This is a genomic window from Streptomyces sp. NPDC050534, from assembly GCF_044457745.1.
Classification (GTDB): domain Bacteria; phylum Actinomycetota; class Actinomycetes; order Streptomycetales; family Streptomycetaceae; genus Streptomyces.
Window position 1 is genome coordinate 678,246 of record NZ_JBITHF010000001.1, and the last position, 439,420, is coordinate 1,117,665.

Consider the following 439,420-nt stretch of genomic DNA (forward strand, 5'->3'; position numbering starts at 1 on the left):
CGCGCTGTTGGGCCGGTACCCCAGCTCCCGCATGGCCGCGAGGACCTGCTCCCGGGTCGAACCGATCACGCCGGGATGGCCGTTGGAGACCCGCGAGACCGTCTGCGAGGACACGCCCGCGAGCTTGGCGACGTCGGCCATGGACACGCGCTGTTTGCGGCGCCCGCCGGGCACGCCGGAGCCGCCCCGCTGCGCGCCGCCCGGGGAGGCGGGCACCCGTTGCTCCCGGTCGCTCTGATCCATCGCTGCACCACTTCCGCCCGGCTCCCCGACGCACCGGATGGTACGCGTGAGGCATCTTGACGGCCGCTGGGCCGGATGCCACGATTCCGGCGCCGCCGAGTTTACGTAAACATCGCTTGTCGAGCCAGGTCATGTTTACGTAAACATGCGGGCGCCGAGCCGCCGTCTCCCGAAAGGCACGTCGATGCGCAAGCCCACTGCCACGAACCGCCTCACCCCCCGGCTGCGTGCCGCCTGCGCGGCGGTCGCGATCGCCGCGCTGAGCGGCACCGCCCTCGCCGGCGGCCCCGCCTCCGCCGCGCCAGGCACCGGCACCACCCAGTTCAAGGGCGTCAACTGGGCGGACCCGCGCGACAATTACGCCGACGACCCGGTCGTACTGTCCGGCCTGTCGCTCTCCGACAGCTACGCGCAGACGTACGCCAAGGCGAGCCGGGTGATCTCGGCGTTCCGCGCCAACCTCGGCGCCAACACCGTGCGGCTGCCGATCAACCCGTACACCGTCAACGGCTCGTACTGGAAGTCGTACCGGGGCGTCATCGACGCGGCCTCCGACAAGGGCTTCAAGGTGATCGTCTCCTACTGGGAGGGCACCGGCGCCCAGAAGGACGGCTTCATCGACGACGAGACCACCTACTGGCCCATGTGGAACACGGTCGTGGGCACCTACCGGCACGACCCGCACGTCTACTTCGAGCCGATGAACGAACCCCACGGCTACACCGACGCCCAGTGGGCCGACCTCGCCGCGAAGTGGCTCGCGACCTACCCGTCCGTCCCGCGCAGCCGGGTCTTCGTCAGTGGCGCGGGCTACAACGACCACGTCACCTCGGTCTGCGCCGACCCGCGGCTGAAGGGCACCTACCTCTCGCTGCACCACTACGGCTTCTGGAAGAGCTACGCCACCTACGACCAGTGGGTGTCCGACCTCAAGGAGCGCATCGGCGACTGCGCGGGCCGTACGGTCGCCGACGAGTTCGGCGCGCCGATGACCACCGGCCTCGACTACGACAAGCCGGACGCCGCCGACAACTCGGTCAACTTCATCCAGGCCGACACCGACACCTTCCGCAAGCTCGGCATGGGGTCGGTCTACTGGCCCGGCCTGCGCACCGACGACACCTACTCGATCCAGAAGCTGACCGGCGACGCCGCCCGCCCCTGGCTGGCCACCACCAACCCGTCCGGCGCCGACCGCCTCGCCTGGGCGTGGGGCCGGGGCAGGCCCGTGCAGAACTGAGGCACCTGCCTCGGACCGGCAGGCGTACGGCCCCGGCCCCGCGTGGGACCGGGGCCGTACGACACCCCCAACTGCCGCACCCCTACGGCTTGATGCCCACTCCGGTCCACAGGCTGACCTCGGCGTCCGTGGCCGTGGCCTCGCCGTCCGGGCGCCAGCGGTGACCTACCGAGATCCCGGGCTCGAGCAGTTCGAGCCCGCTGAAGAACCGGGCCACGTCCTGCTGCGAGCGGAACTGCACCGGCGTACCGGCGTTGTTGTAGATGTCGGTGACCTTCTGCCAGGTCGCCGGGTCGAAGTCTGGCGTGCAGTGGCTCAGCGCCAGCGCGCTGCCCGAAGGCAGGACGGCCAGCAGACGCTCCACGATGCCGTACGGGTCCTGCGCGTCCGTCACGAAGTGCATCAGGGCGTTCAGCGACAGGGCCACGGGCCGGCCCATGTCCAGGACCTCGGCGAGTTCCGGGGAGGTCAGCAGCGCGGCCGGGTCGTTGACGTCCGCCTCGATGTACGTGGTGCGGCCCTGGGCGGTGCTGCGCATCAGGCGCTCGGCGTACTTGAGGACGAGCGGGTCGTTGTCGGCGTAGACCACCCGCGCCTCGGGCACCACGGACTGCGCCACCTGGTGCAGGTTCGGCTCGGTGGGGATGCCGGTGCCGATGTCCAGCCACTGGCGGATGCCGTGCTCCCGGGCCAGGACCCGGGTGGCGCGGTGCATGAACGCCCGGTTCTCGCGAGCGCACACGAAGATGGCCGGGTAGGCCTCGGCGACGGTCTCCGCGGCCAGCTTGTCGACCTCGAAGTGGTCCTTGCCGCCGAGGTAGTAGTCGTACATCCGGGCGGAGTGCGGCCTGCTGGTGTCGATGTCCCGCGCGGCGTGCGAGTTGGTCATCCTGTCCCTTTCGGTGGTGTGCGTGTGGGGGTGTCGGGCGGATGGTGGCCGGGGTGGGCCCGGGTCCTTCCCGCCGGTCCGGTGGGGTCAGCCGGCCGTCAGATGATCGGCGAGGCCTCGTTTGACTCCCGCGACGAACGCGGTGATCTCCTCGGGGGTGTAGATCAGCGCGGGTCCGGCGGGATCGGTCGACTGCCTCAGTGCCACACGGCCGTCGGCGAGCTGCTTGGTCTGCACGCACTGGCCCCCGTTGGGACCGCTCCACGGAGACTCCCAGCCATGATCACCGAGGTCCGACGCCGGCATCCCGTTGTAGACATGGCAGACACGGCCGCCGGTAACAGTCATGAGTACTCCTTTCGCATGCGATTCAGGAGCGCCTTGCTGTCCGCGTCCGAGGTCAGCAGGGACATGCGGTTGTGCGCTTCCAGATGGGCCGCCACGTCCGAACGCTGGTCCAGGTACATGGAGCCGGTGAGGACCTCGCTGTAGACGATGTCGGGCAGCTCCGGCTCCTCGAACCGGAAGTAGGTGAAGGGCGCGCACGCGCCGACGTGGGCGCCCGCCGCGAACGGCACGACGTCGACGCTGACATGCTCCAGTTCGGACACCTCCAGCAGCCGGTCGATCTGCTCCCGCATCACCTCGGGGCCGCCCACCACCCGGTGCAGCACGGCTTCTTCCAGCACCGCCCACAGCGTGGGCGCGTCCTTCTTCTCCAGCAGGCTCTGGCGGCGCAGCCGCACGTCCACCCGGCGTTCCAGCTCCTCCTCGCTGCCGTTGGGCAGGCCGCCGCGGAGCACGGCGCGCGCATAGCGAGGGGTCTGTAAAAGACCGGTCACGTAGTGCGGCTCGTAGGTCCGCAGCGTCGTCGCGCCGGTCTCGAGGCTGACGTAGCCGCTGAACCAACTGGGCAGCACATCGCGGTACATGTGCCACCAACCGGGCTCGTTGGCCCGCTCGGCGAGGGGGACGAACTCGTCGATCTCCTGCCGGTCGGCCCCGTAGGTCTCGAGCAGCTTCTCCACGTAGAGGGGCTTGAGCGCGACCTCCGCCTTCTCCAGCCGGCGGATGGTCAGGGACGTCACCCGCAGCGCCTTGGCCGCGTCGTCCAGGGAGACGCCCGCGTCCTGGCGCCGCTCCTGAAGCCGTCGGCCGAGGATCATGCGGAGAACGGTGGGAGCACTGGGGCTGTTGCTGCCAGCGCCCGACCGGCCTTCGTTCACGCCCTACCTCCTGAGGAACCGTCACGAACGCGTCAGCGCAAGCGACTTGATGAAGCCACCAGAACGATACCGGCTAGATGAAAATAACAGGCAGCTGGTTGCAGGTTGAACTGGCCTGTGAGCATAGTTACTTGCGCGAATCTTTGCGACGATCACGCGCACCAGCTCTCCCCCCGGAAGGCAACTGCCGTGTCCCCCCACATGACTTCCTCACCGCAGCTGTTAGACGCCGCTAGCCAGGAACGAACGCACTGGCTCGAACTGCCGCCACACCGCTCCAGCATCAAGGTCGCCCGCCGCTCCGTGAACGCGCGGCTGAGCGCCTGGCGGGTGCCCGCCGACCTGTGTGCCGACGCCGTCCTGCTCGTCTCCGAGCTGGCCACCAACGCCCTGCGCCACACCCTCAGCGCGCGGATCCTGTGCGGCATCGGGCTCGTCACCGACGACTGCCTGCGCCTCGAGGTGCACGACCACGACCACACGGGCCGCGGACTGCCCCGGTGCGAACCCGGCCCCGACGACGAGGGCGGCCGCGGGCTGGTGCTGGTGGAGGCGATCGCGGACATCTGGGGGGTCGACCGGTCCAGACTCACCGGCGGCAACGCCGTCTGGGCCAACCTGACGGTCTGAGCCCGCCCGGCAGGGGAGTTCAGTCCTTCCCGGGCGTCAGTTCGGCCAGCAGCAGCGTGCGGTCGTCCGCGCCCGCGGCGGCGCTGGGGGAGCGCAGCAGCCGCCGGCACAGGGACTGGAGCCGCTGGTGGTCGTCGGCCGGGGCGGGCTCCAGCACGGCCGTGTCCAGGGTGTGTGCGAGGCGGGTGATCTCCTGGTCGATGTCGGCGTCGCGGGACTCGACCAGGCCGTCGCTGTAGAGCACCAGCAGAGACGGTTCGTCCACGGTGAGCACGGTGGCCTCGTAGCTGCCCGTGCCCAGCCCGAGGGGCAGGCCCGGGCTGGCCAGCGCCACCGGCGCGGTCCGGCCGTCCGGGCCGCGCAGCAGTGGGGGAGGGTGGCCCGCGCCGACGAGGGTGCAGGTGTGCGCGCGTGCGTCCCACTCGGCGTAGATGCAGGTCGCGAAGGAGGCGCCCGGGGTGTCGTAGGCGAGGGCGTCGAGACGCCGTACGAGATCCGCGGCGGGGATGTCGAACCCCGCCAACGTGCGGACCGCAGTGCGCAGTTGGATCATCGCCACGGCGGACTCCGGGCCGTGTCCCATGGCGTCGCCGACGACCAGGCTGACCCGGTCGCCCGGCCGTCTCAGCACGTCGAACCAGTCGCCGCCGATGATGTTGCCCTGCCCGGCCGGCAGACAGCCGTGCGCGATGCGGCAGCCCTCGGTCTCGTGGGCGGAGCCGGGCAGCAGGCTGTTGCGGATGGCCAGGGCGGTGCGGCGCTCGCGTTCGTAGCGGCGCGCGTTGTCCAGGGCCGTCGCGGCCCGCGCGGCCAGTGCGGCGACGGCCGTGACCTCCGCCGTCCGGAACGGGGCCCGGTCCGGGCCGCGGGTGCACGCGACGAAGCCGACCGGGGTGCCGCGCAGCCGCAGCGGGACGACGAGGAAGGACGACGCGCGCAGCAGGGCGTCCACTCGCGCGTCGCCGTTGCCGGAGGCGATCAGCCGTTCGGAGGTGTGGGAGTCGACCGCGTCGAGCAACTGCGCCTGTCCGTCGGCGAGAGCGCGCGCGTACGGCGTCGCGCGCGGGAAGACGATCACCTCGCCGTCCGGCAGCAGGCCCGCCCAGTCCTCCGCCGCGTCCGTGCCCACGCGCAGCGCCAGCCGCCGCGCCTCTATCTGGGGCGGATCCGCGGCCGGGTAGGCGTTCTCCTCGCGCAGCCAGCGCTCCAGCAGATAGACCGAGGCCGCGTCGCAGAATCCGGGCGTGAGCGCGTGCACGACATGACTGCCGGTCAGCCGCAGATCCAGCTCCGAGCCGATGACGTCGGCGGCGGGTGAGAAGGCCGAACGCCTGGGTGGGGGCTGGGCGGTGGGGAAGTCGTCGGTGCGGCTGCGCGGTTCGTTCCGCAGGGGTCGTGCCTTTCCGGGTGGGGTCCGGGCGCACGGCGATGAGGGTGGCTCGTCGGGCGCCGTCGGCAACTATATGATGACGCGTCAAGGCCCCTGGTCATAGAGGGAGTTGCAGTGCCGGACAACGCTGGAATGCCACCGGGGACCGATCCCGTCAAGGCGAGTGTCGCCCGCATGTACGACGCCATGCTGGGCGGTGACCACAACTTCGCCATCGACCGGGAGGCCCTCGCCGCCTTCACCGCCATCGACCCCCAGGTGCGCACCCTGGCCCGGGCCAACCGCGCCTTCCTCGGCCGCGCGGTGCGGTTCCTGGTCGAGTCGGGGGTACGGCAGTTCATCGACCTCGGCTCGGGCATCCCCACCCAGGGCAACGTCCACGAGGTGGCGCAGGCCGCCAGCCCCGGCGCCCGCATCGTCTACGTCGACAACGACCCCGTGGCCGTGGCCCACAGCGCCTCCCTGCTCGCCGACAACCCGGACGCGGACATCGTCGACGGCGACATCCGGCGGCCGGCCGACGTCCTGGCCTCCCCGCAGGTGCGCAAGCTGATCGACTTCGACCAGCCCGTCGCCGTACTGATGATCACGATCCTGCACTTCGTCTCGCCCGAGGAGAACCCGGCCGCCATCGTGGCCGCCTTCCGCGACGCCCTGCCCGACGGCGGCTGGCTGGCCCTGACCCACGCCACCAACGAGGACCGCCCGGACACGGCCGACGCCGTCGGCAAGCTGTACCGCTCCCGCGCCACCTCACCCGTCACCGCCCGCTCCCACGACGAGATCCTCGATCTCTTCAGCGGCTTCGACCTGGTGCAGCCTGGCCTGGTCCACGTCCCCGTGTGGCGCCCGGACCCGGGCGACCCGATCCCCGACAACCCCTCGGAGTACTGGGTGTACGCGGGAGTCGGCCGCAAGGCTCCGTGACCGTACGCCGTGCTTCAGCAGTGCTGGATCTGCGACTTCCAGGTGTTCGGGCCGCCCGTGTCCAGATACCAGTCGTTGACGTAGCCGTCCCCGATGCCGTTGTCGACGCGCATCCAGTAGCGGTATCCGTGGCCGTCCGCGTCGGGGTCGCCGGTGGTCCAGCACAGCAGGCCGAGCTGGTCCCCGTTGTGGTACTGGCCGAACACGGGCGACTTCGCCGCGCCGTAGCCCGGCCCGGTGCGCACCGCCAGGTACGAACCGGCGTCGATGCCGGTGACGTTCGCGCACACGGCCGGGTCGCCGGAGATGCTGCACGAGTGGATGGCGGCGCCGGCCGGCCCGGCGCCGGCGAGGACGGCCGCGGCCGCGGCGGTGAGAGCGACTCCCGTCGCGGTGAGGGCACGCAGGTGCTTCATGAGGGTTCCATCCCTTTCTCTTCTTCGACGGGGATCAGGCGCACCGGGGGATCTGCGACTTCCAGGTGCCCGAGCCGCCGCTGTCCAGGTACCAGTCGTTGACGAAGCCGCTGCGGCTGCCGGTGGAGACCTGCATCCAGTAGCGGTATCCGTGGCCGTCCGCGTCCGGATCGCCGGTGGTCCAGCAGTCCAGCTCCAGCCACTGGCCGTTGCCGAACCGGGCCACCTGCGCCGCGCCGTAGCGCGGTTCGGCCCGCATCGCCAGGGACGAGCCCGCCTTGATGCCGATCACCTGCGCGCAGCGCACCGGGTCGCCGGCCCCGGCACCCGGGCAGGGGCGCGGGTCGGCCTGTGCGGGTGTGGCCGTGAGCAGACCGGCTGCGGCGAGCAGGGCCGCGGCCGCCCCCGCGGCGGCCGCCGGCACCGGCCGGGGCCGGGTCGGTCGTGACTTCATCATCGGTTCCTCCGTTCGACTGCCGACGATCAAGACCATGGCATCGAACGGCGAAGCGGACATCCTGTGATGTCTCAGGGTCCGGCGGGCCGCGGCCGTTTCCCGGTCACCGCGTGCGGATGTCGATTCGCCCGGCCCCTGTTCGTATGAAGGGTGGGAGACCGGCACGGTGCCGGTCGAGCGAAAGGGTGTGAGGGCGATGACCCAGGTGTCCGTACTGCTCACCGGCCGGGGCCTGGTGGAGTCACCCCGCTGGCACGGCGACCGGCTGTACTTCTCCGACTGGTCCGCAGGCGAGGTCGTCGCCGTGGACCTGACCGGCCGCAGCGAGGTCGTCGCCCGGGTGCCGTCACTGCCGCTGTGCACCGCCTGGCTCCCCGACGGCCGGCTGCTGGTCGTCTCGTCCAAGGACGGCCGGCTGCTGCGCCGCGAGCCCGACGGCGGCCTGGTCCTGTACGCGGATCTCGGCGTCCCGGGCTGGAACGACATCGTGGCGGACGGCCGCGGCAACACCTATGTCAACCGCGCCCACTTCGACCCGATGGCGGGGGAGGACCCCGAACCCGGTTCCGTGCACCTGGCCGCCGCGGACGGCTCGGTGCGCGAGGTGGCCGACGACATCGCCTTCCCCAACGGCATGGCGGTCACCGCCGACGGCTCCACGCTGATCGTCGCCGACTCCTACCGTCACCAACTGGTCGCCTTCGACATCGGAGCCGACGGCGCACTGTCCCGGCGGCGCATCTGGGCCGACCTCGGGGAGGGCACCCCGGACGGGATCTGCCTCGACGTGGAGAACGCCGTCTGGTACGCCGACGTCCCACACCGGCGCTGCGTACGCGTCGCCGAGGGCGGCACCGTGCTGCGGACGGTGCCGCTGGACCGCGGGGCGTTCGCCTGCGTGCTCGGCGGCCCCGACGGCAGGACGCTGTTCGTCACCGCGGCCCGCTGGCAGGGCATGACGGAGAGCGAGATGGTGGCCCCCGGAAGCGGCCAGGTCCTCACCGTCCCGGTCGAGGTGCCGGGAGCGGGGCGGCCGTAACACCTCCCCGGCCTCACCGCGGCTGCGGGGCCGCCCCGGCTCACAGGAAGGGCGTGCCCCGCGTCGAGCCGTTCAACCTCAACGGCAGCACCCGCACCACCACGGACCACCAGCCCCGCCTTTGGTCATCTTGCCCTTCCGCAGGGGGGATTGGGGGAACAATGGTGGGATTGGGGCTCCCGTTCCATGCGATCCCGCCCACCTGGCAGTTTCCCTTCGGCTTCCCTTCAACCGCAGGGCAGGACATCGATCCGGCCTGATCCCGGCCACTCGTCACAGTGCGGTCTTTGTTGCGGCAGGCACTCTTGACAACATGCGTACTGTTTGGCGAGGTTTGATCCACGGCGGAGACTGCGCCGTGGGGGGACGTCACGGGGGGAGCGGTCGCCGATGCGATCGATGAACAGGGGTCCACATGCTCTGCCGGCCTGTGCCGCGGTCGGGACGTTCCTCGCGGAGCCTGCGGAAGGGCGGATGATCTGACGTGGACGTCACGATCCACAGAGCCGACGAGCTGACCGCCGCACTGCGGGCGGCATGGCACACGGCGATGGACGAGTCTCCGGAATACGCCAATCCTTTCCTGGCGCCGGAGTTCGCGACCGGGATCGGCAGGTACCGCGCCGGGACACGGATCGCCGTCCTCCGTGAGAACGGCGAACCCGTCGGCTTCTTTCCCTACGAGCGCAACGCCTTCGGTGTAGGCCGCGCCATCGGCCTCGGCCTCTCCGACTGCCAGGCGCTCGTGCACCGCCCGGGATTCACCTGGAACTCCCAGGAACTGCTGAAGGCATGCCGGCTGTCCGTCTTCGAGTTCGACCATCTCGTCGAGGAGCAGAAGCCGTTCGGCCGGCACGTCACGGGCCTGTTCGCCTCCCCGGTGGTCGACCTCAAACCCGACGAGAGCGGGTACGCGCCGTGGCTGCGCGGCGCCTACCCCGGCCTCGCCAAGACCACGCTGAAGAAGGAGCGCCGTCTCGGGCGCGACGTGGGCGAGGTGCGCTTCGAGTTCGACGAGCGCGATCCGCGCATGCTGCGCCGGCTCATGCAGTGGAAGTCCGCCCAGTACCGCAGGACGGGCCGCATGGACCGGTTCGCCCGGCCGTGGATCGTGGACCTCGTGCACCATCTCCACCAGGTCCGCGAGGAGCATTTCACCGGCGTCCTGTCGGTGCTCTACGCCGGTGACCGCCCCGTGGCGGCGCACTTCGGGCCCCGCTCGCGCACGGTGCTGGCCGCCTGGTTCACCGCCTACGACCCCGAGTTCCACCGCTACTCGCCCGGGCTGATGATGCATCTGCGCACCGCCGAGGCGGCGGCCCGGCACGGCGTGACACTGCTTGACCTGGGACGCGGCGACAAGGAGTACAAGGACTGGCTGAAGACCCGGGAGCTGCGCGTGGCGGAAGGATTCGCCACCCGGCCCCACCCGGTCGCGGCGGCCCACCAGCTGTGGCGCAGACCGGTGCGGGGCCTGCGGAACACGGTGAACGCCCATCCCGAGCTGCGCACACCCGCCGACCGTCTGCTGAGGACGGTCGGCACACTGCGTACGTCGAGACGGCCGGACCCCGGCACCGAGGGACCTGCCGCCCGCTGAGCGTGCGCGGGTGTCAGCCCGCAGCGAAGTCCTCTCCGCCTGTCCTAGCAAGGGTGTAAGCATGTAATGCACGCCCTTGGGCAAGCGGAAAGGTCGACTTGTGGCCACCACATTTTCCGGGCCCGACCGCTCCGGCAGGGAGCAGGCCGCCCTCGACGCCTACTCGCAGATCGTCACGTCGGTCGCCGCCGAACTCACGCCGAAGGTGGCTGCGCTGAACGTCGCGCACCGCCGCTCCAGAGGGCGATTCGTCAGGGGAACCGGCTCTGCGGTGGTCTTCACCGACGACGGCTTCCTGCTCACGAACGCCCATGTCGTCGGGCACTCCGACGCCGGTACGGTGTCCTTCGCCGACGGCACCACCACCCCCTTCCACGTCATCGGCGCCGACCCGCTCTCCGATCTCGCGGTGGTCCGCGCCGACGGGCCGACGCCGCCCCCGGCCAGGCTCGGTGAGGCCGACTCGCTGCGGGTGGGGCAGCTGGTCGTGGCGGTCGGCAACCCGCTCGGGCTGGCCGGCAGCGTCACCGCCGGTGTCGTCAGCGCGCTGGGCCGGTCGCTGCCGGCCGGCGAGGGCCGGGCGACGCGCGTCATCGACGACGTCGTCCAGACCGACGCCACCCTCCACCCGGGCAGCTCGGGCGGGGCGCTCGCCACGGCCGACGGCAGGGTCGTCGGCATCAACACGGCCATCGCCGACGTCGGCCTGGGCCTGGCCGTCCCGGTGAACGGCACCAGCCGGCACATCATCGCGACCCTGCTCTCCGAGGGCCGGGTCCGCCGCGCCTATCTCGGTCTCGCCGGTATCCCCGCACCGCTGCCACCACCGCTCCGGGCCCGCACCGGCCGAACCACGGGGCTCAGGATCGTCGAGGTCGTGCCCGCCTCGCCCGCCGCCCGCGCGGGCCTGCGGGACGGCGACCTGCTGCTCACCGCCGACGGCGACCCGGTGACCGGCGCGCAGGCACTGCAGCGGCTGATGCTCGAGGACGCCATAGGGCGGCCGCTGTCCCTGACGGCCCTGCGCTCCGGCGCGCTCGTGGACGTCGTCGCGGTGCCGGTGGAGCTGGTCGCGGACGAGTGAGACCGCAGAGGGCGCGCGAGTGGGCGGGACGGCCGTCGACCGTCCCGCCCACTCCGTGATCCGCATCCGGGCTACGCGCCGGCCGGCACGCGGCGGCGGCTCGCGCTGCGGTACGTCGAGATGCCCACGGCCAGCAGCCAGTAGCTGAGGATCGCGCCCATCAGGGCCGTGGTCCCCCAGCCGTTCGCCGCGTAGAAGTGCGCGGGGGTGTTGCCGAAGAACAGGGACGGCACGAACACGAGGTTGACGGCCGCGAGCGCGTAGGCGGACCGTCCGACCCAGCGCGGCAGCAGGTTCGTGCGGGTGACGGCGACGCCCACCGCCGTGAGGAAGATCGCCAGCATCAGGCGGGAGATCGACCCGTAGAGGATGTAGGTGCCGTTGACGGTGATGGTCGGGTCGATCCGGTGGTCGGTGGCGATGACCGCGCCCGCCTCCAGACCGGAGGAGACGAGGGTGACCGTGGCGTAGACGAGTCCGGTGGCGAAGGCGATCGAACCGGCCCACTCGTAGGCGGGATGCGTGTGCTTGACCAGTTCACGGAAGGCCGTCACGAACACCACCAGGAAGGCGAGGGCGACGATGCCGATCAGCAGCCGGGCGAGCACGTTCGCGTCCGTCGGCGGGCCCGAGTAGACGAAGTACAACGGCACTTCGACGATGAACGCGGCCGCGGTGGCGATGCCCGCGGCGCCCGTCAGCCGCCGGGCGAAGATCTCGTTCATGGGTGGTCCCCCGAGTCCGGTGAGGTGGATTTCCGTGCCGGCCGTTCGCCGACATCTGGAATCCTTCCTGTTCAGGGGGCCGCCGTCGCTGGGCCTGGACACCGGATGCCGGGTGTACCCGGCAACACCCCCTCAGCCCAGGGCCTTGTCCAGATTGAAGGCCGCGCTGATGAGCGCGAGATGGGTGAACGCCTGCGGGAAGTTGCCCTGTTGCTCGCCGGTGTGGCTGATCTCCTCGGCGTACAGGCCGAGATGGTTGGCGTAAGTGAGCATCTTCTCGAAGGCGAGCCGTGCCTCGTCGACGCGTCCGGCGTGCACCATGGCCTCGACGTACCAGAACGAGCAGATGGAGAAGGTGCCTTCGTCGCCGCGCAGCCCGTCGGGGCTGGTGAGTGGGTCGTAGCGGTAGACCAGGGAGTCGGACACCAGGTCGTGGGTGAGGGCGTCGAGGGTGGACAGCCACTTGGGGTCGGTGGGCGCGATGAACTTCGTCAGCGGCATCATCAGCACGGCCGCGTCCAGTACGTCGCCGTCCTCGTGCTGGACGAACGCCTGCCGGGTCTCGGACCACCCGTTCTTCATGATCCGCCGGTAGATCGTGTCGCGGCACTCGCGCCAGTGGCGCAGATCGGCGGGCAGGCCGCGCCGGTTGGCCATGCGGATGGCGCGCTCGATCGCCACCCAGCACATCAGCCGCGAGTACAGGAAGTTCTTGCGCCCGCCGCGGGTCTCCCAGATCCCTTCGTCGGGCTGGTCCCAGTGGGCGCACACCCAGTCCACCAGAGCGCACACGTCGTCCCACTGGGCGCTGGAGACGGGCTTGGCCCACTTGTCGTAGAGGTAGATCGAGTCGATGAGCGCGCCGTAGATGTCGAGCTGGAGCTGGTCGGCGGCGGCGTTGCCGACCCGGACCGGCGCGGAGCCCTGATGCCCTTCCAGATGGCCGAGTTCGGTCTCCGTGAGGTCGGTGCGGCCGTCGATGCCGTACATGATCTGCAGGGGCCCGGAGGGCAGGCCGTCGCCCGGGCTGATGTGCCGGGTCACGAACTTCATGAACGCCTCGGCCTCGTCGGAGAACCCGAGCCGCAGCAGCGCGTACACGCAGAAGGCCGCGTCGCGCACCCACACGTACCGGTAGTCCCAGTTGCGTTCGCCGCCCAGCTGCTCGGGCAGGCTGGTGGTCGGCGCGGCCACGATCGCGCCGGTGGGAGCGTAGGTGAGCAGTTTCAGGGTGAGGGCGGAGCGGTGCACCATCTCCCGCCAGCGGCCACGGTACTTGGAGGCGGACAGCCAGCGCCGCCAGTACGCCACCGTGGTGCCGAACTGCTCCTCGGCCTCGGCCTTCGCGCACCGGCGCGGCTGCACGTCGCCGCCGACCTGATCCAGCGCGAACACCGCCGTCTCGCCCTCGGAGAGCTTGAAGTCGGCCCGTACGTCCGGCCCTTGGGCCTCCAGGGGCACGGTCGAGGTCAGCGCGACGGCCAGCCCTTCGGCCTCGAAGAAGGCCGCCTCTCCGGCCATGCGCACGGTGTGCGTCCGGGTGCCGTAGTCGAACCGCGGGGCGACCCGGGTGCGGAACGGGATGGAGCCGCGCACGCACACCACCCGCCGGATCAGCCGGTGCCGCTCCACTTCCACGTCCCCGTCGGCGACCGGCATGAAGTCCTGCACCTCCCCGACGCCGTCCTCGGTGAAGAACCGGGTGATCAGCACGTTCGTGTCGGGGAAGTAGAACTGCTTGGTCCGCGCCGGGACGGCCGCCGCCAGTTCGAAGCAGCCGCCGCGCTCCGCGTCCAGGATCGCCGCGAAGATGCTCGGCGCGTCGAAGGCCGGGCAGCAGTACCAGTCGATCGTGCCGTCGGTGCCCACGAGGGCCACGCTGCGCAGATCACCGATCAGCCCGTGCTCCGCGATCGGCAGATAGCGCGGACCGGTCCCGGGGACGTCGTGGTCGATCGCTCGTGCATCCATCGCAGCCTCCCTGACCCGCCAGGCACCCGTCCTCAGCCTAGGCGGATTCGGGCCGGGGAGCGCGGGGATCGCGGCAGGGAGGGCGGCCCGTGCCCGGATCGCTGAGACAGGGGCGTCAGACCGTGAGTACGGTCAGGCCCGTCTCCTCGAAGCGGCGTACCTCGTCCGCGCTCGCCGCCGTGTCGGTCACGAGCGTGTCCACTTCGTCGGCCCCGCAGATCCGCGCGAACGCCCGCTGTCCCAGCTTGCTGGAGTCCGCGGCGACGATCACGCGCTCGGCGCGCTCGCACAGCAGCCGGTTGATCGCGGCCTCCGCCTCGTCGTGCGCGGCGGCGCCGTGCGTGGCGTCGAAGGCGACCACGCCGAGCACGGCCACGTCGATGGTGATCTGGCCGAGCACGCCGTCCGCGAGCGGCCCGATGAGCTCGTACGACTGAGGGCGGGCCACCCCGCCGGTCACCACGATCTTGAACTGGGGCCGCACGGCGAGCTCGTTGGCGATGTTGAGCGCGTTCGTGACGACGGTGAGGGCCGGCGAGCCGGCGGCGAGATCGCTGCGCACGGCCAGGGCGCGGGCCACCTCGGTGGTGGTCGTGCCGCCGGTCAGGCCCACCGCCTCGCCCGGCGTGACGAGGTCGGCCACCGCCTTGGCGATCCGCTGCTTCTCGGACGGGTGCCGCGCGGTCTTGTAGCGCAGCGGCAGCTCGTACGACACCCCGTGCACGACCGCGCCGCCCCGGGTGCGGACCAGCATCTGCTGCTCCGCGAGCTGGTCGAAGTCGCGCCGGATGGTCGCGGACGAGACCTCCAGCTCGGCGGCGGCCTCCTCGACGTCCAGCCGGCCGCGCTCGACGAGCAGTTCCAGCAGCGCCTTCCAGCGGGCGTCCCGCGACATGACCACGCTCCCGTTCCTCGATCTCCCGGCGACCCTAGCGCACACGGTCCTCGCTCGAATGCTTGATTATGCTCGAAATAGCGCTGTATCTTGCAGAAACAAGCAAACAGCAAAGACTGCGTCGAGCGGAAACCACATCAGGGGAGGGCCCGGCATGACCCATGTCGAGGACGAGCTGACCAGCCAGCCCGAGTGCTGGATACGCGCCGCGGGCGAGGCGGAACGGCACTGCGAGGCGCTCCCGGCGCCGGGCGAGCGGGTCGCGATCGTCGGATGCGGCACCTCGTACTTCATGGCGCAGGCGGCCGCCGTCCTGCGTGAGGGCGCGGGGCAGGGCGAAACGGACGCCTTCGCCGCCTCCGAGTTCCCGTACGGCCGCCCGTACGACCGCGTGGTGGCCCTCACCCGCTCCGGCACCACCACCGAAGTCCTCGACCTGCTCGGGCAGTTGAAGGGCCGCACCCGCACGGTCGCGATCACCGCCGACCCGGACACGCCCGTCATGCGGACGGCCGACGACATCGTCGTGCTCGACTTCGCGGACGAACGCTCCGTCGTGCAGACGCGGTTCGCCACCACCGCCCTCACCCTGCTCCGCGCCCACCTCGGCCTGCACACCGACGCCGTCGTCGACGACGGCCGCACCGCCCTCGCGACCCCGCTGCCCGAAGGGCTCGTCGCCTGCACGCAGTTCACCTTCCTGGGCCGGGGCTGGACGGTGGGCCTGGCCAACGAGGCCGGCCTGAAGATGCGCGAGGCCTCACTCGCCTGGACGGAGTCCTACCCGGCGATGGAGTACCGGCACGGCCCGATCAGCATCACCACCGAGGGCACCGCGACCTGGATGCTCGGCGACGCCCCCGAGGGCCTGTCCGAGCAGGTGCGCGCCACCGGCGGGCTGTGGATCGCGGGCGGGCTCGACCCGCTCGCCGAACTGGTCCGCGTCCACCGCCTCGCGGTCGCCGTCGCCGCGGCCCGCGGTCTCGACCCCGACCAGCCCCGCCACCTCACCCGCTCGGTGATCCTCACGCCCTGACGCGCCCCGACGCGCCTCTTCGAAGGAGTAGCCGTGCCCCTCGTCACCACCGGTGAACTCGTCACCCGCGCCGCCGCCGCGCGCTCCGCCGTCGCCGCCTTCAACGTCATCACCCTGGAGCACGTCGAGGCGGTCGTCGCCGGCGCCGAGTCCGCGCAGGCCGCCGTCGTCCTCCAAGTCAGCGAGAACGCGGTCAAGTTCCGCCAGGGACGAGTGCTGCCGCTCGCCCGAGCGGCCGTCGCCGCCGCCGAACGCGCCGCCGTCCCCATCGCGTTGCACCTCGACCACGTCCAGAGCGACGACCTGCTGCGGCAGACCGCGGACGCCGGATTCAGTTCCTTGATGTACGACGCGGCCCGGCTGCCCTACGAGCAGAACCTCGCCGCCACCCGTGCCGCCGCCGACTGGGCCCACTCCCACAACCTCTGGATCGAGGCCGAGTTGGGGCAGGTCGGCGGCAAGACCGGCGAGCCCCCGCTCGACGCCCACGCGCCCGGCGCCCGCACCGCCCCCGCCGAGGCCCGCGCCTTCGTCACCGACTCCGGCGTGGACGCCCTGGCGGTCGCCATCGGCAGCACGCACGCCATGACCACCCGCACCGCCACCCTCGACCACGACCTCCTCAAACGGCTGGCCTCCACCCTGGACGTGCCGCTCGTCCTGCACGGCTCCTCCGGAGTGCCCGACGGCGAACTCGCCGCGGCGGTGGCGGGCGGCATCGCCAAGGTGAACGTCGGTACCGCCCTCAACATGGCCATGACCGGCGCGATCCGGGACTTCCTGGCCGAGCATCCCGAGGCCGTCGACTCGCGGAAGTACCTGAGCGTGGCGAGGGAGGCGATGGCACAGGCGGTGACCGGGATCATCAGGACACTCGCCACGCCGCCCGCCGCCGTCTAACGCCTGACGGCCTTCAGCACCACGAACTTCGGGTCACCGGCGACCAGTTGACTGTTGCCAAACACCTTGCGCAGCTTCACGTGGTACCCCAGGTGCCGGTTGCCGATGACCCACAGCTCACCGCCGGGGCGCAGCACGCGCCGCGCCCCGGTGAACATCCGCCACGCCGTCGCGTCGGTCGTCGCCTGGTGCGAGTGGAACGGCGGATTGTTGAGCACCAGGTCGACGCTCCCGGCCGGCACCCCCGCCAGTCCGTCGCCGACCCGGAACTCGGCGTGCCCCGGCACCCCGTTCGCCTTGTACGTCGCCTCCGCCGAGGCCACCGCCTGGAACGACTCGTCCACGAACAGCACCTCGGCGGCCGGGTCGGCCAGCGCCACCGCCGTACCGACCACGCCGTTGCCGCAGCCGAGGTCCACCACCCGCAGGCCGGTACGCCCGGCCGGCAGGTGCTGGAGGAGGAAGCGGGTGCCGATGTCGAGCCGGTCGGCACAGAAGACGCCCGCGTGGTTGACGACCGTGCGCCCCGAGACCGTGCCGATGCCGTCGGGCAGCGTGTAGGAGTACGGCCACGGATTGGCGGGCCGGTCGGGCGAGGGCCGCGGCGTGCAGAAGATCAGCCGCGCCTTCTTCTCGGCGAGCGAGGTGCGGGTCGGCCCCAGCATCCGCTCGAAGAGCCGGAGTGTGGAGGTGTGGATCTCCTTCACCATCCCGGCGCCCACGACGATCGTGCCCTCGTGCACCGCGGGCGCCAGCCGCAGCAGCTGGTCCTCCAGCAGCGCCAGGCTCTTCGGCACCCGGACCAGGAGGACGTCGACCCGCTCGGGCGGCGGGTCCTGCGTGGTCAGCAGGTGTACGGCACCGGTCTCGACCCCGGCCCGGTCCAGGTTCGCCCGGGTCGCCTCCTGCGCGAGGAACGAGTCGGTGATCTGCACCGGCCGGTGCGGCGCGAGCGCGGTGGCCAGGGCGCCCCAGCGGTCGCCGAGGACCACGACCGTGCCGGACAGCGGGACCTTCTCCTCCGCGAGGTGCCGCAGCAGGTACTCGTCGGAGGCGTCCCAGGCACGCAGCCGGTCGCGCGGGTCCTCGGGGAAACGGGTGAGCGCGAGCTCGCCCCACGGCGTCGTCATACGGTCGTTCATCGTGTGCCAAGGCTAGCCGAGCCGCAGCTCACGGCTGGTGGGGGAGGATGGCAGACATGGACGCCGAGCTGTTTCCCCGCGAGCGTACGGAGGTCGCGCCGGGCGCGGTGCACGTTCCCGGCTGGCTGGACGCGGCTGGGCAGCGTGACCTGCTCCGGGCCTGCCGGTCGTGGGCCCGCCCACCGGCCGGCCTGCGCACGGTCCGCACCCCCGGCGGCGGCACGATGACCGCCCGGCAGGTCTGCCTGGGCTGGCACTGGTACCCGTACGCCTACGCCCGCACGGTCGCCGACGGCGACGGCGCCCCCGTGAAGCCGTTTCCCGGATGGCTGGGCGAGCTGGGCCGCCACGCGGTGCGGGACGCGCTGGGCGAGCCCGGGGAGACACCGGCGTACGACATCGCGCTGATCAACTTCTACGACGCCGGCGCCCGCATGGGCATGCACCGTGACAGCGACGAGAAGTCGGACGCCCCGGTGGTGTCCCTCAGCCTCGGCGACACCTGCGTCTTCCGCTTCGGCAACCCCGAGACGCGTACCCGGCCGTACACCGACGTGGAGCTGCGCAGCGGCGACCTGTTCGTGTTCGGCGGACCGTCGCGGCTCGCGCACCATGGCGTGCCCAAGGTGCAGCCGGGCACCGCCCCGCCCGAGTTGGGGCTGACAGGACGTCTGAACATCACGCTCAGAGTCAGCGGCCTGTAGCCGGTGCGCCTGCGGATCATGGGAGACTCGCCCTCATGAGCGGCAAGGCGGACCCCCGGGCGGCGGGGGAAGGGACCACCTCGAGGGCGCGGCTGGACCGGGGGCGCGGTGCGCTCGGGCCCGCTTTGGAGCTGGTGCACACCGGACGCGCGCCCACCCGTGCCGTGCTCACCGCGGAACTCGGGGTGACCCGGGCGACCGCCGGTGCGGTCGCCGCCGAACTGGAGGCGCTCGGGCTGATCCAGGTGGACGCCCGGCCCGGCGCGGCGGCCGGTTCGCAGGGCCGGCCCTCGCACCGGCTCGCGGTCGCCGAGGACGGGCCGGTCGTGCTGGCGGCCCAGGTGCACGCCGACGGCTTCCGTGCCGCGCTGGTCGGCCTCGGCGGCCGGATCGTCGCCACCGCGCCGGGCTGCGAGACCGTCGACGCCGACCCGGCGAAGGTTCTCGTCTCGGTCGTGGAGGCGGGCGCGGAGCTGCTGCACTCGACCGGACGGCGCTGTGTGGGCGCCGGACTCGCCGTGCCGTCCGCGGTCGCCGAGCCCGAGGGCCTGGCCCTCAACCCCCTGCACCTGGCGTGGCCGGTGGGCGCGCCGGTCCGCCGGCTCTTCGCGGAGTGCGTGCGCACGGCCGGGATCGACGGACCCGCCTTCGCGGGCAACGACGTCAACCTCGCCGCCCTCGCCGAACACCGGCACGGGGCCGGCCGCGGCGCCCGGGACCTGTTGTGCGTGGCCACCGGACACCGGGGCGTGGGTGGCGCGCTCGTGCTGGACGGCCGCCTGCACACGGGCAGTTCGGGCCTGGCCCTTGAGGTCGGCCACCTCACCGTCAACCCCGAGGGCCGGCCCTGCCACTGCGGCAGCCGCGGCTGCCTCGACGTCGAGGCCGACCCGCTGGCCTTCCTCACGGCGGCCGGCCGCGACCCCGGCCCCGAGGTCTCGCTCCTGCAGCAGGCCATCGACCTGATCCGCAACCACTACGGCGATCCGGCCATCCGTACCGCGACCGAGGCCCTCATCGACCGCCTCGGCCTCGGTCTCGCGGGCCTGGTCAACATCCTCAATCCCGACCGCATCATCCTCGGCGGCCTCCACCGCACGCTCCTGGACGCCGACCCCGAGCGCCTGCGCGCCGTCGTCGCCGACCGCAGCCTGTGGGGGCAGAGCGGCGGCGTCCCCATCCTGCCCTGCACCCTCGACCACAACAGCCTGGTGGGCGCGGCCGAGTTGGCGTGGCAGCCGGTGCTGGACGATCCGCTGAGGGCGCTGACGTAACGGCCTGCCGCGCACTGGGAGCGGGCGTCGCACGGGGTTAGTCTCCGAGACATGCGGATCTCCGTCTCCTCGGACATGGACGAACCCGTGGCGCATCTGCTCGTCGCGGAGCTGCGAAGGCGCGGCCACCAGGTCGTGCCCCACGGCGCGCTGAGCCCCGGCGACGACCCCCAGTGGGCCGCGTGCTCGGAGGCGGCGGCCCGCGAGGTCGCCGAGGGCGCCGCGGACCAGGCGGTCGTGTGCTGCTGGACCGGTACGGGTGCGTCCATCGCGGCGAACAAGGTGCCTGGCGTACGCGCCGCCCTCTGCACGGACGCCTACACGGCGGACGGCGCCCGCCGCTGGAACGACGCCAACGCGCTGGCGCTGAGCCTGCGCCTGACGTCCGAGCCACTGCTGAAGGAGATCCTCGACGCGTGGTTCGCCGCTTCGGCGAGCGAGGACGCCGAGGACCGGGAGAACGTGGAGCGGGTGGGGCGGCTGGACGCCGGCAGGGGTGTGGGCTGACGGCGGGCGTCACGGCCCTGAACCCTCCGAGCCCACCTCTTGCTTACTCCGATAAAGGTCCTTTAGTTTGGTCAGCATGATGCTGACCCAGCGGGAGCGCGAGATCATCGCCTTGCTGCGCCGCGACCCGCTGGCGGGCCCGCAGGCGATCGCGGACGCCCTCGGCAGCACCCGGGCCGCGGTGAACGTGCACCTGTCCAACCTGGGCAAGAAGGGCGCCATCCTCGGCCGCGGCTACATCCTCCGCGAGGAGAACGCCGTCGTGGTCGTCGGCGGTGCCAACACCGACGTCAAGGTGCGCAGCCTCGCGCCCGTACGGCAGCGGACGAGCAACCCGGGCCGGGCCGGCACCACGGCGGGCGGCGTCGGGCGCAACATCGCGGAGAACCTGGCGCGGCTCGGCACCCCGACGCACCTCGTCGCCGCCGTCGGCCGGGACGCCGCGGGCGAGCGGCTGCTCGCGGAGACCGCGGCGGCGGGCGTGCGCCTCGACCACGTGCACCGCAGCGCGCATCCGACGGGGACGTACACGGCCGTCCTGGACGCCGACGGAGACCTGGTCGTGGCGGTCGCCGACATGGCCGCCACCGAAGCGCTGGCCCCGGAGGACCTGCACCCGGCCCGCGAACTCATCGCCCACGCCGACATGTTGGTCCTGGACGGCAACCTGCCGGCCGCCGTGCTGGCCCATGCGATGGACGTCGCGCACCCCGCCGAGGTACCGGTGGTGATCGACCCGGTGAGCGCCCCCAAGGCGGCCTTCCTCGCGCCGCTGCTCACCACCCGGCGCCCGGTCTTCGCGCTGACGCCCAATCTCGACGAACTCCGCTCCCTGCTCGGCGATTTCGTCGGCGACAGCGAGGCCGAAGTCGCGGCGGCGGCCGACGCCCTGCACGCCCGCGGGGTGCGGCACGTGTGGGTCCGGCTCGGTGCTCGCGGCAGCGTGCTGAGTTCCGTGGGCGAGGACGCCCGCTTCCTGGCCGCTCCGCCCGCCGAAGTCGCCGACGTCACCGGAGCCGGCGACGCGATGCTCGCCGCGTTCGTCCACGCCCTGCTGGCCGGCGGCGATCCGGTGGACGCCGCCCGCTTCGGGCACGCCGCCGCGGCTCTGACGGTCGCTAGCGCGGCGACCGTCAGACCGGACCTGACGCCGCGCCTGATCGAGGACCTACTCGACGGCAGCACGGCCCCGACGCATGCCTGAACGACCGATCGCCTGCCCAATTGGCCCGAACAACCCGATCCGGAGCCCGAGATGATCACGCCCGCCCCCGCCCCGACCCCCGCGACCCCTGTCCCGCACCCGCGCCTGGCGCTGACCGACGAGGTCCGCGAGGCGCTGCGCGACGGGCGGCCCGTCGTGGCGCTGGAGTCGACGATCATCAGCCACGGCATGCCGTATCCGCAGAACGTGGAGATGGCCGTGGAGGTCGAGCAGATCATCCGCGACGGCGGCGCCGTCCCCGCGACGATCGCCGTCCTGCACGGCCGCCCCCGCATCGGGCTGACCCCCGAGGACCTGGAGCTTCTCGCGACCGCGCCGGACGTCACCAAGGCCAGCGTCCGCGATCTCGCGTACGTGATCGCGCGCGGCGCCCACGGCGCGACGACCGTCGCGGCGACCATGCGGCTGGCCGCCCTCGCCGGCGTCCGCACGTTCGTCACCGGTGGCATCGGCGGCGTGCACCGGGGCGCGCCGACGACGTTCGACATCAGCGCCGACCTGACCGAACTGGCCACCACCGGCGTCGCGGTGATCAGTGCGGGCGTCAAGAGCATCCTCGACATCGGCCTCACCCTGGAGACCCTGGAGACCCTCGGCGTCCCGGTCCTCACCTACGGCACGGAGGAGTTCCCGGCCTTCTACTCGCGCCGCAGCGGCTTCACCTCGCCCATGCGCGTGGACTCGCCCGCCGAGATCGCCGCCGTGATGCACGCCCGCTGGGACCTCGGCATCCCCGGAGGGGTCAGCATCGCCAACCCCGTACCCGAGGACGAGGAGGTCCCTGCCGAGCGCATGGACGGCGTCATCGCGCAGGCCTTGGCCGAGATGGACAAGGCCGGCATCACCGGCAAGGACACCACGCCGTACCTCCTCGGCCGGATCGTGGAACTCACCGGGGGCGAGAGCCTGCAGACCAACATCGCCCTGGTCAAGAACAACGCCCGCCTCGGCGCGCAGATCGCGGTCGAGTACGCCAAGCTCGGCTGACCACCCCTTCACGGCGACGGCGCCTCACCGGCTCCACAGCGCCGCCACCAACGGCCGCCGCAGATCGGCCCGTCGCACGCACAGCCCGATCGGGAACGGCTCCGGCGACGGATCGGCGGGGACCACCGCGAGCCGGTCACGTACCGCGCTGTGATCGAGCACGAGGCGGGGGACCACTCCGGTGCCACAGCCCAGTGCGACAAGCGTCAACAGCCCTTCGTGACCGTCCGGTTCGCATGCCACGTCCGGCCGTGTGCCGCGGGCTCGGAACCAGCGATCGGCGGCCTCCCGGACCAGCCCGCGGTGGGGGAGGACGAACGGCCCGGCCAGATCGGGGTCCGGGCGGTCCCGCGCGGTGACGAGGACCAGCTCCGTGACCGCCACCGTGCGGCTCACCAGTCCCTCCGGCAGCCGCGCAGGAATCCCGGCCACGGCCACGTCGACCTCGCCCTCGTCCAACCGGGCCAGCGCGGCGGCCGCGTCACCGGTGCGCAGGTCGAGCTGTACCTGGGGGTGGGCGGCACGGAAGGGGGCCAGCAGGTCGGGCAGCAGTGCCTGGCAGGCGGTCACCGTGGCGAACAGGCCGAGACGGCCCGTGAGTTGCGCGGGGTCCGGGTGCTCGTCACGGTACGAGCGCCACAACTCCATTGCCTGGGTGGCGTATTCGCGGAAGCGGTGTCCTTCCGCCGTCAGCGACACCCCGCGCGGCCCGCGCTCGAACAGCCGGTGCCCGAGGTCCGTCTCCAGCCGCTGCACCGTTCGCGTCAGCGTCGCCGGGCTGACATGGCAGTCGAGACTGGTCCGCCCGAAGTTCAGCGTATGCGCCAGATGGAGAAAGAGACGCAGCTCCCGATGGTCGTCGCGCATGGCCTGACCTCTATCTTTCGTTCCATGCAACGCTCCGCTGCACAGGTTGCGCTTGCTGCAAGACTCTCCGCGAGCATACAACTCGAACATGACCTCGACGACGTACAGCTCGCGCGTCTTCTCCCTCGAGACGATGGACGTGCCCGGCGGCACCGAGACGATCCTGCGTGGCGGCCGGAACCTCTTCCCGCTGCTGCCGCAGGCTTTCGAGGGTGTCCGCCGCATCGGTGTCCTCGGCTGGGGCCCGCAGGGCCGCGCCCAGGCCCTCAACCTGCGGGACTCGCTGGCCGGCACGGACATCCGGGTTGCCGTCGGACTGCGCCCGGGGTCCGCGTCGGCCGCCGGCGCCCGGGCCCACGGCTTCACCGAAGAGGACGGCACGCTCGGCGACTGGATTGCCGTCGCCTCCGAGAGCGACCTCCTGATCCTGCTGATCGCCGACGCCGCACTCGCCGCCCACCACCAGGAGGTCTTCGCCGCGCTCAAGCCCGGCGCCGTGATCGGCCTCTCGCACGGCTTCCTGCTCGGCCATCTCCGGGAGAGGGGAGGGGACTTCCCGCCCGGACACGGCGTGATCGCCGTCTGCCCGAAGGGCATGGGCGACTCCGTGCGGCGCCTGTACCAGCAGGGCGAGCAGATCAACGGCGCCGGGATCAACAGCAGTTACGCCGTTCACGCCGACCCCGACGGCCGCGCCACCGACCTCGCGCTCGGCTGGTCGGTCGCGCTCGGATCGCCGTACACCTTCCGGACCACCCTCGACAGCGAGTACCTCTCCGACATCGTCGGCGAACGCGCCATCCTGCTCGGCGCGGTGCATGGAATCGTCGAGAGCCTGTTCACCCGTGCCCGCCTCGCCGGCGACGATCCCGTGACCGCTTACGAGAGGGCCTGCGAGAACATCACCGGGCCCATCGCCAGGACCATCTCGCGCACCGGACTCCGGTCCGTACGCGAGGAGTTGGACCTCGTCGGCCGGGACGTCTTCGACCGCGCCTACACGGCGACGTACGGTCCCGCCCGGGAAATCGTCGCCGAGATCTACGACGAGGTCGCCGACGGCACGGAACTGCGCAGCGTGATCCTCGCCGAACAGCGGCTCGGCAACCGTCCGATGAGCGAGATCGGCGGCTCACCCATGTGGTCGGTGAGCGACGAGGTGCACGCCCGGCGCGGCGAACGAGACCTGCCCGTCGACCCGTTCACCGCCGGTGTCTTCGTCGCCACCATGACCGCCCAGGTGGACGAGTTCGCCGAGCGCGGCCATCCCTGGTCGGAGATCGTCAACGAGTCCGTCATCGAGGCGGTCGACTCGCTGCTGCCCTACATGCACGCGCGCAACGTCGCCTACATGGTCGACAACTGCTCACGCACGGCCCGCCTCGGCACCCGCCGCTGGGGCCCCCGCTTCCAGGCGGCGTACGAGCAGATCGCCTACCCGGCCGCGGAACACCCGGCGGACCGGATCCTGCTGACGGCCTTCGACACCCACCCCGTGCACGAGGCCCTGGCCGCGGCGGCGAAACTGCGCCCGTCCGTGGACATCTCGGTCTCCTAGGCGGCGTTGTCAGTGGCGGCGGCCAGCCTGCGGGCATGATCGAGACGACCGGCGAGGACCGCCGTTTTCCGCCCGCCCTGGCCGACGTGGCCAAGGTCGAGTTCGACTACGACGACGGCGAGGGCGTCGACTTCGAGCCGTACGGCGCCCTCGACCCCGCCGAGGAGACCACCGACTGGCCGCGCCACTGGACGGTGTTCCAGGGCTCGGAGGGCGAGCGCGGAGTGGTGGCGGGGAATCTGTCCGGCTTCCTGTGGGTACTGGCCGACGGCGTGGGGCCGCTGGAGGTCGTGGAGTTCCAGCAGTACGAGGGGCACCCGGGTCCGGCTCTGACCGAACTCGCCGCCCGGCACGCGACCACTCCGCGCCGGGCCGCCCGCGAGATCGTCACCGAAGCCCAGGCCGAGTTCCCGGCCTTCTCGGACGGCATCGACGCCCTGTGCCGCTGACCCGGCTCGGGCCACTCCAGTCTCAACGCCAGTCCACGGCGAAGGCCCGGCCGGGATTCGCGGTGAGGATGCGGGCCACCGCCTCCTTGCCCACTGCGGCCTCAAGCCGCGGCCGCAACCGCCGCAGCAGGTACGGCATCCCGGGCCCGCCGTCGACCGACCGCGCGCCGGCGACGACGGTGTCGCCCCCGAGCAGCAGCCGGTGGCCGAATCCGGCCTCCGCCAGGGCGCGTACGGCGTCGGGCATGCGCCAGTCGGTGGCGTGATGTGCGCGTGAGGGGCCGTCGAAGGCCAGCCAGCAGCCGGCCTCCGCGGCCTGGCGCTGCACCGTGAAGTCGGGGGAGCGGTTGAGGTGTCCGAGGATCACGCGGTGCGGTGGGACGCCCAACTCGCCGCACAGCAGGTCCAGTACGTCGAGTGCGCCCGTACCCATCTCCAGGTGGACGGCGATCGGCGCGCCGGTCGCGTGGTGGGCCTCGGCAGCGGCGGTCATGGTCCAGCGGGCGTGCGCGTCCAGGGCGTGGAAGCCGCCCGCGACCTTGACGAGCCCCGCGCGGACAGCCGACGTGCCGATCCCCTCGGTGAGTTCGGAGACGAACACCTCGGCGAGCGTGCCGCGCACCTCCTTGAGCAACTCCGGTGCGTAGTGCGCAGCTTGGTGCAGTCCGGTCGCGCACACAACGTGGACACCCGTCGACCGCGACAGCGCGGGCAGGTCCGCGGCCCGCCGCCCCATCCCGTAGGGGGTCCACTGCACGACCGCCGTCCCGCCCGCCGCGCCGAAAACCTCCAGCTCGGCCCGCGCGGCGCGGGCGTCGTTCAGCTCCTGGCCGGGCAACTGCGGGCTGCTGATGAAGAGATGGTCGTGCGCGTCGCACACGCCCAGCTCCTCGGGCCGGATGTCGCCCAGCACCGTACGGACGCCGCTCACCACTGCCTCCCGCGCGGCAGCCGGTCGCGCCCCGGCGCCGACATGTGCAGCACCTCGAAGACGTCGCCGTCGGCCTTGGGCGTGTCCTGCTCCCAGAGCGAGAAGTGGACGAGCTCCCAGCGGCTCGTGTCCACGGCGGCGGCCGACAGCACGGCCCCGTCCTCACCGGCCAGCCGCGCGACCTCGGCCACCGCCTCCGCCATCACCCCGGCCAACTGCACGCCGTCCGGGACCCGTTGTCGGCGCCGTACCGCGAACCGCGCCGGTGCGCCCGCGGCGCCGCCCTCCTCGTAGGCAAGACCGCTCCACTGCCGGACCGCGGGCCGTCCGAAGTCGTCGCTGAGGCTCTGGAAGGCGCCGCCCCACAGGAAGGCGTTCATGCCCTCCATGGTGTTCCAGAGGTAGAAGGGCGCGTACTGGTTGACCGGCGAGCCGTTCACCCCGCGCTCGCGCAGCAGGTAGGTCTTGAAGCCGAGACCCTCCCAGTCGTCGAGCAGATGCCCGATGCGGGCGACGCGGCCGCGGACGATGCCCGTGTCGTAGTCGGCGGGCAGAGTCAGCTCGTACTGCATTGCGTGCATCGATGCCTCCTCAGGCGGGGGTGTCGGGCGAGCAGCCAGCGAGGTACTCCTCGGGGCCGACCTGTGCGTCCCACTCCGTGGTGGTGCCGTCCTCGGCGGCCTCGACGACCGCGAGATGCGTCATGAAGGTGCGCGGCCCGGCGCCGTGCCAGTGCCACTCGTCCGGCTCGATCCACACCGTGTCGCCCGCGCGGATCGCCTCGACGTCACCGCCCTTGCGCTGTACCAGCCCTTCGCCCTCCAGGACGTGCAGCACCTGGCCGTGCGGATGGCGGTGCCAGGCGGTGTGCGCGCCGGGCGCGAAGTGGACGTTGAACATGCGCAGTCGGGACGGTGCCGGGGGCGCGGCGATCTCGTCGAGCCACACCGAACCGGTGAAGTTCCTGGCCGGACCCTGCTGGGTGTCGGGACGGTGCCTCGTGATGTGCACGTGCGTGTGCTCCTGTCGGGTGTGAGACCTATCGGGGGGCGAGAAGGGACAACAGGCCCCGGACGGCGGCGTCGAAGGCGGTGGGGGAGCCGGAGGCGCGGGCGAGGACGTAGCCGCCCTGGACGGTCGCGAGGACGGTCGCGGCGATCTCCTCGCCGTCCAGCGAGGGCGCGAACTGCCCCTGCTCCTTGCCCTCTTCGACGATCCCGGCGATCAGCTCGCGGATGGCGTCGAGCGTCTCGTCGACCGGCGCCCGGAGTTCGTCGCTGGCGATCACGTCCGGATCCATCGTCAGCCGCCCGACCGGGCAGCCGCGCAGCACGTCGCGCTCGCGCCGCAGATACGCCTCGATGCGCTCGTACGGCGTCCCCGGCCCGCGCAGTACTCCCTCGGCGGTGGCCCGCAGTTCCGCCGCGGTCCGCCGGATCGCCGCCAGCGCGAGATCCGGCTTTCCCTTGAAGTGGTGGTACATGCTGCCCTGCCCCGCGCCCGAGCGCTCCAGGATCGCCTTGGGGCTGGTGCCCACGTAACCGCGCTCCCACAGCAGCTCACGGGTGGACTCGATCAACCGCTCCGATGTGGTCTCCGAGGTGCTCATACGGCCACTGTACATACTAGTAGTTACAGAAGTCGAGACATCGGGAAGCAGCGGAAACAGCCCCGCGTACTCCCGGGGAGGTACGCGCAGTGCCGCTGGCCGTACGACGACCAGGGGCCCTCTCCGGCGAGAGTCTCGAGACACACCCCAACGGCCATCCGGGAGATGACTCGAGATGCAGACACTTGCGAACTGGAACGGCGGCCCCGGCCCCTGGATCCTCTTCTTCCCGCTGATCTGGGCAGCCGTCGTGGTCGGCGCCGTGACGCTGCTGCGCCGCACCGTGTGGCGCGGCCGAGGAGGCCCGTGGCGCGCCATGGCGGACGGCCGCCCCACCGGCGACTCGCCGATCGCCGTGCTCGGACGCCGCTTCGCCTCCGGCGAGATCGACGAGGACGAGTACTGGCGCCGGCTGTCCGTCCTGGACGAGCAGTTCGGCCGCACGAAGGGCGGTGCGGCGTGACCACCACGACCGCGATCCGCACGGCCGCCCGGGTCGTCGACGCCGTGAAGGTCTACGGCCGTGGCGACACCGAGGTGAGGGCCCTGGACGGGGTGAGCGTCGACTTCCCGGTCGGCCGCTTCACCGCGATCATGGGGCCCTCGGGCTCCGGCAAATCCACCCTGATGCACTGCGCGGCCGGCCTCGACACGCTCACCTCGGGCGCCTGCTACGTCGGCGACACCGATCTGGGCGGCCTCGACGACCGCCGCCTCACCCTCCTGCGCCGCGACCGCGTCGGTTTCGTCTTCCAGTCCTTCAACCTGGTGCCCACCCTCACGGTCGCGGAGAACATCACGCTGCCGCTGGACCTGGCGGGCGGGAAGGGCGACCGGGAGTGGATCGACGCGCTGATCGACGTCGTCGGCCTGCGTGACCGCCTGCACCACCGGCCCACCGAACTCTCCGGCGGCCAGCAGCAACGCGTCGCCGTGGCACGGGCGTTCGCGGGACAGCCCGACGTCGTCTTCGCAGACGAGCCGACCGGCAACCTCGACTCCCGCTCCGGCGGGGAAGTCCTGGGACTGCTCGGCCGGGCCGTGCGCCAGACCTCCCGCACGGTGGTCATGGTCACGCACGATCCCGGGGCCGCCGCCCACGCCGACGAGGTCGTCTTCCTCGCCGACGGACGTCTGGTCGACCGTATGGAATCCCCGACCGCCGACAAGGTCCTGGACCGCATGAAAGCCTTCGAGGTGCCCTCATGAACGCCGCCGTACGTCTGAGCGCGTCCTCCCTGCGCGCCCACAAGCGGCGCTTCGCAGGGACCTTCCTCGCCGTGTTCCTGGGCGTCGCCTTCCTCGCCGGCACGCTGGTCATGGGCGACACGCTGCGCGCCAGCTTCGACTCGATGTTCGGCAGCGCGACCAGCGGCACGGACGCCGTGGTGCGCGGCGCCGACGCCATCACGACACCCGGCGACAGCCAGGGCGTACGCCGCCCCGTGAACACCGGCCTGGTGAACACCCTCGACAAGGTGCCGGGCGCGGCGGCCGCCGCGCCCGACATCGAGGGCGCCGGCCAGCTCGTCGGCAAGAACGGCAAACCCGTCGGCGGACAGGGCCCGCCCACCCTCGCCGGCAACTGGATCACCGACCCCGAGCTCAACCCGTACCAGCTCGCCGTGGGCCGCGCCCCGCAGAAGACCGGCGAGGTCGTCGTCAACCGCGGCGCCGCGAAGAAGGGAGACCTGAAGATCGGCGACACGACGACGCTGCGCACGCCCGATCCGGTCGAGGTGACCGTCGTCGGCCTCGCGACCTTCGGCGGCGAGGACGGCATGGCGCAGGTGACCTTCACCGGCATGACCCGCGCCGACGCCGAGAAGTACCTCACGGCCAGGTCCGGTGAGGCGGCGAGCATCAAGGTGCGCGCCGGACCCGGTGTGAGCGAGAAGGACCTCGTCGGCCGGTTGACTCCCGTACTGCCCAAGGGGGTTGAGGCCATCACCGGTCAGGCGGCGGCCCAGGAGAACACCGACATGATCTCCAGCCAGTTCCTGACCGTCTTCACCACCTTCCTGCTGGTGTTCTCGGGCATCGCCCTGCTGGTCGCGACGTTCTCCATCCACAACACCTTCGCGATCGTCGTCGCCCAGCGCACCCGCGAGAACGCCCTGCTGCGGGCCCTGGGCGCCTCCCGCCGCCAGGTCACCGTCACCACCCTGGCCGAGGCCGCGGTCGTCGCCGTGACCGCCTCCGCGGCCGGTCTGGCGGGTGGCGTCGGCATCGCCGCCGGCCTTCAGGCTCTCTTCCCGGCCATCGGATTCCCCTTCCCCGACGGCAACTTGGTGATCAGCGCCCTGTCCATGGTGCTGCCGCTCGCGGTCGGCATCCTGGTCTGCCTCGGCTCCGCGATGCTGCCCGCCGCACGGGCCGGCCGCACCGCCCCGCTGGCCGCACTGCGCGAGACGGCCGTCGACGCCTCCGGCGCCTCCCGTACGCGTGCCGTCACCGGCTCGGGCCTCGCCGCCCTGGCCGTCGCCGCCACGCTCAGCGGTGTTCTGGTGTCACCGTCCCTGTGGATGGCGGGACTTGGCGCCGTGCTGGCCCTGGTGTCCTTCGTGGTCCTCGGCCCGGTCGCCTCCAGCACGGTCGTCCGCATCCTCGGCGGCCCCCTCGACAGGCTCCGCGGCGTCACCGGCGGCCTCGCCCGGCGCAACGCCCTGCGCAGCCCCAGGCGGACCGCCGCCACCGCGAGCGCCCTGATGATCGGAGTCGCGGTCGTCTCGCTGTTCACCGTCTTCGGTGCCTCGCTGAAGGCGACCATGGACCAGACCGTGTCCCGGTCCTTCGCCGGCGACGTCGCCGTCAGCACCCCGTCGTTCGGCGCGGGCGGCAGCGGCCTGAGCCCGCGCCTCGCCGGAGCGATCCAGCGGCTTCCGGAGGTCGACACGGCCGTAGGACTGGGCCGGGGAGTCGCCCAAGTGGACGGCAAGGGAAGGGCATTGACCGTTACCGATCCCGTGGCCCTGGAGCGCACCTTCGACCTCGGCAAGGTCAACGGGACACTTCGCGACCTCGGCACCGACGGCATCGCCGTCACCAGGGCGGAGGCCGGCAAACAGCACCTGGCCACCGGCGGGAAGGCCCAACTCACCTTCACCGACGGCAAGAAGCAGACCTTCATCGTCCGCGCGGTCTACGGTCAGTCCGAACTCGCCGGCGACTACGTCATCACCCGCGCCGCCTGGGCCCCGCACCGCACCCAGGACTCCGACACCCTCGTCGCCGTCTCCTTCAAGGACGGCGTGAGCACGGACGCGGGCAAGGCCGCCGTACAGAAGGTCGCCGTGCACTACGGCAGCCCCGAGGTGCAGACACGCGCCGACTACGCGCAGTCCTCGGCCGGCGGCATCGACATGATGCTCACCCTCGTCTACGCCCTGCTCGCCCTCGCGGTCCTCATCGCCCTGCTGGGCATCGCCAACACCCTGACCCTGGCGATCCACGAGCGCACCCGCGAGCTGGGCCTGCTCAGGGCGGTCGGCCAGACCCGTTCGCAGCTACGGGCCATGGTGCGCTGGGAGTCGGTGCTCGTCGCCGCCTTCGGCACGGCCGGCGGCCTCGGCCTCGGTGCCTTCCTGGGCTGGGTACTGGTCAGGGCGTCCGACGGCGCGAGCGACAGTTCCTTCGCCTTCGCCATCCCGCCCGTGCAGCTCGTGATCGTGGCGCTGGTGGGTCTCCTGGCAGGTGCCCTCGCGGGCTGGCGCCCGGCCCGGCGGGCGGCTCGGCTGGACGTGTTGCGCGCCATCGCCACCGAGTGACTCCCGGCCGCGGAGCGGAGGTCGAGGTCCGCGGCCGCTCACGCCCACGGCAAGGGCCGTCCGGCCTGACGTGCAGCCGACGCGCCGGCCTGAGGCGCCCCCGAGGGCGAACGGCCGTCCAATACAGTCACCGCCCGGTCAACCGGCAACGGCGGACCGGGCGGGAGCGTGTGCGGACCTGTGGGCGTCGACGGCGTGCTCGACCTCCGCGAACCGGCGGGCAGGCTTCTCGGCCGTACGGCGCGGAGGGCGGGCCGGCGGTGCGACCGGTGCCGGGGCGGTGGGCAGCGTGAACCAGACGACCTTGCCCGAATCGCCGTCCGGGCGGACGCCCCAGCTCTCGCTCACCGCGGCCACCATGGCGAGCCCGCGCCCGGTGGTGGCGGACGTCTCCACGTCCCGGACCTCGGGCAGCCGTGGGTCGTGGTCGCGCACCGAGACCATGAGCCGGTCCAGCAGCAGCTCTATCTCCACGGTGCACAGCTTGTCGGGCTGGGCGTGCAGGTGGACGTTGGTCAGCAGCTCCGTCACACCGAGCGCGGCGCGGTCGATGAGCGAATCCATATGCCAGTAGCGCAACTGCGCAGAGACGATTCTGCGGACCTGGCCGATCCGCGACGGCAGGGCTTGCAGCTCTACCGTGCAGTGCCTGCTTGGGTGACTGATCACGGCTGCGACTCCCCGACTGAAGAGGTCCGGAAGAACACGGAAGACGGATCCAGCAGGGCCTGAGTGGAACGGCTGCCTGCTGTCGTGCCCGGCGGCTGGTTCGCAGCGTTATCGCCGGTAAACCCAGAGTGACGTGGGACCAGCGTGACGCAGGGGGCGCGGTAGCGCAACTCGCCGTCGGCTGGGCCGATCGGAGGGCGCGCTCCGCCACCGCGACTGCGGGCCGTGGTCCCCAGGGGCCCTTTCAGGCGCTGCGCCCCGCCGCCTTGCGCACGGCCTCGATGAACCGGCGTGCCGCGGGCGGCCCCACCTCGCCGGGTGCCGGGTCATGGTCGCCCAGGGTCAGCAGATAACGCTTGCCGTTGAGGTCCGCCAGTGCCCGGTCCTCCGCGGCGAACCAGGGTTTGGAGGCGCGCACCGCCTGCACCGGAGCACTGTCGATCTCGGTGCCGTAGCTGGTGAGCAACGCGAGCCTGCCGTCGCTGATCCGGACCTGCCCGGCCCGGGTGAGCGAACGCAGCCGTTTGCCGATCCGCACGCCCGTGGCCGTGAACTCCGGCTCCGCCATGCCGCCGCCCCCTTGTGCGCGTCCGGTGCGCTGGACCGTGCTCCTGCGTGGGTCATGATCCAGCTCGTGTCGAGTTCCAGTGTGCGCCCCCGTTCGGTGCGGTTTGCCCGCACCTGCGGTGCAGTCTGCACGCACCCGGCGTCGAGCACCAGTACGCAGGGCGCCCTCGGACGGAGCGCGCGGAGCATTCGCGCGAATGCGCCCCCACGCCCGCCCGCCCCGCACCCCAGGTGGTCCTTTGAGCCGCCCAAAGTTGCGTTTATGCAGGTGAGAAGCGTGCGGAAGGTGCTTATGATCGGTGCGCCGGCCGCGCGACGCGCCGTCGGCGCCCAGCGTAAGGAGCACCCCGTCGTGAGCACCCCCCAGCAGACACGGTCCGCCGAAACCCTCGACGTCGACCACAGCGACGCGGCCTACCGCGCCTGGCTGAAAGAGGCCGTCCGCAAGGTCCAGGCCGATGCCAACCGCTCGGCCGACACCCACCTCCTGCGCTTCCCGCTGCCCGAGAAATGGGGGATCGACCTGTACCTCAAGGACGAGTCGACGCACCCGACCGGCAGCCTCAAACACCGGCTCGCCCGCTCGCTCTTCCTCTACGGCCTGTGCAACGGCTGGATCCGGCCGGGCCGTCCGGTGATCGAGGCCTCCAGCGGCTCGACGGCCGTCTCCGAGGCGTACTTCGCGGGGCTGATCGGCGTCCCCTTCATCGCCGTCATGCCGCGCACGACGAGCGCCGAGAAGATCCGTCTGATCGAGTTCCACGGCGGGCAGTGCCACTTCGTGGACGACTCGCGCAGGATGTACGAGGAGTCGGCCCGACTCGCGGTGGAGAGCGGCGGCCACTACATGGACCAGTTCACCTACGCGGAACGGGCCACGGACTGGCGCGGCAACAACAACATCGCCGAGTCCATCTTCCGCCAGCTGGAGCTCGAACGATTCCCCGAGCCCGCGTGGATCGTGGCGACGGCCGGCACCGGCGGCACCTCGGCGACCATCGCGCGCTACGTCCACTACACCCAGCGCGACACCCGGATCTGTGTGGCCGATCCCGAGAACTCCTGTTTCTTCGAGGGCTGGACCACCGGAGATCCGGACGTCACCTGCGACTGCGGCTCCCGTATCGAGGGCATCGGCCGTCCCCGTATGGAACCGAGCTTCGTGCCGGGCGCCGTCGACCGGATGATGAAGGTGCCTGACGGGGCGAGCGTGGCCGCCGTACGGGCGCTGGAGCGGGCCATCGGGCGCAAGGCGGGCGGCTCGACGGGCACCGGACTGTGGAGCGCGCTGAAGATCGTCGCCGAGATGGTGGCGCAGGGGCGGCAGGGGAGCGTGGTGACGCTGCTGTGCGACCCGGGCGACCGGTATCTGGACAAGTACTACTCGGACGCATGGCTCGCCGAGCAGGGCCTGGACATCGAGCCGTACACGGCGGCGATCCGGTCCCTGCTGGAGACGGGCGTCTGGCCCGGCTGAGGGCCTGCGGCTTGGTGCCGGCGTCGAGTCGCTAGGAGGCGAGGCGCCGGTCCAGCGAGGTCGTCGCGTCCCGGAACGCCCGGCCCAGGCCCGCGCGGGCCGCCTTCAGGACGAGACGGAACGGTGCCGTCCCGTCGGCGGCGAAGGTCCAGCGCACGCGCGTGCCGGTGCCGGCCGGGGTGAGGTGCCACTCCTCGGCCAGGGCCCGCATGCCGGGTGCGTTGGTCACGTCGACGCGGTAGGCGTACAGCTCCGCCTCCTTCGCCGCGAGCACCGTCTCCTCGAAGCGCGTGCCGCCCTTGAGCCGCACCTCGCGCCGGGCGCCGTCGTCGAGGGGCCGGGCCAGCGTCACCGCCGCGAACCACTCCGTCCAGCCGGGCACATCCTCGGCCAGCGCGCGGAACACCGCCTCCGGCGCGGCCTCGATCTCCCGTGTGAAGACGAGACGTACGGGCGCGGTCTCGACGAAATCGAGCCCGACGGGGCGCAGACGGTGAGCCATGGACACGAACTCCTCGGCGCAAGAAGGCGGTTGACCGGGCCCCATCACGATATTTGACGGGCCGTCAGTTGTCTGCCCCGCGGCGGGGATCAGTTCTCCGGCTCTCCCGCCACCACCAGCTGGGGCAGGTGCTCGGAGATCTCCTCGCGGGCGTCCCCCGGCAGCCCCGCGTCCGTCACCAGCGTGTCGACCTGCTCCAGCGCCGCGAACGAACTCAGGCCCACCACACCCCACTTGGTGTGGTCGGCGACGACCACGACCCGCCGCGCCGACTGCACCAGGCGCCGGTTGGTCTCGGCCTCCGCGAGGTTCGGCGTCGACAGACCGGCCTCGACCGATATGCCGTGCACACCGAGGAACAGCACGTCGAAGTGGAGCGCGGCGATCGCCTGGTCGGCCACCGGCCCCACCAGCGAGTCGGAGGGCGTGCGCACCCCGCCCGTCAGCACGACGGTGGCCGCGCCCTGCCGGGGTCCCGAGGTGCGCTGCGCCGCGTGGAAGACATCGGCCACCCGCACCGAGTTGGTCACAACCGTCAGATCCGGCACGTCCAGCAGCTGATGCGCCAGCGCGTACGTCGTCGTACCGCCCGACAGTGCGATCGCCGTGCCCGGCGCGACCAGCTGGGCCGCCGAGCGCGCGATGTCCTCCTTGGCCGTCAGTTCCAGGCCCGACTTGGCCTCGAAGCCCGGCTCGTGCGTGCTCGCCTCCACGACCGGGACCGCGCCGCCGTGCACCTTCTCCAGGACGCCCTGGCGGGCCAGCGCGTCGAGGTCGCGGCGCACGGTCATGTCCGACACGCCGAGCTTGCGGGTCAGCTCGTTGACCCGGACCCCGCCCCGGCGCCGGACCTCCTCCAGGATCAGGGAGCGCCGCTGCTCCGCGAGGAGGTTCTGATTCTCACTCACGTACGCTCCGGTCCTTTCGCCTCAAGCCGTCCGACACGCCGCGCACACCTGCTCCGACAAGGACATTCTCCCAAGCCCCGGTGTGCGGGTGTCCCATCCTCGCACGGGTGGGCACCCACCACGCCACTGACCCGACGCGCGCATGTCACCGTGGCCACATCTGTTCCCCGCATGTCACCCGGATCGGGGAGATTCCGTGGTCGCCGGTGTAATCCCTGCTCAAAGCGGAGATCCTTGTGCCCGCACGGACACAAGCCGACGGCGCGTCACGGGGGAAGTGCGAACAGTGGAACGTGCGCAGGAACGGGTCTCGACCGACGGCCCCGACCAGGGAGCCGAAGCATCCACGACCGCCCTGGAACTCCTGGTCCACGGCGTGGGCGGCACCACGCCCCAGGAGATGCTCAACGATCCGAGCACGGTGCGGATCACCGGTGACGACACGGCGGCCGTCTTCCGGCGTGCCGAGGACGTCGACGCCGAGAGCCGGCCCGAGGACTACCGGGGCAGGCCGGTGCCGGAGGCGTACGTCTGGTGCAACCTCACCTCCGGCAACAGCGCACGCGCCCTGTGGCTGTTGCTGCTGCCGTTCATGGTCGTCAACCTCGCCCACTGGATGCGCCCCAACACCCGCGGCCGCAGACGGACGGTGCGGTTGTACGGGCTGCTGGTGCGGCTCGCCGGGCTGACCCTGACGGTGCTGTTCGTCGCGGCCGCCTGCGAGGTGGCCCTGGACCTGGCGGCCTGGCAGTGCGCGGGCACGCACGCGTGCGCCGATCGGCACACCTGGCTGGGCTTCCTGTCGCCCGATGTGTCGCACGACGGCTGGTGGAGCATGCCGGGCCGCCGCCTCGCCCTCGCGGCCGTGGTGCCCGCCGCGCTCACCGGCCTGCTGTGGTACCTGTCCCGCCGTACCTGGAGCGCCTACGAGTCGGTGCGGCCGATGCCCCACCGGGCCGAGCCGGACGAGGACACCGGCCGCAGCGGCCTGGGCAGTCCCGGCTTCTGGTACGGCCGCCGGCTGGTCGCCCGGCTGCGCGCCGCCCACACCGCGGCGGGCCTGCTCACGGTCGCCGCGGCGGTCGGCTCGTCCGCGGCGCGTCACGACCGCGCGCCCGGCGGACCCGCCCTCCTCGACACCCTCGGCTGGCTCCTCCTCGCGGCGATCCTCGCCGCCGCCGCCGTCGTGCTGGGGGTGATCTGCCGCCGCGGCCGCAGCGAGAACCGCCTCGACCAGGAGCTCGACAAGCACCTCGTACGACGACTGCCGCTCGCCGCGCTCGTCCTGCTGCTGCTCGCCGCGCTCTACGCCGGATGGGAGCGGCCGGGGTGGCACTCGACGGGCCGGCTGCTCGGCGGCGGCATCACCTTCGGCGGTATCGCCCTGGTCCAGGGCGCCCTCGTCATCGCCCTCGCCGTGGTCGCCCGCGTGCTGTACCGCACCCGCCCCGACCGGCGCGCCGCCCTGAACGGCCTGGCCGGTCCGGCCGTCGCCACGCTCGCCTGCGCGCTGGGCGGCGTGATGTCGGGCGGTGTCGCCCAGCGGGTGTCGGACTGGCTGGACGGCACGGGCACCTTCCTCGCCGGCCCGCCGGTGCTGCTGACCTGGCAGGCCTCCGTGATCCCCGTGCTGCTCCTCGTGCTGTTCGTGTTCTGCGGCTGGCTGGGCCGGCGGGCCTGGCTGCTGCGCCGCGTCGAGCTGGGCGAGGTGCAGCTGGACTACCCCTCGGAGCCCAGGGACGCCGCCCGCACCAGCAGTATCGCCTCCACGCGCGCGCTGGCCACGCTCACCGACCGGGCCCCGCTGCTGATCGCCGTCGTGGCCGGCACGACCCTGCTGCTCGGTGCCGGAGCCATCGTCGGCGCGAAGATGACCGACGAGGCCCCCGCACCGGCCGCCCGGAGCGCGTACGCCTTCGTGCACGGAACAGCGCAGACCGCGCAGGCCCTGGGGTCCTGGCTGATCGGCCTGGGCTTCATACTCTTCGTCACCTGGGGCAGGCGCGCCTACAAGGACGCCTCCGCCCGGCGCACCATCGGCATCCTGTGGGACGTCGGCACCTTCTGGCCGCGCGCCGCCCACCCCTTCGCCCCGCCCTGCTACGCCGAACGTGCGGTCCCCGACCTCACCTGGCGGATGGCGACCTGGACGCGGGCCACCGGCGGCCGCCTCGTCATCTCCGGCCACTCACAGGGCAGCGTGCTCGCGGCGGCCGCGGCGTGGCAGCTCGAGCCCTCCGACCGCAAGCGAGTCGCCCTGCTCACCTACGGCTCCCCGCTCGAACGCCTCTACGGCCGCTGGTTCCCGGCTCATTTCGGCCCCGCCGCGCTCACCTCGCTGCATCATGAGGTCGACTGCTGGCGCAACCTGCACCGGCTCACCGACCCGATCGGCGGCCCGGTCCGCCTGCCCGGCGACTGCGGGCCCGAGGTGGACCGACCGCCGCTGAAGGACCCCCTCGCCTACGGCCGCACCGCGGCGCACCCGCTGCCCGCGCCGATCCTGGGCCACTCCGACTACCAGGCCGACCCGGCCTTCGCCGAGGAGCGGGAGCGGCTGCTGGCCCGGCTGCGGCCGGAGGTACCGACCCCGCGCCCCGCGGCGGGTGCTCAGGAGGATTCGGGCAGATCCTCGGCGTAGAGAAGGGTCAGGTCGTCGGTGGTGGGCTCCTCGAACTGGGCGACCCGGCTCGCGTGCCGCTCCACCATCGCCTCGAAGGTCTGGCGGGCGGTGCGGCCGTTGCCGAACGCCGGGCCCTTCGGGATCGCCGTGAAGTACTTCAGCAACGCCTCGGCGGTGCCCGCCGCCAGCCGGTACTCGTGCTCGTCGGCCTGCTGCTGGACGATCCGCAGCAATTCCTCCGGGTCGTAGTCGCTGAAGGTGATGGTCCGTGAGAAACGGGACGCCACACCGGGGTTGACCGAAAGGAAGCGCTCCATCTCGGCCGTGTAGCCCGCGACGATCACCACGACCGCGTCGCGGTGGTCCTCCATCAGCTTCACCAGGGTGTCGATGGCCTCCCGGCCGAAGTCGCGGCCCGAGTCCTCGGGCGAGAGCGCGTACGCCTCGTCGACGAACAGCACACCACCGCGCGCCCGGTCGAAGGCCTCCTGGGTGCGGATCGCCGTCGAGCCGATGTGCTCGCCGACCAGGTCGACGCGGGAGACCTCGACGAGATGGCCCTTCTCCAGCACGCCGAGCGAGGCGAGGATCTCGCCGTAGAGCCGGGCCACGGTGGTCTTGCCGGTGCCGGGGGAGCCCGTGAAGACCAGATGCCGCTTGACCGAGGCCGCCTTCAGGCCTGCCTGCTGGCGGCGCCGGCCCACCTCGATCATGTCGGTCAGCGCCCGCACCTCGCGTTTGACGCTCTCCAGGCCCACCAGCGCGTCGAGTTCACCGAGCACGGCCTTCGACGTCCGCGCCGGCGGCTCGGGCTGGGCGGCGGAGAGCAGCGGTTCCTGCTCGGTGGTGCGCTGGCCGGGGATGGCTCCCAGCAGGCCGGGAGTCTGGACGGCCGTCTGCACCGCGGTCTCGTGGGCCGCGGGCGGCGTGAGGCCCGCACTCTCGTCGCTGGTGCACTCCTCGACGACGGGGCCGGTGCCGGGCGCCGCGTCGCCGGCCTCCGCGAACTCGTAACCGCCGCGCGCGCACCGCTCCGTACGGCACTTCCTCAGCGTCGTACGGCTGCCGTCGATCACATGGAAGCCGTAACCGCCGCTGCCCGTCACGCGGCAGCCGAGGAAGCTGCCGCGGCCGCCCGCCGACACGTAGAACCCGGCCTCCGCGGGGGAGTCGACCGTGCAGCGCTCGATGGTGGGGTCGGCGCCCTTGGTGACGATCACGCCGGTCTGGGTGCCGTCGATGGTGCAGCTGTTGAGGGTGCCGCCGCTGCCGTGGTCGCGGAACCAGGCGCCCGTCGCGGCGTCCCGGATACGGCAGTCGTCGAGCTGCGCGGTGGCGCCGTCGCTCACCGACACGGCGGTGTTGCGCACCTGGGACAGGTCGGTGTCGACGACGTCCGCGCGCGAGCCGCGGTCGAGCACGAACAGGGCGTCGGGCACGTCGTGCACCCGACAGGATTCGAGCACGGCCGTGGCGCCGTCGCTGACCCACACCGCCGGGTAGTCACCGGTGCTGTCGAAGATCTCGCACTGGTTGGCGTCCACGCGCGTGCCCGGATCCCACACCGACAGGCCGTTGCGCCCGAACTGACGCACCGTCGTGCGGGTCAGGGTGAGCACCGAGCGCGAGCGCAGGTCGACGGCGTTCTCCGGGATGTCGTGGATACGGCAGTCGGCCAGGGTGAGCACCGCGTCCGTGTCGAGCGTGACACCGTCCGCCGTCGTGCGGTGCACGTCGCAGTCCGTCAGGTGCGCGGTGGCCCGGCCGGTGATCTGGAGGCCGCTGCCCCGGACCTCGTAGATCTCACAACCCAGCGCTTCCACAGCGGTGTTCTCGCCGGTCGCGGACAGGCCCGCGCCCGAGGCGTGGTGGATCCGGCAGCGTTCCAGGCGCGGATGGGCACCGCCGCGGACCGCGAAGCCCGCCTGACCGGCGGCCACGATCTCGCACTCCTCGAACACCCCGCCCCCGCCGTCGAGTACGGCCACACCGATGCCCGCCGGGTTGTCGACGGTGCACCGCCGCACGGTGGGCCGCGCGCCCGCGCGCACCTCGATCCCCGCCGCGGACCGGGTGACGACGCGGATGTCCAGCAGCTCCGGCGTGCCCTCCTCGACCAGCAGGGCGGGCGCCGCCCCGTCCTGGCCCTCCACGTGCAGGTCCTGGACCACGGCCGAGGCACACACGGTCAGCGGCACCCCGTCCACGGGCGCGATCCGCACCGAACCGGGGGACCCCTCGGGCCCGCGCAGTGTCACCGACCGCTGCACCACGAGGTTCTCCCGGTAGGTGCCGGGGGCGACGGTGAGGACGTCACCGTCCGCGGCGGCCTCCAGGGCGGCGGCGAGCGACGTGTACTCACCCGTACGGCGCCGCCACCTCGATGTGCCGGTGTGCGTCACCTGGACCGTGCCCTGTGCCATGGCGCTGCTGTGCCCCCCACCTCGTGATACGCGGGTTGATGCCGAAGGGATCGGCCCGCTCCACCGTAGCGTGCGCGCGGGTGGTGGGTTGACCAGAGCCGGAAGGCCGTCAGCTGCCGGCGCCGGTCCTGCCCCAGTCCGGGCCCGCCTTGTCCCAGGCCTGGTCCCAACGGGCGTACCGGCGACGGGTCATGCGCCAGACGATCAGCCGGCGGCCCCCCTCGATGGCGCCCGCGGTGAGCATGGCGGCACCGAACCCGGCGAGCACCGCATGCGTCGTCGCCGTCGCGGGGTCCAGCGGCCGGGCCACTATCCGGCCGTGCGGGTCCGTCCATATGCCGAAGTGGTCGCCGCGGTGCGGGGACTTGAGCTCCGCCATGGCGGCGCCGTGGTGACCGGAGCCGTCCGGCGCGGTCCAGTCGGCGATCACACGGCTGCGCAGGTCGCGCGCCGACGACGTCTCGGGGTCGGTGTCCAGCGGGGATCGGTCCAGCTTGCGCACCACCGTGGCCGTCACCAAATGGCGGGCCGCGCGCTGGTCCCGGACGGACTGCTGGAGGGCGTCCTGGGCGATGCCGCCGACGAAGGAGCCGATCACGGGTGCGGCGACGAGGATCAGCAGCAGCGCCACCAAGGCCAGCCAGGCCTCTGCCAGATCGCTCGTGCGGCGCAGCGGATTGTGCCGCCAGCGCCAGAGTCCGCTGATTGTGCGCACCGTCCCGCACCCCCTTCCCCGCTCCGTCTTAACCCCCGGGTGAGCAGTTCAGGTGCCGGCCTGGTCGAAGAGAGAGCGAAATCACCCGCTCCTGGCCTCTCATGAACTTCTCACGAAACCCAACGCGCGGGCCCCCGGCCCTGGTTCCCGCCCGCGGGGCCGGGTTCCGATCTTTTCGCGCGGGCCGCCGCGGAGTGGACCGGGGGCCGTACGGCAAGGCCGGTGGGGCGTGGCCGCTAGTCGAGGACCGTCACCGCGTCGCCGACCCGGATCGTCCCGGTGGTCACGGGCACCAGGTTCTGGCCGAAGGCCAGCTTGCCGTCGACGCGGCGGTGGCGGCCCAGCGTGGCGAGCGGCTCCTTGCCGCGTACGGCCGTGTCCTGGTCGGTGGTGGTCACCACGCACCGTCCGCACATCTTGGTGACACGGAAGACGACCTCGCCGATGGCCACGCGGGACCAGTCGTCCTCCGCCCAGGCGGCGGTGCCCTCCACCACCACGTTCGGCCGGAACCGGTTCATGGGCAGCGGGCCCTCGGTCGCGCGCGAGCCCTGCGCGATCAGGGAGTTGAGGGCGTCGAGGGAGGCTGCGGTGGTGAGCAGCAACGGGTACCCGTCGGCGAAGCTGACGGTCTCGCCCGGCCGTGCGTACTCGGGGTCGACGGGCCGGCGCGTGGCCGGATCGTCCATGTGCACCAGGCGCACGTCGGCGCCGAGGTAGTCGCCGCACCAGGTGTGGGCGGCCGCGTCCTCGGCGAGCACGCCTTCGACCTTTTCGCCGAAGATCTCCACCGGGACGGTTCCGGCCGGCCGGGGAACCGGCACGGTCAGCGGATCCATGCCCGGTGCGGACAGGCGTACGCCGCCGCCGGGCACCAACTCGGCGGCGGCAAGCGCGAGGCGCGGCTGCTGACGTTGTGTGACGACCTTTCCCCCGTCGTCGATCAGCGTCCAGCGCCGGTCCCCGGCGAGCCCCCAGGGCTCCACGACGGCTTCCCGGGGCGCGAGGCCCCGGAACGCCTTCACCGGGTGGATGTGTATCGACTGCAGCAGTGGGTTCCCCATGAGGCCATCGTGCCAGGTGACAACGATGGCCAAGAGGGGACCGCGGACGGCTCAGTAGCCGCCGCGGTACTGCTGCTGGCCGTTGTACGGGTCCTGGTACTGGGCCGGGGCGGGCCGGGGAGCCGCGGGACGCATGGCTTCGTAGCCCATGCCGGACGCCATCGGCCGTTGCGGCTGTGGCTGCTGCTGGCCGGGGTATCCGCGCGGTGCGGTGGCCTGTTGCGGGATGTAGGCCGCGGGCGCCTGCTGCAGCGGTGCCGGCTGCTGCGCGTGCGGATAGCCGTAGGTGGGCTGGGAGGAGGGACCCGCCGGAAGGGCGGGAAGGGCCGACGGCAGGGCCGGCAGATAGCTGCCCGGTGCGTCGTACGCGGCGGGGACCCGGATCGGAGCGATCTGAGGGGTGCCCCGCTCGGCGACCAGCCGGTCGTAGATCGGGGTGTCCGGGAAGGCGGAGTAGTAACCGCCGCCGAAGGTGGAGCGGGGGGAGGTCATGGCTCATAAGTTAAGCCCTCGATGTGCTAGTTGGGGAGACCGATAAGAGGGTTGTTTTCAGTGTCCGCAGTGACGCGGGATCCCCAATGCGAGCGAACTTGGCAAAAAGGGGCACCGATCGGCGCCCGAATCCTGTAAAGGCCAGCTCGCGGAGGGTTACCGGCGGGTCGGGCACAGGTGTTCCTGCGCCGCTCGTGGGAGTTCGCCGTCCCACCGAATAGGTTGTGCGGGTAGACAACCCGGAGGGCTGCCGGGACACCGACTGGCGCGCTGAGACGCGATGGGGGCGGACATGTCAATGTCGAAAGGTTCGAATACGCCGGTGCCGACGGCGGCGCTGCGGGTGGAATTGGGCTGGCGTTCCGGACCCGGCGTGCCGGACGCGGACGCCTCGGCGCTTCTGCTGGTGAGCGGCAAGGTCCGTTCCGACGGCGACTTCGTCTTCTACAACCAGGCGGTGCACTCCTCCGGCGCGGTCCGGCACGAGGGCAAGCGCGACGACGGCGGCCGTATCGTCGACACCCTCCTGGTCGACCTCGCGCGCGTGGAGCCCGCGATCGAGACCGTCGTGCTCGCGGCCTCCTCGGACGGCGGCAATTTCGGCCAGGTCCCCGACCTCTACATCGAGGTGCGCGACGCCGCCCAGAACGGCGTGGTGGCCCGCTTCGACAGCACGGGCGCGACCGTCGAGACCGCTTTCGTGCTCGGCGAGTTCTACCGCCGCCAGGGCGCCTGGAAGTTCCGTGCGGTCGGCCAGGGCTACAGCAGCGGACTCGCGGGCCTGGCCACGGACTTCGGCATCGCGGTGGACGAACCGCAGCACGCCGCGCCCTCGGCTCCGCCCCCGGCCGCACCGCCGGTGACCATGCCGCCACCCGTCGCACCTCCGGTGACGATGCCGCCGCCGGTCGCGCCGCCCGTGAACATGCCCCCGCCGGTCGCGCCCCCGGCCGCCGTGCAGCCGCCTCCGCCGCAGGCGCCTGCCGCGCAGCCGGTGCGGTTGACCAAGGTGACGCTCACCAAGGCGGCCCCCGCGGTGTCGCTGGCCAAACAGGGCGGCACCTCGGGCGCCATGCGCGTGAACCTCAACTGGCAGGTGCGCAAGCAGTTCTCCGGCTGGGGCAGCAAGCGCGGCCGCGCGGTCGCCAATCACCGGGACCTCGACCTGGACCTGTGCGCCCTGTACGAGCTCAGCGACGGCAGGAAGGGCGTGATCCAGGCCCTCGGCAACGCCTTCGGGGCGCTGCACCAGCCGCCGTACATCCACCTCGACGGCGACGACCGCACCGGTGCCGTCGAGAGCGGTGAGAACCTCACCGTCAACCTCGACCACAAGCAGGACTTCCGCCGGATCCTCGTCTTCGTGACCATCTACGAGGGTGCGCGCTCCTTCGCGGACCTGCACGCGACGGTCACTCTCATGCCGCAGTTCGGCGCCCCGATCGACTTCTCGCTCGACGAGTGCACCGTCCCCTCGACGGTGTGCGCCCTCGCCCTGATCACCAACACCGGCGGTGACCTGATGGTCCAGCGCGAGGCCCGCTACCTGGTGCCCGAGCGCGGGGTGAGCCCCCAGCGGACCATCGACTACGCCTACGGGTGGGGCATGAACTGGACCCCCGGCAGGAAGTGAACACCCCGGGGTGGGTGCTCGTCCCTAGAGCGGGTGCTCGTCAGTGACGGTGTCCGGGCGCGCGTAGGTGCGACCCTTCCAGGCCGCACCGCGCCCCCGGTAGTGCTGCACCGCGGAGTCGACCGTCATCAGGAGATAGAGGAATGCGGTGAACGGCAACAGGGGAGCGAGCCACAACGGCTGGCGGTAGTAGCGCAGCATCGGCACGTACGTCCCCGTCATCACCAGCCACGCCAGACCGCCGGCGACCCAGGCCGCCGTCTCCCCGGTGACCAGACCCACGACCAGGGCAGCGGGCGGCACCAGATACACCATGGCCAGGCCGATCACCGTCCCGAGCAGCACCAGCGGGTTGTGCCGCAGCTGCGCGTACGCGCTGCGGGACACCATCCGCCACAGGTCGTGCAGCCGCGGATAGGGGCGCACGCTGTCCACCCGCTCGGCCAGCCCCAGCCAGATGCGCCCGCCACCGGCCTTGACCGCGCGCGCCAGCGCCACGTCGTCGATGACGGCGTGACGGATGGCGTCCGGAATCCGCGCCCGCTCGGCGGCCTCGGTGCGCAGCAGCACGCAGCCGCCCGCCGCGGCCGCCGTCCGCGTGCCCTTCCCGCCGATCCGGCGGAACGGGTACAACTGCGCGAAGAAATAGACGAAGGCCGGCACCACGAGCCGTTCCCACAGGCTCTCCACCCGCAGCCGGGCCATCTGCGAGACGACGTCGAAGCCGCCGCCGTGCGCGGCGGCGACCAACTCCCACAGGCTGTCCGGCGCGTGCGCGATGTCCGCGTCCGTCAGCAGCAGATATCCGGGCTCACGCGCGCGTGCCAGAGCGATGCCGTGCCGTACGGCCCACAGCTTGCCCGTCCAGCCGGCGGGCGGCTCGCCGGGGGAGCCGACGGTCAGGGGCAGCCCGCCGTGCGTGTCCGCCAGTTCGCGGGCGAGCGTCCCGGTGCCGTCCGAGCTGCCGTCGTCGACGAGGAAGATCTCCGCCCGGCCCGGATACTCCTGGGCGAGCAGGGACGGCAGGCTCGCCGGCAGCACCTCGGCCTCGTCACGCGCGGGCACGACCACGCAGACCGTTGGCCATACGGCCGGCTCCGCCCGGGGCGGCAGCCGGATGTCCGTACGCCAGAAGAAGCCCTGACAGAGCAGCAGCCACAGCCAGGCGGCGAGTGATACGGCGGCGATCCACACGATGGCGCTCACCCGCGCAGTGTGCCCCACTCCACCGGCCCATCAGGGGCCATCGTCTATCGTGGCCGGGTGAAGATCGCGCTCATGGACTCCGGAATCGGTCTGCTCGCGGCCACCGCCGCGGTGCGGCGGCTGCGGCCCGACGCAGATCTGGTGCTCTCCCTGGACCCCGACGGCATGCCCTGGGGGCCCAGGACCCCCGAGGACCTGACCGCGCGCGCCCTCTTGGTGGCCGAGGCTGCTGCCGTGCTGCGGCCCGACGCTCTGATCGTCGGCTGCAACACGGCGAGCGTGCACGCCCTGCCCGCCCTGCGCGCCCGCCTCGAACCCGCTGTGCCGGTCATCGGCACGGTCCCGGCGATCAAGCCGGCCGCGGCGGGCGGCGGTCCGCTCGCGATCTGGGCGACGCCCGCCACCACCGGCAGCCCCTACCAGCGCAATCTGATCGCGGAGTTCGCGGACGGCGTGACGGTCGCCGAGGTGCCGTGCCACGGTCTCGCCGAGGCGGTGGAGCACGCGGACGAGGCGGCCATCGACGCCGCCGTCGCCGCGGCCGCGGCACTGACCCCGGCCGATGTAACGACCGTCGTCCTGGGCTGCACCCATTACGAGCTCGTCGCCGAGCGCATCCGCGCCGCCGTGCAGCAGCCAGGCTCTCCGCCGCTCGTGCTGCACGGTTCCGCGGGCGCCGTCGCCGCCCAGGCGCTGCGCCGCATCGGTGCGCAGCCGGCGCCCGAGGCGCCGGCCACAGGAACGCTCACGGTGCTGCTGAGCGGGCGCGAGGGCGCTCTCGTGGCGCCTGCCCTGGCCTACGCGGAAGGCCGTCTCCTCCAGGCGGTCAGCCCCGCGCGCTGACCGAAAGCCGCGTAACGGACGGATCGGGTCCAGGGTCGTTCGGTCGGCGGAGTCACGCTGCGCGACTCGGTGCCCGCGCAGCGGAACATGAGTAATCTCGTATTCATGAGGGACCACCCCCACGGCGAGAACGCCAAGCATCCCGAGGTCTGGACCGGACGCGCCACCAACAAGGTCCAGTGGCTGCTGGCGCTGGGCGGGGCGGCCTTCATGGCGCTCGGCGTCGAGCTGGCGGTCGACTCCGCCTGGACGTCCGGCGTCGCGCCGCTCGTCATGTCCGTGGTCGGCTGCATCGCCGCCGGACTGCTGGTCCTGTTCGGCACGCTCGCCTTCGTGCACGTCGACATGAAGCTCGACAAGGAGTGCGTCGAGGTGCGCTGCGGCCACATCGGTGTGCCGCGCCGCCGCATTCCCCTCTCGCATGTCGCGGGCGCGGAGTTCGCCGAGCACGTCACTCCGCGTCAGTGGGGCGGCTGGGGCTACCGCTGGCGTCCCGAGAAGGGCACCGCGGTCGTCGTGCGGCGCGGTGAGGGCGTGGTCCTGCGTCTGTGGGACGGCCATACGTTCACGATCACCGTGGACGACGCCGAGGCCGCCGTACGCGTCATCAGGGCCCGGCTGCGGTCGGGCTCGTCCCCCTGATCCGCAGCTTCACGGCCTGACCGGCGGCTCACGGCGTCAGCCGGTCACCACGCGCGCGTGCGCCGGCCTCCGGCTGCGGTGACCCGCCGGGAAGCGGCCGGGCTGTGGCCACGCCCGCCAGCAGTCCCGCCCCCACCGATACGGCGGTGAAGCTCAGCGCGTTGCCGACCGAGGAGATCGCCGCGAGCGCCGTCAGGGCCGCTCCCGCGGTGAGCACGACCGGTGTGGGGCGCGGTGAGCGCCACAGCGCGTGCAGCATCCAGCAGAACGACGCCCCGAGCAGGGCCACACCGATGACACCCTGTTCGGCCGCCTGCTGAAGCACCGCCGAGTGCGGTTTGCCGTCCGACAGCAGGGTCCGGCTCGCCGTCGAGCTCAGTTCACCGAAGCGCTCCGGTCCGGCCCCGAGGGCGGTGTTGCGGTGCGCCAGGTGCAGGGCGTCCCGCCACAGCTCGATCCGGTGCGGGGTGAGCTGGCCCTCCAGCGACGCCGTCAGCCCGTCGGGCAGGGCGTTCCCGGCGACGGCCCAGGTCATGCCGGTCACCAGGAGCGCGGCCAGGGCGAGCCCGGCGATGCCCAGGCCGCGACTGGTCATCCGGCCGGCGGCCAGGGCGCTCAGCAGGACTGCGGTGCAGGTCACGAACCCGCTGGTCGAGCCCAGTAGGGCCGCGGACACCGTGATGGCGACCGCCAGCGCGGCCAGGACGTGGCGCACGGTCGGCGACTCGGCGGACCAGGCCGCACAGCATGCCGCGCCGACGCACAGGGTCAGCAGCGCGGCCGTGGCACCCGAGTGCCCGAGCGGCGCGACGATCTGGGGTCCCGGCGCGAGGTGCGGAACGGCCACGGCCAGGCCGAGCCCGGCCAGCGCCCCGGCACAAGGGGTCGCCACCGGCAGCAGCGCCCCGCAGATCCGGCCGGCCGCATAGCCGGCGGCCACGGCGAGCACCGCGAGCAGCACGCCCTCAGGACGGCCGTCCTGCACGGTCGCCGTGATCAGCGACCAGGTGGCACAAGCCCCGAGCACCACCACGCCCGCCGCGTCCGAAACGTTTCGTCTTTCGCTGATCTCCCCAGGACCCGCGTCAGACGTCATCCCCGTGGAACCCACCCCGCCCCCAGACCCCGACCGAAAGGCCCCCCGACCTCGTACGACCCAGGCCGCCGAGGCCGTGACCGGCCGGGCGACTTGCTGGGCACACCGTAACGGCTGATGGCCGGTTTGTGGATGAGTTGGGCCGAGTTACGCAGGAACGATGCGGCACCTGGGCCGCCCGTGACGTGGGTGCCTGCCATCCGGACCGAGCTGTCCGTGCCAAGGTCACCCGCCGTACACTCCCGGGGTGACCGTCACCGCAACCTCCGTGGACGAGTCGGACCAGCTGCAGCCGCAGTCCGCGCCCGCATCGCGCGCGGCGCGTCTCGTACGCCTCGTTCCGGCCCTCGCCGCCGCGCTCTCCGGAGTGCTGCTCTACGTCAGTTTCCCGCCACGCACCCTGTGGTGGCTGGCCCTGCCGGCCTTCGCCGGCTTCGGCTGGGTGCTGCGCGGCCGCAGCTGGAAGGCGGGCCTGGGTCTCGGCTATCTCTTCGGCCTCGGCTTCCTGCTGCCGCTGCTGGTGTGGACCGGTGTCGAGGTCGGCTCCGGACCCTGGCTGGCGCTTGTCGCGATCGAGGCGATCTTCATCGCGCTGGTCGGCGCGGGCGTCGCGGTGGTCTCGAAGCTTCCGGGGTGGCCCCTGTGGGCCGCCGCGGTGTGGATCGCGGGCGAGGCGGCACGCGCGCGCGTGCCGTTCAGCGGCTTCCCCTGGGGCAAGGTCGCCTTCGGCCAGGCCGACGGGGTCTTCCTGCCGCTGGCGGCGGTGGGCGGCACCCCGGTGCTCGGCTTCGCGGTCGCGCTGTGCGGCTTCGGCCTCTACGAGGTCGTACGCCTCGTCCTCGAAGGGCGCCGCACCCGGGCCGTGCGGCGCTCGGCGGCGGCCGCCGCGCTGCTCGGCGTGGTCGTGCCGGTGGTGGGCGCGGTGGCCGCCCGGCCGCTGGTGAGCGACAAGGCTGAGAACGGCTACGCCACCGTCGCGGTCATCCAGGGCAACGTGCCCCGCTCCGGGCTGGAGTTCAACGCCCAGCGGAGGGCCGTTCTCGACTACCACGCGCGCGAGACGCTGCGGCTGGCCGCCGAGGTCAAGGCGGGTAAGACGCCCCGGCCCGACTTCGTGCTGTGGCCGGAGAACTCCTCTGACGTCGACCCCTTCGCCAACGCCGACGCGTACGCCGTCATCGACGGCGCGGCCAAGGCGATCGGCGTGCCGATCTCGGTCGGCGGAGTCGTCGAGCGGCACGGCAAGCTCTACAACGAGCAGATCCTGTGGGACCCGAAGAAGGGCCCCACCGACACCTACGACAAGCGGCAGATCCAGCCCTTCGGCGAGTACCTGCCGCTGCGCTCGCTCATCGGCGCCATCAACAGCAACTGGACCTCGATGGTCCGCCAGGACTTCAGCCGGGGCACCGAGCCGGGCGTGTTCAGCATGGACCGCGCCAAGGTCGGCCTGGTCACCTGCTACGAGGCCGCCTTCGACTGGGCGGTGCGCTCCGAGGTCACCGACGGCGCGCAGATGATCTCCGTGCCGAGCAACAACGCGACCTTCGACCGCAGCGAGATGACCTACCAGCAGCTCGCCATGTCCCGGGTGCGCGCCGTCGAGCACAGCCGGACCGTCACGGTGCCGGTGACCAGCGGCGTCAGCGCGATCATCATGCCGGACGGGAAGATCACCCGGAGGACCGGCATGTTCGTGGCCGACCACCTGGTGCAGAAGGTGCCGCTGCGGTCGTCCGAGACGCCCGCCACCCGGCTGGGCACCCTGCCGGAGATGGCCCTGGTGCTCATCGCGGCGGGCGGCCTCGGCTGGGCGATCGGCGCCGGTGTGCGCGGGCGGCGCGCCCAGGGTGTGTAGCCGTACGCCGTGCGTACGCCCGGCGGCTAGCGTCGGGACCTGAGCCCCGGCCGTTTAGGGTCGGTGTCATGCCGACTCCTGATTTCATCCATGACATCCGGGCCGCCGCCGGCCACCAGTTGCTCTGGCTCCCCGGTGTCAGCGCCGTCGTCTTCGACGACGAGGGCAGAGTCCTGCTGGGGCAGCGGGCGGACAATCTCAAGTGGGCGTTGATCTCCGGCATCCCGGACCCGGGCGAGCAGCCCGCCGCCGCGGTCGTGCGGGAGGTGCAGGAGGAGACGGGCGTCGAGTGCGTCGTCGAGCGCCTGGTCGCGGTGCGGTCCGGGAGGCAGGTCACCTACCCCAACGGTGACGTCTGCCAGTTCATGGACATCTGCTTCCGCGCCCGGGCCGTGGGCGGCGAGGCATGCGTGAACGACGACGAGTCCCTGGAGGTCGGCTGGTTCGCGCTGGACGCGCTGCCCGTCATGACCGAGTACCACCACTTTCGGATCAAGCAGGCGCTGTCCGACGACCCCACATGGTTCGAGCCCATGACTTCTGACTGAGCATGGGCCGCATGCACCTGCTGGTGGGCGGGAGCGCTGCTCAGGGTCGACGCATGACTCCGCCCAGCGACTTCCCGGCCCCCGCGCCCCCTGGCTCGGTCGACCGGGACGCCAAGGGATCCCCCGCCGAGCGCGTCCTGACGGACGTGCTGCTGCAGGACAGCGCCGTGAAGCGGCTCATCGAACCGGAGGAGGTCGCCGAGGCCGTGGCCTCTCTGTGCAGCCCGGCGGCCTTCGTCACCGGTACGTCGCTCGTGCTCGACGGCGGCTGGACCGCGCACTGACGCGTCCGGGGCCGGTGTGCACGCGTGTTGTCCACAGGGCTGACGGGGCGGCCGTGCGATGAGGAATCCTGTGAGCATGTCTCGTGATCACGCGCAGTCCGCCGAGCATGCCGGCGCCGAAGTGGCCGGTGCGGCGCTCACCGGCGGCCCGGCGGCGGATTCGGCGCCCACCGGCGCCGAGACGCCGTTCCTGGAGCTGCTGGCCAGAGGCGCGTCCGCCGACGCCTACGAACAGCCGGTGCTCGTGGCCCGCGCCGAGGGGCGTCCGGCCGAGGCGATCGCCGCGCTCGAGCACGCCAAGCTGCTCGCGCTGCGCGTGCGCGCGGAGCTCGAGGGACGGCGCCGCCGGGAGGCCGAGCTGTCCGCGCTCTTCGAGACGGCCCACGACCTCGCGGGCCTGCGCGACCTCGACTCCGTGCTGCAGGCGATCGTGCAGCGCGCCCGGTCCCTGCTGGGCACGGACGTCGCCTACCTCAGCCTGAACGATCCGGACCGGGGCGACACCTACATGCGGGTGACCGAGGGCTCGGTCGCCGCCCGCTTCCAGCAACTGCGGCTCGGCATGGGGGAGGGGCTGGGCGGCCTCGTCGCCCAGACCGCCCGCCCGTACGTCACCGACGACTACTTCAAGGACGGCCGCTTCCAGCACACGAACACCATCGACACCGGTGTGCGGGACGAGGGCCTGGTCGCCATCCTCGGCGTGCCGCTGATGCTGGGCCACCACGTCATCGGCGTCCTCTTCGCGGCCGACCGGCGCGCCCGCGTCTTCGAGCGGGAGCAGATCGCGCTGCTCGGCTCGTTCGCCGCGCTCGCCGCGGCCGCCATCGACTCGGCGAACATGCTCGGCGAGACCCGCTCGGCCCTTGCCGAGCTGGAGCGGGCCAACGAGATCATCCGTGACCGCAGCGCCGTCATCGAGCGGGCCTCCGACGTCCACGACCGGCTGGCGGAGCTCGTGCTGCGCGGCGGCGGGGTCCACGACGTGGCAGCCGCCGTCTCCCAGGTCCTCGACGGCACGGTCGAGTTCACCGAAACCGTCGACACGCCCCCGGCCCCGCTGGAGACGTCCCGCGCCGAAGGTCACGCGGTGCGCCATGAGGACGACTGGATCGCCGCCGTGACGGCCGGCGGCGAGCTGCTCGGCGCGCTCGTGCTGCGCGGCCACCCCGGGCTCGACCCCGTCGACCAGCTCACCCTGGAGCGCGCCGCGATGGTCACCTCGCTGCTGCTGCTCGCCAGACGCTCCGCCGCGGAGGCCGAACAGCGCGTCCGCGGCGAGCTGCTGGACGACCTCCTCGACGCCCGTGACCGCGACCCGCGCCTATTGCGCGAGCGCGCCTCGCGGCTGCACGCGGACCTCGACGCCACGCATGTCGTGCTCGCCGCCCGGCTCGACGCCGTCGCCCCCGACGCCGACCAGGAGGCGGAGGCCCGCCGCCGTCTGTGGTCCGCCGCCTCGCACCTCGCCGCCACCCGGCACGGCCTGGCCGCCGCCCGTGACGGCGGCACCGTCCTGGTGCTGCCACTGATCGCGGGCGACACGGCCACCGAGCTGGCCCGCCGTACCGCCCGCCAGCTGGGCACGGCGGTCCACGAAGCGGTCACCGTCGGCGCCTCCGGACCCGTCGAGGATCTCGCCGCCCATCCCGACACCGTGGCCGCCGCCTACGCGGAGGGCCGGCGCTGCCTCGACGCCCTGCGCCTGCTGGGCCGCTCCGGGGACGGGGCGGCGGCCGAGGACTTCGGCTTCCTCGGCCTGCTGCTGGCGGGGGACCGGGACATCGCCGGCTTCGTGGACCGCACGATCGGCGAGGTCGTCGCCTACGACGAACGACGCGGCACCGACCTCGTCCGCACCATCGACGCCTACTTCACCTGCGGCATGAGCCCGGCCCGGACCAAGGACGCGCTGCACGTCCACGTCAACACCGTGGCGCAGCGCCTGGAGCGCGTCGGCCGTCTCCTGGGCGACGACTGGCAGAGCCCGACCCGCACGCTGGAGATCCAACTCGCCCTGCGGCTGCACCGGTTGTCGACGCGGCACTGACCCCCGTACGCGGGACGTACGAGGGCCGGCTGCGGCAGGTCAGACGGTGCGCACATCCGCCGTGGCCGTCGCACGCTGCTCGTCCACGGCCGGCTCGACGTCGGCCAGGTCCCGCCGACGGGTCTCCTCGGTCCCTGGTGAAGTGTGCGGGCGGCGCCTATGGCCGCACGGCGCCCCGTGATCCATGGGATGCGGGTCAGCCGCGGGTGAGAAGGCCGGCGTCGACGACGGCGCGGCCGAAGGGACTCGCGAGTTCGGCGAGACGCTCACAGCCGGCGTCTCCCAGGGCGGCGTAGGCGGGAAGGGCCAGGCGGTCGGTGCGGTCCTCGATGCGCCGGCGCAGGAGTACGCCCTCCGGGCTGAGGGAGTCGCCGTCGAGGAGACCTCGCTCGCGCAGGCGTTCCTGGGTGGCGGCCCAGTCCTCCTCGGGCCATGCACGGCTCGCCTTGAGGAAGTCGACGGGAACCTCACCGGTGGCGGCGTGCAGCACCAGGGCATCCAGGCCCCCGACGCCCTCCGTCAGCAGGCAGGCGACATGGCCGTCTCCACGGAACTCCCGGAGCAGCGTCTGGGCGTGCCACAGCCGCAGTACCGGCTCCTCCGGCCAGGGAAGTGCGGCATGCGCGGCGAACAGCGGGCGCCCTTGGGCGTGTTCGCAGGCCGCCTCGGCAGCCCGGCGGGTCAGCTCCAGGACCTCGTCCAGGTCGGGCAGTTCGTGGATTCCCGCCCGCCGCAGGGCTTCCCCCGCCGCGGCGTACCGTGCCTCCAGAACCTGCTGCGGCGTGGTGGTGTCCCAGGCCCCGTCGACCGCCCGCCGTACGACATCGGGGTTGAAGTTGTAGAAGGTCGAGATGATCAGCTCGGCGGATGTCCGGCCGAACGCGGCGCTTCGCGAGGTGAAGTACCCGGCGCGTCCGCCCAGGCCGAGGTCCGCATACCGCCGCCTCGCCTCGGGGACGAAGTAGATCATGCCGTGTACGGGCTCCAGGTGGCGCCAGGCCGCGCGCGCTGTCTTCAAGGGGACCTCTCCTTCGGTGAGTTGACGATCGGGGTACTGGCTTCCCGTTCAGTGATCGCCGTGCGCCCGCAGGTGCTCGAGCAGGAGGCGGTTCAGCGTTTCCGGCGCCTCCTCGGGGACCCAGTGGCTGACGCCCTGGAGCGTCTCGAACCGGTACGGCCCGTCGACCCACCGCCTGGTCTCCTGTGCGGCCGCCGGGCCGAACGCGCTGTCCTGCGTGCTCCAGACGTACAGCGTGGGCACGTCGACGACGCCGATCGCACCGTCGGGGCGGCCGGCCCGGTACCAGTTCAGTGCCGCGGTGAGAGCGCCCGGCCCGGACAGGTGCCGTACGTAGGCGTCGGCACTGTCCTCCGGGACCTTCCCGGCGTAGAGGCCGCGAAGCTCCTGGGCGTCGTGGGCGAGCAAGCGCTCCTCCGTCGCGGGCGTTTCGCGCCAGTCGATCATGTACTGGGAGCGCGTGCGCTGGTCCTGGTCGGTGCGCAGGGTGGTGGCCAGAGCGCCGGGGTGCGGCGTCGAGACGACCGTCAGGGTGCGGACGCGGCCGGGGTGGGTGTGAGCGGTCCACCAGGCGACGGCGCCGCCCCAGTCATGGCCGGCCAGGTCGAACGCCGCCCATCCCAGTTCTTCGCTGATCGCGACCACGTCGTCGACGAGAAGACCGATGCGGTAGTCCTCGGGCCGCTCCGGGCGGGCGCCGGGGGAGTACCCGCGCTGGTCGGGCGCGACCACCCGGTAGCCGTGTGCGGCCAACGCCTCGATCTGCCGCCGCCACACCAGCCCCGTCTGCGGGAAGCCGTGCAGCAACAGCACTGGACGGCCTCCGGGCGGACCCGCCGCGATCGCGTCGAACACGCCCGTGTCCGTGCGGATGCTCAGCAGGGTCACGATTCACCTCTTCGTACCGACTGGTCGGTACCCTCCAGGCAGGGGAGCCGCCTGTCAAGGGGCCGTTTCGGCCTCGGGGCGGCGCCCTCGCATTCCCTGAGCACCGGAACCTCAGTTGAACCTGACGCCGGATTCAACTATAACCAGAGCTCGATCACCACGAGGCAGTGAGGCGACATGAGGGAAGCAGTCATCGTTTCGACGGCGCGTACGCCGATCGGCAAGGCCTACCGCGGCGCGTTCAACGACGTCCAGGCGCAGGAACTCGCCGCCCACGCCCTCTCGCACGCGGTACGGCGCGCCGGGGTCGACGCGGGCGAGGTCGAGGACGTGATCTTCGGCTGTGCGGTGCAGCAGGGATCCTCCGGCGGCAATGTCGCGCGTCAGGCCGTGCTCCGTGCCGGACTTCCGGACGCCGTGTCAGGGATGACGATCGACCGGCAGTGCTCGTCGGGCCTGATGGCCATCGCGACGGCCGCCAAGCAGATCGTCACGGACGGCATGCAGATCGCCGTCGGAGGCGGTGTCGAGTCGATCTCCCTGGTGCAGAACGACCACATGAACACCCACCGCATGGCGGATCCGTGGCTGGTCGAGCACAAGCCGAGCATCTATCTGCCGATGCTGCACACGGCGGAGATCATCGCCGAACGCTACGGCGTGAGCCGTGAGCGCCAGGACGAGTTCGCGCTGCTGTCCCAGCAGCGCACCGCGGCGGCGCAGGAGGCCGGCCGGTTCGACCAGGAGATCGTCGCACTTCCCAGCGTCAAGAAGGTTCTCGACAAGCAGTCGGGTCAAGTGCGGGACGAGCAGGTCACCTTGACCCGGGACGAGGGCAACCGCGCGTCGACGACACTCCAGGGACTGGCGGGTCTGGCGCCGGTGCTGGCCGACGGCCGGGTGAGCGCGCGTTCCAGCGTCACGGCGGGCAACTCCTCGCAGCTGTCCGACGGGGCTTCGGCGTCGGTGCTGATGGAGTCGGGGGAGGCCGAGCGCCGCGGCCTGCAACCGCTGGGCGTCTACCGGGGTATGACCGTCGCCGGCTGCGGACCGGACGAAATGGGCATCGGCCCGGTGTTCGCCATCCCGAAACTGCTGAAGCAGCACAACCTCACCGTCGACGACATCGGCCTGTGGGAACTCAACGAGGCGTTCGCCTCCCAGGCGCTGTACTGCCGCGACGAACTGCACATCGACCCCGAGCGGTTCAACGTCGACGGAGGCGCGATCTCGGTCGGTCATCCGTACGGCATGACAGGTGCCCGGCTGGTGGGGCACGCCCTGATCGAGGGCAGGCGCCGGGGAGTCCGGTATGTGGTGATCTCCATGTGCGTCGGCGGCGGTATGGGCGCAGCCGGACTGTTCGAGGTCGCCTGAACCGTGAACTCCCGCTGATACGGCAGCAAGCCGACCACGAGAAAGAGGTGTGCGCACCGTGTCGTACGCAAAGGAAAAGACCCGGACCGCGGTCCTGGTGGACTTCGGCGGAGTCATCACCTCCAGTGTCCTGCGGGCCTTCACCGACTTCGGCGGCTCGCTCGGCGGCGACCCGCGCCTGCCGCTGGACCTCCTTGCCCGGGACGAGCACGCACGCACCCTCCTGGCCGGCCACGAGTGCGGCCGTATCGACACCGAAGCCTTCGAGCGCGGATTCGCCGAACGCCTCCGCGCGCACGGTGCGGACGTATCGGCCGTGGGGCTCACGGCCCGGATGCAGGCGGGCCTGTCGATCGACCAGGACATGCTCGCCCTGCTCGGTGACCTTCGAGCCGCCGGCCATCGCGTCGCGCTCGTGTCCAACTCGTTCGGCACCGGGACCTACGACGGGGTCGACCTCGCCGCGGTCGCCGATGAGGTCGTCATCTCCGCCGAGGTCGGGATCCGCAAGCCCTCCCGGCGGATCTACGCGATGGCATGCGAACGCCTCGGCGTCGACCTCGAGGAGGCGGTCATGATCGACGACCTGCAGCAGAACCTCGACGGAGCGGCCCGCATCGGAATCGGGGGCGTCCTGCACACCAGTGCCGCCGACACCCGCCGCCAACTCGCCGAACGCTTCGGGATCGGTCCCGCGGCCTTGTGACCATGGCGTCGGATTCAACTACAGTTCCGGGGATGGACACCACCGCGCCCGAGGAGATCGACGGCGAGCAGGTGCCGCCCGTGGCGCCTCTCTCGCACCTTCGCGAGCCGCCCACGACGAAGCGCGGAGCACGGACGCGGGCCGCACTGGTGAAAGCCGCGCGGACGGTGTTCGAACGGGACGGCTACCTCGAGTGCCGCCTGACCGACATCACCAAAGAGGCGCACTGCGCGGCGGGATCGTTCTACACCTACTTCGCCAACAAGGAAGAGGTGCTGGCCGCCGTCCTCCTGGAGGCTCAGGAGGACATGATGCACCCCGGCATGGGCCGGGTGCAGGGCACCGACGACCCCTACGCGGTGCTCGAGGCGAGCAATCGCGCCTATCTCGAGGCCTACAGACGGAACGCGAAACTGATGGCCCTGCTCGAGCAGGTGGCTCAGGTGGAGCCGGAGTTCCGTGAGTTCCGGAGCCGGCGCGCCGACGCCTTCATCCGCCGAAACGGCCGCGGTATCGCCGATCTGCAGACGCGGGGTGTCGCGGACCGCGAGGTCGATCCGATGATGGCCTCCCGAGCGCTGTCGGGCATGGTCAGCGTCATGGCCTACAACGCCTTCGTGCTGGGCGAACCGCAAGAGGGAGGTGCCCCGGTGGACTTCGAGGCACTGGTGTCCACGGTCACCCGGCTCTGGGCGAACGCCCTGCGGCTCCCCATCCACCGCTGAGGACCGGGCACTTCAGCCGGGCGGTGTCGACAGGTGGATCAGGATGCCGCACACCTCGTCCACGATCTCCAGGGCCTCCGTCTCGTCCCCGCAGTCGCCCAGCTCGCGCGCCGCTCCTCCGATGACGGTGGTCAGCACGCTCACCCGGACCCGGCCGGCGCGTTGCCGCTCGTCCACCTCCAGAAGCCGGGCGTTGCGCCGTACCCATGCGCGGTCCCACTGGCGGCGCAGGGCGTCGAAACCGGCCGGGGCGTCGTCCTGCGCGAGCAGTCTGCCGAGCCGCCGGTTGTCCCAGGCGCCGTGAAGGTACGCCCGGGCACCGGCCACGAAGAGGGCGATCGGGTCGTCCACGCCGTGGCTGCGCTCGACGGCCAGCGTGGCCGCGGTCCGGCGCTCCTGCTCCTCCCGGAACTCCTCCCACAGGGCGAGGTAGAGCCCGCGCTTACCGCCGTAGTGCTGGAAGAGGCTGCCACCCGGGATGCCGGAGCGCGCCGCGATCTCGGTGAGACCGGCATCGGTGTAACCGCGCTCGAGGAACACCTCCAGCGTGGCGTCCAGCAGCGCGGGCCGGACCGCCCGGTGGTACCCGGCGTGCCCCTCCGCCGGGCGCATGCCTTCCTGCCCGCCGGGCAGCTGACGTGCAGCGTCGGTCCCGGAGGACTCCACGATCCCGCTCACCGGCGATCCCCGCCTTCCCCGGCGCCGTCGCGGATGGCGAGGGCGACCAGTAGTTCCAGGAGGTCGGCGAGCCGACGCGGATTGCGGCCGGTGCGCTCCTCGATCCTGCGCAACCGGTAGTGCGCCGTGTTGTGGTGCACCCGCAGCCGGTCGGCGGCCAGCCGCAGATTGAGGTCCGCGTCCGCGAACGCCCTTATGGTGACGGCCAGCGTGTCGCCACGTCTTCGGTCCTCCTCCAGCAGCAACCGCACCCGGGGATCGACCAGTTGGCGTGCGAGGTCGTCGGCACGCAGCGCCAGATAGTCGAACGGGGACAGCCGCGGCAGCGCCGCCACTCCGCCCCCGCCCGGCACCAGGTCGAGGGCGGCCCGCGCCTCCCGGTAGGCGCGCGGCAGCTCCTCCGCGCCCTGTGCGACCGTACTGATCCCCATGGCGAGCATCGTCCCCTCCCGCGCGAGCCGCCGCTGCACCGCCTCGAAGTGGGCGCATATGTCCTCTGCGTCCATGCCGGCCCGGACCACGGGCACGGCCACCACCTCGCCGTGGCGCACCACGACCAGGGTCCTGCCCGCCCAGGGTCCGGCGACGCTGATCGACGCGCTGGCGGCGTACCCGTTCTCGGCCGAGGTGAGGTCGCCGGTGCGGGTGTCGCCGACGCACACCGCCACGACCGCCATCATCGGCGAGCGCGGTCCGATGCCGTACGCCTGCGCCGGGGCGAACAGCGGGCCGTGGGACGGTGCCACGCCGGCCAGCAACTGGTCCAGGAGGTCGCGGCGTTCCCGGTCCGCGTCCGCCACCACGTGCTGCTGGTACTCGACGTACGCCTGCGCGGCGTGCGTGCTCGCGTAGTCGACGTACCGCATCAGCGGGGTGACCAGCGACAGGGCGGCCTGCTGGGCCTCGGCCGACGTGCCCGCGCACTCCAGCATCGCGTCCCACATCACCTGCCGGCCGACCCGGAAGGCACTGATCCAGTCCTCGAGGGCGAAGCCCGCACGGGCTCGGCGCATCGCTGCCGCCCGGCTGAAGAGCAGGTCCTCGGCGGCGATGTCGCGGTCGCCCGCCAGGGCGGCGAGCTGCATCCGGTAGTGCTCGAGCACCTGTTCCCTCACATCCGCGAAGAACTGTCCGTCCTGCAGCGCGTACGACGGGATCTCCGCGCGCATCACCTCGACGGCGGTCCGCGCCACGTCCTCGATCCGGTCCTGGACGGCGTGCAGGATCCGCCACCGCTCCCGGCGGAGCGGTTCGGAGAGTTGGGGAGTGCCCAGAGCGGGACCGCGAGGCATGGCGCCGATAGTCGCTGTCCGACTCGTGCTCCGTCAACAGGTGCCGGGTGAGACATCTTCCGTCACCTGTGCGCGGCGCACAGTTGGACGACCGGGAAGTTGGGTGCTCACGCACAATGTGCGCCTGGAACGGCCCCACCTACTGTGACGCTCGCTCATCCCCCAGCACGTCGGAAGGGGCGTCACTCATGCTCGCGGTCGACGGTATCACCGTGCGCTTCGGCGGGATCACGGCTCTGGACGGTGTCTCCTTCACCGTCGAGCCGGGCACCGCCGTCGGGCTCATCGGACCGAACGGAGCCGGCAAGACCACTTTGTTCAACTGCCTCACCCGGCGCTGCACCCCCGACCAAGGAGGCATGCGGTTCGCGGAGGAGGACCTGCTGGCCGTGCCTCCGCACGCCGTGGCCGGACGCGGTATCGCCCGCACCTTCCAGAACCTGGGCCTGTTCCCGCGGCTCACGGTCCGGGAGAACGTCATGGTCGGTGCCCACAGCCGGGGGCGCACCGGACACCTCGCCGCGGCGCTCCGGCTGCCCCGCGTCCGGCGGGAGGAGAGGGAACTGCATGATCGGGCGGACGACTTGCTGCGGCGGCTCGGCCTGGCGGGCGTCGCGGACCACCCCGCCTCCGGGCTGCCGTTCGGCACGCTCAAACGCGTCGAACTCGCCCGGGCGCTCGCGGTACGGCCCCGGATGCTGCTGCTCGACGAACCCGTCAACGGGCTCAGCCACGGCGAGGTCGACCAATTCGCGGATCTGGTCCGGTCGGTGCGCCAGGAATTCGATCTCACCCTCGTGGTGGTCGAACACCACATGGGTTTCGTGATGGGCCTATGCGACAAGGTGATCTGCCTCGACTTCGGCCGCAAGATCGCCGAGGGCTCCCCGGAGGAGATCCAGCGCGACCCGGCCGTCGTCGAGGCGTATCTGGGGGTGGCCGCGTGAGCGAGCCCACCACCGACCGCACCGAGGGCGCGGCGAGTACGGAACCGGACTTCCTGAAGGTCCGCGACCTGCACGCCGGATACGGCCAGGCCCGGGTGCTGCAGGGCCTCGACTTCTCCGTCGCCCGCGGTGAGGTGTGCGCGGTCCTCGGACCCAACGGCGCGGGCAAGACCACGACACTGCGGGCGCTGTGCGGCATGGTCCGCGGCCGCGGCTCGGTCACCCTGAACGGGGCGCAACTGCTGGGCCGTTCACCCGAGCAGGCCGCCAGGCTCGGCGTGGCGCATGTGCCCGAGGGCCGGGGCACCTTCAACGAGCTCACCGTGGAGGAGAACCTGCACATCGGCGCCCACCTGCGCACCGGACTCCGGCGGCGGGGCCACGCCGGGCGTGCGGCCGTGGTGGCCGACCTGGAACGGATCTACGGCTACTTCCCCACACTGCGGCGGCGGTCCCGCCAGGCCGCCGGCAGCCTCAGCGGTGGGGAGCAGCAGATGCTCGCCATCGGCAGGGCGCTGATGCTGCGGCCCTCGCTGCTGCTCCTGGACGAGCCGTCCCTGGGACTCGCACCGCTGGTCACCCGCGAACTGTTCGAGATCGTCCGTGCCGTCAACGAGGAGGAACGCACCACTGTGGTCGTAGTCGAGCAGAACGCGCAGCTCGCGCTGGGCATCGCGCACCGGGCCCACGTCCTGGAGGCGGGTCGGCTGGTGCTGTCCGGGCCGGCCGCGCAGATCCGCGAGGACGGGCAGGTCGCCGAGGTGTATCTCGGTGTCTCCGTCCGCTCCCGCAAGGCCGGGGGAGCGCCGTGACCGATCTTCTCCAGCAGGTGGTGGAAGGGCTGGGCTCCGGCGCGGTGTACGCCAGTCTGGCGCTGGCCCTGGTGCTGATCCACCGGTTCACGGGGATCGTCAACTTCGCGCAGGGCGAGCTGGCGATGCTCTCGACGTATGTCGCCTGGCAGCTGGTGGCGTCCGGGATGCCGTTCTGGCTGGCGCTGCCGGTCACCCTCGCGGTGTCCTTCGCAGGCGGCATGCTGGTCGAGCGGATCGTCATCCGCCCCGTGCAGGGCGCGCCCGAACTGACGGTCGTCATCGTCACGGTCGGCCTGTTCATCTTCGTCAACGCGCTGGCCGGTCTCATCTGGTCGTTCACCGTGAAGGACTTTCCCCAGCCCTTCCCCGACGGCGCGCTGGACCTGGCCGGCGTGCGCGTGGACTGGTCGACGCTCGGGATCATCGGTGTGGTCGCGGTCGTGATGGGCCTGCTGTATCTGCTGTTCCAGCACACCTCCGTCGGCCTCGTGATGCGGGCGGTCGCCTGCAATCCGGCCTCCGCCCGGCTGTCGGGCATCCGGGTGGGGCGTGTGCTGATGCTCGGCTGGGGGCTGGCCGCGACGGTGGGCGCCGTGTCGGGCGTGCTCGTCGCGCCGGTGCTGTTCCTGGAGCCGAACATGATGGGCGGGGTGCTGATCTACGCGTTCGCGGCGGCCACCCTCGGCGGCTTCGACAGCCCGGTCGGCGCGGTCGTCGGCGGTCTGTTCGTGGGCGTCGCCGAAACGCTGACCGGGGCGTACGTCGACGTCATCGGCGCCGACCTCAAGGTGGGCGTCCCTCTGGTGATCATCCTGGCGGTGCTGCTGGTGCGGCCCCAGGGCCTGTTCGGACGGGCGGCGGTGGAGCGCGCATGAACACTCTCACCACGGCGCTCGGCACCGGCCGGCTCCGGTGGCTGCGGGCCACACTCACCGTGCTGGTCGCGGCGGCGGTCGCCGTCGGCGCACCGTTCTACTTCGCCCCCTTCCAGGTCTTTCAGCTGACCATGGTGCTCCTGTACGCCGTCGCACTGGCCGGCCTGAACCTGCTGGTCGGCTTCGGTGGCCAGATCTCGCTCGGGCACGGCGCGTTCTTCGCGGCGGGGGCCTACACGGCGGCGGTCATGCTCGACCGGTACGGCACCGGCCACCTGGCCACGCTGCCGGCCGCGGCCGCCGGATGCTTCCTGCTGGGCCTGGGCTTCGGAGTCCCCGCCCTGCGGCTGCGCGGCCTGTATCTGGCCCTGGTCACCCTCTCGTTCGCGGTGTTCCTGCCCCCTCTGCTCAAGCGGCTCGAACCGGTGACGGGCGGCTCCATGGGGCTGACCGTGGACAAGCTGGAACCGCCCGCGTGGAGCGGGCTGGCCGAGGACCAGTGGACGTACTTCGTCGTCCTCGCCGTCACCGCGGTGGCACTGCTGCTCGCCCGCAACCTGCTCCGGTCCCGGGTCGGCCGGGCACTGCTCGCCGTGCGGGACAACGAGAGCGCCGCCGAGGTCATGGGCGTTCGGCTGGCGCTGCACAAGACCCTGGCCTTCGCGTGGAGCGCGATGTTCGCGGGCGTCGCCGGCTGTCTGTACACCTGGGTGATCGGCTTCGTCTCGCCGGACTCCTTCAGCTTCGTGTTGTCCATCACGCTGCTGGCCGGCCTGGTGGTCGGGGGGCTCGCCTCGCTGTACGGACCGCTGCTGGGCGCGGCGTTCGTGATGTACGTGCCGAGCGTTTCCCAGGACCTCAGCGAGGCGGCACCGGGAGTGGTGTTCGGCCTGCTCATCATCACCGTGATGTTCGTGGCCCCGACCGGACTGGCCGGTCTGCCGGGCCGCGTCCTGGGCGCGGTGACCCGTCGCCTCCAGCGCACCGCCCCCCTCGACCGGACGCCCGGGGCCGAATCCACCTTCGGGACCGGACCCGTACCCGATGCGCATCCGAAGTCCCCCGCCGAATCCGGACCTTCCGCGACCGTCACCCCCGCGGACCCCGAAGTTGCCGACGCCGAACCCGTGGGCGCACCGCCCCGCACGGAAAAGGAATGAATCACATGCGCAAGACGACCGCTCTGCGGGCGGCCGCGGCCGCGACCGCCGCCCTGCTCACCGCCACCGCCTGCAGCAGCCAGCGTGGAAAGGACGGCCAGGACGCCGCCGCCGGCGGCGCCTGCAAGGGCCAGCAGACCACGGGCATCACCGACAAGACCATCAAGCTGGGCGGGATCTACCCGCTCTCGGGACCCGCCTCCGCGTACGGCACGATCAGCAAGGGCGTGGCCGCCTACTTCAAGTACGTCAACGACAAGGGCGGCATAGACGGCCGCAAGGTGCAGTTCGTGGTCCGCGACGACGGCTACCAGCCGCCCAAGGCGGTCGAGGAGGCGCGCAGACTCGTCGAGCAGGAGAAGGTCTTCGCCGTCTTCCAGACCCTGGGCACCCCGTCCACGGCAGCCGTGTGGGACTACCTGAACCAGCAGAAGGTGCCGCAGCCCTTCGTCGCCACGGGCGCCTCCGCCTGGGGCACCGACGACAAGCACCCCTGGACCATCGGCTGGCAGCCCAACTACGTGGCCGAGGCCCGGGTGTACGCCAAGTACCTCAAGGACGAGAAACCGAAGGCCAGGGTCGCGGTCCTCTACCAGAACGACGACTTCGGCAAGGACCTGCTCGGCGGGTTCAAGAAGGCCGTCGCCGGCAGCGGCGTCAAGGTGGTCGCCGAGGAGAGCTACGAGGTCACCGACCCCTCCGTGTCGGCGCAGATGACGACTCTCGCCCGGTCCAAGGCGGATGTACTGCTCGACGTCACCACGCCGAAGTTCGGCAGCCAGGCCCTCGCCGCCGACGCCAAGAACACCGTGTGGAACCCGCTGCACATCGTGAACAACGTGGCCTCGTCGGTCGCCGTGCTGCAGCCCGTCGGACTCAAGAACGTGCAGGGCGTGGTCTCGGCGACCTACTTCAAGGACCCCGCCGACCCGCAGTGGGACGACGACGCCGACATGAAGACGTACAAGGAAGCGCTGCACAAGTACGCGCCCGACGCCGACCCGGGCAACCAGTTCAACGCTTACGGCTGGGCCGTCGCCGCCAGCCTGCACAAGGCCCTGGACGCGATGAAGTGCCCCACGAGGGAGGGGCTGCGGGACGCGGTGCGCAACCTGAAGAACGTGAAGGTGGGCCTGCTGCTGCCCGGGGTCACCATGTCCACCGGCCACGGCGACGCCTTCCCGCTCGAGACGATGCAGCTGATGCGGTTCAAGGGTGAGCGGTGGCAGCTGTTCGGCCGGCCGGTGGACACCCGCAAGGAGTTCGGCCCGCTGGCGAAGTGAGCCGGCGGGGGCGGTCCCGGTCGATGCCCTGACCCCTGGGACCGCCCCCGCCACCGCCCGCTCAGACGGCGCTCGCCCCGCCGTCCACCACCAGGCCGTGACCGGTGATGTAGGAGGCGCGGTCACAGAGCAGGAAGGTGACGGCCTCGGCCACCTCCCAGGCTGTGCCCTGGCGGCCGAGCGGTATGCGCCCGAGCGAGGCGGAACGCGACGTCCGCTTGGCCGACGCCGCACGGCCCATCGGGGTGTCGATCAGGCCCGGGACGACCAGGTTGGCGCGGATCCCGCGCGGCGCACCCTCCTTGGCGACATGGCGGGTGAGACCGAACAGGCCTGCCTTGGAACTGTCGTAGGCGGGCGAGTCGGTGGCCGCGCGCAGCCCGGCCAGGGAACCGACGAAGACGATCGATCCTCCCTCGGCCATCACGGGCAACCCGTACTTGGCGGCGAGGAACGGGGCGCCCAGATTGAGCGAGAGCACCTGGTCCCACTGCTGCGGCGAGGTGTCCGCCAGACTCGCGCCGAGGCCGATGCCGACGTTGACCACCAGTGCGTCGAGCTCACCGAGTTCGCGCTGTGCCTCGGCGACCATGGCCGAGGACTGGCCGGGGTCCGTGGCGTCACCGACCACGGCGAAGCCACGGCCGCCCTCCTCACCGACCAGAGCGGCCGTGGCCGCCGCGGCGGAGGGGGAGACGTCGGCGCAGGCCACGGAGGCTCCCTCGCGGGCGGCGAGCACGGCCACCGCGCGCCCGTTGCCCACCGGGGCCTCCGGATCCTCGCTGGGGCGGGTGCCCGCGCCGATGACCAGTACGTTCCGGCCGGTCAGGAGGCCGACCGGGTGGGTCGTGGTGCGCTGGGGTTCAGGCATCGCGGTGCATCCCTTCCGGGCCGTCCTCGAGGGCCGTGGGTGCGAGCAGGGTCTGTGTGTCGTAGCCGGGCTCGAGCCGGGTGCCGGCCGAGTTCAGGAAGAAGGCGACCATGTGGTACTGACCGACGAGCATGGTGATCTCGATCAGCTGTGCCTCGTCGTGGTCGGTGGCGAGGGCGGACCACGTGGCCGAGGACAGCCGCGAATCACGGTGCAGTTCGTCGGCGGCACGCAGCAGCCGGGCGTCGGCCGGTGTCCACCCCCGGGCGTCGGGGCCCGCGCCGACCCGGTGAATCTCCTCGTCGCTGACCCCCGCCGCCCTGGCCAGTGGTACGTGTCGGCCCCATTCGTAACCGGCCCGGGTGTTGCGCGCGGTGCGCAGGATCAGCAGTTCCCGGGTCCGGCCCGGCAGCCGGCCGTCGCGCAGCAGATGGCGGCCGAACGGCAGGAAATACCGGAAGAGTTCGGGGTGCCGTACCAAGGTGGTGAAGACGTTGGCGACGTGGCCGTCGGCGTCCCGGGGAATCGGGGCGAGTAACTCCCTGGTGCAGAGGTCCCAGCCGTCCTCGGGCAGGGGCGCGAGGCGCGGCCCGGAGTCGGTGGCACGGTCGGGTCGGTGATGGTGCTCGTCGGTCATGGAGGTCTCCGCACTGTCGGTGAGGGTGGGCCGGTGGCACAGGGGCGGGTCCGAGCACGGTCGGGCGACGGCTTGCCTGGCGCGCGGCGATGCGTCTCTTCCGCCGCCGTGCCACTGTGCTTTCGAGGACGGGGAGCTGTCGACGGCTGCCCGGCCAAGACCGGCGGGCGGCATATTGTTCAATTGCACAACGGCCGGAGCCGACAGGGGCGGAGGTGAGGTCCATGCCCGGACCGCCGGGCCCGACGGAGCCTCTCGAACGGGTCATCGCCGCGATGGCCGCGCAGCGGTCGAACGTGGGCGGTCGGTTGCACGCGGACCTGACGGAGCACATCCCGTCCTACCGCACGGTCCCGCGGGAACTCCTGGACCAGATCTGGCAGCGGCACTTCCAGCGGGCGCTCGCGGTGGTGCGGGAGGGGAGGGTGCCCGCGCCGGAGGACTTCGACGAGGCTGACGTGGCCCGGGACCGGGTCACCCGAGGCGTGCCGCTCAGCGACGGGCTCCGCGCCTTCCGCCGTGCGCTGAGCGCGATACGGGACCTCTTCATCGCCGAGGCGACCGAGCGCGGACTGGACCCCGGCGTCATCGTCGACCGCACCACATGCCTGTGGGAACTCGCGGACGTCGCGAGTGTGCGGATCGCCACCGTCCACCGGCAGGCGGAGGTCGCGTCCGCCCTCTTCGACGCCCGCCGCCGCGCCGGCTTCCTGCGCGGACTGCTCCACGGGACGCTGAGCGCGACGGAGATCCACAGCGGTGCGGCGATCTACGGACTGGACCTGTCGCGGCCGTACCGGGCCATCAGAGCGGTTCCGTACGGCAAGGCCGGCCTGGACGCGCTGGAACGCTCGCTGCAGGTACACGGCCGCGGTCAAGGACGCGGCGCGCTGCTGACCGTCGTGGACGAGGCTGTCGCCGGAGTCGTGGAGGCGAAGCCGGAGATCGGTGACCTGGAGGTGACGGCGGGGCTCGGTCCACCGGCCGACCTGGCCGTGGTGCACAACTCCTTCCGGGCCGCCGGCAGGCTGCTGGAAGCCGCCCGTGCGTATGGCCTGCGCGGGGTGTACGACCTGAGCGACCTGTCCTGGCGGGTCGCGGTCGTCGCCGAACCGGAACTCGCGGAGTTGCTGATCGAGCGCCATCTGCGTCCACTGGAGGCGGAGGGGGCGTTCGGTGCGCTCATCGAGGAGTCGGTGCGGGGCTACCTGGAGAGCGGACGAAACGTCCGCGAGGCCGCCCGTGGCGCACACGTCCATGTCAACACCGTCCGCTACCGGCTGCGCCGTTACGAGGAGCTGACCGGCACCGGTCTCGACGCACCGGACACCGCGGTGGAGCTCAGCTGGGCGTTGGCGGCACGCGAGCTGGAGAGGTCTCGTGGCACATCGGTGACCGAGTACAGGGTGGTGTCCATCGGTGGAGAAGCGGATGACTGAGCTCAAGGAAAGCCGCGACGATCCGTTCGCCGTGAATCTCGCCGCCTTGGCGGTGCTCGACGACCGCGGGGTCGTGGCCGGATGGAGCCGGCGGGCGCAGGACCTGCTCGGCCATCCGGACACGGCCGTGATCGGCCGTCGGGCGTTCGAGGTCCTCGTCGACCCTCGCGATCGGCCGGCTGCCAGGGAGGCGGCCGCGGAGTGCAGACGAGCCGGCGGCTGGTTCGGGATGCTCACGGTGCGGCACCGCGACGGGCGGCTCGTGCCGATGGGACTCAGGGCGCATGAGCTGTCCCGCGAGGGCGGGGTCCGTGAGTGGTTTCTCGCGGGCGCGCCCGCGGCCGACGTCCTGGAGTGGCAACGGGACCGCGCGGTTCTCGACGGGTTGTACCGCCAGTGCCCGATCGGCCTTGTCGTGCACGGCCCCGATCTGAGGCTTCTGCGGGTCAACCGGGCCATCGAGCGCTTCAGCGGAGTCCCGGCGGCCGACTTCCGGGGGTTGCCCACCGGGCGGATGCTCGTCCCCGACGACGAGCGCAAGGCCGTCGACCGTGTGCGCGAAGTGATGGAGACCGGAAGGCCTTTGGTCTACTCCGAGCAGTTCGCCCGCCTGGAGCAGGATCCGGCACGCGAGCGGGTCGTCCTGGTCTCGTCCTTCCGTATGGAGGACCCCTCCGGCCGCGTCCTGGGTGTGGCCGAAATGATCGAGGACATCACCGAACGGCATCGGGCCCAGCGCCGGCTCGCGCTCCTCGACCAGGCTGGCAGCCGTCTCGGAACCACCCTCGACGTGGCCGAGACCGCCCGCGAACTCGCCGAGGTGATGGTGCCTCACCTCGCCGACCATGCGTCCGTGGACCTGCTGCAGTCCGTGACGCGGGGCGAGGAGCTGGCACGGGCCCTGCCAGGGCCCGTGGTGCGGCTGGGAGCCTGCGGCGTCGGTGCTCAGCAACCCGGCCCGCCCCATCCTCAGGGCGACCCGGTGGACTTCGCGCCGGACTCGCCCGAGGCCGTATGCCTGGCCGAAGGACGGCCCGTCCTCGAACCGGTTCTCCCGCCCGACCGGCTCTCCATGGCAGGCCGCAAGGGTGCCCATGGTCCGGACCCGGGCGTTCACTCGCTGATCGTGGTACCTCTTGCCGCGCGCGGCATGACGCTGGGCGTGATGACCCTGTGGCGTTCGCGCCGCCCCGATCCGTTCGAGGCGGACGATCTCACCCTCGCCCAGGAACTCGCCTCGCGCGCCGCCGTCGCCATCGACAACGCCCGGCGCTTCACCCAGCAGCAACAGACCGCTTTCACCTTGCAGAGCAGCCTTCTGCCCCGGGCGGTTCCGGACCAGTCGGCCGTGGAGGTGGCCTTGCGCTACCTGCCGGCCAGCGCGGCACCGGGCCTGGGCGGCGACTGGTTCGACGTCATTCCTCTGTCCGGGGCCCGGGTCGCCCTCGTCGTCGGCGACGTGGTGGGACGCGGCATCCATGCCGCCGCCACCATGGGCCGCCTGCGCACCGCCGTGCACACGCTCGCCAGCCTGGACCTGGAACCGGACGAGGTTCTCTCCCGCCTGGACGACCTGGTCCTCATGCTGGCGGCCGAGCAGGAAGCGGCCGGCGAACGACCCGTCGTCGAGCAGGTCGTCGGCGCCACCTGCCTGTACGCCGTGTACGACCCGGTCTCCCGACGCTGCTCCGTGGCGCGCGCGGGACACCTGCCGCCGGTGGTGACCGCTCCGGACGGACACGCGGCTCCGCTCGACCTGCCCGCCGGGCCGCCGCTCGGTCTCGGCGGCCTGCCGTTCGAGGCCCGGGAGATCGAACTGGCCGAAGGGAGCCTGCTCTGTCTGTACACCAACGGAGTCATCGGCGAACGCCACGCCGACGCCGACGCCGGCCTGAGCAGGTTGTGCGCAGCGCTCACCCGCCCGGCCGACGCGCTGGAACAAACATGCCGAACGGTGCTCCAGTGGCTGGTGCCGTCACGTCCCACCGACGACGTCGCTCTGCTGATCGCCCGCACCCGCACGCTGCCACCGGAGGACGTCGCCTCCTGGCGCCTGCCGCCGGAGCCCGCAAGCGCCGCCCGCGCCCGGGCCCTCACCTCGGCGAAGCTGGCCGAGTGGGGTCTGGAGCACCTGGCGTTCACCACCGAACTGATCGCCAGCGAACTGGTCACCAACGTCTACCGCTACGCCGGCGGCCCGGCGACCCTGCGGCTGATCCGTGACCGGTCCCTGGTGTGCGAGGTCAGCGACACCAGCCACACCTCACCGCATCTGCGCCGCGCCCGTACGACCGACGAGGGCGGGCGCGGTCTGTTCCTGGTGGCCCAGATGACCGACCGCTGGGGTACCCGCTACACCCGCGAGGGCAAGACCGTGTGGACCGAACAGCTGTTGGCCGGCGCGCCCACGTGATGGGGAGCATGCAGAAGCGACGACGGATCAACGGGTGGGGTCGAGAAGGATCTTGCGGACGCCTGCGGCGCGGCTGCTGAACAGTTCGTACGCCGCCGGGCCCTCGGACAGGGGGACGCGGTGGGAGATCACGACCTCCGGCTTGATCCGGCCGGCCTGAGTGAGGGGGATCAGGGCCGGGAGTTCGTAGGGGACCGAGCACAGCCCGATGGCGAACTCCAGCTCCTTGACCTGGGCCAGTCCCATGTGGAAGGGAAAGGCCTTGTTCTGGCTGACGCCGATGACGCTGACCCGTCCCGCCTGCCGGACGGCTTTGAGGGCCAGCTCGATGGTGGCGTCCGAGCCGACGGCCTCCACCACGGCGTCCGGTCCGCGTCCCGCCGTCATCTCCCGTACGGCCGCTCGCGCGTCGTCGCCCTCGACCGGCTCGACGCCCAGGGTGGCGGCGAAGGCGCGACGCTCCGCGACCAGGTCCACGCCCAGCACCCGGGCGGCACCCATGGCGAAGGCGGATTGCGCGGCCATGAGGCCGACCGGGCCCAGGCCGATGACCAGAACCGTTTCGCCGGGCCGGATGCGGGCTCGGCGGCAGCCGTACCAGGCCGTGGGGGCGTTGTCCGTCAGCACGACAGCGGCCTCGTCGGAGACGCCTTCGGGCAGGTGGACCAGGTTGACCTCGGCGTGGGGCACGGCAAGAGCCTGGGCCTGGCTGCCCGGTATGCGCGGGCTCACTCCGTAGCAGAGGTCCGTCGGGGTACGGGCTCGCTCGCACCTGGCGGTGAGGCCCTTCGCGCAGGTTCCGCACAGGGTGCAGCCCACCGAGGCGGGAACCAGGACCCGGTCGCCGGGACGGAAGCGGGTGACCTGGCCGCCGGTGTCGACGACCACGCCGACGCACTCGTGGCCCGGCGTGTAACCGGTCTCCGGACTGAACCCGTGGCCGCCGTAGATGTGCAGGTCACTGCCGCAGATGCCGGCCGTGGTGACCTGGACGACCGCGTCGGTGGGGCTGGTGACGGCCGGGTGGGGGACATCCTCGTACCGGATGTCGTGGGGGCCGTGGTAGGTGAGTGCCTTCACTGGATCGACTCCCGCACCGCGCCAAATGCGCTCGTATCAATGATTAATGCACACGTCTTACTGGGGCGTGGCGACGCTAGCATGGGCGTCCGTGACAGCACATGAGACGCAGGCCACGTCGCCTCGGAGCCGGAAGGCCGGCGACACCCGCGCCACGCTCATCCGGGCCGCCGAGCAGTTGTTCGCGGCGAAGGGCGTCGACGGTGCGTCGCTCAACGAGATCAAGCGGGCCGCGGGCCAGCGCAACGCGATGGCCCTGCAGTACCACTTCGGCGACCGGGCGGGGCTGCTGCGGGCCGTACTCGACAAGCACCTTCCGGCGGTGGACGCCCAGCGGGAAGCACTGCTGCAGCAGTACGAGGACGAAGGCGCGGCCGATCTTCGAGCGCTCGCCGCCGCGCTGGTGCTGCCGGCCGCCGCGAAGCTCGCCGATCCCGACGGCGGGCGCGCGTTCCTGCAGGTCGTGGCCGAACTGCTGAACCGTCCCGAGCCCCTGGTCGAGGTGGTCGTGACGAAGGGGTCGAGCATCCATCCCTGGCGGCGCCTGGTGGAACCGCTGCTGGCGCCGGAGTCGAGCGCGGTGTTCCACACCCGCTTCACCGCCATGCGCTTCTGCCACGCCGAACTCGCCGCGCGGGCCGCCGCCCGCCCCCGCAGGGACGACCGGTTGTTCACCAGCCGGCTGGTCGACCTGGTCACCGCGCTGCTGGCCGCTCCGGTGTCCGAGCGGACCGCGCGACTGCTGCACGAGCGGGACCGCAAGGGCAGGACCGGCCGACAGGCCCCGACCCACTGACCCCTGCACCCCCGGTCGCGCCGCGCGTCGCCGACCGGGGTGTGGGCAACCTCACGACCCCCTCATACCGACTGGTCGGTACCCTGCAGCGAGGCTTCGAACGACAGGAGGCGCGATGTCTGCGACCAACCGCCAGATCCGTCTGGCAGCCCGCCCCGTGGGAGAGGCGAAAGCGGATGACTGGCAGCACTGTTCCGGGCCCGTGGAGGAACCGGGCCCGGGAAAGTTCGCAGGCCGGACACGCGTCGTCTCCCTGGACCCGGCCATGCGGGGCTGGCTGGACGACCGCCCCTCCTACCTGCCGCCGGTGGGCATCGGTGAGGTGATGCGGGCCGGATCCGTCGTCGAAGTCACCGCGTCGAACCATCCCGGCTTCCAGCCCGGTGACCACGTGGTCGGCATGTTCGGCGTCCAGGAGCATGTGATCTCCGACGGCCGGGGCGCGCTGAAGATCGACACCTCGCTCGCCCCACCCTCGACCTTTCTGGGCGCCCTGGGCATGCCCGGCATGACCGCCTACTTCGGGCTGCTGGACGTCGGCGCGCTCAAGGACGGTGAGACCGTCGTGGTGTCGGGCGCGGCCGGTGCCGTCGGCACCATCGTGGGGCAGATCGCGAAGGCCAAGGGCTGCCGGGTGGTGGGCATCGCCGGAGGCCGGGAGAAGTGCGCGCTGCTCACCGACGAGCTGGGATTCGACGCCGCGATCGACTACCGCGCCGACGACATCAGGACGGCGCTGCGCCGGCACGCCCCCGACGGCGTCGACGTCTACTTCGACAACGTGGGAGGCGACGTTCTCGACGCCGTCCTGACCCGGCTGTCGATGCATGCGCGCGTCGTGATCTGCGGTGCGATCAGCCAGTACAACAACGCCGCCCCGGTCAAGGGGCCTTCGAACTACCTGACCCTGCTGGTGCGCCGCGCACGGATGGAGGGCTTCGTCGTCTTCGACTACGCCGAGTGCTATCCCGAGGCGGCCAGGGACCTCTCCGCCTGGATCGCCGACGGCCGCGTCAAGGTCAAGGAGCACGTGGTGAGGGGGACCGTGGACGACTTCCCCGAGACGCTGAACATGCTCTTCCGCGGTGAGAACGTAGGCAAGCTGGTCCTCGAGCTGACCTGACGGCGGTCCGCAGTCCTCGACCGCCGTACGGCCGACCCCGCAGCTTCCCCGAAAGGCATGTCGCGATGAGCACCCACCAGAACTCCGGCCACGCACCCGTGGCCCCAACGGTCGATCACCGTACGGCGGTCGCGGCGGAGAGCGCCCGGTTCGTCGCGGCGGTCCAGGACGCCGACCCGGCCGCCGCGGTACCCAGCTGCCCCGGCTGGACGCTCGCCGACCTGATCAGGCACACCGGCAGCGTCCAGCGCTGGTTCTCGGTCCTGTTGAGGGCGCGTATCCAGGAACCGCCGCGCACACGCGAGGTCGACCTGATGCTCCCGGAGCAGGAGGACGGATACGCCGGCTGGCTGGCAGAGAGCGCGACGGTGGCCGAGGGCGTGTTCGCGGCCACCGACCCGAACCTGCCGATGTGGGCCTGGGGCGCCGACCAGCACGCCCGCTTCTGGGTACGCCGCATGCTCTTCGAGACACTGCTGCACCGGATGGACGCCGAACTGGCACTCGGCCGCCGGCCCGTCGTCGAGCGCGCACTCGCCGTCGACGGGATCGACGAGTTCCTCGTCAACCTGCCCTTTGCCGGCTTCTTCGCCCCCAAGGTGGCCAACCTGCGCGGTCCCGACAGGACCATCCTCTTCCGTACGACCGACGGAGACGATGCCTGGCGCGTCCGCCTGCGGCCCGACGGCTTCGGGCTGGACACGGCTCTGACGGCCGCGAGCACCGCCGACGTGACCGTCAGAGGATCGGCGGCCGATCTGCTCCTCCTCGTCTACGGCCGTCTGACCTGCGAAGGGGACGCTTTCGCCCGCGAGGGGGACGAGCAGTTGCTGGCCGACTGGTTCGCCAACTCCGCTTTCTGAGGGCGCCAACTCCCTTGCACCAAGCCTTTCTTCATGCCTTGACTTAACATCACAGATATTGCTTGGATCTCTCCGCAGCCCATGGCCCCGCCCCCCCCGAGAGTCCAGGAGCAGCTGTGAGACGTAGCTTCACCGCAATCGCGGCCGTCGCGGCCACGACACTGTCCTTGCTCGTCGCCACGGGACCGGCCGCGCACGCGGACCGGGACGCGGAGGAGCGGGGCGGGCACGGCCAGGTCGTGACCGGCACGTACTCCACCGGCGGCACGCAGGCATGGCAGCCGCTGCCAGTCGTGCGCACGGGCGGTGACTCCAGCGGCCCGGTCGATGCCACCGTGGTCGCCGACCCCAGCGCAACTCGGCAGAAATACACGGGGGTTGGCTTCTCCCTGGACGAGACGAGCGTGTCCAACCTCTGGAAGCTCACCCCCGCCGAGCGGGCGGAGGCCGTCCGGTTGCTCGTGGACCCCAAGCACGGAGCGGGACTTGACCGGTTCCGGCTGACCATCGGCAGCCCCGACCTCATCGAGCACCTGCCGTTCTGGTCTGAGGACGACCTGCCGGCGGGCGTCACCGAAGACTTCGGCCTGAAGCACTTCTCGATCCGGCGGGACGTCGACCTGCACATCATCGACACGATCAAGCTCATCCAGCGCTACAACCCGCACGCCACGTTCTTCGCCTCGGCGTGGAGCGCACCGGCCTGGATGAAGACCAACAACCGGTTCACCGGCGAGGTCGCGCTCAAGCCCGGGAGCAGCACCGACTACTACCAGGTCGGCAAGTTGCGGGACGACTGCGTCGACGTGTTCGCGCGCTACTACGTCAAGTTCGTCCAGGCGTACGCCCGGCACGGCGTCCACGTCGACGCGCTGACCCTGCTGAACGAGCCCGGCATGGACGTCGTCTACCCGGCCATGGACATCAGCGTCGCCCAGCAGCAGAAGCTGGCGCTCGCGATGAAACGGGAGTTCCGCTCCGCCCGCCTCGACACCCAGCTCTACGTACACGACTTCAACTTCTGGGACTGGCGCGACCCCAACAGCACGGCCACCAAGAACTACCACCGCATCTTCGACGACGCCCCGGACGGCTCGGTGACGGGCAAGCAGGTCCGCGACGCGGCCGACGCCGTCGCCTTCCACCCCTACTGGGGCGACCCGACCGTCATGCGCGACGCCTACGAGCAGACGGGCAAGCCGGTCCAGATGACGGAGACGAGCGACCTGTCGCCGTCGACCGTCCTCGACTACTTCCGGCTCGACGCCGGTTCCTACATCCTGTGGGCCCAGACCACCGACCAGGACGGCGGCACGCTGCACTGGACCCCCGCCCGGGACAACAACATCGACTGGAACCAGGTCGCCGCCACCACCAAGTGGCCGAACCGCCTGGTGACGGTGCACACGGACACGAAGGACTTCACGGTCCGCGACGAGCTGTACGGGATCGGGCAGTTCGCGAAGTATCTGTCGCCCGGCGATGTGCGCCTGGAGTCCAGCGCCGCGCAGAACGGCGTCAGCAACGTCATCTACCGCTCCGGCAAGGGCCGTTACGTCGCCGTCCTCGGCAACAGCACCGCCACGGACCGCACGGTCCGCATCGTCGTCGGCGGCCAGAAGTTCGTGGCGACCGTGCCGGCCGGTTCCTTCGCCACCTACCGCTGGGGCCGCTGACCCGGCGACCGGCAAAGGCTACTGCCGTCGGCACCGTGGAGCGGACCGGTGCCGACGGCAGTGTTCCAACGGCGGCGCCCGGAGCGTCCGCTGAGTAGCGGCCCTGCGATCTTCCGTACATGAACGTGCCACGCCGTACAAGGAGGTACGTCCATGACCGTCCAGCACACAGCGCCCGCGGACCTGCGCCTGACCGCCCAGGTCTTCGCGGCCGTCCAGGCCCGGGATCCCGCGCAGGCCGAGTTCCATCAGGCCGCCCGCGAGGTGCTGGAGTCCCTGGAACCGGTCCTGGTCCGCCACTCCGAGTACGCCCAGCACCGCGTGCTCGAGCGGCTGTGTGAGCCGGAGCGGCAGATCGTCTTCCGCGTTCCGTGGGTCGACGACGGCGGCCGGGTGCAGGTCAACCGGGGCTTCCGCGTGGAGTTCAGCTCCGCACTGGGGCCGTACAAAGGCGGCCTGCGCTTCCACCCCTCCGTCAACCTCGGCATCGTGAAGTTCCTCGGCTTCGAGCAGATCTTCAAGAACGCACTGACCGGCCTTCCCATCGGCGGCGGCAAGGGCGGCGCGGACTTCGATCCCAAGGGCCGCTCGGACGGCGAGATCATGCGGTTCTGCCAGTCGTTCATGACCGAACTGCACCGGCACCTCGGCGAGCACACCGACGTGCCGGCCGGCGACATCGGCGTCGGCACCCGCGAGATCGGCTATCTCTTCGGCCAGTACAAGCGCATCACCAACCGCTACGAGTCCGGCGTGCTCACCGGCAAGGGCCTGAACTGGGGCGGCTCCCACGTCCGCACCGAGGCCACCGGATACGGCACCGTCTACTTCGTCCGCGAGATGCTCGCCGCCCGTGGCCAGGACCTCGACGGCCGGCGCGTCGTCGTCTCCGGCTCCGGGAACGTCGCGATCTACGCCGCGCGGAAGGCGCAGGAACTCGGCGCGAGGGTCGTCGCGATGTCCGACTCCGGTGGCTACGTGGTCGACGAGGCGGGCATCGACGTCCAACTGGTCAAGGAGATCAAGGAGGTTCGCCGCGGCCGGATCAAGGAGTACGCGCAGACCATGACCCGGGCCCGGTACGTCGAGGGCGGTTCCGTCTGGGACGTGCCGTGCTCCGTCGCGCTGCCCTGCGCCACGCAGAACGAACTCGACGACGGCGCCGCGCGCACCCTGCTCGCCCACGGCGTGATCGCGGTCGCCGAGGGTGCCAACATGCCCGCAACCCCCGAGGCCGTACGGCAGTTGCGGGACGCGGGCGTCGCCTTCGGGCCCGGCAAGGCCGTCAACGCCGGAGGTGTGGCCACCTCGGCCCTGGAGATGCGGCAGAACGCCGCCCGCGACGCGTGGACCTTCGAGGACACCGACCGCAGGCTGGCCGCCATCATGGCCGGCATCCACACCACCTGCCGGGCGACTGCCGAGGAGTACGGGGTCCCGGGCAACTACGTCGCCGGCGCGAACATCGCGGGCTTCGTCAAGGTCGCCGACACGATGCTCGACCTCGGGGTGGTGTAACTACCCTGCATCGGACGGGTGTTGAGTCGCCGAGGTCCGGGCGTCTCTAGTCCCGCGAGTTCTGCGAGTCCTGCGGGCGCGTCGTCGCGAAGCGTCTGCGGTATTCGGTCGGGGTGGTGCCCAGGTGGCGGGCGAAGGTGCGGCGCAGCGTCTCGTCGCTGCCGAGCCCGCTGCGCCGGGCCGCCGCCGTCACGCTGTGCCCGTCGAGCAGGAGTTGCCGCGCGCGGTCGAGTCGGACGCGCTCGACCCAGCGCGCGGGCGTGGTGTTCAACTCGGTCTGGAACAGCCGCGCCAGATGCCGGGTGCTGACGGCGGCGGACGAGGCCATGGCGGGCAGGCTGTGGTCGGCGGCCGGATCGGCGAGTACGGATGCGATCAGCCGGCCCAGCACATCGCTGCGGGCGGGCGGGGTTTCCAGGGCCGTGGAGAACTGGGACTGCCCGCCCGGGCGTTGCATGAAGACGACCAGCTCGCGGGCGGCCTCCCGGGCCGCGTCCGCTCCGTGGTCGTCCTCGACCAGTGCGAGGGCCAGGTCGATGCCGGCGCTGATGCCCGCGGAGGTGAGGTACCGGCCGTCCTGGATGTGCAGGGCGTCGGGCTCGACCTCGACCCGCGGGTAGCGCCGGGCGAGCGTCTCGGCGTGCCGCCAGTGCGTGGTCGCCCGCCGACCGTCGAGCAGGCCCAGCTCGGCCAGGACGAACGCGCCGCTGCACACCGACGCCACCCGCTGCGCCCGCCCGGCGAGCAGCGCTGCCGCCGCCAGCAGGTCCCCGTCCGGCGGCTGCTCGGCGAGCACGTCGGCCCCGGCGACCACGAGCGTGTCGATAGGCCCGGCGTCGGCCGCCGCGACGGTCCGCGCCAGCGCCGGGCCCGAGGAGGCCGTGACGTCGCCGCCCCGGGGAGAGACCAGGACGGGCGTGTAGGAGTGTCCCAGGCGCCCCGCCTGGTGCAGCACCTCCAGGGGGCCGCTGACGTCGAGCAGCGTCACCCCGTCGAATGCCAGAAAGGCGACCCGGTGCGTCATGTCTGAATCTGTGGGTCGCACGGCAGGAAGGACATGGCGTCAGCATAGGACACCCGGCGAATCTGAAGGAGGTAACCGATCCGGCAGGCAGTGGAAGGCGGACATCATGAGCGAATCGATCGCGGGCATACCGATCCCGGACAGCGCACTGGCCCGGGAGGCGACCGAGCTCGTAAGGGAAGTCGCCGAACCACTGCTGTTCGACCACTCCCGGCGGGTCTTCCTGTTCGGCTCGCTGCGCGGCAGGGAGCAGGGGCTGCGCTTCGACCCCGAACTCCTCTACGTCGGCGCGATGTTCCACGACCTGGGGCTGACCGGGCGTTTCCGGCGTACCGACCAGCGTTTCGAGATCGACGGCGCCGACGAGGCCCGCCGCTTCCTGGAGAGCCATGGCGTCACCGGCGAGCAGGCCGAGCGCGTCTGGACGGCGATCGCCCTGCACACCACGCCGGAGATCCCTCTGCACATGGCGCCCGAGGTGGCCCTGGTGACGCGCGGGGTGGAGCTGGACGTGCTGGGTATCGGCTACCGCGCCGTCTCCGACGAGCAGCGCGCGGCCGTCGTCGCGGCCCACCCCCGCCCCGACTTCAAGAACCGGATCCTCGCCGCCTTCACCGAGGGCATCAAGGACCGGCCCGGCACGACGTTCGGCAACGTCAAGGCGGACGTCCTGGCCCACTTCGCGCCCGGCTTCGTACGCGGCGACTTCGTGGAGGTCATCAAGGACTCGGACTGGCCCGAGTAGCCGGCCGCGCTCACGGCGAGGCGGGTGCTGACGCCTGTCCGTGCCTGTCCATTCGATTGCCGTCGAATGGTGTGGACGGGACATATCGCGTGTTGGCACTTTGGTGGGCACGGGAGGCCTGACCTGGGCTTCCACGTCGAAGGGAAGCCGACATGCCTGCAAACGAAGACTCCGTCGTGGCCCGGCAGCGCCGTTCCCGCCGTGGCCGGCTGGCCGGTGTGCTCGTCGCTGTCGCGGCGGCCGGTGCGCTGGCCGGAGCGATGGCGGAGCCCGCGAGCGCGGGCTCCGCGCCTGCCGCCTCGCAGTCCGCGAAGCTGCAGAACTGCGGCTGGAACGAGGCCGGCGGCAACGACGGGCGCGCGTCCTACGAGCACTGCGCGACGGACACCAACGTCTGGATCCAGGTGACGCGGTGGGCCCGGGGCGACTACCACCGCTGCGTCGGCCCGGGCCGCACCATCCTGGACTACGACGCCACGGGCGCCTGGTACGACAGCAACTTCCGCGGCGGCCTGTGCTCCCACCCCGGGGACACCGCCTGACCGCGGTCGGTCCGCCACCCGGGTGACGTAGGCGCGCGGCTGTGACGCTCGCCACACCTCCATGCCGTCGTTTCACACTCTGAACTGGGACAACACACGTCCCACCCATGTCTCTTGGCGCACCTGTCCGAAGAACTGTTATCCGGGACCCACCGAACGGTCTCCCAGGTATCGGGCAGGATCGTTCGACGTCGAGGACGGGAAGCTTTCATGAGTACACAGCGCACGGTGGAGCCGGCCGCCCTGGTGGCCGCCGCCCGAGGGGGCGATCCGGAGGCTCAGGACGCCCTGGTCAGTGCGTATCTCCCGCTCGTCTACAACATCGTGGGCCGGGCGCTGAACGGCTCGGCCGACGTTGACGACGTGGTCCAGGAGACCATGCTGCGGGCACTGGAGGCTCTCGGCGGGCTGCGCACCCCCGAGAGCTTCCGCTCCTGGCTCGTGGCGATCGCCATGAACGAGGTCCGCAAGCACTGGCAGGACCGCCGGCTCGCGACGGGCGGGGTGGAGGAGGCCGCGGAGCTCGCCGATCCGGGCGCCGACTTCGTGGACCTGACCATGGTGCGGCTCCAGCTCTCGGGCCAGCGCCAGGAGACCGCGCGCGCCACGCGCTGGCTGGAGCCGGACGACCGGGGACTGCTCTCGCTGTGGTGGCTGGAGTGCGCCGGCGAGCTGACCCGCCCCGAGGTCGCCGCGGCCCTGGAACTGTCGCCGCAGCACACCGCCGTACGGGTGCAGCGGATGAAGGCGCAGCTCGAGGCGGCCCGTGTGGTCGTGCGTGCACTCGACGCGCAGCCGCCGTGCGAGGAACTGCGCGGCATGCTCGCCACCTGGGACGGCCGGGCCTCGGCGCTGTGGCGCAAGCGAATAGCCCGGCACGCCCGCGGCTGCGTGCGCTGCTCCGGGCTGTGGAGCGGACTGATGCCCGCGGAAGGACTGCTGGCCGGGCTGGCGCTCGTCGCCGTGACACCGTCTCTGCGGGAGAGCGTGCGCGCCGCGTGCGTCGGGATGGCCGAGGCCGGAATGGCCGTCGGCGGTCCGGCGACCCGCGCCGCCGCCTCGCCGGGTCACGGCGGACACGTTGCCGGGCGCGGCGGGACCGTTTCGCGGAGCGAGGCGCGCCGCCGCCGTCGCAACCGGCGCCGGGCCGTCGGCGGGGCGGTCGTCGTGGCCTGTGTGGCGGGCGGCGGCCTCTGGTACTCCGGCACGGACAACGGAACCGGAGCCACCGGGGGGACGACCGCCGAACGGGCCGCGGACGCTCCCGTCGCGGACCTGTCGGAATCGAGCACCGCCGGGACCTCGCCGACAGACTCCATATCCCCGTCGCCCTCCGCGTCCAGGACGACCAAGAAGGTCACCAGGACCACGCACCCGGCGAAGAAGACCGTGCCGGCGCCTCGGCCGTCCGCCACCCCCACCAGGAGTCCGCTCGCCGCGCCGCAGGTGACGTCCACGCCGTCGGGCACCGTCGCCCAGGTCGTCGCGCTGGTGAACCAGGAACGGGCGAAGGCCGGTTGCGGTGCGCTCACCGAGGACCCGCAACTGGAGAAGGCCGCGCAGGGCCACTCCGACGACATGGCCGCCCGAGGCTTCTTCGACCACACCAACCCGGACGGCGCCGACCCCGGGCAGCGCATCACCGCCGCGGGGTACAAGTGGTCCACGTACGGCGAGAACATCGCCCAGGGCCAGCAGACCGCGGCCGCGGTGATGGAGTCCTGGATGAACAGCCCCGGTCACCGGGCCAACATCCTCAACTGCTCGTTCAAGGACATCGGCGTGGGGGTCCACAAGGGCTCGGGCGGCCCCTGGTGGACACAGGACTTCGGCGCGAAGCTCTGACCCCCGTGGCGGCCGCTACAGCATGACGTGCTTGACCTGGGTGTAGTCGAGCAGGCCGGTCAGGGACAGGTCGCTGCCGTGGCCGGAGTGGCGCACGCCGCCGTGCGGCATCTCCGACACCGTCGTGCCATGGGTGTTGACCCAGACGATGCCGGTGTCCAGCGCACGGCTCGCCCGCATCGCACGGTCGTGGTCACGCGTCCACACGCTCGCGGCGAGCCCCTGCGGGACGCCGTTGGCCAGACGGAACGCCTCGGACTCGTCGGCGAAGGGCTGGACGGTGACGACCGGCCCGAACACCTCACCCTGCACGATCTCGTCCTGCTGCCGCACCCCCGCGACCACCGTGGCCTGGTGGAAGTAACCGGGCCGGGGGAGCGCCGCACCACCCGCGACGACCTCCGCATGCACCGGCAGCCGCTCCAGCATCCCGCGTACGGTGGCCAGTTGGGACGCGCTGGCCAGTGGACCGAAGTCTGCGTAGCCGTCGTCCGGCACTCCGGGCCGGCGCCCGGCGGCGCGCTCGGCGAAGGCGGACAGGAACGTGTCGTGGATCCGGTGGTGGACCAGGATCCGGGTGGCGGCCGTGCAGTCCTGGCCCGCGTTGTAGAAGGCGAGGGACGACAACTGCTCCACGGCGTCGTCGAGATCGGCGTCCTCGTGGATCAGCACCGGTGCGTTGCCGCCCAGTTCGAGGTGGAGCCGCTTCAGGTCCGCCGCCGCGGCGGCGGCGATCTCCTGCCCCGCGCGGACGCTTCCCGTGACGGCCACCAGCCGGACCAGAGGGTGGGCGACGAGCGAGCGGCCCGTATCGCGGTCGCCGCACACGACGTTCAGCACACCGGGCGGCAGGTGCTCGGCGGCCAGCCGGGCGAGGAGCACGGCCGACGACGGTGTGGAGTCGGACGGTTTGAGGACGACCGTGTTGCCCGCGGCCAGCGCGGGCGCGACCTTCCACACGGCCATCATCAGCGGGTAGTTCCACGGCGTGATCTGCGCGCAGACGCCGACCGGCTCACGGCGCAGGATCGACGTACGGCCCGGTGTGTACTCGGCCGCCGCCGCGCCCGGCAGGTTGCGGGCAGCTCCCGCGAAATACCGCAACACGTCCACGATCGCGGGGAGTTCGTCCGTGAGGAACAGCGCGCGTGGCTTCCCCGTGTCCGTCACCTCGGCATCCGCCAGGGCCTCCGCCGCACGCTCCACGGCGTCCGCCGTGCGCAGCAACGCCGACTGCCGGTGTCCGGGAGGCGTGGCCGCCCAGCCGGGAAAGGCCGCCTGGGCGGCGCGGCAGGCCGCGTCCACGTCCTCGGGGCCGGAGAGCGGGGCCGTCCCGTGCGGGCGGCCGGCGGCGGGGTCGATGAGCGACCGGGTGAGGCGGGAGGCGGCCGGCACCTCTTCGCCGTTGATGTGGTTGAGGCTGTCAGCCACGGCGCAGTGCCTCCTCGGCGGCGGCGCGGCCGGTGCGGACGGCGCCCTCCATGTATCCGGCGACCCACTGGTCGGAACCGCAGACGTAGAACGGCGGTTCATGGGTGCCGTGCAGGGGGCCGACCGCCATCACCTCGCCCGGCGGCCACTGGGTGACGTAGCCCTGGGTCCACGGGTCGCTGCCCCACAGCCGCAGATGGCAGGCGGTCGGGCGGAGCGCCTCGTCGCCGAACATGGCCGTCACCTCGGCCAGGAGTTCGGGGATGCGCAGCTGGGACGGGGTGCCCAGCAGGACGCCGTAGCGCTCGGGAGGGACGAGCGCCGACAGGATGCCCTCGCCCTGCGGCCAGGTGCTGCCCAGGACGCCCTCGGACTCCGAGAGGCCGTTCAGATCGTCGGCGCGCCAGAACGGATCGCGGTAGACGGCCGCGAACTTCGCCGCGACGGCCTGGCGTTGACGGTGCAGTGAGGCGATGCGGGCGTCGCTCACACCGGTGACGGCGACCGACCGCAGCGGTCCCACCGGCAGGGCGCTCACCACGGCCCCCGCGGTGCGGATCTCCCCGGTGGCCAGGCGCACGGTGCACCGGCCGGGGCGGATGCCGATCGCGGCGACGGGCGCGCCGAGCCGGACGCGCGGGCCCAGTTCGCGCCCCATGACCTCGGCGAGTGTCGCCGACCCCTCGGCCAGGCGCAGTCCCTCCCAGTCGTCGTAGTCGTAGTCGCCCGTGCCCGAACCGGGCACCGCGGCGCTCTTGCGCAGGGCCGCCAGCAGGGAGATCCGCTCGTAGGAGCCGCCGGCCAGGGCGAGTTGGCCGATGTCCCACAGGCGCACCACCGCGGGGGAGGCCCGCCGGGAGCGGAGCCAGCCGGCGACGGAGAGGCGGTCCAGGGCGGCCGCGTCCGGATGCGACCAGGGGTCGTCGGGGTCGACCGTGGCGGTTAGCGCGCCGAACTCCGCACTGAGCACTGCGTGTTGGGCCGTGTCGCCGGGACCGAACCAGTGCGGCGGATCGCCCGCCGAGAGCCCCTCCGGCGTGGCCCGGGTCATGCGGCCGGGCTCGGCGACATAGCTGGGCACCAGGTCCAGGCCGAGTTCCTTGGCGAGTTGGAGGTAGGCGGTGTGCCCCTGGCCGACCACTTCGCCGCCGAGTTGGACGGTACGGCCGTCCGGGGTACGGGTCTGCTCGACCCGGCCGCCGACGCGGTCCCGGGCCTCCAGGACGAGCACGTCGGCGCCGGCGGCCGCCAGGTCGCGGGCGGCGGAGAGCCCGGCGAGACCGGCGCCGAGCACGATCACGTCGTGATGCATGGGTATCGCTTTCGATCAGGGGGTGGCTCAGGCCAGGACCAGGCAGTGCTCGGGACGCCAGCCGAACTCCACCGTCTCGCCGCCGCTCCAGCGGTCCTCCATACGGGCGCGGTCGGTGTTCTGCTCCAGCACCGACAGCGTGACGCCGGGGGCGAGTTCGATCAGATAGGTCGTGGTCGGGCCGCTGTAGACGGTTTCGCGGAGTTGTCCGCTCAGCTTCGACATGCCCGGTTCGAAGTCGGACAGCCAGATCTTCTCCGGGCGTACGGACACGCTGACCGCGGCGCCGTCGCTGATCTCGGACCGGGGGCCGACGGGCAGGGCGGGGCCCTGCTCCAGGGCGACCTGGCCGTCCCGGTACGTGCCGGTCATCAGGTTGGAGGTACCCATGAAGGAGGCGACAAAGCGGCTGGCGGGGTGCTCGTAGATGTCCTCGGGGGTGCCGCACTGCTCGATGCGGCCGTCGTTCATCACGGCGATCCGGTCGGACATGGTCAGCGCCTCGTCCTGGTCGTGGGTGACGAAGACGAAGGTGATGCCGACCTCGCGCTGGATCTGCTTGAGCTCCACCTGCATCTGGCGGCGCAGCTTCAGGTCGAGGGCCGCCAGCGGCTCGTCGAGGAGCAGTACGGCGGGCCGGTTGACGAGCGCGCGGGCGAGGGCGACGCGCTGGCGCTGGCCGCCGGAGAGGGTGCGGGGCCTGCGCTCGGCGAGGCCCTCGAGCTGCACCAACTCCAGCATCTCGCCGACGCGTTGGCGTATCTCCGGCTTGGCGACGCCCTTGCGCTTCAGTCCGAAGCCGACGTTGTCGGTGACGCTGAGGTGGTCGAAGAGGGCGTAGCTCTGGAAGACGGTGTTGACGTTGCGCCGGTTCGGCGGAAGGTGCGTCACGTCCTCGCCGGCCAGCAGCACCGAGCCCTCGGTGGGGTCGCTGAACCCGCCGATCATGCGCAGCGAGGTGGTCTTGCCGCAGCCGGAGGGGCCCAGCAGGGAGAAGAAGTGGCCGGCCTCGATGTCGAGGTCGAGGTGGTGGACGGCGTAGGAGTCACCGAACTGCTTGGAGACGCCGTCGAGCCGGACGGCGGGGGTCGTCGCGTCCATGAGGGTCACTCCCCGGAGAGGATGTCGAGGCCGCCGCGGCGGCCGAAGAGGCGCGGGATGAACAGGGCCAGGGCGATCAGCGCGATGGAGCCGGCGAGCATCAGCGTGCCGACCGCGTTGATGGTGGGCTGCACCCCGAAGCGGATCGCCGAGTAGATCCGCACCGACAGCGGCTGCGGGTCGACGCCGGTGGTGAAGTAGGCGAGCACGAAGTCGTCGAAGACCAGCGCGAAGATCAGTACGGCGGAGGCGAGCACCGCGGGCAGCAGGGCCGGCAGGGTCACCAGCCGGACCGCCTGCCAGCGGGTGGCGCCGAGGTCCATCGCGGCCTCCTCCACCTCGGGGTTCAGGGCGGCGACCCGGGAGCGGAGGATGACGGTGACGTAGGAGATCGAGAAGGTGATCTCGGCGAGCATCACCGTGCCGGTGGACAGGGCGATGCCCAGGCCCTTGAACAGCAGCATCGAGGCGACGCCGGTGACGATCTCCGGCGTGATCAGCGGCACCAGCATGACCAGGCCGGCCAGTGAGCCGAGCCGGGTGCGGCAGCGGACCAGGCCGAGCGCGAGTGCCACTCCCAGGACGACCGAACCGGCCATCGCCACCAGGGAGATGCGCAGGCTGGTGGTCAACGACGCGATGAGGACGTCGTCGTGGACGAAGGCGCGGTACCAGCGCAGGCTGAATCCGCCGAAGACGGTCAGGGACTTCTTGGAGTTGAAGGAGAACAGCGCCACGACGCCGATGGGCAGGTAGAGCAGGGCGAAGAAGAGCGCCGTGACGGCGATGAGGATGCGCGGTCTGCGGTCGGCGCGTCCGCGTCGGGCGCGGGACTTGGCGGCCGGGCGGGCCGGTGCGGTGGCGGCGGGCAGCTTGACCATGGTCATCGGCGGGCCTCCGCCTCGTCCTTGCGGGTGCGCCGCAGATAGCCGAACATCCCGATCAGCAGCACCAGCATCAGCAGCATGGTGAGCGCGGAACCCAGCGGCCAGTTCTGGCCCTGGAAGAACTTGTCCTGGATGAGGTTGCCGATCATGATCTGGTCCGGGCCGCCCATCAGTTGTGCGCTGACGAAGTCGCCCATGGCGGGCAGGAAGACGAGGACGAGCCCGGCCGCCGCGCCCTGCCGGGTGGCGGGCAGGGTGACGAAGAAGAAGGTGCGGACCGGGCCGCCGTACAGGTCGCGGCCGGCCTCGATGAGGGAGACGTCGAGACGTTCCAGGGCCGCGTACAGCGGGATGATCATGAAGACGACGAATCCGTAGACGAGACCCGCGACCACGCCGACACCGGTGTTGAGGATCTTCGTGCCGGAGCCGGCCAGTCCGATGGCGCGCAGGCTGCGCAGCACCGGTCCGTCGTCCGAGAGGACCACCGACCAGCCGTACATCCGCACCAGGTAGTTGGCGAAGAACGGCACGACGATCGCGGCGATCAGCGCGTGCTTGTAGCGGCCGCCGTACAGGGCGATCGTGTACGCCACCGGGTAGGCGATCAGCAGGCAGATCGCGCAGGTCAGCAGGGCGTAGCCGAGGGAGCGGGCGAGGACCTCGGTGTAGGCGGGGTCGGCGAGGGCGCGCACGCCGGACAGGTCGAAACCGAAGCGGGGGTTGCCCAGTTCGTCGGTGGTGCCGACCGCGAGGACGGCGACGAGCGCCAGCGAGGCGATCAGGAAGCCGGTCATCCACAGGGTGCCCGGCAGCATGAACCAGATCCACATCCGGTTGCCGGTGTCGCGGCGGCGGGTGCGTGAGGTGTGTCGCAGCAGTGCCATGGCTCAGCCCGCCTTCACATGGGTCCAGGCCGTGTCGCGGGCGTCCTCCGCGGCGCGCGAGCCGTTGCGGAAGAACAGGTCCGCCTTCAGGTCGTCCTCGGTGACGAGGCACTCGGGGAACGGTTTGACCAGCTCGGCGTAGACCTTCTCGGAGCCGGCCACCGGCATCGGGTAGCCGATGTACTCGATGTTCTTCTTCACGTTCTCCGGCCGCAGCATGTAGTCGATGAAGAGCATCGCGGTGCCGGGGTGGGGGGCGTTCCACGGGATGGCGTAGCAGTCGGAGTTGATCGGCGTGCCCTCCTTGGGGGCCTCGAAGCCGAACACCGAGGGGTCCTTGGCCTGGTTGAGCATGGCGGCCATGTCGCCGCTCCACGCCTGCGTCATCAGGGCGTTGCCGTTGAGGAGGTTGTTGTAGCTGTCGCTGGAGAAGCCGCGCAGCCGCGGGCGCAGGCTGCCCAGCAGGGAGGTGATGCGGTCCAGGTCGCCCCGGTCGCCGGTGCTGACGCCCAGGCCGAGTGCGAGGGCGCCCATGCCGAGAACCTCGTCGCGGTCGTCGAGCAGGAAGACCTTCCCCTTGACCTTGTCGCTCCACAAGTCCCTCCAGGAGCCGGTCAGTTCACCGATCCGGTCGCGGCGCCAGCCGATGCCGGTCTTGTACGCGGTGAAGGGGACGGTGTGCGCGGAGCCGGGGTCGTACCAGGGGTCGGCGAAGTACGAGTACCTGCCGAACACGGCGGGGGAGTTGGACAGTTCGGAGTGGTCGATACGGCGCAGCCGGCCCCCGCGGACCAGGCGCTGGGCCCATTTGGCGGTGGGGAAGACGATGTCGTAGCGGTTGCCCGCGTTGAGCTTGGCGACCATGCCCTCCATCGAGTCGAAGTTCGACTGGACGACCCTGACGCCGTACTCCTTCTCGAAGCCCTTGAACACGGACGGGTCGACGAAGTCGGCCCAGTTGAAGTAGACGAGATCGCCGTCGACGCGCGCCTTCACGGGGGCGAGTTCCTGTGCGTCGGGCCTTTTCGCGGGCATGAACCCGCAGCCTCCGACCGCGGCGCCCAGCAGACCGCAGGCGCCTGCCCGCAGTACTGCGCGTCGGGTCGGTGGGGGTACCTCGGGGGACATCGAACGTCCTCTCCGTCGAGGAACGGCACTGCTCCAGGGCTGGACCGGCTGGTCGGCTCGACGGAGGCCCTGACTCCGTGGGAAAGACCGGTCTGGAAAGGGTGCGAGGCGTGCGTCAGCGGGGGAGGGGTAAGCCGGCCCGGAGGCGTACGGCGTGCGGTGCGCGGGAGGTCGTCACGGTGTGGCCCCCTCCAGGTCGTCGCGGACCCGGCGGGCGAACCAGCCGACGGCCACCTCGCGCTGCGAGAGCGGGCCCGGCTCGTAACCGGGCGTGGTCAGGCCGTCCTGCACGCGCTTGACGAGCTCGACGTCCTCGTCGTTGGTGACCCAGCCGAGGTGGATGTTCAGCCGGCGGGCCAGCCGGGTGCGCACGCTCTCCCCGTGCCGGGTGTAGAAGGCGCCCGGAGTCGCCGCCCGGTCCTGGGCGGTGGGCAGGGCGGTCCACGCGAGCACGTGGTCAGGGTAGAAGTCGATGAGAGTGTTCGGATAGATCACGGCGTAGCGCCATACCCGCCGGTCCGCCTCGGCCAGACCCGGCATCGGCGTCGCGAGGCGCTGATAGAGCCGCTCGGTCCAGTTGGAGGAGGGCTTGTCGCGCAGCGGTGACTCGAAGAGGACGTAGTTCTCCCGCACGTCCACCGTGTACGCCTGGTAGTCGAGCAGCCGCATGAGCGAGGGGTGCGCCACGGGGACGTGGTAGCCCTCGAGATAGTTGTCGACGATCACCTTCCAGTTGGCGTTCTGCTCCTCGCCGCCGGCCAGGTCGTGGATGCGGTGCTTTCCCACGGGCACCAGGCCGGGCCCGGCATAGCGGCCGATGGCCTCGGCGAGCCCGGCGCAGCTCTCGGCGAGCGGGGTCGCCTCGAGGTCGAGGTTGACGAAGACGAAGCCGAGGAAGGACTCGACGTTGACCGGGTGCAGTCCGAGCCGGGGCTTGTCCAGGCAGGGGATGCGGCGTGCCTCCGGGGCGCCGACGAGCCGTCCGTCCAGCTTGTAGGTCCAGCCGTGGTACGGGCAGCGGATCGCCTTGCCGGACGGCTCGGGGCCGTTGACCAGGCGGGTGCCGCGGTGCCGGCAGACGTTGAGGTGGGCGGCGAGACCGCCGTCCTCGGTGCGTACGACCAGGACCTCCCGGCCGGCGGCGGTGGCGGTGAGGCGCGCGCCCGGACCGGGCAGGTCGGATTCGTGGCAGACCAGCTGCCAGGACCTGGCGAAGATGTGCTCGGTCTCGGCCGTGGCGATGGCCGGATCGGTGTAGTAGCGGGCGGCGAGCGCTTCCCCGGGGTGGCCGGGCGGCGCCTGCCCGGCCTGCTCGGGGGGCGTCACCGGCGGGGCCGGTGACGGGGCGTCTGCCCGGGTGGTCGACGGGTGCATGGGGTGGTCCTCCTCCGCGCCGCGGCGGCGGCGATGGGCGGTGAGGCTGTGGCCGGAGACCGATGGCAGGTACGGCATGAGGCACGGCCACGGGCATGGCTTGCGTGGCGCCCCGGCCTGCCGGAGTCCAGCTGACTGATTGATTAGTCAGAGTGGAGCGGGTGCGGGATCAAGTCAAGACTTGTGAGCTGACTAATTAGTTAGTTAGTCTCGTGCTCAGTCGGATGGCCGGGGCTCATGGACGCCCGGCCCGGGCGCCGTCCCGCAGCAGGCGGACGCGCGGTCCGCGCCACCGGCGTCCGGATCCGGACGCCGCAACAAGCTCCCCGCCTCTCCCCGCCTCTCTCCGCCCCGGAGGCACGCATGAGCGCTCGCCGAAGTCTCGTATGGCTCGGTCTCACGCCCGAGCCCGAACAGGAACTGCCCGCCGTGGTGGCCGCCCTGCGGGCCCGGCCGGACCGCCACCCGCCGACGGCCCTCGTCGCCGCCGAGCGGCGACGCGTCCAGCGGCTGGTGCTGCGCGGCACCCAGCGCGGCTGGCTGCGCTACCTCGGCGAAGTCACCGACCTGGTCGTCGAGGCCGCGACGGCCTGCGCGCCCACCGACCCGCGACCGGCGCTCGTGGCCGGCGAGGTCGTCCTCGACCACCACCGCATGCTCATCGGCCTCCCCGGCCGGGGCTACGACCGCACCGCCGCCCAACGGCGAGACCTGGAAGGGGCGTTGGCGCGCCTGAGGTCCCGCTCGCGAGGCGCACTCCGTTCCGAGGACTGGAGCACCGTATGACCGGCGTCTTCTCCCTCTTCCCCGAAGGGCGGCCCGGCCTCCTCGCCGCGCCCGGGGACCCCGCGTCGTATCCCGCGGCCGGCGGCCACGCCCCGCCGGCCGCGCCCGGCCGGCTGCTCGAACTGATCGCCGAGGCCGGACTGCGCGGACGCGGTGGCGCCGGATTCCCCGCCGCCGTCAAGCTGCGCGCCGTCCGGGACGCGCCGGGGCGGCCCGTCGTCGTCGCCAACGGTGAGGAGGGCGAGCCGGGGTCGGTCAAGGACCGCTGGCTGCTGCGGCACCGGCCGCACATGGTCCTGGACGGACTGCGGCTGGCCGCGGCCGTCACCGGTGCCGCGCGCGGCTACGTCCATCTCTCCGACGCGGCGGCCGAGCGGGCCGTCCGCCAGGCGCTCGCCGAGCACCCCTCCGACCTGGACGTGGAAGTCGTACGAACCGAGCACACGTACGTCGCGGGGGAGGAGACCGCGGTCGTACGGCGCATCGACGGGGGACCGGCGCTGCCCACGGCGAAGCCGCCGCGCCCGTTCGAGAGCGGGGTCGGCGGTGCGCCCACCCTCGTCGCCAACGTGGAGACCCTGGCCCGGATCGCGCTGATCCACGCGCGGCCGGACGAGGCCGCCGACATAGCCGGAACGCATCTCGTGACGCTCTCCGGAGCGGCGGGTGCCACGCTCGTGGAGGCGCCCGCCGGCACCCACCTCAAGGTCCTCGCCGACCTGTGCGGACACGGCCGGGCCCAAGCGGTCCTGCTGGGGGGGCTGTTCGGCGGTCTGCACGGCGCGGGCTGGCGGGACCTGCCGCTCGACCACGACGGCCTGAGCGCCGCGGGCGGCGCCCTCGGCTGCGGCGCGCTGCACTTCCTGCACCCCGAGGACTGCCCGGTCGCCGTGGCCACCGAGGCCGTGACCTATCTCGCGGCGCAGAGCGCCCGGCAGTGCGGGGTGTGCGTGTCCGGCACCGGGGCGCTCGCCCGGACCCTCGTCGCCGTCGCCCGCGGTGAGGCGGGCGATGACGCTACGGAGCAACTGCGGCGCTGGTCACGGCAGTTGCCCGGCCGGGGTGCCTGCGGACTGCTCGACGCCGCCGCCCGGATCGTCGCCACCCTGCTCACCCACTTCCCGGACCGCGTCGACGTCCACCGCGCCGCCGCATGCCGTGCCTGCGCGGTCCCCGTGCCGCACGACGGACGCCGCTTCACGGTCCGTGTGCCCTGAACCGTGAGCCCACTCCTCGAACCGTGAGCCCATTCGCCCGAAAGGACCGCCCCATGAAACTCCTGCTGGACTCCACCCGTTGCCAGGGCTACGGCCTCTGCCAGGAACCCGCGCCCGAACTGATCGACCTCGACGAGTGGGGCTACGCGCATGTGCGGGTCGCCGAAGTACCCGCCGAGGGCCAGGAGATCGCCGCTGCCGCCGTCGCCGCGTGCCCCAACTCCGCGCTGCGGCTGGTGAAGTGAGATGGGACGCGACCTGTCGGCCCTGTTCGACCCCGTCTCCGTCGCCGTCGTCGGAGCCAGCGACGACCCCGCCAAGTACGGCCACGCCATCGCCGCCCAGGCCGTTCGCGCCGACGGCCGCCGCCCCGTCCACCTGGTCAACCGCCGCGGTGGCACCGTGCTCGGGCGCACCGCCGCGCCCAGCCTGAGCGCGATCGGCGAACCCGTCGGCCTCGCGGTGATCTCCGTGCCCGCCCACGCTTTCGAGGACGCCGTCGACGAGGCCCTGCACTGCGGCGCCCGGGCGATCGTCGCGATCACCGCGGGCTTCGCAGAGACCGGCGAGGCGGGCCGGACGCGCCAGGCCGCCGTCGCCGAGCGGGTGCGCGCCGCCGGTGCCGTGATGGTCGGACCCAACTGCCTCGGCCTGGCCGACAACACCACCGACCTCTTCCTGGCGTCCGGCACCTTCACGCCCGGCGCGGTCGCCCTGCTCAGTCAGAGCGGCAACCTGGCCCTCGAACTCCAACTCCGCTTCGCACCCCACGGATTGGGGTTCTCCCGCTTCGTCTCGCTCGGCAACCAGGCGGACGTCACCCTCGTCGACCTGCTCGCCGACTGCGCCCGGCACGAGGGCACCCGCGCCATCGCGGTCTACGCGGAGGACTTCGCCGACGGGCGGGCCTTCGCCGAGGCGGCCGCCGCGGCCGGGAAGCCGGTGGTGCTGCTCACCGCGGGCCGCGGCGACGCCTCCGCGCGCAGTGCCATGTCACATACCGGTGCCCTGACCACCTCGGCCGACGTGGTGACCGCCGCCTGCCGCGACGCCGGCGTGGAACTGGTCGCCACCCCGCGCGAACTCGCCGTGGTCCTGGCCGCGTCGCACGGCGCACGGCACGCGCCCGGCCGCCGGGTCGCCGTGCTCACGGACGGCGGCGGGCACGGAGCGATAGCCGCCGACGCCGTGGAGACGGCCGGTCTGACCGTGCCCGAACTCCACGAACCCACCCGGCGGCAGCTGCGAGCGGCCCTGTGGGAGCAGTCGGCCGTCGCCAACCCGGTGGACCTCGCCGGCATGGGTGAACAGGACCCCGGCTCGTACGCGCAGACCGTGGACGCGCTGCTGGCGGCCGAAGAGGTCGACGCCGTCCTGATGACCGGCTACTTCGGCGGCTACACGGCCACCGAGGGCGGCCTCGGCGGAGGCGGCACGCCGCTCGCGGAGGGGGAGCAGCAGGCGGCGCGCCTCATCGCCGCCCGGTACCGTGCCACCGCGAAGCCGCTCGTGGTGCAGTCGATGTATCCCGAGTCCCCGAGCTGCCGCACCCTCGCCGCCGCCGGCATCCCGGTCTTCGACGCCACCGAGGACGCCGCCCGCGCCCTCGCCTCGACGGCACCCCGCGCACCGCGCCCCGGGATCACGCCCCTGCCCCCGGCGGCCGTACCCCTTCGCGAGGTCGGCTACCTGGAGACCCGCAGCGCCCTCGAAGCCGTCGGACTCGCCTTCCCCGCCGCCCGGAAGATCCACGACGAGACCGAACTGCTCGCCGCCGCCGAGGAGTTCACCGGACCGTACGTCCTCAAAGCCCTCCACCTGCTGCACAAGTCCGACGCGGGCGGGGTCGCACTCGGCCTGGCCGGGCCCGGCGAACTCCTCGCCGCCTTCCGGGAGATGCACGCCCGGCTCGGCGCCCCCGCCTACTCCGTCGAAGCCATGGCGGACCTCACCGACGGCATCGAGCTGATCGTCGGCGTCAACCGCGACCCGCGCTTCGGCCCCGTCGCCATGGTGGGCCTCGGCGGAGTCCTGGCCGAGGCACTGCACGACGTCGCCTTCACTCTCGCCCCCGTCCCGGCCGCCCACGGCCGGCGCCTGCTGCGCGGACTGCGCACCGTCGCCCTCCTGGACGGCGTGCGCGGACGCCCGCCCGTCGACGTCGCGGCGGCAGCGGCAGCCGTCGAGACGATCACCGCGTTCGCCGCCGCCCACCCCGAGATCGCCGAACTCGAGGTCAACCCCCTTCTCGTACGCCCCGACGGGGTCCTCGCCCTGGACTCCCGCGCCGTACTCGCCTGACCGCCCCTGTCCGACCCCGGAGGCTTCCATGGACATGCGCTACACCCCCGAACAGGCCGATCTGAAGCGCCGTGCCGCCGAGTACGCCCGGCTGCTCATGCGCTACGAGGACCAGTCCGAGCAGGCCGGCGGACCCCTGCCGCAGCACCTCGTGACCGAGCTGACCCGCGCCGCCATGGACGCCGGTGTCTACGCCATCAACATGCCCGCCGAGTGGGGCGGCGCCGGGCTCAGCCTCCTCGACCAGGTCATCGTGGAGGAGGAGTTCGGCAAGGTGACCAACTGCCTCTGGGACATACCCTGGAGGCCCGCCAACGTCCTCGCCCAGGGCGACGAGCGGCAGCGCGAGAAGTACCTGCTGCCCGTGATCCGCGGGGAACGGTTCGACGCGTTCGCCGTCACCGAGCCGGGCGCCGGCTCCGACCCGTCCTCCGGCAGCTCCACCGCCGCCCGCGCCGACGGCGGCTGGCTGCTCAACGGCGAGAAGTGGTTCGTCACCTGCGGCGACATCGCCGACTTCCTGCTGGTGCAGGCGGACGCCGGTCCCGAGCGGCTGCCCACGCTGTTCTTCGTCGACAAGGCCGCGCCCGGCGTGAAGCTGACCCGGCTGCCGCACTTCATGCACTCCGCGGTCAACGGCCACCCCGAATTCACCTTCACCGACGTCTTCGTGGCCGACGAGGACGTGCTCGGCGGCGTCGGCAACGGCTACGAACTCACCAAGGAATGGTTCACCGACGAACGCCTCATGATCGCGGCCCGCACGGTCGGCGCCGCCGAGCGCGCGCTCCGACTGGCCCGCGACTGGGCCGTGGAGCGGGAGCAGTTCGGGGCGCCGATCGCCTCGTACCAGCTGATCCAGGGGATGCTCGCGGACTGCGCCGTGGACATCGCCGTCAACCGCGCCTACACGCACCAGGTCGCCTGGGAGGCCGACCAGCCGGGCACCGACCGCAAGACGCTGCACGCCAAGGCCTCCACGGCCAAGCTCGCCGCCAGCGAGGCGGCCGGCCGGGTCGCCGACCGGTGCCTGCAGATCTTCGGCGGCCGCGGCTACGACCGCACCTACCCCGTCGAGCGCATGTACCGCGAGCTGCGCGTGGACCGGATCTGGGAGGGCACCTCCGAGATCCAGCGCCTGATCATCGCCAACGAGCTGATCAAGCGCGGCACCCGCGCCCTGGCCCTGCCCACCCACTGACCGCGCCCCTCTCCCGAACTCGCCCACCCAGCAGCCACATCGAGGACTTCCATGGACTTCCGTCTCACCCCGCGCCAGGCACAGCTCAAGGCCGGTGCCCGCGCCCTCACCGACTTCATCGCCGGCTACGAGCTCCAGTGCGAGGAGGACAACGGCCTGCCCGCCGACGTCCACGCCAAGGTCCGCGACGCGGTCCTGGACGCGGGACTGCAGGCCGTCAACATGCCCGCCGAATGGGGCGGCGCCGGCCTCACCATCGCCGAACAGGCCACCGTCCAGGAGGAGTTGGGACGTCTCACCGGCGCCCTGTGGGACATGGTGTGGCGGCCCGCCAACGCACTCCGGTTCTGCACCCCCGCGCAGCGCGAGCGCTTCCTGATCCCGGTGATCAAGGGCCAGCGGCGCGACTGCTACGCCGTCACCGAGCCCGGTGCCGGCTCGGACCCGCAGAACCTCGCCACCACCGCGACGAAGAACGACCGCGGCTGGGTGCTCGACGGCGAGAAGTGGTTCGTCACCGTCGGCGACCACGCCGACTTCATGATCGTGCTCGCAGCGGCCGGCCCGGAGCGCGCGCCGACGCTGTTCCTCGTCGACAAGGACACCCCCGGCATCGAGATGACACGCGTGCCGCGCTTCATGCACACCTTCGTCTACGAGCACCCCGAGTTCACCTTCACCGACGTCCAGGTCGACGAGGACGCCGTGCTCGGCGGCATCGGCGAGGGCTACGACATCACCCGCTCCTGGTTCACCGAGGAGCGGCTGATGATCGCGGCACGGACCACCGGCGCGGCGGAACGGGCGCTGGAGCTGGCCCGCGACTGGGCCGTGGAGCGGGAGCAGTTCGGGGCGCCGATCGCCTCGTACCAGCTGATCCAGGGGATGCTCGCGGACTGCGCCGTGGACATCGCCGTCAACCGCGCCTACACCCACCAGGTCGCCTGGGAGATCGACCGGGCCACGCCCGAGGACCGCAAGACGCTGCACGCCAAGGCGGCCATCGCCAAGCTCTCCGCGAGCGAGGCGTCGGGCCGCGTGATCGACCGGTGCCTGCAGATCCACGGCGGCCGCGGCTACGACCGTACGTACGCCGTCGAACGGCTCTACCGCGAGCTGCGCGTGGACCGTATCTGGGAGGGCACCTCCGAGATTCAGCGCCTCATCATCGCCAACGAACTGGTCAAGCGCGGGACCGAGGTCCTGGCCCTGCCCACGGCCTGACCCGCCGTCCGACCCATCACATCGGGAGGGACACTCATGACCGACATCGAGCGCGTCGGAGTCGTCGGCTGCGGCCTCATGGGCGCGGGTATCGCCGAGGTCTGCGCGCGAGCCGGCGTGCCGGTGACGGTGGTGGAACGCGATGCGCGGGCGGCCGAAGCGGGCCGGCTGCGCATCGCCCGCTCGCTCGACCGGGCCACCGCCCACGGCAGGCTCACCGCTGAGCAGCACGAGGCCGCTGCGGCCCTGACCACGGTGGTGGACCGGATCGAGGCACTGCACGACCACGACCTGGTGATCGAGGCCGTCGCGGAGGACGAGGTGCTGAAACTCGACGTCTTCGCCCGCCTCGACCGCGTGCTCACCGGCGAGCACACCATCCTGGCGACCAACACCTCCTCCATCCCGGTCATCCGGCTCGCCGCCGCGACCGGCCGCCCCGACCGCGTCGTCGGCGTGCACTTCTTCAACCCCGTACCGGTCCTGCGGCTCGTCGAACTCGTACCGTCGCTGCTCACCTCGCCCACCACGGCGGCACGCGCCGAGACCTTCGTGGCGGACACCCTCGGCAAGGAGGTCGTGCGGACCCGGGACAAGGCGGGATTCGTGGTCAACGCGCTGCTCGTCCCCTACTTGCTGGCCGCGATCCGCATGGTGGAGTCGGGCGGCGCCACCGTCGAGGACGTCGACCGCGGCATGGTCCTCGGCTGCGCCCACCCCCTCGGCCCACTGGCCCTGACGGACCTGATCGGCCTGGACACCACCCGGGCCATCGCCGAGTCGCTGTACGCCGAGTTCCGCGAGCCCCAGTACGCGCCGCCGCCCCTGCTGTCGCGGATGGTGGAGGCCGGACTGCTGGGGCGCAAGTCCGGGCGGGGCTTCCACGCCTACGACGCCGGGCCGCATCGCGGGGAGGCGGCCACGGCGGTGCGGCGGTGAGGGAAGATGGTCATGGCGTACGACCGGCGAACGAAGGGAGCCGCAGGGTGAGCACCAAGGTGCGCACGGCAGACACGCGTGAGCGCATCCTGACGGCGGCGTGCGAGGTCATCGCCGAGATCGGCTTCGAGAAGATCCGGATGCGGATGGTCGCGGAGCGGGCCGGGGTGTCGACGGCGCTGCTGCACTACCACTTCGACACGCGCGAGAAGCTGTTCACCGAGGCGATGACGCACTCCTTCGCCAACACCGCCGTGGACGTCGAACGCGACGCGGGGACGGCGCCCGCGGCCGTCATCCTGGCCCGCATCCTGCGCAACCTGCTGCCGACCGACCCCGAACTGCACCAGGACTGGCGGCTGTGGCAGGAGCTGTGGGTGCGGGCCCTGCGCGACGAGACCACCCGCGTCTTCGCCGTGGACCTGTACGCGCAGCTGCACGCCTGGGTGACCGGAGCGGTCCGGCGGGGCATCGAGTCGGGCGAGTTCACGCCGACCGACGTGGACGCCCTCGCCACCCTCGTGCTCTCCCTCAGCGACGGCTACGGCATCCGGATCATGCTGCGCGATCCGACGGTCACCCTGGACATGGCGCTCGCGTCCGTCTGGCGCCATGTGTCGGCGGCGCTCGGCCTGCCGGACGCGATGCCGGAGGACTGAGCCACTGCTGCCGGGGACCCGGTCAGCGCACCGGGAAGCCGAACGAGTACCCCTGCTGCTTCAGCCACGGCAGGCACTCGCGCAGGGCGGCCACGGTCTGCGAACGGTCCCCGCCGGCATCGTGGAAGAGGATCGTCGGGCCGTTGGGCACCTCGCTCCTGACGGTGGCGACGATGGTCTCGGTGCCGGGGCGCTCGAAGTCCTTGGAGTCCACGTTCCAGCCCAGCGGCCGCATCCCCTGCTTGGCGGCGAGTTGCCTGCTGTACGGGGTGAACGCGCCGCCCGGTGCCCGGTAGTACATCGGGCGGACACCCCCGGACGCCTTGGTGATCATGCTCGCGGCGTCCAGGATCTCCTTCGACTGATACGAGTCGGCCTTCTTGTCCATGGTGGTGTCGTGCGACACCGTGTGGTCGCACAGCCGGTGGCCCGCCGCCACCACTGCCCTGACCAGGTCCGGGTGGGCCTCGGCCTGCGTGCCGACCATGCAGAAGGTGGCCTTCACGCCGTTCTCCTTCAGCACCTGGAGCACCTGCGGCGTCCACGTCGGGTCCGGGCCGTCGTCGATGGTGATGTTGACGCCCCGGGGACCCTTGTCCGAGGCGTGGACGATGCTGATCGCCACCGCTTTGTGGGCGGCCGAGGCGGGGTGTGCCGCCGGGCGCTGCCCGTCGATGGGCCCGGCCTGCGCGGTCCACACCGAGGTCGCCGCCGCCACCGCCGTCACTCCGACCGCCGCCGCGAGTACCCGGCCGTGCCATCCCCGCCCGCCATGCCGCGCCATGTCCGCCCCGCCCTTGTCGTTCCCGTGCTGCTCGTGCACCTGTGAGGACGGAATAAGTGCGGGGCGGGATCCGCCTGTTACTGATCACGGACAATTCCGCGGGGGTACCGAGACGGACCGCGGCGCGCGCCGGGGGGCCGCGCCCCCGCGTGTGTCAGGCGGCCGGCCGGATCAGTCCGGACTCGTAGGCGAAGGCCACCGCCTGGACGCGGGCGCGGGCGCCGATCTTGCCGAGGATGTGGCTGACGTGGGACTTGACGGTGGTCGGGGCGATCGAGAGCCGCAGCGCGATCTCGCTGTTGGACCATCCCGAGGCGACGGCCGTGAGGACGTCGCGCTCACGCTGGGTGAGGGCGGCCAGTTCGACGTCCGGCCGCAGGGGGCGGGCGGCCGGTTCCGCGCGGACGGTGTCGATGAGGGTGCGGGTCAGGGTGGGGGTGATGACCGCGTCACCGGCGGCCACGATCCGTACGGCCGCGGTCAGTTCCTCCGGGGAGGCGTCCGTGAGGAGGAACCCGTCGGCGCCGGCGCGCAGGGCGGCGTAGGCGTGGTCCTCGTCGACGGCCGACGTGAGGACGAGTACGCGGGGCGGGGTCCCGCCGGTCGCGACGGACTCGGCGGGCGGGCGGAAGCGTGCGGGCCGGGCGATACGCCGGACGGCCTCGATGTCGGCCGCGTCGGCGAGCGGGACGTCCATCAGGACGACGTCGGGACGAAGGGCCGTGCTCATGGCGACCGCTTCCGCACTGGTCGCCGCTTCGCCGACGACGGTCAGGTCGGGTTCGGCGGTCAGCAGCATGCGCAGGCCGAGTCGCTGCAGAGACTGGTCGTTGACGAGGAGTACGGAGACCATGTCTGTCCTTCCCCCACACCCTAAACGAAACTGTTTCGTTCACTTGGTGGGTACAGTACCCCTCCCGGCTATCGAAACGACATCGTTCTACTTATGGCTTCGCTCACACACCCTGATAGGCCGAGGCGTGCCGCTCCGACTTGCTGACCGTCACGGCTCGCGGTGCTCGTGCGCGGCCAGTTCCAGTTGCTCCGCCTCCGCCTCGGCCAGCCGCTGCTCGGCCTCCACGTCGATGGAGCGGGTCAGCAGCCAGTAGAGCGCCGCGGAGACGGGCAGCCCGATGAAGAGGGAGATGTCGGCGCCGTCGAGCGCGTCGGCGATCGGGCCGGTGTAGAGCGTGCCGACGGAGAAGAAGGGGACCATCACGCCGAAGCCCACCAGATAGGCGATGATGCCGTGCCAGCCCCAACGCCCGTAGATCCCGCGCGGGTTGAAGATCTCGGCGATGGCGTAGTGCCCTCGGCGCACGACGTAGTAGTCCATGAGGTTGACCGCGGTCCACGGGATGAACAGATAGAGCACCAGCAGCAGGAAGTTGTTGAAGTTCTCCAGGAAGTGGGAGGTCGCGGCGAGCGCGCCGACCAGGGAGAGCACCGCCGTCAGGCCGACGGTCACCAGCCGCACGGAGAGCGTCGGCCGCACCCTCTTGATCGAGTCGACCGCACTGATCAAGGTGAGCGAACCGCCGTACATGTTGAGCGCGGTGACGGACACCAGGCCCAGGACGGCGAAGAGCAGCACGATCGCGCCGAAGCCGCTGAACACCTTGTCGCCGGCCGCATTGATCGACTTGATCGTGTCGAAGTCCTTGCCCGCCCACGCGGCGAGCAGGGCGCCGAGCGTCATGAGCCAGATGCCGCCGAGGGCCGAGCCGAAGTAGGTCCAGTAGAAGGTCTTGCGGACGGTCACGTCCGGCGGGAGATAGCGCGAGTAGTCCGAGACGTAGATGGCCCAGCTGATCTGGTAGCCGGCGACCACGCCGAACTGCGCCAGGAACGGCGTCGCCTTGAAGGCGCCGAGGTCGAAGGAGCCGGCCGGGTAGTGCAGGGTGACCAGGGCGCCCACGGTGAAGATCCCGAAGACGACCAGGAAGGTGTACGTCAGGAACTGCTCGGCCTTGTGGATGACGTCGTAGCCCACCAGCGCGATGACGAGGGCGACGACGGTGACCACGGCCACCCAGAGCTTGACGCCTCCGTGCACCGTCGTGTGCATCGCCTCACCGGCGAGGATGGTGTTGAAGACGTTGAAGCCCGCGTACTGCACATACGCGAACAGCCACACCAGCAGGGCGCCGACGTAGCCGAACTGCGGCCGCGACTGGATCATCTGGGGCAGCCCGAGTTGCGGCCCCTGGGCCGAGTGGAACGCCATGAAGAACGTGCCGATGACGGTGCCCGCCACGATCGCGATGAGCGACCAGATCAGGTTGCCGCCCTCGGTGATGCTGATCAGTCCCACCGCCAGGGTGGCGATCTGGGCGTTCGACATGAACCACAGCGGGCCGAGATGCCAGAGCTTGCCGTGTCGTTCGTCCAGGGGCACGTAGTCGATGGAGCGGATTTCCAGCCCCGACACGCGCGGTTCCGATGATGTGCTCACGGCGCCTCCAGAGTGCTGATCCACCCCTGTGGCCACATTCATGCCCGCGGGCCGCCCGGTCAAGCGGTCATTGCCGACCCTTGACCGGGCGGCCCGAGGCGGGCCACCGCCGCTCGACCCGGGGGCGCACACAGCCCGCCCCCGCGCAGCCCGCGGTCATCGCCGGTGCTTCCTGATGAGCCTGTACAGGCCCCTTCCGACGGTGCAGGCGTCGGCGGACGCCTTGTCCGCGCAGAGCTCGCACGTCGAACCGTGCGCGAACAGGCCGCGGTGCGCACGGCCGGCGACACAGCCGTGGCACGCGCCGGGCAAGTGACGCACTCCCGCGGTCGAGCCGGAGCCCCCGGCGGGAGCCATGCGCTCACCCAGCGGTACGGTCGTCCCGACGGTCAGCGCAACACCGCACCACACGCAGGCCCGCCCCCGCGTCTGATCGCCGTTCAGCTCGTCGGGTGCCGGTGGCGCCAGTACGTCCAGCACTGCGGCGGGGATTTCGTCGGTGGTACTGCTCATGCCGCTACTTACCGGCGTGGGACGCGTTTTGGATGCAGGGGTCTTCTCCCCATGCATCGGTTGTGAAAGGGACGGGCCGCCACCCGAATCCGGATGGCGGCCCTCAGTGCCGTGCCCTCACAGCGGAATGCCGTCAGACCGCCGGGCTCGGGAACGTCGGGTACTCCACGCCGGACACGTACTGCACGACGCGGATGACCTGGCAGGAGTAGCCGAACTCGTTGTCGTACCAGAGGTAGAGGATGGCGTTGTCGCCCTCCACCTTCGTGGCGCCGGCGTCGACGATCGAGGCGTGGCGGGAGCCGATGAAGTCGCTCGAGACGGCGTCGGGGGCCGTGGTGAAGTCGATCTGGCGCCGGAGCGGGGACGTCAGCGAGACGTCGCGCAGGTGGTCGAGGACCTCCTCGCGGGAAGTCTCGCGCGAGAGCTGGAGGTTGAGGATCGCGATCGAGACGTCCGGTACGGGGACGCGGATCGAGCTGCCGGTGATCCTCGCCTTCAGGTCGGGCAGCGCCTTGGCGACGGCGGAGGCGGCACCGGTCTCGGTGATGACCATGTTGAGCGGGGCGGAACGGCCGCGGCGCTCGGCCTTGTGGTAATTGTCCAGCAGGTTCTGGTCGTTGGTGAAGGAGTGCACGGTTTCCACGTGGCCGCGCTCCACACCGAACTCGTCGTCCATCGCCTTCAGCGGCGGCACGATTGCGTTGGTGGTGCAGGACGCGCAGGACAGGATCTGCTCGTCCGGCTTGACGGTGTCGTGGTTGACGCCGTGGACGATGTTCGGGACGTCGCCCTTGCCCGGCGCGGTCAGCACGACCTTGTCGATGCCGGGGCGCAGGTGCTGCGAAAGCCCTTCGCGGTCACGCCACTTGCCGGTGTTGTCGATCAGGATGGCGTTGTTGATGCCGTACGCCGTGTAGTCGACCTCGGACGGGTCGTTCGCGTAGATCACCTTGATCGCGTTGCCGTTGGCGAAGATGGTGCTGCTCGCCTCGTCGACGGTGATCGTGCCCTGGAACTGGCCGTGGATGGAGTCACGGCGAAGCAGCGAGGCCCGCTTGACGATGTCCTGCTGGCCGCCGCCCCGCACGACGATCGCGCGCAGCCGCAGTCCGTTGCCGGAACCGGCCTTCTCGACCAGCAGCCGGGCCACCAGGCGGCCGATGCGGCCGAAGCCGTAGAGGACGACGTCGCGGCCCTCGCCGCGCTCGATCTTGTTGGCGCCGGTGGCGCCCGCGACGGCCTCGGCGGTGAACGCCTCCACCGTCAGGCCGCGGTCGTCGCTCTTGTACGTCGCCGCGAGCATGCCGATGTCGATCTGCGAGGCGCCGAGGTCGAGCGCGGTGAGCGCCTGCAGGAACGGCATGGTCTCGGTCACCGAGAGCTCCTCGCCGGCGATCTGCCGGGCGAAGCGGTGCGTCTTGAGGATGCTGACCACCGACTTGTTCACCAGGGAGCGGCTGTGCAGCAGGACGGTCACGTCCCGCTCGCGGTGCAGCTTCCCGATGATCGGGATCATCGACTCCGCGATCTCCTCGCGGGTCTTCCAGTTGGTGAACGAGTCGTCGTTGACAGCAGTCACTGATCCATCTTTCGAGCTAGGCGGCGCTCATATGTTAAACCCTCTTTGATCGATCGTTTGAGCGGGGTACGTCACACCGTCCTCCGCCGTCATCGAGACGATCCGGCCGCCCGTCCGTACCTGACGGACATGGGGCCCCGCAGCGGGACCGCCGCCGGACGGATCGAGGACGTACACCATGAACGCAACCGCAGCCATCGGCGTGACCGGCCTGGGCGTGATGGGCCGCAACCTGGCGCGCAACTTCGCCCGCAACGGCTACACCGTCGCGGTCCACAACCGCACGGCCGGCCGCACGCGCGCGCTCATGGAGGTGTACGGCGACGAGGGTGCGTTCGTCGCCGCCGAGACGGCCGAGGAGTTCGTGGCGGCGCTCGAGCGCCCCCGCCGCCTGATGATCATGGTGCAGGCGGGACCCGCCACCGACGCTGTCATCGAGGAGTTCGCCGCGCTCCTCGAACCCGGCGACATGATCATCGACGGCGGCAACGCCCACTTCGCCGACACCCGCCGCCGCGAGGCCGCCCTGCGCGAGCTCGGCATCCACTTCGTCGGCACCGGCGTCTCCGGCGGCGAGGAGGGCGCCCTCGAAGGGCCGTCGATCATGGTCGGCGGCTCGGCGGAGTCGTACGACGTCCTCGGCCCGATGTTCGAGCGCATCAGCGCCAAGGTCGGCGGCGAGCCGTGCGCCGCCCACATCGGCAGCGACGGCGCCGGGCACTTCGTGAAGATGGTCCACAACGGCATCGAGTACGCCGACATGCAGCTCATCGCCGAGGCCTACGACCTGCTGCGCCAGGTCGCCGGCTACAGCCCGGCCGAGATCGCGGGCGTCTTCCGGCACTGGAACCGGGGCCGGCTCGGCTCCTACCTGGTGGAGATCACCGCCGAGGTGCTGGCGCACACCGACCCGGACACCGGCGCCCCCTTCGTCGACATCGTCCAGGACGCCGCAGGCCAGAAGGGCACCGGCCGCTGGACCGTGCAGACCGCGCTGGACCTGGCCTCCCCGGTCACCGCCATCGCCCAGGCCACCTTCGCCCGCGCCGCCTCCGGCCAGCGCGACCTGCGCGCCGCCTACGCGGGCCTGCCGGGCGGCACCCGCCCCCTGCTCAGCCGCACCGAGGCCGAACGCTTCGCCTCGCAGGTCGAGCACGCCCTGTACGCGTCGAAGGTCATCGCCTACGACCAGGGCTGGAAGATGATCCAGGACGCGGCCGCCGAGTACGGCTGGAAGATCGACCTCGGCACCGTCGCCCGGATCTGGCGCGGCGGCTGCATCATCCGCGCCTCCTTCCTCGACCGCATCCGCGCCGCCTACGCCGCCGACCACGACCTGGTGAGCCTGCTCGGTGAGATGGAGTTCGCCATGGAGATCACCGACGCGCAGGTGCCCTGGCGGGAGACGGTCGCCTCCGCCGCCCGCCGCGGCATCCCCGTCCCCGCTTTCTCCGCCGCCCTCGCGCACTACGACACGCTGCGCGCCGGCCGGCTGCCCGCCGCCCTGCTGCAGGGCCAGCGGGACTACTTCGGCGCCCACACCTACCGCCGTACCGACCGCCCCGGCGTCTTCCACACCCAGTGGGCCGCACCGGAGCGCCACGAGACCAGCGCCTGACCGGCGCCGTCCGGACGGACGCGGCGCCGTGACCATCTGCGGGAACCCCTCGTTGCCGAGAGCATGATCCACATCAAGCGCGGACTGGTCGCGGCCGCCGCCGCACTCACCGGACTCGCGGGCCTCATCGCGCCCGCCGCCCACGCCACCGACAACGTCCCCTGCCACAACCCCACCAAGCGTGACCTGACCGATCCCGGCTCCGGTCACGCGTGGCCGGGGACGGAGGTGAGGTTCTGCAATCTCACCCGCGGCCATGTACCCGTCTACGCCACCCGTTCGCCCGGCGCCGCGGTCGTCGGTTATCTCGAACAGGGTGGCGCCGCCAACTGGTTCGTCACCGAGATGAAGGGCCAGACCTTCCGCGACGGCTCCGCCGAGAACTACTGGTGGGGCAGTACCAAGGCCGACAACGGGCGCTGGGGCTGGGTCCCCGAGGTCTACTTCGCGGGCGGCGACAACAATGAGGACGACGCCGGCCTGCTGATGCCCGGCAACTACACCTGTGCCAACGTCTGCCCGCCGCTGCCGTTCTGGGCGCGCTGAGCCGAAGGGGGCGAGGGGCGCGCCGTCCGGCGGCGGCGCGCCCGTCCCGGTGGCCCTTGTGGCCTTGACGCTCCGACCAGCGCGGACCAGGCTTCAGACCTCGGGCTTCGGCGGAGCACACCCGGACAGGCAGGTCGACGATGGCACAGTCCCCGGACACCCCCGGCAACAGAGCCACGGGGCGGCAGCTCCAGGTGGAGACGCACGGTCTCGACGTCATCGCCGACGCCGAGCGCAAGGGCAGCCCGCGGACGCTGTTCTGGCCCTGGTTCGGCGCCAACGTCTCGGTACTCGGGCTCAGTTACGGCTCCTTCGCGCTCGGCTTCGGCACCTCCTTCTGGCAGTCGCTGGCCGCGGGCGTCATCGGCATCGTCTTCTCGTTCCTGCTCTGCGGTTTCGTCGCGGTGGCGGGCAAGCGGGGATCGGCGCCGACGATGGTCCTCAGCCGGGCCGCGTACGGCGTGCGCGGCAACCGTCTGCCCTCGGTCATCTCCTGGGTCCTGACCGTCGGTTGGGAGACCGTGCTGTGCGCGCTCGCCACCCTGGCCACCGCGACCGTCTTCGGACGGCTCGGCTGGGGCGGCGGCACCGAGACCAAGGTGGTGGCCCTGGTCCTGGTCGGCGCGCTGACCGTCGTCGGCGGGGTGATGGGCTTCGACCTGATCATGCGGTTGCAGACCGTGATCACGGTCGTCACCGGAGTGCTCACCGTCGTCTACATCGGGCTCGTCGCCGACCACATCCACTGGGGCACCGTCAGCGCCCTCCCGTCGGGCTCCGCCCAGGAGTTCATCGGCACCCTGGTGTTCATGATGACCGGATTCGGCCTCGGCTGGGTCAACGCCGCCGCCGACTACTCCCGTTATCTGCCGCGCAGTTCGTCCGGCCGGGGCGTGATCGGCTGGACCACCTTCGGCGCGTCCCTTGCCCCGCTGCTCCTGCTGGTCTTCGGCCTGCTGCTGGCCGGCTCTTCGACCAAGCTCAGCGCTGCCATCGCCGCCGACCCCATCGGCGCCCTCACCATCATCCTGCCGACCTGGTTCCTGGTCCCCTTCGCCGTGGTCGCCGTCCTCGGGCTGGTCGGCGGCGCGGTCCTCGACATCTACTCCTCCGGCCTCGCCCTGCTGTCGGCGGGGATCAGGATTCCGCGCTACGTCGCCGCGTTCGTCGACGGCGTGCTGATGATCGCCGGCTCGATCTACATCGTCTTCTTCGCCGACGACTTCCTCGGCCAGTTCATGGGCTTCTTGACCACGCTCGGCGTCCCCATCGCGGCCTGGTGCGGCATCATGCTCGCCGACCTGGCCCTGCGCCGCCGCGACTACGACGACGTCGACCTCTACCGGCCGGCCGGCCGCTACGGCGATGTACCGCGCACCCCGCTGCTCCTCACCGTCGCCGCCACCGCCCTCGGCTGGGGCCTGGTCACCAACTCGGCCGCGGGCTGGCTGGATTGGCAAGGCTACCTCCTCGGCCCGTTCGGCCTCGGCGGCAAGTCCGGCGCCTGGGCCTACGCCAACCTCGGCGTCCTCGCCGCTCTCGCCCTGGGCTTCCTCGGCACGCTGGCCCTGACCCGCACCAGGGTCCGCGCGCAGGAGTCGCGGGCACCGAGCCCCAGCGACGCGGGAGCGGCCGTATGACCAAGGGCCTGCTGGCCGTCATCGACATGCAGCACGTCTTCGCCGACCCCTCGAGTCCCTGGGCCGCCCCCCGCTTCACCGAAGCGGCGGCAGGGGTACGGCGCCTGCTGCCGGCCTTCGGCGACCGGGTCGCCTTCACCCGCTTCCTGGCTCCGGCGAAACCCGAGGGTGCCTGGCGTGCGTACTACGACGCGTGGCCGTTCGCCCTCCAGCCGCCGGATTCCCGACTCTGGTCCCTGACAGGTGAGTTCGCGCCGCAGGCCCTTCATGTCATCGACGCCCCGACCTTCGGCAAATGGACCCCGGAACTCGCCCGGCTCCTCGGCCCCGACCACCGCCTGATCCTGGCCGGGGTCAGCACCGACTGCTGCGTCCTGTCCACGGCACTGGCCGCCGCCGACGCGGGAGTCGAGGTACTGGTCGCGGCGGACGCGTGTGCGGGGGCGGACGACGACTCGCACACGAAGGCGCTGCAGATCATGGATTTGTACCGGCCGCTGATCCGGGTGACCGGTGTGGCTGAGCTGTTGCCCTGACAGCTTGGCGGTTTCCGGTCGGTACCGCGGGCTGCTTGACGTGTTCAATCACCTGTATCGCGTCACGCATCGGACGGCCCCACCTTTCAGGAGGCACCGTGCTCGCCGCTCCCGAACCCGCCCTCACCGAACGCGAGATCATCGAGCGTGCCGTGGCGCTCAGGCCCGCGCTGCTCGAACGTCAGCCGGAGACCGAGCGGCTGACGCACTACCCCAAGGACACCCACGACGACTTCCTCAGGGCCGGCTTCTACCGGATCCTCCAGCCGCGCCGCTACGGCGGCTACGAGTTCGGCCTGCCGGTCTTCTACCGCGTGGTCACCGAGATCGCCCGCGGCTGCCCCTCCACCGGCTGGGCGCTCTCGCTCACCGCCGCCCACGTGCTCCAGGTCGCCACGCTCTTCGACGAGAAGGCCCAGTCCGAACTCTTCGGCGCCGACGGCGACTTCAGGGCCGCGTCCACCGTCGTACCCGTCGGAGTCGCCCGGTCCGACGGCGCGGGCGGCGTCGTCCTGGACGGCACCTGGCCGTACTCGTCAGGCGCCCCCTACTCCACCCACTACGTCGGCCAGACCCTGCGCGCCCCCACCGCACCGGCCGGCCCGCCGGGACCACCCGTCCTGTTCGTCGCGCCCCGCGCTGTGTGGACGGTCCTCGACGACTGGCACGGCGTGCTCGGCCTGCGCGGCAGCGGCTCCAACAGCATCCACATGGAACAGGCCCGAATCCCGGAGACCTTCACCCGCGAGGCCTTCCTGCTCGACCTGCCCGTCGAGGGCGGCAGCGCGGGCTCCGCACTGCACGGCAACCCCATGTACGCCGGCCGGGCGCCTAGCTTCTTCCACGGCGAGCTCGCCGCCATCATGATCGGCACCGCCTACGCCGCCGCCGACGAGTACGCCCGGATCGTCGCGGCCCGCCCCCTCACCCTCGAACCCGACCGCACCCGCGCCGACCTGCACGACTACCAGCGGCACCTCGGCCAGGCGCTCGGCCTGATCGACATGGCCGACGCCGCGCTGCGGCAGACGGCCGAGGACTGGATGGAGACCTGCCGGCGCAACGTCACCGGCGAGGCCCCGTTCACCGTCGTCGAGGACAACCGGCTCGCGCTGATGTTCCTGAACGCCGGACGGATCGCCTGGGACGTACTCCAAGGCACCCTCTTCCGCACGGCCGGCTCGCGGCACGCCCGCGACGGCGAGCGGATGCAGCGCTACTTCCGGGACGCGGCGACGTACTGGACGCATGTCGGCGCGAGCATGGCCGAACCGCTGGCCCGCCGGGTCGGCCGCGACCGCCTGGGCCTGCCCTCGCAGGACGTTCCGCTGATTCCCTGAGGGGATTCCCGTCAGGTTCTGTCAGGCAGTCCGGCGCCGAGATGTGCCCGCTGTGAATGTCTGAGAATCGGGGGAATGGGTTCGTCCGGATCGGGTACGCGAGCAGAACCGTGCCCGGGGGCGATCTTGTCCCGGGCGGCCTGTACCACCGCCGCTACCAGGGGATCTGTCATGGAGACACCTGCCAACGACCACAACGCCACACCGGCCCGGCAGGCGCTGGACGCGCTGGCCGTGAACACCGAGGACATGACGGCGCTGGACACGCTCGCCGGCAGCGAGGTGCTCGTCCCCGTCCCGGACGACGCGAGCCAGGAGGACGCCGTGGACCCGGCCGCGGTGGCGCTGCCGGTCCTGGAGCAGCCGGGCGGCGACCCCGTGGTGCCCGTGTTCACCTCGGAGGGCGAAATGGCCGGGCTGCTGCCGTTCGTCTCCCGCTACCGCCTGGTGCCGCTGGGCGCGCTCGCCTCGCAGTGGCCGGCCGACGACCTGTCGCTGACCATTGACGCCGGGTCCGAGCACCCGCTGACGCTGACCTCCGAGGGCGTGCGGACGCTGCTGGCCCGGCCCTGACGCCATCCGTACCGGGCCCGGGAAGGGGGCGGGTCTCTCTCCCGCTCCCGCCCGCCCCCGGCTCTCGCGCGGCAGGATGATGAACGGCGCCGACCCCGCTCATTACCGGCGCCCACGGTCGCCGCGCCCGACCATACGACCGCCGCGGTCCCCGCGTCGCTCCCCGGCGCATGGCGGATCGTGGCATTCGCTCGGGGCGCCGCCGTTTGCACCGGACCGTCCGCGGCCCCGGCCCTCGCCCTGCGGGGCGGCGTACCGTGATCGCATGGAACAGCGCATCACATTGATCACGCTGGGAGTCTCCGACCTCGCGCGCTCCAGGAGCTTCTACGAGGCGCTGGGCTGGCGGGGGCAGGAGATCGAGGAGACCGTCTTCTTCCAGGCGGGCGGTCTGGGACTGGCCCTGTGGAGCCGGGACAAACTCGCCCGGGACTGCGGCCTGGAACCCGGGCCGGCGAGCGGCTTCGGCGGGATCGCCCTCGCGCACAACGTCCGCTCCGACGCAGAGGTCGACGCGCTGCTCGCGGCCGCGGAGCGGGCCGGCGGCACCATCACCAAGCCCGCGGCCGTCAACACCGTCGGCTTCTACTCCAGCGCCTTCACCGACCCGGACGGCCACGCCTGGGAGGTCGCCTGCAACCCCGGGTTCCCGCTCGCCGAGGACGGCTCGGTCACGATCCCCGACTTCGGTACCTGAGGGTTTCGATACCTGAGGGTGGTGAACCGCGTCGGCCAAGCTGACGGTGCGCGGCCGCTCCGGCGGGAGCCGCGGCCGTACCGAGGACTCACCGCGGAGGAGATGAGCGCCCGCCCATCACGGCGGCCTACCGCGAGAAGTACGGCAGCATGGCCCACGGTCTCCTCCGTGCTGACCGCGCCGCCCGACCCCACCGACCATCCGGTCTTCCGGCTGCGCGGCCACCCTGATCACCGCACCCGATCGCCGCACTTGATCGCCGCGACTGACCGCCGCACCTGATCGCCGTGCCCCGAAGCGGTCCACAATGGGCCGCATGGCATGGATCTCCGGCGTGGCCGGCGGGCTGCTCCTGGCGGTCCTGTTCGTCAACGTCCTGCGCACCCTGGTGGTGCCCCGAGGGCTCTACTCGGAGCTGGTGTTCCGGCTGTGGTGGCTGCTGCGCCGTATGCTGCGGCTCGCCGCGCCCCGCGGTGGCTACGAGGCCATCGACCGGGCGCAGACCTGGCTCGCCCCGCTGATCCTGATCGGCATGCTCGCGACCTGGCTGGGCGGCGCCATGGTGGGCTACGGCCTGCTGCTGCACGCGCTGTCCGGACTGAATTGGAGCAACTCCTTCCGCGAGGCGGGCTCCAGCCTGCTCACCCTCGGTTTCGCCAGCGGCGACCGGCTGCGCCTGTCCGCACTCGACTTCGTGGCGGCCGCCACCGGTCCGGTCCTGATCGCCCTGCAGATCGCTTACCTGCCCACCCTGTACGCCGCCTACAACCGGCGCGAACTCGAGGTGACCCTGCTCCAGTCACGGGCCGGCGAGCCAGCCTGGGGCCCGGAGATCCTGGCCCGGCAGTGGCTGGTCGACACCGAGACCGCGCTGCCCGAGCTGTACCGGGCCTGGGAACGGCTGGCCTCCGACATCGGTGAGAGCCACTCCACCTACCCCGTCCTGATCGCGTTCCGCTCGCCCCGCCCGTACCGCCACTGGCTGGTCGGGCTGGTCGCCGTCATGGACGCGGCGGCGATGCAGCTCGCCCTCGCCCCGCACAGCGCACCGCCGGAGGCGCGCCTCGTGCTGCGCGCCGGGTTCACCTCCCTGCGCGACATCGCGCGGGGCCTGCGTCTGCCCTACGACCCCGACCCGCCACCGGACTCCCGGATCCAGCTCGGCTACGTCGAGTTCGAGGCGGCGGCCGACATGCTGGAGGCGGCGGGCTTCGCCGCCGAGCGCACCACGTCCGAGGCATGGCCCCACTTCCACGGCTGGCGGGTCAACTACGAGGCGGTCGCCTACGAGTTGTGCCGTCGCTGCGACGCGGTGCCCGCGCTGTGGACCGGCCCGAGGGACTTCGCTTCGACGCCGGTTCCGCCGCGCAGGCCGGCCGACCGGAGGCCGGGCGAAGTGGGGCCGCCGACGGCGGGATAGGACGAGAGGACGGAGGGGTTCTCACACCGCCGTGAGTGGAGCCGGATGCGGGAAAGTCACGCCGGTCAGCTCCTCGGAGGCCGTCCACAGACGGCGGGCGGCGACGGGGTCGCTGGCCGCCTGCGAGCGGCCGACCAGGGTCGGGCCGCCGCGCATCTCGCCGGTGCCGTCCGGGCCGACGTAGCTCGCGCCGGGCAGGTCCTGGACGGCGGCGTACAGCGTCGGCAATGCGCCGGCCTTGTTGTCCTGCGCGACGAAGCGGTTGCCGACCTTCATGAGGGCGCGCCGCACCCAACTGCCGTCGTGGCTCTGGAGGTTGGTGGCCGCATAGCCCGGGTGCGCCGCCAGGGCGCGTACGGTCGAGCCCGACTCGGCGAGCCTGCGCTGGAGTTCGAGGGTGAAGAGCAGGTTGGCGAGCTTCGACTGGCTGTAGGCCTTCATGGGCGCGTACTCGCCGGAGAGGTCGAGGTTGTCGAAGTGGATGCGCGGGCTGCCCGGCATCTTGTGCGCGCCGGACGACACGGTCACCACCCGGTCGGTGATGTGGGGCAGCAGCAGGTTGGTCAGGGCGAAGTGCCCCAGGTGGTTGGTGCCGAACTGCATCTCGAAGCCGTCCTTGGTGGCGGACTCCGGGATGTTCATGACGCCGGCGTTGTTGACGAGCAGATCGAGGCCGCCGTGCCAGCCGGCGGCGAACTCGCGCACCGAGGCGAGGTCGGCGAGGTCGAGCCGGCGCACCTCCACGCTGCCGTGCACGCCCGCGGCGGCGGCCTCACCGCGCCGGGGGTCCCGCACGGCGAGCACCACGTGCGCCCCGGCACCGGCCAGCGCCTCGACGGTGGCGATGCCGAGTCCGCTGTTGGCGCCGGTCACGACGGCGGTGCGGCCGGTCTGGTCGGGGATGTCGCTGATGTTCCACTTGCTGTTCCGTGTAGTCATGCCAGCAAATGTAGGCGCCGCCTACAATGCTGTCAATGACAACAATGGTGACGGTGCCAACAATGTAGTCGTCACAAACATGACCGATACACTGATGCGCATGCACACCCGCACCCGCAGCTACCACCACGGAGACCTGCGCGCCGCCCTGCTGACCCGAGCCGAGGAGACGCTCCGCGAGAAGGGGCCGGCCGCCCTGTCACTGCGCGAACTCGCCCGCGACCTCGGCGTCAGCCATGCGGCGCCGAGTCGCCACTTCAAGGACAAGCAGGCGCTGCTGGACGCGCTGGCACTGAGTGGATTCGAGCGGCTGACGGCCGTTCTCGGGGCGTCGCAGGACGGCGTCCCGGAGAAGATCGCGGAGCAGGTCGACGCGGTGGTCCGCGCGTACGTGGGCTTCGCCCGGGACAACGCCGCGCTGCTCGACCTCATGTACTCCATCAAGCACGACCCGGCGGCGTCCGACGCGCTGCTGGAGGCCACGCAGCACTGGTCGGACCTGGTCCTGAAACTGGTCGCCGAGGGCCAGGCCAGGGGAGAGGTGCGGGAAGGGTCCCTGGAGCAGGTCGCCCTCCCCGTCTTCGCGACCCTGCACGGCTACGCCGACCTCGCGGTCTCCGGCATGCTGCCGCAGGAGATGGACGAACACGGGCTGGACGACGTGGTCGCGTTCATCCTGCGGGGCGTGCGGCCGTGACCGTGGCGCGTGAAGTCGGCCGGTGGGAAAAAGAGTTGGGCGGGACGGCGGCCGCCGGGTAGCGTGCGGTACGCCGTGACACCGACCGGGGAGGTGAGACCCATGAACGCTGCAGCTGTGTGGGTGCTCCCCCTGGGGATCACGGTCGGCGAATGACGTAGGAGTCGCCGGGAGCGCCACGACAGAAGGTCCTCCCGAAAGGCGACTACCCATGAATACTTTGCACTTCACCGCCGAGACATCCAAGAACGGCGTCCTCGAACGCGACTTCACCCTGGGTGAGGTCGCCGGCGTCCTCTGGTCGCCCGCAGCGGGCTCCGACCGCGCACCCCTGGTGCTGATGGGCCACGGCGGCGGCACCCACAAGAAGTGGCCCGCCATGGTGGGCCGCGCCGAACGCCTGGTCCATGACGGCGGGTTCCATGTCGCCGTCATCGACGCCCCCGGCCACGGAGGCCGGCCGCGCACGCCGTACGACGAGCAGGAGATCGCCGCGCTCTTCGAGGCGCGGGCGGCGGGCGAGCCGGAAGGCCCGATCGTCGTCCGCTACAACGCCCAGCTGGCCGAGCGCGCCGTACCCGAGTGGCTGGCGACCCTGGACGCCCTCCAGGAACTGCCGGAGATCGGCGCCGACGGGCCGGTCGGCTACTACGGCCTGAACATGGGCACCGCGATCGGGGTGCCGCTGGTGGCGGCCGAACCGAGGATCACCGCCGCGGTGCTCGGGCTCCACTGGCCCGACGCGCTGGCCGAGACGGCGAAGCGGATCACCATCCCGGTCGAGTTCGACCTGCAGTGGGACGACGAGCACATCCCGCGCGAATCCGGTCTCGCGCTGTTCGACGCCTTCGCCTCGACGGAGAAGTCGTTGCACGTCAACGCGGGCAGCCACAAGGAACTGCCCAGGTTCGAGGCCGACAGCGCGGTCAGGTTCTTCGCCCGGCACCTCCGCCGTACCGTGACGGCACCGGCGTGATGTGACAGGTGCCGGCGCCCGGTCCACAACCGGGCGCCGGCACCGCACAGTTCGTCAGGCCTCGGAGGAACCCTCGGCCCGTTCGCCCAGCAGCCGGGCCAGCACCTCGCGCTGCAACGGCTGCACCTCCGCGTGCAGGGCGCGCCCCTTGTCGGTCAGTGCGACCCACACCCCGCGCCGGTCCTCCACGCAGACCGAGCGCTCCACCAGGCCGTCCTTCTCCAGCCGGCCGATGAGCCGGGACAGCGCGCTCTGGCTGAGATGAACCCGCCCGACGAGGTTCTGCACCCGGCACTGCTCACCCTCACCGAGGGACTCGGACGCGAGGAGGTCGAGCACCTCGAAGTCGCTCGCGCCCAGGCCGCGCGGGTGCAGGACGCGATCGATCTCGCACATCGTGCGCGCGTGCACGGAGAGGATGTCCCGCCACTTCTCCTCGAGCCGCGCGTCGGCCGTCTTCACTGCCATAACCGCACGGTAACACCGAATCAGCCATTTGTTGATGGCGCAACCAATGCGGGTGCATACAGATTGGCCGGTGGTGTCAGGCGGCCGGGTCCTGGAGCAGTCCGACAAGGTTGCCGTCCGCGTCCTTGACGAAGGCGATCAGCCGGCCGCCGCCGACGTCCTGCACGTCCTGCATCAGCTCGGCGCCCGCGTCCACCAGCGCGGCCAGCCGCCCGCGGATGTCGGAGACGTGCCAGTACGGCACCGGGCCGGTCATGCCCTTCGCGTGCCCGTTGGGGTCGAGCCCGACGTCCTGCCCGGCGTCCTTGAAGCCGACGTAGTACGGCTCGTCGGCATACGGCTCCACCTCGAGCAGCGCGCCGAACAGCGCCTTCGCCTTGGCGAGGTCCTTGACGGGGTAGATGACGGTCTTGAGGCCGGCGGTCATGGCGTGCTCCTTCGGAGACGGGGAACCGACGGATTTCGTCGGTGCACTCACGCTAGGCCGGGGAAGCGGGGGACGGCTTCTCGGATCCTGACCGGTTGTGCGCGCTCACACCTCCGCGATCAGCAGGCGGTAGCCGACGTCGACGCTGTCGAGCCCGAGCAGGTCGGCGTGATCGGCGTGCCACCGGCCGCTCGCGAGGTCCGCCGCCAGCCGCGCCAGACCCGGGGCGACCGCCTCCTCGCCGGTCTGGGCGAACAGGGAGATGCCGGCCCGAACCCGCGGGTCGAGATAGGCGTGGGGGCGGCGCCAGAAGGCGGCGCCGAACCCGTCCGTGCAGTCGTGCGGGACGCACACGGGCTGCTGCCGCACCCCGCCGAGCAGTTCGGCCAGCCGGGCGATGGCGACGGCGCGTGCGTCGTCGAAGGCGGCCGCCTGCGGAAGGTACTCGCGCACCAGCCAGAACCGCTCCCGGAACACCGCCTGGTCCCAGGTCAGGACGACGACCCGGCGGCGGGCGACCCGGCGCAGCTCGGCGATCCCGGCCGCGAGGCCGGTCCAGTGGTGGACGGTCAGCAGCGCCAGGACCGCGTCGGCGGCGTCGTCGCGCAGCGGCAGCCTCTCGGCCACCGCGCACACCGCCGGCGCGGACCCCGGCGGCCGCTGGGCCAGCATGACCCGGCTCGGCTCGACGGCGAGCACCGTGTGCGGCGGCTCGTAGGAGCCCGTGCCCGCCCCTATGTTGATCACGTCCGCGGCGTCCCCGAGCGCGGCGTGGATCCGCGCGGCGATCCGCGGATCGGCCCGCCGGGTCAGACCGTACGTCGTGCCGAGCGAGTCGTAGAGGGCCATGCCGCTCAGTATCGAACCGAACGCCGGACACCCCCTAGGTCGAATCCCGCTTCACCCGGACCATCTCGGCGCTGATGCGGTCGTAGGGCTGGCGGATCGTGGTGAGGGCCGGGGTGGCTGGAGACCAGCAGGCCCTGTTCGGCTACGACGAAGGTCGCTCCCGGCGATGGCGTGGTTCAGCCACCGCTGAGCCACAAGGTGCGGGCGGTGGCAGCGGGCGGCCCCGCGTCGCAAGTGACGTACGTTCCCGGTCAAGGCGGTCGAACGCCCTGCGCGACGGCCCGGTGTGCGGGACAGTGTGTGGACGCGGAGTGCGGCGGTCCGGCCGGAAGAGGGGGACGAGACGGTGAGGTCTTCCCTCGGCAAGAGGTGTGCAGGCAGCGATATGCGTCCGGGCAGCGGGCGCAGACCCCTGTGACCGGTGACAGCGCTCCGCTAGGTACGCATGGCCGTCGGTCCCGGACCGCGGTCCGTCGGGCGCGGTCCCGTGTCACGGTCCGTCGGCGTGCGGCCGTCACCGCGGTCCGTCGGCTCGCGTGTCTCCCGCGCCGGCGGATCCCCGGGAGCGTCGACGTGCCCGAGCCACTCGCACACCAGCCGGCCCAGCAGCGCACCCCCGTAGACGACGAACCCGACGCCGACGAGCCAGGACTCCACCACCAGGACGGTGCCGACCGGTCCGTAGCTGATCGCGTTGGTGACCAGGAGCGGGGTGAACACCAGGTAGGAGAAGCCGCGCAGGCCGACCAGGCCGGCCATCGTCGCGAGCGCGCCGGGCAGCAGATACCGCCAGGGCACCTGGCGGCTGAGCAGGAAGTGCGGCCCCCACCAGAAGAACAGCACGCCGACGCCCATGCTGAGCAGGATGCGGGGCGCGCCTTCCAGTACGTGGCGGGTCTGCACCTGGGCGTACAGGTACACCATGAGCATGACCAGCCAGACCACCTGCCGCCAGATCCGGTGCCAGGGGACGGAGGCCGGCTTCCAGATCCGCTCGTAGCCGTTCTGCACGCTGGAGGCGAAGGAGATGCCGAACAGCGCGAGCAGGGCCATGCTCAGCGCGCTGGTGGTGCTGATGACCTTGCGGGTCGGGCCGAAGACGTGGGCGAGCGCGTCAGCGGACTTGCCGGACAGCGCCATGCCGTCCACCAGCCACAGTGCGAACCCGCCGTGCCCGAACGGATCCGCCGCCGCGACCACGATCAGCAGGGGTGCCAGCGTGACCAGGGAGAGCGTCGCGAACCCCATCGCCCGGTGCAGCAACTCCAGCTCGGCGCCGCGACGGTGCAGCTCGGCGAGCCCCAGCCGGTGCCACGCGGCCCACCGCGACATGAGGATCACCCCTTCCTCCGGCCCGGAGCCACCCGTGGTGGTGTGCTGAGTGGCCAGGAATGCCTTCAGGTAAACCTGAACGAGTGACGCGGCACCCGGCCGCAGTGCCCACACATGCCAGCATGAACCGTCCCGACCTCGACAAGGAGGTTTTCATGGACCGTCCCAGTGAACTCGTCCCACTTCGGTACGTGGCCATCGGCGGCCGCGGCCCCGAGGACGTCGTCGCGGACTCCCGCGGCCGTGTACTGACCGGCGTGGAGGACGGCCGCATCCTGCGCATCGACGGCCTGGCGGAGCCCGCAGCCGCCCGCGTCGAGGTGCTCGCCGAGACCGGCGGCCGCCCGCTCGGCCTCGAACTCCTCGCGGACGACGCCCTGTTGGTGTGCGACGCCGAACTCGGACTGATGCGCGTCGACCTGCGCGCGGGCATCGTCCGCATCCTCGCCGACTCGGTGGCGGGGGAGAGGCTGCGGTTCTGCAGCAACGTGGTCGCCCTGTCCGACGGGAGCTTCTGCTTCACCGTGTCCAGCCAGGTCTACTCCCTCGACCAGTGGATCGGCGACATCGTCGAACACACCGGAACCGGCCGCCTGCTGCGCCTGGCCCCCGGCAGCGAGACCCCGGAAGTCCTGCTGGAGGGGCTCCAGTTCGCCAACGGCCTCGCGCTGAGCGCCGACGAGTCCTTCCTGGTCGTCGCCGAGACGGGCGCCTGCCGGCTCACCCGCTACTGGCTCACCGGTCCGAAGACCGGGCAGAGCGAGCCCTTCGCCGAGGATCTCCCCGGCATGCCGGACAACATCTGGCGCGGTGCCCCGGACGGCCCGATCTGGGTGTCCCTGGCAGGCCCCCGCGTCCCCCCGCTCGCCCTGCTGCACCGCGCCGCCCCCGCCGTCCGCCGTGCCGCGGCCCGTGTCGCCGTCCGCGCCCCCTATCGCCCCACCGGCATGGCCGGCGTCCTCGCGGTCGACGACCGGGGGGAAACCGTTCACCACCTTGCCCGCAGGCGCTCCGGCTACCGCATGGTGACCAGCGTCTGCGAGGCGGCCGGCCACCTGATCCTGGGCAGCGTGTGGGAGCGGGGCATCGCGGTGTGCGAGCCACCGGTCCCGAAGTGACCCGGCCGCGACCCGGGCGTTACCCTGATCCCCGGCCGTGAGCACCCCTCGCGGCGCGGCGGTGGGGCCCGCCGTACCCGAACCGCGGCAGTGGTGCCGCCAACGGTCCCTACTTGCTGAGCAACGGCGCCCGCATGTCCAGGGGCCCCGGCGAGTAGGAGAGGTACGACCATGACAGCCCCGGAGGCCGAGAGCATCCGCACCCGGACCCGCGCCCCGCGGCCGCCCGTCTGGCGGGGCCAGGGTGCCGTGGTCGCGGTGGTGGCGCTCGGCGGAGCCCTCGGCGCGACCGCCCGCTACGCCCTCACCCTGTGGTGGCCCACCGCGTCCGGCGGATTCCCCTGGGCGACCTTCTGGACCAACGTCGTCGGCTGCGCCGTGATCGGCGTGTTCATGGTGGTCATCACCGACGTATGGGCCGCGCACCGCCTGGTGCGGCCGTTCTTCGGCACCGGCGTGCTGGGCGGTTTCACCACCTTCTCCACCTACGCCGTCGACATCCAGCGGCTCGTCGACGGCGGCCACCCCGGCACCGGGCTGGCCTACCTCGCCGCGACCCTGCTCGCGGCCCTCACGGCGGTGTGGCTCGCGATGACCGCGGCCCGCCGCGTCCTGAAGTGGAGGCAGCCATGACGAGGCTGACCGGCAGCGCCCTGCGCGTGACCGTCTTCATCGGCGAGAACGACACCTGGCACCACAAGCCGCTCTACTCCGAGATCGTGCACCGCGCGCACGCAACCGGACTGGCCGGCGCCAGCGTCTTCCGCGGCATCGAGGGCTTCGGCGCCTCCTCGCTGATCCACACCTCGCGGCTGCTGTCCATGAGCGAGGACCTGCCGGTCGCGATCGTCATCGTCGACACCGAGGAGCGCGTCCGTGCCTTCCTCCCGCAGCTCGACGAGCTCGTCGGCTCGGGTCTCGTCATCCTCGACGACTGCGAGGTCATCAGGTACGTCGGCCGCGAAGCCGGCCCCGGCCGTGCGCACACGAAGGGTAAGAAGTCGTTGTGAACTGGCTGTTGGTCGTCGGGGGCGCCGTCGTCGGCGCGCCGCTGCGCTACCTCACCGACCGCGCGGTGCAGTCCCGGCACGACTCGGTCTTCCCCTGGGGCACCTTCGTGGTGAACGTCTGCGGCTGCCTGATCCTCGGCCTGCTCACCGGTGCGGTGTCGGCCGGGGCGGCCGGCCCGCATGTCCAGCTGCTGATCGGCACCGGCCTGTGCGGGGCCCTGTCGACGTACTCGACCTTCTCCTACGAGACCCTGCGGCTGACCGAGACAGGTGCGGGGCTCTACGCTGCCGCCAACGTCGCAGGGAGCGTGGTGGCGGGCCTCGGCGCGGCATTCGCCGGGGTATCGCTGGCCCAGGCCCTGTGGGGGTAGGTGGCCGGCCGTCCTCCCGCCCGTAGTAAGACTGTCCACAACACTGTCGAACACTGTCGACCCAACTCCTCAGAACTGGATCACATGAGCGTCATTAGCGTCGGTCAGGCCGTCGTCCTCGGAGCCGTCGAGGGGGTGACCGAGTTCCTGCCGGTCTCCTCGACCGGGCATCTGAAGATCACCGAGGGACTGATGAGCATCCCCGTGGACGACGACGCCGTCGTCGGGTTCTCCGCGGTCATCCAGGTCGGTGCGATCGCCGCCGTGCTCGTGTACTTCTTCAAGGACATCGTGCGGATCTGCGCCGCCTGGGGGCGTGGCATCGCCAACAAGGAGGAGCGCTACCACCACGACTACAAGTTCGCCTGGTGGGTCATCTACGCCACGATCCCGATCGTGATCGTGGGCCTGGCGGCCAAGCCGCTCATCGAGGGCCCGCTGGCCTCGCTGTGGGTGGTCGCGGCCTCGCTGATCGTCGGGTCGGGTGTGATGTGGGCGGCGGACCAGATGGGCCGGCACAAGCGCGGTGAGGACGACACCACCTTCAAGGACGCCATGCTGGTGGGCTCCTCGCAGATCCTCGCCCTGCTCTTCCCGGGCTTCTCGCGCTCCGGCGCGACGATGTCCACCGCGCTGATCCTGGACCTGGACCGGGTCGCCGCCACCCGCCTGTCGTTCTTCCTGGGCATCCCGGCCCTGACCGGCGCCGGCCTGTACGAGCTCAAGGACGCGCTGGGGACGGGGGTGGGCGCCGCGCCGCTCGTCGTCGGCACCGGCGTGTCCTTCGTGGTCGCCTACGCCTCCATCGCCTGGCTGCTGAAGTTCGTCGCCAAGCACTCCTTCAACGCCTTCGTGATCTACCGGCTCATCGTCGGCGTTCTGCTGCTGGGCCTGCTGAGCACGGGCGCGATCAGCAGCTGACGGCCGCCGCTCGCTCGCCTCGGGGCGTGAAGTCCGTTTCCGGACCTCACGCCCCTTTGAATTTCCCCATTCGGTTCGCTTGACAGGTGCCGCCCGTCACCCGCAGGATCACTTCCGTGAACCTGTCAGACAGCCAGACAGCCAGTCAGGGCCCGCGGCGCATCAGTGCGATGGAAGCGGTGCTCGCGTACCTGCGTGCCGCCATCGAGCGCGGCGAGTACGAGGTGGGCGACAAGCTGCCGTCCGAGGCGGAGCTCTGCCGCACCCTCGAGGTCAGCCGGCCCGTGCTGCGCGAGGCCCTCAGGGCCCTGCAGACGATGGGCCTGACCGTCTCCAAGACGGGCAAGGGCACCTTCGTCGTCGCCAACGCGGTGGAGGACCCCACCTTCGGCGACTACGCGGCCAGCGATCTGATGGAGGTGCGCCGGCACGTCGAGATCCCGGTGGCGGGCTACGCGGCCGTGCGCCGCACCCCCGAGGACCTCGACCACCTGGTGCACCTGCTGGAGCGCATGGAGCGGGAGACCGACACCACCTCGTGGGTCGCCCTCGACACGCTGTTCCACCTGGCGGTCGCCCAGGCCTCCCAGAACCCGGTCTTCCGCCGGGTCATCGAGGAGATCCGGGACGCACTGGCGCGTCAGTCGGCCTTCCTCAACGAGCTGGGCGGACGCCGCGAGCAGTCCAACCGCGAGCACCGGGCGATCATCGAGGCGCTGACGGACGGTTCCGAACTCGACGCCGTGGAGGCCATGGCCCACCACCTCGACCGCGTCGAGACCACCCTCACCGACATCGTGCGCCGCGGGCGCGCGGACAGCCCCACGGAAGGCGGACCCGAGGCGTGAGCGAGCAGCACCTCAAAGACGAGACGCGCACCCCCGCCACACACGTCGACGCAGGCGACGCCGGCTACAGCAAGTCCCTCAAGTCCCGGCACGTCAACATGATCGCCATCGGCGGCGCCATCGGCACCGGCCTGTTCCTCGGCGCCGGCGGACGCCTCGCCGACGCCGGGCCCTCCCTGTTCATCGCCTACGCGGTCTGCGGCCTCTTCGCGTTCCTGGTGGTGCGCGCCCTGGGCGAGCTGGTCCTCTACCGGCCCTCGTCCGGCGCCTTCGTCTCCTACGCCCGTGAGTTCCTGGGCGAGAAGGGCGCCTACACCGCGGGCTGGATGTACTTCCTCAACTGGGCCACCACCGGCATCGCCGACATCACCGCGGTCGCCACCTACACCCACTACTGGGGCATGTTCTCCGACATCCCTCAATGGTTGATCGCATTGATCGCCCTTGCCGTGGTCCTCACCGTCAACCTGATCTCGGTGAAGATCTTCGGCGAGATGGAGTTCTGGTTCGCCATCGTCAAGGTCAGCGCGCTGGTGATCTTCATGTGCATCGGCATCTTCCTGCTGGTCACGCAGCACCCCGTCGACGGCACCGACCCGGGCCCGGCCCTGATCACCGGCCACGGCGGCGTCTTCCCCAACGGCCTGCTGCCGATGCTCCTGATCATCCAGGGCGTCGTCTTCGCCTACGCCTCCGTCGAACTGGTCGGCGTCGCAGCCGGCGAGACCCAGAACCCCGAGAAGATCATGCCGAAGGCGATCAACTCGATCATGTGGCGCGTCGGCCTCTTCTACGTCGGCTCCGTCGTCCTGCTGTCGATGCTGCTGCCGTGGAACAAGTACAGCGCCGCCGAGAGCCCCTTCGTGACGGTGCTGTCCCATGTCGGCATCCCCGCGGCCGGCGGCGTGATGAACCTCGTCGTCCTCACGGCGGCCATGTCCTCGCTCAACTCCGGGTTGTACTCCACCGGCCGCATCCTGCGCTCCATGGCGATGTCGGGATCCGCCCCCAAGTTCACCTCGGTGATGAGCCGCAGCCAGGTCCCTTACGGCGGAATCCTGCTGACCAGCGGTATCTGTGTGCTGGGCGTCGGCCTCAACTTCGTCGTCCCCGCCGACGCGTTCGAGATCGTCCTCAACTTCGCTGCGATCGGCATCCTCTCCACCTGGGGCATGATCATGATCTGTCACCTCCTCTTCTGGCAGAAGACCCAGAAGGGCGAGCTGACCCGCCCGGGCTACCGGCTCCCGGGCTCCCCCTGGACCGAACTCGTGACGCTGGCCTTCCTCGCCTCCGTCCTGGTCCTCATGTACGCCGACGGAGGCGCAGGCCGCACCACCGTGCTGTGCCTGCCGCTGATCGTCGGAGCGCTGGTCGGCGGATGGTTCGCCATCCGCCGCCGCGCCGCACGCCCGTCCACCGAGAACCGACCCACGACCGGAGCGGGCGCGTAACCCTCGCGCCGCTCATCGACAAGAGGCAGTGATGTTCAGCAGCACCGTCGCGGACGCACCCCTGATCCGCGAGCCCCTCCACGCCCCCGTCGCCCACCTGATACGCGGCGGGGTCGTCGAGGGCCTCCACTACGGCTCCGTCGTCGTCCTCGACGCCGACGGCACGGTCCAGCTCCAGATCGGAGACATAGAGGCCGCGTTCTACCCCCGCTCGGCCCTCAAGCCCGTCCAGGCTGTCGCCATGGTGCGGGCGGGGCTCCCGCTCGACGGGGAGCTCCTCTCCCTCGCCGCGGCGAGCCACTCCGGCGAGGAACGCCACCTCGCCGGCGCCCGTCGCATCCTCGAGCTCGCCGGGCTCACCGAGGACCACCTGCGCAACGTGCCGGACATGCCGTTCGACCCGGCCGTCCGCGACACATGGGTGCGAGAGGGGCGTACGCCCTCCCGGCTCGCCCAGAACTGCTCCGGCAAGCACGCGGCGATGCTCTACACCTGCAAGCTCAACGGCTGGTCGCTCGACCGCTACCTCGATCCCCAGCACCCCCTCCAGCAGGCGATCGCCGAGATCGTCGAGGACCTCACCGGGCAGCGCATCGCGCGGGTGACCGTCGACGGGTGCGGGGCGCCGCTGTTCTCCGTGTCGCTGCACGGGCTCGCGCGTGCGGTTGCCCGCATCACGACGGCGGTGGCCGGAACGCCGGAGGCGCGCGTCGCCGACGCCATGCGCGACCACGCCGAGATGGCCTCCGGTGCCGGGCGGGACGTGGCCGAACTGATGCACGCCGTGCCGGGGTTGCTCGCGAAGGACGGCTTCGAGGGCGTCCAGGTCGCCGCGCTGCCCGACGGGCGGGCTCTTGCCGTGAAGATCGCCGACGGGGCGAGCCGGGCGCGGATTCCCGTCGCTGCGGCGGCGCTCGCGCGCGTGGGCGTAGACCCTTCGGCGCTCGTGCCGTTCGCGGGGGAGCCCTTGCTCGGTGGTGGTGAGCCGGTCGGGTGCGTGCGTGCGGTGCGTGCCCTGGACCCGGTTCCCCTGTCCGCCTGCGCGTAGTTCCTCCGAGTTCCGACGGGAACTGCAGGCCGGCCTCGGTCTGCGGGCCGTTCGCGGCTGGTCGCGCAGTTCCCCGCGCCCCCAGGAAGGGGGCGCTCACCCTCAGCCCTTTTGAAAGAGGAACCGTTCCCTCATGACTACCGCCGCCCTTCGCAGCGAGCACGATCTCCTCGGTGACCGGGACGTTCCCGCCGGCGCGTACTGGGGCGTGCACACGCTGCGCGCCACGGAGAACTTTCCCATCACCGGCACGCCGATCTCCGCCTATCCGCATCTGATCGACGCCCTCGCCGCCGTCAAGGAGGCCGCCGCGCTCGCCAACGAGGAACTCGGGTTGCTGGAGCCGAGGAAGGCGGCCGCGATCGTCGAGGCGTGCCGGGAGGTCCGGGACGGCAAGCTGCACGACCAGTTCGTGGTCGACGTCGTCCAGGGCGGCGCCGGCACGTCGACCAACATGAACGCCAACGAGGTCGTCGCCAACCGGGCGCTGGAGCTGCTGGGGTTCGAGAAGGGGCAGTACCAGCACCTGCACCCCAATGAGGATGTCAACCTGTGCCAGTCCACCAACGACGTCTACCCGACCGCCGTCAAGGTGGCGACGGTGTTCGCGGTACGTGGACTGCTCAAGGCGATGTCCGTACTGCAGGACGCCTTCGCGGCCAAGGCCGTCGAGTTCCGCGATGTGCTCAAGATGGGCCGTACACAGTTGCAGGACGCGGTGCCCATGACGCTCGGTCAAGAGTTCTCCGCGTACGCCGTCATGATTGACGAGGACCGCAACCGTCTTGACGAGGCGGTCCAGTTGATCCATGAGATCAACCTCGGCGCCACGGCCATCGGCACCGGACTCAACGCACCCGCCGGCTACGCCGAGGCGGCCCGCCGCCACCTCGCCGACATCACCGGGCTGCCGCTGGTCACCGCGGCCAACCTGGTCGAGGCCACCCAGGACTGCGGCGCGTTCGTCCAGATGTCGGGCGTGCTGAAGCGGATCGCCGTCAAGCTCTCCAAGAGCTGCAACGACCTGCGCCTGCTGTCGTCCGGGCCGCGTGCGGGGCTCGGCGAGATCAACCTGCCCCCGGTGCAGGCCGGTTCGAGCATCATGCCCGGCAAGGTGAACCCGGTGATCCCCGAGGTCGTCAACCAGGTCGCCTTCGAGGTGATCGGCAACGACGTCACCATCACGATGGCGGCGGAGGCCGGGCAGCTCCAGCTGAACGCCTTCGAGCCGATCATCCTGCACTCGCTGTCGGAGTCCATCACCCACCTGCGCGCCGCCTGCCTCACCCTCGCCGAGCGCTGCGTGTCCGGCATCACCGCCAACACCGAGGCGCTGCGCGCGAGCGTGGAGAACTCCATCGGTCTGGTCACGGCCCTCAACCCGTACATCGGGTACACGGCCGCGACCGACATCGCCAAGGAGGCCCTCGTCACCGGCCGGGGCGTGGCCGAACTCGTCCTGGAGAAGGGCCTGTTGCCCGCCGAGAAGCTCGCCGGCCTGCTGCGGCCCGAGATCGTCGCGGGCAGCGGATCGCCCCTCGCCTGACCCCGCGGCCCGTCTGGCCCGGCCCCCCGCCGAACCGCGAGGACGCGCCGGGACCGGAGCGGCGGCACAATGGTGATCATGACAGCGACGTCGCCCCACACCTTCGAGCCGGTCCTGGCGCGTATCGCCGAGGAGATCGGGCGGACGCCCGGCCGCGGGCGGCCCGCCGACTACATCCCGGCACTCGCGGCCCGCGACCCGCGCAGCTTCGGCATGGCCGTCGCGGAGCCGGACGGCACGGTGTACGGCGTCGGGGACTGGCACGAGCCGTTCTCGACGCAGTCCATCACCAAGGTCTTCACTCTCGCCCTCGACCTGGCCCGCGAGGGCGACCAGCTCTGGGAGCACGTGGGCCGCGAGCCCTCGGGCAACCCGTTCAACTCCCTGATCCAGCTGGAGTACGAGAACGGCATCCCGCGCAACCCGTTCATCAACGCGGGCGCCCTCGTCGTCACCGACCGCCTGCAGACCCGTACCGGAGACGCGGCGGGTGAACTGCTGGGCTTCCTGCGTGCCGAGAGCGGCAACCCGGACCTGGACTTCGACAAGGACGTCGCCGCCTCCGAGACCGCGCACGGCGACCGCAACGCCGCCCTGGCCCACTTCATGGCGTCCTACGGCAACATCGACAACCCCGTGCCGGTGCTGCTGGACCAGTACTTCCGCCAGTGCTCCCTCACGGCGTCCTGCGCCGACCTCGCCCTGGCCACCGGCTTCCTGGCCCGCCACGGCATACGCGCCGACGGCACCCGGCTGCTCACCCAGAGCCAGGCCAAGCAGGTCAACGCGGTGATGCTGACCTGCGGGACGTACGACGCGGCCGGCGACTTCGCCTACCGTGTCGGGTTGCCCGGCAAGAGCGGTGTCGGCGGCGGCATCATCGCGGTCGTACCCGGACGCTGCACGCTGTGCGTATGGGGCCCGGGCCTGGACGAGCGCGGCAACTCGGTCGCAGGGGTCGCGGCCCTGGACCGCTTCACGACCCTGACCGGTCTGTCCGTGTTCTGACCCGGCTGGCACGGGAGTTCAGCCCAGGAACTCCGTCAGCAGCGGCAGCAGCACCGAGGTGCGCCGCATCAGCGCCACATGCGTGGTGGCCGGCACGACCGCCAGCCGCGCGTCGGGGATCAGCTCCTGCATCTGTGCCGCGTGCTCGACCCGCACGAAGTCGGTGTCGCCGACGATGAGGAGCGTGGGCGCGGTCAGCCCCCGCAGGTCGTCGGCGGTCCACGCCAGCGGGGCATGGGCGGCGCCGCTGACCTTGCCGAGGAAGTCCTGGAAGTGCTCGGGATGCGGCGCGACGGCCGCGTAGGCGTCGGCCATCTCCTGGAAGTCCGCCTCGCTGGGCAGCCGCGCGGAGCTGTAGTCCGGGGTGCGGACCTCGTCGTGGTAGCCGTCCTGCCGGTAGTGCGTGGCGGCGAGCACCAGCCGGCCGACGCGCTCGGGATGCCGTACCGCGATCTCCAGCGCGGTCAGTCCGCCGAGGCTGAAACCGACGAAGTCGGCCTGCTGGATGCCGAGTTCGTCGAGGAGCGCGACGATGTCGGAGGCGAAGGCCGCCACCGACATCTCGCGCTCGGTATCGGCGGTGTGGCCGTGTCCCTGCAGTTCGGGCGCCACGACGCGGCGGCCCTCGGCGAGCGTGGGCAGCACCGCCGCGAAGGAGAGACCGACGGTGTGGGCCCCACCGTGCAGCAGTACCAGGGGCCGCTGTCCGGTGTCGTCGATGCCGTGCGTCTCGTAGTACATCTCCAGGCCGTTGACCTTGGCGTAGGCGGAGCTGTTCGGCATGGTCGTCACGTCCGTTCCGTGGTGGTCGGGCTGCGGGAGGGGAAGCGGGGGCGGTGCACAGGGGAGACCGGTCGGTCACCGGGAAATCATCGCTGCGGGGCGGGATCACACGCCGGTCACACGCAGGCCCCCGCCCGGCAGGCGGCGCGTCGATTCCCGGCCATCCGGCGTTGACACGCTTTCCCAGTGTTGGCCATGGATTTAGCCGTCGATCTCCGCCGCTGCCAGGTGCTCGGCCTGGCCGGCACCGCCTTCCTCGCACTGGGCGGTGAGACGGCCGGCGCCCTGCCCGTACGGGATCTCTCCGCTCCGGCCGACGTCCACGCCGCGCTGGGCCTGGTCGGCGCGTACTTCGGCGTGGTGCTGCTGATAGCGGCCTGGGTGCTGCTCGGGCGGCTGGTGCGCGGCACCGAGCCGCCCACCCCGCGCGACCTGCTGCTCGTGCTCGCCGTCTGGGCGGCCCCGCTGCTGCTCGCCCCGCCGCTGTTCAGCCGCGACGTCTACAGCTACCTCGCCCAGGGCGCCATGGTCGACGCCCACATGGACGTCTACGCCCATGGGCCCGCCCTGCTCGGCGGCCCGCTCGCCGACGAGGTGGCCCCGCTGTGGCAGCACACCGGCGCCCCGTACGGCCCGGTGTTCCTCGCCGTCGCCTCGGGACTGTCCGGCCTGACCCGCGGCGAGATCCCGGCCGGCCTCTTCGGGATGCGGGTGGTCGCCCTGCTCGGCGTGGCGCTGATGGCCGCCGCGCTGCCGCGCCTGGCCCGGCACAGCGGCGCCGATCCGGCCGCCGCGCTCTGGCTCGGCGCCCTCAACCCGCTGGTCCTCCTCCACCTGGTCGCGGGCGCCCACAACGACGCCATCATGCTCGGCCTGCTCGGCGTCGGCCTGGTCGCCGCCCTCGGCCGGTGGCCCGTCCTGGGCGCCGTACTCGTCACGCTCGCCGCGTTGGTGAAGGCGCCCGCCGTGCTGGGGCTCGCCGCGGTCGTCGTCCTCCAGGTGCGGGCCGGGCGCCGCCCGGTGAAGGCGGTCTCCACGACCGTCCTCGCGGCCGCGGCCACCACGGTCGCCGCGACCGCCGTCGCCGGCACGGGATACGGCTGGATCGGCGCGCTCGACACCCCCGTCTCCCCGCACAACTGGGCACTCTCCAGCCTCCTCGGCCGCGCCACCGGCGCCGTGCTGGCGCGCTTCGGCAGCGACCTGGCACCCCTGGCCCTCCCGGCCTGGCACCTGTTCGGCCTCGCGATCACCGCGATCGTCGTGGCGGCCATATGGTGGCGGCTGCGCCCCAGGCCGGTCTACGCGCTCGGGCTCAGCCTCGCCGCGGTGGCCGCGTTCGGCCCGGCGATCCGCCCCTGGTACGCCCTGTGGGGCCTGTTCCTCATCGCCGCCGCGGCACCCACCACGTCGGTACGGCAGCGGGTGGCGGCCGTGACGGGTGTGCTCGCGCTCGCCACCCTGCCCAGCGGAGGCCAGGTCGACAGCGGGCAGTTGATGCTGGCGGTCTCAGGCGGCGCGCTCGCCGTCGTCGTCCTGTGGCAGGCCCATCAGGCGGCGCAGGCACCCGCTCTGGAAAGGACGGCATGAACCCGCCCCGCACCGACCGCGGCCGACTGCTCCTGATCCTCGCCCTCGCCGCAGCCGTCACCGCCTTCACCGCGACGGTCCCGCTGCTGCGCGACTGGTTCGACCTGCGCGTCTACTACGGTGCGGTCAACACCTGGATCCACCACGGCGGACGGCTCTACGACTACCGGGTGCCGGGGACGGCGTACGGCTTCACCTACCCGCCGTTCGCGGCGGTCGGCATGCTGCCGATGGCCCTCGTCGGCCTGCGTACGGCGATCGTGGGATCCGTGCTGCTCAACCTCGCGGCCCTGGCGCTGATCCTGCACATCCTGACCGACGGGGCATGGCGCCGCTACGGCTGGTTCGGCTGCGCCCTGGGCGCCTGCCTGCTCGCCCTGTTCGAGCCGCTCCGTGACACCTTCAGCTTCGGGCAGGTCAACCTCCTGCTGCTGGCGCTGGTGCTCACCGACGCGTGGCTGCTGTCCACCGGACGCGAACGCCGGGCGGGCGTGGGCATCGGCCTGGCGGCCGCGATCAAGCTCACGCCCGCGGTCTTCATCGGCCTGCTGCTGCTCGCCCGCCGCTGGCGGGCCGCCGCCGTCGCGAGCGCGGTCACCGCCGCGGCGACCGCCTTCGCCGCCCTGGTGGCCCCGGACGCCTCCCGCTTCTACTGGACCGAGGCCCTGTGGGACACGAGCCGGGTGGGCCGCCTCGACTACGTCTCCAACCAGTCGCTCCAGGGCATTCTGGCCCGACTCGGGGACACCCACCGCACGGCCTGGGCCGCGGCGGTCCTGGTCGTCCTCGGCGTCTGGGTGTGGCGCACCCGCCGCGCCCTCGCCGCGGGCGACTGGCCGGCCGCGTTCGCCCTGACCGGCGTGACGGCCTGTCTCGTCAGCCCCATCACCTGGGTGCACCACCTGGTGTGGCTGCTGCCGGCCTTCGCCGTACTGGTGCGTACAGGGCACGCGCGCGTGGCGGGCGCCCTGTACGCCGTGCTGTGCACCAGCGTGGTGTGGCTGTGGTTCCACGACGCGTCCGGCGTCGACGGCTTCCTCGGCAGCAACACCTACACCTGGATCACGCTCGGCCTGCTGCTGTGGCTGCCGGCCGGTCAACTCCGCGCCGACAACCTGCCCTTGCGGCGCAGCAGCAGCGCGACGGCCCCCGCGCCGAGCAGGGCGGCACCCGAGATGATGCCCGCCGCCGGCCACCCGGGTCCGCCGTCCGGGGCGACGGCCACGGGCGTGGGGCGCGGTGCCGCCACGGGTGCGGCGTGCGGTCCCGGGCGCGGCCTGAACCGCAGCGCGTCCAGCGAGCCCACCGGTTCGACCCGTCCGGCGGCCTCGAACCCCCAGTCGAGCAGCCGGCGGGCCTCCTCGTAGACGGTGAACCCGCCGCCCTCCTGCGGGTTCATGACGGTGACCACGAGCGTGCGCCCGTCCCGGTGGGCCGCGGCGACGAGTGTGTTGCCGGCGTTGCTGGTGTAGCCGTTCTTGACGCCGATCAGCCCCGGGTACGGCTGCACGCCGTCCGCGCCGGTCAGCAGCCGGTTGGTGTTCCGGATGCCGTACGACCATCCGCCTCCGCCCGGGAACATCGCCTCGGCCGTGCCGCAGTACCGTGCGAAGTCCGCGTTGCGCAGCCCCTCCCGGCCGAACACAGCCAGGTCGTACGCCGAGGAGACCTGGCCCGGCATGTCGTACCCGTCGGGTGAGCGCACGTGCGTGTCGAGGGCGCCCAGGGTCTGGGCCTTGGCCTGCATCTGGTCGGCCGTCCGGTGCCAGCCGCCGTTCATCGAGGCCAGCACGTCCACGGCGTCGTTGCCGGAGTGGAGGAAGACCCCGCGCCACAGGTCGGAGACCCGGTAGGTGTGCCCCTCGGCGACCCCCACCATGCTGCTGCCCGGTCCGATGTCCGACATCTCCTCCTGACTGACGGTGTGCTGGAGGTCTCCCGGCAGCGTCGGCAGCACGGTCAGTGCGAAGAGGGTCTTCAGCGTGCTGGCGGGCGGGAGCCGGCGGTGCGCGTCGTGGGCGGCCAGCACCTCCCCGGTGCGGGCGTCGGCCACCAGCCAGGACAGCGCGGAGACGTCCGGCAGCCCCGGCGCCGCGCGATGCGGCCGGACCTGGGTGCCCTCGCGATACAGGTACGACGACTGCGGCACGGCCGCGCGCGGCGGTGCGGGCGGCACGGGCTCCGTCCCGGCCGCGGCCGCGACGGGCGTGAACGACATGACCGCCGCGGCGCAGAACGCGCAGGTGGTGACGGCCGCGCGGGATGGGAGATCGCTGATCATATGATCAACGTAGGAATTGACCGGGCCTACGGGACGGTGACCGGGCCGGGGGCGGTGCGGTAGTACCCGGATGCCGCAGTGCGGAGTGCGTGGCGTCCGGTGCCGGGGCCGGGCAGGGGCGTGTGCGACCGCCTCGGCGCCGGGGAGGCGCGCCGCACCGCGCGGTCGTAGCGTGGCGCCTACAAGCCGGCCGCACGGAGGGAGCGAGCCATGCCGTCCCTGGTTTCGGTGAACGTCGGAATGCCCAAGGATGTGCCGTGGCAGGGCCGGACGGTCCACACCGGCGTCTGGAAGCACCCGGTGTCCGGGCCGGCGATGGTGCGCCGGCTCAACATCGACGGCGACGGGCAGGGCGACACCCAGGGCCACGGCGGCGAGCAGCGGGCCGTGCTCGTCTACCAGCTCGGCTCCTACCGGTACTGGGAGCGGCACTTCGGCCGGGACGACTTCGAGTTCGGCCAGTTCGGGGAGAACCTCACCGTCGACGGACTGCCCGACGACGAGGTCTGCATCGGCGACCGGTACCGCATCGGCGAGGCCGAGTTCGAGGTCACCCAGCCGAGGGTCACCTGCTACCGCGTGGGCCTGCGCCTCGGCGAGCCGGAGCTGCCCGCCCTGCTGGTCGGCCACCACCGGCCCGGCTTCTACATGCGGGTGCTGCGCGAGGGGCACATCGAGGCGGGCGACGAGATCGTCAAGACCGGTACCGGTCCCGGCGCGCTCACCGTCGCCGACACGGACGCGCTGCTCTACCTGCCCGGCCGGGACCCGGCCAAGCTGCGCCTCGCCCTGAACATCCCCGCGCTGAGCCCCGGTTGGCAGGGCTCGTTCCGCGATCTGGCCGCCGCCGACGAGGGTTCCGGCCACGCCGAACGCCCGGCCTGGGACGGTTTCCGGGCACTGCGTGTGGCCGACGTGATCGCCGAGAACACCAGGGTCACCTCGATCCGCCTGGCCGCGCCCGACGGAAGCCGGCTCCCGGCCGCCCGGGCGGGCCAGTACCTGACGCTGCGACTCCCCGTATCCGACGGCTCCGCCCCGGTGCGCAGCTACTCGCTGTCCTCCGCGCCCGACAGCGGCAGCTACCGCATCAGCGTCAAGCACGAACCGCACGGCGTCGCGAGCGGCTACATCAACGCGAGGCTGCGAGCGGGCACGGTGCTCGAAGTGGCGGCGCCCCGCGGTGACTTCGTCCTCACCGACGGCGCGGGTCCCGTCCTCCTCGTCTCGGCCGGCATCGGTCTCACGCCCGTGCTGTCGATGCTGTACGAACTCACGGCGGACCGAAGCCACCGCGAGGTGTGGTGGGTCCACGGGGCACGCGGGCCGAGGGAGCACCCGCTGGCCGCCGAGGCGCACACCCTCCTCGACGCGCTGCCGCACTCCCGCGAGCACGTCTTCTACAGCTCGGCCACCCCGGAGGAACTGCGTCGCGCGCACGCCACCGCCGGGCACGTGACCAAGGAGGCGTTGATCGCGCTGGACGTACCGGCCGACGCGACCGCCTACATCTGCGGCCCGGAGCCGTTCATGGCGGACATGACGGCCGCCCTCACCGCGGTCGGCATCGACCCCGCCCGTATCCACACCGAACTCTTCGGAGCCCTGCCCGCCATCAACCCCGGCCTCACCGGGCGAGCCGCCGGGCCGCCGCACCAGCCGCCCGGGCCGCCCGGAACCGGCCCCACGGTGACCTTCGCCCGCAGCGGCATCTCCACACCCTTTCCCGACCGCACCGCCAGCGTGCTCGAACTCGCCGACGCCTGCGACGTACCAGCCCGCTGGAGCTGCCGTACCGGCGTCTGCCACACCTGCGTGACTCCGCTGCTGACAGGCCGCGTCAGCTACGAACCGGCTCCGCTGGAACCGCCGCCCGACGGCGAGGTGCTCATCTGCTGCGCCCGGCCCGAGGGCGACGTCGTCCTCGACATGTGAGGTCGACGGGTGTGTGCTTCGGCGGCGTCCAGGCCGCGGTCCACGCCGTGCGGGACGACCTTCTGGCCCGGCTCGAGGCGGAGGCGCCTGCCGTCGAGGAGGACCTCGACCCGGTCCGGCTCGAAGGAGACCAGGCCGGTGACGCGGTCGACCTCCCGGTAGGCGTCGCGGTACGTCCAGGCGGCCCGGTGCGCGTCTCCGACGTCGTAGTAGTCGCACAGGCCCTTGTAGGGGCAGAAGGTCTGCCCCTCGACCGGTGTCAGCGCGGTTTCGTCGATGTCGGCACGCGGGATGTACCAGCGCGGCGCGAAGCCGGACTCGTAGAGCACGACCGGGTGTTCGGAGCGGGCGATCACCGTGCCGCCGAGGCGGACTTCGAGGGTGCGGGACGTGGTGCGGATGTCGATGCGGTGGTACTGGTCGGCGGCGTGGCCCAGGATCCGCTCGTCCTCCTCGTAGAAGGCGTCCATCGCGCGCCACGCGAAGGCGATGCGGCCCTGGAGTCCGGTGGCGTGGCCGGGCAGGCCGGTGAACTCCCAGGCGGCGCGTTCGGTGGTGCGGTCGCCGGCGCGCACCGCGAACCAGGTGGTGTCGCCGAGGTCCTTGTGCCGGGTGACCCTGCCGCTCGGGACGAGGGCCTGCGCGTCGACGTCTTCGCGGGGGAAGTAGGCGACGGGATAGCGGCCCGGTTCGTGCAGCAGGACGACGTCCTCGCTGTCGGCGATCCAGATGCCGTCGAACCTCACCCGCATACGGCGGCGCAGGCGCTCGGCGAACAGGAGGCGCTCGGGGAGGGGTTCGGGGGTGAGGAAGTGGCCGATCGCGCCGGACGCGAGAGGCCCTTGCTGCCAGGACAGACCCATGGCGGGTTCCTTTCGGGGGCGGGACGCGCGTCAGGCGAGGACGCGGGCCAGGAAGTCGCGGATGTGGCCGGTGATGGGCCCGAGGTGGCTCTCCAGGGCGAAGTGGCCCGAGTCGAGCAGGTGGATCTCGGCGTCGGGCAGGTCCTGGCGGAACGCCTCCGCGCCCGCGGGGCCGAAGATCTCGTCGCCGGCTCCCCAGACCGCCAGCAGCGGGACCTGGGAGTCGCGGAAGTAGCGGTGGACCTGCGGGTAGAGGTCCACGTTGGTGGGATAGTCCCGGAACAGCTTGAGCTGGATCTCGTCGTTGCCGGGGCGGTCCAGCAGCGCCTGGTCGTGGATCCAGTTGTCGGGGCTGACCAGGCTGGGGTCCGCGACGCCGTTCAGGTACTGCCAGCGGGTGCTCTCCAGGGTCAGGGCGCCGCGCATGGGGGCTTCGGTGTCCGGCCCGGGGTGGGTGGTGTAGGCGAAGACCGCGTCCCAGAAGGGCTTGACGAAGCCCTCCTCGTAGCCGTTTCCGTTCTGCGTGATGATCGCGGTGATGCGGTCCGGGGCCTGGAGGGCGAGACGCCAGCCGATGGGCGCGCCGTAGTCCTGCACGTACATCGCGAAGCGCTCGACGCCGAGTTGCTTGAGCAGACCCGCGGTGACCTCGGTGAGCGCGTCGAAGGTGTACGGGAACTCCTGAAGTGTGGGCATCGCGGACTGGCCGAACCCGATGTGGTCGGGGGCGATCACGTGGTAGCGGTCGGCGAGCGCCGGGACCAGGTGGCGGAACATGTGCGAGCTGGTCGGGAAGCCGTGCAGCAGCACGACTGCGGGGGCCTGGGGGTCGCCGGCCTCCCGGTAGAAGACCTCGAGACCGTTGACGGTGGCGGTGCGGTGGTGGACTGCGGTGACCATATCCTCTAACCCTTCAATACTGCGTGAGTGGTTACAGGACCAGTCGAGCATGCCGGACCTAACCTGTCAATACACTTTCAACGGTTAGAGAAGATTGCGCGTCGGCGCGGTTGTCGTCGTCAACTGCCTTGTTCCAGGCGGCCGTCGGTGTCTGCCCCGGTCAGTCGCCCCGGTAGAGGGCGGTGAGCAGTTCGACCGCGGTCTGGGTGGCGGGGTGCGGGTCGTCCCGCCACCAGGCCAGTCGTACGGCGATGGGCTCGGCATCGCGGACCGGCCGGTAGACGATGCCCGGCCTGCGGTACTGGTGGGCGGTGGACTCCGCGGTCATACCGACGCAGCGTCCGCTGGAGATCACGTTCAGCCAGTCCTCGATGTCATGGCTCTCCTCGGTCACCGGGCGGGAGTCGGCCGGCCAGAGATCGGGCGTGGTCGTTCCGGTGCGCCGGTCGATCAGCAGGGTGCGTTCGCCCAGGTCGGCGAGCCGGAGTGAGCGGCGCGAGGCGAGGGCGTCGTCGGCGGACAGGGCGGCCAGGCGCCGCTCCAGGCCCACGATGGCCGAGCCGAACCGGCGGTCGTCGGGCGGCCGGCGCACCACCGCGAGGTCGCAGGCTCCTTCCACGAGCCCGGCGGTGGCGGAGTTGACGCGGACCAGATGGAGGTCGGTCCCGGGGTGGGCCCGGGCCCAGCGGCGCTGGAACGCCGGCGTGTGGCGGCCCACCGCCGACCAGGCGTAGCCGATCCGCAGGCTGGTGTGACCCGAGGTCGCCTCCCGGACCAGGTCGTCCACCTCGCCGAGCACCCGCCTGGCCTGGGCCACCACCCGCAGCCCGGTCGCGGTCGGCGCCACCGCACGCGAGGTGCGCCGGAGCAGCCTCACCCCGAGGGCGCGTTCGAGCGACGCCAGCGTCCGGGACACCGCCGCCTGCGAGACGCCGAGCGCGATGGCGGCATCGGTGAACGTCCCCTCGTCGACGATGGCGACGAGACAGCGCAACTGCCGTAGCTCCACATCCATGACTCAAGCGTATGCACGAGGGCGAGGGTGCATTTTGTGCAAGCATCCGGGCAGCGCACGATCGGGACATGCTGAATCCCACCGCCACGGTTTCGGACTCTTCCGCGGCGCCGGTGCGCGCGCCAGCCCCGGCACCGTCGGCCGGCCGGTGGGCCGGAGTGGCGACGATGGCCGCCAGCGGCCTGTCGAACCAGGTCGGCGCCGCGATCGGTTCGCTCGCCTTCCCCGTGATCGGGCCGGCGGGCGTGGTCGCGGTCCGGCAGTACGTCGCCGCGCTCGTCCTGCTCGCTGTCGGCCGCCCCCGCCTGCGGGACTTCACCTGGGCGCAGTGGCGGCCGGTGCTCGGCCTTGCCGTGGTGTTCGGGACCATGAACCTGTCCCTCTACACCGCCATCGACCGCATCGGCCTCGGCCTCGCGGTCACCCTTGAGTTCCTCGGCCCGCTCACGATCGCCCTCGCCGCCGCCCGCCGCCGCGTCGACGCGTGCTGTGCGGTGATCGCCACGGCCGGCGTCATCACACTGATGCGCCCGCAGCCCTCGACCGACTACCTGGGCATGGGACTTGGCCTGCTGGCCGCGGGCTGCTGGGCGTCGTACATCCTGCTCAACCGCAGCGTCGGCCGGCGTATCCCGGGAGCGCAGGGCTCGGCCACGGCGGCCGCGATCTCCGCGCTGACGTTCCTTCCGGTCGGCGTCGTCGTGGTCCTGCGCCAGCCGCCCACCGCCGCGGCCGTCGGCTGCGCGGTCGCGGCCGGTGTGCTCTCCTCTGCGGTGCCCTACCTCGCCGACCTGTTCACACTGCGCCGGGTGCCTGCCCAGGCGTTCGGGCTCTTCATGAGCGTCAACCCGCTGCTGGCCGCCCTGGTCGGGTGGATCGGCCTCGGCCAGAACCTCGGCTGGACGGAGTGGGCGAGCATCGCGGCCATCGTGGCCGCCAACACGCTCAGCATCCTGGTACGGCGCTGCTGACAGGGGGACCGGGCGCGCTCAGCTCCCGGCGCCGCCGTTCGCGCCGAGCACGATCTGGGTCTGGGTGGTCTGTCCCACGAGCCGGTCGTTGTCGTCCCGCAGGTCGGTCTGCACGACGACCAGGGTGAAGCCGACGTGCAGCGTGCGGGCCGTGGCGTGGACCCGTCCGGAGGTCACGCCCCGCAGGAAGTTGGTCTTGGACTCGACCGTGGAAGTCCCGGCGCCGGCCGGGATGTTGAGGTAGGCGCAGACGGCGCCGACGGAGTCGGCCAGCGCCATCAGGGCTCCGCCGTGCAGCACACCACCCGCGGTGCAGGCCTCCGGGGTCCAGGCCAGACTGCCCACGACCCGGTCGGGCGCGGCCTCGTGGAGCTCGATGCCGAGACCTGCAGCGAAGGGCATCGCCGCCAGGAGGGCGGCCGGGCCGGGGAATGTCGTGTCGGGATGGGGCATGGTGGGGCCTTTCGGGGAGCGGGAGCGCGGGCGATGAGTTCTGCCGGCCCGAAGGGTCTCATCACCGGTGCGAGATCACAGGAGGAACACGTGCCTCAACTAGTACGAGTCCAGAACTTCAACGTCTCGAGCGACGGCATCGGCGCCGGCGAGAACCAGAGCCTGGAGCGGCCGTTCGGCGACGTCGACGTCGATCCCTCGAAGCTGTTCTCGTGGGCCGGGGCCACGGCGAGCTGGCCCATGCGCACCGATCCCGGAGGCAGCCGGGGCCTCGACGACTATCTGACACGGGACTACGACCGCAACATCGGCGCCGAGATCATGGGCCGCAACAAGTTCGGGCCGCAGCGCGGGCCTTGGGAGAACCACGAGTGGCGCGGCTGGTGGGGCGGCGAACCGCCGTTCCGTACACCGGTGTTCGTGATGACGCACCACAAGCGCCCGTCGTTCACGCTCTCCGACACGACGTTCCACTTCGTCGACGGCGACCCGGCGACGGTCCTGGCGCAGGCCCGGGAGGCGGCGCGGGGCAAGGACGTCCGGCTGGGCGGCGGGGCGACCACCATCCGGGAGTTCCTCGACGCCGACCTCGTCGACACCCTGCACGTTGCGGTCTCACCGGTGAAACTCGGGACGGGCGTACGGCTGTGGGAGTCATCCGAAGAACTGCTGGACCGGTTCCACCGCGACGTCGTGCCCAGCCCGAGCGGGGTGACGCACCACCTGTTCTGGCGGAAGTGACGGGCCCTGCACGGTCATTCGGCGGGCAGCGTGGGCTGGATGCGGCGGACGAACGTCGCGTTGTCGGGGGTGGCCCGCAGCCGCTCCAGCAGGGTCTCCAGGCCGGCCTGGCCGTCCCGGTTCTGCAGGGCGCGGCGCAGACCCCGTACGGCGGTCAACTCGGCGGGGGAGAGCAGGAGTTCCTCACGGCGGGTGCCCGAGGGGTTGATGTCGACGGCCGGGAAGACACGCCGGGCGGCCGTCTCGCGGCTGAGGCGCAGCTCCATGTTGCCGGTGCTCTTCAGCTCCTCGAAGAAGTAGTCGTCGGCACGGGAGCCGGTCTCCACCAGCGCGGTCGCGAGGATGGTGAGCGAGCCGCCCTCCTCGGCCAGGCGGGCGGCGCCGAAGAACCGCTTGGGCCCGAGCAGCGCGGTCGCGTCGACGCCGCCGCTCAGGGTGCGGCCACCAGCGGCGGCCGCGTTGTTGTGGGCACGGCACAGCCGGGTCAGCGAGTCGAGCAGGATGACGACGTCCTCGCCGGCCTCGACGAGCCGCTTGGCCCGCTCGATGACGAGTTCGGCGAGCGCGATGTGCTGCTTGGCCGGACGGTCGAAGGTGGAGGCGTACACCTCGCCGCGCACGGAGCGCCGAATGTCGGTGACCTCCTCGGGCCGTTCGTCGAGCAGCACCACCATCAGGCGGCACTCGGGATGGTTGCCGGCCACGGCGGCGGCGATCTGCTGCAGCAGCACCGTCTTGCCGGTCTTGGGCGGGGCCACGAGCAGACCGCGCTGGCCCTTGCCGACGGGCGCGATCAGATCGACGACGCGTCCGGTCAGGCCGGCCGCCGGGTGTTCGACGCGAAGCCGGTCGCGCGGGTGCAGCGGTGTGAGATCGCGGAAGTCGCGGCGGCCGCGCAGCTCTTGGGGCGTGCGCCCGTCGATCCGTACGACCTCGGTCAGGGCGCGCCGGCCGTCGCGTACGCCCTCGACGAGGTCGCCCTTGCGCAGGCCGAGACGGCGGATGAGCGCGGGGGAGACGGAGGGGTCGGAGGACGAGGGCAGCAGGCTCTCGGCGCGCAGGTGCCCCTTCCCGCTCGCGTCGATGTCGAGGACACCGGTGACGACCTGGGTCTGTGGTTCTTGCCGGACAGGGGGGTGTTCGAGAGTGGTGGTCATGGTGGTCGGTCCTTTCGAGGACGGATGGCATGGGACATGCGGAGGGGAGGGGGACGCCGCGGAGGGAAGGCGGTCGGAACACGCCTTCTGCGGCAGGAACAGCACCTCGGGTACGGCAGCTCCGGTCACGAGGCGGTGCTGGAAAGCCGGTGTACCGGCCGTGACAACGGCGGTGATTCGGCGAATTGGTGAGGAACTGGCACCGGCGCCCTCAAGGGGGGCGTACACAAGTGCTAGTGGCACGGTACCACAGAGACTGCGGTGTCAAACCGCTCAGCGGGTGGCGAGCAGGCCGTACAGGAGCGGGATCCGCGGCTGGGGCAGCCGCCACCAGCCGGACGGTGTCCGGACCATCTGCGGCCAGCGTGGCCAGGGCAGCTCGTCGCTCTCCCGCAGGCTCCGGATGGTGAGTCCTGCTCCGATCAACGCGTTGACCACCTCGCTTATTCCGTGCATCCACTCGTAACTGTCGGTGGCGCCCTGAACGGCTGGGCCGTCGGTGTAGGTGTGCGTGGCGTCCCGGTGCACGGCGCCGTCGCCGGCCAGGTAGTCGTGGCGCAGCAGCAGCTCTGGCCCCTCACCCGGGCCGGGCTTCGGGCCGAGGGAGTTGAGCAGGGGGTGAAATTCGACGAGGTACAACTGCCCGCCAGGACGCAGGAGTTGGGCGACGACGGCTGCCCAGCGGTCCAGGTCGGGCAGGTAGCACAGTGCGCCCTTGCCGGTGTAGACGACGTCGAACTGCCGTCCGCCCAGGGCCTGTTCCGCGTCGTACACATTCGCCTGCACATAGTCGACGTCCAGGCCCGCCCGCGCCGCGATGTCCCGCGCTGCGGCCACCGACGCCTCCGAGAAGTCGAGCCCGGTGGCCCGGGCCCCGCGCCGCGCGAAGGCGAGCGTCTCGGTCCCGAGGTGGCACTGCAGATGCAGCACGTCACGTCCCGCCGGATCCCCGAGGTCCTCCCACTCGAACGACGCGAACCAGCGGGCCGGATCCAGGCCTTGGTCGAGCCCGTAGAACGCGCTGGCGAGATGGACGGGGGTGCGCGCGTCCCAGTTCGCCTGGTTGGCCCGCATGAGCCGCGCGTGCTCGTCGGTGGTCATGGGGCCATCCAATCGTGATCGGGCGCCCGTCGGCGGGAAGAGGGGCCGATCGTTCACGCTCGGCGTGGCAGGAGTCCCCGTCGGCCGGCGCTGGATCGCGGCGCCGCCGGCATCGGCCTAGCAGGTACAGAGACGGGCCGGGCTCCTGGACCCCGGCCTCTTCGTGATGCATCCAAGGGCGGGGCCCGATGCGAACGCCGTGTACAGGGGCGCCCGAAGGCGGCCTCTGCGCATACGGAGGAGGCCTCATGCTCGGCAGGGCAGTGTACGAGCCGACCTTGGCCGAGGGCCCTGCCACCGGGGACGGCCGGCTGTCCTGGCGCAGCCTGGGGCTGGAGGCGATGGCGTCGATGCTGGTGGTATGGCTGCGACGCCTGGGGAACCGCTCTTTCGAGGCGCAGTGCCAGTGGCCACGGATGCACCCGCTGAACGAACGCGCCCCGACCGTGGCGCATCATCCGCTGATCATCGTCGAGTCCACCCGCCAGATCGCCGCCGCCGTGCAGCACCGCTCCCTCCTCGCCGCCGGGCGGACGGCGTTCGAGGCGGTGTCGGTGAGCCTCGGGCTGCGCCCCGGCTCGCAGCCGACGGAGAGCGGAAGCGCCACCCATGTGATGGTCCGGGTGACCCTGAGCGACCTCGTGCCCGAGTCCGGCGGGCTCGCCGCCTTTCGCGTCACGGCCGAGTATCTGTACGCGGGGGAACCATTCGCTACGTGCACGATGAGGTTCGCGCCGCCGGTCCGGCAGGCAGCGGGAGCGGCCGTTGTGGCGCCGGGTTCGTCGTTGCTGCACCCTGCCGCCGCGGCGGTGGGTGCGGTCGCCGACCAGGACGTGCTGCTCGCCCGTGCCCCGCAGGGCCGGCTGGTGATCGTCCCGCGTGATCCGGCGCACCCCGTCCTGCTTCCGGGCCGTCCGAGGCTGCTGCCCGCGCTGGCCGTACTGGAAGCCGGCCGCCAGGCCGTTCTGCTGTCCTCCGGTCTGACCGCCGGTGCGGTGGTGGGCCTGCACACGGAACTACGGTCGGCCGTGCCGGACAAGGGAGCGGCCGTCGACGTGGCGGCGGATCACACGGGAGCCCGCTACGTCGTGACCGCGGACGGCCGCGTCGCCGCGACGGGCACCGTGAGCCTGCTGGGGAGCTGAGACGAGGGAACCTTCCAGATCGAGTGCAACCGTATGCCCGGTTTGTGATGAACGGAGCCGTAAGTGGGTGCCACACAGCGCCGCTCCGCGGGACGCGGCCACGCGTTCCCGACCGGGAAAGGAACCGCCATGAAACTGAGCGACGAGCTCCCCGTCGATCACAGGCTGGCCACGGTCTACCGGTACGGTGCCGCCTTCTGCGGGCTGACCCTGCTCGTCTTCGGCGTCCTCGGGTTCGCCGACGAGCTGAGCCCCTTCGACACGAGCGGGCAGCACATCGCGGGCATGTCCACCAACGGCGTGCTGAGCCTGATCTCGGTCGTCGTGGGCCTGGCCCTCATCGGTGGTGCCGTGGTCGGCGGGAACTTCGCCTCGACGCTCAACATGGTCGTCGGCGTGCTGTTCCTGCTGAGCGGCTTCGCGCACCTCTTCATCCTCGACCGCGGTGCGAACGTCCTCGATTTCGGCATGACCAACGTGATGTTCAGCTTCGTCATGGGGTTGATCATTCTGACCTTCGGCATGTACGGGCGCGTGTCCAGCAAGCTGTCGCACGACAACCCCTACTGGCGCCGGCGGCACGCGCGCGAGGCGGCCCGTGAATCCCTCGCGGCCCGGCGCCGGGCGCGGAGCGGGGGGCTTCCGCCGTCCGGGAGCGGCTCCGCCCCTCGGCCGGCGCTCACCGCGACCGACGTACAGCGCAAGGGGTGACGCGGCCGACGGCCGAGTCGTCCCCGCCCGATCGCCGCGTCGGGCGGGGACGACGTTCCTGTGTGCCGTGAGCGGGACGGCCCGGACTCAGGCGTTGACGGGCGTTCTGGATTCCAGCGGGTCCAGCATCAGCAGGGCCTCGTGCAGGCCGTGCGGACGCAGCAGCCCGGGGTGCTGCGTCCGCCTCCAGCCGGGGCCGCCGAGGAGCACGCGGCTCCGGGTGCGCGCGCCGCGGATGCCCCAGCGGGTCTCGGCGACGTGGAGGGCCAGAGGCGTGCTCGCCGTGGCGGGCGACTGCGACCAGAGGACCACGGCACTCGGGCCGACGCGCTGCACCGCCGCCAGCAGAGCCTCCGCCGGGACGCCGCTGCCCAGCATCAGGGTGGGCACGCCTCGCTCCGCCAGAGCCGCACTGAGCGCTTCGAGTGCGAGGGTGTGCTGCTCCTCCGGGAGGCACGCAAGGATGACGGGGGAGGAGTCCGACGCCTTCCGAGTCAGCGCGGCGGACACGTAGACGTGACGGATCGTCGCCGAGATGTGCCACGACAGGAGGTGCTCGACCTCCACGTAGCGGTCACCGGCCGCCTGCCACTTGCGCCCGACGGCCTGCAGCGCCGGGCCCAGGATCTCCTCCCACGTGACGACCAGCCCGTGGACGCGGATGGACGCGGTGAGCTGTTCCTGGACGGCGACGGAGTCCAGCCGGACGGCGGCGCGCGCGAGCCCCTTGCATTCCTGCCGAACGTTGCCCAGCGGCAGGCCACTGCCGGACCGTGAGGCGTTCGAGCGCGGCGAGGTGGCCCTGCCGGCGAGTGCGGCACCGCCCGGGGGCAGGGATAGCGGCGCCGGTGCGGCCTGCGGGCTGCGCCCGTCGTGGCGTTCCTTCGCCGCCCTCGCCGCTCTGGCCGCTTCCGCCGGGGGGATGCCCCCAGCCGTCAGCCGGCACATCTCGACAACCATGGCGACATCGTCCGGCGTCCATCTGCGGTGGTGGCCCTTCGGCCTGGTGGCCGGGCCCAGTCCGTATCTGCGGTCCCAGGAACGCAGCGTCGTGGGCGACACGCCCACACGCCTGGCGAGGAATCCGGTGGTCACCCCGGCGTCGGCGGTGTCGTCCGCGGCCGGTCCGTCCACGTCCGGCTCGCTCACGTCCACCGGGAGATCCCCCCTGCTCATCGGGGCCGCCCGTCTGCTGTCGGCGGAACGCCCAGAGCGTGATCTACGGCCTTGGGCAGTCGTTCGCACACCTCGTCGCCGAGCCGCTCGAACTCCCGCTTCAGCAGGGGAGCGGCCAGCCGGGCCAGGCCGTGGAAGTCGATGCGAGCCCGGTAGATCAGCCTCGTCCGCCCTCCGTCCTCCTCGAAGCGCATGTCGTCGGTGGAGGTGGCCGTCTTGTTGCGCCCCACGAAGGTCAGGTGGTCGGGGTCGAAGCGGACCAGCCGGTAGCGCAGTTCGGTACGGCGCCCCCGGAACTGCGACACGTTGTGCCACTCCGCCCCCACCGACAGCTCCCCGCCGCCGATCCGGTCACAGGTGACGGTTCCCGGATCCCATGACGTCGTGTTCGAGAAATCCGCGAGGAAGCCCACGACGTCGGGCAGCGGATGAGCCAGTGTCATGACGCGTTCGACCTCGACCACAAGTGCCTCCGTTTTCGCCATTTCGACCACAGCTCCCGGCACCTTCTGTTCCGAGGCTGTGCGGCAGACGGATGCACGTGGGTGGACGCAAGTACGTGGGCGGACGGATACGTGTGGGCGGACGGTGCATCCGGCCGGCGATCGACCGCCGAACGGGACGAGAGATGACCGTTCACGGTAGTGCCGGGGAGGCTGCGGCCATGGACCTGCAAGGCGCGCGGATCCTGGTGCCCGGAGCCACCGGCGGGATCGGCGGGGCGCTCGCCGTCCGCCTGCACGCGCTCGGGGCCCGCCTGGCACTGGCCGGCCGCGACCTCGACACGCTCGGCCGTGTCTCGGCGGCTTGCGCGGCTGCTCCGGTCCGGACGTTCGACGCCTGGGATCTCGGCTCGTGCGGGCGGACGGTCGACTGGGCTGCGGCAGAACTGGGCGGTCTGGACGGTGTCGTCGTGTGCGTCGGCGTCGCCGCCTTCGGACCGGCCGGCGAGGTGGACGAGGCGGTGTCGGAACACCTGGCGACGGTCAACGCGCTGGCTCCGATGGCGTTTTTGCGCGCCGCCACGGTCCATGTCCGCAGAGGTGGTGTCCTCGCCGCCGTCACCGGGATCGTGGCAGAGGCGGCACCGGCGGGGATGGCGGACTACGCCGCGGCCAAGGCGGCGCTTGCCACCTGGCTGACGGCGGTCCGCCGGGAGCGGCGGCGCGACGGTGTGGCCGTACTGGATGTCAACCTGCCTCACATGGAGACGGGTTTCGCGCACCGGGCCGTCTCGGGCGAACCCCCGCCGCTGCCGAAGGGCCTGCCCGTCGCGCAGGCCGCGGACGCGATCGCCGAGGCGCTGTCCTCCGGGGCCCGCCTGATCCGGCCCGGTTCCGGCGGAGCGCTCGAAGTGGTGCGGTAGGGCGCTCAGTACGAGTGGGCGCGGCGCACCCTCGGCGCCTGCCCTTGAGCCCGGCACCGGCACCGGCACCGGCACCGGCACCGGCACCGGCACCGGCACCGGCACTGGCACGGCACCCCGGCGCCTGCGAAAGCCCTGACCGCGCCGTATCCCCGACCCGCGCCGCGCCACTGTGACGACTCTCCCTGCTATCGATGCACAGACGATGCGAGTTGTCCACGTTGCATCGAATCCGCACAGTGAAAGTGCCGCAGTCGCACGTTGTGACCACCAGGCCCAGCTGAGGAGTTCCGATGACGACCGCACTGCACACCGGCGCCGACATCGACGAGACCGAGGTCGTGGCCGGGTTCCTCGCCGGTGACGAGGCTTGTCTCGAGATCGCCCACCGCCGCTGGCGACCGCTCGTCTACGCCCTCGCGCGGCGCTCCCTGGGGGATGCGAAGGAGGCGGAGGACGTCACGCAGGTGGTGTTCCTCGCCGCGTGGCGAGGCCGTGCCGGATTCAGCCCCGAGCGCGGGACCCTGTCAGGGTGGCTCGTGGGCATCACCCGCCGGAAGATCGCCGACGCGCTGTCCGCCCGCACCCGGCGGAACGAACTCGTCGCAGCCGCAGGCGCCAAAATGCTGCTCCAGCCCGCCGACGGGGTCGCGGGCACGGAGGCCAGCATCGACCGCGTCCTGCTCGCCGACGAGCTGTCCCGCCTCCCCGCACCGCAGCGCCGGGTGCTCAACCTCGCCTTCTACGACGACCTCACTCAGACCCAGATCGCCGAGTTCACCGGCTGGCCCCTGGGGACCGTCAAGAGCCACGCCCGCCGGGGACTGCACCGTCTGGCATCCAGGCTCCGGGAGGGCGACGCGGTCGAGTACGCGGTGTGACGGCGCTGCCCGCTCCCTCCAGGGCGCAGCACGCGAATCAGCGCCGCCCCCGGAGAAGTGGCGGTCGATCCCGGAAGCCGCTGTCCTGAGTCTCATGTCGAGACTGACTAGCCTGGAGTCATGAAACGGACGTCGTTCTCGAACTGGCCGTGCTCCATCGCGAGGACCATGGATCTCCTGGGTGACGCGTGGACCCCGCTCGTGCTGCGGGAGGCCTTCTACGGGATCCACCGCTTCGACGAGTTCCAGCAGGAGCTGGGCATCGCGCGCAACACGCTGACCGACCGGCTGCGCCGCCTGGTGGACGAAGGGCTTCTGGAGAAGAAGCCGTACCAGGACGAACCCCGGCGCTACGACTACGTGTTGACCGAGAAGGGGCGCGACTTCTTCGGTGTGCTCGCCGCGATGTCGCGGTGGGGTGACCGGTGGCTGGCGGGGGACGAGGGTGCCCCGGTCGCCTTTCATCACGGCACCTGCGGGCACGACACCGAGGCTGAGGTGGTCTGTGCCGTCTGCCGGGAGCCACTGCGGGCCGAGGACACCTCGATGCGGATGGGTCCCGGATATCCGGAGCGGCTGAAGCAGCGGCCGGACGTGCGGCGCCGGTTCGGTGCGGCGTGACGTCGCGGGGCGCGGGGGCGGAGCGCGGGCACGGCACGAGCACCCTTGACAGGGTGAGTCTCGTGAAGCAACTCTGGTGATCAGACCCCATTTCCGTCGAGGAGGCCGACCAGGGTGAAATGGACCGGCGCACGCTACACGGACAAGCCCACCGTCGAGGTGCGGACCTGGATCGACGCCCCGCCCGACCGGGTGTGGGCCCTGGTCTCGGACGTCGCGCTGATGCCGAGCCTGAGTGACGAGCTCCAGTCGGTCGAATGGCTGGACGGTGCCACCGGCCCCTCGGTCGGCGCCCGCTTCCTCGGCCGCAGCAGGCACGAGGCGCTCGGCGAGTGGTCCACCACCTCGTATGTCATCGAGTACGAACCAGGCCATGTCTTCGCCTGGGCAGTGGAGGACCCCGCCAACCCCACGGCGGTCTGGCGTTTCCGGATGAACGCGGGTGACGGCGGCACCGACCTGTCGGAGTGGATGCAGATGGGCCCCGGCCGCTCCGGGCTGTCGTCGGCGATCGACCGGATGCCGGAGAAGGAACAGAAGATCGTGTTCGTACGGATGCGGGAGTTCGAGCAGAACATGACGGCCACCCTGGAGCAGATCAAGCAGCTGGCGGAGGCCGAGTGATGCGCACCGCGACCACGATCGAGGCATCCGGCGTCCAACACTGGCCGGAATCGGCCGACTTCGTCGTGGAGGCCGAGAAACTGGGCCTCGACATCTGCTGGGTCGCCGAGGCCTGGGGATCCGACGCGCCCTCCGCCCTCGGCTACTACGCGGCCCTCACCGACCGGATGCTGCTGGGATCCGGCATCATCCAGGTCGGCACCCGCACCCCGGTCGCCGTCGCCCAGACCGCGATCACGCTGTCCAACCTCTCCGGCGGACGGTTCCTGCTGGGCCTCGGCGCGTCCGGCCCGCAGGTGATGGAGGGCCTGCACGGCGTCCCCTTCGCCCGGCCGCTCGCCCGTATGAGGGAGACCGTGGAGATCGTGCGCCGAGTACTCGACGGCGGCAAACTCTCGTACGCGGGAACGGAGTTCACCATCCCGCTGCCCGGCGGCGACGCCGTCCCGATGCGGCTGTCGGCGAAAGCCGAGCACGCCGTCCCCGTCTACCTCGCCGCCCTGTCCCCGGCCATGCTGCGGCTGACCGGCGAGGTCGCCGACGGCTGGCTCGGCACCAGCTTCGTGCCCGAAGGCGCGGCGGACGCGTACTTCGCCCACCTCGACGCAGGACTCGCCCGCAGCGGACGCGGCCGTGGCGAACTGGACGTCTGCCAGGGGGCCGAGGTCGCCTTCGCACCCGACGAGGACGCCCTCGCCGCGATGGTCGCCGGCCGCAAGAAGGAACTGGCCTTCAGCCTCGGCGGCATGGGCTCCGCCTCGACCAACTTCTACAACAACGCCTACAGCCGCCAGGGTTGGGCCGAGGTGGCCGCCGAGGTCCGCGAACGCTGGCAGGCGGGCGACCGGGACGGCGCGGCCGGGCTGGTCACCGACGAGATGGTGCTCGGCACGACGCTGATCGGCACCGAGCCCATGGTGCGCGAGCGGCTGCGGGTGTGGCGCGACGCGGGCGTGGACACCGTACGGCTGTATCCGGCCGGGCAGACGCTGGACGAACGGCTCGCCACGCTCGGCCGGGCCATCGAACTCGTACGGGAGGCCGGCAGCGCGTCGTAGGCCCGTCCCGAAGATCCGTCCGGCAGAGTGTCGATCCGGCGGGCCCCCGTTCGTCGGTGGGGTGTAGGAAGCTCATGACGACCGGGAGGACCCATGAAGTACATGCTGCTCGTCTGCGGCGACGACACCGCCGACGCCTCGGGCATGGCACCCGTCGAACCCTGGGTGGAGGACCTCGGCGAGCGCGGCGCACGGCTGCACGGGCACCGGCTGGCCCTGCCCTCCGAGGCGGTCACCGTGCGCGTCCGGGGCGGCGAAGTCCTGCGCACCGACGGGCCGTTCGCCGAGACCAAGGAGTACGTCGCCGGCTTCGACATCCTGGAGTGCGACAGCCTGGAGGAGGCCGTCGAGGCCGCCGCCCGGCACCCCGTGGCCACCATCGGCGCCATGGAGGTCCGCCCCTTCTGGCCCATGTGGGAGGGCGAGGATCCCGAGACCGCCATCCGCGGCATCGACGCGGAACTCACCGGGGCACTCCGGGAACGCGACCTGGACCGCGTGCTCGCCTGCTACGCACCGGACGCGGAGATCTTCCACTTCGCCGACGGCCACGAACGGCAGGGCCTCGACGCCCACCGCAAGGGTCTCCAGGACCTGTTCGTGCAGGTCACAGGCCCGATCACGCGTGAGGTGCGGGAGCTGCGCGTCGAGGTCGACGAGGGCGTCGGCTTCGCCCGCGCCCTCGTCCGGCTGACCGCCACCCGCACCGACGGCACCCGGCTCGACGACACGCTGCGCGTGACCACCGGCTACCGCGACATCGGCCTGCGCCGCCTGATCACCCACGAGCAGGCCGTGTCCCTGAAGGAGACGTGATGAAGTACGCGCTGCTGTTCTGCACCCCGGTCGGCGCCGAGGAGCAGAGCCCGGCGGAGCATGCCGACGACCCGCGTTTCGCCGCGTACCTCGCAGAGGTACGGGCGGGCCGGGTCACCGGCGGGGCACGGCTGCGGCCGGCCGCCGACGCCACGACCGTGCGGGTGCGGGGCGACGAAGTCCTGCTCAGCGACGGGCCGTTCGCGGAGACGAAGGAGTACCTCGCGGGCATCTCCTTCATCGACGTCGCCGACCTCGACGAGGCCATCGCACTCGCCGCCAAGCATCCGGCCGCCTTCGACGGCGGCTCGGTCGAGGTGCGGCCGGTCTGGGAGTGAACGCCGACGAGGTCGAAGCAGCCGTCGCCGCCGCCTTCCGGGAGGAGTGGGGCCAGGTCGTCGCCACCCTGATCCGGGTGACCGGCGACTGGGACCTCGCCGAGGAGTGCGCGCAGGACGCCTTCGCCCAGGCCCTGGACCGGTGGCGGCGCGACGGCGTTCCGCGCCGCCCCGGCGCCTGGCTGACCACGACCGCCCGCCACCGCGCTCTCGACGTGCTGCGCCGGGAGGCGGTGGGGGCGGCCAAACTGCGGGAGGCGGCCGTGCTGGCGCGCGACGAGGGACCGTACGACCCGGAGTACGACGGCGACGACAGCGGCGTCCAGGACGACCGGCTGCGGCTGATCTTCACCTGCTGCCATCCCGCCCTGCCCATCGAGGCCAGGGTCGCGCTCACCCTGCGCACCCTCGCGGGCCTGACCACACCGGAGATCGCCCGCGCCTTCCTCGTCCCCGAGGCGACGATGGCGCAGCGCCTGGTGCGCGCGAAGAAGAAGATCCGCAACGCCGGCATCCCGTACCGGGTGCCGCCCGCGCACCTTCTGCCCGAACGCACCACGGGCGTGCTCGGCGTGCTCTACCTGCTCTTCAACGAGGGGTACGCCGCCACGTCCGGCGCCGACCTCGTCCGCACCGGCCTGTGCGCGGAGGCCATCCGCCTCACCCGGCTGCTGGCCCGCCTGATGCCCGACGAGCCCGAGACGCTCGGCCTGCTCGCCCTGCTGCTCCTGCACGACGCGCGCCGGCACACGCGGGTGGACGCGGCCGGCGAGCTGATCACCCTGGAGGATCAGGACCGCACCGCGTGGGACCACGCCGAGATCGACGAGGGCGCCGCCCTGCTGGAGACGGCACTGCGGCGCGGCCGCCCCGGCGCCTACCAGATCCAGGCCGCCATCGCCGCCTGCCACACCACGGCGGCAACCGCGCAGGACACCGACTGGGCCGACATCGCCGCGCTCTACGGCGAGTTGACCCGCTTCGTGCCCTCAGCCGTGGTCCGCCTCAACCGCGCGGTGGCCGTCGGCATGTCCGAGGGCACGGAGGCGGGGCTGGCCCTGGTCGCGGAACTCGAACGGGAAGGCGACCTGGCCGGCTACCACCTGCTGCCCGCCACCCGCGCCGACCTGCTGCGCCGCAGCGGACGTACGGACGAGGCAGCCGAGGCGTACGAACGGGCCCTGGAGCTGGTGGAGAACGACGCCGAACGCAGGTTCCTGCGGAAACGGCTCGCGGAGTGTCGATCCGCGTAGGGGCCGTTCGTCGGTGGGGTGACGACACCCCGCACGACACCGGAGGCTCCGATGACCGCCCACCTGCCCACGCGTCCCGCCACCAGGCTCCGCAGGGCCCTCGCCGCACTCCTGCGTGAACCCCGTACCCCCGGCACACCGGAAGTGTGGCTGGCCGGCCTGCGCCTGGGAGGCTGACCGTGCCCGCCACCGACTCCCGCCGCTGGTACGCCCTCGCCCTGCTCTGCGTCGCCGGGTTCATGGTGATCCTCGACGCGCAGATCGTCCTCCTCGCGCTGCCCTCCGTCGCGGACGGCCTAGGACTGTCCGCGGACGGAGGCCAGTGGGTCATGAGCGCCTACCTGCTGAGCTTCGGCGGGCTGCTGCTCCTCGGCGGCCGGACGGCCGACCTGCTGGGCCGCCGCCGGGTCTTCATGACCGGCACGCTGCTGGTCGGGCTGTCCTCGCTGCTGTGCGGACTCGCCTGGACGGCGGGCGTGCTGGTCGCGGCCCGTGCCGTACAGGGTGTGTCGGCCGCGCTCATGGCACCGAGCGCGCTCTCGCTGCTGGTGAGCACCTTCGAGGAGGGGCACGAACGCAACAAGGCCCTCGCCATCTGGTCCGGCAGCGGCGGCTTCGGTGCCACCGCCGCCCTCCTGATCGGCGGACCCCTCACCGACGCCCTCGGCTGGCAGTGGGTCTTCTTCCTCAACGTCCCTGTCGCCGCAGCCCTGTTGGCCCTCACCCCGCTCCTGCTGCGCGAGAGCCGCACCGAGAGCCGGGCCCGGTCCTTCGACCCGGCAGGCGCCCTCGCCGTCACCGCCGCGCTCGTCGCCTGCGTGTACGCCGTCGTCGACGCACCCCGCGCGGGGTGGCTGTCGGCGCGCACGACGGGCCTCCTGGTCGCATCCGTACTGCTCGCGATGGTCTTCATCCGCATCGAGTCCCGCGCCACGGCCCCGCTCGTCCCGCTGCGTCTGCTGCGCGCGCGGACCGTGAGCGGCGGCAACCTGGTCGTGTTCCTGCTCGGCGCGAGCGCCTTCGGGATGTCGTACACACTGTCCCAGTACGGCCAGGGCGTCCTCGGCTACTCGCCGCTGCGGTTCGGCCTGTGCAACGTCGTGATGCCGGTGGGCGCCGTCGTCGGTTCCTCCGTGGGCCAGGCGCTGGTCACCCGCCTCGGCGCCCGTCCGGTCGCCGCGGGCGGCCTCGCGCTGGTCGGCGCGGGCAGCGCGCTGCTGGCCCGGGTCCCGGTCGACGGCGGTTTCGCCCGCGACCTCCTGCCCGGACTGCTGCTCTTCGGCCCGGGACTGGGTGCCTGTGCCGTCGCGGGGGCCATCGCCGCCCTGACCGGCGTGCGGGAGGAGGACTCGGGCGTCGCCTCCGGCATCAACACCGCGGCCTTCCAGATCGGCGGCGCCTTCGGGGTCGCCGTCGTCACCTCCGTCGCGCTCTCCTGGACGAACGGCCCGGGCCGCCTGGCCGCCCTGACGACCGGCTACCGCGCCGGCTTCGCCGCCTGCGTCGTCCTCGCGGCGACGGGACTGGTCTGCGCCCTGCTGCTCCTGCGTCGGAGCAGCGAACAGAAGGCGGCACGGGACTCCCGCGGCCGGCCGGACACCGTGGCGGCCACCCCGCCTCGAGCGCGTTCGTGATCGCACCCTCACCGTGGCGCGAGGCCACGGTGGTGTGTGACCTCTGAGCGACGACGTCAGGAGGCGGCGGCCGATCGTGCCTCCGCCTCCTTGACGATCTCGTCGAACCGCGCGCCCATTTCCGCGGCCAGCGCCTGCGCCCCTGACAACGGCCGCACCATGACCATGAGTTCGGCGATCAGGCCGTCCTCGTTCAGGCGGATGAAGTCGCAGCCCGTCAGCTCGCGGTCGCCGACCCGGGCGGTGAAGACCAGGGCGTGGTCGCGGCCGTCGTGCCCGGCGAGCTCCCGGTCGTAGCGGAAGTCCTGGAACACCGTCGAGACCGCGTGCAGGACCGCGGCGGTGATCGCCTTGCCCGGATACGGCTTGAAGACCACCGGGCTGCTGAAGACGACGTCCTCGGCCAGCAGTGCCTCCACGGCGTCCATGTCTCCGGCCTCGACCGCCTCACGGAACGCTCGCATCGGATCACCTCATTAGTCAATTAGTGGAGTAGGTGTCGATGAGACTAATGAGTGGGCGCCGGGGTGTCCACCGCCGCGTGCCGCCGCACTGGCTAAGCTGACGGCGATGTTCAGCCCCGAAGGCCCCAGCCTGCGCGAGCTCGCCGTCCAGGCTCTGTCGTCCGTCGAGCACGGCTACGACCTGCTCGCCCCGAAGTTCGACCAGACTCCCTTCCGCACCCCGGATTCCGTGCTCGACGCGTGCGCCTCGGCGCTGGCGCGTATCGGTCCCTTCGAAGCCGGTCTCGACCTGGCCTGTGGCACCGGCGCGGGAGCCGGCGTCCTGGCCCGGGTGTGCCGGCGCGGTGTCACCGGAATCGACTTCAGCGCGGGCATGCTCGACGTGGCGCGGCGGGCCGTACGGCCGCCGGGGCCCGCGGTCTCGTGGGTCCGCGGAGACGTCCGCGCGCTGCCGTTCGCGCCCGGCGCCTTCGACCTGGTGGTGAGCTTCGGGGCGTTCGGGCACTTCCTGCCCCGTGAGTTGCCGGGCCTGTTCGCGCAGGTCCACGCCGTGCTCCGGCCGGGCGGCAGCTTCGCCTTCCCCGTACTCGCCCCGCCCCGGCCCACGTCCCCCGCGTTCTGGATGCTGCTCGGCTTCGACGCGGTCATGCGCGTGCGCAACGCCGTCTGGCGGCCCCCGTTCGTCATGTACTACCGCTCCTTCCGCCTCGGCGACGTACGACGGGAGCTGGAGCGGGCGGGATTCGACGTGCATCTCGAAACGCTGCCGGAGTTCGGCCGGCGCGCCGACGGCAGCCCGCGCGTGCGGATGATCGTGGCTGTGAGCCGGAAGACCGGGCCGGTTCCGGCCTGATTCGATCCGGCCGGAACCGGACCTGTGCCATTCGGCCCGATCAGACGTCGAAACTCTCCAGCGCCCCGCCCAGCGCCAGCTCGATCGCCTCCTCGGGCCCCAGCTCCCGTCCCGCGGACACCGCAGCCGAGAAGCGCGCGTCCCCGAGCGAGGCGCGCAGCCGGTGTTCGTACTCGCGGTGGAAGACCGTACGGTCCGGCCGGCCGAGCTGCGGCAGGCCCGCCGCGTGCCACAGGCGTCTGCTGATGCCCAGCAGACGTGCGGCCAGCTCGTCCTCGCCCCGCGCGGCCTGCGCGACCACCAGGAGGTCCGCGATCGCGGCGGCGCCGAGCCGGTCGTGCACCCGCCACTTGGCGCTCAGCGCCTCGCGCGCCGAGCGCACCGCGTCGTCCGGCTGGCCGAGACCGATCCCGGCGAGCGCCACGAAGAAGTCGCCCCAGGCCCGCATCCACAGCTCACCCCGCTTGGCGCACTCGGCGCGCAGCCGTTCGGCCACCACCGCGCACCGCTCGAACGCGGCCTGGCTCGCCAGCAGATACGCCTGCACGGCGAGCGTCAGCAGCTGGAAGAACTCGGCGCCGCCGTCCCCGGCCGGCGCCTGCCGGACGCTTCCGTACAGCACCGCCGACCGCGCCGACTCGCCCCGTACGGCGAGACTCGCACCGGTCAGCGGCAGCGCGGGCACCGGCAGCCGCCGCTCCTCGGCGAGCCACACGTAGGCGGCGCTCACCGACTCGGCCGCCTCCAGGTCGTCCGGGACGACGGTGACCAGCCGGTGGGCCCAGACGGCGAGGGTGTGCTCGGGGCCGCCGTGCTCGGAGACGCGGCACAGGGCCCGCTCCAGGTAGGTGCGGCCCTCCTCGGCGAAGCCGCAGGCGAACCAGAAGTACCAGAGCGAGCCGGTGAGTTCCAGTGCCGTCTCGGGTTCCGCCGCGGTCAGGCACTCCTCGATCGCCAGCCGCAGGTTGGCGTGCTCCACGGTCAGCCGCTCGGACCACATCCACTGGCCCGGCCCGAGCCATTCCGCCTCGCCCTGGCGGGCGATCCAGCGGAAGTAGTCGCGGTGGCGGATCCGGACCGCCTCCACCTCGCCGAGCCCGGTCAGCCACTCGGCGCCGAAGGAGCGGACGGTGTCCAGCATCCGGTAGCGCGGCGCCGCGCCCTCGCCGTCCCGGGTGATGATGGACTTCTCGGTGAGCGAGGCAAGCAGCGCGAGGATCTCCTCCGGGTCCAAGGGGCGGCCGTGGCACACGAATTCGGCCGCCTCCACGTCCCAGCCGCCCGCGAACACCGACAGCCGGGCCCACAGCAGCCGCTCCAGCGGGGTGCACAGCTCATGGCTCCAGCCGATCGCGGTGCGCAGTGTCTGGTGCCGGGCCAGCCGCGGCCGGGCGGGGGAGACGAGCAGGTCGAAACGGGAGTCGAGGCCCTCCAGCAGCCGGTGCAGGGGGAAGCCGCGCAGCCGTACGGCGGCCAGCTCCAGGGCCAGCGGAATCCCGTCCAGCCGGGCGCAGACGGCGGCGACGTCGGGCCGGTTGTCGTCGGTGATCGTGAAGGTCGGCTGTGCCGCCGCGGCCCGTGCCGCGAACAGGGCCACCGCGTCGTCGCGTTCGCCCAGCGGCAGCGGCGCCACGGTGAGCAGATGCTCGCCGGGCACGCCCAGGGGCTGCCGGCTGGTGGCCAGAACCCGTAGGTCCGGAACGTTCGCGAGGAGTTCCTGCACGACGCGCGCGCATTCGTCCAGAACGTGCTCACAGGTGTCCAGAACCAGCAGTACGGGCGCTCCCGCGAGGTGTTCGCAGACCGCCTGCAGAAGGGGCCGCAGGGTCTGCTCGGTCAGGCGGGTCGCCTGGGCCACGATGTTCGCGAGCAGCTCCGGGTTCCTCAGCTCCGAGAGCTCCACCAGCCAAGTGCCGCCCGGGAACGCGGCCTTCACGGTGTGCGCGGCCCGCAGCGCCAGCCGGGATTTGCCGACCCCTCCCGGCCCCGTCAGCGTCACCAGCCGCTCGGTCCCCAACAGCCCCGCGATCTGGGCGAGTTCACGCCTGCGGCCGACGAAGACGTTTGCCTCGGCGGGAAGGTTGCCGATCCTGCCGCCCTGTACAGAGGCCGCCATCGTCCCCCCTCACCGGAACCGATGGCGCACACGATAACCCCTCACGGCAGGGCTGCTTCGGGCGTATTTTGGAAGCGGTCCGTCCACCGAGGGAGGTACGGGGATGGCCGTCATACCCACCCAGAAAACCGTGGGACAGATGCGCCAGGGAGACCACTTTCTCCTCGGCTACGACACGGACGAGGAGCGCGAGGCCGTACTCGCCGTGTTCCTGCTGGACGGTCTGGCCAGCGGGCAGCGCGGACTGCTGCTGCCACCCGTGGACGTCCCCGGCGGGGTCGCCCTGTCCTTCCTCGAGGCACACGGCTGCCCGGTCGACAAGGAACTCGCGGACGGCCGGCTGTGCGTCGACCCGCACCTCGCCGGCCCCGAGGGCCTGTGGGACCTGGACGAGGTGATCCGCCGCGAGGCCCGCCGGGCCGTCGGTGACGGGTTCCTCGGCCTGCGTGTGTGCACGGAGAGCCTGCGCTCGCTGGCCGGCAAGGAGCTCAAGACGCTCCACGACAGCGAGTTGCTGCTCGACCCCGTGTTCTCCTCGCTGCCGGTCCTGGGCATCTGCCAGTACGACCGCCGGATCTTCGGCGACACGGAACTCGACCCGATCGCCGGGCTGCACCACGGCCGGGTCGGCGCCGACGACGTGTGGCGCGACGAACTCCTCGTCATCAGCCGCACCTTCGCACCCCCGGGCCTCGCCCTGGTCGGCGAGGTCGACGACACGAACGTCACCGCCGTCGCCAGGGCCCTGCGCGCCGAGACCGACCGCGCCCAGAGCCGCGCCGCGTCCCGCACCCATGTCGACCTGCGCGGCCTGCGCTTCATCGACGTGGGTGCGCTGCGCCTGCTGGTGTTCACGGCGCTCGGCCTGTACACGTCGGGCCGCACCCTGGAACTGTCGGGCGTCGCGCCACATGTGCAGCGGGTGATGCGGGTGACCGGCTGGGACCGCGTTCCGGGCCTGTGCATCGAGCCCGCGGGCGCGCGCGGACCGGACGGAGGGGGACCGTGACCGGCTTCGTCCATCAGGCCCTGCGCTACCGCTCTGAAAACCAGTTCCGCGACACCGTCGCCCGCTTCGTCCGCGACGGGCTCGACGCGGGCGACACCCTGCTGGTGGTGGTGAGCGTCCGCAACATCGCCCTGCTCGGTGAGGCGCTCGGCAGCCGCTTCCGCGACCTCGAGTCCCACGACGCCCGCGACTGGTACGACTACCCGTCGCGCACCCTGGGCCGCTACCACGCCTACTGCGACCGGCAGGGGGCGGGCCGCCGCGTCCGCGTCGTCGGCGAGCCGGTCTGGGCGGGCCGTACGGATTTCGAGACCCGGGAATGGATGCGGTACGAGTCCCTCGTGAACGTCGCCTTCGCCGGCTCCGGCCACTGGATCCTGTGCCCGTACGACGTTCGTGTGCTGCCCGAGAGCGTCGTGTGCAGCGCCGCCCGCACGCACCCCGAGCTCGTCCACGAGCCCCGCGCCGCGGTCGACTACGCCGACCCGGCGGACTTCTCCGCGGAGTGCGACGAGCGGGGTCTGGCCCGGCTGCCCGGGGGAGCGGACGGCATCCGTTTCGCGGGCGGCCGGACGGCTGCCGTACGTCGCGCCCTGAAGGCGTACGCCCGCCGCCTGGGGCTGTCCGAGCAGCGGGCGTACGACCTGGTGGCGGCGGTGCACGAGACGATGGTCAACGCCCTGCGGTACGGCGGTGGGCAGGGTGTGGTACGGCTGCACAGCGACCGTGACCATGTGATCTGCGAGATCTCCGACTTCGGCGCGCACATCCCGGTGACCGGGCCGCCCTTCGCCGGTCACCTGCCGCCCCAGCCGGGCGCTCCCGGTGGCCACGGCATGTGGCTGGTGCGGCAGTTGAGCGATCTGGTCGACGACGACCTCGATCCCGGGGGCTCCGTCGTACGGCTGTACTTCCGGCGCCCGCGGCGCGATCAGCCCGCCGCGGGCAGCGTGAACTCGTAGATCAGGGCGTCCGGCTGGGCGTCCACCACCAGGTCGGTGATCTCCAGCGGCCGCGCGTACTGGTCGTGCACGCGCCGGGTGACCCGCACCGAGGGCATGTCCGTGAGCGGGGTGATGGTGTCCCGGTGGTGCAGGGTCAGACCCGCCCTGCGCATCCAGTCGTAGGCGCGGCGCAGTTGGGCCGAACAGGCGCCGTCGGCGCGGTCGCGGTAGCGGCCCAGCTCCGCGACCTCGGACAGGGCGACGGCGGAGAACGAGGTCATGGCCGTGCGCCGTCCCCGGCCGTCCGCGCCGGCCGACTCGTAGCGGTGCACGAGGGTCGGGCGGTGCGGGGCGAGTCCCAGGGCCTCGGCGTGCTCCGGCGGGGGCGTCTCCCAGGTGACCCTGGCACGGTCGAGGGCGCCCGGGTCCGCGGCCCGGGCGCCGACCGGGAAGGCCAGTGAGGACGGGCTCTCCACCGGCAGCCCGGGCAGGGTGGCGTGGCTGCCGCGCCGGTCGGTGGCGACCACGCCGTCCCGGCGCAGCACCTCCAGCGCCTGCCGGATCGTCTCCCTGCTGACGCCGAAGTGTTCCGCCAAGTGCCGTTCGCCCGGCAGGCGTTCGCCGGGCGGGATGCCGCCGTCCCGCAGCTCGCCGAGCAGCCGCGTCGCGACGCGCCAGTACAGCGGCTCCTTCTCGGGCAGGGGACGGTCGTGCGGGGTGGTGCGGGCCATGCCGCGCCTCCTGTTGGTGACATGCCGTAGCCGTGCGGGCTCAGTGCGCCACCAGATCTAGCATTGGTCTAAACCAGGAAGGAAGAGCGGCCTGCCGGTTCGGCCGAAACCGGACTGCGCGATCCGCCTCTCAGAGTGCGCTGTAGAGGGCGCCGACCAGGGCCATCTTCCGTGGGTCGTCGGCGATATGAGGCCCCATCCGGTTCATCACATAGCCCAGGGAGACCTCCGCCTCCGGGTCGGCGAGTCCGCAGGAGCCGCCGAAGCCGTCGTGTCCGAAAGCGCGCGGGTTGGGGCCGTAGGAGCCGTTGGTGCCGCTCAGCCACAGTCCGAGCCCGACCTCCGTCTCGCCCTCGAACCCGGCGCCCAGCACCAGGTCGCGGCAGCTGCCCTGGCCCTCGCGCACCCGCTCGGCCGCCTCGGCCGAAAGGACGCGGTGACCGCCGTAGGACCCGCGGCCCGCGAAGATCCCGTAGAGCGCGGCGACCGCACGTGCCGTGCCGTGCCCGTTCGCGGCCGGGATCTCGGCGGCCCGCCACCCGGGCGTGTTCGCCTCGGCCGCGCCGACCGGCGGGTTGGCCAGCGCGGCCAGGGCCGCCGGTGCCAACTGGCTGAAGATCGCCGCCTGTTCACTGCTGGAGGCGGTCGGCGGATGCACCAGCTCGGCGGCCCGCCCGTACTCCTTCTCGGGCAGTCCGACACGGAAGTCGATCCCGAGCGGCCCGGTCACCTCCCGCTCCAGGAAGGTCCCCGGCCGCAGCCCCGAGACGCGCCGTACCACCTCCCCGACGAGGAAGCCGTAGGTGAGCGCGTGGTACCCGGACCGCGTCCCGGGCTCCCACCACGGCTCCATCGCTGCGAGCCGCTGCGTCGTCAACTCCCAGTCGTAGAGCTGCTCGAGCGAATGCGGCTCCCGCAGGCCGGACAGCCCGGCGCGGTGCGACAGCAGATGGCGTACGAGGATCTTGTCCTTGCCGGCCGCGGCGAACTCGGGCCAGTACGCGGCCACCGGCGCGTCGAGGTCGAGCAGTCCCCGGTCGGCGAGGATGTGTGCGCACAGCGCGACCGGTCCCTTGGTCGTCGACCAGACGTTGACCAGGGTGTCGTGCTGCCAGGGCCGGGTACGGGCCGCGTCGGCCCAGCCGCCCCACAGATCCACCACGACCTCGCCGCCGACGGTCACGGCGACCGCGGCGCCGAGTTCCGCGCGGTCCCGGAAGTTGTCCTCCAGCGCTGTCCGCACCGCCGTGAACCGCTCGTCGCAGTAACCGTGCACCGCCGGCTCGTGATCCGCCATGGGGCCCTCCGTCGTCCGCCGGAAACCCGGGCCGCGATTCTGCGGCCCGGGCTGATGGAGAACGTACCGACTGGTCGGACTGGAGGGAAGGTCAGAAGAAGAAGAGCTTCTCCGTCGGCTCGCGATGGCCGTCGGCCATGTGCCAGTAGTCCCGTGTCTCGACCGCCAGGCCCGCGTCGTCGAAGCGCGCGAACACGCAGCCCGCGAGGGCGGACGCGATGCCGTCCTCCTCGGCCAGCACCCGGAACTCGGCCACCGCGACGCCGTCCGGGCCGACCAGCGGTGGCGAGAACCGCACGTCCGTCACCCGCTCCTGGGTGAACGACCGGCGCAGATAGGCGGCCAGCTCGGCCCGCCCCCGGTGCGGCTCCCGGAACGGCATAGAGCGGTGGACGCACCGCTCGGCGTACAGCTCCAGCAGCGCGTCCACGTCGTGCACGGCCCAGGCCCGCTCCCAGACACGGACGAAGCGCTCGGCGGCCTCACGCGTCTCCATGTCCCGGCGCCCTCAGGCGTAGGACCGCAGCCACTGGAGCTTGGCCGCGTCCTGGTAGGGGCCGCCGCCCTCGTGGTCGTTGAAGTCGTAGACCTCGATCGACTTGTCCTCGTGCGCCCAGGAGTTGAAGGCGGCGAAGACCGTGGAGGGCGGGCAGGTCTGGTCCTCCAGGGCCGCCGAGAACAGGGCGGCGGAGCGGCCGCGGGAGGCGAAGTGCACGCCGTCGAAGTAGGACAGGGTGCGCAGGGCGTCCTCGGTGCGGCCGCGGTGGGTCTTGAGGAACAGACCGATCTCACGGTACGGGTGACGGTCCGTCAGCGTCGCGGCACGCGGGTAGTCGCACAGGAAGGGCACGTCCGGCGCGATCGCCGTCAGGTCCGGCACCAGACCGCCCACCGCGATGGTGATCCCGCCGCCCTGGCTGGCGCCGAGGGCGACCGTGCGGGAGGCGTCGGTCAGCGGGTGGGAGCGGGCGGCCTCGACGGCTCGCACCGCGTCCGTGAACACCCGGCGGTAGTAGTAGTTCTCGGGTGCGTCGATGCCGCGGGTCATGAAACCGGGGTAGGCCGGCGCGCCGCCCACCGGGTCCGGGGTGCCGCCGCCCCCGCCCCACGCGCTGCCCTGCCCGCGCGTGTCCATCACGAAGTGCGCGCGGCCGGTGGACGCCCACAGCAGGTGCTCGTGCGGCAGGCCGCGCCCGCCGCCGTAGCCGATGAACTCGACGACCAGCGGCAACGGCTCTGTCGCCCCAGCGGGCAGGGTCAGCCAGCCCTTGACCGGGTGCCCGCCGAACCCCGCGAACGTCACGTCGTACACCTGGACCGTCGTCAGACCCGTGTCGACCGGTTCGAAACGGGCGTCCAGGTCGTGCTCGCGGGCCTCCTTGATGGTCTTGGACCAGAATGCGTCGAAGTCCCCGGGCTCGGTGGACGCGCTGCGGTACTCGCGGAGCTCGTCGAGAGGAAGGTCGAACAGGGCCATCTGGGACCGCCTTGGTGAAGGGCCGGTGCGGATGATCACACCGTACGTGGGTGGTCCAACTACCCGCCAGGCCGTTGTGGATACCCGTGTCACCGCGGGCGGCCGGTCACGCCCCGCGGCGGGTCCACTCCGGCTCGGTCCGCGCCCACTCGCGCTCCCACTCGGCCAGCCGGTGGCCGGTGGATATGCGGCGGACGACGGCGTTCGCGAGGAGCACCACTGCGGCGACGCCGCCCGCGGCGACCGCGGCGACGGTCACGGTGTGCTGCCAGATGGCGGTGCTGCCGGGCGGCGGGGGAACGTTGCGGCCCTTGGCGTCGAACCAGAGGGCGACCTTGTCGCCGTGCCGGGTGCCGGCCGGTACGCGGGCCGTCGTGACGTGTGCTCCGGTGGCCGGGTCCGTCCAGCGCACCTGCACACGGAAGGTGTGCTGCCGGCCGCCCTGCACTGTGGGCAGCTGGTGAGGTGCTGTGCCGGTGACCTCGGCCCGCACCCGGTGGCGTTCGGCGCGCTGCGTCGCGGCGAGGCCCCGCGCCTCGTCGTGGGCCCACCAGCCCGCCAGCGCTCCCGCCAGCGGCGTGCCCACCAGCAGCAGAGCGGCGACGATCAGCGCCGTCCACGCCTCGATCACGTCCGACCGACGCCGCAGCGGATTGCGCCGCCGGTCGCGCACCCGGGTAAGCATGTCGACCTCCTCGCCGTGACCGAAGCCGGAGGAGCCGTTTCGTGGCCGGTACGTATTGTCCCTCCCCATGGCGTATGCGCGCGAGTGCCCGGAAAACATCGGGTACCCCGCGAGACGCGGATCGTTCACGGCGGTCCGCCTCGACGCAGTGCTTCAGGCCACGTCAGCCGAAGCGTTCGATGCGGATCCGGTGCACGGGCTGGCCGGCCTCGACCAGCAGCCGGGAGGCGTGTTCGGCGAAGGAGTTCGAACCGCACACATAGGCCTCCCACCCACCAGGAGGCCGCTCGGCCAGGAGCGGCGCCACATGTGCCGCGGCCATACGTCCCACCGGCGCGCCCACCGGCGCGCTGCGCGTGAAGACCGGTGTCGTCTCCGCGCCGAACTCCCGCGCGTAGATGAGCTCCTCGGGACCGCGCGCGGACACCAGCAGCCGCAGGGGTACGTCCAGGCCGCGCGCCCGGTGGTGCCGCAGCATCGACATCAGCGGTACGACCCCGGAGCCGGCCCCGATCAGCAGCGCGGGCCGGTCGCCCGGCCAGGCGAAGAAGCCGCTCAGCGGGCCGCGCATCTCGACCCGGTCACCGGGCCGGGCCACGGTGTGGAACCAGCCCGAGACCTCGCCGTCCGCCACATGGTCAAGGGTCAGTTCGACGTGCCCGGTGTCGTCGGGCGCCGACGCGATCGAATAGTGGCGCTGGGCCGCATAACCGTCCTCGGCGGTCAGCCGCACCAGCAGGTGCTGGCCGGGCAGATGTCCGGCCCAGCCGGGCACGGCGAACCGGAACGTGGCAGCGCGCGGCGTCTCGCGGCGGATCTCCGTGAGCGTGGCCGTGTGCCACACCGCGGCGCTCTCCTCGCTGACGCCGATGCGGCCGGGCACGGCGAAGCGGGTGGATGGCGCGAAGGCATCGGGAGTGGACGTCTCAGTCACCGGAGTACCGCTGCTCCTGCCAGGGGTTGCCGCGCGCGTGGTAGCCGTTCTGCTCCCAGAATCCCGGCTCGTCGTGGTCGAGGAGTCTCAGGCCCGCGATCCACTTGGCGCTCTTCCAGAAGTACAGGTGGGGCACCAGCAGCCGGGCGGGCCCGCCGTGCTCGGGGGTGAGCGGCTGCCCGTCGTACTCCCAGGCGATCCAGGCCCGCCCGCCGGTCAGGTCCGCGAGCGGCAGGTTCGAGGTGTACCCGGTGTGCGAGTACGCGACGACGTGGGTGACCGACACATGGGGCCGCACCACATCGAGGAAGGAGTCCAGGGACACACCCCCGAACCGCACCCCGAACTTCGACCAGCTCGTCACGCAGTGGATGTCGCCCTCGTAGGCCGACGCCGGGAGCGCGTGCGCCTGCTCCCAGTCCCAGGTCCGCGGCCGCTCCACGAGCCCGTCGACGCGGAAGGTCCAGTCGGCGGGCGCCAGTTCGGGGGTGACCTCGGCGGACAGCACGGGCCAGTCGTCGCCCGCGTCGTACTGGCCGGGTGGCAGGCCGGGGTTGTGGACGCGGGGGCGTCCGGTGAAGCCTCGGGTGACGTTCATGCGGATCCAGCGGGACGGAAGCGATTGGTTACCTGTTCAACCGTACGTGCTCGCCGGACGGGCTCCCGCCCGGGGACCGCGATTCCGGACCCGCGATTCCGGGCCCGCGATCATCAAAGCCGTATGAAGCTTCCGCCGCCCCGGGAATAGCCGTCCGCCGATCACCCTTGCTGACTGTTGCCGGCGTAGACAGCGAAGGAGTGGGAGCACATGCCCAAGGCGTACGTCTTCACGCGGAACGGCGGGCCCGAGGCCGAGGCCCTGATCGAGGTGGAGCGGCCCGTCCCCGGCGCGGGCCAGGTCCTGGTCGCGGTGCGTGCCGCGGGCGTGAACCCCGTGGACTGGAAACTGCGCAACGGATTCCGGCGCCCCGGCGACAGCGGCGAGCGCGCGTTTCCCGCCTTCATGGGCAGCGAGGTCTCGGGCGTCGTCGAGGAGGTCGGCGAGGGTGCCGAGGGGTTCGCCCTCGGGGACGAGGTCTTCGGGCAGCCGGTCGTCGGCGGGTACTCCGAGTACGCCCTGCTGACGACCGGCTTCACCGCGCAGAAGCCCGCGGGCCTGTCCTTCACCGACGCGGCGACCCTGCCCGTCGCGGGCGCGACGGCGTACGACGGAGTCCGCCAGCTCGATCTGCCGGCCGGCGCGACCGTGCTGGTCACCGGCGCGGGAGGCGGGGTCGGCGTCGCGGCCGTGCAGATCGCCCGGGCGCTCGGACTGCGCGTCGTGGGCGTCGCGAGCGAGGCCAAGAAGGACCTGGTCGAGTCCCTCGGCGCCGTGCACGTCCCGTCCGGCGCGGGCTGGACCGCGCGCGTGCCGGGCGCGGTCGACGGTGTCTACGACCTCGTCGGCGGCACCGTCCTCACCGAGGCCGCGACCCTGCTCAGCGACCGCACGAAGCTCGTCACGGCCGGGGGCTCGCCCGACGCGGCGCAGGAGGCAGGCGGCGCCCGCGTCGTCCGGGTCCGCACCTCCGCCCGGCTGGCCGAGGTGGCCGATCTGTTCGTCGGCGGCGGCCTGGACCCGCATGTGACGCAGACCTTCCCCCTCGACCGGGCCGGGGAGGCGCTGCGCACCGTCGAGGAGGGCCACGCCCGCGGCAAGATCGTGATCGTCCCCACGGAGAACGCCGGATGAGCCACGTCCTCGACCACCCCGCCCTCGCCGCGCTGACCGGCCCGCACGCCCACTTCGCCGAACGGCGCGGCCGGGTGCTGCGCTATCCCGTCGACGTGACGCCCTGGCAGGCCCTGCCCGCGGAGCCCGACGCCGGGGACTGGGCCGACCTGGCGGCGCTCGCGGGCCCCGGCGCCGAGGTCCCGCTTCTCGGTTTCCGCGGCGAGGTCCCGGCCGACTGGGAGATCACGTTCCGGATCGAGGGCGTGCAGTACGTCGACGACGGCCTGGCCGCCGCCCCCGAGGCGGAGGCCGTCCCCCTCGGCCCCGCCGACGTCCCCGAGATGCTCGACCTGGTCGCGCGCACCCGGCCCGGCCCCTTCCTGCCGCGCACCATCGAACTGGGCACCTACCTGGGCATCCGGCGCGGCGGCGCCCTGGTCGCGATGGCGGGGGAGCGGCTGCACCCGCCCGGCTGGACCGAGATCAGCGCCGTCTGCACCGACCCGTCCGTGCGCGGTGAGGGCCTGGCGACCCGGCTGATCCTCGCCGTCGCGCACGGCATCCGGGAACGCGGCGAGACGCCGTTCCTGCACACCGGCGCGGGCAACACGAACGCCATCCGGCTCTACGAGTCCCTCGGCTTCCGCCTGCGCCGGACCACGGCGTTCATGTCGGCCCGCGCCCCTGAACACCTCGTGGACGAGCGGGTGGTGGCCGTTTCCTGACCCGTGTTCAAGCGTCGTCCTCGGGGCGCGCCCACGCGTTGTAGCGCACGAGATAGCCGGCGAACCGCTCCAGATCCTCCCTCGGCCAGTCCGCCAGCCGTTCCCGGAAGGCCGCCCGGCGGCTGTCGGTGACCTGCGCGAGGATCCGGGTGCCGGCCTCGGTCAGGTGCAGGACCTGGACTCGGTGGTCGTCCGGGTCCACACGCCGCTCGATCAGACCGGCCCGCTCCAGCGCGGCCACCTGGCGGCTGACGGTCGACTTGTCGAGGGCGTAGTGCGCCGCCAGGTCGGTGGCCCGGCAGCCGCCGCTCTCCTCCAGATGCCCGAGCAGTGTGTACGAGACCAGCGACAGCTCGGGGTGCATACGGCCCGCCGACGCACGGGCGCGGCGGGCGAAGGCGGTCATCTCGCGCTGGATCGTCTCAACGGCCTCGTCTGCTTCCACCGGACCTCCCTCACTCACCGAGGAACCCACCACGGAATATCACCCGGGTCCCTCTTGGTTGTATAGTACAACTTATTCGGGAGTTGTATAAGCCAACCATCTGGAGGTGTGAGCGATGAGGTCGCAGGGCCTGCGTCATGTGATCACGCACCTGATCACCCCGCTGCTGATGTGCATCGGCATGGGACTCGCGTACATGGGGGCGTTCGTGGCGCCGGAGCCCCACCACCTGCCCGTCGCCGTCGTCGGCTCCGGCCCGCAGGCGAAGGTGTTCGCGCAGACCGTGAAGGACGCGGCGGGGGACAAGCTCGACGTCCGCACCGTCGCCACCCGCTCCGCGGCCGTCGCCCTGCTCGACTCCCGTGACATCACAGGGGCCTTCGTGCCCAGCGGGCGGACACCGGAACTCGTCGTCGCCTCCGCCGCCTCCGACATGGACGCGACGGCGGTCGAGAAGGTGTTCACGCCCGTCGCGGCCGAGCAGGGCAACCCGCTGAAGGTCACCGACGTGGCCGCACCCGTCTCCGACGACCCCACCGGGCAGGGCCTGTTCTTCCTGCTGATCGCGTTGAGCATCGGTTCCTACGCCTCGGTCGCCGCGCTCGGCGCCGCCGGGGCCGGTCTGCGGATGCGGGTGCGCGCCCTGCTGGCACTCGGGGTCTCCACCGTCGTCGGCGGCATCGGCGCGCTGCTCGCCGGGCCCGTCTTCCACCTCGCCCACCACGACCTCACCACCCTGTGGGGCATGGCCTGGCTCTACTCCGCCGGCATCCTCTTCGTCGGAGTGGGCCTGCACACCTTCCTCAGGCGCTGGACCACGCTCGCCATGATGGTGCTGTTCGTGATGCTCAACTTCACCAGCTCCGGCGGTCTGTTCCGCCCCGACCTCCAGAACGGCTTCTTCGGCACCCTGCACGCCTTCTGGAACGGCGCCGGCTTCGTGGAGGGCGCCCGCAGCCTGCTGTACTTCGGCAGCGACGGCCTGTCGCGCAACGTGTGGACGCTGGCGGCCTGGCTGCTGCTCGGCCTCGCCGTCATGGTGATCGCGGCCGCGTACGAGCGGTCCAAGGCGCAGGCGGCTTCCGCCGCGCCGGTGCACGGGCCCCGGGAGCCGGCCGCGGAGGCGCTCGACGAAGAGGCCGAGGAGGAGGCCGAGGAGACGGTCGGCGTCTGAGTGCTGGGGTAATGTGTCGGTCCCCGGCCCGGGACGTCCTGGCCACCGGAGACGGAGGAGGTGAGACCCATTTCCGCAGTGCGCAGGTCGGGTGCTCTCCTCTCGGATCACGCGGGTCGCCGCCTCTAGGCGTCCGCGAGAGCGCCCTTCGACACACCGAAAGGCTCTCGGCTTCCATGCCCCCACTGTCTCCTTCCTTCCCGCCGTCGCCCTCCACCCGTGACTCCGTCGTCGCCGCGCTCCGGGCCGCGGGCTGCGTCTTCGCCGAGGACGAGGCGGAGTTGATCCTCGCCACCGCCCGTACGCCGGAGGAACTCGCCGCCCTCGTCGACCGCCGGGTCGCCGGGCTGCCCCTCGAACTCGTCGTCGGCTGGGCGCAGTTCCGCGGGCTGCGCATCGCCGTGGAACCCGGGGTCTTCGTGCCCCGCCGCCGTACCGAGTTCCTCGTCGAACAGGCCCTGGCCCAGGTCCCGGACGCGTCCGTCGTGGTCGACCTCTGCTGCGGCTCGGGTGCGCTGGGCGCGGCGCTCGCCTCCGCCCTCGGCCCCGTGGAACTGCACGCCGCCGACGTCGACCCGGCCGCGGTGCGCTGCGCCCGCCGCAATGTCGACGGCCACGTCCACCAGGGCGACCTGTTCACTGCCCTGCCCGGCGACCTGCGCGGCCGGATCGACATCCTCGCGGCCAACGTCCCCTACGTCCCCACCGACGAGGTCGGCCTCCTGCCCGCGGAGGCCCGCGACCACGAACCCCTCACCGCCCTCGACGGCGGCACCGACGGCCTCGACATCCTCCGGCGCGTGGCCGCCGGGGCCCCCGGCTGGCTCGCCCCCGGCGGTTGCGTTTTGGTCGAGACGAGCGAACGCCAGGCTGCCGCGGCCCTGGCGGCGTTCGCCGCGAGCGGGCTGACGTCCCGTCTGGCGGTTTCGGAGGATCAGTACGCCACCGTGGTCGTGGGCGTCAGGGAGTAGAGCCGAGTACCCGCGTCAGCGGCGGCGTCAGGTCGTGGCCCCGCTGCCCGACGGGCTCGTCGACGGAGCCGGCATGCGCCAGTTGCGGTGGCCGGGGAACTTGCCGTGGTGGTCGCCGTCAGGGCCCCTGTCGTTCCAGGCGCCCTCGATGGCGTGGGTCGCGGTCCTGGTGCCGTTGCCGGCGCGGGTGCCGATGAGGAAGGCCGTGTCGCCCTTCTTGAGGTCGCCGGCGCCGGAGCCCTTGGTGCCGTCACGCAGGACGGTGGTGCCGGAGTTCACGGTCCAGGTCCACGAGGCGCCGTCCTCGCTCTTGACGGTGACCTGGTCGCCGTCGATCTTCTCGACGGTGCCGCGCTGCCAGGTCCGGGTGATCCACTTGCCGGTGTCCTGGTCCTTGACCGTCGCCTCGCCGTGCACGCCCATGCCGCCGGCGCCGAACCAGCGGCCGCCGCCGTGCCGGTCGCCGGGTCCGCCGGGCGAGGGCGGCGCGGATCCGGACGCGGAGGGCGTGGCCCCCTGGCCCGAGCCGCCCGACGTCGCCGCGTAGGCGACCGTGCCGCCGAGGGCCAGGGCGACGACCGTGGCCGCCGCGGTCACGGCACGCGCGCGGCGGGAGCGCCGGCGCCACGGCCCCGGCTCGCGGTCCGCCCCGCCCGGGCCCGTCATCACTTCCCTGTCCGCGGTGGGTTCCTGGTCCGGCTCGTGCATCACGGCTCGCTCCCATCGGCCACGGTCCCGGCATCTGCGTGCCATGCCTACCTGTGATTGTCGAATGAGGCCGATAAGGAGCGAGTAATCATTACCTGTGAACCCGGCTGATCAGCCCGTCTTCTGCACGCGCGCGATGAGCAGCGCCACGTCGTCGGAGTTGTCGGGCTGGTGGAGCGTACGCAGCAGCATGTCCGCGACCTCCTCCAGGGGACGGTCGGGCCCTTCCAGAAGGGTCAGGAGTGCGTCCAGGCGCTCGTCGAGAGGATGCTGCCGCGTCTCGACCAGGCCGTCCGTGTAGAACACGAGACGGTCGCCCGGCTCCAGGTCGACCGTGGTGGTGGAGAAGGCCACCCCGCCCACGCCCAGCGGCACCCCGGTGGGCAGTTCGAGAAGCTCGGGCGCGCGCCCGGCGCGCAGCCGGGCCGGCGGCAGGTGGCCCGCGTTGGCGATCCGGCACTGCCGCAGCTCGGGGTCGTGGACGGCGTAGACGCAGGTGGCGATGGAGTGGTCCAGGTCCTGGGTGATCTTGTCGAGGTGCTCCAGGAGCCGGGCCGGATCGAGGTCGAGGGAGGCGAGGGTGTTGGTGGCGGTGCGCAGCCGGCCCATGGTCGCGGCGGCGTTGATGCCGCTGCCCATCACGTCACCCACCACCAGCGCCGTCTTGCCGCCCTCCAGCGGGATCACGTCGAACCAGTCGCCGCCGACCTCGGCGGTGGCGCCCGCGGGCTGGTAGCGGGAGGCGACCTCGAGGCCGCCCGTGACGGACGGGTGGCTGGGCAGCAGGCTGCGCTGGAGGGTGAGGGCGGTGTCGCGGGCGTTCTGGTACCAGCGGGCGTTGTCGATCTGCACGGCCGCCCGGGCGGCCAGTTCGCGGGCGAGCAGCAGGTCGTCATCGCTGAACGGCTGCGGGTTGTTCGTGCGCTTGAGATCGAGCGCGCCGAGCACCTCGCCGCGAGCGATCAGCGGCACCGCGAGATAGGAGTGGACGCCCGCGCGGGCCAGCAGTTCCGCCGCCTCCGGAGAGCGGGCGATACGGGGCAGATGCGCGGCCTCGACCAGCGGCACCATGACCGGATGGCCGGTGCGCACGCACTCGGTGACCAGGCGGTCGGGACCGTACCGCGCCACCTGCCCGGGCGGGTCGGCCGCCCGCAGCGCCTCGGGGGCGTCGTCCGCCTGCACGGCGAGGGCGCGGATCACGGCGGACTCGGCGGGGCCCAGACTGCTGCGCCTGCCCAGCACCACCGCGTCGAGCAGGTCCACGGCCGCGATGTCGGCGAGCTCCGGTACGGCGACGTCGGCGAGTTCGTGCGCGGTGCGCTCCAGCTCCAGCGTGGTGCCGATCCGGGCCGAGGCGTCCGCGATGACCTGGAGCCGGCGCCGGGCGGCCTCCGCCTCGACGCTCGCCCGGTGCTGCTCGGTGACGTCCACGACCGAAGCGGCCAGACCGAACACGGTGCCAACGGCGTCGTCCAGCCGGTACAGCGACATGGACCAGGCCCGGTCGTCGTCCGGATCGGCCGCGGTCCGGCCGGTGGTCTGCCGGTCCAGCAGGGGCCGCCCGGACTCCAGCACCTGCCGTGCCGCCGCCTCGATCATGTCGGCGTCGAGTTGCGGCAGGACCTCGCGGATCGAGCGGCCGATGTGGTCCTTGGCCGGGATCCCGTTGATCTCCTCCAGGGCCGGGTTGACCGAGACGTAGCGAAGATCGGTGTCCAGGACGGCCAGGCCGATGGGGGACTGGGCGATCATGCGGGTGGACAGCGCCACGTCGCGCTCCAGCCGCCGTACGGTGGTCCGGTCGGCGCACAGGCCCAGCGCGTAGACGTCGCCGTGGTCGTCCAGCAGGCGCATGTTGCGGAACTCCACGAGGCGCGTGGTGCCGTCCTTGCGCCGGATGGGGAAGGCGCCAGCCCAGCTCTGACCGGTGTGCATGACGTCGGCGAAGAGCTTGATCACCAGGTCGAGGTGCTGCTCGTGCACCATGATCCGGGCCGCGTACTCGCCGAGTGCCTCCTGGGCCGGGTAGCCGAACAGTTCCTCGGCCTGCGGGCTCCACAGGACGATGCGGCCCTCGGCATCCAGCACCACCGAGGCCATGCCGAGCACGTCGAGCAGTCCGCTCGGCCGTACCGACTCCTGGCCGTCGGCCACCGGAAACCCAGGTGCACTCATTCCACGCACCGCCTTCGCCCGTTCACGGCACGTCGTTCCCCCGTGCCGACTCCCCAAGTTCTACCGCGCCCAACCGTCCCTGTGACGACCCTGTCGCCCACCTCCACCATCCCTCAACACGGCCAGAGCCGTCCCCCGGAGCGGTGACGACACTACCTGGCACGCAGCGTCGCCGAACCGACAACCTCCGTTACCGAGCTGGTCTGTACATGACCACCCGGCCGGGCCAGACTGTCCGCCGGACCAGCCCCACCCCCCACGGAGGAGCCCTCCCATGCCCCTGCGCGCCCGGCAACGTTGTCACGCCGCCGTGACCGCGGCTCTCGCCCTCGCGACCGCCGCCGTGCTGTCCGCCGCCCCGCCCGCCTCGGCCGCCGACACCTGGAACGAGGTGGGCTCCGACCGTGCCGACCCGCTGACCGAGAGCCAGGGCCTGGCCTCCGTCGAGGTGCCCGCCGGCAGCCCCAACCACTACACCGGCATCGGCACCATTCCCGTGAGCGTGAGCAGCCGGGGCTGGAACCACGTCGGTGACCCCGACGCCTCCTACGACGGCCACATCGTCGAGCCGTACCAGGCGGACTCGGGCAACGCGAAGATGTACCGCGTCCAGGCGCCCGACGGCACCTGGTCCGAGTACGTCCACACGCTGGGCGCCGGTGAGGCGCTGAACAACTCCTGGGCCGCGATCTCGCCGGACGGGCAGTGGATGCTGTCGGGGGAGTACGGCACGATGAGCCGCTTCCTGGTCTTCCCGACCCCGGGCGTCAACCCCGCCACCTCGCCGTCGGCGAACCTCCCGCAGGTCTCCACGGTCAACCTCGACCATGCCGTACGCGATGTGCAGGGCTGCGACTTCTCCGGCCCCACGACGCTGCTGTGCTCCTCCGACGACCCCGACGGCTCGCTGTTCGGCATGACCAAGCCGCTGCTCCAGGTCGACCTGTCCGGCGCCCCGAACGGCACCTCGGACGTCTCGGGCCACGTCACGGCGCTCCGGCAGCTGCCGCTGCGCAGCTCCTGCTCCGGCACCTTCGAGGCGGAGGGCATCGACTACGACCGCCGCAGCGGCACCCTGCGGGTGATCGTCGTGTCGCCGGGGTTCTGCGTGCTGACGGACAGCAAGACGTATCGGTTCACACGGAGCTGAGCCGCGCGCTGGTCCGGCCCGGACAGTGGTGCTTTTCTGGGGATGTGGCGCGGTTCGCGGGGAACCCGCACCGCCGCGCCACCGCCGTGAGAGGAGCGATCACGATGGACCGTGTGCGATCGCACGAGGAGCCCGTATCCCTCGAGATCAGTGGATGCAGCAAGGAGGACGCCCGGATCGTCTTCGACACGCTGTGCGCCTGCTTCGAGTCCGACCGGGCTCCCGACGAGGTGCCGCAGCAGCTCCACGAGACCCGTCCGATGGTCTGGCTCGGCACCTTCGAGGTGACCGACGCCCACGACTGCCCCCCGCCCGCCCGCCTGTCCTCCTCCGTCGAGGTGGACGCGCAGGGCGGCTACTGGGCGATCGAACGCCTCCGCTCCACGCTCGACCCGCTGTTCACGGTCCGCGACCTCGCGTCGGCCTCGGGCGACCAGGAACGGGAACTGCACGTACGCCTAGAACGCCGGTGACTCCGCGGGTTCGGCGGGCGACGGGGCCTCCGGGGCCCGCACCTCGGCTCACGCCAGCAGCCCGAGCGTCGCCCGCCGGTACACCGCGTGAACCACCGGCAGGTCCGCCAGGCAGGCGCGCTCGTCCAGGCCGTGCAGTCCCTCGTGCCATACGCCGAAGCCGGCCGTGGCCGGGATGCCTTCCGCTGCCAGCAGGTTGCCGATGTTCGAGGGGCCCGCGGTCTTCGGCCGGACCGACAGGCCCTCCTGGGCCGCGGCGGTGAGCAGGGCGGCCGCGGGCTGCTCGGCCTCCGTCAGGCGGAACGGCGGCCACTCCGCCACCCGGGTGAGGGTGGTCGGGCGGGGAGTGGGCAGGTGCCGGTCCAGTCCGGCGGTCGCCGCGCGGACCAGGGCCTCCGCGGCGCGGGCGTCGAAGGCCGGCGTCGTGCGGAGGTCGATGCCCAGTTCGCACCGGCCGGGGACCGTCGAGAAACCCTCGCCGCCGTGGCAGGACGTCACCGTCAGTTTCGGCGGCAAGGGGAACTCCCCGCCGGCGGGCGGAAGTTCGGCGTCCTCCAGCATCTGCACCAGGCGTGCCGCCCGCGAGACGGCGCCCGGTGCCGCCCGCCGCGCCCCCGAGTGGCCCGTCTCCGCGTGCACCGCGATCGTCGCCCGCCACAGGCCCCGCCCGCCGACCACCACCTCCGCCAGGCCGGGATAGCCGATCATGACCCCGGCCGGCCGCACCGCCGCCGGGTCCGTGAGGTAGGCGCGGGCGCCGCCGAAGCCGCCGGTGTGCTCGTCGGCGTCCAGCAGGACCGCGAGGCCGCCGCGCAGCGCGTCCGCCCGGTCACGCACCTCCGCAGCGATACGGCAGAACATCGCCGCCGCCAGCTTGGAGTCGGCCGCTCCCCGGCCCCTCAGCCATCCGTCCACCACGTCCCCGCCGTCCGGTGCGAACGTCCAGGCGCTCTCGTCGCCGTAGGGCGCGGTGTCCACGCAGGCGTCGAGTGCCCACCACGGTCCCGGACGTGCGCAGACCACCTCCACCAGCAGGGCGACCGGGCGGCTCGCGGCGTCGTGGAGACGGCGAAACGGCAGGTCGCGGGCGCCGAGCCAATTCTCGAGGACGCTGAGGACGGGCTCGTAGCCGTCGATCCCGGCCCGGCTCGGGCGGCGGATCAGCTGCTGGGCGAGGTCGGCCACCTCGGCGTCTTCGGGGTTCATGGGCCCTCTGTGCCCCGGGGTGGCCCGGATCACCCCTCCACGGTTATGCAACTAGTTGCAAAACCGTGCCGGAGTCCTCTACAACAGTGAGCACCACACCGCGCACGGAGGGGCCCGATGAGCCGTTACCCGCACCTGCTGAGCCCGCTGGACCTGGGCTTCACCACGCTGCCCAACCGCGTCCTCATGGGCTCCATGCACGTGGGCCTGGAAGAGGCCGAGCGCGGCTTCGAGCGCATGGCGGAGTTCTACGCCGCCCGGGCGCGCGGCGGAGTGGGCCTGATCGTCACCGGCGGCATCGCGCCCAACGACGAGGGCCGTCCGTACGAGGGCGGCGCCAGGCTCACCACCGACGAGGAGGCCGGGCAGCACCGCGAGGTCACCGACGCCGTGCACCGCGAGGGCGGCCGGATCGCGATGCAGATCCTGCACTTCGGCCGGTACGCCTACCACCAGGACCTGGTCGCGCCGAGCCCGCTCCAGGCCCCGATCAGCCCCTTCCCGCCCCGCGAGCTCACCGACGCCGACGTCGAGCGCACCATCGACGACTACGCCCGCGCCGCCCGCCTGGCCCGGCAGGCCGGTTACGACGGCGTCGAGATCATGGGCTCCGAGGGCTACCTCATCAACGAGTTCATCGCCGCGCAGACCAACCAGCGCACCGACCGCTGGGGCGGCTCGTACGAGAACCGCATGCGCTTCCCGGTCGAGATCGTCCGGCGGGTCCGCGAGGCCGTCGGCGAGGACTTCATCGTCATCTACCGCCTGTCCATGCTGGACCTGGTCCCCGGCGGCTCCACGCTCGACGAGGTGATCACCCTCGCCAAGGCCGTCGAGGCCGCCGGGGCGACGATCATCAACACCGGCATCGGCTGGCACGAGGCCCGCATCCCCACCATCGCGACCTCCGTGCCGCGCGGCGCCTACACCTGGGTCACCAAGAAGCTCATGGGCGAGGTGTCGGTCCCGCTCGTCACCACCAACCGCATCAACACCCCCGAACTGGCCGAGGAGTTGCTTGCCACGGGCCGCGCGGACATGGTCTCCGTGGCCCGCCCGATGCTCGCCGACCCCGACTTCGTCGCCAAGGCCGCCGCGGGGAAGCCCGAGGCCATCAACACCTGCATCGGCTGCAACCAGGCGTGCCTGGACCACACCTTCAGCGGCAAGATCACCTCCTGCCTGGTCAACCCGCGCGCCTGCCACGAGACCGAACTCGTCCTGGCCCCGACCCGGTTGAAGAAGCGCGTCGCCGTCGTCGGTGCCGGACCGGCCGGACTCGCCTGCGCCGTCTCGGCGGCCGAGCGCGGCCACGCGGTCACCCTCTACGACGCCGCGAGCGAGGTCGGAGGCCAGCTCAACGTCGCCCGCAAGGTCCCCGGCAAGCAGGAGTTCGACGAGACCCTGCGCTACTTCCGCCACCAGCTCGACGCCCACGGCGTGGACGTACGCCTCAACTCCCCTGTCACCGCAGGCGACTTGGCGGACTACGACGAGGTCGTCGTCGCCACCGGTGTCACCCCGCGCACCCCCGACATCCCCGGCGTCGACCACCCCAGCGTCGTCGGTTACCTCGACGTCCTGCGCGGTGACGTCCCCGTCGGCGACCGCGTCGCGATCCTCGGCGCGGGCGGCATCGGCTTCGACGTCGCCGAGTTCCTGACCGACGGCGGCGACAAGGCGAGCGAGGACCCGGAGACCTATTTCCGCCAGTGGGGGGTCGACATGGACTACCGCGGCCCCGGCGGACTCGCCGCCCCCGAGCGGTCCGCCCCGCCGCGCACCGTCCACCTGCTCCAGCGCAAGCCGACCAAGGTCGGCGCGGGCCTCGGCAAGACCACCGGCTGGATCCACCGCACCGAGCTCAAGCACCGCGGCGTCACCATGGTCCCGGGCGTGCGCTACGACCGCATCGACGACGCCGGTCTGCACGTCATCGTCGGTGAGGAGAGCTCGGTTCTCCCCGTCGACACGATCGTGCTGTGCACCGGACAGGAGCCGCGCCGCGACCTGTACGAGGAGCTGCTCGCGGCCGGCGTGGACGTGCACCTGATCGGCGGTGCCGACGTGGCGGCCGAGCTGGACGCCAAGCGCGCCATCAAGCAGGGCACGGAGCTGGCGGCGGCCCTCTAGGGGGCCGCAGGGCCGTCCTTAGGATGACTCCATGTCACTCCCGCACGCGATCCTGACCGCCCTGCTGGAAAAGCCGTCCTCGGGGCTGGAGCTGACCCGCCGGTTCGACAGGTCGATCGGCTACTTCTGGTCGGCGACGCACCAGCAGATCTATCGCGAGCTGGGAAAACTGGAGGCCGAGGGACACATCCGGGCGCTGCCGGCGGAGCAGCCGGCCCGTGGGCAGAAGAAGAGCTACGAGGTCCTGCCCGCGGGCCGCGCCGAACTGGCCCGCTGGACCGCCGCGTCCCAGGACCCCAAGCCGCACCGCGACCCGCTGCTGCTGCGCCTGCGTGCGGCGGCCGTGGTGGGCACCGGCGGTCTGGAGGCCGACCTGCGCCGCCATCTGGAGCTGCACAAGCGGCAGTTGGCCGAGTACGAGAAGATCGAGCAGCGCGACTTCCCGCCCGGCAAGGACGCCCCGCACGACCGGCTCCAGCACCTGGTGCTGCGGGCCGGGATCGACCTGGAGACCTTCTGGACGCGGTGGCTCACGCACGCCCTGGAGGAGTTCACCGAACTGCCCGGCTCCGGGACGGCGTGAACGCGGCGGCCGTCAGAGGCGGTGGGGCTTGGCGCGCTTGCGCAGGTACCAGCCCGTCGCGATGACGCCCGTGCCCACCAGGGCCGCGCCCACGCCCAGCGTGACCGGGCCGTAGTCCCTGATGGCGCCGCCCAGACCGCCCGCCACGCCGAGCGAGGGCGAGGCCGAGGGCCTGGCCGTGGCGGAGATGGTGGGCCTGGAGGCGGGGGAGACGACGATCGACTGGGTGCCCGCGGTGCTGCCGGTGGCCGAGCACTGCACGATCACGGTGTACGTGCCGGGGCTCACGCTCGACCAGGCCGCCGACTGCAGCGCGGTGGTGCCCGACAGCGACACCTGACGCCCCTGGGCGAAGCTCGACTGGCTGCTGTTGAGCAGCGAGGCGGTGCCCCAGCTGCCGCTGCTGCTGGTCCGCGAGCACTGGGTGGTCGTCACCGACACCGTGGACCCGCTGGTGCTCACCGAGATGCCCGAGCCCTGCGCCACCGCCGGAGCGGCGGCCAGGGCGATCGGCAGCACGGCGGCGGCTGCGGCGGTCAGGGCCGAGCGGGCGAATGGCTGGGAGTTGCGCATTGGTCTGCCCTCCGACGGCACGGTTGGCGGTACATCCCTTGCGCCGCCGAGGGTCGGGAAGTGCCCGTGCTGCCTCAGGGGCAGCCAATGTCCCCGCGGCCCGTCCCGCACGCGCAGCGCCCCCGGGCAGGTGACGGATTCCTTCGTCCGGCCCATGCCGGGCGCCCGGTCACGGCCGTGAGCGGCCGGCCGCCCCGGTGGTGACCGTCCGCTCCGCCGACCAGCCGCCCCAGGTGCCGTCGGGCAGCTTGGCCCTGATCCGCACGCGGTGGGTCACGCCCGCGTCCCGGCCGACGTAGAAGGAGTACGAGACCTTCCCGCGCGGTGCGTTCGCGCCGTACACCAGGGAGGTGGCCGCCTGGCCGTCGAGGCCGATCCGGTACTCGGTGATCACGCCGTCCGCGCGTGGCGGGACCCAGCCGAGGTCGAGGTAGTACGCGCCGTCGGCACGGTGGCTCGTCGCGCGGAAGGCCGTGGGTGCCGTGTTGCGGCCGTCGTCGGAGCCCGGGGTGGTGAGGCGGACGGTGCCGCCCGGCGCCGAGACGTTGTCGGCGGCGTCGCGGGCCCGGACGGTGAACGCGTAGGCGGTGCCCGGCCGCAGTCCCGTGACCACGGTCGCCGTCTGCGCCGCGCCCACACTGTGGATCTTCGAGGAGCCCTGATAGACGTCGTACGAGACCACGGCCCGGTCGTCCGTCGAGGCGGACCAGGACAGTTCGACCTCCCGGCTGCCGACCACCCGGCCCCGCGCCGTGCCCGGGCGGGTCGGAGCGGTGCCGTCCGCCGCCACGGCCGCGGGTGTCCTCGCCCGCACCGCCTGCCCGGGCGGCCCGAGCCTGCCCTCGGCGTCCCGGGCCCGCACGGTGAAGACGTACGCGGTGGAGGGCGTGAGCCGGGTGACGTCCACCATGTGTTCCGAGCCGGGCACCTCGGTGACCTTCCTGGTGCCGAGGTACACCTCGTAGCCCCTCACGCGCGGGTTCGCCGACACGGCGTTCCACATCACGTGCACGCTGGTCGCGCTGCCCGCCGCCGCGGTCGTGCCGGTGGGCGCCGGCGGCAGCCGCCCGTCGTCGTCGCCGGTACCGCCGCGGCCGCAGGACGCGGCCAGGGTCAACGCCGCACAGAGGGCGAGGGATCGGTGGACGAGCACGGTGTGACGACGCATGGCTCTGCCTCCCCGGGCGGCGGCAATGGTCCGGACCAATACTGTCGCGGCTGACGTGGTCGCATCAAGGGGGCGGTCGCGGGACGGGTGCGTGCCGACGTGTGCCGGCGGCGGGTGTTGGTGACCGCGCGCGGAAGTTACGTATGCTGAATCACCTCGCGGCTGAACTCTCCATGAGGGCTGGTGAGTTATGCCGGTGGCGCGGACCGCTGTCGTCGCTGTTCCCGCGCCCGACGCGGGTGGCCGGGCGGCCGGAGCCGACGCAGGCTCAGGCGCCCGGCCCCCGCCGCTCGTCCTGGGACACGCCGCGCCGTGAGGCACCTGAAGCCCGTGCGCCGGTCCGGCCGCCTACGGTGGCCGCATCATCGCTTCGGCACAAAACGGGCAAAATGCCTATCTGTGCCTCTTCAGGAAAGGGCCCTTCATCGTGCGTGTCCAGTCGCTGACCCTGGCCGTGGCCGGCGTCGCCCTGCTCGCCCCGTCGATGGCGGCCGCCGCCGAACCCCGCGTCCCGGCGGAGTCGACCGCCCGGCGCGAGGGCGACGTCCGCGCATCCGACCTGCTGGCCAGGGTGCGTGACTGCACCCGGATCTCGCACGGCCGCTTCCGCGCCGACCACGGGAAGCGGGCGAACGTCGCCGTGTGCGGCACCCGGCACGCCGTCTTCTGGAAGGCCGACATGGACATCGACTGCGACGGGCAGGCCGGCCCGCGCTGCAACCGCCGCAGCGATCCGCTGTTCTCGGCCGCCACCGCCTACCAGCAGTCCGACGGACGGCCGTTGAGCGCCGAACGCCTTCCGTACGTCGTCGTGCCCGCCGCCGGCTCCGTCTGGCACCCCGCCGACGACGGCGTCCGCGGCGGATCCATCGCGGCCGTCGTGTACCGCGACCGCGTGCAGTACGCGGTGGTGGGCGACATCGGCCCGCGCGGCCTCATCGGTGAGGCGTCCTACGCCACCGCCAAGGGCCTCGGCATCAACCCGGATCCGCGCCGCGGCGGCGTGTCCTCGGGCGTGACCTACATCGTCTTCAAGAACTCGCAGGCCAAGCCGATCGAGAGCCATACCGCCGCCGTCGCGGCGGGCCGGCGGCTGGCGTGGCGCTTCGTCCAGGGCGAGTAGACCTCCCGGCCGTCACGCCGCCGCCCACCCGCCGCCCACCCGACTGCGACCGGCAGTCGCGCGGAAGGGCGCGGGTGGGGACGGGACAGGGGCGGTCAGACCTTCCGGTAGGTGTACGCATCCGCGGCTGCCGCCTCCACCGCCGCGAGGTCGGCCCCCGCCGCCGCGGTGACCACCGCCGCCACCGCCCCTTCCACGAACGGGGCGTCCACCAGCCGCGTGTTGCCGGGGAGTTCGTCGCCCTCGGCGAGCAGCGCCTTGACCGTGAGCACGGCACTGCCGAGGTCCGTGAGCACGGCGACCCCGGCGCCCCGGTCGACGGAGGCGGCCGCGGCGGCGATCAGCTCCGAACTGGTACCGAGGCCGCCGCCATCGGTACCGCCTGCCGGGGCGACGGGAACCGAAGTCCCGCCGCCCGCAAGGCCCTTGGCCAGCTCGGCCACGGACGCGGCCACCTCGGCGCTGTGCGACACCAGCACGATCCCGACCTGCTTGGCGTCACTCACCGTCAGCCTCCGAGAGAGCGGCGATCAGCAGCGCCGAGGAGGTGGCGCCCGGGTCCTGGTGGCCGATGCTGCGCTCACCGAGGTAGCTGGCGCGGCCCTTGCGGGCCTGCATCGGCGTCGTCGCGATCGCTCCCTCCTCCGCGGCGGTCCGGGCCGCGGCGAAATCCCCGTCCCCGAGCGCGTCCACGGCCGGCACCAAGGCGTCGATCATGGTCTTGTCGCCCGGCGCGGCTCCGCCGAGCGTCATGACCGCGTCCACCCCGGTCCGCAGCGCCTCCGTCAGCTGCGTCTCGCTGACCTCGGAGGCGTCCCCGAGCGCCTTGCCCGTACGGCGCAGCAGCGTGCCGTAGAGCGGACCCGACGCGCCGCCGACGGTCGAGATCAGCTGCCGCCCGGAGAGCACCAGGACCGCACCGGGCGTCTCGGGTGCCTCCTTCTCCAGCGCCGCGGCCACGGCCCGGAACCCGCGCTGCAGATTGCTGCCGTGGTCGGCGTCCCCGATGGGCGAGTCGAGAGCGGTGAGCCGTTCCGCCTCGCGGTCCACGGACGCGGTGGTCGCCGTCATCCAACGGCGGAAGAAATCGGCGTCGAGCACTGGATCTCCTTGCGTGGTAGGTACGTTGACACCCCGGCCCGCCGGGCTACATCCCCCAGCGCAGCCCCGGCGTCTTCACCGGCGCGTCCCACAGGCGCAGCAGCTCCTCGTCGATCTGGCACAGCGTGACGGAGGCGCCGGCCATGTCGAGCGAGGTGACGTAGTTGCCCACCAGCGTGCGCGCGACGGCGATGCCGCGCGCGGTGAGCACCCGCTGCACCTCGGCGTTGAACCCGTACAGCTCCAGCAGCGGCGTCGCGCCCATGCCGTTGACGAGGACGAGGACGGGGTTGCTCGGGGGCATGTCCTCGACGATCGCGTTCAGCGCGAACTCGGCGATCTCGCCCGAGGTCATCATCGCCCGCCGCTCCCGGCCGGGCTCGCCGTGGATGCCGACGCCGAGTTCCAGCTCGCCGGCCGGCAGGTCGAAGGTGGGCGTGCCCTTGGCCGGCGTGGTGCAGGCGCTGAGGGCCACACCGAAGCTGCGGGAGTTCTCGTTGACCTGCCGTGCGATCGCCTGCACACGCTCCAGCGGCTGCCCCTCCTCCGCCGCCGCGCCCGCGATCTTCTCCACGAACAGGGTCGCACCGGTGCCCCGGCGCCCGGCGGTGTAGAGACTGTCGGTGACCGCCACGTCGTCGTTGACGAGCACCTTGGCGACCTGGACGCCCTCGTCCTCGGCGAGCTCGGCGGCCATGTCGAAGTTGAGCACGTCACCGGTGTAGTTCTTCACGATGAACAGCACGCCGGCACCGCTGTCCACGGCGGCTGCCGCGCGCGCCATCTGGTCGGGGACCGGTGAGGTGAACACCTCGCCCGGGCAGGCACCCGTCAGCATTCCGGGGCCCACGAATCCGCCGTGCAGCGGCTCGTGCCCCGAGCCGCCGCCCGAGATCAGGGCGACCTTTCCGGCCACGGGGGCGTCCCGCCGCACGATCACCCGGTTCTCCACGTCCACAGTGAGTTCCGGGTGGGCGGCCGCCATGCCGCGCAGCGCGTCCGCGACCACGGTTTCCGGAACGTTGATCAACATCTTCACGGGATCCTCCTGGTGAGACGCGTTCGATCCTCTGTCCGTACTTCCATTGTCGGCAGTATCGGCGCTTCTGGGGCGCTGGTCACGTGTTCGGCGGAACCGGGCGTGCTGCCGGCCGGGCAACCGCGGACCCGAACAGCGAGACGCGCGGTGACGGCGTCTCCCGTCCCCGCGCGTTCCGGCGCCTACGACATCGTCAGCCGGTCTTGTGCCCCCACTTCGGACCGACCATGGCCCATTCGCTGCCCCACTGGCGGAAGCGCCGCCGGTCGAGCCGCACGCGGGCCAGGGCCCCGGCGCCGAGCGCCAGACCCGTCACGCCGAGCCCGGCGGTGGTCCCCAGCACGGCCGCTTCCATGTCCGCGGCCGACCGGCTCGGCGGCTGGGTGGACAGCTCGCCCTGCCTGTCGGTGTAGACCACGATGTGCGACCCGGCCTTCAGACCGGTGTCGACCAAGGTGTTGCCGGTGCGGGAGGAACCGTCCGGAAGGGTCCAGCTGACCTTGGCCAGAGCCCGGTAGTAGCTCTTGGCCCCGGGCTGCGTCGTGTCCGAGACGAGGACGGCCGCCACAGGGATGCGCTCGGCACGCTGCTGCGCGAAGACGCTGTCGGCGGCATGCGCGGTGACCACACCGGCGAGCGTGCCGCCCACCGCGATGATCGTCCACACGACCAGCACGAGCCAGGCCTCGAGAACGTCCTCGTGACGGCGCAGCGGGTTGGACCGCCACAGCCACAGCCATTTCGTCGTTCGCCTGCCTGCATGCATCGGTCTGCACCTCCTCGTCGTGTCGCTGCGCCCAAACTGACAGACGGGGCCGGGGCGCGGGATGGGCCGGACAGGCGGAGCCGCGGGGCCGACCGGACCAAGCTGGAGGCGGCCATGGGCTCTTCGGCCCCGGTGTGCGGGCCATCCCCTCCGCCACTCCCTCCGCGCTCGTCGCCGCAGCCGCCGGCAGGGACCTGAAGGGCCACCCACGAGGGACCATCGGCCTCTGACCCCGCGGCCTCCGCGGGACCAGGCTCGAAGGCCTCAGCAGCCGTTCCCGGACCGTGCGGGAGGAGGTCACCATGCGATCAGAGCATCTCGACGCCGAGACCCTGGAAGCCTGCGTCGCCGCAGCTGTGGCCGCGCCCTCGTTCTTCAACACCCAGCCGTGGCGCTTCCGGCTGGACCCCGACGACGTCGCCTTCGAGGTGCGTGCGGAACCCGATCGGAGTCTGCGCCACGCGGATCCGGTCGGCCGCGCCCTGCATCTGTCGGTGGGCGCCTCCGTGTTCAACCTCCGCGTGGCCGTCTCCCACTTCGGCTGGGCGCCCGTGGTGCGGCTGCTTCCGCGCCCCGGCGAGCCCGGTCTGCTCGCGACCGTACGGCTGACGGGCAGTGCCGGACGGCACAACGTGGACCACCGGGGCGACCTGTACGGGGCGATCTGGCGCCGGCACAGCAGCCGCTTCCCGTTCTCCGACCGGCCGGTACCGCCGCAGGCACGCGCCGAGCTGGCCGAGTCCGCCCACCGGGAGGGCGCCTCACTGAGCTTCCTCGGGGGCGCCGAGGAAGCACGGCTGCTCCGGGTGACCGCGGAGGCCGAACACCGCAACCGCCTCGACGCCGACCGTGGCACGGAGAGCCGCCGCTGGGTGCACCGGGACCTCGACGACCCCCACGACACGGGTCTGCCGCAGGCCGTACTCGGCCCGCAGGACGCGAGGGAAGGCATCCCCATGCGGGACTTCACCGCGGCCCGGCACCCCGAACGGCTGTCGGCCCAGGACTTCGAGACCGCCCCGCTCATCGCTCTGCTGAAGACGGTGCACGACCGGCGCACGGACTGGCTGCGCGCGGGAGAGGCCCTCGAACACGTCCTGCTGGTCGCCACGGCCCTCGGCCTGCGCGCTTCGCTGCTGCATCAGCCGATGGAGTGGCCGGACCTGCGCCGCAGCCTGAGCCCGGAGCCCGACCACACCGGCCACGCCCAGATGCTGATCCGTCTCGGCTACGGCCCGGAGGGCCCCGCCACGCCACGACGCACACCGCACGCCGTGCTCGACGCGGACACGTCACACCGGTAGGGCCGTCTCGCGGCCGGCCGGCAGGCCTGTCTCGCCGGCGGGCGGCGTCCGGTCAGCCCGCCGCGGCGGAGACGTCGTCGACGTCGTCTTCCCGGACCGTGCCGAAGAGTGCCGTGGGCAGGTCGGGGTGGATCTCGAATACGTCCGCCAGGCGGGCGGCGCGCAGGATGCGCAGGAAGCAGCCGTCGCCGGTGACCAGGCGGAGCCTGCCGTGCCGGGCCAGCACGCGGTTCCTCGTCCGGCACAGCAGCCGCAGGCCGCTGCAGTCGATGAAGACCACGGGGCGCAGGTCCAGCACCAGGTCCGGGTGACGGACCGCGGTGAGGCTGTCGAGGCGCACCGAGAGCGGCGCCGCCGTGAAGATGTCTATCTCGCCGCGGACTTCCACCACGGTCGTGCCGCCCACGACGCGCTCCGTGTGGCAATGCGCGAGCCTGGCGTTCATGTCCATATACAGAGCAAAGCCGTGTGACGGACGTGACGGAAGGGCCGGTTGACCCCAGCCGGAGGGTCGCCGGGGCCGGTCGGCCCCATGCCTGCCCCGCAGCCGGCACCCCGGCACCGAGGGTCGCTCTCGGGCGGACAGGGACCGATGGCCCCGTTCCCCGAGCGGGCGCCCGCCGGAATCTGAGAGGTGGGCCTGTGCCGGGCCGCTCCGCGCGGATCGGCCGCACGGAGGCAGAGAAGGGAACCCCGCCATGACATCCCAGCACGTGGCCGTCGGAGTGGACGGCTCGCTGACCGCCGTACGCGCCCTGGACTGGGCGGCGCAGGAGGCGGTGCACCGTGGCGTCGGCCTGCGCATCGTCCACGCCGTCGCCGATCTGGACGAGGCAGGACCGGTCCTGGCGTCGGCCGTCTCACGGATCGACGCCCACCACCCGGAGCTGCCCGTGACGGCGGAGCCGGTCGAGGGCGGCGCGGTGGAGGTCCTGCTGCGTGAGAGCAAGGACGCGGTCCTCACCGTCGTCGGCAACCGCGGGCTGGGTGGAATCACCGGAACGCTGTTCGGCTCCGTGAGCCTGCGCCTGGCCGCGCACGCGCACGGCCCCGTGCTGGTGGTGCGCGGCGACCACCGCTGCGACGGGGACCGTGAGGTGCTGCTGGGCCTGGGCGGCGACGCCGACGCGGACGCGGCGGCCTACGCCTTCCAGGAGGCGGAGCGGCGTGGCGTCCGGCTGCGCGTCCTGCACTCCTGGTCCCACCGGCACGTCGGCGTCGAACTGCCGTCGGTGATCCCCGCGACGAGCCCGGGACAGCGCGAACTCGCCCGGCGTGACGCCGCCGAGGAGGCGGTGCCGCGCTTCAGCATGGCCGACCTGCGGGAGCGGCACCCCGGCGTCGGCGTCGAGTCGCACACGGTGCGCATGGCACCGGGGCACGCGCTCCTGGAGGCCTCCGGCGAAGCCGGCATCGTCGTCATCGGCGTCCACCGCCACGCGGACCGGCACGTCACGCGCCCGGGCTCGGTCGTCCACACCCTGCTGCACCGCTCGCACTGCCCGGTGGCCATCGTGCCGACGGGGACCGCCGCGGTCGGCTGAAAGGGTCGTGCCACCGTTCGGCCCGGGTACTGCGGGGAGCCGGCAGTACCCGGGCCGAACGCTCCGCTGCCCTTCGCAGGGACGCAGCGCCGCGGAAAATCCGGGTGAACGTCGGGGTGGGTCAATAGAGTTGGGCCGATGACGGCTGACACACGGGGGCAGGGATGACCGGTCGGTGGGAGACACTCGGCGAGGCGGGCGGCATCGAGGCGTACGTGCATCGCCCCGGCGGTGAGGTGCGGGGCGCCGTCGTGGTCTGCTCCGAGCTGTACGGAGTCAACGCCTACGTCCGGGAGACGTGCGCGGAGCTGGCGGCGGCCGGGTATGCCGCGCTGGCCCCCGATTACTACTGGCGCAACGCACGCCGCACCGAACTCGGTTACTCCGCCGAGGAGCGCGAGGACGGTCTGGTGCTGATGCGTGCCCTGGACCGTGGCGAGTTGGTGGCCGACGCGTCCGTTGCGCTGGCGGCGGCGCGTACCGAGGCCGGGGAGCGGGGCGTGGCCTTCCTGGGGCTGAGCATGGGCGGCCACATCGCGATGCGGGCGGCGACCGAGCTGAGCTTCGAGCTGGCCGCGGTCTTCTACCCCGGGTGGCTGCTGAACAGCGGCTTTCCGCTGGTCGGCCCCGTGCCCCCGCTGGAGAGCAGCGAGCGGATCGCCGCGGGTGGCGCGTTCGTGCTGGGTTTCCGCGGCGAACTGGACCACATCATCCCGGCCGAGGAATGGGAGCAGGCCGAACAGCGGCTCACCAAGGCCGAGGTGCCGCACGAGCTGGTGACCTACCCGGGCGCCCGCCACGGCTTCGCCTGCGCCGACCGGCCGGCCGACTACGACCCGCAGGCCGGCGCCGACGCCTGGCGGAGGGTGTACGCCGTCTTGGCGTCCCACCTGTAGGCCCCGGGTGCCGTCCTGAGATCTTCCGGGTGGCTGAACAGACCGTCGCAGCAGGGTCGTTCGGCCCTGCACTGCGGGCCGCGTAGCCCCTCCGCGGGCGGTTGCCGGCGCGGGACATTGAAGGCGCAACGAGACGTCAACAACCCGCGCGTCACCCCTAGAGAGGGATGAGCACCATGGCAGTCCACGAAACCCCGCACCGGAACGTGCGGTTCCACCTTCCGTCCATGCACCGGTCCGCGACGGCTTCGCGTACCGCCGACGAGACGAACGCCGTCGTTCTGACGTCGACCGCAGCGCACGTCCTCGCCGGACTCCGTCTGCTGACCGGGTTTGTCTTCCTGTGGGCCTTCCTGGACAAGACCTTCGGCTTCGGCTACGCCACCGCGTCCGGCAAGGGCTGGATCGACGGCGGTTCGCCGACCAAGGGCTTCCTCAGCTCGGTGGCCGCCGGTCCCATGGAGTCCACGTTCCACGACTGGGCCGGGGCAGGCTGGGCGGACTGGCTGTTCATGCTCGGTCTGCTGGGCCTCGGCGTCGCCCTGATCACGGGCGTCGGCCTGCGGCTCGCGGCCGTTGCCGGCACCGCCATGATGGCGCTGATGTGGATGGCCGAATGGCCGCCCGCGAAGCACCTGTCCGACGGGTCGCTGAGCATGTCGACCAACCCGTTCGCCGACTACCACCTCGTCTACGCCGTCGTCCTCATCGCCCTCGCGGCCGCGAGCGCCGGCGCCACCTGGGGGCTCGGAAAGGCCTGGGCACGGCTGCCCTTCGTCAGCCGCAACCGCTGGCTGCTCTGACCTCGACGGTCGCCGACCGTTCCACGGTCGCTGAACCGTCCCGCACCGGGCACCGCCGTAGCGCTACGGCGGTGCCCTCGCTTGTGCGCCCCGCCCCGCCCCGCCCCTCCCCGCCCCGTCCGGCCGTGCCGGGAGGGACCGACCGGCCCAAGCGCACCCCACCCGAACCCGGACAAGCTGAACCCATGGGGCAACCCCGGCGCCGGGCTCGCACCCGGTCGGACGAGAGGAAGTGACGTGCCATGGCGGAGCAGGCACCGTCCCGGGCGGCGGAAGACCATGCGCTGGGCGATCTCGGCCGCCGTCTCGCGGCACGGCGCAAGGAACTCGGACTGACCAGGGAGGAGACGGCCGCCGAGGCCCGGATGGCGCCCGGCTACCTCCAGTACCTGGAGGAGTATCCCGGGGCCGCGCCGGGCTCCGGCGTCCTGCTGAGGCTGGCCGTGGTCCTGGAGACCACCGTGCGGGACCTCACGGGCGGCGACACCGACCTGCCACAGGGGCTGGGCCGGCCCGCGCGCGGCGCCGAACTCGTCGAGCTGAGCGTCCCGGAGTGCCGCGCCCTGCTCGGCACGCGCGGGGTGGGCCGGATCGCGGTGCCCACCGCCTCCGGACCCGTCGTCGTGCCCGTCAACTACAGCTTCGTCGACGGCGCGATCGTCTTCCGGACCGAGCCCGGCAGCACTCCCGCCCAGGCGTCCGGCTGCCAGGTCGCCTTCGAGGTCGACCGCATCGACGACGCGTTCAGCAGGGGCTGGAGCGTGCTGGTGCGCGGCCACGCCCGGACCGTCACGGACCCCGAGGAAGCACGCACTCTGGCCGAGTCCGCCCGCAGTGCGCCCTGGGCCGGCGGTCAGCGTGACACGTGGGTGCGCATCGATCCGACCGTGATCACGGGGCGCCGTATCACGTCGGGGTGAGGCGGGACTTTTTCCGGCGGGACCGGGACCGAAGGTCCCTCACCTCCGACCCCCGCCCTGCGGAGGATGGAGATAACGCTCCACCGCTGCATCCACGTGAGAGACGGACTGGCCCATGTATCCGAACGACGGTTTCCGCGAACTCGACCGGCAGGAGTGCCTGCGTCTCCTGGCGAAGGTGCCGGTCGGCCGTATCGTCCACACGCGTAAGGCCCTGCCGGCCGTGCTGCCGGTGAACTTCGGTCTCGACGGCGACGGTGCGGTGGTGCTGCGCACCTCGGCGGCCTCGGAGCTGGCCCGTGCCGTCGACGGTGTGGTGGTCGCCTTCGAGGTCGACGAGGTCGACGCGGTCACCCAGTCCGGCTGGAGCGTCGTCGTCACCGGGTCGGCCAGGGTGGTGACCGACCCGGGCGAGCACGAACGCCTGATGCGGACCGGCCCGCGCTCCTGGGTGCCCTCGCCCCAAGAGGTGTTCGTCCGCATCGAACCCGAACTGGTCAGCGGCCGCGAACTCGCGGGCGGGCGCAGCCTGTACGGCGTGCGGCTGACGGTGTGAATCACGCCTGACCGGGCCGGAAGCGTCCGTCGTGCTTTCGCCCCCCGGTGGCCAATGCGGCCGGAGGCCCCTCACATGAGGAGCCTCCGGCCGCACTGCGTGTACGAGTTCCCGGGCAGTCGGCGGGCGAGCAGCCCTTCCGGGCTACGCGGGCCGGTGCGCGTCGGTGGCCTCGATGGTCAGGGTGTCGTGGGCGACGTCCGTGTGGTCCCGAACGGTCACGTGCACGATGAGCAGTTCTCCCGCACGCCCGAGACGCCCGGTGACCGTCACCTTGTGGCCGTTGACCTCGACCTGCACGGGCGATCCGGCGGCCGCCGACGCGCTCACGACGTGCCGCGGCCCCGCGGGCCACACGGTCACGCACGAGGTGAACGCCTCTCCGGCCATGACTTCGATCCGCGCCGGAGTGAGGATCATGAAGTCTTTGAGGTGCCGTGTGCCGTTGCCTGGGGGTATCTGATTACCGGTCATGCTGACAGCGTGCGCCCGTGGCGCCGGTGTGAGGAGGTGGCGGTCGGCCCGTGCGGAGGGCCGATCGCGGCGCCCCACGGGGCCACTCGGCCCCTCCAGCCGGCGCGGGCTGTGAAGCGACCAGCACCCGCACGACCATCACCCGCACGATCACGGCGGCCCGGTCCTGGTGGCCCGAGGACGGACGGGAACGCTGCCGACGACCGACAGTTGAAGGCAGTCGCGTGTGCGGATCACATACCGCAGCACGAGGCCGACGACCCGCGGCATGTGCCTCATTCCCTGCCTGACCGGGACCAGCTCGGGCTGGGCGAGTTCCAGCAGCTCGTTGCCCAGCCGCATCCGGCACCCTTGTGCGGCCCGGATGTTCTTCAGCCAGTCGGACTCACGACCGAAGTTGAGGCCGATCACCACCAGGTCGCCGCTGCGGTAGGCACGTACGGGCGTGTGGTGCGTTCGGCCGGTCCGCCGGCCGGTGTGCTCCAGGTCGGCGACGCTCGTGAAGCCGGCGAAGAGGAGTGCGACCTTGTTGATGAGGCGAGTGTGGACCGGCGCCAGGACTCGAGGAAAGGGCATGCTTCGCAACCTCCCCATGGCGGCGGGCTCAGCAGCCTGCGGGCCGCCGCGTCGTATCTCCGCCCTCCATGGATCGGACAGTAGGGAGCGACAAGGGCGGGCACCTGAGGCCGGGTGACCTTGGAACGGGGCCGAACGGCCCTACCGGCGCCGGGCCGCACGAGAAGACTCGATCGGAACAGCATCCGCGATGCGCGCGCCCAGGGGAGACGCACCGGCCGAGGAGGAAGGGGCGGTCCTCGCGCGGACGGCGCGCCGAGACCTACGGAGCGGACGATGGTGACACCTGGGAGTGCACCGGTCGTGGTCGGCATCGATCCCGGCCCGTCCGACCGCCTGGTTCTCGCCTGGGGTGCCGACGAGGCGGACCGGCTCCGGGTGCCGCTCCAACTGGTGCACGCCCAGGGCAGATCGCCTGGCGGGGACATGCCCGGACAGCACCACGGAGGCGGGCGGACCCATGACCCGCGCAGCCTCGCGGAGGGCGCCCTGCTCGACGCGGTCGCCTTCGTCTCCGACCGCCATCCGCGGCTGGAGGTCTCGACACTGCTTGCGGCGGACGACCCCGTGCCGCTCCTGCGGAGGCACGCACGCACCGCCGCGGCCGTGGTGCTCGGCTCCCACCGGCTGCGCACCCGGGCGGGGCTGTTCACCTCGGACTCCGTCGCGCTGCCGGTCATCGCGCACGCCGGGTGCCCCGTGGTGGTCGTACGCGACTTCGATCAAGTCGGCGGATCCGCACCGCACTTCGTCGCAGGCGTCGACGTCGGTGTGGACGGCCGCCGCCACTCCGTGGCCGCGGTGGACCACGCTCTCGCGGAAGCGGCCCTGCACCATGCGGTGGTGCGGGTCCTGTATGTGTGGCATCCGCCCCTGCTCGGCGTCATGGACGAGCACGCCGCCCTGCGCGAGTGCCGCGCTCTCCTGTCGGAGCTGGTGCAGAAGCGCCGGGCGGCCCACCCGGACGTGGAAGTGCACCACGAGGTGATCCGCGGCCGGCCGGCGCAGGTCCTGGCCCGGGAGTCCGCGCACGCGCTCGGGCTCGTCGTGGGCATCCGCGGCGACGGCGGCCCCACCGGCATCCTGCTCGGTTCCGTCGTGCAGGGCGTGCTCGACCGCGCCCGGTGCCCGGTCGTGGCCGTGCCGCGTCGCGAGAGGGATCAGCCGCCGTACGGCCGCCCGTGCTTCAGCCGGGTGGCCCGCCGGGCACAGCGTGCGGCGGTCCGCCGCGCCCGGCGTCTGGCCCGTGCCTGGCCGGGGTTGACCCGCAACGGCCGCCGGTCGTGGCTCCGGCACGGCGGTCAGGCGATACGGGGTCTGGGAATGCGGCGGTGGCGCCGGTGGGCGGGCTTGCGGTGGTGAGCGGACCGCCGCGGCGGACTCCTTCGGGAGGCGGCAGCGGTCACCCTGTCGTGAGGACCGCGTCCGCCGGTCGCCGCGGGGTCGGACGGCCGCGGGTGACGTGGCCGAGGCGCAGGATCATCTGGGGGAACTCGCCGCGTGCGATCGTCGTCCGCACCTGTTCGCGCAGCCAGGGCACTTCGAGGGGCTGTGTATGGAAGGCCGCCACGGCCCAGCGGACGGTCGCGTGCAGCAGGACGCGTTGCAGGGCCTGTCCGGCGCGCAGCCAATCCTCGCGTGTGTCGTGTGGGGTGGTGAGGAGGACCACCAGTCCCGTGCCGGGAGGCCAGAGCACCGGTGGGGTGGGCAGGGCGTGCGTGGGGCGGAGGAAGTCACGTCCGACGAGACCGGTGCTGTCCGGGGGACCGGCGCAGGAGGCCAGAGGGATGCCGTCCGGGCAGCCGTCCCTGCCGGGCCGTATCCAATGGGCCAGTTCGGCGCGGTACCCCGGATCGTCGCGGTGCACGGCTTCGGCGGTGCGCACCAGTTCCGCGAGCCGACGGCGTGCGTACGGCGCCTCCACCGTGTACAGCTCGGTGCCCTCGGCCCGTGCCTGCTCGCGCAGTTCGGCGAGCAAGGGCCACGGGAGCGGGGAGGGCCGGAACGGGCCGCGGTGCGTGTGCCGCTGCCACAGGGCCCGGTACATCAGGTTCTCGCCGGCGGTCGGCGGGGCGTATGCACCCCAGCCGACCCGGGCGAGGCGAGCCGGGGCACGTGGATCGGGGAGCGGCCGGACGACCGGCCGGTAGCCCAGGTGCCGCATGGCCAGACGTACGTTGAACAGGGCCGCGCCACAGCTGATGAGCTGCTCGCGCCCGTCCGGGTCGGAGAGCAGAAGCCGGCGTCGGCCGTCCGCGTACAGATCGAGCTCGCCCTCCCCGTGGGTGAACAGCCAGGGCTGGGTGTTGTGGACCGAGGGCGCGGTGACGGCCGCGCGGACCAGGTGGTTGGCCGCGTGGTCGACCTGAGGGTGCGCCGCGTCCATGGGGGACCGCCGTTCGTCGTCGCCCAACCCTTCGCGGGAGTTCACTCGTGCGGCACGACGGCGACGGGGCAGCGCGCGTGGTGGACCACCGTGCGGGTGACCGGACCCGTGTGCGGACCGACCCGGCCCTCGTGGACGCGGCGGCCGACCACGAGCAGTCCGGCGCTCGAGCCGGCGCGGACCAGGTGGGTTCCGGCCCCGCCCTTGACGACCGTCTCCACGACGTCGACGTCCGGGTACTTGTCGCGCCAGTTCTGGAGCACCATGGTCAGGAAGCCGCGCCACTCGTCCTCGCGTGCCGGGCCCTCACCGACGGCGGGCTCACCGGGACCCAGCGGAAGGGCCGCCGCGTCGCTCCAGGCGTGCAGGGCGTGCAGCCGCGCACCGCGCTCCCGGGCCGCCTCGAAGGCGAAGTGGATCACCTCGTCGCATGCCGCACGCACGTCGATGCCGACGACGACGTCCCGGTACGGGGTGAGCAGCGAGGGGTTGCCGTCCTCGTCCGGCAGATGCTCGTCCTCGGCCTGTTCGCCGGCCTCGATCAGGACGACCGGCCGGGCCGCCTGCGCCGTGAGGGCCTGTGCCACCGATCCGACGAGGAATCCGGTGAAGCCGCTCAGCCCACGCGAGCCGACGACCAGCAACTCGGCCCGGTGCGCGGCGTCGCACAGGGCCGCGACCGCCAGCTCCTCGACCTGTTCGTCGCTGACCCACATGTCGGGACAGACCTGTGCGACCCGGTCCTTGGCCCGGTGCAGGATGCCCTCACCCACATGACGGCGCACCACGCTTCCCGCCTCGGAGGATTCCCGCTCCGGGGTCCACTCGGAGGCGTGCACCAGGTGCAGGGGGCGATCGCGGCGCAGCGCCTCCCGAGCCGCCCACTCGACGGCGGCCAGGCTCTCGGGGGATCCGTCGACCCCGACGACGATCGATCGTGACATGGCAGGCACCTCCACCGTCTCGCGGACACGGTTGTCCCGGTCCAGTTCCCATCGTCGTGCGGGAACTCGGTCCGGCGGAGGGGCCGGCGGTCCCGCCCTCGGGTCCGTACGGCCCCTGCTCGACGGCGTCCTCGGGTACCTCGGGCGACGGCTATCCGATGTCGCGGCGGCGGAAGGCCGTCAATCCCGTCGCAGCCAGGGCGGCGGCGATCGCCGTGACGGCGACGGGCGCGCCGAACGCCGAACGATCGGCCGGGAGTTGGGGAAGGTGCTGGAACGGGGAGAGGCCGAGCAGCCAGTCCGGCAGACCGAGGACGTCGCCGAGTACGCCGGTGACGAGGCACAGCCCGAGGACCGCCCACGCGGCGCTCACGGCACGCGGCGCCAGTCCGGTCAGGGCGATCGCCACGGCCGCGAGGAGCCAGAGGGCCGGCGCGTAGAGCAGGGCGGCACCGAGCAGGCGGGGGATCTGGCCGGCGTCGTGGCTGACGAGGGCGTAGGTGAGACCGGTCCCGAGGCCCGCCGCGCCCAGCACCACCACACTGCCCACGACGGCGACGGTGAGATGGCTGCCGGCCCAGCGCAGGCGGGAGACGGGCGTGGCCAGCACGGGTTCGGCGTACAGCGCGGTCTCCTCACCGCGCGGGCGCAGGGCGGACTGGACGGCGAAGCCCGCGCCGACCAGGGCGACGGTGAGCAGCGAGCGGGTGAGATAGGCGTCGGTGATGCTGGTCCCGCCGAATCTGGCGATCACCTTCCGCATGGTGTCGTTGTCGCCGATGAGGTCCTGGACGTCGTTCGCGACCCAGCCGTAGGCGATTCCGGCGAGGAACACGGCACAGCTCCAGCCGATCAGGCTGCCGCGCTGCAGGCGCAGAGCGAGCCCGAGGGGCCGGCCGAGGCGCGCTGCCGCCCGCGCCGGACCGGGGCGCGGCGGCACGAGGCCGGCGCCGAGGTCGCGCCGGGCCGCGAGGGCCGCCGCGAGGGCGAGAGCGGCGGTCACGCCGACGGCGGCCAGGAGCAGCGGCCACCAGCGTTCACCCGCATAGGGACGGGTCTTCTGCACCCAGCCGATGGGGGAGAACCAGGACGCGGTTCCGTCGCCGATGTCCCCGACGGCGCGCAGCACGAAGGCGAGACCCAGGACGGCGCCCGCGCCGCCGTGCACCGCTCGCGTGTTCTCGCTGACCTGGGCGGCCACGGTGGTGAAGGCGGCGAAGACCAGTCCGAGGGCGAGGAAGGACATGCCGAAGACGATCGAGCCCGTCGCCGGCAGGCCCAGCGCCGTCAGGCCGAGCGTCACCGCGGCGGCGACTGCCGTGTTCATGCCGGCGACCACGAGCAGCGTGGCGGCGACTCCGGCGTGCCGCCCGGTGGGCAGGGCACGCACCAGCTCGGTGCGGCCGGCCTCCTCCTCGCCCCGGGTCCCCCGCCCGACCATGAAGATGTTCATCAGGGCGACCACGACGAGCCCGATCGTGCCGGTCTGGAAGGCGACCTCCCCGCCCATCGTGTCGAGCGCGAGGGGCGGCCCGTTGAAGGCGATGGCCGCGGCGTTGCCCGCGCTGCCCCGGGCCGCCACGTCGAGGTCGTGCTGCGTGGGGTAGAGCCCCGTGACGCTGGCCGCGGTCAGCAGCACCAGCAGCGGGCTCGACACGATCCAGACGGCGATACGGGCCCGGTCGCGGCGCAGCAGGAACCGGGTGAGCGTGGCGGTCCCGGTCAGCTCGGTCATTCCGGCGTTCACGGCCGGCCGCCGTTCGGGGCGGCCTTGCCCAGGTGACCGTCCGACATCCTCCGCTCCCCGGCCAGCTCGTCGCCGTAGTGACGCAGGAACAGCTCCTCCAGGGTGGGCGGCCGGCTGGTGAGCGTGCGGATGCCGAAGCCGGTGAGGTGGCGCACGGCCTCGTCGAGGTGGTCGGTGTCGACGTCGAAGCGGGCGCGGTCGCCGTCCGTGCGCAGGTCGTGCACGCCGGGCAGGGCGTCGAGGCCGGTCGCCGGGCGGGCGGTGTGGATGTCGACGGACGTGCGGGTGAGGTGGCGCAGTTCGGCCAGCGTGCCGCTCTCCACGGTCCGCCCGGCCCGGATGATGTCGACCCGGTCGCACAGGGCCTCCACCTCGGCCAGGATGTGGCTGGACAGCAGGACCGTGCGGCCCTCCGCCTTCACCTCGCGGATGCAGTCCTGGAAGACGGTCTCCATCAGCGGGTCGAGCCCGGACGTCGGCTCGTCGAGGACCAGCAGCTCGGCGCGGGACGCGAGGGCGGCGACCAGACCGACCTTCTGCCGGTTGCCCTTGGAGTAGGTGCGGGCCTTCTTGGTCGGGTCCAGTTCGAACCGGTCCAGCAGTTCTTCCCGCCGGGCCCGGTCGAGGTCCCCGCGCAGCCGCGCGAAGACGTCGATGATCTCGCCGCCGCTCAGCTTCGGCCACAGACTGACGTCGCCGGGTACGTACGCCAGCCTCCGGTGCAGGGCGACCGCGTCCCGCCACGGATCGCCCCCGAGCAGAGCGGCCTCGCCGGCGTCGGGTCGCAGCAGGCCCAGCAGCACCCGGATCGTGGTGGTCTTGCCCGCGCCGTTCGGCCCGAGGAAACCGTGCACCTCCCCGGTGGCCACGGACAGGTCCAGCCCGTCCAGCGCCCTGGTCGTGCCGAACGTCTTCACCAGCCCCGAGACGAAGATCGCGGCGTCCTGCCCGCCGGGGGCGGGGATCCCGGCAGCGGTCGAGGTGGCGGTCACGATTCGCTCCCGTCCTTCTGCTCCGGGTGATCGGGCCGGATGCGGAAGACGGGGGTCTGCTCCGCGATCCGCTCGAAGTCCTCCAGGGGCGCGTGCGGGTCCACGCGCAGGTGCGGCCGGGCTCCCGGGGCCAGGGCGAGATAGCGGCGCAGGACGGGGGCGCGGTCGTGGACCCCGACCTCCTCCAGGCGAACGGCCTCGGACCGGCCGTGCCGCAGCACCGCGCGCCCGCCGGCCGCGCGGACGTTGCGCACCCAGTTCACGTCCCGGCCGAGCATCGCCACCAGGTAGCGCTCGCCCTCGTGGTCGGCGACCACGAGAGGCAGCGAGACACGGCGTCCGCTACGGCGCCCGGTCACTTCCAGGGTGACCAGACGCCGCGGTCCCAGCCCGGCCGAGGTCGCGAGCACGGTCTGCCGGTTCATCACGCGGGCCAGCCGGTTGGGGCGGCCCCGGCGGTACATCCACCGGTCCAACCGGTGCAGTAGGCCTGCCGAATCGTCACGTCCCATCTCTCACACCCGCCTCGGCATGCGATCGGGCCACGGGTGGGCACTGCCGCCGCCCACCCGTGGCAACGTCCTTGTTCGCGCCGCTCCGGATCGGCGAACACCCCGCATCGGCAGGACGGTTCGAGCCGGCTCGGCGCAGGCTCACCGTCCAGCATCGACGAGCGCACCGCCGTCTCCGAGGGGCCGAACGGCTCTGCGCCGCTCCCATTGGGCCGGTTCGGCGGGACTGCCGGGCCCGGTGCGCAGGAAGGTCGGCCCAGCGCGCCCGGGGGTGTGTGCCGCGGACAGCGACGGCGGACCCACCGGTGCGCCGCGCGCTCCGGAGCCTGCGGTCCTGAACCGACGCCGGGACCGCACCACCGCGAGCAGAGGAGGAGGCGGCATGTTCGAGCCGTCGACGAGCAGAAGCGGCAACGAGGCCGGTCAGGCCGACGTGCCCGGCAGGGCCTGGCTGTGTCCACCGCCACCGTGATCCCGGTCGGCGCGACAGGGGCTCGGCGGGCACCGTACGGCCCGGGGCGTCGCGCAGGAAGAGTGCCGGCGTCGTCGGTGCCGCCGGCGGCCTGGGCGGGTTCGTGCCGCCGCTGGTGATGGGGTCGGTGTACGGCGCCCTGGGCTCGTACGGACTGGGGCTGGTCCTCCTGGCCGTCGTGGCGGCGGCCGCCCCGGCCTTCACGGGAACCGGCGTCCGCAGGACGGTCGGGCGCCGCCGGCCGGTCGCGCAGGCCGGCTGAAGCGCGGGACGCGCGAACGGCCCGGGACCTCGGGTCCCGGGCCGTTCGCCGTGCTCGTCTAGTGCCGGTGCATGGTCTCCAGCGCGGCCGCCAGCACGTGCGGGTCGTGGTGGCCCTTGTAGACGGCGGGCGGTTGCCGGTCCAGGTGCAGGAGCCGGGCCACCGCGGTCCAGGCGGTGCGCACCGAGTACTCGACGGTGAAGACGACGTCGTCGGGCACCTCCGCGAACTGCCCGATGAAGGCGAGGTTCACCGATCCCGCGGGCACCACGGCGGGACGGTCCTCGCGCCGGCGGACCAGGAACTGGCTGGTGATGTACGGCATCACGCACGGCACGACCGTGGACGTCTCCAGGACGCGCGCCGAGAGCTCCTCGTCGAAGTGCAGGTGGTGCAGGACCTCTTCGAGGATCTCGCGGCCGGAGCACATCGTCATCGGCTTGGCCGTGTGGTCGCCCGCGCGGCCGGGGAAGAGGCCGTAGCCCCACCAGACCGAGACGCCTTCGGGCTGGCCGCGGTAGACCGGCTGGCGGTTGGCGACGATGGTGAGCAGCCAGCTGGAGGCGGTGAAGGTCATCAGCCCGCCCCGGCCGGTCTCCCGGCCGTCGAGTTCGGCCAGTGCGTCGAGGAAGACGGGGTCCTTGGCGGTGACCGTGAACGACTCCCAGCGGGACTCCTTGACGTGCTTGTCGAAGGCGGCCGGGTTGCCGAACTCCTCGCGCCCGCGGGCGATGCGGTGCCACAGCAGCCAGGCCGCCGAGCGGGGACCGGGCGGAGGCGGCGCCGAGGTGTGCGAGCCGAGGCTGGAGGCGTCGGTCATGGAGCCGTTGGTCACCAGGACAAGGTCCTCGGGGGCCACGGCGATCTTCTCGTCCCGGCCGTTCCGGTAGAGGTGCAGGGTGTCGACCGTGCCGCTGTGCTGCCCCGGCGCGAATCCGAGGTCGGTGACCCGGGTGCCGGTGTGCACGGTGACGCCGCGGTCGCGCAGCCAGGCCGTCAACGGCCGCACGATCGAGTCGTACTGGTTGTAACGGGTGCGGTGGATACCGGACATGGACGCGAAGCCGGGGAAGAGATGGATGAACCGCCGCAGGTAGCGGCGGAATTCGATCGCGCTGTGCCAGGGCTGGAAGGCGAACGTCGTGCACCACATGAACCAGAAGTTGGTGGTGAAGAAGTGCTCGCCGAAGCAGTCCGTGATGCGCATCGCGTCCAGATGTGCCTCGGGGGTGACCAGGCAGCGCACCAGGTCGAGCCGGTCGCGCTCGGAGAACCCCATCGAGGCGGTGTCGACGATCTTCCCGTCCCCGTCGACGAGCCGCGCGATGTCGTCCCAGGCGAACTCCTCGTGCCCGGAGAGGATTTCCTCGGTCACGGACACCGAGGGGTCGTCGAGCGTGGGGATGCCGGAGAGGAGGTCGTAGGTGCAGCGGAACTCGGCCTCGAACATCCGGCCGCCGCGCATGGTGTAACCGTCGTCCGGGGTGCCGCCCGCGTCCAGGCTGCCGCCGACGGCGCGCTGTTCCTCGAAGAGGTGGATGTCCGCTCCCTCGAACCCGCCCTCGCGGATCAGGAAGGTGGCCGCGGCGAGCGCCGCGATGCCACTGCCCACCAGATACGCCTTCGCCATTACCACTCCTCGTCAGCCGATGTCCCCGTCCAGCGATCGGGGACCACACGTTCACGGTGTCGTGCACAAAGGGGGCCGGTCAGTGGGCCGTTGGTCACCCATGGGACCCGGACGGCCCGTACCGGGGGGCAAAGCGCACACGACTAAGGCCCGGTCGGTGGACCTCACCGACCGGGCCGTGCCGATCTGTTGCTAGGCCGAGCGCTGAGTGCCGCCCCGCCACGGCGGCGCGGTGGTGCGGTGGCCGTCGTCCCAGGCATGGGCGGCCCGGTCGATCTGGCGGCGCAACCGGTTCTGGAGCTGGTCGACGAGCTCGCGGCCTGTGGCCTCCTCGGCGTGGACGACGAGCGGCCGGCCGGCGGCGCTCAGGTCGGCCGTGGCCGACCAGGGCAGGTCGGTGTGGGCGGCCGCCCGCACGATGCGCACCTCACCCGTGACGGCGGGCAGTCCGGTCCGGCCGACGACTGCGTCGATCTTCACGCGTGCGTAGGCGAGGGTCGCCTCGTCCACCGCGCCGTCGCAGCGCAGCCGCACCGCGGGCGCTTCCTTGTTGTTGTCGCCGGTCATGGTGACCCCTTTCCTGGAAGGTGCCTCGGTGGTCAGGCGGCGGTGCCGGGCAGCCACAGGTCGGGTCCGAAGACCTCGTACCGGATGCGCCGGGCGGGCACCCCCGCGCCGAGTAGTTGTGCGCGGACGTCGCGCATGAAGGGCAGCGGGCCGCACAGGAACACCGTTGCTCCGTCGGGGAGTTCCACATCGGAGAGGTCCATCAGGCCCTCGCGGGCGCCGGGTTCCCCGGCCCCGGGACGCTCGTACCAGAACACCGCCCGGGCGCCCGCCAGTTGGTCGACGAGTTCGCGCGTCTCGGCGCGCAGAGGGTGCTCGGCGGGGGAGTCGTCGGCGTGCAGGACCAGCACCTCGCGGGTCGAGGCATCGGCCTCCAGATGGGCCAGGATGCCCGTCATGGGCGTGCAGCCGATGCCCGCCGAGATCAGCACCAGCGGGCCGGTGGCGCCGGCCCGGTCGTCGAGGAAGACGTCGCCGAAGGGCGCGGAGAGCGTCAGCCGGTCGCCCTCGTGGACCTGGCTGTGCAGCAGGTTGGAGACCTCACCCTGCGGTGTGGCAGCCGTGCCGGTGACCCGCTTGACCGTGATGCGCCGCAGCTCCCGGCCCGGGTCCGAGGACAGGCTGTACTGCCGTAGCTGGTGCACTCCGTCGGGCATGCGGACGCGCACGCTCACGTACTGGCCCGCCCGTGCCCGCGGTGCCGGCAGGCCGTCCGCCGGGCGGAGCAGGAAGGAGACCACGTCCGGGGACTCGGTACGCCGCTCGACGACCGTCCACAGCCGCCAGCCCTGCCCCGGCTCGACGCCCGCCTCGTGGTAGAGACGCGCCTCCCGGCCAATCAGGGCGCCCGCCATCAGCCAGTAGACCTCGTCCCAGGCCGCGGCCACCTCCGGCGTGACGGCGTCGCCGAGCGTCTCGGCGATGGCCGCGAACAAGTACTTGTGCACGATCGTGTACTGGTCGTCGGTGACGCCGACTGCCGCGTGCTTGTGCGCTATGCGGTCCAGCAGGGCGTCGGGCCGGGTGTCCGGGTTGTCCAGCAGCGCGGTCGCGAACCCGGCGATCGAGCCGGCCAGGGCGCGCCGTTGCTCCCCGCTCGCCTGGTTGCCGCGGTTGAACATTCCGTCGAGCAGCTCCGGCCGGTCCCGGAACATCGACCCGTAGAAGCGCGTGGTGATCTCGTCGAGCGCACCGGCCACCGCGGGCAGGGTGGCGCGTACCACGGCGGCGTTTTCTGCGGACAGCATGGGGCCTCCCGGGCCGGGGGATGGGGCGTTGAGGGAACCGCGTCGACTGCGCGGTGTGCATCTGTCTAGCAGGGGCACGACCATGGTTCTGAGCCCTTTCCGGGCTGAGGGCCGGAACAGGGACCTACGGCCCAACGACTCGGGCGCATCGGCCCAACGGCCCTCCTGTGGCCTGGGGCCTTACGGCACCGCCGCCCTCCCCGCTCGGCCCTGGCCGGGCCGCCGGCACGGGTTCGTGGCGGCGCGGGGAGCGCAGTGGAGCGGGGGACGTACCCGCGCGGGGACCGGGCGGGCACGTGGCCGACGACCCACGTGCGGCCACGACCCTTCGCAGGGCCGTCCCCCTGGCGGGGTGCCGTGACCGGTCGGGGACGGGGGGAGCCCCTGGGATGCCGTGCGCGGCGTCCCGCCTGATTCAAGGATGGCTCCGTCACCACAGGGGGAGGAGAGGTGACCGGGCCTGACTGCGGGTCGTTGGGGCCCTTGCCCGCAGGCGTTCATGGCATGTCGGGATGCCGTCCGGCGGCGTGCCGAACAGCGTGGCTCACTTGCCCAGCCACTCCTCGATGCGGGCGGCCCAGGCACGGTCGTCGGTCGTCTCCATGAACTCCTTGCGGTCGATCAGGAGGTAGATCTCCCCGGCGGGCACCGTGCCCAGGATCAACGGCTTGCCCGCGTTCAGCAGGCCCCCGATGAAGCGGCCGTAGAGGTCGGTGAACCTGACCTCCACCGAGGTGATGTCCGCCCGGCGCAGCACCAGGTCCCCGGCCTCGCCCCACGCACCGAGCACCAGCCGGTCCTCGTGCAGGGCGATCCGGCCGCGCCGCAGGAACAGCGCCTTCTGGCTGACTCCGCCGGCCATCTTGTCCGCGGTGGTCTTGCGGCTCAGCTCGTCGGCGGTGGCGCCCACGTAGTCGCCCGTGGCCCGGAGTGTCTCGTTCTCGCTCATGATCCCAACCTGGCACCGGGTGCGGCACCCGCGCGTCGTCGCTTCGGCCGGTGTCCCGCGACTTTGGTAGCGGGGCACCGGTCCGCGCACCGACGAAAGTACAAGGGCTCGAGACACTCGATCCGCTGCGCCGGCACATCCTCGAGGAACAGGACGGCGTCTTCCCCGCCGCGGCTCAGCGCGTGGGTGACACCCCGGTCAGCTTCCGTCCGGTGACCACCTCGGAGTCGATCCGGACGAAGACCCCGTCCCGCATCGGCATCCAGGAGTCCGGGCCGGCCTGTGCCAGGCGCTGGTGCTCCGCGGGGTCGGTGACGACCGCGGCGCGGCCGGTGACGACCACACTCCAGCCGGAGCGGGTGGCCGCCTGGAACTCGTCCGCCTCGAACGCGACCACCGAGCCGTCGATGGCGCGTACGAGGTCGGAGTCGGCCGAGGTGTGGAGCACGACGGAACCGCCCTCGTCCAGGCGGAAGTTGACGGGGAGGACCGCGGGCAGCGCCTGGCGGGTGTAGACGACCCGGCCGACCGGCACCTCGCCCAGCAGGCGAAGGCATTCCTGCCGGTCAAGAGAGCGAAAGGCGTCGGTCTGCGGCATCGCACCATGGTCGACGGAGCCGTTGACGCAGGGAAGGGCCGGTCGGCCCTTTCCGCCTTCCGCGCGCCGGGGCGGCGGACCGCGGGACGGCGAACCGGCGCTGAGCCGGTGTCATGGCCTGCCGAGGGGTGGGCCGTTCGGCCCGCGGCAGGGACATGAGGCCCCTCCTGTCCCACCCGCCCGGCCCGGAGACTGGCGTGGCATCCCCGAAGGAGGTTCCTCCATGTCCACGATCACCGTCGGCCTCGACGGTTCCCCGCAGAGCCTCGCCGCCGCCGACTGGGCGGCCCGCGAGGCGGAGCAACGAGGCGCCGGTCTGCGCCTCGTGCACGGCTGGGAACAGCTGCCGTACGTGTATCCGCCGCTCGGCGGCGTTCCCGCCCCGGGCGCGATCGACACGCAGAGCACATGGGCCGGCACCATGCTGCGCGAGACGCGGACGCGGCTCGCGGACCGGTACCCGGACCTGGCAATCGAGGTCGAGCAGAGCGGGGACCACCCCGTCGCGGCCCTGCTGGCCGCCGCGGAGGACTCCGCCCTGCTCGTCCTGGGATCCCGGGGACTCGGCACGGTCGCGGGGTTCCTCATCGGATCGGTCGGCCTCGCCGTCGTGGCTCGGTCGGAGCGTCCGGTGATCCTCGTACGGGCCGGTGAGCGGGCCGAGAACGAGCATCTGCCGGACGCTGCCGGGACCGGGTCCACCGGCACGCCCTACCGTGACGTCGTGCTGGGGCTGGACCTGGAGAACCCCGGTGAGGCCGTGATCCGCTTCGCGTTCGAAGCCGCACAGCATCGCGAGGCCCGGCTCAAGGTCGTCCACGGCTGGAGCCTGCCGGTTTCCCACGGTTACGGCGCCGCCATGGACGTGGGGCTCGACGAGGAGCTGGCCGAGCGGATCAGGCAGCGGCTGACCGACGTCCTGCGGCCGTGGAAGGAGAAGTTCCCCGGCGTCGAGGTGCGTGAGCAGGCCGTGGTGGGCAGCGCGGGACGCCATCTCGTGCACGCCTCACGCGATGCGGCGCTGGTCGTCGTCGGACGCACGAACCGGCGCGCGGCGGTCGGCAGCCACATCGGCCCGGTGACCCACGCGGCGTTGCAGCACGCCGTCGCACCCGTCGCGGTGGTGCCGCACGACTGATGGGGCGACGCGGACGTCAGTAGAGGGAGGCCGGCCAGGAACCGGCCACCGCGGCGATGACGCCCAGGTCCAGCAGTACGCCCACGCTGAGCCACGGGTCGAACCAGACGGCCTTGAGCACCAGGCCGCTCGACGCGGCGACAACTGCGGCCGTCGGCCACCAGCCGGCGCCCGCGAGCACTCCGGCGCCGGCGACCACGTACACGACGGCCGTGTACCAGGCCAGCGTGAGCGCCGCCGTCCTGGACACCGCCGTCGAGACGCCGGCGGACGCCAGCAGCCAGGAGTGCCCCGGGGTGAACGGCTCCGGAGCGTCGCCGGACTGCTGCTGCGGCGCCGTCCACACGCCGGGGTGCAGCAGCCCGTGCACCACGAGGAAGGCCGCCACCAGCAGTTCGGTCATACCTGGTCCTCCGCCACGTACGGCTCGGTTCCGCCCATGTCGAGGCGGAAGGGCGGATAAGCGTCGGTCATCAGGCCGGCGTACGCGGCCACCCGCAGCACCCACCGGTTGAGCCCGAGGATCAGGTCGAACAGGCTGCGGGGGTACTTCTCGGTGAAGGCCAGGGTCACGGCCGCGATCACCGCCAGCACGGCGACCAGGCCGCCGTCCCACCAGCCGAGGTGGAAGCCGCCGAGGAAGAACGCGATGATGATGTAGTGCGGGATGGCCAGCAGCCACCACTTCACCAGTACAAGCCCCCGGGACAGCCGCTCGGGGTAGGCGATGTCCAGCCGCGCGGGGTAGTCGGGCTCCTCGCCCAGACTGAACGGCGGGTAGCGGTCGGTGCCCAGGGCACCGTAGGAGTAGTAGGCGACCCGCCAACTCCAGCGCAGGACACCCAGGTTGAAGTCGAACAGGGCCCGTGGGTAGCGTTCGGTGAACAGGATGCTGAAGAACGCGACCACACTGACCAGGGTGAAGGCGATCCAGAGGAAGAACAGCACCACGTAGTGCGGGATCACCAGGATCCACTTCACCAGCCACAGCCAGCGGGACAGCTGCGGGTCGAGCACGGCGTTCACGCGCACAGGACGCTTCGGTGCACTCGCCAGGGTCGTCACGGCGATCAACTCCTTCGGCCCGTGGCGCCACGGCGGCAACCTGGGCCCAAGCCAAGCGTGGTCGCGGCGCGCCGCATCGTGCGAGGGCCGTTGGGGGTTGCCCCGGGGCCATCGGTCCCGGCCGGAGGAGCCGCCTCAGCCGGCGTCGGTCCGGTTCACGTCCGCGTAGGTGAGGCGGATCCCGGAGACCAGGTCGGGCCGGATGCGGACGGCGTAGTCCATGGTCTGCTGCACCCAGGGATGCAGCAGCAGATGGACGCGGGCCAGCTCCCGCGGGTCCGTCACCAGGTGGGCGTACCCGGTGGCCACCACGCTCCAGCCGAGATGCGTGGCCGGATCGATGGTGTCGGCCTCGTAGGCCACGACCACGCCCGAGGAGCCGGCCTCGCGTGTGCGGGAGGTCAGGGCCGCGCCGTCATGGGTGCGGATGATGATGTCACCGTCGTCCAGGACGTGATTGACGGGCCGGACGGTCGGCAGCGCGTGCCGGGTGAAGACGACTCTTCCGACGGACACGCTGCCGAGCAGACGGATCGCCTCGCGTGTGTCGAGCTCGATGCTTCGGCGCGGTCCCACGGGGGCCGGGTGGGTGTGACGCATGGCGGTATGTCCCGTATGGGTCGGTGGTTCACGTCTGCCGATCATTGCAACGCACCGAGGCGCACCCGGTAAGGGCCGTTCGGCCCTGGTCCGCATCCGGTCGGCCCTGACGGCCCCTTCGGGCGCGGGCGTGACGGTACGCGCGGCGGGCAGCGGGAGGGAGAGCGGCCCACGGATCAGGGCCGACAGGCCCTGGCTCTTCGATCCGCGAGCGAGGAGTATCCCGACACCGGCGCCGATGCAGGGCATCCGGCGCGGAGCGCAGGAGAAGGAGCATCCCATGGCGGACGGCGAGCAGCCGGGCCCCGACGGCCCGATCCGCGTCTTCCTGCTGGACGACCACGAAGTGGTACGGCGGGGGGTGCGCGACCTCCTCGACGACGAGCCGGACATCACCGTGGTCGGCGAGGCGTCCACGGCCGGCCAGGCGATGGTCCGCGTCCCGGCGCTGCGCCCGCAGGTGGCGGTCCTCGACGTACGGCTGCCCGACGGCGACGGCGTGACCGTCTGCCGGGAGCTGCGCTCGCAGATGCCGGAGCTGGCCTGCCTCATGCTGACCTCGTTCGACGACGAGGAGGCCCTGCTGGACTCGATCATGGCGGGCGCGTCCGGCTACGTCCTGAAGCAGATCCAGGGCTCCGACCTCGTGTCGGCCGTGCGCACGGTCGCCTCGGGCCAGTCGCTGCTCGACCCGAGCGCCACCACCAGGCTCATGGCCCGGCTGCGCGGCGGGCAGGAGCAGGAGGAGGAGCCGGACGTGCTGCCGGGCCTGACCGACCGGGAGCGGGAGATCCTCGCCCTGATCGGGGAGGGCCTCACCAACCGGCAGATCGGCCGGCGGCTCTTCCTCGCCGAGAAGACGGTGAAGAACCACATCTCCCGCCTGCTGGCCAAGCTCGGGGTGGAGCGGCGCATCCAGGCCGCCGTGATCGCCACCCAGGCCGAGGACCGGCTGCGGCAGCACCGCCGCTGACACCCCGGGCCGAACGGCCCCGGATCGCCCCCGTCCGGCCCAAGCCCCGCACGGCCCGCCGTCCGCAGGCTGGCCGCAGACCCCGGCGCACAGGCCGGGCGACGACCGGGAGGGCGACGGACATGACCGTACGCGTGGGCATCAACGGCTTCGGCCGCATCGGACGCAACTACCTGCGCTGCGTGCTGGAGCGGGCGGACAACGGCACCGGTACACCCGTCGAGGTCGTGGCCGTCAACGACATCACCTCGCCGGCGACACTGGCCCATCTGCTGGAGTTCGACTCGACCTACGGACGGCTGCACCGCACCGTCGAGCACGACGAGAACTCCCTCACGGTCGACGGCCGGCGCATCGCGGTGACCGCCGAACGCGACCCGGCCGCTCTGGCCTGGGGCGACCACGGCGTGGACGTGGTCATCGAGTCCACCGGCCGCTTCCGCACCCGGGAGCAGGCCGGAGCGCACCTGAAGGCGGGCGCCCGCAAGGTGCTGCTGTCCGTGCCCGGCAAGGGCGTGGACGCCACCCTCGTCATGGGCGTCAACGAGGGCACCTACGACCCGGACGCCGACCACGTCGTCTCCAACGCCTCCTGCACGACCAACTGCGTGGCCCCCATGGTGAAGGTGCTCCACGAGCGCTTCGGCATCGTCAAGGGCCTGATGACGACCATCCACGGCTACACCAACGACCAGGTGCTTCTGGACGGCCCGCACAAGGACCTGCGCCGCGGCCGCAGCGCCGCCGTCAACATCATCCCCACCAGCACGGGCGCCGCCCGCGCGGTCGGCCTCGTCCTGCCCGAGCTGGCCGGCACGCTCGACGGCATCGCCGTGCGGGTGCCCGTGGAGGACGGTTCGCTGACCGACCTCGGCGTGATCCTGGACCGGCACGTCACCGTGGAGGAGGTCAACGCCGCGTACCGCGAGGCGGCGGACGGGCCCCTGAAGGGCGTGCTGCGGGTCTCCGACGCCCCGATCGTCTCCCGCGACGTCGTCGGCGACCCCGCGTCCTGCGTCCTGGACGCCCCGCTGACCCAGGCCAACGGCGAACTGGTGAAGGTCTTCGGCTGGTACGACAACGAGTGGGGCTACACGAACCGCCTCCTCGACCTCACCGAGTACGTCGCCGCCCGCCTTCCGCGCGCCTGACCGGCGCGGGAACGGCCGGTTCCTTCCTGATCCCGTATCGCCCTCCGCCTCGGACGGCTACCGTGGCACTGACCGGCATGGTCGGCCATCGGCCGTGTGTGGGAGTTGGAGGAGCACCGGTGGGAAGCCTTGAGGAGCCCCAGGACGCGCGCATACGACTGCCGCAGCTGAGGCTCGACGAGCTGCTGGAGGAGCTGCAGGCCCGCCTGGACTCCGCCCGCGGCACGCGCGACCGGGTGCACAGCCTCCTGGAGGCCGTGCTCTCGGTCGGCCGCGAGCTCGACCTCGAACAGGCACTGCACAGCATCGTGGAGGCCGCGGCGGCGCTGGTCGACGCCGAGTACGCCGCCCTCGGCGTGATCGGGCCGGACGGCAAGCGGCTGTCCGCCTTCCACACGATCGGCGTCAGCGACGAGGCGATCGCCGAGATCGGCCCGTACCCCGAGGGCCACGGCATCCTCGGAGAGCTGATCCGCCACCCCGAGCCCCTGCGGCTGGCCAAGATCTCCCAGCACCCGGCGTCGTACGGCTTCCCGGCGCACCACCCGCCGATGAACAGCTTCCTGGGCGTCCCCATCCGGGTCCGCGACCACGTGTTCGGCAACCTGTACCTGACCGAGAAGCGTGGCGGGGTGCAGTTCGACGAGGAGGACGAGGCGGTCCTGTCCACCCTGGCCGTGGCGGCCGGTGTCGCGATCGACAACGCCCGCCTGTACGAGGAGTCCCGGCTGCGCGAACGCTGGCTGCAGGCGAACGCGGAGATCACCCACACCCTGATGTCCGGCGGCCCGGGCGTGGATGTCCTGCGCCTGATCGCCGAGCGGGCCGGCGAGATCACCGGATCGGCCCTGGCGGCGGTCGCGCTGCCCATGGAGGACACCGGCAGGCTCTCGGTGGAGATCGCCGTCGGGGTGGACTCCGAGGCGCACCGGGGCCTCGTGCTGCCCATGGCCACGAGCCTGATGGGACTGGCCTTCTCCGCGGCCGCACCGGTCACCAGTGAGGACGTCGTCCACGACGAGCGGGTCTCCTCGGAGCCGCCGCGTTTCCAGGGACTCGGCCCCGCCATCGCCGTGCCCATCGGCACGGGCGGGACGGGTGCGCGCGGTGTGGTCCTGCTGGTGCGAAGGGCGGGCCAGCCGGTCTACGAGGCCTCGGAGATCGAGCCGCTGCAGTTCTTCGCCGCGCAGGCCGCGATCGCGATGGAGCTCGCGGAGCGCCGGCGGGACGCCGAGGAGGTCGCGGTGCTCAAGGACCGCGACCGCATCGCCCGCGACCTGCACGACCTGGCGATCCAGCGGCTGTTCGCCACCGGCATGACGCTGCAGAGCGCCGGCCGCTTCATCGAGCACGAGGAGGCCGCCGGCCGCGTGGCGCGGGCGGTCGACGACCTGGACGAGACGATCAAGATCATCCGGTCGACGATCTTCGGCCTGCGGGCGCGTGACGACGGCGCCGGTACGGGCCTGAGAGCCCGCGTCGTGCGCGTCGTCGGCGAGGCGGCCCAGGTGCTCGGCTTCGCGCCCAGCCTGCGCATGGAGGGCCTGCTGGACACCGACGTGCCGCGGGAGGTCGCCGACCATGTCGTGGCCGTCCTGTCCGAGGCCCTGACCAACGTCGCCCGGCACGCCGGGGCCGGCCGGACCGACGTCGTCCTGGAGATGGACGGCCGGGAGATCCGGCTGACGGTGTCGGACGACGGCCGGGGCATCCCGCCCGACGGCCGCCGCAGCGGTCTGCGCAACATGGCCGAGCGGGCCGAGCAGCTGGGCGGGGCACTGAAGTTCGCCGGCGGACCCGCGGGCGGCACGGTGCTGGTCTGGCACGCACCGGTGACACCGGAGTAGAGCCGCGCATCCGCGGGTGACGCGGCCCTCCCGACCCGAGCCCACAGGCCCTGCCGCAGGGCCGTTCGGCCTCTGCAGCCGCCGCTCGTGCGCGAGTGAGGCTGGTGGTGCCGGTCCCGGACGTACGGGACGGCATGCGGGTGGTGCACGGCCGGAACCGGACGGGCCGTGCGACGCACCTCAGCATCGGCCCCGTCGAGGAGCAGCTCATGAAGGCAGCGGTCGTCACCGACTTCGGCAAGCCCCTGGAGATCCAGGACATCCCCGTTCCCGAGCCCGGCCCCGGCCAGGTGCTCGTGAAGATGGAGGCATCCGGGCTCTGCCACACCGACATCCATGCCGCCCACGGCGACTGGCCCGTCAAGCCGCGCCCGCCGTTCATCCCCGGTCACGAGGGCGTCGGTCCCGTGCGGGCCGTCGGTGAAGGCGTGTCGCCCGACCTGGCCGGCAAGCGGGTCGCCGTGCCGTGGCTCGGTTCGTCCTGCGGTACCTGCCGCTACTGCGTGTCCGGCTGGGAGACCCTGTGCGAGTCGCAGGTCAACTCCGGTTATTCCGTGGACGGTTGCTACGCCGAGTACGCCGTCGCCGACGCGGGCGCGGTCGTCCCTGTGCCCGACGGCGTGTCCTCCTTCGAGGCGGCACCGCTGACCTGCGCGGGCGTCACCACGTACAAGGCGATCAAGGTCGCCCGGGTGGTCCCGGCCGAGCGTGTCGCGGTTTTCGGGGTCGGCGGCCTGGGCCACCTCGCGGTGCAGTACGCCCGCCTCGTGGGCGGACTGGTCACCGCCGTCGACCTGGAGCCCGACAAGCTCGGCCTGGCGCACCGGCTCGGCGCGGACCAGATCGTCAACGCCCGCACCCACGACCCCGTCGAGGAGCTCAGGAAGGCGGGCGGGGTGGACGTGGCCGTCGTGCTCGCCGCCGCGCCCAAGGCGTTCGAGCAGGCGTACCGGTCGCTCAACCGCGGTGGACGCCTGGTCATGGTCGGCCTGCCCGCGGACAATGCGTCCATCGACGTACCCATCTTCGACACGGTTCTCGGCGGCATCTCCGTCATCGGCTCCATCGTGGGCACCCGCCAGGACCTGGCCGAGGTCTTCGCGCTGCACGCCGCCGGACGGACCCAGGTCATCGCCGAGACCCGGCGCCTCGACCAGGTCAACGACTCCTTCGACGAGGTCCTCGGCGGACGGGCCGAAGCCCGGCTCGTCTTCGAGTTCTGAGGCCCGGGGACCCCGGAGCCCAGGGAGAGGCAGCGGACAATGGCCACCGTCACCGTGGGTGCCGTACGGGAGCGGGCGCCCGGCGAACGCCGGGTCGCCCTCGTCCCCGAGGCGGTCACCCTCCTGCGCCGGATCGGACTCGACGTCCTGGTGGAGGCCGGGGCCGGATCCGGCGCCTGGTTCACGGACGCCGACTACACCGACGCCGGCGCGGGCGTCGTGTCCCCGGGGGAGCTGTACGCACGCGCGGACGCCGTCCTCTGCGTCGGCCCGCCGGACCCGGAGCGCGCGCAGGTGCTGCGCGGCGAGCAGACCCTGATCGGCCTGCTCGAACCGCTGCGCCACCCGGATCTGGTGCGGGAGTTGCACCGGCGCGGGGTGCGCACGGTGAGCCTCGATCTGCTGCCGCGCACCCTCAGCCGCGCCCAGTCCATGGACGCGCTGACCTCGCAGGCGAGCGTGGCCGGCTACAAGGCGGCGGTGCTGGCGGCCGACTCCTACGACCGCTTCTTTCCGATGCTGACCACCGCGGCCGGCACCATGCGTCCGGCGCAGGTCCTCGTCCTCGGCGCCGGAGTGGCCGGGCTGCAGGCGATCGCCACCGCCCGCCGGCTCGGCGCCGTCGTCACGGCGTACGACGTACGCCCCGAGTCCCGGGAGGAGGTGGAGTCGCTCGGCGCCCGATTCCTGGACATCCAGCGCCCGCCAGGCACCGGATCGGGCGCCGGACAGGGCGGCTACGCACGGGAGTTGACCGAGGCGGAGCAGGCGGCCCAGCGGGAGGCGCTGGACGCCCACATCGCCCGTACGGACATCGTCATCACCACCGCCCAGGTCCCGGGCCGCAAACCGCCGTTGCTGGTCACGGTCGGCGCCGTCGAGGCCATGAGGCCCGGGTCGGTCGTCGTCGACCTCGCCGCGAGCGAGCTCGGCGGCAACGTCGGGGGTTCCGTACCCGACAAGACGGTCGTCCTGGAGAACGGCGTCACCGTGATCGGTGCCGGGCACCTGCCGTCGGCGATGGCGACCGCCGCCTCCACGGCCTACGCCCGCAACATCGTGGCGGTCCTGCGCCACCTAGTGCACGACGGCCGGCTGTTCTTCGACCCGGCCGACGAGATCACGGCCGCGCTCACCCAAGGAGCCCCCTCATGAACGACCTCGATCTCCTCACCGCGATCACCGTGTTCGTGCTGAGCGTCCTGGTCGGCGTCGAGGTCATCAGCAAGGTCCCCGCGACCCTGCACACGCCCCTGATGTCCGGCTCGAACGCGGTGCACGGCATCGTCGTGATCGGCGCCATGCTGATCGCCGCGCAGTCGCACACCTGGCTCGGCTACGTCCTCGCCTTCGTGGCCATGGTGTTCGGGGCGATGAACGTCGTCGGCGGCTACGTCGTCACCGACCGGATGCTGGAGATGTTCAAGACCAGGCCCCGCGGCGGCGACAAGGCGAAGGTGTGAGCGCCATGGACACGGTCTCCAACGCGGTGCACTACGTCTTCCTGGCCACGGCCGTCTGCTTCGTGCTCGGCCTGCATCTGATGAACCACCCCCGAACGGCCCGCCGTGGCAACGCGATCTCCGCCGGAGCCATGGCCGTCGCGATCGCGGCCACGGTGTGGCTGGTGGTCCACGAGGGCACGATCACCACGACGGGCTGGCTGGTGCTCGTCTCGGGCGGTCTCGTCGGCGCCGCGCTCGGCCTGTACGCCGCGCGCGAGGTCAAGATGACCGCCATGCCCCAACTGGTCAGCCTGTTCAACGCTGTTGGTGGCGGGGCGGCTGCGCTGATCGCGGTCGACGACCTGCTCCAGGCCGGCCACCCGGCCGCGCTGGGCGCCCGGGTCTCGCTCCCGGGTGCCCTGGACATCGTCATCGGCGCGGTCACGTTCTCCGGATCCCTGATCGCCGCGGGCAAGCTCCAGGGCATCGTCTCCGGTGCGCCGGTGGTGTTCCCGGGTGCGCGGCTGCTGAACGTGGCGCTGCCGCTGTCCTTCGTCGCCGGCACGGTCTGGCTGGTGCTGGAGCCGGACTCCCGCACCGCCCTGTACGGACTGGCGGCCGTCGCCCTGGTCTTCGGCGTGACGATGGTGCTGCCGATCGGCGGCGCGGACATGCCGGTCGTGATCGCCCTGCTCAACGCCTTCACGGGATCGGCGGTCGCTATGGCGGGCTTCGTCCTGAACGAGACCGCGCTGATCATCGCGGGCATGCTGGTCAGCTCCTCGGGCGGCATCCTCACCAAGCTGATGGCCGACGCCATGAACCGGTCGATCGCCAACATCGTGGTCGGCGGATTCGGCACCGGGGACGACGCCCCCGCGGCCGCCGGAGGAGCCCCGGCGCAGGTGCGGTCCGTCTCCGCGGACGACGTGGCGATCCAGCTGGCGTACGCGAGCAAGGTCGTCTTCGTTCCGGGCTACGGCCTCGCCGCCGCCCAGGCCCAGCACGAACTCGGCGCCCTGGCACAGCTGTTGACCGACCACGGGGTCGAGGTCAGCTACGCCATCCACCCGGTCGCGGGCCGTATGCCGGGGCACATGAACGTGCTGCTCGCGGAGGCCGACGTGCCCTACCCCCAGCTGAAGGAGATGGACGAGGTCAACCCGGAGTTCCCGCAGGCCGACGTCGCCCTCGTCATCGGGGCCAACGACGTCACCAACCCCATCGCCCGCCGCCCCGGCAACGCGATCTCGGGAATGCCGATCCTCGACGTCGACAAGGCCAAGAGCGTCGTCGTCATCAAACGCTCGATGGGCCACGGCTACGCCGGAGTCGACAACGAGCTCTACACCGACCCCAAGACCGGGATGTTCTTCACCGACGCCAAGAAGGGGCTGGCCGAACTCAAGGCGGCCGTCGGCGAGTTCGTCAACTGACCCGCACAGGGGAGCGCCCCCCGCCTGAACCGGCTGGGGGGCGCTCCCCTGTACGAGGCGCTCACTCCTCGGGCACCATGTCGATCGCCCCGCTCGGGCACTCCGCCGCGCACAGCCCGCAGCCCTTGCAGTAGTCGAGGTCGATCTCGAACCCCTTGCCCGGACCCAGCTTGATGATGGCGTTGTCCGGGCAGACGCCGTAGCAGTTGTCGCACTCGAAGCAGTTGCCGCACGACATGCAGCGCCGGGCCTCGAACAGGGCGGTGGACTCGTCGAGCCCCTGCACCACCTCGTCGAACGTCGAGACCCTTCGGGCCACTTCGAGCCGCGGCCGCACGGAGGCGGGCGCGTCGGAGTAGTACCAGGTGTTGAGCCGGTCGGAGGTGGCGGGCGCGTGCTTGGGCCCAGGGTCGTAGGCCGTGCCGCTCAGATACGCGTCGATGTGCCGGGCCGCCTTCTTGCCGTGCCCCACGGCCACGGTGACCGTGCGGTCGGCGGGCACCATGTCGCCGCCGGCGAAGATGCCGTCGTGTCCGGTCATCAGTCCGTCGGCCACCTGCACCATGCCGTGGTCCACGGCCAGGTCCGGTACGTCCCTGAGAAGGGAGAGGTCGGTGTCCTGGCCGAGCGCCAGCACCACGCTGTCCGCCTCCAATTCCTCGAACTCACCGGTGGGCTGCGGGAATCCGGACTCGTCGAGTTCCATCTTCTCGATGGTGAGCCGGCCCTCGTCGGCGTGCTTGATGGTCGACAGCCACTTCATCCGCACACCCTCCTCCAGCGCCTCCTCGACCTCGACGTCGTGGGCGGGCATCCGGTCCCGGGTGCGCCGGTAGACCACCACGGCGTCGGTCGCGCCGAGCCTGCGGGCGGTGCGGGCCGCGTCCATGGCCGTGTTGCCGCCGCCGTAGACGGCGACCTTGCGGCCCAGCAGGGGCGGCCCTTCACCCTCCATGCTGCCGAGCAGCGCCACCGCGTCGAGGACGCGGGCGCTGTCGCCGGCCGGGATGTACGTGCGTTTGCCGATACCCGCGCCCACGGCCAGGAACACCGCGTCGAAGCCGCCGTCCCGCTGTGCGGCCAGCACGTCGTCGACCCGTGCACCGGTCTCGAAGACGACGCCGAGCGCGCGGATCCGGTCGATCTCCGCGTCCGGCACCTCGCGCGGAAGGCGGTAGCGCGGGATGCCGTAGCGCATCATCCCGCCGAGCCGGTCCTGCGCCTCGCGGACCGTCACCTCATGGCCGAGCAGCCGTAGGTGGTACGCGGCCGACAGGCCGGCCGGGCCGGAGCCGACGACCAGAACCCGCTTGCCGGAGTCGGTCGTCGGCGGGGGCACGGTCCAGCCCCGCTTGATGGCCTCGTCGCCCAGGAAGCGCTCGATCGAGTTGATGCCGACCGCGTTGTCGACCTGGACGCGGTTGCAGGCCGTCTCGCAGGGGTGGTAGCAGACGCGGCCCATGACGGCGGGCAGCGGATTGTCGCGCATCAGCTGCCGCCAGGCGGACTCGTAGTCGCCGCTCTCCGCGTGGTACAGCCACTGCTGGATGTTCTCGCCCGCCGGGCACGCCTGGTTGCAGGGCGGCAACCGGTCGACGTAGAGCGGTCGTTCGGTGCGCCAGGCGCCGGTGTGGTTGGCCAGGCTGGAGCCGACGTTCAAGGTGATCGCGAACGGTTCGTCCTTCACGATGCCGCCTCCTCGTGTTGTCCCAGCCTCCGGCCGGGGGGATCCCCATGCAGCCCGAAGCGGGCGATGTTGCGGTCGGCCGTCCGCTGCAGCCGGGCGATGATGTCCTTCTGAACCTCCGGCTGGAAGAGGTGCGCGTACCGCTTCTGCGGGCGGAGGTACTCCTCCACCGGGAGCGTGCGCCGGATCGGTGTGGCATCGGTGACCTCGCCGTCCACGGCCTCGAACACCGGGAAGAGACCCGTCTGTTCGGCCAGCCGGGCGATGCGCACGGTGTCGTGGGAGGCCGTGCCCCAGCCGAGGGGACAGGGCACCAGCACATGCAGATAGCGGGCGCCGCGCATGGTCATCGCCCGGTGCACCTTCTCCTCCAGGTCGCGCAGACCCGCGACGGTGGCCGTGGCGACGTAGGGGATCTCGTGGGCCATCGCGATCAGCGGAAGGTTCTTGCCCTGCCCGAAGGGGGCGCCGGGCTGCTCGCCGACCGCCTGGGTGGTCGCCGTGCGCGCGGTCGGGGGAGTGGCCCCCGAGCGCTGCACGCCGGTGTTCATGTAGCCCTCGTTGTCGTAACACACGTACAGGACGTCATCGTTGCGCTCGAACATGCCGGACAGGCATCCGAGGCCGATGTCGACAGTGCCGCCGTCGCCGCCCTGTCCGACCACGCGGATGTCCGTGCGGCCCTTGGCGCGCAGGGCCGCGGCCACGCCGGCGGCGACCGCGGGCGCGTTGCCGAACAGGGAGTGCAGCCAGGGCAGTTGCCACGACGTCTCCGGGTACGGCGTGGAGAACACCTCCAGGCAACCCGTCGCGTTGACGGCGATCACCTTGCCGCCGCACGCCCGTTGGGCCGCGTCCAGGACGTAGCGGGCGCCGAGCGCCTCGCCGCAGCCCTGGCAGGCCCGGTGGCCGCAGGTGAGCGCGTTGGAGCGGCCCGGGTCGGCCTGGTCGGACTGCGACTCGGGCCCCAGCAGCCGGTTTCCGGCGGCGAAGCTGCCCACCTGGTAGAACTTGACCTGCTGTGCGGCGCTCATCGGTTGCTCCCCACGTCCCGCAGAATGTTCTCCGCGGACGGACCGGACCGCCTGGTCCGCGCCATCCGTGCCAACTCCCGCTCCACCAGTTCGGTGTTGAGGTCGAGGAAGGTCAGCTGCCCGAGCCGCCCGGCGAGCGCGTCGTCGAACAGCCGGTGCAGTGACGCCTTGGTGATCGCGCGCCCGCCGAGGCCGGCGACCACCGTGTGGCCGTCCAGCTGGATGCCGGAGAGTGCGGTACGCACGTTCGCCGACACGATGCCGCCGATGCCGACCGCCAGCGCCCGCTCCAGGACGACGACCTGGCGAGCCCCGCCGAGCACGTCACGTACGGCGTCGAGCGGGAAGGGCCGGAAGGACGTGATCGCCAGGGCGCCGATCCGCACCCCGCGCTCGCGCATCTCGTCGACGACGTCGCAGACCGTGCCGAACACCGAACCAAGCGCTACGACGATCGTCTCGGCGTCCTCGCAGGCGTACGGATGCAGCAGGCCGCCGGAGTGCCGTCCGAAGACCTCGTGGAACTCCCCGGCGACCCTGGGGATGGCCTCAAGTGCCTGCATCTGCTTGGCGTGCGCCAGATAGCGCACCTCGGTGAAGGCGTCCGGTCCGACCATCGCGCCGATCGACACGGGCTCCTCGGGGTCCAGGACCTGCCGGGGCTCGTACGGCGGCAGGAACGCGTCGACCTGTGCCTGCTCCGGCACCTCGATGCGCTCCCAGGCGTGGGTGAGGACGAAGCCGTCCATGCACACCATCACCGGCAGCGACAGCTCCTCGGCCAGCCGGAAGGCCTGCGGGTGCAGGTCGGCGGCCTCCTGGTTGTCGCGGGCGTAGAGCTGGATCCAGCCCGAGTCGCGCTGCGACATGGTGTCGCTGTGGTCGTTCCAGATGTTGATGGGCGCGCCGATGGCCCGGTTGGCGACCGTCATCACGATCGGCAGGCCGAGCCCGGAGGCGTTGTAGAGGGCCTCCACCATGTACAGCAGGCCCTGGCTCGCGGTCGCCGTGTAGGTGCGGGCGCCCGCGGCCGAGGCCCCGATGCACATCGACATCGCGGCGAACTCCGACTCGACGTTGACGTACTCGCACGGCTTCAGCGCCCCGGACTTCACCAGGCGGCTGAGTTCCTCGACGATGTGCGTCTGCGGTGAGATCGGGTACGCCGCGATCACCTCGGGCCGGCAGTAGGCGACGGTCTCGGCCACCGCACGCGACCCCTCAGTCTGCTTGAGCATGCGCCCGCTCCTCCCGCTCGGCTTTCCTGACGTGGTCGTAGGCCTCCCGGGCCGCGGCCGCATTGGCCTGCCCCAGGTCGCCCGGGAAGCGCTCGCACACGGCGGTGGTGAGCGATTCGATGGTCACGCAGCCGGTGAGCGCGGCGAGGCCGCCGAGCAGGACGGCGTTCGGCACGGGACGGCCGAAGTGACGCACGGCCAGTGCGGTGGCCGGGACGGTCAGGGCACGGCCGGTGAACTCGGTAAGGCCCAACTCGGCCGCGGAACGCGGTGAGTTGATCAGCACGGCGCCGTCGGGGCGCAGTCCGTCGAAGACGTTCACCTGGTGCAGCAGCGTCGGGTCCTGGATGATCAGGGCGTCGGGCTGCATGACGGGTTCGCGCACCCGGATCGGCCGGTCGTCGATCCGGCAGAACGCCACCACCGGCGCCCCCGTCCGCTCCGATCCGAAGCTCGGGAACGCCTGTGCGTGGCGGTCCTCCATGAACGCCGCCACCGACAGCAACTCTGCGGCCGTGACGGCGCCTTGGCCGCCACGGCCGTGGATACGAACCTGGAACACGGTGTCTTCCCTTCGGGACCGAGCCCTGCGCGGGCCTCACTCGTGCGGGACGATCGCCACCGGGCAGTGGACGTGGTGCATCGCCGCGTGCGCGACGGGCCCGGTGTGCGTACCGAGCCGGGCCGGCCGGATCCTGCGGCCCACGACCAGCAGACCGGCGTCCTGCGCGGCGTGCAGCAGCTGCTGCGCCGGGCGGCCGTTCTCCATCAGCGTCCGCACCTGCACGTTCGGGAACTTCTCGAGCCACGGCCGGAGCTCGTCGGCCAGCGCGTGCTCGGCGGTCTGCTCCGCGGCGGCACTCATCGTGGCCACGGCCGCCGGAGGTGCGATCGGCACGTGCCAGGCGTGCACCACCCGCAGCGGGGCGTTGCGCAGCGCCGCGCTCTCGAAGGCGAACGCGAGCAGTTCCTCGCACGGGTGCGAGACGTCCACGCCTGCCACCACGTCGCAGTACGGGGTGCGCTCCGAGGGCAGGCCCTCCGCAGTGGGCAGATGCTCGTCCTCGGGGGCGCGGTCGGCCCGCACGAGCACGACGGGCCGCGTCGCCCGGGCCACCGTCGCAAGCGCCACGGACCCGGCCATGTAGCCGCCGAACCCGCTGAACGCCCGGCTGCCCAGGACCAGCAGTTCGGCGTCGGCGCCGGCCTCCGCCAGCGCGTCCACCGCGGGCCGCGGTATTTGCTCGGCACTCAGATACACCTGCGGATGGCGCTCGCTGAGCTGGTCCATGGCTCCGCGCAAAATCCGCCGGGCCCAGTAGCGAGGAGCCTCCAGCTCGGGCAGCTGCGACGCGTCGGAGGACAGCCCCACCCACGCGTGCACCAGGCGCAGCGGCAGTCCGCGCCGCAACGCCTCGCCCGCCGCCCAGTCGGCGGCGGCGAGGCTCTCACGTGAACCGTCCAGGCCCACGACTACGGGACGAAGCACGGCCACCACCTCCCCGGGTCGTCGCCCGCCCACCGCGCGGCGGGCCTCCGTACCACCAGCGTCCTGGCCTGCGGTGCCACCGGGCAGGGGCTGCGTGGCCCCCGCAACGGGCCGAACGGCCCTCTGCCCGTCGGCGGGTGCGTGACCGACGCTGAAGGTGCGGGCGACGCGAGCACGCCGCGTGGAACGAGCACCCTGGAGGACGCCATGCACGGCACTCCGCACATCGTGAGCGATGTGATGACCCGGACCGTCGTCGCCCTCGGCCGCCGGGCGACGTTCAAGGAGATCGTGAAGACCATGCGGGAGTGGGGGGTCAGCGCGATGCCCGTGGTGGAGGGCGAGACCCGGGTCGTCGGGATCGTCTCCGAGGCCGATCTGCTGCCCAAGGAGGAGTTCCGGGACGGCGACCCGGACCGGCGCACCCAACTGCGCCGCCTGGCCGACCTGATGAAGGCCGGTGCCGTGACCGCCGAGGAGCTGATGACCGCGCCGGTCGTCACCGTGGCGGAGGACGCCACGCTCGCTCAGGCCGCCCGGATCATGGCGCTGAAGAAGGTGAAACGGCTGCCCGTGGTCGACGACGCGGGGGTGCTGCGGGGGATCGTCAGCAGGGCCGACCTGCTCAAGGTCTTCCTGCGCAGTGACGAGGACATCGCCGCGGAGGTGCGCGACACCGTCGTCGCCGAACTGTTCCCCGCTCCGGCCGAACCGATCCGGGTCGAGGTGTACGAGGGTGTCGTACGGCTGACGGGAAGGATCGCGGACACGAACCTCGTGCCCGCCGCCGCACGGCTGGTGCGCGCCGTCGAGGGCGTCGTCGACGTGGACTGCGCGCTCTCGGGGCCGCGCCGCCGCCCGGACCTGGACCCGGACCTGCCGGACGCGGACACCGCGGTCCCGCCCTCGCAAGTGGGCTGATCCACCTGAGGCGGGGCCCCAACCAGGCGAGTTCAGGGGGATGTTGGGGCGCCAGGGCCGGTCGGGTCCCGGACGGGCCCGACCGGCCCACGCGCGCGCCCCGGCGGCGCGGGACGCTGGAATCGGCGAAGAAGAAAGGGGAGGAGGGTGACATGGCTGGCATGATCGAGCGACTGCCGGGCTGGCCGGCTCTGCCCGACCTGTTCGGCTGGGTCGAGTCCGGCTTCCCCGGGGCGCACACGGTCCCCGGACTGCACGGCATCCGCATCGAGGAGTTCCTGGCGGACGAGAAGTACGTGCTGCGGGCGGAGCTTCCGGGCATCGACCCCGCCAAGGACGTCGAGATCACCGTCACGGAAGGCGTTCTGACCCTGCGGGCCGAGCGCAGTGAGGAGACGACGAGGAAGCACCGCACGGAGTTCCACTACGGTTCCTTCGCCCGCTCCGTCCGGCTGCCGGCCGGGGCCGAGGGCGAAAAGGCCGCCGCTGAGTACAAGGACGGTGTCCTGACCGTCACGATCCCGGTGCCCGAGACCAAGACGGCCACGAAGACCATCCCCGTGCGGCAAGGCTGAGCGTGGGAAGGCGCTTCACCACCGCCGCTGTGCGCGGCCGGTACGCCGGCCGCGCACCCGCCTGTCAGGGCCGGCACGGGAGCAGGTCCGCCCGGACGGGCGGGGGCCCTTCGGCCCAGTGACCGGAACGCTCAGTTCCGGCGAGGCTGGAGGTCCATCCGGCGTCAACACAGTGGAGGGAGAGGAACCATGGCTGTCTCCCCCCGTATCGCGATCATCGCGATCGGTGATCCGGACCGGCACGACGACGGCGTGGCCCGCGCGGTGCTCGCCCGGCTGCGGGAGCGGGCCGCGGAGAGCCCCCTGCCGCCGGGCACGCTCCTGGCGGAGTGCGACATCGATCCGGCCCGGTTGATCCGGCTGTGGGAGAACGCCGAGCTGGCCGTCCTGCTGCAGCCCGCCCACCCGGGCGAGGGGCGTCCCGGCCGCGTCCACCGTCTCGAGCTGGACTCCGGGCAGCTGTGGCGGCCGGGCACGATGAGCCCGCACGGCCTCGGGGCGGCCGTCGACGTGGCCTGCGCACTGGGGCGGCTGCCCGGCCGGCTGGTGGCGTACGCCGTCGACGGCGCCGACACCTCGGTCGGCCGCGGTCTGTCCCCGCGGGTCGCCGCCACGGTGGACGACCTGGCCGGGTACGTGGAGGACGACATCGTCCGCCAACTGGCCGCCACGACACGGGACATGGCCGCCCGGACGCGGGCATGAACGGCGGGAAGGGCGCCACCCGCTTCTCGCGGATCCTGATCGCGCGGTGCGCGGCTGCCGGCCGCTTCTCCGCGCCTTCTACGGGCCCTTCCCGTCACCTCCAGCACAACACACGGCCGCCGGCCGTACCAGGGCCACTCGGCCCCGAACCCGGGGCGGGAGCCAGGAGAAGAGGCACGTCATGACCGTGAACGAACGGGGCCCGGCCGACACCGCACCGGCGCGTCCGCGGGCCGCACTGCTGACCTTCCTGGGCGGCGTGGGAACGGTCACCGGCAGCAAGTTCCTCGTCGAGAGCGACCACGCCCGCGTCCTCGTCGACTGCGGGCTGTTCCAGGGCCTGGCCGACCTGCGCAGGCTCAACTGGCGCGGCCTGCCCTGCGACGCCGAGGACATCGAGACGGTGGTGATCACCCACGCGCACCTGGACCACTGCGGATACCTGCCGCGGCTGGTCCGTCACGGGTTCCGGGGACGGGTCGTGACGACGCCGTACACGGCACGGCTGATGGAGATCGTGCTGCGGGACAGCGCCAAGCTCCAGCTCGAGGCCGCCCGGCACGCCAACGAGCACGGCTGGTCCAAACACCGGCCCGCACAACCGCTGTACGACGACGCGGACGTGGACCGCGCCCTCAAACTCGTCGACGCCGTACCGGTGGGCACGTCCGCCGGCATCGCGCCCGGAACGACCGTGACGCTGTACCCCGCCGGCCACATCCTCGGCTCGGCATGGGCCCGGCTCACGCTGGAGGACGGGCGCACCCTCGCCGTCAGCGGTGACCTGGGCCGCCCGGGCCACCCGTTGCTGCGCCCTGCCGAGCCGTTCTCCGGGGCCGACGTGCTGCTGGTGGAGTCGACATACGGCAACCGTCGCCACGAGGAGGAAGCGGGCCGTACCCACTTCGCGGACGTGCTGACCCGCACCCTGGCCCGTGGCGGCACCGTCGTGATCCCCGCGTTCGCCCTCGACCGCACCGAGGTCGTCCTGCACGAACTCGCCGCGCTGCGCCACCAGGGCCGGCTGCCGGCCACGGTGCCGGTGTACGTCGACAGCCCGATGGCCCTCGCGGCCCTCGACGTCTACCGCGACGCCGTCCGCGAGGGAGCACCGGAACTGCGGACGGAGGTCACGGCGGCGGGCACCGCCGCGCTGAGCCCCGAGCCGTTCCGGCCGGCCCGTTCCATCCAGGAGTCGGCCGACATCGCCGAGGCCGGCGGACCGGCCGTCATCGTCTCCGCGTCCGGCATGGCCACCGGCGGCCGTGTGCTGCACCACCTCAGGCGCCTGCTGCCCGATCCGCGCAACGCCGTCGTCGTGGTGGGCTTCGCCGCGAAGGGCACCCGCGCCCGCGACCTCGTCGACGGGGCCAAGGCCCTGAAGATGTTCGGCGAGTACGTCCCGGTGCGCGCCCAAGTCGCGGACGTACCGCACTTCTCGGCGCACGCCGACGCGGCACAGATCGTCGACTGGCTGCGCGGCGCCGCCCCGCCGTGCGCCACCTACCTCGTGCACGGCGAGCCCGACGCGGCCGCCGCGCTGCGCGACCGCATCGACCACAAGCTGGGCTGGACGGCGGTCGTGCCCCGCTCCGGAGAGCGCGTGCTCGTTCGCTGACCGAACCCGCCGGGGCCGACCGGCCCCGTGCGGATGGCGTGTGTTCCGGTCAAGCTGGAACTGCCGGGTCATTCCCGGCAGCTCCAGCAACCCGCTGATCAAGAGGGTGAGGTCGGACATGAAGGGCTATGTGTTCCACGGCCCGGGACAGGGTTCCTGGGAAGAGGTCGCCGACCCGGGCCTGGAGGAGGCCACCGACGCGATCGTGCGGGTCGACGCCGTCACCATCTGCGGGACGGACCTGCACATCCTCAAGGGCGACGTACCCGAGGTGCGGCCGGGCACCGTGCTGGGGCACGAGGCGGTCGGTGAGATCGTCGAGGTCGGCACCGACGTGCGCAGCGTACGGCCAGGAGACCGGGTCCTGGTCTCCTGCATCAGCGCCTGCGGACGCTGCCGCTTCTGCCGCGAGGCCATGTACGGCCAGTGCCGGGGCGGCGGGGGCTGGATCCTCGGCCACCTGATCAACGGCACCCAGGCCGAGTACGTCCGCGTTCCGTTCGCCGACCTCTCCCTGCACGCGCTGCCCGGCTCGGTGGGCAACGAGGACGCCGTACTGCTGGCCGACATCTTCCCGACGGCGTACGAGGTGGGCGTGCTCAACGGACACGTGCGTCCCGGAGACACCGTCGTCGTGGTCGGGGCAGGGCCCATCGGCCTGGCCGCCATCGCCACGGCCCGGCTGTTCGCGCCCGAACGCGTCGTCGCCGTCGACCTCGCCGCGTCGCGCCTGGAGGCGGCCAGGAAGCTGGGCGCCGACGCGGTGGCCGACGCGAGCGAGGCGCCCGAGCAGCTGATCGCCGATCTCACCGACGGGCTCGGCGCCGACGTCGTCATCGAGGCGGTCGGCGTGCCGGAGTCCTTCGAGATGTGCACGCGCATGGTGCGCCCGGGCGGGCACGTGGCGAACGTCGGTGTGCACGGCAAGCCGGCGACCCTGCATCTGGAAGACCTGTGGATCAAGAACGTGACCATCACCACGGGCCTCGTCGACACGCACTCCACGCCCACCCTCCTGCGGATGGCGGCGGCCGGACGCCTGCCGACCTCCCAGCTGGTCACCCACGGCTTCCCGATCGAGCGCATGGAGGAGGCGTACGAGGTCTTCTCCCGCGCCGGCGAGACAGGCGCGCTCAAGGTCGTGCTCGGCGGGCCGCAGCGCGAGGTCGTACCGGTGCCGACGGCATGAACGGACGGCATGAACGGAACTCCGGCCGGGGCAGCTGCCCCGGCCGGAGCGGTGCTGATCGGTCCGGTGGTGCCGGTGGTGATCAGGTCCGGTGCTGCCGGTCGTGATCAGGTCCGGTAGTGCCGGTGGTGATCGGGGTCGCCGTTGTAGTGCCTCTCGATGACCGTCTCGCCCTCACCGGGCCGCCGGACCGCGACGGCCGTGCCCAAGAAGACGATCAGGCCCAGGATTCCGGCGGACAGAAGCATGAAGCCGACGACGAACGAGCTGGAACCGAAGATCATGCACGCGCCCCACACGGCGGCACCGATCAGGATGAGAGGGACCATGACTGCCTTCCTCGGGTCAGTGGTGCATCTCGGGCCGGACCCTGAGGAACTGTCCGGTCACTCTCAGTGTCCGTTCCGGTCGGTGACCGGCCCAGATGCTGAGCGGGCACGAGCCTGGGCCGAGCGGCCCCGTGCCCGGGGCCGAACCACCCCTGCTGAAGCCGGTCCGCCGGTGCCACGGTGAGGGTGGAGTCTCATGACGAGCTCCTGCACAGACCGACAAAGGCGGTGAGGAAGATGGAGCTGCCCCTGGTCGTGGGTGTCGACGGATCGGACGGGAGTCTCGCGGCGCTCGACTGGGCCGTGGACGAGGCGGCCCGGCACGGGTTGCCGTTGCGGCTGGTGTACGCCTCGATGTGGGAGCGCTACGAGGGTGACGTGCCGTCCGCAGGACGGGAGCGCTCCTCGGGGCGGGTGCTGGCGGAGCACATCACCGCCTCCGCCGCGGAGCGCGCCCACCGGCGCGACCCCGACGTGAAGGTCACCGCCGAGGTGATCCCCGCGGAGGCGGTCTCCGCGCTCCTCAGCGAGGGCCACAACGCCTCCGCTCTGGTGACCGGTTCACGCGGCCGCGGGGAACTGGCGGAGTTGCTGCTCGGCTCGGTCGGACTGGCCGTGGCCGCCCGCGCCCACGGGCCGGTGATCGTGGTCCGCGGCGACAAGGCCGGCCTGGCGGGTGCCCACGAGCGGATCCTGCTCGGCGCCGGGGACCCGGCGACCGGGAGCGAGGCCGTGCGGTTCGCCTTCAGGGAGGCCGAGATCCGCGGGTGCTCCTTGGACGTGGTACGCGCCTGGCGCAGCCCCGCCCACGAGAACGGCGACGACCCGAAGCCGGCCGAGGACACGGCACATCACCATGAGGAACAGGCGTCCGCGCTGCTCGACCGCCTCGTCGAGGACGCGGTCGCGGAGCACCCGAACGTCCGGGTGCGCCGGATCACGGTGGAGGGACCGGCCCGCAAGGTGCTGCTGCACCGCTCGGCCGGCTCGGACCTCCTCATCGTCGGCGCACGGCGCCGCAAGGGTCACTTCGGCCTTCAGCTCGGCCGGGTGGCGCACACCCTGCTGCACCATGCCGACTGCCCCGTGGCGATCGTGCCGCAACAGGCGTGACCACGCGCCGCCCTCACATCCCCGTGGCGAAGGAGCAGAAGTGACGGGCTGGACCTGGGAGTACGAGGGCTACGAGCCCGCCGAAGCGCGCCTGCGGGAGGCGCTGTGCACCCTGGGCAACGGCTACTTCGCCACGCGAGGAGCCCTGCCCGAGTGCACCGCCGACGACGTGCACTACCCGGGCACCTATGTGGCGGGCTGCTACAACCGGCTCACCTCCGACGTGTCCGGCCGCCAGGTTGAGAACGAGGACATGGTCAACGTGCCGAACTGGCTGCCGTTGCGCTTCCGCCTCGCCGACGGGGCGTGGCTCACTCCCGACACCGCGACCGTCCTCGGCCACCGGGAGGTCCTGCGTCTGTCGGCGGGCCTGATGGAACGGCTGACCCGGTTCGGCCTCGGTGCCGGGCGGGTGCTGGTGGTGCGTCAGCAGCGGCTGGTGCACATGGCCGACGCTCATCTCGCCGCGCTGCGCACCGAGTTCACCGCCGAGGGCTTCTCCGGCCGGCTCGACGTCGAGGCGGCTCTCGACGGCTCCGTGACCAACGCCGGCGTGCCCCGCTACCGGGACCTGGACGGCCGTCACCTCACGCATGTGCACACCGGCACGTCCGCACCGGACACCGTGTGGCTGCGCTGCCGCACCCGCACGTCGGACCTCCGCATCGGTATGGCGGCCCGCCTCCGTGCTGACGTACCGGCCACGATCAGCCACGAAGTCCCGCGCGCCGTACAGCGGTTGAGCCTGGACCTGACGTCCGGACGCGGCGTCACCGTCGACAAGATCGTCGCCCTGCACACCTCGCGCGACCCGGCGATCAGCGACCCGCTGTTCGCCGCCGTCGACCGGGTGACCCGGGCGGCGGACTTCGACGAACTGCTGGAGTCGCACCTCACGGCCTGGGACCAGCTCTGGCGCCGCGCCGACCTGGAGGTCGACGGCGAGGCGGGCCGCATCCTGCGGCTGCACCTGTTCCACGTCCTGCAGACGCTGTCCCCGCACACCGCCGACCTCGACGTCGGGGTACCGGCGCGCGGCCTGCACGGCGAGGCCTACCGCGGCCACATCTTCTGGGACGAGCTGTTCGTGCTGCCCTATCTCAACCTGCACTTCCCCGAGGTCTCCCGGGCCCTGCTCCGCTACCGTCACCGCCGCCTCGAACAGGCCTGCACCGCCGCGCGCGAGGCGGGCCGGCGGGGAGCGATGTACCCCTGGCAGAGCGGCAGCGACGGACGTGAGGAGACCCAGCAACTGCACCTCAACCCGTACTCGGGACGCTGGCTGCCCGACCACTCCCGGCTCCAGCATCACGTCGGCTCGGCCATCGCGTACAACGTGTGGCAGTACTGCGAGGCCAGCGGCGACGCCGAGTTCCGGCACACCAAGGGTGCCGAGATGCTGCTGCAGATCGCCCGCTTCTGGGCCGACTCGGCCGTCTACGACGACAGCCTGGGCCGTCACCGCATCAAGGGCGTGGTCGGTCCCGACGAGTACCACGACGCCTACCCCGGCGCCGCGGAGCCCGGCCTCGACGACAACGCGTACACCAACGTCACGGCCGCCTGGGTGCTCGCCCGCACCCTGGAGCTGCTGGAGTCGCTTCCCGAACCGCGGCGGCGCGAACTCGTCGAGCGCACCGGCCTGGACGGTGGCGAACTCGAACAGTGGGAGGACGTCTCCCGCAGCCTCCACGTGCCCTTCCACGAGGGCGTCATCAGCCAGTTCGAGGGCTACGGCGATCTCGCCGAGCTCGACTGGGACGGCTACCGCAAGCGGTACGAAGACATTCGCCGCCTGGACCGGATCCTGGAGGCGGAGGGCGACACCGTCAACCGCTACCGGGCCTCCAAGCAGGCCGACGTCCTGATGCTCGGGTATCTCTTCGGGCCGGCCGAACTGCGCGACATCTTCGGGCGGTTGGGGGTGCGTCTGGACGAGGAGATCTGGCACCGCACCGTCGACCACTACCTCCAGCGCACCAGCCACGGCTCCACGCTCAGCGGCCTGGTCCACGGCTGGGTCCTGGCCCGGGCCCGGCGGGCCGAGGCGTGGGAGTTCTGCCTGGAGGCCCTGCGGGGTGACGTCGCCGACGTCCAGGGCGGAACCACCGGCGAAGGGATTCACCTCGGTGCGATGGCCGGCACCCTCGACCTCGTCCAGCGCGGGCTGACCGGCCTGGAGACCAGGGGCGGGGCGCTGTGGCTCGATCCGGTGCCGCTGCCGGAGCTGTCCTCGTACGGCATCGCGCTGCGCTATCAGGAGCACTGGGGCGTGCGGCTGCGGCTGGAGCGCGGGCTGCTGGAGATCGCGGTGCCCTCGTCCGACGGCCTGCCGATCGACGTCCGGCTGCCGGGCAGGGCCGTGTGCCTGCAGCCGGGGGACACCGGCCGGCTGGTGCTGGGGGAGTGATGCCGAGGAGGGGCCGCATGGGCCCCGGCCTCAGACCGGACGGCCCATTTCCGCTGTTCGTACCCGGTGTGACGCTGTCGGTGAGAAGGAGTCCGTGCGGACGACCCGGCGCACGGCGCGAGTGACGGGAGTGGGCCTTGATGTACTGGAACGGACACAACATGAACGGCTGGGGCTGGGTCACCATGTCCTTCGGCACGGTCCTGCTGTGGGCCCTGCTCATCACTGTGGGCGTGCTGCTCTACCGCAGCCTGAACGGCACGTCGAAGGCGGCTCAGCCACCGCCACCCAGCTCGGCCGAGCAACTGCTGGCGGAGCGCTTCGCCCGAGGGGAGATCGACGAGGAGCAGTACCGCCGCATCCTGGCCGTGCTGCGCGGGAACGGCCCCACCCTCACCAAACACTGACCCGCAGCCGGCCCGAGGGGAGGTGCGCCGATGCAGGCGCAGCCACTCGACACGATGCATGTGAAGGCCCTGGTGTCCGCCGCCACGGCCGCTCCGTCCCTGCACAACGCGCAGCCCTGGCTGTTCCGGCATCACCACGAGGCCGCCACCCTCGAGCTGCGTGCCGACCTCACCCGGGCCATGCCGCGCACGGACCCCGACAACCGCGCCCTGCACCTCGGGTGCGGCGCCGCACTGTTCAACCTCCGCGTCGCGGCGGCCGACAGCGGCCTGCACGCGGCCGCGGTCCTGCTCCCCGATCCGGCCGACCGCGAGCTGCTCGCCGCGGTACGCCTCACCGGTACCGACCGTCCCGACGCCGACCTGGCACGGTTGTTCCCGTCGATCGCCCGCCGGCACACCAGCCGCCACCCCTTCCAGGACCGGCCCGTTCAGGTCGGCGTCCAGGAGGCGCTGAGCGAGGCCGCCCGGCGGGAGGGCGCGGAGCTGGTCTTCCCCGGCGAGTGGCATGTGGCGGCCTTGCTGGAGCACGTCCGCGACGTCGAGGGGCGCGACAGCATGGAGCCGGAGCGGTTCGAGGACATACGGCGGTGGACCCGTACCGGGGACGAGACGGCCGTCGACGGGATTCCCGACTCCGCCTTCGGACCCCGCAAGACGGGCGGCCGTGCCCCGGTCCGTGACTTCGCCGGCCGCCGTGCCGTGCCCGGCCGTCCGGCCGCCGTCTTCGAGGCAACGCCGCACCTGGCCGTGCTGGGCACGGGCCAGGACCGGCCGCAGGACTGGCTGCGGGCGGGGCAGGCCTTGGAGCGCGTCCTGCTGCTGGCCACGCTCAACGGACTGGCCACCTCCCTGACTTCGCACTCCTTGGAGCGGGAGGACCTGCGGGAACTGGCCCGCGACCCGCGCTCGGCCCTGGGCTTCGTGCACATGGTGCTCCGCCTGGGCTACGGCCCCGCGGGGACCGCGACCCCGCGGCGCCCCGTGGAGGAGGTGCTGGAGATCCGCTGAGTTCGCACGGGCCACCTCCAGGGCGATGCGGTCGTGCCGTGCGGTCGTGCCGTCAGGAGGCCGGGTCGGTCGACGCGAGGGCGGCGAGCGCGGCGTCGAGGCGGCGGGTGGCCTCCTCGGCGACCGGGCGCAGGGCGTCGAGTTCGGTGAGGGCGACCATCGTGTTCGGGTCGAGGGCCTGTACGGCGGTGCGGGCGCCCTCGCGGCGGACGACCACGTTGCAGGGCAGCAGCAGGCCGATGGAGCGGTCGGTGTCCAGGGCGCGCCGGGCGAGGGGCGGGTTGCAGGCGCCGAGGATGACGTAGTCCTCCATCTCGTGGTCGAGCTTGGCCTTGAGCGTGGCGGTGACGTCGATCTCGGTGAGGATGCCGAAACCCTGCGCGGCGAGGGCGTCGCGGGTGCGGGCGACGGCGGTGGCGAAGTCCGTGTCGAGGTGGACGGTGCGGTCGTAGCGCATGACGGTGACCTTCCCTTCTGGATACCCCCCGGGGTACTCATGTTACCTTCGATGACATACCCCCTGGGGTAATTCATCGTGAGAAGGGAGTACGGCGTGTTCTTCGTCGACACGATCGAGGTGGCCGGCCTCGGCAACCGCAGCTATCTGGCGGGCGGTGAGCACACGGCCGTGGCCGTGGATCCGCCGCGGGACGTCGAGCAGGTGATCGCGGCGGCGGTGCGGCGCGGGGTGCGGATATCCCACGTGGTCGAGACCCACCTGCACAACGACTACGTCTCCGGTGGCCTGGAGCTGGCCCGGATCACGGGCGCCGACTACCTCGTCCCCGCCGGGGCCCGGGTCTCGTTCGCGCGTGTACCGGTCACCGACGGCGACCGCGCGGAGATCGACGCCGCCGGGGGCCTGGCCCTGCGCGCCGTCGCGACGCCCGGCCACACCCCGCACCACACCGCCTACGTCCTGGAGGAGCACGGCGCGCAGGTCGCGGTCTTCACCGGCGGCTCGCTGCTGATCGGCTCGGTCGGCCGGCCCGACCTGGTGGAGCCGCGGCTGACGGAGCGCCTCGCCCGCGCCCAGCACGCCTCCGCGCACCGTCTGGCCGCCGAGCTGCCCGACGAGACGGCGGTGCTGCCCACCCATGGCTTCGGCAGCTTCTGTTCCTCGTCCCAGGCCGAGGGCAGCGACACGACCATCGGCAAGGAGAAGGAGTCCAACGCGGCGCTGACCCGCGATGTGGACACCTTCGTGGCCGAGCTGCTGGCCGGCCTGGACGACGTGCCCGCCTACTACGCGCACATGGCCCCGGCCAACGCCGCCGGACCCGCGCCCGTCGACCTCACCCCGCCCGCCGTCGCCGACGCGGGCGAGATCGCCGAGCGGCTCGCGGCGGGGGAGTGGGTGGTGGACCTGCGCAGCCGGGTCGCCTTCGCCGAGGGGCATGTCGCGGGCTCCTTCAACTTCGAGGCCGAGGGGCAGCTCGCCACCTATCTGGCCTGGCTGATCCCCTGGGGCAAGCCTGTCACGCTGCTGGCCGAGTCGGCCGATCAACTCCGTACCGCACAGCGCGAGTTGGCCCGGGTGGGTATCGACCGCCCGGCCGCCGCGGCCACGGGCGGTCCGTCCGACTGGCTGCGCGCGGGCGAGACGCCGGGCTCCTTCCCGCGGGGGACCTTCGCCGGCCTCGCCGCGCGGTCCGCCGAGGTCGTCGTCCTCGACGTCCGGCGGGACTCCGAACGGGCCGGCGGCTTCGTGGCGGGCTCGGTCCACATCCCCGTCCACGAGCTGCACCGGCGGCTCGGCGAGGTGCCCGACGGCCAGGTCTGGGTGCACTGTGCGGGCGGTATGCGCGCCGCCATCGCGGCCTCCCTGCTGGACGCCGCAGGCCGGGACGTCGTCGCCGTCGACGACTCCTTCGACGCCGCCGAGCAGGCCGGACTCACCATCCGGGTCCCGTGACGGCACCGTACGCCGCACAGGCACCCGGCGATCGCCCGTACCGACGTGGAACACAGGAGCCAGGAAACGAGATGAGCATCTTCCGACGGGGCCGGTCAGGCCCGGGCCGCGTGAACGCGCGGGAGGCGGCCGAACGCACCGGCCACGGCACCGCCGCCGGCGGTGGTGGCGGTGACGCCGTACTGCTGGATGTGCGCGAGTCGCACGAGTGGCAGGCGGGGCACGCGCCGCGGGCCGTGCACCTGCCGCTGTCCGCGCTGGCCGCCGGGGCGGGGCTGCCCGCTCATGCGCAGGCGCGGCCCCTGGTCGTGATCTGCCGATCCGGCAACCGTTCCCGGCAGGCCGCGGAACTGCTCATCGCCCGTGGCGCGCAGGCCGTCGACGTGATCGGCGGGATGCGGGACTGGGCCGGTGAGGGACTGCCGGTGGTGGACGCGCGCGGGCGGAACGGCACGATCGCGTGAGCGTTCTGATACTCGCCCTGGCCGCCGGTGCGGTGGTCGGTCTGGCACTCGGTGCCCTCGGGGGCGGCGGCAGTGTCCTGGCCGTACCCGCGCTGATCTATCTGCTCGGCTTCACCCCGGTCGGGGCGACGACCGCGAGTCTGGTCATCGTCACCCTCACCTCGGTCACGGCGCTGGCCGCACACGCCCGCGACGGTCACGTCCGCTGGCGTACCGGGCTGCTTTTCGCGGCGGCCGGGATCGCCCCGGCGATGCTCGGCGGCGCGCTCGCGGCACGCATCCCGGCGGCCGTACTGACGGCGGCCTTCGCCGTGGTCGCGGCCGTCGCCGCACTGCGCATGCTGCGGTCCCGGGCGGCCGTCGAAGGCGCCGTGACGGTACAGCCGGGGCGGGCCGCGGCGGCCGGTGCCGGGCTCGGCGCGGTCACCGGCGTCCTCGGGGTCGGCGGCGGGTTCCTCGCCGTACCGGCTCTGGTGGGGGTGCTCGGCATGCGGATGCGGTCGGCGGTCGGGACCAGTCTGCTGGTCATCACCGTCAACTCGCTGGCCGCGCTCGCGACCCGCGCCGGTACGGTCCAGACGCTGGACTGGGCGGTCGTCGGGCCGTTCGTCGCGGCCGCGGTCCTCGGCGCGTGGGACGGCAAGCGGCTGTCCGCGAAGATCTCCGGGCACACGCTTCAACGGATCTTCGCCGTGGTGCTGCTGGCGGTCGCCGCCTTCATGCTCATCGACGCGGTGACGTGAGGCGGGCGGCCGGACATGATCACGCCAGCGACAGGAAGAGCTTCTCCAGGCGGGCGCGCATCTCCACCGGGTCCTCGCCGTTCTTGCGGCCGGAGTCCATGTCGATCACGCACCGCTGCAGACCGGTGGCGATGATCGCGAAACCGGCCCGGTCCAGCGCACGCGAGGCGGCGGCGAGCTGCGTGACGACGTCTTCGCAGTCACGTCCCTCCTCGATCATCCGGATCACTCCGGAGATCTGGCCCTGAGCCCGGCGCAGCCGGTTCAGCACGGCCTTCAGGTCCGCACCCTCAAGCTCGAGATCCACGATCACTCCTCAAGAAATACCCCTAGGGGTACTGTACGTCCCGGTTCGGGACGACGTCGACCAACAAGGATCACATCTGCCATGACGAACCCCTCCGCTCCCGTCACCCTCGGCGCCGACCAGGCCCGCGACCGGCTGCACGAACTGACCGTCATCGACGTGCGCACACCCGCCGAGTTCGCCTCCGGACACCTGCCCGGCGCGCTGAACATCCCCCTCGACCACATCCGGCGGGCACTGCCGGAGATCCGGCACGCCGCCGAGCGCGGAGAAGTCCTCGTCGTGTGTGCCTCCGGCGCCCGTTCCGAGAACGCCTGCAAGCTCCTGGCGGGGCAGGGCATCACCACGGCGACGCTCGCCGGCGGCACCGGCGCCTGGGCCGCCGGGGGACACGACCTGCACACACCCGTGGCCTGCGACACGCGGGCCGGCTGGAGCATGGAGCGCCAGGTGCGCTTCACGGCCGGCAGCCTGGTGCTCCTCGGTGTCGTCCTCGGCCTGTTCGTGCACCCGGCCCTCCTGGTGCTCTCGGCCGGTGTCGCAGGCGGCCTGGTCTTCTCCGCCCTCACGAACACCTGCGGCATGGCGGCCATGCTCGGCAAGCTGCCGCACAACCGCCCGCGCACGACCGACCTGAACGCAGCGCTCGCCGCCCTGCGCAGCAGCTGAACCAGCGCGGTCAAGGGCACTCGCGCGGCGGCCGCGGGTGCCCTGAGGCCCTCAGCCCGCCTCCGCCGGGCTCGCGGCGCTCCTCCGGCGCACGGCGTGGGCCATAGGGCCCGCACAAGGCATACCCGGGTGGGTACCGGGGTGGGACCAGCGGCACCTGTCTGCCCTCCATCTTCCGCACGACAGTGGGGACATGGGCAAAAACATCGTGATTCTCGGCGGTGGAACCGCCGGCACCATGACGGCGAACCGCCTGCGCCGCACGAACGACGAACGCGAACACCACGTCACGGTGATCGACCAGAACGACGACCATCTCTACCAGCCCGGCCTGCTGTTCGTGCCGTTCGGGCTGGCCCGGCCCGACCACCTCGTGCGCTCCCGGCCGCGGCAGCTGGACGATGCCGTCGAATACAGGAGCGCACGGATCGAGCGGGTCGACCTGGAGCGGCGGACGGTGGAACTCCGCGGTGGCATCCGGCTGCCGTACGACGTCCTCGTCGTCGCCACCGGAGCGACGCTGCTGCCGCAGGAGACCGAGGGCCTGACCGGACCCGGCTGGGGCGAGAAGGTCTTCACCTTCTACGACCTGCCCGGCGCCGCCGCCCTGCACGAGGCGCTGGAGCGCTTCGACGGCGGCCGCGTCGTCGTCAACGTGGCGGACCTGCCCGTCAAGTGCCCCGTGGCGCCACTGGAGTTCGCCTTCCTCGCCGACTGGTACTTCCAGCGGCGCGGTATCCGCGACCGGGTCGAGCTGACCTACGCCACCCCGCTGGACGCGGCCTTCACCAAGCCGGTCGCCGCGCAGACGCTGGGCGGGCTGCTCAAGGAGAAGGGCGTCGAACTCGTCACCGAGTTCACGCTCGGCGAGGTCGACGGCCCCGGCGGCCGGCTGGTGTCGTACGACGAGCGTGAGGTGCCCTTCGACCTGGCGGTGGTCGTGCCGCTGCACGGCGGCGCCGAGTACGTGGGCCGCTCCGAAGGGCTGGGTGACGAGCTGGGCTTCGTCCCCGTCGACCCGCACACCCTCCAACACCCGGACCATCCCGAGGTGTTCGCGGTCGGTGACGCGGCGGGCCTGTCGGCGTCCAAGGCGGGTTCGGTGGCGCACTTCGAGGGCGAGGTGCTGGTGCACAACATCGGCCGCTTCCTCGCCGCGCAGCCGCTGGACGCCTCCTTCGACGGGCACACCAACTGCTTCGTGGAGACAGGTTTCCACAAGGCCCTGCTCATCGACTTCAACTACGACACCGAGCCGCTGCCCGGCCACTACCCGGGCCCCCTCGGCCTGCCGCTGCTGAAGGAGTCGCACGCCGGCCACCTCGGCAAGCTCGCCTTCGAGTGGCTGTACTGGCACACCCTGCTGCCCGGCCGGGACATGCCCGGCATCGGCTCGGCGATGCCCGAGCGCGGCAAGAACCACCGGTCCGTCTGAACGAGAGGATCCGTCATGGCCACCGCCACCTACGCCGGCACCGCCGTCCCCGTCGACGACGAAGGCTTCTTCACCGACCCGGGTCGGTGGACCGAGCCGATGGCCGAGCAGATCGCACGCGAGCAGGGCATCGGCGAACTGAGCGACCGGCACTGGACGGTCATCCGCTTCATGCGCGCTCAGTTCGCGGCCAAGGGCACCGGACCCACCGTGCGCGTGCTCGGCAAGACGTCCGGCGTGAGCGTCAAGGAGCTCTACCAGCTCTTCCCCAAGGGACCGGCGAAGACCGCCGCGAGGATCGCCGGAATTCCCAAGCCCCGCGGCTGCATCTGAGGAGCACGAGCCGTCATGGCCGACACCGCAACGATCGAGAAGGTCTCGATCATCGTCTCCAAGGGTTCCCTCGAAGGCGTCTACCCGGCCCTGATCATGGCCAACGGCGCCCGCGCCGAGGGCATCGAGGCCGACCTGTTCTTCACCTTCTTCGGCCTGGACGCCATCACGAAGAAGCACTGGGAGCACATCAAGCTGGCCACCGTGGGCAACCCCGGCCTGCACCTGCCGACCCTGCTGGGCGGCCTGCCGGGCGTGCCCGACCTGGTCACCCGCTACATGGAACGCAAGATGGACAAGCTCGACATCCCGCCGATCCCCGAGTTCATCGAGATGATCGCCGACACCGGCGCCGGCATCTACGCCTGCAAGGCGTCCGTCGATCTCTTCGAACTCGACAAGGACGACCTCGTCGACCAGGTCCAGGGCGTCATCACGGTCGGCGAGTTCTACGAGCGCGCGGCCGGCAGCCAGATCATCTACACCTGAGCCGAACAGGCCGGAAGGAGGACGAACGGCCCCTGCCACCAGGCATCGAGCGCGGCCCAGGCTGAAAGAAGGAGCGATGCGTTCGAGCGCATCGTCCGGGAGGCGGGAAACGCGCATGAACGCCCAGAGCGCCGAGGTGACCGAAGAGACCAGGGTGCTGGTCGTGGAGGACGACCGCGGCATCGCCGACTCCCTGGTGCGCGGACTGCGGCAGGCCGGCTACACGGTCGAGGGCGTCCGCCGGGGCCGGGACGCCCTCACGGCCCCCACCCCCGACGTCGTCCTGCTGGACCTCGGGCTGCCCGACATCGACGGCGTCGAGGTGTGCCGGAGGCTGCGGGCCCGGTCCGACGCCGCGATCATCGCGGTGACCGCCCGGGGCGAGGAGGCGGACCGGGTGGTGGCCCTGGACGAAGGTGCGGACGACTACCTGGTCAAGCCGTTCGGGCTGGCCGAACTGCTGGCGCGGATGCGGGCGGTGCTGCGCCGGCGGCGTCCGGTGGGCCCCGAGGTCGTACGGCACGGGCCGCTGGCACTCGATCTGCGCACGCGGCAGGTCACGGTCGGCGGCCGGACGGTGGCGCTGACACCGAAGGAGTTCAGCATTCTGGAGTGCCTGACGGCCGATCCGGGCCGCGTGGTGAGCCGGCAGCAGATCCTGGAACGGGCCTGGGACGCCCACTGGTACGGGCCGACGAAGGTACTGGACGTGCATGTCGCGGCGCTGCGCCGCAAGCTCGGCGTACCGGGGCTGATCGAGACCGTCTACGGGCACGGCTTCCGGCTCGGCGAGGTCCAGCCCGGCCCGCAGCACGGGGCGCCGTCGTGAGCCGCCGGGTCACCTGGACTCTCCTGGTCCTGACCTCGGTGCTGCTGGTGCTGGCGGTGGTGCCGCTGGCGGCGATGATGACGGCGCGTGAGCGCGTGGCCTACCGCGACAGCCAGCGGGCGGCCACCCGGGTCATCGCCGCGGCCGCCGAGGAACACCTCTCCGATCACAAGCCGGCCGTCGCCATGCGCCGGGAACTGAATGCCGCTGCCCGGGCCGGGGACTGCGCCGCGGTGTATGACGTCTCCGCGCACCTGGTGGCCAGTACGTCCTGTACGGCGGCGCAGGGCGAGGAGGCGCGGGAGCCGGTGGCGGGGGTGCTGGCCGGGCACGAGCCCGAGCCGCCCGAGAAAGAGGGGCGGCTGCTTGCCGCGGAACCGGTCGGCGAGGTGCGCCAACCCGCGGGAGCGGTGGTCCTGGCCCGCTCCGCCCAACCGCTCGACGCCCGTATCGCGGCGATCTGGGGCTGGTCCGCCGCGATCGGCGTCGCGGGCCTGGCCGCCACCGTGCTGCTGTCCGTCCGCCTGGCCCACTGGGTCAGCCGCCCACTGTCGACGCTGGACGCCTCCGCCCGGCGGCTGGGCGAGGGGGCGCTCGACGAACGGGCCGACGTCGGGCCCGGCCCGCCGGAGGTGCGCCGGCTGGCCGGCACCTTCAACACCATGGCGGCCCGCACCGAGGCCCTCGTGCACGGCCACCGCGCCGTGATCGCCGATGTGTCCCATCAGCTGCGCACCCCGCTGGCCGCGCTGCGCCTGCGGCTCGACGTCCTGGCCGCCGGGGCCGAGGCCGGCACGGCGGCCGAACTGGCCGCCGCGCAGGAGGAGATCGCCCGGCTGTCCCGGCTGGTCGACGGGATGCTGGCGGTGGCGCGTGCCGAACAGGCGACGCCCCGTCCGACCGCGGTACGGGTCGACGAGGTGGCGGCCGAGCGTGCGGCCGCCTGGTCGCCCGTGGCCGAGGAGCGCGGCCTTCGGCTGACCTCCGTGTCCGGGGGGCCCGCCCTGACCGTCGCGTTGGGCGCGGGGCATCTGGAGCAGATTCTCGACAACCTGATCGCCAACGCGGTGGACGCCGTGCCGGAGGGCGGCAGCATCACGGTCGACCACGGTGCGGCAGGGTCCGTGGCGAGGCTGCGCGTGCGGGACGACGGTCCCGGGATGTCCGCGCAGGCGAAGGAGGTCGCGTTCCGCCGGTTCGGCAACCCCGAGGCCAGGGGCACCGGGCTGGGGCTGGCGATCGTGCACCGGCTGGCCACGGTCAACGGTGGAACGGCGCGGCTGGAGGACACCCCCGGTGGCGGACTGACCGTCGTACTGGATCTGCCGCTGTGGCCGGCAGCGGGGCACGGCCGGGGCGGCGGACCGAGATCTTTACCGGTTCTGAGGGAGACGTGAGCGAGTTTCCAGGGGGGCGTCACCGCAGCCTGGAGGTGGACGCGGCCGACCAGGGCCGCCGATCACCAGGAGTGCCGCCATGGCGCCATCGCCCGACGACTTCCGTCCGACACCCGCCCCGGCCGGTTCGCCGCTCGCGCGTGATCGCGGCCTGCGCCGCAACCGACGGCTGACCCGGTGGATCGCCGTCACGGCCGTGGCCGCCGCGGCGGCCCTGGGCGGTCTCTACACCCATCTGCTGCCGGGAGGCTCGGCGTCCCCCGCGCCGCCCGTCCCGTCCTCCGCGTCATCCGCGCAGAGCCCCCCGGCGTCGTCCGCCGCGGCCACCGGGGACGGAGCCGGGGAGCACGGCGAGCAGAACTCCGGGGGAGACGACGAGGGCGAGGGTGCGGCCCCCGCCGCACAACCGGCCGCGCAGCCCCCGGCCCAGCCGCCCGCGCCGACCCAGCAGCAACAGCCGCACGCGACGACGGGGGCGTCATGACCACGCACGCTCCGGCGCCTTCGCCGACCCGGGTCGCCTTCCCGGCACTGGGCACGACCGCCGTCCTGCTCGTCACCGGCCCGAGCGCGCTGCCCGCCGCCGAAGCGGTCCTGCGCGGCGAACTGGACGCCATCGACCGCACGTGCAGCCGCTTCCGCCCGGATTCCGAACTCAGCCGCGTCAACATGGGCGCCGGCGTCCCGACGACGGTCGGCGAACGCTTCGCCGAGGCACTCCAGGTCGCCCTGCGGGCCGCTCGGCTCACCGGCGGCGTCGTCGACCCGACGGTGGGCGGTGCGGTGATCGCACTCGGCTACGACCGCACCTTCGCCTCCCTGCGCCCCGACGACGCCCGCCCCCTGCCCGTGGCACGTCCCGTGCCCGGCTGGCGGCAGATCAGCTTCGATCCGCGCACCCGGCGACTGCGCCTGCCCCCGCACACCTGCCTCGACCTGGGCGCCACCGCCAAGGCCCTGGCCGCCGACCGTGCCGCCCGCCGCGCCGCCGCCGTCACCGGAAGCGGCGTCCTGGTCAGCCTCGGCGGTGACCTCGCGGTCGCAGGGCCGGCGCCCGAGGGCGGCTGGCGCGTCGCGCTCGCCGACGACCACGCGCAGTCCGTGACGGAGCAGGATCCCACCGTCGCCGTGACCGGCGGGGCGCTGGCGACGTCCGGCATCCGGGTGCGCACCTGGCGGCGCGCCGGACGCACCCTGCACCACATCATCGACCCGGCCACCGGCGAGCCCGCCGCACCCGTGTGGCGCACCGTCACCGTCGCAGCCGCCACCTGCGTGGACGCCAACACCTTCAGCACGGCGGCGGTCGTGCTCGGCGAACGGGCCGTCGACCGGCTGCGCGCCACCTCGCTGCCCGCCCGTCTGGTCGCGGTCGACGGCACCGTCGTACGCCTCGGCGGCTGGCCTGCGGAGTCACCGGCTCCCGCACCCGGAGGCGCGCGATGACGACCCTCGCCCTGACCGGGAGCCCTCTGTGGTACGCCGGCCGTGCCGGCGGCACCCTCTCCCTGATCCTGCTCACCGCCACCGTGGTGCTCGGCATCGCGTCCGCCGGCCGGGCCGCGCCCCGGCGGATCGGCCGTTTCGAGATCGCCCTGATGCATCGCAACCTGTCGCTGCTCACGCTGGTGTTCCTCGTGGTGCACGTGGTGACGGTGGTGCTCGATCCGTTCGTGCACCTGAGCTGGGCGGCGTCCGTGGTCCCGTTCGGGGCCTCGTACCGTCCGCTCTGGCTCGGTCTCGGCACGGCCGCGTTCGACCTGCTGCTCGCGGTGCTGGTGACCAGCGCCCTGCGGCTTCGGCTGGGGGTGCGGCGGTGGAAGGCCGTGCACTGGCTGGCCTACGCCGCCTGGCCGCTCGCCCTCTTCCACGGTGCCGGGTCCGGTACCGACACCCGTCTGCCGCTGCAGTTGTGGATCTACGCCGCTTGTCTGGTCTCGGTGCCGGCCGCCGTGTGGTGGCGGCTGGCCAAGGCCGGTCCGGGCAGGGTCGCGGGACGCCTGGTGGGGGCCGTCGCCGCGGCCGCCGTACCGGTGGTGCTGACGGTGTTCCTGGCCGGCGGACCGCTCCAGTCCGGCTGGGCCCAGCGCGCCGCCACCACGGCGATCCAGCTCGGAGGCGGCGGGTGAACGCCACCGCGGCCGCCGTCTTCGCACCCGGCCACCGCACCCCCGGGCCGGACGACGGCGCCGCCCGGCTGCTGGCGGGCTGGTACGCCACCGGGCGGCCGGCCACTCTCACCGATCACCTCCTGCGCCACGGACCGCCCCCGGCAGCCGGGTCGCCCGCCGGCCGCACCGCGCTGCCGCTGCTGGAGGCCGTCGAACGGGCCGGGCTCACCGGACGCGGCGGTGCCGGGTTCCCGACGGTCCGGAAGCTGCGCGCGGTGGCGCAACGCCGTGGCCGCGCCGTGGTCGTCGTCAACGCCATGGAGAGTGAACCCGCCAGCCGCAAGGACCAGTTCCTGCTCGCCGTGGCGCCCCATCTCGTCCTCGACGGAGCGGTCCTGGCCGCCGTCGCGGTGGGTGCCGACACCGTCCACGTGTGCCTGCCCCGCAGCCGGGCCGTCCAGCACGGGGAACTCGCCGCCGCCCTGGCGGAGCGCCGGCGCGCCCGCCTCGATCCCGTACGGCTGCGTCTGCACGGCCTCCCGCACGCCTACGTCTCCAGCGAGTCGACCGCGCTCGTGCGCTGGCTCAACGGCGGACCGGCCCGGCCGCAGGGCGGCCCACGCACGCACGAGCGCGGCGTCGGCCGCCGCCCCACTCTCGTCCACAACGCCGAGACGCTCGCCCACATCGCCCTCGTCGCCCGCCACGGGCCCGACTGGTTCCGGCAGGCGGGCACCCCGGAGGAGCCGGGCACGATGCTCCTCACCCTCTCCGGGGCCGTCGCCGCACCGGGCGTCGTGGAGGCTCCGCTCGGCACTCCGATCGCCCACCTCCTCGATCGGGCCGGAGGGCCCACGGAGCCTCTGCGAGCGGTCCTGCTCGGCGGTTTCGGCGGCACCTGGCTCCCGGCGGAACATCTGCACACGCCGCTCACCCGGGCCGACCTGGCCCCGCTGGACGCCGCACCCGGCGCGGGCGTGGTCGTCGCACTGCCCCGCTCGGCCTGCGCCCTGACCGAGACGGCCGGGATGCTCAGCCACCTGGCGGCGCACGGCGCCCACCAGTGCGGCCCCTGCCACTTCGGACTGCCCGCCGTAGCCGAGGACTTCACCGCGCTGGCGGCGGGCCGGGCCGACCGCGGCCTGCTGACCCGGCTGCACCGCCGGACCTCCCTGCTGCCGGACCGGGGCGCCTGCCGCCACCCGGACGGAGCCGCCCGCCTCGCGGCCTCCGCCCTGCGTGTCTTCGCCGGCGACGTCGACCACCACGTCGCCCACGGCGCCTGCTCCGCCGCCCACCGTCCGGCCAGGATCTCCGCACGGACCGACCCGCCGCCGGAGACATGGCGATGAGCCGCGCCCGCACCCTGCGCGTCGACCGGATCGCCTGCACCGGTCACGGCCTGTGCGCTGAGCTCCTGCCCGAGCTGATCGATCTCGACGAATGGGGCTACCCCATCCTCCGGGACCGGGTCGTCCCCGACCGGCTGCGCGCCCACGCCCGGCGGGCGGTCGCCGCCTGTCCCGTCCAGGCCCTCCACACCGACGACGGCCCGGCCGGGGGCCGCTGACCGCTGTGGGTGGAGGCGAGCGTCAGCGCACGGGGCGCTCCTCCGGCTCCGGCTGCTCCAGGTGGGTGGCGAGCACCGCGGCCTGGACGCGTCGCTGGACGCCCAGCTTCGCCAGCAGCCGGGAGATGTGGTTCTTGACCGTCTTCTCGGACAGGTAGAGCCGCTTGCCGATCTCGCGGTTCGTGAGTCCGTCCCCGATCAGCGCGAGGATCTCCCGCTCGCGCGGCGACAGGCCCGCGAGTTCCGGTGCGACGGCCGGCGTCTCGGCCGGCTCGGCCCGCAGGGAGCGCATCAGCCGAGCGGTGGTGGCGGGGTCGAGCATCGACTGACCCGAGGCGACCGTGCGCACCGCCGAGACCAGGTCCGAGCCCCGGATCTGCTTGAGCACATAGCCCGAGGCCCCGGCCATTATGGCGTCGAGCAGCGCCTCCTCGTCGTCGAACGACGTCAGCATCAGCACGGCCAGCTCCGGCATACGGCTGCGCAGGTCGCGGCAGACGGAGATGCCGTCCCCGTCGGGCAGGCGCACGTCGAGGACGGCCACGTGCGGACGCACCGCGGGAGCCCGGACCAGTGCGTGCTCCACGTTGGCGGCGTCTCCCACGACGGAGATGTCCGGTTCGGCGTCCAGCAGGTCCGCCAGGCCACGCCGGACGACCTCGTGGTCGTCCAGGAGGAAGACCCGGATCGGGTCCTGCGCTGAGAAGGTGCGTGCTTCGGCCATGTCGACCCCTTGATGCCGGGAGAGAGGACGCACGGGGCTGCGGGCCGTACGTCATGACGATCATCACGCGCCTGGGCCCAACGCACTAGGGCCGACCGGCCCCACTCCCCGGTTCGGGAGGCCGTTGGTCCGCCGGCCCCTCCCGCCGACGGTGATCTGGTGAGACTGTTTAGGTGTGTCCGTCCTCATTGCGCCGTTAAGGGGGTGTGGCCGATGCGGAAGGTGAGACGCGCGAAGGTTTTCGGGTGGCGGTGGCGCAGCAATGCGCTGCGGCGCCGCAGCGACGTGCTGGAGGCGTGGATCGTGCTGGCCGCCTGGGCGGTCGCGGCCGTGGCGTCGGTCGTCGCGGGAATCGTCGGGGCGCGGGCCGCGCAGCACACGGTGGACGAGGATCGGACGGGCCGCCGTCCGGTGACGGCGGTGCTGGTGAAGACCGTGCCGGGGAGCGGACGGGACGTCGTCACCGGCATCAGGTACGACCGGGTGGTGGCGACGGTGCGCTGGAGCGACGTCCGCGACGGCAGGGCGACCACCCGTACGGGGGTCATGAACGTGAAGCCGACCGCCCGGCCGGGCAGCACCGTGCAGGCGTGGACGAACGCCCACGGCCGCCTGGTGGCACCGCCCGTGTCGGCGGCCGAGGCGGCGACCCGCGTGGTGCTGGCCGGCACCGGAGTCGCACTGGTCGCCGGAGTGACGGTCCTCGCCTGCGGGGGTCTGGTCCGGCTGCGCGTGCAACGGCGCGCGACCGAGAAGTGGGGCGTCGAGTGGGACCAGGTGGGGCGTCACTGGGGGCACACCACCGGCTGAGGCCGCCCGGATGCGGCACGGCTCAGACGGCGGACCCGTCCGGTCCGTCGAGCGCGAACTCCACGTCCACGACGCCCTCGACCGCCCTCACCAGACGTGCGGCCACCGGCACGAGCGAGGTGTCGCGGACCCGCCCGGCGAGCGTGGCGACACCGTCCCGCACCTCCACCATCACGGAGGACTCCGGTGTGTGGAAGAGGTAGGAGACGACCTCACGCCGGATCTCCTCGGCGATCTCCTCGTCGTCGCGCAGGAAGACCTTCAGCAGGTCCGCCCGGCTGACGATGCCCTCCAGACGCCCGTCGGCGTCGACGACCGGCAGCCGCTTGACCCGTGCCCGCGCCATCTCCCGCGCGGCCTGCGCGAGGGTGGCGTCCGGCAGGACGGTGAGGGCGGGAGAGGTCATCAGCTCCTCGACGGTGAGCGAGCCGGCCTTGGCCAGGTCGGACAACCGGCGCAACTGGGTGGAGCGGTCGGGGTCGCTGTCGCGGAACTCCTCCTTGGGCAGCAGGTCGGCCTCCGAGACGATCCCCAGGACCCTGTCGGCCGCGTCCACCACGGGCACGGCGCTGACCTTGCGGTCCTGCATGATCCGCACGACGTCCTTGAAGGCGGTCCCTCGGCCGACGGTGGCGACGGTACGGGTCATCACGTCACTCACGATGTGCGGCGACCCATGCACGGCGCCTGCTTGAGCGCCCGTGTTCACCGCGCGCTCCCGCTGCCGTAGGGCCCGTACAGGTCCAGCAGCCGGATGCGGGCCGCCTGCAGCCGGTGCGCCACGACCATGCCCACCCACTCGGCCACACTCCGGCCGAAGTCGGGATCCTCCCTGCAGATCGTCCGCACGGTGGTGGCGTCGAACTCGTAGGCCCGTACCGGGGAGGACGCCTCGGCGCCGAGGTGCCAGGAGTGCGGGGGATACAGCCAGGACCAGCCCAGGAGTTCGTTGTGCCCCAGGGACTCGATGACGGCGGCGCGGCGGCCGGGCACGCGCATGTCGAGGTCGACCGTGCCCGTGCGGATGATCCAGAACCGGTCGGCCCGACCGCCCTCCTCGAACAGCCGGGCGCCCACGGGGTACGACACCTCCCGGGCGAGCCGCATCAGCCGCTGCCGGTGCTCGGCGGACAGCGCCCGCGGCATACTCATCGTTGCGGGAGCGTTCATGGCGCGCCTCCAGTAACGCGTACGGGACTTCCACTGCCAGCGTGGGCCCGCCGCCTGCGGGGATCCAGGGGCCACCCGGCCCCAGGAACAGGCCGTCCGGCGTCCCGCGCCGCCCTGCCGGCACCCTGTGCCAAGCGGCGTCCGGCGGTTCGATGGTGGTGAGAGAGCTCCACCGGACGCAGCCCAAGAGGGGAGTCATCATGGGTACGAGCCTGACGCCGGAGTTCTGGCGGCAGTTCGCGGTCCTCCTGGTGGCCGCCATGGCCGTCACCTTCGTGCTCAGTGCGGCGCTGGACGCGCTGTATCTGCGCCGGCAGTTGCGCCGTGCCGAGCGGCGCTACCCGGACACCACGCCGACCGGAACGACGACGCGTCGACCGCACCCGACCGCCGGCCGTCCGCTCGTGAAGAGCTGACCAGGCCCTAGCGCTCCCGGCTCCATTCGCGGTACGCGGCCACCGCGGTCGGCAGGGTGGGGAAGATCATGTCCCTGCCCACCGCCTCGGCGAGGCCGTACGCCTCCAGCTGGTCCAGCAGGTCCTGTTTCACCCGCGCCAGGGCGAACACGATCCCGCGGCGGGTGAGTTCCTGGCGCAGTTGGTCGACCGCGTCCAGCGCGGTGATGTCCACCTCCACGTTCGCCTCGGTGTTGAGGAGGAACCACCTGACGGGCTCGGTCTGCTCGTCCACCGAGGCCAGCGCCCGGCGATGGAAGTTCTGGGCGTTGGCGAAGAAGAGCGGCGAGTCGTAGCGGTAGACCAGGAGGCCCGGGACGGTGCGGGCCAGCGGGTAGTCGTCCACGTCGTGCATGCCCGCCACGCCGGGCACCAGTCCCTCGACGGCGTCGTGCGGGCGGGCCACCCGGCTCAGCAGCTCCGCCACGGACATGCCGACGGCGACGAGGACCCCGTAGAGGATGTCCAGGGTCAGCACACCGGCCAGGCAGCCGAGCGCCAGCAGCAGTTCACGCCGCCGGAAGGACGCCAGGCGGCGGAAGCCCGCGAGGTCGATCATCCGGGTGGCCGCGTACACGACGATCGCGCCCAGGACGGCCGACGGCGTGTGGGCCAGCAGAGGGCTGAGGAACAGCAGTACCGCGATGACCATCACGCCGGCCACCAGCGAGTAGGCCTGGCTCCGCGCTCCCGACGAGGAGGCGAGCGCGGTGCGGCTGGCGCTGCTGCTCACCGGGAATCCGTGCAGACAGGCGGCGCCCAGATTGGCCGCGCCGAGGGCCAGGAACTCCTGGTTGGCGTCCAGATCCGAGCCGTCGTCGCCGGGCGCGGTGAAGCCCCGGGCCGTGAGGATGAAGTCGGTGTACGCGACCAGGAGCACGCCGAGGGCGGGCAGGGCCAGCTCCGGCAGCTCCGTCAGGTCCGGAAGCGCGAAGGCGGGCAGGCCCGCCGGGACGGCGCCGATCACCTTGATGCCGTGCTCGGTGTCCAGGTCGAAGGCCGTCACGGCCACGGTGCCCAGCAGCACCACCAGCAGCGGTCCGGGCACGAGACGCCATCGCGCGACCGAGAACAGGAACGCGATGGTGAGGGTGGAGAAGACCACCGTCGCCGGATGGGCCTGCCCCAGATTTCCCGCGAAGGACCAAAGCTGCGGGAAGAACCTCGAGCCCGTGGTCGGCACTCCGGTCAGTTTGGTGAGCTGGTCCACCACCATGATCAGTGCGACGCCCGACAGATAGCCGATCAGGACCGGCCGGGACAGCAGGTCGGCGACGAAGCCCAGACGCAGGACGCGGGCGGCCATGCAGAACAGACCGACGGCTGCCGCGAGCGTGGCGGCCAGCGTGGCGTAGCGGCCCGGGTCCGAGCCGGCCAGCGGAGCCACCACGGTCGCCGTCATCAGCGCGGCCGTCGTCTCGGGGCCCACCGACAGCAGCCGGGACGTGCCGAACAGGGCGTACAGCGCGAGCGAGGGCAGGATCGCCCACAGCCCGGTGACCGGCGGCAGCCCGGCCACGCCCGCGTACGCCATCACCTGCGGCACGAGATACGCGGCCACGGTCAGGCCCGCCAGCAGGTCCCCACGCAGCCAGGAGCGTCGGTAACCGGCCAGCGCGGCGATGCCGGGCGCCGTGCGGCGCCACCACGAGGCGCGGGACATGCGTCTCCTCTCGCCGCCCTGCTCAAAGAATCCACCGCACCGCCCCCGGTCGCGAGAGGTGGTGCTGCGGCAGTACAACACAGTCCGCCGATGGGGCCGTTCAGCCCATGGAGACCGTCGGCCCGGCACGCGGGTGTGGGGCCGGTCGGTCCCGGCCAGGGACCTGCGGCCCCTGCAGTGCCGGACCCCCGAGAACCCACGCTGGAGACAGGTACCGATCAGGAGGCGAACCATGGTGCGCACGGTTGTCGCAGGTCTGGACGGCTCGCCCGAGAGCCGCGCCGCGGTGGAGTGGGCGGCACGTGAGGCGAAGCTGCGTGACCTGCCGTTGAAGATCGTTCATGTGCGGGAGCCGGTCCCGGAGCGCATGGCACAGGCCCCGCTGGTGGGCGGAGAGACGATGCAGCACTGGACCGAGCGGATACCGCGCGAGAGCGCCGAAGGCGTCCGGCTGCGTCATCCCGGCCTGGAGGTGAGCACGGAGCAGCCGAGCGGGCGGCCCGCCGAGGCGCTGGCCGAGGCGGCTCAGGACGCCGACCTGCTCGTCCTCGGCTCGCGTGCGATGGGCGGCATCGGCGGCTTCATGGTCGGCTCCGTCGGCCTCTCGGTCGTCGCGCACGCCGCGCGTCCCGTGGTGCTGGTCCGGGCCGGCGAACAGGCCGCCGACGAGCACGAGCCGGACCCGGCGGGCGTCCCTTCGGCCGCCGCGCCCTTCCGGCCCGTCGTCCTCGGCCTCGACACCAAGCACCCCGACGAGACTTTGCTGGGGTTCGCCTTCGACGCCGCCGGCCGCCGTGGGACGTCCCTGACGGTGGTCCACGGCTGGAACCCGCCCCCCTACTACGCGTACGGCATGTCGGGCGACCTGGCGGAGCACAGCTCCGTCGCCCTGCGTGAGGCCACGGCGCTGACCGAGGCACTGCGCCCCTGGCGGCAGAAGTACCCCGACGTCGAGGTCACCGAGGAATGCCGGTTCGGCAGTCCGGCACTGCACGTCGTCAACGCCTCGGTCGCGGCCTCGCTGGTCGTCGTCGGCCGCCGCGTGCGCCGCAGCCCCCTGGGCACCCACATCGGACACGTCACCCACGCCGCCCTGCACCACGCCGCCGCGCCCGTCGCGGTCGTGGCCCACAACTGACGTCGAACCCCGAGGAGACGGACCGATGATGGAACTCCCCCTGGTCGTGGGCGTGGACGGCTCCGAGCCGAGCCTGCGGGCCGTCGACTGGGCGGCGGACGAGGCCGTGCTGCGCAAAGTGGCGCTGCGGGTCGTCTACGCCTCGCTGTGGGAGCGCTACGAGGGCGGCTCGCTCTCGGCGGACCTCGGCAAGCCGTCCGAGGAAGTGCTCGCCCAGGACGTCGTCGACCACGCCGCCAAGCGAGCGCTCGCCCGCCATCCGCACCTGACGGTGGTCCGCGTGGTGCTGCCGGAGGAGCCCGAGTACGCCCTCGTGCGCGAGGGACGGCAGGCGTCCGCGCTGGTGGTGGGCAGCCGCGGCCGCAGCGGCATCGCCGAGTTCCTGCTGGGGTCCGTGAGCCTGAGCGTGGCCGCGCAGGCCGACTGCCCGGTGATCGTGCTGCGCGGCAGCCACGACAAGCAGGCGGTGCCGGGAGCCCGCGGACGGATCCTCCTGGGCGTCGGAGAGGACGCCACGGAGTCGCCGGCCGTGCTTTTCGCGGTCGACGAGGCGCGCCGCCGGGAGGTGCCCCTGGAGGCCGTACGGGCCTGGCGGTGCCCCGCGCACGAGACCACCGACCACCCGCTCATGGCCGGCGAGCCCGCCAGGCTGCACGAGGAGCGGGCCGTGGAGGCGCTGGAGTGGGCACTGAAGGACGTCCCCGCGGACGCCGACGTGCGCCGCAGCACCGTCGAGGGCCCCGCCCGCAAGGTGCTGGCGGACCTCTCGCACGGGGCCGACCTCCTGGTCGTCGGGGCCAAGCGCCGTGAGGGGCACTTCGGGATACAGCTCGGCCGCGTCGCCCACGCGGTGCTGCACCACTCCGCCTGCCCGGTGGCCGTGGTGCCGCAGAAGGTGCGGGCGCAGTGATCCGCTTACAGGCTTGCCGTGTGGTCGGGGACGTAGTTCTGGAGATCGCGCGGCGTGCGCAGGTAGCCGGTCGACGCCGGCCGGTCCGGCAGCTTCAGCACGGGCGGCGGCACGTCGTGGTACGGCACCGTGCTCAGCAGATGGGCGATCATGTTCAGCCGCGCCCGGCGCTTGTCGTCGCTCTCCACGACGAACCACGGCGCCTCGCTGATGTCCGTGTGCACCAGCATCTCGTCCTTCGCCCGGGAGTACGCCTCCCAGTGGGTGATCGACTCCAGGTCCATCGGCGACAGCTTCCAGCGCCGCAGCGGGTCCTCCAGCCGACGCCTGAACCGCTCCTGCTGCTCGGTGTCGCTCACCGAGAACCAGTACTTGCGCAACAGGACCCCGGCCTCCACCAGCATCCGCTCGAAGATCGGGCAGTGCCGCAGGAAGAGCTGGTACTCCTCCTTGGTGCAGAAGCCCATCACGCGCTCGACGCCGGCCCGGTTGTACCAGGACCGGTCGAACAGCACGATCTCCCCTGCGGCCGGCAGATGTTCCACATAGCGTTGGAAGTACCACTGGGTGCGCTCGCGCTCGGTCGGCTTGGGCAGCGCCGCGATCCGGGCCACACGCGGGTTGAGATGCTCCGCGACCCGCTTGATGGTGCCGCCCTTGCCCGCCGCGTCCCGCCCCTCGAAGATCACGACGAGCCGGGCGCCCTCGGCGCGCACCCACTCCTGCAGCCTCGCCAACTCCGTCTGCAGGCGCAGCAGTTCCTTCTCATACGTCTTGCGCGGCAGCGCCGCCTCTTTTTTCCCGGCCATGCCGCCCTCCATCACCCGTTGATACACGTCGATGACTTCCGGAGTCCCTGATGCCCAAGGCCGAACACCAGGACAGCAGCACCGTACTGACCGACGAGGAGCTGCGCACCCTGGATCTGCACTGGCGTGCCGCCAACTACCTGGCCGCCGGACAGATCTATCTCATGGCCAACCCGCTGCTGCGGGAACCCCTACGTCCTGAGCACATCAAGCCGCGCCTGCTCGGCCACTGGGGCACCTCGCCCGGCCTGAACCTCGTCTACACCCACCTCAACCGTGTCATCAAGGCTCGCGGCATCGACGCCCTGTGCATCTGGGGGCCCGGCCACGGCGGCCCCTCCGTGCTGGCCAACTCCTGGCTGGAGGGCACCTACAGCGAGACCTACCCGAACGTCGGCCGGGACGGGGCCGGCATGGAGCGGCTGTTCCGCCAGTTCTCCTTCCCCGGCGGGGTGCCGAGCCACGTGGCGCCGGAGACCCCCGGCTCCATCCACGAGGGCGGTGAACTGGGCTACTCGCTCTCGCACGCCTACGGAGCCGCCTTCGACAACCCGGACCTGCTGGTCGCCTGCGTGATCGGCGACGGTGAGGCGGAGACCGGGCCGCTGGCCGCCTCCTGGCACTCCAACAAGTTCCTCGACCCGGTCCACGACGGCGCCGTCCTGCCGATCCTCCACCTCAACGGCTACAAGATCGCCAACCCGGCGGTGCTGGCCCGCCTGCCCGAGCATGAACTGGACGAGCTGCTGCGCGGCTACGGGCACGCGCCGATCCACGTCAGCGGCGACGACCCGGCCACCGTGCACCGCGCGATGGCGCAGGCGATGGACACCGCGCTGGAGCGCATCAGGCTGCTGCAGCAGTCGGCCTGCGAGGACGGGGTGGCGGAGCGTTCGCACTGGCCGATGATCGTGCTGCGCACCCCGAAGGGCTGGACCGGTCCCGCCGAGGTCGACGGCGTGCCGGTCGAGGGCACCTGGCGTGCCCACCAGGTTCCGCTGGCCGGCGTCCGCGAGAACCCCGAGCATCTGCGGCAGCTGGAGCAGTGGCTGCGCTCGTACCGCCCGCAGGAGCTCTTCGACACCGACGGCCGTCCCGTCGCCGACGCCCTGGCGTGCGTCCCCGAGGGCGCCCGCCGCCTGGGCGCCACCCCGCACGCCAACGGCGGACTGCTCGTACGCGACCTGCCCATCCGCTCGCTGGACCAATTCGCCGTACCCGTCGACAAGCCCGGCACGACCCTGCACGAGCCCACCCGGGTCCTCGGCGACCTCCTCGAAAAGGTCATGGAGGACACCTCCGCCCGCCGCGACTTCCGCCTCGTGGGCCCCGACGAGACCGCCTCCAACCGGCTGCAGGCCGTCTTCGACGCCAGCGGGAAGGCCTGGCAGGCCGAGCATCTGCCCGTGGACGAGCACCTCGACCGGCACGGGCGCGTGATGGAGATCCTCTCCGAGCACACCTGCCAGGGCTGGCTGGAGGGCTACCTCCTCACCGGCAGGCACGGCCTGTTCTCCTGCTACGAGGCCTTCGTGCACATCGTCGACTCCATGGTCAACCAGCACATCAAGTGGCTGAAGACGTCCAGGCAGCTGCCCTGGCGCGCCCCGATCGCCTCGCTCAACTACCTGCTGACCTCGCACGTCTGGCGCCAGGACCACAACGGCTTCTCCCACCAGGACCCGGGCTTCGTCGACCACGTCCTCAACAAGAGCCCCGAGGTCGTACGCGTCTACCTGCCGCCGGACGCCAACACCCTGCTGTCGGTCGCGGACCACGCGCTGCACAGCCGGGACTACGTGAACGTGATCGTCGCCGGCAAGCAGCCCTGCTTCGACTGGCTGTCCATGGACCAGGCCCGCGCCCACTGCGCCCGCGGAGCCGGCATCTGGGAGTGGGCCGGCAACGAGAACGGCGGCGAACCGGACGTGGTCCTCGCCTGCGCCGGCGACGTGCCCACGCTGGAGGTGCTGGCCGCCGCCCAACTGCTGCGCCGCCACCTGCCGGAGCTCGCGGTCCGCGTGGTCAACGTCGTCGACATGGCCAGGCTGATGCCGCGCGAGGAACACCCGCACGGTATGAACGACTTCGAGTACGACGGCCTGTTCACCAAGGACAAGCCGGTGATCTTCGCCTACCACGGCTACCCCTGGCTCATCCACCGCCTCGCCTACCGCCGCGCCGGTCACAAGAACCTGCATGTGCGCGGCTACAAGGAGTCCGGCACCACGACCACGCCGTTCGACATGGTCGTCCGCAACGACCTGGACCGCTACCGGCTGGTCATGGACGTCATCGACCGGGTGCCCGGACTCGCGGTGCGTGCCGCGGCCGTGCGCCAGCGCATGGAGGACGCCCGTCTGCGGCACCACGACTGGATCCGCATCCATGGCACGGACCTGCCGGAGGTCGCGGACTGGGCCTGGAACGGCTGACCTGGGACGAAGGGCCCTGTGGAGGCAGGCCCGCCTCCACAGGGCCCCGTCGGCCCTCGTGACGGGGACCGATCGGCCCATGTGGTGCCCCCGGCCGTGACCGACGCTGAAGACAGGCGACGTCCCCGCGACGACCGCCGTGCCGGCCCGGCACAGGAGGAGGCGCAGCCATGACCACCGCGATCACACCCCTGACGACCAGGAAGCTCCCCGCCGTGTACCGGGGCAGGCTGATGAGCATGGCGCACGACGTGCGCTTCCCGCCGGACACCCGCCTGTTCGTGGAGGGGGGCCGGGCCGATCACTTCTGGATCGTCGAGTCGGGCACCGTCGCCCTCGACACCAAGGTGCCCGGGCGCCGCGCGGCCGTCATCGACACCGTGGAGTCCGGTGCACTCCTGGGTTGCTCCTGGCTGTACCGGCCGTACCGGTGGCGGTTCGGGGCCCGGACGGTGGGCCCGGTGCGGGCCCACGAGTTCGACGCCGAGGCCGTGCGGCGGATGTGCCAGGACGATCCCGAGATGGGGCGCTGGATCGCCCTGTGGGTCGGCGAGGCCGTCAACCGCAGGCTGGGTGCGGCGCGCACCCGGCTGCTCGACCTGTACGCGCCCTACGGCGCCGGAGCCCGGGGCTGAACCGGCGCTTTGCAGTGGCGCTTTGCGGCGTTGCTCCCGCAAGAAGGTATGGCGCTGACAAGAAAGCGTCGCTCTCAGAAGAACCTGAGAACTTCCTGTGCCAGGGTGGCGCGCTGATCGAAAAAATCATGCGCCCAACCTGCTGAAGGAGTCTTATGAGCCTGGTCAACGGCCTGCCCGCGCACGTCCTGCTCGTGCATTTCGTCGTCGTTCTCGTGCCCCTGACCGCACTGGCACTCGTCCTGTGCGCGGTCTGGCCGGCGGCGGCACGGCGCATGGGCATCGTGCTGCCGCTGCTCGCCCTGGTCACGCTCGCGAGCGTCCCCCTCACCACGCAGGCGGGGGAGTGGCTGGAGTCACACGTCGACAGCAACTCCCTGGTACGCCGGCACGCCGAGCTCGGTGACGGGATGCTCCCGTGGGCCGGAGGCCTGCTCGTGCTGGCGGTCGTCGTCTGGTGGGCGACCCGCCGCACCACCGCGTCCGCGGACGGAGACGTGGACGGGGCCGGGGGCGGGCGCGGCACTCGCTGGTCCGCCGCTCCGGTACGCGTGGCGGCCGCGGTGCTGTCGGTCGTGATCGCCGCAGGAGCCGTCGTGGACGTGTACCGCATCGGTGACTCGGGCGCGAAGGCCGCCTGGCACGACGGCTATTCCAAGACGGCGTCGGGCGGCGGCGACGGCGACGACGGCTGAGTCCGGCGAGGATCCGCTCCCACGGCGGATCACTGGAACACCGCGTGCACCTGGCTCGGGGTGGCGGTGTGGGAGACCACGAGGAGTTCGTCGCCCTCCCGCAGCTCCAGTTCCGGCGTGGGGGCGAGTGGATCACCGGCGCGGACGACGGTGGCCACCACGATGCCGTGCGGCATGGCGATGTCCGCGAGAGTGTGGCCGGCGGCGCTGGACTGCGGCCCGATGGTCGTCTCGATCACGTCGACGCCCGCCTTGCTCAGCCGCAGCAGCGCCACCGTGTCGCTGGCGCTGGTCGCCTCCTCGACCAGGGACACGAGGGGTGCCGCGGCCGGTACGGCGGTGTCGACGCCCCAGTGCCGGTCGAACAGCCAGGCGTTCTCGTCGTCGTTGATGCGTGCGATGACCCGGGCGACCTTGAACTGTCGCTTGGCGAGCAGGCTGACGACCAGGTTGTCCTCGTCCTCGCCGGTGGTGGCGACGACCAGGTCGGCGGCGCGGGCGCCCGCGGCCTCCAGGACGGCCGGCTCGCAGGCGTCACCGACGCACAACTCGGCGGGCACACGCCCCTCGAGCGCGGCGATCCGGTCGTCGTCCCGGTCCACGAGCGTGACCTGGTTGCGGGCGGCGCCCAGGACCTGGGCGATCTGGGTGCCGAGGCGTCCGGCCCCGGCGACGATGACCTTCATGTCCCGAGCTCCTTGTCCAGGAAGCCGCGCAGCCGGCCGAGGGCGTCGGCGGCGACGGCGAACGTGACCAGATCGTCCGCCTCTGCGGGCGTGTGCGGCGTGGGCAGGAACGACCGTCCGCCCCGGGTCACTTCGACGACCCGGATCTCGCCGTCCACCTCCAGACCGCCGAGCTGCCGCCCGGTGAGATAGGCGGGCAGGCGTGAGCGCATCAGCAGCGTCTCGCCGTTGCCGAAGTCGAGCTCCGGGGTGAGATGGCGGTGCAGCAGCATCTGGTGCAGCTGGTGCACCGTCCAGCGCACGCTGGCGATCGTCGGGATGCCCAGGTCGCGGTAGATGTCGGCGCGCCGGGGATCGTAGATACGGGCCAGCACGATCGGCACCCGGTACGTCTCCTTCGCGGTGCGGGCGCTGACGATGTTGGTGTTGTCGCCGGAGGTGACGGCGACGAACGCGTCGGCGAGTGCGATGCCGGCGGACTCCAGCAGCGTACGGCTGAAGCCGTTGCCGTGCAGGAACTGGCCGGCGAAGCCCGGGGGCAGCAGCCGCCGGGTCCTCGGCTCGCGGTCGATGACGCGCACGTCGTGGTCCTCGTTGACCAGCTGGACGGCGAGCTGGGAGCCGACCCGGCCGCAGCCCACCACGATGACCCTCATGGCGTGGTCTCCTTTCCGGTCACGGCGGGCGCCGGCCTGCGGCGCACCCACCACTTGCGGGCCTCCTCCGCGGCCAGCAGCAGGACGCCGAAGCCGACGAGGACGGCCCAGTCCACGGCATTCAGGGCCGCGGTGTTGAACACGTCCTGCAGCAGGGGCACGTAGCTGATCGCGGCCATCAAGCCGATGCCGAAGCAACCCGCCGCGATCAGGCGGGGGTTGGAGAACAGCCCGACGGTGAACACGCTCTGCCGGTCGGTGCGCACGGCGAGGGCGTTGAAGAACTGGCTCACCACGATCGCCGCCTGGGTGAGTGTGATGGCCTTGCGGTAGACGGGGTCGTCGCTGGTGAAGTCCGCGTAGGGGATCCCCGAGGCGTGCACCTGCCAGAAGAACACCGTGCACACACCGATCGACTGCACGGCGCCCAGGAAGAGGAACCGGCGCACGAGTTCGGCGGAGAACAGGCGCTCGCGGCGGGAGCGGGGCGGGCGGTCCATGGTGTCCGGCTCGGGCGGCTCGGCTCCCAGCGCCAGCGCGGGCAGCACGTCCGAGCCCAGGTCGATGGCCAGGATCTGCACGGCGGTCAGGGGAACGAGCGGGAAGCCGGCGAACGCCGCGGCGAGGATCGGGACGAGCTCGGCGATGTTGTGGCTGAAGAGGTAGGCGAGGAACTTGCGGATGTTGCGGTAGACGGACCGCCCGAGTTCCACGGCCGCGGTGATGGAGGCGAACGAGTCGTCCAGCAGCACCATTTCGGACGCCTCGCGGGCGACGTCGGTGCCGGTGGCGCCCATGGACACGCCGATGTCGGCGTGCTTGAGGGCGGGAGCGTCGTTGGCCCCGTCCCCGGTGACCGCCACCACCTCACCGCGCGCCTGCAGTGCCGCCACCACCCGCATCTTGTGCTCCGGGCTGACCCGGCACAGCAGCAACTGACCCGGTGCCGCGAGCAGTTCGTCGAGCGCGGCCGGGTCCATGGCGTCCAGCCCGGCACCGGTCACGACGGTGGGCGCGGGGCCGGTCACGATGCCGACGCGGCGGGCGATCGCCTCCGCCGTCAGAGGGTGGTCCCCGGTCAGCATCACGATCCGGATGCCGGCCCGGTGGCAGGCCCGCACCGCCTCGGCGACCTCGGGCCTGGGCGGGTCGAGCATGCCGACCAGACCCAGGAAGGTCAGATCCGACTCGGCCTCCTCCGCCGTGCCCGGCGGCTCGCCGACCGGACGGACGGCCACCGCCAGCACCCGCAGACCCTGTGCCGCCATCGTGTCGTTGGCGGCGATCACGCCGTCCCGCAGCGGGGCTTCGAGCTCGTGCTCGGCAGCGTGCAGGCGGATGCGGCGGCACCGGGCGAGCAGTTCCTGCGGTGCGCCCTTGGCGCACAGGAGGTCACCCGCGGGTGTCCGGTGGACGGTGCTCATCAGCTTGCGCACGGGATCGAAGGGGAACTCGCCGATGCGCGGCGCCGCTTCCTTCTCCGCGGCCGGGTGCAGACCGGCCTTGGCCGCCGCGACGAGGATCGCGCCCTCCGTGGTGTCGCCGAGCACGCGCCAGCCCTCGGCGCCCGCCGGGGGCACCAGCCGGGCGTCCGTGCACAGCACCGCGCTGCGCAGCAGCTCACCCAGGCCCTCCGCGTCGGACACGTCGCCGGCCGGCGCGTACCCCACGCCGGACACCTCGTGCCAGGTCCCGTCGCTCCAGATCCGGGTGACCGTCATCTCGGCCTGGGTGAGGGTGCCGGTCTTGTCCGTGCAGACGACGGTGGTGGAGCCCAGGGCCTCCACCGCCAGCAGCTTCTTCACCAGAGCCTGGCGGCGGGCCATCCGCCGCACCCCGATGGCCAGCGACACCGACAGGGTCGCGGGCAGCCCCTCCGGCACCAGCGCGACCATCACCCCGAGCGCGAACACGAAGGCCGACACCAGAGGCTGCCCGGTCCACAGGCGCAGCGCGAACATGCCCGCGCCGATCCCCACGGCCAGCGCCGCCACCCGCCGCGCCATGACGGCGACCTCGCGCTGCAGGGGCGTCTTCTGGAGCGGGGCCTCGTCGGTGAGCCGGAAGATCCTTCCGAACTCCGTCGACGCCCCGATCGCGTAGACGACCGCCTTGCCCGACCCGGCCACCACCGTGGTGCCCATGAAGACGCAGTTGCGGGAGTCCAGGGCGGTGTCCGCCGCGGTCGGCTCGCCGACCCTGCCGACCGACGAACTCTCCCCGGTCAGCGGTGCGTTGTTCACCGACAGGCCATGGGCCTCGACGACCCGGCAGTCCGCGGGGACCGCGTCGCCCGCCTCCAGGACGGCGAGATCGCCCGGCACGAGCGCGGCGGACGGCAGCTCCAGGCGTTCCCCGTCCCGCAGCACCCGGCAGGTGTGCGGCACCATGGCCTGCAGCGTCTGGGCGGTCCGCTCGGCCGAGTACTCCTGCGCGAAGCCGATCACCGCGTTCAGCACCACGACGCCCAGGATCGCGAAGGCCAGCTGCAGATTGCCGACGTCGCGGGGATCCTGCAGTGCGTAGGCGAGGAACGTCAGCGCCGACGCCGCGATCAGGACGAGGGCGAAGAGGTCGGTGAACTGGGCGGCGAAGCGCCGCCATACGCCCTTGCGGCGCGGGCGGGGCAGCTCGTTGGGACCGTACGTCTCCAGCCGCGCGCCCGCCTCACCGGTGGACAGCCCACGCGGTGACCCGCCGAAGGCGGTGAACACCTCGTCCGCACGCAGCCGTTGCACCGGCGTCGCGGACGCGTCATGCGGCGAGGCGGTGCCCGTCGCCCGTGCGGTACGGGCGGCCGGGGCACGCGCTGTGAGACGACTCGGCACCGGACCCCCAGCTTGTAGGACGGCTCTCCCGTCCACGTTTCGCCGCGGGAGCCGGACCCGCCATGGGCCACCCGGCCCGTAGGAAGGGGCGGACCTGCCCAGCGCCCGCCGCACCACAGCCCCTCGCGGACATGACGAAACCTGCGAGGTGGGCTCCCTTCGCCGGCATGGTCCGGATCAGGTGCTGGAGGTCGCCGTCCGGTCCTGTGACCTTCCGGCCTCTCAGTCCGTCCGTCGATGGCCTCTTCCGACAGGGGCAGTGACTCCCTTGTCGAAGGCGGCCGTTCCGGACGGGCTCCCTCGCTCGCCCCGCAGGCTGCTTTCAGCGTAGGTCCGGCACGGGCCGCCGGCATGGGCCGGTCGGCCCCGATGTGGAGACGTCCGGCCCGTCGCGGCGCCGCGCTCAGAGCTTCGGCGGTTCCAGCCCGATGCCGACCCGTGGCGGCAGGCACAGCGTGTTGTGCACGGTGCAGGCGAGACGACCGCTTCGACCGGCGCCGGCGCCGGCGCCACGTCCGTGCCGCCCGCCTCGGTGGGCTGGTCGACGCGGACCTCCCTGGTCGGCGTGGGCTTCCGTGGAGCGTGCGGGGCGGGTACGCGGGCTCAGACCGCTGTGAGGTGGTCCGCCACCTCGAGCACGTCCGGAATGTGTGCCACCGCGTCGGTCAGCCGCGGCACCAGGTCCACGTCGAGGGAGCCGGTGAGGACGACGACGCCGTGTTGGACCTGCACGTGCACGCTGCCCGGATCGATCTTCAGTTCGTCCCGCAGGACGTGGGAGATGACCTCCGCGCGGATGGCGGCGTCGTCCCGGACCAGGGCGTGCAGCAGTTCGCTGCGGCTGACGACACCCACGAGGCGGCCCTTGTGGTCGATCACGTACACCTGCCTGATCCGGGAGCGGGCAGCGGTACGCGCCGCCTCGACGACCGGGGTCCAGGGGTGGACGGTGAGTGCCGGTGTCGACATCAGCGTGGCGGCCGTGACGCCGGCGCCCAGGCCCCGCGACCTGCGGCCGAGCAGCTTGTCCAGTGCGCCGGTGTGCTCGTCCGCGGAGGTCAGGGCGACCGCCCTGGCCAGCAGGTCGGACTCGGCGACCACGCCGACGACGCGTCGGTCGGCGTCCACGACGGGAACGGCTCCCAGCTGCTCGCGGGCGAGCATGCGGGCGACGTCCGCGAAGGGCGTGTCGGGAGCGACCCCGGTCGCGGTCCGCTTGGCGATGTGGCTGATCTGGAGGTCCGCGATCGTCGCCGGACGCGTGACGTCATGCCGGGCGGTGCCGGTCATGGTGCGCGCGGGAGGAGACGGTTCTTCGGTGTGCGCGTGCGAGGCCATGGCCTGCAGATAGCGCACCATCATGTTCTGACGGGACTCCTCGGCCGGTTTCGGGGCGGCGGTGGGCACCGAACGGCGTGCCTCCACCGATGCCGCGCCTGCTTCCCGGGCGTCACGGTCGTTCATGGCAACCTCCCGTGGTCCGCGCGCAACGCGCCTCCTATGCTCACCATCCCGCCCATGCCGTCGAAAGGCACAGGGCCGCCCGGCCCCTTCCGCAGGTCAATCGGCCCCTGTGGGCCGCCGCGCCCCTTTCGTAGCGTGAGAACAGGCCACCAGCGGACGCCGTGGTCGGGCTCGGAGGTTCGTCATGCCTGGGTTCCGCGAGTTCCTCGCGCGCTTCCGGCCGGCCGGTTCACCCGGCCCCGCCGTGGGCGGCGCCGTACCCGCCGACCGGTCCGCCGAACTCGCGGCCGAACTGGAGCCCCCGCTTGCCCTGCTGGACGACGCCGCCGCCGAGGCCGCCGCCGTACGGGAGGCGGCGTCGCGGGAGGCCGCGGCACGTCGGCGTACGGCGGCGCGGCAGGCCGAGCGCATCGTCGGGACGGCGCGGGAACGCGCCCAGGAAGTCCGGCGTGCGACCGCCGCCCGGCTCGGCGAGGAGGCGCGCGCCGAGGCGGCCCGCGCCGACACCGAGGCTGCGCGTGCCGTGGCGGAGATGCGTGAGCGTGCGCTCGACCGCACCCACGACCTGGCCGCACGCCTGACGGCACAGGCCGTCCGCGAACTGACCGGGCCGCCCGGCGCGGAGCCGGACGGACGGGACCAGGGATCGTCGTGAGCGCCGGATGGGTCGCCGGGGTGACCCGGGCCGAGGCCATGGCCGCTGCCCGCGCCGGCCCCGCGACGGCGCGCGGGCTGGCCACGGCGCCCGGCCTGCCGGACGCCCTGCGGGCGCTGGCCGCCACCTCGTACCGCCGCGGGCTCGACGTCGAGGCAGGCATCGCCGAGGCCCAGCGGGCGGTCACGGACGCCCTGGTGTGGCAGTTGCGCGTACTGGCCGGCTGGCAGCCACGGCCCGGCTCCGCCGCCGTACGCCTGCTCGCGTCGCCCTTCGAGATCGCGAACACCCGGCACCGGCTGCGCGCCATGTCGGGCGCGCCGCAGCCACCGCCGTACCGGCTGGGGGCGCTGTCGACGGTCTGGCCCCGGCTGTCCCGGTCCGGCAGTCCGGCGGAGCTGCGGGCCGAACTCGCCGCCTCCCCGTGGGGAGATCCCGGATCGGATGCGCCCGCGGCGATGATCACCGCCATGCGGTGGTCGGCGGCCGCCCGCACCGCGGCGAACCTCCCCGCGGCCGCCCGCTGGGCGGCGGGCGAGGCGGCCCTGCTGTGGGCTCGTGAGACCTTCGTCGCCGGTCGCCGGCCGGCCACACGGCACGCGGCCCGGCTGCTCGGCACGGCGGCGGTGCGGGCGACCGCCTTCGACGAGTTCCGCGCCCGCCTGTCGCCGCCGGCCAAGTGGGCACTGGAGTGCATCGAGCGGCCCGGCGACCTGTGGCGGGCCGAGGCGCGCTGGTGGAGCACCGTCGAGCGGGACGGTCTGCGGCTGCTGCACGAGGCGCGATTCGCCCTCACGCCCGTCGTGGGCGCGGTGGCGGTGCTGAGCGCCGACGCCTGGCGCGTCCGCGCCGGTCTGGAGTGCGCCGCCCACGGCGGCCGGGCGCTGGAGGCATTCGATGAACTCCTGGGCTGACTCCCTGACACCGGCGCGCATGCGGCGGGTGGCCGTCGTCGCCCCCCGCGCCGTGCTGCGGGACGCCCTGGTGTGTGTGGCCGACGCGGGCTGCGTCGAACTCGACGGAGCGGGCGAACCCGGCCACGGCACGCCCGGACCGGCCGCCCGCCACCTCCAGGCGCTCGGCTCCGGCCCCGTGAGCCCCCTGCTGTCGCCCACGGCACCCGACCTCGACGCGCTCCGGGAGGCGGGCCGGGCCGACCTGCTCACGGGCGAGGCCCAGCTCGAGGCCTACCGCGAGGCGGCGGTACGGCACGGCACCGTCGCCGCACTGGCCGGGTGGTGCCCCGCGGCCGAAGTACGGCACCTGTCGGCCCGGTTGGCGCAGGCCGGAGGCGCCCTGGTGCCGCTGCGCGCACCACGCGGCATCGACCCGCCGACCCGGCTCGACGACACGAGCACCGTCCGGCGCTCCCTCGTCCCGCTGGTGCGCACCTACGGCACCGTCCCGTACACCGACGTCGACCCCACCGTGCCCGCGGGCATCGCCTACGTCGCCATGTTCGGGATGATGTTCGGCGACGCCGGCCACGGACTCCTGCTGCTGCTCGGCGCCCTGGTGCTGCGAGCCGGCCGGCCGCGTCGCCTGGCTTCCCTGCGGCCCCTCTGGCCGTTCCTGGCCGGAGCCGGCGTGACGAGCACGCTCGCCGGATTCGCGTACGGAGAGTTCTTCGGCCCCACCGGCGTGTTGCCCGTGCTGTGGCTCGACCCCCTCGACGAACCCATGCGGTTGCTCGGCGCCGCGATCGCCGTCGGCGCGGTCCTGCTCGCCCTCGCCTACGCCGCGGGCATCGTCAACCGATGGCGCGAGGGCGGCCCGAGCCGTGCCCTGTACGCCGCGTCCGGCATCGCCGGAGCCGCGGTCTTCCTCGGTCTCGCGGTCCTCGCGGCGGGCGCCGTCACCCACCTGCCGGTCCTCGTGGTGTGCGGCGCGCTGCTCGTGCTGGCCGGGCTGGTGCTGGCAGGCACCGGGCTGTTCACGGCCTCCGGCGGTGGCGCCTCGGGCGCCCTGCAGACCGGCGTCCAGCTCTTCGACGTGGTGATCCGCATCGGCTCGAACACGGTGTCCTTCGCCCGGCTCGCGGCCTTCGGCCTCACCCACGCCGCCCTGGGCGCCGTCGTCTGGCAGGGCACCACGGCCCTGACCGGGTCCGGGCCCGCGGGCGTCGTGGCGGGGTGTCTCGTCTTCGTCCTCGGCAACGCGCTCACCTTCGCCCTGGAGGCGCTCGTCGCGGGCGTGCAGGCCCTGCGGCTGGAGTTCTACGAGCTGTTCTCCCGGGTCTTCGACGCCGAGGGCCGGCCCTTCCGCCCCTGGCACGTGCCCACCGAGGCACCGGCCGTATCCCCACCCGCCCCACACGTCATGGAGGTGACCACATGATCGCCTGGCTGATCGCACTCCCCGTGCTCGCCGCGGCGTTCGCCGGCACTCGACGACTGCTGCGCCGTCGTGACAAGGCGGCGCTGCGGTGGATCCTCGCGACGGACGCGGTGCTGTTCTCCGGGGCCCTCGCGCTCCTGCTCGTCGCCCTGAGCGGCGGCGCGGCACAGGCGCACACCGCCACGGCCGCCGCCGCACAGAGCTCCGGCACGGGCTCGGCGGCCCTGATCGGCGCCGCCATCGCGGTCGCCGGAGCCTCGATCGGTGCCGCGATAGCCGTCGCGTACACGGGCGCCGCGGCGATCGCGGCGCTCAGCGAACGGCCCGAGCTGTTCGGCCGGGCCATGGTCATCGTCGGCCTCGCCGAAGGGATCGCCATCTACGGCCTGGTCGTCGCCATCATCCTGATCGGAAAGACCTGACCATGACACACGTGGCAGTGATCGGTGCGCGCCGGCGCGTGACAGGGCTGGCGACGGCGGGTGTCGTCGTCCTTCCGGCGGACGACCCGGAGGCGGTGCGAGCGGCCTGGAGCCGGCTCCCCGCCGACGTGGGCCTGGTGATCCTCACGCCGGACGCGGCGGCCGCACTCGGACCCGGACCGCTCGAGGCGCAGGACCCGCTCACCGCGGTGATGCCGGCATGAGGACCACTCCGCAGTCCGCCGGGACCTCGGCGGCACTCGAACCCGTACGGGACCGGCTCCTGCGGGATGCCGCCGCGGACGCCGACGCCCTGGTGACGGCAGCCGCCGAGGACGCCCGGGCCGCCGTCCGGGAGGCCGAGGCGCAGGCGTCCGCCGTCCTCGCGGAGGCCCGCGGGCAGGGTGCGCGCGACGCCGAACACACCGGTGCCGCCACCCGGAGCCGGGTCCGCCGCGCCGCGCGGGCGAGGGAGCTCGCCGCCCGCCGGGAGATCTGGGAAGAGCTGTGCCGGCAGGTCGTGGCCGGTGTCGAGGCCCTGAGCGGCACCGACGCGTACCCGGCCGTGCGGCGCGGCCTGGAGGCCCACGTGCGGCAGGTGCTGGGCCCCGACGCACGGATCACGGACGCCCCCGGCGGAGGAGTCGTCGGCGAGGCCCCGGGGCGTCGGCTCGACTGCAGCCTGGCCGCGTTCGCGCAGCGGGCGCTCGACCGGGCCGGCGGGGAGGTGGAGCAGCTATGGGCACCGTGACGGCCACGCGCCACGGCACGGGCCGCATCCTGCGGGTCGCCGGTCCGCTCGTGGAGGCCGAGCACGTCGGCGGCACCGCCATGCACGACCTCGTCGCGCTGGGCGAGAGGGAACTGCCCGGCGAGGTGGTCGCCATCCGCGACGCGGTCATCACCATCCAGGCGTACGAGTACACGGGCGGCCTCGCCCCCGGGATGCCGTGCCGCCCCCTGGGCCGGCCGCTGTCCGCGGAGCTCGGCCCCGGCCTGCTCGGCGGCATCTTCGACGGACTGCTGCGGCCTCTGCAGACGGCCGGTGCCTGGCTGGAACCCGGGGCCGGCGGCGGGGACGACGATCAGGGGCCCGGCTGGACGTTCACGCCCCGGGCCGCCGAGGGCGAAGAGGTCGGACCGGGCGACGTTCTCGGGGAGATCCACGACGCCGGTCCCGTGCCGCTTCCCGCGCTCGTACCGCCGGGCTGCGCGGGAACGGTGGAACGGATCGCCGCGCCGGGCCGCCTCGCCGCCGACGACGCCGTCGCCACGGTGGCCGGGACCGTGATCCCGCTGACCACCCGGTGGCCCGTCCGCACGCCCCGTCCGGTCCGCGAACGCCTGCACACCGCAAGGGCGTTGAACACCGGACAGCGCGCCATCGACCTGCTCTTCCCGGTGGCACTGGGCAGCACGGTCGCCGTTCCCGGCGGCTTCGGCACCGGCAAGACGGTGCTGCTGCAGCAGATCGCCAAGTGGTGCGACGCGGACGTCATCGTCTACGTCGGCTGCGGCGAGCGCGGCAACGAAATGGCCGACGTCATCCAGGAGTTCGGCACACTGACCGACCCACGCACGGGCGGTCGCCTCGCGGACCGGACCGTGATCGTCGCCAACACCTCCAACATGCCGATGATGGCCCGGGAAGCGAGCATCTACACGGGGGTGACGGTCGCCGAGTACTTCCGCGACATGGGCCTGGACGTGGTGGTCATCGCCGACTCCACCTCCCGCTGGGCGGAGGCGCTGCGCGAGTTCGGCTCCCGCACCGGCGCGCTGCCCGCCGAGGAGGGCTACCCGGCGGGCCTGGCCTCGGCGATCGCCGCGTTCTACGAGCGGGCCGGCGCCGTGACCACCCTCGGCGGCCGCACCGGCTCCGTCACCGTGATCGGCGCGGTCTCCCCGCCCGGCGGCGACATGGCCGAGCCGGTCACCGCCCACACCCAGCGCTTCGTGCGCTGCCTGTGGACCCTCGACCGCGAACTCGCCTACGCCCGCCACTACCCGGCCGTCTCCTGGGCCGAGTCGTTCTCCCGCGACACCGAGGCGCTCGACGCCCACCAGGTGACGGCGGACGACCCGGACCGGTCCGCCCGCCGGGCCCGCGTCGCCGCCCTGCTCGCCGAGGCCGACCGGCTGGCCGACCTGGTCGACCTGCTCGGCATCACCGCCCTGCCCGCCCGCGAACGGGTCAGCGTCCTGGGCGGACGGCTGGTGCGCGAGGCTGTGCTCCAGCAGAGCGCGCTGTCCGAACGGGACGCCTACAGCGGTGCGGAGAAGACGGCCGCGCTGACCGAGGCGGTGCTGGCCGTCGTCGCCCGCTGCCACGAACTGGCGGACGCGGGCGTGCCCGCCGAACACATCGAGGGGGTCGACTTCTCACCCGTCCTGCGCGCCCGCGAGGAGGCGGGCCCGCACGACGCGGCGGCCGTGGACACCCTGCGCGCGACCATGCTCGCCCGGCTCGGGGAGGTGTCGTGAACGAAATGCCCGACCGGGGCCGCGTCGAGTTCACCTCGGTTCGTGAGCTGAGCGGCCCGCTCGCGGTCATCGACAAGGTCGAAGGGGTCGGCTGGGACGAGTTCGTCCTGTTCACCGTGGGGGCGGGGGAGCGGCGCCACGGCGTCGTGCTGGAGGTGGACCGGGGCACGGCCGTGGTCCAGGTGCTGGAGGACACCGCGGGCATGGACCCGGCGCGCGTCGGCGCCGTCTTCACCGGCTCGCCCCTGCGCATCCCCGTGGGCCCCGGCTGGCTGGGCCGGGTGTGCAACGGACGCGGCGAGCCGCTCGACGGCGGCCCGCCCGTCTTCGGGGCCGCGGCCTCGGCGGTCGCGGGCCGTCCGGTCAATCCGTTGCGCCGCGAGCCGCCCGCCGAGCCGGTGCTGACCGGCGTCAGCGCCGTCGACGCGCTCACCACACTGGTGCGGGGGCAGAAGCTCCCCGTGTTCTCGGCGGCGGGTCTGCCCCACCTCGAACTGGCGACGCAGATCGCCGCCCAGTCGACGGCCGGAGGTCAGCCGTTCTGCGTGGTCTTCGCCGCCATGGGGGTGACGCACGCGGATGCCGACTTCGTGCGGGACGCGCTGGAGGAACGGTCGGCCGCGGGCGAGCTGGTGCTGCTGCTCAACACGGCCGACGACCCCGTGATCGAGCGCATCCTCACCCCGCGCATCGCGCTCACCGTCGCCGAGCAGCTCGCGTTCGGCGAGGGCCGCCACGTCCTGGTGGTCATGACGGACATGACGAGCTACGCCGAGGCGCTGCGCGAGGTGTCCGCCGCCCGCGGCGAGACCCCGGCCCGCCGGGCCTACCCCGGCTACCTCTACAGCGATCTGGCCTCCCTCTACGAGCGTTGCGGCCGCATCCGGGGCCTGCCGGGGTCGGTCACCGTGCTGCCGGTGCTCACCATGCCGGCCGGCGACATCACGCACCCCGTGCCGGACCTCACCGGATACATCACGGAGGGACAGATCGTCCTCTCCCGGCGGATGCACGCCCAGGGCGTCTATCCACCGGTCGACGCGCTGTCCTCGCTGTCCCGGCTGATGCGCAAGGGCGCGGGACCCGGCCGTACCCGCGAGGACCATCTCGACGTGGCCGCCCAGCTGCTGTCCGCCCTGGCCCGGGCCCGCCAGGTCAGGGAACTCGTCGACCTCGTCGGCGAAGGGTCGCTCGGTCCCGCGGACCGGAGCTACCTGGACTTCGACGAAGCCTTCGCGCACGGTCTCGTGCACCAGGGGCGGGACGAACTGCGCACGCTGGAGCAGACGCTGGACCGCGCGTGGCAGGTGCTGCTGACCCTCCCGCGCAGCCAACTGGCCATGCTCCCGGCCGAGTTCCTCGACGCCCACGGCGCGGCGGAAGGCGGGTGACGCGATGGCCGAACTTCGCGTGCCTCCGGGCCGGGCCGGCCGGCTGCGCCTGCGCCGCAGCCTCGACGTCGCCAGGCGCGGCGCGGACCTGCTCGACCAGAAACTCCGCGTCCTGCGGACCCGCCACGAGGAGCTGCTGCGCACCGAGCGGGACGCCCGCGAGCGCTGGCACCGGCAGCTGGCGCAGGCCGAGCAGTGGCTGCGGCGCGGGCTGCTGCTGAGCGGTGAAGAGGCGTTGGACGCGACGGACTTCACCCGCCTCACCGACCTGACGGTCACCTGGACCTCCACGATGGGCGTACGGCACCCGGACACCGTGGCGTGCACGGTGCCGCCACGGGAGCCGGACGACCCCACGCCCGCGAACACCGCTCTCGTCCACGCCGAGGCCGCCTACGCCGAAGCCGTGCGCGCGGCGGCCGCGTACGCCGTCGCGCGGTCCGCGTCCCGCGCCGTCGGCGAGGAGGTCGTCCACACCGGGCGCAGGCTGCGGGCCCTGCGCCGGCACTGGGTGCCGCGTCTGGAGACGGCGCTCGCCGCCGCGGATCGTGCGCTGGAACAGAGCGAGCACGAGGACGCCGTCCGCAGACGGTGGGCGGCGGCAGCCGGGAACGCGACGGCCGGCGGCCGGCCCCGTACAGGCGGGTGAGCCGACCGGTGCACGCCGCCCGCGTCAGGTCGAGGCGCCCGCGGGCTGGAACAGCTCGACGAGGTTGCCAGCCGGGTCGGCGATGAGGATCTGACGTCCGCCCGGGCCGGAGACGACGTCGCTGCGGAAGGTCAGTCCGGCGGTGCGCAGCCGGTCTACGGTGTTGTCGAGGCTGTCGACGATCAGGTGAATCCGGTTGCGGCCGGCGGTGGCGGCGTCGTCGGGTGTGGCCCGGGCGCCGGAGCTGGCCGCGCCGGAGAGCAGCAGCCGCAGGGGGCCGCGGGTGACGTCGGCGAACGCGGGCGCGGCGCTGGTGCGCAGGGTGAACCCGAGATGCGTGGTGTAGAAGTCGATGGCGGCCTGGACGTCGTCGACGATGTAGCGGACGCTTGCGAGTTCGTCGGTGGTCGTCACGGCTGGACCTCCTGTCTGGTGGTGAGGACGGGCAGCAGATAACGGATGCGGGTGTCGATGTCGCCCGCCGTGCGCCCGAAGGCGGGACGGCTCGTCCGGTCGCTGCCGCCGGCGGCGGCCGGGTCGGGCGTGCTCCAGTGGGCCCGGCGGGTGGGGTGCGGAAACTCGGGGCAGACCTCGCGGACCTTGTCGCACAGGGTGATGACATGGTCGAACCGCTGCTCCAGCAGCGTGTTCAGGTGCCGTGGCCGCCGGTCACCGACGTCTATGCCGTATTCGTCCCGCAGCACGCGTACGGCGTTGGGGTGCAGAGCGGACTTCGGACGGCTGCCGGCGCTGGCGACCTCGACGCGACCGCCGCCGCGGTGGCGCAGCAGGGCCTCCGCGATCGGCGAGCGGGCGCTGTTGCCGGTGCACAGGAAGAGCACGGAGGGCACGCCTGAGCGGGTGGTGGTGAGGGGCGGTGGGGGCGCCGGCTCGGTGCGCAGTCCGGGATGAAGGGCGGTCCCGGTGTCCGAGAGGGCCCGCGCACAGCGGTCCAGGTCGAGGCGGTAATAGCTGTCACGGCCGTCGAAGCTGCTCCGGGTCGCCGTGACCAGCCCGCCGTCGCGCAGGAGTCGTAGATGGTACGAGACCAGGTTCTGCGACTCGCCGACGAGCGTCACCAGTTCGCGTACCCGGCGGTCGCTGTCGGCGAGGGCGGTCAGCAGCCGCCAGCGCACCGGGTGGGCGGCCAGGTGCACGAACGGTGGTGCGGCTCGGCCTGAAGACGCCATGGCGTCCACGATACATCAAATTCAATTGATGGAACCTGTTCGTGGAGGATGCCTGCTCGTGCGTCTGCGGAGGTCACGGGGGCTCGGTAGGCAATTCGCGTTCCACGGTTCGACCACGTTTTGGACAACGTGTGCCGATATCGTCGACCGATAGCGTGGCGACACGTCACACTGAGCCACGGAGGGGGACGGGTGCGGCGGGCTTGCGCCGGGCGCACCATCCCACATGTCGCGCTGCTTTGGGGAAGGCGGCGTCGGGACCAGTGGGGGGATGCATGATGCAGTCGCTTCCGGGGCAACGCCCGGCCGGCGAGCAGGCTTTGACCGGGCGCGGGGGGCTTCCGGTCGTCATCGTGGGTGCGGGGCCGTACGGTCTCTCGGTGGCCGCGCACCTGCGGGCCGCGGGCGTACCGGTGCGCATCTTCGGTGAGGTGCTGGGCAGTTGGCGGCACGCCATGGCCACCGGGATGTACCTGAAGTCGACCCCGGACGCCACCGACCTGTCCGCGCCGGATCCGGGAGGGCGGCTGGCGGACTTCCGCCGGGTGCACGGCGAGCCGGAGCTGACCGAGCTGACGCCCATCCCGTGCGACGTCTTCGTGCGCTATGGGATGTGGTTCCAGAAGCAGTACGTCGGGGAGGTGGACCAGGCCCGCGTGGTCGGCGTCGACCGGCCCGGACCAGGCTCTGCCTTCCTGGTACGCCTCGACGACGGGCAGGAGTTCGAGGCGGCGGCGGTCGTGGCCGCGACCGGCCTGAACGGTCTCGCCCACATCCCCGCGGAGCTGCGGCGGCTCGCCCCGGAGGGGCCGGGCAGGGACGCCCTGGTGTCCCACACCAGCCACCACACCGATCTGTCGTGCTACGCCGGCCTGCGCGTCGCCGTGATCGGGGGAGGGCAGTCGGCGCTGGAGAGCGCGGCCCTGCTGCACGAGGCCGGCGCAGAGGCCCAGGTGCTGGTGCGCGAGTCGCGGGTGCTGTGGGGGATGAAGCCGGATCTGGCCCGGGCGTTGACCGAGCGCCTGGCCAAACCCGCCTCGCCGCTCGGCACGGGCTGGATCCTGGCGGCGGTCTGCAAGGCGCCCGGCGGGGTACGCCGGATGCCCGCGGCGGCACGCCTGCTGCTGTTCCGCCGGGCGCTGGGGCCGTCGGGCGGTTGGTGGCTACGGGACCGCGTCGAGGGCATCGTCCCGGCACACACGTCGTGCCGCGTCACAGGTGCCGAAGCGGTTCAGGCCGGGGTGCGCCTGGAGCTCGAAGGGCCGGGCGGCCCCAGCACCATGACCGTGGATCACGTGCTGGCGGCGACCGGCTACCGGCTCGACCTGGACGCCGTGCCGTTCCTGTCGCCCGCGGTGCGTGCTGCCGTGGTGTGCGTGCGCGGTTCGAGGGCCCCCCATCTCTCGGCGGCCCTCGAATCCTCGGTGCCGGGTCTGTACTTCACCGGATCTCTGGCCGCACCCATGTTCGGCCCGATGATGCGCTTCGTCGCCGGGACCGAGTTCGCCGCCACGCGCATCGCCCGTCGCATCCGCCGATCGCCCGGGCTCGGCCGAGGTCGCTGAACTCCCGCTGCTCATCGCACCTTCGCGCCGTAGTATCGATGGCCGATATCGGTTTCGTGACCGCCGGTCGGGGCGCGGAGGTGGCCAGGGTGCGGGAGTTCCAGCGCGGTGCGGTGCGGCTGCACATCCTGCACCACGCGGCCGAGGGCGAGATCCACGGCGCCTGGATGACCGAGGAACTCGCCCACCACGGATACGACATCAGCCCCGGCACGCTGTATCCGACCCTGCACCGGCTGGAGGCCGAGGGGCTGCTGACCTCGCAGCAGCGCCTGGTGAACGGCCGGACCCGCCGCATCTACACGGCGACCGAAGCCGGCAGGCAGGCGCTCGCCGAGGACCGCAGGGCGCTGGCCGAACTGGCCCGCGAAGTCCTCGGCGATTCCCTGTGAGCGGCGCGGACACGGCCCGGTGCGGGCTCAGGACGTTCCGCGCGCGGTCATGGCGCGGCGCACCCCGTAGGCCGCAACTCCCAGAAGCAGTACGGCCGCTCCCCAGGCCACCGAGGAGGCGGGCAGGGTGAACGCGAGCACCAGGCAGCCGGCCAGTCCGACGAAGGGGATGAGGCGCGGCGGCCGGTTCTCCTGCTCGGTCAGGGTCCACGCGGAGGCGTTGGCCACGGCGTAGTAGGCGAGCACGCCGAACGAGGAGAAGCCGATGGCGCCGCGTACGTCGGTCGTGGCGGCGAGGACGGCCACGACCGCACCGACGAGGAGTTCGGCGCGGTACGGCACCTTGAAACGGGGATGCACGGCGGACAGGACGTGGGGCAGATGGCGGTCCCGGGACATGGCCAGCGTGGTGCGCGAGACGCCGAGGATCAGGGCGAGCAGCGACCCGAGGGCGGCCACCGCCGCTCCCACCCGCACGACCGGGGCCAGGCCCGGCACCCCGGCCTGCCGCACGGCCTCGGCCAGCGGCGCACTCTCCCGGGCCAGCCCGCTCGGGCCGAGGACGACGAGGACGGACACGGCGACCGTCACGTACACGACGAGGGTGATGCCCAGGGCGAGGGGGATGGCCCGCGGAATCGTGCGTGCGGGATCGCGTACCTCCTCGCCCAGGGTCGCGATGCGCGCGTACCCGGCGAAGGCGAAGAACAGCAGGCCGGCGGCCTGCAGCACGCCGCCGGCGGAGGCGTCCGAGCCGATGTCCAGCCGTCCGGCGCGTGCGTCGGCGGAGGTCAGGCAGACGATGACGACCGCCGCCAGTACCGCCAGGACCACGGCCACGATCGCCCGCGTCAGCCAGGCCGCCTTCTGCACGCCCACGTAGTTGACAGCCGTCAGGGCCACGACCGCGGCCACCGCCACGGCATGCGCCTGCTCCGGCCACACGTACGACCCCACGGTCAGCGCCATCGCCGCGCACGACGCGGTCTTGCCCACCACGAATCCCCAGCCGGCGAGGTAGCCCCAGAACTCGCCCAGCCTTTCGCGGCCGTACACATACGTCCCACCGGACTGCGGATAGCGGGCGGCGAGCCGTGCCGAGGACGTGGCGTTGCAGTACGCCACCACGGCGGCGATCGCCAGCCCCACCAGCAGCCCCGATCCGGCCGCCCGCGCGGCCGGTGCCAGAGCGGCGAAGATGCCCGCGCCGATCATCGATCCGAGCCCGATGACCACGGCGTCGAAGACACCGAGCCGCCGCTCCAACTCAGCCGTCGTGCCGCCCTGTGACGCCTGGCCCATGCCGCACCCGTCCCCTATCGCCGTCCGATATCGCATGACGATATACATCGGGGGTGAACGCCAGGTGGCCGGTGAACCAGTCGCGGGCCAGTTCGGCGACCGCGGGCAGGGTGCCGGGCTCCTCGAAGAGGTGGCCCGCACCGGGGACGACGGCGATGCGGTGGTCGCAGTGCATCCAGTCGGCCGCCAGCCGGTTCAGGCTCAGGACCCGTCCGTCGAGCGAGCCGACGACGAACAGGGTGGGGGCCCGCACCTGTGCCAGCGCGGCGGGCGTGGCCAGATCGGGGCGGCCGCCGCGGGAGACGACCGCGCGGATGCCGGAATCGACGGCGGCGGCCTCCAAGGCGGCGGCCGCCCCGGTGCTCGCCCCGAAGTAGGCGACGGGCAGGCCGGTTTCGCGGCGCAGCCAGTCCGCGGCGGCGCGCAGCCGTCCGGCGAGCAGGACGATGTCGAACGTGTTGTGCCGGTCGTCTTCCTCGTCCGTGGTGAGCAGGTCCAGCAGCAGCGTGCCCAGGCCCGCCCCGTTCAGGACGTCGGCGACGTAGCGGTTGCGCGGGCTGTGGCGGCTGCTGCCGCTGCCGTGCGCGAACGCCACGACGGCCGGTGCCCCTTCGGGCAGGACGAACCGTGCGGCCAGCCGCACATGCCGCGTGGGAATCTCGATCTCCCGGTTCGCGGGCGGGAGTTCGCCGGCGGACGGGGAGGGAGCGGGCGGGGAGGCATCGGGCGGTGCGGGGTCGGCGGCCCGGTGCAGAAGGGCAGTCACCTGTGCGTCGGGGACCTGCGTGAAGTCCCGGTACCAGGCGCCGACCGACCCGAAGAAGCGCGGGGAGTGGAGGCAGACCACCTCGTCGGCCGCCCGGCGCAGGCGCAGCACGGTCCGCTCCGTCCCCACCGGCACGGCGAGCACGACCCGGCCCGCGCCCAGACCGCGGACGACCCGGCACGCGGCCTCGGCGGTGGCGCCGGTGGCCAGCCCGTCGTCCACGATCACGGCCGTCCGCCCGGCCACGGGGACGGGCGCACGGTCGCGGCGGTAGCGGTGCGACTGCCGTTCCACCTCGGCCCGTTGGGCCTGCGTCACCTTCTGCTGCTCGCTCGGCCTCAGCCCCGACCCCTCGATCACGTCGTCGTTGAGCACGAGGACCCCGTGCTCTCCCACCGCGCCGAAGGCCAGCTCAGGCTGCCGGGGCAGGCCCAGCTTCCGCACCACGAGGAGGTCCAGCGGAGCCTCGAGTTCCCGCGCCACCTCGAAGGCCACGGGCACCCCGCCCCTGGGCAGTCCCAGGACGACGACGTCCTGGCCCCGCAGATGTGCCAGCAGGGGCGCCAGCCGGCGTCCCGCATCCGTACGGTCCTCGAATCGCATGGTCACCGCCTCGTTCGCGCTCAGTAGGGGAGCGGCCGCCCCGACGGCGTGCGCAGGTCCTGGGGTTCCGGCTGCCGCGGAGTCCCGGGGCGGCGGGTCTGCCGGATCCGCTTCATGATCGCTGCCTCCCGCCGGGCGGTGCGCGCGGTGCCGGTGATTCCGTACCGCCTGTACCGACCACCCTTGTCCGTGGCGGGGCGCGCCACCATGAGGCCATCGACCCCGGATCATGGGCCGATACGGGCTGGGAACGGGGACCGAACGGCCCCCCTCAGCGCGCCAGGTCCTCGGCGATCCCGGAGGTCCAGCTCTCCACGGCGGCCCAGTCGCGGTAGTCGCCGAACCGGCCACCGACCAGGCGGAACATCAGGCGCCCGGTGATAGGCAGCTGCTCCGGTGCGATGACACCCGAGAAGAGGCGATGGTCCCGGTACGGCAGCTCGCCGGGCAGGTTCTCCACGATCACCGGCTCCTCCTTGGGCGCAAGGCGCTTCCAGGGCCCGCGCAGTGCGGCCGGCATCCCGACGCTGAAGATCCATACCGGGCGGGAACCGAGGATGTCGGCGTTCTCGCGCAGGAATTCCTTGGCCGGCTCCAGCCAGGACTGCCCGTGCACGGCGCTGCCGAGGACGAAGGCGGTGTAGGCGTCGGCGTCGTCCACGGTCCGCAGGTCCCTGGCCTCGGCTCTCAGCCCCGCCTTGTCCAGTACGGCCGCCATGTGCTCGGCGATCCCGCGTGTCGAGCCGTGGGCGGTCACGTATCCCACCAGGACGTCCATGGTCATCACCTCGTGCCGATCGTGCGGTCCTGTGCGGTCCGGTTCGCCAGGTGTCCCCGCGAGACACCGGCTGCGTGATGTGACCTGGCGCTTCGGCGGCCGTGGGCGGGACGCTCCGACCGGTCGGCGGCGGGCACCATCACGACGGGCACCGTGGAGTGGCGCAGGCACTCGCGGCCCACCGGGCCCACCGCGGGCAGTCCCCACTGCGCGCGGGGTTCGCGGCCCAGGGCGAGCAGCAGCGCCCCGCGTGCCTGCTGGAGCAGGACGTGCGCGGGTGGGCCTTCCGCGAGCACGGCACGGATGCCGGGGTCGACGTGCGAGCCGAAGACGTCGCGCACGGTGCTCGCGAGCACCTCGGCGGCTCGTTCGCGCTGCTCCGCCGTAGTGGGGCGCGCGGAGACGGGGGCGTAGGGCGCGAAGGCCGTGACCGGCTCCCAGGCGTGCACGGCGACCAGTTCCACGTCGAAGGCGTGCGCCTGTTCAACGGCCCAGCGCAGCGCGGCGCGTGAGGCCGCGGAACCGTCCACTCCCACGACGATGCCCTTGCCATCGGCGCTTTCGGTCACGGCTGCCTCCTCGGAAAGGTCCCGGGCCGGCAGATCTCCCGCCCGAAGGTGTCTCCGATCCCACAGTGCCCCGCACCCGCGGGCCCTCGCGCGGGCCGAAGGGTACTGGACGGGTGCCCAACGGGCCCTGTCCGGCGCCGCGCCGTCACGTCCGCGGTCGGGTCGTCGCCGTCAGCCAGGTCACGGCCCGGCTGATGTCGGCGAGGGTGACGATGCCGACGAGGAGCCCGGCGTCGAGGACGAGGGCGCGGCGGTCCGTGCTCGCCTCCAGACGCGGGATCAGGTCCACGACCGGTTCGTCGGGGGACGTGGTCGCGACGTCCGCGAGAGGGCGCATCACGTCGGCGACGGTGGTCGCCGAACGGGCCTGCAGGGGGACCCGGTTGATGAGCCTCACCGTGACCAGCCCGGCCGGCGTGCCGTCCACGGCGAGTACCGGGAAGGCGGAGTGACGGTAGGCGCCGAAAGGTCCCTCGGCCAGGAACTCGAGGACGGTCGTCGTGGCGCGGACCACGACCGGGTCTCGGGTCATCACCTGACGGACCGGCAGTCCGGCCAGGACGCCGCCCAGTTCGGCCCGGCGGGCCTCCTCGGTGGCGGTGGTGATCAGGAACCAGCCGATCAGTGCGGGCCACAGGCCCGACAGGTTGCCCTCGAAGAGCACCGAGGCGAAGCCGAGGACGACCAGGAACCAGCCCAGGGCCCGTCCCGCCGCCGAGGCGCTGCGCGTGGCACGGACCGGATCGCCGGTACGGTGCCACAGATACGCCCGCAGCAGTCGCCCGCCGTCCAGCGGGGCGGCCGGAACGGCGTTGAACACCGCCAGGACGACGTTGATCGCGGCCAGCCAGGCGACCGCCTCCACGACCAGGCCGGAGACGCCGATCGCGTCCAGCCACAGGGCCAGGCCCGTGAACGCCGCGCCCAGCACCGCGCTGGTCAGCGGTCCCACACCCGCGATGCGGAGTTCCGCCGCCGGGGTGGGCGCCTCGCTGCGCAGCCGTGCGACGCCACCGAGCATCCACAGGGTGATCCCGTCGACCTGGACGCCGTTGCGCTGCGCGACGACCGCGTGCGCGACCTCGTGGGCCAGCAGCGAGGCGAGGAAGACGAGGGCCGTGAGCAACGCCAGGGCGGCGTAGGCCCAGGTGGAGTGGCCCGGGTGGGCGTCCGGGAACCGTCCGCCCGCGAGCATCACGGTCACCAGGGCGACGATGACCAGCACGCTCCAGTGCAGACCGACCCGGACGCCGGCGATCCGCCCCAGCGGCAGGGTTTCCTTCATCGCACCCCCTCGGTCAGTCGGGAGCGTCCAGGCACTGTGCGGCCAGCTCCCGCATCCGCAGCTCCTTGGCGCGCAGTCGCCGGCCCTCCGCGTGCCAGCGACGGCGGGCCCAGGGGCGCAGGCGGTGCGGCTCACGCCGCTCCCAGTCGCGTAGCGCGATCACGGTGCACGCGTCCTCGACCACCAGCACCATCACACTGGGCAGCCGCAGCACCGCCTCCACGCCCACGGTGCGCCGGGCACAGGGCAGGTGCACAACGGTGGTGGGGCGCCCGTTCGACCGCCGTGAGGGAACCGTGCCCATCGGGTCACCTCCGAGTCCTTCGGGACGCCGCCGCCCTCTGGCGCCGGGCGGGGCACACCGTCATCCTGCGCAGTCGGCGTCCGGCCCGGGAGGGGCCGACCGGTCCTTCGTGCGGCCGATCGGGCCCTGCCCGGTCATGCCACGGCGCGGATCCCGGAAATCAACCGCGACCCGAGGTCGGACTGGATCATCAGGTGCGTGCGGTGGGTACGGTTGCCGGAGTCCTGCCAGGTGAGCGTGACCCGGGTCCAGCAGTGCCCCATGCCGCTGTCGTTGTAGACGACCTCCCAGGCGATCGGCGTGCCCGTGGCGCGCAGCACGCCGTCCTTGTGGTGGGCGGCCTCCCACCGCGCCAGGTCCGCCCGCAGTCCCGCGGTCAGGTAGTGGGCGCGCAGGGAGTCCGCGAGCCGGTTGCGGCCGGAGTCGTACAGGACGTCGAGGTAGGCGCCGTAGAAGTCGGCGACCCTGTCGACCGCGGAGCGCGTCGTCCCCTCGCGGGCCGGCGTGGCGGTCGTGGCGACGGCGGATCCGTCGTGCGTACGCGGTCCTTTCGCGGCCGCCGGTGCGGTGGCCGCGACGGCCAGCACCACGGCACCCAGCGCGACGCGGCGCACGGCACGAGGTGTCATCATGGCGTTCCCCTCCCCTGAAGCGATGCAGAAAGCTCGTCAACTCCAGTACACCTTGGTGCAGTTGCCGCGATCGTGGGCCGAACGGGCCGATCCGGTGGGCCGGTCGGTCACACCGCGGGGCCGGTGGTCAGCCGGTGCCGCAGTGCCAGGGACGCGCAGGTGAGGAGCACCACGGCGAAGCCCGTGAGGACGACCAGGTCCCGCATGATCGCCCCCAGGTCCCCGTTCCGGGAGAGCAGCGTCGTCCACGCGTCGACCGCCCATGCCTGGGGGACCGCGTGCCCCATGGCGCGCAGCCAGCCCGGCACCAGGGCCAGCGGCCACATGCACCCGCCCAGCATGCCGAGCCCGATGCCGAGCGCGGGACCGACGGAGTGCACCTGCTCCGGCGTGCGGAACACGGCCCCCGCCAGGACCCCGGCCCCGGTGCCGACCAGCGCCCACACGGTGACCAGGACGCCCGCGGCCAGGGGGTCACCCCAGGCCACGTCGAAGGCCAGCGCGCCGATGCCCACGATCAGCACGGACTGCAGCAGGGCCAGCAGGAAGTACGCGATCGTCTCGCCGGCCACGAGCATGCGGGCGGAGACCGGGGCCGCGAGCGCCCGCGTGTACACCCCGGTCCGCCGTGTCTGCACGATGGCGGCACCGCCCGCGAGGGCGTTGATGAACACGAACAGCACCAGCATGGTCGGCGTGCTGTAGCTGTAGCCCAGCGGCAGGTAGTCGCTCTGGCCGTTGACGGTCTCGGCCCGGACGGCGATGGGGGAGGAGGCCCGTTCGGCCTGGCGGGCGGCGGCGAGGTTGCCGTCGAAGGTCCCGCCTGCCTGGTCGGTGGCGAAGCGGGCTGCCTGCAGCCGCGCGGCATGGCCGGCCACCACGGAGGACACCGAGGACACGGCCGCGTGCCCCGCGCTGCCCGAGGGTTCCACCAGCACCCGGACGGTGGCGGACCGCCCGGCCCGTACGTCCTCGTCGAGATGTGCGGGCACGACGATCACCGCGTCCAGTTCGGCGCGGCGCAGCGCGGTCCGCGCCGCGCCGGCGTCCGCGTACGCACGGGTACGCAGCCCCGGCGCCTTCGTCAGGTCCGTCGCCAACTCCTGCGCCACGGGCCCGGATCGCGGATCGGAGACGAGTCCCACCCGGAACTGGTCGAAGCCGCGCACCGTGACACCGATGACGACGATGATGGCGACGGGGAGCAGCACCATGAAGAACAGGGCCGTCCGGTCGCGCAGGACGCGCGTCAGGGTGGCCCGGGTGACGGCGAGAGCGGTCATGGCGTCCTCCTCAGCCGGAGCAGCACCGCGGTCACCACTGCCACGACCGCCGAGAACGCGGCGATGCCCAGCAGCGGGGCGCCCACGGCGTCCCAGCCGCGCACCCCGGTACCCAGGTCGGTGAAGCCGCGCAGCGCCCAGCCGTTGGGCGTGAACTGCGCGAGCCGGCGGATCATCGGTGTGGTGCCGGACGCGAACACGAAGTTGCCGCCGAGCAGGGCCAGCGCGAAGACGAGGACCGACGCGAGCCCCTGGGCCTGCTGCTCGGTCCGCACGAGCGCGATGACCAGCGCGGTCAGACACACCACGCACACCGCCATGGCCACACTGAGCGCGGCGACCCCGAGCGGATCGGCCCAGCGGGCGCCGAAGGCGAGCCAGGACACGATCGTCACCGTGGCGAGTCCGGCGAGGCTGTACACGAACGTCGAGACCGACTTGCCGATCAGCAGGGCGCCCCGCCCGACCGGCGCGGCCGCGATCCGGTCGAGGGTGCCCTGCTGCTGTTCGACGAAGTAACTGCGCGCCCCGAAACCGACGGTGAACAGCACGAAGAACATGCCCATGCTCGGCCCGAAGTAGCTGATCACCTTCAGCGGGTCGTCGGGCAGCCCCTGGGCCCGCACGTCCTCCGGCAGCCGCAGCAGGGCGGCCTTCGCCGCGAGCCGGGGGATGTCCTGCCGAGGTGCGCCCGCGGTGACGGCCGTGGCGACCGACAGCCGGTCGGCGTTGACCTGGGCGACGTACGACTCCGTGACGGCGCGGGCGAGTTGGGCCTGCAGGCCGTAGTCGACGTTTCCCAGGACCCGCACGGGTGCGGCGCTGCCGCCGTGCAGGGAGGCGGTGAACCCTTCGGGCACGACGACGGCCGCCTGCACGTCGGCCGCGTCCACCGCCCGCCGGGCCGCGGCCTCGCTGCCGTACGGCGTCACCCGGACCGTCTTCCTGAGCTCGGGGCTCCTGAGGACCTGGGTGAGGCCCGCGGCGGCCGGGCCGCGGTCCAGGTCCACGACCCCGATGTTCGCGTGGAACTCGTCGTTGCCGGTGAACGCGAGCGCCATCAGCGCGGAGATCAGGACCGGCGCCAGGAACACGAGCACCCAGGCGGACCGGTCGCGCAGGCGCTGGCGCAGGTCCTTGGCGGCGATGGCGAGTACGGCGCGCACGGTGGTTCACTCCCGCAGGGCGGTGCCGGTCAGGTGGAGGAACACGGCCTCCAGATCGGGCTCGTCGATCTCCACGCTGCGGATGTCGACGGCCTGGGAGTGGGCGAGGTCGAGCAGCTCCGGCAGCAGGCTGCGCGCGTCCTTGACGACCAGTTCGACCACGTCGCCCTGGTGGCCGCCGCGAGCGACACCCTCGACGCGGGGCAGGCGCCGGCAGGCCTCCGCGTACGCGGACAGCCCCCCGGCCGCCGTGAGCCGGACCCGGTCGCGCTCGGCCACCAGCCGCACCAGCTCGCGCGGGCTGCCCTCGGCGACCAGGCGGCCGCGGTCGATGATGCCGACCCGGTCGCACAGACGCTCCGCCTCCTCCATGTAGTGCGTGGTGTAGAGGACGGCCATGCCCTCCTCGCCGAACCGGGTGACGCTCTCGAGGATCGCGTGCCGGCTCTGCGGGTCGACGCCCACGGTGGGCTCGTCCAGCACCAGCAGGGTCGGTGAATGCACCAGTCCCGCACCGATGTTGAGGCGCCGGCGCATGCCGCCCGACAGCGATTCGACGCGGTCGTCCGCCCGGGCGGTCAGATCGACGAGGTCCAGCACGTCCTCGACACGGCGCTCCAGGCGGCGGCGCGGCAGCCGGTAGAGCCGCCCGAAGAAGCGGAGGTTCTCGCGGACACTGAGGTCGGGGTAGAGCGCGACGTCCTGCGGGACGAAGCCGATCAGCTGCTTGGCGGGCCCGGCCGCGGCGGTCACCGGGCGGTCCGCCACGCGCACGCATCCGGCGTCGGGGCGCAGCAGCCCGCACACCATCCGGATCGTCGTCGTCTTTCCCGCTCCGTTGGGGCCGAGCAGCCCGTACGTCTCGCCCGGCGCGATGTGCAGGCTCACGTCGTCGACGGCGGTGCGGTCGCCGAACCGTTTCACCAGGCCGGCGCAGTCCAGGACCGGCCGTTCCGTGTCCGTGTGTTCCCGGCGGTCGCTCATGTCGTCTCCTCGTGGGACGTGGTCCGCGGGCGGGCACTCAGAGGGCGAGGGAGAAGTAGCTCTCCTCCTCCTGCGTGAAGTGCAGCCGCAGCACGCTGTGCAGGCCGTAGAGGCAGGCCCGCAGGTCGTCGAGCTGCTCCGCGGACAGGGACCCGTCGGGGCCGGTCAGTGTGAGGTGGGTGGCGACGCGGCGGGCGAGCCGTTCGATCTCCGCGTGCGCGCGGCTCATGGTGGCCGTCGCCTCGGGGCCGCCGAGCGTCGGGGCGAGCGCGGGATACAGCTCGTGTTCCTCGGCGTACTCGTGCGGCAGCAGGCGTTCGGTGAGCAGCCGGTGCACCTCGCGCACCGCGGCCAGGGACTCCGGGCCCGCGCCGTCGGACAGCCGGTCGGCGGCGTCGCGCACGGCGTCCAGCACGTCCTGGAGGTCGTCGTGTTCCGCGGCGAAGCGGTGGATGAGAGCTTCCGTCGACGGCGGCAACACCGGCCGTCCCTGCCGGTCGTCGCGCAGTACCCGCAGGGCGTTGAGGATCACCGCCACGTCGATGCCCTCCTGCAGCAGCGCGCCGGCGGCCGGCGGGAGCAGGCCGAACGCGGCGGCGGCCATGGCGGCCAGCGACAGCGCCATGCCGCCGAGCGCGCTCTGTACGGCGATGCGCCGCGCCCGTACGGCGATGGCCCCGGCGTCGGCCAGCCGGTCCACCCGGTCGGTGGTCAGGACGATGTCGGCCGCCTCCGAGGAGGCGGTGGAGCCCCGGGCGCCCATCGCCACGCCGATGTCCGCGGCGGCGAGGGCGGGTGCGTCGTTCACGCCGTCGCCCACCATGACGGTGACCGCGTGCTCGCGTTCGGCGCGGACCGCCGCGACCTTGCCGGCCGGGGTGAGAGCGGCGCGCACGTCGTCGAGTCCGAGGACGGCGCCCACCTCGCGCGCGGGGGCGGCACGGTCGCCGGTCAGCATCACGAGCCGCCGGATGCCGGAGGCGCGCAGCCGGCGCAGGGTGCGCGGCGCGTCCGGACGCAGCGGGTCGCGCAACAGCACGGCACCGAACGGGGCGCCGTCCACCGACAGCCAGGCCACCGCCGCTCCGTCCAGCAGCGCCCGGTTCTCCACCGACCGTGCCCAGTTGGGCAGTTGAGTGTCCTCGTCACGTTTGCCGATCGTCATCCGCTGCCCCGCCACCGTGCCCGACGCACCCCGGCCGGGCTCCTCCGACACATCCGAAGGCTCGGCGAGGCGAAGGCCCCGTTCGCGTGCCGCGTCGACGACGGCCTGGGCCAGCACGTGCGGGGAGTACTGGTCGAGCGAGGCCGCCAGCCGCAGCACCTCGGCCGACTGCCGGCCCGGCGCCGCGACCACGTCCAGGACGCGGGGCCGGCCGCGGGTGAGGGTGCCCGTCTTGTCCAGCAGCAGCGTCCTGGCCCGGCCCAGGTTCTCCAGCGCCCCTCCGTCGCGTACCACCACCCCGAGCCGGGAGGCCCGGGACAGACCGGAGACGACGGCCACCGGAGCCGCCAGCAGCAACGGACACGGCGTGGCCACCACCAGGACGGCGACCGCCCGCACGGCGGAGCCGCTGACCAGCCAGGCCAGTCCGGCGACCGCCAGGGACAGCGGCAGGAACCAGGCCGCGTACCGGTCGGCCAGCCGCACCACCGGAGCCGCCTCGGCGCCCGCCTGCCGGGCCAGTCGTACGATCCCGGCGTAGGTGCTGTCCTCCTCGGTCGCGGTGGCGCGCAGTTCGAAGGCGCCGCCCGCGTTGACCACTCCGCTGCGCACCGGCTCGCCCGGCGCCCGGCGCACGGTGAGCGGCTCTCCGGTCAGCGCCGACTCGTCCAGCGCGGCGGGCACTTCGGCCACCCGGCCGTCCACGGGCACCACTTCACCCGGGCCCACGACCAGGAGGTCGCCGACGGCGACCTCGCACGAGGGGACCTGGCTCACACCGGTCGCGGTACGTATCCGTGCGGTGCGCGGCGCGCGTTCCAGCAGGGCCCGCAGGTCGTGCGAGGCGCGTCGCTGCGCCGCCGCCTCCAGGGTGCGGCCGGAGGCGAGCATCAGCGCGATGAGCGCTCCCGCCAGGTACTCGTGCACGGCCAGGGTGCCGCCGAGCGCGAGGACGGCGATCAGGTCGACGCCGGCGCGGCGGTGCCGGAGGGCGTCGAGCACCCAGCCGATCGCCGGAATCACGGCGGCGACCGTGCCGAGGCCCCAGAACAGGTCGGCGAGGCCCGGAGCGCCGGCGAGCCGGCTGACGCCGCCCGCGACGAGCGCCACGGTGGTCACGGACAGCAGGACGGATTCGGGCGTCGGCGGCACGAACAGGGCCGTGATCAGCCGGCGGAACTGCTTCCTCGCGTTGACGGTGGCCATGGTGTGCCTCGCTCGTCCGCTGCGTCTCAGTCGTGGGGGACGACGGCCACGGGGCACGCCGCGTGGTGCAGGGCCGCGTGCGCGACGGGGCCGAGCTTCCACGTGAGCGGCGAGGGGTGGCGCCGTCGGCCCAGGACGGTGAGCATGCCGTGGGCGGAGGCGTCGAGCAGCACCTGCGCGGCGGGGCCGCGGGCGACATGGTCCACGACGTCGATGTCGGGGAACTTCTGCCGCCACGGTGCGAGCGCGGCGGCCAGCCGGCCGTGTTCGTCCGCCTCGTATCCCTCGCTGGAGTGTCCGATGTGCGGGTGCGTGACCAGGGACGACACCGGCAGCGCCCGCACCGCGCGCACCCGGGCCCGGTGCAGGTCGGCGCAGGTGAAGGCGAACTCCAGCAGCGGGTCGGCGGCCGGCCCGGTCTCCTGAATGCCGACGACGATCTCCTGCCGGTCGGCCGCGGCCGGGTGTCCCCAGCCGGTCTCCACGGTGGGGTCGTCCGCCCGTACGGTCACGGTGGGGCACCGGGAGAGTCCGAGGACGTGCAGGCTGATGGAGCCCAGCACGAAGCCGCTGACCGTACCGTGTCCGCGGGAGCCGAGCACCAGCAGCGACGCGCTGTCGCTCGCGTCCAGCAGGGCCTGAGAGGCGGAGGCCGAGACCAGCTCCGTCGTCAGGTCGAGCTGTGCGTACCGGTGCCGTAGCTCGGTCTCCATCCGCTGCAGCACCTGGCCTCCGTAGCGCTGCTTGCTGAGGGCCTCCTGGGCGATGGGCACGTCGAGCGGCTGGGTGGTCCAGGAATGCAGCAGCACGACGGGCAGCTTCCGGTCCACGGCTTCGCGCGCGGCCCACCACGCGGCCGTGACGCTGGCGGGAGAGCCGTCGAGTCCGACGACGACGGGTCCGGTCATGGCGCACCTCCACTCTTGGCACGGCGTTGCCGCGCAAAGTCCTCCCACCTCCAGGCTGGCCGCCGCACGAGCGCAGAGGCAGGGCCGGACGGTGCGCCATTGGGCCCGTACGGCCCACTGCGGCCGGAACCGGGCGGACGGAGGCTGGGGCGCGTCAGGGAGGCGGGGGCCGTCCCGCCGGCAAGGGCGGGCACGGTCCCCGCCGGACGATGCCGCTCCGACCGTGCCTCGCACAGAGGCAGGCCGGGAGCATGCCGGAGGCGGGAGGGCTGTCATGAACGGTCCGGTTGTGGTGGGTGTGGACGGATCGCCGTCTGGTCTGGCCGTGGTGGAGACCGCGGCGCTGGAGGCCGAACGGCGCGGCACGGGACTGCATTTGGCGCACGCCCTCGCCTGGGCACCGGCGCGCGTGCGGCCCGGCGTGCCGCCCTGGGACCCGGACGGTGCCGGACTGCGCGACCGTGTGAACGACAGCCTGGGCGAGGCCGAGCGGCACGCCCGCAAAGTCGCACCGAACGTGACGATCACCAGTGACGTTCTGATGGGCGATCCGGTGCACGTGCTGGAGATCGAGTCGCGCACCGCGTCGCTCACCGTGGTGGACGGCCGGCGGCCGGCCGGCGTCACGGGCCGCCTGACGTCTCACGGGCGTTGCCCGTTGCTGGTGGTGCGCGGCCGCACCGTGCGGCACGGCCCCGTGGTGCTGGCGGACGGCACCTGCGCCGCCGCCGCGGAATTCGCCTTCGCGGAGGCCGCGGAGCGCGGCGCGGACCTGCTGGTCCTGCGCACGCGGGCCGATGCCGTACGACGGCCGCTCACCGGGTTGCGGAAGAAGTACCCCGGCGTGAGCGTCCAGGACCGGCGCACCCGGCGCCGTGGCGGACGAGCGCTCGTCGAGGCGAGCGCCGGAGCCCAGCTGGTCGTGATCGCGACCCACCACAGGGCTCTGGAGATGGTGCCGGGCTCGGCCGGCCGGACCCTCGTGGACCGGGCCCACTGCCCCGTCGCCGTGGTCCCGGGAGGGCAGGCGTAGCCGTGGACGGGCCGACAGCGGCCGAGATCGCGCACACCGCGCGGTACGGGGAGATCGACCGGTCGTCCCCCGCGCAGGTGGCGGCCCGCTTCGCCGTCGATCCCGGTACGGGACTCGGGGCCCGGCAGGTCGCCGAACGCGCGGCCGTCCACGGGCCCAACCGGCTGGCCGAACCCGCTCGCCGGCCCGAGTGGCTGAAGTTCCTGGACCAGTTCCGCAACTGGCTGATCGGCATCCTGCTGATCGCCGCCGTCGTCGCCGCGGTCATCGGGGACATCCGGGACGCCGTGGTGATCACGGTCGTGCTGCAGATCAACGCGGTCCTCGGCTACCTCCAGGAGCGGCGCGCCGAGCGCAGCCTGGAGGCGCTGCGCCGGATGCTCGTGCCGACCGCCAGGGTCCGCCGTGCCGGTACCGAGAAGGTCGTGGAGGCGGACGGCCTGGTTCCCGGGGACGTCGTCCTGCTGGAGGCGGGCGACCGTGTGCCCGCAGACGGGAGACTGCTCGTCGCCCGGTCGGTCGAGGTCGCCGAGGCCGCCCTGACCGGCGAGTCGCAGCCCGTCGCCAAGTCCGCCGCGCCCCTCGCGCCGGGCGACGGCGCTCCCGGGCCGCTCGCCGAGCGCACCGGCATGCTCTTCATGAACACCGCGTTGACGCGTGGCCGCGCCGAGATGGTCGTCACGGCCACCGGCATGCGCACCGAACTCGGCGCCATCGCCGAGGCGCTGCGCGCGGACGTCGAGCCACCGAGCCCGCTCCAGATCCAACTCGACAGTCTGGGAAGGCGGTTGGCGCTGCTGAGCGGCGTCGCCGTCCTCCTGTACGCCGTCGCGGCGCTCGCACACGGCGAGTCGCTGTCCGGCCTCGGGCTGCGCGCCGTCGCCCTGGCGGTCGCCGCCATTCCCGAAGGGCTGCCCGCCGTCATGGCGTTGACCCTGGCGCTCGGCGTGTACCGCATGGCCCGCAGCGGCGCCATCGTCAAACGCCTGGCCTCCGTGGAGTCGCTCGGCGCGGCGACCGTGGTGTGCAGCGACAAGACCGGCACCCTCACGCTCAACGAGATGACCGTACGGTCCCTGTGGACCGCCGGCCGGCTTTACGACGTCACCGGCGAGGGGTACACCACGCACGGCAGGATCGGCGACGGCACCGCCCGCTCCGGCGAACTGCGGTACGCGGTGACGCCCTTCGCGCTGTGCAACGACGCCCACGTGACGGGCGACGGTTTCGTCGGCGACCCCACCGAGGCCGCGCTGGTGGTGCTGGCCGCCAAGGCGGGAGTGGACGCGGATCGCCTGCGCGCCGAGCGGCCCCGCGACGGTGAACTCCCCTTCGACGCCGCCACCAAGTACATGGCCACCTTCCACACCGAACCCGGCGGGCGGACCCGCGTGCACGTCAAGGGCGCGGTGGACGTCCTGCTCGACCGGTGCGCGGACGTGCTCACCGGCGAGGGCGTGCGCCCGCTCGACGACCGGCGCAGGAGCGAGGTCCTGTCCGTCACGGCGAAGCTGGGCGCCTCCGGGCTACGGGTCCTCGGCGCCGCGACGGCCGTGGCGGACGGCCGGGTGGACGGTTCCGGACTCACGGGGCTGACCCTGGTGTCGATCGCCGGCATCGCCGATCCGCCGCGGCCGCAGGCCCGCGAGGCGATGGCGGTGTGCCGCACCGCGGGAGTCGCCGTCAAGATGATCACCGGCGACCACGCCGACACCGCGGCGGCCGTCGCCCGTGAGGTCGGCATCGGCGGCGAGGTGGTGACGGGTACCGAGCTGGACCGGATGCCCGAGGGCGAACTGGCCGAGCGCATCGACGACATCGGCGTCCTGGCCCGCGTCGCGCCCGAGCACAAGGTCGCGGTCGTACGGGCACTGACGAGCCGCGGCCACATCGTCGCCATGACGGGCGACGGCGTGAACGACGCGGCGGCGCTGCGGGCCGCCCACATCGGGGTGGCCATGGGCCGCACCGGCACGGACGTGGCCAAGGAAGCCGCCGACGTGGTCCTCACCGACGACGACTTCTCGACGATCGTGCGCGCGGTCCGCGAGGGCCGCGCCATCTACGCCAACATCGTCAAGTTCGTCCGCTTCCAGCTGGCCACCAACATCGGTGCCATCCTCACCCTGCTGGGGGCCTCACTGGCCGGGCTCCCCGCCCCGCTGACCGCGGCCCAGCTGCTGTGGATCAACATCATCATGGACGGTCCGCCCGCGATGGCCCTGGCCGTCGACCCCGCCCGCGACGACGTCATGCGGCGCCCGCCGCGCGACCCGGACGAACGCATCCTGGACGCCCGCAGGCTGTCCGCCATCGGCCGGGCCGGCGCGGTCATGGCCGCGGGCACCGTCGCCGTCCTCGCGCTGGCCCGGCCCCGCGTCGGCACGGACACCGCCCTGACCATGGCCTTCACCACGTTCGTCCTGTACCAGCTGTTCAACTCCCTGGTCGCCCGGGCGGACGACGGCCCCCTGCTGGGGCGCTACCAGCTGCGCAACCGGACGCTGTGGCTGTGCCTGGCCGGCGTGCTGGCCGTGCAGATTGCCGCCGTCCACCTGCCCTGGGCGCGCGGCGTCTTCGGCACCGTGCCGCTCGACGTCGCCGAGTGGCTGGTGTGCCTGGGGACCGCGGCCACGGTGCTCCTCGCCGAACTGGCCGTGCGCGGCGTACGGGCCGTGGCCGGCCGGGCCGCTCACCAGGAGTCGCGGTGAACGGCGGGGTCGCTGCGCCCACCGCCGTGGACCGAGGGCCGTCCGGCCCCCAAGTCACCGCCGGTCAGCCCATGGGACCCCGCACCGTTACGCCGGACGCTCGAAGAGAACAGACACCTGGAGGAGATCCGCGATGACGGACGACAAGCCCAGTGGGCCCTCGGTCCACGCACTGCTCGCGGACGGCACCACCGTGTGCATCCGTACCGTGGGCCCCGGCGACCACGATCAACTGCAGGGACTGTACGAGGAGATGTCCCCCGAGAACCTGCGGCTGAGGTTCTTCGGCGTGAGCCGGCGCTCGGCCGAGATGGCCGCCGACCGTGCCTGCGCCGCGCCCCGCCCCGGATACCGGGCACTGATGGCCGAACGGTCGGGCCAGGTGATCGGTCTCGCCGAGTACGACACCGGCGGCACCGGGACCGAGGCCGACATGTCCATCGCGGTCGCCGAGGGGCTGCACCACCGCGGTGTCGGGACGCTGCTCGTCGAGCACCTCGTCTCGACGGCGCGCGCGGAGGGCGTCACGGCCTTCACCGCCGACGCGCTCAGCGAGAACCGCGAGGTGCTCCGGCTCTTCGCCGACCTCGGCCTGCACACCGCCCGCCGCTTCGAGGGCCCCGAGGTGCGCTGCACCATCGAACTCACCCAGGACGACACCTACCTCTCGGCGGTGGAGGAGCGCGGCCGGGCCGCCGACGTGGCCAGCCTCGAACCGCTGCTGCGGCCGAAGACCGTCGCCGTCGTCGGCGCCGGACGCAAACCGGGCTCGGTGGGCCGGGCGATCCTGCACCATCTGAAGGCAGGCGGCTACACCCGGCGCGTGTTCGCGGTGAACCCCGCCGCGACCTCCATCCTCGGCGTGCCCTCCCACCCCTCGGTCAGCGCCCTGCCGCGGACTCCCGACCTCGCCGTCGTCGCCGTACCCGCCGCGGGCGTGGCCCCGGTGGCCGAGGAGTGCGGCAAGGCCGGCGTGCGCGCCCTGCTCGTGGTCACCGCCGGACTCGACGCCGACCAGGCGCAGGCGCTCATGTCCGCCTGCCGCACCTACGGCATGCGCATGGTCGGCCCGAACTGCCTGGGAGTGTCGAACACCGACCCCCAGCTGCGTCTGGACGCCACCTTCGCGGCCACCCACCCGCGGCCCGGCACGGCCGGTGTCGCGGTGCAGTCCGGCGGCGTCGGCATCGCCCTGCTGGACGGGCTGTCCCGGCTCGGCATCGGCGTGTCCACGTTCGCGTCGCTGGGCGACAAGTACGACGTCAGCGGCAACGACATGCTCCAGTGGTGGGAGAGCGACCACCGCACCGGCCTGGCCCTGCTGCACCTGGAGTCGTTCGGCAACCCTCGCGCCTTCTCCCGCACCGCCCGCCGCGTGGCGCGCCGCATTCCCGTGCTGACCGTCGACGCCGGCCGCACCGCCGCCGGCCGGCGCGCCGCCGCCTCGCACACCGCCGCGGCCGCCACCCGCACCATGACGCGCGGCGCGCTGTTCACCCAGGCGGGCGTCACCGCCACCCGCTCGGTCGGCGAACTCCTGGAGACGGCGGCCCTGTTGCACTCCCAGCCGCTGCCCGCGGGCGGACGTATCGCGATCGTCACCAACGCCGGCGGAGCCGGTGTCCTCGCGGCCGACGCCTGTGCCGAGGCCGGGCTGACCCTGCCGGTGCCGACGCCGCAGCTGATCGAGGACCTGCTCGCCGTCCTGCCCGACGGCGCCGCCGTCACCAACCCCGTCGACGCGAGCGCCGCCGTCACGGAGGAGCAACTCGCCGAATGCGTGGACCGGATCATGCGGCACAGCGGTGTCGACGCCGTACTGGTGGCTCTCGTCCCGACGGCGGTGGCCGAGGCCACGGGCGACGACCTCGTCCGGGCCCTCACCCGCGCCCCCGCGCGACGGACCAAGCCCGTCGCCGTGATCCGGCTCGAACAGGCCCTGCCGGTCGAACTGCTGAGGGCCGACGGCGGCTCCGTCCCCTCGTACGCCGAACCGCACGCGGCGGCACGGGCCTTGGCCCACGCGGTCCAGCGTGCCGACTGGCTGGCCCGGCCCGCCGGGACCGTCCCCGCCCTCGACGGCGTCGAGACGGAGCGCGCCCACGCAGTCGTCGAGACCTACCTCGACGCGCACCCGGACGGCGGCTGGCTCGACCCGCGCTCCTGCGCCGCACTCCTCGGCTGCTACGGCATCCGGCAGTCGCAGTGGGCCTGGGCCGAGACCGAGGACGACGCCGCCCTCGCCGCCGACCGCCTGCGCGGCGCCGACGGCCGCGTGGTGATGAAGGGGTACTGGCCCGGACTGCTGCACAAGACCGTCGAGCACGCCGTCCACCTCGACCTGCGAGGCGAGTCCCAGGTGCGCGCCGCCTTCCGGGACCTGGAGACCCGCTTCGCCGGGCTGCTCACCGGAGTGGTCCTGCAGCCGCTCGCCGACCGCGGCACCGAACTGTTCGCCGGCGTGGTCCAGGACCAGGTCTTCGGCCCGCTCGTGCTGTTCGGCCTCGGCGGTACCGCCACCGAGGTGCTCGCCGATCACGCCGCGCGGCTCGCCCCGCTCACCGACCACGACGTGCACGACCTGATCACGGCCCCGCGCTGCGCCCCGCTCCTGTTCGGAGCGGACGGCGCTCGCCCCGTCGACCTCGAAGAGCTCGAGCAGCTGCTGCTGCGGCTGTCCCGGATGGCGAGCGACCTGCCGCAGCTGGCCGAGGCCGACTTCAATCCCGTCCTCGCGAGCCCTGGCGGAACCACCGTGCTGGACGCACGGGTACGCCTCGTGCCGCGCAGGCCCCAAGACCCGTATCTGCGCCGACTCCGCTGAGGAGGGACAGTCATGAAGCACAACAAGGTCGGCTCCGTGATGAGCACGGAGGTCGTCCGCGCCGAATACGGCACCCCGTTCAAGGAGGTTGCGCGCCGGCTCGGCGAGCACCGCATCAGCGGACTGCCGGTCGTCGACGAGGACGACAAGGTCATCGGAGTCATCTCCGAGACCGACCTGATGGCCCGCCAGGCGGACACCCCCGATCCCTTCGAGCCGAAGAAGAGGTCCCGGCTGGCCGGCCTGACACGGGGCGCCAGGAAGCACACCGCGAAGTCCAGGGCACGCACCGCCGGACAGCTGATGACCGAACCGCCCATCACGGTGCACGCGGACGACACCATCGTCGCCGCCGCACGGATCATGGCCCAGCACCGCATCGAACGGCTGCCCGTCCTCGACGAGGCGGACCGGCTCGTGGGCATCGTCACCCGCCGTGACCTGCTGACGGTCTTCCTGCGGCCCGACGCGAGGATTCGCACCGAGGTGATCGAGGAGGTGCTGGTACGCGCACTGTGGCTGCCGCCGCGCAGCATCGGCGTCTCCGTGACGGAAGGCGTGGTCACGCTGACCGGCCACATGGAGCGCAAGAGCGAGAAGGAGATCGCCCTGTCCATGACCCGGCAGATCGACGGTGTCGTCGCCGTGGTCGACAAGCTCACCTTCCGGCTGGACGACGCCAAGATCGAGCCCCAGGCACAGGCCCTGCACGGCGTGGCCGACGACTGGCTGCGCAGGACGTGAGAGGAGGCTGACAGTCATGCCCGCCAATGTTCTGGTCGCCTACGGGACGACCAACGGATCCACCGCGCAGATCGCCGAGGCCGTGGCCGAGGTCATGTCCAAGGCAGGGCTCGCCGCCGAGGCACTCCCGGCGCGCTCCGTCGACGACGTGACGCGCTACGACGCGGTCGTGGTCGGCGGCGGACTGTACGCCGGACGCTGGCACAAGGACGCCCGCCGGTTCGTGCGCCGCAACCGCCGCGCACTCGCCGGCCGCCCGCTGTGGTTCTTCAGCAGCGGCCCGCTGGACGCCTCGGCGTCCGAGAAGGACATCCCGCCCGTGGCCGGCGTACGGCGTGCCATGAACCGGCTCGACGTCCGTGAACACGTCACCTTCGGCGGCTGCCTGCAGGAGGGCGCCAAGGGGCGTATCGCCAAGATGATCGTGCGCAACGGAAAGGGCGGCGACTACCGCGACTTCCCCGCGATCGAGACGTGGGCGGCGCGGGTCGCCGGTGAACTGATCCAGGAGCGGGAGAACCGCTGACCGCATGCACAACTCCCCGGAGGGAGGCGCATCATGACCTTCCGTCAGATCCCGACGATGACGGCCGAGGCGGTGCTGTACCTGACCGCCGCGATCCTGGCGATCTTCTGCCTCGGGCTGGTCGCCTCGGTGATCGGCCTGCCACTGGTCCCGCTGCTGATCCCGGTCGTCGTCGCGCTGGTCCTGCTGGCGCGGCGGCTGGGCCGTGGCCACCATCCTCCCGCCGCCAAGGCGTAGTCCGCCAAGGCCCAGGGAAGGCCGGACGAACCGCAGTTGATGACCCCGGCGCGATGATCGCGCCGGGGTCCTCGTGCCGTGGGCCGGTGTCAGCGGTTCACGGTCAGCGGCACGGTGTCGACGGTCACGGGCCGGCCGTCAGCAGGCGACACGAAGTACGCCGTGAGCAGGCCCGGTCCGGTGCGGGCGGCCTTGTAGGGGAAGGTCACGTCGAAGGTGCCGCGGGTGCCCGTGCCCGACGTCGCCCTGACCAGGACGTCGGCTGCGGTGTGCCCGGTGGTGTCGGTGACCTTCAGCCGGAACTCGGCCTCGAAGGTGTCGGCGCTGCCCCAGACCCGCACCGGGGTGCGGACGGCGTCGCCGATCAGCGGGGATTCGACCAGGACGGCGGGGGACACGTTCTCGAAGTCGGCCCGGCCGACGGGGCCGTTGAGCACGATGCCCTCGCCCCCGAAGTGGTGCACCGGCTTGCCGTCGACCTCGAAGGCGACCTTGTGCACGGTGGGGAAGCGGGTGACGGTGAAGACGACCTGAGCCAGCCGCTCCTGCATGGACAGGCTGCCGCCTCCGTCGTCGTACCGGCCGGAGAGGTCGACGGTGGCCACGTGGTTCCGGATGACGAGTGAGCGCAGCCGTGTTCCGGACGGGACGGCGGTGGTGCGGCCGTGCCGGGCCTCGTAGCCGTTGGGCCCGGCCAGCAGTGCCCGTACCGCCGCGGTGGCGGTCGCGGGTGCGGTCACGGCGCGCGGAGCGGGCGAGACCTTCTGACCGTGCAGGAAGTAGACGGCCGTGCGGATGCTCTTCGCGCCGGTACCGCCGGTACCGCCGGACCCGCTCGTCCGAGGCGCCGAGGGCGTGGTCACGGGCGGCGTGGACGTGGACGGTGTGGCGGCCGAGGGTGCGGGGGCGCCCGAGGTGCCGCCCGAGGTCCCTGTGCCGGCGGACGGGCCGGAGAGACGGCCGGTGTCGGCCGGGGTGCCGGGTGCGGCGGTGTCCGTGCCGCAGGCGGTGAGGGCGAGGGCCGGGAGCGCCAGCGCCGTGGTGAGCAGGGCGGCGTGGCGGTGCCGGCGGCAGCGAGCGACGGACCATGGCTGGCTTGACATGACAACCTCCTCCAACACTTCCAGCGAACCGCTCCCCGACCGCCGCCTGAAGTGCCGCACGGCCCGCGCCGAGGGGCCGAACGGCCGTGGCCCCCAAGGCTTTTCGGCGCGGCCGCCCCGCGGGCACCGCCCTGCGGACACCACGCCCGCGGCTCCGGCGCAGGCCCGCGGTCCGCAGAGCCGCGGCGCCGGCACCCCGCAGGTATCGGCCCAGGCAGGGCCGCTGAGACCGGGCAGACGGGTCGGTCGGCCCATGTGCCCGGGAGCGGTCGGCGCGGACTCTGGAGGTGGACGTTTCGCGAAAGGCGGGATGCATCATGTCGGTCACCTATGACAAGCCCGGCCGCGCCGCCCTTCACCTGGCCCGCGCCGCCTCGCTCGCGCCCTCGCCGCACAACAGCCAGCCCTGGTGCTTCGTCGACGAGGGGCACGACCGCGGCTTCGAGGTGCACCTGGACGGCGGCCGGCGGATGGTGCTGACCGACCCGCTCGGCAGGGAGGCCGTCATCGCCTGCGGAGCGGCACTGTTCAACGTGCGGCTCGCCGTGCGGCAGCTCGGCTTCCGGCCCGTCGTCGACCTCCTGCCGGACCCCGGGGACTCCCATTACCTGGCGCGCGTCGGTTACGCGGCCCACGTCCCGAGCTCCCCCGAGGTGACGCTGCTGGCCCAGGGGATGCTCCGCCGGTACACCCACCGGGGGCGGTTCGGTGCCGAGCCGGTCGCGGACGAGATCCTCGGCGACCTGCACGAGCAGGTCCGGGCCGAGGGCGCCACCCTCCAGATCGTCGACGACCCGGAGCAGCTGGCCCTGCTCGCCGGGCTGGTGCGCACCGCGGAGGACGCGCACCGCGCGGACATCGGGCACGCCACCGAGCTGGCGCACTGCGTCGGTCCGTACGGGATGCCCGTCGAGGCCTGCTGGCACCACCCGGACGCCACGCTGCTGGCCGGCCGCGAGTACCTGTTCCGCGCCCATCGGCACCGCGTCTCCGCCCGCGGCCACGGCAAGGGCACCGGCACCGTCGTCGTCCTGTCCACCCCCCAGGACCGCCGCCCGGACTGGCTGCGCTCGGGGGAGGCCCTGCAGCGCATGCTGCTCCACGCGGCGGCCCTCGACGTCATGGCCGCCTCCCACACGCAACCCCTCGAGCTGCCCGCACTGCGCGCCCGCCTGCGGACGGACGTCACCGCGGGCCGCCACCCACAGGTGATCCTTCGCCTGGGACATGTGCCGCAGCGGCCGACGTGGTGCATGCCCCGGCGTCCACCGGTACAGGTGCTCGCCCGTGACGGCACCCCGGTGCGGTGGTGACCATGAACCGGATCAGGAGCCGACGGCAGGGCCGGGTGCGGTGGTGGCGGCTGCGCCGCAACCCGCTCAGGCGCCGTAGCTACCTCGTCGAGGCCTGGTTGCTGTTCGCCACCGGGATTCTCGCGCTGGGCGCCGCCATCATCTCGGGCGTGCTGAGCGCCCACGCCGTCGAGCGCGATCTGGACGGGCTGAGGGCCGACCGGCACAAGGTGCCGGCGGTGGTCACCGAGGACGTGCGACCGGCCCCCGGGGTCGACGGAATGGACGGCATGGACGGCAACCAGGTATGGGCCCACGTCCGTTACAAGGCGGCGGACGGTACGACCCGGAACGGTGTCGCCCGGGTCGACTCCGCGAGAAGCAAGAGCGGCAGCACGACCGAGGTGTGGCTGGACGCGCGGGGCAACCTCGTGCGCGAGCCCACGACGCCCGGCGAGGCGGAGTTCCAGGGGGCCGTGATGGGCGCGGTGGCCGCCGTGAGCGCGGGCACGGCGGTGATCCTCATCAGCTGGTACACGCGCGGCCGGCTGGACCGGCGGCGGCAGGAGCAGTGGGACACGGAATGGGCCGTGATCGACCCGAAGTGGGGCCGGAAGACCGGCTGACGCGGAAGACCGGCTGATACAGGGGGGCGGGGCCGACGGGGCGCCGCCGACGCGCCCCGCACACCCGTCCCGCCGACCCGCCCCACATAGGCACCTTGGGCAACGGTCAGCAAATACGCGGCAGTTGCTCGCCGAGCGGCATCTCCACGATCCGCCGCGCCCCCACCAGCGTCCGCATCATGACCCGTCCCCGCGGGCCCTGCGGCAGTACCTCGCCGATCGGCACCGCCTGCGCCCCCTCGGGAAGCGACCGCATCGCGGCCAGCGCCGCTTCGGCCGCACCGGGGTCCACGAAGGCCACCAGGCAGCCTTCGTTGGCGACGACCATCGGGTCCAGGCCGAGCAGGTCGCAGGCGGAGGCCACCGCCTCCGGAACGGGCACGGTACTCTCCTCGACCTCCACGGCGACGGACGAGTCCCGGGCGATCTCGTTGAGCGCGGCCGCCAGGCCGCCCCGGGTCGGATCGCGCAGCACATGGACCGCCTCGCCCAGTGGCGCCAGAGCGCGCACCAGCCGGTGCAGCGGCCGGCTGTCCGAGGCGATGTCGCTCTCGAAGCCGAGCCCCTCACGGGTGCTCAGCACGGTCGTGCCGTGCAGACCGATCGCCCCGGACAGCAGGACGACGTCCCCCGGGCGGGCCGACGCGGCCGAAGGACGAAGCAGGTCGTGCCGCTGCCCGACGCCGGTGGTGTTGATGAAGAGACGGTCGGCGGCACCACGTCCGACGACCTTGGTGTCCCCGGTGATCACGGGCACGCCCACGTCCTGGGCGGCCTTGCCCAACGAGGCCATGACGGACCGCAGTTCGGCGAGCGGCAGCCCCTCCTCGACGATCAGGGACACGGACAGGGCGAGCGGCCACGCACCGCGCATGGCGAGGTCGTTGACCGTGCCGTGCACGGCGAGGGACCCGATGTCCCCGCCGGGGAAGAAGAGCGGGCTGACGACGAAGCTGTCGGTGCTCATCACCAGCTCCGGATGGGCGGGCAGCAGCGCGGCGTCCTCCAGCGGGCCCGTGCCGCCGCCGACGGCGGGCAGCACCAGCTTCTCGAGCAGCTCCGCCGTGAGGCGCCCGCCGGCACCGTGGCCCAGCAGGACGACCTCGTCCTCGTGGTTCGGGGTCGGGCACTCGATGCTCATGGCGTGCTCCTCGCGGGAGTGCGTCCGGCCGCGTGGAAGGCGGCGCAGGTGCCCTCGGACGACACCATCGGCGCGCCCAGGGGATGGCGGGGCGTGCAGCGGGTGCCGTACGCGGTGCAGTCGGTGGGCAGCCTGGCTCCGGTGAGGATGGCGCCCGCGATGCACGCCGCGTCCTCGACGGGCCGCAGGCCGGTCACGTCGAAGCGGCGGGCGGCATCGAACTGCCGGTACCCCTCGGCCAGTTCGAGGCCGCTGTCCGGGAGCTCCCCGATACCGCGCCAGGCCCGGTCGGTGACCCGGAAGACCCGGCGGACGGCGTCCTGGGCGGAGGTGTTGCCGGACCGGCGTACGGCCCGTACGTACTGGTTCTCGACCTCGGCCCGTCCGTCCTCCAGCTGCCGTACGGCCATCAGGATGCCCTCCAGCAGGTCCAGCGGCTCGAAGCCGGTGACCACGATCGGGACGCCGTGGCGGGAGGCGATCGGCTCGTACTCGGTCCAGCCCATCACCGCGCACACATGCCCGGCCGCGAGGAATGCCTGCACCTCGCATTCGGGGTCGTCGAGCAGGGCCGTCATGGCGGGCGGTACGAGGACGTGGCTGACCAGCATCGAGAAGTTGGCCAGGCCGAGGCGGGCGGCGTGCAGCACGGCGGTCGCGTTGGCCGGGGCGGTCGTCTCGAAGCCGACGGCGAGGAAGACCACCTCCCGGTCGGGGTGCTCGGCGGCCAGGCGCACGGCGTCCATCGGCGCGTACACCACGCGCACGTCGGCGCCGCGCGCCCGCAGCGAGAGCAGGTCGGTGTCCGTGCCGGGCACCCGCAGCATGTCGCCGAAGCTGGTGAGGATCACACCGGGCCGGGCGGCGATCGCCATGGCCCGGTCCAGGGTCTCCAGCGGGGTGACGCAGACCGGGCAGCCGGGGCCGTGGATCATCCGCATCCCGGCGGGCAGCAGTTCGTCGATGCCTTGGCGGACCAGGGTGTGGGTCTGGCCGCCGCACACCTCCATGATCCGCCAGGGCCGGGTGGCGGTCTGCCCGAGCTCGTCCAGGAGCCGCCGGGCGAGGACGGGATCGCGGTACTCGTCGAGGTACTTCATCGGTGCGAGAGGTCGAGCCGGACGTCCACGACCCCCTCCACCGCCCGCACCGCCCGCGCCACCACGGGCACGAGCGTCCGGTCGGGCAGGACGCCGCCCAGGGTGACCACGCCCTCGGACACGCTCACGGTCAGGGGGGCGACCATCGGAAGCTGACTCAGTACGCTGCTGCGGATCTCCGCGGCGATCTGCGCGTCGTCCCGCAGGAAGACCTTGAGCAGATCACTGCGGCTGACCACGCCCTGGAGCAGTCCGACGCCGTCCACGACGGGCAGTCGCTTGACGCGCCGGCGGGCCATGATGCGGGCGGCCTCGGCCAGCGAGGCGTCGGCGTGCACGGTCACGGCGGGGGCGCTCATCAGGTCGCCCGCGGTCACCGCGCCGGCCTTCCTCCGCTCTTCGGGATCACCCTCCTCGGTGTCCCTGAACTCCTCCTTGGCCATCAGATCGGCCTCGGAGACCACCCCCACGACCCGGCCCTCGCCCGCCAGGACCGGCACGGCGCTGACCTTCCACTGGTCGAGCAGCTCGACGATCTCCTTGAAGGGCGCCTTGCTGCCGACGGCGACGACGGTGTGCGTCATCACGTCGCTCACGGTGTACGGGGATTCAGACATCGCAGCCTCCCGAAGCGTCTGCCGAGGTACGGACGACCGTCAGGTCGAGGAAGTGGGTGGAGCACGAGATGCACGGGTCGTGGTTGCGGATCGCCCGCTCGCACAGGGTCGTCAACTCGGAGTCGTCCGGGTCGCGTTCGCCGATCGCGCGCTGGGCCAGCCGGCGCAGGTCGTCCTCGATCGCACCCTGGTTCTGCGCCGTCGGCGGCACCAGCAGGGCATTGGTCACGATGCCGTCGACGTCGAGTTCGTAGCGGTGGTAGAGCAGTCCGCGGGGAGCCTCGGTGGCGCCGTGGCCGACGCCCGCGGCCGGGGGAACCTCTGTGTACGGGCGGGCGGGCGGCTCATAGCCATCGATGATCCGCAGCGCCTCCGCGACGGCGTACACGCTCTCCACCGCCCGCACCAGGATCGACCGGAACGGATTGCGGCACACGGCGCCCTCGCGCGGATCGCCCAGCCCCGCCTCCACGGCCGCCTGCTGCGCCACGGGGGACAGCCGTGCGCCGCTGATCGCGAAGCGGGCGAGCGAGCCGGTGAGATGCAGCCGTCCGTCCAGCCGCGAGTGCAGCGCGGTGGAGTGCTCCACATGGGTCTCGGCGACGTGCTCGGTGAATTCGCGCACCGGGAAGGAGTCGGTGGAGCCGTCCGGGCGCAGCACAGTCGGGGTTCCGCCCTCGATGGCGTACGTGTCCGGTTCGGCCAGCGCCAGCAGGTCGGCCTCTACGGTGGCGTCCGGGAACTCGAAGCCGGCCACCCAGCGCACGGTCTCCCATGCGTCGTCCAGCGCTTGCTTCAACTGCTCCTGCAGTGGCCGCAGTTCCTCGCGCGTGGGCGCCCGGTGGAAGCCGCCCAGCCGTACGTTCACGGGATGCACGGCCCGTCCGCCGATCAGCTCCATCAGGGAGTTGCCGGCCTTCTTCAGCCTCAGCCCACGCTCCACCTCGGCCCGGTGGGTGCGGGCCAGCTCGATCGCGCTCGCGCGGCCCAGGAAGTCGGGCGCGTGCAGCAGGTAGATGTGCAGGATCTGGCTCTCGATCCACTCGCCGCAGTACAGCAGCCGGCGCAGGTCCCGGATCACCGGGTCGACGGTAACCCCGCACGCGTCCTCGATCGCCGCGCACGCGCTCATCTGGTACGCCACCGGGCAGATCCCGCACACCCGCGCCGTGATGTCCGGCGGTTCGGTGTAGGAGCGGCCGCGCAGGAACGCCTCGAAGAAGCGGGGCGGTTCGTAGATCTCCAGCCGTGCCTCGGTGACCGTGCCGTCGTGCACATGCAGGCGCAGCGCACCCTCGCCCTCGACCCGGGACAGCGAGCCGACGTGCAGCACTCGGGAACCGCGGTGCGTCACTTGTCCAACTCCTCATCGAAAGCGGCGGTGTTGAAGGTGTGCAGGAATCGCTCCACGTCGTCCTCGTCGAGGCCGTCGCGGCGCAGCAGCGGGATCAGCGCGGGCAGGTTCACCGACCCGGACGGGCCGAAGCAGCCGAAGCAGCCGCGGTGGTAGGCGGGGCACAGCGCCCCGCACCCGGCGTGCGTGACCGGCCCGAGGCAGGGCGTGCCATGGGCGACCGTGACGCAGACCGTGCCGCGCCGCTTGCACTCGAAGCACACGCTGTGGTTCGGCACGTCCGGTTTCCGGCCCGCCAGGAACGCGGTGATCACCTCGATGAGCTGACGGCGGTCGATGGGGCAGCCGCGCAGCTCGAAGTCGACGTCCACATGGGCGGACACGGGCGTGGAGGTGGCGAGCGTGGCGATGTACTCGGGGTGCGCGTAGACGGTGCGCCGGAACTCGTCGACGTCCGCGTAGTTCCGGAGGGCCTGGATGCCGCCGGCCGTCGCGCACGCCCCGATGGTCACCAGATGCCGTGAGGCGGCGCGGATGGCCCGGATGCGCTCGGCGTCCCCGGGCGTGGTGATCGAGCCCTCGACCAGGGAGAGGTCGTAGGGGCCGGGCGCCACGGCGCTGGACGCTTCCAGGAAGTGCGAGATGTCCACCTCGCCCGCCAGCGCCAGGAGTTCGTCCTCGCAGTCGAGCAGGGTGAGCTGGCAGCCGTCGCAGGAGGCCAGCTTGAACACCGCGAGCCTTGGCCTGGTCTTCGTGGTTGCCATCTCACAACTCCCTTACCGAGAGCAGGGGTTCGGCGCGTGCCCAGTCCACGACCGGCCCCACCTGGCAGACCAGCAACGGGCCGAGCTGGCAGTGCCCGCAGTGCCCGGTCGCGCAGCGCATGTTGCGTTCCAGCGAGACCTGGATGCGGTCGGCGGGCACACCGCGCCGGACGAGGTCGCGGGCGGTGGCCCGGATCATCGGCTCGGGGCCGCACACGAACGCCGTCGTCTCCTCCGGTTCGAACTGCGCCCGCCCGAGCAGCTGGGTGACCATGCCGACGTCCCCGCGCCAGTCCACCTCGGGCCGGTCCACCGTCACCCCGGTGTACGCCGTGGCCCAACTCGCCACCTCCGCACGGGCGATCAGGTCGCTCGGGGTACGCGCCCCGATCAGCACGTTGACGCGTCCGTACGCGCCCGGTTCGGCGAGCATGCCCAGGATCAGCGGCCGCAGCGGGGCGAAGCCGATGCCGCCCGCCACGATCACGACGTCCCGGCCTCGCCCTCGCTCCGCCTCCCAACTGGTGCCGTAGGGACCGCGGATGCCGACGACCTCGCCGACCCTGGCCGCGCAGAGTCCGTCGGAGACCGCGCCCACGGAGCGAACGGTGTGCGCGAGGCCGCCGGTGGCCTGGATGGAGCTGACGGACACGGGAATCTCGCCTCGCCCGAAGGAGTGCACCATCGCGAACTGCCCCGGCAGGAACTCGGGCAGCGCCGGGCCGACCGGCTCGAACCGGAGCGTGACCGTGTCCGCGGTCTCCGCCCGGCGGGCGACGACACGGTGGGGCACCGGCAGCACGCTCATCGCTCGTCCTTCGTCTCGTAGACGCCGTACGTCCCCCGGGTCCCGTACAGGTCCATCAGCCGGGCCCGGGCCGCGCTCAGCCGGTGTGCCAGCACCCGGCCGACCCAGTGCTCCACCGCGCGTCCGAACTCGGGGTCGTTCAGACACATCAGACGAACGGCGGTGGCGTCGAACTCGTAGGCCCGCAAAGGGGTCACGGCCACCGCGCCGAGCTGCCAGACGTACGGCTCGTACAGCCACGACCAGCCGAGCAGGTCGCCGGCGCCGAGCGTTTCGACGACCGGTGAGCGGCGGCCGGGCACGTGTATGTCGAGGGCGGCCGTGCCGTTGCGGAGAATCCAGAACCGGTTCGCGTGCCCACCCTCCTCGAACAGCCGTGTGTCCTGCGCGAATTCGACCTGGCGACCGACGCGCAGCAGCCGCTCACGGTGATCGGCGGGCAGTGCGTGGTTCATGCGCAGCGCTATGGAGGGGGGCATCAGTCCGACTCCGTTCCGCGTTCGGCGTCCAGCGCGGCCACTTCCTCGGTGATGTCGATGCCGACCGGGCACCAGACGATGCAGCGCCCGCAGCCGACGCATCCGGACGTGCCGAACTGGTCGTACCAGGTGGAGAGTTTGTGGGTGAGCCACTGCCGGTAGCGGCTACGGGGGGAGTGGCGCACCGAGCCTCCGTGCAGATACGAGAAGTCCAGGTCGAAGCAGGAGTCCCAGTGCTGCCATCGCTCGGTGTGGTCACCGGTCAGGTCGGTGACCTCCTCGGTGGTGGTGCAGAAGCAGGTGGGGCAGACCATGGTGCAGTTGCCGCAGGTCAGGCAACGCTCGGCCACGTCGTCCCAGCGCTCGGCGTCCAGACTCGCCCCCATGAGGTCACGCAGGTCGACCGGGGGCAGCGAGCGGCCCATCCGTTCACGGGCCGCGTCGACCGAGCCGCGGGCGGTGGCCTCGGTGACCATGTCGGCCGTACGGTGCGGCACCTGCTTCAGCAGCCGGGCACCCTCCTCACTGCCGACGCGCACCAGGAACCGGTGCCCGTCCTCGTCCACCACTTCCGTCAGCGCCAGGTCGTAGCCGGGATCGGCGGCCGGTCCGCCGCCCGTCGACACACAGAAGCAGGTCGCACCCGGTTCGGTGCACTCGGCGGCGATCAGCAGCGCGTTGCGGCGCCGCTTGCCGTAGCCGTCGTCCTCGTGCCGTCCCCCGGTCAGTACGCGGTCCTGGATGGCGATGGCCCGCAGGTCGCAGGGCCGTACACCGAGGAAGGCGTACGACGGCGCCTCGGGCTCGTGCGCGGTGAACGACACCTCGCCCTCCGGCGTCCGGTCGGCGCTCCACAACATCTCCCGGGAGGGGTGCAGGAAGTTCTTCCAGGACTGCGGACCCGCGCTGTGCGCGAAGGCGGCCCCGTCCTCGCGGTGGACCAGCCGGTACCGTCCGGCCTCGAGCTCGACGCCCCAGCCGTACGGCAGCGCGTCCGCCGAGGTCAGCTCGGACAGCACGATCGCCCCATCGCGCACGGTCGGTCCCACGACGGTCCGCCCGTCCGCCACGAGCACCGTGACCAGGGCACCGAGTCCTTCCCGATCGAGCACGGCCGGGGCCACGTTCATGACGTTCCTCCTAGTCGCTCGTCCACTCCCAGCCTCCGGTCAACCGGGCCCTCGAAGGCAGGGGCCAACCGGCCCAGCGGATGTGCCGACCGGGCCAGGAGCGCCCTCCAGGGGCGCGCGGGCAGGAATTGTCGGACACTCCCTAGGGCAGGGGCTCACCCAGTTCGCCTTCCACCGCCCCGGCCATCGCCCGCAGAACCGACAGGGTTCTTTGCGCCTCCGCCTCGTCCACCTCGGTGATCGCGAACCCCACGTGCACGATCACGTAGGACCCCACGTCCGCATCCGGCGTGCAGCCGAGGCACACCTCACGCCGCACCCCGCCGAAATCCACCGTCCCCATCCGCAGACCCGCGTCGTCGTGGACCTCCACGACCCGCCCCGGGATGCCCAGACACATGTGCGTTCACCTCTCCTGGGCCAGCCGGGCGGCAGCCACCGCCGCCTGCCCGTAACTGATGCCGCCGTCCCCGACGGGGACCTGGCCGCCGACCAGCACCCGCAGCCCCTGCGCGTGCAGCCGCCGCTTGACCTCCGTGAGCAGTCGCCGGTTGACGAAGCAGCCCCCGCCGAGACACACGGTGCGCGGCGCGCCCTCGGCCACGGCCCGGGCCACGAGCTCCGCGGTCACGATCCCGAGCGTCAGATGGAAGGCCGCCGCCAGACGGGACACGGGCTCCCCGTCCAGCCGCCGCCGCAGCAGATCCGCCAGGGTCGGGGTGGAGTCGTACACCCACAACCCACGTGCCAGCACCACCCGTCGGTCGAGCGGCACGGCATGCTCCGCGCCGGCCGCGGCTTCGAGCAGGACGGCCGCCTCGCCCTCGTAACCGGCATGGTCGCACAGGCCCAGCAGCGCGGCGACCGCGTCGAAGAGCCGGCCGGCACTCGACGCACGCGGGCAGTTGACGTCGCGCGCGACCATGGCGCGCACGGCGGCGACCTCGGCCGTGTCGAGCCGGTCGGTGAAGTTTCGGGTGAGCCACGGATACGGGTGCGGGGAGCCCAGCGTCTCGGCGCCGAACAGATGGCCCAGGGCCGTACGGGAGGGATGGCGTACCGCCGCGTCGCCGCCGGGCAGCGGCGCGGTCGCGAACCTGCCCACGCGGCGGTAGCCGCTCAGGTCGGCGACGAGGATCTCACCGCCCCACAGGGTGCCGTCGTCACCCAGCCCGAGCCCGTCGTACGCCACGCCGAGGAACGGCCCGTGCACCCCGTGCTCGGCCGCGCAGGCGGCCACGTGCGCGTGATGGTGCTGCACCGGGATCCGGCGCAGCGACTGCGCCTTTGCCCACTGCGTGGACAGATAGCCGGGGTGCAGGTCGTGGGCGACGGTCTCCGGTTCGATGCCGGTGAGCCGTTTGAGATGTGCGTACGACGTCAGGAACGCGTCGTGGGCCGTGGCGTCGGCCAGGTCGCCGAGGTGCGGTCCGAGGTGGGCCCGGCCGTCGGCGGCCAGCGTGAACGTGTGCTTGAGCTGGGCGCCGGCACCGGTGACCGGCGTGTCCACGGCGAGCGGCAGCGGGGCGGGGGCCAGGCCGCGGGCCCGCCGGACCGTGATCCGCGTCCGCCCGGTGAACTGCACCACGGAGTCGTCGTAGCGGGACCGGACCGGCCGGTCGTGGCTGAGGAAGCCGTCGGCGACACCGGCCAGAGCGCGCCGCGCCTCGGCGTCGTCGACGGCGATGGGCTCGTCGGCGAGGTTGCCGCTGGTGACCACGAGGGGGCGGGCCAGCTCGTCGAGGAGAAGGTGGTGCAGGCCGGTGGTCGGCAGGAACAGGCCCACGTTCGTCAGGCCCGGGTGGATCTCGCGGGCGAGCGGATCGACCCCGCTCGGGCGGCGCCGCCCGAGCAGCACCACCGGCCGTTCCAGGGAGGTCAGGGCGCTTTCCTCGGTGGCGCCGATCCGTGCCAGCCGGGCGGCCGCCGGCAGATCGCCGACCATGACGGCGAACGGCTTCACCGGACGGTGCTTGCGCCGCCGCAGTTCGGCGACGGCGTCCGCATCGCCCGCGTCGCAGACGAGTTGATAGCCGCCGATACCTTTCAGCGCGATGATCCCGCCGGCCGCGACGGTCTTGACGGCCGCCCGCAGCGCCTCCTCGCCCCGCAGGTCCTCCCAGGCGAGCTGCGGGCCGCAGACGGGGCAGGCGACGGGTTCGGCGTGAAAGCGCCGGTCGGCGGGGTCGGCGTACTCGGCCGCGCACTGCGGGCAGAGCGGGAAGCGGCGCATGGTGGTGCGGATCCGGTCGTACGGCAGGTCCTCGATGATGGTGGCGCGCGGCCCGCAGCCGGTGCAGTTGATGAACGGGTAGCGGTGGCGGCGGTCGCGGGGGTCGCGCATCTCGGCCAGGCAGGTCTCGCAGATCGCGGCGTCCGGCGGGATCTCGCGCGGCGCCGTGTCGGCCTCCTCGGGCGCGCTGTGCCGTACCTGGAACCCCGGGCCGTACGCCGACCGCGCGGTGTCGCCGGTCAGCCGGACCCGGCGCACCCGGGCGAGGGCCGGCGCGTCGGCGCGCAGGCGGACGGCGAAGTCGTCGATCACGTGCTGCGGCCCGGCGACCTCACCCTCCACGTGACCGTTGACGTTGGCCACCCAGCCGTTCAGGCCGAGCGCCGACGCCGTGCGGTACACGAACGGCCGGAAGCCGACGCCCTGGACGATCCCGTCCACGCGGAAGCGCCGCACGGTCATGCCGGCCTCCCCGCGGTCTGCCGGTACCGGGCGATCTCCCGCTCGACGGTCCGCGCGAGAGGTTCGACGGCCGCCTCGACGGCGGGGGAGAGGCCGTTGCCCAGCGAGGTGTCGGCGCCTTCCACGGCGTAGACGACGAGATGATCGGGCAACTTGCCGAGTGCACGCGCGAGTTCGACGGCCTCGCCGAGTCCGAGGCCGTGCGAGCTGGTCGTCTGCGGCTGCGCCAGGTTCCCGCCGTCGAGCTCCAGGCGGTGCACCCGGCCGGGCAGGCCCGGGTGCGCGTGCGCCGCGTCCACGACCACCGCGAGATCCGCGTCCTCCCACAACCCGATCAGCCGCCCCGGATCGCCGTCGCAGGTGGCCCATACGGTGCCGGGCGGCAGCGGCCGTCGCGCGGCGCGCTCGCGCAGCCGGGCGAGTACGGCCCAGCCCACGCCGTCGTCGCGCCGGAACTCGTTGCCGACGCCGATGACGGCGATCCGTGTCCGTGTCCGCATGGTCCTCACAGTGCGCCGAAGCTCCCGGTCCCCGCATGGGCCGAACGACCCCACGGCCGGGCCGACCCGCCCGGGTCAGGAGGGCACGACGGCGACGGGGCAGCGGAAGTGCCCCAACAGCTCCGGCAGGGCGGAGCCCGCGCAGGACTGCCGTGCGACCACCACGAGTTCGGCTCCCTCCGAGGCATGGGTCAGTGCCTGGGACGGGGTGAACAGCAGGACGTCCTCCAGCACGTCGACGTCCGGATACTTCCTGCGCCAGGGCCGCAGCGCGTCGGACAGCAGCTGCACCTCGTTGTCCTCCCAGGTGGCGCGGTCCTCCTCCAGGATCGGCAGGGGCGGTGCGGCGGCACCGGTGGGCAGCTTCCAGGCGTGCACCGCGTGCAGGCGTGCGCCGCGCAGCCGGGCAGCCTCGAAGGCGAGGTCGAGCGCGGCGGCCGACGGGTCGCGGACGTCGACGGCGACGGTCACCCCGGCGGACCGCCGCGCGGGAGCCTCGCCGGGCATCGCGCCCGGGACCAGGACCACCGGCCCGGACGACGCCGCCGCCACGGCGGCCGCGGTCGAGCCCACGGTGGTCCCCGCCTGACCTCCCTCGCCGCGCATGCCGAGGACGAGCAGTTCCGCGTCCCGGCTCACGGCGCGCAGCACCGGGGCCGGCGTGCCGACTTCGCTCTCGGCCCGTGCCCGGAACGCCCGGTGCCGCCCGGCGAGTTCGGCCACCACATGGTCGGCCACCGCCTCGGGGTGGTACGGCCACTGCTCCACGGGATCCAAGGGGGCCGGCGGCACCACATGCACCACCCGCAGCGGCAGTCCCCGCAACAGGGCTTCCCTGGCGGCCCAGTCGGCGGCGGCACGGCTGCGCGCCGACCGGTCGACGCCGACGATGATCTCTCGTTGCATGGTGCGCCGCCTTTCGGGCCGTGTGTCCTCCACACTTTCCCCCACGTCCGACCGGCGAGCAGGGGCCGAACGGACCAGGCCGAAGACCTGGCGGCCCCTACCTGCCGGCAGGCCGCGGGACGACGCTGGTGGCGAGGAGCAGCCCGAGCGCTGGAGGTGCGCATCATGCTTCCGCCCGTCATCGCCGGTGTCGACGGATCCGCCGAGAGTCTGGCAGCCGCTCAGTGGGCCGCCCGCGAGGCCGTACGCCGCGACCGGCCCCTGCAGCTCTTTCACGCCTGGAACTGGCACCCCCGCCAGGAGGACGGCGAAGAGGCCACGGCCGCCCAGCGCCACCTGGCGCGGCGGTTCCTGTGTGCCGCGGAGGAACGCATCAGCCGCACCTGCCCCGAGGTCCACCGGGCCCCCGACGTACAGGTCGAGGGCCCTGCCACCGCCGCACTGCTCAAGGCCGCCGATGACGCCGACCTGCTCGTGCTGGGCTCGCGCGGCCTGAGCGGCTTCTCCGGCTTCCTGGTCGGCTCGGTCGCGCTGGGCGTGGTGGCGCGCGCCGCCGGGCCCGTCGTCCTGGTCCGCGCCGGTGAGGAGGCCGCCGACGAGCACCTTCCGGACCGCGACGGGAGCGGATCCACCCGCACCGGCTACCGGGACGTCGTCCTCGGCATCGACGCCAAGAACCCGTGCGACGAGGTGATCGAGTTCGCCTTCGAGGAGGCCCGGCTGCGCGGCGCGCGGCTGCGGGTCGTGCACGCCTGGCAGCAGCCGTCCCCGGTCGGGCTCGGCCCCGGCGACCTCGGCCTGGTGGGCGCTTCGGAACGGGCCGGGGAATGGCTCGGCTACCTGACCGCCGTCCTCCAGGTGTGGCGCGACAAGTACCCCGGGATCGAGGTCGCCGAGACCGTGACCGAGGGCCGCCCGCAGTCCGTACTGGTCCGGGCCGCCTCCGGGGCGAGCCTGCTCGTCGTCGGCCGCCGCGCCACCGAACTGCCCGCGGGCCCGCGCACCGGCCCCGTCACCCACGCCGCAATCCACCACGTCGGCTGCCCCGTAGCCGTCGTGCCCCACGTCTGAGAGGGCATCATGACCAAGCCGACGAAGTACGTGTACGCCTTCGCCGAGGGCAGCCGTGACATGGCCGGCCTGCTCGGCGGCAAGGGCGCCGGGCTCGCCGAGATGACCAGGATCGGGCTGCCCGTGCCACCCGGATTCACCGTCAGCACCGATGCCTGCAAGGTCTATCTGGCCACCGGGCAGGAGCCGCCCGAGCTCGGCGTCGAGGCGGCACAGGCGCTCGCCGGCCTGGAGAGCGCCATGGGCCGCACCCTCGGCGCGCCCGACGATCCGCTGCTGGTGTCCGTGCGTTCGGGCGCCCGCTTCTCGATGCCCGGAATGATGGACACCATCCTCGACATCGGCCTCAACGACGAGTCCGTCACCGGGCTGGCCAAGGCGTCCGGGCAGGAGCGGTTCGCCTGGGACTCCTACCGCCGGCTCATCCAGATGTTCGGGCACACCGTGCTGGGCGTGGACGGCGACCTGTTCGAGCAGGCCATCGCCGCGCACAAGGTCCGGCGCGCGGTCGCCGACGACCACCTGCTCGACACCGCCGAACTCGTCCGGCTCACCGAGGAGTTCAAGGCGATCATCCGTCAGGAGACCGGCGAGGACTTCCCGCAGGAGCCGGCCGACCAGCTCGCCCGCGCCATCCGTGCGGTCTTCGACTCCTGGAACACCGAACGCGCCCTGGTCTACCGCCACCGCGAACACATCCCCGAGGACCTCGGCACGGCGGTCAACGTCCAGGCGATGGTCTTCGGCAACCTCGGCGCCGACTCCGGCACCGGCGTCGCCTTCACCCGCGACCCCGCCACCGGAGAACAGGGCGTCTACGGCGACTACCTGCCCGACGCGCAGGGCGAGGACGTCGTGGCCGGGGTGCGCGACGCCCTGCCGCTGAGCGAGCTCAAATCGCTCGACCCCCGCGCCTACGCCGAGCTCGGCGATCACCTGCGCACCCTGGAGAACCACTACCGCGACCTGTGCGACGTCGAGTTCACCGTCGAGCGCGGCAAGCTGTGGGTCCTGCAGACCCGCGTCGGCAAGCGCACCGCCGAGGCCGCCTTCCGTATCGCCCACGACCTGCGCGAGGAACACACGATCACCGCCGACGAGGCCCTGATCCGCGTCGACGGCGCCGAGCTGACCCGGTTGATGTTCCCCCGCTTCGACGCGCGGACCACCGACCAGCCCCTCGCCCACGGCGTGCCCGCCTCGCCGGGCGCGGCGGTCGGCGCCGTCGTCTTCGACTCCGCCGAGGCCGTGCGCCGTGCCGCGGCCGGCGAGCAGGTGGTCCTGGTCCGCCGGGAGACCACGCCCGACGACCTGCCCGGCATGATCGCCGCGCAGGCGGTGCTGACCAGCCGGGGCGGCAAGACCAGCCACGCCGCGGTGGTCGCCCGTGGCATGGGCAAGGTGTGCGTGTGCGGTGCCGAGGAGCTGGCCGTGGACACGGCCGCACGGCAGTTCACCGCTCCGTCCGGAGCCGTGGTCCGTGAGGGCGACGTCGTCTCCGTCGACGGCACGGCAGGCACCGTGCACCTCGGAGCCCTTCCGCTCACCGCGTCCGACGTCGGACGCGCGCTGGAGACCGGCAGCGCCACGGACGCGCTCACCGGCGCGGTCCTGGGCGCCCTCGTCCACGCCGACTCCGTACGCCGTCTGGAGGTGCGGGCCAACGCCGACACACCCGAGGACGCCGTGCGCGCCCGGGCGCTGGGTGCGCAGGGCATCGGCCTGTGCCGTACCGAGCACATGTTCCTCGGCGAGCGCAGGGAGCTGGTCGAGGCGATGATCCTCGCCCGCGACGACGTCGAACGCGAACGGGCCCTGGACGCCCTGCTGCCGCTGCAGCGCGCCGACTTCACCGCCATCCTCGAGGCGATGGACGGGCTGCCGGTGACGATCCGGCTGATCGACCCGCCGCTGCACGAGTTCCTGCCCGACCGCACGGAACTCGCCGTCCGCCTCGCCCGCACCGCACAACCCGATCCGCACGACCGCCAACTGCTCGCCGCCGTCGAGCGGATGCACGAGCAGAACCCGATGCTCGGCCTGCGCGGCGTCCGCCTGGGGCTGGCCGTGCCGGGCCTGATGGCCATGCAGGTCAGGGCGGTCGGCGAGGCCGTCGTCCAGCGACTGCGCGACGGCGGCACACCGCGCGCCGAGATCATGATCCCGCTCGTCAGTACGGTCGAGGAGCTGCGGCTGGCCCGTGCCGAGACGGAACTCGTGCTCGGCGAGGTGGAGACCGAGACGGGCCGGAGCCTGGAGTGCCCGATCGGCACGATGATCGAGCTGCCGCGGGCCGCGCTCACCGCGGGCCGTATCGCCGAGGCGGCCGACTTCTTCTCCTTCGGCACCAACGACCTCACCCAGACCACCTGGGGGCTCTCCCGCGACGACGCCGAGGCGTCCTTCTTCCCGCTCTACATCGACAAGGGCGTCTTCCCGGTGTCGCCGTTCGAGACGATCGACCAGGAAGGCGTCGGCCGGCTGGTGGAGCTGGGCGTGCAGGCGGGCCGCGCGGTCAACCCCCGCCTGGAGACGGGGGTGTGCGGCGAGCACGGCGGCGACCCCGACTCCATCCACTTCTTCCACCGGGTGGGACTGGACTACGTCTCCTGCTCGCCGTTCCGCATCCCGTCCGCCCGGCTGGAGGCGGGACGCGCGGCGCTCACCGAGACCACCGGCACGAGCGACACCAGGTGACGGTGGGGCGGCTTCAACGGTCCGGTGTGCGCAGGGCGAGGACGGCGACGTCGTCGTCGAACACCGGGCCGTTCTGGGCGATCAGGGCGTCGCACAGCTCTTCCAGCGGCGCCGTGGCCAGGCGCGCCGCCTGATCGGCCAGTTCGTCCAGCCCGGCGTCGATGTCCCGGCCGCGGCGCTCCACCAGCCCGTCGGTGAACAGGAGCAGGGTGCTGCCGGGCGGGAGCGGGTGAGCGTGGGTGAACCGGGGGACGGACGCGTCGATGCCCACGGGGATGCCGTGCCGGGCGGGCGCCAGGTACTGGGTGGTGCCGTCCGCGCCGACCAGCAGTGGCGGGGGATGCCCGGCGTTGCTCCAGCCGAGTGTGTACTCCCCGCCCTGTTCCCGGCCGCGCTCGATCCGGCCGAGCACCAGCGTGGCGATGGGCGGGTCCTCGAACATGGTCAGGGCCTTGTCCAGCCGCGACACGACCGGACCGGGCGGCTCGCCCCGGTCGAAGGCGATCGCCCGCAGCATGTTGCGCAGTTGCCCCATCAGCGGCGCCGCCTCCACGTCGTGCCCGGTCACGTCGCCCACCACCACACACGTGGCGCCGTCCGGAAGGATCATGGCGTCGTACCAGTCGCCGCCCAGCCTGGGCAGTTCCGAGGCGGGCTGGTAGCGGGCGGCGACCTGGAGCGGCGCGAGGTCGGGAAGTACGGGCAGCAGGCGCCGCTGGAAGTGCTCGGCCGTGCGCTTGAGGTGTTCGTACAGGCGGGCGTTCTCGATGCTGACGCTCGCGGCGCCGGCCACCGCGGTCAGCAGCTCCTCGTCGTCGCCCGTGAACGGCATGCCGTCCTTCTTGTCGGCGAGGTAGAGATCGCCGTAGACGGTGCCGCGCACCATGAGCGGCACCCCCAGCAGGGTGCGCATGACCGGGTGTCCGGGCGGATAGCCGACGGACCGGGGGTGCGCGCAGACGTCCGCCACCCGCAGCGGCTGCATGTCGTCCACCAGGGAGTGCAGCAGGCCATGACCCTGCGGCAGGCCCATGGAGGCGCACAGCTGCGGGTCGTCGATGCCCACGGTGATCAGGTCGACGACCTCGCCGCCCTCGTCGAGCACGCCCAGCGCACCGTAACGCGCGGCGACCAGGTCGGCGGCCGCCTCCACGATGCGGTGCAGGACCGTGCGGGTGCCGGTGTCGGCAGTGATGGCCAGGACCGCGTCCAGCAACCGCTGCAACCGGTGCCGGTCCAGGGCCGGCTGCGGCGGCCGCGCGCTCACGCCGTCCCCGGTGGGCATGGGCCCGTCCCCCGGGGTGTGGTGCGCCATGGCGAATCCTCCCGGCACCGTCCGGATGTCTGCCCGCCTTGTCACACTACGCGCCCGCCCGGAGCGTCACCGTACGGGTACCTGAACCGTCCCTCCGCACTCCACCGACCGCTCGCGCCACTACAGACGGCGTATCGGCGTCCGTGGGCGACACCGAAACGGCACACTGCAGCCATGCAGAAGCTCTCGCTCGACGCCCGCATCCGCGAACACCTCGAACGCGCCGCCGCGTCCTCCACGGGCCGCAGTGCCGAGACCGTCTACGGCGGCCACGAACACGTCCTGCGCCAGACCCTGATCACCCTGTGCGCCGGCACCGAGCTGGCCGAACACGACAGTCCCGGCGAGGCGACGGTGCTGGTGCTGCGCGGGCGCGTGCGCCTGCGCAGCGGCGGCGATGCGTGGGAGGGCAGGACCGGGGACCTGCTCCTCGTACCCCCTGCCCGCCACAGCCTGGAGACCCTTGAGGACTCCGCCGTTCTGCTGACCGTCGCCAAGACCGGCTGACCGCGCCCTCACGTCTCCTGGGGCGGAAGGTCCGCGACCAGGGGATGGTCGCTCTCGATCAGCCCCAGCTTCGCCGCGCCGCCGGGTGACCCGAGAACGTCGAAGAACTCGGCGTTCGCGCTGGTGTATTCGCGCCACTCGGCCGGCACGTCCTCCTCGTAGAAGATCGCCTCGACCGGGCAGACCGGCTCGCACGCCCCGCAGTCCACGCATTCGTCGGGGTGGATGTACAGCGAGCGTCGCCCCTCGTAGATGCAGTCCACCGGGCATTCCTCGACGCACGCCCTGTCCTTCACGTCCACACAGGGCTGCGCGATCACGTAGGTCATCGGCGGCCTCCTCTCATCGGAAAGGGTTTACGGCGCCGAGTTTATACAAATAATACCTGTAAGAATGGTGCTCGCCCGCCCGGGGCGAGGAGCGAGAAGGGTACGAGCCATGACGCTGACTTCTCAGGTCCCCTTCCAGGCCGCGGAGACCGACCCGGCCGAGCGGGCCTGCGCCGGGATCCGTTCCGTCCAGCAGCGACTGCTGACCTCGCTGCGGCCGAAGGTCGCGATGCTGACCGAGCTGGAACTGGGACCCGACGCCCGCGACGCCGCCCACGCGACGCTGGCCGCCTACTGCAACGGCCCGGTGCGGCGCCACCTGGCCGCCGCCGACCAGGTCCTGTACGGGCCGGTCGCGGGCTCACCCGAAACCCGCCTTCTCGTCCAGGCGTTGCGCATCGCGGCGACCGCGCTCGACGGGGACATCGAGGCCCTCGGCCGCACCGACGACGCGCACCGTGCGCGGGCCGTCGCCCAGCGCATCGAGACGCTCGTGGTCGCCCACCTCGCCGTGGAACGGGCGGTCCTGCTGCCGGCCCTCGCCGCCCTGCCCGGCCATGAACTCGCGCGCCTGGCGGGGGACTTCACCGTCCTCGCCGAGCCGCTGGACTGACAGGTCCGCATCGGACCGGGCGGCCGCCGACTCCTTCTTGTTTTTACAAGTGAGGATGTAATAATCAAGCGGTGTCCGCGCGCACCCGCCCCCGTCCAGAACGAAGGGGATTGTCATGGCACCCGCCGCAGAGGTGTTCATCCAGGCGACCGGCACCGACCCGGACGTCCAGGCACGAGCCGTCGTGGAGCAGGCGCACGAGCGGCTCCTGGCCGGGCTCGCCGTGCTCGCACAGCCGCGCGAAGAGCCCGAAGAGTCCGAAGAGTCCACCGCGGAGTTCGTCGAACAGCTGCGGCGCCTCCTGACGGCCACCGACCAGACTCTCTACGCCGCAGCCTCCGGCGCCGCGGAGACCCGGCTGCTCGTCCGGTCCCTGCGCGTCGCGGCCGTCACCGTCGCCCGGCACGCCGACGTCCTGGCCACCGCCGCCGACAGTGCCGAACGCGCCGCCCGCGCCTGCACCCTCGAAGGCATGCTCACAGTCCGGTTCGGCGTGGAACGCGCTGTGCTCCTGCCCGCCCTGACCGCCCTGCCGGGCGTCGATCCGGCCGTCCTGGTCGGCGACTTCGGCACGATGCTGGAGGGCGGCCGGCCGGCGGAGCAGGCGGTCGTCGACGTCCGCGAGATCCCGCACGGCCGCCGCCACCCGCGCATCTTCACCCGCTTCGCCCGCCTCGCGGCCGGGGAGTCCTTCGTCCTGGTCAACAACCACGATCCCAAGCCGCTGCGCCGCGAGTTCCAGGCCACTCACCCCGGCCGCTTCGGCTGGGAGTACGTCGAGTCCGGGCCCGAGCGCTGGCAGATCCGCATCACCCGGACCGGCGACGATGCCTGAGACGCGGGCCGCCGCTCTGCCGGAGGAGACGGCCGTGGCCCGCATGCTCTGCGACGTAGGGGCCCTCACCGGTGAACAGCCCGAACCCACCGGTGTCCTGTGGAAACTCGCCGAGTCCGGTCGCCGGCTCGACGCCAACCTGATCCGGCTGCCGGGCGGCGCCCGCATCGGCACCCACGCCGAACCCGACCTCGACGTCCTCCTCCTCGTCGTCACCGGCGACGGCACGATGGACACCGCCGACGGCGCGCTGCCGCCGGCCGAAGGCGGCCTCGTCTGGCTGCCGCACGGCTCGACCCGCAGCATCACCGCCGGGCCCCGGGGCCTGGCCTACGTGACCGTGCACCGTCGTCGCCCGGGTATGCAGATCCGCCGCCGCGCATGACGAGGGCGCCGGTGTCGCGGACGACGGATCAGCCGGAGGATTCTCCCTCGTTTCTACGACATACCCTGGGTAAAATGACTGAAATGAGTGAGCAGCCGTTGCATGATCCGGCCGGTCCGTCCGCCGTGGGCGAGAGCCGGGCGTATGTGCTCGACGTCCTGCGGGCCGCGTCCGAGGCGATCGGGGTGCGGGAGGTCGCCGAGCAGACGGGGCTGCACCCCAACACCGCCCGGTTCCACCTCGACACGCTGGTCGGCGAGGGTCTCGCCGAACGCCGTACCGAGGGCCGCGGCCGGCCGGGCAGGCCCCGTACCGTCTACCACGCCGCCGCCTCCCCGCCCGTGCCGGCCGGCCGCCGCAGCTACCAGCTGCTGGCCCAGATGCTCACCGGCCTCATCAGCCGGACACTGGCGCAGCCGGCACAGGCCGCGGTGGACGCCGGGGAGGCGTGGGGCCGCTACCTCGCCGACACCCCCTCACCCGCCAAGCAGATCGACACCGACGAGGCGATCCGGCGCCTGACCGCCGTGCTCACCGACGTCGGGTTCGCCCCGGGTGCCGTGGAGGAGCGGCCGGACCAGGTCATCCCGCTCCGCCACTGCCCGTTCCGGGAAGTCGCCGAGGAGCAGCGCGACGTGGTGTGCTCCCTGCACCTGGGCCTCATGCGCGGGGCCCTGAAGGAGGTGCGCGCCCCTGTGGGTGTCGACCGGCTGGAGCCGTTCGTCGAGCCCTCGTTGTGCCTGGCTCACCTCACCCACACGGACCAGGACCAGCCAGACCACGCCGCCTGACGGGCCTGACGGCTCGGCCTGACGGCTCGGCCGGGCCGCGCGATACGGGCTCGTTCACGAGTACCGGCCGCGCTCGGCTCGTCGGGACCCGGCGCGCTGCGTGGACGGCCCCGGTGTCAGCGGATGCCCGGCCCGCCGCTGCCGAACGAACCGCTGCCGCCCTCGCTCCAGCGGCGCCGTTCCTGATCGGCGCCGGTCCGGGTCGGCGAGTTGCCGTGGTTGGGCAGCTCGTGCGGGGTCAGGCGCCGGTCGCTGCGGGGCACCTCGTCCGGCTCGCGGTGCTCGAGCACCTCACGGACCGGTCCCTCGTCCGGCAGCCGCGGTTGCTCTTCCGGGCGCGGCGGTGCGGGCTCGCGGCGCCGGATGCGGGCGCCCAGGATGAAGGCGCCGATCAGCAGGGCCACGATCACCACGCCTGCCGCGATGAGTCCCATGGCCGCGGCGCTGCCGGCGGCGATGTCCATAGTTGCGCTGTTCATGGCACGCGGGTACCCCGCGCCTCCTCACTGAACCGACCCACCGGGGTGAACCGGCTCCCGTGGAGAAGGGTCGTCCGGAAGGCACCCGAGCCCGTGTTTGACGTCATGGACTGCGGCAACCCGCCCGGTGTGACTACGACGACCCAGCAGGAACTCTTCCAATTCCTGGAGGACCGCTTCGCCTGCGCCCAGGCCTGCACCGAGTGCGCCCGCGCGTGCGCTCTGCGGGCGAGCCTGGTGGACACAGACGGCACGGAGGAGCAGGAACTCGTACGGCGCAAGGGCATCATGTGCGCGGAGGTGTGCGACGCGACGTGCAGGGTGCTGTCCGAGCAGAACCGCCTGGACGAGGCCGGCATCCGCATCCAGGTCGAGTGGTGCCGCACGGTGTGCCTGGAATGCGCGCACGTCTTCGACCGGCACTCCGGCGCGGAGGACGGCGCGAAGGCCGCCCGGGACTGCGCGCGGGCGTGCACCGAATTCCTCGCCACGCTGAAATGACGTGCTGAACTGACGCGCTGAACCGAGGCGCTGAACTGACGTACACACGACGCCCCCGGCCGCGGCACCCCGGCGGAACAGCCGGCCGCCCCGATGTGCGCCCCGTCGGCATTCCCAATTTCTGAAACACGTTCTACGGTGTGCGCCGTCAGGACCGGCCTGGGAAGCCTGGAGGCGCCGTGCACCTCGAATACTCGCCCGAGCAGCAGCGGCTGCGCACCGAACTGCGCGCTTACTTCGCCGAGTTGGTGCCGGACCATGCCTACGCCCGGCACGCCGACCCGGCCGTCCAGAAACGCTTCTACCGTGAGACCGTCCGGCGCCTGGGCACGGACGGCTGGCTCGGCGTGGGCTGGCCGAAGGAGTACGGCGGACGCGGTCTGACCGCGATGGAGCAGTTCATCTTCTTCGACGAGGCCGCCCAGGCCGGCGTACCCCTGCCGCTGATGGCGCTCAACACGGTCGGGCCGACGATCATGCAGTTCGGCACGGACGAGCAGAAGGCGTACTTCCTGCCCAAGGTCCTTGCCGGCGAGATCGACTTCGCCATCGGCTACAGCGAGCCCGACGCGGGCACGGACCTGGCCTCGCTCAAGACGCGCGCGGTGCGCGAAGGCGACCAATACGTCGTCAACGGGCAGAAGATCTGGACGACCAACGGTGACACGGCGGACTGGGTGTGGCTCGCCACCCGCACCGACCCGGACGCCCCGCCGCACAAGGGCATCACCATGCTGCTGGTGCCGACCACCGACCCCGGCTACTCCTGCACCCTCATCAACACCCTCGCCTCCCACGACACCACCGCCAGCTACTACGAGAACATCCGCGTCCCCGTCTCCCGCCGCGTCGGCGCCGAGAACCAGGGCTGGCGGCTGATCACCAACCAGCTCAACCACGAGCGCGTGACCCTCGCCGCCCACGGCACCATGGCCATCCGCGCGCTGCACGACGTGCAGCGCTGGGCGATGGAGACCAAGCTCGCCGACGGCCGCCGCGTCGTCGACCTGCCCTGGGTGCGCCGCCGCCTCGCCCAGACCCACACCAGGCTCGACGCGATGAAACTCCTCAACTGGCGCATGGTGAGCGCCGTCCAGGACGGCACCCTCACCCCGCAGGACGCCTCCGCCGTCAAGGTCTACGGCTCCGAGGCGCGCCGTGACGCCTACGCCTGGCTGATGGAGATCGTCGGCACCGCGGGCGAGTTGAAGGAGGGCTCGGTGGGTGCCGTGCTGCACGGCGAACTCGAACGCGGCTACCGCTCAGCCGTGATCTTCACGTTCGGCGGCGGCAACAACGAGATCCAGCGCGAGATCATCTCGTGGATCGGTCTGGGGATGCCCAGGGTGCGGCGCTAGCCTGCAGAGGTGACGGGCTTCAAGGCAGGCGACCCCGGGCTGTTCGGACCGTCCTCGGTGACCTGGCAGATGCACGGCGATCCGATGATGTGGGTCGCCGGCATCCGTGCGCTCTACCTCCAGGCGCTGCACCCGCGCGCGGTGCGCGGCGTCATGCAGAACTCCGACTTCCGCAAGGACGCCTGGGGCCGGCTGATGCGGACCGCGAACTTCGTCGGGACCACCAGCTACGGCACCACCGAGGCCGCCGAGCGGGCCGGGGCCCGGGTGCGGAAGATCCACCGCATGCTGTCGGCGACCGACCCGGACACGGGGGAGCGGTACGGCGTCGACGAGCCGGAGCTGCTGCTCTGGGTGCACTGCGCCGAGATCGACTCCTATCTGAGCGTCGCCCGGCGCTCCGGATTCCGGCTCACCGACGCACAGGCCGACCGTTACATCGGCGAACACCGGACCAGCGCCCGCCTGGTGGGCCTCGATCCCGACGCGGTACCCGCGAACCAGGCGGAGATGGCGGCCTACTTCGAGAAGGTGCGCCCCGACCTCGCCGCCGGACCCGAAGCACGCGCGGTGGACGACTTCCTGCTCCGCCCGCCGACGCATCCCCTCCTCGTCCCGGCGCGTGAGGTGCTGTGGAGGCGTGTGGCGCACCTGGCGTACGCCGCCCTGCCGCCGTACGCCCATGAGTTGTACGGCAGACCGGCACCGAAACCCGCCACCGTCACCCGGCAACTGCGTGTCACGGGCACCCTGCTGCGCGGCGTTCCCGCACGTGTGCGGTGGCAACTCCCGCCCAAACACATCCTGCGTGCCATGGCACGGCTCGGCCCCGGCTCCCGGCCGCGACCGTACAAACTCGGACGATAGGTCGCCATACTGGACGAGCCAGGGGTGGGCGGTGCGGACGGGGGCGATCGCAGCAGATGGCGGACAGCAGGCTGATCCAGGGCCGGTACCGGCTGCTCGACCTGATCGGGCGGGGCGGTATGGGGGAGGTGTGGCGTGCGCGCGACGAGTCGCTCGGCCGGCATGTCGCGGTGAAGTGCCTCAAGCCTCTCGGCCCGCACCACGACCAGTCCTTCACCCGGGTCCTCAGGGAGCGCTTCCGCCGGGAGGCACGGGTGGCCGCCGCCCTCCAGCACCGCGGGGTGACCGTCGTCCACGACTTCGGCGAGTCCGACGGCATCCTCTACCTGGTCATGGAGCTCCTGGACGGCCGCAACCTCTCCCAGTTGCTGGAGGACAACAGGCAGCATCCACTGCCGGTCGGCGACATCGTGGACATCGCCGACCAGGTCGCCGCCGCCCTCGCCTACACCCACCAGCAGGGCATCGTGCACCGCGATCTGAAGCCCGCGAACATCATGCGGCTCGAGGACGGCACCGTGAAGATCTGCGACTTCGGCATCGCCCGTCTCGGCCACGACATCGGCTTCACCTCCCGGCTCACCGGCACCGGCATCGCCATGGGCACCCCGCACTACATGTCGCCGGAGCAGATCGGCGGCGACGAGGTCGACCAGCGCAGCGACCTGTACTCGCTGGGGTGCGTGCTGTACGAGATCGCCACCGGCGCACCACCCTTCGACCTCGACGACGCGTGGGCGATCCTCGTCGGCCACCGCGACACACCGCCCGAGCCGCCGCGCAGCCGGCGGGCCGAACTCCCCGAGTACCTCGAGCAGATCATCCTGGATCTGCTGGCCAAGCGTCCCGAGCAACGCCCGCACGACGCACGCGAGTTGGGCCGCCGGATCACTCTCGGCCGTACGACACCGGCGTACGTGCCGACCGTCGTCACCCCGCAGCCGGTTCTGCGTCCGCCCGAGCAGGCCCCCTCGCGCGAGGCCCGGATGCCCTCCTGGACGCGGGGCATGACCACCGGCCACAAGGCCACCGGCGCCCAGCTCTCCACCACGCCCCCGGACGCCGGGGCCGGGCTGACCGGCGAGTGGATTCCGCGCCCGCCGGGCGGCCGAGCGGACGAGCCCGCCCCCGAGCAGCCGTCCGCCCCCTCGCAGCAGCAGCTCACCGCGCTGGCCGGTCGGCACAACGCCGGGCTCAGCCTGGGGCGGCTCGGCCGCTGGACGGAGGCCGGAGAGGTGCACCGCGCGGTGGCCGCCGAGCGCACCCATCTGCTCGGCCCCGACCACCCCGACACCCTGGCCAGCCGCTACGAGGTCGCCTTCACCCTCAGCCGCACCGGCCGGGCCGCCGACGCTCTGCAGGAGTACAAGCACGTGGCCGCGGCGAGGACGCGTGCGCTGGGCCCCGACCACCCCGACACCCTCGCCGCCCGCCAGGAAATGGCTTACGTGCTGGGCCAGTTGGGCCGCCACTTCGACGCCCACCAGGTCTACGTCTCCGTGCTCGCCGCCCGGGAGCGCGGCCAGGGGCCCGACCACCCGGACACCCTGCGCTGCCGCCACAACCTCGCCTTCAACCTCAGCAGACTCGGCCGTCTGGAGGACTCGTACCGGATGGCAGCCGACGTGGCCGCGGCCCGCGCCCGCGTGCTCGGCCCCGACCACCCCGACACCCTGGTCACCCGCTACGAAGTCGCCTACGCACTCGGTCAGCTGGGCCGCTGGCCCGAGGCCCTGCAGACCTACCGCGAGGTGGCCGAGGCGCGCGCCCAGGCGCTCGGCCCGGACCACGCCGACACCCTCGCGGCCCGCTACGAGGTCGGCATCAGCCTGGGCCGCCTCGGCCGCAGCGCGGAGGCGCTCACCCTCTACCGCGAGCTGATCGACGTCCGCACCCGCGCCCAGGGCCCCACCCACCCCGAGACCCTGCGCGCCCGCCACGGCCTGGGCGTCAACCTCGGCCGCCTCGGCCGCTGGGAAGAGGCCCTCGCCGAGTCCCGCGACGTCTGCGCCATCCGCGAGCGCGTGCTGGGCCCCGACCACCCCGACACCCTGGTCAGCCGCCGCGAGGTCGCCGTCGGACTCGGCTGGCTGGGCCGCTGGCCCGACGCCCTCACCGAATACCGCCGCGTCGCAGCCGCCCGCGAGCGCGTTCTCGGCGCCGACCACGCCGACACCCTCGCCAGCCGCAACGACGAGGCCCACTGCCTGGAGCAACTGGGCCGCGGCGCGGAGGCGGTCGAGCTGTACCGCAGGGTGGCGGTGCTGCGGCAGCAGCGGGCGGCGGGCGGTCGGTGACGGTGCGCCGCGCCACGCACGACGGCCGATCGGCGGGTGGGGGCCGCGTCCTGACTCCGTCGCCGTACACCCCTGGCCGTTGACGATCATCGCGTGTTACCAAGAACCATGGCTGCACACGAGGGACACCGGACGTACGACGCAGTGATCGTCGGCGGGGGGCACAACGGGCTGGTCGCCGCCGCCTATCTGGCCCGGGCCGGGCGGTCCGTCCTGGTGCTGGAGCGGCTGGACCACACCGGGGGCGCCGCCGTCTCCACCCGGCCGTTCGCCGGGGTCGACGCGCGGTTGTCGCGCTACTCCTACCTGGTCAGCCTGCTGCCGCGGAAGATCCTTCGGGACCTCGGTCTGGAGTTCCGGCTCGGCACCCGCACCATCTCCTCGTACACACCCGCGGAGCGGAACGGACGGCCGACCGGACTCCTGGTCGGAGGCGGCGAGACGCGCACCCGCGAGGCATTCGCCCGGCTCACCGGCTCCGACCGCGAGTACGAGGCGTGGCAGCGCTTCTACGGCATGACCGGCCGCGTCGCCGAACGCGTCTTCCCGACCCTCACCGAGCCGCTGCCCACCCGGGACGAGCTGCGCCGCCGCGTCGACGACGAGGAGGCTTGGCGGGTGCTGTTCGAGGACCCCATCGGCGTCGCGATCGAGGACCGCTTCGCCGACGACCTCGTGCGGGGCGTCGTCCTCACCGACGCCCTCATCGGCACCTTCGCCGACGCCCACGACCCGGCCCTGCCCCAGAACCGCTGCTTCCTCTACCACGTGATCGGCGGCGGCACCGGGGACTGGGACGTCCCCGTCGGCGGCATGGGCGCCCTCACCGACGCCCTGGCAGGCGCCGCACGCGCCGCGGGCGCCGTCATCGCCACCGGCCACGAGGCGGTGCGCATCGAGACGGACGGCACGACCGCCGAGATCACCTACCGCACGCCCGACGGCGAGGGCGTCGCCGCCGCACGCCACGTCCTGGTCAACGCCTCCCCGCAGGCCCTGGCCGAGCTGACCGGCGACACGTCGCCCGAGCCCGCCGAAGGCGCCCAGCTGAAGGTGAACATGCTGCTCAAGCGGCTGCCCAGGCTGCGCGACACCTCCGTCGACCCGCGCGAGGCGTTCGCCGGCACCTTCCACATCGCCGAGGGCTACCGTCAGCTCGCCACCGCCCACGCACAGGCCGCGTCCGGCGAACTCCCCGCCGCGCCCCCGTCGGAGATCTACTGCCACTCGCTCACCGATCCGACCATCCTCGGTCCGGACCTCGTCGAGCAGGGCTACCAGACCCTGACCCTCTTCGGCCTGCACGCACCCGCCCGCCTCTTCGACCGGGACAACGACGCCGTTCGCGAGGAGCTCCTGAAGTCGACCCTCGCCCAGCTCGACGCCCACCTCGCCGAACCGCTAGCCGACTGTCTGGCGACGGATGCGGACGGCCGCCCGTGCATCGAGGCGAAGACCCCGCTCGACCTGGAGCGCGACCTGCGCCTGCCCGGCGGCAACATCTTCCACCGCGCGCTGTCCTGGCCCTACGCCCAGGAGGGCACGGGCCGTTGGGGCGTCGAAACCGGACACGCGAACGTGCTGCTGTGCGGGGCGGGCGCGGTGCGGGGCGGGGGAGTGAGCGGGGTGCCGGGGCACAACGCGGCGATGGCGGTCCTGGAGGCGACGGGCGAGTGACGCACTCGCCGCGCGACTTCTACGACTCGCTGGCCGCCGACTACCACCGTGTCTTCCCCGACTGGGACGCGAGCATCGCCCGCCAGGCCGCCGCGCTGGACGGCCTCCTGCGCCGGGAACTCGGCGGCCCGGGCCCGCACCGCCTCCTGGACTGCGCGTGCGGGATCGGCACCCAGGCGATCGGTCTCGCCCGCGCCGGACACCGGGTCGTCGGCAGCGACCTGAGCCCCGTGGCCGCCACCCGCGCCGCCGCGGAAGCCGCGACCCGGGGCGTGGTCCTGCGCACGGCGGCGGCGGACATGCGTCAACTCCCCTTCAGGGACGGCGTGTTCGACGCGGTCGTATGCGCCGACAACTCGATCGCACACCTGCTGACCCGTGAGGACCTGGAAGCAGCTCTCCGCGACATGCACCGCGTACTGAGAGACGACGGGCTGCTCCTGCTCACCCTCCGCGACTACGACGAGGCCCGCCGAACCCGCCCCGCATCCGTGCCGCCCCAGGTGTCCCGGGACTCCGGCGGCCGGTCGATCACCTTCCAGCTGTGGCACTGGCACGACGACGGGGAGCACTACGACCAGGAGTACTTCCAGCTCGTGCCGGAGGGGAACGGCTGGGAGGTCCGCGTCCGCCACGCCACCTCCTGGGCGCTCACCCGGCGCGAGGTGACGGACGCCGCGACCGCCGCGGGCTTCACCGATCCGACCTGGCACGCTCCGGCCGGGAGCGGCTTCTACCAGCCGGTATGTGTGGCGAGAGCTGCCTAGTGGTGTGATTCCGCCCTCGGTCGTGTCGAGGCGCCGAGCGGCCAAAAATCTGACGGAGCATCAGAAAAGGCCTTCCGTCGGCCGGAGGACTGCGGCATCCTGCGGCCATGCAGACGGAGTTGAGCAAGAAACTGGGAGTCGAGCACGCCATTTTCGGCTTCACGCCGTTTCCCGCCGTCGCCGCGGCCATCAGCCGGGCCGGCGGCTTCGGAGTGCTCGGCGCGGTCCGCTACACCGCCCCCGACGAGCTCAAACGCGACCTCGACTGGCTCGAGGCCCATGTCGAGGGACGGCCCTACGGCCTGGACGTGGTCATGCCCGCCAAGAAGGTGGAGGGCGTCACCGAGGCCGACGTGGAGGCCATGATCCCCGAGAGCCACCGGCAGTTCGTCAGGGACACCCTCGCCAAGTACGGCGTGCCGGAGCTCGCCGAGGGCGAGGCGTCCGGCTGGCGCATCACCGGCTGGATGGAGCAGGTCGCCCGCAACCAGCTCGACGTCGCCTTCGACTACCCGATCCGGCTGCTCGCCAACGCCCTCGGCTCCCCGCCCGCCGACGTCGTGGCCCGCGCCCACGAGCACAACGTGCTGGTCGCCGCCCTCGCGGGCAGCGCCCGGCACGCGCTCAAGCACCGGGAAGCCGGCATCGACATCGTCGTCGCCCAGGGCTACGAGGCGGGCGGCCACACCGGCGACATCGCCTCCATGGTGCTCACCCCGGAGGTCGTCGACGCCGTCGATCCGCTGCCCGTGCTGGCCGCGGGCGGCATCGGCAGCGGGCAGCAGGCGGCCGCCGCGCTCGCCCTCGGCGCCCAGGGCGTCTGGCTGGGCTCGATCTGGCTGACCGTCACGGAGGCCGACCTCACCTCGCCCGCGGTGACCCGGAAACTGCTCGCCGCAGGCTCCGGCGACACCGTCCGCTCCCGCGCCCTGACCGGGAAACCCGCACGCCAGCTCCGTACCGAATGGACCGACGCCTGGGACGACCCGGCCGGACCCGGCACCCTCCCCATGCCCCTTCAGGGCCTTCTCGTCGCGGACGCCCTAACCCGCATCCAGAAGTACGAGGTCGAGCCCCTGCTCGGCACGCCGGTCGGCCAGATCGTCGGCCGGATGAACAGCGAACGCAGTGTCCAGGCCGTCTTCGACGACCTCACCCGCGGCTTCGAGAAGGCCGTCGACCGCATGATCCGCATCGCCGGAAGGAGCGGCAAGTGACGAGTACGCCCCCCGCCGGGTTCTGGGCCCAGGCCGCCGCCGACCCCGACCGCCAGGTCCTTGTCGCGCCGGACGGCGAGCAGTGGACCGCCGGCCGCCTGCACGCCGACGTCAACCGACTGGTGCACGGCCTGCGCGCCGCCGGACTGGAACGCGGGGACGCCTTCGCGGTCGTCCTGCCCAACGGCGTCGAATTCCTCACCGCCTATCTCGCCGCCAGCCAGGCCGGTTTCTACCTGGTCCCCGTCAACCACCACTTCGTCGGACCGGAGATCGGCTGGATCGTCGCCGACTCCGGTGCCAAGGTGCTGATTTCGCACGAGAGGTTCGCGGAACCGGCGCGGCACGCGGCCGAGGAGGCCGGCCTCCCGGCCACCCACCGGTACGCCGTCGGCACCGTCGAGGGCTTCCGGCCCTACGCCGAACTCCTCGACGGGCAACCGGAGTCGGTGCCAGCGAACCGCGAGCTCGGCTGGGTCATGAACTACACCTCGGGCACCACCGGACGTCCGCGCGGCATCCGCCGCCCGCTGCCCGGCAAGACTCCCGAGGAGGCCTATCTCGGCGGCTTCCTCGGCATCTTCGGCATCAAGCCGTTCGACGGCAACGTCCACCTCGTCTGCTCGCCGCTCTACCACACCGCGGTGCTGCAGTTCGCGGGCGCGTCCCTGCACATCGGCCACCGGCTCGTCCTGATGGACAAGTGGACGCCCGAGGAGATGCTCCGGCTGATCGACCGTGAGAAGTGCACGCACACGCACATGGTCCCGACCCAGTTCCACCGGCTGCTCGCCCTCCCGGAGGAGGTCCGGCGCTCCTACGACGTCTCGTCCATGCGGCACGCCATCCACGGCGCCGCCCCCTGCCCCGACCATGTGAAGCGGGCGATGATCGACTGGTGGGGCGAGTCGGTGGAGGAGTACTACGCGGCCAGCGAGGGCGGCGGCGCCTTCGCCACCGCCGAGGACTGGCTGAAGAAGCCCGGCACCGTCGGCAAGGCCTGGCCCATCAGCGAACTCGCGGTCTTCGACGACGACGGCAACCGGCTGCCGGCAGGCGAACTCGGCACCGTCTACATGAAGATGAACACCGGTGGCTTCGCCTACCACAAGGACGAGGCCAAGACGAGGAAGAACCGCATCGGCGACTTCTTCACCGTCGGCGACCTCGGCTACCTCGACGAGGACGGCTACCTGTTCCTGCGCGACCGCAAGATCGACATGATCATCTCGGGCGGCGTCAACATCTACCCCGCCGAGATCGAGTCCGCGCTGCTCGCCCACCCCGCCGTCGCCGACGCCGCCGTCTTCGGCATCCCGCACGACGACTGGGGCGAGGAGGTCAAGGCCGTCGTCGAAGCGGCCCCCGGCCACCGGCCCGGCCCCGAGCTGGCGGCCTCGATCCTGGACCACTGCACCGAGCAACTCGCGGGTTACAAAAGGCCGAAGACCGTCGACTTCGTCGAGGAGATGCCCCGCGACCCCAACGGCAAGCTCTACAAGCGGCGGCTGCGCGACCCGTACTGGGAGGGCCGTACCCGAGCCGTGTGACGGGCCGTCAAGATCGCACCGCCCTGCCCACGACATGAGGGACGATCAGGTGGTGGAAGGGCTCGATGGCCTTGAAGTACAGGCGGCCGGCGGGACGGTGGAAGCGCACGACCGTCGTGCAGACGCCCTCGAGCCCGGTGCCGGCGGAGACCGGACGGACCGCGAACGACGTGCGGAAGTCCAGATGCTTGTCGTCGTCCCCGCACAGCACCTCGGCCTCGCTCACCGCCAGCAGGCGGAAGGGCCCCATCTTCAGGCCGGGTTCGACCCGGATCTCCGCCGCGGGCACGCGCTCCTGCGTCTGCAGCCCGAAGGGTGCCATCGCCTTGTCCCGCACACCGAGGAGGCGGTGCACCCACTCGGGTGTGCCGGTGAACACCAGCCTGGTGAACTCGACGGCGTCGGTACTCGCGGGCAGATCCACGGCCACCGCGTCCGCGTGGTCGTAGCCGCCGAGATCGGCCACCGCCATGTCGAGCACCGGCTCGGCATGCCTTCGGACCCGTGTGCTGATCATGTCCCCGTACCTCCCCGTGACCGGCTCGTCCCCGACCCTGCCACATGCTTGACCTGACCCGTGGCCGGGCCGAGGATCATCAGTCATGACGCAGGGACAGGGCAGTACGGTTGACGGGGTGCTGCGGCGCAGCGCCCGGCGCACCCCCGCGCGCGTCGCGGTCGAGTACGGCGACCGCTCGTGGACGTACGGGGAACTCGACGAGGCCGTCTCCCGGGCTGCGAGCGTGCTGCTCGCCCAGGGCCTCGCCCCCGGCGACCGGGTCGGTGCCTACGGCCACAACTCGGACGCCTATCTGATCGGTTTCCTCGCCTGCGCCCGCGCGGGACTGGTCCATGTGCCGGTCAACCAGAACCTGACCGGCGACGACCTGGCGTACATCGTCGGCCAGTCCGGCAGCGCACTGGTCATGGCCGATCCCGATCTCGCCGGCCGACTCCCGGACGGGGTGCGGACGTTGCCCCTGCGCGACGCCGGCGACTCGCTGCTCGCCCGCCAGGCGACCGCGCCCGCGTACGACGGGCCCGAGCCGCGCGCAGAGGACCTGGTGCAGCTGCTGTACACCTCCGGCACCACTGCCCTGCCCAAGGGCGCGATGATGACGCACCGCGCCCTCGTCCACGAGTACCTGAGCGCGATCACCGCGCTCGACCTCAGTGCCGGCGACCGGCCCGTGCACTCCCTGCCGCTCTACCACTCGGCGCAGATGCACGTGTTCCTGCTGCCGTATCTCGCCGTCGGCGCCACGAACATCATCCTCGACGCCCCCGACGGCGACCGGCTCTTCGACCTGATCGAAGCGGGCCGGGTGGACAGCCTGTTCGCCCCGCCCACGGTCTGGATCGGACTCTCCAACCGCCCGGACTTCGCGACCCGCGACCTGTCCGGGCTGCGCAAGGCGTACTACGGCGCGTCGATCATGCCGGTGCCCGTCCTGGAGCGCCTGCGCGAACGGCTGCCGGAGCTCGGCTTCTTCAACTGCTTCGGCCAGAGCGAGATCGGCCCCCTGGCCACCGTCCTGGCACCCGACGAGCACAAGGGCCGCATGGACTCCTGTGGACGCCCCGTCCTCTTCGTCGACGCGCGCGTGGTCGACGAGGAAGGCAAGGACGTCCCCGACGGCACACCCGGCGAAGTCGTCTACCGCTCCCCGCAGTTGTGCGAGGGCTACTGGGACAAGCCCGAGGAGACCGCCGGCGCCTTCCGCGACGGCTGGTTCCACTCCGGCGACCTGGCGGTACGGGACGCGCAGGGCTACTACACGATCGTCGACCGCGTGAAGGACGTGATCAACTCCGGTGGTGTGCTGGTCGCTTCGCGTCAGGTCGAGGACGCGCTCTACACGCACGAGGGTGTCGCCGAGGTGGCCGTGATCGGCCTGCCGGACGAGCGCTGGATCGAGGCGGTCACCGCGGTCGTCGTCCCGCGCGGCGAGGTGACCGAGGAGGAGCTCATCGCCCACGCCCGGGAGAACCTCGCCCACTTCAAGGCGCCGAAGCGGGTGGAGTTCGTGGACGAACTCCCGCGCAACGCGAGCGGAAAGATCCTCAAAAGGGAGCTGCGGAACCGCCTCTCCACGTGACGAGACGCACAAGAAGTCTCATTTCATACCTGGTGCGGCCGCCAGTACCATGGGTGGTGATTACGGCAGGAGGGCACAAACCAGGCATGCGATGCTGCTTCTCCGCTCCCCTCGCCGCCCTCGCAGGAGTTCCCGGACCCTGTGAGGTACTGCGTTCCGGAGTCTTGCTCGCCCCGGCCCTGCTCAGGGCCGCCTCCGCGGCCCGCTCACGGCTGCCCCGCCCGCACACCGTCGCCGCCGTCCACCTGGAACTGGTCACGCTGACCGAGGACCGGGCCATCATCACGTGGTACACCGGCGTGCCCGGCACCGACGACGGATTCGGCCACATGCTCCCCGCCGTCACGGAGGGCGAGGTCGTCTACGGCACCCATCCCGCGCACCTGAACCGCGTCGCCGGCGAGAACCGGCTCACGGCCCACCACTTCGTGGAACTCACCGGCCTGGAGCCGGGGCAGACGTACTACTACCAGGCACGTTCCCGCGGCGCGGCCGCCCGGCCCACGACGCTGCACCTGATCAGCGGCAACGCCGCGGGCACCTCCCGCCACGGCCTGGGCTCGCTCGGCGGGCCGTACGCCTTCACCACGCCGCAGCCCCCGCCCGGCCGCCACGTCATGACGCTCGCGCTCACCAACGACCTGCACCTCGGCGAGACCATCGCCGGTCTCGTGACCGGCATCCCCCTGCTGCGCGGGGTGTCGCAGCAGCCGGGGCACGAGCCGTACCCGGAGATCATGGGCCGGGCCCTGGTCGAGGAGGCCCGCCGCCGCGGCGCGGACCTGCTGCTGGCCGCGGGCGACATCTCGGCCGGCGGCGGGGCGCACGACCTCGCCGAGGCCAGACGCATCCTGGACGGCTTCGGCGAGCTCGGACGGGACTACTTCGTGGTCCGGGGCAACCACGACCGGCCCGGCTCCGGCGACGGCCAGGGACCGGACGGCGACACCTTCCGCCGCGGATTCGGTGAGGAGGGCGAGCCCGGATACTTCGCGCACGACCTCGGCGGGCTGCGGATCATCGGTCTCGACACGTATGAGAAGCCGGGCAACGGCGCCGACTCGGGCGGACTCGGCGCCGAGCAGCTGTCCTGGTTCCGCAGCCGGCTGCGCGAGAACAGGGAGCAGCCCACCGTCGTCTTCGGCCACCACCCGCTGACCGTGCGGGACTCCCTCTTCCCGGTCGGTGCCGGCCAGCGCATGGGCCGCCGCCAGGCCCGCGCCATCGTCGATTCCTACGCCGCCACCCCTGGCGTCTTCCTGCACCACGCGGGCCACACCCACCGCAACAAGCGCACACTGCTCCCACGCGCCCCGCACGTGGCCCTGCAGGAGGTCGGTGCGGCCAAGGAGTACCCCGGCGGCTTCGGCCTGCTGCGCATCCACTCCGGCGGCTACGCCCTGAACTTCTTCAAGGCGCGCGGCGCCGAAGCCCTGGAGTGGGGCGAGCGCAGCCGCCGGATGGCCGGGGGCCTGTGGCCGCACCACGCGCTGGGTCGCTCGGTCACCGACCGCAACAGCGTGGTCTTCCGCGACCTGTCCGGGATCACCCGCCCGGTGCTGCCGTCCCTGGCGGTGACCGGCCCCGGGGGATGACGGGACCGCGCCCCCGGCCGCGCCGAGCAGCTACCGGATCTGCCGCAGGTCCACGATCCGCCGGAGCTTGCCCACCGACCGCTCCAGCGACTCCGGTTCGACGATCTCCACCGTCACCGACACCCCGATGCCGTCCTTCACGGCCGCCGCGATCGCCCGTGCCGCGGCCTCCCGTACCTCCGCACCCGCGTCCGGGCGGGCCTCCGCCCGGACGGTGAGGGCGTCGAGGCGGCCCTCGCGGGTCAGCCGCAGCTGGAAGTGCGGGGCGACGCCCGGCGTACGCAGCACGATCTCCTCGATCTGCGTGGGGAAGAGGTTCACCCCACGCAGGATGATCATGTCGTCGCTGCGTCCGGTGACCTTCTCCATCCGCCGGAAGACGCGGGCCGTGCCCGGCAGCAGCCGGGTCAGGTCACGGGTGCGGTACCGCACGACGGGCATCGCCTCCTTGGTGAGGGAGGTGAAGACCAGCTCCCCCTCCTCGCCGTCGGGCAGCACTTCGCCGGTGATCGGGTCCACGACCTCCGGGTAGAAGTGGTCCTCCCAGATGTGCAGCCCGTCCTTGGTCTCCACGCACTCCTGCGCGACCCCCGGGCCGATCACCTCCGACAGGCCGTATATGTCGACCGCGTCGATCGCGAACCGCGTCTCGATCTCCTGCCGCATCTGCTCCGTCCACGGCTCGGCGCCGAAGATCCCGACCCGCAGCGAGGTGGCGCGCGGATCGACGCCCTGCCGCTCGAACTCGTCGAGGAGGGTGAGCATGTACGACGGCGTCACCATGATGATCCCGGGCTTCAGGTCCTGGATCAGCTGGACTTGACGGGCCGTCATCCCGCCGGACGCCGGGATGACCGTACAGCCGAGGCGCTCGGCGCCGTAGTGCGCGCCGAGGCCGCCGGTGAACAGCCCGTAGCCGTAAGCCACATGGACCTTGTCGCCCGGCCGGCCGCCCGCGGCCCGGATGGAGCGGGCCACCATGTCCGCCCACAGGGAAAGGTCGTTGTCGGTGTAGCCGACGACCGTGGGGCGGCCGGTGGTGCCGCTGGAGGCGTGGATGCGGCGGATGCGGTCCTCGGGAACGGCGAACATGCCGTACGGGTAGTTCGCCCGCAGGTCCGCCTTGGCGGTGAAGGGGAAGCGGGCCAGCTCGGCGAGGGACGTGCAGTCCTCCGGGCGGACGCCCGCCTTGTCGAAGGACTCCCGGTAGAAGGGCACGTGCTCGTACGCGTGCCGCAGCGAGGCCCGCAGCCGCTCCAGCTGGAGTTCCCGCAGCGCGCCGATGTCCAGCCGCTCTCCCGCGTCCAGCAGCTCCGTCGCATCAGCCATGGGGACCTCTTCCTGGCCAACCGCATCGATCCGGGCAACCGATCATCCGGTCGCGGTGCTCGGGATCAGTAATTCAGGCCACGTTGCCGCAGGCAAGTGGTCAGGCCACGCTTTCGCACGCGAGGATCACCGTATGCCGGCCTTCACCGCCCCCGACGGGACCGAGCTCGCCTTCCACCCGCGGGGTGAGGGGCCCGCGCTCGTCGTCCTGCCCGGCGGGCGCCCCGCTCCGGGTGCCGGACGGCGTAGAGCATCGCCAGGCTGCCGCCCGCCGAGTGCGCGGTCTCGCGGCTGGTGCTGGTGACCGCCACACCGTCGGCGCTGGGCATGCCGGCGACCCCGGAGCACCGGCTGGCGGCGGCGCAGCTGCGCGGCGGTGAGCCGTGGTTCGAGGAGACGTTCCCCTCATACGAGGAATGGCTGGCGGGGGAGACCGACTTCGACCCGGCGTTCGCGCCCTTCCCAAGCGGTGAAGCCCCGGTCCCGTCCTCCCCCGGGAGGACGGGACCGGGGGTGTGCGGCCGCTCGGGTCAGCGATGGGTGCTCGGCAGGTGCTCGTAGCAGCCGGAGCGCCAGCCCCCGTCACCCTGGAGGTTGTCCAGGAGGCTGTTGCCGGTCTTCTTGCCGACGACGCCGTCCACATGGAGGTGGGACTTCTTCTGGAAGAGCCGCACCGCGCTCTCGGTGCGGGAGCCGAAGTCCCGGTCCTCGTTGATCTTGTGGTGATGCGTGCGCTTCGCCCAGTCGTTGTAGCCGTGCTGGACGCACAGCACCGCCACGCCCGCATCGCCGCGGCCGACGTTCGGCATGTCGGGCCGCGCCGAGGCGCTGCCGACCGAGCCGAGCACCAGGCCGGCTCCGAGTGCTCCGGTGACGGTCGCGAGTGCGAGTGTCCTGCGCATGGTCATGGCCGGTTCCTTTCCCGTGAGTTGAGGGGCCGCGTCCGCTTCCGGTGGAATGCGGGGCAGGGGAGGACGCTCCCGTGCCGGGCCCCTCGGTGGCACCGACGACGTTGCCCGGCTTGATCCGGCACCCGCCAGACAAGCCGCCCGAACCGGTGGCACACGGCACGGCCCACGCGCTGACCTGCTGGGACGCCGAGTCCCGTGACAAAACCGTGGGACGGGGGTGGGGTCGGGAAGTGGTCACGATGGTCGGGAACCGCAACCGGGGCCCCGCAGGAACCGCGTCCTCCTCCATGACGGCGACTTCACACGCGTACGGGGACGTGACATGACGCGCTGGAAGGAACTGCCCGCCGGGCTCGACGACGCGGAGAGGCAACTCGTCGCCCAGCTCAGGCGGCTGAAGGACCGGGCGGGACTGAGCCTGGCCGCGCTCGCGGCCAAGACGTCGTACAGCTCCTCGTCCTGGGAGCGCTACCTCAACGGGAAGAAGCCGGTGCCGCGCGGCGCCGCAGAGGAACTCGCCGAGGTCTGCGGGGCTCCGGCCGAACGGCTGCTCGTGCTGCACGAGGTCGCCGAGACGGCGCGGGCCCAGCGACCGGCACGGGCCGCCGAGGACGACCCGGCACCACGCCGTACGCGCCGGTCGTGGTGGACCGCGCGCACGGTCCCGGCCGTCGCGGGCGCCGCCGTCCTGGTGGCCTTCGGCGCCGGATTCCTCGTTGGGGCGGCCCGGCACGGCGACGGCGGCAGACCGGCGGGGAGCGCCCAGAGTGCCGCGCTCGGCGCCTCCGCCTACCACAGCGGACGCTCCTACGACTGCGACCGGGTCCGACGCGCGAACGGTGCCCTGACCGCCGGGTACTCCACCAGCCGCGACGTCCTGCTGGACCGGGGCAGCACCGGATGGGACGTGGTGGAGGCCCAGTGCCTGCTTCGGCGGCACGGATTCTCCGTCGGCCGGGTGGACGGGGTGTACGGGGAGCGGACCGGACAGGCCGCGCGCGCCTTCCAGAAACGGCACGGGCTGGTGCCGGACGGCATCGTCGGGCCCGACACCTGGCGGGAGCTGCGCAAGTGAGCCCGGAGACGGCGCAGCTGGCCGTGAGCATGCGCGAGGTGCGCGCAGCGGCGGGGCTGAGCCTGGCGCAACTGGCCCGGCGCACCCCGTACAGCAAGTCGTCCTGGGCGCGCTATCTGGCGGGTACGCAGCCGGCGCCACGCCGGGCCGTGGAGGCGTTGTGCGAGGTGGCGGGCGTCCGCCCCGACCGGCTGCTCGCACTGTGGGAGCTGGCCGACGCCCGCTGGAGCGGCCGGGCACGGGCGACGCCGGAGCCGTCTCCCGAGCACCCTGACGGCCGGGGCAGGCCGTACGTATGGGGTGCGGTCGCCGCACTGGCGGCGGTCGCGGCGTCGGCCGCCGCCGTCCTGCTGTTCACGCCGCACGGCTCGCGCTCGGCCACCGCCGGGGCCACCGCGGCGACGTTCACGGCCCGGCCCGGGTGCTCGGGCCGCACGTGTGACGGGCAGGACCCCCTCGACATGGGATGCGGCGGGCAGCAGATGGTCCGGACGCTGGCCGTGCGCACCTTCGCCGGCGGACGGCGCGTGCAGCTGCGCGACGGCACGGCCTGCCACGCCGTCTGGGTGCGCGCCACGCACCTCCACCTGGGCGACCGGGTCGAACTCACCCTGCCCGGCACGGCCCGCAAGGAGATCCGGGTGGACGACCGGCACGACCTCGACGCCTATCTCGCGACCCCGATGACGGGCATGTCCCCGGCGCAGGACCCGGGCGACGCCCGCGTCTGCCTCATCCCGGCGGACGGCCCGCGGGTGTGTTTCACGGGCTGACCGGGAGCGGGGAGCGGGGGGCAGGGGAGCGGACGGCGCGGCGGCCGGTCAGTGTCTCGCCTGCCCGGCCGCCACGCCGCGTCGCCGGCGCAGCAGGACACGGCCGGAGGCCAGGGTCAGGCCGAGGAGGGCGAGGCCGACGCCCGCTGCCCCTTCGAGGTGGGCCGGGCCGGTGCCACCGCCCACGCCCGCGTTCACTCCGCCCTGGGGGAACGTGGTGGCGGTGGGGGTGACGGCAGGCGAGGTCCGGTGCGGCAGGACCTCGCATGCGATGCCGTCGTCGTCCGCGTCCAGGCGGTAGGGATCGCTGGGATCGCGGTTGAACTCCGCCTGGGCGTCCTCCTGGAAGACGAAGTCGCTGCAGTCCAGGTCGGTCTGGGCGTGGGCCGGCGCGGTCGCCGGCCCGGCGGTCAGCAGGATCGTGAGCGCGGCCGTGGCCGACGCGCGTATCGGTACGTTCATGGGGTGTCCCATCAGGCCCGGTGACGTTCGATCACCGTTGTTCCGACCCTAGGGACACCGCCACGACCGGGCGCGTCCTGTTACGCCGTCCGATCGACCCGACCGGCCCGAGCGACGACACCGCCCGCGGCCCGTCACCTCACCCCGACTGCGGCCCGTACGCCGTCATGAAGCGGTCGCGGAACTTGTTCATGGTCCACTCCGGGGCCTTGTCCGCGGGCTTGAGCCCCTCCGTCCAGCCCCAGTTCGAGACGCGGTCCAGCACCTTCGGGTCGTGGGCGACGATCGTGACCGGCACGTCGTGGTTGGCGGTGCCGCCGGTGACCGTGGGGACGGGCTGATGGTCGCCGAGGAAGACGAGGACGGTGTTCTTGTCGCCGTACCGCTGCATCCACTGGGTCAGGCTGTCCAGGGAGTACTGGATGGCCTTGCGGTACTCGGTCCGCACGCGCTTCGCGCTCTTCCAGACCTGCGTGGGATTGGTGCCCTCCTTCTTGATCTTGTAGAAGACCTTGCCGTTGCCGAGGTCCTTCCAGTCGATCGTGTGGGCGATGGGGGACCAGGGGTTGTGGCTGGAGGCGAGGATGATCTCCGCCATGATCGGGCCGCGGTTCTTCTTGCCGTGCTCCAGCTTCTGGAAGGCCTCCAGGCTGAACTGGTCCGGGACCGGCGTCCAGCTGAAGTACGGGCCCTCGTAGCCAAGGTGCGTGGAGTCGTAGATGTGGTCGAGGCCGAAGTACTTGCCCTCGGGCCAGGACTTGCGCACGCCCGGGACGATGCCGACCGTGCGCCAGGCGCCGGTCTTCTGGAAGTAGCTGGTGAGGGTGGCGCGCTTGCTGGTGGTCAGGGTCCGGTAGCGCTGCTGGTTCTTGATCCACAGCCCGGACAGGAACGTCGAGTGGGCGAGCCAGCTGCCGGCGCCGGTCACGGGCGACCTGAGCCAGCCGCTGCGTGCCGCGAATCCGGCCGACTTGAGCCTGGCGTCGCCCTCCTTGAGCGTCTTGTCGAGCTCCGGTCCCATGGTCGGATCGTCGATGGCCACCCGGCCGTAGCTCTCGATGAACGTGAACATCACGTCCTTGCCGCGCAGTCCGGTCAGCAGTTGGCTGGGCGGGGTCTTGGCGTAGGCGTCGACGGCCATCTGCTTCTTGAAGACGTCGGCGTCGCCGAGGCCGTCGCGGACGTACTGCACACGGTTGGCGAGGTACTGGGCGTAGCCCTTGGTGGCGAAGGTGACGCCGCCGAACTGGACCCCCAGGGTGAAGCAGATGATCCATGCGACGCCGAGGACCAGGGTGGTGCGTACGGCCATGGGGCGGTGGCGGGCCAGCACGTTCGCCAGCCGCACCAGCGCGAGCGCGCTCACGGCGAGCACGGCGACGACCGCGACGATCACGCCGATCACCGCGAGCAGCTCGCCGGTGCGGCCGAACGAGTCCTTCATCCAGTCCGCCGCGTCGCTCAGCAGTACCCAGTCGAAGACCAGGTCGAACGGCCGGGCCAGCGTCTCCCGGAAGCCCATGTCGAGGCACTTCAGGATGGTGGAGAGGCCGAGGAACACCCCCAGCACCCCGGCCGTGATCCGCCGCGGCTTCGACGGCAGCACGAGCAGCAGCGCCGCGAGGAAGATCGCCTCGACGGGCAGACGCAGGAACGACTCGACGTTGATCCGGTCGAGGCGGTTGGGCACGAGCAGCACGACGAGCACCAGCACGGCGGCGAGGACACTCGTGACGGCGCGCACGGCGCCCGCGGCACGGGGGTAGCGGCGCCGCCAGCCGAACCAGCCGGGGCGGGACGGCGGGGGCGGGGCGTCTGACGGCGGTGCGGCGTCGGGCTCCGGTGTCTCGTCCGTCTCGGTCGCCTCGTCCGTTGCGTCCGTCTCGGTCGTCGCGCCCGTCTCGGTCGACTTGGGGGTCTCGGCCGCGGGCTCTGCGTCAGGCTCCGGAGCCTCTGTCGAACCGGCCTCGGACTTCCCGGCCGTGGACGCCGCAGCCTCCTCGGTACTCACCTGCTCGGGCGGTTTCGCCTCAGCTGTATCGCCTGGTGTCTCTGCGGCATCAGGGGTCACATCCGCATCAGGGTCGGCCCCCGCTGCTATGTCCGGCAGTTGACGAGGGGGCGTGAGGTGCGACACCCGAAGGTCCTTCCGTGCGAGGCCTGGCGATGGCACGGCGGACCGGGCCCGCAGGGCCGGGCCGCCAACCTCCGTACGGCCCGGCTTCACTCGCTGTTCAAAGTCCCGGGTCAACCGCGCGCAAAGACTACGCCGGGCACCGTCACCGGGCGCCTAGAGGGAGGAGGCGTCCGCCGCCACCGCCACCTCCCGTGCCCACCGGTAGTCCGCCTTTCCGCTCGGCGAGCGCCGTATGCCATCGGTGATCACCAGCTGCCGCGGGATCTTGTAACCGGCGAGATGGGTACGGCAGTAGGACTGGACGTCCTCCAACGAGGGGTGCGGGGCCCCCGCACGCAGCTGCACGACCGCCGCCACATGGTTGCCCCACTTCGCGTCCGGCACCCCGGCCACCAGCGCGTCGTACACGTCCGGATGGGACTTCAGCGCCTGCTCGACCTCCTCCGGGTACACCTTCTCGCCGCCGGTGTTGATGCACTGCGAGCCCCGGCCGAGCACGGTGACGACGCCCTCCTCGTCCACGGTCGCCATGTCGCCGAGCAGGACCCATCGCCGGCCGTCCTTCTCGAAGAACGTCTCGGCGGTCTTCCGCGGGTCGTTGTAGTAGCCCAGCGGCACATTGCCGGACTGGGCGACACGGCCCACCTCGCCGGGCGCGACCGGCTCGTGGGTGACCGTGTCGACCACCTGCGTACGGGAGTTGACCTGGATGCGGAAGCTCTGCCCGGCCCCGGAGTCGGCCGTCGCCGTGCCGTTGAAACCGGACTCGGACGAGCCGTAGTTGTTCAGCAGCATCGTGTTCGGCAGCAGCTCCTGGAACTGCCGGCGCACCGTCTCCGACATGACCGCGCCGGAGGAGGACACACTGAACACCGACGAGCAGTCCGTGCCCTTCATAGGCCCCGCGAGGGCGTCGATCAGCGGCCGCAGCATCGCGTCGCCGACCAGCGAGATGCTGGTGACCTGCTCCTTCTCGATCGTGCGCAGCACTTCCTCCGGCACGAACTTGCGGTGGATCACCACCCGCTGGCCGAAGTTGAAGCCGATGAACGAGGTGAGGGTGGAGGTGCCGTGCATCAGCGGGGGAGTGGGGAAGAAGGTGATCCCGCTGCCGCCCGCCGCGACCCGCTCGGCCAGCTCCTCCGGCTTCTGCACCGGTTCCCCGGTCGGCGCGCCGCCGCCGAGTCCCGCGAAGAACAGGTCCTCCTGGCGCCACATCACACCCTTGGGCATCCCCGTGGTGCCGCCGGTGTAGATGATGAACTGGTCGTCGCCCGAGCGCACCGGGAACCCGCGCTCCGGTGAACCGCCCGCCTCCGCGGCCGTGAAGGACACGGCGGCGGACTGCCCGTCGTCGCCCCCCACCCGCACCAGGTGCCGCAGCTTCGGGCACTGCGGCAGCGCCGCCGCCACCCGGCCGTCGAACTCCGTGTCGAAGACCAGCGCCACGAGGTCGGCGTCGCGGTAGAGGTACACCAACTCATCTTCTACGTAGCGGTAGTTCACGTTGACCGGGACGATCCGTGCCTTGAGGCAGGCGAACACCGTCTGCAGGTACTCGATGCCGTTGTAGAGATGCAGTCCGAGGTGCTCGCCCGGGCGGATGCCGGCGTCGATCAGGTGATGGCCGATGCGGTTGGCCGCAGCGTCCAACTCCGCGTAGGTCAGGCGGCGTTCCGCACCCGTGCCCGGATGGTCGACGTACACCAGGGCCTCGCGGTCGGGCACCACGTCGACGACCGACTCGAACAGGTCCGCAAGGTTGTACTCCACCGCTCCTCCTGACCGTTCCCTCGCTCGGGGCGAGCCTGGCAGCTGTCGGTTCGCCGGTCATCAGAGCAAAGGGCGCGGCAACTGTGAAGGGTTCGCGCGAAGAAATCTGACTGTCTGTCAGAAAACTCTTGAAGTGCCTTCCGGGGTACTGCAACCTGTTCTCGTTCCTGGAGAGGGGAGACGGCAATGGGTGGGACGGAACACCTCACCGTGCAGCGCGAAGGCGCCACACTGGTGCTCACGCTCAACAGGCCCGAGGCCAAGAACGCGCTCTCGCTGCCGATGCTCGTCGGGCTCCACGACGGCTGGCTCGAGGCCGACGAGGACGACGCCGTCCGCTCGGTCGTGCTGACCGGCGCCGGCGGCGCGTTCTGCGCGGGCATGGACCTCAAGGCCCTCGCGGGGCGGGGCATGGAGGGCGAGCAGTACCGGGACCGCCTCAAGGCCGACCCCGACCTGCACTGGAAGGCGATGCTGCGCCACCACCGCCCCCGCAAGCCGGTGATCGCCGCCGTCGAGGGGTACTGCGTGGCGGGCGGCACGGAGATCCTCCAGGGCACCGACATCCGGGTCGCGGGCGAGTCGGCGACCTTCGGGCTCTTCGAGGTCAGACGCGGCCTGTTCCCGATCGGTGGCTCCACGGTCCGGCTGCAACGCCAGATCCCGCGCACCCACGCCCTGGAGATGCTGCTCACCGGCCGCCCCTACAGCGCCCGCGAGGCCGCGGCCATCGGCCTGATCGGCCATGTCGTGCCCGACGGGACCGCCCTCGCCAAGGCCCTGGAGATCGCCGAACTGATCAACGCCTGCGGCCCGTTGGCCGTGGAGGCCGTCAAGGCGTCGGTCTACGAGACCGCGGAGATGACCGAGACGGACGGGCTGGCCGCCGAGCTCAAGCGGGGCTGGCCGATCTTCGACACCGCCGATGCGAAGGAGGGTGCCCGGGCTTTTGCGGAGAAGCGGCCGCCTGTTTACAAGCGCGCGTAGTGCTGGGCTCGGTCTTGGCCGGATTGCATGCTGCGGGCCGGATGTGGCTGGTCGCGCAGTTCCCCCGCGCCCCTACAGGGGCGCCACTCGCTGCCAACTCCCCAAGGAGACATGATCTGATGCCCGAAGTCCTCAAAGCCCCCCTCGCCGTCGAGTTTCCCTTCACCCGGTCCCTCGGTCCCGTCCAGAGCGCCTTTCTCACCGGGCTGCGCGAGCGCGTCGTCCTCGGGGTGCGTACCGGCGACGGCCGCACGCTCGTGCCGCCCGTCGAGTACGACCCCGTCACCGCCGAGGAGATCCGCGACCTGGTCGAGGTCGCCCCCACCGGCACGGTCACCACCTGGGCCTGGAACCACGATCCGCGCCGCGGCCAGCCCCTCGGCACGCCCTTCGCCTGGGTCCTGGTCCGCCTCGACGGCGCCGACACCGCCCTGCTGCACGCCCTGGACGCCCCCGGCCCCGAGGCGGTGCGCACGGGCATGCGGGTCCGCGTTCGCTGGGCCGCGGCGCGCGAGGGCGCGATCACCGACATCGCCTGCTTCGAGCCGTACGACGGTGAACAGGAGCAACCCGCGGGCCACAGCGGCGAGTTCGCAGACGCGATCACCGGCATCGTCGCCCCCGCCCGCCTCGACTACACGTACTCGCCCGGCCGCGCGCAGTCCGCCTACATCCACGCCCTCGCCGACCGGCGCACGGTGGGCGAACGCTGCCCGTCCTGCCGCAAGGTGTACGTACCGCCGCGCGGCGCGTGCCCCACCTGCGGCGTCGCCACCGCGGAGCAGGTCGAGGTGGGGCCGCGCGGCACGGTCACCACGTACTGCATCGTCAACATCAAGGCGAAGAACCTCGACATCGAAGTGCCGTACGTCTACGCCCACATCGCACTCGACGGCGCCGACCTCGCGCTGCACGGACGGATCGGCGGCATCCCCTACGACCAGGTGCGGATGGGCCTGCGCGTCGAGGCGGTGTGGACGGAAGGGGCTCGATACCCCGACCACTACCGGCCCACCGGGGAGCCCGACGCGGAGTACGACACCTACAAGGAGCTGCTGTGATGCGTGACATAGCACTGGTCGCCTTCGCCCAGACCGACCACCGCCGCACCAGCGACGAGCTCTCCGAGGTCGAGATGCTCATGCCGGTGCTGCACGACGTCCTCGGGCAGACCGGGCTGAAGACCGCCGACATCGGCTTCACCTGCTCCGGCTCCAGCGACTACCTGGCCGGCCGCGCCTTCTCCTTCACCCTCGCCCTCGACGGCGTCGGCGCCTGGCCGCCGATCTCCGAGTCGCACGTGGAGATGGACGGCGCGTGGGCCCTGTACGAGGCGTGGACGAAGCTGCTGACCGGCGACGCGGACACCGCCCTCGTCTACGCGTACGGCAAGTCCTCGCCCGGCTCCGTGCGCGATGTCCTCACCCGGCAGCTCGACCCGTACTACGTGGCGCCCCTGTGGCCCGACTCCGTCGCCCTGGCCGCACTCCAGGCCCAGGCTCTGATCGACACGGGCGAGACCGACGAGCCCGCCCTGGCGGCCGTCGCGGCCCGCAGCCGCGCGGACGCCGGCGCCAACTCCCATGCCCAGCTCAGGGGTTCGGTCCCGCAGGGGGACTATCTCGTACGGCCGCTGCGTACCGGAGACTGCCCGCCCATCGGCGACGGAGCCGCCGCCGTGATCCTCGCGGCGGGGGAGCGGGCCCGGGAGCTGTGTGAGCGGCCCGCGTGGATCCGCGGCATCGACCACCGCATCGAGGCGCACGGCCTCGGCGTGCGCGACCTGACCGACTCGCCCTCCGCGCACCTGGCCGCCGAGAAGGCCGGCGCCTTCGAACGCCCCGTGGACACCGCGGAGTTGCACGCGCCCTTCACCTCGCAGGAGGTCGTACTGCGCAAGGCCCTGCGGCTCGGCGACGACGTACGGGTGAACCCGTCCGGCGGTGCCCTCGCCGCCAACCCGATCATGGCTGCGGGGCTCATCCGCCTCGGCGAGGCCGCCGCCGCGATCCACCGGGGCGAGTCGGACCGGGCGCTCGCCCATGCCACCTCCGGCCCCTGTCTGCAACAGAACCTGGTCGCCGTACTCGAAGGGGATCCGCGATGAGCAAGGAACCCGTGGCCGTCGTAGGCGTCGGCCAGACCAAGCATGTGGCGGCGCGGCGGGACGTGTCGATCGCCGGGCTCGTCCGGGAGGCCGCCCAACGGGCGCTCGAGGACGCCGAGTTGACCTGGGCGGACATCGACGCCGTCGTCATCGGCAAGGCGCCCGACTTCTTCGAGGGCGTCATGATGCCGGAGCTGTACCTCGCCGACGCGCTCGGCGCGGTCGGCAAGCCCATGCTGCGTGTGCACACCGCGGGCTCCGTCGGCGGCTCCACCGCGCTCGTCGCCGCCAACCTGGTCGCGGCCCGCGTCCACGGCACCGTGCTCACCCTGGCCTTCGAGAAGCAGTCCGAGTCCAACGCCATGTGGGGCCTGTCCCTGCCGATCCCCTTCCAGCAGCCGCTGCTCGCCGGCGCGGGCGGGTTCTTCGCCCCGCACGTGCGCGCGTACATGCGCCGCACCGGCGCGCCCGACGCCGTCGGCTCGCTCGTCGCCTACAAGGACCGGCGCAACGCCCTGAAGAACCCCTACGCCCACCTCCACGAGCACGACATCACCCTGGAGAAGGTCCAGGCCTCACCCATGCTGTGGGACCCGATCCGCTACTCGGAGACCTGCCCGTCCTCGGACGGCGCCTGCGCGATGGTGCTGACGGACCGGGCCGGGGCGGCCCGCGCCCCGCGGCGGCCGGCCTGGATGCTCGGCGGCGCCATGCGCAGCGAGCCGACCCTCTTCGCGGGCAAGGACTTCGTCTCGCCGCAGGCCGGCAAGGACTGCGCGGCCGACGTGTACCGGCAGGCCGGGATCGCCGACCCGCGCCGGGACATCGACGCCGTCGAGATGTACGTGCCGTTCTCCTGGTACGAGCCCATGTGGCTGGAGAACCTGGGCTTCGCCGAGGAGGGCGAGGGCTGGAAACTCACCGAATCGGGGGTGACCGAGCTGGACGGGGACCTGCCCGTCAACATGTCGGGCGGCGTTCTGTCGACCAATCCGATCGGCGCCTCCGGCATGATCCGCTTCGCGGAGGCGGCCCTCCAGGTGCGCGGGCTCGCCGGAGAACACCAGGTGGAAGGCGCACGGCGGGTCCTCGGACACGCCTATGGCGGCGGCTCGCAGTTCTTCTCCATGTGGCTCGTGGGCAGCGAACGCCCCGAGTCGTGACGCCCTCCCGAAAGGGTCCCCCTCACGTGGCCTGTCGGCATCAGAAACCGATCGCTAGGCTGGCCGCGGACGACGAATCGGGAGGAGCACGGACGTGGCCGAGAGCACCATCCAGCAGCACCCGCTTGCCGGCTGGGATAAGCCGGAGCTGGACCTCAGCAACGCCGACTGGCACTCGAGCAGCCGTGGCATGGGGGATGTCCAGATCGCATTTGTCGAGGGTTTCATCGCGATGCGCAACAGCGGCCGCCCGGAAAGCCCTTCTTTGATCTTCACGCCCGCTGAATGGGGCGCGTTCGTGTCAGGGGCGCGGGAAGGAGAGTTCGACCTGACGTGACCTGATCCTGCGGTCCGAACCGGGAGTGTTCCGCCCGTTTTTCCGGACACGCGACCTGGTCGCCCTCACGGGGCGGACTCCTGAGCGAGGCTGGCCCCGGAGGGGAAGGTCGTCTTCCGGAGGTGAGGTACCCCATGAGCAGCAGCCTGCCGGTCATCGTGGCGGTCGACGGGTCGGACGACAGCCTGTACGCACTGGACCGGGCCGTCGACGCCGCGCGCCGCCGCGGTGTGCCGCTGCGGGTGGCCCATGTGCGGCAGTACGCGCCCTGGGCGCAGCCCGACGTGCTCACCGCCGGTCCGCCCGACCCGGAGGATGATCCGGTGCTGGACCAGGTGCGCGCGCGGTTCGAGGGCCGGGCCGGCCTGCCGGTCGTGGAGTACCGGGCCCTGGAGGGCGCTCCGGGTGCCGTGCTGCCCGAACTGGGCTCTGCCGCGCAGCTGTTGGTGCTCGGCTCGCGCGGGCGCGGCGGCTTCACCGGCCTCCTGCTCGGCTCCAACAGCATGGCCGCCGCCCGTGACGCCGAGTGCCCGGTACTCGTGGTGCCCCGGCACGGGCGCGAGGTACACGACGGCATGACCGTCGAACCCGGTCCCCGTGTGGTCGTCGGCATCGACGTCGACAACCCCGACTGGACGACCCTTGCCTTCGCCTTCCTCGAGGCCGAGCAGCGCGGCTGCCGTCTCCAGGCGATCGCCGCCTACAGCTGGCCACCGCGGACCTGGGCGGCCTCCGGCGAGTTCGCCGAGCTGATGATCGACCAGAGCGCCGTCGAGAACGAGATCTGGACCCTCGCCGAGGGCTTCCTCGCCCCGCACCGCGCACGGCACCCCGATGTCCGCTCCGACGCGCACGCGCTGCCCGGCGACGCCGCCGGCCTGCTGGTCGCCGCCTCCAAGGGCGCCGAACTGGTCGTCGTGGGCCGCCATCGCCGCCGCCTGCTGTCCCCGGCCCGCATGATCGGCTCGGTCACCCAGGCCGTCCTGCTGCACGCGGCGGCCCCGGTGGCGGTGGTGCCGCCGACGGCGTCGGAGGCGAACGCCTAGCCTCGCGGTGGCCGTCGCGGCGGGCACCGCGAACGCGTGGTCGGACGGGCGACCGGATTCGTCCCGCACCGGATGATGGGCCGATCGGCCCCCTCGCTGGGTCGTTCGGCACATGTGGCGGCTGCGCCTGTGGTGCGAGGGTGTCGAGCGAACCCACGAGACAACCGGCGACGGGATTCCATTGGGGGACGGATCTCGTCCGAGTGTGTCTGCTCCTGGGCCGAGCGGGGTGCCGGCCCGGAGCGGCACGTGTGTCCCGCGGGTGGCGCCGGTGTGGGGACCGGCACGAGCCGCCACGGCGGCTCCTCGGAGAAGGGGCAGGTCAGGTCGGTCCTGCCCCCATGCCGGGCCCGCGTGAGGCCGACGGGCGACGACGCGCTCGTCGCGGGTGATCCTCGTGCGGCCCGCGTGCCCGGCATCCGTTGCTCCGCGCGGCGCTCCCCGGGACCGGCGTCCTGGGCCGTCCACCGCGCCGACCTCGCCGTCTCGGACTCCCTCGACCGCGATCTCCGTGCGGCCCGCCGCAGACCGGGTCCGGACGGTCCAGGTGCCGAGCGGTCTTCGGCGTGGCCCGAACGACCCCGTCCACCTCGGGCAGGCGTGCCCTTTCGGCTTCTGGCGTGGCCGGCGTCCGGGGCGCTTGCATGGAAGGAGCTGAGCCCTTGCCGACCCTGGAGGTGCTCGATGACCGAGCGACTGGACCTGAGGGGCAAGACCATCACCACGCACATCGTCGGCCGCGCCGCGGACGTCCTCGACCGCATGGCCGACGGTGACGTGCTCGAACTGCGCACGGACGACGCCGAGTTCATCGACCACGACCTGCGCGTGTGGTGCCGCTCGAACGGCACCGAGATCCTCTCCTCCGGCTGCGCCGAGGGCGCCGTCCGCTACCGGCTGCGGCGCCACGGCACCGCACCGCCGGGCTTCAGCCTTGCCCTCGTCATCTCCCAGGACGGCCTGGAGCAACTGCTCTCACCCCTGGGGTTCGCTCTCGCCGCGGCCCTGGAGGGAGCCCAGGTGTCGCTCTACTTCCAGGGACCGGCCGTCAGGGCGTTGACCCCGCGCTTCCGCCCCAGGCTGCACGGTCTGAGCAGGCCCTTCACGGTCTTCGCCCGACGCGGGCTGGAAAGGGCCGGACACGCCTCGCCCCAGGAGAAGATCGCACAGCTGCGCAGGCTCGGCGCCCGGCTGTACGCGTGCGGCCCCTCGATGCAGCGCTTCGGGGTGGACAGGGAAGGGCTGCTGTACGACGACATCGTCGTCGCCGAGTATCTGACGTTCATGGACGTGCTGCGGCGGTCCGACATCCACCTCTACACGTAGCCAGGCATCGCGGGCCCGTGCGAGCCGGCGCACCACCGGCGCCGAGCAGGTCGTACGCCGGTAAGGAGGCGGCCGTGGAACGCAACCGCCCTGCGGATCCGCCGGGTGCGGCCGAGGGTGACGGCTGATGTCCGGGCGGCGTGTGTCCGCGGCGGAGCGCCATGCCGGGTGGGAGGCGGGCCGTCCCGCACGGCCGGGGCTGCTGTGGTGGCTGGGGGCGGTGCTCCTCGCGGCGGCCGTGGTCCTGGTCGCCGTCCTGAGACGGCGTGAGCTGGCGCAGGCGTATCACCTCATCGCCGGTGTGCACGCGCTGCCAGTGGCGATCGCCGTGGGGTGCGAGGCGCTGTCGTTCGTGTGCTTCGCCGGCGTGTACCGGTGGCTGCTGGCGGCGGGCGGGGTGCGCTGGAGCCTGCGCCGTACGACGGCGGTCGTGGTGGCCGCCAACTCGGTGGCCGGCGCGCTGCCCGGCGGGGCGGCCTTCTCGGCCGCCTGGGTCTACCGTCAGCTGCGCCGCCGCGGAGTGGAGCAGGTCCTCGCGGTGGCGGTGCTGGTCATGGCCGGTGTGCTGTCGGCACTGGGCCTGGCTCTCGTGTTCGTGGTCGGCGTGGCCGCCGCCGGACCGACGGGGCTGCGCACCGTGCTGCTTCCCCTCGTCGCTCTGCTGCCGGTGGTGGGGATCATCCTGGCGGTGCTCGGGGCGTCCCGCTTCGCCGGCTTCCGCGCGGTGGTGGACCGAGCGTGGCAGCGCGCCGGACGGCGCTCACGTCGCGTCGGGCAGGGGCAGCAGGCGCTGGCCCGCCTGATCGAGCAGGCCCGCGATCTGCAGCCGGGCCTTCGGCCATGGCTGCGCCCGTTCACGCTCGTGCTGCTGAACTGGGGTCTCGACATAGCCGGCCTGGCCGCGGCCCTGTGGGCACTGAACGTCGGCGTGCCCTGGCACGGACTGCTGCTCGCCTACGTTCTCACCCAGATCCCCGGCAGTCTGCGGCTGACCCCCGGCAGCCTCGGCGTGGTGGAGACGAGCCTTTCCGCCCTGCTCGTGCTGTACGGCCTGCCGTCGGCATCGGCGATCGCCGCGACGCTCCTGTACCGCGCGGTCAGCTTCTGGGCCGTGCAGCCGATCGGCTGGGCGTGCTGGCTCACCATCACCCTTCAAACGCCTCCGGCCGGACCGCAGGGCTGATCGGTGCCCCGGGGCTGCACGCGTGAGCGCGCTCCGTGCCTCGTCACGGGAGGGCTCGCGGGTTCGTCAACCCCGGTATGACACAAGGGAATTGGGGTAGGCGGCCCGTCACGGCCACCGCCGGAGTCGGCGCTGACGGCGGCCACAGTGCGCATGGACCCGCTCCCCCCGGGGTCTGGCGCGCGGGATGGCCTCTCACCGTCGAGTCCCTTCCTCGAAGCAGGCCGGAGGACCAGGGCCTGGCTTTGTAACAAACCACCGGCGCAATATGCGCTCTGTCCTCGGCGGGTTGATCCTGGAAGAAGGAGCAACGGCGCCCGAGTGGTGTCCGTGCTGCACCGGTGACTGCCCCACGTGTACGGCTCGCACGAGGGGGGCAGACGATTGAGGAAACGTCGTGGATCCCCGGACCCTGGAGCCCACCGTGCGTCACGATGCCGACCGAAGCCCCGGGATGGATCAGGTCGTAGAAGCCCAGAGCGCTCAGATACACGACCTGGAGTCCAGACTCGGGCAGCTGGAAATCGCTGTGGAATCGCACGCCGTCGTCGATCAGGCGATGGGTGTGCTGATCGCCGTCGGACGACTCTCACCCGACGAAGCTTGGGACATACTCCGCGAAACGTCCATGAGTACCAACATCAAGCTCCGCCACGTGGCGGGGCTCGTCGTTGCTTGGGGCAGAACCGGGCGGCTTGCGACAGACATCCAGGGCGAACTTTCGCGAAGGCTCGGCCCACCGCGCCCCTGAGTGCAGCGCGCCTGGCCCTTCCGCCCGGCCCTCCTCGACACCGGTGAACACGCACGGACTGTTCACCGGCCCTCCGTGACAGCCTGATCCACTTCGGAGACTCAGATGCAGAGCAGCGAACCTCTTCCGACCGGATCCGACGTGGTCCAGTACGAGAGGGCGGGCGCCTGGGTCGTCGTCGCTCACGGTGACTACGACCCGAACTCGATCGCCTCCATGCAGGACGCGCTGGAGACGGCGGCCAAGAAACACTCACGGGTCGTAGTGGACGCGGCCGGCCTCACGTTCGCGGACTCCACCTTCTTGAACCTGCTGCTACGTACGCATCGAGCGACGTCGCTGTGTGTGGCCTCACCCGCACCACAGCTTCGACGCATCCTGGAGATAACCGGCGCCGACGAGGTCCTCGACATCCGGGCGACGGTCGCGGACGCGGTGGCCTAGGCGCGCGGCTGTATCGCTCAGCCAGCGCTTTCCCGGGGCTCGGGTGCGCGAGCCTCCTCCATCGTGGGCAGGACGGCCAGACGTTTGCCCAAGCCCCCGAGTTGGAGAATCTTCAGGATGAGCGGGTGAGGGCAGACCAGCAGCAGTCGTCCTCCCCGCTCCCTCACCCGTTGCTCGGCGCGGTGCACCAACCTCAGGCCGTAGCAGTCGATGAACTCGGTGGGAGTGAGGTCGACGACCACGGTCTGCCCCGCTGCCGCGGTTGCGGCGTCCAACTCGAACATGACCGGGAGTGCGGCGGCGATGTCGATCTCACCGTGGAACTCGATCACGACCAGTCCGTCAGCTTCATGAACCTGTATGTGCCCCGTGGGCCATGCGGTCGCCTGCTGCACTGCGGCTCCCCTGAAAGGCCGGGCCCTCCGAATGTTCCCCCCGGAGAGCGGCGTAGACGATAACGGGCCACCGGGGACTGGGGTGCCAGCAGGCGGCCAGCCTACGGCGGGACCGGTCACCTGGGGGAAGAAGGAACGATGCTTCGAATTTGATTCCCTCAATCAGGCTATTTTCAACGTATTTCCTTGACACTCGTGTCTCGCTGTTCCGATGTGTGCCCATGCGCGGAACGCGGGGTCGTCCGCGGGCTATGGGACGGCCGGAACGATCTGTGCCCGACCGGGCCCATGCCGCCTGCGCCGCGTGGGTCAAGACTGGTCAGTGGAGGGGGAGTGGAGCGAAGCGGGCCGAAGAGAAGGCAACGCGCACGGAAGGAGGAAGGAGACGGCGATGAGGTACTGGAGGATCAAGGACGTCATGACCCACGAGGTCGTGCGCACCGGTCGGGGGACGTCGTTCAAGCAGGTCGCCCGCCTGTTGTCGGAGCACCGCATCAGCGGGCTGCCCGTCGTCGACGATGGGCAGAAGGTCATCGGAGTGATCTCCGAGACGGATCTGCTGCAGCATCAGACACAGAGGGACGGGGGACACGGGCGCAGGCACGTTCGTCTGCCGAAGCTGACCCACGCGGCCCGTACGGCCGCGAGCAAGGCCCGCGCCGGGACGGCGGAGCACCTCATGACCCGGCCCGCGGTCACGGTCACTCCGGAGCAGTACGTCACCGAGGCCGCTCGGGCCATGCGCGAGCACAAGGTGGAGCGGCTGCCGGTGGTGGACGACAAGGACCGCCTGGTCGGGATCGTCACCCGAGGCGACCTGCTGCGGGTCTTCCTGCGTACGGACGAGGAGACGCGCCGGGACGTGATGGAACAGGTGACCCGGGGGCTCGGCCTGCCGCGCCACGCAGTGGACGTCACCGTCGAGGCGGGAGTGGTGACGCTGAGGGGGCACCTGGAGGGGCGCAGCGACGCTGAACTCGCGGCGCAGATCGCTGCTCACGTGGATGGAGTGGTGGCGGTCGTCGACCGTCTCACCCACCGCCCGGACACCATTCGGCCACACCTGGCCAGCGGAGTTTCCGGCCACATGTAGCCGCTCGCTCTGGGCCCTGAGGTGGTCTGTTCGGCCCTGGTGGGCGGGCCGCGACGCGCCTGTAGTGGAGGGAGGGGTGTGTTGGCATCCGCACCCTGCCCGAGCCACGGACACGGTCGGCGCCCGCCGGCGGCCCAAGCCGAACCAAGGAGGAGCGAGCGATGAGCATCACCGGAGACTGGTACAACGAGTTCGGCTCGCACATGCGGATCACGGCCGACCCCACCGGCTGCATCCGGGGCACCTATGAGTCGCACGCCGGGCACGCGGTGGGGGCCTACCCGCTGGTCGGCCGTTACGAGACGGCTGCTTTCCCGGACCACGGGACCCCGCTCGGGTGGACCGTGGCCTGGCGCAACGGGAAGACCGACGCCTGCTCGGTGACCAGCTGGAGCGGCCAGTACTACGCGGACGACGGGGAGCAGCTCTGTGTCACCTGGCTGCTCACGGCCTCCGCGATCGCGGCCAACACCTGGGAGGCCACGGCCGTCGGGCAGGACGTCTTCACCCGTCAGCCGCCCAGCAGGGAAGAGGCCGAGCGGCGCCTGCGGCACGCCGGGGCCACCTCTCACCCGCTTTCCGTCAGCCTCGACGAGGTGACGCCGGTGTGAGGTGCGGACGTAACCGGACCGCCGCCGGCGGTGGACGCGGGAACGCGGTCCCGGAAGTGACCGGGACCGCGTTCCCGCGTCTCGTCGTACCGTCCGTCAGGCGATCGTGATGCCGTCGTCCAGGTAGACGTCCTGTACGGCGTGGAGGAGTTCGACGCCCTCGCGGGTCGGCCGCTGGAAGGCCTTGCGGCCGGTGATGAGACCGGTGCCGCCGGCCCGCTTGTTGATGACCGCCGTCCTCACGGCCTGAGCGAGGTCGTCCTGGCCGGCCGAGGCGCCACCGCTGTTGATCAGTCCGACCCGGCCCATGTAGCAGCTGGCCACCTGCCAGCGGGTGAGGTCGATCGGGTGGTCGGTGGTCAGCTCGCTGTACAGGAGCGGGTGGGTCTTGCCGAAGTCCAGCGCGCGGTAGCCGCCGTTGTTCTCCGGTTGCTTCTGCTTGACGATGTCGGCCTCGATCGTCACGCCGAGGTGGTTGGCCTGGCCGGTGAGGTCGGCCGACACGGCGTAGTCCACGCCGTCCTTCTTGAACGCGGAGTTGCGCAGGTAGCACCACAGCACGGTGAACATGCCCAGTTCGTGCGCCTTGGCGAAGGCCTCGCTGACCTCCCGCAGCTGGCGGTCCGACTGTTCGGAGCCGAAGTAGACGGTGGCGCCGACGCCCGCCGCGCCGAGGTCGAAGCACTGCCGGACGTTGCCGAACATGACCTGGTCGTAGTGGTTCGGGTAGGTCAGCAGCTCGTTGTGGTTGAGCTTCACGATGAAGGGGATGCGGTGCGCGTAGCGCCGCGAGACGGAGCCGAGCACGCCCAGTGTGCTGGCGACCGCGTTGCAGCCGCCCTCGAGGGCGAGTTCGACGATGTTCTTCGGGTCGAGGTAGCGGGGGTTGGGCGCGAACGCCGATGCCGCGGAGTGCTCGATGCCCTGGTCGACCGGCAGGATCGACACGTACCCCGTGCCGGCCAGGCGGCCGTGGTCGAAGAGGGACTGCAGGTTGCGCAGCACCCGGGGCGGGCGGTCCGTCGCGGCCACGACCCGGTCGACGAAGTCATAACCCGGCAGTACCAGGTCCTCCTTGGGGATCCCCAGGGAGGTGTGGGTCATCAGGTCCTTGGCGTCGTCGCCCAGCAGCGACTGGATGTCGGTCATCGTTCCTCCCGAGAGTGGCCGGTGGCGGTCGTGCCGCACACCGGCCCACGATGGTGCGGATCAGCCGAAGAACACCTCGAACTCGTCGTACAGCGACGGGTCCACCACCTTTGTCCTGCCCCTGGTCTCGTCGAGGGGGATCCGGACGATCTCGGTGCCGTGCAGGGCCACCATCGTGCCGAAGTCTCCGTCCTTGACCGCGTCGACGGCGTGCAGCCCGAACCGGGTGGCCAGCCACCGGTCGAAGGCGCTCGGCGTGCCGCCTCGCTGGACGTGGCCGAGGACCGTGGTGCGGGCGTCCGTGCCGGTGCGTTGCGAGATCTCCTGGGCCAGCCACTCGCCGATGCCGGACAGGTGCACATGGCCGTACTCGTCCAGCGTCCGGTCCTGGAGGATCATGTGTCCCTCTTTGGGGAGGGCTCCCTCGGCGGCGACGACGATCGGCGCGTAGTTGATCTTGAAGCGGTCCTTCACCCACGCACAGACCTGGTCGATGTCGAACGGCTGCTCCGGGATGAGGATCACGTTGGCGCCGCCGGCGATGCCGGCGTGCAGGGCGATCCATCCGGAGTGCCGGCCCATGACCTCCACCACGAGGGTGCGCATGTGCGACTCGGCGGTGGTGTGGAGGCGGTCGATGGCTTCCGTGGCGATGCCGACCGCGGTGTCGAAGCCGAAGGTGTAGTCGGTGCCGGCCACGTCGTTGTCGATGGTCTTGGGTACGCCGACCAGCGGTACGCCCTGACGGCTCAGCTCGGTGGCCGCGCCGAGGGTGTCCTCCCCGCCGATCACGACGAGCGCGTCGATGCCGCGGGCGGCCAGGTTGTCCTTGATACGCCGCACGCCGTCCTCGTGCTTGAACGGATTGGTCCGGGAGGAGCCGAGGATGGTGCCGCCGCGCGGCAGAATGCCCCGTACGGCGGCGATGTCCAGTGGCACCACCTCGTCCCGGAGCGCGCCGAGCCAGCCGTCGCGCAGGCCGACGAATTCGAAGCCGTACTCCTGGGTGCCCTTGCGGACGACGCTGCGGATCACGGCGTTGAGACCGGGGCAGTCCCCGCCACCGGTCAGTACTCCGATCTTCATGGCCGCCTCCCGACCGTAGGGAACCTGGAGAGCATGCGTCTCCGCTTCCATCATGGGCGCCGGTGCCCCCGGCGGCGACCTGCCTTGGGACCCGCGATCGAGGACCTTCGGCCCCATGACCGCGAGCTGGCTCTGCCCGATCTCGTGCGGCAGCCGCCGGGTGTCACCGAGGAACGGCGCGCGGTGCTCAGGCCGTGCCGGCAGACGTCCGGGAGGCGTCGACCCGGTAGCCGATGTGCGCCTGGACCGAGACCACGCCGTCGACGTCCCGGCACAGCCGTTCGACGATCGGGATCAGACTGGGCACCTCCACGGTTCCCCTGAGGGTCACCTGCCCCTCGCGCACCTCCGCGGTCACGTCCGAGGGAGCGAGGCCCAGCGTCCGTCGCAGTACGTCATGCTCGATCTCGTCGCGGATGGCGTCGTCCCGGCGCAGGAAGATCCGCAGCAGGTCACCGCGGCTGACGATGCCCTTCAGCCGGTCCGCCTCGTCCACGACGGGCAGCCGCTTGACGTTCCTGAGGGCCATCATCCGGGCCGCCTCGACCACGGTCCACTCCGGACGTGCGCACACGGCGGGCGCCGACATCAGCTCCTCGGCGCGGGCGCCTTCGGCCTTGGCCCGCTCCCATGCCTCCAGATGAGGAACCGGAGTGGCGCTGGACGGATCGGTCCGGGCGGAGCACTTGCGCAGCAGATCCGCCTCGGACACCACGCCCAGCGGGTGGTCCAGTTCGTCCACCACGGGCACGGCGGTGATGCCGTTCTCCGCCAGCAGCTCGACGATCTCCTTGAACGGTGTGTCGCGCCGGGCCCTGACGACAGCGTGCGTCATCAGGTCGGCGACAGTGCGGTGCTGCATGTCGTGCCTCCTTTCCCGGTGGGGCGGCCGTCGGACTTGCAGCCGACGGCCCCACCTTTCAAGCGTGTCAGGAACCAGTCGTCCGATGGAGAGCCCCCAAGCACCTGTTGAGGGGCCGAACGGCCCGGCGAGCGGGCCGTTCGGCCCCCTCGGAGGGGGGTCTCGAGCCCAAGCGGCAGCCCGCCACGCGTGCGACGTTGAGTACAGGAGCAGTTCGAGGAAGCGAGTGGAGACCATGCGAGCCCACATCGGTGACGTACTTGTAGTCGAAAGCCCGACCACCGGAACCACCAGGCGTGACGGCGAGATCGTCGGCCTGCGTCACGAGGACGGATCGCCCCCGTACGAGGTGTGCTGGTCGGACACGCACGAGGTGACGCTCGTGTTCCCGGGGCCCGACGCGCATGTCCGTCGTGTCGAGCGGCACCCCGGCGTTCCGGCCACCGAGCGCCACACGGGCGGTACAGCCTGACAACGCGGAGATGCACGCCGTCCCGGCCCGGCCGTGAGGCACGGGCCGGGACGGCGTCCGTCACCGGGTCGCGTCCTGCGGAAGGTGCACGCGGATCGAGGTCGTGTCCTGCACCTGGCCGAACCGTGCGCCGGTCACCGCCGAGAAGCAGTGGACGCCGTCCGGGCGTACGGTGACGCGCAGTTGCGCGCCCTTGTCCTGGGTGGGCCGTCCCGGGAGGCGCACGACCACCGGGGCGAGCTCCTGGCCGACCTTTGCGGTCGCGTGCAGGTAGGCGACGGCGCCGGTGTCCTCCACCGTGTCCACCTCGAGCTCCAGCCCGGGGGTCTCCAGGTCCTGTGGCGAGAGGACGTCGAACCGCTCGGGGCGGACGCCGAGCGTGACCTCCGTGGCGCCCTCGGCACCGGCGGCCAACAGTGTCTCTCGGGGCAACGGCACGAGCAGTCCGCCCAGTTGGACCCCCTCCGTGGTGAACGGGAGCCGGAAGAGATTCATCGCGGGCGACCCTATGAAGCCGCCGACGAAGGTGTTGGCGGGGCGTTCGAAGACGTCCTTGGGCGTGCCCACCTGTTGCAGCACCCCGTCCTTGAGTACGGCGAGCCGGTCGCCCATGGTCATGGCCTCGACCTGGTCGTGGGTGACGTAGACGGTGGTGGTGCCCAGGCGGCGCTGCAGTACGGCGATCTGGGTCCGGGTCTGCACCCGCAGCTTGGCGTCCAGGTTGGACAGCGGCTCGTCCATCAGGAAGACGCGCGGCTCACGGACGATGGCCCGGCCCATGGCGACCCGCTGCCGTTGGCCCCCTGAAAGCGATTTGGGCTTGCGGTCCAGGTAGTCCCCGAGGTCCAGGATGGCGGCCGCCTCCTCCACCTGCCGCCGGACGCGCGCCTTGGGCATACGGGCGATCTTCAGGGCGAAGCCCATGTTGGCCGCCGTCGTCATGTGCGGGTACAGCGCGTAGTTCTGGAACACCATCGCGATGTCGCGGTCCTTGGGCGGCAGGTGGGTGACATCGCGGTCGCCGATGCGGATCGCCCCGGAGTCGACCTCCTCGAGCCCGGCGAGCATCCGCAGGCTGGTGGACTTGCCGCAGCCGGACGGCCCGACCAGCACCATGAACTCACCGTCGGCGATCCGGAGATCGAGCTCGCTGACGGCCGGCCGGTCCATCCCGGCGAAGCGGCGTGTTGCCTTGTCGAAGATGACGGACGCCATGGCCTACCCCTCCCCGAAACGTCTCCTGCTGCCAGGCTGGAGCGGTCGGCGTGCCGCCGGGAGGACCCGGTCGACCCGCATTGTGTGCCGCTCGGCCTCTTGGGGATTTCCGTTTCCCGATGGAAGCTGAAAGGGACAAAAGGGCGTGAAGGGGGCGTCATGCTTCGTCCGCATGTGAAGCTGCCCCGGCCCGGGCATCCGGGCAGTGGAGAGGCGAACACCGACACAGTGCGCTTGATCCCGCCGGAAGCGGCACCCGCCGCCGGGGGAGAGGCGGGCCGCGATCCCGTCTTCGTCGACACCAGCGGGCGCCGCGGCCTGCGGATGCGGCGCCTCGCCTACACGGCGGGCGCGCTGTGCGCCGCGTACACCGGCGTGCTGGTGCTCAGCTTCCTGGGCGCGACACCGTTCGCCCCGCGGACCGTGCTGCCCGTGCCGGGCCTGCCCTCCGAGAAGCCCGGCACCGTTCAGGAGCCGCCGGGCCGGCAGCCCGGTGCGTCCGTCGGACCCGGGTCCGGTGGCGCGTCCCTGTCGCCCTCCGGCATCCCGCGGCCGTCCAGCTCACCGACCGACCCCGCAACCCGCGGCCAGGATCCCTCCCATCCCGCGCAGGACTCCGGCGCACCGACCGGGCCCACGGGCGCCACCACACCGACCGGCTCCCCGCCCGCCTCTCCCGGAACCAGCCCGGCCTCCCCCGGCACCAGCCCGCCGGCCTCCGGCAGCCCGTCGGGAACCGGCACCACGGCGCCGGTCACCCCCTCGGGGGCCGCGTCGAGCCCGGCGGCTCAGACTTCCGGCGGCGCACCGAACGGGTCGAGCCTTTCGCCGAGCAGCGGTGAGGCGGCGCCCGGTGCCGGAGCGCCGTCCGCCACCAGCGGCGCCTCGCAGGGATCCTGACCATGTCCGCCCCGCCGTCGAGGCGCTCCACGAAACCCCGGCGTGACCGCCGCCGCACCGCCTCGCGCCCACGGATAGTCTCCCTGCTCGTCGTCCTGACGATGGTCGCGGGAATCCTGCTGCTGCACGGCTACACGCACGGGGAGTTCGCCGCCGACCACCGCGTCCACCCGCCGGTGTCGGCCGACCATGTGCCGCAGGCGGTGCTGGACGGCGGACCGGTGATCGACACCACGGGGTCCCGGACGCGCAGCCACCGAATCCCCGACCACACCATCGCGCTGACCTTCGACGACGGCCCCGATCCCAAGTGGACCCCGCAGATCCTGGACGTGCTCGACCGCTACGACGTCAAGGGCACCTTCTTCGTCATCGGTGCGGCGACCGCCCGGCAGCCGGGTCTCGTGCGGCGGACGGCCGACGCCGGCCACGAGATCGGCGTGCACACCTTCACCCACCCCGACCTGGAGTACCAGTCGGCGTCCCGGACGGACCGTGAACTGGCGCAGACCCAGCTGGCGTTGGCCGGAGCGGCCGGCATCCACAGCTCGCTGGTACGCCCGCCGTACTCGTCCCACGCCGCGGACCTGGACGACCTGTCCTGGCCGGTGGTCCAGCAGCTCGGGCAGAAGGGGTACATCACCTCGCTCGTCGACATCGACACCGAGGATTGGCAGCGGCCGGGCGCGGCCGCCATCGCCGAAAACGTCACGGGGAGGCTGACCGGCCAGGGAGCCGTGGTGCTGCTCCACGACGCCGGCGGCGACCGCTCCCAGACCGTGGCCGCGCTGAACGTCCTCATTCCCGAACTCAAGGCCCACGGCTACCGGTTCACCACGATCACCGGGGCACTCGACGCGGGCAGCGCCCAGCCGGTCTCCGGCGCCGAGCTGTGGAGCGGACGGGTCTTCGTGGCGGCGGTGACCGTCGGCGACCGGCTGGTGCCCGCGCTGGCCGTGCTGATGGCCGCGGTAGGTGCGCTGATGCTGCTGCGCTTCGGGGCCATGCTGGTGCTCGCCCGCCGCCACGCCCGAGGGCGCCGGGACCCGAACTTCTCCTGGGGACCGGAGATCACCGAACCGGTCAGCGTGGTGATCCCCGCCTACAACGAGGCAAAGTGCATCGCGCAGACCGTGCTCTCCGTCGTCAAGAGCGAGCATCCGGTCGAGACCGTCGTGGTGGACGACGGCTCCACCGACGGCACGGTCGAGGTCGTACGGTCACTCGCTCTGCCCGGCGTCACCGTCCTGCGCCAGCCCAACCGGGGCAAGGCGGCCGCCCTCAACAACGGTGTCGCGCACGCGTCGCACCCGCTCGTGGTGACGATGGACGGCGACACCGTCTTCGAGCCGGACACCGTGCACCATCTGGTGCAGCCCTTCGCCGACCGACGCGTCGGCGCCGTGGCCGGCAACACGAAGGTCGGCAACCGCGGCCGTCTACTGGGTACTTGGCAGCACCTCGAGTACGTGATGGGCCTCAACCTCGACCGCCGTATGTACGACGTCCTCGGCTGCATCCCCACCGTGCCCGGGGCCGCCGGCGCCTACCGCCGCAGCGCCCTGCGACACGTGGGCGGGCTGAGCGACGACACCCTCGCCGAGGACACCGACCTCACCATGGCCCTGCACCGGGCGGGCTGGCACGTCGTGTACGAGGAGCGGGCCCGCGCCTGGACCGAGGCGCCGGCCACCGTCGGACAGTTGTGGAAGCAGCGCTACCGCTGGAGCTACGGCACGCTCCAGGCGATGTGGAAACACCGCCACGCCGTCGTCGAGCGGGGACACGGCGGCCACTTCGGCCGCTACGGCCTGGCTTTGGTGGTGGTGTTCACCGTTTTCATCCCGCTGCTGGCCCCGCTCATCGACCTGTTCCTGCTGTACGGGCTGCTGTTCCAGGACCCGTTGCGCACGGCGCTCGCCTGGAGCGCGCTGGTCGCCGTACAACTGCTGTGCGCCTCCTACGCACTACGGCTGGACGGCGAGAAGCAGCGTGCGCTGTGGGCGCTGCCGCTGCAGCAGCTGTTCTACCGCCAGCTCCTCTACACGGTGCTGCTCCAGTCGTGCACCACCGCGCTCACCGGCGCCCGGCTGCGCTGGCACAAGCTGCGCCGGACCGGCCGGGCGACCGCGCCGGCACCGCCTGGTGCGCCGCCCGCTCCGGCGCCGGTGCTGGTCGCCGCCGACCCGGCCGTGCCGCGGCCGCCCGCCAAAAGCGGCCGCAACCTCTATCTGGACTTCCTGCGCGCCGTCGCACTGGTCCGCGTGGTGACGTACCACACCTTCAACTGGGCCTGGCTCACCCTCGCCTTCCCCGCGATGGGTGTGATGTTCGCGCTGGCCGGCTCGCTGATGGCCCGCTCCCTCGACCGCGGCGACCGCTCCGCCGCGGCGGTGGTGCGCGCCCGGCTGCGGCGGCTGCTGCCCCCGGTCTGGCTGTTCGGCCTGGTCGTCGTCACCGCGATGCTGCTGACGGGCTGGCGCCCGGACGAGGGCGGTGGTTCGAAGGCCGCCGCGTGGGCGCGGATGGCGCTGTGGATCGTGCCGGTGGGCGAGCCCCCGTTCGCTCCCACCGACTGGGCCTGGCAGATCGTGGCGCCGCTCTGGTACATCCGCGCCTACCTGCTGTTCGTGATCCTCTCGCCGCTGCTGCTGCGCGGATTCCGCCGGGCTCCGTGGGTGGCGGTCGCGTCCTTCCTCGTCCTGGCCGCGCTGGCGCAGAGCGAGTTGCTGCCGCTGCCGGCCCGCGTGGCGGAGCCGTTCACCGACCTCGTCACCTTCGGAGCCTGCTGGCTGCTGGGGTTCGCGCACCACGACGGACTCGTACGGCGGCTGCCGGTGGCCCGTGTGACGGCGGTGGCCGTGGCCCTCCTTGCCGTGGGCGGGGGATTCGCCTTCACCCACCAGACCGAGGAGGGCTACGACCTCGGAGCGATCCCGCTCGGCCAGGCGCTGTGGTCCTTCGGCTTCGTCCTTCTGCTGCTGCGGTTCGGACCGGGCGGAGACCGCTGGGTGCGGCGCTACCGGCCCGTGCACACGGGTGTGGTCCTGCTCAACGCCCGTGCCGTGACGGTCTATCTCTGGCACGAAGTCGCGCTGGTGCTCGGCGTCGTGCTCATCGACCAGATGTGGCGGGTGCCGGCGCTGGAGAACTCGCTGCCCCTGGGCGCGACCTGGTTCCTGTATGTGATGGCCTGGCCGCTGATCGCCCTGGCGGTCGTCCTGGTCGGCTGGTGCGAGGACAGAGCGGCCCGGCGCCCGGTACGCCTGTGGCCGGGACCGGACCGCTAGCCAACTGCCGCCTCAGGCAGGCCAGTTCATCCGACGACGAATCGGCGGGGAGCCCGGCGTGTCACCGCTCGAGCGGACCGGCCAGCTGGACGATGTCGTCGGCGGCGACGTCGTGCAGCCGGATGGCCAGATCCTCCAGTGCACGGCTGGCGGCGAGTTCGTCACCGATCTCGGGGATGGGGCGGTCGATCGGGTTGCGCCGGGAAACACCCCTGCCCGTGACGGTCGACGTGTCCCGGGTGGTCAGGACGGCACGCGCGCGCGTCTCGTCGTCGTTCTCGGTGAGATAGATCTGCACAGTCCACTGCTTGGCTTCCATCATGATCACTTCCGCGGAGAGCGGGGAAGCGGGGCGGCCTCCCCACTCCTCAGCGTGTGCCGGTGCCCGGAAGCCGTACAGAGTCGAACGGCCCATCCGAACGGTACGGCGTCCGTACCGGCCCGCCAGGCGGACACGGCGTGCCTACGCGGCCTCGCAGCTGGGCCGTAGGGCCGGTCGGTCCTCAGGATCGAGCCGCTCGGCCCCTGCGCGCTCCCCGCCTGCGGTGCGAGGGTGAGAAATGAGCCCGTGAGGCGCGGGCGACGGGTGCCTCCTCGGAGGGCGCCGTCGCCGTCGTCCCGCTCGGACCGGTCAGGGTGGCGGCCCGAGCGGGGCGCGGCGCGCCTCGCGGGCGGGCCCGTGATCGGCCGAGGGCGCAGGTCGGTGGCGACGAGGGGCCGGAAGCCCTTCACCACGGGCTCCTCGGCCCTCCCGGCGGCGCGCCGGCGAGGGCGACACTGAGGTGTTCGGGCCCACCACACGCCGGCGTCCCGCGACCCGCGGTCCGGCAGCCCACGAGGAGGCGGAAGGCCATGGCCGTCACCATCGCTCTCGCCGGAGACACCATGCTGGGCCGAGGAGTCGCGGAGGCGCTGGGGCACCGGAGGCCGCGTCCCCTGTTCACGTCCGCGGTGCACAAGGCCGCTGCGGCGGCCGATCTCTTCCTGCTGAACCTCGAATGCTGCGTCTCGGACCGGGGCGAGCCCGTCGACGTGCCCGGCAAGCCCTTCTTCTTCCGGGCCCCGCCCCGTGCGGCGGACGTGCTGGCCGATCTCGGCGTGGGCGCGGTGTTCCTGGCCAACAATCACGCCCTGGACTACGGCCCGGACGCCCTCTTCGACACCTTCGGGCACCTGGCCCGGGCGGGCATCCGCAGTGTGGGCGCCGGTGCGTCGGCCGCGGCGGCCCGTGCCCCGCTCGTCGTGGAGGCAGGCGGGCTGCGCATCGGGATTCTGGCGGTGACGGACCATCCGGCCGAGTACGCCGCGGGCATCCACCGGCCGGGCGTCGCGTTCGCCGACCTTCGCAAGGAGGAGGCACCCCGGTGGCTCACGGACGCGATCAGTACCTTGGCCGAGCAGACCGATCTCGTCCTGGTGAGCGTGCACTGGGGCCCGAACATGACGCTTCGCCCCGTGCCCCACGTACGGCGCGCCGCCGTCGAGCTCACGGCCGCCGGAGCCGACCTCGTCGTCGGGCACTCCGCACACGTCTTCCACGGCTTCACCCGCGAGGTCCTCTTCGACCTGGGCGACTTCGTCGACGACTACGCCGTCCACCCCGCCCTGCGCAACGATCTGGGTCTGCTCTGGCTGGTCACCCTGGACCGGTCCGGCGTCCGGAACACCGAGGCGGTGCCCATCGCCCTGGACTTGTGCCACACCCGCCTCGCCGACCGGGCCGAGTACGCCTGGACCGCCGACCGGCTCACCCGCGTCTGCGCCGAACTCGGCACGCGCGTCTGCGACGAGAACGACCGGCTGGCCGTCCACTGGCCCCGGCAGACGGCGCGAGCGAGCTGACCGCGCCCGCCGCACCGCCGGTCAGTGAGCCGTCACGCCCTGCGCGCGGAACCGCTCCCGTATCCGCTCGACCGAAGCATGTGGCGGGCTCGGGGTGTCGCGCAGGGGGAACGGCAGACCGAGGGCCTCGTACTTCGCGGCGCCCAGTTTGTGGAACGGCAGCACCTCCACCCGCTCGACCGAGCTGAGACCCGCGACGAAGCGGCCCAGGGCGTCGACGTGCTGGGGCTGGTCGGTCCATCCGGGGACCAGGACGTATCGGATCCACATCCGCACACCGAGCCGGTCGAGACGAGTGGCGAAGTTCAGGGTGGGGGAGAGCTCGCCGCCCGTCAGGCGCCGGTAGGTCGTGATGTCGAAGGACTTGATGTCCAGCAGGACCAGGTCGGTGTGGGCCAGCAGGTCGTCGCGGGCGCGGGCGCCGAGGAAGCCGGAGGTGTCGAGGGCCGTGTGCAGGCCGGCTTCCTTGCAGCGGCGCAGGATCTCGCCGGTGAAGGCGGGCTGCAGCAGAGGCTCGCCGCCCGTGACGGTCACTCCGCCGCCCGCCATGGTGATGAACGCCCGGTACTTCTCGATCTCCTCCATCACCTCGTCGACGCTCGCCACCCGGCCGTCCCGCATGTGCCAGGTGTCGGGGTTGGCGCAGTACAGGCAGCGCAGCGGGCAGCCGGAGACGAACAGGACGAACCGGGTCCCGGGGCCGTCCACGCCGGTGGACAGGTCCCAGGAGTGGATCCGGCCGGTCGCTGTCGTGGTGCTCACAGCGATCCGTGGAAGGTACGGCTGATCACGTCGAGCTGCTGCTCGCGGGTCAGCCGGACGAAGTTGACGGCGTATCCGGAGACCCGGATCGTCAACTCCGGGTAGTTCTCCGGGTGTTCCATGGCGTCCTCCAGCGTGGCACGGTCGAGGACGTTCACGTTCATGTGGAAACCCCCCGCTGCCGTGTAGGCGTCGAGGATGCCGACCAGGTACCCGGCACGCTCCGCCGGATCGTGGCCCAGTCCCTCGGGGGTGACGGTGGTGGTCAGGGAAATGCCGTCGCGGGCCTGTGCGTAGGGCAGTTTGGCCACCGAGAGGGCCGAGGCGGCCACCCCGTGCCGGTCCCGGCCGTTCATCGGGTTGGCACCGGGCGCGAAGGGCTGTCCGGCACGGCGCCCGTCGGGTGTGTTTCCGGTGTGCTTGCCGTAGACGACGTTCGAAGTGATCGTCAGCACGGACTGGGTGTGCTCGGCGTCCCGATAGGTGGGGTGCTCGCGCACTTTCGCCATGAAGGACTCCACCAGGCCCACGGCGATGCCGTCGGCGCGGTCGTCGTTGTTCCCGTACGCCGGGAAATCGCCCTCCGTGCGGAAGTCGACGGCGAGACCGGTCGCGTCCCGGAACACCTTCACGCGCGCGTACTTGACGGCGGACAGGCTGTCCGCGGCGACCGACAGGCCGGCGATCCCGCACGCCATGAAGCGGTGCACGGGGTGGTCGTGCAGAGCCATCTCGAGGCGTTCGTAGGCGTACTTGTCGTGCATGAAGTGGATGACGTTCAGCGCGTCCACGTACGTCTGCGCCAGCCAGTCCAGGACGCGGTCGTAGGCCGCCGACAGCTCGTCGTAGTCCAGGTACTGCCCGGTCAGAGGGGGCGTCGCGGGAGCGACCTGGTCGCCGGTCATCTCGTCCCGGCCGCCGTTGACGGCGTACAGCAGTGCCTTGGCCAGGTTGACCCGCGCGCCGAAGAACTGCATCTGCTTCCCCACGGCCATCGCCGACACACAGCAGGCGATCGCGGTGTCGTCGCCGGTGCGTGGGCGCATCAGGTCGTCGGACTCGTACTGGACGGCGCTGGTGTCGATCGAGAGCTGGGCGCAGAACTCCTTGAACCCTGCGGGCAGTCGGGTCGACCACAGCACGGTGAGGTTGGGTTCCGGGGCCGGGCCGAGGTTGTAGAGGGTCTGCAGGAAGCGGAAGGAGGTGCGGGTGACCAGAGTCCGTCCGTCGGCGCCCATGCCGCCGATGGACTCGGTCACCCAGGTCGGGTCGCCCGAGAAGAGGGCGTCGTACTCGGGGGTGCGCAGGAACCGTACGATCCGCAGCTTGATCACGAAGTCGTCGATCAGCTCCTGGGCGCCGGACTCGTCGATGAGCCCGTCCGCCAGGTCCCGCTCCAGGTAGACGTCGAGGAACGTCGAGGTGCGGCCCAGGGACATCGCGGCGCCGTTCTGCTCCTTCACGGCGCCGAGATAGCCGAGGTAGAGCCACTGCACGGCCTCCTGAGCGGTGGCGGCGGGGCGGGAGACGTCACAGCCGTACGTCGCCGCCATCCGCGTCAGCTCACCCAACGCCCTTGTCTGTTCGGCGAGTTCCTCGCGATCCCGGATGACGTCGGCGGTGGAGGGGCAGGCGTCCAGCCGGGCCCGCTCGGCCCGCTTCACCTCTATCAGCCGTTCCGTGCCGTACAGCGCCACCCGCCGGTAGTCACCGATGATCCGGCCGCGGCCGTAGGAGTCCGGGAGGCCGGTGATGATGCCCGCCTTGCGGGCGGCGCGCATCTGCGGGGTGTAGGCGTCGAAGACGCCGTCGTTGTGGGTCTTGCGGTAGGTGCCGAAGACCCGCGTCACGAACGGGTCGGGCTCGTAGCCGTAGGCCCTGAGGCTGTTCTCGACCATCCGCAGGCCGCCGTTGGGCATGATCGCGCGCTTGAGCGGGGCGTCCGCCTGGAGTCCGACGATCAGCTCGCGCTCGCGGTCGATGTAGCCGGGGTCGTGCGAGGTGATCGTGGAGGGTGTGGCGGTGTCCACGGCGAGGACACCCCTGCGTCGTTCCTCCGGAAACAGGGCGCTGACCTTCTCCCACACGGTGCGGGTGCGGTCGGTGGGCCCGGCCAGGAAGGAGGCGTCGCCCTCGTAGGGCGTGTAGTTGCTCTGGATGAAGTCGCGCACGTCGACGCGCTCGCGCCAGCCGGATCCCGCGAAGCCTCGCCAGTCACAGGCCGCGCGGTCGTCAGTTGTCACGGTGACGGTCATCGCCGGTTTCCTCCCGTTGCTCGTTCGTGCGCGCAGGCATCGTTCCCTTGTTGATCCTCGTGAACGGTCACGATCTACGGGAGTGCCGATCAGGACCCGCGACCCGGGCCGAACGACCCTGGCCGGGCGGCCCGTACGCACATGCTGTTGGAGGCGGTGACGGTGGGCGGCAGCGACCTGACCTCCATCGGAGTGGGAGGCCGGAACCTGCATGATCACGCCGGCGCCCCGCCGCGGATCGGCGCTCGGCGGTCGGGCCGTCACGTGCCGATCTGCCCTGCCTGGCCCGGTATCAGGACAGCGGCCTGCCAGCCGCCTTCCATTCCCCGTTTGATCTCGTCCTCGTACAGACGCGTCAAGCGCTCGGTCTTGTCCGTCAATTCCACAGCGGCTCGCTGCAGCGACTCGGGCACCTCTCCCACCGACTGTTGCAGTTGGAACCTGACTCCCTCGTCGATAGGGGTGGCATCGCGTCGTACCTCTCCCGGCAGGATCCGGAGGGAAGGGGCGGACAGGTACTGCACCCAGCTGCGCAGCCGTACGGGGACCTGAGGGACGAGAGGCTGCCATTCATGAGGCAGGATGCCCCGAGTCAGCGGATCGAGCTGCGCTCTGATCTCATCGAGCTTGCTCAGGAACCCGGACACCTCGTCGTTCACTCTGCGGAATTCCTCCATGAGCGACGGGGAGGTCTCTATCGCCGCGGTCGTCACTGAAGCCAGCGCTTCTGTGTCCGCATTCCGAACCGAGGCGTGCGCTCCGATTTCCGCACCCTGCACTGCGGCTCTCGACTGCATCCGGGCAACGTAACGGTCGCCCAGCAGGACGATGAATGCGCTGAAGAAACTGCTCCCGAAGCTGATCAGCGCGACCGTCACGCCGGACTCTGCCACGGTCGCCTCCCCCGCGTACCGGAGCCCTGCCGCCCCAGACGTGCTCCCCGACACCGCAAGACAACACAGTCCAGCTTACGTCCCTTCGAGGCTCGGAAACAGGCGGCCCACGACGAGCGGTGCTGCGGAGACGGATGGCATCTCCGGGCGGACACACGGGAATTGGCAGCTCTCCAAGGGAGGTGGGCGCGCCCCGGAGGGTCGCGGGCGCCGCACCGATGAGATCCGTGCCGCGATGCGGTCGTAACGTGAAAGAACCACCGGAGCGATCGGGACGAGGCAATGAAACTGACCACCATGACGCAGGTCACCGTCGACGGAGTGATGCAGGGGAACGGCCACGCGACGGAGGAGGAGCGCAGGAACGGATTCGAGCGCGGCGGATGGGCCATGGGGGTGTTCGACGACGAGACTTTCCGGTTCATCAACCAGACCTACCAGCGTGCGGACGCGTTCCTGTTCGGCCGTCGGACCTACGAGATCTTCGCCCCTTACTGGGGCGGGGAGGAGATGGCCCGGGCCGCAGCCGAGGATCCGGACAGCAACCAGATCGCGGCCGCCCTGAACGCCAAGCCCAAATACCTCGCGTCGACCACGCTCACCGACCCGCAATGGGCCCGCACCACCGCCCTCTCCGGCGACCTCGCGGCGGCGGTCGACGAGCTGAAGGCCAGGCCCGGGGGTGAGCTGCAGGTGCACGGCAGCGGTGCCCTGATCCGCTGGCTGCTCGCCCACGACCTCGTCGACGAGATCACCCTGCTCGTCGTCCCCGTGATCCTCGGCCAGGGCACGCGGCTGTTCCCCGCCACCGGCCCGGACCTCGCCCTCGACCTGGTCGACATGCGAGCCGACTCGAAGGGCGTGGCGATCCAGGTCTACCGGCCCGCCGGCCGCCCCAAATACGCACCGGCCGGTTAGTTCCCGGCAGTAATGCTCACTCCAACTCGCGCGACCCGCCGGAGGCGTACGCTGAGGTGCCTGGAGGTCACGGTGCGCGCTCGCTCCCCGCGCGGGTGCACGACCGTGGCAGGGGGTACGTCATGGGGCAGCGCATCATGCGGACCAGTCGCACCATTTTCGAACGAGAGAGTGAACTCACCGCTGTCGACGAGGCGTTGCGAGAACTGACCGGTCTGCGCAGGGACGGCGCCGAACCCTCCGACCGGCCTCGCGGCGCTCTCCTCGCCTTCGCCGGACGGGCGGGCATCGGCAAGACCACCCTCCTCGCCGAGGTCCGCCGCCGCGCCGCCGCCATGGGCTGCACGGTGCTGTCGGCACGCGGCGGCGACCAGGAGCAGCGAGTCGCCTTCCACGTCGCCCGCCAGCTGCTGCAGCCACACCTGGCCGGTTCCGGCGAGGGAGATCTGCAGACCTCGCTGGGCAGTTGGTACGACATCGTCGGCCCCGCACTCGGCCTGTGCGCCCCGACCGCGGGCGCCCCGCCGGACCAGCAGGGCCTGCGCGACGGCCTCGACTGGGTGCTCACACATCTCGCCGTGCTGCGCGCCCCGATGGTGCTCGTCCTCGACGACGCCCACTGGGCCGACCCCGAATCCCTGGGCTGGCTCGCCGGGTTCGCGCCCCGGGCCGAGCAACTCCCGCTGCTGGTCGTCGTCGCGTACCGCCCCGACGAACTACCCGACCACGCCGAGTCGTTCAGGAGGCTGCCGGGCCGTGCCGGTGGCCGCCCCATCGGCCTGGAGCCGCTGAGCGCCGCCGCCGTCGCCCGCCTCGTCCGGGAGACGCTCGGCGCGCACGCCGACGACGCGTTCTGCCGCGAGTGCTGGGCCGTCACCGGTGGAAACCCTTTCGAGACGGTCGAGTTGATCGCCAAGGTGCGTGACCGCGGCGTCACCCCGACCGAGCCCGGCGCGCACCTGCTGCGCGACCTCGCCGCCGCCGTCAAGGGCAGCGGCCTCGTCGCGCGCCTCGAACGCCTCGGCACCTCCACCGTGCGCTTCGCCTGGGCCTGCGCGGTCCTCGGCACCGAGATCCATCCGCAGCTCGCCGCCGCCGTCGCCGGACTCGGCCACGAGGAGGCCGCCGACGCCGCGGACGCCCTGCGCGGCGCCCGCATCCTCACCGGTGTCGACACCCTCGAGTTCGTCCACCCGCTGATCGCCACCGCCGTCTACCGGGCCATCCAGCCCGGCATCCGGGTCGCGCTGCACGGCCAGGCCGCCTGGTGCCTGATCAACGACGGGCAGGGCCCGTCCGCCGCCGCCCGGCACCTGCTGGAGACGCATCCCGACGGTGACGCCTGGGTCGTCCAGCAACTGCGCGCCGCCGCGGGCGAGACCCTGCGGGCCGGTGCCCCCGACGCCGCGCGCAGCTATCTCGCGCGGGCACTGCGCGAACCCCCGCCCTTCGAGGACCGCGCCGCCGTCCTGTACGAGCTGGGCTCCGCCTCCCTGCTCACCGAGCCGGCGACGACCGTGAACCATCTGCGGGCCGCGCTCGAGGAGCCCATCGCCGACTCCGGTCTGCGCCACAACATCGTCTACCGGCTCTCCCAGGTCCTCGCCCACAGCGACCGTCTCGCGGAGGCGTCCGACCTCCTCGCCCGCGAGGTCCGCGTCACCGTGGACGCCCGGGTCAAGCTGCGCATGGTCGCCGAGCAGTTCATGTGGGACGCCTTCCGCGCCGACGAGCCGGACCACCCCTCCCGCTCGCGGCGGCTCACCAAGCTCGCCGACCGCCTCACGGGCCGCGACCTCACCGAGCGCTACATCATCGGCCTGCGCACCTGGGACGCCGTGCTGCGCGGCGAGCCCTCCCACGTCGCCCTCCACCACGCCGAACGGGCCCTGGCCGGCGGCCTCGGCTGGGCCGAACCCGACCGCGGCTTCGAGGTGCCCGTCCTGGTCGCGCTCGCCTTCATGTACGCCGACCGGCCGGGCCGTACGGAAGAACTCTTCGCCTCCGGCATCGCCGACTACGAACGGCAGGGCTGGCGCGGCGCCCACCTGTCCTTCGCGTACACGCTCCTCGGCTACCTCCGCTACCGCCGCGGCCGGCTCGCCGAGGCCGAGGACTTCGTGCAGGCCGGGCTGCGCCTCGCGGAACGCGTCGGGCCCGGCACGCCCGCCCACTGGTACGCGGTCGGCATCCTGATCGAGGTGCTGCTGGCCCGTGGCCGGGTCGCCGAAGCCGCGTGGACGGGCGAGCGCTACTCCTTCTGCGCGCCCTTCCCGGCCGCCGTCGTCTTCCCCGACGCGCAGACCGTGCACGGCGAGCTCCTGCTCGCCCGCGGTCTCACCAAGGAGGCGGCGGAGGAGCTGGCCGCGGCCGGACGCCGGCTGGAACCGCGCGGCATCCGCAACCCCGCCTGGTGCCCCTGGCAGCTCCATCTGGCCCGGGCCGAGGCCCAGGAGACCCCGGAGCGCGCCGTCGACACCGCCCTCGAAGCGGTCGCCCGCGCCCGCCAGTTCGGCACCCCGTCGGCCGTCGGTCAGGCCCTGCGCACGGCCGCCGAGGTCTCCTCGGGATCGGCCAGGATCAAGTATCTGGAGGAGGCCGTCAGCCACCTCGAACGCTCCCCGGCCGCCTACGAGCTGGCCTGCGCGCTCGTGGCCCTCGGTACCGAGCTGCGCCGTACGGGCCGCCCCGGGGACGCCGCCGAGCACCTCTACCGCGGCCTCGACGCGGCGGTGCAGTGCAGCGCCGACGGCCTGGTCGAGACGGCCCGCGACGAACTGGCCGCGGCGGGCCTGCGGCCCCGCCGTCTGCACAGCACGGAGACGGACACCCTGACCAGCCGCGAGCGGTCGGCCGCGAACCTGGCGGCCCGCGGCCGCACCGATGCCGAGATCGCGCGGGAGCTCCAGGTGGACGAGGCGGCGGCCGTACGGCTGCTCTCGGCGGTCTACCGGAAGATGGGCACGGACAGCACCGGCCTGGCCGTGGCGCTGAAACCTTCCTGACCTCGGCCGCACCACCGCCTCCGGTCCCATTACCATTGGCGGCATGTCGTTCCTCCGCCGCCGCAGCGCGACTCCCGCCGGCCCAGACTTCGACGTGCTGGCCATGGACCCGGGCGACTGGCCCGGCAACCTCGGCGCCGGCCTGCTGCCCGCTCCCGACGGGAGCTGCCAGGGCGTCTTCCTGCGCTACGACCTCTTCGGCGGCCGCGGCCCCGCGATGATCATCGGCAATCTGCCGGAGGGCTCCCCGGCCCGCGAGGTCGCCGAGGGCGAGATCCCCTTCGAGGTGGGCCAGCTGCTGCTCGCGCTGGAGAACGACGAGGAGGTCGGCGTCGTCGGCGTCGACGACATGCCGGTGATGCAGGGCGACAACCTCATGATCGTGCGCCGTCTGAAGCTCTCCGAGAGCCGGATCTCCTGCGTGCAGTTCGACCGCAGCGACAACGTCCTGGTGACGATCGCCGCCTGGGACCGCCCCATCACGGACGACCTGTACGCGCTGCTGAAGCCCTTGCCCGCGGAGCTCTTCCAGCAGGGATGACCCGGCCATGCCCCGGCTCCCCCTCACCTTCGCCTGCGGCGACTACGACCGCACGCGTGCCCTCGAAGAGGGCACGGTCCGCCCCGACGGCATCGAGCTGACGTATCTGCGGCTGCCCGTCGAGGAGACCTTCTTCCGGATGATGCGCCACCAGGAGTTCGAGGTGGCGGAGATGTCCCTGTCCTCGTACGTGGTGTCCCTGCGCGCCGATCCGCCGCCGTTCGTGGCCCTGCCGGTCTTCACCTCGCGCATGTTCCGCCACGGCGCGCTGTACTGCCACGCCGACTCCGGCATCGCCACCCCCGAGGACCTGCGGGGCAAGCGGATCGGCACCCCCGAGTACCAGCTCACCGCCTGCGTGTGGATGCGCGGCATCCTCGGCGACCGGCACGACGTGCCCTTCGACTCGGTCAGCTACCTCACCGGCGGTCAGGAGACCCCGGGACGCATCGAGAAGGCGGGCGTCGACCTGCCGGACTCGCTGCGCATCAGCCGCATCCCCGAGGACCGCACCCTGGGCACATGCTCGCGGAGGGCGAGATCGACGCGCTGTGCACGCCCCGCGTGCCGAGCCCGTTCGTCGCCGGGGACCCGCGCGTACGCCGGGTGTTCCCGGACGTCGTCACCGCCGAGAAGGAGTACTACGCGGCGACCGGCATCTTCCCGGTCATGCACGTCGTCGTGATCCGCCGCGACGTCTACGACCGCCACCGCTGGGTCGCGCAGTCCCTGTACAAGGCGCTGCTGGCCGCCAAGGAGGCCGCGTACGAGAGCCTCTACGACACCTCGGCCCTGCGCTTCATGCTGCCCTGGCTGACCCCCCAACTGGAGGAGGCGCGGTCCCTGATGGGCCGGGACTACTGGTCCTACGGGGTCGACGGCAACCGCGAGACCCTGTCGACGTTCCTGCGCTACCACCGCGAGCAGGGGCTGTCGGCGCGGCAGTGGGAGCCGGAGGAACTGTTCGCCCCGGAGTCGCTGGAGGCGGCCGTCATCTGATAGGGCCGACGCAACGGCCGACGGGAGGACATCACGTCCTTCCCGCCGGCCGGAGTCGTGCGGGCCGACGTCATCGGCCCTGCCGCGGTCGCTACCCCTTCGACGGCATCACCGTCACGTCCGCCGCGCGCACCCACTCGACGCGGTGGCCGTACTGGATCTCGTAGTAGAGGTCCTTGCCCTGCACCACCTTGTGCGAGTCGGTGGTGAAGGTGACCGCGTAGTAGTACTCGCCCGGCACCACGTCACCGACGACGTACTTCTGGCCCTTGGGCAGGGTGTACGGCAGCGGGGACACCGACTGGACGGGCACCCCGGCCGGGTAGGCCGACGCCTCCGGATAGGCGCGCCCGTACACCGGGACGCTGTCCACGCCGGGCTTGGGAGTCACCACGAAGCCGGCCGCGTTCACCGCGGTCGGGTCCTTCTTCGGGTTCTTGAACCACGCCTTCTGGCCGAGGTACCAGATCGCCGTCCAGTCGCCGTAGTGGCCGGCGACCGCGTACTGCTGGCCGGTGGACGCGCGTGAGGCCACGTCGTTGACGTCGATGGTCGAGGCACCGGTGCCGTGCAGACCGACGTCCTTGATCAGCGGGGAGCTCTCGTCGTGGTCGGAGTAGAGCCGCACCTCGCTGCTGCCGTGCGCCGCGCAGGGCTGGCCCTTGGTGACGCAACCGGTGTACTGCGGCTGGTTGGACGCGTAGTCCGGCAGGATCGTCACCAGCCCGCCGCTCCTGCCGGCGGTGCGCTTGAAGGGGTGGCCCAGCAGGTCGAAGTAGTGCCGCCAGTCCCAGTAGGGGCCGGGGTCGGTGTGCATGCCGGGGATGGTCGAGGCCGTCGGCCCCGGCACGTTCTCGTGGCCGAGGATGTGCTGGCGGTCCAGCGGGATGCGGTACTTCGCGGCGAGGTACCTCACCAGCCGCGCCGAGGAGCGGTACATCGCCTCCGTGTACCAGGCGTCCGGCGAGACGAGGAAGCCCTCGTGTTCCAGGCCGATCGACTTGGCGTTGACGTACCAGTTGCCCGCGTGCCAGGCCACGTCCTTGGCCTTCACATGCTGGGCGATGAGCCCGTCCGTGGACCGCAGGGTGTAGTTCCACGACACATAGGTCGGGTCCTGGACCAGGTTGAGTACGCCGTCCCAGGTGCCCTCGGTGTCGTGGATGACGATGTACTTGATGCTCTGCGACGCCGGGCGGTCGCCCAGGTCGTGGTTGCCGTAGTCGTTGTCCCCGAACTCCGCGTACGGCGCCGGGATCCACTCGCAGGACACCGACTTCGGGCACTCGGTGCCCGCGTCCGAGACCGTGCGCAGTCCGGTCCTTCCGATCTGCGCGGTGTCGGGGGCGAGGCCCGGCCGGGCGGCCAGGGCCACCTGCTGCCCCGCGTCCGTGACGCGCTCCTCGCCGGTGCGGATCACGTCGTAGACGTCGTTGGCGTACGCCGCCGCCGTGGCCGTGTCGTCCGCGCCGGAGAAGCGGGCGACCGCGCCGTACCAGTTTGCCGGGTCCGCGCTCAGCGGCTCGCCGAGACCTTTCTGCGCGGCGGCCAGCAGGGCGGCTCCGCCCGCCACGTTCGCCGCGGGGTCCGTACGCAGCCGCTCCTCGCTCAGCCCGGTCAGGCCCGCCGCCTTCGGCAACGTCTTGAGCCGGGCCGGGAGTTGGGAGTCCTTCGGCACCTTCGTGTCCGGGTGCAGGGCGGCGCGGGCCGAGTCGCCACGGGCGTCCTCGGTGCCCTCGCTGTGGTGGGAGGTGGCGGCGAGCGCTGCGCGGGCGTCGGTCAGATGCATCGGGCCGTAGCCGCCGCTCACGCTCGGCGCGCCCGCGTGCGTGTCCCAGCGGGACTGAAGATACGAGACGCCCAGCAGCACGCTCTGCGGCACGTGGTACGTGGCGGACGCCGAGGCGAACGCCGACTGGAGCCGGTCCGCGGAGGAGGACCGGGCGTCGGACGGGGCGGCGCCGAGCAGCGGCAGCAGCAGAGCCGCGGTGGCGAGGGCGCCCGCGGTTCTGCGGGCGCGTCTGTGGCCGGATGCGGACGTGGGGTCGGTGGCGGATCCTCGCAATGCAGCCTCCTGGGACGAACGAGCGTGGCGGGGCGTGCAGGGCCGGGCGGTGGGTCAGTGGTACCGGCTGGCCGACGATCCGTCAATCATGCCCAGAGGCAGGAGATTTCCCATGTCAACACGAGGATGGAGGAGTTTCGCGACGGCGACTTGTGGGCCTGCGGAGCGTCAGTGGCGTACACCAATGGCCCCTTGCGAAAGTTTTTGCCGGAGGTTGCCGCGCAGGTCCGCGCATACGAAAGGTCCGCGGTGCGCTCCCTCCGGGCGCACCGCGGACCTTCGTCCCCGTCAGCGAGTGCCGACCGCAGCTCGTACGGCCCGGCGGGCCAGCTGGCAGTCGTCGTGCAGCCGCCTGAGCAGCAGGCGCTGTTCCTCGCCGGACGGCGCAGCACCCGGGTGGGCCGTGCCCGGTGCCGCCGGGGTCGTGTCGTGCATCGAACGCTGCACGGCCGTCTCGTAGGTGCGGATCTCCCGTGTGAGGACCAGCATCAGGTTCACCAGGAACGCGTCCCGCGAGGCCGGGCCCGCCGACTGCGCGATCTGGCTGATCTGACGGCGGGCCACCGGCGCGTCCCCGAGCACCGACCACAGGGTGGCCAGGTCGTAGCCCGGCAGATACCAGCCCGCGTGCTCCCAGTCCACCAGCACTGGACCGGCCGGTGAGAGCAGGATGTTCGACAGCAGGGCGTCGCCGTGGCAGAACTGGCCCATGCCCTGCCGGCCCGCCGAGTGCGCGATGCCGTGCACCAGCTTCTGCAGGTCGCCCATGTCACGGTCGGTGAGCAGGCCCAGTTCGTGGTAGCGGGAGATGCGGGCCGCGTAGTCGAGCGGGGCGTCGAACGTGCCGGCCGGCGGCCGCCACGCGTTGAGCCGGCAGATCGCGCCGAGGGCCACCCTGATGTCCGCGCGGGGCGGGGCCTCGGACGGGTGCCGCTGCAGCGCCGCCACCCGTCCCGGCATCCGCTCGATGACCAGTGTGCAGTTGTCCGGGTCCGCCGCGATCAGCCTCGGCACCCGCACGGGCGGGCGGTGCCGGACGAACGAGCGGTACGCCGCTATTTCGTGGCGGATCCGCTCGGCCCAGGCGGGGGATTGGTCCAGTAAGCACTTGGCGACGGCCGTGCTGCGCCCGGTCGTACCGACCAGGAGCACGGACCGGCCACTGCGGCGCAGCACCTGCACCGGAGCGAACTCCGGGCAGATCCGGTGCACCGACGCGATCGCCGTACGCAGCTGGGCGCCCTGGGGGCCGGACAAGTCGAGTCTCCCGCTGAGCGGTTGGGAGCCGGCCCCCGGCGCGCGCCGCGGTCGGCCGGTGCCGAGCGCGGGGGCCGCGGGACGGGCTCCGGGGTCGAGGTAGGGGCCGCTGCCGGCCGGGCGGGGGCGCAGCGACCGGGGCGGGGCGGACACGGAGGACGATGCTGCGTACATGGGCGAAACAGATCCCTTCGTGTGCCTGCTACGACATTGCGCTACCCGGCCCGGCCCCTCGGGTGCACCCTGGGGAATGCCCCTCGGCAACCGGGTCGGGGTGGCGCGTTCCTACCTGACACCCGTGGGCCAGTGGCACACCATCTGGCGGACCCTGGCGAACCCTGGCGAATAGTCGCCCGGCAACTTGCACCGGGCTACTGTCAACTCAGCCGAGAACCTGGGGGCTTGACGTGAGCGGACAACCCAACACCCGCCTTGCGGACCTGTTCGGCCTGGCCGGCTGGTCCAAGGGTGAACTCGCGAGGCTGGTCAACCGGCAGGCGGCGGCCATGGGCCACCCCCAGCTGTCGACCGACACCTCTCGGGTACGGCGTTGGATCGACACGGGGGAGATCCCGCGCGATCCGGTGCCGAGGGTGCTGGCGGCGCTGTTCACCGAGCGTCTCGGCCGTGTCGTGACCATCGAGGACCTCGGTCTGGTCCGGCACGGGCGTGTGGGGAAACGGCAGGACGCCGGGAGTGCTGAACATCCCGACGGTGTGCCGTGGGCGCCCGAGCGGACTGCGGCGGTCCTCACCGAATTCACGGGAATGGACCTCATGCTCAACCGACGCGGCTTGGTGGGTGCGGGTGTCGCACTCACCGCAGGTTCCGCACTCAGCAGCGCCATGTACGACTGGCTGCACACCGATCCGACCCTCTCCGCCGACGCTCCCGACTACGACAATCCCCTGCACGCCGACCCCGCTGGGTTCGACCGCTTCGAGGCCGCCCCCATCGGGTCGCAGGAGATCGAGGAACTGGAGCGCTCCGTGGAGGTGTTCCGTGCCTGGGACGCGGCCCGCGGCGGCGGGCTGCAGCGCAAGGCGGTGGTGGGCCAGCTCAACGAGGTGGGCGGCATGCTCGCCTACCGTCACCCCGACCATCTCCAGCGGCGCCTGTGGGGCGTCGCCGCCAACCTCGCCGTCCTCGCGGGCTGGATGTCGCACGACGTCGGCCTGGAGCCCACGGCCCAGAAGTACTTCGTCATCGCCGCCCACGCGGCCCGGGAGGGCGGCGACCGGCCGCGCGCCGGAGAGGCGCTCTCCAGGGCGGCTCGCCAGATGGTGCACCTCGGCCGGCCCGACGACGCACTGGACCTGATGAAGCTCGCCCAGTCGGGCTCCGGCGAGGAAGTGCTGCCGCGCACCAGGGCGATGCTCTACACCATCGAGGCGTGGGCCCAGGCATCCATGGGCAAGGGCCAGGCGATGCGCCGCACCCTCGGCCGGGCGGAGGACCTCTTCGTCTCCGACAAGGGTGATGTGCCGCCGCCGAGCTGGATGCAGATGTTCAAGGAGGAGGACCTGTACGGCATGCAGGCCCTGGCCTACCGCACGCTGGCCGAGCACGAGCCGGGAGCGGCCGCGCACGCCCAGCACTACGCGGAGAAGGCCCTGGCCCTGCGGGTCGACGGACGGCAGCGGTCGAAGATCTTCGACTTCCTGTCCATGGCGTCCGCCTGCTTCATCGCCGACGACCCTGAACAGGCGGACCGGTACGCGCGCCTGGCTCTGATGTCGATGGGCACCAACTCCTCCCATCGCACCTGGGACCGGCTGCGCCAGATGTACCGGCTCACCGCGGAGTTCTCCAGCTACCCGAAGATCCACGAGCTGCGGGAGGAGATCAAACTCTCGCTGCCCAGGTCCGCGGCGAAGAGCGGCAACAGCGCACGGGCATAGGGGGCCTGTGCGTCTGTAGCCGATCCATACCGCCCGGTCGGCGTGCCGTCCGGCGGCGGTTCACACCACCCTGGCGACCAGTACGCACGCGTCGTCCTCGCGTTCGGTCTCACCGAAATCCTTGACGACCGCTCGTACGCACTCCTGCGCGGTCCGGATCTTGCCGAAGCGGGGAGCCAGGTCGAGGAGACGGTTCACGGTCTGTGCGACGTTGTGCCCGGGCACCAGCCCGTCGGTGTGCAGCAGAAGCAGATCGCCCGGCTCGAGGGTCTCCTCGGCCTGCTCGTAGGAGGCACCGGAGGTCGCGCCGAGCAAGACGCCGCCCGGTGTGTGCAGCCTGCGCCCCGTCCCGTTGCGATACAGCAGCGGGGCGGGGTGTCCGGCTTGCGCCCAGGTCAGGGTGCGGGTTCCCGGATGGTAGCGGCAGCAGACGGCGCTGCCGAGGGCCGGCTGCACGGTGGCGTCGAGTAACTGGTTCAGCCAGGACATCAGCTGCCCCGGCTCCGTGCCCGCCATCGCCATGCCCCGCACCGCGCCCAGCAGCGTCGCCATGCCCGAGGCGACCGCGACACCGTGGCCGGTGAGGTCACCGACGCTCAACAGCGTCTGGCCGTTGGGCAGTTCGAGCGCGTCGTACCAGTCGCCGCCGATCAGGGCGCTGGTCGACGACGGCAGGTAGTGCGCCGCCAGATCCAGCGTCCGAGGTCCTTGGTGGGGGAGCCGCAGCAAGCCGCGCCACGGCGGCAGCACGGCCTCCTGCAGTTCGGCCGCGAGCCGGTGCTCCGTCTGCGCGCGGTGCTGGTGGTGCTGGAGCGAGTCACGGGTCTCGCTCACCGCCTTCTGGCTGCGGCGCAGTTCACTGACGTCACGCAGCACGGCCCACATCGAGGAGGTGCTGCCGTCGGGGTCGAGCACGGGCTCGCCCATCATGTGCACCGCACGCACCTCGCCGTCGGGGCGCACGATGCGGAACTCACCGTCGATGTGCCGCGCGTCGATGAGACAGTCCGTGACCATCGCCGTCAGCCTCGCGCGGTCCTCGTCCACCACCACGGACGGCAGTTCGTCGAGACTGAGTGGGGGAGCGGCCGGATCACGGCCCAGGATCTGGTACAGCTCACCGGACCAACTCGCCTCGTCCGTCAGCAGGTTCCACTCGGCGCTGCCGACGCGGCTGAGCAAGGAGCCGGGCCGCGAGGCGGCCGGCGCGGACTTCGTCTCCGCGTCCGGCGGCAGCGGCCCGGGGCCGTCCCGCAACTGCCCCAAGTGGGCGTCGAGATCGGTGAGTTGGTGCAGTGCCAGGTCGTACAGCGCGCGCTGCCAGCGCTCCTGGGGGTCCGAACCGTCGGCGTGCGTGTCGCGCCGTACGGCGTCCACGTCACCCATGAGCCGCCGCGCCTGCGATATCAGCGCATCGACCGAGCCGCGTCCTGGTGGCTGGGCGGCTGAGCGATCCGCGGAGAGGTGGGACGGCATGAAGCACTCCGAGGCGGGGAGGGTGCGACCGGGACTGACGGCTCTGGGGACCGGTTACGACTGTCGCACAGCCCGCGACGCGCTGTAAGGGATTTGGCAACACACGATACGGTGGTGCACTTGGCATATGCCACAGTCTTCCCGGACCGACCGGACGGTGTGATCGGCGTACGCCCTGAAGGCGGTCAAGTCGTAGACGCCGTACGTGGTTTGACGGGCTGTCGAGGGGTTTCGACGCGTGCTCGTTCGCGCGTTCGTCGGCCGCTTGTTCTACGGCGACTCGGGGATCCCGGCCCACCCTCGCACCCCCGGGCCGGTGGCGGCTGTCAAGTGATGCAGATCACACAAACGTGGAAGCGCTTCCATGTAATGCAGACGGCATCTGCGGGCTCGTACAAGAACACGGCAATCCTGCCGACCTGACGACCGCAGTGGAGACCGATCATGGACATCACCCTCGAGCAGCCCGCCCGCGGCCGTCTGATCACCGCCGACGAGCAGGAGTTTCCCGTTCCCCTCACGCTGCGGTACGTCTCGACCGATCCGCTGGCCATGCATCTCGACTTCCCGCCCGAGGTCTCCCTGGACGGCACGGAAGTCACCTGGACCTTCGGCCGGGCGCTGCTGGACGAGGGGCTGCGCGGCCCGGCGGGCGCCGGCGACGTGCACCTGTGGCCGTGCGGTCCCGACCGCACGGTGATGGAACTCCACTCGCCCTACGGCATGGCCCTGCTCCGCTTCGACACCCCTGCCCTGCGCCGGTTCCTGCTGCGCACGTACGCAGCGGTGCCGGCCGGGCAGGAGGACATCGGCGCCTCCGTCGAGCAGGGCCTGAGCGCGCTGTTCGGCAACGTCTGAGTCAGTACCGCAGAACGCCCGCGATACCGGAGGCGTCCCCCAGCGTCCCGTCCGGCACGAAGCGGACGTCGGCGCCCGTCTCCAGGCACTGCTCGACGATCTCGTCCACGATGTCCTCGCGGCCGTCGAGATCGCCGCTCTCGGCCGGCACCAGATGGTCGCCGAGGGCGTCACGCACCGTCAGGCGGTAGTTCTCCTCGACCGCCAGCAGCCGTACGCGGCCCTCTCTGGCGCTCTGCCAGACCTCGTCGACACCGGCCGCGAACGCCTTGTGGCCGCGGGCCGATTCGAGCTCCCGGGTCACGGCGTCGGTGTTCCGGCGGGCCTCGGCGGCGAGCGTCGGCCGCAGCGCCTGCCACACGGCTTCGGGAGTGCCGTGCGAGAGACCGCCGTGCGGCACGTGCACCGCCTCCTTGGTGATGCTGCCCACCTCGTCCAGCAGGGACAGGGCGGCCGGCTCGCCGGTGACGTAGAGCGGGCGTGGCGCCTCGCGCAGGACCATGCCCATCGCGGCGTCGGCGTCGCGCAGGAAGTGGCGGGTGTCCTCGTCGCGGAAGGTGCTCGGCACGTCGCCGATCCGCTCCTTGCGCTCGGCGTCGAAGTTCTCGAGGCGCCGGGTGAGGGGGAAGCCGCCGCTGTGGTCCTCCATGACGCGCTCCGGTCCGCCGCTCCACAGCGTGACCCGGTCGGCGGAGACCGACAGCACCCAGAACGGCCGTTCCGCGGCGTGCGCGGAGACGAGGTTGCGGGTGAGGAAGGTGTCGGAGAGGACCACGCGCTCCGGGACGGTGCGGGCCAGCGACCAGACCTGGTGCTCGCCCGGGGCGGCGAAGATCACCAGACCGTCCTCGGCATGGGCCAGATCCACCTCCGTGAGGGCCTGGTCGAGTTGGCGGACCACGTCCAGACGCCGCTCCCGGCTCACGGCGGGATCGGCCTCCAGCTGCTTCTTGGCCTCGGCCACCACATTGCGCAGCCGGACCGGATCCTGGGTGTTCTCGGGCTCCCTGCGGTGTGTCGGCGTCAGCACCGACACGGCCGGATAGGCGCGCGGGCGCCGGAGCTCGGACAGGGTTGAGGGACTCAGGTCGTGCTCCATATCAGCACGATAGGACCGTTTCGCCGATCAGGCATCAGGGGCGGGCGGACCGGGCAAGCGGGGCATTTCGCTGCTAACGTCGCTCTCGTCGTCGGATGGCGCTCTCCGCATCGTCGGCTGCCGTGATGCCCGAACCTCGCAGGACGTCGTATGACGCAGGTCGAGAACGAAACCGAGGCGGCGTCGACCGCCAAGCTGTCACTGCCGACCCTCACCATGATGGTCGTCGGCTCGATGGTCGGCGCCGGTGTCTTCTCCCTGCCGGCATGCTGATGCAGGCCTCTTCCAGACGCTCGCGGTGCGCAAGCCCGATCTCAACGCCGGTGTGTACGCCTACGCCAAAGCAGGGTTCGGCGAGTACCTCGGTTTCTTCCCGGCGTTCGGCCACTGGGCCAGTGCCTGCGTCGGCAATGTGACGTACTGGGTGCTCATCATGTCGACGATCGGCGCGATCGCGCCCGCGCTCGGCGACGGCGACACCGTGCTCTCGGTGGTCCTCTCCTCGGTGGGCGTGTGGCTGTTCTTCGGGCTCATCAGCCGGGGAGTCAAGGATGCCGCGGCGATCAGCCGGATCGTCTCCGTGCTCGGTGCCTACCTTGCCTGGACGCTGATGGCCGCCGAAGTGCTGTTCGTCGCCGCCCAGGACGACGACATGCCGCGCTTCCTCAAGCGCTCCACGCCCGCCGACGTGCCCGTCCCCGCGCTGGTGATGTCCACGCTGCTCAGGTCTTCCTGATCGTCAGCCTGTTCTCGGACGACGCCTTCAACTTCGCGCCAGACCTCACCGGCGCACGGACCCTCATGGGCGCGGAGCTGGGCCGCGGCCGTGGCGGTGGGCACTGCATGACCTGCCCGATCGTGCGGGACCCGGTCGCCTTCTGAACAGGCGTCATGCGCGGCTAACTCTTCTCGCCTGCGGGTTCGATCACCGCGATGTTGCCCTGCGCCACGGCGCACAGCGTCTGCGTGCCGTCGGCACCGATGGTGGTCACCTCGCAGCGCGAGACGACACGGGTACGGCCCGCCCGTACCACCTGGCCGTACGCGCGCAGCACCGCGCCCGTCGCCGGGCGCAGATAGTCGATGGTGAAACCGGACGTGATCAGCCCCGCGCCGACGACGGTCCCCGCCGCCAGCGTCAGCGTGTTGTCGGCCGCGTAGGAGAGCACCCCTCCGTGGACGAAGCCGTACTGCTGGAGCAGCTCCTCACGGATGTCCAGTTCGAGCGTGGCCTCGCCGTCGCCGAAGGCCGTCACCCGAGCGCCCAGCAGCCTGCTGAAGGGCTGCTCTGCGAGGACCTTGCGTGCCAGCTCCAGATCCATCGTTCCGCTCCCGTTCCCGCCAACTTCACTTCACCAGTGAAGTGAGGGTGGCGGGAGCCGGTGCCGTCTGTCAACATCGGCCCATGTCCGAGCCCGATCAGCGTCTTTTCTTCCTGCTCCAGCGGGCTGCGCACCGGCTGCGCACCACGGTCGACCGGCGCTGCCTGGCCGCCGCCGGGGTGACCACCGCCCAGCTCGGCGCGCTGTTCGCCGTACGGGACCGGCCCGGGATCACCCAGCAGGAACTGGCCCGCACCCTCGGTCTGCGGGAATCCGCCGTCACCGCCCTCGTCGGCCGGCTCACCGCGGCGGACCTGCTGCTGAAGCAGGCACATCCACGTGAACACCGGGCCGTCGTACTGGAGTTGACCGATACGGGCGCTGCCGCCCTGCGCGCCGCGCAGCCGGAGGTCGACCGCTTCAACGCGCAGATGCGGGAGCTGCTCGGGGACGACGGTTTCCTGCGGACGGCGGGGGCGCTGCACCGGCTCGCCCACTGGGAGGCGTGAGAGGCCCCGGCATCACTGGTCCTCCTCCTCCGGCCCGCACGAACTGCCGGTCGGCGGCAGGGTGCCGTAGAGCAGGAAGGTGTCGACCTTGCCGTGCACGCACTTGGAGGAGGCGTAACCGGTGTGTCCGTCGCCCCTGTTGTCGAGCACCACGGCGGAGGAGCCGAGCCGCTTCGCGGTCTCCACCGTCCAGCGGTACGGCGTCGCCGGGTCGCCCCGGGTTCCGACGAGCAGCATCTTCGGGGTGTGCACGTCCCGCACGTCCTTGCGGATGTAGTCGGTGCCCTTGGGGCGGCCGTAGCACATCAGCAGTTCGGTGAGGCGGTAGCGGCCGAAGACCGGTGAGGCCTGCTCGTACTCGGCGCGCAGTTTCCCGAGTTCGCCGACGATCCGGTCGGCGCTGGGGCGGTCGGGATCGTCCGCGCAGTTGATCGCCATCAGCGCCGCCGGAAGATTGTCGAGCGGTACGTCGTTCTCATCGACCAGGCCGCCGTTCCTGTGCTGCCGCAGGGGCAGGCCCGCACCGCCGGTCGCGAAGCCCATGACCCCCCGGGTGTCGCCGTCCTCGACGAGTTCGGCGATCGCCCGCTCCAGCGAGGGCCACAACTGCTTGCTGTAGAGCGCCTGGCTGATGGCGCCGACGAGATCCTGCCCGGTGAAGTCCTGGCCGAAGTCCGTCGGCACCGGGTCCTCGTCGAGCGAGTGGATGAGATGGACGACCTGCTCCCGGGCGTCGCGCGCGTCCTGCCCGAACGGGCAGGCGATGTCCTGGGCGCACCAGTCGACGAAGTCGTCCAGCGCGGTCTGCTGCCCCTCGGCGCCCACGACCCCCTGCTCGGACATCGGCTCGGTCAGCGTGTCCACCCCGTCGAGCACCAACCGGCCGACCTTCTTGGGGAATTGGGCCGCGTAGACGGCGCCGAGCCGGGTTCCGTAGGAGAAGCCGAGGTAGTTGAGCTTCTTGTCGCCCAGCGCCGCGCGGATCACGTCCATGTCGCGCGCGGAGTTCACCGTGCCGATGTGGGGGAGCACCGGCCCCGAGTGCTTGGCGCACTCGTCCGCCGCCTTCTTCAACTGCGTGAGCAGGGCCCGCGGATCGCTGGTCTCCGTGCTCCCGCCGGCCGCGGACGACGCGCCGGACGTGCCGTCCCCGCAGCTGACCGGTGAGGACCTGCCGACGCCGCGCGGGTCGAAGGACACCACGTCGTAGTTGTTGGTGAGGCCCATGAAGTCTTCGCCGCCGGCGGCGAGTTCGCTGACGCCCGCCGCGCCCGGGCCGCCGAAGTTCAGCAGCACCGAGCCGCGCTTCTTGCCCGTCGACCGGTAGCGGTCGAGAGCCAGGTCGAGCGTGCCGGACGTGGGCCGGTCGTAGTCGAGGGGGACGGTGACCTTGCCGCACTGAAGGTCCTTGGGCATCTCCTCGCCGTTGCACTTCGACCAGGTGACCTTCTGCCGGTAGAACCGCGTCAGGTCGGGGCCGGTGCCGTCCGAGGCCGCCGCGGGCAGGCCCGCACCCACCAGGGCCAGAGCCGTGGCTCCGGTGGCGGCGCAGCGCCGGACGGCAGCGGGCCGCGTTGACAACTTGGCCAGCATGAATGCCTCCAGAGGCGCCCGCCGGGGACCGGGAGAGCAGCGCCCTCGATCACGATAAGCGGGCGTCGCGGGGCCCGCCTCCGGGCCAGCGGGAGTGCATTCGGTGCCCTACCCTGTGCACCCGTCCGTGCACGTACGGCTGTTTTGCTGCTAGTTCGATAACCGTGCCGCTCGATGGGGTGAAAGACCGATAAGCCATAACCCCGATGGTTTCGCCCGCGTTCTATCCCGTGCGGGCACCTGCTCGCTTTTCCGGCGCGGGGTACGTGCCCGCGACCATGTCTGGAAGGCAGGGAACCTATGAGAAGGGTTACCCGAAACGGTGTGATCGCCGTCGCCGCCGCCTCCGGCGCGATGGCGCTCGCGGTACCGATGAGCTCCGCGTTCGCGGCCGACGGGGCCTCGGCGGACGGTACCGCTGCCGACTCGGCCGGCGTGATCTCCGGCAACACCGTCCAGGTCCCGGTGGACGTGCCGGTGAACGTGTGCGGGAACACCGTGAATGTGGTGGGGCTCCTCAACCCGGCCGCGGGCAACAGCTGCACCAACAGGAGTGCGGGCGCCAAGCACGCGGCGGACGGTTCCGCGACGGGCGGCAGCACCGCACAGGGCGGCGGAAAGGATTCGCCGGGCGTGGTCTCCGGCAACACCGTCCAGGTCCCGTTGCACCTCCCGGTGAACGTCACCGGGAACACCGCGAACGTGGTCGGTGTCGGCAATGCGGCCACCGGCAACCGCTCCACGAACACCTCGGGCCACCACCACTGCACCGAGCCGGCGCCCGAGCCCACCACCCCGGCCAAGGCGCATCCGCGGCCGGTGCCCGCCCGGCACGCCGCTCCTCCGCAGACCGAGGTCACGCTCGCGCACACCGGGAGCGACCAGACGCTGCCAGCCGCCGCGGCGAGCGCCGCCCTGATCCTCGGCGGGGCGGCCCTCCACCGGGGCTTCAGGCGGCGCGCCACGCGCTGACCGCGCGCCGTACCCGAGCCGGACGGAAGGTCCCGCCGATCACTCGGCGGGACCTTCGGTCGCAGCGGTGCGCTCTGTGGTCACGCTTCCGTCGCAGTGGTGCGCCGGGCGGTGACGCCCAAAACCCTTTGCCCCGGTGGCCGCAGGGTGCTGGAGTGAGGCCATGGATCATGCCGCGGTGCTCGCCCTCTTCGACCGGGACATGCGCGAAGGCGCGCGGCCCGACGGCCCCGGCGCGCGCGTCGAGCGGACCGGGAACGTGGTCCGTCAGGTCTCCTCCCCGCACGGCTGGAACGGCGTCGTCTGGTCCGCACTGGACGAGACGGACGCGGACCTGGCGATCGCCGAGCAGATCGCGTACTTCTCCGGTCCGGGCCACGAGTTCGAATGGAAGCTCTACGGGCACGACCGCCCGGTGGATCTGGGGCAGCGGCTCCGGGCCGCCGGTTTCGTGCCCGAGCCCGAGGAGACGCTGATGATCGCCGAGGTCGCGGACCTCGATCTCGACGCCGAGCCGCCCGAGGGCATCCGTCTTGCGCCGGTCACCGACGCGGCGGGCGTGGACCTGGTGGCGGAGGCACATGAGAAGGCCTTCGGCGCCGACGGCTCCCGGATGCGCGAGCAGCTGCTCGCCCGCCTCACCCGCGAGCCGGACACGGTCGTCGCCACCGTCGCCCTCGCCGGTGATGTGCCCGTGAGCGCGGCCCGCATGGAACTCGTGCCCGGCACCCGCTTCGCCGGCCTCTGGGGCGGCGGCACCGACGAGCCCTGGCGCGGCCGCGGCATCTACCGCGCCCTCGTCGCGCACCGCGCCCGCGCCGCCCTGGACCGCGGCTACCGCTACCTCCAGGTCGACGCCTCCGACCAGAGCCGCCCGATCCTGGAGCGCCTGGGTTTCGAGCCGCTGACCACGACGACGCCGTACGTCTACGGGGCGTAGCGGACGCTGTGATGCCGTGAGGGCGCGCCGGTTCAGTCCAGACCGAACGCGTCCGCCAGTACGTCGATCTGGGCCCTGAGCAGCGTGCCGCCGTCATGGCCCATGCCCTCGAACTGGCCCGACACCTCCAGGCCGATCGCCCCGTGCATATGGGACCAGGCGAGCACGGCGCCGGCCAGCGCCACTCCCGCCGGTCCGGCGGGCGCCTGCGCCCACTGAGCCACGTCCGCGTCCGTCTTCGCCCAGGCCGTCATCTGGTCGACCACGGGTCGCACCGCCGCGGACGGTTCGGCGCCCGCGAACGCCGCGAGGAACGGCCCGAGTACCGCCCGCGCGCTGTCCAGCGTGTCGGGGGGTGCCGTGTACCCCGGGACCGGTGTGCCCTCGATGAGCAGGTAACGGTGCGGCTGGGCGACGGCCCACTCACGGCAGGCACCCCCAAGTGCCTGCGCCCTGGCCCTCGGTGGCGTGTCCGGCGGGAGTCCGTCCGCGGCGGCCGAGACGGCTGCCGCCAGGTCGGCGTACGCGTCGCGGATCAGGTCCGTGAGCAGCGCGTCGCGGCTGTCGAAGTAGCGATAGAGCGCCGGCCCGGACAGGCCGACCTCCTTGGCGATCCGGGTCAGCGCCACGGCGGCCGCACCGCCCTCGGAGAGTTGCCGCAGCGCGATCTCCTTGATCTCCGCACGCGTCTGCTCGCGATAGCGGGCCCTGGGGCTCTGTGCAGTGCCGGCCACGGACGGCCTCCTCTTCTGGTTCTGGTGACACACCTTAACGATGGGCCGAGCATCCAGCTCTTGCTAGCCCCCGTCGAAAGAGTTACTGTCTCTAACAGAAGCAAGGCACCGTAACAATCCAGAGGAGTCCACCATGACCGGCACCACCGCCCACAGCTCCGCCCGGCACACCGTCCTCGGCTCGGGCCCCGCCGGCACCGCCCTGGCCCAGGAGCTGGTGCGCAGGGGGCACTCCGTGCGCCTGGTCGACCGCAAGGCGGACGGGCCCGGCCTGGCCGGTGTCGAGCGGTTCGCCGCCGACGTCAGCACCGCGGAAGGCGCCCGTGCCGCCGTCGCGGACGCCGGCGTCGTGTATCACTGCGTCAACGTCGGCTATCACCTCCAGGTCGAGGTGATGCCCCGGATCCAGGAGGCGGTGCTCGGCGCGGTCGAGGCCGTAGGGGCCCGGCTTGTGGTGCTGGACACGCTGTATCCGTACGGCGAGACCGGGGGAGCGGTCATGACCGAGGACACCCCGTGGAAGGCGACCAGCCGCAAGGGCCGGATGCGCGCCGAACTCGACGAGAAGTACCTCGCGGCCCACCGTGAGGGCCGCGCCCGGGTCGCCCTCGGCCGCTCCGCCGACTTCGTCGGCCCCGGTGTGCTCAACTCCACCCTCGGAGCCACCGTGTTCCCCGGTGCTCTCACCGGCGGCGAGGTGCTGGGCTTCGGCGACATAGACCTGCCGCACAGCTACACCAACATCGAGGACGTGGCCGCCGGTCTCGCCACGCTCGGGGAGCGCCCGGAGGGTGACGGCCGGGTCTGGCACCTGCCGACCGCCCCGACCGTCAGCACCCGCGAGATCCACAAGATGATCGAGGAGCGGGTCGGCAAGCCCCTGAACGTCGCCGTCCTGGCGGAGCCCGAGCCCGTGGGGCCGTTCGACGAGCAGTTCATGGCCGAGTACGCGGAGATGTTCTATCAGCACACCGAGCCCCAGATCATGGACTCCTCGGCGTTCGAGCAGACCTTCGGTGTGGCACCGACGCCGCTGGGCCGGACCCTGGACGACACCCTGGCCTGGTACGGGGAGTGGCTCGCGCAGCGGTGACCGGGGTCACCCGCGCCCGGATGTCACATCCGAAGCCGCCCGATCCGTCGCAGGGTCATGACGACGAACCAGAAGAACCAGAGCATCCTCCTCGCGGGCGCGAGCGGCGTCCTCGGCCGTCACATCACCCGCGCCCTGACCGAGGCGGGCCACAAGGTCACCGGCCTCGGCCGGGGTGAGACCAGCGGCGTCCGGGCCGACCTCATGGACCGTGACGCACTGCTGAGGGCCGTCGACGGCCGGCATTTCGACACCGTGATCCATGCCGCGACCGCCCTGCGCAAGCCGCCCATGCGCCACCGCGACATGTACGCCACCGACGCGCTGCGCGTCCACGGCACCGCCCATCTCATCGAGGCCGCCCGCGCCAGCGGCGCCCGGCGCTTCGTGTCGGAGTCGATGGTCTTCGGGTACGGCTACGGCGACTTCGGCGACCACGTGGTCACCGAGGAGGACCCCTACGGTCCCCGCGGCGCCACGGCGGAGCTGGAGAAGCACATCGAGGGCATGCGCACCAAGGAGCAACTGACCTTCGAGGCAACCGGGTTGGAGGGCGTAGCGCTCCGCTTCGGCCTGTTCTACGGTCCCGGCGGAACCGACGCGATCCTGCCCATGCTGCGCAAGCGGCAGCTGCCCCTTCCCGGCGACCGCGGCCGGGTCCTGCCGTGGACCGAACTCACCGACGCGGGGCGGGCGACGGCCGCCGCGGTGGAACGTGGCCGCCCCGGCCAGGCGTACAACATCACCGACCGGACGCCATACGGATTCCGGGACCATGTCCTGTGCGTCGCCGAGGAGTTCGGGGTGCCGAAGCCCATGACCGTGCCCCTGTGGCTTACCCGCCCGATGCCGTACGTGCACACGATCCTGACCTCGCGCATGCGGGTGTCGTCGGCGAAGGCCGAGCGGGAACTGGGCTGGACGCCGCGCTACGGCTCCTGCCGCGAGGGCCTCGCCGCTCTGGCGGCCCGGCGGTGACGGCGCGACCGGGGCGGCCCGGACCGGGAGTTCGGCACGGCACAGCGGACCCGCCGACCGGCGGGGAAGCCGGGTCGGCGGGTCCGCTGTGCCGGGCTCTCCCGCCTGGCGCCACCGTAGCCCTGTGTGCAGCGCGGCGGAATGCGTAATCCGGCTACCGTGTGCAGGGCGTCGAGCAGCGACGACCGGGGTCGGGCCAGGCGCTCCATGCGCCCCGCCCGGGCCCGAAACGGTTGCTGTGGCACCAGAGTTGCCGTGAGCGATGTCGTGTTGTCAGCGATGTGCCCTCGAACGATCCAGTGCGGCGACGCCCAGCGCGGCGAGGCCGATCTGGATGAGCCACTCGATCCAGTCGATGCCCTTGGTGTCGGCCACGCCGAACGCGTTGGCCAGCGCCGAGCCGATCAGCGCGGCCACGATACCGACGAGAATCGTCAGCAGAATGCCGATGTGCTGCCGTCCCGGGATGACCAGCCGGCCCAGCACGCCGATCACGATGCCGATCACGATCGCACTGATGATGCCTGAGATCTCCATCTCCGCCCCTCTTTGTCAAGGCCCCCGCACTATCCGGATGCCCGCTGGGGGACCGAACACTCCGTTCGGCTTCAACCTCAGGGTTCAACCAGGGGTCAACGCCGGGTCAATCTCCCGCCGGTGGGGCCGGTGACGCCTGTTCAGGGTCACTCATGCCATGTACCGTTCAACCGTTCCGCCGCACCGCAGCCGTACGGCTGAATGTCTACGCGCGCAGACGCGCTGTTTCTACGCGCGTAGGTCCGGCTTCGCACGGCACGGCCCCCGCTCTTCCCCAACCCCACACGGAGGTACGCCGGATGCTCGGACTCGCCCGATCCCGCCACAGACTCACCACCGCCCTGGCCGCGTCGGTCCTGGTCGCCGGGGGTGTCGCCGCCCAGGCCGCCGTCACGGCCGCCCCGGCCCATGCGGCCACCCCCCACCGGATCCTGTTCGACGACGGCCATGCCGAAGAGGCCGGCAACGCCGACTGGATCATCTCCACCAGCAAGCCCGACCCGCTCGGCCAGGACTCCTCCCCGTCCGCCGAGACGGACTGGACCGGCGCGCTGTCGTCCTGGGGCGTCGCCCTGCAGAAGACGGGCAACTACAGCCTCAAGACCGCGACCAGCGCCTTGACCTACGGCGGTTCCTCGTCCACCGACCTGTCGAACTTCGACACGCTGGTGCTCCCGGAGCCCAACACCCTCTTCACCACCGCCGAGAAGACGGCGATCATGAACTTCGTCAAGAACGGCGGCGGACTGTTCATGATCTCCGACCACACCGGCGCCGACCGCAACAACGACGGTGAGGACGCGGTCGAGATCCTCAACGACCTGATGACCAACAACAGCGTCGACTCCACCGACCCGTTCGGCTTCTCCATCGACACGCTGGACGTCAGCTCCGGCTACCCGGCCGCGATCAGCGACAGCAGCGACCCCGTCCTGCACGGATCCTTCGGCACCGTCACCAAGAGCCTGATCGCCGACGGCACGACGGCCACGCTCAAGCCGGCCGACAACTCCTCCGTCAAGGGCCTCGTCTACCGCAGCGGTTACTCCGGGAACACCGGCGCGTTCTTCCTCACCAGCACCTTCGGCAGCGGCCGTGTCGCCTTCTGGGGCGACAGCTCGCCCGTCGACGACGGCACGGGCCAGTCCGGCAACACGCTCTACGACGGATGGAACGACACCGGCGCCACCAACGCCGCACTCGCCCTCAACGCCACCGCCTGGCTCGCCGGCGACGGCACCACCGGCGGCGGTGGCGGTGGCGGTGGCACCTGCACCGCCGCCCAGCTGCTCGGCAACAGCGGCTTCGAGTCGGGCAGCACCACCTGGAGCGCCTCCAGCGGCGTCATCACCAACTCCACCGGTGAGTCGGCGCGTTCGGGCTCGTACTACGCCTGGCTCGACGGCTACGGGCAGGCCACCACCGACACCCTGTCCCAGTCGGTGACCGTCCCGTCCGGCTGCACCACCGCCGCCCTGAGTTTCTACCTGCACGTCGACACGGCGGAGACCACCACCAGCACGGCCTACGACACCCTCAAGGTCCAGGTCCTCAACAGCTCCGGCACCGTGCTGAGCACCTTGGCCACCTACTCCAACCTCAACGCGGCCAGTGGCTACACCAAGCGCAGCTTCAGCCTGGCCGGTTACACCGGCCAGACCGTCACCCTGAAGTTCACCGGCACCGAAGGCTCCACCCTCCAGACGTCGTTCGTCGTCGACGACACGGCTCTGGACGTCAGCTGAAGCCCGCGGGGCCCGGTTCGCGCCGGGCCCCGCAGGCTCATTCCCCCGGCACCGTCCGCTCGGGTGTGTTCCAGCCCGACACCCGCACCCGCGGCGCCGAGCCGTGCAGGTCCGCCGCCCGGTAGGTGGCCGTCAGCGTCACCGACTCATCCGGCCACAGGCTCACCTCGTTGTCCGTCCACCGCACCGGAAGCACGGGCCGGCCCTGAGCGTCCACGAGATGGACATCCGTGAGCAGCGACGGCGTCTTCCCGCTCCCGGTGTTGCGGAGCGTCACGGTCGTGGTCGCCGTATCGCCCGACTTCGACTTCGACTTCGACTTCGACTTCGACGAAGACGCCGTCGCCGAGACCGGCACCTGCGCCATGGAACTCAGCCCCTTCAGATCGGCGTAGCTCGTCGTCGGCGTGTAGTACCAGTCGGTGTGCGCCCAGTCGAGGGTGTCGGGCCTGGTGGAGAGCCAGTAGACGTTCCGGTCGATCTCCTTGCCGGAGGCGTCCTTCAGCGTCAGGCGCACCAAATAAGTCGCCGGGAGGCCGCTGATCGAGGCGGGCAGCGTGAGGGCCGTGGCGCGGTTGCCGTCGCCCTGCACGCTCACACCCGTCACGGTCTTGTCGTACTTCTGGGTGCCGTCGGGGGTGAACACCGTGGCCCGGGCGGTGAGTCCGGAGGCGGGCTGGTGCCGGTTGTCGGTCACGACCACCGAGCGGTCGTCGTACGAATACTGCACATGCAGCGGCTCGTTGGCCTTCTTCGCGCCGAAGTAGGCGCCGCCCTGGTCGAGATAGCGGTCCATCAGCTGCCAGTGCAGCGAGGTCCAGCCGCTGTTGAACATCCAGTAGACGACCCCGGTCGAGGGCTTGGTGGCGTCGGAGGCGTTGCGCCCGTACGCCTCGAACTGGGCGCGAACGTTCTCGTACTGGGCCAGCTGCGCCTTGCGCACGTAGTCGGTCAGGCTGGTGGGAGCGCCGTAGCGGCCGGTGAGGGCGTCGTCGTAGAGCTTGAGGGTGCCGAAGGTCGACGACGGTGAGCGGTGGTACTGCTTGGCGTTCGGGTTCTTCCAGAGGGTGTCGAGCTCGGCCGGGCTCATCATGCGGCGCAGGGTGTCGAGGGTGGGGACGTCGGGGCCCGCGCTGGTCTCGGAGTTGAAGCCGGTGGCACCGCCCTCGCGTTTGAAGTACCAGTAGCCCGGCGGGACCCAGTCGTACGGGCCCGTCATCTTCATGCCCGAACTGCCGGACTGCGGCGAGGAGTTGTCTGACGCGGCGGCCACGACGGGAGTCTGCCAGTCGGCGGCCTTCAAAGCGTCGAGATAGTTCTTCTCGATGGTCGCGTCGGGCGCGAAGTCGCTCCCGATGAGGAACGAGATCACGCTGGGGTGGTCGCGCAGCCGGGCAGCCTCGGCGGCCATCGACGCCTTCGCGACCGGGTAGTCGGCGTCCGTCCACTTGTCGCCGGGCTCGCCGCCGTTGACCTGGCCCTCCCACTTGTCGCAGCACTCCCAGCCGGGCAGGGTGAGGATGCCGTAGCGGTCGGCCAGGTCGAAGAACTCGTCCGGTTCCAGGTGCCCTTCGAGGCGGATGGTGTTCAGGCCGAGATCGAGTGCGTACTTCAGGCGGTCCTCGACATACGTCTTGTCCCAGCGCAGGAACTCGTCCGGCGACCAGCCGCCGCCCTTGATGAGCAGCTTGCGGCCGTTGATGCGGTACTGGCGGGCGCCGTCGGAGTTCAGCGGAGCCCGCACGTCCCGGATGCCGAAGCTCTCGTGCGCCGTGTCCGACACGGTGCCGGAGACGGACGCGGTGAGGTTCAGGTCGTAGAGGGGCTGCCCGCCCATGCCGGCCGGCCACCAGACCTTCGGCGAGGTCAGACGGAGACCGGGGACATCGGACGGGCTGAAGGTGACGGCCTTGGTCTCGTGCGCGGCGAGCGTGACGGTCTTCTCGAACGTGGCCGGGCCGATGCTGCCGGAGACGACGGTGGTCGCCGGGGCGCCGGAGTCGTTGCGGGCCTCGGCCTTCACCGTCAGGTCGGCCGAGGCGAGCGACGGCACGTCGAGCTTGGTCGCGACGTGCGCGTCACGCAGGGCGACCGGGCCGCCGCGGCGGACGAGGACGTCGCGGACGATGCCCATGTTCTCGTCGGGCGGCGGCTGGAGCCAGTCGATCCAGCCCATGGTGAGGTTCTTGTCCGGGGCGTTGGGCCGGACGCGGAAGGCGACCGTGTTCGTGCCCGGCCGGACCAGCGAGGTCACGTCCAGCTCGTGGTGGGTGTAGGCGCCGGTGACGTCCTTCGCCGTGGCGACCTGCTTGCCGTCGACGTAGACGTCGGCTGCCGAGATCACCCCGCTGAAGTCGAGGTAGGTGCGCTCGGAGGTGTCGGCGACCGTGAAGTCCGAGCGGTACCACCAGGGGACCTGGAAGTCGGCCTTGGGGATCTTCTGCTGGTTCGTCGAGCGGAAGGGGTCGGCGTACACGCCGTTCGCCAGCAGCGCCGCGAGGACGGTGGAGCGCGGGCCCGCCGGGTACCAGCCGGTCGCCGGGTAGCCGGGGGAAGAGACGTCGCCGGCCTGGTCGGAGACCTTGGCCGTCGACTGGACGGCGTAGCCGGTCAGGGCGGTCGCACTGCCCGGAGCGGAGGAGACCGTGGTGGGCCGGCCCGGTGGTGGGGGAGGCCGGTGGCCGTGCGGGTCGGCCCAGGCACTGGTCGTCAGCGCTCCGAGCAGTCCCAGGATCGCGGCGGCCGTGGCGAGACGGTGTCCGTTCACGGAGTCTCCAACCCCTTCGTAAAGTTAGGAAACTTTACTAATGACGGTCACGCTAGGGCGCCCGAGTGAGCGGTGTCAATCACCGTGCCCCGTGCGGGAGTTGATCAGGGCGCGGCCGAACGGCGCTCGAACACCACGTCCCGCGCGGTCCCGAGTGCCGTGGCCACGGCGCCCAGCAGTACCGCGTCCTCGCCGAGCCGGCTGGGCACGACCTTGGTCCGCAGCGGGGTGAGCGCCCGCAGGTTCTCGCGCACCGGGTGCAGCAGCAGATCCACACTGTGGCCCAGCCCGCCGCCGAGCACCACGAGATCGGGGTCGAGCACGGCCGCCGCGGCCGCCACCGTGTGCGCGATGCGCTCGCCTTCGAGCTGAACCGCCTTGACCGCCGCGTCGTTTCCCTGCCGGGCGGCGTCGAACACGGCCTTCGCGGTGAGCTGCCCGTTCATGCCGAACCGGCGCGCCGCCTCCACGACGGCCACCCCCGACACGGCGTCCTCCAGCCGGTCCGGCTTGTGCTGTCCCGGCCACGGCAGGAACCCGATCTCGCCGGCCAGCCCGTGCGCGCCGGTGAACAGCCGCCCCTCGCTGACCACGCCCATGCCGAGACCGGTGCCGATCAGGATGTAGGCGAACAGCCGGCTGCCCGCGCCGACGCCGTAGGTGTACTCGCCGAGCGCCGCCAGATTGGCGTCGTTGTGCACCTCCAGGGGAACACCCAGCTCCGCGCGCATCCGGTCGAACAGCCCGGCCCGCCCCCAGCCCGGCAGATGCATCGCGTAGCGCACCCGGCGCTGCTTCTCGTCGTAGACGCCCGGCGTGCCCACCACCGCGTGCACCACCTCGTCCGGGGCGACACCCGAACCGGCGACCACCTGGCGGGACGTGGCCACCACCAGCTCCGCCATCGCGCCCGAACTGCGGGCCCGGTTGCGCACGTCGGAGCGGGCGACGACGGCGCCGTCCAGATCGGCGACGGCGACCCGCAGCCAGCTGCGGCCGACGTCGATGCCGAGCACATGGCCGGCCGCCGGGTCCGGCGCGTACAGGACGGCCGTACGGCCGCGCTCGGGTGCGAGCGTGCCGACCTCGTGGACCAGTCCGGCGGCCTCCAGGGCCGCGAGCGCGCTGGAGACCGTCGGCTTGGACAGGCCGGTCTCGCGGGCCAGTTGGGCACGCGATGCCGCGCCGCCGGTGCGCAGCCGGTCGAGCAGCAGGCGCTCGTTGGTGCTGCGCAGCCGTCGGCGGTTCCAGGGCCGTTCCTGCTGGTCCACTGCGTCACTGGCGGGCATCGCACCATTCTCACGTATCGGCGGGGGCCTCTTGACGTGTCTAGTAAGGCTCCTTAACTTTATCGGCCAACAGCCTTGCCGGGCGAGCCTTGGGCAGCCCAGCGCCCGGTGCCACAGGAGACCCCATGTCCGGTAGCCCGCCACCCAACGGTGGTTTCGTCCGTCGCGTCGGCCTCTTCCAGGCCACCACCATCAACATGAGCCAGATGTGCGGCATCGGCCCGTTCGTCACGATCCCGCTGATGGTTGCCGCGTTCGGCGGACCGCAGGCGGTGATCGGCTTCATCGCCGGCGCGATCCTCGCGCTCGCCGACGGACTGGTCTGGGCCGAGCTGGGCGCCGCGATGCCCGGCTCAGGCGGCAGTTACGTCTATCTGCGCCAGGCGTTCCAGTACCGCACCGGCCGGCTGATGCCGTTCCTGTTCGTCTGGACGGCGATGCTGTTCATCCCGCTGATCATGTCGACCGGCGTGGTGGGCTTCGTCCAGTACCTCGGCTACCTCGCCCCCGACCTCGGCCAGACCTCCGGCGACCTGATCGGCCTCGGCATGATCGCGCTGGTCATCCTCATGCTGTGGCGGGGCATCGAGCACATCGCCCGGCTCACCGCCGTGATGTGGGGGGTCATGATCACATCCGTGCTGCTGGTCATCCTGGCCGCGGCGTCGGACTTCAGCGCCCACCTCGCCTTCACCTACCCGGCGCACGCTTTCGACCTGGGCAGCAACCACTTCTGGATCGGCTTCGCGGGCGGCCTGACCATCGGTATCTACGACTACCTCGGCTACAACACGACGGCCTACATGGGCGCCGAGATCAAGGACCCCGGACGCGTGCTGCCGCGGTCGATCATCTTCTCCATCCTCGGCATCATGGCGATCTACCTGCTGCTCCAGATCGGCACGCTCGGTGTGATCGACTGGCACCGCATGACGAACGCGAAGGACATCGCGTCCACGTCGGTGGCGTCGGCCGTGCTGGAGGAGACCTGGGGCAAGGGCGCCGCCGACACGGTCACCGTCCTCATCCTGATCACCGCGTTCGCCTCGGTCTTCACCGGTCTGCTGGGCGGTTCGCGCGTGCCGTACGACGCGGCCCGCGAGCGGGTCTTCTTCCGGCCCTACGCCAAGCTGCACCCCCGGCACCGCTTCCCGATGCTGGGTCTGGCGACCATGGGCGTGATCACGGCCGTGGGCTTCCTGATCGGCCGGCACACGGACCTCGCGACACTCATCCAGCTGCTGACGACGGTGATGGTGATCGTCCAGGCGCTGGCCCAGATCGTCGCGCTGACGGTGCTGCGCAAGCGGCAGCCGGCGCTGCGGCGGCCGTACAGGATGTGGCTCTACCCCATACCGAGCATCATCGCCTTCGTCGGCTGGTGCGTGATCTACGGCTACGCGGACAAGAACTCTCCGGGCCGCCATCCCATCGAGTGGTCGCTGGCCTGGCTGGCCCTGGGCTGTGTGGCGTTCGTGCTCTGGGCGCGCTTCGAGAAGGTGTGGCCGTTCGGTCCGAAGGAGATCTCGGAGGAGTATCTGGAGCCGGCGGAGCCGGACGCGTCGCCCGCGCAAGCGTGATCTGCCCGCCGCAACTGCCCTGCCTGCGCTAGGGTTTCGTCATCCGTGAAGCCTCTCCGGCCGGACTCGCGTCCGCCCGGGGAGGCTTTTCTCATGCCCGGAGACCGCCCGGGAGCCGATCGATTCTCTTGCAGGAGAGCCTCCATGTCCGATCTGTCCGTCCGCACCGCGACCGCTCAGGACCGCCCCGCCGTCGAGCGGTTGTGGCTGATGTTCCGCCACGATCTCTCGGGTCACACGGGCGTACTGCCGGGGCCCGACGGGACGTTCCGCAGTGAGCGGCTCGACTCGGCGTTCACGGAGGCCGGTTGGGCGCCGTACCTCTTCCTCCGCGCCGGCCGGCCCGTCGGCTTCGCCTTCGTCCGTGGTCTCGAAGGGCCGACGCGCGTACTCAACAGCTTCTTCGTGGTACGCGGCGCACGCCGCGAGGGCATCGGTGTCACGGCGGTGCGCGACGTCGTCCACCGGCATCCCGGCCCGTGGGAGGTCGCGTTCCAGTACGGCAACGAGCCCGCCGTCCGCTTCTGGCGCCACGCCGCCGCCCAACTCGCCCCGCACACCTGGTCGGAGGAGACCCGGCCGGTACCGGACCGGCCCGACCTGGCGCCGGACGCGTGGATCAGTTTCGCGATCTGAGCGCCAGCCGTCCGGTGGGCCGGGGGGTGATCGGCGTCCGGTGGGCCGGGGGCGACCGCCTCGGCCGGGCCTTCGTCTTGACATGCAGGTAATTGCCTGCATAACTTAGGGTGTGCGATCAGAGAGTGAGCCGGGAATGGACACGGTCTTCAAGGCGCTGGCCGACGACACGCGCAGACGGCTCCTGGACCGCCTGCACGAGAGCAACGGCCAGACCTTGGGCGAGCTGTGCGAGCGCATCGACATGACCCGCCAGTCGGTGACCCAGCACCTGGCCGTCCTGGAGGCCGCCAACCTGGTCAGCACGGTGCGGCGGGGGCGGGAGAAGCTGCACTACCTCAATCCGGTCCCGCTCCACGAGATGCAGGAGCGGTGGATCGACAAGTTCGAGCGACCGCGCCTGAGCGCGCTGAGCGCCGTGAAACGACAAGCCGAGGAAGCCATGGCCGACAAGCCCGCATTCGTCTACGTCACCTACATCCGCAGCACGCCCGAGAAGGTCTGGGACGCCCTCACCGACGCCGACCTGACCGCCGCCTACTGGGGCCACAGCAACGTCTCGGACTGGCAGCCGGGGTCCCGCTGGGAACACGTCCGCACGGACGGCTCCGGCATCGCCGACGTGGTCGGCAAGGTCGTCGAGAGCGAGCGCCCGACCCGGCTGGTCACCACCTGGGCCGCGCCGGAGGACGAGGGGGAGGAGGACCGGTACTCCCGTGTCACCTTCGACATCCGGCCGCACGAGGACATCGTCCGCCTCACCGTGACCCACGAGGACCTCAAGGACGAGGGCGAGCTCTCCGACGCCTCCGGCGGCTGGCCGGCGGTCCTGTCGAACCTCAAGTCGCTCCTGGAGACCGGCAGTCCGCTGCCCCAGGAGCCGTGGTCGGTGCCCGGCCACTGAGCCGGCGGGGCCCCGCCCGATCATCCGCCCCACCCACGGCCAATCCGCGCGCGCCCCAGCTTCGGATTACCCGCGACATCAGCGATCGACGTCGTGGGAGGAGAGGCGATGGCGGCCGGAACGGCATCGAGCAGTCCGGGGGACCCGGCGGAGGGAAGCGGCGGGGGACGGCGGCGGGCCGCCGTCGTCGGCAGCGGTGTGGCGGGGCTGACCGCGGCGCACATCCTGCGCCGCACGCACCACGTCACGCTGTACGAGGCCGACGGCCGACTCGGCGGTCACGCCCACACCCACGAGCAGACCTCGTCCGACGGGCGGACCCACCGGGTGGACTCCGGCTTCATCGTGCACAACCGCCGCACCTATCCGAACCTGCTACGGCTCTTCGACGAACTCGGCGTCGCCACGCAGGAGTCGGAGATGAGCATGTCGGTGCGGTGCGAGGGCTGCGGCCTCGAATACGCCGGAGCCCGCGGCCCCGCCGGACTCCTGGCCCGGCCCCGCAACGCCGTACGCGGCGCCTATCTGCGGATGCTCACCGAGGTCCCCGCCTTCCACCGGGCCGCCCGGCGCCTGCTCGCCCACGAGGCCGGCGGCGCCCTCACCCTCGGTGAGTTCCTGCAGCGGGAGGGCTTCTCGCCCTACTTCCGCACCCACTTCATCTCCCCGCTCGTGTCGGCCGTCTGGTCCTGCGACACGGCGACCGCCCAACTCCACCCCGCCGCCTACCTGTTCCGGTTCATGGAGCACCACGGCATGCTCTCGGTCGCCGGCTCGCCCACCTGGCGCACCGTGACCGGCGGCTCGCGCAGCTACGTCGACCGCGTCGCCGAGGAGCTCGACGCCGTACGCACCGCGACACCCGTGCGCGTCGTCACCCGGCACGCCGACGGTGCCGACGTCACCACGGCCGACGGCGCCACCGACTCCTACGACGCGGTGGTCGTCGCCGTCCACCCCGACCAGGCGCTGCGGCTGCTGGCCGACGCCACCCCCCACGAGAAGGAGGTGCTCGGGGCGTTCCGCTACTCCCGCAACCACACCCTCCTCCACACGGACACGAGCCTGCTGCCCCGTGCCCGAGGGGCCCGCGCCTCCTGGAACTACCTCATGCCGTCCTGTACCGCCGGCTCCGACCGGGTGCGCGTCAGCTACGACATGAACCGGCTCCAACGCCTCGACTCCCCCGAGACGTTCATGGTCACCCTCGGCGGTGAGGACCGCGTCGACCCCACCCTCGTGCGGGCACGGATGGTGTACGAACACCCCGTATACACACCCGAGTCGGTCGCCGCCCAGCGGCGGCTGCCCGAACTGAACACGTCGGTCTCCGCGTTCGCGGGCGCCTCCCACGGCTGGGGGTTCCACGAGGACGGCTGCCGCTCCGGCGTGCTGGCCGCCGCGGCCCTGGGAGCGCGCTGGTGACGTCCGTTCCCGCCCTCTACCCGTGCACGATCACCCACGTGCGTACCGCACCCCTGCGGTACGCCCTGCGTCACCGCACCTACATGTGGCTGATCGACCCCGACCGGCCGCCCCGGCTCCCGGGCGCCCTGCGAGCGCTGGCACGCTTCGACGCCCGCGACCACTTCACCGGCGACCGGCCCTCCGTCCGCGCGGGCCTGGAGTCCTTCCTCGCCGAGCACGGCGTGCACCTCGACGGCGGACCCGTCCTGATGCTCACCCACGCGCGCGTGCTCGGGTACGTCTTCAACCCGCTCACCCTCTACTGGTGCCACGACCGCGACGGCACCCCGCGCTGCGTGGTCGCCGAGGTCCACAACACCTACGGCGGGCGCCACTGCTACCTGCTGCACCCCGACGCCACCGGGACCGCCGAGACCGGCAAGGAGTTCTACGTCTCGCCGTTCTTCCCCGTCGACGGGCGCTACCGCATGCGCCTGCCCGAGCCGGGGAGCCGGCTCGACCTGACCGTGCACCTGGAGCGCGAGGACGGCAGGCCGTTCACCGCAACCGTCCGGGGCACCCGTACGGAAACAACAGTGGGACGGCTGCTGCGGCTGGCGCTGCGGCACCCGTGGTCCACGGCCCGGGTGTCCGCGGCGATCCGCTGGCACGGCATCCGCCTCTACCTGCGGGGACTGCCCGTCCAGCCCCGTCCCGACCACCGGATCCCGGAGCGTACGAAGTGAGCACCACCGACACCCGCGCCGACGTGCGACGGAACGACGGCGCCCTGCCCGCGGACACCGATGCCGACCACTGGCCCGACGTGACCGCCCGCCCGCGCGCCTCCTGGCCGCGGACCGCCATGGCCCGGGCCGTGGTGCGCCGGGCCCTCGACCGGCTGCCCCTGCGGGTCCGCTTCGCCGGAGGCGACTGCGCCGGACAGGGCGGCCCGCTGCTGGACGTACGCGACCCGCGGGCCTTCCACGCCCGCATCGGCTCGCAGGGCCTGATCGGCTTCGGGGAGTCCTACATGGCCGGCGAGTGGGACGCCCCCGACCCGGTCGGCGTCCTGACGGTGCTCGCCGCCCACGCGGCGGACCTGGTCCCGGCCCCGCTCCAGCGCCTGCGCGGCCTGTGGGCCCTGCGTCAGCCGGACCACCAGCGCAACACCCCCGACGGCGCCCGCGGCAACATCAGCCGTCACTACGACCTGTCCAACGACCTCTTCGCTCTCTTCCTCGACGAGACCCTCACCTACTCGTCGGCCGTGTTCCGGGGCTTTCCCGCCACCTGGGACCTGCTCGCCGTGGCCCAGCACCGCAAGATCGACCGACTGCTGGACCTGGCCGGCGTGCGCGAGGGCACCCGGCTGCTGGAGATCGGCACCGGCTGGGGCGAACTCGCCGTCCGGGCGGCGGCCCGCGGCGCCCACGTCACCTCGCTCACCCTCTCCGCCGAACAGCGCGACCTGGCCCGCGAACGCGTCCAGCAGGCGGGCCTGGCCGACCGGGTGGACATCGAGCTGTGCGACTACCGCGAGGCGAGCGGGAGTTATGACGCAGTCGTCAGCGTCGAGATGATCGAAGCGGTGGGCGAGGAGTTCTGGCCGGTCTACTTCCGCACCCTCGACGAACGGCTCGCGCCCGGCGGCAGGGCCGCCCTGCAGGCCATCACCATGCCGCACGAGCGGATGCTGGCCAGCCGGCACACCTACACCTGGATCCAGAAGTACATCTTCCCCGGCGGCCTGCTGCCGTCCGTCGAGGCCGTGGACGAGACGGTGCGCGAGCACACCCGGCTGACTGTGACCCGCCGGGACGCCTTCGGACCGCACTACGCCGAGACGCTGCGCCTGTGGCGGGAGCGGTTCACCGAGCGCGCGGGCGAGGTGGCCGCGCTCGGCTTCGACGAGACCTTCCGCCGTATGTGGACCTTCTACCTCGCCTACTCGGAGGCCGACTTCCGCTCCGGCTACCTGGACGTCCAGCAGTACCTGCTCACCAAGGAGGACACCGCACGATGACCACGGCCCGCACCACCAGGCCAGGCACCGCCCATCGGCTCGCCGCGCTCGCCGAGGAGGCGCTCGGCGGCGCCCTCCCGGTACGGCTGCGCGCATGGGACGGCAGCGAGGCCGGCCCCGCCGACGCCCCCGTGCTCGTCGTACGGTCCCGCACAGCCCTGCGCCGACTGCTGTGGGAACCGGGCGAGTTGGGGCTCGCCCAGGCGTACGTCACCGGCGAGCTCGACTTCGAGGGCGACCTGGCCGAGGGGCTGCGCGCGATGTGGACCGCGGCCCGCGAGCGCGGCCTCCACCCGCCGCGCACCACCCTCGCCGACCGGGCCCGCGCCGTCGGAACCGCCGTACGGCTCGGCGCCCTCGGCCCGCGCCCGTCCGCCCCCGCCTCCCAGGCGAGGCTGCGCGGCGGCCTGCACAGCAAGGCCCGCGACCGGGCCGCCATCAGCCACCACTACGACCTGTCCAACGACTTCTACGCCCTCCTGCTCGACGAGACGATGGCCTACTCGTGCGGCTACTGGGCGAGCGACGACCCCGGCTTCACCGCGGCCGACGCCCAGCGCGCCAAACTGGAGCTGATCTGCCGCAAGCTGGCCCTCGAACCCGGCGCCCGGCTGCTGGACATCGGCTGCGGCTGGGGCTCGCTCACCCTGTACGCGGCCGAGCGGCACAAGGCCCAGGTCACCGCCGTCACGCTGGCCGCCGAGCAGGCGGCCTACGTCCGCGAGCAGGTGCGCGAACGCGGGCTGTCCCACCGGGTCGACGTCGTCTGCCAGGACTACCGCGACATCGGCGGCGGCGCCTACGACGCCGTCGCCACCGTGGAGATGGGCGAGCACGTCGGCGACGCGGAGTACCCGTCGTTCGCCGCGGCCCTGCACCGGCTCGTCCGCTCGCAGGGGCGGGTCCTGGTGCAGCAGATGTCCCGGGGGCGCCGGGCTCCTGGCGGCGGTGCCTTCATCGAGGCGTACATCGCTCCGGACATGCACATGAGGCCGCTCGGCGAGACCGTCTCCCTGCTGGAGGAGGCCGGTCTGGAGGTCCGGGCGGTGGAGTCGCTGCGCGAGCACTACGTGCGCACCGTGTCCGCCTGGCACCGCACCCTCGAGGACCGCTGGGACGATGTGGCAGGGCTCGTCGGCGTGGAGACGGCGCGGGTGTGGCGGCTGTATCTGATCGGCGGCGCCCTCGCCTTCGAGGAGGGGCGCATGGGCGTCGACCAGATCCTGAGCGTACGGCCCACCGCGCAAGGCGTCGCCGGCCTGCCCGCGACACCCACCGCCTGGTACCGCGGGATGGAGCAGTCGTGAACGGCTTCGCCTGGGGCGGCTTCGCGCTCAACCTCGCATGGGCGGCGGCCACCGCGCTTGTGGTCATGCTCGTCACGTTCGCCGTGGCCCTCCGCAAGGGCGTGCACCGGATCGTGGACGTGGCCTGGGGGATCGCCTTCGCCGCCGTCGCCGCCGTCAGCTGTGCGGCCTCGGCCGGTGACGGCGATGCCGGGCGCCGTGTCCTGGTGACGGTCCTGACCGCGGTCTGGGGTCTGCGGCTCGCCGTGCACATCGGCCGGCGCGGCCGGGGTCACGGCGAGGATCCGCGCTACGAGAAGCTGCTCGCCAAGGCGCCGGGCAGTGCCGACCTGTACGCCCTGCGCATGGTCTACCTCCTGCAGGCCGCTCTCGTGTGGCTGGTGTCGCTGCCGGTGCAGGCCGCGCAGTACATCCCCTCCCCGATGACGGGATTCGCCGCGGCGGGTGCCGTGCTGTGGGCGGTGGGGCTGGTCTTCGAGGCGGGCGGGGACGCCCAGTTGGCCCGCTTCAAGGCCGATCCCGCCAACAAGGGGCGGCTCATGACGAGCGGGCTGTGGAGCTGGACCCGGCACCCCAACTACTTCGGCGACTTCTGCGTCTGGTGGGGTCTGTTCCTGATCGCGTGCGACTCCGCCGCGGCGGCCACGGTCTCCGTCGTGTCCCCGCTGGTGATGAGCCTGCTGCTGACCCGGGGCAGCGGAAAGGCTCTGCTGGAGCGGCACATGAGCGAACGGCCCGGCTACGCCGCGTACGCCGCCCGCACGAGCGGCTTCTTCCCGAGGCCACCGCGGGAGCGCACATGAACGGTGCGCCCGCGCGAAGCCGGCCTGCTCCCGTTCAGGCCGGGAACGGCAGGAGGGCGACCGGCGCCGAGGTCGGCTTCGCGGAGCCTCCGGCGGGTTCGACGGTGACGCCCATGCCGGACGCGCCGTCGAGCGCGCCCCTCAGCACCAGAGTCTGCGTGCCCAGGTGCGGATCCATCAGCCCGGCGTCGCGCATCCTGCCGCCGTCGGCGAGCCACAGCTGGTAGACCTTGCCCGGCGGCGGTTCGGCCATGCCCGAGGCCGCGAACACCGCCCGGTCCAGCCGGTGGGAGACGACCACCGTCCCACTGGCCCCGCCCGCCAGGCGCGCGGTGCGCGTCCGTGCGTCGGCAGCGGTGAGCACGGCCGAGACGTCCCGCGCCGTCTGCTCGATCCGCCGAGCCCGCCCGTCGGCGTCCTCCGCACACTGGTGCTGCCACACCGTTCCCGCGCCGAAGACGGCCGCCGCGGCGAGACAGGCGGCCGGCAGCCACCGCGAAGGCCGGCCCCGGACGGGCCCGCGCGCCCGGGCGGACGCGCGGGCCCGGCGGGGGAGTGGTGTCGCGGCGGCGGTCCACTGCCGGTCTGTCTGCTGCCGTTCGGTGGCGATCCGGCGCAGCACCCGCGCCTTGAGCTCCGGGCGCGGCGCCAGTGAGGCCGCCAGTCCCAGCCGGGCCGCCGTGGCGGTGAACCCGGCGACCTCCTCGGCGCAGGGCTCGCACCGCCCGAGATGGCGCTCGACGGCCTCGCGCTAGCCCCCGGAGAGGACCTGCAGGGCGTAGGCCCCGGTCAGGGTGTGCACGTCGACGGCGTTCACCCGCCCACTCCCAGGCAGTCGCGCAGCCGGATCAGACCGTCCCGCAGCCGGGTCTTGACGGTGCCCAGCGGCAGCGCGAGATCCTCCGCGACCTGCCGGTACGTCAGACCGCCGTAGTAGGCCAGCGTCACGGACTGGCGCTGAACCTCCGTCAGCGTGCGCAGGCACCGGCGCACCTGCTCCCGCTCCAGGCCGGCCTCCACCTCTTCGGTCACGTGGTCGTAGTCGGGCGAGCGGTCCAGCAGGGCCGCCCGCCGCTCCCGTGCCGCGGACGCCTCCGCCCATCTGACGCGGTCCACCGCGCGCTGATGGGCCAGGGTGAGGACCCAGTTGACCGCCGAGCCCCGCTCCCGCCGGTACCGGGGCGCCGTGCGCCACACCTCCACCAGCACGTCCTGCGCGACCTCCTCGGACTGCGCCGGGTCGCGCACCACGGCCCGTACGACCCCGAGCACCGGACCGGCGACGGCGTCGTAGAGCGCGGCGAACGCGTCGTGGTCGCCCAGGGCCACCCCACCCAGCAACTCCTCGAGATCCGGCTCCGACGACGGGTTCCTGCCGATGTACACGGCTTCTTTCACGGGAAGTCCTTCTGGAGTTCGGGTGCGCCGAAGGGCACGAACGTGCGCCGGGCGTGACCTCCGGGGAGCACCGACGCTCCCCGGAGGCGGGCGGGGGCGAGAGGGGGGCCTGACCGGGTGCGGGCCGTCAGCCGACTCCGCGACACACTTCTGCTTCCGGCACGAACGGGGCCGCGGATGCGGTCCCGCGCAGAAATCTCCGCCCCACACGCGCGAGTACGACGGCCCCGGCCACGGCCGCCATCAGGCGTAAGGCGAGCGGGACGGCGCGCCGCCGACCCGCGCCGGTCCGCGGAGCGAGGCCGGCTCGCTCACCCACCCGCTCCGCGACCGCCGTCCACACCCGGGCGGCGGGCCTGGTCACGGCGTCGTCCCGCTGCGTACCGCGGCCCGCCGCCACGGCCCGCAGCAGACCGGCCAGCGCGGTGCTGCACCGGACGCAGGCCACCATGTGCTCCTCCGCCGCGACGATCTCCTGGGACCGCGGCAGCCGGGAGCCGTCGAGTGCGATGGCCGCGAGGACGTCCGGCGGCACATGGCCGTTCTCGTGCGGGCCGGACATACGCCACCGTTTTCTGCCGTAGGGGGTGCGCGACATGATGCGCACCGTTTCTGCGTCGAATGAAGGTGCGAATACGGGCCGCCCGTGTCAGGCGGACTCCTCCTGCTGGAGGCAGTGCCGCAAACGGTGCAGGCCACGGCGGGCGTGGCTCTTGACCGTGCCGAGCGGCCAGCCGGTGCGCTCCGCGATCTGCGGCTGTGTGAGGTCCTCGTAGAAGGCCAGGCGCAGCACCTGCTGCTGGGCGGCGGGCAGCTTGGCCAGTTCGTGCAGGACGAGGACGCGGTCGAGAGCGGCGGTGTCGGGCTGCTGGACGGCGGGGTCGGACAGGGCCAGGGAGGAACCGGCGGAGGCGACCACGGCCATCCGGCGGGTGCGGGCGGAGAGCGCGTCAGCGATCTTCCGCTTGGTGATGCCGACGATCCAGCCGCCCATCGTGCCGCGCTCGGGACGGAAGGCCCCGCGCCCGCGCCACACCCCGAGGAACACCTGCTGCGTGACGTCCTCCGCCTCCCTGGTGTCGCCCAGAGAGCGCCAGGCCAGCGTGTGCACCAGGGCCGACCAGCGGTGATACGCCGCCTCCAGGCACTCCTCGTCACCCGCCGCGAGGCCGTGGGCGAGCTCCTCGTCGGCGAGCGACTCCTCCACCGGAGCCCAACTCGGTACGTGCGGCGCCCGTCCGGGTCGTGGCACCGCGGGGATCGGGGCGACGGCACTGCGCTGCGGGGTCATGACGACGACTCCTCACGTCGACGGCGTCCGCACCGGGTGTCCGGCGCCCGACGGGGCGACCGGTGGCAGGGCGGTTCGCGACGGCTGCCGGGGGAGCGTCCCCGGTGACCTCATGGTCCGAGCCGGGAAGGAAGGGCATCAACTTGCGTCGTTTCTGCGTCGTCTCCGCGTCGTATAGTCCCTGCATGAGCCGCTCGACCGCGCCCGAGGACCACCCGACGGGCGTGCCGCTGACCACCGGTGCCCTCGCCCGCCGACTGGGGGTCTCGCCCACCACGCTGCGCTCCTGGGACCGCCGCTACGGCATCGGGCCCGCCGTCCGCGCCGACGGGCGGCACCGCCGCTGGACCCCGCGGGACGTGGCGATGCTCGAGGCGATGTGCCGGCTGACCTCGGCGGGAGTGCCGCCCGCGGAGGCGGCCCGCGCGGCGAAGGAGACGGCCGGTGTGCCGCCCGTAACGGGCGAGACCTCCGACGAGCCGCCGCCGCAGGGCCGTTCGAGGGCGTCCGGCACGCTGCCGCTCGGGGACGTGCGGCAGGAGTGCCGGGGGCTGGCCCGTGCCGCCGTGCGCCTGGACTCCCCGGCCGTCGAGGAGCAACTGGCCGCCGCCGTAAGGCAGTACGGCATCACCGTCGCCTGGCAGGAGGTGATGGTGCCGACCCTGCACGCGGTGGGACGCAAGTGGGCCTCGTCCGGGGACCGTTACGTCGAGGTCGAGCACCTGCTGTCCTGGCACGTGTCCACCGCCCTGCGCCGCGGCACCCCGCCCCCCGTCGCGCAGAGCGACGCCTCGGTGGCCGGTCCCGTCGTCCTGGCCTGCGTGCCCGGCGAGCAGCACACGCTGCCGATCGAGGCGCTCAACGCCGCCCTGGGTGAACTCCGGCTGCCCACGCGGATGTTCGGCGCCGCCGTACCGGCGGAGGCGCTCGCCGCGGCTGTGCAGCGGCTGGGGCCCTCGGCCGTGGTGCTGTGGGCGCAGGCGCGTTCCACGGCGAGCCTGGCCCTGGCCCGGCACGTCGCGGGCACGCAGTGGGGCGTGAAGGGCGCGCGGCGCCGGCCCCTGGTCATGCTCGGCGGGCCGGGCTGGTCGGGCCCGCAGGCGCGCGGGCTGCACCGGCCGCCGACGCTCAAGGATGCCGTCGACGTCCTCTCCGACGCGCATACCGGCCGGCACGGGGACGAGGCGTCCGGCGAACGGCCCTGACGGTTCGCCCGGTGGGTGGACGCGGCACCGCGCGGCGCATCCGAACGGCGCACGGCACGGGAAGTGATCCACATACGCGTGCGCCACCGCGTACGACCGCCGCCGGCCGGGACGCCACCGGGCGGCCCGAGACCGGAGGGGCTTCCATGGCCGCGCCCGCCCGCACTCCCGACGTCCTGGTGATCGGAGCAGGCGTCGCCGGACTCGCCTGCGCGCACGACCTCCTCGCGGCGGGACTCGACGTCCGTGTCGCCGAGGTCTCCGACGGAGTCGGCGGACGGATGCGCTCCGACCGGGTCGAGGGCTTCGTCGTCGACCGCGGCTTCCAGGTCTTCAACACGTCCTATCCCCAGGTGCGGCGCCGGCTGTCCCTGCGCGGCCTGGGACTACGGCCGTTCACACCGGGCTTCCTCGCCCACACCGGCAAGGGCAGGCTGCGCTTCAGCGATCCCACGCGCCGGCCGCGCAGCCTGCCCGACCTCGTCCCCGGCCGGCTCGCCGGCCCTCGCGACCTCGCGGCCCTGGGCATCCTCTCGGCCCGGGACATGCTGGCGCCCGTAAGCCTGATGAAGCGGTCGCAGGAGCGCACGACCCGCACCGCGCTGGCGGAGTCCGGGTTCTCCGACACCTTCGTCGAACGCTTCTTCCGGCCGTTCCTGTCCGGCGTGTTCCTGGAGGACGAACTGGAGACCTCCAGCCGTTTCTTCCACCTCGTCTGGCGCAGCATGCTGCGCGGCACCCTGTGCCTGCCGACCGCGGGCATCGGGGCGGTGCCCGGCGCGCTGGCGGCGGCCCTGCCGACCGGGACCGTGCGTCTCGAGACGGCCGTGACCGGTCTGACCGACGACGGAGCCGTCACGGCGTCCGGCACCGAACTGCCCGCGCGCGCAGTGGTGGTGGCCACCGGCCCGGCCCCGGCCGCCGGCCTGCTGCCCACCCTGCGTCTGCCCGGCTACCGGACGGTGACGACGTACTACCACGTGGCCCCGCACTCCCCGCTCGGCGAGCCCACCCTCCTCGTCGACGAGCGCCGCCGCTTTCTCAACACCTGCGTCCTCAGCGACGTGGTCCCGCAGTACGCCCCCATCGGCTCGGCGCTCGTCGCGACCTCGGTCCTCGGCGCCGACGCCGAGCGGCAGGAGCCGGCCGTACGCGAGGCGATGGCGGAGGCGTACGGCACCGACACGGCCGGCTGGGACCTCCTGACCGTCCGCACGATCCCGGACGCCCTCCCCGCCATGCCACCCCCGCAGCCCCTCACCCGCACCACCCGCGTGACCCCCGGCCGATACGTGTGCGGCGACCACCGCGCCACCGGCTCGGTCCAGGGGGCGCTCGCCTCCGGAGCGCGGGCCGCCCGTGAGGTGTTGCGGGACCTGCGGCCCTAGCCAACAGGTCAGGGCGCGCCGTCGCGCCGCTCCTTCTCCTCGCGGAGCAGTTCGTCGAGGTCCGTGAGGCGGTCCAGGCCGTGGACCGCCCGGCTCATGCGGGGGTTGCCCTCCAGGCGGGCGCGGTGGCGGTGGAGGAAGGACCAGTAGCCGGCCGTGAAGGGGCAGGCGCGGTCGCCGACGCGGTCGGTGGGGCGGTAGGCGCAGGGGCCGCACAGGTCGCTCATGCGGTGCACGTAGGCGCCGCCCGAGGTGTAGGGCTTGGTGGTCATGCGGCCGCCGTCGGCATACTGCGACATGCCGACCACGTTCGGCAGCATCACCCAGTCGTAGCCGTCGACGAAGCAGCGGTGGAACCAGTCGGTCACCGCGGCCGGGTCCCAGCCCCGTTGCAGGGCGTGGCTGCCGAGCAGCATCAGGCGCGGGATGTGGTGGGTCCAGCCGGTGTCGCGCACCTGCGCCAGCACGGTCGCCAGGCAGTTCGCGGTGACCGCCTCGGCGTCCAGCTCCAGGAACCAGTCCGGCAGCGGCGCGTGGTGCCGCAGCACGTTGCGGTGGCGGTAGTCCTCGCCGAAGTACCAGTACAGCTGCCACACGTACTCGCGCCACCCGGCGATCTGCCGTACGAAGCCCTCGACGCTGTTGACCGGCGCCGACCCGGCCCGCCAGGCGTCCTCGGCCCGTTCGGCGCACTCCAGCGGATCCAGCAGCCCGAGGTTGAGCGAGGACGACAGCAGGCTGTGGCTCATGACCGGGTCGGCGGCGAGCATGGCGTCCTCGTGCGCGCCGAAGCCCGCCAGCCGGTGCTCGACGAATCTGCTCAGCGCGGCGAGCGCCTCCCGGCGCGTGGCCGGGAAGAGGCGCGGGCCGTCCCGCCCCACGAAGCGAATGCCCTCGTCCCGCTCCCAGCGGTCGAGGTCGTGGCGGACCTCCTCGTCCACGTCGTCCTCGCGCGGCCGGTAGGGACCCGGCGCCCCGAGCGTCCGAGCCCTCTTCGGCGGCGGCTCGCGGTTGTCGTGGTCGTGGTTCCAGCGGCCGCCCGCGGGCTCGCCGCCGTCCATCAGGAGCCCGTGCCCGCGCCGCACCCAGCGGTAGAAGTCCTCCTGGCGCAGCCGCTGCCCGCCGTGCCCGTCCGCCCACGCGCGGAAGTCCTCGTGCGGGACGAGGAACCCGCGCGCGGGCAGGACCGTGAGGCCGGGGATCGACGACACCAGCCGCAGCGCGGTCCGGGACGTGGGGTGATGCACCGTCAAGGGGCCCTCGCCCACCGCCTTCTGGAGCCCTTCGCGATACGTCTCGGCCCGCACGTACCGCACCCGGTCGCCGAGTTCGGCCGCGCGGTGCCGCATCGCGGACAGCACGAGATGAGCCTTGGCGCGGTGGAAGCGCCGGCGGCGGAAGACCGACCTGGCCTCGATCATCACGACCGGTGCGCCGCGGCCGGGGCCGCCGTCGCCCGGAGTCAGGAAGTGCGGGCCGAGCTGGTCGCCGAACAGCCAGTGGGGGGTGGCCATGTGCGGCTCCTCAGTCCCGGCCGCGGGCGTGCTTGAACCGGGCGAGGCCCTCGGAGAGTTCGACGACGGGGTCGGGGTAGTCGCCGATTCCGGCGCGGTCCAGCCCCTGCAGCTTCCACGGCTCGTGAATCGACGGGCCCTCGATTCCGGCGAGTTCGGGCACCCAGCGGCGGACGTACGAGCCGTCCGGGTCGTAACGCCGGGCCTGGGTAATGGGGTTGAGGACCCGGTTGGGGCGGGTGTCGGTCCCGGTGCCCGCCATCCACTGCCAGTTCATCTGGTTGTTGGCGACGTCGCCGTCGACCAGAAGCTCCAGGAAGTGCCGGGCGCCCACCCGCCAGTCGACGTACAGGGTCTTGGTGAGGAAGCTCGCGGTCAGCAGGCGGCCCCGGTTGTGCATCCAGCCCTCGTGGCTCAGCTGGCGCATCGCCGCGTCGACGATCGGATAGCCGGTGCGGCCCTCCTTCCAGGCCGCGATGTCCTCGTGGGCCTCGCGTCCGGAGCGCCAACGGTCGTGCTTGGTGCGGTAGTCGGAGGTCGAGGCGGTGGGCCGGGCGGCGAGGACCTGGCGGTGGAAGTCGCGCCAGGCGATCTGCCGTACGAACGCCTCGGCGCCGGGACCGCCCGCGCCGCGCGCACGGTGGACGAGCTCGACGGGGGAGAGCGTGCCGAAGTGCAGATGCGGCGAGAAGCGTGAGGTGGCGTCGCCGGCCAGGTCGTCGTGACGGTCCTCGTAGGCGGCGATCCCGCCCCGCAGCCAGGCGGACAGACGCTTGCGGCCCTCGGCCTCGCCGCCGGCCGCCAGGCCCGCGGACAGCCCCGGAACGCCGGATCGGGAGGGGAGTTTCTCCGATCCGGCACTCTGCGGGACGTGCACGGTGCGCGGCGCGGCGAGCGTGTCGCGCAGATGCACCTGGGACCACTGCCGGAAGTAGGGGGTGAAGACCGCGAAGTGGTCCGAGGAGGCCGGGGTGACCTCGCCGGGGGCCACGGCCGTGGTCACCGTGTCGTGGACGTGCAGGCGCCGCCCCTCCGACTCCAGGGCGCGGCGCAGCCGTTGCTCGCGCAGATGCGCGTAGGCGCTGACGTCGCCTGCCATGTGCACCTCGTCCGCGTCCGTCTCGGCGACCACCTTGCACACCTCGTCGACGACGTCGCCGGAGCGCACGATCAGCCGGCCGCCCCGCTCCCGCAGCCCGTCGTCGAGGTCGCGCAGGCAATCGGCAAGGAAGGCAAGCCGGTTGGGCGCGGCGAACCCGGCGTCCGCGACACCCTGGTCGCGTACGAACAGGGGCACCACCTGGTCGGCCTCGCCGGCGGCCCGCAGCGGGGGATGGTCGTGCAGGCGCAGGTCCGCGGTGAACAGGACGACCGAGACGTTCATGGTGATTCTCCGGGGAAGCGGGCGAGGGGCGGCCTTGAGGTGCTTCCGGTGCGGTGGACGCGGCGGATGCGGCCGTCAGCCGCCGGACGCGTGCTGTCGTTCCGGCGCTGCCGGACTGCGGGCCGCGGCGAGCGCGATGTTGCGGGCCATTCCGCCGAACACGACGGCGTGGAAGGGGGACACGCTCCACCAGTAGGCGTGGCCCAGCAGCCCGTGCGGGTGGAACAGGGCCCGCTGGCGGTAGCGGGTGCGGCCGTTGTCGTCTTCCTCCGCGTACATCTCCAGCCAGGCGAGGCCCGGCAGCCGCATCTCGGCCCGCAGCCGCAGCAGACGGCCGGGCTCGATCTCCTCGACCCGCCAGAAGTCCAGTGAGTCGCCGACCCGCAGATGTGTGGCGTCACGCCGGCCCCGGCGCAGGCCCACGCCGCCCACCAGCCGGTCCAGCCTGCCCCGTACCGCCCAGGCGAGCGGGCAGGAGTACCAGCCGTTCTCCCCGCCGATCCCCTCGATCACCCGCCACAGGGCCCCGCGCGAGGCGTCGACCGGAAGCTCCCGCACGTCGGTGTAGAGGCTGCCGCCCGCCCAGTCGGGGTCGGTGGGCAGCGGATCGCTGGGCGCGCCCGGCACGGAGGCCGACGACCAGCGGGTGGTGACCTTCGCGTCGCGGATGCGCTGCAAGGCCAGCCGCAGCGCCTCGTCGAAGGCGATCGGCTGCCGGTCCGTGTCGGGCACGTAGCGCGCGATGTCGTGCTCGAGGCAGACGACCTCGTGGCGCAGCGACTCCGCCAGCGGCCGCGCGATCGACGCGGGGACGGGGGTGACCAACCCGACCCAGTGACTGGACAGGCTCGGGGTGAGGACGGGCACGGGGACGATGACGCGCCGGGGCAGCCCCGCGACCGCCGCGTAGCGCAGCATCATGTCCCGGTACGTCAGCACGTCAGGACCGCCGATGTCGAAGGTGCGGCTGATGTCGGCCGGCATCCCGGCGCTGCCGACGAGGTAGCGGAGCACGTCCCGCACCGCCACGGGCTGCAGGCGGGTGCGCACCCAGCTCGGGGTGACCATCACGGGCAGGCGTTCGGTCAGATAGCGCAGCATCTCGAAGGACGCCGAGCCGGAGCCGATGACCACCGCCGCGCGCAGCACGGTGGTGGGCACGCCCGAGTCCAGCAGGATCCGGCCGACCTCGGCCCGTGACCGCAGGTGCGGCGACAGTTCCCGTTCCGGCACCCGCGAAGGCGTCAGGCCGCCGAGGTAGACGATGCGCCGCACCCCCGCGGCCCGGGCTGCCTCGCCGAAGATCCGCGCCGCCCTGCGGTCGGTCTCCTCGAAGCTGTCGCCCGTGCCCAGCGCGTGCACCAGGTAGTAGGCGACGTCGATGCCGCGCATCGCCCCGGCGACCGAGCCGGCGTCCGTGACATCGCCCTTCACCACCTCCGCCTGCCCGGACCAGGGATGGTCGCGCAGCTTGCCGGGTGAGCGGGCGAGGCAGCGTACCCGGTGTCCCGCGGCGAGGAGCTCCGGAACCAGCCTGCCGCCGATGTATCCCGTCGCGCCGGTCACGAGGCAGTGCAGGCCCGGTCCTTCGTCGTCAGCGTTCATCAGCTCCGGGTCCTTCGTGTCGATGTGCTCCTGTGATCACTTCCATGGGCGCCGCCGCATCGGATGCGCGTCCTTCTATAGGCTGATCGCGTGGCCACAGCAGACGACCGGGAGCAGCCCGCAGCCGCCGCGCCGGGACGTGACCAGGTATCCCCTGAGAGGGCCGACCTGTACTCCCTCGCCGTGCAGCTGCGCCGGATGAACGGCGAGATCAACCGACTGGTCCATGGTTTCGCCGGTGACCAGGGGCTGCACGCCACGGACGTCCAGGCCCTCGCGGCGATCCTGGACGCCGAGCAGCCGATGACCCCGAAGCGGCTGCGCGAGCACCTGGGGCTGACCTCGGGCGCCGTGACCGCCTGCGTCGACCGGCTGGAACGCGCCGGGCACATCCGCCGGGTCCGGGAGAACGCCGATCGCAGGGTGGTGCACCTGTACTACGCGGCCGACGCCAGGGCGGCGGCCCGCGCGTACTTCCGCCCGCTCGCGAAGGCGGCGGACGCGGCCTGTACGCAGTTCACCGAGGAGGAGCTGGCGGTCGTACTGCGCTTCCTGGCGGCCATGAACGGGGAACTCGCTCCGCTGCGGTCCCCCGGCGCCTGAGCTGCGGGAAACCGCCGCATCCGACCGGCCGGAAACCGGCTGCATCCGAAGAGGGCCGGACGGCGGAAGATCTCTCGTCACTTACCATCGGCAACCATATAGCTTAATCATTGAGATTGTTTGTGATTGAGATACCTGACCGCCACGCCTGGAGAACCATGTCCCTCACCCCGCGCCGGGGCCGCATCCTCGTGCCCCTGCTCCTGCTCGTCGTCTGGCTCGGCCTGGGCGGGGTCCTCGGCCCGTTCGCCGGCCGGCTCGGCGAGGTCGCGACCAACGACCAGGCGGCATTCCTGCCGCGCAGTGCCGAGTCGACCCAGGTGATCGCCGCGCAGCGGTCCTTCAAGCAGGACGAGACACTGCCCGCCGTCGTCGTATGGACCGCCGACGGCGGCGGCTCGATACGGGACCGGCAGGCGGCGGCGGGACGCGCGCTCGCCTCCGTGACGGACGTGCCGGGCGTGGTCGGCGACGTGTCTCCCGCACTTCTCTCCAAGGACGGCAAGGCCCTGGAGGGGGTCGTACAGCTGCGGCCGGATCTGGGCAAGCGGCTGGGCGACAGCCTCGACCGGATCCGCGCCGCCGCGGAACACGTCCCCGGCAGCACCGTCCAGCTGGCCGGACCGGCGGCCGGGCAGGCCGACCTGTCCGACGCCTTCGCGGGGATCGACGGGCTGCTGCTCGCCGTCGCCCTGGTGACCGTCCTGGTGATCCTGCTGCTCGTCTACCGCAGCGTCCTGCTGCCGCTGGTGATCATCCTGGGGGCCGTGTTCGCCCTGGGGCTCGCCTGCGCGGTCGTCTACGCCCTCGCCGACCACGATCTCGTACGGGTCGACGGGCAGGTGCAAGGCATCCTGTCCATCCTCGTCATCGGCGCCGCCACCGACTACGCCCTGCTGATCACCGCCCGCTACCGCGAGGAACTGGCCGAGCGCGCCGACCGGTTCGCCGCCGCGCGGGCCGCGCTACGGCAGTCGTGGGGCGCCGTCGTCGCCAGTGCGGCGACCGTCGCCCTGGGGCTGCTCGCCCTGCTGCTCAGCGACCTGACCAACAACCGGGCGCTCGGGCCGGTCGGGGCGATCGGCATCGTCTGCGCCGTCATCAGCTCGCTGACGTTCCTTCCGGCCGTGCTCGTCCTGCTGGGCCGCTCCGCCTACTGGCCGGCCACCCCGCGCCCCACCGGCGACGGCCACGGCGTGTGGCGGCGCGTCGCCGCGCTGGTCGACCGGGCGCCGCGCAAGGTGTGGGCGGTGTCGCTGGCCGTGCTGCTCGCCTGCGCCGCCTTCGCCCCCACCCTGGTCGCCAAGGGCGTCCCGCTCGACGAGACCTTCGTCGACGACGCCCCGTCCGTCGCCGCGCAGCGCACCCTCGCCGAGCACTTCCCCGGCGGCTCCGGCAATCCCACCGTCGTCATCGCCGACGCCGCACGGCTCGACCGCGTGATCACGGCGGCCCGCACGACCGAGGGCGTCGCCTCCGCCACCGGTGTCACCGGGTCCGGGCGGCCCGGCGGCACGCCGCTCGTCGTCGACGGGCGGGTGCGGGTGGACGTCACCCTGAGCTCGGCCGCCGACAGCGACGCCGCCAAGAGCACGGTCGCCCGGCTGCGGACCGCCCTGCACGCCGTGCCCGGTGCGAACGCCCTGGTCGGCGGCTACACCGCTCAGCAGTACGACACCCTGCGCACCGCCGAGCGGGACCGCACCCTCATCGTCCCCGTGGTCCTCGCGATCATCTTCGTCATCCTGACCGTGCTGCTGCGCTCCCTGCTGATGCCGGCCCTGCTGGTGGCGACGGTGGGGCTCAACTTCCTTGCCACGCTCGGCGTTTCGTCCCTGGTCTTCCAGCACGTCCTCGGCTTCACCGGCAGCGATCCCTCGGTGCCGCTGTACGGCTTCGTCTTCCTGGTGGCGCTGGGCGTCGACTACAACATCTTCCTGATGTCCCGGGTACGGGAGGAGTCCCTGCGGCACGGGGTGCGCCAAGGCGTCCTGCGTGGACTGATCGGCACCGGCGGGGTGATCACCTCGGCCGGCGTGGTGCTCGCCGCGACCTTCGCCGCCCTCGGCGTGATCCCGCTCGCCTTCCTGGCCCAGATCGCCTTCATCGTCGCCTTCGGCGTACTCCTCGACACGCTCGTGGTGCGGTCGTTGCTGGTGCCCGCTCTCGTACGGGACTTGGGCGAGGTGGCGTGGTGGCCCGGACGGCTGTGGCGCGGACCCGCTCAGGTCGGCACACATGGTGGCGCGGATCGCGGGCATGCGGACTGTACGGAAGCAGCCGGGTGAAGCACGAGGAATGCAACTGGAGGAGGCGGCCACTATGGGCGCGAAGGTGTTGGAGCGGTTCCCTGCTGGCTCTCCTCGCGGATCGTGGCCGGCGGAGGAGTACGCCGCGAGGCGCCGCGCCGAGGGCCAGTCCGCGACCGTCGTCATGGATCTGAAGTCGGACGCGTTCCTCGTGGTGGTACCGACGGCCGAGGACGACTGAGAACACGGTTGATTTCACGAGCGGTTCAAGGGTTTCCTTGTCAACCGCTCGTGAAATCCTGTGTTCCGCGATACGAGACCGGTCGGGAATTCCTTGACGGTGCTCGACACCGCCTGCGCCACGTCGACCTCGCGCGTGTCTCCAGCGCCTCCTGTTGCCATACGGCCTGATCCGCACCCGGATCCGCCGTATCCAAAGACGCCGCGCCACTGCTGCCGCGTTTCCTTTTGTCGCCGCTCACGCCGCTCTCGCCGGCTGAATTCACCGCGCTGCCGCGCCCTTTCGAATTCGGCGTGCCCGAAATTCCGCAACTGGGGTTCCGCATGCCCCAAGAGCCTCCGGCAGCCCGTCCGTCTCCTCCCGCACCAACCGCCTGCTGCGCCACCTCGACCAGCGACTGATCGCCCAGGGGCACGAGGTGATCCCGCTCGACGTCCGCACCATCCCCGCAGAAGCCCTGCTCGGCGCCGACTTCCAGCACCCCGCCATCGCCGCGGCCGCCGGACTCTTCGCACAGGCCGACGGCGTCGTCGTCGGCACGCCCGTCTACAAGGCCTCGTACTCCGGCGTCCTGAAGGCGCTGCTCGACCTGCTCCCGCAGTACGCCCTGACCGGCAAGACCGTGCTGCCGCTCGCCACCGGCGGCTCCAGCGCCCATGTCCTGGCCATCGACTACGCGCTGCGGCCGGTGCTCAGCTCCATGGGCGCTGATCACATCGTGCAGGGCTGGTTCACCCTCGACCAGGACATCGCGGTCCACGAGGACGGCTCCCTGACTGTCGCGCCGGCCGCCGCCGAGGCCCTCGGCCAGGTGGTGGACCAGTTCTCGGCGGCCCTGGGCCGCACCTCACTGCTGGCCGCGGCGAGCTGAGCGCGCTGTCCGTCCACGTCGTCGTGGTGGGGTCCCGCCCCGGACGGTGATCGCCGCCCGCTTCACATGTGCGCGAGCGCGGCGAGGTGTGCCTCGCGCACCTCCGACGTCTGGCCCTGCACCAGCAGGAACATCCCCTCGCGGGCCAGCCGCTGCGCGGTGCCGTCGAGGCCCATGGCACGGCCGCCCCCGGCCACGATCGCCGCTGTGGTGGCGGCGCGCATGAGGTCGTAGGCCCGGGTCTTGAGGGTCAGCCGTTCCTCGATGCGCTCGTGCGGGACGGGGTGCACGGCGAGTGCGTACGCCTGCCGGCGCACCTCGTCGAGGCGGTCGCGCAGCGCGCGTGCGGTCTTCGCCTCCCCGGCGTCGTCCAGCAGGCGCAGCGCGGCCTCGGCCACGCCGAACACGGCGGGGGAGGCGTTGGTGTTGCGGGGACGGTCGACGAGGGCGAACTTGTCCTGCGGGGTGCGCAGCACCACGGAATCGTCGGGCAGCCACAGGCCGTCCAGCTCCAGCGAGACCGTGCGCGCGGCGGTCAGCGCCGCGAGCCGCATCGGCGGCGAGGGCCGCAGGCCGGGCTGCTCGCGGGCCTCGGCGAAGGCGAACACCACCTCGTCGGCCTCCGTCACGCCGGCCAGCAGCATCACGTCGTTCAGTCCCCAGCCCGTGTACCAGGGCACCGTCCCGTCGAAGCGCCAGCCGCCCCGCCCGGCGCTCGCCCGTACCGGCACCCGGGGGAAGGCGCGGACGTGCGCGAACGCGATGCCCGCCATCAGCTCACCCGTCGACAGCGGACGCAACAGCCTTTCACGCACAGGGAGTTGAGCCTGCGCGAGCAGCTTCACCGGCGTGTGGTGCTGGGTCTGCACGAACCACGTCGAACAGCATGCCCCGGCCAGGATCTCCGCGACCTCGCGCGTCACCGCGTCGGGTGCGTCCGCGCCGCCGTACTCCTGGGGCGCGCTCACCCCCAGCAGGCCCGAGCGCCTGAGGGCCTCGACATGGCTCATGGGTACGCCCTCCTGGTCGACCCGCGCCGCGTGGGGAGCGAGGAGGTCGTCGGCGAGGACCCGGCGGCGGAGACGAGCGGGTGCGGTGCGGCGGTCATGGAAGAGATTCTCCCGATGCCGCGGAAAAGATTCTTCCGATCCGGTCGTGCGCGCTGTCGATCCGGGGGTGCGCCACTCGTGTAGGAGGTGAGACAACAGCCGGACACCCAGGAGGACGTCATGACGCACTATCTGCTCAGCGTGGTCACGCCGACCGGCGGACAGCCGCCGGCCGAGGCGGAGCTCGGCGAGATCATGCGCAACGTGGAGGCATTCAACCAGGAGCTGCGCGACGCCGGTGTCTGGGTCTTCGCGGGCGGGTTGCACGGCCCGGAGACGGCGACCATGCTGCGCCCCTCGGGAGGTGACGTGCTCATCACCGACGGGCCGTATGCCGAGGGCAAGGAGTATCTCGGAGGGCTCTGCCTGATCGAGGCCCCAGACCTGGACGCGGCGCTGGAGTGGGGCAGGAAGGCCGTGCGGGCCACCACCCTGCCCATCGAGGTGCGACCCTTCGTGGACCAGCACTGATGCCAGGCGTCCCGGACGTCGAGGCCGTCTTCCGCGCCGAGTACGGGCGCGCGGTCTCGGTCCTCGTCCGCTTCCTCGGCGACATCGACGTCGCCGAGGAAGCGGTGCAGGACGCCTTCACCACGGCCCTGCGGACCTGGCCGGAGACGGGCGTGCCGCCCAGCCCGGCCGGCTGGATCATCACCACCGCACGCAACCGCGCGATCGACCGGCTGCGCCGTGAGTCCTCCCGCGCGGCACGCCACGCCGAGGCCGCCCTGCTGCACAGCCCCGACCCACCGGCCGAGGAGGGCCCCGTGCGCGACGACCGGCTCCGCCTGATCTTCACCTGCTGCCACCCGGCGCTCGCGCCGCAGGCGCAGGTCGCCCTGACCCTGCGCCTGCTCGGCGGACTCACCACCCCGCAGATCGCGCGCGCGTTCCTCGTGCCCGAGCCGACGATGGCCCAGCGCATCGTCCGTGCCAAGGCGAAGATCCGCGACGCCCGGATCCCGTACCGCGTGCCTCGCGACGCCGACCTGCCGGACCGGCTGAGGGGCGTCCTGGCGGTCGTCTATCTGATCTTCAACCAGGGGTACGCGGGCACGCCCGAGCTGAGCGCGGAAGCCGTACGGCTCGGCCGCCTGCTCACCGAGCTGATGCCGGACGAGCCCGAGGCCGCCGGGCTGCTCGCGCTCATGCTCCTCGTCGACTCGCGCGGGGACGCCCGCCAGGACGAGGACGGCGCCCTGGTGCCGCTGCCCGAGCAGGACCGCGCACGCTGGGACCGCGAACTGATCGCCGAGGGCCAGGCGCTGGTCCGGCGCTGCCTGCGCCGCAACCAGCCGGGCCCGTACCAGATCCAAGCCGCCATCCAGGCCGTCCACAGCGACTCGCCCACCGCGGCCGCCACCGACTGGGGCCAGATCCTGCAGCTGTACGACCAGCTCATGGCCCTCGTCCCGAGCCCGGTCGTGGCGCTGAACCGGGCGGTCGCCGTGGCCGAGACCGAAGGTCCCCGGACTGCCCTGGACCTGGTGGACGCGCTGGACCTCGACGGCTACCACGTCTTCCACGCGGTCCGCGCGGACCTGCTGCGCCGCCTGGGCCGTGGCACCGAGGCGGTACGGGCGTACGAAGAGGCCATCGCGCACAGCGACAGCGCGGCGGAGCGCGGCTACCTGGAACGCCGCAGGCGGGACCTCGTCCGCCGATGACGCAGGGCTGGAGAAGCCGCGCCGAATCCCCCTCCTCCAGGGCCGGAGTATCGGCTGCTGCTTATATAAGCATGCACTGATACATTGAGCTCCATGCACGCTTTCGATGTGCTCGGTGATCCGGTGCGCCGGCGGATCCTGGAGCTGCTGGCCGACGGGGAGATGACCTCGGGTGCGGTCTGCGAGGTCATAGGGGAGGAGTTCGGGATCTCACAGCCCGGGGTGTCACAGCACCTCAAAGTGCTGCGGGAGAACGGGTTCGCGACCGTACGCCCCGAAGGGAACCGGCGGCTCTACGCGGTCGACGTCGATCCGCTGCGGGACATCGACGCCTGGCTCGACCGCTTCCGCCGCTTCTGGACCCCGCATCTGGACGCGCTGGCAACCGAGTTGGCCCGCGGCAGACGGGCGCGCCGGTCCGGCGGTGCCGAAGACCCCACGAGGAGGACCCCATGACCGACGTGACCCATGACATCAACGACGTACGCCGGCAGGTCGGCAAGCGCGCCTTCAAGGCGGGCGAGGCCCGCGTCGTGACCGTGAGCAGGTCCTACGACGCCCCGCTCGACGACGTGTGGGACGCCTGCACCAACCCCGAGCGCATCCCGCGCTGGCTGCTGCCGGTGTCGGGGGAGCTACGGCTGGGCGGGCGCTACCAGTTGGAGGGCAACGCCGGGGGTGTGGTCGAGCGCTGCGACCCGCCCAAGGGCTTCGCCGCGACCTGGGAGTACGGCGGCGAGGTCAGCTGGATCGAGCTCCGCCTGACCGCCGAGGAGGGCGGCACGCGCTTCGAGCTGGACCACATCGCCCACGTCGACGACACCAAGTGGGCGGAGTTCGGCCCGGGTGCGGTCGGAGTCGGCTGGGACCTGATGGTGAGGGGCCTGTCCCTGCATCTCGGGAGCGGCGGCGCCGTCGTCGACCCGAAGAAGTTCATGGCCTGGATGGGCTCGGACGAGGGCCGCCGGTTCATGACGGACAGCAGCGAGGCCTGGTACGCGGCAAACGTGGCGGGCGGCGAGGACGAGAAGACGGCGCGCGAGTCCGCCGACCGCACCATCGCGGCCTACACGGCGTCCGGTGACGCCGGCTGACACAACAGAGCCGCTGCGAGCGGAACTCGGGCGCCTCTGCGCACCTTTCGGATCGGGAAGAGCGATTGACTGGTCTACACCCTTGACTGGTACAGACCAACACGGTTGAGTGTGGCTTCACACCCCCCACCACGGCCGTACCCCTTGCCGGGTGCGGCCGTGCTCCGTAAAGGAGTTGGTCCGTGTTGAGGCGTCGTATCGCCGCAGTCCTCTCCTCGCTCGCCCTCGGTGGCGCCGTCCTGGCGCTCCAGCCGGCCCCCACGGCCTCCGCCGCCGGCTTCGTCGTGAGTGAGTCGCAGTTCAACCAGATGTTCCCGAACAGGAATTCCTTCTACACCTACAGCGGTCTGACCGACGCGCTGAGCGCGTACCCCGGCTTCGCCAACACCGGCAGCGACACGGTGCAGAAGCAGGAGGCCGCCGCCTTCCTCGCCAACGTCAGCCACGAGACCGGCGGCCTGGTGTACGTCGTCGAGCAGAACACCTCCAACTACCCGCACTACTGCGACGCGAGCCAGCCCTACGGCTGTCCGGCCGGGCAGGCCGCCTACTACGGCCGCGGCCCGATCCAGCTGTCGTGGAACTTCAACTACAAGGCGGCGGGCGACGCGTTGGGCATCGACCTGCTCAACAACCCCTACCAGGTGGAGAACAACGCGTCCGTCGCCTGGAAGACGGGCCTGTGGTACTGGAACACCCAGTCCGGCCCCGGCACCATGACCCCGCACAACGCCATGGTCGACGGCGCCGGCTTCGGGCAGACGATCCGGAGCATCAACGGTTCGCTGGAGTGCGACGGCAAGAATCCGGCGCAGGTGCAGAGCCGGGTGGACGCCTACCAGCGGTTCGCCCAGATCCTCGGCGTCTCCCCGGGGGGCAACCTCTACTGCTGACACCGCCTTTCGCATCTTGATGTCATGCACCTGATCATTTCGGCCGTACCGGGAAGAGTGTCACCGGTGCGCACGAGGGACGCCGGTACGTGTGCGAGACTCCGCCGATGACCACCGAAACGATCACCGCGGACGCCGCGGGCACCTGGAAGCTCGGCGACTTCACCGTCAGCCGTATCGGCTTCGGAGCGATGCGGCTGACGGGCACCGCCGCCTTCCACCTCGGCACCCCGAGCGACCGGGAGCGTTCGATCGCCGTGCTGCGCAGGGCGATCGAGCTCGGCGTGAACCACATCGACACCGCCGCCTTCTACTTCTCGCAGACGCGGTCCGCCAACGAACTCATCAACAGCGCCCTGGCGCCGTACCCGGACGACCTCCTCATCGCCACCAAGGTCGGCCCCTACCGCGACCACCACGGCGAGTGGGGCACCTCGGCCCGTCCCGACCAGCTGCGCGGGCACGTCGAGGAGAACCTGCGCCAGCTCGGGCGCGACCACCTGGACCTGGTCTATCTGCGCCGCATGCGCCAGGAGTCCGTGGCCGAGCACTTCGGCGCGCTGTCCGAACTGCGCGAGGCCGGCCTGGTCCGCCACCTCGGCCTCTCCGACGTCGAACCCCGCCACCTCGCCGAGGCACAGGCGATCGCGCCGGTGGTGTCCGTGGAGAACCGCTACGGCCTGGACTCCCGCGACCCCGCGACCGAGGAAGTCCTGCGCCTCTGCGGCGAACAGGGCATCGCCTTCGTCCCGTTCTACGCCGTCGCCGGCGCGCGCGGGCCGCAGGCCGCCACCGGCAACGACGACGAGACCGTGCGCGCGGTCGCCCGCGCACACGGCGCGAGCCCCACCCAGGTCCGCATCGCCTGGACCCTGCACCGTGGCCCGCACGTCCTCGCCATCCCCGGCACCGGCAACCCCGACCACCTCGCCGAGAACGTCGCGGCGGGCGCGCTGCGCCTGACGGACGAGGAGCTGCGACGCCTGGACGGACCGCACCGGGCGGAGGGCTGAGGCCCCTTCACGCGGCGGCGCTCAGAACGGCAGGTCGATCCACCGCCCGTTCTCGGCCGTCCGCAGGCAAGGTGCCAGCCCGGCCTCGTCGAAAGCCTTTCGGACGTCGCTCAGGTCCTCGCTGAAATGTGCCCAGCTGTCGCAGTGGGCCGGCACCACGATGGGCGCACGCAGCACGGAGGCGGCCGCACTCGCCCGCTGTGCCGTCAGGGTCAGCGGACGGCCGCGCTCCTTGGCCTGCACCCGCGCCGCCCCGACGAACAGGACGGCGACGTCGATCCGCGGCACCCGGCGGGAGATCTCGGCGACGATGCCGACGGAGGCGTTGTCGCCGCTCACGTACACGGTCGGCAGGCCGTCGCCGCTCAGCACGAAGCCGGTCACCTCGCAGTTGACGTGGCCGTCCTGGTCGCGGTCCCCGTCGTCCGGGCCGTGCTGGGCCGGTACGGCGCACACTTCCAGGACCCCTCCGCCGGGACGGTCGATCCGGGTGGTCTCCCACGCCGGGAGCCCGCGCGCGGGGCCGCCCAGCCGCTGCGCCGTGACGGGCCCGGTGAGCAGCAGCGGAGCGTCGAGGGCGAACACCCGGCCGCGGGTGTCGAGGTTGTCGGGGTGCAGATCATGGCTGACCAGTACGGCGTCGACGTCCCCGACGTCGGCCTCCGTCGCCGCGGGACCCGCGGTCTTCGTCAGATAGCCGTGGTTCCCGGCGTCGTCGAACGTCGGATCGCACACCAGCCGGAGGCCGCCGAGGTCGAGGACGGTGGTGGGCCCTCCGAGCACCGAGACCGCGCAGGGCCGGCGTTCAGGACTGATCGTGTCGGTCATGACCGCACCTCACTCGTGAGTTGGAGCCGTGGAAGCCGTGCGCCGGCCGGTTCTGCCGTTCGGCGCGCGCGGCAGGGCCGGAACTGTTCTGCTGGATGAGGAGCATCTCGCAATCTTTCCGGGAGAAGGCAGATGAGTACCTATCGAGTCGCCCAGGTCGCCGCCGCCGGCGAACCCTTCCAGATCACCGAGCGTGAAGTACCCCGGCCTGGTCCCCGCCATGTGCGCATCGCCGTGGAGGCGTGCGGGATCTGCCACAGCGACACCATCTTCGTGAACGCCGTGGTGCCGGGGGTCAGCTTCCCGGTCGTGCCCGGGCACGAGAACGCCGGGCGCATCGAGGAACTCGGCGACGGCGCGGGCGACATGGGCTGGCAGGTGGGCGACCGGGTGGCCGTCGGCTGGTTCGGCGGCAGCTGCGGCCACTGCAGGCAGTGCCGGCAGGGCGACTTCATCGTCTGCGCCAACCTGAAGGTGCCCGGCTGGGCCTACGACGGCGGCTACGCGGAATCGATGATCGCGCCGGTCGACGCACTCGCCCGCATCCCCGACGCCCTCTCGGCGACCGACGCGGGACCCATGGCCTGCGCGGGTGTCACCGTCTTCAACGGGCTGCGGCGCAGTTCCGCCCGCCCCGGCGACCTGGTCGCGGTCCTCGGCCTCGGCGGACTCGGCCACCTGGGTGTGCAGTACGCGGTCGCCATGGGCTTCGAGACCGTCGGGATCGCCCGCGGAGCGGACAAGGCGGACTTCGCCAAGCAGCTCGGTGCCCACCACTACGTCGACAGCACCGCCGGCACACCGGTCGCGGAGGCCCTGCAGTCCCTCGGGGGCGCCAAGGCCGTCCTCGCCACCGCCAGCAACTCCGACGCCATCACCGCCACCGTCGACGGGCTGGCACCCCGCGGCGAGCTGGTCGTCATCGGGGCCGACGCCCAGCCCCTGGGGGTCAACCCCAACCAGCTGCTGATGAGCGGCAGGGTGCTGCGCGGCCACCCGTCCGGCACGGCGCAGGACGTGCAGGACACCATGGCCTTCAGTGCCCTGCACGGCATCCGGCCCATGACGGAGACGGTGCCGCTGGACCAGGCCGACGCCGCCTACCAGAAGATGCTCTCCGGCGCCGCCCGCTTCCGGATGGTGCTCACCAACCGCTGACCGGTTCCCGCGCGCGGCCTCACGCCAGCCAGACACCGTCCTTCATCAGGTGCCGCCCGGGCAGTTCGTGCTGCTCGTGCCACGCCTGCACCGCGCGCGGCCGGACCCGGAAGAAGGCGTACGACGGGCTGTCCCGCCGCGGATCCCAGCCCGTCTTGGCGAGGAACGCCTCGGCCGCCGCGGCCGGTACGTCGCGCTGGGCGTAGGTCTCGACGTCACCGTCGACGAGCACCACGTCCCGGGTGTCCCCGAGTGCGAGCCGGGCCCGGCGGCCGTCGCGCAGATTGCGGCCGGTGGGGTTCGTCGCGCGAGTCGCCAGCCACACGGAGTCGTCGTGCCAGACGAACCAGAGCGCGACCAGGCACGGCAGCCCGTCCGCGTCCGCCGAGGCCACCCAGATGTCGATCTCCTCGTCCAGCCGGCGCAGGACGTCCTGCCTGCGACGGCTCGGCTCGCGCGGTGACGTGTCGATCTTCATGGCCGGGACGCTAGCCGGTCGGTGCGGGGCGACGCGTCGGCCCCCGGTCCCGCTCCGGCTCGTGCGCGGGTCCTAGGTCCGGTGACCAGTGGCGTCGGTCCGGGTGACCACTGGCGTCGGTCCGGGTGACGACTGGCGTCGCCAGGGTTTTACGTATAACCTCTCCCGTCAATCGCCCCTCCCGGAAGGTCCCGATGAGACACGTCGCCCTGGTCACCCTCGTCGTCGACGACTACGACGAGGCGATCGGCTTCTACACCGAAGCCCTCGGCTTCCGGCTCGTCGAGGACACCCCGCGCCCCGACGGCTCCCGCTGGGTCGTCGTCGCGCCGGGCGATCAGGGCACCGCGCTGCTGCTCGCCCGTGCCAAGGGCGACGGGCAGCGTGCGAGGGTCGGTGACCAGACCGGCGGGCGCGTCGGATTCTTCCTGCACACCGACGACTTCGCCCGCGACCACGCCCGGATGCTCGCCGCGGGCGTGACCTTCCTGGAGGACCCGCGCCACGAGCCCTACGGCTCGGTCGCCGTCTTCCGGGATCTGTACGGCAACCGTTGGGACCTGCTCCAGCCCGCCGGCTGACCCTCCGCCCGCCGCATCGGCCGGGCTCTCTCCCGCCGCTTGGAACCACCCCGTCAGACGAAAGACCACGCCATGACTGCTACGCGCGTAGACATCGAGGTGCTCCGCCGCCTCCCCAAGGCCGTCCTGCACGACCACCTCGACGGCGGCCTGCGCCCCGCCACCCTGGTGGAGCTCGCGGCCGCCGTCGGCCACACCCTGCCGACGACGGATCCGGACGAGCTGGCCGCCTGGTACTTCGAGGCCGCCAACTCCGGCGACCTGGTGCGCTACATAGGCACCTTCGAGCACACCCTCGCCGTGATGCAGACCCGTGAGGGCCTGCTGCGCACCGCCGAGGAGTACGTGCTCGACCTGGCCGCGGACGGCGTGGTGTACGGCGAGGTGCGCTACGCCCCCGAGCTGATGCTCAAGGGCGGCCTGACCCTGCCGGAGGTCGTCGAAACCGTCCAGGAGGGGCTCGCGGCGGGCATGGCGAAGGCGGCGGCCGCGGGCACACCGGTCCGCGTCGGCACCCTGCTGTGCGGCATGCGGATGTTCGGGCGCACGCGCGAGGCTGCCGGCCTGGCCGTCGCCTTCCGTGACGCCGGAGTCGTCGGCTTCGACATCGCCGGCGCCGAGGACGGCTTCCCGGCCGCCGACCACCTCGACGCCTTCCAGCACCTGCGCGACGAGAGCGTGCCGTTCACCATTCACGCGGGCGAGGCGTACGGCCTGCCCAGCATCCACCAGGCGCTTCAGGTGTGCGGTGCCCAGCGCATCGGTCACGGCGTGCGGATCACCGAGGACATCGTCGACGGCAAGCTCGGGCGGCTCGCGGCCTGGGTGCGGGACCGCCGTGTCGCCCTGGAGATGTGCCCGACCTCCAACCTCCAGACGGGCGCGGCGACTTCGATCGCCGACCACCCGATCACGGAACTGAAGGAGCTCGGCTTCCGGGTCACCCTCAACACCGACAACCGTCTGGTGTCCGGCACGACGATGACGCGTGAGATGTCCCTGCTGGTGGAGCAGGCCGGCTGGACGGTGGAGGACCTGCGCACCGTCACGGTGAACGCCGTCAAGAGCGCGTTCCTCCCGTTCGACGAGCGCAGGGCCCTCCTGGAGGACGTCGTCCTGCCGGGCTACGCGGCCGTGCTCTGAACCAGTCCGCGGACGTAGGCGGCCTGTCCGACGTGCTGGAGATCGTCGGACAGGACGCTGTTCAGCCGTACGCCCAAGGTGACCGGCGGATCCCAGCGCTCGTCGACGACGCGCTCCAGATCCGCGGCGGCCAGACCGCGCAGGGCGCCGAGGGTCTGCTCGTGGACGGCGTCGTAGTAACCGGTCAGCAGGTCGCCCGAGTCGACCTGCACCTTGGAGACCTTGGTGGAGCTGTGCCCGTAGCCGGTGTCCTTGGGCGGCAGGTCGAGGCCGAAGCGCTTGTGCCAGTCCTGGGTGAGCCAGACCTGGTCGAGCCCGAAGGCGCCGGCGATGTGGTCGTCCTGGACGCGGGTCAGGTGCCAGACCAGCCAGGCGACGGAGTTGGCGTCATGGGAGGGCCGGGCGTTGAGGACGTCCGGGCCGAGTCCTTCGACGGTGGCGTGGACCTCTTCCCGGATGCGGCTGTACGCGTCGATGAGGATGTCCTTGGCATGCATGCATCCACCATCGCAAACTACGGCTCCTCGTGCGTGCCCTGTTCCAGAAGCGCCATCAGCGCCCGTGCCGCCGGGCTGGTCGCCTGCTCCGGCGGCAACAGGGCCACCGTCTCGTAGACCGTCTCGCCGGTGCCCTTCACGGGCAGGGCGGTGAGCGCCTCGCGCTTGTGCCGGAAGTGCCGCGGCACGACGGCGACGCCGAGGTTCTCGTCCACCAGGTCCAGCAGGCTGTGCACGTCGTTGACCTCCAGCGCGACGGTGCGCCGTACGCCGGCCGCGGTGAAGGCCGCGTCGGTGGTGCGGCGCGGTCCCCAGTCGGGGTGGAAGTCGACGAACACCTCCCGGCCGAGGTCGTCCGGCGTGACCGCCGCGCCGCCGGTCGCCAAGGGGTGGGTGGGATGGCACAGCACGGTCATCGGCTCGCCGGTCAGCGACACCGAGCGCAGCTGGTCGGTGTCCGCCTGGGTGCGGTAGGCGAAGGCCAGGTCGAGGCGCCCGGCCGCGACCTCCTCCGCCAGTTCGCCCGAGCCCGCCTGCCGCAGCCGTATCTCCACATCCGGGTGGCGCCGCCGGAACGCGGCGAGCAGCCCCGCCACGTGCACCCCCGCGATGCACTGCTCGGTGCCCAGTGAGAGGGTGCCGCGCAGCACGCCCTGCACGGCGGCGACCGCCTCGTGCGCGGACCGCACCTGCGCCAGGATCCGCTCGGCCTCGCTCAGCAGCGCCCGCCCCGCCTCGGTGAGCGTGACCCGGCGGGTGGTGCGGACGAACAGGGGGGTCTGCAACTCCCGCTCCAGCGCCCGGATCGAGGCCGACAGGCCCGACTGGGACACCATCAGCCGTTCCGCTGCCCGGGTGAAGTGCTGGTCCTCGGCGACCGCGACGAAGTGCTGGAGATGGCGGAGTTCCATGATTGAGAAGCCTAACCGCTGAGTTCCATCGCATTCTCCTGTTGGACCACTGGCCGCAGGTCGCGACAGAGTGGATAGCGGCTTTCCCATGAACCGGATATTCGTGTGCCAACACCTCTGGAGTCGCGTTGTACACCGCACACCCCGACCGCTACGCGGACATGCCCTACCGGCGCACCGGACGCAGCGGCCTGAAACTCCCCGCGATCTCGCTCGGCCTCTGGCACAACTTCGGGCCCGACCGCCCGGTGGAGACCCAGCGGGCGATCCTGCGCCGGGCCTTCGACCTCGGCGTCACCCACTTCGACCTGGCCAACAACTACGGCCCGCCGCCCGGCGCCGCCGAGTCCGCCCTCGGCGAGGCGCTCAAGGCGGACTTCACCGCCCACCGCGACGAGCTGATCATCTCCACCAAGGCCGGCTACCTGATGTGGCCCGGCCCGTACGGCGAGTTCGGCTCCCGCAAGTACCTGCTGTCCTCGCTGGACCAGAGCCTGAACCGGATGGGCCTGGACTACGTCGACATCTTCTACTCGCATCGCCCGGACCCGGAGACTCCGCTGGAGGAGACGATGGGTGCCCTGCACTCGGCGGTCCAGCAGGGCAAGGCGCTCTACGTCGGCATCTCCAACTACTCGGCGGAGCAGACCCGCGAGGCCGCCCGCATCCTCGGTGAGCTGGGCACCCCGCTGCTGATCCATCAGCCGCGGTACTCGATGCTCGACCGCCGCCCCGAGGACGAGGGCCTGCTGGACGCCCTGGACGAGCTCCAGGTCGGCTCGATCGTCTTCTCCCCGCTGGAGCAGGGCCTGCTCACGGCCCGCTACCTGGACGGCATCCCGGAGGGCTCGCGGGCGGCGAGCGACAGCCCGTTCCTGAACTCGGACGCGGTCACCGAGGAACTGGTGGGGCGGCTGCGGTCCCTCGACGAGATCGCCAAGGGGCGCGGCCAGACCCTGGCGCAGCTGGCCCTGGCCTGGGTGCTGCGCGGCGGCCGGGTGACCTCCGCGCTGGTCGGTGCGAGCAGCGCGCAGCAGATCGAGGACAGCGTCGCGGCCACCCGCAACCTGGACTTCGACGCGGACGAGCTGGCCCGCATCGACGCGATCGTCAGGCCGTGACCCGCCGCCCGCTCGAGCGCTGATGGGCGTGTGCTGATCCCATGCGCTGACTCCTATGCGCCGATCAGCCGCTCGCTGACGTCCCAGAGGCGCGCCGCCGCCTCTGGGTCCACGGCGTAGGGCAGGACGCCCGGGATTTCGGCGCCGGCCCGCCAGGCGGCCTCGCCCTCGGGGGTCACCAGCGGGCTGATGTCGCTGTTCTCGCAGTACACCCCGCCCAGCCCGGCCAGCTGCGGGCTCGTCGCGCACCAGACTCCGGTGGCGGCTCCCTGCGGCACGGTCTTCATCTGCCGTGCCGCGTCGCGTACCGGCCGGCCCTCGGCGTCCACGGCACCGGCCGCGCGGATCGCCTCGGCCGTCAGGTGCTTGGCGAGACCGGTGTCGATGATGGTGCCCGGGTGCACGGAGAAGGCCCGGACGCCCTCGCCCCGTCCGCGCCGGTCCAGCTCCACGGCGAAGAGCGCGTTGGCCGTCTTCGACTGGCCGTAGGCGACGAACGGTTCGTAGGCCCGGTGCTCGAAGTGCAGATCGTCGAAGTCGACGCCGGCGAAGCGGATGCCCCGCGACGACACCGACACGACCCGGGCGCCGCCGGCCGCGGTCAACGCGGGCCACAGGCGCTTCACCAGCTGGAAGTGGCCCAGATGGTTGGTGGCGAACTGCACCTCGTAGCCGCGCGCGTCCCGGGTGAGCGCCGGGGTCGCCATGATCCCTGCGCTGTCGACCAGGATGTGCAGCGGACGTCCGGAGGCCAGGAACTTCTCCGCGAAGGCGTCGATCGAGGCCGGGTCCAGCAGGTCCAGATGCGCGACCTCGGCCCCGGGCACGTCCTTCAGCGCGGCCCGCGCCCGCTCCTCGTCACGTGCCGGTACGACGACCTCGGCGCCGGCGGAGCGCAGGACGCGGGCCGTCTCCAGGCCGATGCCGGAGTAGCCGCCGGTCACGACGGCCACCTTGCCGGTCAGGTCGACGCCCTTGATCACCTCCTCGGCGGTGGCCGCGGCGCCGAATCCGGAGGGCAGGGGCTGCTGTGCGGTGGTCATGGTGCGTGACTCCTCTGAGTAAGCCGTCCATGCCACCGTAGGCCGCCGTTTCCGTACGATGAATGCTTGAGAATCCGCATTACTTGCGTGATAGTTCGAGCATGTCCGCTGATCCCCTCTCCGACGCCCTGGCCGTGGCCGATGCCCGCAGCGTGTTCTCCGGCGGTTTCACGGCCGGCGGGGCGTGGGCGATCCGGCTGTACGGGCGCGACAAGCTCAAGGTCAACGCCGTGGTGCGGGGCACCTGTCTGCTGGTCCGCGAGGACGGCGGGGAACCGCTGAAGCTGTCCGAGGGGGACGTGGTCGTCTCCGACGGCCGTCAGCCGTACGTGCTGTGCAGCGAACTCGGCGTGGAGCCGCTGAACTCCCGCGATGTCACCGTCGATCCCGCCACGCGTATGGCGCAGCTGGGGGAGGGCGAGGACGTCGTCTGCATCTCCGGGCACATCGACCTCAGCCGGGACAGCGGCGAACTGCTGCGCCGGGCGCTGCCCGAGCTGATCCACATGGGGGCGGACGCGGCCGAGGCGCCGGTGCTTCGCTGGCTGACCGGGCAGCTGGCCGACGAGGTGCGGACGCGCCGGGCCGGCGGGGAGTTCGCCTCGGACCAGCTCGCCCAGCTGATCTTCGTCCAGGTCCTGCGGGTCTGCCTCGCCGGGGCCCGAGTGCTGCCGCCCGGGTGGCTGCGCGCCCTGGCCGACGAACGGCTCGCCCCGGCCCTGCGCCTGATGCACGGCGACCCCGGGCACCCCTGGCAGCTGGAGGAGCTGGCCCGGGCCGCCGCGATGTCCCGCACCACCTTCGCCGTACGGTTCAAGGAGGCGGCCGGGGTGCCGCCGCTGACGTACCTGCTCGACTGGCGCATGAGCCTGGCCGCCCGCGCTCTGAGGCAGGACACGGTCCCGGTCGCGGCGCTCGCCCGCTCCGTCGGCTACACCTCCGAGAGCGCCTTCAGCAACGCCTTCAAACGGGCGGTCGGCGTCGCGCCCCGGCGCTACCGCGAGGCGGCTAGGGGTGTCTGACAATTCCCGCCTGGCCCGCGACGCCTGGCACGCACTCCCCCAGAGGGGGCGCCCCCAGCCGCGTTGCCGAACCGCCCGCGTGACTCCGCCACGACGGCGCTCCGGCGCCTTGCGATCGCACGCACCAGACGCCGCGGGGCCCGCCCTCCGGGCGGACGACGGGAATTGTCAGACATCCCCTAGGGGTTGATGCGCTCCGCCAGACGCACGGTCACCGTGTCGCCCTCGCCCTTGCCGATGGCCTTGCGGAGGTCGGCCCTCACGGGCAGCTTGTGCGTGCCGTCCCCGAGGGCCATGAAGGAGCTGCGGAAGGGGTGCCCGTCGATCGTGCCGCGGACCTTGACCAGTCCGCGGGTGCCGAAGAACGTGACGCTCCTCGGCCAGACGAGATAGGTCCAGCCGCCCTCGTCCGGGCTCTTGATCAGGACGGCGGTGAACTCCACGTCGAGGTGGGCGGTCGTGGTCATGGCGGGTTCCTCCGCTCGCGGTGGCCAGGTACTGAAGAGACCACCGCGGGCGGCGAAACTCATCGCGCGCCTCAGGCACCGGCGGGAACCCGGTCGAGAAAGCCGAGCACGGTCCTGATGCGGCCGTCCTCGTCGAGCGTGATCACGTCGAAGCCGGCCACGGGCGCCGAGCCGTCCTCGGCGACCAGCTCCCAGGAGAAGCGCGCCGTGTCGTGGTGGCCGTCCACGGCGCCGCCCGGCCGGAAGGTGAAACCGGGGAACTGCTCGTGGGCCGCCGTGATCACGGCGGTGATCTGCTCGTGCCCGGCGACGTCGGCGAGCGGGTCGGTATAGCTGCCGTCGGCGGTCCAGGCGGCGGCCACCGCCTTCGCCAGCTCCTCGGGCCCGCCCGCGTTCCAGGCCTCGAAGTAACGGGCGACGGCGTTCTCGTAACGATCGGTGTTCACGGACATGGCGGATCAGCCTCCATCGAGACGGTCGTTGCTGGTCAGGATCCGGATTCGCGCTCCGGCGACCCGGTACGGCAACCATGCCCGCGGCGCCGCGCGCCGTCGATTACTCCTCGGGTAATGGAGGCGCTCGCAGGATTTCGGCCAACTGCCCCTGTGAATATGCCAGGAGAGTGGCCGGAAAGTCGTGGTGACTCTGTTTCAGCAGTGAACATACTCAACAGTCGAGGGACTTCACGGCGAGCGAAGAAGCGATCACGCACAGCACATGATCGCGCGAAAACTGCACATGAGTCGCACCGAAAGCGAGGACGGCCGACAGTCGAACGAGCAACGGGGGAGCGGACGTGCACGACGAGTTCTTATGCCACGTGACGGCGTACGGCACCTGCGCAGGCCAGCGGATCGGCGTGCCGCTCGGGTCCTACCGGGCCCCCACCCTCGCCCTCGCCCTGTGGTGGCTGCGCGACCGTGCGAACTGGATCGCCGACCGTCTGGACCCCCGGCCCGAGGCCGAGCACTTCCCGCCGAGCGCACTCGTCCCCGTCGCCGGCACCGTGCCCGACGTGCCGGCCGTACTGCGGTCATGGTGCGGCGACGACGGCCAACAGGAGCTGGTGGCCGAGCAGTTGGCCGCAGGGCGACTGGTGCGGATCGCCACGAACGACGACACCACCGAGTACGAGCTGCTGGCGGAGTCCGTCGACGCCCTCCGGATGCAGCGCACCATCCCGGCACTCTTCCTGCCGGTCGGCTGACCGTCGGCGGCGACCGCCGCGCCGGGCGCGGATGAGGACGAATCGGTAGAATCCTGCTCATGGCAGAGCGGCCCGGCGCGCCGACTGCGCCCGAACTCGTCCTGGAGACCGAGGCGGGCTCCACCGTGATGAGCCCCGCCCATGACTACCACGTCGGACGCGACCCCCTGAGCGACATCGTCATCGACGACGTACGGGTCTCGTGGCACCACGCGGTGCTGCGCCCCGACACCGACCACTGGACCCTCGAGGACGAGGACAGCACCAACGGCACCTTCGCCGACGGCCGCCGCATCCACGCGTGGGACGTGGGCCCCGGCAGCGTGATCCGCTTCGGCAACCCCGCCGACGGCCCGTGCGCGGTGCTGACCAGTCCCGTGGTCAAGCCCGCCGAGCGCCCGTCGGCGGTCTCCATGCCCGGCCTGACCGCCACCTACCGCCGGCCCACCAGCGTCCGCCCGCTGCCCAGCCGCACCGTCCGCATCGGCCGCGCCGCCGACAACGACCTCGTCATCGACGACCTGAGCGTCTCGCGCCGGCACGCCGAGCTGCGCGCCCTGCCCGACGGGACCTACGAGATCGCCGACCTGGGCAGCCACAACGGCACGTTCCTCAACGGCTCGCCCGTCAGCGCCGCTCCCATGGGCCCGGGCGACATCGTCGGCATCGGTCACTCGGCGTTCTGCCTCGTCGGCGACCAGCTCCAGGAGTACGTCGACACCGGCGAGGTCTCCCTCGACGTCCAGGACCTCGCGGTCACAGTGGACCGCGGCCGCAAGACCCTGCTCGACCACGTGTCGTTCCCGGTGGGGGAGAAGTGCCTGCTCGCCGTCGTCGGTCCGAGCGGCGCCGGCAAGTCCACGCTGCTGAACGCCCTCACCGGCCAGCGGCCCGCCGACCACGGCACGGTGCTCTACGACGGCCGCGACCTCTACCGCGACTACGCGGAGCTGCGCCAGCGCATCGGACTCGTCCCCCAGGACGACATCCTGCACGCCCAGCTGACCGTCCGCAGCGCCCTGTCCTACGCCGCCGAACTGCGCTTTCCGCAGGACACCGCGAAGGCAGAGCGCCGGGCCCGGGTCGAGGAGGTCATCCGCGAACTGGGCCTGGAGCAGCGGGCCGGCCAGCACGTGCACAGCCTCTCCGGCGGGCAGCGCAAACGGGTCAGCGTGGCCCTGGAGCTGCTGACCAAACCCTCCCTGCTCTTCCTCGACGAGCCGACCTCGGGCCTGGACCCCGGCATGGACCGCTCGGTGATGCACATGCTGCGCGGCCTCGCCGACGACGGCCGTACCGTCGTCGTGGTCACCCACAGCGTCCTGAGCCTCGACGTGTGCGACCGGCTCCTGGTGCTCGCACCCGGCGGCACCATCGCCTACTACGGCCCGCCCGGCGAAGCCCTCGCCTTCTTCGGCTTCGAGCAGTGGCCGGAGGCGTTCGAGGCCTTCGAACGGGACCGCGACCGCGACTGGGCGGGCGACTTCCGCCACTCGCCCTCCCACCGGCGCTACGTCACCGACGCGACGGCGCAGCCCCGCGTGCTCAGCTCCGGCCCGGTCGCCGTCGCCCCGCTGCCCCGCCCGCGCAGCCGCGGCGCGCAACTCGGCACACTGGTGCGCCGCTACACCGCGGCCCTCGGCGCCGACCGCACCTTCCTCGCCATCATGATCGCCCTGCCGTTCGTGATGGGCGCCATGGCCCGCGCCCTGGCCGGCAGCAGACTGACCCAGGCGACCGCGATGAACGCCCTGCTCATCCTGTGCGTCGGCGGAGTCCTCACCGGCGCGGCCAACGCCGTGCGCGAACTCGTCAAGGAACGCACCATCTACCAGCGCGAGCGGGCCGTGGGGCTGTCCAGATCGGCGTATCTGATGTCGAAGGTCGTCGTCCTGGGCACGATCACCGTCCTCCAGGCCGTGGTGCTCACGCTGGTCGCCCTCCTCGGTGTCGACCTCAACGCACCGGGCGGCGAAGGCGTGTTGATGCCGCCCCTTGCCGAAATCACCGTCGCCGTGGCCCTGCTGGCCTTCACCGCGATGATGCTCGGCCTGCTCGTCTCCGCGCTCGTGCGCAAGGAAGAGGTGACGATGCCACTGCTCGTGCTGCTGGCCATCGTCCAAGTCGTCTTCTGCGGGGCCCTGCTGAAGCTCCACGGCGTGCCGGGTCTGGAGCAGCTGTCGTGGCTGGTGCCCTCGCGGTGGGCGCTCGGCGCCATGGCGGGCACGGTCGGACTGGCCCGGATCGTGCCGGGCGACCTGACCGGCGATCCGCTGTTCAGGCACTCGGCCGGGGTGTGGCTGCTGAACATCGCCATGCTGGTGGTGCTCTCGGTGCTCTTCGGGTTCCTGGTCTCCCGGCTGCTGCGCCGGCACGAACCCGTCGTGATGCGGAAGTAGGCCCAGCGATGACGAACCCCGGCTTCCGGCCAACCCACGTCGTCCCGCAGCACGGCATGCCCGCGTGGGAGGCCCCCGACCCCGGCCGCCCCACGGTCCCGCTCGATCCGCTGCTGCCCGTCCAGCTCGCCGAGCGGCGCGGCGACTGGGCGCACGTGGTGTGCTCCAACGGCTGGTCGGCGTGGGTCGACGGCCGCCATCTGGTCGCCGTGCCCCAGGACCCGCCCGCCACCGGTGGGCCCCAGGCGCGCACCGCCGATCCGCGCCCCCTGCTGGCCCGCACCGAACAGAACCTGGCGCGCTACCGGGCCGCCGTCGAGGAACGCGCACACGGTGGCCTCGACGGCGAGTCCTTCCGCGGCCGTACGCGGGGACTGCGCGTCGGGATCGTCGTCGACGGCGAGAACGTCTGGCTCTACGACACCGAACAGGGCCGATGGGTCTTCGGCGACGGGACGCGCGTGAGCACCTACGCCACCGACGACGACCAACCGGGCGCGGCAGCCCCCGACGGCGGCCACGCTCCCACCCAGGTCGTGACGCCCGATGGCCCCTGACGCGAGCGTCTTCGCGGGCCGCCCCTCCGACCTGATCGGCCGGCAGGTGGCGGGCTACCGCATCGAGCGCGAGATCGGGCGCGGCGGCATGGCCGTCGTCTACCGCGCCCGCGACCTGCGCCTGGAGCGGACGGTCGCCCTCAAGCTGCTCGCCCCCGAACTCGCCCGCAACGACACCTTCCGGCTCCGCTTCACCCACGAGTCCCGGGCGGCCGCCGCCATCGACCACCCGCACATCGTGCCGGTCTTCGAGGCGGGCGAGACGGACGGCATCCTCTACATCGCCATGCGCTACGTCGAGGGCAGCGACCTGCGTCATCTCCTCGACCGGCGCGGCCCGCTCGATCCCGAGGCCGCGCTGCGCATCGCCGCGCAGATCGCCTCCGCGCTCGACGCGGCCCATGAGCACGGGCTGGTCCACCGGGACGTGAAACCCGGCAACATCCTGGTGGCCCGCGGCACCGACAGCGACCACCCCGAGCACGCCTACCTCACCGACTTCGGCCTGACGAAGAAGTCGCTGTCGCTGACCGGGTTCACGTCCGTCGGCCAGTTCGTCGGCACCCTCGACTACGTGGCCCCGGAGCAGATCTCCGGGCGGCCCGTCGACGGACGCTGCGACGTCTACGGCTTCGGCTGCGTCGTCTACGAGTCACTGGCCGGCCGCCCGCCCTTCCGGCGCGACGACGACATGGCCCTGCTCTGGGCCCATCAGTACGACCAGCCGCCCCCGCTGACGAAGTTCCGCCCCGACCTCGTCCCCGCGGCCGACGCCGTGTTCACCAGGGCCCTGGCCAAGAGCCCCGAGGAGCGCCACGAGTCCTGCCGTGCTTTCGTCACCGCCCTGCGCACCGCCATGACGGGCACCCCGCCGATCGACCACCCTCCGACGGAGGTGGACCTGCGGCTGCCGCGATCGAGCGAGGACGGGCCCGAACCGCCGCCGCGCTGGGCCGAGCCGGTCTTCCGGAACCGGCTCTAGCAGGCCGGCGCCCTCACGCGTCGTCCGCCTTCCCGGCCTCGCCCCGCCGCCGTACCGGTCTCGCCAGCAGCGCGCCCAGGAAGCCGGTCACCAGGCCCCACAGCAGGGCGAATCCCAGCGCGGACCACATCCGGGGCTTCAGGAACAGCTCACCGCCCAGGCCACCGCCCAGGTCCCCGACACCGAGCAGCGACAGGCCGTAGTGGGCGGAGATCCGGCCCACCAGGCAGATCATGAGGACGGTCAGCGCGAGGGCGACCGCCATGTGCACGGCGTGCTGCCAGGGCCGTATGCGGGCGGGGGAGCGGGCCGCCATCGAGAACGCCGAGGCCAGCACCAGCACCGCGTCGGCCACCAGGAGCCACCACACCCGGCCGTCGTAGTGGGCCAGGGTGTGCAGATTGAGCGTGGAGACGTCCTTGGTCCGCAGCACCTCGTCGAGGACGTGCGGCATGGGCAGCCCGAACGGGCCGTGCACCCGGCCGGTCCAGGTGGCACCCAGGCCGAGGGTGAGCGCGAGCCAGGCCACGTTCGGCAGGCCCAGAAGGATCACCGCGAAGGTCTCCGCGGCATGCCCGCGGGTCGCCGCGACGACCAGAGCGATCACGACGCCCACGGCGACGAACGCGAGCAGCAGCGCGACCATGGCGTACGCGGCCGGCCGCACCGACTCCTGGAAACGCAGCAGCCGCCCCGGCAAGGGCGCCGCGGGGGACACCAGCAGGGCCAGTACCAGCACACCGGCCAGCCACAGGACACCGAAGAGCACGGTCAGGGGCACGTCGGTGGTGAACCCCACCCGCGGAGACAGGCCGAACACGTCGCCGAGGTCGCTGAGGACCCCGCTGCCCAGGGACACCGCGAAGGTCTGACGGGCGGCGAAGGCCATGCCCAGCAGCGCGAGCACCCACAGCACCGCGATCCGGGCGGCCCAGCCGGCGAGTTCCGGGGCGCCGGCCACCGCCCGGTGCCGCAGTGGGCGCAGGAAGCCCGCCGCGAGGACGAGCGCTCCCGCCAGCGTGACCGACAGCGGCATCACCGTGACCCCGGCCGCGGACTCGGCCAGCGCACCCGCGTTCCCGGACAGCTCGACCGTGCCGCCGACGGCCATGACCACCGTCGCCGTGACGACCCGGGGGAACGCGCCGTCCGGCAGACCTCCCGCTCCGGCGGCCAGCAGCCCCAAGGCGGCGATGCCCCACATGGCGACCAGCGCGGCCAGCACCGCGGCGAGGGCCTGCGGCCAGCCATGACGGGCGACGTCCGGGGCGGAGGGGGTTCGCGGGCTCACGCTCGCCACGCTAAGCAGCGCCCGCGTGCCCCGCCCGCCGGGAGGTCCGTCCGCGTCGGCTTGCGAGCGGCAAGGGGCCGCGACACACAATGGGTACGGAAGCCAGGAAAGCGGCATATTTCGGTCCACGCCGCATGAAAGCCGTGTCGGGAGAGAGCTCGTGAGCGTCGAACCGCCGTCCTCCGGCCGCCCCACAGGACCACCGTCCGGCCCGCTCTCGGGCCCGTCCGAACCGCCGTCGGGCCCGCCCTCGCAGCCTCCGGACAGCGACAGTGGCAGCACGCCCCCGCCCCCACCCCGCCGCCCCTGGTGGAAGTCCGCGCCCCGCCTCGCGGTGCTCGCCACCGTCGTGGTCGCCGCCGTGGTCCTGGCCGTGGTGTTCACCCGGTCCGACGGCTCCGGGCAGGGCGGGGAGCTCTTCCTCCAGGCCGCGGCCAAGACCGGCCCCGAGCCATTCACGCAGTCCACCGCCGAGCACAGCTCCGCCCCGCCCGTCTCCGCCTCTCCGGCCACGGGCTCGGCGCCCGCGAACGCGGTACGGCAGGTCGACGGCGGAGCGCCCGGACTGTACGGCGGCACCCGCAACCTCTCCAGCTGCGACGTCGAGCAACAGATCAAGGCACTGGGAGCAGATTCGGCGAAGAACAAGGCGTTCGCCTCGGTCGAGGCCGTCGCCCCGGCCGAAGTCCCCTCCTACCTGCGCGCCCTCACCCCCGTACAGCTGCGCATGGACACACGCGTCACCAATCACGGCTACCGCAACGGGGCCGCCACCGGCTACCAGGCTGTCCTCCAGTCGGGCACGGCGGTCCTCGTCGACGGCCGCGGCGTGCCCCGCGTTCGCTGCGCCTGCGGCAACCCGCTGACCCCGCCTGTCGCCCTGAAGACCACGCCGAACCTCACGGGCGACACCTGGCCGTCGTACCACCCCTCGAACGTGGTCGTGGTCACCCCGGCCCCGCAGATCATCGACATCTTCGTCCTCTACGACCCCGGCCACGGCGAGTGGATCGCCCGGCACCGGGGTGATACAGGCCACCACGACCACCGGACCCAGCCGCCCGCGAAGCCCTCTCCGTCGGTGAGCGCGTCCACGCCGACGGCGTCCTCGCCCGGATGCGGCTCCTCGCCGGGCACGGGCAACGGCACGACTCCCTGTCCGCCGACGTCGACCGCCCCGTCCGAGTCCTCCTCGGCACCGCGTTCCGAGCCGCCTTCCTCCGCGCCCATCACGAGCCCTTCGGACACTCCCGCAACCTCTGCCGCATCACCGGCGTCCTGAGCGCAAGGGGACACAACGGCCGGAAGGGGGACTGCGGGACGCGCCTCGGGGTACGAGCATGTTGCAGCAGCGTCCGGCCTGGCCGGCTTCCGAGAGAGACATGCATGATCGAGCACGTGGGCGGGGCAGTGATACCGACTGGTTTCGACGTGCCCGTCGAGCCGCTACGGCGGGCGGCGCACTACACCGGCGAGCAGGGATGCATCGCCGAGGCGCGCTCCTTCACCGCGCACTTCGTGGACCAGCTCAGGACCGAGTGGTGCGCCAGGATCGAGGACCGTGCCGTCGAGGAGGTGCTGCTGGTCGTGAGCGAGCTGGTCACCAACGCCGACCGGCACAGCAACGGCCCGTACATCCTCGAGCTCGAGGGCACGGACATGTCGGTGAGCATTTGGGTCTACGACAGCAGTGCGGCTCTTCCGCGCCGCTTCCCGCGCGACCCCGAGCGCGTCGGCCGGCACGGACTGGAGATCGTCCACGCCCTGGCCGAACGCGTCACCGTGGAACGGGTTCCGGTGGGCAAGCGGGTCTGCGCGGTCGTCAAGCTGATCCGCGGGTGACCGCCGAAGCTGTCTGCGCCTCCGACTCCGGCGGTCACGTCCGCGAGTGCCTGCCCTTCGGCCCTCAGGCGCAGCCGAGCTCGCCCAGCATCCCCTCGCGCAGCCGCGTGATGATCCGCTTGATGAGCCGGGACACATGCATCTGTGAGCAGCCGAGATGTTCGCCGATCTCCGCCTGTGTGGCCTCCTCCACGAACCGCATGTGGAGGATCTGCCGGTCCCGCTCGCCGAGTTCGGCCATGAGCGGGGCGAGTGACTGGAAGTCCTCGACGAGCCGCAGCCCCTCCTCCTCCACGCCGATGAAGTCGGCGAGTACCGCCTCGCCGTTCTCGGGGCCGTCGCCGGTGAGTGCGGCGTCCAGGGACGAGGAGTTGTAGCCGTTGGAGGCGATCTGCGCCTCGACGACCTCGTTCTCCGGGATGTTCATCAAGGTCGCGAGCTCGGGGACGGTGGGGTCACGGTCCAGCCGGCTGGCCAGCTCCTCGCGCGCCTTGGCCAGTTCCACCCGCAGCTCCTGGAGCCGGCGCGGCACGTGCACCGCCCAGGTGGTGTCGCGGAAGAAGCGCTTGATCTCGCCGACGATGTACGGCAGCGCGAAGGAGGTGAACTCGACCTCGCGGGACAGCTCGAACCGGTCGATCGCCTTGATCAGGCCGATCATGCCCGTCTGGACGATGTCCTCCATGTCGTCGCCGCGCCCCCGGAAGCGTCCGGCGGCGAAGCGCACCAGCGACATGTTCATTTCAATGAGGGTGTTGCGCGCGTACTGGTACTCGTGCGTGCCCTCTTCGAGTTCCGTCAGGCGCTGGAAGAACTGCCGGGAGAGCGCCCGCGCGTCACGCGGCGCCACGGCCCTCGGCTCCTCGATACCCGGCAGCGGCCCATCACCCGTGCTGGTCCTGGCGGCCCCCACGACCACCTGTGCGTGCGACCGTTCCACGGCGGTGTCCATTCCCTCTCCCACGAAGTCACGGTGTCGACGTCTGCCCACAACCAGTGTCTCAGCATCTGAGCATTTGATGCTTCGTCGGAGCGGGTACCCGGCATCCGCCGGAGCATGCCTCGCAGATCGCGGCGGCGCAAATCGAACGGCGGAAACGGCGGGCCGGCTCCGCCCTGCGTGATTCCACCCAGGGCGGAATGCCGATCTCTTCCCATCGGGGCGACGGAATCTAGGGTGGGAAGGTGAGCAGCCAAGCGCCGAACGAAGCCCGGGTCATCGAGCTGCGCCCCTCGCAGGGCGCGCGCCCCGCCGCCCCTCCTCCCGCACACCGGCAGCCCAGGGAGCCCCTCTGGCGCGACCTGGTCGGCGACGTCCTGCGGCGCGAACGCCTCGCCCAGGAGCGCACCCTGAAGGACGTGGCGGACGAGGCCCGGATCTCCATGCCGTACCTCTCCGAGGTGGAACGGGGCCGCAAGGAGGCCTCGTCGGAGGTCCTCGCGGCCGCCGCCCACGCCCTGGGCCTCGGCCTGGGCGACCTGCTGTCCCGGGCCCAGGGCGAACTCGTCCGGATCGCCGGCCACCACCGGCCCGAGCGCAGCCGGACCACGTCCGCCGCACCGCACAACGGCCTCTGCCTGGCGGCATGACGGTGCCCCCGCGGGTGCCTCAGACCGCCACCAGGCGGCGGCTCACCACCTGGTCCGCCAGGCCGTAGGTCACCGCCTCCTGCGCGGTGAAGACCTTGTCGCGGTCCATGTCCGCGCGCAGGGTCGCGATGTCGTGGTGCGTGTGGCGGGAGAGGACCTCCTCGACCTGGGAGCGGATCCGGACCATCTCCTTGGCCTGGAGGGTGAGATCGGAGACCGTGCCCTGCCGGCCGCCGCTGGCCGGCTGGCCGAGCAGGACGCGGGCGTGCTCCAGCACGAACCGCCGTCCCGGATCGCCGCCGGCCAGCAGTACGGCCGCCGTGGAGGCCGCCTGGCCCACGCAGAACGTCGAGATCGGCGCCTGCACGAACGCCATCGTGTCGTAGATCGCCATCAGTGAGGTGAACGATCCGCCGGGGGAGTTGATGTAGATCGCGATCTCGTTCTCGGGGGCCGCCGACTCCAGATGGAGGAGCTGCGCGATGACGACGTTGGCGACACCGTCGTCGATCTCGGTGCCGAGGAAGATGATCCGCTCGGACAGCAGCCGGCTGAAGACGTCCGAGGAGCGCTCCCCGTGCGCGGTCCGCTCCGTGACGTACGGAATCGTGTAGTTCCCCATGTCAGAGCCCCATCCGTCGCTTGGAGGCGGTCGGGCGGACGTCCGCGAGGGAGTCCACGACCTGGTCCACCATGCCGTACTCCTTGGCCTCCTCGGCCGTGAACCAGCGGTCGCGGTCCCCGTCGCGCGAGATGGTCTCCGGGCTCTGGCCGGTGTGCTCGGCGGTGATCTGCTCGATGGTCCGCTTGGTGTGCTCCAGGTTCTCCGCCTGGATCTCGATGTCCGCGGTGGTGCCGCCGATCCCCGCCGACGGCTGGTGCATCATGATCCGCGCGTTCGGCAGGGCGTAGCGCTTGCCCGCCGCGCCGACGCTCAGCAGGAACTGGCCCATGCTCGCCGCGAAGCCCATCGCCAGCGTCGAGACGTCGTTGGGGATGAGCCGCATCGTGTCGTAGATCGCCAGGCCCGCGTGCACCGAACCGCCGGGGCTGTTGACGTACAGGCTGATGTCGGTGCGCGGGTCCTCCGCGGACAGCAGGAGCAGCTGTGCGCAGACCCGGTTCGCGGACACCTCGTCGACCTGGGTGCCGAGGAACACGATGCGCTGGCCGAGGAGTTGGGCCGCGAGATGGTCGTCGAAGCGGCTGGGCGCGGTGTCACCCTCCTCGGCGCGGGGCGAGAAGGCGGTGAGTGGAGTCATGGTCTCTCCTGTCGAGCGTCGGGCGGTGTTGCCGTCGACTCCACTCTTGGCCCGCCCGCGCCCGCCGATGCGGTTTCTCTGCCCGCGGCAGATTCGCCACGGGCAGAGCCCCGCCGTCGTCCTCGCGCGGAGCCGGTGTCAGCCCTTCTCGCGCAGCTGCCGGAAGAACGCCCGCACGTCGCCGACCAGCAGATCCGGCTCCTCCATCGCCGCGAAGTGCCCGCCGCGGTCGAACTCCGTCCACCGCACCAGGTTCTCGGTCCGCTCCGCCTTGTGCCGCAGCGGGAGCTGCGGCTCGGCCGGGAAGACGGCGAGCGCGGTGGGCGCGGCCGACGGCTCGTTGGGCAGAGCCTGGCGGCCCGCGGCATGCGCACGCTCGTAATAGATGAGGGCAGCGGAACCGGCCGTCCCGGTCAGCCAGTACAGCATCACGTTGGTGAGCATCCGGTCCCGGTCGACGGCGTCCTCCGGCAGCAGCCCCGAGTCCGTCCACTCCTGGAACTTCTCGACGATCCAGGCGAGTTGGCCCACGGGCGAGTCGGTCAGCGCGTACGCCAGCGTCTGCGGCCGGGTGGACTGCAGGATCGCGTAGCCGGTGCCCTCCCGCGACCACTCGCTCCACCGCCGCCACGACAGCAGCGCCCGCTCCTGCTCCTCCGTGCCGAGCTCGTCCAGCTCCTCCGGCGTCGGCTCGGTGAGCTGCTGTCCGCCCGGCAGCAGATTGAGATGGACGCCGATCACGCGGTCGGGATGCGCCCGCCCCAGCTCGCGGGAGATCGCCGCACCC

435 protein-coding genes, 5 pseudogenes and 1 riboswitch (2 of these 441 only partly in view) are annotated in these 439,420 nt (G+C 72.2%); of the genes and pseudogenes, 252 read left to right on the forward strand and 188 right to left on the reverse strand.

Going from position 1 to position 439,420, the window contains the following annotated elements; translation table 11 throughout:
* A protein-coding gene (locus ACIBN2_RS03025; protein ID WP_399132340.1) for a LacI family DNA-binding transcriptional regulator crosses the window boundary here: on the reverse strand, positions 1-243 show its 5' end (the start). Its footprint begins 858 nt before the window's first position; only the first 243 of its 1,101 coding nucleotides appear in the window; the start codon lies at positions 241-243; its stop codon lies beyond the left edge, outside the window.
* 184 nt (positions 244-427) lie between these two features.
* Here ACIBN2_RS03025 and ACIBN2_RS03030 point away from each other — a divergent pair, with 184 nt between their 5' ends.
* Positions 428-1,483, forward strand: a complete 1,056-nt coding sequence (locus tag ACIBN2_RS03030; protein ID WP_399132341.1) for a glycoside hydrolase family 5 protein — start codon at positions 428-430, stop codon at positions 1,481-1,483.
* 82 nt (positions 1,484-1,565) lie between these two features.
* On the opposite strand, the gene ACIBN2_RS03035 is transcribed toward ACIBN2_RS03030, so the two are convergent.
* The 3 genes from ACIBN2_RS03035 to ACIBN2_RS03045 form a co-directional block, all read right to left on the reverse strand.
* Positions 1,566-2,372, reverse strand: a complete 807-nt coding sequence (locus tag ACIBN2_RS03035) for an SAM-dependent methyltransferase (protein ID WP_399132342.1) — start codon at positions 2,370-2,372, stop codon at positions 1,566-1,568.
* Between the two features lie 87 nt (positions 2,373-2,459).
* Positions 2,460-2,720 carry a DUF397 domain-containing protein gene (locus tag ACIBN2_RS03040; protein ID WP_399132343.1) on the reverse strand — a complete coding sequence of 87 codons (261 nt, stop codon included), beginning with the start codon at positions 2,718-2,720 and terminating at the stop codon, positions 2,460-2,462.
* Positions 2,717-3,598 (reverse strand): helix-turn-helix domain-containing protein, encoded by an 882-nt coding sequence (locus ACIBN2_RS03045; protein ID WP_399132344.1) that lies wholly within the window; start codon positions 3,596-3,598, stop codon positions 2,717-2,719. Before ACIBN2_RS03045 ends, ACIBN2_RS03040 begins: the two co-directional genes overlap by 4 nt.
* 201 nt (positions 3,599-3,799) lie before the next feature.
* On the opposite strand from ACIBN2_RS03045, the gene ACIBN2_RS03050 reads away from it, so the two are divergent.
* Complete coding sequence (locus ACIBN2_RS03050) at positions 3,800-4,228, forward strand: ATP-binding protein (protein WP_399132345.1); 429 nt, start codon at positions 3,800-3,802, stop codon at positions 4,226-4,228.
* Positions 4,229-4,247: 19 nt separating this feature from the next.
* Here ACIBN2_RS03050 and ACIBN2_RS03055 read toward each other — a convergent pair whose 3' ends face one another.
* Positions 4,248-5,687 (reverse strand): PP2C family protein-serine/threonine phosphatase, encoded by a 1,440-nt coding sequence (locus tag ACIBN2_RS03055; RefSeq protein ID WP_399132346.1) that lies wholly within the window; start codon positions 5,685-5,687, stop codon positions 4,248-4,250.
* Positions 5,688-5,750: 63 nt separating this feature from the next.
* Here ACIBN2_RS03055 and ACIBN2_RS03060 point away from each other — a divergent pair, with 63 nt between their 5' ends.
* Positions 5,751-6,545, forward strand: coding sequence for an SAM-dependent methyltransferase (locus ACIBN2_RS03060; protein ID WP_399132873.1), 795 nt, complete (start codon positions 5,751-5,753; stop codon positions 6,543-6,545).
* A 14-nt stretch (positions 6,546-6,559) separates the two neighbouring features.
* Here ACIBN2_RS03060 and ACIBN2_RS03065 read toward each other — a convergent pair whose 3' ends face one another.
* Both ACIBN2_RS03065 and ACIBN2_RS03070 read right to left on the reverse strand, forming a co-directional pair.
* Positions 6,560-6,961 carry a hypothetical protein gene (locus tag ACIBN2_RS03065; RefSeq protein ID WP_399132347.1) on the reverse strand — a complete coding sequence of 134 codons (402 nt, stop codon included), beginning with the start codon at positions 6,959-6,961 and terminating at the stop codon, positions 6,560-6,562.
* Between the two features lie 34 nt (positions 6,962-6,995).
* Positions 6,996-7,418 carry a hypothetical protein gene (locus ACIBN2_RS03070; RefSeq protein ID WP_399132348.1) on the reverse strand — a complete coding sequence of 141 codons (423 nt, stop codon included), beginning with the start codon at positions 7,416-7,418 and terminating at the stop codon, positions 6,996-6,998.
* 196 nt (positions 7,419-7,614) lie between these two features.
* On the opposite strand from ACIBN2_RS03070, the gene ACIBN2_RS03075 reads away from it, so the two are divergent.
* From ACIBN2_RS03075 to ACIBN2_RS03085, 3 genes are all read left to right on the forward strand, one after another.
* The gene (locus ACIBN2_RS03075) at positions 7,615-8,457 is read left to right on the forward strand and encodes an SMP-30/gluconolactonase/LRE family protein (RefSeq protein ID WP_399132349.1); all 843 of its coding nucleotides are present in this window, start codon (positions 7,615-7,617) and stop codon (positions 8,455-8,457) included.
* A gap of 484 nt (positions 8,458-8,941) precedes the next feature.
* Positions 8,942-10,057 carry a GNAT family N-acetyltransferase gene (locus ACIBN2_RS03080; protein WP_399132350.1) on the forward strand — a complete coding sequence of 372 codons (1,116 nt, stop codon included), beginning with the start codon at positions 8,942-8,944 and terminating at the stop codon, positions 10,055-10,057.
* A gap of 100 nt (positions 10,058-10,157) precedes the next feature.
* Complete coding sequence (locus ACIBN2_RS03085; RefSeq protein ID WP_399132351.1) at positions 10,158-11,141, forward strand: S1C family serine protease; 984 nt, start codon at positions 10,158-10,160, stop codon at positions 11,139-11,141.
* Between the two features lie 71 nt (positions 11,142-11,212).
* On the opposite strand, the gene ACIBN2_RS03090 is transcribed toward ACIBN2_RS03085, so the two are convergent.
* The 3 genes from ACIBN2_RS03090 to ACIBN2_RS03100 all read right to left on the reverse strand — a co-directional run bounded on the left by ACIBN2_RS03090 (position 11,213) and on the right by ACIBN2_RS03100 (position 14,732).
* The gene (locus tag ACIBN2_RS03090) at positions 11,213-11,866 is read right to left on the reverse strand and encodes a hypothetical protein (RefSeq protein ID WP_399132352.1); all 654 of its coding nucleotides are present in this window, start codon (positions 11,864-11,866) and stop codon (positions 11,213-11,215) included.
* Between the two features lie 132 nt (positions 11,867-11,998).
* On the reverse strand, positions 11,999-13,837 hold the full coding sequence (locus tag ACIBN2_RS03095) for a glycoside hydrolase family 15 protein (RefSeq protein ID WP_399132353.1): 1,839 nt from the start codon (positions 13,835-13,837) through the stop codon (positions 11,999-12,001).
* Positions 13,838-13,952: 115 nt separating this feature from the next.
* A complete protein-coding gene (locus ACIBN2_RS03100) occupies positions 13,953-14,732 on the reverse strand; it encodes a DeoR/GlpR family DNA-binding transcription regulator (protein WP_399132354.1) in 780 nt (259 codons plus the stop codon).
* A gap of 154 nt (positions 14,733-14,886) precedes the next feature.
* On the opposite strand from ACIBN2_RS03100, the gene ACIBN2_RS03105 reads away from it, so the two are divergent.
* Complete coding sequence (locus ACIBN2_RS03105) at positions 14,887-15,768, forward strand: SIS domain-containing protein (RefSeq protein ID WP_399132355.1); 882 nt, start codon at positions 14,887-14,889, stop codon at positions 15,766-15,768.
* Between the two features lie 33 nt (positions 15,769-15,801).
* Entirely contained in the window at positions 15,802-16,668 is an 867-nt protein-coding gene (locus ACIBN2_RS03110; RefSeq protein ID WP_399132356.1) for a class II fructose-bisphosphate aldolase, read from the forward strand.
* Here ACIBN2_RS03110 and ACIBN2_RS03115 read toward each other — a convergent pair.
* Positions 16,665-17,798: a methyltransferase gene (locus ACIBN2_RS03115; RefSeq protein WP_399132874.1), complete on the reverse strand. Its 1,134-nt coding sequence runs from the start codon at positions 17,796-17,798 to the stop codon at positions 16,665-16,667. The two genes, ACIBN2_RS03110 and ACIBN2_RS03115, sit on opposite strands and share 4 nt — an antisense overlap.
* Positions 17,799-17,866: 68 nt before the next feature.
* Here ACIBN2_RS03115 and ACIBN2_RS03120 point away from each other — a divergent pair, with 68 nt between their 5' ends.
* From ACIBN2_RS03120 to ACIBN2_RS03140, 5 genes are all read left to right on the forward strand, one after another.
* Complete coding sequence (locus ACIBN2_RS03120; RefSeq protein ID WP_399132357.1) at positions 17,867-18,514, forward strand: alpha-ketoglutarate-dependent dioxygenase AlkB family protein; 648 nt, start codon at positions 17,867-17,869, stop codon at positions 18,512-18,514.
* Positions 18,515-18,549: 35 nt separating this feature from the next.
* On the forward strand, positions 18,550-19,788 hold the full coding sequence (locus ACIBN2_RS03125) for an ROK family protein (protein ID WP_399132358.1): 1,239 nt from the start codon (positions 18,550-18,552) through the stop codon (positions 19,786-19,788).
* A gap of 51 nt (positions 19,789-19,839) precedes the next feature.
* Positions 19,840-20,295, forward strand: coding sequence for an RpiB/LacA/LacB family sugar-phosphate isomerase (locus ACIBN2_RS03130; protein WP_399132359.1), 456 nt, complete (start codon positions 19,840-19,842; stop codon positions 20,293-20,295).
* A 76-nt stretch (positions 20,296-20,371) separates the two neighbouring features.
* Positions 20,372-21,499, forward strand: coding sequence for a PfkB family carbohydrate kinase (locus ACIBN2_RS03135; RefSeq protein WP_399132360.1), 1,128 nt, complete (start codon positions 20,372-20,374; stop codon positions 21,497-21,499).
* 51 nt (positions 21,500-21,550) lie between these two features.
* The gene (locus ACIBN2_RS03140; RefSeq protein ID WP_399132361.1) at positions 21,551-22,507 is read left to right on the forward strand and encodes a pseudouridine-5'-phosphate glycosidase; all 957 of its coding nucleotides are present in this window, start codon (positions 21,551-21,553) and stop codon (positions 22,505-22,507) included.
* Between the two features lie 24 nt (positions 22,508-22,531).
* Here the strand turns inward: ACIBN2_RS03140 and ilvY are convergent, their stop codons facing one another.
* A complete protein-coding gene (ilvY, locus tag ACIBN2_RS03145; protein WP_399132362.1) occupies positions 22,532-23,374 on the reverse strand; it encodes an HTH-type transcriptional activator IlvY in 843 nt (280 codons plus the stop codon).
* Between the two features lie 88 nt (positions 23,375-23,462).
* Between ilvY and ACIBN2_RS03150 the strand changes: the two genes are divergently transcribed.
* Together ACIBN2_RS03150 and ACIBN2_RS03155 are read left to right on the forward strand one after the other, a co-directional pair.
* Positions 23,463-24,932, forward strand: coding sequence for a ketol-acid reductoisomerase (locus ACIBN2_RS03150; RefSeq protein WP_399132363.1), 1,470 nt, complete (start codon positions 23,463-23,465; stop codon positions 24,930-24,932).
* 35 nt (positions 24,933-24,967) lie between these two features.
* Complete coding sequence (locus tag ACIBN2_RS03155) at positions 24,968-25,381, forward strand: SMI1/KNR4 family protein (protein ID WP_399132364.1); 414 nt, start codon at positions 24,968-24,970, stop codon at positions 25,379-25,381.
* Between the two features lie 22 nt (positions 25,382-25,403).
* On the opposite strand, the gene ACIBN2_RS03160 is transcribed toward ACIBN2_RS03155, so the two are convergent.
* Genes ACIBN2_RS03160 through ACIBN2_RS03175 form a run of 4 tightly spaced genes read right to left on the reverse strand, consistent with a single transcriptional unit; the run spans position 25,404 to position 27,936 of the window.
* Positions 25,404-26,312: a phosphotriesterase gene (locus tag ACIBN2_RS03160; protein ID WP_399132365.1), complete on the reverse strand. Its 909-nt coding sequence runs from the start codon at positions 26,310-26,312 to the stop codon at positions 25,404-25,406.
* A complete protein-coding gene (locus ACIBN2_RS03165) occupies positions 26,309-26,893 on the reverse strand; it encodes a DUF4865 family protein (protein ID WP_399132366.1) in 585 nt (194 codons plus the stop codon). The genes ACIBN2_RS03160 and ACIBN2_RS03165 overlap by 4 nt, the downstream gene beginning before the upstream one ends.
* A gap of 10 nt (positions 26,894-26,903) precedes the next feature.
* Positions 26,904-27,323: a cupin domain-containing protein gene (locus tag ACIBN2_RS03170; protein ID WP_399132367.1), complete on the reverse strand. Its 420-nt coding sequence runs from the start codon at positions 27,321-27,323 to the stop codon at positions 26,904-26,906.
* A gap of 28 nt (positions 27,324-27,351) precedes the next feature.
* Entirely contained in the window at positions 27,352-27,936 is a 585-nt protein-coding gene (locus tag ACIBN2_RS03175) for a TetR/AcrR family transcriptional regulator (protein ID WP_399132368.1), read from the reverse strand.
* 160 nt (positions 27,937-28,096) lie between these two features.
* Between ACIBN2_RS03175 and ACIBN2_RS03180 the strand changes: the two genes are divergently transcribed.
* Genes ACIBN2_RS03180 through ACIBN2_RS03190 form a run of 3 tightly spaced genes read left to right on the forward strand, consistent with a single transcriptional unit; the run spans position 28,097 to position 31,688 of the window.
* The gene (locus tag ACIBN2_RS03180) at positions 28,097-28,384 is read left to right on the forward strand and encodes an SHOCT domain-containing protein (RefSeq protein ID WP_399132369.1); all 288 of its coding nucleotides are present in this window, start codon (positions 28,097-28,099) and stop codon (positions 28,382-28,384) included.
* On the forward strand, positions 28,381-29,130 hold the full coding sequence (locus ACIBN2_RS03185) for an ABC transporter ATP-binding protein (protein ID WP_399132370.1): 750 nt from the start codon (positions 28,381-28,383) through the stop codon (positions 29,128-29,130). The genes ACIBN2_RS03180 and ACIBN2_RS03185 overlap by 4 nt, the downstream gene beginning before the upstream one ends.
* The gene (locus ACIBN2_RS03190; protein ID WP_399132371.1) at positions 29,127-31,688 is read left to right on the forward strand and encodes an ABC transporter permease; all 2,562 of its coding nucleotides are present in this window, start codon (positions 29,127-29,129) and stop codon (positions 31,686-31,688) included. Before ACIBN2_RS03185 ends, ACIBN2_RS03190 begins: the two co-directional genes overlap by 4 nt.
* Before the next feature lie 138 nt (positions 31,689-31,826).
* On the opposite strand, the gene ACIBN2_RS03195 is transcribed toward ACIBN2_RS03190, so the two are convergent.
* Both ACIBN2_RS03195 and ACIBN2_RS03200 read right to left on the reverse strand, forming a co-directional pair.
* Positions 31,827-32,357: an ATP-binding protein gene (locus ACIBN2_RS03195; protein WP_399132372.1), complete on the reverse strand. Its 531-nt coding sequence runs from the start codon at positions 32,355-32,357 to the stop codon at positions 31,827-31,829.
* Positions 32,358-32,601: 244 nt separating this feature from the next.
* A complete protein-coding gene (locus ACIBN2_RS03200; protein ID WP_399132373.1) occupies positions 32,602-32,925 on the reverse strand; it encodes a hypothetical protein in 324 nt (107 codons plus the stop codon).
* 351 nt (positions 32,926-33,276) lie between these two features.
* On the opposite strand from ACIBN2_RS03200, the gene ACIBN2_RS03205 reads away from it, so the two are divergent.
* Positions 33,277-34,401 (forward strand): PLP-dependent cysteine synthase family protein, encoded by a 1,125-nt coding sequence (locus ACIBN2_RS03205; protein ID WP_399132374.1) that lies wholly within the window; start codon positions 33,277-33,279, stop codon positions 34,399-34,401.
* Positions 34,402-34,432: 31 nt separating this feature from the next.
* On the opposite strand, the gene ACIBN2_RS03210 is transcribed toward ACIBN2_RS03205, so the two are convergent.
* Both ACIBN2_RS03210 and ACIBN2_RS03215 read right to left on the reverse strand, forming a co-directional pair.
* Positions 34,433-34,903 carry an SRPBCC family protein gene (locus ACIBN2_RS03210; protein WP_399132375.1) on the reverse strand — a complete coding sequence of 157 codons (471 nt, stop codon included), beginning with the start codon at positions 34,901-34,903 and terminating at the stop codon, positions 34,433-34,435.
* An 89-nt stretch (positions 34,904-34,992) separates the two neighbouring features.
* A complete protein-coding gene (locus ACIBN2_RS03215; protein WP_384253892.1) occupies positions 34,993-35,811 on the reverse strand; it encodes a DeoR/GlpR family DNA-binding transcription regulator in 819 nt (272 codons plus the stop codon).
* A 286-nt stretch (positions 35,812-36,097) separates the two neighbouring features.
* Here ACIBN2_RS03215 and ACIBN2_RS03220 point away from each other — a divergent pair, with 286 nt between their 5' ends.
* On the forward strand, positions 36,098-38,452 hold the full coding sequence (locus ACIBN2_RS03220) for a hypothetical protein (protein WP_399132376.1): 2,355 nt from the start codon (positions 36,098-36,100) through the stop codon (positions 38,450-38,452).
* On the opposite strand, the gene ACIBN2_RS03225 is transcribed toward ACIBN2_RS03220, so the two are convergent.
* The 4 genes from ACIBN2_RS03225 to ACIBN2_RS03240 form a co-directional block, all read right to left on the reverse strand.
* On the reverse strand, positions 38,422-40,857 hold the full coding sequence (locus ACIBN2_RS03225; protein ID WP_399132377.1) for a right-handed parallel beta-helix repeat-containing protein: 2,436 nt from the start codon (positions 40,855-40,857) through the stop codon (positions 38,422-38,424). The two genes, ACIBN2_RS03220 and ACIBN2_RS03225, sit on opposite strands and share 31 nt — an antisense overlap.
* Positions 40,858-40,966: 109 nt before the next feature.
* The gene (locus ACIBN2_RS03230) at positions 40,967-41,572 is read right to left on the reverse strand and encodes a hypothetical protein (RefSeq protein WP_399132378.1); all 606 of its coding nucleotides are present in this window, start codon (positions 41,570-41,572) and stop codon (positions 40,967-40,969) included.
* A gap of 236 nt (positions 41,573-41,808) precedes the next feature.
* Positions 41,809-42,636 (reverse strand): MOSC domain-containing protein, encoded by an 828-nt coding sequence (locus ACIBN2_RS03235; RefSeq protein ID WP_399132379.1) that lies wholly within the window; start codon positions 42,634-42,636, stop codon positions 41,809-41,811.
* A 51-nt stretch (positions 42,637-42,687) separates the two neighbouring features.
* Positions 42,688-43,128, reverse strand: coding sequence for a DUF6643 family protein (locus ACIBN2_RS03240; protein ID WP_399132380.1), 441 nt, complete (start codon positions 43,126-43,128; stop codon positions 42,688-42,690).
* 298 nt (positions 43,129-43,426) lie between these two features.
* Here ACIBN2_RS03240 and ACIBN2_RS03245 point away from each other — a divergent pair, with 298 nt between their 5' ends.
* Positions 43,427-44,761: a TerD family protein gene (locus ACIBN2_RS03245; RefSeq protein ID WP_399132875.1), complete on the forward strand. Its 1,335-nt coding sequence runs from the start codon at positions 43,427-43,429 to the stop codon at positions 44,759-44,761.
* A gap of 24 nt (positions 44,762-44,785) precedes the next feature.
* Here the strand turns inward: ACIBN2_RS03245 and ACIBN2_RS03250 are convergent, their stop codons facing one another.
* Entirely contained in the window at positions 44,786-45,985 is a 1,200-nt protein-coding gene (locus ACIBN2_RS03250) for a glycosyltransferase (RefSeq protein WP_399132381.1), read from the reverse strand.
* A 39-nt stretch (positions 45,986-46,024) separates the two neighbouring features.
* Here ACIBN2_RS03250 and ACIBN2_RS03255 point away from each other — a divergent pair, with 39 nt between their 5' ends.
* A complete protein-coding gene (locus ACIBN2_RS03255; RefSeq protein ID WP_399132382.1) occupies positions 46,025-46,810 on the forward strand; it encodes a glutamate racemase in 786 nt (261 codons plus the stop codon).
* A 105-nt stretch (positions 46,811-46,915) separates the two neighbouring features.
* Positions 46,916-47,452, forward strand: coding sequence for a hypothetical protein (locus ACIBN2_RS03260; RefSeq protein WP_399132383.1), 537 nt, complete (start codon positions 46,916-46,918; stop codon positions 47,450-47,452).
* A gap of 28 nt (positions 47,453-47,480) precedes the next feature.
* Here ACIBN2_RS03260 and ACIBN2_RS03265 read toward each other — a convergent pair whose 3' ends face one another.
* Positions 47,481-48,548 (reverse strand): O-antigen ligase family protein, encoded by a 1,068-nt coding sequence (locus tag ACIBN2_RS03265; protein ID WP_399132384.1) that lies wholly within the window; start codon positions 48,546-48,548, stop codon positions 47,481-47,483.
* Between the two features lie 247 nt (positions 48,549-48,795).
* On the opposite strand from ACIBN2_RS03265, the gene lnt reads away from it, so the two are divergent.
* From lnt to ACIBN2_RS03285, 4 genes are all read left to right on the forward strand, one after another.
* The gene (lnt, locus tag ACIBN2_RS03270; protein WP_399132385.1) at positions 48,796-50,406 is read left to right on the forward strand and encodes an apolipoprotein N-acyltransferase; all 1,611 of its coding nucleotides are present in this window, start codon (positions 48,796-48,798) and stop codon (positions 50,404-50,406) included.
* Between the two features lie 68 nt (positions 50,407-50,474).
* Positions 50,475-50,954 carry an NUDIX hydrolase gene (locus tag ACIBN2_RS03275; RefSeq protein WP_399132386.1) on the forward strand — a complete coding sequence of 160 codons (480 nt, stop codon included), beginning with the start codon at positions 50,475-50,477 and terminating at the stop codon, positions 50,952-50,954.
* 53 nt (positions 50,955-51,007) lie between these two features.
* A complete protein-coding gene (locus ACIBN2_RS03280; protein ID WP_399132387.1) occupies positions 51,008-51,238 on the forward strand; it encodes an SDR family oxidoreductase in 231 nt (76 codons plus the stop codon).
* 76 nt (positions 51,239-51,314) lie between these two features.
* Positions 51,315-53,288: a helix-turn-helix domain-containing protein gene (locus ACIBN2_RS03285; protein ID WP_399132388.1), complete on the forward strand. Its 1,974-nt coding sequence runs from the start codon at positions 51,315-51,317 to the stop codon at positions 53,286-53,288.
* Positions 53,289-53,484: 196 nt separating this feature from the next.
* On the opposite strand, the gene ACIBN2_RS03290 is transcribed toward ACIBN2_RS03285, so the two are convergent.
* Positions 53,485-54,306, reverse strand: a complete 822-nt coding sequence (locus ACIBN2_RS03290; RefSeq protein ID WP_399132389.1) for a hypothetical protein — start codon at positions 54,304-54,306, stop codon at positions 53,485-53,487.
* Between the two features lie 48 nt (positions 54,307-54,354).
* Positions 54,355-55,194 (reverse strand): alpha/beta fold hydrolase, encoded by an 840-nt coding sequence (locus ACIBN2_RS03295; RefSeq protein ID WP_399132390.1) that lies wholly within the window; start codon positions 55,192-55,194, stop codon positions 54,355-54,357.
* Between the two features lie 177 nt (positions 55,195-55,371).
* On the opposite strand from ACIBN2_RS03295, the gene ACIBN2_RS03300 reads away from it, so the two are divergent.
* The 3 genes from ACIBN2_RS03300 to ACIBN2_RS03310 are packed head-to-tail and all read left to right on the forward strand — an operon-like array spanning position 55,372 to position 58,002.
* A complete protein-coding gene (locus tag ACIBN2_RS03300; protein WP_399132391.1) occupies positions 55,372-56,571 on the forward strand; it encodes an acetyl-CoA C-acyltransferase in 1,200 nt (399 codons plus the stop codon).
* A gap of 58 nt (positions 56,572-56,629) precedes the next feature.
* The gene (locus ACIBN2_RS03305; protein ID WP_399132392.1) at positions 56,630-57,277 is read left to right on the forward strand and encodes an HAD family hydrolase; all 648 of its coding nucleotides are present in this window, start codon (positions 56,630-56,632) and stop codon (positions 57,275-57,277) included.
* 32 nt (positions 57,278-57,309) lie between these two features.
* Complete coding sequence (locus ACIBN2_RS03310; protein WP_399132393.1) at positions 57,310-58,002, forward strand: TetR/AcrR family transcriptional regulator; 693 nt, start codon at positions 57,310-57,312, stop codon at positions 58,000-58,002.
* A gap of 12 nt (positions 58,003-58,014) precedes the next feature.
* Here ACIBN2_RS03310 and ACIBN2_RS03315 read toward each other — a convergent pair whose 3' ends face one another.
* Together ACIBN2_RS03315 and ACIBN2_RS03320 are read right to left on the reverse strand one after the other, a co-directional pair.
* Positions 58,015-58,680: a TetR/AcrR family transcriptional regulator gene (locus ACIBN2_RS03315; protein WP_399132394.1), complete on the reverse strand. Its 666-nt coding sequence runs from the start codon at positions 58,678-58,680 to the stop codon at positions 58,015-58,017.
* Positions 58,677-59,972 (reverse strand): PucR family transcriptional regulator, encoded by a 1,296-nt coding sequence (locus ACIBN2_RS03320; RefSeq protein WP_399132395.1) that lies wholly within the window; start codon positions 59,970-59,972, stop codon positions 58,677-58,679. Before ACIBN2_RS03320 ends, ACIBN2_RS03315 begins: the two co-directional genes overlap by 4 nt.
* A 188-nt stretch (positions 59,973-60,160) precedes the next feature.
* On the opposite strand from ACIBN2_RS03320, the gene ACIBN2_RS03325 reads away from it, so the two are divergent.
* Genes ACIBN2_RS03325 through ACIBN2_RS03345 form a run of 5 tightly spaced genes read left to right on the forward strand, consistent with a single transcriptional unit; the run spans position 60,161 to position 65,052 of the window.
* On the forward strand, positions 60,161-60,919 hold the full coding sequence (locus ACIBN2_RS03325) for an ABC transporter ATP-binding protein (RefSeq protein ID WP_399132396.1): 759 nt from the start codon (positions 60,161-60,163) through the stop codon (positions 60,917-60,919).
* Positions 60,916-61,731: an ABC transporter ATP-binding protein gene (locus tag ACIBN2_RS03330; RefSeq protein WP_399132397.1), complete on the forward strand. Its 816-nt coding sequence runs from the start codon at positions 60,916-60,918 to the stop codon at positions 61,729-61,731. The genes ACIBN2_RS03325 and ACIBN2_RS03330 overlap by 4 nt, the downstream gene beginning before the upstream one ends.
* Positions 61,728-62,609 carry a branched-chain amino acid ABC transporter permease gene (locus ACIBN2_RS03335; protein ID WP_399132398.1) on the forward strand — a complete coding sequence of 294 codons (882 nt, stop codon included), beginning with the start codon at positions 61,728-61,730 and terminating at the stop codon, positions 62,607-62,609. Before ACIBN2_RS03330 ends, ACIBN2_RS03335 begins: the two co-directional genes overlap by 4 nt.
* Positions 62,606-63,769: a branched-chain amino acid ABC transporter permease gene (locus ACIBN2_RS03340; RefSeq protein WP_399132399.1), complete on the forward strand. Its 1,164-nt coding sequence runs from the start codon at positions 62,606-62,608 to the stop codon at positions 63,767-63,769. Before ACIBN2_RS03335 ends, ACIBN2_RS03340 begins: the two co-directional genes overlap by 4 nt.
* A 5-nt stretch (positions 63,770-63,774) precedes the next feature.
* Positions 63,775-65,052 (forward strand): ABC transporter substrate-binding protein, encoded by a 1,278-nt coding sequence (locus ACIBN2_RS03345; protein WP_399132400.1) that lies wholly within the window; start codon positions 63,775-63,777, stop codon positions 65,050-65,052.
* Positions 65,053-65,113: 61 nt separating this feature from the next.
* Here ACIBN2_RS03345 and ACIBN2_RS03350 read toward each other — a convergent pair whose 3' ends face one another.
* Positions 65,114-65,923, reverse strand: a complete 810-nt coding sequence (locus ACIBN2_RS03350; RefSeq protein ID WP_399132401.1) for an SDR family NAD(P)-dependent oxidoreductase — start codon at positions 65,921-65,923, stop codon at positions 65,114-65,116.
* On the reverse strand, positions 65,916-66,560 hold the full coding sequence (locus tag ACIBN2_RS03355) for a carboxymuconolactone decarboxylase family protein (RefSeq protein WP_399132402.1): 645 nt from the start codon (positions 66,558-66,560) through the stop codon (positions 65,916-65,918). The genes ACIBN2_RS03350 and ACIBN2_RS03355 overlap by 8 nt, the downstream gene beginning before the upstream one ends.
* Before the next feature lie 224 nt (positions 66,561-66,784).
* Here ACIBN2_RS03355 and ACIBN2_RS03360 point away from each other — a divergent pair, with 224 nt between their 5' ends.
* Complete coding sequence (locus tag ACIBN2_RS03360; RefSeq protein ID WP_399132403.1) at positions 66,785-67,999, forward strand: PucR family transcriptional regulator; 1,215 nt, start codon at positions 66,785-66,787, stop codon at positions 67,997-67,999.
* Positions 67,992-70,412, forward strand: coding sequence for a SpoIIE family protein phosphatase (locus tag ACIBN2_RS03365; RefSeq protein ID WP_399132404.1), 2,421 nt, complete (start codon positions 67,992-67,994; stop codon positions 70,410-70,412). The genes ACIBN2_RS03360 and ACIBN2_RS03365 overlap by 8 nt, the downstream gene beginning before the upstream one ends.
* A 27-nt stretch (positions 70,413-70,439) precedes the next feature.
* Here ACIBN2_RS03365 and ACIBN2_RS03370 read toward each other — a convergent pair whose 3' ends face one another.
* A complete protein-coding gene (locus ACIBN2_RS03370; protein WP_399132405.1) occupies positions 70,440-71,492 on the reverse strand; it encodes a zinc-binding dehydrogenase in 1,053 nt (350 codons plus the stop codon).
* A 91-nt stretch (positions 71,493-71,583) separates the two neighbouring features.
* On the opposite strand from ACIBN2_RS03370, the gene ACIBN2_RS03375 reads away from it, so the two are divergent.
* The 5 genes from ACIBN2_RS03375 (at position 71,584) to gdhA (ending at position 77,468) form a co-directional block, all read left to right on the forward strand.
* On the forward strand, positions 71,584-72,288 hold the full coding sequence (locus ACIBN2_RS03375; RefSeq protein ID WP_399132406.1) for a TetR/AcrR family transcriptional regulator: 705 nt from the start codon (positions 71,584-71,586) through the stop codon (positions 72,286-72,288).
* 115 nt (positions 72,289-72,403) lie between these two features.
* Positions 72,404-73,411: an NADP-dependent oxidoreductase gene (locus ACIBN2_RS03380; protein ID WP_399132407.1), complete on the forward strand. Its 1,008-nt coding sequence runs from the start codon at positions 72,404-72,406 to the stop codon at positions 73,409-73,411.
* Between the two features lie 65 nt (positions 73,412-73,476).
* Positions 73,477-74,274: a maleylpyruvate isomerase family mycothiol-dependent enzyme gene (locus ACIBN2_RS03385; RefSeq protein WP_399132408.1), complete on the forward strand. Its 798-nt coding sequence runs from the start codon at positions 73,477-73,479 to the stop codon at positions 74,272-74,274.
* A gap of 116 nt (positions 74,275-74,390) precedes the next feature.
* Complete coding sequence (locus ACIBN2_RS03390) at positions 74,391-75,950, forward strand: glycoside hydrolase family 30 beta sandwich domain-containing protein (protein ID WP_399132409.1); 1,560 nt, start codon at positions 74,391-74,393, stop codon at positions 75,948-75,950.
* A gap of 153 nt (positions 75,951-76,103) precedes the next feature.
* On the forward strand, positions 76,104-77,468 hold the full coding sequence (gene gdhA, locus ACIBN2_RS03395; protein ID WP_399132410.1) for an NADP-specific glutamate dehydrogenase: 1,365 nt from the start codon (positions 76,104-76,106) through the stop codon (positions 77,466-77,468).
* Positions 77,469-77,514: 46 nt separating this feature from the next.
* Here the strand turns inward: gdhA and ACIBN2_RS03400 are convergent, their stop codons facing one another.
* On the reverse strand, positions 77,515-78,492 hold the full coding sequence (locus ACIBN2_RS03400) for a GlxA family transcriptional regulator (RefSeq protein WP_399132411.1): 978 nt from the start codon (positions 78,490-78,492) through the stop codon (positions 77,515-77,517).
* A gap of 106 nt (positions 78,493-78,598) precedes the next feature.
* Here ACIBN2_RS03400 and ACIBN2_RS03405 point away from each other — a divergent pair, with 106 nt between their 5' ends.
* The 3 genes from ACIBN2_RS03405 to ACIBN2_RS03415 all read left to right on the forward strand — a co-directional run bounded on the left by ACIBN2_RS03405 (position 78,599) and on the right by ACIBN2_RS03415 (position 81,624).
* Complete coding sequence (locus ACIBN2_RS03405; RefSeq protein WP_399132412.1) at positions 78,599-79,237, forward strand: HD domain-containing protein; 639 nt, start codon at positions 78,599-78,601, stop codon at positions 79,235-79,237.
* 152 nt (positions 79,238-79,389) lie between these two features.
* Complete coding sequence (locus ACIBN2_RS03410; RefSeq protein WP_399132413.1) at positions 79,390-79,779, forward strand: DUF6355 family natural product biosynthesis protein; 390 nt, start codon at positions 79,390-79,392, stop codon at positions 79,777-79,779.
* Between the two features lie 210 nt (positions 79,780-79,989).
* Positions 79,990-81,624 carry a sigma-70 family RNA polymerase sigma factor gene (locus tag ACIBN2_RS03415; RefSeq protein ID WP_399132414.1) on the forward strand — a complete coding sequence of 545 codons (1,635 nt, stop codon included), beginning with the start codon at positions 79,990-79,992 and terminating at the stop codon, positions 81,622-81,624.
* Positions 81,625-81,639: 15 nt separating this feature from the next.
* Here ACIBN2_RS03415 and ACIBN2_RS03420 read toward each other — a convergent pair whose 3' ends face one another.
* From ACIBN2_RS03420 to ACIBN2_RS03450, 7 genes are all read right to left on the reverse strand, one after another.
* Positions 81,640-83,055: an aminobutyraldehyde dehydrogenase gene (locus tag ACIBN2_RS03420; RefSeq protein ID WP_399132415.1), complete on the reverse strand. Its 1,416-nt coding sequence runs from the start codon at positions 83,053-83,055 to the stop codon at positions 81,640-81,642.
* Positions 83,048-84,367, reverse strand: a complete 1,320-nt coding sequence (locus ACIBN2_RS03425) for a flavin monoamine oxidase family protein (protein ID WP_399132416.1) — start codon at positions 84,365-84,367, stop codon at positions 83,048-83,050. The genes ACIBN2_RS03420 and ACIBN2_RS03425 overlap by 8 nt, the downstream gene beginning before the upstream one ends.
* A gap of 27 nt (positions 84,368-84,394) precedes the next feature.
* Complete coding sequence (locus tag ACIBN2_RS03430) at positions 84,395-85,468, reverse strand: ABC transporter ATP-binding protein (RefSeq protein ID WP_399132417.1); 1,074 nt, start codon at positions 85,466-85,468, stop codon at positions 84,395-84,397.
* Between the two features lie 5 nt (positions 85,469-85,473).
* A complete protein-coding gene (locus tag ACIBN2_RS03435; RefSeq protein WP_399132418.1) occupies positions 85,474-86,355 on the reverse strand; it encodes an ABC transporter permease in 882 nt (293 codons plus the stop codon).
* Entirely contained in the window at positions 86,352-87,242 is an 891-nt protein-coding gene (locus ACIBN2_RS03440; RefSeq protein ID WP_399132419.1) for an ABC transporter permease, read from the reverse strand. The genes ACIBN2_RS03435 and ACIBN2_RS03440 overlap by 4 nt, the downstream gene beginning before the upstream one ends.
* A gap of 3 nt (positions 87,243-87,245) precedes the next feature.
* Positions 87,246-88,277: a spermidine/putrescine ABC transporter substrate-binding protein gene (locus ACIBN2_RS03445; RefSeq protein WP_399132420.1), complete on the reverse strand. Its 1,032-nt coding sequence runs from the start codon at positions 88,275-88,277 to the stop codon at positions 87,246-87,248.
* A 267-nt stretch (positions 88,278-88,544) separates the two neighbouring features.
* Positions 88,545-89,822, reverse strand: a complete 1,278-nt coding sequence (locus ACIBN2_RS03450) for an SRPBCC family protein (RefSeq protein WP_399132421.1) — start codon at positions 89,820-89,822, stop codon at positions 88,545-88,547.
* A 285-nt stretch (positions 89,823-90,107) separates the two neighbouring features.
* On the opposite strand from ACIBN2_RS03450, the gene ACIBN2_RS03455 reads away from it, so the two are divergent.
* The 8 genes from ACIBN2_RS03455 to ACIBN2_RS03490 are packed head-to-tail and all read left to right on the forward strand — an operon-like array spanning position 90,108 to position 98,071.
* On the forward strand, positions 90,108-90,530 hold the full coding sequence (locus ACIBN2_RS03455; RefSeq protein WP_399132422.1) for a hypothetical protein: 423 nt from the start codon (positions 90,108-90,110) through the stop codon (positions 90,528-90,530).
* Complete coding sequence (locus ACIBN2_RS03460; RefSeq protein ID WP_399132423.1) at positions 90,527-91,747, forward strand: NADH-ubiquinone oxidoreductase-F iron-sulfur binding region domain-containing protein; 1,221 nt, start codon at positions 90,527-90,529, stop codon at positions 91,745-91,747. The genes ACIBN2_RS03455 and ACIBN2_RS03460 overlap by 4 nt, the downstream gene beginning before the upstream one ends.
* Positions 91,748-91,800: 53 nt before the next feature.
* Positions 91,801-91,992: a ferredoxin gene (locus ACIBN2_RS03465; protein ID WP_399132424.1), complete on the forward strand. Its 192-nt coding sequence runs from the start codon at positions 91,801-91,803 to the stop codon at positions 91,990-91,992.
* Position 91,993: 1 nt separating this feature from the next.
* Complete coding sequence (locus tag ACIBN2_RS03470) at positions 91,994-94,048, forward strand: acetate--CoA ligase family protein (protein ID WP_399132425.1); 2,055 nt, start codon at positions 91,994-91,996, stop codon at positions 94,046-94,048.
* A 28-nt stretch (positions 94,049-94,076) separates the two neighbouring features.
* A complete protein-coding gene (locus ACIBN2_RS03475; protein ID WP_399132426.1) occupies positions 94,077-95,249 on the forward strand; it encodes an acyl-CoA dehydrogenase family protein in 1,173 nt (390 codons plus the stop codon).
* A 51-nt stretch (positions 95,250-95,300) separates the two neighbouring features.
* Entirely contained in the window at positions 95,301-96,473 is a 1,173-nt protein-coding gene (locus ACIBN2_RS03480; RefSeq protein ID WP_399132427.1) for an acyl-CoA dehydrogenase family protein, read from the forward strand.
* Positions 96,474-96,509: 36 nt separating this feature from the next.
* Positions 96,510-97,412: a 3-hydroxybutyryl-CoA dehydrogenase gene (locus ACIBN2_RS03485; RefSeq protein WP_399132428.1), complete on the forward strand. Its 903-nt coding sequence runs from the start codon at positions 96,510-96,512 to the stop codon at positions 97,410-97,412.
* A gap of 47 nt (positions 97,413-97,459) precedes the next feature.
* Positions 97,460-98,071, forward strand: coding sequence for a TetR/AcrR family transcriptional regulator (locus ACIBN2_RS03490; RefSeq protein WP_399132429.1), 612 nt, complete (start codon positions 97,460-97,462; stop codon positions 98,069-98,071).
* 22 nt (positions 98,072-98,093) lie between these two features.
* Here the strand turns inward: ACIBN2_RS03490 and ACIBN2_RS03495 are convergent, their stop codons facing one another.
* From ACIBN2_RS03495 to ACIBN2_RS03515, 5 genes are all read right to left on the reverse strand, one after another.
* Positions 98,094-98,855 (reverse strand): polysaccharide deacetylase family protein, encoded by a 762-nt coding sequence (locus tag ACIBN2_RS03495; RefSeq protein WP_399132876.1) that lies wholly within the window; start codon positions 98,853-98,855, stop codon positions 98,094-98,096.
* Positions 98,856-99,009: 154 nt separating this feature from the next.
* Positions 99,010-99,708: a LuxR C-terminal-related transcriptional regulator gene (locus tag ACIBN2_RS03500; protein ID WP_399132430.1), complete on the reverse strand. Its 699-nt coding sequence runs from the start codon at positions 99,706-99,708 to the stop codon at positions 99,010-99,012.
* A 150-nt stretch (positions 99,709-99,858) separates the two neighbouring features.
* Positions 99,859-101,310, reverse strand: a complete 1,452-nt coding sequence (locus ACIBN2_RS03505) for a purine-cytosine permease family protein (protein ID WP_399132431.1) — start codon at positions 101,308-101,310, stop codon at positions 99,859-99,861.
* A gap of 156 nt (positions 101,311-101,466) precedes the next feature.
* Positions 101,467-101,823, reverse strand: a complete 357-nt coding sequence (locus ACIBN2_RS03510; RefSeq protein WP_399132432.1) for a hypothetical protein — start codon at positions 101,821-101,823, stop codon at positions 101,467-101,469.
* Between the two features lie 133 nt (positions 101,824-101,956).
* The gene (locus ACIBN2_RS03515) at positions 101,957-103,405 is read right to left on the reverse strand and encodes a glyceraldehyde-3-phosphate dehydrogenase (protein ID WP_399132433.1); all 1,449 of its coding nucleotides are present in this window, start codon (positions 103,403-103,405) and stop codon (positions 101,957-101,959) included.
* A 178-nt stretch (positions 103,406-103,583) separates the two neighbouring features.
* On the opposite strand from ACIBN2_RS03515, the gene gndA reads away from it, so the two are divergent.
* The 8 genes from gndA (at position 103,584) to ACIBN2_RS03555 (ending at position 111,775) form a co-directional block, all read left to right on the forward strand.
* Complete coding sequence (gene gndA, locus ACIBN2_RS03520; RefSeq protein ID WP_399132434.1) at positions 103,584-105,023, forward strand: NADP-dependent phosphogluconate dehydrogenase; 1,440 nt, start codon at positions 103,584-103,586, stop codon at positions 105,021-105,023.
* 63 nt (positions 105,024-105,086) lie between these two features.
* Positions 105,087-105,569 (forward strand): hypothetical protein, encoded by a 483-nt coding sequence (locus tag ACIBN2_RS03525; RefSeq protein ID WP_399132435.1) that lies wholly within the window; start codon positions 105,087-105,089, stop codon positions 105,567-105,569.
* 140 nt (positions 105,570-105,709) lie between these two features.
* Entirely contained in the window at positions 105,710-107,209 is a 1,500-nt protein-coding gene (locus ACIBN2_RS03530; RefSeq protein ID WP_399132436.1) for a purine-cytosine permease family protein, read from the forward strand.
* Positions 107,206-107,745, forward strand: coding sequence for a cysteine hydrolase family protein (locus ACIBN2_RS03535; protein ID WP_399132437.1), 540 nt, complete (start codon positions 107,206-107,208; stop codon positions 107,743-107,745). Before ACIBN2_RS03530 ends, ACIBN2_RS03535 begins: the two co-directional genes overlap by 4 nt.
* Before the next feature lie 98 nt (positions 107,746-107,843).
* Positions 107,844-109,085 carry an acyl-CoA dehydrogenase family protein gene (locus ACIBN2_RS03540; protein WP_399132438.1) on the forward strand — a complete coding sequence of 414 codons (1,242 nt, stop codon included), beginning with the start codon at positions 107,844-107,846 and terminating at the stop codon, positions 109,083-109,085.
* A 171-nt stretch (positions 109,086-109,256) separates the two neighbouring features.
* Complete coding sequence (locus tag ACIBN2_RS03545) at positions 109,257-109,658, forward strand: SseB family protein (protein WP_399132439.1); 402 nt, start codon at positions 109,257-109,259, stop codon at positions 109,656-109,658.
* Between the two features lie 265 nt (positions 109,659-109,923).
* Entirely contained in the window at positions 109,924-110,355 is a 432-nt protein-coding gene (locus ACIBN2_RS03550) for a VOC family protein (RefSeq protein ID WP_399132440.1), read from the forward strand.
* Between the two features lie 316 nt (positions 110,356-110,671).
* Positions 110,672-111,775 carry a hypothetical protein gene (locus ACIBN2_RS03555; RefSeq protein WP_399132441.1) on the forward strand — a complete coding sequence of 368 codons (1,104 nt, stop codon included), beginning with the start codon at positions 110,672-110,674 and terminating at the stop codon, positions 111,773-111,775.
* A gap of 21 nt (positions 111,776-111,796) precedes the next feature.
* Here ACIBN2_RS03555 and ACIBN2_RS03560 read toward each other — a convergent pair whose 3' ends face one another.
* Positions 111,797-112,714, reverse strand: a complete 918-nt coding sequence (locus ACIBN2_RS03560) for an oxidoreductase (RefSeq protein ID WP_399132442.1) — start codon at positions 112,712-112,714, stop codon at positions 111,797-111,799.
* A 100-nt stretch (positions 112,715-112,814) separates the two neighbouring features.
* On the opposite strand from ACIBN2_RS03560, the gene ACIBN2_RS03565 reads away from it, so the two are divergent.
* A complete protein-coding gene (locus tag ACIBN2_RS03565; protein ID WP_399132443.1) occupies positions 112,815-113,411 on the forward strand; it encodes a TetR/AcrR family transcriptional regulator in 597 nt (198 codons plus the stop codon).
* A 211-nt stretch (positions 113,412-113,622) separates the two neighbouring features.
* Positions 113,623-114,387 (forward strand): alpha/beta hydrolase family protein, encoded by a 765-nt coding sequence (locus tag ACIBN2_RS03570; protein WP_399132444.1) that lies wholly within the window; start codon positions 113,623-113,625, stop codon positions 114,385-114,387.
* A 54-nt stretch (positions 114,388-114,441) separates the two neighbouring features.
* Here the strand turns inward: ACIBN2_RS03570 and ACIBN2_RS03575 are convergent, their stop codons facing one another.
* The 4 genes from ACIBN2_RS03575 to ACIBN2_RS03590 form a co-directional block, all read right to left on the reverse strand.
* On the reverse strand, positions 114,442-114,855 hold the full coding sequence (locus ACIBN2_RS03575; RefSeq protein ID WP_399132445.1) for a MarR family winged helix-turn-helix transcriptional regulator: 414 nt from the start codon (positions 114,853-114,855) through the stop codon (positions 114,442-114,444).
* A 76-nt stretch (positions 114,856-114,931) separates the two neighbouring features.
* Positions 114,932-115,282 (reverse strand): VOC family protein, encoded by a 351-nt coding sequence (locus ACIBN2_RS03580; protein WP_399132446.1) that lies wholly within the window; start codon positions 115,280-115,282, stop codon positions 114,932-114,934.
* A gap of 105 nt (positions 115,283-115,387) precedes the next feature.
* The gene (locus ACIBN2_RS03585) at positions 115,388-116,131 is read right to left on the reverse strand and encodes a class I SAM-dependent methyltransferase (RefSeq protein ID WP_399132447.1); all 744 of its coding nucleotides are present in this window, start codon (positions 116,129-116,131) and stop codon (positions 115,388-115,390) included.
* A gap of 435 nt (positions 116,132-116,566) precedes the next feature.
* Positions 116,567-117,463, reverse strand: a complete 897-nt coding sequence (locus ACIBN2_RS03590; RefSeq protein WP_399132448.1) for a ribonuclease BN — start codon at positions 117,461-117,463, stop codon at positions 116,567-116,569.
* A 155-nt stretch (positions 117,464-117,618) separates the two neighbouring features.
* Between ACIBN2_RS03590 and ACIBN2_RS03595 the strand changes: the two genes are divergently transcribed.
* From ACIBN2_RS03595 to ACIBN2_RS03640, 10 genes are all read left to right on the forward strand, one after another.
* Positions 117,619-118,581: an SMP-30/gluconolactonase/LRE family protein gene (locus tag ACIBN2_RS03595; protein ID WP_399132449.1), complete on the forward strand. Its 963-nt coding sequence runs from the start codon at positions 117,619-117,621 to the stop codon at positions 118,579-118,581.
* Between the two features lie 171 nt (positions 118,582-118,752).
* The gene (crcB, locus tag ACIBN2_RS03600; protein WP_399132450.1) at positions 118,753-119,214 is read left to right on the forward strand and encodes a fluoride efflux transporter CrcB; all 462 of its coding nucleotides are present in this window, start codon (positions 118,753-118,755) and stop codon (positions 119,212-119,214) included.
* Positions 119,211-119,591 (forward strand): DUF190 domain-containing protein, encoded by a 381-nt coding sequence (locus tag ACIBN2_RS03605; protein WP_399132451.1) that lies wholly within the window; start codon positions 119,211-119,213, stop codon positions 119,589-119,591. Before crcB (ACIBN2_RS03600) ends, ACIBN2_RS03605 begins: the two co-directional genes overlap by 4 nt.
* Positions 119,588-119,962 carry a fluoride efflux transporter CrcB gene (gene crcB / locus ACIBN2_RS03610; RefSeq protein WP_399132452.1) on the forward strand — a complete coding sequence of 125 codons (375 nt, stop codon included), beginning with the start codon at positions 119,588-119,590 and terminating at the stop codon, positions 119,960-119,962. The genes ACIBN2_RS03605 and crcB (ACIBN2_RS03610) overlap by 4 nt, the downstream gene beginning before the upstream one ends.
* Before the next feature lie 84 nt (positions 119,963-120,046).
* The gene (locus ACIBN2_RS03615) at positions 120,047-120,883 is read left to right on the forward strand and encodes an undecaprenyl-diphosphate phosphatase (protein ID WP_399132453.1); all 837 of its coding nucleotides are present in this window, start codon (positions 120,047-120,049) and stop codon (positions 120,881-120,883) included.
* Positions 120,884-121,053: 170 nt separating this feature from the next.
* On the forward strand, positions 121,054-121,731 hold the full coding sequence (locus ACIBN2_RS03620) for a FadR/GntR family transcriptional regulator (protein ID WP_399132877.1): 678 nt from the start codon (positions 121,054-121,056) through the stop codon (positions 121,729-121,731).
* A complete protein-coding gene (locus ACIBN2_RS03625) occupies positions 121,728-123,185 on the forward strand; it encodes an amino acid permease (protein WP_399132454.1) in 1,458 nt (485 codons plus the stop codon). The genes ACIBN2_RS03620 and ACIBN2_RS03625 overlap by 4 nt, the downstream gene beginning before the upstream one ends.
* A gap of 31 nt (positions 123,186-123,216) precedes the next feature.
* Positions 123,217-124,233, forward strand: a complete 1,017-nt coding sequence (locus ACIBN2_RS03630; protein WP_399132455.1) for an asparaginase — start codon at positions 123,217-123,219, stop codon at positions 124,231-124,233.
* Positions 124,234-124,366: 133 nt separating this feature from the next.
* The gene (gene aspA / locus ACIBN2_RS03635; RefSeq protein ID WP_399132456.1) at positions 124,367-125,779 is read left to right on the forward strand and encodes an aspartate ammonia-lyase; all 1,413 of its coding nucleotides are present in this window, start codon (positions 124,367-124,369) and stop codon (positions 125,777-125,779) included.
* Between the two features lie 69 nt (positions 125,780-125,848).
* A complete protein-coding gene (locus ACIBN2_RS03640; RefSeq protein ID WP_399132457.1) occupies positions 125,849-126,787 on the forward strand; it encodes a glutaminase in 939 nt (312 codons plus the stop codon).
* Positions 126,788-126,805: 18 nt separating this feature from the next.
* Here the strand turns inward: ACIBN2_RS03640 and ACIBN2_RS03645 are convergent, their stop codons facing one another.
* The gene (locus ACIBN2_RS03645) at positions 126,806-127,570 is read right to left on the reverse strand and encodes an alpha/beta fold hydrolase (RefSeq protein ID WP_399132878.1); all 765 of its coding nucleotides are present in this window, start codon (positions 127,568-127,570) and stop codon (positions 126,806-126,808) included.
* Positions 127,571-127,765: 195 nt separating this feature from the next.
* Between ACIBN2_RS03645 and mptB the strand changes: the two genes are divergently transcribed.
* Positions 127,766-129,160, forward strand: a complete 1,395-nt coding sequence (mptB, locus tag ACIBN2_RS03650; RefSeq protein WP_399132458.1) for a polyprenol phosphomannose-dependent alpha 1,6 mannosyltransferase MptB — start codon at positions 127,766-127,768, stop codon at positions 129,158-129,160.
* Positions 129,157-130,527: a glycosyltransferase 87 family protein gene (locus ACIBN2_RS03655; protein WP_399132459.1), complete on the forward strand. Its 1,371-nt coding sequence runs from the start codon at positions 129,157-129,159 to the stop codon at positions 130,525-130,527. Before mptB ends, ACIBN2_RS03655 begins: the two co-directional genes overlap by 4 nt.
* An 83-nt stretch (positions 130,528-130,610) precedes the next feature.
* On the opposite strand, the pseudogene ACIBN2_RS03660 reads toward ACIBN2_RS03655, so the two are convergent.
* Positions 130,611-131,441, reverse strand: a pseudogene (locus tag ACIBN2_RS03660) (D-alanyl-D-alanine carboxypeptidase family protein); the annotation flags it as partial.
* Between the two features lie 210 nt (positions 131,442-131,651).
* Here ACIBN2_RS03660 and ACIBN2_RS03665 point away from each other — a divergent pair.
* Positions 131,652-133,376, forward strand: a complete 1,725-nt coding sequence (locus ACIBN2_RS03665) for an MOSC domain-containing protein (protein WP_399132460.1) — start codon at positions 131,652-131,654, stop codon at positions 133,374-133,376.
* On the opposite strand, the gene ACIBN2_RS03670 is transcribed toward ACIBN2_RS03665, so the two are convergent.
* From ACIBN2_RS03670 to ACIBN2_RS03680, 3 genes are all read right to left on the reverse strand, one after another.
* Positions 133,286-134,239, reverse strand: a complete 954-nt coding sequence (locus tag ACIBN2_RS03670; RefSeq protein WP_399132461.1) for a DUF427 domain-containing protein — start codon at positions 134,237-134,239, stop codon at positions 133,286-133,288. The two genes, ACIBN2_RS03665 and ACIBN2_RS03670, sit on opposite strands and share 91 nt — an antisense overlap.
* A 30-nt stretch (positions 134,240-134,269) precedes the next feature.
* Positions 134,270-135,139 carry an alpha/beta fold hydrolase gene (locus ACIBN2_RS03675; RefSeq protein WP_399132462.1) on the reverse strand — a complete coding sequence of 290 codons (870 nt, stop codon included), beginning with the start codon at positions 135,137-135,139 and terminating at the stop codon, positions 134,270-134,272.
* A gap of 160 nt (positions 135,140-135,299) precedes the next feature.
* On the reverse strand, positions 135,300-136,154 hold the full coding sequence (locus ACIBN2_RS03680; protein ID WP_399132463.1) for a LysR family transcriptional regulator: 855 nt from the start codon (positions 136,152-136,154) through the stop codon (positions 135,300-135,302).
* 167 nt (positions 136,155-136,321) lie between these two features.
* Here ACIBN2_RS03680 and ACIBN2_RS03685 point away from each other — a divergent pair, with 167 nt between their 5' ends.
* A complete protein-coding gene (locus tag ACIBN2_RS03685; protein WP_399132464.1) occupies positions 136,322-137,125 on the forward strand; it encodes an EamA family transporter in 804 nt (267 codons plus the stop codon).
* An 18-nt stretch (positions 137,126-137,143) separates the two neighbouring features.
* Here ACIBN2_RS03685 and ACIBN2_RS03690 read toward each other — a convergent pair whose 3' ends face one another.
* Entirely contained in the window at positions 137,144-137,578 is a 435-nt protein-coding gene (locus ACIBN2_RS03690; RefSeq protein WP_399132465.1) for a PaaI family thioesterase, read from the reverse strand.
* A 90-nt stretch (positions 137,579-137,668) separates the two neighbouring features.
* Between ACIBN2_RS03690 and ACIBN2_RS03695 the strand changes: the two genes are divergently transcribed.
* Positions 137,669-138,319 carry a dihydrofolate reductase family protein gene (locus ACIBN2_RS03695; protein WP_399132466.1) on the forward strand — a complete coding sequence of 217 codons (651 nt, stop codon included), beginning with the start codon at positions 137,669-137,671 and terminating at the stop codon, positions 138,317-138,319.
* A 14-nt stretch (positions 138,320-138,333) separates the two neighbouring features.
* Here ACIBN2_RS03695 and rho read toward each other — a convergent pair whose 3' ends face one another.
* Positions 138,334-139,476 carry a transcription termination factor Rho gene (gene rho / locus ACIBN2_RS03700; protein WP_399132467.1) on the reverse strand — a complete coding sequence of 381 codons (1,143 nt, stop codon included), beginning with the start codon at positions 139,474-139,476 and terminating at the stop codon, positions 138,334-138,336.
* Between the two features lie 273 nt (positions 139,477-139,749).
* Positions 139,750-140,577 carry a class I SAM-dependent methyltransferase gene (locus tag ACIBN2_RS03705; protein WP_399132468.1) on the reverse strand — a complete coding sequence of 276 codons (828 nt, stop codon included), beginning with the start codon at positions 140,575-140,577 and terminating at the stop codon, positions 139,750-139,752.
* Positions 140,578-140,825: 248 nt separating this feature from the next.
* Between ACIBN2_RS03705 and ACIBN2_RS03710 the strand changes: the two genes are divergently transcribed.
* Positions 140,826-141,722: an AfsA-related hotdog domain-containing protein gene (locus tag ACIBN2_RS03710; RefSeq protein ID WP_399132469.1), complete on the forward strand. Its 897-nt coding sequence runs from the start codon at positions 140,826-140,828 to the stop codon at positions 141,720-141,722.
* 129 nt (positions 141,723-141,851) lie between these two features.
* Positions 141,852-142,433 (forward strand): DUF4383 domain-containing protein, encoded by a 582-nt coding sequence (locus ACIBN2_RS03715; protein WP_399132470.1) that lies wholly within the window; start codon positions 141,852-141,854, stop codon positions 142,431-142,433.
* A gap of 87 nt (positions 142,434-142,520) precedes the next feature.
* Here ACIBN2_RS03715 and ACIBN2_RS03720 read toward each other — a convergent pair whose 3' ends face one another.
* Positions 142,521-143,609: a MerR family transcriptional regulator gene (locus ACIBN2_RS03720; protein WP_399132471.1), complete on the reverse strand. Its 1,089-nt coding sequence runs from the start codon at positions 143,607-143,609 to the stop codon at positions 142,521-142,523.
* On the reverse strand, positions 143,606-144,073 hold the full coding sequence (locus ACIBN2_RS03725; RefSeq protein ID WP_399132879.1) for an SRPBCC family protein: 468 nt from the start codon (positions 144,071-144,073) through the stop codon (positions 143,606-143,608). The genes ACIBN2_RS03720 and ACIBN2_RS03725 overlap by 4 nt, the downstream gene beginning before the upstream one ends.
* 200 nt (positions 144,074-144,273) lie before the next feature.
* Here ACIBN2_RS03725 and ACIBN2_RS03730 point away from each other — a divergent pair, with 200 nt between their 5' ends.
* The 10 genes from ACIBN2_RS03730 to ACIBN2_RS03775 all read left to right on the forward strand — a co-directional run bounded on the left by ACIBN2_RS03730 (position 144,274) and on the right by ACIBN2_RS03775 (position 152,200).
* On the forward strand, positions 144,274-144,975 hold the full coding sequence (locus tag ACIBN2_RS03730; protein ID WP_399132472.1) for an SDR family NAD(P)-dependent oxidoreductase: 702 nt from the start codon (positions 144,274-144,276) through the stop codon (positions 144,973-144,975).
* A gap of 293 nt (positions 144,976-145,268) precedes the next feature.
* A complete protein-coding gene (locus tag ACIBN2_RS03735) occupies positions 145,269-145,856 on the forward strand; it encodes a sigma-70 family RNA polymerase sigma factor (RefSeq protein WP_399132473.1) in 588 nt (195 codons plus the stop codon).
* Between the two features lie 120 nt (positions 145,857-145,976).
* A complete protein-coding gene (locus ACIBN2_RS03740) occupies positions 145,977-146,477 on the forward strand; it encodes a winged helix-turn-helix transcriptional regulator (protein ID WP_399132474.1) in 501 nt (166 codons plus the stop codon).
* A gap of 114 nt (positions 146,478-146,591) precedes the next feature.
* Positions 146,592-147,101, forward strand: coding sequence for an SRPBCC family protein (locus ACIBN2_RS03745; RefSeq protein WP_399132475.1), 510 nt, complete (start codon positions 146,592-146,594; stop codon positions 147,099-147,101).
* Complete coding sequence (locus tag ACIBN2_RS03750) at positions 147,101-148,159, forward strand: LLM class flavin-dependent oxidoreductase (RefSeq protein ID WP_399132476.1); 1,059 nt, start codon at positions 147,101-147,103, stop codon at positions 148,157-148,159. The genes ACIBN2_RS03745 and ACIBN2_RS03750 overlap by 1 nt, the downstream gene beginning before the upstream one ends.
* A 93-nt stretch (positions 148,160-148,252) precedes the next feature.
* A complete protein-coding gene (locus ACIBN2_RS03755; RefSeq protein WP_399132477.1) occupies positions 148,253-148,975 on the forward strand; it encodes a YciI family protein in 723 nt (240 codons plus the stop codon).
* On the forward strand, positions 148,975-149,313 hold the full coding sequence (locus tag ACIBN2_RS03760; protein ID WP_399132478.1) for a YciI family protein: 339 nt from the start codon (positions 148,975-148,977) through the stop codon (positions 149,311-149,313). Before ACIBN2_RS03755 ends, ACIBN2_RS03760 begins: the two co-directional genes overlap by 1 nt.
* Positions 149,310-150,566: an RNA polymerase sigma factor gene (locus ACIBN2_RS03765; RefSeq protein WP_399132479.1), complete on the forward strand. Its 1,257-nt coding sequence runs from the start codon at positions 149,310-149,312 to the stop codon at positions 150,564-150,566. Before ACIBN2_RS03760 ends, ACIBN2_RS03765 begins: the two co-directional genes overlap by 4 nt.
* Positions 150,567-150,617: 51 nt before the next feature.
* Entirely contained in the window at positions 150,618-150,743 is a 126-nt protein-coding gene (locus tag ACIBN2_RS03770; RefSeq protein ID WP_399132480.1) for a hypothetical protein, read from the forward strand.
* 2 nt (positions 150,744-150,745) lie between these two features.
* Positions 150,746-152,200, forward strand: coding sequence for an MFS transporter (locus tag ACIBN2_RS03775; RefSeq protein WP_399132481.1), 1,455 nt, complete (start codon positions 150,746-150,748; stop codon positions 152,198-152,200).
* A gap of 56 nt (positions 152,201-152,256) precedes the next feature.
* Here the strand turns inward: ACIBN2_RS03775 and ACIBN2_RS03780 are convergent, their stop codons facing one another.
* A complete protein-coding gene (locus ACIBN2_RS03780; RefSeq protein WP_399132482.1) occupies positions 152,257-152,664 on the reverse strand; it encodes a nuclear transport factor 2 family protein in 408 nt (135 codons plus the stop codon).
* A 106-nt stretch (positions 152,665-152,770) separates the two neighbouring features.
* On the opposite strand from ACIBN2_RS03780, the gene ACIBN2_RS03785 reads away from it, so the two are divergent.
* Positions 152,771-153,517, forward strand: coding sequence for a class I SAM-dependent methyltransferase (locus ACIBN2_RS03785; protein ID WP_399132483.1), 747 nt, complete (start codon positions 152,771-152,773; stop codon positions 153,515-153,517).
* A 40-nt stretch (positions 153,518-153,557) separates the two neighbouring features.
* On the opposite strand, the gene ACIBN2_RS03790 is transcribed toward ACIBN2_RS03785, so the two are convergent.
* Positions 153,558-155,633 carry an ATP-binding protein gene (locus ACIBN2_RS03790; protein WP_399132484.1) on the reverse strand — a complete coding sequence of 692 codons (2,076 nt, stop codon included), beginning with the start codon at positions 155,631-155,633 and terminating at the stop codon, positions 153,558-153,560.
* A gap of 139 nt (positions 155,634-155,772) precedes the next feature.
* Between ACIBN2_RS03790 and ACIBN2_RS03795 the strand changes: the two genes are divergently transcribed.
* Together ACIBN2_RS03795 and ACIBN2_RS03800 are read left to right on the forward strand one after the other, a co-directional pair.
* A complete protein-coding gene (locus tag ACIBN2_RS03795; protein WP_399132485.1) occupies positions 155,773-156,642 on the forward strand; it encodes an MEDS domain-containing protein in 870 nt (289 codons plus the stop codon).
* Positions 156,639-157,604 carry an anti-sigma factor RsbA family regulatory protein gene (locus tag ACIBN2_RS03800; protein ID WP_399132486.1) on the forward strand — a complete coding sequence of 322 codons (966 nt, stop codon included), beginning with the start codon at positions 156,639-156,641 and terminating at the stop codon, positions 157,602-157,604. Before ACIBN2_RS03795 ends, ACIBN2_RS03800 begins: the two co-directional genes overlap by 4 nt.
* Here the strand turns inward: ACIBN2_RS03800 and ACIBN2_RS03805 are convergent.
* From ACIBN2_RS03805 to ACIBN2_RS03835, 7 genes are all read right to left on the reverse strand, one after another.
* On the reverse strand, positions 157,574-158,317 hold the full coding sequence (locus tag ACIBN2_RS03805; RefSeq protein ID WP_399132487.1) for a GntR family transcriptional regulator: 744 nt from the start codon (positions 158,315-158,317) through the stop codon (positions 157,574-157,576). The genes ACIBN2_RS03800 and ACIBN2_RS03805 overlap by 31 nt on opposite strands.
* A gap of 130 nt (positions 158,318-158,447) precedes the next feature.
* Positions 158,448-159,614, reverse strand: a complete 1,167-nt coding sequence (locus ACIBN2_RS03810) for a serine hydrolase domain-containing protein (RefSeq protein ID WP_399132488.1) — start codon at positions 159,612-159,614, stop codon at positions 158,448-158,450.
* A gap of 91 nt (positions 159,615-159,705) precedes the next feature.
* Positions 159,706-160,110, reverse strand: coding sequence for a nuclear transport factor 2 family protein (locus tag ACIBN2_RS03815; RefSeq protein ID WP_399132489.1), 405 nt, complete (start codon positions 160,108-160,110; stop codon positions 159,706-159,708).
* Between the two features lie 12 nt (positions 160,111-160,122).
* Positions 160,123-161,091 (reverse strand): acetylxylan esterase, encoded by a 969-nt coding sequence (locus ACIBN2_RS03820; protein ID WP_399132490.1) that lies wholly within the window; start codon positions 161,089-161,091, stop codon positions 160,123-160,125.
* A gap of 106 nt (positions 161,092-161,197) precedes the next feature.
* Positions 161,198-161,776 (reverse strand): hypothetical protein, encoded by a 579-nt coding sequence (locus ACIBN2_RS03825; RefSeq protein ID WP_399132491.1) that lies wholly within the window; start codon positions 161,774-161,776, stop codon positions 161,198-161,200.
* Positions 161,777-161,939: 163 nt separating this feature from the next.
* Positions 161,940-162,710: a ferredoxin reductase gene (locus ACIBN2_RS03830; protein WP_399132492.1), complete on the reverse strand. Its 771-nt coding sequence runs from the start codon at positions 162,708-162,710 to the stop codon at positions 161,940-161,942.
* On the reverse strand, positions 162,703-163,308 hold the full coding sequence (locus ACIBN2_RS03835) for a sulfite oxidase-like oxidoreductase (RefSeq protein WP_399132493.1): 606 nt from the start codon (positions 163,306-163,308) through the stop codon (positions 162,703-162,705). Before ACIBN2_RS03835 ends, ACIBN2_RS03830 begins: the two co-directional genes overlap by 8 nt.
* A 210-nt stretch (positions 163,309-163,518) precedes the next feature.
* Here ACIBN2_RS03835 and ACIBN2_RS03840 point away from each other — a divergent pair, with 210 nt between their 5' ends.
* On the forward strand, positions 163,519-164,442 hold the full coding sequence (locus tag ACIBN2_RS03840; protein ID WP_399132494.1) for an NADP-dependent oxidoreductase: 924 nt from the start codon (positions 163,519-163,521) through the stop codon (positions 164,440-164,442).
* Positions 164,439-165,149, forward strand: coding sequence for a GNAT family N-acetyltransferase (locus ACIBN2_RS03845; RefSeq protein ID WP_399132495.1), 711 nt, complete (start codon positions 164,439-164,441; stop codon positions 165,147-165,149). Before ACIBN2_RS03840 ends, ACIBN2_RS03845 begins: the two co-directional genes overlap by 4 nt.
* A 7-nt stretch (positions 165,150-165,156) precedes the next feature.
* Here the strand turns inward: ACIBN2_RS03845 and ACIBN2_RS03850 are convergent, their stop codons facing one another.
* Positions 165,157-165,594 (reverse strand): MarR family winged helix-turn-helix transcriptional regulator, encoded by a 438-nt coding sequence (locus ACIBN2_RS03850; protein ID WP_399132496.1) that lies wholly within the window; start codon positions 165,592-165,594, stop codon positions 165,157-165,159.
* Between the two features lie 115 nt (positions 165,595-165,709).
* Here ACIBN2_RS03850 and ACIBN2_RS03855 point away from each other — a divergent pair, with 115 nt between their 5' ends.
* Complete coding sequence (locus ACIBN2_RS03855) at positions 165,710-166,768, forward strand: hypothetical protein (RefSeq protein ID WP_399132497.1); 1,059 nt, start codon at positions 165,710-165,712, stop codon at positions 166,766-166,768.
* A gap of 176 nt (positions 166,769-166,944) precedes the next feature.
* Positions 166,945-167,739 carry a putative protein N(5)-glutamine methyltransferase gene (locus ACIBN2_RS03860; RefSeq protein ID WP_399132498.1) on the forward strand — a complete coding sequence of 265 codons (795 nt, stop codon included), beginning with the start codon at positions 166,945-166,947 and terminating at the stop codon, positions 167,737-167,739.
* A gap of 27 nt (positions 167,740-167,766) precedes the next feature.
* Here the strand turns inward: ACIBN2_RS03860 and ACIBN2_RS03865 are convergent, their stop codons facing one another.
* Positions 167,767-168,447: a hypothetical protein gene (locus ACIBN2_RS03865; RefSeq protein ID WP_399132880.1), complete on the reverse strand. Its 681-nt coding sequence runs from the start codon at positions 168,445-168,447 to the stop codon at positions 167,767-167,769.
* Between the two features lie 111 nt (positions 168,448-168,558).
* Positions 168,559-170,625 carry a SpoIIE family protein phosphatase gene (locus ACIBN2_RS03870; RefSeq protein WP_399132499.1) on the reverse strand — a complete coding sequence of 689 codons (2,067 nt, stop codon included), beginning with the start codon at positions 170,623-170,625 and terminating at the stop codon, positions 168,559-168,561.
* Positions 170,626-170,899: 274 nt separating this feature from the next.
* Here ACIBN2_RS03870 and ACIBN2_RS03875 point away from each other — a divergent pair, with 274 nt between their 5' ends.
* Positions 170,900-171,775, forward strand: coding sequence for a hypothetical protein (locus tag ACIBN2_RS03875; protein WP_399132500.1), 876 nt, complete (start codon positions 170,900-170,902; stop codon positions 171,773-171,775).
* 104 nt (positions 171,776-171,879) lie between these two features.
* Entirely contained in the window at positions 171,880-172,248 is a 369-nt protein-coding gene (locus ACIBN2_RS03880) for a hypothetical protein (RefSeq protein WP_399132501.1), read from the forward strand.
* Positions 172,249-172,296: 48 nt separating this feature from the next.
* On the opposite strand, the gene ACIBN2_RS03885 is transcribed toward ACIBN2_RS03880, so the two are convergent.
* Positions 172,297-173,454, reverse strand: a complete 1,158-nt coding sequence (locus ACIBN2_RS03885) for a M20 family metallopeptidase (RefSeq protein ID WP_399132502.1) — start codon at positions 173,452-173,454, stop codon at positions 172,297-172,299.
* A 117-nt stretch (positions 173,455-173,571) separates the two neighbouring features.
* Here ACIBN2_RS03885 and ACIBN2_RS03890 point away from each other — a divergent pair, with 117 nt between their 5' ends.
* Positions 173,572-175,587, forward strand: coding sequence for an FAD-dependent oxidoreductase (locus tag ACIBN2_RS03890; protein ID WP_399132503.1), 2,016 nt, complete (start codon positions 173,572-173,574; stop codon positions 175,585-175,587).
* 31 nt (positions 175,588-175,618) lie between these two features.
* A complete protein-coding gene (locus tag ACIBN2_RS03895) occupies positions 175,619-176,170 on the forward strand; it encodes a PadR family transcriptional regulator (RefSeq protein ID WP_399132504.1) in 552 nt (183 codons plus the stop codon).
* Between the two features lie 12 nt (positions 176,171-176,182).
* On the opposite strand, the gene ACIBN2_RS03900 is transcribed toward ACIBN2_RS03895, so the two are convergent.
* Positions 176,183-176,743, reverse strand: a complete 561-nt coding sequence (locus ACIBN2_RS03900; RefSeq protein ID WP_399132505.1) for a hypothetical protein — start codon at positions 176,741-176,743, stop codon at positions 176,183-176,185.
* A 169-nt stretch (positions 176,744-176,912) separates the two neighbouring features.
* A complete protein-coding gene (locus ACIBN2_RS03905; protein WP_399132506.1) occupies positions 176,913-177,911 on the reverse strand; it encodes a fibronectin type III domain-containing protein in 999 nt (332 codons plus the stop codon).
* 427 nt (positions 177,912-178,338) lie between these two features.
* Between ACIBN2_RS03905 and ACIBN2_RS03910 the strand changes: the two genes are divergently transcribed.
* Positions 178,339-179,034: a glycoside hydrolase family 75 protein gene (locus tag ACIBN2_RS03910; protein ID WP_399132507.1), complete on the forward strand. Its 696-nt coding sequence runs from the start codon at positions 178,339-178,341 to the stop codon at positions 179,032-179,034.
* 95 nt (positions 179,035-179,129) lie between these two features.
* On the opposite strand, the gene ACIBN2_RS03915 is transcribed toward ACIBN2_RS03910, so the two are convergent.
* The 4 genes from ACIBN2_RS03915 to ACIBN2_RS03930 form a co-directional block, all read right to left on the reverse strand.
* Positions 179,130-179,540, reverse strand: coding sequence for a PTS-dependent dihydroxyacetone kinase phosphotransferase subunit DhaM (locus ACIBN2_RS03915; RefSeq protein ID WP_399132508.1), 411 nt, complete (start codon positions 179,538-179,540; stop codon positions 179,130-179,132).
* Positions 179,533-180,135, reverse strand: a complete 603-nt coding sequence (gene dhaL / locus ACIBN2_RS03920) for a dihydroxyacetone kinase subunit DhaL (protein WP_399132509.1) — start codon at positions 180,133-180,135, stop codon at positions 179,533-179,535. Before dhaL ends, ACIBN2_RS03915 begins: the two co-directional genes overlap by 8 nt.
* 46 nt (positions 180,136-180,181) lie before the next feature.
* Positions 180,182-181,174 carry a dihydroxyacetone kinase subunit DhaK gene (dhaK, locus tag ACIBN2_RS03925; protein ID WP_399132510.1) on the reverse strand — a complete coding sequence of 331 codons (993 nt, stop codon included), beginning with the start codon at positions 181,172-181,174 and terminating at the stop codon, positions 180,182-180,184.
* A gap of 193 nt (positions 181,175-181,367) precedes the next feature.
* Positions 181,368-181,940, reverse strand: coding sequence for a hypothetical protein (locus tag ACIBN2_RS03930; protein ID WP_399132512.1), 573 nt, complete (start codon positions 181,938-181,940; stop codon positions 181,368-181,370).
* A 302-nt stretch (positions 181,941-182,242) separates the two neighbouring features.
* Here ACIBN2_RS03930 and ACIBN2_RS03935 point away from each other — a divergent pair, with 302 nt between their 5' ends.
* The gene (locus tag ACIBN2_RS03935) at positions 182,243-183,244 is read left to right on the forward strand and encodes an Acg family FMN-binding oxidoreductase (RefSeq protein WP_399132513.1); all 1,002 of its coding nucleotides are present in this window, start codon (positions 182,243-182,245) and stop codon (positions 183,242-183,244) included.
* 52 nt (positions 183,245-183,296) lie between these two features.
* Here ACIBN2_RS03935 and ACIBN2_RS03940 read toward each other — a convergent pair whose 3' ends face one another.
* Positions 183,297-183,650 carry an STAS domain-containing protein gene (locus ACIBN2_RS03940; RefSeq protein ID WP_399132514.1) on the reverse strand — a complete coding sequence of 118 codons (354 nt, stop codon included), beginning with the start codon at positions 183,648-183,650 and terminating at the stop codon, positions 183,297-183,299.
* Positions 183,651-183,942: 292 nt separating this feature from the next.
* On the opposite strand from ACIBN2_RS03940, the gene ACIBN2_RS03945 reads away from it, so the two are divergent.
* From ACIBN2_RS03945 to ACIBN2_RS03965, 5 genes are all read left to right on the forward strand, one after another.
* On the forward strand, positions 183,943-184,788 hold the full coding sequence (locus ACIBN2_RS03945; RefSeq protein WP_399132515.1) for a universal stress protein: 846 nt from the start codon (positions 183,943-183,945) through the stop codon (positions 184,786-184,788).
* Positions 184,789-184,952: 164 nt separating this feature from the next.
* A complete protein-coding gene (locus ACIBN2_RS03950) occupies positions 184,953-185,684 on the forward strand; it encodes a dienelactone hydrolase family protein (protein ID WP_399132516.1) in 732 nt (243 codons plus the stop codon).
* Between the two features lie 176 nt (positions 185,685-185,860).
* Positions 185,861-186,487: a hypothetical protein gene (locus ACIBN2_RS03955; protein WP_399132517.1), complete on the forward strand. Its 627-nt coding sequence runs from the start codon at positions 185,861-185,863 to the stop codon at positions 186,485-186,487.
* Positions 186,488-186,729: 242 nt separating this feature from the next.
* Positions 186,730-187,407 (forward strand): helix-turn-helix domain-containing protein, encoded by a 678-nt coding sequence (locus ACIBN2_RS03960; RefSeq protein ID WP_399132518.1) that lies wholly within the window; start codon positions 186,730-186,732, stop codon positions 187,405-187,407.
* Positions 187,408-187,522: 115 nt separating this feature from the next.
* Complete coding sequence (locus ACIBN2_RS03965; protein ID WP_399132519.1) at positions 187,523-187,963, forward strand: pyridoxamine 5'-phosphate oxidase family protein; 441 nt, start codon at positions 187,523-187,525, stop codon at positions 187,961-187,963.
* Positions 187,964-188,107: 144 nt separating this feature from the next.
* Here the strand turns inward: ACIBN2_RS03965 and ACIBN2_RS03970 are convergent, their stop codons facing one another.
* On the reverse strand, positions 188,108-188,437 hold the full coding sequence (locus tag ACIBN2_RS03970) for a hypothetical protein (RefSeq protein ID WP_399132521.1): 330 nt from the start codon (positions 188,435-188,437) through the stop codon (positions 188,108-188,110).
* Between the two features lie 150 nt (positions 188,438-188,587).
* Positions 188,588-189,013: a nitroreductase family deazaflavin-dependent oxidoreductase gene (locus ACIBN2_RS03975; protein WP_399132522.1), complete on the reverse strand. Its 426-nt coding sequence runs from the start codon at positions 189,011-189,013 to the stop codon at positions 188,588-188,590.
* 276 nt (positions 189,014-189,289) lie between these two features.
* Between ACIBN2_RS03975 and ACIBN2_RS03980 the strand changes: the two genes are divergently transcribed.
* Entirely contained in the window at positions 189,290-190,375 is a 1,086-nt protein-coding gene (locus tag ACIBN2_RS03980; RefSeq protein WP_399132523.1) for a universal stress protein, read from the forward strand.
* A gap of 40 nt (positions 190,376-190,415) precedes the next feature.
* On the opposite strand, the gene ACIBN2_RS03985 is transcribed toward ACIBN2_RS03980, so the two are convergent.
* From ACIBN2_RS03985 to ACIBN2_RS04005, 5 genes are all read right to left on the reverse strand, one after another.
* Entirely contained in the window at positions 190,416-191,399 is a 984-nt protein-coding gene (locus ACIBN2_RS03985; RefSeq protein WP_399132525.1) for an Acg family FMN-binding oxidoreductase, read from the reverse strand.
* Positions 191,400-191,440: 41 nt separating this feature from the next.
* Positions 191,441-192,343 carry a universal stress protein gene (locus tag ACIBN2_RS03990; protein ID WP_399132526.1) on the reverse strand — a complete coding sequence of 301 codons (903 nt, stop codon included), beginning with the start codon at positions 192,341-192,343 and terminating at the stop codon, positions 191,441-191,443.
* A 151-nt stretch (positions 192,344-192,494) separates the two neighbouring features.
* Positions 192,495-194,090: an ABC transporter permease gene (locus ACIBN2_RS03995; protein WP_399132527.1), complete on the reverse strand. Its 1,596-nt coding sequence runs from the start codon at positions 194,088-194,090 to the stop codon at positions 192,495-192,497.
* Positions 194,087-195,082 carry an ATP-binding cassette domain-containing protein gene (locus ACIBN2_RS04000; protein ID WP_399132528.1) on the reverse strand — a complete coding sequence of 332 codons (996 nt, stop codon included), beginning with the start codon at positions 195,080-195,082 and terminating at the stop codon, positions 194,087-194,089. Before ACIBN2_RS04000 ends, ACIBN2_RS03995 begins: the two co-directional genes overlap by 4 nt.
* On the reverse strand, positions 195,079-195,594 hold the full coding sequence (locus ACIBN2_RS04005; RefSeq protein ID WP_399132529.1) for a nitroreductase/quinone reductase family protein: 516 nt from the start codon (positions 195,592-195,594) through the stop codon (positions 195,079-195,081). Before ACIBN2_RS04005 ends, ACIBN2_RS04000 begins: the two co-directional genes overlap by 4 nt.
* A 575-nt stretch (positions 195,595-196,169) precedes the next feature.
* Between ACIBN2_RS04005 and ACIBN2_RS04010 the strand changes: the two genes are divergently transcribed.
* Complete coding sequence (locus ACIBN2_RS04010) at positions 196,170-196,328, forward strand: hypothetical protein (RefSeq protein WP_399132530.1); 159 nt, start codon at positions 196,170-196,172, stop codon at positions 196,326-196,328.
* Between the two features lie 58 nt (positions 196,329-196,386).
* Here the strand turns inward: ACIBN2_RS04010 and ACIBN2_RS04015 are convergent, their stop codons facing one another.
* The 5 genes from ACIBN2_RS04015 to ACIBN2_RS04035 all read right to left on the reverse strand — a co-directional run bounded on the left by ACIBN2_RS04015 (position 196,387) and on the right by ACIBN2_RS04035 (position 201,319).
* The gene (locus tag ACIBN2_RS04015; RefSeq protein ID WP_399132531.1) at positions 196,387-197,958 is read right to left on the reverse strand and encodes an oleate hydratase; all 1,572 of its coding nucleotides are present in this window, start codon (positions 197,956-197,958) and stop codon (positions 196,387-196,389) included.
* A gap of 192 nt (positions 197,959-198,150) precedes the next feature.
* Positions 198,151-198,525, reverse strand: coding sequence for a hypothetical protein (locus ACIBN2_RS04020; protein ID WP_399132532.1), 375 nt, complete (start codon positions 198,523-198,525; stop codon positions 198,151-198,153).
* A gap of 32 nt (positions 198,526-198,557) precedes the next feature.
* Positions 198,558-199,772, reverse strand: a complete 1,215-nt coding sequence (locus tag ACIBN2_RS04025) for a globin domain-containing protein (RefSeq protein ID WP_399132533.1) — start codon at positions 199,770-199,772, stop codon at positions 198,558-198,560.
* Positions 199,773-200,316: 544 nt separating this feature from the next.
* Positions 200,317-200,721, reverse strand: coding sequence for a hypothetical protein (locus ACIBN2_RS04030; RefSeq protein WP_399132534.1), 405 nt, complete (start codon positions 200,719-200,721; stop codon positions 200,317-200,319).
* A gap of 175 nt (positions 200,722-200,896) precedes the next feature.
* Positions 200,897-201,319, reverse strand: a complete 423-nt coding sequence (locus tag ACIBN2_RS04035) for a pyridoxamine 5'-phosphate oxidase family protein (RefSeq protein WP_399132535.1) — start codon at positions 201,317-201,319, stop codon at positions 200,897-200,899.
* A 223-nt stretch (positions 201,320-201,542) separates the two neighbouring features.
* On the opposite strand from ACIBN2_RS04035, the gene ACIBN2_RS04040 reads away from it, so the two are divergent.
* Positions 201,543-202,457, forward strand: a complete 915-nt coding sequence (locus ACIBN2_RS04040) for a universal stress protein (RefSeq protein ID WP_399132536.1) — start codon at positions 201,543-201,545, stop codon at positions 202,455-202,457.
* A 16-nt stretch (positions 202,458-202,473) separates the two neighbouring features.
* On the opposite strand, the gene ACIBN2_RS04045 is transcribed toward ACIBN2_RS04040, so the two are convergent.
* The 3 genes from ACIBN2_RS04045 to ACIBN2_RS04055 all read right to left on the reverse strand — a co-directional run bounded on the left by ACIBN2_RS04045 (position 202,474) and on the right by ACIBN2_RS04055 (position 204,122).
* On the reverse strand, positions 202,474-202,860 hold the full coding sequence (locus ACIBN2_RS04045; protein WP_399132538.1) for a hypothetical protein: 387 nt from the start codon (positions 202,858-202,860) through the stop codon (positions 202,474-202,476).
* A complete protein-coding gene (locus ACIBN2_RS04050) occupies positions 202,857-203,522 on the reverse strand; it encodes a DUF4389 domain-containing protein (RefSeq protein WP_399132539.1) in 666 nt (221 codons plus the stop codon). The genes ACIBN2_RS04045 and ACIBN2_RS04050 overlap by 4 nt, the downstream gene beginning before the upstream one ends.
* A gap of 135 nt (positions 203,523-203,657) precedes the next feature.
* Positions 203,658-204,122 carry a pyridoxamine 5'-phosphate oxidase family protein gene (locus ACIBN2_RS04055; protein WP_399132540.1) on the reverse strand — a complete coding sequence of 155 codons (465 nt, stop codon included), beginning with the start codon at positions 204,120-204,122 and terminating at the stop codon, positions 203,658-203,660.
* 280 nt (positions 204,123-204,402) lie between these two features.
* On the opposite strand from ACIBN2_RS04055, the gene ACIBN2_RS04060 reads away from it, so the two are divergent.
* The 7 genes from ACIBN2_RS04060 (at position 204,403) to ACIBN2_RS04090 (ending at position 212,197) form a co-directional block, all read left to right on the forward strand.
* Positions 204,403-205,095, forward strand: a complete 693-nt coding sequence (locus tag ACIBN2_RS04060) for a response regulator (RefSeq protein WP_399132541.1) — start codon at positions 204,403-204,405, stop codon at positions 205,093-205,095.
* Between the two features lie 122 nt (positions 205,096-205,217).
* Positions 205,218-206,246 (forward strand): type I glyceraldehyde-3-phosphate dehydrogenase, encoded by a 1,029-nt coding sequence (gap, locus tag ACIBN2_RS04065; RefSeq protein WP_399132542.1) that lies wholly within the window; start codon positions 205,218-205,220, stop codon positions 206,244-206,246.
* A gap of 119 nt (positions 206,247-206,365) precedes the next feature.
* Entirely contained in the window at positions 206,366-208,093 is a 1,728-nt protein-coding gene (locus ACIBN2_RS04070; RefSeq protein WP_399132543.1) for a GAF domain-containing protein, read from the forward strand.
* A 209-nt stretch (positions 208,094-208,302) separates the two neighbouring features.
* Positions 208,303-209,316: a zinc-dependent alcohol dehydrogenase gene (locus tag ACIBN2_RS04075; protein WP_399132881.1), complete on the forward strand. Its 1,014-nt coding sequence runs from the start codon at positions 208,303-208,305 to the stop codon at positions 209,314-209,316.
* Positions 209,317-209,355: 39 nt separating this feature from the next.
* Positions 209,356-210,471, forward strand: a complete 1,116-nt coding sequence (locus ACIBN2_RS04080) for an NAD(P) transhydrogenase subunit alpha (RefSeq protein WP_399132544.1) — start codon at positions 209,356-209,358, stop codon at positions 210,469-210,471.
* Entirely contained in the window at positions 210,468-210,779 is a 312-nt protein-coding gene (locus tag ACIBN2_RS04085) for an NAD(P) transhydrogenase subunit alpha (protein ID WP_399132545.1), read from the forward strand. Before ACIBN2_RS04080 ends, ACIBN2_RS04085 begins: the two co-directional genes overlap by 4 nt.
* 5 nt (positions 210,780-210,784) lie before the next feature.
* A complete protein-coding gene (locus ACIBN2_RS04090; RefSeq protein ID WP_399132546.1) occupies positions 210,785-212,197 on the forward strand; it encodes an NAD(P)(+) transhydrogenase (Re/Si-specific) subunit beta in 1,413 nt (470 codons plus the stop codon).
* A 61-nt stretch (positions 212,198-212,258) separates the two neighbouring features.
* Here the strand turns inward: ACIBN2_RS04090 and ACIBN2_RS04095 are convergent, their stop codons facing one another.
* From ACIBN2_RS04095 to ACIBN2_RS04115, 5 genes are read right to left on the reverse strand one after another with little or no spacing between them, the layout of a single operon-like run.
* On the reverse strand, positions 212,259-213,884 hold the full coding sequence (locus ACIBN2_RS04095) for an NAD(P)-binding protein (protein WP_399132547.1): 1,626 nt from the start codon (positions 213,882-213,884) through the stop codon (positions 212,259-212,261).
* Positions 213,881-214,918, reverse strand: a complete 1,038-nt coding sequence (locus ACIBN2_RS04100) for a thiamine pyrophosphate-dependent enzyme (protein WP_399132548.1) — start codon at positions 214,916-214,918, stop codon at positions 213,881-213,883. The genes ACIBN2_RS04095 and ACIBN2_RS04100 overlap by 4 nt, the downstream gene beginning before the upstream one ends.
* Complete coding sequence (gene porA, locus ACIBN2_RS04105; protein WP_399132549.1) at positions 214,915-216,156, reverse strand: pyruvate ferredoxin oxidoreductase; 1,242 nt, start codon at positions 216,154-216,156, stop codon at positions 214,915-214,917. Before porA ends, ACIBN2_RS04100 begins: the two co-directional genes overlap by 4 nt.
* Complete coding sequence (locus ACIBN2_RS04110; protein ID WP_399132550.1) at positions 216,140-216,718, reverse strand: 2-oxoacid:acceptor oxidoreductase family protein; 579 nt, start codon at positions 216,716-216,718, stop codon at positions 216,140-216,142. The genes porA and ACIBN2_RS04110 overlap by 17 nt, the downstream gene beginning before the upstream one ends.
* A 36-nt stretch (positions 216,719-216,754) precedes the next feature.
* Positions 216,755-217,645: a universal stress protein gene (locus ACIBN2_RS04115; RefSeq protein ID WP_399132552.1), complete on the reverse strand. Its 891-nt coding sequence runs from the start codon at positions 217,643-217,645 to the stop codon at positions 216,755-216,757.
* A gap of 207 nt (positions 217,646-217,852) precedes the next feature.
* On the opposite strand from ACIBN2_RS04115, the gene ACIBN2_RS04120 reads away from it, so the two are divergent.
* The 5 genes from ACIBN2_RS04120 to ACIBN2_RS04140 all read left to right on the forward strand — a co-directional run bounded on the left by ACIBN2_RS04120 (position 217,853) and on the right by ACIBN2_RS04140 (position 222,653).
* Positions 217,853-218,566, forward strand: a complete 714-nt coding sequence (locus ACIBN2_RS04120) for a CBS domain-containing protein (protein ID WP_399132882.1) — start codon at positions 217,853-217,855, stop codon at positions 218,564-218,566.
* A gap of 152 nt (positions 218,567-218,718) precedes the next feature.
* Positions 218,719-219,141 (forward strand): Hsp20/alpha crystallin family protein, encoded by a 423-nt coding sequence (locus ACIBN2_RS04125; protein ID WP_399132553.1) that lies wholly within the window; start codon positions 218,719-218,721, stop codon positions 219,139-219,141.
* 189 nt (positions 219,142-219,330) lie between these two features.
* The gene (locus tag ACIBN2_RS04130) at positions 219,331-219,846 is read left to right on the forward strand and encodes a hydrogenase maturation protease (protein WP_399132554.1); all 516 of its coding nucleotides are present in this window, start codon (positions 219,331-219,333) and stop codon (positions 219,844-219,846) included.
* A 181-nt stretch (positions 219,847-220,027) separates the two neighbouring features.
* Positions 220,028-221,464, forward strand: a complete 1,437-nt coding sequence (locus ACIBN2_RS04135) for an MBL fold metallo-hydrolase RNA specificity domain-containing protein (RefSeq protein ID WP_399132555.1) — start codon at positions 220,028-220,030, stop codon at positions 221,462-221,464.
* A 118-nt stretch (positions 221,465-221,582) separates the two neighbouring features.
* Positions 221,583-222,653, forward strand: coding sequence for a zinc-dependent alcohol dehydrogenase family protein (locus tag ACIBN2_RS04140; protein WP_399132556.1), 1,071 nt, complete (start codon positions 221,583-221,585; stop codon positions 222,651-222,653).
* A 107-nt stretch (positions 222,654-222,760) separates the two neighbouring features.
* Here ACIBN2_RS04140 and ACIBN2_RS04145 read toward each other — a convergent pair whose 3' ends face one another.
* Positions 222,761-222,982, reverse strand: coding sequence for a hypothetical protein (locus tag ACIBN2_RS04145; protein WP_399132558.1), 222 nt, complete (start codon positions 222,980-222,982; stop codon positions 222,761-222,763).
* A 237-nt stretch (positions 222,983-223,219) separates the two neighbouring features.
* Between ACIBN2_RS04145 and ACIBN2_RS04150 the strand changes: the two genes are divergently transcribed.
* The 4 genes from ACIBN2_RS04150 (at position 223,220) to ACIBN2_RS04165 (ending at position 227,923) form a co-directional block, all read left to right on the forward strand.
* Complete coding sequence (locus tag ACIBN2_RS04150; RefSeq protein WP_399132559.1) at positions 223,220-224,095, forward strand: universal stress protein; 876 nt, start codon at positions 223,220-223,222, stop codon at positions 224,093-224,095.
* A gap of 40 nt (positions 224,096-224,135) precedes the next feature.
* Positions 224,136-226,505 carry a glycoside hydrolase family 65 protein gene (locus ACIBN2_RS04155; protein ID WP_399132560.1) on the forward strand — a complete coding sequence of 790 codons (2,370 nt, stop codon included), beginning with the start codon at positions 224,136-224,138 and terminating at the stop codon, positions 226,503-226,505.
* A gap of 140 nt (positions 226,506-226,645) precedes the next feature.
* Positions 226,646-226,912 carry an SHOCT domain-containing protein gene (locus ACIBN2_RS04160; protein WP_399132561.1) on the forward strand — a complete coding sequence of 89 codons (267 nt, stop codon included), beginning with the start codon at positions 226,646-226,648 and terminating at the stop codon, positions 226,910-226,912.
* A 30-nt stretch (positions 226,913-226,942) separates the two neighbouring features.
* Positions 226,943-227,923, forward strand: a complete 981-nt coding sequence (locus ACIBN2_RS04165) for an Acg family FMN-binding oxidoreductase (RefSeq protein ID WP_399132562.1) — start codon at positions 226,943-226,945, stop codon at positions 227,921-227,923.
* A 52-nt stretch (positions 227,924-227,975) separates the two neighbouring features.
* Here the strand turns inward: ACIBN2_RS04165 and ACIBN2_RS04170 are convergent, their stop codons facing one another.
* On the reverse strand, positions 227,976-228,380 hold the full coding sequence (locus ACIBN2_RS04170; RefSeq protein ID WP_399132563.1) for a DUF302 domain-containing protein: 405 nt from the start codon (positions 228,378-228,380) through the stop codon (positions 227,976-227,978).
* A gap of 96 nt (positions 228,381-228,476) precedes the next feature.
* Here ACIBN2_RS04170 and ACIBN2_RS04175 point away from each other — a divergent pair, with 96 nt between their 5' ends.
* The 3 genes from ACIBN2_RS04175 (at position 228,477) to ACIBN2_RS04185 (ending at position 231,045) form a co-directional block, all read left to right on the forward strand.
* The gene (locus ACIBN2_RS04175; protein WP_399132564.1) at positions 228,477-229,838 is read left to right on the forward strand and encodes a rhodanese-like domain-containing protein; all 1,362 of its coding nucleotides are present in this window, start codon (positions 228,477-228,479) and stop codon (positions 229,836-229,838) included.
* Positions 229,839-229,909: 71 nt separating this feature from the next.
* Positions 229,910-230,302: a rhodanese-like domain-containing protein gene (locus tag ACIBN2_RS04180; protein ID WP_399132565.1), complete on the forward strand. Its 393-nt coding sequence runs from the start codon at positions 229,910-229,912 to the stop codon at positions 230,300-230,302.
* Positions 230,299-231,045 carry a sulfite exporter TauE/SafE family protein gene (locus ACIBN2_RS04185; RefSeq protein WP_399132566.1) on the forward strand — a complete coding sequence of 249 codons (747 nt, stop codon included), beginning with the start codon at positions 230,299-230,301 and terminating at the stop codon, positions 231,043-231,045. Before ACIBN2_RS04180 ends, ACIBN2_RS04185 begins: the two co-directional genes overlap by 4 nt.
* Positions 231,046-231,064: 19 nt before the next feature.
* Here ACIBN2_RS04185 and ACIBN2_RS04190 read toward each other — a convergent pair whose 3' ends face one another.
* Positions 231,065-231,352 (reverse strand): metal-sensitive transcriptional regulator, encoded by a 288-nt coding sequence (locus ACIBN2_RS04190; protein WP_399132568.1) that lies wholly within the window; start codon positions 231,350-231,352, stop codon positions 231,065-231,067.
* An 81-nt stretch (positions 231,353-231,433) separates the two neighbouring features.
* Between ACIBN2_RS04190 and ACIBN2_RS04195 the strand changes: the two genes are divergently transcribed.
* The 11 genes from ACIBN2_RS04195 (at position 231,434) to ACIBN2_RS04245 (ending at position 240,185) form a co-directional block, all read left to right on the forward strand.
* Positions 231,434-232,021 (forward strand): rhodanese-like domain-containing protein, encoded by a 588-nt coding sequence (locus ACIBN2_RS04195; protein WP_399132569.1) that lies wholly within the window; start codon positions 231,434-231,436, stop codon positions 232,019-232,021.
* A 193-nt stretch (positions 232,022-232,214) separates the two neighbouring features.
* Positions 232,215-233,456, forward strand: a complete 1,242-nt coding sequence (locus ACIBN2_RS04200) for an NAD(P)/FAD-dependent oxidoreductase (RefSeq protein ID WP_399132570.1) — start codon at positions 232,215-232,217, stop codon at positions 233,454-233,456.
* A 15-nt stretch (positions 233,457-233,471) separates the two neighbouring features.
* Positions 233,472-233,789, forward strand: coding sequence for a TusE/DsrC/DsvC family sulfur relay protein (locus tag ACIBN2_RS04205; protein WP_399132571.1), 318 nt, complete (start codon positions 233,472-233,474; stop codon positions 233,787-233,789).
* A 15-nt stretch (positions 233,790-233,804) separates the two neighbouring features.
* Positions 233,805-234,278, forward strand: a complete 474-nt coding sequence (locus ACIBN2_RS04210) for a DsrE/DsrF/DrsH-like family protein (RefSeq protein ID WP_399132572.1) — start codon at positions 233,805-233,807, stop codon at positions 234,276-234,278.
* Between the two features lie 115 nt (positions 234,279-234,393).
* A complete protein-coding gene (locus ACIBN2_RS04215) occupies positions 234,394-235,107 on the forward strand; it encodes a response regulator transcription factor (RefSeq protein WP_399132573.1) in 714 nt (237 codons plus the stop codon).
* A complete protein-coding gene (locus ACIBN2_RS04220; protein ID WP_399132574.1) occupies positions 235,104-236,504 on the forward strand; it encodes a sensor histidine kinase in 1,401 nt (466 codons plus the stop codon). Before ACIBN2_RS04215 ends, ACIBN2_RS04220 begins: the two co-directional genes overlap by 4 nt.
* Positions 236,505-236,583: 79 nt before the next feature.
* Complete coding sequence (locus ACIBN2_RS04225) at positions 236,584-236,988, forward strand: hypothetical protein (RefSeq protein ID WP_399132575.1); 405 nt, start codon at positions 236,584-236,586, stop codon at positions 236,986-236,988.
* Positions 236,985-237,950 (forward strand): FAD:protein FMN transferase, encoded by a 966-nt coding sequence (locus ACIBN2_RS04230; protein WP_399132576.1) that lies wholly within the window; start codon positions 236,985-236,987, stop codon positions 237,948-237,950. The genes ACIBN2_RS04225 and ACIBN2_RS04230 overlap by 4 nt, the downstream gene beginning before the upstream one ends.
* A complete protein-coding gene (locus ACIBN2_RS04235; RefSeq protein WP_399132577.1) occupies positions 237,947-238,633 on the forward strand; it encodes a ferric reductase-like transmembrane domain-containing protein in 687 nt (228 codons plus the stop codon). The genes ACIBN2_RS04230 and ACIBN2_RS04235 overlap by 4 nt, the downstream gene beginning before the upstream one ends.
* Positions 238,630-239,967, forward strand: a complete 1,338-nt coding sequence (locus tag ACIBN2_RS04240) for an NADH-ubiquinone oxidoreductase-F iron-sulfur binding region domain-containing protein (protein ID WP_399132578.1) — start codon at positions 238,630-238,632, stop codon at positions 239,965-239,967. The genes ACIBN2_RS04235 and ACIBN2_RS04240 overlap by 4 nt, the downstream gene beginning before the upstream one ends.
* Positions 239,964-240,185, forward strand: coding sequence for a ferredoxin (locus ACIBN2_RS04245; RefSeq protein ID WP_399132579.1), 222 nt, complete (start codon positions 239,964-239,966; stop codon positions 240,183-240,185). Before ACIBN2_RS04240 ends, ACIBN2_RS04245 begins: the two co-directional genes overlap by 4 nt.
* A 22-nt stretch (positions 240,186-240,207) precedes the next feature.
* On the opposite strand, the gene ACIBN2_RS04250 is transcribed toward ACIBN2_RS04245, so the two are convergent.
* A complete protein-coding gene (locus ACIBN2_RS04250) occupies positions 240,208-240,909 on the reverse strand; it encodes a response regulator (RefSeq protein ID WP_399132580.1) in 702 nt (233 codons plus the stop codon).
* Between the two features lie 213 nt (positions 240,910-241,122).
* On the opposite strand from ACIBN2_RS04250, the gene ACIBN2_RS04255 reads away from it, so the two are divergent.
* A complete protein-coding gene (locus ACIBN2_RS04255; protein WP_399132582.1) occupies positions 241,123-241,719 on the forward strand; it encodes a hypothetical protein in 597 nt (198 codons plus the stop codon).
* Positions 241,720-241,741: 22 nt separating this feature from the next.
* On the opposite strand, the gene ACIBN2_RS04260 is transcribed toward ACIBN2_RS04255, so the two are convergent.
* Entirely contained in the window at positions 241,742-242,401 is a 660-nt protein-coding gene (locus ACIBN2_RS04260) for a CBS domain-containing protein (protein ID WP_399132583.1), read from the reverse strand.
* Between the two features lie 23 nt (positions 242,402-242,424).
* Entirely contained in the window at positions 242,425-242,889 is a 465-nt protein-coding gene (locus ACIBN2_RS04265; protein WP_399132584.1) for a cyclic nucleotide-binding domain-containing protein, read from the reverse strand.
* A gap of 200 nt (positions 242,890-243,089) precedes the next feature.
* Here ACIBN2_RS04265 and ACIBN2_RS04270 point away from each other — a divergent pair, with 200 nt between their 5' ends.
* On the forward strand, positions 243,090-243,305 hold the full coding sequence (locus tag ACIBN2_RS04270) for a hypothetical protein (RefSeq protein ID WP_399132585.1): 216 nt from the start codon (positions 243,090-243,092) through the stop codon (positions 243,303-243,305).
* Positions 243,306-243,312: 7 nt separating this feature from the next.
* Here the strand turns inward: ACIBN2_RS04270 and ACIBN2_RS04275 are convergent, their stop codons facing one another.
* Complete coding sequence (locus ACIBN2_RS04275) at positions 243,313-245,007, reverse strand: SulP family inorganic anion transporter (protein WP_399132586.1); 1,695 nt, start codon at positions 245,005-245,007, stop codon at positions 243,313-243,315.
* A 232-nt stretch (positions 245,008-245,239) separates the two neighbouring features.
* On the opposite strand from ACIBN2_RS04275, the gene ACIBN2_RS04280 reads away from it, so the two are divergent.
* Positions 245,240-246,145, forward strand: a complete 906-nt coding sequence (locus tag ACIBN2_RS04280) for a universal stress protein (RefSeq protein WP_399132588.1) — start codon at positions 245,240-245,242, stop codon at positions 246,143-246,145.
* A 28-nt stretch (positions 246,146-246,173) separates the two neighbouring features.
* Positions 246,174-247,055, forward strand: coding sequence for a universal stress protein (locus ACIBN2_RS04285; RefSeq protein ID WP_399132883.1), 882 nt, complete (start codon positions 246,174-246,176; stop codon positions 247,053-247,055).
* A 5-nt stretch (positions 247,056-247,060) separates the two neighbouring features.
* On the opposite strand, the gene ppk2 is transcribed toward ACIBN2_RS04285, so the two are convergent.
* Entirely contained in the window at positions 247,061-247,864 is an 804-nt protein-coding gene (ppk2, locus tag ACIBN2_RS04290; RefSeq protein ID WP_399132589.1) for a polyphosphate kinase 2, read from the reverse strand.
* 50 nt (positions 247,865-247,914) lie between these two features.
* Here ppk2 and ACIBN2_RS04295 point away from each other — a divergent pair, with 50 nt between their 5' ends.
* The 3 genes from ACIBN2_RS04295 to ACIBN2_RS04305 all read left to right on the forward strand — a co-directional run bounded on the left by ACIBN2_RS04295 (position 247,915) and on the right by ACIBN2_RS04305 (position 251,629).
* Positions 247,915-250,299: a phosphoketolase gene (locus ACIBN2_RS04295; protein ID WP_399132590.1), complete on the forward strand. Its 2,385-nt coding sequence runs from the start codon at positions 247,915-247,917 to the stop codon at positions 250,297-250,299.
* Between the two features lie 170 nt (positions 250,300-250,469).
* Positions 250,470-250,934 carry a cyclic nucleotide-binding domain-containing protein gene (locus ACIBN2_RS04300; RefSeq protein ID WP_399132591.1) on the forward strand — a complete coding sequence of 155 codons (465 nt, stop codon included), beginning with the start codon at positions 250,470-250,472 and terminating at the stop codon, positions 250,932-250,934.
* A 155-nt stretch (positions 250,935-251,089) separates the two neighbouring features.
* Positions 251,090-251,629, forward strand: a complete 540-nt coding sequence (locus ACIBN2_RS04305) for a DUF2231 domain-containing protein (RefSeq protein WP_399132592.1) — start codon at positions 251,090-251,092, stop codon at positions 251,627-251,629.
* A 29-nt stretch (positions 251,630-251,658) separates the two neighbouring features.
* On the opposite strand, the gene ACIBN2_RS04310 is transcribed toward ACIBN2_RS04305, so the two are convergent.
* The 4 genes from ACIBN2_RS04310 to ACIBN2_RS04325 all read right to left on the reverse strand — a co-directional run bounded on the left by ACIBN2_RS04310 (position 251,659) and on the right by ACIBN2_RS04325 (position 257,263).
* Complete coding sequence (locus tag ACIBN2_RS04310; protein WP_399132593.1) at positions 251,659-252,315, reverse strand: potassium channel family protein; 657 nt, start codon at positions 252,313-252,315, stop codon at positions 251,659-251,661.
* On the reverse strand, positions 252,312-252,971 hold the full coding sequence (locus ACIBN2_RS04315; protein WP_399132594.1) for a potassium channel family protein: 660 nt from the start codon (positions 252,969-252,971) through the stop codon (positions 252,312-252,314). The genes ACIBN2_RS04310 and ACIBN2_RS04315 overlap by 4 nt, the downstream gene beginning before the upstream one ends.
* Positions 252,968-255,799, reverse strand: a complete 2,832-nt coding sequence (locus ACIBN2_RS04320) for a cation-translocating P-type ATPase (protein WP_399132595.1) — start codon at positions 255,797-255,799, stop codon at positions 252,968-252,970. The genes ACIBN2_RS04315 and ACIBN2_RS04320 overlap by 4 nt, the downstream gene beginning before the upstream one ends.
* Positions 255,800-255,936: 137 nt before the next feature.
* Positions 255,937-256,079, reverse strand: a riboswitch (TPP riboswitch).
* 323 nt (positions 256,080-256,402) lie between these two features.
* Positions 256,403-257,263 (reverse strand): CBS domain-containing protein, encoded by an 861-nt coding sequence (locus ACIBN2_RS04325; RefSeq protein ID WP_399132596.1) that lies wholly within the window; start codon positions 257,261-257,263, stop codon positions 256,403-256,405.
* 184 nt (positions 257,264-257,447) lie between these two features.
* Between ACIBN2_RS04325 and ACIBN2_RS04330 the strand changes: the two genes are divergently transcribed.
* Genes ACIBN2_RS04330 through ACIBN2_RS04370 form a run of 9 tightly spaced genes read left to right on the forward strand, consistent with a single transcriptional unit; the run spans position 257,448 to position 265,201 of the window.
* Positions 257,448-257,918 carry a hypothetical protein gene (locus ACIBN2_RS04330; protein ID WP_399132598.1) on the forward strand — a complete coding sequence of 157 codons (471 nt, stop codon included), beginning with the start codon at positions 257,448-257,450 and terminating at the stop codon, positions 257,916-257,918.
* Positions 257,915-258,832 (forward strand): hypothetical protein, encoded by a 918-nt coding sequence (locus ACIBN2_RS04335; RefSeq protein WP_399132600.1) that lies wholly within the window; start codon positions 257,915-257,917, stop codon positions 258,830-258,832. Before ACIBN2_RS04330 ends, ACIBN2_RS04335 begins: the two co-directional genes overlap by 4 nt.
* On the forward strand, positions 258,816-260,255 hold the full coding sequence (locus tag ACIBN2_RS04340) for a V-type ATPase 116kDa subunit family protein (RefSeq protein ID WP_399132601.1): 1,440 nt from the start codon (positions 258,816-258,818) through the stop codon (positions 260,253-260,255). The genes ACIBN2_RS04335 and ACIBN2_RS04340 overlap by 17 nt, the downstream gene beginning before the upstream one ends.
* Positions 260,252-260,677 carry an ATP synthase subunit C gene (locus ACIBN2_RS04345; RefSeq protein ID WP_399132602.1) on the forward strand — a complete coding sequence of 142 codons (426 nt, stop codon included), beginning with the start codon at positions 260,252-260,254 and terminating at the stop codon, positions 260,675-260,677. The genes ACIBN2_RS04340 and ACIBN2_RS04345 overlap by 4 nt, the downstream gene beginning before the upstream one ends.
* Before the next feature lie 2 nt (positions 260,678-260,679).
* Positions 260,680-260,901: a V-type ATP synthase subunit F gene (locus tag ACIBN2_RS04350; RefSeq protein ID WP_399132603.1), complete on the forward strand. Its 222-nt coding sequence runs from the start codon at positions 260,680-260,682 to the stop codon at positions 260,899-260,901.
* A complete protein-coding gene (locus tag ACIBN2_RS04355) occupies positions 260,898-261,428 on the forward strand; it encodes a V-type ATP synthase subunit E family protein (protein ID WP_399132604.1) in 531 nt (176 codons plus the stop codon). Before ACIBN2_RS04350 ends, ACIBN2_RS04355 begins: the two co-directional genes overlap by 4 nt.
* Positions 261,416-263,161 (forward strand): V-type ATP synthase subunit A, encoded by a 1,746-nt coding sequence (locus ACIBN2_RS04360; protein ID WP_399132605.1) that lies wholly within the window; start codon positions 261,416-261,418, stop codon positions 263,159-263,161. The genes ACIBN2_RS04355 and ACIBN2_RS04360 overlap by 13 nt, the downstream gene beginning before the upstream one ends.
* 5 nt (positions 263,162-263,166) lie before the next feature.
* Positions 263,167-264,552, forward strand: a complete 1,386-nt coding sequence (locus tag ACIBN2_RS04365) for a V-type ATP synthase subunit B (protein ID WP_399132884.1) — start codon at positions 263,167-263,169, stop codon at positions 264,550-264,552.
* Positions 264,553-264,556: 4 nt separating this feature from the next.
* Positions 264,557-265,201 carry a V-type ATP synthase subunit D gene (locus tag ACIBN2_RS04370; protein ID WP_399132606.1) on the forward strand — a complete coding sequence of 215 codons (645 nt, stop codon included), beginning with the start codon at positions 264,557-264,559 and terminating at the stop codon, positions 265,199-265,201.
* 24 nt (positions 265,202-265,225) lie between these two features.
* Here the strand turns inward: ACIBN2_RS04370 and ACIBN2_RS04375 are convergent, their stop codons facing one another.
* Positions 265,226-265,615, reverse strand: a complete 390-nt coding sequence (locus ACIBN2_RS04375; RefSeq protein WP_399132607.1) for a VOC family protein — start codon at positions 265,613-265,615, stop codon at positions 265,226-265,228.
* Positions 265,612-266,391, reverse strand: a complete 780-nt coding sequence (locus tag ACIBN2_RS04380) for an ArsR family transcriptional regulator (RefSeq protein ID WP_399132608.1) — start codon at positions 266,389-266,391, stop codon at positions 265,612-265,614. Before ACIBN2_RS04380 ends, ACIBN2_RS04375 begins: the two co-directional genes overlap by 4 nt.
* Before the next feature lie 278 nt (positions 266,392-266,669).
* Here ACIBN2_RS04380 and ACIBN2_RS04385 point away from each other — a divergent pair, with 278 nt between their 5' ends.
* Complete coding sequence (locus ACIBN2_RS04385; protein ID WP_399132885.1) at positions 266,670-267,956, forward strand: FAD-dependent oxidoreductase; 1,287 nt, start codon at positions 266,670-266,672, stop codon at positions 267,954-267,956.
* An 89-nt stretch (positions 267,957-268,045) separates the two neighbouring features.
* Complete coding sequence (locus tag ACIBN2_RS04390; RefSeq protein WP_399132887.1) at positions 268,046-268,348, forward strand: PadR family transcriptional regulator; 303 nt, start codon at positions 268,046-268,048, stop codon at positions 268,346-268,348.
* Positions 268,349-268,375: 27 nt separating this feature from the next.
* Here the strand turns inward: ACIBN2_RS04390 and ACIBN2_RS04395 are convergent, their stop codons facing one another.
* From ACIBN2_RS04395 to ACIBN2_RS04450, 12 genes are all read right to left on the reverse strand, one after another.
* Positions 268,376-269,650, reverse strand: a complete 1,275-nt coding sequence (locus ACIBN2_RS04395; protein WP_399132609.1) for an APC family permease — start codon at positions 269,648-269,650, stop codon at positions 268,376-268,378.
* Positions 269,616-271,019 carry a phosphoribosyltransferase family protein gene (locus ACIBN2_RS04400; RefSeq protein WP_399132610.1) on the reverse strand — a complete coding sequence of 468 codons (1,404 nt, stop codon included), beginning with the start codon at positions 271,017-271,019 and terminating at the stop codon, positions 269,616-269,618. Before ACIBN2_RS04400 ends, ACIBN2_RS04395 begins: the two co-directional genes overlap by 35 nt.
* A 271-nt stretch (positions 271,020-271,290) precedes the next feature.
* Entirely contained in the window at positions 271,291-271,797 is a 507-nt protein-coding gene (locus tag ACIBN2_RS04405) for a flavodoxin domain-containing protein (RefSeq protein ID WP_399132611.1), read from the reverse strand.
* Between the two features lie 5 nt (positions 271,798-271,802).
* A complete protein-coding gene (locus ACIBN2_RS04410; protein WP_399132612.1) occupies positions 271,803-272,366 on the reverse strand; it encodes a universal stress protein in 564 nt (187 codons plus the stop codon).
* 145 nt (positions 272,367-272,511) lie between these two features.
* Positions 272,512-273,651, reverse strand: a complete 1,140-nt coding sequence (locus ACIBN2_RS04415) for a site-2 protease family protein (RefSeq protein ID WP_399132613.1) — start codon at positions 273,649-273,651, stop codon at positions 272,512-272,514.
* A gap of 13 nt (positions 273,652-273,664) precedes the next feature.
* Positions 273,665-273,955: a hypothetical protein gene (locus tag ACIBN2_RS04420; protein WP_399132614.1), complete on the reverse strand. Its 291-nt coding sequence runs from the start codon at positions 273,953-273,955 to the stop codon at positions 273,665-273,667.
* A 134-nt stretch (positions 273,956-274,089) separates the two neighbouring features.
* Complete coding sequence (locus ACIBN2_RS04425; protein ID WP_399132615.1) at positions 274,090-274,587, reverse strand: hypothetical protein; 498 nt, start codon at positions 274,585-274,587, stop codon at positions 274,090-274,092.
* 107 nt (positions 274,588-274,694) lie between these two features.
* The gene (locus ACIBN2_RS04430) at positions 274,695-275,870 is read right to left on the reverse strand and encodes an ABC transporter permease (protein ID WP_399132616.1); all 1,176 of its coding nucleotides are present in this window, start codon (positions 275,868-275,870) and stop codon (positions 274,695-274,697) included.
* A complete protein-coding gene (locus tag ACIBN2_RS04435) occupies positions 275,867-277,036 on the reverse strand; it encodes an ABC transporter permease (protein ID WP_399132617.1) in 1,170 nt (389 codons plus the stop codon). The genes ACIBN2_RS04430 and ACIBN2_RS04435 overlap by 4 nt, the downstream gene beginning before the upstream one ends.
* 6 nt (positions 277,037-277,042) lie before the next feature.
* On the reverse strand, positions 277,043-278,020 hold the full coding sequence (locus ACIBN2_RS04440) for an ATP-binding cassette domain-containing protein (protein ID WP_399132618.1): 978 nt from the start codon (positions 278,018-278,020) through the stop codon (positions 277,043-277,045).
* A 37-nt stretch (positions 278,021-278,057) separates the two neighbouring features.
* Positions 278,058-280,391 (reverse strand): heavy metal translocating P-type ATPase, encoded by a 2,334-nt coding sequence (locus tag ACIBN2_RS04445; protein WP_399132619.1) that lies wholly within the window; start codon positions 280,389-280,391, stop codon positions 278,058-278,060.
* A 26-nt stretch (positions 280,392-280,417) separates the two neighbouring features.
* Entirely contained in the window at positions 280,418-281,299 is an 882-nt protein-coding gene (locus tag ACIBN2_RS04450; RefSeq protein WP_399132620.1) for a universal stress protein, read from the reverse strand.
* A 274-nt stretch (positions 281,300-281,573) separates the two neighbouring features.
* On the opposite strand from ACIBN2_RS04450, the gene ACIBN2_RS04455 reads away from it, so the two are divergent.
* The 6 genes from ACIBN2_RS04455 (at position 281,574) to ACIBN2_RS04480 (ending at position 289,374) form a co-directional block, all read left to right on the forward strand.
* Complete coding sequence (locus ACIBN2_RS04455) at positions 281,574-282,332, forward strand: universal stress protein (protein WP_399132621.1); 759 nt, start codon at positions 281,574-281,576, stop codon at positions 282,330-282,332.
* 2 nt (positions 282,333-282,334) lie between these two features.
* Positions 282,335-285,043 carry a cation-translocating P-type ATPase gene (locus ACIBN2_RS04460; RefSeq protein WP_399132622.1) on the forward strand — a complete coding sequence of 903 codons (2,709 nt, stop codon included), beginning with the start codon at positions 282,335-282,337 and terminating at the stop codon, positions 285,041-285,043.
* A gap of 133 nt (positions 285,044-285,176) precedes the next feature.
* On the forward strand, positions 285,177-287,867 hold the full coding sequence (locus ACIBN2_RS04465) for a GNAT family N-acetyltransferase (protein WP_399132623.1): 2,691 nt from the start codon (positions 285,177-285,179) through the stop codon (positions 287,865-287,867).
* A 12-nt stretch (positions 287,868-287,879) separates the two neighbouring features.
* Entirely contained in the window at positions 287,880-288,611 is a 732-nt protein-coding gene (locus ACIBN2_RS04470; RefSeq protein WP_399132624.1) for a CBS domain-containing protein, read from the forward strand.
* A gap of 16 nt (positions 288,612-288,627) precedes the next feature.
* Positions 288,628-289,137, forward strand: coding sequence for a flavodoxin domain-containing protein (locus tag ACIBN2_RS04475; RefSeq protein ID WP_399132626.1), 510 nt, complete (start codon positions 288,628-288,630; stop codon positions 289,135-289,137).
* A 33-nt stretch (positions 289,138-289,170) separates the two neighbouring features.
* Complete coding sequence (locus tag ACIBN2_RS04480; RefSeq protein ID WP_399132627.1) at positions 289,171-289,374, forward strand: hypothetical protein; 204 nt, start codon at positions 289,171-289,173, stop codon at positions 289,372-289,374.
* A gap of 89 nt (positions 289,375-289,463) precedes the next feature.
* Here ACIBN2_RS04480 and ACIBN2_RS04485 read toward each other — a convergent pair whose 3' ends face one another.
* On the reverse strand, positions 289,464-290,477 hold the full coding sequence (locus ACIBN2_RS04485; RefSeq protein ID WP_399132628.1) for a GerMN domain-containing protein: 1,014 nt from the start codon (positions 290,475-290,477) through the stop codon (positions 289,464-289,466).
* A 317-nt stretch (positions 290,478-290,794) separates the two neighbouring features.
* On the opposite strand from ACIBN2_RS04485, the gene ACIBN2_RS04490 reads away from it, so the two are divergent.
* Positions 290,795-291,790, forward strand: a complete 996-nt coding sequence (locus ACIBN2_RS04490; protein WP_399132629.1) for an Acg family FMN-binding oxidoreductase — start codon at positions 290,795-290,797, stop codon at positions 291,788-291,790.
* Between the two features lie 2 nt (positions 291,791-291,792).
* Positions 291,793-292,395, forward strand: coding sequence for a hypothetical protein (locus ACIBN2_RS04495; RefSeq protein ID WP_399132630.1), 603 nt, complete (start codon positions 291,793-291,795; stop codon positions 292,393-292,395).
* A 106-nt stretch (positions 292,396-292,501) separates the two neighbouring features.
* On the opposite strand, the gene hypE is transcribed toward ACIBN2_RS04495, so the two are convergent.
* From hypE to ACIBN2_RS04555, 12 genes are all read right to left on the reverse strand, one after another.
* A complete protein-coding gene (gene hypE / locus ACIBN2_RS04500) occupies positions 292,502-293,536 on the reverse strand; it encodes a hydrogenase expression/formation protein HypE (protein ID WP_399132631.1) in 1,035 nt (344 codons plus the stop codon).
* Entirely contained in the window at positions 293,533-294,636 is a 1,104-nt protein-coding gene (gene hypD, locus ACIBN2_RS04505) for a hydrogenase formation protein HypD (RefSeq protein WP_399132632.1), read from the reverse strand. The genes hypE and hypD overlap by 4 nt, the downstream gene beginning before the upstream one ends.
* On the reverse strand, positions 294,633-295,253 hold the full coding sequence (locus ACIBN2_RS04510; RefSeq protein ID WP_399132633.1) for a CBS domain-containing protein: 621 nt from the start codon (positions 295,251-295,253) through the stop codon (positions 294,633-294,635). The genes hypD and ACIBN2_RS04510 overlap by 4 nt, the downstream gene beginning before the upstream one ends.
* Complete coding sequence (locus ACIBN2_RS04515) at positions 295,246-296,607, reverse strand: Ni/Fe hydrogenase subunit alpha (protein WP_399132634.1); 1,362 nt, start codon at positions 296,605-296,607, stop codon at positions 295,246-295,248. Before ACIBN2_RS04515 ends, ACIBN2_RS04510 begins: the two co-directional genes overlap by 8 nt.
* A complete protein-coding gene (locus ACIBN2_RS04520; RefSeq protein WP_399132635.1) occupies positions 296,604-297,371 on the reverse strand; it encodes an oxidoreductase in 768 nt (255 codons plus the stop codon). Before ACIBN2_RS04520 ends, ACIBN2_RS04515 begins: the two co-directional genes overlap by 4 nt.
* Before the next feature lies 1 nt (position 297,372).
* Positions 297,373-298,179, reverse strand: a complete 807-nt coding sequence (locus tag ACIBN2_RS04525) for an FAD/NAD(P)-binding protein (RefSeq protein WP_399132636.1) — start codon at positions 298,177-298,179, stop codon at positions 297,373-297,375.
* On the reverse strand, positions 298,176-298,658 hold the full coding sequence (locus tag ACIBN2_RS04530; RefSeq protein WP_399132637.1) for a Crp/Fnr family transcriptional regulator: 483 nt from the start codon (positions 298,656-298,658) through the stop codon (positions 298,176-298,178). The genes ACIBN2_RS04525 and ACIBN2_RS04530 overlap by 4 nt, the downstream gene beginning before the upstream one ends.
* Positions 298,658-299,788, reverse strand: a complete 1,131-nt coding sequence (locus ACIBN2_RS04535; RefSeq protein ID WP_399132638.1) for a 4Fe-4S dicluster domain-containing protein — start codon at positions 299,786-299,788, stop codon at positions 298,658-298,660. Before ACIBN2_RS04535 ends, ACIBN2_RS04530 begins: the two co-directional genes overlap by 1 nt.
* A gap of 142 nt (positions 299,789-299,930) precedes the next feature.
* On the reverse strand, positions 299,931-300,188 hold the full coding sequence (locus tag ACIBN2_RS04540) for a HypC/HybG/HupF family hydrogenase formation chaperone (protein WP_399132639.1): 258 nt from the start codon (positions 300,186-300,188) through the stop codon (positions 299,931-299,933).
* Between the two features lie 6 nt (positions 300,189-300,194).
* Positions 300,195-302,483, reverse strand: a complete 2,289-nt coding sequence (hypF, locus tag ACIBN2_RS04545) for a carbamoyltransferase HypF (RefSeq protein WP_399132640.1) — start codon at positions 302,481-302,483, stop codon at positions 300,195-300,197.
* Positions 302,480-302,983 carry a hydrogenase maturation protease gene (locus ACIBN2_RS04550; protein ID WP_399132641.1) on the reverse strand — a complete coding sequence of 168 codons (504 nt, stop codon included), beginning with the start codon at positions 302,981-302,983 and terminating at the stop codon, positions 302,480-302,482. The genes hypF and ACIBN2_RS04550 overlap by 4 nt, the downstream gene beginning before the upstream one ends.
* A 75-nt stretch (positions 302,984-303,058) precedes the next feature.
* On the reverse strand, positions 303,059-303,889 hold the full coding sequence (locus tag ACIBN2_RS04555; protein ID WP_399132642.1) for a universal stress protein: 831 nt from the start codon (positions 303,887-303,889) through the stop codon (positions 303,059-303,061).
* Positions 303,890-304,054: 165 nt separating this feature from the next.
* Here ACIBN2_RS04555 and ACIBN2_RS04560 point away from each other — a divergent pair, with 165 nt between their 5' ends.
* Together ACIBN2_RS04560 and ppdK are read left to right on the forward strand one after the other, a co-directional pair.
* Positions 304,055-304,960: a universal stress protein gene (locus tag ACIBN2_RS04560; protein WP_399132643.1), complete on the forward strand. Its 906-nt coding sequence runs from the start codon at positions 304,055-304,057 to the stop codon at positions 304,958-304,960.
* A 9-nt stretch (positions 304,961-304,969) separates the two neighbouring features.
* On the forward strand, positions 304,970-307,657 hold the full coding sequence (gene ppdK, locus ACIBN2_RS04565) for a pyruvate, phosphate dikinase (RefSeq protein WP_399132645.1): 2,688 nt from the start codon (positions 304,970-304,972) through the stop codon (positions 307,655-307,657).
* Between the two features lie 13 nt (positions 307,658-307,670).
* Here ppdK and ACIBN2_RS04570 read toward each other — a convergent pair whose 3' ends face one another.
* On the reverse strand, positions 307,671-308,972 hold the full coding sequence (locus tag ACIBN2_RS04570; RefSeq protein WP_399132646.1) for a PP2C family protein-serine/threonine phosphatase: 1,302 nt from the start codon (positions 308,970-308,972) through the stop codon (positions 307,671-307,673).
* Positions 308,973-309,146: 174 nt separating this feature from the next.
* On the opposite strand from ACIBN2_RS04570, the gene ACIBN2_RS04575 reads away from it, so the two are divergent.
* Positions 309,147-309,479 (forward strand): cupin domain-containing protein, encoded by a 333-nt coding sequence (locus ACIBN2_RS04575; protein WP_399132647.1) that lies wholly within the window; start codon positions 309,147-309,149, stop codon positions 309,477-309,479.
* Positions 309,480-309,487: 8 nt separating this feature from the next.
* Here the strand turns inward: ACIBN2_RS04575 and fdxA are convergent, their stop codons facing one another.
* Entirely contained in the window at positions 309,488-309,808 is a 321-nt protein-coding gene (fdxA, locus tag ACIBN2_RS04580; RefSeq protein WP_399132649.1) for a ferredoxin, read from the reverse strand.
* A gap of 109 nt (positions 309,809-309,917) precedes the next feature.
* Between fdxA and ACIBN2_RS04585 the strand changes: the two genes are divergently transcribed.
* The 4 genes from ACIBN2_RS04585 (at position 309,918) to ACIBN2_RS04600 (ending at position 312,432) form a co-directional block, all read left to right on the forward strand.
* Complete coding sequence (locus ACIBN2_RS04585) at positions 309,918-310,421, forward strand: hypothetical protein (protein WP_399132650.1); 504 nt, start codon at positions 309,918-309,920, stop codon at positions 310,419-310,421.
* A 115-nt stretch (positions 310,422-310,536) separates the two neighbouring features.
* The gene (locus ACIBN2_RS04590) at positions 310,537-311,256 is read left to right on the forward strand and encodes a DUF2249 domain-containing protein (protein ID WP_399132651.1); all 720 of its coding nucleotides are present in this window, start codon (positions 310,537-310,539) and stop codon (positions 311,254-311,256) included.
* Positions 311,249-311,641, forward strand: coding sequence for a cupin domain-containing protein (locus ACIBN2_RS04595; RefSeq protein ID WP_399132653.1), 393 nt, complete (start codon positions 311,249-311,251; stop codon positions 311,639-311,641). Before ACIBN2_RS04590 ends, ACIBN2_RS04595 begins: the two co-directional genes overlap by 8 nt.
* Before the next feature lie 83 nt (positions 311,642-311,724).
* Positions 311,725-312,432, forward strand: coding sequence for a helix-turn-helix transcriptional regulator (locus ACIBN2_RS04600; RefSeq protein ID WP_399132654.1), 708 nt, complete (start codon positions 311,725-311,727; stop codon positions 312,430-312,432).
* 116 nt (positions 312,433-312,548) lie between these two features.
* Here the strand turns inward: ACIBN2_RS04600 and ACIBN2_RS04605 are convergent, their stop codons facing one another.
* On the reverse strand, positions 312,549-312,911 hold the full coding sequence (locus ACIBN2_RS04605) for a DUF6479 family protein (RefSeq protein ID WP_399132655.1): 363 nt from the start codon (positions 312,909-312,911) through the stop codon (positions 312,549-312,551).
* A gap of 105 nt (positions 312,912-313,016) precedes the next feature.
* On the opposite strand from ACIBN2_RS04605, the gene ACIBN2_RS04610 reads away from it, so the two are divergent.
* The 8 genes from ACIBN2_RS04610 to ACIBN2_RS04645 all read left to right on the forward strand — a co-directional run bounded on the left by ACIBN2_RS04610 (position 313,017) and on the right by ACIBN2_RS04645 (position 323,145).
* Positions 313,017-313,412: a ferredoxin gene (locus ACIBN2_RS04610; protein WP_399132888.1), complete on the forward strand. Its 396-nt coding sequence runs from the start codon at positions 313,017-313,019 to the stop codon at positions 313,410-313,412.
* Between the two features lie 179 nt (positions 313,413-313,591).
* Entirely contained in the window at positions 313,592-314,770 is a 1,179-nt protein-coding gene (locus tag ACIBN2_RS04615) for an acyl-CoA dehydrogenase family protein (protein WP_399132656.1), read from the forward strand.
* Between the two features lie 69 nt (positions 314,771-314,839).
* The gene (locus ACIBN2_RS04620; protein ID WP_399132889.1) at positions 314,840-315,637 is read left to right on the forward strand and encodes an oxygenase MpaB family protein; all 798 of its coding nucleotides are present in this window, start codon (positions 314,840-314,842) and stop codon (positions 315,635-315,637) included.
* Positions 315,638-315,693: 56 nt separating this feature from the next.
* The gene (locus ACIBN2_RS04625) at positions 315,694-317,934 is read left to right on the forward strand and encodes a tetratricopeptide repeat protein (protein WP_399132657.1); all 2,241 of its coding nucleotides are present in this window, start codon (positions 315,694-315,696) and stop codon (positions 317,932-317,934) included.
* A 108-nt stretch (positions 317,935-318,042) separates the two neighbouring features.
* A complete protein-coding gene (locus ACIBN2_RS04630) occupies positions 318,043-319,611 on the forward strand; it encodes a phytoene desaturase family protein (protein WP_399132658.1) in 1,569 nt (522 codons plus the stop codon).
* The gene (locus tag ACIBN2_RS04635; RefSeq protein ID WP_399132659.1) at positions 319,608-320,378 is read left to right on the forward strand and encodes a class I SAM-dependent methyltransferase; all 771 of its coding nucleotides are present in this window, start codon (positions 319,608-319,610) and stop codon (positions 320,376-320,378) included. Before ACIBN2_RS04630 ends, ACIBN2_RS04635 begins: the two co-directional genes overlap by 4 nt.
* 107 nt (positions 320,379-320,485) lie before the next feature.
* Positions 320,486-321,595, forward strand: a complete 1,110-nt coding sequence (locus ACIBN2_RS04640; RefSeq protein WP_399132660.1) for a nitronate monooxygenase — start codon at positions 320,486-320,488, stop codon at positions 321,593-321,595.
* Positions 321,592-323,145 (forward strand): acyl-CoA synthetase, encoded by a 1,554-nt coding sequence (locus tag ACIBN2_RS04645; RefSeq protein ID WP_399132661.1) that lies wholly within the window; start codon positions 321,592-321,594, stop codon positions 323,143-323,145. Before ACIBN2_RS04640 ends, ACIBN2_RS04645 begins: the two co-directional genes overlap by 4 nt.
* A gap of 7 nt (positions 323,146-323,152) precedes the next feature.
* Here ACIBN2_RS04645 and ACIBN2_RS04650 read toward each other — a convergent pair whose 3' ends face one another.
* Positions 323,153-323,662 carry a DUF2867 domain-containing protein gene (locus ACIBN2_RS04650; RefSeq protein WP_399132662.1) on the reverse strand — a complete coding sequence of 170 codons (510 nt, stop codon included), beginning with the start codon at positions 323,660-323,662 and terminating at the stop codon, positions 323,153-323,155.
* An 85-nt stretch (positions 323,663-323,747) separates the two neighbouring features.
* Between ACIBN2_RS04650 and ACIBN2_RS04655 the strand changes: the two genes are divergently transcribed.
* Positions 323,748-325,244, forward strand: coding sequence for an acyl-CoA synthetase (locus tag ACIBN2_RS04655; protein WP_399132663.1), 1,497 nt, complete (start codon positions 323,748-323,750; stop codon positions 325,242-325,244).
* A gap of 86 nt (positions 325,245-325,330) precedes the next feature.
* Complete coding sequence (locus ACIBN2_RS04660) at positions 325,331-326,839, forward strand: metallophosphoesterase (RefSeq protein ID WP_399132664.1); 1,509 nt, start codon at positions 325,331-325,333, stop codon at positions 326,837-326,839.
* Between the two features lie 30 nt (positions 326,840-326,869).
* Here ACIBN2_RS04660 and paaK read toward each other — a convergent pair whose 3' ends face one another.
* Positions 326,870-328,168 (reverse strand): phenylacetate--CoA ligase PaaK, encoded by a 1,299-nt coding sequence (paaK, locus tag ACIBN2_RS04665; protein ID WP_399132665.1) that lies wholly within the window; start codon positions 328,166-328,168, stop codon positions 326,870-326,872.
* Between the two features lie 300 nt (positions 328,169-328,468).
* On the opposite strand from paaK, the gene ACIBN2_RS04670 reads away from it, so the two are divergent.
* Positions 328,469-328,729: a hypothetical protein gene (locus tag ACIBN2_RS04670; RefSeq protein ID WP_399132666.1), complete on the forward strand. Its 261-nt coding sequence runs from the start codon at positions 328,469-328,471 to the stop codon at positions 328,727-328,729.
* On the opposite strand, the gene ACIBN2_RS04675 is transcribed toward ACIBN2_RS04670, so the two are convergent.
* Positions 328,699-329,076, reverse strand: a complete 378-nt coding sequence (locus ACIBN2_RS04675; protein WP_399132667.1) for a peptidoglycan-binding protein — start codon at positions 329,074-329,076, stop codon at positions 328,699-328,701. The genes ACIBN2_RS04670 and ACIBN2_RS04675 overlap by 31 nt on opposite strands.
* Positions 329,077-329,401: 325 nt before the next feature.
* Here ACIBN2_RS04675 and ACIBN2_RS04680 point away from each other — a divergent pair, with 325 nt between their 5' ends.
* Positions 329,402-330,154 carry a helix-turn-helix domain-containing protein gene (locus ACIBN2_RS04680; RefSeq protein ID WP_399132668.1) on the forward strand — a complete coding sequence of 251 codons (753 nt, stop codon included), beginning with the start codon at positions 329,402-329,404 and terminating at the stop codon, positions 330,152-330,154.
* Positions 330,151-330,927: a helix-turn-helix domain-containing protein gene (locus ACIBN2_RS04685; RefSeq protein ID WP_399132669.1), complete on the forward strand. Its 777-nt coding sequence runs from the start codon at positions 330,151-330,153 to the stop codon at positions 330,925-330,927. Before ACIBN2_RS04680 ends, ACIBN2_RS04685 begins: the two co-directional genes overlap by 4 nt.
* 48 nt (positions 330,928-330,975) lie before the next feature.
* Here the strand turns inward: ACIBN2_RS04685 and ACIBN2_RS04690 are convergent, their stop codons facing one another.
* The 3 genes from ACIBN2_RS04690 to ACIBN2_RS04700 form a co-directional block, all read right to left on the reverse strand.
* Positions 330,976-331,389 (reverse strand): hypothetical protein, encoded by a 414-nt coding sequence (locus ACIBN2_RS04690; protein ID WP_399132670.1) that lies wholly within the window; start codon positions 331,387-331,389, stop codon positions 330,976-330,978.
* A gap of 139 nt (positions 331,390-331,528) precedes the next feature.
* Positions 331,529-333,526, reverse strand: coding sequence for a sulfatase (locus tag ACIBN2_RS04695; RefSeq protein WP_399132671.1), 1,998 nt, complete (start codon positions 333,524-333,526; stop codon positions 331,529-331,531).
* Between the two features lie 153 nt (positions 333,527-333,679).
* Positions 333,680-335,299, reverse strand: a complete 1,620-nt coding sequence (locus ACIBN2_RS04700) for an acyl-CoA synthetase (RefSeq protein ID WP_399132672.1) — start codon at positions 335,297-335,299, stop codon at positions 333,680-333,682.
* A 186-nt stretch (positions 335,300-335,485) separates the two neighbouring features.
* On the opposite strand from ACIBN2_RS04700, the gene ACIBN2_RS04705 reads away from it, so the two are divergent.
* The 10 genes from ACIBN2_RS04705 (at position 335,486) to ACIBN2_RS04750 (ending at position 344,643) form a co-directional block, all read left to right on the forward strand.
* Positions 335,486-336,286 (forward strand): crotonase/enoyl-CoA hydratase family protein, encoded by an 801-nt coding sequence (locus ACIBN2_RS04705; protein WP_399132673.1) that lies wholly within the window; start codon positions 335,486-335,488, stop codon positions 336,284-336,286.
* Between the two features lie 119 nt (positions 336,287-336,405).
* On the forward strand, positions 336,406-337,347 hold the full coding sequence (locus tag ACIBN2_RS04710) for a Zn-ribbon domain-containing OB-fold protein (RefSeq protein WP_399132674.1): 942 nt from the start codon (positions 336,406-336,408) through the stop codon (positions 337,345-337,347).
* Positions 337,347-338,393, forward strand: coding sequence for a thiolase domain-containing protein (locus ACIBN2_RS04715; protein ID WP_399132675.1), 1,047 nt, complete (start codon positions 337,347-337,349; stop codon positions 338,391-338,393). Before ACIBN2_RS04710 ends, ACIBN2_RS04715 begins: the two co-directional genes overlap by 1 nt.
* Complete coding sequence (locus ACIBN2_RS04720) at positions 338,390-339,556, forward strand: thiolase domain-containing protein (RefSeq protein ID WP_399132676.1); 1,167 nt, start codon at positions 338,390-338,392, stop codon at positions 339,554-339,556. Before ACIBN2_RS04715 ends, ACIBN2_RS04720 begins: the two co-directional genes overlap by 4 nt.
* 94 nt (positions 339,557-339,650) lie before the next feature.
* On the forward strand, positions 339,651-339,893 hold the full coding sequence (locus ACIBN2_RS04725) for a DUF397 domain-containing protein (RefSeq protein ID WP_384264311.1): 243 nt from the start codon (positions 339,651-339,653) through the stop codon (positions 339,891-339,893).
* Positions 339,894-340,027: 134 nt separating this feature from the next.
* Positions 340,028-340,939, forward strand: a complete 912-nt coding sequence (locus tag ACIBN2_RS04730; protein ID WP_399132677.1) for a universal stress protein — start codon at positions 340,028-340,030, stop codon at positions 340,937-340,939.
* A 684-nt stretch (positions 340,940-341,623) separates the two neighbouring features.
* Positions 341,624-342,265, forward strand: a complete 642-nt coding sequence (locus ACIBN2_RS04735) for a DsrE family protein (RefSeq protein WP_399132678.1) — start codon at positions 341,624-341,626, stop codon at positions 342,263-342,265.
* Positions 342,266-342,392: 127 nt separating this feature from the next.
* Positions 342,393-343,448 carry a YbhN family protein gene (locus ACIBN2_RS04740; RefSeq protein ID WP_399132679.1) on the forward strand — a complete coding sequence of 352 codons (1,056 nt, stop codon included), beginning with the start codon at positions 342,393-342,395 and terminating at the stop codon, positions 343,446-343,448.
* Positions 343,449-343,845: 397 nt separating this feature from the next.
* Positions 343,846-344,199 (forward strand): ANTAR domain-containing protein, encoded by a 354-nt coding sequence (locus tag ACIBN2_RS04745; RefSeq protein WP_399132680.1) that lies wholly within the window; start codon positions 343,846-343,848, stop codon positions 344,197-344,199.
* Between the two features lie 105 nt (positions 344,200-344,304).
* Entirely contained in the window at positions 344,305-344,643 is a 339-nt protein-coding gene (locus ACIBN2_RS04750; protein WP_399132681.1) for an STAS domain-containing protein, read from the forward strand.
* Between the two features lie 17 nt (positions 344,644-344,660).
* Here ACIBN2_RS04750 and ACIBN2_RS04755 read toward each other — a convergent pair whose 3' ends face one another.
* Complete coding sequence (locus tag ACIBN2_RS04755; RefSeq protein WP_399132682.1) at positions 344,661-345,038, reverse strand: STAS domain-containing protein; 378 nt, start codon at positions 345,036-345,038, stop codon at positions 344,661-344,663.
* 391 nt (positions 345,039-345,429) lie between these two features.
* Between ACIBN2_RS04755 and ACIBN2_RS04760 the strand changes: the two genes are divergently transcribed.
* Together ACIBN2_RS04760 and ACIBN2_RS04765 are read left to right on the forward strand one after the other, a co-directional pair.
* The gene (locus ACIBN2_RS04760; protein ID WP_399132683.1) at positions 345,430-346,131 is read left to right on the forward strand and encodes a CBS domain-containing protein; all 702 of its coding nucleotides are present in this window, start codon (positions 345,430-345,432) and stop codon (positions 346,129-346,131) included.
* Positions 346,132-346,292: 161 nt separating this feature from the next.
* On the forward strand, positions 346,293-346,742 hold the full coding sequence (locus ACIBN2_RS04765) for an avidin/streptavidin family protein (protein ID WP_399132684.1): 450 nt from the start codon (positions 346,293-346,295) through the stop codon (positions 346,740-346,742).
* Positions 346,743-346,838: 96 nt separating this feature from the next.
* On the opposite strand, the gene ACIBN2_RS04770 is transcribed toward ACIBN2_RS04765, so the two are convergent.
* The 3 genes from ACIBN2_RS04770 to ACIBN2_RS04780 all read right to left on the reverse strand — a co-directional run bounded on the left by ACIBN2_RS04770 (position 346,839) and on the right by ACIBN2_RS04780 (position 349,839).
* Positions 346,839-347,891, reverse strand: coding sequence for a class I fructose-bisphosphate aldolase (locus ACIBN2_RS04770; protein ID WP_399132685.1), 1,053 nt, complete (start codon positions 347,889-347,891; stop codon positions 346,839-346,841).
* Between the two features lie 60 nt (positions 347,892-347,951).
* Positions 347,952-348,977: a 6-phosphofructokinase gene (locus ACIBN2_RS04775; protein ID WP_399132686.1), complete on the reverse strand. Its 1,026-nt coding sequence runs from the start codon at positions 348,975-348,977 to the stop codon at positions 347,952-347,954.
* Positions 348,978-349,164: 187 nt separating this feature from the next.
* Entirely contained in the window at positions 349,165-349,839 is a 675-nt protein-coding gene (locus tag ACIBN2_RS04780) for a CBS domain-containing protein (RefSeq protein ID WP_399132687.1), read from the reverse strand.
* Positions 349,840-350,074: 235 nt separating this feature from the next.
* Between ACIBN2_RS04780 and ACIBN2_RS04785 the strand changes: the two genes are divergently transcribed.
* Positions 350,075-350,311 (forward strand): DUF1918 domain-containing protein, encoded by a 237-nt coding sequence (locus ACIBN2_RS04785; protein ID WP_399132890.1) that lies wholly within the window; start codon positions 350,075-350,077, stop codon positions 350,309-350,311.
* A 60-nt stretch (positions 350,312-350,371) separates the two neighbouring features.
* Here ACIBN2_RS04785 and ACIBN2_RS04790 read toward each other — a convergent pair whose 3' ends face one another.
* The gene (locus ACIBN2_RS04790) at positions 350,372-351,526 is read right to left on the reverse strand and encodes an ABC transporter ATP-binding protein (protein ID WP_399132688.1); all 1,155 of its coding nucleotides are present in this window, start codon (positions 351,524-351,526) and stop codon (positions 350,372-350,374) included.
* Between the two features lie 159 nt (positions 351,527-351,685).
* Between ACIBN2_RS04790 and ACIBN2_RS04795 the strand changes: the two genes are divergently transcribed.
* From ACIBN2_RS04795 to ACIBN2_RS04805, 3 genes and pseudogenes are all read left to right on the forward strand, one after another.
* Complete coding sequence (locus tag ACIBN2_RS04795; RefSeq protein WP_399132689.1) at positions 351,686-352,426, forward strand: hypothetical protein; 741 nt, start codon at positions 351,686-351,688, stop codon at positions 352,424-352,426.
* Between the two features lie 2 nt (positions 352,427-352,428).
* Positions 352,429-354,594: pseudogene (locus ACIBN2_RS04800) on the forward strand (glycosyltransferase); the annotation flags it as partial.
* Positions 354,595-354,660: 66 nt separating this feature from the next.
* Positions 354,661-355,716 (forward strand): annotated as a pseudogene (locus tag ACIBN2_RS04805) (acyltransferase); the annotation flags it as partial.
* A 61-nt stretch (positions 355,717-355,777) separates the two neighbouring features.
* Here the strand turns inward: ACIBN2_RS04805 and ACIBN2_RS04810 are convergent.
* Positions 355,778-356,038 (reverse strand): DUF1876 domain-containing protein, encoded by a 261-nt coding sequence (locus ACIBN2_RS04810; protein WP_399132690.1) that lies wholly within the window; start codon positions 356,036-356,038, stop codon positions 355,778-355,780.
* A 530-nt stretch (positions 356,039-356,568) separates the two neighbouring features.
* Here ACIBN2_RS04810 and ACIBN2_RS04815 point away from each other — a divergent pair.
* Complete coding sequence (locus ACIBN2_RS04815; RefSeq protein WP_399132691.1) at positions 356,569-357,558, forward strand: CapA family protein; 990 nt, start codon at positions 356,569-356,571, stop codon at positions 357,556-357,558.
* 21 nt (positions 357,559-357,579) lie between these two features.
* Here the strand turns inward: ACIBN2_RS04815 and pflA are convergent, their stop codons facing one another.
* From pflA to ACIBN2_RS04830, 3 genes are all read right to left on the reverse strand, one after another.
* Positions 357,580-358,326, reverse strand: a complete 747-nt coding sequence (pflA, locus tag ACIBN2_RS04820; RefSeq protein ID WP_399132891.1) for a pyruvate formate-lyase-activating protein — start codon at positions 358,324-358,326, stop codon at positions 357,580-357,582.
* Positions 358,317-360,575 (reverse strand): formate C-acetyltransferase, encoded by a 2,259-nt coding sequence (gene pflB / locus ACIBN2_RS04825; RefSeq protein WP_399132692.1) that lies wholly within the window; start codon positions 360,573-360,575, stop codon positions 358,317-358,319. The genes pflA and pflB overlap by 10 nt, the downstream gene beginning before the upstream one ends.
* A 260-nt stretch (positions 360,576-360,835) precedes the next feature.
* Positions 360,836-361,468, reverse strand: a complete 633-nt coding sequence (locus ACIBN2_RS04830) for a hypothetical protein (RefSeq protein WP_399132693.1) — start codon at positions 361,466-361,468, stop codon at positions 360,836-360,838.
* Between the two features lie 282 nt (positions 361,469-361,750).
* On the opposite strand from ACIBN2_RS04830, the gene ACIBN2_RS04835 reads away from it, so the two are divergent.
* The 5 genes from ACIBN2_RS04835 to ACIBN2_RS04855 all read left to right on the forward strand — a co-directional run bounded on the left by ACIBN2_RS04835 (position 361,751) and on the right by ACIBN2_RS04855 (position 366,931).
* Positions 361,751-362,386 (forward strand): dihydrofolate reductase family protein, encoded by a 636-nt coding sequence (locus ACIBN2_RS04835; protein ID WP_399132694.1) that lies wholly within the window; start codon positions 361,751-361,753, stop codon positions 362,384-362,386.
* A gap of 122 nt (positions 362,387-362,508) precedes the next feature.
* Positions 362,509-365,391 (forward strand): ATP-binding protein, encoded by a 2,883-nt coding sequence (locus tag ACIBN2_RS04840; protein WP_399132695.1) that lies wholly within the window; start codon positions 362,509-362,511, stop codon positions 365,389-365,391.
* Positions 365,392-365,434: 43 nt separating this feature from the next.
* Positions 365,435-365,932, forward strand: coding sequence for a hypothetical protein (locus ACIBN2_RS04845; protein ID WP_399132696.1), 498 nt, complete (start codon positions 365,435-365,437; stop codon positions 365,930-365,932).
* Positions 365,933-365,939: 7 nt separating this feature from the next.
* Positions 365,940-366,617, forward strand: a complete 678-nt coding sequence (locus ACIBN2_RS04850; RefSeq protein ID WP_399132697.1) for a hypothetical protein — start codon at positions 365,940-365,942, stop codon at positions 366,615-366,617.
* Positions 366,602-366,931, forward strand: coding sequence for a hypothetical protein (locus ACIBN2_RS04855; RefSeq protein ID WP_399132698.1), 330 nt, complete (start codon positions 366,602-366,604; stop codon positions 366,929-366,931). The genes ACIBN2_RS04850 and ACIBN2_RS04855 overlap by 16 nt, the downstream gene beginning before the upstream one ends.
* A gap of 91 nt (positions 366,932-367,022) precedes the next feature.
* Here the strand turns inward: ACIBN2_RS04855 and ACIBN2_RS04860 are convergent, their stop codons facing one another.
* Together ACIBN2_RS04860 and ACIBN2_RS04865 are read right to left on the reverse strand one after the other, a co-directional pair.
* A complete protein-coding gene (locus ACIBN2_RS04860; protein ID WP_399132699.1) occupies positions 367,023-368,996 on the reverse strand; it encodes an N-acetylmuramoyl-L-alanine amidase in 1,974 nt (657 codons plus the stop codon).
* 288 nt (positions 368,997-369,284) lie between these two features.
* Complete coding sequence (locus tag ACIBN2_RS04865; protein ID WP_399132700.1) at positions 369,285-370,427, reverse strand: aminoglycoside phosphotransferase family protein; 1,143 nt, start codon at positions 370,425-370,427, stop codon at positions 369,285-369,287.
* A gap of 233 nt (positions 370,428-370,660) precedes the next feature.
* Between ACIBN2_RS04865 and ACIBN2_RS04870 the strand changes: the two genes are divergently transcribed.
* Positions 370,661-372,154, forward strand: a complete 1,494-nt coding sequence (locus tag ACIBN2_RS04870; protein ID WP_399132701.1) for a hypothetical protein — start codon at positions 370,661-370,663, stop codon at positions 372,152-372,154.
* A gap of 60 nt (positions 372,155-372,214) precedes the next feature.
* On the opposite strand, the gene ACIBN2_RS04875 is transcribed toward ACIBN2_RS04870, so the two are convergent.
* Positions 372,215-373,630: a PP2C family protein-serine/threonine phosphatase gene (locus ACIBN2_RS04875; protein ID WP_399132702.1), complete on the reverse strand. Its 1,416-nt coding sequence runs from the start codon at positions 373,628-373,630 to the stop codon at positions 372,215-372,217.
* A gap of 444 nt (positions 373,631-374,074) precedes the next feature.
* Here ACIBN2_RS04875 and ACIBN2_RS04880 point away from each other — a divergent pair, with 444 nt between their 5' ends.
* Positions 374,075-374,488 (forward strand): SsgA family sporulation/cell division regulator, encoded by a 414-nt coding sequence (locus ACIBN2_RS04880; RefSeq protein WP_399132703.1) that lies wholly within the window; start codon positions 374,075-374,077, stop codon positions 374,486-374,488.
* 1 nt (position 374,489) lies between these two features.
* On the opposite strand, the gene ACIBN2_RS04885 is transcribed toward ACIBN2_RS04880, so the two are convergent.
* Positions 374,490-375,587 carry a chemotaxis protein gene (locus tag ACIBN2_RS04885; RefSeq protein WP_399132704.1) on the reverse strand — a complete coding sequence of 366 codons (1,098 nt, stop codon included), beginning with the start codon at positions 375,585-375,587 and terminating at the stop codon, positions 374,490-374,492.
* Between the two features lie 150 nt (positions 375,588-375,737).
* Here ACIBN2_RS04885 and ACIBN2_RS04890 point away from each other — a divergent pair, with 150 nt between their 5' ends.
* The 3 genes and pseudogenes from ACIBN2_RS04890 to ACIBN2_RS04900 all read left to right on the forward strand — a co-directional run.
* Positions 375,738-375,860, forward strand: coding sequence for a hypothetical protein (locus tag ACIBN2_RS04890; protein WP_399132705.1), 123 nt, complete (start codon positions 375,738-375,740; stop codon positions 375,858-375,860).
* Between the two features lie 25 nt (positions 375,861-375,885).
* On the forward strand, positions 375,886-376,323 hold the full coding sequence (locus ACIBN2_RS04895; protein WP_399132706.1) for an amino acid permease: 438 nt from the start codon (positions 375,886-375,888) through the stop codon (positions 376,321-376,323).
* A 59-nt stretch (positions 376,324-376,382) separates the two neighbouring features.
* Positions 376,383-376,469: pseudogene (locus tag ACIBN2_RS04900) on the forward strand (arginine deiminase family protein); the annotation flags it as partial.
* Between the two features lie 17 nt (positions 376,470-376,486).
* On the opposite strand, the gene ACIBN2_RS04905 reads toward ACIBN2_RS04900, so the two are convergent.
* Complete coding sequence (locus ACIBN2_RS04905) at positions 376,487-376,909, reverse strand: PaaI family thioesterase (RefSeq protein WP_399132707.1); 423 nt, start codon at positions 376,907-376,909, stop codon at positions 376,487-376,489.
* Positions 376,910-376,992: 83 nt separating this feature from the next.
* Between ACIBN2_RS04905 and ACIBN2_RS04910 the strand changes: the two genes are divergently transcribed.
* Positions 376,993-377,418 carry a MarR family winged helix-turn-helix transcriptional regulator gene (locus tag ACIBN2_RS04910; RefSeq protein WP_399132708.1) on the forward strand — a complete coding sequence of 142 codons (426 nt, stop codon included), beginning with the start codon at positions 376,993-376,995 and terminating at the stop codon, positions 377,416-377,418.
* Positions 377,419-377,430: 12 nt separating this feature from the next.
* Here the strand turns inward: ACIBN2_RS04910 and ACIBN2_RS04915 are convergent, their stop codons facing one another.
* Positions 377,431-379,011 (reverse strand): alpha/beta hydrolase, encoded by a 1,581-nt coding sequence (locus ACIBN2_RS04915; RefSeq protein ID WP_399132709.1) that lies wholly within the window; start codon positions 379,009-379,011, stop codon positions 377,431-377,433.
* 300 nt (positions 379,012-379,311) lie between these two features.
* Between ACIBN2_RS04915 and ACIBN2_RS04920 the strand changes: the two genes are divergently transcribed.
* Complete coding sequence (locus tag ACIBN2_RS04920) at positions 379,312-379,983, forward strand: chaplin (RefSeq protein ID WP_399132710.1); 672 nt, start codon at positions 379,312-379,314, stop codon at positions 379,981-379,983.
* A 163-nt stretch (positions 379,984-380,146) separates the two neighbouring features.
* Positions 380,147-380,923 (forward strand): GNAT family N-acetyltransferase, encoded by a 777-nt coding sequence (locus ACIBN2_RS04925; protein WP_399132711.1) that lies wholly within the window; start codon positions 380,147-380,149, stop codon positions 380,921-380,923.
* A 32-nt stretch (positions 380,924-380,955) separates the two neighbouring features.
* Here the strand turns inward: ACIBN2_RS04925 and ACIBN2_RS04930 are convergent, their stop codons facing one another.
* Positions 380,956-381,657, reverse strand: a complete 702-nt coding sequence (locus tag ACIBN2_RS04930) for a TetR/AcrR family transcriptional regulator (protein WP_399132712.1) — start codon at positions 381,655-381,657, stop codon at positions 380,956-380,958.
* Between the two features lie 133 nt (positions 381,658-381,790).
* On the opposite strand from ACIBN2_RS04930, the gene ACIBN2_RS04935 reads away from it, so the two are divergent.
* The gene (locus ACIBN2_RS04935) at positions 381,791-382,750 is read left to right on the forward strand and encodes an NAD-dependent epimerase/dehydratase family protein (protein WP_399132713.1); all 960 of its coding nucleotides are present in this window, start codon (positions 381,791-381,793) and stop codon (positions 382,748-382,750) included.
* Between the two features lie 57 nt (positions 382,751-382,807).
* Positions 382,808-383,728, forward strand: a complete 921-nt coding sequence (locus ACIBN2_RS04940; protein ID WP_399132714.1) for an NAD-dependent epimerase/dehydratase family protein — start codon at positions 382,808-382,810, stop codon at positions 383,726-383,728.
* Between the two features lie 273 nt (positions 383,729-384,001).
* Here the strand turns inward: ACIBN2_RS04940 and ACIBN2_RS04945 are convergent, their stop codons facing one another.
* A complete protein-coding gene (locus tag ACIBN2_RS04945; RefSeq protein ID WP_399132716.1) occupies positions 384,002-384,265 on the reverse strand; it encodes a GlsB/YeaQ/YmgE family stress response membrane protein in 264 nt (87 codons plus the stop codon).
* 299 nt (positions 384,266-384,564) lie between these two features.
* On the opposite strand from ACIBN2_RS04945, the gene ACIBN2_RS04950 reads away from it, so the two are divergent.
* Positions 384,565-386,010: a hydrolase gene (locus tag ACIBN2_RS04950; protein ID WP_399132717.1), complete on the forward strand. Its 1,446-nt coding sequence runs from the start codon at positions 384,565-384,567 to the stop codon at positions 386,008-386,010.
* A gap of 37 nt (positions 386,011-386,047) precedes the next feature.
* Here ACIBN2_RS04950 and ACIBN2_RS04955 read toward each other — a convergent pair whose 3' ends face one another.
* Positions 386,048-388,777, reverse strand: a complete 2,730-nt coding sequence (locus tag ACIBN2_RS04955; RefSeq protein WP_399132718.1) for a glycosyl hydrolase 2 galactose-binding domain-containing protein — start codon at positions 388,775-388,777, stop codon at positions 386,048-386,050.
* Positions 388,778-388,881: 104 nt separating this feature from the next.
* Positions 388,882-390,066 carry an ROK family protein gene (locus ACIBN2_RS04960; protein WP_399132719.1) on the reverse strand — a complete coding sequence of 395 codons (1,185 nt, stop codon included), beginning with the start codon at positions 390,064-390,066 and terminating at the stop codon, positions 388,882-388,884.
* A 125-nt stretch (positions 390,067-390,191) separates the two neighbouring features.
* Here ACIBN2_RS04960 and ACIBN2_RS04965 point away from each other — a divergent pair, with 125 nt between their 5' ends.
* The 8 genes from ACIBN2_RS04965 to ACIBN2_RS05000 all read left to right on the forward strand — a co-directional run bounded on the left by ACIBN2_RS04965 (position 390,192) and on the right by ACIBN2_RS05000 (position 398,729).
* Positions 390,192-391,646: an APC family permease gene (locus tag ACIBN2_RS04965; protein WP_399132720.1), complete on the forward strand. Its 1,455-nt coding sequence runs from the start codon at positions 390,192-390,194 to the stop codon at positions 391,644-391,646.
* A gap of 144 nt (positions 391,647-391,790) precedes the next feature.
* Positions 391,791-392,282 carry a GNAT family N-acetyltransferase gene (locus ACIBN2_RS04970; RefSeq protein ID WP_399132721.1) on the forward strand — a complete coding sequence of 164 codons (492 nt, stop codon included), beginning with the start codon at positions 391,791-391,793 and terminating at the stop codon, positions 392,280-392,282.
* A 136-nt stretch (positions 392,283-392,418) separates the two neighbouring features.
* Entirely contained in the window at positions 392,419-393,186 is a 768-nt protein-coding gene (locus ACIBN2_RS04975) for an ArsR/SmtB family transcription factor (protein WP_399132722.1), read from the forward strand.
* Positions 393,187-393,294: 108 nt separating this feature from the next.
* Positions 393,295-394,611: an NAD(P)/FAD-dependent oxidoreductase gene (locus ACIBN2_RS04980; protein WP_399132723.1), complete on the forward strand. Its 1,317-nt coding sequence runs from the start codon at positions 393,295-393,297 to the stop codon at positions 394,609-394,611.
* Positions 394,608-395,339, forward strand: coding sequence for a DUF1365 domain-containing protein (locus ACIBN2_RS04985; protein WP_399132724.1), 732 nt, complete (start codon positions 394,608-394,610; stop codon positions 395,337-395,339). Before ACIBN2_RS04980 ends, ACIBN2_RS04985 begins: the two co-directional genes overlap by 4 nt.
* Before the next feature lie 23 nt (positions 395,340-395,362).
* Positions 395,363-396,619, forward strand: a complete 1,257-nt coding sequence (locus tag ACIBN2_RS04990) for a class I SAM-dependent methyltransferase (protein ID WP_399132892.1) — start codon at positions 395,363-395,365, stop codon at positions 396,617-396,619.
* Entirely contained in the window at positions 396,616-397,926 is a 1,311-nt protein-coding gene (locus tag ACIBN2_RS04995) for a class I SAM-dependent methyltransferase (protein WP_399132725.1), read from the forward strand. The genes ACIBN2_RS04990 and ACIBN2_RS04995 overlap by 4 nt, the downstream gene beginning before the upstream one ends.
* Positions 397,923-398,729, forward strand: a complete 807-nt coding sequence (locus ACIBN2_RS05000) for a DUF1295 domain-containing protein (protein WP_399132726.1) — start codon at positions 397,923-397,925, stop codon at positions 398,727-398,729. Before ACIBN2_RS04995 ends, ACIBN2_RS05000 begins: the two co-directional genes overlap by 4 nt.
* A 34-nt stretch (positions 398,730-398,763) precedes the next feature.
* Here ACIBN2_RS05000 and ACIBN2_RS05005 read toward each other — a convergent pair whose 3' ends face one another.
* The 4 genes from ACIBN2_RS05005 to ACIBN2_RS05020 all read right to left on the reverse strand — a co-directional run bounded on the left by ACIBN2_RS05005 (position 398,764) and on the right by ACIBN2_RS05020 (position 401,418).
* Entirely contained in the window at positions 398,764-399,351 is a 588-nt protein-coding gene (locus ACIBN2_RS05005; RefSeq protein WP_399132727.1) for an anti-sigma factor, read from the reverse strand.
* 191 nt (positions 399,352-399,542) lie between these two features.
* The gene (locus ACIBN2_RS05010; RefSeq protein WP_399132728.1) at positions 399,543-400,127 is read right to left on the reverse strand and encodes a sigma-70 family RNA polymerase sigma factor; all 585 of its coding nucleotides are present in this window, start codon (positions 400,125-400,127) and stop codon (positions 399,543-399,545) included.
* Between the two features lie 127 nt (positions 400,128-400,254).
* The gene (locus ACIBN2_RS05015; RefSeq protein WP_399132729.1) at positions 400,255-400,725 is read right to left on the reverse strand and encodes a hypothetical protein; all 471 of its coding nucleotides are present in this window, start codon (positions 400,723-400,725) and stop codon (positions 400,255-400,257) included.
* A gap of 51 nt (positions 400,726-400,776) precedes the next feature.
* Positions 400,777-401,418 carry an RNA polymerase sigma factor gene (locus ACIBN2_RS05020; RefSeq protein ID WP_399132730.1) on the reverse strand — a complete coding sequence of 214 codons (642 nt, stop codon included), beginning with the start codon at positions 401,416-401,418 and terminating at the stop codon, positions 400,777-400,779.
* Between the two features lie 185 nt (positions 401,419-401,603).
* Between ACIBN2_RS05020 and ACIBN2_RS05025 the strand changes: the two genes are divergently transcribed.
* Both ACIBN2_RS05025 and ACIBN2_RS05030 read left to right on the forward strand, forming a co-directional pair.
* Positions 401,604-402,623 (forward strand): MerR family transcriptional regulator, encoded by a 1,020-nt coding sequence (locus tag ACIBN2_RS05025; protein ID WP_399132731.1) that lies wholly within the window; start codon positions 401,604-401,606, stop codon positions 402,621-402,623.
* A gap of 146 nt (positions 402,624-402,769) precedes the next feature.
* The gene (locus ACIBN2_RS05030; RefSeq protein ID WP_399132732.1) at positions 402,770-404,011 is read left to right on the forward strand and encodes an NAD(P)/FAD-dependent oxidoreductase; all 1,242 of its coding nucleotides are present in this window, start codon (positions 402,770-402,772) and stop codon (positions 404,009-404,011) included.
* A gap of 8 nt (positions 404,012-404,019) precedes the next feature.
* Here ACIBN2_RS05030 and ACIBN2_RS05035 read toward each other — a convergent pair whose 3' ends face one another.
* The 3 genes from ACIBN2_RS05035 to ACIBN2_RS05045 all read right to left on the reverse strand — a co-directional run bounded on the left by ACIBN2_RS05035 (position 404,020) and on the right by ACIBN2_RS05045 (position 408,514).
* Positions 404,020-405,525 carry a cryptochrome/photolyase family protein gene (locus tag ACIBN2_RS05035; RefSeq protein ID WP_399132733.1) on the reverse strand — a complete coding sequence of 502 codons (1,506 nt, stop codon included), beginning with the start codon at positions 405,523-405,525 and terminating at the stop codon, positions 404,020-404,022.
* A 10-nt stretch (positions 405,526-405,535) separates the two neighbouring features.
* Positions 405,536-406,909, reverse strand: coding sequence for a cryptochrome/photolyase family protein (locus ACIBN2_RS05040; RefSeq protein WP_399132734.1), 1,374 nt, complete (start codon positions 406,907-406,909; stop codon positions 405,536-405,538).
* 75 nt (positions 406,910-406,984) lie between these two features.
* Positions 406,985-408,514, reverse strand: coding sequence for an SDR family oxidoreductase (locus ACIBN2_RS05045; RefSeq protein ID WP_399132735.1), 1,530 nt, complete (start codon positions 408,512-408,514; stop codon positions 406,985-406,987).
* Between the two features lie 90 nt (positions 408,515-408,604).
* Here ACIBN2_RS05045 and ACIBN2_RS05050 point away from each other — a divergent pair, with 90 nt between their 5' ends.
* The 4 genes from ACIBN2_RS05050 (at position 408,605) to ssuE (ending at position 412,478) form a co-directional block, all read left to right on the forward strand.
* Entirely contained in the window at positions 408,605-409,117 is a 513-nt protein-coding gene (locus ACIBN2_RS05050) for a MarR family winged helix-turn-helix transcriptional regulator (RefSeq protein ID WP_399132736.1), read from the forward strand.
* A gap of 158 nt (positions 409,118-409,275) precedes the next feature.
* Positions 409,276-411,405, forward strand: coding sequence for an MMPL family transporter (locus ACIBN2_RS05055; RefSeq protein WP_399132737.1), 2,130 nt, complete (start codon positions 409,276-409,278; stop codon positions 411,403-411,405).
* 34 nt (positions 411,406-411,439) lie between these two features.
* Positions 411,440-411,607 carry a hypothetical protein gene (locus ACIBN2_RS05060; protein WP_399132738.1) on the forward strand — a complete coding sequence of 56 codons (168 nt, stop codon included), beginning with the start codon at positions 411,440-411,442 and terminating at the stop codon, positions 411,605-411,607.
* A 286-nt stretch (positions 411,608-411,893) separates the two neighbouring features.
* Positions 411,894-412,478 carry an NADPH-dependent FMN reductase gene (gene ssuE, locus ACIBN2_RS05065; RefSeq protein ID WP_399132893.1) on the forward strand — a complete coding sequence of 195 codons (585 nt, stop codon included), beginning with the start codon at positions 411,894-411,896 and terminating at the stop codon, positions 412,476-412,478.
* A gap of 62 nt (positions 412,479-412,540) precedes the next feature.
* On the opposite strand, the pseudogene ACIBN2_RS05070 reads toward ssuE, so the two are convergent.
* Positions 412,541-413,586, reverse strand: a pseudogene (locus tag ACIBN2_RS05070) (acyl-CoA dehydrogenase family protein).
* A 121-nt stretch (positions 413,587-413,707) separates the two neighbouring features.
* Between ACIBN2_RS05070 and ACIBN2_RS05075 the strand changes: the two are divergent.
* The 6 genes from ACIBN2_RS05075 to ACIBN2_RS05100 all read left to right on the forward strand — a co-directional run bounded on the left by ACIBN2_RS05075 (position 413,708) and on the right by ACIBN2_RS05100 (position 418,254).
* Entirely contained in the window at positions 413,708-414,058 is a 351-nt protein-coding gene (locus ACIBN2_RS05075; RefSeq protein WP_399132739.1) for a YciI family protein, read from the forward strand.
* Positions 414,058-415,254 carry an RNA polymerase sigma factor gene (locus ACIBN2_RS05080; protein ID WP_399132740.1) on the forward strand — a complete coding sequence of 399 codons (1,197 nt, stop codon included), beginning with the start codon at positions 414,058-414,060 and terminating at the stop codon, positions 415,252-415,254. The genes ACIBN2_RS05075 and ACIBN2_RS05080 overlap by 1 nt, the downstream gene beginning before the upstream one ends.
* A gap of 93 nt (positions 415,255-415,347) precedes the next feature.
* Positions 415,348-415,710, forward strand: coding sequence for an ArsR/SmtB family transcription factor (locus ACIBN2_RS05085; RefSeq protein ID WP_399132741.1), 363 nt, complete (start codon positions 415,348-415,350; stop codon positions 415,708-415,710).
* Positions 415,707-416,348, forward strand: coding sequence for an SRPBCC family protein (locus ACIBN2_RS05090; protein ID WP_399132742.1), 642 nt, complete (start codon positions 415,707-415,709; stop codon positions 416,346-416,348). The genes ACIBN2_RS05085 and ACIBN2_RS05090 overlap by 4 nt, the downstream gene beginning before the upstream one ends.
* Before the next feature lie 182 nt (positions 416,349-416,530).
* On the forward strand, positions 416,531-417,241 hold the full coding sequence (locus ACIBN2_RS05095) for a chitinase (RefSeq protein WP_399132743.1): 711 nt from the start codon (positions 416,531-416,533) through the stop codon (positions 417,239-417,241).
* Positions 417,242-417,348: 107 nt separating this feature from the next.
* Positions 417,349-418,254, forward strand: coding sequence for an aldo/keto reductase (locus ACIBN2_RS05100; RefSeq protein WP_399132744.1), 906 nt, complete (start codon positions 417,349-417,351; stop codon positions 418,252-418,254).
* A 21-nt stretch (positions 418,255-418,275) separates the two neighbouring features.
* Here ACIBN2_RS05100 and ACIBN2_RS05105 read toward each other — a convergent pair whose 3' ends face one another.
* Positions 418,276-419,082, reverse strand: a complete 807-nt coding sequence (locus ACIBN2_RS05105; protein ID WP_399132745.1) for an MBL fold metallo-hydrolase — start codon at positions 419,080-419,082, stop codon at positions 418,276-418,278.
* A gap of 132 nt (positions 419,083-419,214) precedes the next feature.
* On the opposite strand from ACIBN2_RS05105, the gene ACIBN2_RS05110 reads away from it, so the two are divergent.
* Positions 419,215-420,240: an alcohol dehydrogenase gene (locus ACIBN2_RS05110; protein ID WP_399132746.1), complete on the forward strand. Its 1,026-nt coding sequence runs from the start codon at positions 419,215-419,217 to the stop codon at positions 420,238-420,240.
* A gap of 19 nt (positions 420,241-420,259) precedes the next feature.
* On the opposite strand, the gene ACIBN2_RS05115 is transcribed toward ACIBN2_RS05110, so the two are convergent.
* On the reverse strand, positions 420,260-420,718 hold the full coding sequence (locus ACIBN2_RS05115; protein WP_399132747.1) for a pyridoxamine 5'-phosphate oxidase family protein: 459 nt from the start codon (positions 420,716-420,718) through the stop codon (positions 420,260-420,262).
* Between the two features lie 194 nt (positions 420,719-420,912).
* On the opposite strand from ACIBN2_RS05115, the gene ACIBN2_RS05120 reads away from it, so the two are divergent.
* Both ACIBN2_RS05120 and ACIBN2_RS05125 read left to right on the forward strand, forming a co-directional pair.
* The gene (locus ACIBN2_RS05120; protein WP_399132748.1) at positions 420,913-421,299 is read left to right on the forward strand and encodes a VOC family protein; all 387 of its coding nucleotides are present in this window, start codon (positions 420,913-420,915) and stop codon (positions 421,297-421,299) included.
* A gap of 72 nt (positions 421,300-421,371) precedes the next feature.
* Positions 421,372-422,442 carry an adenosine deaminase gene (locus ACIBN2_RS05125; protein ID WP_399132749.1) on the forward strand — a complete coding sequence of 357 codons (1,071 nt, stop codon included), beginning with the start codon at positions 421,372-421,374 and terminating at the stop codon, positions 422,440-422,442.
* On the opposite strand, the gene ACIBN2_RS05130 is transcribed toward ACIBN2_RS05125, so the two are convergent.
* Positions 422,424-422,939 (reverse strand): DinB family protein, encoded by a 516-nt coding sequence (locus ACIBN2_RS05130; RefSeq protein ID WP_399132750.1) that lies wholly within the window; start codon positions 422,937-422,939, stop codon positions 422,424-422,426. The genes ACIBN2_RS05125 and ACIBN2_RS05130 overlap by 19 nt on opposite strands.
* Positions 422,940-422,956: 17 nt before the next feature.
* Positions 422,957-423,850: a LysR substrate-binding domain-containing protein gene (locus ACIBN2_RS05135; protein ID WP_399132751.1), complete on the reverse strand. Its 894-nt coding sequence runs from the start codon at positions 423,848-423,850 to the stop codon at positions 422,957-422,959.
* A gap of 128 nt (positions 423,851-423,978) precedes the next feature.
* On the opposite strand from ACIBN2_RS05135, the gene mgrA reads away from it, so the two are divergent.
* The gene (gene mgrA / locus ACIBN2_RS05140; protein ID WP_399132752.1) at positions 423,979-424,971 is read left to right on the forward strand and encodes an L-glyceraldehyde 3-phosphate reductase; all 993 of its coding nucleotides are present in this window, start codon (positions 423,979-423,981) and stop codon (positions 424,969-424,971) included.
* 53 nt (positions 424,972-425,024) lie between these two features.
* On the opposite strand, the gene ACIBN2_RS05145 is transcribed toward mgrA, so the two are convergent.
* On the reverse strand, positions 425,025-426,014 hold the full coding sequence (locus ACIBN2_RS05145; protein WP_399132753.1) for an oxidoreductase: 990 nt from the start codon (positions 426,012-426,014) through the stop codon (positions 425,025-425,027).
* A 101-nt stretch (positions 426,015-426,115) separates the two neighbouring features.
* Between ACIBN2_RS05145 and ACIBN2_RS05150 the strand changes: the two genes are divergently transcribed.
* Entirely contained in the window at positions 426,116-427,036 is a 921-nt protein-coding gene (locus ACIBN2_RS05150) for an AraC family transcriptional regulator (protein WP_399132754.1), read from the forward strand.
* A gap of 179 nt (positions 427,037-427,215) precedes the next feature.
* Here the strand turns inward: ACIBN2_RS05150 and ACIBN2_RS05155 are convergent, their stop codons facing one another.
* Positions 427,216-427,503: a DUF1905 domain-containing protein gene (locus ACIBN2_RS05155; RefSeq protein ID WP_399132755.1), complete on the reverse strand. Its 288-nt coding sequence runs from the start codon at positions 427,501-427,503 to the stop codon at positions 427,216-427,218.
* Between the two features lie 71 nt (positions 427,504-427,574).
* Positions 427,575-427,955 carry a nuclear transport factor 2 family protein gene (locus tag ACIBN2_RS05160; protein WP_399132756.1) on the reverse strand — a complete coding sequence of 127 codons (381 nt, stop codon included), beginning with the start codon at positions 427,953-427,955 and terminating at the stop codon, positions 427,575-427,577.
* Positions 427,956-428,299: 344 nt separating this feature from the next.
* On the opposite strand from ACIBN2_RS05160, the gene ACIBN2_RS05165 reads away from it, so the two are divergent.
* The 4 genes from ACIBN2_RS05165 to ACIBN2_RS05180 are packed head-to-tail and all read left to right on the forward strand — an operon-like array spanning position 428,300 to position 432,648.
* Complete coding sequence (locus ACIBN2_RS05165) at positions 428,300-428,710, forward strand: hypothetical protein (RefSeq protein ID WP_399132757.1); 411 nt, start codon at positions 428,300-428,302, stop codon at positions 428,708-428,710.
* A gap of 59 nt (positions 428,711-428,769) precedes the next feature.
* A complete protein-coding gene (locus ACIBN2_RS05170) occupies positions 428,770-431,109 on the forward strand; it encodes an FHA domain-containing protein (protein ID WP_399132758.1) in 2,340 nt (779 codons plus the stop codon).
* An 8-nt stretch (positions 431,110-431,117) separates the two neighbouring features.
* A complete protein-coding gene (locus ACIBN2_RS05175; RefSeq protein ID WP_399132759.1) occupies positions 431,118-431,666 on the forward strand; it encodes a hypothetical protein in 549 nt (182 codons plus the stop codon).
* Entirely contained in the window at positions 431,656-432,648 is a 993-nt protein-coding gene (locus ACIBN2_RS05180) for a serine/threonine-protein kinase (RefSeq protein ID WP_399132760.1), read from the forward strand. Before ACIBN2_RS05175 ends, ACIBN2_RS05180 begins: the two co-directional genes overlap by 11 nt.
* 13 nt (positions 432,649-432,661) lie before the next feature.
* Here ACIBN2_RS05180 and ACIBN2_RS05185 read toward each other — a convergent pair whose 3' ends face one another.
* Complete coding sequence (locus tag ACIBN2_RS05185; protein WP_399132761.1) at positions 432,662-433,939, reverse strand: streptophobe family protein; 1,278 nt, start codon at positions 433,937-433,939, stop codon at positions 432,662-432,664.
* Positions 433,940-434,099: 160 nt separating this feature from the next.
* On the opposite strand from ACIBN2_RS05185, the gene ACIBN2_RS05190 reads away from it, so the two are divergent.
* Both ACIBN2_RS05190 and ACIBN2_RS05195 read left to right on the forward strand, forming a co-directional pair.
* Positions 434,100-435,221: a DUF6777 domain-containing protein gene (locus ACIBN2_RS05190; RefSeq protein WP_399132762.1), complete on the forward strand. Its 1,122-nt coding sequence runs from the start codon at positions 434,100-434,102 to the stop codon at positions 435,219-435,221.
* 104 nt (positions 435,222-435,325) lie between these two features.
* Positions 435,326-435,781, forward strand: a complete 456-nt coding sequence (locus tag ACIBN2_RS05195; protein ID WP_399132763.1) for an ATP-binding protein — start codon at positions 435,326-435,328, stop codon at positions 435,779-435,781.
* Between the two features lie 64 nt (positions 435,782-435,845).
* Here the strand turns inward: ACIBN2_RS05195 and ACIBN2_RS05200 are convergent, their stop codons facing one another.
* The gene (locus tag ACIBN2_RS05200; protein WP_399132764.1) at positions 435,846-436,733 is read right to left on the reverse strand and encodes an RNA polymerase sigma factor SigF; all 888 of its coding nucleotides are present in this window, start codon (positions 436,731-436,733) and stop codon (positions 435,846-435,848) included.
* Between the two features lie 233 nt (positions 436,734-436,966).
* Here ACIBN2_RS05200 and ACIBN2_RS05205 point away from each other — a divergent pair, with 233 nt between their 5' ends.
* The gene (locus ACIBN2_RS05205; RefSeq protein ID WP_399132765.1) at positions 436,967-437,371 is read left to right on the forward strand and encodes a helix-turn-helix domain-containing protein; all 405 of its coding nucleotides are present in this window, start codon (positions 436,967-436,969) and stop codon (positions 437,369-437,371) included.
* A 19-nt stretch (positions 437,372-437,390) separates the two neighbouring features.
* On the opposite strand, the gene ACIBN2_RS05210 is transcribed toward ACIBN2_RS05205, so the two are convergent.
* The 3 genes from ACIBN2_RS05210 to ACIBN2_RS05220 form a co-directional block, all read right to left on the reverse strand.
* Positions 437,391-437,993 carry a ClpP family protease gene (locus ACIBN2_RS05210; protein ID WP_399132766.1) on the reverse strand — a complete coding sequence of 201 codons (603 nt, stop codon included), beginning with the start codon at positions 437,991-437,993 and terminating at the stop codon, positions 437,391-437,393.
* A gap of 1 nt (position 437,994) precedes the next feature.
* A complete protein-coding gene (locus ACIBN2_RS05215) occupies positions 437,995-438,633 on the reverse strand; it encodes an ATP-dependent Clp protease proteolytic subunit (RefSeq protein ID WP_399132767.1) in 639 nt (212 codons plus the stop codon).
* Positions 438,634-438,771: 138 nt separating this feature from the next.
* Positions 438,772-439,420: the 3' portion of an epoxide hydrolase family protein gene (locus ACIBN2_RS05220; RefSeq protein ID WP_399132768.1), read on the reverse strand. 578 nt of this gene lie beyond the right edge of the window; only the last 649 of its 1,227 coding nucleotides appear in the window; the start codon falls outside the window, past its right edge; the stop codon is at positions 438,772-438,774.

Excerpts from the sequence above, each read along its gene's own strand:
- ACIBN2_RS03030 (WP_399132341.1), top strand. The coding sequence starts at position 428 with ATGCGCAAGCCCACTGCCACGAACCGCCTCACCCCCCGGCTGCGTGCC.
- ACIBN2_RS03035 (WP_399132342.1), bottom strand. The coding sequence starts at position 2,372 with ATGACCAACTCGCACGCCGCGCGGGACATCGACACCAGCAGGCCGCAC.
- ACIBN2_RS03040 (WP_399132343.1), bottom strand. The coding sequence starts at position 2,720 with ATGACTGTTACCGGCGGCCGTGTCTGCCATGTCTACAACGGGATGCCG.
- ACIBN2_RS03050 (WP_399132345.1), top strand. The coding sequence starts at position 3,800 with ATGACTTCCTCACCGCAGCTGTTAGACGCCGCTAGCCAGGAACGAACG.
- ACIBN2_RS03060 (WP_399132873.1), top strand. The coding sequence starts at position 5,751 with ATGCCACCGGGGACCGATCCCGTCAAGGCGAGTGTCGCCCGCATGTAC.
- ACIBN2_RS03065 (WP_399132347.1), bottom strand. The coding sequence starts at position 6,961 with ATGAAGCACCTGCGTGCCCTCACCGCGACGGGAGTCGCTCTCACCGCC.
- ACIBN2_RS03070 (WP_399132348.1), bottom strand. The coding sequence starts at position 7,418 with ATGATGAAGTCACGACCGACCCGGCCCCGGCCGGTGCCGGCGGCCGCC.
- ACIBN2_RS03075 (WP_399132349.1), top strand. The coding sequence starts at position 7,615 with ATGACCCAGGTGTCCGTACTGCTCACCGGCCGGGGCCTGGTGGAGTCA.
- ACIBN2_RS03090 (WP_399132352.1), bottom strand. The coding sequence starts at position 11,866 with ATGAACGAGATCTTCGCCCGGCGGCTGACGGGCGCCGCGGGCATCGCC.
- ACIBN2_RS03095 (WP_399132353.1), bottom strand. The coding sequence starts at position 13,837 with ATGGATGCACGAGCGATCGACCACGACGTCCCCGGGACCGGTCCGCGC.
- ACIBN2_RS03100 (WP_399132354.1), bottom strand. The coding sequence starts at position 14,732 with ATGTCGCGGGACGCCCGCTGGAAGGCGCTGCTGGAACTGCTCGTCGAG.
- ACIBN2_RS03105 (WP_399132355.1), top strand. The coding sequence starts at position 14,887 with ATGACCCATGTCGAGGACGAGCTGACCAGCCAGCCCGAGTGCTGGATA.
- ACIBN2_RS03115 (WP_399132874.1), bottom strand. The coding sequence starts at position 17,798 with ATGACGACGCCGTGGGGCGAGCTCGCGCTCACCCGTTTCCCCGAGGAC.
- ACIBN2_RS03120 (WP_399132357.1), top strand. The coding sequence starts at position 17,867 with ATGGACGCCGAGCTGTTTCCCCGCGAGCGTACGGAGGTCGCGCCGGGC.
- ACIBN2_RS03125 (WP_399132358.1), top strand. The coding sequence starts at position 18,550 with ATGAGCGGCAAGGCGGACCCCCGGGCGGCGGGGGAAGGGACCACCTCG.
- ACIBN2_RS03130 (WP_399132359.1), top strand. The coding sequence starts at position 19,840 with ATGCGGATCTCCGTCTCCTCGGACATGGACGAACCCGTGGCGCATCTG.
- ACIBN2_RS03135 (WP_399132360.1), top strand. The coding sequence starts at position 20,372 with ATGATGCTGACCCAGCGGGAGCGCGAGATCATCGCCTTGCTGCGCCGC.
- ACIBN2_RS03140 (WP_399132361.1), top strand. The coding sequence starts at position 21,551 with ATGATCACGCCCGCCCCCGCCCCGACCCCCGCGACCCCTGTCCCGCAC.
- ilvY (WP_399132362.1), bottom strand. The coding sequence starts at position 23,374 with ATGCGCGACGACCATCGGGAGCTGCGTCTCTTTCTCCATCTGGCGCAT.
- ACIBN2_RS03150 (WP_399132363.1), top strand. The coding sequence starts at position 23,463 with ATGACCTCGACGACGTACAGCTCGCGCGTCTTCTCCCTCGAGACGATG.
- ACIBN2_RS03155 (WP_399132364.1), top strand. The coding sequence starts at position 24,968 with ATGATCGAGACGACCGGCGAGGACCGCCGTTTTCCGCCCGCCCTGGCC.
- ACIBN2_RS03165 (WP_399132366.1), bottom strand. The coding sequence starts at position 26,893 with ATGCACGCAATGCAGTACGAGCTGACTCTGCCCGCCGACTACGACACG.
- ACIBN2_RS03175 (WP_399132368.1), bottom strand. The coding sequence starts at position 27,936 with ATGTACAGTGGCCGTATGAGCACCTCGGAGACCACATCGGAGCGGTTG.
- ACIBN2_RS03180 (WP_399132369.1), top strand. The coding sequence starts at position 28,097 with ATGCAGACACTTGCGAACTGGAACGGCGGCCCCGGCCCCTGGATCCTC.
- ACIBN2_RS03190 (WP_399132371.1), top strand. The coding sequence starts at position 29,127 with ATGAACGCCGCCGTACGTCTGAGCGCGTCCTCCCTGCGCGCCCACAAG.
- ACIBN2_RS03200 (WP_399132373.1), bottom strand. The coding sequence starts at position 32,925 with ATGGCGGAGCCGGAGTTCACGGCCACGGGCGTGCGGATCGGCAAACGG.
- ACIBN2_RS03210 (WP_399132375.1), bottom strand. The coding sequence starts at position 34,903 with ATGGCTCACCGTCTGCGCCCCGTCGGGCTCGATTTCGTCGAGACCGCG.
- ACIBN2_RS03225 (WP_399132377.1), bottom strand. The coding sequence starts at position 40,857 with ATGGCACAGGGCACGGTCCAGGTGACGCACACCGGCACATCGAGGTGG.
- ACIBN2_RS03235 (WP_399132379.1), bottom strand. The coding sequence starts at position 42,636 with ATGGGGAACCCACTGCTGCAGTCGATACACATCCACCCGGTGAAGGCG.
- ACIBN2_RS03240 (WP_399132380.1), bottom strand. The coding sequence starts at position 43,128 with ATGACCTCCCCCCGCTCCACCTTCGGCGGCGGTTACTACTCCGCCTTC.
- ACIBN2_RS03245 (WP_399132875.1), top strand. The coding sequence starts at position 43,427 with ATGTCGAAAGGTTCGAATACGCCGGTGCCGACGGCGGCGCTGCGGGTG.
- ACIBN2_RS03260 (WP_399132383.1), top strand. The coding sequence starts at position 46,916 with ATGAGGGACCACCCCCACGGCGAGAACGCCAAGCATCCCGAGGTCTGG.
- ACIBN2_RS03265 (WP_399132384.1), bottom strand. The coding sequence starts at position 48,548 with ATGACGTCTGACGCGGGTCCTGGGGAGATCAGCGAAAGACGAAACGTT.
- ACIBN2_RS03275 (WP_399132386.1), top strand. The coding sequence starts at position 50,475 with ATGCCGACTCCTGATTTCATCCATGACATCCGGGCCGCCGCCGGCCAC.
- ACIBN2_RS03280 (WP_399132387.1), top strand. The coding sequence starts at position 51,008 with ATGACTCCGCCCAGCGACTTCCCGGCCCCCGCGCCCCCTGGCTCGGTC.
- ACIBN2_RS03285 (WP_399132388.1), top strand. The coding sequence starts at position 51,315 with ATGTCTCGTGATCACGCGCAGTCCGCCGAGCATGCCGGCGCCGAAGTG.
- ACIBN2_RS03300 (WP_399132391.1), top strand. The coding sequence starts at position 55,372 with ATGAGGGAAGCAGTCATCGTTTCGACGGCGCGTACGCCGATCGGCAAG.
- ACIBN2_RS03310 (WP_399132393.1), top strand. The coding sequence starts at position 57,310 with ATGGACACCACCGCGCCCGAGGAGATCGACGGCGAGCAGGTGCCGCCC.
- ACIBN2_RS03320 (WP_399132395.1), bottom strand. The coding sequence starts at position 59,972 with ATGCCTCGCGGTCCCGCTCTGGGCACTCCCCAACTCTCCGAACCGCTC.
- ACIBN2_RS03325 (WP_399132396.1), top strand. The coding sequence starts at position 60,161 with ATGCTCGCGGTCGACGGTATCACCGTGCGCTTCGGCGGGATCACGGCT.
- ACIBN2_RS03340 (WP_399132399.1), top strand. The coding sequence starts at position 62,606 with ATGAACACTCTCACCACGGCGCTCGGCACCGGCCGGCTCCGGTGGCTG.
- ACIBN2_RS03345 (WP_399132400.1), top strand. The coding sequence starts at position 63,775 with ATGCGCAAGACGACCGCTCTGCGGGCGGCCGCGGCCGCGACCGCCGCC.
- ACIBN2_RS03350 (WP_399132401.1), bottom strand. The coding sequence starts at position 65,923 with ATGCCTGAACCCCAGCGCACCACGACCCACCCGGTCGGCCTCCTGACC.
- ACIBN2_RS03355 (WP_399132402.1), bottom strand. The coding sequence starts at position 66,560 with ATGACCGACGAGCACCATCACCGACCCGACCGTGCCACCGACTCCGGG.
- ACIBN2_RS03360 (WP_399132403.1), top strand. The coding sequence starts at position 66,785 with ATGCCCGGACCGCCGGGCCCGACGGAGCCTCTCGAACGGGTCATCGCC.
- ACIBN2_RS03365 (WP_399132404.1), top strand. The coding sequence starts at position 67,992 with ATGACTGAGCTCAAGGAAAGCCGCGACGATCCGTTCGCCGTGAATCTC.
- ACIBN2_RS03380 (WP_399132407.1), top strand. The coding sequence starts at position 72,404 with ATGTCTGCGACCAACCGCCAGATCCGTCTGGCAGCCCGCCCCGTGGGA.
- ACIBN2_RS03385 (WP_399132408.1), top strand. The coding sequence starts at position 73,477 with ATGAGCACCCACCAGAACTCCGGCCACGCACCCGTGGCCCCAACGGTC.
- gdhA (WP_399132410.1), top strand. The coding sequence starts at position 76,104 with ATGACCGTCCAGCACACAGCGCCCGCGGACCTGCGCCTGACCGCCCAG.
- ACIBN2_RS03400 (WP_399132411.1), bottom strand. The coding sequence starts at position 78,492 with ATGACGCACCGGGTCGCCTTTCTGGCATTCGACGGGGTGACGCTGCTC.
- ACIBN2_RS03405 (WP_399132412.1), top strand. The coding sequence starts at position 78,599 with ATGAGCGAATCGATCGCGGGCATACCGATCCCGGACAGCGCACTGGCC.
- ACIBN2_RS03410 (WP_399132413.1), top strand. The coding sequence starts at position 79,390 with ATGCCTGCAAACGAAGACTCCGTCGTGGCCCGGCAGCGCCGTTCCCGC.
- ACIBN2_RS03415 (WP_399132414.1), top strand. The coding sequence starts at position 79,990 with ATGAGTACACAGCGCACGGTGGAGCCGGCCGCCCTGGTGGCCGCCGCC.
- ACIBN2_RS03425 (WP_399132416.1), bottom strand. The coding sequence starts at position 84,367 with ATGCATCACGACGTGATCGTGCTCGGCGCCGGTCTCGCCGGGCTCTCC.
- ACIBN2_RS03430 (WP_399132417.1), bottom strand. The coding sequence starts at position 85,468 with ATGGACGCGACGACCCCCGCCGTCCGGCTCGACGGCGTCTCCAAGCAG.
- ACIBN2_RS03435 (WP_399132418.1), bottom strand. The coding sequence starts at position 86,355 with ATGACCATGGTCAAGCTGCCCGCCGCCACCGCACCGGCCCGCCCGGCC.
- ACIBN2_RS03440 (WP_399132419.1), bottom strand. The coding sequence starts at position 87,242 with ATGGCACTGCTGCGACACACCTCACGCACCCGCCGCCGCGACACCGGC.
- ACIBN2_RS03445 (WP_399132420.1), bottom strand. The coding sequence starts at position 88,277 with ATGCCCGCGAAAAGGCCCGACGCACAGGAACTCGCCCCCGTGAAGGCG.
- ACIBN2_RS03450 (WP_399132421.1), bottom strand. The coding sequence starts at position 89,822 with ATGCCGTACCTGCCATCGGTCTCCGGCCACAGCCTCACCGCCCATCGC.
- ACIBN2_RS03455 (WP_399132422.1), top strand. The coding sequence starts at position 90,108 with ATGAGCGCTCGCCGAAGTCTCGTATGGCTCGGTCTCACGCCCGAGCCC.
- ACIBN2_RS03460 (WP_399132423.1), top strand. The coding sequence starts at position 90,527 with ATGACCGGCGTCTTCTCCCTCTTCCCCGAAGGGCGGCCCGGCCTCCTC.
- ACIBN2_RS03465 (WP_399132424.1), top strand. The coding sequence starts at position 91,801 with ATGAAACTCCTGCTGGACTCCACCCGTTGCCAGGGCTACGGCCTCTGC.
- ACIBN2_RS03470 (WP_399132425.1), top strand. The coding sequence starts at position 91,994 with ATGGGACGCGACCTGTCGGCCCTGTTCGACCCCGTCTCCGTCGCCGTC.
- ACIBN2_RS03475 (WP_399132426.1), top strand. The coding sequence starts at position 94,077 with ATGGACATGCGCTACACCCCCGAACAGGCCGATCTGAAGCGCCGTGCC.
- ACIBN2_RS03480 (WP_399132427.1), top strand. The coding sequence starts at position 95,301 with ATGGACTTCCGTCTCACCCCGCGCCAGGCACAGCTCAAGGCCGGTGCC.
- ACIBN2_RS03485 (WP_399132428.1), top strand. The coding sequence starts at position 96,510 with ATGACCGACATCGAGCGCGTCGGAGTCGTCGGCTGCGGCCTCATGGGC.
- ACIBN2_RS03495 (WP_399132876.1), bottom strand. The coding sequence starts at position 98,855 with ATGGCGCGGCATGGCGGGCGGGGATGGCACGGCCGGGTACTCGCGGCG.
- ACIBN2_RS03500 (WP_399132430.1), bottom strand. The coding sequence starts at position 99,708 with ATGGTCTCCGTACTCCTCGTCAACGACCAGTCTCTGCAGCGACTCGGC.
- ACIBN2_RS03510 (WP_399132432.1), bottom strand. The coding sequence starts at position 101,823 with ATGAGCAGTACCACCGACGAAATCCCCGCCGCAGTGCTGGACGTACTG.
- gndA (WP_399132434.1), top strand. The coding sequence starts at position 103,584 with ATGAACGCAACCGCAGCCATCGGCGTGACCGGCCTGGGCGTGATGGGC.
- ACIBN2_RS03525 (WP_399132435.1), top strand. The coding sequence starts at position 105,087 with ATGATCCACATCAAGCGCGGACTGGTCGCGGCCGCCGCCGCACTCACC.
- ACIBN2_RS03530 (WP_399132436.1), top strand. The coding sequence starts at position 105,710 with ATGGCACAGTCCCCGGACACCCCCGGCAACAGAGCCACGGGGCGGCAG.
- ACIBN2_RS03535 (WP_399132437.1), top strand. The coding sequence starts at position 107,206 with ATGACCAAGGGCCTGCTGGCCGTCATCGACATGCAGCACGTCTTCGCC.
- ACIBN2_RS03545 (WP_399132439.1), top strand. The coding sequence starts at position 109,257 with ATGGAGACACCTGCCAACGACCACAACGCCACACCGGCCCGGCAGGCG.
- ACIBN2_RS03550 (WP_399132440.1), top strand. The coding sequence starts at position 109,924 with ATGGAACAGCGCATCACATTGATCACGCTGGGAGTCTCCGACCTCGCG.
- ACIBN2_RS03555 (WP_399132441.1), top strand. The coding sequence starts at position 110,672 with ATGGCATGGATCTCCGGCGTGGCCGGCGGGCTGCTCCTGGCGGTCCTG.
- ACIBN2_RS03560 (WP_399132442.1), bottom strand. The coding sequence starts at position 112,714 with ATGACTACACGGAACAGCAAGTGGAACATCAGCGACATCCCCGACCAG.
- ACIBN2_RS03565 (WP_399132443.1), top strand. The coding sequence starts at position 112,815 with ATGCACACCCGCACCCGCAGCTACCACCACGGAGACCTGCGCGCCGCC.
- ACIBN2_RS03570 (WP_399132444.1), top strand. The coding sequence starts at position 113,623 with ATGAATACTTTGCACTTCACCGCCGAGACATCCAAGAACGGCGTCCTC.
- ACIBN2_RS03575 (WP_399132445.1), bottom strand. The coding sequence starts at position 114,855 with ATGGCAGTGAAGACGGCCGACGCGCGGCTCGAGGAGAAGTGGCGGGAC.
- ACIBN2_RS03580 (WP_399132446.1), bottom strand. The coding sequence starts at position 115,282 with ATGACCGCCGGCCTCAAGACCGTCATCTACCCCGTCAAGGACCTCGCC.
- ACIBN2_RS03585 (WP_399132447.1), bottom strand. The coding sequence starts at position 116,131 with ATGGCCCTCTACGACTCGCTCGGCACGACGTACGGTCTGACCCGGCGG.
- ACIBN2_RS03590 (WP_399132448.1), bottom strand. The coding sequence starts at position 117,463 with ATGTCGCGGTGGGCCGCGTGGCACCGGCTGGGGCTCGCCGAGCTGCAC.
- ACIBN2_RS03595 (WP_399132449.1), top strand. The coding sequence starts at position 117,619 with ATGGACCGTCCCAGTGAACTCGTCCCACTTCGGTACGTGGCCATCGGC.
- crcB (WP_399132450.1), top strand. The coding sequence starts at position 118,753 with ATGACAGCCCCGGAGGCCGAGAGCATCCGCACCCGGACCCGCGCCCCG.
- ACIBN2_RS03605 (WP_399132451.1), top strand. The coding sequence starts at position 119,211 with ATGACGAGGCTGACCGGCAGCGCCCTGCGCGTGACCGTCTTCATCGGC.
- ACIBN2_RS03615 (WP_399132453.1), top strand. The coding sequence starts at position 120,047 with ATGAGCGTCATTAGCGTCGGTCAGGCCGTCGTCCTCGGAGCCGTCGAG.
- ACIBN2_RS03620 (WP_399132877.1), top strand. The coding sequence starts at position 121,054 with ATGGAAGCGGTGCTCGCGTACCTGCGTGCCGCCATCGAGCGCGGCGAG.
- ACIBN2_RS03630 (WP_399132455.1), top strand. The coding sequence starts at position 123,217 with ATGTTCAGCAGCACCGTCGCGGACGCACCCCTGATCCGCGAGCCCCTC.
- aspA (WP_399132456.1), top strand. The coding sequence starts at position 124,367 with ATGACTACCGCCGCCCTTCGCAGCGAGCACGATCTCCTCGGTGACCGG.
- ACIBN2_RS03640 (WP_399132457.1), top strand. The coding sequence starts at position 125,849 with ATGGTGATCATGACAGCGACGTCGCCCCACACCTTCGAGCCGGTCCTG.
- ACIBN2_RS03645 (WP_399132878.1), bottom strand. The coding sequence starts at position 127,570 with ATGCCGAACAGCTCCGCCTACGCCAAGGTCAACGGCCTGGAGATGTAC.
- mptB (WP_399132458.1), top strand. The coding sequence starts at position 127,766 with ATGGATTTAGCCGTCGATCTCCGCCGCTGCCAGGTGCTCGGCCTGGCC.
- ACIBN2_RS03655 (WP_399132459.1), top strand. The coding sequence starts at position 129,157 with ATGAACCCGCCCCGCACCGACCGCGGCCGACTGCTCCTGATCCTCGCC.
- ACIBN2_RS03665 (WP_399132460.1), top strand. The coding sequence starts at position 131,652 with ATGCCGTCCCTGGTTTCGGTGAACGTCGGAATGCCCAAGGATGTGCCG.
- ACIBN2_RS03670 (WP_399132461.1), bottom strand. The coding sequence starts at position 134,239 with ATGGGTCTGTCCTGGCAGCAAGGGCCTCTCGCGTCCGGCGCGATCGGC.
- ACIBN2_RS03675 (WP_399132462.1), bottom strand. The coding sequence starts at position 135,139 with ATGGTCACCGCAGTCCACCACCGCACCGCCACCGTCAACGGTCTCGAG.
- ACIBN2_RS03680 (WP_399132463.1), bottom strand. The coding sequence starts at position 136,154 with ATGGATGTGGAGCTACGGCAGTTGCGCTGTCTCGTCGCCATCGTCGAC.
- ACIBN2_RS03685 (WP_399132464.1), top strand. The coding sequence starts at position 136,322 with ATGGCCGCCAGCGGCCTGTCGAACCAGGTCGGCGCCGCGATCGGTTCG.
- ACIBN2_RS03690 (WP_399132465.1), bottom strand. The coding sequence starts at position 137,578 with ATGCCCCATCCCGACACGACATTCCCCGGCCCGGCCGCCCTCCTGGCG.
- rho (WP_399132467.1), bottom strand. The coding sequence starts at position 139,476 with ATGACCACCACTCTCGAACACCCCCCTGTCCGGCAAGAACCACAGACC.
- ACIBN2_RS03705 (WP_399132468.1), bottom strand. The coding sequence starts at position 140,577 with ATGACCACCGACGAGCACGCGCGGCTCATGCGGGCCAACCAGGCGAAC.
- ACIBN2_RS03710 (WP_399132469.1), top strand. The coding sequence starts at position 140,826 with ATGCTCGGCAGGGCAGTGTACGAGCCGACCTTGGCCGAGGGCCCTGCC.
- ACIBN2_RS03715 (WP_399132470.1), top strand. The coding sequence starts at position 141,852 with ATGAAACTGAGCGACGAGCTCCCCGTCGATCACAGGCTGGCCACGGTC.
- ACIBN2_RS03720 (WP_399132471.1), bottom strand. The coding sequence starts at position 143,609 with ATGAGCAGGGGGGATCTCCCGGTGGACGTGAGCGAGCCGGACGTGGAC.
- ACIBN2_RS03730 (WP_399132472.1), top strand. The coding sequence starts at position 144,274 with ATGGACCTGCAAGGCGCGCGGATCCTGGTGCCCGGAGCCACCGGCGGG.
- ACIBN2_RS03735 (WP_399132473.1), top strand. The coding sequence starts at position 145,269 with ATGACGACCGCACTGCACACCGGCGCCGACATCGACGAGACCGAGGTC.
- ACIBN2_RS03740 (WP_399132474.1), top strand. The coding sequence starts at position 145,977 with ATGAAACGGACGTCGTTCTCGAACTGGCCGTGCTCCATCGCGAGGACC.
- ACIBN2_RS03750 (WP_399132476.1), top strand. The coding sequence starts at position 147,101 with ATGCGCACCGCGACCACGATCGAGGCATCCGGCGTCCAACACTGGCCG.
- ACIBN2_RS03755 (WP_399132477.1), top strand. The coding sequence starts at position 148,253 with ATGAAGTACATGCTGCTCGTCTGCGGCGACGACACCGCCGACGCCTCG.
- ACIBN2_RS03760 (WP_399132478.1), top strand. The coding sequence starts at position 148,975 with ATGAAGTACGCGCTGCTGTTCTGCACCCCGGTCGGCGCCGAGGAGCAG.
- ACIBN2_RS03770 (WP_399132480.1), top strand. The coding sequence starts at position 150,618 with ATGACCGCCCACCTGCCCACGCGTCCCGCCACCAGGCTCCGCAGGGCC.
- ACIBN2_RS03780 (WP_399132482.1), bottom strand. The coding sequence starts at position 152,664 with ATGCGAGCGTTCCGTGAGGCGGTCGAGGCCGGAGACATGGACGCCGTG.
- ACIBN2_RS03785 (WP_399132483.1), top strand. The coding sequence starts at position 152,771 with ATGTTCAGCCCCGAAGGCCCCAGCCTGCGCGAGCTCGCCGTCCAGGCT.
- ACIBN2_RS03790 (WP_399132484.1), bottom strand. The coding sequence starts at position 155,633 with ATGGCGGCCTCTGTACAGGGCGGCAGGATCGGCAACCTTCCCGCCGAG.
- ACIBN2_RS03795 (WP_399132485.1), top strand. The coding sequence starts at position 155,773 with ATGCGCCAGGGAGACCACTTTCTCCTCGGCTACGACACGGACGAGGAG.
- ACIBN2_RS03805 (WP_399132487.1), bottom strand. The coding sequence starts at position 158,317 with ATGGCCCGCACCACCCCGCACGACCGTCCCCTGCCCGAGAAGGAGCCG.
- ACIBN2_RS03810 (WP_399132488.1), bottom strand. The coding sequence starts at position 159,614 with ATGGCGGATCACGAGCCGGCGGTGCACGGTTACTGCGACGAGCGGTTC.
- ACIBN2_RS03815 (WP_399132489.1), bottom strand. The coding sequence starts at position 160,110 with ATGGAGACGCGTGAGGCCGCCGAGCGCTTCGTCCGTGTCTGGGAGCGG.
- ACIBN2_RS03820 (WP_399132490.1), bottom strand. The coding sequence starts at position 161,091 with ATGGCCCTGTTCGACCTTCCTCTCGACGAGCTCCGCGAGTACCGCAGC.
- ACIBN2_RS03825 (WP_399132491.1), bottom strand. The coding sequence starts at position 161,776 with ATGCTTACCCGGGTGCGCGACCGGCGGCGCAATCCGCTGCGGCGTCGG.
- ACIBN2_RS03835 (WP_399132493.1), bottom strand. The coding sequence starts at position 163,308 with ATGAACGTCACCCGAGGCTTCACCGGACGCCCCCGCGTCCACAACCCC.
- ACIBN2_RS03840 (WP_399132494.1), top strand. The coding sequence starts at position 163,519 with ATGCCCAAGGCGTACGTCTTCACGCGGAACGGCGGGCCCGAGGCCGAG.
- ACIBN2_RS03845 (WP_399132495.1), top strand. The coding sequence starts at position 164,439 with ATGAGCCACGTCCTCGACCACCCCGCCCTCGCCGCGCTGACCGGCCCG.
- ACIBN2_RS03855 (WP_399132497.1), top strand. The coding sequence starts at position 165,710 with ATGAGGTCGCAGGGCCTGCGTCATGTGATCACGCACCTGATCACCCCG.
- ACIBN2_RS03860 (WP_399132498.1), top strand. The coding sequence starts at position 166,945 with ATGCCCCCACTGTCTCCTTCCTTCCCGCCGTCGCCCTCCACCCGTGAC.
- ACIBN2_RS03865 (WP_399132880.1), bottom strand. The coding sequence starts at position 168,447 with ATGCACGAGCCGGACCAGGAACCCACCGCGGACAGGGAAGTGATGACG.
- ACIBN2_RS03870 (WP_399132499.1), bottom strand. The coding sequence starts at position 170,625 with ATGAGTGCACCTGGGTTTCCGGTGGCCGACGGCCAGGAGTCGGTACGG.
- ACIBN2_RS03875 (WP_399132500.1), top strand. The coding sequence starts at position 170,900 with ATGCCCCTGCGCGCCCGGCAACGTTGTCACGCCGCCGTGACCGCGGCT.
- ACIBN2_RS03880 (WP_399132501.1), top strand. The coding sequence starts at position 171,880 with ATGGACCGTGTGCGATCGCACGAGGAGCCCGTATCCCTCGAGATCAGT.
- ACIBN2_RS03885 (WP_399132502.1), bottom strand. The coding sequence starts at position 173,454 with ATGAACCCCGAAGACGCCGAGGTGGCCGACCTCGCCCAGCAGCTGATC.
- ACIBN2_RS03890 (WP_399132503.1), top strand. The coding sequence starts at position 173,572 with ATGAGCCGTTACCCGCACCTGCTGAGCCCGCTGGACCTGGGCTTCACC.
- ACIBN2_RS03895 (WP_399132504.1), top strand. The coding sequence starts at position 175,619 with ATGTCACTCCCGCACGCGATCCTGACCGCCCTGCTGGAAAAGCCGTCC.
- ACIBN2_RS03900 (WP_399132505.1), bottom strand. The coding sequence starts at position 176,743 with ATGCGCAACTCCCAGCCATTCGCCCGCTCGGCCCTGACCGCCGCAGCC.
- ACIBN2_RS03905 (WP_399132506.1), bottom strand. The coding sequence starts at position 177,911 with ATGCGTCGTCACACCGTGCTCGTCCACCGATCCCTCGCCCTCTGTGCG.
- ACIBN2_RS03930 (WP_399132512.1), bottom strand. The coding sequence starts at position 181,940 with ATGCATGCAGGCAGGCGAACGACGAAATGGCTGTGGCTGTGGCGGTCC.
- ACIBN2_RS03935 (WP_399132513.1), top strand. The coding sequence starts at position 182,243 with ATGCGATCAGAGCATCTCGACGCCGAGACCCTGGAAGCCTGCGTCGCC.
- ACIBN2_RS03945 (WP_399132515.1), top strand. The coding sequence starts at position 183,943 with ATGACATCCCAGCACGTGGCCGTCGGAGTGGACGGCTCGCTGACCGCC.
- ACIBN2_RS03950 (WP_399132516.1), top strand. The coding sequence starts at position 184,953 with ATGACCGGTCGGTGGGAGACACTCGGCGAGGCGGGCGGCATCGAGGCG.
- ACIBN2_RS03955 (WP_399132517.1), top strand. The coding sequence starts at position 185,861 with ATGGCAGTCCACGAAACCCCGCACCGGAACGTGCGGTTCCACCTTCCG.
- ACIBN2_RS03960 (WP_399132518.1), top strand. The coding sequence starts at position 186,730 with ATGGCGGAGCAGGCACCGTCCCGGGCGGCGGAAGACCATGCGCTGGGC.
- ACIBN2_RS03965 (WP_399132519.1), top strand. The coding sequence starts at position 187,523 with ATGTATCCGAACGACGGTTTCCGCGAACTCGACCGGCAGGAGTGCCTG.
- ACIBN2_RS03970 (WP_399132521.1), bottom strand. The coding sequence starts at position 188,437 with ATGACCGGTAATCAGATACCCCCAGGCAACGGCACACGGCACCTCAAA.
- ACIBN2_RS03975 (WP_399132522.1), bottom strand. The coding sequence starts at position 189,013 with ATGCCCTTTCCTCGAGTCCTGGCGCCGGTCCACACTCGCCTCATCAAC.
- ACIBN2_RS03980 (WP_399132523.1), top strand. The coding sequence starts at position 189,290 with ATGGTGACACCTGGGAGTGCACCGGTCGTGGTCGGCATCGATCCCGGC.
- ACIBN2_RS03985 (WP_399132525.1), bottom strand. The coding sequence starts at position 191,399 with ATGGACGCGGCGCACCCTCAGGTCGACCACGCGGCCAACCACCTGGTC.
- ACIBN2_RS03990 (WP_399132526.1), bottom strand. The coding sequence starts at position 192,343 with ATGTCACGATCGATCGTCGTCGGGGTCGACGGATCCCCCGAGAGCCTG.
- ACIBN2_RS04005 (WP_399132529.1), bottom strand. The coding sequence starts at position 195,594 with ATGGGACGTGACGATTCGGCAGGCCTACTGCACCGGTTGGACCGGTGG.
- ACIBN2_RS04015 (WP_399132531.1), bottom strand. The coding sequence starts at position 197,958 with ATGGCGAAGGCGTATCTGGTGGGCAGTGGCATCGCGGCGCTCGCCGCG.
- ACIBN2_RS04020 (WP_399132532.1), bottom strand. The coding sequence starts at position 198,525 with ATGACCGGCGACAACAACAAGGAAGCGCCCGCGGTGCGGCTGCGCTGC.
- ACIBN2_RS04025 (WP_399132533.1), bottom strand. The coding sequence starts at position 199,772 with ATGCTGTCCGCAGAAAACGCCGCCGTGGTACGCGCCACCCTGCCCGCG.
- ACIBN2_RS04030 (WP_399132534.1), bottom strand. The coding sequence starts at position 200,721 with ATGAGCGAGAACGAGACACTCCGGGCCACGGGCGACTACGTGGGCGCC.
- ACIBN2_RS04035 (WP_399132535.1), bottom strand. The coding sequence starts at position 201,319 with ATGCCGCAGACCGACGCCTTTCGCTCTCTTGACCGGCAGGAATGCCTT.
- ACIBN2_RS04040 (WP_399132536.1), top strand. The coding sequence starts at position 201,543 with ATGTCCACGATCACCGTCGGCCTCGACGGTTCCCCGCAGAGCCTCGCC.
- ACIBN2_RS04045 (WP_399132538.1), bottom strand. The coding sequence starts at position 202,860 with ATGACCGAACTGCTGGTGGCGGCCTTCCTCGTGGTGCACGGGCTGCTG.
- ACIBN2_RS04055 (WP_399132540.1), bottom strand. The coding sequence starts at position 204,122 with ATGCGTCACACCCACCCGGCCCCCGTGGGACCGCGCCGAAGCATCGAG.
- ACIBN2_RS04060 (WP_399132541.1), top strand. The coding sequence starts at position 204,403 with ATGGCGGACGGCGAGCAGCCGGGCCCCGACGGCCCGATCCGCGTCTTC.
- gap (WP_399132542.1), top strand. The coding sequence starts at position 205,218 with ATGACCGTACGCGTGGGCATCAACGGCTTCGGCCGCATCGGACGCAAC.
- ACIBN2_RS04075 (WP_399132881.1), top strand. The coding sequence starts at position 208,303 with ATGAAGGCAGCGGTCGTCACCGACTTCGGCAAGCCCCTGGAGATCCAG.
- ACIBN2_RS04080 (WP_399132544.1), top strand. The coding sequence starts at position 209,356 with ATGGCCACCGTCACCGTGGGTGCCGTACGGGAGCGGGCGCCCGGCGAA.
- ACIBN2_RS04085 (WP_399132545.1), top strand. The coding sequence starts at position 210,468 with ATGAACGACCTCGATCTCCTCACCGCGATCACCGTGTTCGTGCTGAGC.
- ACIBN2_RS04090 (WP_399132546.1), top strand. The coding sequence starts at position 210,785 with ATGGACACGGTCTCCAACGCGGTGCACTACGTCTTCCTGGCCACGGCC.
- ACIBN2_RS04100 (WP_399132548.1), bottom strand. The coding sequence starts at position 214,918 with ATGAGCGCCGCACAGCAGGTCAAGTTCTACCAGGTGGGCAGCTTCGCC.
- porA (WP_399132549.1), bottom strand. The coding sequence starts at position 216,156 with ATGCTCAAGCAGACTGAGGGGTCGCGTGCGGTGGCCGAGACCGTCGCC.
- ACIBN2_RS04120 (WP_399132882.1), top strand. The coding sequence starts at position 217,853 with ATGCACGGCACTCCGCACATCGTGAGCGATGTGATGACCCGGACCGTC.
- ACIBN2_RS04125 (WP_399132553.1), top strand. The coding sequence starts at position 218,719 with ATGGCTGGCATGATCGAGCGACTGCCGGGCTGGCCGGCTCTGCCCGAC.
- ACIBN2_RS04130 (WP_399132554.1), top strand. The coding sequence starts at position 219,331 with ATGGCTGTCTCCCCCCGTATCGCGATCATCGCGATCGGTGATCCGGAC.
- ACIBN2_RS04135 (WP_399132555.1), top strand. The coding sequence starts at position 220,028 with ATGACCGTGAACGAACGGGGCCCGGCCGACACCGCACCGGCGCGTCCG.
- ACIBN2_RS04140 (WP_399132556.1), top strand. The coding sequence starts at position 221,583 with ATGAAGGGCTATGTGTTCCACGGCCCGGGACAGGGTTCCTGGGAAGAG.
- ACIBN2_RS04145 (WP_399132558.1), bottom strand. The coding sequence starts at position 222,982 with ATGGTCCCTCTCATCCTGATCGGTGCCGCCGTGTGGGGCGCGTGCATG.
- ACIBN2_RS04150 (WP_399132559.1), top strand. The coding sequence starts at position 223,220 with ATGGAGCTGCCCCTGGTCGTGGGTGTCGACGGATCGGACGGGAGTCTC.
- ACIBN2_RS04160 (WP_399132561.1), top strand. The coding sequence starts at position 226,646 with ATGTACTGGAACGGACACAACATGAACGGCTGGGGCTGGGTCACCATG.
- ACIBN2_RS04165 (WP_399132562.1), top strand. The coding sequence starts at position 226,943 with ATGCAGGCGCAGCCACTCGACACGATGCATGTGAAGGCCCTGGTGTCC.
- ACIBN2_RS04170 (WP_399132563.1), bottom strand. The coding sequence starts at position 228,380 with ATGCGCTACGACCGCACCGTCCACCTCGACACGGACTTCGCCACCGCC.
- ACIBN2_RS04180 (WP_399132565.1), top strand. The coding sequence starts at position 229,910 with ATGAGCATCTTCCGACGGGGCCGGTCAGGCCCGGGCCGCGTGAACGCG.
- ACIBN2_RS04195 (WP_399132569.1), top strand. The coding sequence starts at position 231,434 with ATGACGAACCCCTCCGCTCCCGTCACCCTCGGCGCCGACCAGGCCCGC.
- ACIBN2_RS04200 (WP_399132570.1), top strand. The coding sequence starts at position 232,215 with ATGGGCAAAAACATCGTGATTCTCGGCGGTGGAACCGCCGGCACCATG.
- ACIBN2_RS04205 (WP_399132571.1), top strand. The coding sequence starts at position 233,472 with ATGGCCACCGCCACCTACGCCGGCACCGCCGTCCCCGTCGACGACGAA.
- ACIBN2_RS04210 (WP_399132572.1), top strand. The coding sequence starts at position 233,805 with ATGGCCGACACCGCAACGATCGAGAAGGTCTCGATCATCGTCTCCAAG.
- ACIBN2_RS04215 (WP_399132573.1), top strand. The coding sequence starts at position 234,394 with ATGAACGCCCAGAGCGCCGAGGTGACCGAAGAGACCAGGGTGCTGGTC.
- ACIBN2_RS04225 (WP_399132575.1), top strand. The coding sequence starts at position 236,584 with ATGGCGCCATCGCCCGACGACTTCCGTCCGACACCCGCCCCGGCCGGT.
- ACIBN2_RS04230 (WP_399132576.1), top strand. The coding sequence starts at position 236,985 with ATGACCACGCACGCTCCGGCGCCTTCGCCGACCCGGGTCGCCTTCCCG.
- ACIBN2_RS04235 (WP_399132577.1), top strand. The coding sequence starts at position 237,947 with ATGACGACCCTCGCCCTGACCGGGAGCCCTCTGTGGTACGCCGGCCGT.
- ACIBN2_RS04245 (WP_399132579.1), top strand. The coding sequence starts at position 239,964 with ATGAGCCGCGCCCGCACCCTGCGCGTCGACCGGATCGCCTGCACCGGT.
- ACIBN2_RS04250 (WP_399132580.1), bottom strand. The coding sequence starts at position 240,909 with ATGGCCGAAGCACGCACCTTCTCAGCGCAGGACCCGATCCGGGTCTTC.
- ACIBN2_RS04255 (WP_399132582.1), top strand. The coding sequence starts at position 241,123 with ATGCGGAAGGTGAGACGCGCGAAGGTTTTCGGGTGGCGGTGGCGCAGC.
- ACIBN2_RS04265 (WP_399132584.1), bottom strand. The coding sequence starts at position 242,889 with ATGAACGCTCCCGCAACGATGAGTATGCCGCGGGCGCTGTCCGCCGAG.
- ACIBN2_RS04270 (WP_399132585.1), top strand. The coding sequence starts at position 243,090 with ATGGGTACGAGCCTGACGCCGGAGTTCTGGCGGCAGTTCGCGGTCCTC.
- ACIBN2_RS04275 (WP_399132586.1), bottom strand. The coding sequence starts at position 245,007 with ATGTCCCGCGCCTCGTGGTGGCGCCGCACGGCGCCCGGCATCGCCGCG.
- ACIBN2_RS04280 (WP_399132588.1), top strand. The coding sequence starts at position 245,240 with ATGGTGCGCACGGTTGTCGCAGGTCTGGACGGCTCGCCCGAGAGCCGC.
- ACIBN2_RS04285 (WP_399132883.1), top strand. The coding sequence starts at position 246,174 with ATGGAACTCCCCCTGGTCGTGGGCGTGGACGGCTCCGAGCCGAGCCTG.
- ppk2 (WP_399132589.1), bottom strand. The coding sequence starts at position 247,864 with ATGGCCGGGAAAAAAGAGGCGGCGCTGCCGCGCAAGACGTATGAGAAG.
- ACIBN2_RS04295 (WP_399132590.1), top strand. The coding sequence starts at position 247,915 with ATGCCCAAGGCCGAACACCAGGACAGCAGCACCGTACTGACCGACGAG.
- ACIBN2_RS04300 (WP_399132591.1), top strand. The coding sequence starts at position 250,470 with ATGACCACCGCGATCACACCCCTGACGACCAGGAAGCTCCCCGCCGTG.
- ACIBN2_RS04305 (WP_399132592.1), top strand. The coding sequence starts at position 251,090 with ATGAGCCTGGTCAACGGCCTGCCCGCGCACGTCCTGCTCGTGCATTTC.
- ACIBN2_RS04310 (WP_399132593.1), bottom strand. The coding sequence starts at position 252,315 with ATGAAGGTCATCGTCGCCGGGGCCGGACGCCTCGGCACCCAGATCGCC.
- ACIBN2_RS04315 (WP_399132594.1), bottom strand. The coding sequence starts at position 252,971 with ATGAGGGTCATCGTGGTGGGCTGCGGCCGGGTCGGCTCCCAGCTCGCC.
- ACIBN2_RS04325 (WP_399132596.1), bottom strand. The coding sequence starts at position 257,263 with ATGAACGACCGTGACGCCCGGGAAGCAGGCGCGGCATCGGTGGAGGCA.
- ACIBN2_RS04330 (WP_399132598.1), top strand. The coding sequence starts at position 257,448 with ATGCCTGGGTTCCGCGAGTTCCTCGCGCGCTTCCGGCCGGCCGGTTCA.
- ACIBN2_RS04340 (WP_399132601.1), top strand. The coding sequence starts at position 258,816 with ATGAACTCCTGGGCTGACTCCCTGACACCGGCGCGCATGCGGCGGGTG.
- ACIBN2_RS04345 (WP_399132602.1), top strand. The coding sequence starts at position 260,252 with ATGATCGCCTGGCTGATCGCACTCCCCGTGCTCGCCGCGGCGTTCGCC.
- ACIBN2_RS04350 (WP_399132603.1), top strand. The coding sequence starts at position 260,680 with ATGACACACGTGGCAGTGATCGGTGCGCGCCGGCGCGTGACAGGGCTG.
- ACIBN2_RS04355 (WP_399132604.1), top strand. The coding sequence starts at position 260,898 with ATGAGGACCACTCCGCAGTCCGCCGGGACCTCGGCGGCACTCGAACCC.
- ACIBN2_RS04360 (WP_399132605.1), top strand. The coding sequence starts at position 261,416 with ATGGGCACCGTGACGGCCACGCGCCACGGCACGGGCCGCATCCTGCGG.
- ACIBN2_RS04365 (WP_399132884.1), top strand. The coding sequence starts at position 263,167 with ATGCCCGACCGGGGCCGCGTCGAGTTCACCTCGGTTCGTGAGCTGAGC.
- ACIBN2_RS04370 (WP_399132606.1), top strand. The coding sequence starts at position 264,557 with ATGGCCGAACTTCGCGTGCCTCCGGGCCGGGCCGGCCGGCTGCGCCTG.
- ACIBN2_RS04380 (WP_399132608.1), bottom strand. The coding sequence starts at position 266,391 with ATGGCGTCTTCAGGCCGAGCCGCACCACCGTTCGTGCACCTGGCCGCC.
- ACIBN2_RS04385 (WP_399132885.1), top strand. The coding sequence starts at position 266,670 with ATGCAGTCGCTTCCGGGGCAACGCCCGGCCGGCGAGCAGGCTTTGACC.
- ACIBN2_RS04395 (WP_399132609.1), bottom strand. The coding sequence starts at position 269,650 with ATGGGCCAGGCGTCACAGGGCGGCACGACGGCTGAGTTGGAGCGGCGG.
- ACIBN2_RS04400 (WP_399132610.1), bottom strand. The coding sequence starts at position 271,019 with ATGCGATTCGAGGACCGTACGGATGCGGGACGCCGGCTGGCGCCCCTG.
- ACIBN2_RS04405 (WP_399132611.1), bottom strand. The coding sequence starts at position 271,797 with ATGGACGTCCTGGTGGGATACGTGACCGCCCACGGCTCGACACGCGGG.
- ACIBN2_RS04415 (WP_399132613.1), bottom strand. The coding sequence starts at position 273,651 with ATGAAGGAAACCCTGCCGCTGGGGCGGATCGCCGGCGTCCGGGTCGGT.
- ACIBN2_RS04420 (WP_399132614.1), bottom strand. The coding sequence starts at position 273,955 with ATGGGCACGGTTCCCTCACGGCGGTCGAACGGGCGCCCCACCACCGTT.
- ACIBN2_RS04425 (WP_399132615.1), bottom strand. The coding sequence starts at position 274,587 with ATGATGACACCTCGTGCCGTGCGCCGCGTCGCGCTGGGTGCCGTGGTG.
- ACIBN2_RS04430 (WP_399132616.1), bottom strand. The coding sequence starts at position 275,870 with ATGACCGCTCTCGCCGTCACCCGGGCCACCCTGACGCGCGTCCTGCGC.
- ACIBN2_RS04440 (WP_399132618.1), bottom strand. The coding sequence starts at position 278,020 with ATGAGCGACCGCCGGGAACACACGGACACGGAACGGCCGGTCCTGGAC.
- ACIBN2_RS04445 (WP_399132619.1), bottom strand. The coding sequence starts at position 280,391 with ATGGCCACCGTCAACGCGAGGAAGCAGTTCCGCCGGCTGATCACGGCC.
- ACIBN2_RS04450 (WP_399132620.1), bottom strand. The coding sequence starts at position 281,299 with ATGACCGGACCCGTCGTCGTCGGACTCGACGGCTCTCCCGCCAGCGTC.
- ACIBN2_RS04455 (WP_399132621.1), top strand. The coding sequence starts at position 281,574 with ATGAACGGTCCGGTTGTGGTGGGTGTGGACGGATCGCCGTCTGGTCTG.
- ACIBN2_RS04465 (WP_399132623.1), top strand. The coding sequence starts at position 285,177 with ATGACGGACGACAAGCCCAGTGGGCCCTCGGTCCACGCACTGCTCGCG.
- ACIBN2_RS04470 (WP_399132624.1), top strand. The coding sequence starts at position 287,880 with ATGAAGCACAACAAGGTCGGCTCCGTGATGAGCACGGAGGTCGTCCGC.
- ACIBN2_RS04475 (WP_399132626.1), top strand. The coding sequence starts at position 288,628 with ATGCCCGCCAATGTTCTGGTCGCCTACGGGACGACCAACGGATCCACC.
- ACIBN2_RS04480 (WP_399132627.1), top strand. The coding sequence starts at position 289,171 with ATGACCTTCCGTCAGATCCCGACGATGACGGCCGAGGCGGTGCTGTAC.
- ACIBN2_RS04485 (WP_399132628.1), bottom strand. The coding sequence starts at position 290,477 with ATGTCAAGCCAGCCATGGTCCGTCGCTCGCTGCCGCCGGCACCGCCAC.
- ACIBN2_RS04490 (WP_399132629.1), top strand. The coding sequence starts at position 290,795 with ATGTCGGTCACCTATGACAAGCCCGGCCGCGCCGCCCTTCACCTGGCC.
- ACIBN2_RS04495 (WP_399132630.1), top strand. The coding sequence starts at position 291,793 with ATGAACCGGATCAGGAGCCGACGGCAGGGCCGGGTGCGGTGGTGGCGG.
- hypE (WP_399132631.1), bottom strand. The coding sequence starts at position 293,536 with ATGAGCATCGAGTGCCCGACCCCGAACCACGAGGACGAGGTCGTCCTG.
- hypD (WP_399132632.1), bottom strand. The coding sequence starts at position 294,636 with ATGAAGTACCTCGACGAGTACCGCGATCCCGTCCTCGCCCGGCGGCTC.
- ACIBN2_RS04510 (WP_399132633.1), bottom strand. The coding sequence starts at position 295,253 with ATGTCTGAATCCCCGTACACCGTGAGCGACGTGATGACGCACACCGTC.
- ACIBN2_RS04520 (WP_399132635.1), bottom strand. The coding sequence starts at position 297,371 with ATGGCAACCACGAAGACCAGGCCAAGGCTCGCGGTGTTCAAGCTGGCC.
- ACIBN2_RS04525 (WP_399132636.1), bottom strand. The coding sequence starts at position 298,179 with ATGAGCGTGCTGCCGGTGCCCCACCGTGTCGTCGCCCGCCGGGCGGAG.
- ACIBN2_RS04530 (WP_399132637.1), bottom strand. The coding sequence starts at position 298,658 with ATGCCCCCCTCCATAGCGCTGCGCATGAACCACGCACTGCCCGCCGAT.
- ACIBN2_RS04535 (WP_399132638.1), bottom strand. The coding sequence starts at position 299,788 with ATGAACGTGGCCCCGGCCGTGCTCGATCGGGAAGGACTCGGTGCCCTG.
- ACIBN2_RS04540 (WP_399132639.1), bottom strand. The coding sequence starts at position 300,188 with ATGTGTCTGGGCATCCCGGGGCGGGTCGTGGAGGTCCACGACGACGCG.
- hypF (WP_399132640.1), bottom strand. The coding sequence starts at position 302,483 with ATGACCGTGCGGCGCTTCCGCGTGGACGGGATCGTCCAGGGCGTCGGC.
- ACIBN2_RS04550 (WP_399132641.1), bottom strand. The coding sequence starts at position 302,983 with ATGCGGACACGGACACGGATCGCCGTCATCGGCGTCGGCAACGAGTTC.
- ACIBN2_RS04555 (WP_399132642.1), bottom strand. The coding sequence starts at position 303,889 with ATGCAACGAGAGATCATCGTCGGCGTCGACCGGTCGGCGCGCAGCCGT.
- ACIBN2_RS04560 (WP_399132643.1), top strand. The coding sequence starts at position 304,055 with ATGCTTCCGCCCGTCATCGCCGGTGTCGACGGATCCGCCGAGAGTCTG.
- ppdK (WP_399132645.1), top strand. The coding sequence starts at position 304,970 with ATGACCAAGCCGACGAAGTACGTGTACGCCTTCGCCGAGGGCAGCCGT.
- ACIBN2_RS04570 (WP_399132646.1), bottom strand. The coding sequence starts at position 308,972 with ATGGCGCACCACACCCCGGGGGACGGGCCCATGCCCACCGGGGACGGC.
- ACIBN2_RS04575 (WP_399132647.1), top strand. The coding sequence starts at position 309,147 with ATGCAGAAGCTCTCGCTCGACGCCCGCATCCGCGAACACCTCGAACGC.
- fdxA (WP_399132649.1), bottom strand. The coding sequence starts at position 309,808 with ATGACCTACGTGATCGCGCAGCCCTGTGTGGACGTGAAGGACAGGGCG.
- ACIBN2_RS04585 (WP_399132650.1), top strand. The coding sequence starts at position 309,918 with ATGACGCTGACTTCTCAGGTCCCCTTCCAGGCCGCGGAGACCGACCCG.
- ACIBN2_RS04590 (WP_399132651.1), top strand. The coding sequence starts at position 310,537 with ATGGCACCCGCCGCAGAGGTGTTCATCCAGGCGACCGGCACCGACCCG.
- ACIBN2_RS04595 (WP_399132653.1), top strand. The coding sequence starts at position 311,249 with ATGCCTGAGACGCGGGCCGCCGCTCTGCCGGAGGAGACGGCCGTGGCC.
- ACIBN2_RS04600 (WP_399132654.1), top strand. The coding sequence starts at position 311,725 with ATGAGTGAGCAGCCGTTGCATGATCCGGCCGGTCCGTCCGCCGTGGGC.
- ACIBN2_RS04605 (WP_399132655.1), bottom strand. The coding sequence starts at position 312,911 with ATGAACAGCGCAACTATGGACATCGCCGCCGGCAGCGCCGCGGCCATG.
- ACIBN2_RS04610 (WP_399132888.1), top strand. The coding sequence starts at position 313,017 with ATGGACTGCGGCAACCCGCCCGGTGTGACTACGACGACCCAGCAGGAA.
- ACIBN2_RS04620 (WP_399132889.1), top strand. The coding sequence starts at position 314,840 with ATGCACGGCGATCCGATGATGTGGGTCGCCGGCATCCGTGCGCTCTAC.
- ACIBN2_RS04625 (WP_399132657.1), top strand. The coding sequence starts at position 315,694 with ATGGCGGACAGCAGGCTGATCCAGGGCCGGTACCGGCTGCTCGACCTG.
- ACIBN2_RS04630 (WP_399132658.1), top strand. The coding sequence starts at position 318,043 with ATGGCTGCACACGAGGGACACCGGACGTACGACGCAGTGATCGTCGGC.
- ACIBN2_RS04640 (WP_399132660.1), top strand. The coding sequence starts at position 320,486 with ATGCAGACGGAGTTGAGCAAGAAACTGGGAGTCGAGCACGCCATTTTC.
- ACIBN2_RS04650 (WP_399132662.1), bottom strand. The coding sequence starts at position 323,662 with ATGATCAGCACACGGGTCCGAAGGCATGCCGAGCCGGTGCTCGACATG.
- ACIBN2_RS04655 (WP_399132663.1), top strand. The coding sequence starts at position 323,748 with ATGACGCAGGGACAGGGCAGTACGGTTGACGGGGTGCTGCGGCGCAGC.
- ACIBN2_RS04660 (WP_399132664.1), top strand. The coding sequence starts at position 325,331 with ATGCGATGCTGCTTCTCCGCTCCCCTCGCCGCCCTCGCAGGAGTTCCC.
- paaK (WP_399132665.1), bottom strand. The coding sequence starts at position 328,168 with ATGGCTGATGCGACGGAGCTGCTGGACGCGGGAGAGCGGCTGGACATC.
- ACIBN2_RS04675 (WP_399132667.1), bottom strand. The coding sequence starts at position 329,076 with ATGACCATGCGCAGGACACTCGCACTCGCGACCGTCACCGGAGCACTC.
- ACIBN2_RS04680 (WP_399132668.1), top strand. The coding sequence starts at position 329,402 with ATGACGCGCTGGAAGGAACTGCCCGCCGGGCTCGACGACGCGGAGAGG.
- ACIBN2_RS04690 (WP_399132670.1), bottom strand. The coding sequence starts at position 331,389 with ATGAACGTACCGATACGCGCGTCGGCCACGGCCGCGCTCACGATCCTG.
- ACIBN2_RS04705 (WP_399132673.1), top strand. The coding sequence starts at position 335,486 with ATGGGTGGGACGGAACACCTCACCGTGCAGCGCGAAGGCGCCACACTG.
- ACIBN2_RS04710 (WP_399132674.1), top strand. The coding sequence starts at position 336,406 with ATGCCCGAAGTCCTCAAAGCCCCCCTCGCCGTCGAGTTTCCCTTCACC.
- ACIBN2_RS04715 (WP_399132675.1), top strand. The coding sequence starts at position 337,347 with ATGCGTGACATAGCACTGGTCGCCTTCGCCCAGACCGACCACCGCCGC.
- ACIBN2_RS04720 (WP_399132676.1), top strand. The coding sequence starts at position 338,390 with ATGAGCAAGGAACCCGTGGCCGTCGTAGGCGTCGGCCAGACCAAGCAT.
- ACIBN2_RS04730 (WP_399132677.1), top strand. The coding sequence starts at position 340,028 with ATGAGCAGCAGCCTGCCGGTCATCGTGGCGGTCGACGGGTCGGACGAC.
- ACIBN2_RS04735 (WP_399132678.1), top strand. The coding sequence starts at position 341,624 with ATGACCGAGCGACTGGACCTGAGGGGCAAGACCATCACCACGCACATC.
- ACIBN2_RS04740 (WP_399132679.1), top strand. The coding sequence starts at position 342,393 with ATGTCCGGGCGGCGTGTGTCCGCGGCGGAGCGCCATGCCGGGTGGGAG.
- ACIBN2_RS04750 (WP_399132681.1), top strand. The coding sequence starts at position 344,305 with ATGCAGAGCAGCGAACCTCTTCCGACCGGATCCGACGTGGTCCAGTAC.
- ACIBN2_RS04760 (WP_399132683.1), top strand. The coding sequence starts at position 345,430 with ATGAGGTACTGGAGGATCAAGGACGTCATGACCCACGAGGTCGTGCGC.
- ACIBN2_RS04765 (WP_399132684.1), top strand. The coding sequence starts at position 346,293 with ATGAGCATCACCGGAGACTGGTACAACGAGTTCGGCTCGCACATGCGG.
- ACIBN2_RS04770 (WP_399132685.1), bottom strand. The coding sequence starts at position 347,891 with ATGACCGACATCCAGTCGCTGCTGGGCGACGACGCCAAGGACCTGATG.
- ACIBN2_RS04775 (WP_399132686.1), bottom strand. The coding sequence starts at position 348,977 with ATGAAGATCGGAGTACTGACCGGTGGCGGGGACTGCCCCGGTCTCAAC.
- ACIBN2_RS04780 (WP_399132687.1), bottom strand. The coding sequence starts at position 349,839 with ATGCAGCACCGCACTGTCGCCGACCTGATGACGCACGCTGTCGTCAGG.
- ACIBN2_RS04785 (WP_399132890.1), top strand. The coding sequence starts at position 350,075 with ATGCGAGCCCACATCGGTGACGTACTTGTAGTCGAAAGCCCGACCACC.
- ACIBN2_RS04790 (WP_399132688.1), bottom strand. The coding sequence starts at position 351,526 with ATGGCGTCCGTCATCTTCGACAAGGCAACACGCCGCTTCGCCGGGATG.
- ACIBN2_RS04795 (WP_399132689.1), top strand. The coding sequence starts at position 351,686 with ATGCTTCGTCCGCATGTGAAGCTGCCCCGGCCCGGGCATCCGGGCAGT.
- ACIBN2_RS04810 (WP_399132690.1), bottom strand. The coding sequence starts at position 356,038 with ATGATGGAAGCCAAGCAGTGGACTGTGCAGATCTATCTCACCGAGAAC.
- ACIBN2_RS04815 (WP_399132691.1), top strand. The coding sequence starts at position 356,569 with ATGGCCGTCACCATCGCTCTCGCCGGAGACACCATGCTGGGCCGAGGA.
- pflB (WP_399132692.1), bottom strand. The coding sequence starts at position 360,575 with ATGACCGTCACCGTGACAACTGACGACCGCGCGGCCTGTGACTGGCGA.
- ACIBN2_RS04835 (WP_399132694.1), top strand. The coding sequence starts at position 361,751 with ATGAAACTGACCACCATGACGCAGGTCACCGTCGACGGAGTGATGCAG.
- ACIBN2_RS04840 (WP_399132695.1), top strand. The coding sequence starts at position 362,509 with ATGGGGCAGCGCATCATGCGGACCAGTCGCACCATTTTCGAACGAGAG.
- ACIBN2_RS04845 (WP_399132696.1), top strand. The coding sequence starts at position 365,435 with ATGTCGTTCCTCCGCCGCCGCAGCGCGACTCCCGCCGGCCCAGACTTC.
- ACIBN2_RS04850 (WP_399132697.1), top strand. The coding sequence starts at position 365,940 with ATGCCCCGGCTCCCCCTCACCTTCGCCTGCGGCGACTACGACCGCACG.
- ACIBN2_RS04855 (WP_399132698.1), top strand. The coding sequence starts at position 366,602 with ATGCACGTCGTCGTGATCCGCCGCGACGTCTACGACCGCCACCGCTGG.
- ACIBN2_RS04865 (WP_399132700.1), bottom strand. The coding sequence starts at position 370,427 with ATGTACGCAGCATCGTCCTCCGTGTCCGCCCCGCCCCGGTCGCTGCGC.
- ACIBN2_RS04875 (WP_399132702.1), bottom strand. The coding sequence starts at position 373,630 with ATGCCGTCCCACCTCTCCGCGGATCGCTCAGCCGCCCAGCCACCAGGA.
- ACIBN2_RS04880 (WP_399132703.1), top strand. The coding sequence starts at position 374,075 with ATGGACATCACCCTCGAGCAGCCCGCCCGCGGCCGTCTGATCACCGCC.
- ACIBN2_RS04885 (WP_399132704.1), bottom strand. The coding sequence starts at position 375,587 with ATGGAGCACGACCTGAGTCCCTCAACCCTGTCCGAGCTCCGGCGCCCG.
- ACIBN2_RS04890 (WP_399132705.1), top strand. The coding sequence starts at position 375,738 with ATGACGCAGGTCGAGAACGAAACCGAGGCGGCGTCGACCGCCAAGCTG.
- ACIBN2_RS04905 (WP_399132707.1), bottom strand. The coding sequence starts at position 376,909 with ATGGATCTGGAGCTGGCACGCAAGGTCCTCGCAGAGCAGCCCTTCAGC.
- ACIBN2_RS04910 (WP_399132708.1), top strand. The coding sequence starts at position 376,993 with ATGTCCGAGCCCGATCAGCGTCTTTTCTTCCTGCTCCAGCGGGCTGCG.
- ACIBN2_RS04915 (WP_399132709.1), bottom strand. The coding sequence starts at position 379,011 with ATGCTGGCCAAGTTGTCAACGCGGCCCGCTGCCGTCCGGCGCTGCGCC.
- ACIBN2_RS04920 (WP_399132710.1), top strand. The coding sequence starts at position 379,312 with ATGAGAAGGGTTACCCGAAACGGTGTGATCGCCGTCGCCGCCGCCTCC.
- ACIBN2_RS04925 (WP_399132711.1), top strand. The coding sequence starts at position 380,147 with ATGGATCATGCCGCGGTGCTCGCCCTCTTCGACCGGGACATGCGCGAA.
- ACIBN2_RS04935 (WP_399132713.1), top strand. The coding sequence starts at position 381,791 with ATGACCGGCACCACCGCCCACAGCTCCGCCCGGCACACCGTCCTCGGC.
- ACIBN2_RS04940 (WP_399132714.1), top strand. The coding sequence starts at position 382,808 with ATGACGACGAACCAGAAGAACCAGAGCATCCTCCTCGCGGGCGCGAGC.
- ACIBN2_RS04945 (WP_399132716.1), bottom strand. The coding sequence starts at position 384,265 with ATGGAGATCTCAGGCATCATCAGTGCGATCGTGATCGGCATCGTGATC.
- ACIBN2_RS04950 (WP_399132717.1), top strand. The coding sequence starts at position 384,565 with ATGCTCGGACTCGCCCGATCCCGCCACAGACTCACCACCGCCCTGGCC.
- ACIBN2_RS04960 (WP_399132719.1), bottom strand. The coding sequence starts at position 390,066 with ATGCCCGCCAGTGACGCAGTGGACCAGCAGGAACGGCCCTGGAACCGC.
- ACIBN2_RS04965 (WP_399132720.1), top strand. The coding sequence starts at position 390,192 with ATGTCCGGTAGCCCGCCACCCAACGGTGGTTTCGTCCGTCGCGTCGGC.
- ACIBN2_RS04970 (WP_399132721.1), top strand. The coding sequence starts at position 391,791 with ATGTCCGATCTGTCCGTCCGCACCGCGACCGCTCAGGACCGCCCCGCC.
- ACIBN2_RS04975 (WP_399132722.1), top strand. The coding sequence starts at position 392,419 with ATGGACACGGTCTTCAAGGCGCTGGCCGACGACACGCGCAGACGGCTC.
- ACIBN2_RS04980 (WP_399132723.1), top strand. The coding sequence starts at position 393,295 with ATGGCGGCCGGAACGGCATCGAGCAGTCCGGGGGACCCGGCGGAGGGA.
- ACIBN2_RS04995 (WP_399132725.1), top strand. The coding sequence starts at position 396,616 with ATGACCACGGCCCGCACCACCAGGCCAGGCACCGCCCATCGGCTCGCC.
- ACIBN2_RS05015 (WP_399132729.1), bottom strand. The coding sequence starts at position 400,725 with ATGTCGCGCACCCCCTACGGCAGAAAACGGTGGCGTATGTCCGGCCCG.
- ACIBN2_RS05020 (WP_399132730.1), bottom strand. The coding sequence starts at position 401,418 with ATGACCCCGCAGCGCAGTGCCGTCGCCCCGATCCCCGCGGTGCCACGA.
- ACIBN2_RS05025 (WP_399132731.1), top strand. The coding sequence starts at position 401,604 with ATGAGCCGCTCGACCGCGCCCGAGGACCACCCGACGGGCGTGCCGCTG.
- ACIBN2_RS05030 (WP_399132732.1), top strand. The coding sequence starts at position 402,770 with ATGGCCGCGCCCGCCCGCACTCCCGACGTCCTGGTGATCGGAGCAGGC.
- ACIBN2_RS05035 (WP_399132733.1), bottom strand. The coding sequence starts at position 405,525 with ATGGCCACCCCCCACTGGCTGTTCGGCGACCAGCTCGGCCCGCACTTC.
- ACIBN2_RS05040 (WP_399132734.1), bottom strand. The coding sequence starts at position 406,909 with ATGAACGTCTCGGTCGTCCTGTTCACCGCGGACCTGCGCCTGCACGAC.
- ACIBN2_RS05045 (WP_399132735.1), bottom strand. The coding sequence starts at position 408,514 with ATGAACGCTGACGACGAAGGACCGGGCCTGCACTGCCTCGTGACCGGC.
- ACIBN2_RS05055 (WP_399132737.1), top strand. The coding sequence starts at position 409,276 with ATGTCCCTCACCCCGCGCCGGGGCCGCATCCTCGTGCCCCTGCTCCTG.
- ACIBN2_RS05060 (WP_399132738.1), top strand. The coding sequence starts at position 411,440 with ATGGGCGCGAAGGTGTTGGAGCGGTTCCCTGCTGGCTCTCCTCGCGGA.
- ACIBN2_RS05075 (WP_399132739.1), top strand. The coding sequence starts at position 413,708 with ATGACGCACTATCTGCTCAGCGTGGTCACGCCGACCGGCGGACAGCCG.
- ACIBN2_RS05080 (WP_399132740.1), top strand. The coding sequence starts at position 414,058 with ATGCCAGGCGTCCCGGACGTCGAGGCCGTCTTCCGCGCCGAGTACGGG.
- ACIBN2_RS05085 (WP_399132741.1), top strand. The coding sequence starts at position 415,348 with ATGCACGCTTTCGATGTGCTCGGTGATCCGGTGCGCCGGCGGATCCTG.
- ACIBN2_RS05090 (WP_399132742.1), top strand. The coding sequence starts at position 415,707 with ATGACCGACGTGACCCATGACATCAACGACGTACGCCGGCAGGTCGGC.
- ACIBN2_RS05100 (WP_399132744.1), top strand. The coding sequence starts at position 417,349 with ATGACCACCGAAACGATCACCGCGGACGCCGCGGGCACCTGGAAGCTC.
- ACIBN2_RS05105 (WP_399132745.1), bottom strand. The coding sequence starts at position 419,082 with ATGACCGACACGATCAGTCCTGAACGCCGGCCCTGCGCGGTCTCGGTG.
- ACIBN2_RS05110 (WP_399132746.1), top strand. The coding sequence starts at position 419,215 with ATGAGTACCTATCGAGTCGCCCAGGTCGCCGCCGCCGGCGAACCCTTC.
- ACIBN2_RS05115 (WP_399132747.1), bottom strand. The coding sequence starts at position 420,718 with ATGAAGATCGACACGTCACCGCGCGAGCCGAGCCGTCGCAGGCAGGAC.
- ACIBN2_RS05120 (WP_399132748.1), top strand. The coding sequence starts at position 420,913 with ATGAGACACGTCGCCCTGGTCACCCTCGTCGTCGACGACTACGACGAG.
- ACIBN2_RS05125 (WP_399132749.1), top strand. The coding sequence starts at position 421,372 with ATGACTGCTACGCGCGTAGACATCGAGGTGCTCCGCCGCCTCCCCAAG.
- ACIBN2_RS05130 (WP_399132750.1), bottom strand. The coding sequence starts at position 422,939 with ATGCATGCCAAGGACATCCTCATCGACGCGTACAGCCGCATCCGGGAA.
- ACIBN2_RS05135 (WP_399132751.1), bottom strand. The coding sequence starts at position 423,850 with ATGGAACTCCGCCATCTCCAGCACTTCGTCGCGGTCGCCGAGGACCAG.
- ACIBN2_RS05145 (WP_399132753.1), bottom strand. The coding sequence starts at position 426,014 with ATGACCACCGCACAGCAGCCCCTGCCCTCCGGATTCGGCGCCGCGGCC.
- ACIBN2_RS05150 (WP_399132754.1), top strand. The coding sequence starts at position 426,116 with ATGTCCGCTGATCCCCTCTCCGACGCCCTGGCCGTGGCCGATGCCCGC.
- ACIBN2_RS05155 (WP_399132755.1), bottom strand. The coding sequence starts at position 427,503 with ATGACCACGACCGCCCACCTCGACGTGGAGTTCACCGCCGTCCTGATC.
- ACIBN2_RS05160 (WP_399132756.1), bottom strand. The coding sequence starts at position 427,955 with ATGTCCGTGAACACCGATCGTTACGAGAACGCCGTCGCCCGTTACTTC.
- ACIBN2_RS05170 (WP_399132758.1), top strand. The coding sequence starts at position 428,770 with ATGGCAGAGCGGCCCGGCGCGCCGACTGCGCCCGAACTCGTCCTGGAG.
- ACIBN2_RS05175 (WP_399132759.1), top strand. The coding sequence starts at position 431,118 with ATGACGAACCCCGGCTTCCGGCCAACCCACGTCGTCCCGCAGCACGGC.
- ACIBN2_RS05180 (WP_399132760.1), top strand. The coding sequence starts at position 431,656 with ATGGCCCCTGACGCGAGCGTCTTCGCGGGCCGCCCCTCCGACCTGATC.
- ACIBN2_RS05195 (WP_399132763.1), top strand. The coding sequence starts at position 435,326 with ATGATCGAGCACGTGGGCGGGGCAGTGATACCGACTGGTTTCGACGTG.
- ACIBN2_RS05200 (WP_399132764.1), bottom strand. The coding sequence starts at position 436,733 with ATGGACACCGCCGTGGAACGGTCGCACGCACAGGTGGTCGTGGGGGCC.
- ACIBN2_RS05210 (WP_399132766.1), bottom strand. The coding sequence starts at position 437,993 with ATGGGGAACTACACGATTCCGTACGTCACGGAGCGGACCGCGCACGGG.
- ACIBN2_RS05215 (WP_399132767.1), bottom strand. The coding sequence starts at position 438,633 with ATGACTCCACTCACCGCCTTCTCGCCCCGCGCCGAGGAGGGTGACACC.